General features: G+C 37.0%; 411 protein-coding genes, 3 tRNA genes, 1 other RNA gene, 22 pseudogenes and 4 riboswitches (1 of these 441 running past the window's edge). Of the genes and pseudogenes, 96 read left to right on the top strand and 341 right to left on the bottom strand.

Going from position 1 to position 461,373, the window contains the following annotated elements:
* The 26 genes from E8M05_RS05545 to E8M05_RS05410 form a co-directional block, all read left to right on the top strand.
* Positions 1-343, top strand: partial view of a GntR family transcriptional regulator gene (locus E8M05_RS05545; RefSeq protein WP_041973410.1) — the 3' portion only. It extends 29 nt beyond the left edge of the window; only the last 343 of its 372 coding nucleotides appear in the window; its start codon lies off the left edge, out of view; the stop codon is at positions 341-343.
* Between the two features lie 2 nt (positions 344-345).
* Positions 346-1,194 carry an ATP-binding cassette domain-containing protein gene (locus tag E8M05_RS05540; RefSeq protein WP_136596420.1) on the top strand — a complete coding sequence of 283 codons (849 nt, stop codon included), beginning with the start codon at positions 346-348 and terminating at the stop codon, positions 1,192-1,194.
* A complete protein-coding gene (locus E8M05_RS05535; RefSeq protein ID WP_048791160.1) occupies positions 1,194-1,847 on the top strand; it encodes an ABC-2 transporter permease in 654 nt (217 codons plus the stop codon). Before E8M05_RS05540 ends, E8M05_RS05535 begins: the two co-directional genes overlap by 1 nt.
* 153 nt (positions 1,848-2,000) lie before the next feature.
* Entirely contained in the window at positions 2,001-2,258 is a 258-nt protein-coding gene (locus tag E8M05_RS05530) for a DUF3592 domain-containing protein (protein WP_048791159.1), read from the top strand.
* A 78-nt stretch (positions 2,259-2,336) separates the two neighbouring features.
* Complete coding sequence (locus E8M05_RS05525) at positions 2,337-2,528, top strand: DUF4177 domain-containing protein (RefSeq protein WP_048791158.1); 192 nt, start codon at positions 2,337-2,339, stop codon at positions 2,526-2,528.
* 23 nt (positions 2,529-2,551) lie between these two features.
* Positions 2,552-2,782: a hypothetical protein gene (locus E8M05_RS05520; protein ID WP_048791157.1), complete on the top strand. Its 231-nt coding sequence runs from the start codon at positions 2,552-2,554 to the stop codon at positions 2,780-2,782.
* A gap of 166 nt (positions 2,783-2,948) precedes the next feature.
* Positions 2,949-3,719, top strand: a complete 771-nt coding sequence (locus tag E8M05_RS05510) for an ABC transporter ATP-binding protein (RefSeq protein WP_048791156.1) — start codon at positions 2,949-2,951, stop codon at positions 3,717-3,719.
* Positions 3,709-5,511, top strand: a complete 1,803-nt coding sequence (locus tag E8M05_RS05505) for an ABC transporter permease (protein ID WP_048791155.1) — start codon at positions 3,709-3,711, stop codon at positions 5,509-5,511. Before E8M05_RS05510 ends, E8M05_RS05505 begins: the two co-directional genes overlap by 11 nt.
* A 58-nt stretch (positions 5,512-5,569) precedes the next feature.
* Positions 5,570-6,229 carry a response regulator transcription factor gene (locus E8M05_RS05500; protein WP_048791154.1) on the top strand — a complete coding sequence of 220 codons (660 nt, stop codon included), beginning with the start codon at positions 5,570-5,572 and terminating at the stop codon, positions 6,227-6,229.
* Complete coding sequence (locus E8M05_RS05495) at positions 6,226-7,230, top strand: sensor histidine kinase (RefSeq protein WP_048791196.1); 1,005 nt, start codon at positions 6,226-6,228, stop codon at positions 7,228-7,230. Before E8M05_RS05500 ends, E8M05_RS05495 begins: the two co-directional genes overlap by 4 nt.
* A gap of 296 nt (positions 7,231-7,526) precedes the next feature.
* Positions 7,527-7,652 carry a hypothetical protein gene (locus E8M05_RS05490; protein ID WP_425314574.1) on the top strand — a complete coding sequence of 42 codons (126 nt, stop codon included), beginning with the start codon at positions 7,527-7,529 and terminating at the stop codon, positions 7,650-7,652.
* A gap of 394 nt (positions 7,653-8,046) precedes the next feature.
* A complete protein-coding gene (ylqF, locus tag E8M05_RS05480) occupies positions 8,047-8,901 on the top strand; it encodes a ribosome biogenesis GTPase YlqF (RefSeq protein WP_136596419.1) in 855 nt (284 codons plus the stop codon).
* Entirely contained in the window at positions 8,888-9,667 is a 780-nt protein-coding gene (locus E8M05_RS05475; RefSeq protein ID WP_048791152.1) for a ribonuclease HII, read from the top strand. Before ylqF ends, E8M05_RS05475 begins: the two co-directional genes overlap by 14 nt.
* 1 nt (position 9,668) lies before the next feature.
* Positions 9,669-10,220, top strand: coding sequence for a sugar O-acetyltransferase (locus E8M05_RS05470; protein WP_048791151.1), 552 nt, complete (start codon positions 9,669-9,671; stop codon positions 10,218-10,220).
* A 74-nt stretch (positions 10,221-10,294) separates the two neighbouring features.
* The gene (gene dprA, locus E8M05_RS05465; RefSeq protein ID WP_048791150.1) at positions 10,295-11,137 is read left to right on the top strand and encodes a DNA-processing protein DprA; all 843 of its coding nucleotides are present in this window, start codon (positions 10,295-10,297) and stop codon (positions 11,135-11,137) included.
* 375 nt (positions 11,138-11,512) lie between these two features.
* Positions 11,513-13,654: a type I DNA topoisomerase gene (topA, locus tag E8M05_RS05460; protein WP_048791149.1), complete on the top strand. Its 2,142-nt coding sequence runs from the start codon at positions 11,513-11,515 to the stop codon at positions 13,652-13,654.
* Between the two features lie 147 nt (positions 13,655-13,801).
* The gene (locus E8M05_RS05455; protein WP_048791148.1) at positions 13,802-14,467 is read left to right on the top strand and encodes a SatD family protein; all 666 of its coding nucleotides are present in this window, start codon (positions 13,802-13,804) and stop codon (positions 14,465-14,467) included.
* The gene (locus E8M05_RS05450) at positions 14,467-15,186 is read left to right on the top strand and encodes a DUF3307 domain-containing protein (RefSeq protein ID WP_082144658.1); all 720 of its coding nucleotides are present in this window, start codon (positions 14,467-14,469) and stop codon (positions 15,184-15,186) included. Before E8M05_RS05455 ends, E8M05_RS05450 begins: the two co-directional genes overlap by 1 nt.
* Positions 15,187-15,202: 16 nt before the next feature.
* Positions 15,203-15,685, top strand: coding sequence for a hypothetical protein (locus E8M05_RS05445; protein ID WP_003064748.1), 483 nt, complete (start codon positions 15,203-15,205; stop codon positions 15,683-15,685).
* A gap of 176 nt (positions 15,686-15,861) precedes the next feature.
* A complete protein-coding gene (gene trmFO / locus E8M05_RS05440) occupies positions 15,862-17,199 on the top strand; it encodes a methylenetetrahydrofolate--tRNA-(uracil(54)-C(5))-methyltransferase (FADH(2)-oxidizing) TrmFO (RefSeq protein ID WP_048791147.1) in 1,338 nt (445 codons plus the stop codon).
* 108 nt (positions 17,200-17,307) lie between these two features.
* On the top strand, positions 17,308-17,517 hold the full coding sequence (locus E8M05_RS11485) for a hypothetical protein (RefSeq protein WP_052310719.1): 210 nt from the start codon (positions 17,308-17,310) through the stop codon (positions 17,515-17,517).
* Positions 17,518-18,198: 681 nt separating this feature from the next.
* Positions 18,199-18,951, top strand: coding sequence for an ABC transporter ATP-binding protein (locus E8M05_RS05430; protein WP_003064738.1), 753 nt, complete (start codon positions 18,199-18,201; stop codon positions 18,949-18,951).
* A gap of 1 nt (position 18,952) precedes the next feature.
* The gene (locus E8M05_RS05425) at positions 18,953-20,932 is read left to right on the top strand and encodes an FtsX-like permease family protein (protein ID WP_013851819.1); all 1,980 of its coding nucleotides are present in this window, start codon (positions 18,953-18,955) and stop codon (positions 20,930-20,932) included.
* Between the two features lie 87 nt (positions 20,933-21,019).
* The gene (locus E8M05_RS05420; protein ID WP_172456417.1) at positions 21,020-21,682 is read left to right on the top strand and encodes a response regulator transcription factor; all 663 of its coding nucleotides are present in this window, start codon (positions 21,020-21,022) and stop codon (positions 21,680-21,682) included.
* Positions 21,679-22,626 carry a sensor histidine kinase gene (locus E8M05_RS05415; RefSeq protein WP_048791145.1) on the top strand — a complete coding sequence of 316 codons (948 nt, stop codon included), beginning with the start codon at positions 21,679-21,681 and terminating at the stop codon, positions 22,624-22,626. The genes E8M05_RS05420 and E8M05_RS05415 overlap by 4 nt, the downstream gene beginning before the upstream one ends.
* Before the next feature lie 83 nt (positions 22,627-22,709).
* The gene (locus E8M05_RS05410) at positions 22,710-23,390 is read left to right on the top strand and encodes a LexA family transcriptional regulator (protein WP_013851817.1); all 681 of its coding nucleotides are present in this window, start codon (positions 22,710-22,712) and stop codon (positions 23,388-23,390) included.
* Positions 23,391-23,496: 106 nt separating this feature from the next.
* On the opposite strand, the gene xerS is transcribed toward E8M05_RS05410, so the two are convergent.
* From xerS to dhaK, 14 genes and pseudogenes are all read right to left on the bottom strand, one after another.
* Entirely contained in the window at positions 23,497-24,567 is a 1,071-nt protein-coding gene (gene xerS, locus E8M05_RS05405; RefSeq protein WP_003064732.1) for a tyrosine recombinase XerS, read from the bottom strand.
* A 210-nt stretch (positions 24,568-24,777) separates the two neighbouring features.
* Positions 24,778-26,343 (bottom strand): signal recognition particle protein, encoded by a 1,566-nt coding sequence (gene ffh, locus E8M05_RS05400; protein ID WP_003064717.1) that lies wholly within the window; start codon positions 26,341-26,343, stop codon positions 24,778-24,780.
* A 72-nt stretch (positions 26,344-26,415) separates the two neighbouring features.
* The gene (locus E8M05_RS05395; RefSeq protein WP_003064715.1) at positions 26,416-26,748 is read right to left on the bottom strand and encodes a putative DNA-binding protein; all 333 of its coding nucleotides are present in this window, start codon (positions 26,746-26,748) and stop codon (positions 26,416-26,418) included.
* 197 nt (positions 26,749-26,945) lie between these two features.
* The gene (locus tag E8M05_RS05390) at positions 26,946-27,944 is read right to left on the bottom strand and encodes an NADP-dependent oxidoreductase (protein WP_101774217.1); all 999 of its coding nucleotides are present in this window, start codon (positions 27,942-27,944) and stop codon (positions 26,946-26,948) included.
* Positions 27,945-27,972: 28 nt separating this feature from the next.
* Positions 27,973-28,392, bottom strand: a complete 420-nt coding sequence (locus E8M05_RS05385) for an Rrf2 family transcriptional regulator (protein WP_013851814.1) — start codon at positions 28,390-28,392, stop codon at positions 27,973-27,975.
* A 219-nt stretch (positions 28,393-28,611) separates the two neighbouring features.
* Positions 28,612-29,310 carry a GntR family transcriptional regulator gene (locus E8M05_RS05380; protein ID WP_101774216.1) on the bottom strand — a complete coding sequence of 233 codons (699 nt, stop codon included), beginning with the start codon at positions 29,308-29,310 and terminating at the stop codon, positions 28,612-28,614.
* 62 nt (positions 29,311-29,372) lie between these two features.
* A complete protein-coding gene (locus tag E8M05_RS05375; protein WP_101774215.1) occupies positions 29,373-31,202 on the bottom strand; it encodes an ATP-dependent helicase in 1,830 nt (609 codons plus the stop codon).
* A complete protein-coding gene (locus E8M05_RS11715) occupies positions 31,199-32,176 on the bottom strand; it encodes an ATP-dependent nuclease (RefSeq protein ID WP_267899351.1) in 978 nt (325 codons plus the stop codon). Before E8M05_RS11715 ends, E8M05_RS05375 begins: the two co-directional genes overlap by 4 nt.
* Positions 32,177-32,650: 474 nt before the next feature.
* Positions 32,651-33,115, bottom strand: a pseudogene (locus tag E8M05_RS11855) (AAA family ATPase); the annotation flags it as partial.
* A gap of 266 nt (positions 33,116-33,381) precedes the next feature.
* Positions 33,382-35,130 (bottom strand): DUF2075 domain-containing protein, encoded by a 1,749-nt coding sequence (locus tag E8M05_RS05365; protein WP_101774214.1) that lies wholly within the window; start codon positions 35,128-35,130, stop codon positions 33,382-33,384.
* Positions 35,131-35,337: 207 nt separating this feature from the next.
* On the bottom strand, positions 35,338-36,054 hold the full coding sequence (locus tag E8M05_RS05355) for an MIP/aquaporin family protein (protein WP_013851809.1): 717 nt from the start codon (positions 36,052-36,054) through the stop codon (positions 35,338-35,340).
* An 11-nt stretch (positions 36,055-36,065) separates the two neighbouring features.
* On the bottom strand, positions 36,066-36,440 hold the full coding sequence (gene dhaM / locus E8M05_RS05350) for a dihydroxyacetone kinase phosphoryl donor subunit DhaM (RefSeq protein WP_013851808.1): 375 nt from the start codon (positions 36,438-36,440) through the stop codon (positions 36,066-36,068).
* 2 nt (positions 36,441-36,442) lie between these two features.
* Positions 36,443-37,018 carry a dihydroxyacetone kinase subunit DhaL gene (gene dhaL, locus E8M05_RS05345; protein WP_101774213.1) on the bottom strand — a complete coding sequence of 192 codons (576 nt, stop codon included), beginning with the start codon at positions 37,016-37,018 and terminating at the stop codon, positions 36,443-36,445.
* A 13-nt stretch (positions 37,019-37,031) separates the two neighbouring features.
* On the bottom strand, positions 37,032-38,018 hold the full coding sequence (dhaK, locus tag E8M05_RS05340) for a dihydroxyacetone kinase subunit DhaK (protein WP_013851806.1): 987 nt from the start codon (positions 38,016-38,018) through the stop codon (positions 37,032-37,034).
* A gap of 143 nt (positions 38,019-38,161) precedes the next feature.
* On the opposite strand from dhaK, the gene dhaS reads away from it, so the two are divergent.
* Both dhaS and dhaQ read left to right on the top strand, forming a co-directional pair.
* Positions 38,162-38,698, top strand: coding sequence for a dihydroxyacetone kinase transcriptional activator DhaS (dhaS, locus tag E8M05_RS05335; protein WP_013851805.1), 537 nt, complete (start codon positions 38,162-38,164; stop codon positions 38,696-38,698).
* Between the two features lie 9 nt (positions 38,699-38,707).
* Positions 38,708-39,694: a DhaKLM operon coactivator DhaQ gene (gene dhaQ / locus E8M05_RS05330; RefSeq protein ID WP_013851804.1), complete on the top strand. Its 987-nt coding sequence runs from the start codon at positions 38,708-38,710 to the stop codon at positions 39,692-39,694.
* Positions 39,695-40,289: 595 nt separating this feature from the next.
* Here dhaQ and E8M05_RS11850 read toward each other — a convergent pair.
* Positions 40,290-40,532 (bottom strand): helix-turn-helix domain-containing protein, encoded by a 243-nt coding sequence (locus tag E8M05_RS11850; protein ID WP_081482933.1) that lies wholly within the window; start codon positions 40,530-40,532, stop codon positions 40,290-40,292.
* Positions 40,533-41,053: 521 nt separating this feature from the next.
* On the opposite strand from E8M05_RS11850, the gene E8M05_RS05320 reads away from it, so the two are divergent.
* The gene (locus tag E8M05_RS05320; protein WP_043910174.1) at positions 41,054-41,383 is read left to right on the top strand and encodes a TnpV protein; all 330 of its coding nucleotides are present in this window, start codon (positions 41,054-41,056) and stop codon (positions 41,381-41,383) included.
* Positions 41,384-41,448: 65 nt separating this feature from the next.
* On the opposite strand, the gene E8M05_RS05315 is transcribed toward E8M05_RS05320, so the two are convergent.
* The 10 genes from E8M05_RS05315 to E8M05_RS05265 all read right to left on the bottom strand — a co-directional run bounded on the left by E8M05_RS05315 (position 41,449) and on the right by E8M05_RS05265 (position 51,457).
* Positions 41,449-41,913, bottom strand: a complete 465-nt coding sequence (locus E8M05_RS05315; protein WP_048791141.1) for a hypothetical protein — start codon at positions 41,911-41,913, stop codon at positions 41,449-41,451.
* Positions 41,914-42,053: 140 nt separating this feature from the next.
* Complete coding sequence (locus tag E8M05_RS05310) at positions 42,054-42,443, bottom strand: hypothetical protein (protein ID WP_013851802.1); 390 nt, start codon at positions 42,441-42,443, stop codon at positions 42,054-42,056.
* Between the two features lie 88 nt (positions 42,444-42,531).
* On the bottom strand, positions 42,532-43,809 hold the full coding sequence (locus E8M05_RS05305; protein ID WP_013851801.1) for a hypothetical protein: 1,278 nt from the start codon (positions 43,807-43,809) through the stop codon (positions 42,532-42,534).
* Between the two features lie 105 nt (positions 43,810-43,914).
* Entirely contained in the window at positions 43,915-44,238 is a 324-nt protein-coding gene (locus E8M05_RS05300; RefSeq protein ID WP_013851800.1) for a hypothetical protein, read from the bottom strand.
* A 105-nt stretch (positions 44,239-44,343) separates the two neighbouring features.
* A complete protein-coding gene (locus tag E8M05_RS05295) occupies positions 44,344-44,601 on the bottom strand; it encodes a hypothetical protein (protein ID WP_069788982.1) in 258 nt (85 codons plus the stop codon).
* Positions 44,602-45,379: 778 nt separating this feature from the next.
* The gene (gene guaA / locus E8M05_RS05285) at positions 45,380-46,942 is read right to left on the bottom strand and encodes a glutamine-hydrolyzing GMP synthase (protein ID WP_013851798.1); all 1,563 of its coding nucleotides are present in this window, start codon (positions 46,940-46,942) and stop codon (positions 45,380-45,382) included.
* A 144-nt stretch (positions 46,943-47,086) separates the two neighbouring features.
* The gene (gene lacG / locus E8M05_RS05280; RefSeq protein ID WP_013851797.1) at positions 47,087-48,493 is read right to left on the bottom strand and encodes a 6-phospho-beta-galactosidase; all 1,407 of its coding nucleotides are present in this window, start codon (positions 48,491-48,493) and stop codon (positions 47,087-47,089) included.
* Positions 48,494-48,580: 87 nt separating this feature from the next.
* Complete coding sequence (locus E8M05_RS05275) at positions 48,581-50,284, bottom strand: lactose-specific PTS transporter subunit EIIC (protein WP_013851796.1); 1,704 nt, start codon at positions 50,282-50,284, stop codon at positions 48,581-48,583.
* Positions 50,277-50,600, bottom strand: coding sequence for a PTS lactose/cellobiose transporter subunit IIA (locus E8M05_RS05270; RefSeq protein WP_013851795.1), 324 nt, complete (start codon positions 50,598-50,600; stop codon positions 50,277-50,279). Before E8M05_RS05270 ends, E8M05_RS05275 begins: the two co-directional genes overlap by 8 nt.
* 23 nt (positions 50,601-50,623) lie before the next feature.
* Positions 50,624-51,457, bottom strand: a complete 834-nt coding sequence (locus tag E8M05_RS05265; protein WP_003064658.1) for a PRD domain-containing protein — start codon at positions 51,455-51,457, stop codon at positions 50,624-50,626.
* Positions 51,458-52,107: 650 nt separating this feature from the next.
* On the opposite strand from E8M05_RS05265, the gene E8M05_RS05260 reads away from it, so the two are divergent.
* Both E8M05_RS05260 and E8M05_RS05255 read left to right on the top strand, forming a co-directional pair.
* A complete protein-coding gene (locus E8M05_RS05260; RefSeq protein ID WP_003064655.1) occupies positions 52,108-52,716 on the top strand; it encodes a TVP38/TMEM64 family protein in 609 nt (202 codons plus the stop codon).
* 234 nt (positions 52,717-52,950) lie between these two features.
* A complete protein-coding gene (locus E8M05_RS05255; RefSeq protein ID WP_041974019.1) occupies positions 52,951-54,405 on the top strand; it encodes an alpha-amylase in 1,455 nt (484 codons plus the stop codon).
* A gap of 138 nt (positions 54,406-54,543) precedes the next feature.
* Here E8M05_RS05255 and E8M05_RS05250 read toward each other — a convergent pair whose 3' ends face one another.
* The 9 genes from E8M05_RS05250 to E8M05_RS05210 all read right to left on the bottom strand — a co-directional run bounded on the left by E8M05_RS05250 (position 54,544) and on the right by E8M05_RS05210 (position 64,145).
* Positions 54,544-56,280, bottom strand: coding sequence for an ABC transporter ATP-binding protein (locus E8M05_RS05250; RefSeq protein ID WP_003064652.1), 1,737 nt, complete (start codon positions 56,278-56,280; stop codon positions 54,544-54,546).
* 1 nt (position 56,281) lies between these two features.
* Complete coding sequence (locus E8M05_RS05245; protein ID WP_041974015.1) at positions 56,282-58,006, bottom strand: ABC transporter ATP-binding protein; 1,725 nt, start codon at positions 58,004-58,006, stop codon at positions 56,282-56,284.
* A gap of 39 nt (positions 58,007-58,045) precedes the next feature.
* Positions 58,046-58,648 carry a lysozyme family protein gene (locus tag E8M05_RS05240; protein WP_003064649.1) on the bottom strand — a complete coding sequence of 201 codons (603 nt, stop codon included), beginning with the start codon at positions 58,646-58,648 and terminating at the stop codon, positions 58,046-58,048.
* Complete coding sequence (locus E8M05_RS05235; protein ID WP_003064647.1) at positions 58,648-59,625, bottom strand: nucleoid-associated protein; 978 nt, start codon at positions 59,623-59,625, stop codon at positions 58,648-58,650. The genes E8M05_RS05240 and E8M05_RS05235 overlap by 1 nt, the downstream gene beginning before the upstream one ends.
* Positions 59,626-59,669: 44 nt before the next feature.
* Positions 59,670-60,920 (bottom strand): serine hydroxymethyltransferase, encoded by a 1,251-nt coding sequence (glyA, locus tag E8M05_RS05230; protein ID WP_058692872.1) that lies wholly within the window; start codon positions 60,918-60,920, stop codon positions 59,670-59,672.
* A gap of 103 nt (positions 60,921-61,023) precedes the next feature.
* Entirely contained in the window at positions 61,024-61,623 is a 600-nt protein-coding gene (locus tag E8M05_RS05225; RefSeq protein ID WP_058692871.1) for an L-threonylcarbamoyladenylate synthase, read from the bottom strand.
* Positions 61,616-62,446, bottom strand: a complete 831-nt coding sequence (prmC, locus tag E8M05_RS05220) for a peptide chain release factor N(5)-glutamine methyltransferase (protein WP_058692870.1) — start codon at positions 62,444-62,446, stop codon at positions 61,616-61,618. The genes E8M05_RS05225 and prmC overlap by 8 nt, the downstream gene beginning before the upstream one ends.
* Positions 62,446-63,525 carry a peptide chain release factor 1 gene (gene prfA, locus E8M05_RS05215; protein ID WP_013851786.1) on the bottom strand — a complete coding sequence of 360 codons (1,080 nt, stop codon included), beginning with the start codon at positions 63,523-63,525 and terminating at the stop codon, positions 62,446-62,448. Before prfA ends, prmC begins: the two co-directional genes overlap by 1 nt.
* A gap of 38 nt (positions 63,526-63,563) precedes the next feature.
* The gene (locus E8M05_RS05210) at positions 63,564-64,145 is read right to left on the bottom strand and encodes a thymidine kinase (RefSeq protein ID WP_058692892.1); all 582 of its coding nucleotides are present in this window, start codon (positions 64,143-64,145) and stop codon (positions 63,564-63,566) included.
* A gap of 568 nt (positions 64,146-64,713) precedes the next feature.
* On the opposite strand from E8M05_RS05210, the gene E8M05_RS05205 reads away from it, so the two are divergent.
* Together E8M05_RS05205 and E8M05_RS05200 are read left to right on the top strand one after the other, a co-directional pair.
* Positions 64,714-64,899, top strand: a complete 186-nt coding sequence (locus E8M05_RS05205; RefSeq protein WP_002885057.1) for a 4-oxalocrotonate tautomerase — start codon at positions 64,714-64,716, stop codon at positions 64,897-64,899.
* Between the two features lie 132 nt (positions 64,900-65,031).
* On the top strand, positions 65,032-65,970 hold the full coding sequence (locus E8M05_RS05200; RefSeq protein ID WP_041974011.1) for an FAD:protein FMN transferase: 939 nt from the start codon (positions 65,032-65,034) through the stop codon (positions 65,968-65,970).
* Positions 65,971-66,019: 49 nt separating this feature from the next.
* On the opposite strand, the gene E8M05_RS05195 is transcribed toward E8M05_RS05200, so the two are convergent.
* The 3 genes from E8M05_RS05195 to guaC all read right to left on the bottom strand — a co-directional run bounded on the left by E8M05_RS05195 (position 66,020) and on the right by guaC (position 70,176).
* Positions 66,020-67,309, bottom strand: a complete 1,290-nt coding sequence (locus E8M05_RS05195) for a nucleobase:cation symporter-2 family protein (RefSeq protein ID WP_003064633.1) — start codon at positions 67,307-67,309, stop codon at positions 66,020-66,022.
* On the bottom strand, positions 67,302-67,883 hold the full coding sequence (locus E8M05_RS05190) for a xanthine phosphoribosyltransferase (protein ID WP_003064631.1): 582 nt from the start codon (positions 67,881-67,883) through the stop codon (positions 67,302-67,304). Before E8M05_RS05190 ends, E8M05_RS05195 begins: the two co-directional genes overlap by 8 nt.
* A gap of 174 nt (positions 67,884-68,057) precedes the next feature.
* Positions 68,058-68,153: riboswitch (purine riboswitch) on the bottom strand.
* A gap of 1,039 nt (positions 68,154-69,192) precedes the next feature.
* Complete coding sequence (guaC, locus tag E8M05_RS05175; RefSeq protein ID WP_003064628.1) at positions 69,193-70,176, bottom strand: GMP reductase; 984 nt, start codon at positions 70,174-70,176, stop codon at positions 69,193-69,195.
* Between the two features lie 386 nt (positions 70,177-70,562).
* On the opposite strand from guaC, the gene E8M05_RS05170 reads away from it, so the two are divergent.
* Positions 70,563-72,092, top strand: coding sequence for an ABC transporter permease (locus E8M05_RS05170; protein ID WP_003064625.1), 1,530 nt, complete (start codon positions 70,563-70,565; stop codon positions 72,090-72,092).
* Between the two features lie 13 nt (positions 72,093-72,105).
* Positions 72,106-72,762 carry an ABC transporter ATP-binding protein gene (locus E8M05_RS05165; RefSeq protein ID WP_003064623.1) on the top strand — a complete coding sequence of 219 codons (657 nt, stop codon included), beginning with the start codon at positions 72,106-72,108 and terminating at the stop codon, positions 72,760-72,762.
* Between the two features lie 55 nt (positions 72,763-72,817).
* Here the strand turns inward: E8M05_RS05165 and E8M05_RS05160 are convergent, their stop codons facing one another.
* From E8M05_RS05160 to E8M05_RS05145, 4 genes are all read right to left on the bottom strand, one after another.
* A complete protein-coding gene (locus E8M05_RS05160; protein WP_003064622.1) occupies positions 72,818-74,236 on the bottom strand; it encodes a glycoside hydrolase family 1 protein in 1,419 nt (472 codons plus the stop codon).
* A gap of 112 nt (positions 74,237-74,348) precedes the next feature.
* A complete protein-coding gene (locus tag E8M05_RS05155; RefSeq protein WP_136596418.1) occupies positions 74,349-75,692 on the bottom strand; it encodes an MFS transporter in 1,344 nt (447 codons plus the stop codon).
* A gap of 5 nt (positions 75,693-75,697) precedes the next feature.
* Entirely contained in the window at positions 75,698-76,150 is a 453-nt protein-coding gene (locus tag E8M05_RS05150) for a MarR family winged helix-turn-helix transcriptional regulator (RefSeq protein ID WP_003064620.1), read from the bottom strand.
* A 263-nt stretch (positions 76,151-76,413) separates the two neighbouring features.
* A complete protein-coding gene (locus E8M05_RS05145; RefSeq protein WP_003064619.1) occupies positions 76,414-77,253 on the bottom strand; it encodes an HAD family hydrolase in 840 nt (279 codons plus the stop codon).
* 171 nt (positions 77,254-77,424) lie between these two features.
* On the opposite strand from E8M05_RS05145, the gene E8M05_RS05140 reads away from it, so the two are divergent.
* Positions 77,425-77,823: a hypothetical protein gene (locus E8M05_RS05140; RefSeq protein ID WP_003064618.1), complete on the top strand. Its 399-nt coding sequence runs from the start codon at positions 77,425-77,427 to the stop codon at positions 77,821-77,823.
* Between the two features lie 32 nt (positions 77,824-77,855).
* Here E8M05_RS05140 and E8M05_RS05135 read toward each other — a convergent pair whose 3' ends face one another.
* The 5 genes from E8M05_RS05135 to E8M05_RS05115 form a co-directional block, all read right to left on the bottom strand.
* Complete coding sequence (locus E8M05_RS05135) at positions 77,856-78,611, bottom strand: SDR family oxidoreductase (RefSeq protein WP_003064617.1); 756 nt, start codon at positions 78,609-78,611, stop codon at positions 77,856-77,858.
* 66 nt (positions 78,612-78,677) lie between these two features.
* On the bottom strand, positions 78,678-79,676 hold the full coding sequence (gene pta, locus E8M05_RS05130) for a phosphate acetyltransferase (RefSeq protein WP_003064616.1): 999 nt from the start codon (positions 79,674-79,676) through the stop codon (positions 78,678-78,680).
* Positions 79,677-79,692: 16 nt separating this feature from the next.
* Positions 79,693-80,583 carry an RluA family pseudouridine synthase gene (locus E8M05_RS05125; protein WP_003064615.1) on the bottom strand — a complete coding sequence of 297 codons (891 nt, stop codon included), beginning with the start codon at positions 80,581-80,583 and terminating at the stop codon, positions 79,693-79,695.
* Positions 80,580-81,416, bottom strand: coding sequence for an NAD kinase (locus E8M05_RS05120; protein ID WP_003064614.1), 837 nt, complete (start codon positions 81,414-81,416; stop codon positions 80,580-80,582). The genes E8M05_RS05125 and E8M05_RS05120 overlap by 4 nt, the downstream gene beginning before the upstream one ends.
* Positions 81,391-82,056, bottom strand: a complete 666-nt coding sequence (locus E8M05_RS05115) for a GTP diphosphokinase (protein ID WP_003064613.1) — start codon at positions 82,054-82,056, stop codon at positions 81,391-81,393. Before E8M05_RS05115 ends, E8M05_RS05120 begins: the two co-directional genes overlap by 26 nt.
* Before the next feature lie 132 nt (positions 82,057-82,188).
* On the opposite strand from E8M05_RS05115, the gene E8M05_RS05110 reads away from it, so the two are divergent.
* The 5 genes from E8M05_RS05110 to E8M05_RS05090 all read left to right on the top strand — a co-directional run bounded on the left by E8M05_RS05110 (position 82,189) and on the right by E8M05_RS05090 (position 86,079).
* Complete coding sequence (locus E8M05_RS05110) at positions 82,189-82,758, top strand: CYTH domain-containing protein (RefSeq protein ID WP_003064612.1); 570 nt, start codon at positions 82,189-82,191, stop codon at positions 82,756-82,758.
* A gap of 85 nt (positions 82,759-82,843) precedes the next feature.
* The gene (locus E8M05_RS05105; protein ID WP_003064611.1) at positions 82,844-83,815 is read left to right on the top strand and encodes a ribose-phosphate diphosphokinase; all 972 of its coding nucleotides are present in this window, start codon (positions 82,844-82,846) and stop codon (positions 83,813-83,815) included.
* Between the two features lie 7 nt (positions 83,816-83,822).
* On the top strand, positions 83,823-84,938 hold the full coding sequence (locus E8M05_RS05100) for a cysteine desulfurase family protein (RefSeq protein ID WP_117567127.1): 1,116 nt from the start codon (positions 83,823-83,825) through the stop codon (positions 84,936-84,938).
* A 1-nt stretch (position 84,939) separates the two neighbouring features.
* Entirely contained in the window at positions 84,940-85,287 is a 348-nt protein-coding gene (locus tag E8M05_RS05095) for a DUF1831 domain-containing protein (RefSeq protein WP_003064609.1), read from the top strand.
* Between the two features lie 144 nt (positions 85,288-85,431).
* Positions 85,432-86,079 carry a redox-sensing transcriptional repressor Rex gene (locus tag E8M05_RS05090; RefSeq protein ID WP_003064608.1) on the top strand — a complete coding sequence of 216 codons (648 nt, stop codon included), beginning with the start codon at positions 85,432-85,434 and terminating at the stop codon, positions 86,077-86,079.
* A gap of 146 nt (positions 86,080-86,225) precedes the next feature.
* Here E8M05_RS05090 and radC read toward each other — a convergent pair whose 3' ends face one another.
* The 7 genes from radC to E8M05_RS05055 all read right to left on the bottom strand — a co-directional run bounded on the left by radC (position 86,226) and on the right by E8M05_RS05055 (position 92,389).
* Positions 86,226-86,906: a RadC family protein gene (gene radC / locus E8M05_RS05085; RefSeq protein WP_117567129.1), complete on the bottom strand. Its 681-nt coding sequence runs from the start codon at positions 86,904-86,906 to the stop codon at positions 86,226-86,228.
* A gap of 47 nt (positions 86,907-86,953) precedes the next feature.
* Complete coding sequence (locus E8M05_RS05080; protein WP_003064605.1) at positions 86,954-87,793, bottom strand: glycosyltransferase family 8 protein; 840 nt, start codon at positions 87,791-87,793, stop codon at positions 86,954-86,956.
* A gap of 6 nt (positions 87,794-87,799) precedes the next feature.
* Positions 87,800-88,918 (bottom strand): AI-2E family transporter, encoded by a 1,119-nt coding sequence (locus E8M05_RS05075; RefSeq protein ID WP_117567131.1) that lies wholly within the window; start codon positions 88,916-88,918, stop codon positions 87,800-87,802.
* A 108-nt stretch (positions 88,919-89,026) separates the two neighbouring features.
* A complete protein-coding gene (locus tag E8M05_RS05070) occupies positions 89,027-89,629 on the bottom strand; it encodes a histidine phosphatase family protein (protein WP_003064601.1) in 603 nt (200 codons plus the stop codon).
* A complete protein-coding gene (locus E8M05_RS05065; RefSeq protein ID WP_003064599.1) occupies positions 89,622-90,245 on the bottom strand; it encodes a histidine phosphatase family protein in 624 nt (207 codons plus the stop codon). The genes E8M05_RS05070 and E8M05_RS05065 overlap by 8 nt, the downstream gene beginning before the upstream one ends.
* Before the next feature lie 2 nt (positions 90,246-90,247).
* Positions 90,248-90,862: a histidine phosphatase family protein gene (locus E8M05_RS05060; protein WP_003064596.1), complete on the bottom strand. Its 615-nt coding sequence runs from the start codon at positions 90,860-90,862 to the stop codon at positions 90,248-90,250.
* A 63-nt stretch (positions 90,863-90,925) separates the two neighbouring features.
* Positions 90,926-92,389, bottom strand: coding sequence for a glycoside hydrolase family 1 protein (locus E8M05_RS05055; RefSeq protein ID WP_003064594.1), 1,464 nt, complete (start codon positions 92,387-92,389; stop codon positions 90,926-90,928).
* 446 nt (positions 92,390-92,835) lie between these two features.
* On the opposite strand from E8M05_RS05055, the gene E8M05_RS05050 reads away from it, so the two are divergent.
* Entirely contained in the window at positions 92,836-94,164 is a 1,329-nt protein-coding gene (locus tag E8M05_RS05050) for an alanine/glycine:cation symporter family protein (protein WP_003064593.1), read from the top strand.
* A gap of 173 nt (positions 94,165-94,337) precedes the next feature.
* Positions 94,338-95,555, top strand: coding sequence for a cation diffusion facilitator family transporter (locus tag E8M05_RS05045; RefSeq protein WP_003064590.1), 1,218 nt, complete (start codon positions 94,338-94,340; stop codon positions 95,553-95,555).
* A 96-nt stretch (positions 95,556-95,651) separates the two neighbouring features.
* Here E8M05_RS05045 and E8M05_RS05040 read toward each other — a convergent pair whose 3' ends face one another.
* From E8M05_RS05040 to E8M05_RS05000, 9 genes are all read right to left on the bottom strand, one after another.
* The gene (locus E8M05_RS05040; protein WP_003064588.1) at positions 95,652-96,494 is read right to left on the bottom strand and encodes an amino acid ABC transporter substrate-binding protein; all 843 of its coding nucleotides are present in this window, start codon (positions 96,492-96,494) and stop codon (positions 95,652-95,654) included.
* 23 nt (positions 96,495-96,517) lie between these two features.
* A complete protein-coding gene (locus tag E8M05_RS05035; RefSeq protein ID WP_003064586.1) occupies positions 96,518-97,147 on the bottom strand; it encodes an amino acid ABC transporter ATP-binding protein in 630 nt (209 codons plus the stop codon).
* Positions 97,148-97,158: 11 nt separating this feature from the next.
* Positions 97,159-97,800: an amino acid ABC transporter permease gene (locus E8M05_RS05030; protein WP_003064584.1), complete on the bottom strand. Its 642-nt coding sequence runs from the start codon at positions 97,798-97,800 to the stop codon at positions 97,159-97,161.
* 185 nt (positions 97,801-97,985) lie between these two features.
* Entirely contained in the window at positions 97,986-98,318 is a 333-nt protein-coding gene (locus E8M05_RS05025; protein WP_003064581.1) for a zinc ribbon domain-containing protein YjdM, read from the bottom strand.
* A 96-nt stretch (positions 98,319-98,414) separates the two neighbouring features.
* Positions 98,415-100,229 (bottom strand): glutamine--fructose-6-phosphate transaminase (isomerizing), encoded by a 1,815-nt coding sequence (glmS, locus tag E8M05_RS05020; RefSeq protein WP_136596417.1) that lies wholly within the window; start codon positions 100,227-100,229, stop codon positions 98,415-98,417.
* A gap of 196 nt (positions 100,230-100,425) precedes the next feature.
* Positions 100,426-100,983, bottom strand: coding sequence for a signal peptidase I (gene lepB, locus E8M05_RS05015; protein ID WP_013851762.1), 558 nt, complete (start codon positions 100,981-100,983; stop codon positions 100,426-100,428).
* A 365-nt stretch (positions 100,984-101,348) separates the two neighbouring features.
* On the bottom strand, positions 101,349-102,851 hold the full coding sequence (gene pyk, locus E8M05_RS05010) for a pyruvate kinase (protein WP_003064576.1): 1,503 nt from the start codon (positions 102,849-102,851) through the stop codon (positions 101,349-101,351).
* Positions 102,852-102,932: 81 nt separating this feature from the next.
* A complete protein-coding gene (pfkA, locus tag E8M05_RS05005) occupies positions 102,933-103,949 on the bottom strand; it encodes a 6-phosphofructokinase (RefSeq protein WP_003064575.1) in 1,017 nt (338 codons plus the stop codon).
* Positions 103,950-104,028: 79 nt separating this feature from the next.
* On the bottom strand, positions 104,029-107,136 hold the full coding sequence (locus tag E8M05_RS05000; protein WP_136596416.1) for a DNA polymerase III subunit alpha: 3,108 nt from the start codon (positions 107,134-107,136) through the stop codon (positions 104,029-104,031).
* 177 nt (positions 107,137-107,313) lie between these two features.
* Here E8M05_RS05000 and E8M05_RS04995 point away from each other — a divergent pair, with 177 nt between their 5' ends.
* The 3 genes from E8M05_RS04995 to E8M05_RS04985 are packed head-to-tail and all read left to right on the top strand — an operon-like array spanning position 107,314 to position 109,165.
* Positions 107,314-107,682 (top strand): GntR family transcriptional regulator, encoded by a 369-nt coding sequence (locus E8M05_RS04995; protein ID WP_003064572.1) that lies wholly within the window; start codon positions 107,314-107,316, stop codon positions 107,680-107,682.
* Between the two features lies 1 nt (position 107,683).
* Complete coding sequence (locus E8M05_RS04990) at positions 107,684-108,382, top strand: ABC transporter ATP-binding protein (RefSeq protein ID WP_003064570.1); 699 nt, start codon at positions 107,684-107,686, stop codon at positions 108,380-108,382.
* A gap of 9 nt (positions 108,383-108,391) precedes the next feature.
* Complete coding sequence (locus tag E8M05_RS04985) at positions 108,392-109,165, top strand: hypothetical protein (RefSeq protein ID WP_003064568.1); 774 nt, start codon at positions 108,392-108,394, stop codon at positions 109,163-109,165.
* Positions 109,166-109,301: 136 nt separating this feature from the next.
* Here the strand turns inward: E8M05_RS04985 and ssrA are convergent.
* Positions 109,302-109,652, bottom strand: a transfer-messenger RNA (tmRNA) gene (gene ssrA, locus E8M05_RS04980).
* Positions 109,653-109,743: 91 nt separating this feature from the next.
* Between ssrA and E8M05_RS04975 the strand changes: the two genes are divergently transcribed.
* The 3 genes from E8M05_RS04975 (at position 109,744) to E8M05_RS04965 (ending at position 111,596) form a co-directional block, all read left to right on the top strand.
* The gene (locus E8M05_RS04975; protein ID WP_003064566.1) at positions 109,744-110,355 is read left to right on the top strand and encodes a TVP38/TMEM64 family protein; all 612 of its coding nucleotides are present in this window, start codon (positions 109,744-109,746) and stop codon (positions 110,353-110,355) included.
* Positions 110,356-110,527: 172 nt separating this feature from the next.
* Positions 110,528-110,908, top strand: coding sequence for a CidA/LrgA family protein (locus E8M05_RS04970; RefSeq protein WP_013851759.1), 381 nt, complete (start codon positions 110,528-110,530; stop codon positions 110,906-110,908).
* A complete protein-coding gene (locus E8M05_RS04965; protein WP_003064563.1) occupies positions 110,901-111,596 on the top strand; it encodes an LrgB family protein in 696 nt (231 codons plus the stop codon). The genes E8M05_RS04970 and E8M05_RS04965 overlap by 8 nt, the downstream gene beginning before the upstream one ends.
* 253 nt (positions 111,597-111,849) lie before the next feature.
* Here E8M05_RS04965 and E8M05_RS04960 read toward each other — a convergent pair.
* The 8 genes from E8M05_RS04960 to parE form a co-directional block, all read right to left on the bottom strand.
* A tRNA-Arg gene (locus E8M05_RS04960) sits at positions 111,850-111,921 on the bottom strand.
* Positions 111,922-111,992: 71 nt separating this feature from the next.
* Positions 111,993-113,189, bottom strand: coding sequence for a 30S ribosomal protein S1 (gene rpsA, locus E8M05_RS04955; RefSeq protein WP_003064561.1), 1,197 nt, complete (start codon positions 113,187-113,189; stop codon positions 111,993-111,995).
* A gap of 127 nt (positions 113,190-113,316) precedes the next feature.
* Positions 113,317-113,388, bottom strand: a tRNA-Gln gene (locus tag E8M05_RS04950).
* Positions 113,389-113,421: 33 nt separating this feature from the next.
* Positions 113,422-113,502: transfer RNA gene (locus E8M05_RS04945), tRNA-Tyr, on the bottom strand.
* Positions 113,503-113,563: 61 nt separating this feature from the next.
* Positions 113,564-113,794: a DUF2969 domain-containing protein gene (locus E8M05_RS04940; RefSeq protein WP_003064559.1), complete on the bottom strand. Its 231-nt coding sequence runs from the start codon at positions 113,792-113,794 to the stop codon at positions 113,564-113,566.
* Positions 113,795-113,860: 66 nt separating this feature from the next.
* Entirely contained in the window at positions 113,861-114,883 is a 1,023-nt protein-coding gene (locus E8M05_RS04935; protein ID WP_003064556.1) for a branched-chain amino acid aminotransferase, read from the bottom strand.
* A 127-nt stretch (positions 114,884-115,010) separates the two neighbouring features.
* Complete coding sequence (parC, locus tag E8M05_RS04930; protein WP_136596415.1) at positions 115,011-117,470, bottom strand: DNA topoisomerase IV subunit A; 2,460 nt, start codon at positions 117,468-117,470, stop codon at positions 115,011-115,013.
* A gap of 95 nt (positions 117,471-117,565) precedes the next feature.
* Complete coding sequence (gene parE, locus E8M05_RS04925; RefSeq protein WP_003064552.1) at positions 117,566-119,515, bottom strand: DNA topoisomerase IV subunit B; 1,950 nt, start codon at positions 119,513-119,515, stop codon at positions 117,566-117,568.
* A 220-nt stretch (positions 119,516-119,735) separates the two neighbouring features.
* On the opposite strand from parE, the gene plsY reads away from it, so the two are divergent.
* Positions 119,736-120,374: a glycerol-3-phosphate 1-O-acyltransferase PlsY gene (gene plsY, locus E8M05_RS04920; protein ID WP_003064550.1), complete on the top strand. Its 639-nt coding sequence runs from the start codon at positions 119,736-119,738 to the stop codon at positions 120,372-120,374.
* 19 nt (positions 120,375-120,393) lie between these two features.
* On the opposite strand, the gene E8M05_RS04915 is transcribed toward plsY, so the two are convergent.
* The 15 genes and pseudogenes from E8M05_RS04915 to E8M05_RS04845 all read right to left on the bottom strand — a co-directional run bounded on the left by E8M05_RS04915 (position 120,394) and on the right by E8M05_RS04845 (position 135,215).
* The gene (locus tag E8M05_RS04915; RefSeq protein WP_013851756.1) at positions 120,394-121,665 is read right to left on the bottom strand and encodes a dihydroorotase; all 1,272 of its coding nucleotides are present in this window, start codon (positions 121,663-121,665) and stop codon (positions 120,394-120,396) included.
* Between the two features lie 7 nt (positions 121,666-121,672).
* Positions 121,673-122,395, bottom strand: a complete 723-nt coding sequence (locus E8M05_RS04910) for a Type 1 glutamine amidotransferase-like domain-containing protein (RefSeq protein ID WP_003064545.1) — start codon at positions 122,393-122,395, stop codon at positions 121,673-121,675.
* 12 nt (positions 122,396-122,407) lie between these two features.
* On the bottom strand, positions 122,408-123,061 hold the full coding sequence (locus E8M05_RS04905; RefSeq protein WP_003064542.1) for a uracil-DNA glycosylase: 654 nt from the start codon (positions 123,059-123,061) through the stop codon (positions 122,408-122,410).
* A 16-nt stretch (positions 123,062-123,077) separates the two neighbouring features.
* Entirely contained in the window at positions 123,078-123,578 is a 501-nt protein-coding gene (locus tag E8M05_RS04900) for a YbhB/YbcL family Raf kinase inhibitor-like protein (RefSeq protein WP_013851754.1), read from the bottom strand.
* A gap of 78 nt (positions 123,579-123,656) precedes the next feature.
* Positions 123,657-124,286 carry an orotate phosphoribosyltransferase gene (gene pyrE, locus E8M05_RS04895; protein WP_003064536.1) on the bottom strand — a complete coding sequence of 210 codons (630 nt, stop codon included), beginning with the start codon at positions 124,284-124,286 and terminating at the stop codon, positions 123,657-123,659.
* A 14-nt stretch (positions 124,287-124,300) separates the two neighbouring features.
* Positions 124,301-124,624, bottom strand: a complete 324-nt coding sequence (locus tag E8M05_RS04890) for an inorganic diphosphatase (protein WP_013851753.1) — start codon at positions 124,622-124,624, stop codon at positions 124,301-124,303.
* Positions 124,625-124,668: 44 nt separating this feature from the next.
* On the bottom strand, positions 124,669-125,361 hold the full coding sequence (gene pyrF, locus E8M05_RS04885) for an orotidine-5'-phosphate decarboxylase (RefSeq protein WP_003064530.1): 693 nt from the start codon (positions 125,359-125,361) through the stop codon (positions 124,669-124,671).
* Positions 125,362-125,580: 219 nt separating this feature from the next.
* Complete coding sequence (locus E8M05_RS04880; protein ID WP_003064526.1) at positions 125,581-126,525, bottom strand: dihydroorotate dehydrogenase; 945 nt, start codon at positions 126,523-126,525, stop codon at positions 125,581-125,583.
* 9 nt (positions 126,526-126,534) lie between these two features.
* Entirely contained in the window at positions 126,535-127,341 is an 807-nt protein-coding gene (locus E8M05_RS04875; protein WP_003064524.1) for a dihydroorotate dehydrogenase electron transfer subunit, read from the bottom strand.
* A 421-nt stretch (positions 127,342-127,762) separates the two neighbouring features.
* Positions 127,763-129,110, bottom strand: a pseudogene (locus E8M05_RS04870) (IS3 family transposase).
* Between the two features lie 72 nt (positions 129,111-129,182).
* On the bottom strand, positions 129,183-130,388 hold the full coding sequence (locus E8M05_RS04865; RefSeq protein ID WP_041973973.1) for a hypothetical protein: 1,206 nt from the start codon (positions 130,386-130,388) through the stop codon (positions 129,183-129,185).
* A gap of 227 nt (positions 130,389-130,615) precedes the next feature.
* Positions 130,616-133,282, bottom strand: a complete 2,667-nt coding sequence (gene mngB / locus E8M05_RS04860; RefSeq protein WP_003064517.1) for a mannosylglycerate hydrolase — start codon at positions 133,280-133,282, stop codon at positions 130,616-130,618.
* 51 nt (positions 133,283-133,333) lie between these two features.
* Positions 133,334-134,425: a PTS fructose transporter subunit IIC gene (locus E8M05_RS04855; protein ID WP_003064514.1), complete on the bottom strand. Its 1,092-nt coding sequence runs from the start codon at positions 134,423-134,425 to the stop codon at positions 133,334-133,336.
* 24 nt (positions 134,426-134,449) lie between these two features.
* Positions 134,450-134,758 (bottom strand): PTS fructose transporter subunit IIB, encoded by a 309-nt coding sequence (locus tag E8M05_RS04850; RefSeq protein WP_003064512.1) that lies wholly within the window; start codon positions 134,756-134,758, stop codon positions 134,450-134,452.
* 1 nt (position 134,759) lies between these two features.
* Positions 134,760-135,215, bottom strand: a complete 456-nt coding sequence (locus E8M05_RS04845; RefSeq protein ID WP_003064509.1) for a PTS sugar transporter subunit IIA — start codon at positions 135,213-135,215, stop codon at positions 134,760-134,762.
* 193 nt (positions 135,216-135,408) lie between these two features.
* On the opposite strand from E8M05_RS04845, the gene E8M05_RS04840 reads away from it, so the two are divergent.
* The gene (locus tag E8M05_RS04840; protein WP_003064506.1) at positions 135,409-137,334 is read left to right on the top strand and encodes a BglG family transcription antiterminator; all 1,926 of its coding nucleotides are present in this window, start codon (positions 135,409-135,411) and stop codon (positions 137,332-137,334) included.
* A 59-nt stretch (positions 137,335-137,393) separates the two neighbouring features.
* Positions 137,394-137,543: pseudogene (locus E8M05_RS11845) on the top strand (ISL3 family transposase); the annotation flags it as partial.
* Positions 137,544-137,626: 83 nt separating this feature from the next.
* Here the strand turns inward: E8M05_RS11845 and E8M05_RS04835 are convergent.
* The 17 genes from E8M05_RS04835 to cpsA form a co-directional block, all read right to left on the bottom strand.
* Positions 137,627-138,448: an HAD-IIA family hydrolase gene (locus E8M05_RS04835; RefSeq protein ID WP_003064504.1), complete on the bottom strand. Its 822-nt coding sequence runs from the start codon at positions 138,446-138,448 to the stop codon at positions 137,627-137,629.
* Positions 138,449-138,462: 14 nt separating this feature from the next.
* On the bottom strand, positions 138,463-139,173 hold the full coding sequence (locus E8M05_RS04830) for a phosphocholine cytidylyltransferase family protein (RefSeq protein ID WP_003064502.1): 711 nt from the start codon (positions 139,171-139,173) through the stop codon (positions 138,463-138,465).
* Position 139,174: 1 nt separating this feature from the next.
* The gene (locus E8M05_RS04825) at positions 139,175-140,203 is read right to left on the bottom strand and encodes an iron-containing alcohol dehydrogenase family protein (protein WP_003064500.1); all 1,029 of its coding nucleotides are present in this window, start codon (positions 140,201-140,203) and stop codon (positions 139,175-139,177) included.
* Positions 140,204-140,262: 59 nt separating this feature from the next.
* The gene (locus tag E8M05_RS04820) at positions 140,263-141,288 is read right to left on the bottom strand and encodes a DUF6625 family protein (RefSeq protein WP_003064498.1); all 1,026 of its coding nucleotides are present in this window, start codon (positions 141,286-141,288) and stop codon (positions 140,263-140,265) included.
* Between the two features lies 1 nt (position 141,289).
* Positions 141,290-142,759: a flippase gene (locus E8M05_RS04815; protein WP_041973970.1), complete on the bottom strand. Its 1,470-nt coding sequence runs from the start codon at positions 142,757-142,759 to the stop codon at positions 141,290-141,292.
* Positions 142,760-143,677 carry a capsular polysaccharide synthesis protein gene (locus tag E8M05_RS04810; RefSeq protein ID WP_041973967.1) on the bottom strand — a complete coding sequence of 306 codons (918 nt, stop codon included), beginning with the start codon at positions 143,675-143,677 and terminating at the stop codon, positions 142,760-142,762. It lies immediately after the preceding gene.
* A gap of 15 nt (positions 143,678-143,692) precedes the next feature.
* Positions 143,693-144,835 carry a CDP-glycerol--poly(glycerophosphate) glycerophosphotransferase gene (locus E8M05_RS04805; protein ID WP_003064493.1) on the bottom strand — a complete coding sequence of 381 codons (1,143 nt, stop codon included), beginning with the start codon at positions 144,833-144,835 and terminating at the stop codon, positions 143,693-143,695.
* 15 nt (positions 144,836-144,850) lie between these two features.
* Complete coding sequence (locus E8M05_RS04800; protein WP_003064491.1) at positions 144,851-146,026, bottom strand: hypothetical protein; 1,176 nt, start codon at positions 146,024-146,026, stop codon at positions 144,851-144,853.
* A complete protein-coding gene (locus tag E8M05_RS04795) occupies positions 146,019-147,092 on the bottom strand; it encodes a glycosyltransferase (protein WP_003064489.1) in 1,074 nt (357 codons plus the stop codon). Before E8M05_RS04795 ends, E8M05_RS04800 begins: the two co-directional genes overlap by 8 nt.
* Positions 147,093-147,105: 13 nt before the next feature.
* A complete protein-coding gene (locus E8M05_RS04790; protein ID WP_136596414.1) occupies positions 147,106-149,025 on the bottom strand; it encodes an HAD family hydrolase in 1,920 nt (639 codons plus the stop codon).
* Positions 149,012-149,533, bottom strand: coding sequence for a glycosyltransferase (locus E8M05_RS04785; RefSeq protein ID WP_003064485.1), 522 nt, complete (start codon positions 149,531-149,533; stop codon positions 149,012-149,014). The genes E8M05_RS04790 and E8M05_RS04785 overlap by 14 nt, the downstream gene beginning before the upstream one ends.
* Before the next feature lie 9 nt (positions 149,534-149,542).
* Positions 149,543-149,992, bottom strand: coding sequence for a PssD/Cps14F family polysaccharide biosynthesis glycosyltransferase (pssD, locus tag E8M05_RS04780; protein ID WP_003064483.1), 450 nt, complete (start codon positions 149,990-149,992; stop codon positions 149,543-149,545).
* Positions 149,993-150,071: 79 nt separating this feature from the next.
* Positions 150,072-151,448, bottom strand: a complete 1,377-nt coding sequence (locus E8M05_RS04775; RefSeq protein ID WP_003064481.1) for a sugar transferase — start codon at positions 151,446-151,448, stop codon at positions 150,072-150,074.
* A gap of 38 nt (positions 151,449-151,486) precedes the next feature.
* Positions 151,487-152,227 carry a tyrosine-protein kinase gene (locus E8M05_RS04770; protein ID WP_003064479.1) on the bottom strand — a complete coding sequence of 247 codons (741 nt, stop codon included), beginning with the start codon at positions 152,225-152,227 and terminating at the stop codon, positions 151,487-151,489.
* Positions 152,228-152,241: 14 nt separating this feature from the next.
* Positions 152,242-152,928, bottom strand: coding sequence for a Wzz/FepE/Etk N-terminal domain-containing protein (locus E8M05_RS04765; protein WP_003064477.1), 687 nt, complete (start codon positions 152,926-152,928; stop codon positions 152,242-152,244).
* 8 nt (positions 152,929-152,936) lie between these two features.
* Positions 152,937-153,668, bottom strand: coding sequence for a capsular polysaccharide biosynthesis protein Cps4B (gene cps4B, locus E8M05_RS04760; RefSeq protein ID WP_003064475.1), 732 nt, complete (start codon positions 153,666-153,668; stop codon positions 152,937-152,939).
* Positions 153,669-155,147, bottom strand: coding sequence for an LCP family glycopolymer transferase CpsA (gene cpsA, locus E8M05_RS04755; protein WP_003064474.1), 1,479 nt, complete (start codon positions 155,145-155,147; stop codon positions 153,669-153,671).
* Positions 155,148-155,440: 293 nt separating this feature from the next.
* Here cpsA and E8M05_RS04750 point away from each other — a divergent pair, with 293 nt between their 5' ends.
* Positions 155,441-156,349, top strand: a complete 909-nt coding sequence (locus tag E8M05_RS04750) for a LysR family transcriptional regulator (protein ID WP_003064471.1) — start codon at positions 155,441-155,443, stop codon at positions 156,347-156,349.
* 34 nt (positions 156,350-156,383) lie between these two features.
* On the opposite strand, the gene E8M05_RS04745 is transcribed toward E8M05_RS04750, so the two are convergent.
* The 8 genes from E8M05_RS04745 to E8M05_RS04710 form a co-directional block, all read right to left on the bottom strand.
* The gene (locus E8M05_RS04745; RefSeq protein ID WP_058692846.1) at positions 156,384-157,160 is read right to left on the bottom strand and encodes a LytR family transcriptional regulator; all 777 of its coding nucleotides are present in this window, start codon (positions 157,158-157,160) and stop codon (positions 156,384-156,386) included.
* A complete protein-coding gene (deoD, locus tag E8M05_RS04740; protein ID WP_069789158.1) occupies positions 157,160-157,867 on the bottom strand; it encodes a purine-nucleoside phosphorylase in 708 nt (235 codons plus the stop codon). The genes E8M05_RS04745 and deoD overlap by 1 nt, the downstream gene beginning before the upstream one ends.
* Positions 157,824-159,113, bottom strand: coding sequence for a chloride channel protein (locus tag E8M05_RS04735; RefSeq protein WP_069789159.1), 1,290 nt, complete (start codon positions 159,111-159,113; stop codon positions 157,824-157,826). The genes deoD and E8M05_RS04735 overlap by 44 nt, the downstream gene beginning before the upstream one ends.
* Entirely contained in the window at positions 159,097-159,801 is a 705-nt protein-coding gene (locus E8M05_RS04730; protein ID WP_136596413.1) for a type 1 glutamine amidotransferase, read from the bottom strand. Before E8M05_RS04730 ends, E8M05_RS04735 begins: the two co-directional genes overlap by 17 nt.
* A gap of 51 nt (positions 159,802-159,852) precedes the next feature.
* A complete protein-coding gene (locus E8M05_RS04725; RefSeq protein WP_003064461.1) occupies positions 159,853-160,665 on the bottom strand; it encodes a purine-nucleoside phosphorylase in 813 nt (270 codons plus the stop codon).
* A gap of 9 nt (positions 160,666-160,674) precedes the next feature.
* Positions 160,675-161,886 (bottom strand): phosphopentomutase, encoded by a 1,212-nt coding sequence (locus E8M05_RS04720; protein WP_111718204.1) that lies wholly within the window; start codon positions 161,884-161,886, stop codon positions 160,675-160,677.
* A gap of 162 nt (positions 161,887-162,048) precedes the next feature.
* Positions 162,049-162,723: a ribose-5-phosphate isomerase RpiA gene (gene rpiA, locus E8M05_RS04715; protein ID WP_003064456.1), complete on the bottom strand. Its 675-nt coding sequence runs from the start codon at positions 162,721-162,723 to the stop codon at positions 162,049-162,051.
* A gap of 107 nt (positions 162,724-162,830) precedes the next feature.
* Positions 162,831-163,676 (bottom strand): DUF368 domain-containing protein, encoded by an 846-nt coding sequence (locus E8M05_RS04710; protein ID WP_003064454.1) that lies wholly within the window; start codon positions 163,674-163,676, stop codon positions 162,831-162,833.
* A gap of 420 nt (positions 163,677-164,096) precedes the next feature.
* On the opposite strand from E8M05_RS04710, the gene mnmE reads away from it, so the two are divergent.
* On the top strand, positions 164,097-165,470 hold the full coding sequence (mnmE, locus tag E8M05_RS04705) for a tRNA uridine-5-carboxymethylaminomethyl(34) synthesis GTPase MnmE (RefSeq protein WP_003064451.1): 1,374 nt from the start codon (positions 164,097-164,099) through the stop codon (positions 165,468-165,470).
* A gap of 108 nt (positions 165,471-165,578) precedes the next feature.
* On the opposite strand, the gene E8M05_RS04700 is transcribed toward mnmE, so the two are convergent.
* The 8 genes and pseudogenes from E8M05_RS04700 to E8M05_RS04660 form a co-directional block, all read right to left on the bottom strand.
* Positions 165,579-166,163 carry a uracil-DNA glycosylase family protein gene (locus E8M05_RS04700; RefSeq protein WP_003064450.1) on the bottom strand — a complete coding sequence of 195 codons (585 nt, stop codon included), beginning with the start codon at positions 166,161-166,163 and terminating at the stop codon, positions 165,579-165,581.
* 95 nt (positions 166,164-166,258) lie between these two features.
* Positions 166,259-167,665 carry a dipeptidase PepV gene (gene pepV / locus E8M05_RS04695; RefSeq protein ID WP_003064448.1) on the bottom strand — a complete coding sequence of 469 codons (1,407 nt, stop codon included), beginning with the start codon at positions 167,663-167,665 and terminating at the stop codon, positions 166,259-166,261.
* 160 nt (positions 167,666-167,825) lie between these two features.
* On the bottom strand, positions 167,826-168,428 hold the full coding sequence (locus tag E8M05_RS04690; protein ID WP_003064446.1) for a nitroreductase family protein: 603 nt from the start codon (positions 168,426-168,428) through the stop codon (positions 167,826-167,828).
* A gap of 156 nt (positions 168,429-168,584) precedes the next feature.
* On the bottom strand, positions 168,585-170,315 hold the full coding sequence (locus E8M05_RS04685; RefSeq protein ID WP_003064445.1) for a hypothetical protein: 1,731 nt from the start codon (positions 170,313-170,315) through the stop codon (positions 168,585-168,587).
* A 161-nt stretch (positions 170,316-170,476) separates the two neighbouring features.
* A pseudogene (locus E8M05_RS11775) lies at positions 170,477-170,812 on the bottom strand (ACT domain-containing protein).
* Complete coding sequence (uvrC, locus tag E8M05_RS04675) at positions 170,799-172,598, bottom strand: excinuclease ABC subunit UvrC (protein WP_003064443.1); 1,800 nt, start codon at positions 172,596-172,598, stop codon at positions 170,799-170,801. The pseudogene E8M05_RS11775 and the gene uvrC overlap by 14 nt, the downstream one beginning before the upstream one ends.
* Positions 172,599-173,017: 419 nt before the next feature.
* A complete protein-coding gene (locus E8M05_RS04665) occupies positions 173,018-174,394 on the bottom strand; it encodes an NAD-dependent succinate-semialdehyde dehydrogenase (protein WP_041973959.1) in 1,377 nt (458 codons plus the stop codon).
* 203 nt (positions 174,395-174,597) lie between these two features.
* Complete coding sequence (locus E8M05_RS04660) at positions 174,598-175,623, bottom strand: YeiH family protein (protein ID WP_003064438.1); 1,026 nt, start codon at positions 175,621-175,623, stop codon at positions 174,598-174,600.
* 100 nt (positions 175,624-175,723) lie between these two features.
* Here E8M05_RS04660 and E8M05_RS04655 point away from each other — a divergent pair, with 100 nt between their 5' ends.
* Together E8M05_RS04655 and E8M05_RS04650 are read left to right on the top strand one after the other, a co-directional pair.
* Positions 175,724-176,590, top strand: coding sequence for a LysR family transcriptional regulator (locus E8M05_RS04655; RefSeq protein WP_003064436.1), 867 nt, complete (start codon positions 175,724-175,726; stop codon positions 176,588-176,590).
* Between the two features lie 79 nt (positions 176,591-176,669).
* Positions 176,670-177,341, top strand: coding sequence for a Crp/Fnr family transcriptional regulator (locus E8M05_RS04650; RefSeq protein ID WP_041973956.1), 672 nt, complete (start codon positions 176,670-176,672; stop codon positions 177,339-177,341).
* A gap of 38 nt (positions 177,342-177,379) precedes the next feature.
* Here E8M05_RS04650 and E8M05_RS04645 read toward each other — a convergent pair whose 3' ends face one another.
* The 18 genes and pseudogenes from E8M05_RS04645 to E8M05_RS04560 form a co-directional block, all read right to left on the bottom strand.
* Positions 177,380-178,066, bottom strand: a complete 687-nt coding sequence (locus tag E8M05_RS04645) for a pyrimidine 5'-nucleotidase PynA (protein ID WP_041973953.1) — start codon at positions 178,064-178,066, stop codon at positions 177,380-177,382.
* A 10-nt stretch (positions 178,067-178,076) separates the two neighbouring features.
* Positions 178,077-178,406, bottom strand: a complete 330-nt coding sequence (locus E8M05_RS04640; RefSeq protein ID WP_003064430.1) for a potassium channel family protein — start codon at positions 178,404-178,406, stop codon at positions 178,077-178,079.
* An 83-nt stretch (positions 178,407-178,489) separates the two neighbouring features.
* Positions 178,490-179,173, bottom strand: a complete 684-nt coding sequence (locus E8M05_RS04635) for an ABC transporter ATP-binding protein (protein WP_003064428.1) — start codon at positions 179,171-179,173, stop codon at positions 178,490-178,492.
* 9 nt (positions 179,174-179,182) lie between these two features.
* A complete protein-coding gene (locus E8M05_RS04630) occupies positions 179,183-180,235 on the bottom strand; it encodes an ABC transporter permease (RefSeq protein WP_013851720.1) in 1,053 nt (350 codons plus the stop codon).
* A 152-nt stretch (positions 180,236-180,387) separates the two neighbouring features.
* Positions 180,388-180,888: a YkgJ family cysteine cluster protein gene (locus tag E8M05_RS04625; RefSeq protein WP_021142109.1), complete on the bottom strand. Its 501-nt coding sequence runs from the start codon at positions 180,886-180,888 to the stop codon at positions 180,388-180,390.
* An 80-nt stretch (positions 180,889-180,968) separates the two neighbouring features.
* On the bottom strand, positions 180,969-181,829 hold the full coding sequence (locus E8M05_RS04620) for a hypothetical protein (protein ID WP_003064420.1): 861 nt from the start codon (positions 181,827-181,829) through the stop codon (positions 180,969-180,971).
* Between the two features lie 142 nt (positions 181,830-181,971).
* Positions 181,972-182,397, bottom strand: a complete 426-nt coding sequence (locus E8M05_RS04615; protein WP_003064417.1) for a cupin domain-containing protein — start codon at positions 182,395-182,397, stop codon at positions 181,972-181,974.
* Positions 182,398-182,424: 27 nt separating this feature from the next.
* Positions 182,425-182,748, bottom strand: a complete 324-nt coding sequence (locus E8M05_RS04610) for a carboxymuconolactone decarboxylase family protein (RefSeq protein ID WP_003064415.1) — start codon at positions 182,746-182,748, stop codon at positions 182,425-182,427.
* 102 nt (positions 182,749-182,850) lie between these two features.
* Positions 182,851-183,696, bottom strand: a complete 846-nt coding sequence (locus tag E8M05_RS04605) for an aldo/keto reductase (protein WP_003064412.1) — start codon at positions 183,694-183,696, stop codon at positions 182,851-182,853.
* Positions 183,697-183,708: 12 nt separating this feature from the next.
* Positions 183,709-184,101, bottom strand: a complete 393-nt coding sequence (gene nmlR / locus E8M05_RS04600; RefSeq protein ID WP_003064409.1) for a stress response transcriptional regulator NmlR — start codon at positions 184,099-184,101, stop codon at positions 183,709-183,711.
* 97 nt (positions 184,102-184,198) lie between these two features.
* On the bottom strand, positions 184,199-184,783 hold the full coding sequence (locus E8M05_RS04595; protein ID WP_013851717.1) for an NAD(P)H-binding protein: 585 nt from the start codon (positions 184,781-184,783) through the stop codon (positions 184,199-184,201).
* Positions 184,784-184,796: 13 nt separating this feature from the next.
* Positions 184,797-185,165, bottom strand: a complete 369-nt coding sequence (locus E8M05_RS04590) for a nuclear transport factor 2 family protein (RefSeq protein ID WP_003064404.1) — start codon at positions 185,163-185,165, stop codon at positions 184,797-184,799.
* Positions 185,166-186,026: an SDR family oxidoreductase gene (locus tag E8M05_RS04585; protein WP_003064402.1), complete on the bottom strand. Its 861-nt coding sequence runs from the start codon at positions 186,024-186,026 to the stop codon at positions 185,166-185,168.
* Between the two features lie 22 nt (positions 186,027-186,048).
* Positions 186,049-186,812: pseudogene (locus E8M05_RS04580) on the bottom strand (carboxymuconolactone decarboxylase family protein).
* Positions 186,813-186,963: 151 nt separating this feature from the next.
* Complete coding sequence (locus E8M05_RS04575; protein WP_003064395.1) at positions 186,964-187,848, bottom strand: LysR family transcriptional regulator; 885 nt, start codon at positions 187,846-187,848, stop codon at positions 186,964-186,966.
* 36 nt (positions 187,849-187,884) lie between these two features.
* Positions 187,885-189,072 carry an Mbeg1-like protein gene (locus E8M05_RS04570; RefSeq protein ID WP_013851712.1) on the bottom strand — a complete coding sequence of 396 codons (1,188 nt, stop codon included), beginning with the start codon at positions 189,070-189,072 and terminating at the stop codon, positions 187,885-187,887.
* A 172-nt stretch (positions 189,073-189,244) separates the two neighbouring features.
* Entirely contained in the window at positions 189,245-192,034 is a 2,790-nt protein-coding gene (locus E8M05_RS04565) for a cation-translocating P-type ATPase (protein WP_003064391.1), read from the bottom strand.
* 154 nt (positions 192,035-192,188) lie between these two features.
* Positions 192,189-192,362: a DUF2798 domain-containing protein gene (locus E8M05_RS04560; RefSeq protein ID WP_003064389.1), complete on the bottom strand. Its 174-nt coding sequence runs from the start codon at positions 192,360-192,362 to the stop codon at positions 192,189-192,191.
* On the opposite strand from E8M05_RS04560, the pseudogene E8M05_RS04555 reads away from it, so the two are divergent.
* Positions 192,358-193,149 (top strand): annotated as a pseudogene (locus E8M05_RS04555) (transposase); the annotation flags it as partial. The gene E8M05_RS04560 and the pseudogene E8M05_RS04555 overlap by 5 nt on opposite strands.
* On the opposite strand, the gene E8M05_RS04550 reads toward E8M05_RS04555, so the two are convergent.
* The 7 genes and pseudogenes from E8M05_RS04550 to E8M05_RS04520 form a co-directional block, all read right to left on the bottom strand.
* Entirely contained in the window at positions 193,100-194,185 is a 1,086-nt protein-coding gene (locus E8M05_RS04550) for an FUSC family protein (RefSeq protein ID WP_230321690.1), read from the bottom strand. The pseudogene E8M05_RS04555 and the gene E8M05_RS04550 overlap by 50 nt on opposite strands.
* Positions 194,186-194,195: 10 nt before the next feature.
* A pseudogene (locus E8M05_RS04545) lies at positions 194,196-194,543 on the bottom strand (transposase); the annotation flags it as partial.
* A 1-nt stretch (position 194,544) separates the two neighbouring features.
* Entirely contained in the window at positions 194,545-195,012 is a 468-nt protein-coding gene (locus tag E8M05_RS04540; RefSeq protein WP_003064380.1) for a GNAT family N-acetyltransferase, read from the bottom strand.
* A gap of 60 nt (positions 195,013-195,072) precedes the next feature.
* The gene (locus tag E8M05_RS04535) at positions 195,073-195,723 is read right to left on the bottom strand and encodes an HD domain-containing protein (protein WP_003064378.1); all 651 of its coding nucleotides are present in this window, start codon (positions 195,721-195,723) and stop codon (positions 195,073-195,075) included.
* 57 nt (positions 195,724-195,780) lie between these two features.
* A complete protein-coding gene (locus tag E8M05_RS04530) occupies positions 195,781-196,080 on the bottom strand; it encodes a rhodanese-like domain-containing protein (protein WP_003064376.1) in 300 nt (99 codons plus the stop codon).
* On the bottom strand, positions 196,073-197,728 hold the full coding sequence (locus tag E8M05_RS04525) for an FAD-dependent oxidoreductase (protein WP_003064374.1): 1,656 nt from the start codon (positions 197,726-197,728) through the stop codon (positions 196,073-196,075). The genes E8M05_RS04530 and E8M05_RS04525 overlap by 8 nt, the downstream gene beginning before the upstream one ends.
* Positions 197,725-198,108 (bottom strand): rhodanese-like domain-containing protein, encoded by a 384-nt coding sequence (locus E8M05_RS04520; protein WP_003064372.1) that lies wholly within the window; start codon positions 198,106-198,108, stop codon positions 197,725-197,727. Before E8M05_RS04520 ends, E8M05_RS04525 begins: the two co-directional genes overlap by 4 nt.
* An 86-nt stretch (positions 198,109-198,194) precedes the next feature.
* Between E8M05_RS04520 and E8M05_RS04515 the strand changes: the two genes are divergently transcribed.
* Positions 198,195-198,455 (top strand): metal-sensitive transcriptional regulator, encoded by a 261-nt coding sequence (locus E8M05_RS04515; RefSeq protein ID WP_003064371.1) that lies wholly within the window; start codon positions 198,195-198,197, stop codon positions 198,453-198,455.
* A 129-nt stretch (positions 198,456-198,584) separates the two neighbouring features.
* Entirely contained in the window at positions 198,585-199,367 is a 783-nt protein-coding gene (locus E8M05_RS04510) for a protein-ADP-ribose hydrolase (protein ID WP_003064369.1), read from the top strand.
* Positions 199,368-199,637: 270 nt separating this feature from the next.
* Here E8M05_RS04510 and E8M05_RS11475 read toward each other — a convergent pair.
* Positions 199,638-199,980: pseudogene (locus E8M05_RS11475) on the bottom strand (NADPH-dependent FMN reductase); the annotation flags it as partial.
* On the opposite strand from E8M05_RS11475, the pseudogene E8M05_RS04500 reads away from it, so the two are divergent.
* Positions 199,964-200,428 (top strand): annotated as a pseudogene (locus E8M05_RS04500) (MFS transporter); the annotation flags it as partial. The pseudogenes E8M05_RS11475 and E8M05_RS04500 sit on opposite strands and share 17 nt — an antisense overlap.
* Before the next feature lie 268 nt (positions 200,429-200,696).
* On the opposite strand, the pseudogene E8M05_RS04495 reads toward E8M05_RS04500, so the two are convergent.
* From E8M05_RS04495 to E8M05_RS04460, 8 genes and pseudogenes are all read right to left on the bottom strand, one after another.
* Positions 200,697-200,828 (bottom strand): annotated as a pseudogene (locus tag E8M05_RS04495) (alpha/beta hydrolase); the annotation flags it as partial.
* 108 nt (positions 200,829-200,936) lie between these two features.
* The gene (locus E8M05_RS04490) at positions 200,937-202,100 is read right to left on the bottom strand and encodes an MFS transporter (protein WP_003064361.1); all 1,164 of its coding nucleotides are present in this window, start codon (positions 202,098-202,100) and stop codon (positions 200,937-200,939) included.
* 128 nt (positions 202,101-202,228) lie between these two features.
* Positions 202,229-203,593 carry an MATE family efflux transporter gene (locus E8M05_RS04485; RefSeq protein WP_003064359.1) on the bottom strand — a complete coding sequence of 455 codons (1,365 nt, stop codon included), beginning with the start codon at positions 203,591-203,593 and terminating at the stop codon, positions 202,229-202,231.
* 131 nt (positions 203,594-203,724) lie between these two features.
* Complete coding sequence (locus E8M05_RS04480; RefSeq protein WP_333485237.1) at positions 203,725-204,225, bottom strand: pyridoxamine 5'-phosphate oxidase family protein; 501 nt, start codon at positions 204,223-204,225, stop codon at positions 203,725-203,727.
* 79 nt (positions 204,226-204,304) lie between these two features.
* Entirely contained in the window at positions 204,305-204,655 is a 351-nt protein-coding gene (locus E8M05_RS04475) for a cyclophilin-like fold protein (protein ID WP_003064355.1), read from the bottom strand.
* Positions 204,655-205,131, bottom strand: coding sequence for a cyclophilin-like fold protein (locus E8M05_RS04470; protein WP_003064353.1), 477 nt, complete (start codon positions 205,129-205,131; stop codon positions 204,655-204,657). The genes E8M05_RS04475 and E8M05_RS04470 overlap by 1 nt, the downstream gene beginning before the upstream one ends.
* Positions 205,132-206,301: a MalY/PatB family protein gene (locus E8M05_RS04465; protein ID WP_003064351.1), complete on the bottom strand. Its 1,170-nt coding sequence runs from the start codon at positions 206,299-206,301 to the stop codon at positions 205,132-205,134.
* Positions 206,294-207,154 (bottom strand): annotated as a pseudogene (locus E8M05_RS04460) (DUF3737 family protein). The gene E8M05_RS04465 and the pseudogene E8M05_RS04460 overlap by 8 nt, the downstream one beginning before the upstream one ends.
* A gap of 211 nt (positions 207,155-207,365) precedes the next feature.
* On the opposite strand from E8M05_RS04460, the gene E8M05_RS04455 reads away from it, so the two are divergent.
* The 3 genes from E8M05_RS04455 (at position 207,366) to E8M05_RS04445 (ending at position 209,295) form a co-directional block, all read left to right on the top strand.
* The gene (locus E8M05_RS04455) at positions 207,366-208,235 is read left to right on the top strand and encodes a LysR family transcriptional regulator (protein ID WP_003064347.1); all 870 of its coding nucleotides are present in this window, start codon (positions 207,366-207,368) and stop codon (positions 208,233-208,235) included.
* 151 nt (positions 208,236-208,386) lie between these two features.
* The gene (locus E8M05_RS04450; protein WP_003064345.1) at positions 208,387-208,695 is read left to right on the top strand and encodes a DUF898 family protein; all 309 of its coding nucleotides are present in this window, start codon (positions 208,387-208,389) and stop codon (positions 208,693-208,695) included.
* Positions 208,696-208,752: 57 nt separating this feature from the next.
* Positions 208,753-209,295: a hypothetical protein gene (locus E8M05_RS04445; RefSeq protein ID WP_003064344.1), complete on the top strand. Its 543-nt coding sequence runs from the start codon at positions 208,753-208,755 to the stop codon at positions 209,293-209,295.
* An 86-nt stretch (positions 209,296-209,381) separates the two neighbouring features.
* Here E8M05_RS04445 and E8M05_RS04440 read toward each other — a convergent pair whose 3' ends face one another.
* The 20 genes and pseudogenes from E8M05_RS04440 to trpX all read right to left on the bottom strand — a co-directional run bounded on the left by E8M05_RS04440 (position 209,382) and on the right by trpX (position 234,161).
* Entirely contained in the window at positions 209,382-210,371 is a 990-nt protein-coding gene (locus E8M05_RS04440; RefSeq protein ID WP_003064342.1) for a lipoate--protein ligase, read from the bottom strand.
* A gap of 485 nt (positions 210,372-210,856) precedes the next feature.
* Positions 210,857-211,184, bottom strand: a pseudogene (tnpA, locus tag E8M05_RS04435) (IS200/IS605 family transposase); the annotation flags it as partial.
* 67 nt (positions 211,185-211,251) lie between these two features.
* A complete protein-coding gene (locus E8M05_RS04430) occupies positions 211,252-212,100 on the bottom strand; it encodes an N-acyl homoserine lactonase family protein (RefSeq protein WP_003064337.1) in 849 nt (282 codons plus the stop codon).
* A gap of 368 nt (positions 212,101-212,468) precedes the next feature.
* Positions 212,469-212,863, bottom strand: a pseudogene (locus tag E8M05_RS04420) (iron chelate uptake ABC transporter family permease subunit); the annotation flags it as partial.
* Positions 212,864-213,217: 354 nt separating this feature from the next.
* Complete coding sequence (lpdA, locus tag E8M05_RS04415; protein WP_041974248.1) at positions 213,218-214,963, bottom strand: dihydrolipoyl dehydrogenase; 1,746 nt, start codon at positions 214,961-214,963, stop codon at positions 213,218-213,220.
* Positions 214,964-215,108: 145 nt separating this feature from the next.
* A complete protein-coding gene (locus tag E8M05_RS04410; protein ID WP_003064329.1) occupies positions 215,109-216,503 on the bottom strand; it encodes a dihydrolipoamide acetyltransferase in 1,395 nt (464 codons plus the stop codon).
* A gap of 14 nt (positions 216,504-216,517) precedes the next feature.
* Positions 216,518-217,522 (bottom strand): alpha-ketoacid dehydrogenase subunit beta, encoded by a 1,005-nt coding sequence (locus tag E8M05_RS04405; protein WP_003064327.1) that lies wholly within the window; start codon positions 217,520-217,522, stop codon positions 216,518-216,520.
* A gap of 31 nt (positions 217,523-217,553) precedes the next feature.
* Positions 217,554-218,522 (bottom strand): thiamine pyrophosphate-dependent dehydrogenase E1 component subunit alpha, encoded by a 969-nt coding sequence (locus E8M05_RS04400; protein ID WP_013851696.1) that lies wholly within the window; start codon positions 218,520-218,522, stop codon positions 217,554-217,556.
* A gap of 418 nt (positions 218,523-218,940) precedes the next feature.
* Positions 218,941-220,440, bottom strand: a complete 1,500-nt coding sequence (locus E8M05_RS04395) for a PTS transporter subunit EIIC (protein WP_003064322.1) — start codon at positions 220,438-220,440, stop codon at positions 218,941-218,943.
* Between the two features lie 16 nt (positions 220,441-220,456).
* Positions 220,457-221,164: an N-acetylmannosamine-6-phosphate 2-epimerase gene (locus E8M05_RS04390; RefSeq protein WP_136596412.1), complete on the bottom strand. Its 708-nt coding sequence runs from the start codon at positions 221,162-221,164 to the stop codon at positions 220,457-220,459.
* Positions 221,161-221,991, bottom strand: coding sequence for a MurR/RpiR family transcriptional regulator (locus tag E8M05_RS04385; protein ID WP_003064317.1), 831 nt, complete (start codon positions 221,989-221,991; stop codon positions 221,161-221,163). The genes E8M05_RS04390 and E8M05_RS04385 overlap by 4 nt, the downstream gene beginning before the upstream one ends.
* A gap of 482 nt (positions 221,992-222,473) precedes the next feature.
* Positions 222,474-224,351 carry an ABC transporter ATP-binding protein gene (locus E8M05_RS04380; protein ID WP_003064312.1) on the bottom strand — a complete coding sequence of 626 codons (1,878 nt, stop codon included), beginning with the start codon at positions 224,349-224,351 and terminating at the stop codon, positions 222,474-222,476.
* A complete protein-coding gene (locus E8M05_RS04375; protein ID WP_003064310.1) occupies positions 224,351-226,102 on the bottom strand; it encodes an ABC transporter ATP-binding protein in 1,752 nt (583 codons plus the stop codon). The genes E8M05_RS04380 and E8M05_RS04375 overlap by 1 nt, the downstream gene beginning before the upstream one ends.
* Entirely contained in the window at positions 226,095-226,541 is a 447-nt protein-coding gene (locus tag E8M05_RS04370; protein WP_003064307.1) for a MarR family winged helix-turn-helix transcriptional regulator, read from the bottom strand. The genes E8M05_RS04375 and E8M05_RS04370 overlap by 8 nt, the downstream gene beginning before the upstream one ends.
* Positions 226,542-226,772: 231 nt before the next feature.
* Positions 226,773-228,692, bottom strand: a complete 1,920-nt coding sequence (locus E8M05_RS04365) for an ABC transporter ATP-binding protein (RefSeq protein WP_003064305.1) — start codon at positions 228,690-228,692, stop codon at positions 226,773-226,775.
* 91 nt (positions 228,693-228,783) lie between these two features.
* Positions 228,784-229,497: a matrixin family metalloprotease gene (locus tag E8M05_RS04360; RefSeq protein ID WP_003064304.1), complete on the bottom strand. Its 714-nt coding sequence runs from the start codon at positions 229,495-229,497 to the stop codon at positions 228,784-228,786.
* A 158-nt stretch (positions 229,498-229,655) separates the two neighbouring features.
* On the bottom strand, positions 229,656-231,317 hold the full coding sequence (locus E8M05_RS04355) for a ribonuclease J (RefSeq protein ID WP_003064302.1): 1,662 nt from the start codon (positions 231,315-231,317) through the stop codon (positions 229,656-229,658).
* A 197-nt stretch (positions 231,318-231,514) separates the two neighbouring features.
* Positions 231,515-232,273 (bottom strand): ABC transporter ATP-binding protein, encoded by a 759-nt coding sequence (locus E8M05_RS04350; RefSeq protein WP_003064301.1) that lies wholly within the window; start codon positions 232,271-232,273, stop codon positions 231,515-231,517.
* Positions 232,270-233,139, bottom strand: coding sequence for an ABC transporter permease (locus tag E8M05_RS04345; protein WP_013851683.1), 870 nt, complete (start codon positions 233,137-233,139; stop codon positions 232,270-232,272). Before E8M05_RS04345 ends, E8M05_RS04350 begins: the two co-directional genes overlap by 4 nt.
* A 20-nt stretch (positions 233,140-233,159) precedes the next feature.
* The gene (gene trpX, locus E8M05_RS04340) at positions 233,160-234,161 is read right to left on the bottom strand and encodes a tryptophan ABC transporter substrate-binding protein (RefSeq protein WP_003064294.1); all 1,002 of its coding nucleotides are present in this window, start codon (positions 234,159-234,161) and stop codon (positions 233,160-233,162) included.
* A 596-nt stretch (positions 234,162-234,757) separates the two neighbouring features.
* Here trpX and E8M05_RS04335 point away from each other — a divergent pair.
* Positions 234,758-236,413, top strand: a complete 1,656-nt coding sequence (locus E8M05_RS04335) for an Rqc2 family fibronectin-binding protein (protein WP_003064291.1) — start codon at positions 234,758-234,760, stop codon at positions 236,411-236,413.
* A gap of 50 nt (positions 236,414-236,463) precedes the next feature.
* Here E8M05_RS04335 and E8M05_RS04330 read toward each other — a convergent pair whose 3' ends face one another.
* The 7 genes from E8M05_RS04330 to E8M05_RS04300 form a co-directional block, all read right to left on the bottom strand.
* The gene (locus E8M05_RS04330; RefSeq protein WP_003064288.1) at positions 236,464-237,867 is read right to left on the bottom strand and encodes an APC family permease; all 1,404 of its coding nucleotides are present in this window, start codon (positions 237,865-237,867) and stop codon (positions 236,464-236,466) included.
* Between the two features lie 138 nt (positions 237,868-238,005).
* A complete protein-coding gene (locus E8M05_RS04325) occupies positions 238,006-238,770 on the bottom strand; it encodes a MurR/RpiR family transcriptional regulator (RefSeq protein ID WP_003064284.1) in 765 nt (254 codons plus the stop codon).
* A 235-nt stretch (positions 238,771-239,005) separates the two neighbouring features.
* Entirely contained in the window at positions 239,006-240,688 is a 1,683-nt protein-coding gene (locus E8M05_RS04320; RefSeq protein ID WP_003064281.1) for a glycoside hydrolase family 13 protein, read from the bottom strand.
* Positions 240,689-240,736: 48 nt separating this feature from the next.
* Entirely contained in the window at positions 240,737-241,156 is a 420-nt protein-coding gene (locus E8M05_RS04315) for a PTS sugar transporter subunit IIA (RefSeq protein WP_003064278.1), read from the bottom strand.
* Positions 241,157-241,165: 9 nt separating this feature from the next.
* Positions 241,166-241,984, bottom strand: a complete 819-nt coding sequence (locus E8M05_RS04310) for a PTS system mannose/fructose/sorbose family transporter subunit IID (protein WP_003064274.1) — start codon at positions 241,982-241,984, stop codon at positions 241,166-241,168.
* Entirely contained in the window at positions 241,968-242,762 is a 795-nt protein-coding gene (locus E8M05_RS04305) for a PTS mannose/fructose/sorbose/N-acetylgalactosamine transporter subunit IIC (RefSeq protein WP_003064270.1), read from the bottom strand. Before E8M05_RS04305 ends, E8M05_RS04310 begins: the two co-directional genes overlap by 17 nt.
* An 11-nt stretch (positions 242,763-242,773) precedes the next feature.
* Positions 242,774-243,250 (bottom strand): PTS sugar transporter subunit IIB, encoded by a 477-nt coding sequence (locus tag E8M05_RS04300; protein ID WP_003064268.1) that lies wholly within the window; start codon positions 243,248-243,250, stop codon positions 242,774-242,776.
* A 518-nt stretch (positions 243,251-243,768) separates the two neighbouring features.
* Here E8M05_RS04300 and E8M05_RS11840 point away from each other — a divergent pair.
* Together E8M05_RS11840 and E8M05_RS11835 are read left to right on the top strand one after the other, a co-directional pair.
* The gene (locus E8M05_RS11840; RefSeq protein ID WP_003064267.1) at positions 243,769-244,044 is read left to right on the top strand and encodes an IS3 family transposase; all 276 of its coding nucleotides are present in this window, start codon (positions 243,769-243,771) and stop codon (positions 244,042-244,044) included.
* Positions 244,045-244,203: 159 nt separating this feature from the next.
* Positions 244,204-245,355 (top strand): annotated as a pseudogene (locus tag E8M05_RS11835) (IS110 family RNA-guided transposase).
* Between the two features lie 432 nt (positions 245,356-245,787).
* Here E8M05_RS11835 and budA read toward each other — a convergent pair.
* The 29 genes and pseudogenes from budA to E8M05_RS11465 form a co-directional block, all read right to left on the bottom strand.
* The gene (gene budA, locus E8M05_RS04280) at positions 245,788-246,507 is read right to left on the bottom strand and encodes an acetolactate decarboxylase (RefSeq protein WP_041973700.1); all 720 of its coding nucleotides are present in this window, start codon (positions 246,505-246,507) and stop codon (positions 245,788-245,790) included.
* 79 nt (positions 246,508-246,586) lie between these two features.
* Positions 246,587-248,263, bottom strand: a complete 1,677-nt coding sequence (gene alsS / locus E8M05_RS04275; RefSeq protein WP_003064256.1) for an acetolactate synthase AlsS — start codon at positions 248,261-248,263, stop codon at positions 246,587-246,589.
* 504 nt (positions 248,264-248,767) lie between these two features.
* Positions 248,768-249,436, bottom strand: a complete 669-nt coding sequence (locus E8M05_RS04270) for an HAD family hydrolase (protein WP_003064252.1) — start codon at positions 249,434-249,436, stop codon at positions 248,768-248,770.
* Positions 249,437-249,797: 361 nt separating this feature from the next.
* Positions 249,798-249,916 (bottom strand): annotated as a pseudogene (locus tag E8M05_RS11830) (CHAP domain-containing protein); the annotation flags it as partial.
* 160 nt (positions 249,917-250,076) lie between these two features.
* Positions 250,077-250,226 carry a hypothetical protein gene (locus tag E8M05_RS04255; protein WP_003064246.1) on the bottom strand — a complete coding sequence of 50 codons (150 nt, stop codon included), beginning with the start codon at positions 250,224-250,226 and terminating at the stop codon, positions 250,077-250,079.
* A 380-nt stretch (positions 250,227-250,606) separates the two neighbouring features.
* On the bottom strand, positions 250,607-251,308 hold the full coding sequence (locus tag E8M05_RS04250; protein ID WP_003064243.1) for a response regulator: 702 nt from the start codon (positions 251,306-251,308) through the stop codon (positions 250,607-250,609).
* Positions 251,301-254,000 (bottom strand): sensor histidine kinase, encoded by a 2,700-nt coding sequence (locus E8M05_RS04245; RefSeq protein ID WP_003064240.1) that lies wholly within the window; start codon positions 253,998-254,000, stop codon positions 251,301-251,303. Before E8M05_RS04245 ends, E8M05_RS04250 begins: the two co-directional genes overlap by 8 nt.
* Positions 254,001-254,450: 450 nt before the next feature.
* Complete coding sequence (gene kdpC, locus E8M05_RS04240) at positions 254,451-255,053, bottom strand: potassium-transporting ATPase subunit KdpC (RefSeq protein WP_136596411.1); 603 nt, start codon at positions 255,051-255,053, stop codon at positions 254,451-254,453.
* Between the two features lie 36 nt (positions 255,054-255,089).
* A complete protein-coding gene (kdpB, locus tag E8M05_RS04235) occupies positions 255,090-257,159 on the bottom strand; it encodes a potassium-transporting ATPase subunit KdpB (protein WP_003064236.1) in 2,070 nt (689 codons plus the stop codon).
* Between the two features lie 22 nt (positions 257,160-257,181).
* Entirely contained in the window at positions 257,182-258,987 is a 1,806-nt protein-coding gene (gene kdpA / locus E8M05_RS04230; protein ID WP_003064233.1) for a potassium-transporting ATPase subunit KdpA, read from the bottom strand.
* A 497-nt stretch (positions 258,988-259,484) separates the two neighbouring features.
* Entirely contained in the window at positions 259,485-260,720 is a 1,236-nt protein-coding gene (locus E8M05_RS04220) for a tetratricopeptide repeat protein (RefSeq protein ID WP_003064227.1), read from the bottom strand.
* Positions 260,710-261,897, bottom strand: a complete 1,188-nt coding sequence (locus tag E8M05_RS04215; protein ID WP_003064225.1) for an AI-2E family transporter — start codon at positions 261,895-261,897, stop codon at positions 260,710-260,712. Before E8M05_RS04215 ends, E8M05_RS04220 begins: the two co-directional genes overlap by 11 nt.
* Positions 261,898-261,989: 92 nt before the next feature.
* Positions 261,990-262,472, bottom strand: a complete 483-nt coding sequence (locus tag E8M05_RS04210; RefSeq protein WP_003064222.1) for an NUDIX hydrolase — start codon at positions 262,470-262,472, stop codon at positions 261,990-261,992.
* Between the two features lie 119 nt (positions 262,473-262,591).
* Positions 262,592-263,014, bottom strand: a complete 423-nt coding sequence (locus E8M05_RS04205) for an HD domain-containing protein (protein WP_003064219.1) — start codon at positions 263,012-263,014, stop codon at positions 262,592-262,594.
* 135 nt (positions 263,015-263,149) lie between these two features.
* Positions 263,150-264,199: a dTDP-glucose 4,6-dehydratase gene (rfbB, locus tag E8M05_RS04200; RefSeq protein ID WP_003064218.1), complete on the bottom strand. Its 1,050-nt coding sequence runs from the start codon at positions 264,197-264,199 to the stop codon at positions 263,150-263,152.
* Positions 264,200-264,373: 174 nt separating this feature from the next.
* The gene (locus tag E8M05_RS04195) at positions 264,374-264,967 is read right to left on the bottom strand and encodes a dTDP-4-dehydrorhamnose 3,5-epimerase family protein (protein ID WP_003064215.1); all 594 of its coding nucleotides are present in this window, start codon (positions 264,965-264,967) and stop codon (positions 264,374-264,376) included.
* Positions 264,967-265,836 carry a glucose-1-phosphate thymidylyltransferase RfbA gene (gene rfbA, locus E8M05_RS04190; RefSeq protein ID WP_013851675.1) on the bottom strand — a complete coding sequence of 290 codons (870 nt, stop codon included), beginning with the start codon at positions 265,834-265,836 and terminating at the stop codon, positions 264,967-264,969. Before rfbA ends, E8M05_RS04195 begins: the two co-directional genes overlap by 1 nt.
* Before the next feature lie 184 nt (positions 265,837-266,020).
* Positions 266,021-266,809: a Nif3-like dinuclear metal center hexameric protein gene (locus tag E8M05_RS04185; protein ID WP_003064208.1), complete on the bottom strand. Its 789-nt coding sequence runs from the start codon at positions 266,807-266,809 to the stop codon at positions 266,021-266,023.
* The gene (locus E8M05_RS04180; RefSeq protein WP_041973705.1) at positions 266,796-267,482 is read right to left on the bottom strand and encodes a tRNA (adenine(22)-N(1))-methyltransferase; all 687 of its coding nucleotides are present in this window, start codon (positions 267,480-267,482) and stop codon (positions 266,796-266,798) included. The genes E8M05_RS04185 and E8M05_RS04180 overlap by 14 nt, the downstream gene beginning before the upstream one ends.
* Before the next feature lie 422 nt (positions 267,483-267,904).
* Positions 267,905-268,555 carry an endonuclease III gene (gene nth / locus E8M05_RS04175; RefSeq protein ID WP_003064202.1) on the bottom strand — a complete coding sequence of 217 codons (651 nt, stop codon included), beginning with the start codon at positions 268,553-268,555 and terminating at the stop codon, positions 267,905-267,907.
* Complete coding sequence (locus E8M05_RS04170) at positions 268,555-269,229, bottom strand: DnaD domain-containing protein (RefSeq protein WP_003064199.1); 675 nt, start codon at positions 269,227-269,229, stop codon at positions 268,555-268,557. The genes nth and E8M05_RS04170 overlap by 1 nt, the downstream gene beginning before the upstream one ends.
* A 90-nt stretch (positions 269,230-269,319) precedes the next feature.
* Positions 269,320-270,264, bottom strand: a complete 945-nt coding sequence (gene metA, locus E8M05_RS04165; RefSeq protein WP_003064196.1) for a homoserine O-acetyltransferase MetA — start codon at positions 270,262-270,264, stop codon at positions 269,320-269,322.
* Positions 270,265-270,371: 107 nt separating this feature from the next.
* Complete coding sequence (locus tag E8M05_RS04160) at positions 270,372-270,890, bottom strand: adenine phosphoribosyltransferase (protein ID WP_003064194.1); 519 nt, start codon at positions 270,888-270,890, stop codon at positions 270,372-270,374.
* 166 nt (positions 270,891-271,056) lie between these two features.
* On the bottom strand, positions 271,057-271,671 hold the full coding sequence (locus tag E8M05_RS04155) for a TetR/AcrR family transcriptional regulator (protein WP_003064191.1): 615 nt from the start codon (positions 271,669-271,671) through the stop codon (positions 271,057-271,059).
* Positions 271,672-271,712: 41 nt separating this feature from the next.
* Complete coding sequence (locus E8M05_RS04150) at positions 271,713-272,819, bottom strand: ABC transporter permease (protein ID WP_003064187.1); 1,107 nt, start codon at positions 272,817-272,819, stop codon at positions 271,713-271,715.
* 1 nt (position 272,820) lies between these two features.
* A complete protein-coding gene (locus E8M05_RS04145) occupies positions 272,821-273,546 on the bottom strand; it encodes an ABC transporter ATP-binding protein (protein ID WP_003064183.1) in 726 nt (241 codons plus the stop codon).
* 329 nt (positions 273,547-273,875) lie between these two features.
* On the bottom strand, positions 273,876-274,070 hold the full coding sequence (locus E8M05_RS04140) for a CsbD family protein (protein WP_003064181.1): 195 nt from the start codon (positions 274,068-274,070) through the stop codon (positions 273,876-273,878).
* Positions 274,071-274,102: 32 nt separating this feature from the next.
* Complete coding sequence (locus tag E8M05_RS04135) at positions 274,103-274,390, bottom strand: LapA family protein (protein ID WP_003064178.1); 288 nt, start codon at positions 274,388-274,390, stop codon at positions 274,103-274,105.
* Between the two features lie 168 nt (positions 274,391-274,558).
* Entirely contained in the window at positions 274,559-286,516 is an 11,958-nt protein-coding gene (locus tag E8M05_RS11465; RefSeq protein ID WP_233437513.1) for a Rib/alpha-like domain-containing protein, read from the bottom strand.
* A gap of 279 nt (positions 286,517-286,795) precedes the next feature.
* Between E8M05_RS11465 and E8M05_RS04030 the strand changes: the two genes are divergently transcribed.
* A complete protein-coding gene (locus tag E8M05_RS04030; RefSeq protein ID WP_013851670.1) occupies positions 286,796-288,004 on the top strand; it encodes a YSIRK-targeted surface antigen transcriptional regulator in 1,209 nt (402 codons plus the stop codon).
* Positions 288,005-288,401: 397 nt separating this feature from the next.
* On the opposite strand, the gene bsh is transcribed toward E8M05_RS04030, so the two are convergent.
* The 9 genes and pseudogenes from bsh to miaA form a co-directional block, all read right to left on the bottom strand.
* Entirely contained in the window at positions 288,402-289,382 is a 981-nt protein-coding gene (bsh, locus tag E8M05_RS04025) for a choloylglycine hydrolase (protein WP_003064168.1), read from the bottom strand.
* Positions 289,383-289,504: 122 nt separating this feature from the next.
* On the bottom strand, positions 289,505-290,449 hold the full coding sequence (locus E8M05_RS04020; protein ID WP_003064165.1) for an AEC family transporter: 945 nt from the start codon (positions 290,447-290,449) through the stop codon (positions 289,505-289,507).
* 55 nt (positions 290,450-290,504) lie between these two features.
* Positions 290,505-292,127: pseudogene (locus tag E8M05_RS04015) on the bottom strand (malolactic enzyme); the annotation flags it as partial.
* Positions 292,128-292,545: 418 nt separating this feature from the next.
* Positions 292,546-294,756: a single-stranded-DNA-specific exonuclease RecJ gene (recJ, locus tag E8M05_RS04010; protein ID WP_003064161.1), complete on the bottom strand. Its 2,211-nt coding sequence runs from the start codon at positions 294,754-294,756 to the stop codon at positions 292,546-292,548.
* 41 nt (positions 294,757-294,797) lie between these two features.
* Positions 294,798-295,556, bottom strand: a complete 759-nt coding sequence (locus tag E8M05_RS04005; protein ID WP_136596410.1) for an SDR family NAD(P)-dependent oxidoreductase — start codon at positions 295,554-295,556, stop codon at positions 294,798-294,800.
* Positions 295,553-296,482 carry a ribonuclease Z gene (gene rnz, locus E8M05_RS04000; RefSeq protein WP_003064159.1) on the bottom strand — a complete coding sequence of 310 codons (930 nt, stop codon included), beginning with the start codon at positions 296,480-296,482 and terminating at the stop codon, positions 295,553-295,555. Before rnz ends, E8M05_RS04005 begins: the two co-directional genes overlap by 4 nt.
* A 39-nt stretch (positions 296,483-296,521) precedes the next feature.
* Positions 296,522-297,160 (bottom strand): hypothetical protein, encoded by a 639-nt coding sequence (locus tag E8M05_RS03995; protein WP_003064158.1) that lies wholly within the window; start codon positions 297,158-297,160, stop codon positions 296,522-296,524.
* Positions 297,153-298,391 carry a GTPase HflX gene (gene hflX, locus E8M05_RS03990; protein ID WP_003064155.1) on the bottom strand — a complete coding sequence of 413 codons (1,239 nt, stop codon included), beginning with the start codon at positions 298,389-298,391 and terminating at the stop codon, positions 297,153-297,155. The genes E8M05_RS03995 and hflX overlap by 8 nt, the downstream gene beginning before the upstream one ends.
* A 138-nt stretch (positions 298,392-298,529) precedes the next feature.
* Positions 298,530-299,417 (bottom strand): tRNA (adenosine(37)-N6)-dimethylallyltransferase MiaA, encoded by an 888-nt coding sequence (miaA, locus tag E8M05_RS03985; protein ID WP_003064153.1) that lies wholly within the window; start codon positions 299,415-299,417, stop codon positions 298,530-298,532.
* Between the two features lie 188 nt (positions 299,418-299,605).
* Here miaA and E8M05_RS03980 point away from each other — a divergent pair, with 188 nt between their 5' ends.
* Complete coding sequence (locus tag E8M05_RS03980; RefSeq protein ID WP_003064151.1) at positions 299,606-299,782, top strand: DUF3042 family protein; 177 nt, start codon at positions 299,606-299,608, stop codon at positions 299,780-299,782.
* Between the two features lie 77 nt (positions 299,783-299,859).
* Here E8M05_RS03980 and E8M05_RS03975 read toward each other — a convergent pair whose 3' ends face one another.
* Both E8M05_RS03975 and E8M05_RS03970 read right to left on the bottom strand, forming a co-directional pair.
* Entirely contained in the window at positions 299,860-300,483 is a 624-nt protein-coding gene (locus E8M05_RS03975; RefSeq protein WP_041974315.1) for an alpha/beta fold hydrolase, read from the bottom strand.
* Between the two features lie 13 nt (positions 300,484-300,496).
* Complete coding sequence (locus tag E8M05_RS03970) at positions 300,497-301,231, bottom strand: PHP domain-containing protein (RefSeq protein ID WP_003064147.1); 735 nt, start codon at positions 301,229-301,231, stop codon at positions 300,497-300,499.
* A gap of 208 nt (positions 301,232-301,439) precedes the next feature.
* On the opposite strand from E8M05_RS03970, the gene E8M05_RS03965 reads away from it, so the two are divergent.
* A complete protein-coding gene (locus E8M05_RS03965; RefSeq protein ID WP_003064144.1) occupies positions 301,440-302,585 on the top strand; it encodes a cobalamin-independent methionine synthase II family protein in 1,146 nt (381 codons plus the stop codon).
* A 104-nt stretch (positions 302,586-302,689) separates the two neighbouring features.
* Here the strand turns inward: E8M05_RS03965 and E8M05_RS11210 are convergent, their stop codons facing one another.
* The 3 genes from E8M05_RS11210 to E8M05_RS03955 form a co-directional block, all read right to left on the bottom strand.
* Complete coding sequence (locus E8M05_RS11210) at positions 302,690-302,827, bottom strand: hypothetical protein (RefSeq protein ID WP_003064141.1); 138 nt, start codon at positions 302,825-302,827, stop codon at positions 302,690-302,692.
* 112 nt (positions 302,828-302,939) lie between these two features.
* Positions 302,940-304,361 carry a sucrose-specific PTS transporter subunit IIBC gene (locus E8M05_RS03960; RefSeq protein WP_003064137.1) on the bottom strand — a complete coding sequence of 474 codons (1,422 nt, stop codon included), beginning with the start codon at positions 304,359-304,361 and terminating at the stop codon, positions 302,940-302,942.
* 18 nt (positions 304,362-304,379) lie between these two features.
* Positions 304,380-306,566 (bottom strand): alpha-galactosidase, encoded by a 2,187-nt coding sequence (locus E8M05_RS03955; protein WP_003064133.1) that lies wholly within the window; start codon positions 306,564-306,566, stop codon positions 304,380-304,382.
* 274 nt (positions 306,567-306,840) lie between these two features.
* On the opposite strand from E8M05_RS03955, the gene E8M05_RS03950 reads away from it, so the two are divergent.
* Positions 306,841-308,007: an IS110 family RNA-guided transposase gene (locus E8M05_RS03950; protein ID WP_041973190.1), complete on the top strand. Its 1,167-nt coding sequence runs from the start codon at positions 306,841-306,843 to the stop codon at positions 308,005-308,007.
* Between the two features lie 261 nt (positions 308,008-308,268).
* Here E8M05_RS03950 and E8M05_RS03945 read toward each other — a convergent pair whose 3' ends face one another.
* Positions 308,269-309,894 carry a glycoside hydrolase family 13 protein gene (locus E8M05_RS03945; RefSeq protein ID WP_197059696.1) on the bottom strand — a complete coding sequence of 542 codons (1,626 nt, stop codon included), beginning with the start codon at positions 309,892-309,894 and terminating at the stop codon, positions 308,269-308,271.
* A 117-nt stretch (positions 309,895-310,011) separates the two neighbouring features.
* Between E8M05_RS03945 and E8M05_RS03940 the strand changes: the two genes are divergently transcribed.
* Positions 310,012-310,890, top strand: a complete 879-nt coding sequence (locus tag E8M05_RS03940) for a helix-turn-helix transcriptional regulator (protein WP_003064124.1) — start codon at positions 310,012-310,014, stop codon at positions 310,888-310,890.
* Between the two features lie 109 nt (positions 310,891-310,999).
* On the opposite strand, the gene addA is transcribed toward E8M05_RS03940, so the two are convergent.
* From addA to E8M05_RS03820, 23 genes and pseudogenes are all read right to left on the bottom strand, one after another.
* Positions 311,000-314,632 carry a helicase-exonuclease AddAB subunit AddA gene (addA, locus tag E8M05_RS03935; protein ID WP_003064121.1) on the bottom strand — a complete coding sequence of 1,211 codons (3,633 nt, stop codon included), beginning with the start codon at positions 314,630-314,632 and terminating at the stop codon, positions 311,000-311,002.
* Entirely contained in the window at positions 314,622-317,864 is a 3,243-nt protein-coding gene (rexB, locus tag E8M05_RS03930; RefSeq protein ID WP_003064118.1) for an ATP-dependent nuclease subunit B, read from the bottom strand. Before rexB ends, addA begins: the two co-directional genes overlap by 11 nt.
* Before the next feature lie 149 nt (positions 317,865-318,013).
* Positions 318,014-320,419 (bottom strand): phenylalanine--tRNA ligase subunit beta, encoded by a 2,406-nt coding sequence (gene pheT / locus E8M05_RS03925; protein ID WP_003064115.1) that lies wholly within the window; start codon positions 320,417-320,419, stop codon positions 318,014-318,016.
* Between the two features lie 70 nt (positions 320,420-320,489).
* A pseudogene (locus tag E8M05_RS03920) lies at positions 320,490-320,982 on the bottom strand (GNAT family N-acetyltransferase).
* Between the two features lie 35 nt (positions 320,983-321,017).
* Positions 321,018-322,061, bottom strand: coding sequence for a phenylalanine--tRNA ligase subunit alpha (pheS, locus tag E8M05_RS03915; protein WP_013642932.1), 1,044 nt, complete (start codon positions 322,059-322,061; stop codon positions 321,018-321,020).
* A 286-nt stretch (positions 322,062-322,347) separates the two neighbouring features.
* Positions 322,348-323,214 (bottom strand): DNA/RNA non-specific endonuclease, encoded by an 867-nt coding sequence (locus tag E8M05_RS03910; RefSeq protein ID WP_003064105.1) that lies wholly within the window; start codon positions 323,212-323,214, stop codon positions 322,348-322,350.
* Positions 323,215-323,328: 114 nt separating this feature from the next.
* A complete protein-coding gene (locus E8M05_RS03905; RefSeq protein ID WP_003064103.1) occupies positions 323,329-323,517 on the bottom strand; it encodes a DNA-directed RNA polymerase subunit beta in 189 nt (62 codons plus the stop codon).
* A 2-nt stretch (positions 323,518-323,519) separates the two neighbouring features.
* The gene (gene murA, locus E8M05_RS03900; protein WP_041974287.1) at positions 323,520-324,794 is read right to left on the bottom strand and encodes a UDP-N-acetylglucosamine 1-carboxyvinyltransferase; all 1,275 of its coding nucleotides are present in this window, start codon (positions 324,792-324,794) and stop codon (positions 323,520-323,522) included.
* A 62-nt stretch (positions 324,795-324,856) separates the two neighbouring features.
* The gene (locus tag E8M05_RS03895) at positions 324,857-325,093 is read right to left on the bottom strand and encodes a DUF1146 family protein (protein ID WP_003064099.1); all 237 of its coding nucleotides are present in this window, start codon (positions 325,091-325,093) and stop codon (positions 324,857-324,859) included.
* A 255-nt stretch (positions 325,094-325,348) separates the two neighbouring features.
* The gene (locus E8M05_RS03890) at positions 325,349-325,765 is read right to left on the bottom strand and encodes a F0F1 ATP synthase subunit epsilon (protein WP_003064095.1); all 417 of its coding nucleotides are present in this window, start codon (positions 325,763-325,765) and stop codon (positions 325,349-325,351) included.
* 12 nt (positions 325,766-325,777) lie between these two features.
* The gene (atpD, locus tag E8M05_RS03885; protein ID WP_003064092.1) at positions 325,778-327,184 is read right to left on the bottom strand and encodes a F0F1 ATP synthase subunit beta; all 1,407 of its coding nucleotides are present in this window, start codon (positions 327,182-327,184) and stop codon (positions 325,778-325,780) included.
* Positions 327,185-327,250: 66 nt separating this feature from the next.
* Positions 327,251-328,129, bottom strand: coding sequence for a F0F1 ATP synthase subunit gamma (locus tag E8M05_RS03880; RefSeq protein ID WP_003064089.1), 879 nt, complete (start codon positions 328,127-328,129; stop codon positions 327,251-327,253).
* A gap of 14 nt (positions 328,130-328,143) precedes the next feature.
* Positions 328,144-329,649 (bottom strand): F0F1 ATP synthase subunit alpha, encoded by a 1,506-nt coding sequence (atpA, locus tag E8M05_RS03875; protein ID WP_003064086.1) that lies wholly within the window; start codon positions 329,647-329,649, stop codon positions 328,144-328,146.
* A gap of 15 nt (positions 329,650-329,664) precedes the next feature.
* Entirely contained in the window at positions 329,665-330,201 is a 537-nt protein-coding gene (locus tag E8M05_RS03870; protein WP_003064083.1) for a F0F1 ATP synthase subunit delta, read from the bottom strand.
* The gene (atpF, locus tag E8M05_RS03865) at positions 330,201-330,698 is read right to left on the bottom strand and encodes a F0F1 ATP synthase subunit B (protein WP_003064082.1); all 498 of its coding nucleotides are present in this window, start codon (positions 330,696-330,698) and stop codon (positions 330,201-330,203) included. Before atpF ends, E8M05_RS03870 begins: the two co-directional genes overlap by 1 nt.
* A 21-nt stretch (positions 330,699-330,719) precedes the next feature.
* Entirely contained in the window at positions 330,720-331,433 is a 714-nt protein-coding gene (gene atpB, locus E8M05_RS03860) for a F0F1 ATP synthase subunit A (RefSeq protein WP_003064080.1), read from the bottom strand.
* Positions 331,434-331,471: 38 nt separating this feature from the next.
* Entirely contained in the window at positions 331,472-331,675 is a 204-nt protein-coding gene (locus E8M05_RS03855; RefSeq protein WP_003064078.1) for a F0F1 ATP synthase subunit C, read from the bottom strand.
* Between the two features lie 180 nt (positions 331,676-331,855).
* A pseudogene (locus tag E8M05_RS03850) lies at positions 331,856-332,031 on the bottom strand (glycogen/starch/alpha-glucan phosphorylase); the annotation flags it as partial.
* 14 nt (positions 332,032-332,045) lie between these two features.
* A pseudogene (locus tag E8M05_RS03845) lies at positions 332,046-332,337 on the bottom strand (glucose-1-phosphate adenylyltransferase subunit GlgD); the annotation flags it as partial.
* A 26-nt stretch (positions 332,338-332,363) separates the two neighbouring features.
* Positions 332,364-332,897, bottom strand: a pseudogene (locus E8M05_RS03840) (sugar phosphate nucleotidyltransferase); the annotation flags it as partial.
* A gap of 425 nt (positions 332,898-333,322) precedes the next feature.
* Positions 333,323-334,342: a diacylglycerol kinase family lipid kinase gene (locus E8M05_RS03830; RefSeq protein ID WP_136596409.1), complete on the bottom strand. Its 1,020-nt coding sequence runs from the start codon at positions 334,340-334,342 to the stop codon at positions 333,323-333,325.
* Positions 334,343-334,360: 18 nt separating this feature from the next.
* On the bottom strand, positions 334,361-336,319 hold the full coding sequence (gene ligA, locus E8M05_RS03825; RefSeq protein ID WP_136596408.1) for an NAD-dependent DNA ligase LigA: 1,959 nt from the start codon (positions 336,317-336,319) through the stop codon (positions 334,361-334,363).
* A 106-nt stretch (positions 336,320-336,425) separates the two neighbouring features.
* Complete coding sequence (locus E8M05_RS03820) at positions 336,426-336,935, bottom strand: QueT transporter family protein (RefSeq protein WP_003064061.1); 510 nt, start codon at positions 336,933-336,935, stop codon at positions 336,426-336,428.
* Between the two features lie 3 nt (positions 336,936-336,938).
* Positions 336,939-337,051: riboswitch (PreQ1 riboswitch) on the bottom strand.
* A 28-nt stretch (positions 337,052-337,079) separates the two neighbouring features.
* Here E8M05_RS03820 and E8M05_RS03815 point away from each other — a divergent pair.
* Positions 337,080-337,505, top strand: a complete 426-nt coding sequence (locus E8M05_RS03815; RefSeq protein ID WP_003064058.1) for a GtrA family protein — start codon at positions 337,080-337,082, stop codon at positions 337,503-337,505.
* A gap of 14 nt (positions 337,506-337,519) precedes the next feature.
* Here the strand turns inward: E8M05_RS03815 and E8M05_RS03810 are convergent, their stop codons facing one another.
* The 6 genes from E8M05_RS03810 to metK form a co-directional block, all read right to left on the bottom strand.
* Complete coding sequence (locus E8M05_RS03810) at positions 337,520-338,449, bottom strand: YihY/virulence factor BrkB family protein (protein ID WP_003064054.1); 930 nt, start codon at positions 338,447-338,449, stop codon at positions 337,520-337,522.
* A 1-nt stretch (position 338,450) separates the two neighbouring features.
* Positions 338,451-339,311: a methionyl aminopeptidase gene (locus E8M05_RS03805; RefSeq protein ID WP_003064052.1), complete on the bottom strand. Its 861-nt coding sequence runs from the start codon at positions 339,309-339,311 to the stop codon at positions 338,451-338,453.
* A 120-nt stretch (positions 339,312-339,431) separates the two neighbouring features.
* Positions 339,432-340,715, bottom strand: a complete 1,284-nt coding sequence (spxR, locus tag E8M05_RS03800; RefSeq protein WP_003064049.1) for a CBS-HotDog domain-containing transcription factor SpxR — start codon at positions 340,713-340,715, stop codon at positions 339,432-339,434.
* Complete coding sequence (locus tag E8M05_RS03795; protein ID WP_003064046.1) at positions 340,708-341,262, bottom strand: GNAT family N-acetyltransferase; 555 nt, start codon at positions 341,260-341,262, stop codon at positions 340,708-340,710. The genes spxR and E8M05_RS03795 overlap by 8 nt, the downstream gene beginning before the upstream one ends.
* Before the next feature lie 85 nt (positions 341,263-341,347).
* On the bottom strand, positions 341,348-342,607 hold the full coding sequence (locus E8M05_RS03790) for a UDP-N-acetylglucosamine 1-carboxyvinyltransferase (protein ID WP_003064043.1): 1,260 nt from the start codon (positions 342,605-342,607) through the stop codon (positions 341,348-341,350).
* Between the two features lie 785 nt (positions 342,608-343,392).
* Positions 343,393-344,583, bottom strand: coding sequence for a methionine adenosyltransferase (gene metK, locus E8M05_RS03775; protein WP_058692808.1), 1,191 nt, complete (start codon positions 344,581-344,583; stop codon positions 343,393-343,395).
* Between the two features lie 599 nt (positions 344,584-345,182).
* On the opposite strand from metK, the gene birA reads away from it, so the two are divergent.
* The gene (birA, locus tag E8M05_RS03770) at positions 345,183-346,115 is read left to right on the top strand and encodes a bifunctional biotin--[acetyl-CoA-carboxylase] ligase/biotin operon repressor BirA (RefSeq protein WP_058692807.1); all 933 of its coding nucleotides are present in this window, start codon (positions 345,183-345,185) and stop codon (positions 346,113-346,115) included.
* Here the strand turns inward: birA and E8M05_RS03765 are convergent.
* The 9 genes from E8M05_RS03765 to udk form a co-directional block, all read right to left on the bottom strand.
* Positions 346,096-346,290 carry a DUF3272 family protein gene (locus E8M05_RS03765; RefSeq protein ID WP_043881188.1) on the bottom strand — a complete coding sequence of 65 codons (195 nt, stop codon included), beginning with the start codon at positions 346,288-346,290 and terminating at the stop codon, positions 346,096-346,098. The genes birA and E8M05_RS03765 overlap by 20 nt on opposite strands.
* 402 nt (positions 346,291-346,692) lie before the next feature.
* Positions 346,693-348,372 (bottom strand): DNA polymerase III subunit gamma/tau, encoded by a 1,680-nt coding sequence (dnaX, locus tag E8M05_RS03760; protein ID WP_058692806.1) that lies wholly within the window; start codon positions 348,370-348,372, stop codon positions 346,693-346,695.
* Positions 348,372-348,869 carry a GAF domain-containing protein gene (locus E8M05_RS03755; RefSeq protein ID WP_041973936.1) on the bottom strand — a complete coding sequence of 166 codons (498 nt, stop codon included), beginning with the start codon at positions 348,867-348,869 and terminating at the stop codon, positions 348,372-348,374. Before E8M05_RS03755 ends, dnaX begins: the two co-directional genes overlap by 1 nt.
* A gap of 151 nt (positions 348,870-349,020) precedes the next feature.
* Positions 349,021-349,611 carry a 3-isopropylmalate dehydratase small subunit gene (leuD, locus tag E8M05_RS03750; protein ID WP_003064027.1) on the bottom strand — a complete coding sequence of 197 codons (591 nt, stop codon included), beginning with the start codon at positions 349,609-349,611 and terminating at the stop codon, positions 349,021-349,023.
* Positions 349,612-349,623: 12 nt separating this feature from the next.
* Positions 349,624-351,012 (bottom strand): 3-isopropylmalate dehydratase large subunit, encoded by a 1,389-nt coding sequence (gene leuC, locus E8M05_RS03745; protein WP_041973929.1) that lies wholly within the window; start codon positions 351,010-351,012, stop codon positions 349,624-349,626.
* 45 nt (positions 351,013-351,057) lie between these two features.
* Positions 351,058-351,336, bottom strand: coding sequence for a DUF1294 domain-containing protein (locus E8M05_RS03740; RefSeq protein WP_136596407.1), 279 nt, complete (start codon positions 351,334-351,336; stop codon positions 351,058-351,060).
* Complete coding sequence (gene leuB, locus E8M05_RS03735) at positions 351,333-352,370, bottom strand: 3-isopropylmalate dehydrogenase (RefSeq protein WP_058692805.1); 1,038 nt, start codon at positions 352,368-352,370, stop codon at positions 351,333-351,335. The genes E8M05_RS03740 and leuB overlap by 4 nt, the downstream gene beginning before the upstream one ends.
* A gap of 51 nt (positions 352,371-352,421) precedes the next feature.
* Entirely contained in the window at positions 352,422-353,984 is a 1,563-nt protein-coding gene (locus E8M05_RS03730) for a 2-isopropylmalate synthase (RefSeq protein ID WP_003064020.1), read from the bottom strand.
* 384 nt (positions 353,985-354,368) lie between these two features.
* On the bottom strand, positions 354,369-354,989 hold the full coding sequence (gene udk / locus E8M05_RS03725) for a uridine kinase (RefSeq protein WP_003064019.1): 621 nt from the start codon (positions 354,987-354,989) through the stop codon (positions 354,369-354,371).
* A gap of 152 nt (positions 354,990-355,141) precedes the next feature.
* On the opposite strand from udk, the gene E8M05_RS03720 reads away from it, so the two are divergent.
* Positions 355,142-356,227 carry a DEAD/DEAH box helicase gene (locus E8M05_RS03720; RefSeq protein ID WP_003064018.1) on the top strand — a complete coding sequence of 362 codons (1,086 nt, stop codon included), beginning with the start codon at positions 355,142-355,144 and terminating at the stop codon, positions 356,225-356,227.
* A gap of 95 nt (positions 356,228-356,322) precedes the next feature.
* Here the strand turns inward: E8M05_RS03720 and E8M05_RS03715 are convergent, their stop codons facing one another.
* The 6 genes from E8M05_RS03715 to E8M05_RS03690 form a co-directional block, all read right to left on the bottom strand.
* Entirely contained in the window at positions 356,323-356,559 is a 237-nt protein-coding gene (locus E8M05_RS03715; RefSeq protein WP_003064017.1) for an LPXTG cell wall anchor domain-containing protein, read from the bottom strand.
* Positions 356,560-356,714: 155 nt separating this feature from the next.
* On the bottom strand, positions 356,715-356,837 hold the full coding sequence (locus E8M05_RS11825) for a YSIRK-type signal peptide-containing protein (protein WP_160312949.1): 123 nt from the start codon (positions 356,835-356,837) through the stop codon (positions 356,715-356,717).
* 292 nt (positions 356,838-357,129) lie between these two features.
* Complete coding sequence (locus E8M05_RS03705) at positions 357,130-358,773, bottom strand: phosphoenolpyruvate carboxykinase (ATP) (RefSeq protein ID WP_003064015.1); 1,644 nt, start codon at positions 358,771-358,773, stop codon at positions 357,130-357,132.
* Positions 358,774-358,956: 183 nt separating this feature from the next.
* Entirely contained in the window at positions 358,957-360,387 is a 1,431-nt protein-coding gene (locus E8M05_RS03700) for an NADP-dependent glyceraldehyde-3-phosphate dehydrogenase (protein ID WP_003064014.1), read from the bottom strand.
* Between the two features lie 402 nt (positions 360,388-360,789).
* Entirely contained in the window at positions 360,790-362,523 is a 1,734-nt protein-coding gene (gene ptsP / locus E8M05_RS03695) for a phosphoenolpyruvate--protein phosphotransferase (protein ID WP_003064012.1), read from the bottom strand.
* 4 nt (positions 362,524-362,527) lie between these two features.
* Positions 362,528-362,791: a phosphocarrier protein HPr gene (locus E8M05_RS03690; RefSeq protein WP_003064009.1), complete on the bottom strand. Its 264-nt coding sequence runs from the start codon at positions 362,789-362,791 to the stop codon at positions 362,528-362,530.
* A 329-nt stretch (positions 362,792-363,120) separates the two neighbouring features.
* Here E8M05_RS03690 and E8M05_RS03685 point away from each other — a divergent pair, with 329 nt between their 5' ends.
* The 3 genes from E8M05_RS03685 to E8M05_RS03675 all read left to right on the top strand — a co-directional run bounded on the left by E8M05_RS03685 (position 363,121) and on the right by E8M05_RS03675 (position 364,591).
* A complete protein-coding gene (locus E8M05_RS03685) occupies positions 363,121-363,261 on the top strand; it encodes a GNAT family N-acetyltransferase (protein ID WP_003064005.1) in 141 nt (46 codons plus the stop codon).
* Positions 363,245-364,189: a DHH family phosphoesterase gene (locus E8M05_RS03680; RefSeq protein WP_003064004.1), complete on the top strand. Its 945-nt coding sequence runs from the start codon at positions 363,245-363,247 to the stop codon at positions 364,187-364,189. The genes E8M05_RS03685 and E8M05_RS03680 overlap by 17 nt, the downstream gene beginning before the upstream one ends.
* Positions 364,190-364,348: 159 nt before the next feature.
* Complete coding sequence (locus tag E8M05_RS03675; RefSeq protein ID WP_003064003.1) at positions 364,349-364,591, top strand: type B 50S ribosomal protein L31; 243 nt, start codon at positions 364,349-364,351, stop codon at positions 364,589-364,591.
* 104 nt (positions 364,592-364,695) lie between these two features.
* On the opposite strand, the gene E8M05_RS03670 is transcribed toward E8M05_RS03675, so the two are convergent.
* Complete coding sequence (locus tag E8M05_RS03670) at positions 364,696-365,853, bottom strand: site-specific integrase (protein WP_000022505.1); 1,158 nt, start codon at positions 365,851-365,853, stop codon at positions 364,696-364,698.
* 54 nt (positions 365,854-365,907) lie between these two features.
* Positions 365,908-366,474 (bottom strand): helix-turn-helix domain-containing protein, encoded by a 567-nt coding sequence (locus E8M05_RS03665; RefSeq protein ID WP_003064002.1) that lies wholly within the window; start codon positions 366,472-366,474, stop codon positions 365,908-365,910.
* 161 nt (positions 366,475-366,635) lie between these two features.
* On the opposite strand from E8M05_RS03665, the gene E8M05_RS03660 reads away from it, so the two are divergent.
* From E8M05_RS03660 to E8M05_RS03625, 7 genes are all read left to right on the top strand, one after another.
* Complete coding sequence (locus tag E8M05_RS03660; protein ID WP_003064001.1) at positions 366,636-366,914, top strand: hypothetical protein; 279 nt, start codon at positions 366,636-366,638, stop codon at positions 366,912-366,914.
* Positions 366,915-366,921: 7 nt separating this feature from the next.
* On the top strand, positions 366,922-367,248 hold the full coding sequence (locus E8M05_RS03655) for a replication initiator protein A (protein WP_003064000.1): 327 nt from the start codon (positions 366,922-366,924) through the stop codon (positions 367,246-367,248).
* 1 nt (position 367,249) lies between these two features.
* Complete coding sequence (locus E8M05_RS03650; protein ID WP_003063998.1) at positions 367,250-367,891, top strand: hypothetical protein; 642 nt, start codon at positions 367,250-367,252, stop codon at positions 367,889-367,891.
* Positions 367,892-368,182: 291 nt separating this feature from the next.
* Positions 368,183-369,046, top strand: a complete 864-nt coding sequence (locus E8M05_RS03640; RefSeq protein WP_003063994.1) for a hypothetical protein — start codon at positions 368,183-368,185, stop codon at positions 369,044-369,046.
* Positions 369,047-369,093: 47 nt separating this feature from the next.
* The gene (locus E8M05_RS03635) at positions 369,094-369,528 is read left to right on the top strand and encodes a hypothetical protein (RefSeq protein ID WP_003063992.1); all 435 of its coding nucleotides are present in this window, start codon (positions 369,094-369,096) and stop codon (positions 369,526-369,528) included.
* Positions 369,529-369,844: 316 nt separating this feature from the next.
* On the top strand, positions 369,845-371,101 hold the full coding sequence (gene mobV / locus E8M05_RS03630; protein ID WP_003063990.1) for a MobV family relaxase: 1,257 nt from the start codon (positions 369,845-369,847) through the stop codon (positions 371,099-371,101).
* 172 nt (positions 371,102-371,273) lie between these two features.
* Positions 371,274-371,816: a hypothetical protein gene (locus tag E8M05_RS03625; protein ID WP_000182451.1), complete on the top strand. Its 543-nt coding sequence runs from the start codon at positions 371,274-371,276 to the stop codon at positions 371,814-371,816.
* A gap of 302 nt (positions 371,817-372,118) precedes the next feature.
* Here the strand turns inward: E8M05_RS03625 and E8M05_RS03620 are convergent, their stop codons facing one another.
* The 8 genes and pseudogenes from E8M05_RS03620 to E8M05_RS03585 all read right to left on the bottom strand — a co-directional run bounded on the left by E8M05_RS03620 (position 372,119) and on the right by E8M05_RS03585 (position 380,422).
* Complete coding sequence (locus E8M05_RS03620; protein ID WP_000384814.1) at positions 372,119-372,448, bottom strand: type II toxin-antitoxin system RelE/ParE family toxin; 330 nt, start codon at positions 372,446-372,448, stop codon at positions 372,119-372,121.
* Positions 372,438-372,728, bottom strand: coding sequence for a type II toxin-antitoxin system RelB/ParD family antitoxin (gene relB, locus E8M05_RS03615; RefSeq protein WP_000259348.1), 291 nt, complete (start codon positions 372,726-372,728; stop codon positions 372,438-372,440). The genes E8M05_RS03620 and relB overlap by 11 nt, the downstream gene beginning before the upstream one ends.
* A gap of 329 nt (positions 372,729-373,057) precedes the next feature.
* Positions 373,058-374,039 (bottom strand): annotated as a pseudogene (locus E8M05_RS03610) (IS30 family transposase).
* A gap of 897 nt (positions 374,040-374,936) precedes the next feature.
* Positions 374,937-376,259, bottom strand: a complete 1,323-nt coding sequence (gene vncS / locus E8M05_RS03605) for a sensor histidine kinase VncS (protein ID WP_003063986.1) — start codon at positions 376,257-376,259, stop codon at positions 374,937-374,939.
* The gene (gene vncR, locus E8M05_RS03600; protein WP_003063985.1) at positions 376,256-376,912 is read right to left on the bottom strand and encodes a response regulator transcription factor VncR; all 657 of its coding nucleotides are present in this window, start codon (positions 376,910-376,912) and stop codon (positions 376,256-376,258) included. The genes vncS and vncR overlap by 4 nt, the downstream gene beginning before the upstream one ends.
* A gap of 137 nt (positions 376,913-377,049) precedes the next feature.
* Complete coding sequence (vex3, locus tag E8M05_RS03595) at positions 377,050-378,429, bottom strand: ABC transporter permease subunit Vex3 (RefSeq protein WP_003063984.1); 1,380 nt, start codon at positions 378,427-378,429, stop codon at positions 377,050-377,052.
* 55 nt (positions 378,430-378,484) lie between these two features.
* Positions 378,485-379,132: an ABC transporter ATP-binding subunit Vex2 gene (gene vex2, locus E8M05_RS03590; RefSeq protein ID WP_136596406.1), complete on the bottom strand. Its 648-nt coding sequence runs from the start codon at positions 379,130-379,132 to the stop codon at positions 378,485-378,487.
* A 12-nt stretch (positions 379,133-379,144) separates the two neighbouring features.
* Positions 379,145-380,422, bottom strand: a complete 1,278-nt coding sequence (locus E8M05_RS03585; RefSeq protein WP_003063981.1) for an ABC transporter permease — start codon at positions 380,420-380,422, stop codon at positions 379,145-379,147.
* A gap of 227 nt (positions 380,423-380,649) precedes the next feature.
* Here E8M05_RS03585 and E8M05_RS03580 point away from each other — a divergent pair.
* Positions 380,650-380,865, top strand: a pseudogene (locus E8M05_RS03580) (transposase); the annotation flags it as partial.
* Positions 380,866-380,971: 106 nt separating this feature from the next.
* Here the strand turns inward: E8M05_RS03580 and E8M05_RS03575 are convergent.
* The 20 genes from E8M05_RS03575 to E8M05_RS03480 all read right to left on the bottom strand — a co-directional run bounded on the left by E8M05_RS03575 (position 380,972) and on the right by E8M05_RS03480 (position 403,100).
* Positions 380,972-381,643, bottom strand: coding sequence for a glucosaminidase domain-containing protein (locus tag E8M05_RS03575; protein ID WP_041973938.1), 672 nt, complete (start codon positions 381,641-381,643; stop codon positions 380,972-380,974).
* A gap of 93 nt (positions 381,644-381,736) precedes the next feature.
* Positions 381,737-381,979, bottom strand: a complete 243-nt coding sequence (locus E8M05_RS11460; protein ID WP_003063976.1) for a hypothetical protein — start codon at positions 381,977-381,979, stop codon at positions 381,737-381,739.
* Positions 381,980-382,196: 217 nt separating this feature from the next.
* Positions 382,197-382,403 carry a CYTH domain-containing protein gene (locus E8M05_RS11455; RefSeq protein ID WP_003063974.1) on the bottom strand — a complete coding sequence of 69 codons (207 nt, stop codon included), beginning with the start codon at positions 382,401-382,403 and terminating at the stop codon, positions 382,197-382,199.
* A 494-nt stretch (positions 382,404-382,897) separates the two neighbouring features.
* Positions 382,898-384,412 carry a zinc ABC transporter substrate-binding protein AdcA gene (locus tag E8M05_RS03560; RefSeq protein ID WP_003063972.1) on the bottom strand — a complete coding sequence of 505 codons (1,515 nt, stop codon included), beginning with the start codon at positions 384,410-384,412 and terminating at the stop codon, positions 382,898-382,900.
* A 295-nt stretch (positions 384,413-384,707) separates the two neighbouring features.
* The gene (locus E8M05_RS11450) at positions 384,708-384,896 is read right to left on the bottom strand and encodes a hypothetical protein (RefSeq protein ID WP_003063969.1); all 189 of its coding nucleotides are present in this window, start codon (positions 384,894-384,896) and stop codon (positions 384,708-384,710) included.
* Positions 384,897-385,062: 166 nt separating this feature from the next.
* Positions 385,063-385,299 carry a hypothetical protein gene (locus E8M05_RS11445; protein WP_231729885.1) on the bottom strand — a complete coding sequence of 79 codons (237 nt, stop codon included), beginning with the start codon at positions 385,297-385,299 and terminating at the stop codon, positions 385,063-385,065.
* Between the two features lie 335 nt (positions 385,300-385,634).
* Positions 385,635-387,032, bottom strand: coding sequence for a C69 family dipeptidase (locus E8M05_RS03545; protein ID WP_013851645.1), 1,398 nt, complete (start codon positions 387,030-387,032; stop codon positions 385,635-385,637).
* A 22-nt stretch (positions 387,033-387,054) separates the two neighbouring features.
* Positions 387,055-387,966, bottom strand: a complete 912-nt coding sequence (gene whiA, locus E8M05_RS03540; protein ID WP_013851644.1) for a DNA-binding protein WhiA — start codon at positions 387,964-387,966, stop codon at positions 387,055-387,057.
* Positions 387,963-388,940, bottom strand: coding sequence for a YvcK family protein (locus E8M05_RS03535; protein ID WP_013851643.1), 978 nt, complete (start codon positions 388,938-388,940; stop codon positions 387,963-387,965). Before E8M05_RS03535 ends, whiA begins: the two co-directional genes overlap by 4 nt.
* Positions 388,937-389,827, bottom strand: a complete 891-nt coding sequence (gene rapZ, locus E8M05_RS03530; RefSeq protein WP_003063956.1) for an RNase adapter RapZ — start codon at positions 389,825-389,827, stop codon at positions 388,937-388,939. The genes E8M05_RS03535 and rapZ overlap by 4 nt, the downstream gene beginning before the upstream one ends.
* Before the next feature lie 696 nt (positions 389,828-390,523).
* The gene (gene galE / locus E8M05_RS03525) at positions 390,524-391,537 is read right to left on the bottom strand and encodes a UDP-glucose 4-epimerase GalE (RefSeq protein WP_013851642.1); all 1,014 of its coding nucleotides are present in this window, start codon (positions 391,535-391,537) and stop codon (positions 390,524-390,526) included.
* A 618-nt stretch (positions 391,538-392,155) separates the two neighbouring features.
* Positions 392,156-393,637 carry an exopolysaccharide Pel transporter PelG gene (gene pelG, locus E8M05_RS03515; protein ID WP_003063947.1) on the bottom strand — a complete coding sequence of 494 codons (1,482 nt, stop codon included), beginning with the start codon at positions 393,635-393,637 and terminating at the stop codon, positions 392,156-392,158.
* Positions 393,637-395,037 (bottom strand): GT4 family glycosyltransferase PelF, encoded by a 1,401-nt coding sequence (pelF, locus tag E8M05_RS03510; protein ID WP_013851641.1) that lies wholly within the window; start codon positions 395,035-395,037, stop codon positions 393,637-393,639. Before pelF ends, pelG begins: the two co-directional genes overlap by 1 nt.
* 20 nt (positions 395,038-395,057) lie before the next feature.
* The gene (locus tag E8M05_RS03505) at positions 395,058-396,881 is read right to left on the bottom strand and encodes a DUF2194 domain-containing protein (RefSeq protein ID WP_003063940.1); all 1,824 of its coding nucleotides are present in this window, start codon (positions 396,879-396,881) and stop codon (positions 395,058-395,060) included.
* 15 nt (positions 396,882-396,896) lie between these two features.
* Complete coding sequence (locus tag E8M05_RS03500) at positions 396,897-397,796, bottom strand: hypothetical protein (protein WP_003063938.1); 900 nt, start codon at positions 397,794-397,796, stop codon at positions 396,897-396,899.
* 13 nt (positions 397,797-397,809) lie between these two features.
* A complete protein-coding gene (locus E8M05_RS03495; RefSeq protein ID WP_013851640.1) occupies positions 397,810-399,873 on the bottom strand; it encodes a membrane protein in 2,064 nt (687 codons plus the stop codon).
* Between the two features lie 529 nt (positions 399,874-400,402).
* Complete coding sequence (locus E8M05_RS03490; RefSeq protein ID WP_003063930.1) at positions 400,403-401,284, bottom strand: DUF4832 domain-containing protein; 882 nt, start codon at positions 401,282-401,284, stop codon at positions 400,403-400,405.
* A gap of 79 nt (positions 401,285-401,363) precedes the next feature.
* Positions 401,364-401,624: a hypothetical protein gene (locus E8M05_RS11440; RefSeq protein WP_003063928.1), complete on the bottom strand. Its 261-nt coding sequence runs from the start codon at positions 401,622-401,624 to the stop codon at positions 401,364-401,366.
* Between the two features lie 33 nt (positions 401,625-401,657).
* Positions 401,658-402,416: a DUF1003 domain-containing protein gene (locus E8M05_RS03485; RefSeq protein WP_003063927.1), complete on the bottom strand. Its 759-nt coding sequence runs from the start codon at positions 402,414-402,416 to the stop codon at positions 401,658-401,660.
* A 72-nt stretch (positions 402,417-402,488) separates the two neighbouring features.
* Entirely contained in the window at positions 402,489-403,100 is a 612-nt protein-coding gene (locus tag E8M05_RS03480; RefSeq protein ID WP_003063924.1) for a TetR/AcrR family transcriptional regulator, read from the bottom strand.
* A gap of 292 nt (positions 403,101-403,392) precedes the next feature.
* Between E8M05_RS03480 and E8M05_RS11435 the strand changes: the two genes are divergently transcribed.
* Positions 403,393-405,168 (top strand): acyl-CoA dehydratase activase, encoded by a 1,776-nt coding sequence (locus tag E8M05_RS11435; RefSeq protein ID WP_003063923.1) that lies wholly within the window; start codon positions 403,393-403,395, stop codon positions 405,166-405,168.
* A 15-nt stretch (positions 405,169-405,183) separates the two neighbouring features.
* A complete protein-coding gene (locus E8M05_RS11430; RefSeq protein WP_003063921.1) occupies positions 405,184-407,811 on the top strand; it encodes an acyl-CoA dehydratase activase-related protein in 2,628 nt (875 codons plus the stop codon).
* A 69-nt stretch (positions 407,812-407,880) separates the two neighbouring features.
* Here the strand turns inward: E8M05_RS11430 and E8M05_RS03470 are convergent, their stop codons facing one another.
* The 8 genes from E8M05_RS03470 to acnA all read right to left on the bottom strand — a co-directional run bounded on the left by E8M05_RS03470 (position 407,881) and on the right by acnA (position 417,053).
* Positions 407,881-408,261 carry a RidA family protein gene (locus E8M05_RS03470; protein WP_003063919.1) on the bottom strand — a complete coding sequence of 127 codons (381 nt, stop codon included), beginning with the start codon at positions 408,259-408,261 and terminating at the stop codon, positions 407,881-407,883.
* Positions 408,262-408,332: 71 nt separating this feature from the next.
* Complete coding sequence (locus tag E8M05_RS03465) at positions 408,333-409,127, bottom strand: ElyC/SanA/YdcF family protein (protein WP_041974045.1); 795 nt, start codon at positions 409,125-409,127, stop codon at positions 408,333-408,335.
* A gap of 38 nt (positions 409,128-409,165) precedes the next feature.
* On the bottom strand, positions 409,166-410,089 hold the full coding sequence (locus tag E8M05_RS03460) for a LacI family DNA-binding transcriptional regulator (RefSeq protein WP_003063914.1): 924 nt from the start codon (positions 410,087-410,089) through the stop codon (positions 409,166-409,168).
* Positions 410,090-410,899 (bottom strand): HAD family hydrolase, encoded by an 810-nt coding sequence (locus tag E8M05_RS03455; RefSeq protein ID WP_003063912.1) that lies wholly within the window; start codon positions 410,897-410,899, stop codon positions 410,090-410,092.
* 281 nt (positions 410,900-411,180) lie between these two features.
* Entirely contained in the window at positions 411,181-411,984 is an 804-nt protein-coding gene (locus E8M05_RS03450) for a putative ABC transporter permease (RefSeq protein ID WP_003063910.1), read from the bottom strand.
* A 79-nt stretch (positions 411,985-412,063) separates the two neighbouring features.
* On the bottom strand, positions 412,064-413,239 hold the full coding sequence (gene icd / locus E8M05_RS03445; RefSeq protein WP_048791394.1) for an NADP-dependent isocitrate dehydrogenase: 1,176 nt from the start codon (positions 413,237-413,239) through the stop codon (positions 412,064-412,066).
* Between the two features lie 28 nt (positions 413,240-413,267).
* Positions 413,268-414,386, bottom strand: a complete 1,119-nt coding sequence (locus tag E8M05_RS03440) for a citrate synthase (protein ID WP_048791393.1) — start codon at positions 414,384-414,386, stop codon at positions 413,268-413,270.
* Positions 414,387-414,389: 3 nt separating this feature from the next.
* Complete coding sequence (gene acnA / locus E8M05_RS03435) at positions 414,390-417,053, bottom strand: aconitate hydratase AcnA (RefSeq protein ID WP_048791392.1); 2,664 nt, start codon at positions 417,051-417,053, stop codon at positions 414,390-414,392.
* A 285-nt stretch (positions 417,054-417,338) separates the two neighbouring features.
* On the opposite strand from acnA, the gene nrdH reads away from it, so the two are divergent.
* The 4 genes from nrdH (at position 417,339) to thiT (ending at position 422,121) form a co-directional block, all read left to right on the top strand.
* Positions 417,339-417,566, top strand: coding sequence for a glutaredoxin-like protein NrdH (nrdH, locus tag E8M05_RS03430; RefSeq protein ID WP_003063903.1), 228 nt, complete (start codon positions 417,339-417,341; stop codon positions 417,564-417,566).
* A gap of 71 nt (positions 417,567-417,637) precedes the next feature.
* Entirely contained in the window at positions 417,638-419,797 is a 2,160-nt protein-coding gene (gene nrdE / locus E8M05_RS03425) for a class 1b ribonucleoside-diphosphate reductase subunit alpha (RefSeq protein WP_003063901.1), read from the top strand.
* A 526-nt stretch (positions 419,798-420,323) separates the two neighbouring features.
* The gene (gene nrdF / locus E8M05_RS03420; RefSeq protein ID WP_003063899.1) at positions 420,324-421,286 is read left to right on the top strand and encodes a class 1b ribonucleoside-diphosphate reductase subunit beta; all 963 of its coding nucleotides are present in this window, start codon (positions 420,324-420,326) and stop codon (positions 421,284-421,286) included.
* A 94-nt stretch (positions 421,287-421,380) separates the two neighbouring features.
* A riboswitch (TPP riboswitch) is annotated at positions 421,381-421,478 on the top strand.
* Between the two features lie 76 nt (positions 421,479-421,554).
* Positions 421,555-422,121 (top strand): energy-coupled thiamine transporter ThiT, encoded by a 567-nt coding sequence (gene thiT / locus E8M05_RS03415; RefSeq protein WP_041974048.1) that lies wholly within the window; start codon positions 421,555-421,557, stop codon positions 422,119-422,121.
* A 222-nt stretch (positions 422,122-422,343) separates the two neighbouring features.
* Here the strand turns inward: thiT and E8M05_RS11425 are convergent, their stop codons facing one another.
* Positions 422,344-422,541 (bottom strand): hypothetical protein, encoded by a 198-nt coding sequence (locus E8M05_RS11425; protein ID WP_003063895.1) that lies wholly within the window; start codon positions 422,539-422,541, stop codon positions 422,344-422,346.
* Between the two features lie 194 nt (positions 422,542-422,735).
* Between E8M05_RS11425 and E8M05_RS03405 the strand changes: the two genes are divergently transcribed.
* On the top strand, positions 422,736-423,272 hold the full coding sequence (locus E8M05_RS03405; RefSeq protein ID WP_003063892.1) for a LysR family transcriptional regulator: 537 nt from the start codon (positions 422,736-422,738) through the stop codon (positions 423,270-423,272).
* 57 nt (positions 423,273-423,329) lie between these two features.
* Here the strand turns inward: E8M05_RS03405 and ribH are convergent, their stop codons facing one another.
* The 24 genes from ribH to E8M05_RS03285 all read right to left on the bottom strand — a co-directional run bounded on the left by ribH (position 423,330) and on the right by E8M05_RS03285 (position 446,798).
* The gene (gene ribH, locus E8M05_RS03400; RefSeq protein WP_003063890.1) at positions 423,330-423,791 is read right to left on the bottom strand and encodes a 6,7-dimethyl-8-ribityllumazine synthase; all 462 of its coding nucleotides are present in this window, start codon (positions 423,789-423,791) and stop codon (positions 423,330-423,332) included.
* A 12-nt stretch (positions 423,792-423,803) separates the two neighbouring features.
* Complete coding sequence (locus E8M05_RS03395) at positions 423,804-424,982, bottom strand: bifunctional 3,4-dihydroxy-2-butanone-4-phosphate synthase/GTP cyclohydrolase II (protein ID WP_003063889.1); 1,179 nt, start codon at positions 424,980-424,982, stop codon at positions 423,804-423,806.
* A complete protein-coding gene (locus E8M05_RS03390) occupies positions 424,983-425,585 on the bottom strand; it encodes a riboflavin synthase (RefSeq protein ID WP_003063887.1) in 603 nt (200 codons plus the stop codon).
* Complete coding sequence (gene ribD / locus E8M05_RS03385) at positions 425,585-426,640, bottom strand: bifunctional diaminohydroxyphosphoribosylaminopyrimidine deaminase/5-amino-6-(5-phosphoribosylamino)uracil reductase RibD (protein WP_003063885.1); 1,056 nt, start codon at positions 426,638-426,640, stop codon at positions 425,585-425,587. The genes E8M05_RS03390 and ribD overlap by 1 nt, the downstream gene beginning before the upstream one ends.
* A 217-nt stretch (positions 426,641-426,857) precedes the next feature.
* Positions 426,858-427,107, bottom strand: a riboswitch (FMN riboswitch).
* 53 nt (positions 427,108-427,160) lie between these two features.
* Positions 427,161-427,934, bottom strand: a complete 774-nt coding sequence (locus E8M05_RS03380; protein WP_048791503.1) for a DUF3169 family protein — start codon at positions 427,932-427,934, stop codon at positions 427,161-427,163.
* Complete coding sequence (locus E8M05_RS03375) at positions 427,931-428,173, bottom strand: helix-turn-helix transcriptional regulator (protein ID WP_013851620.1); 243 nt, start codon at positions 428,171-428,173, stop codon at positions 427,931-427,933. The genes E8M05_RS03380 and E8M05_RS03375 overlap by 4 nt, the downstream gene beginning before the upstream one ends.
* A 280-nt stretch (positions 428,174-428,453) precedes the next feature.
* Positions 428,454-429,011: an NAD(P)H-dependent oxidoreductase gene (locus E8M05_RS03370; protein WP_013851619.1), complete on the bottom strand. Its 558-nt coding sequence runs from the start codon at positions 429,009-429,011 to the stop codon at positions 428,454-428,456.
* Positions 429,012-429,109: 98 nt separating this feature from the next.
* Positions 429,110-430,240 carry an acetylornithine transaminase gene (locus E8M05_RS03365; protein WP_013851618.1) on the bottom strand — a complete coding sequence of 377 codons (1,131 nt, stop codon included), beginning with the start codon at positions 430,238-430,240 and terminating at the stop codon, positions 429,110-429,112.
* A 25-nt stretch (positions 430,241-430,265) separates the two neighbouring features.
* Positions 430,266-431,000, bottom strand: coding sequence for an acetylglutamate kinase (argB, locus tag E8M05_RS03360; protein ID WP_013851617.1), 735 nt, complete (start codon positions 430,998-431,000; stop codon positions 430,266-430,268).
* A gap of 13 nt (positions 431,001-431,013) precedes the next feature.
* The gene (argJ, locus tag E8M05_RS03355) at positions 431,014-432,207 is read right to left on the bottom strand and encodes a bifunctional ornithine acetyltransferase/N-acetylglutamate synthase (protein ID WP_013851616.1); all 1,194 of its coding nucleotides are present in this window, start codon (positions 432,205-432,207) and stop codon (positions 431,014-431,016) included.
* Positions 432,208-432,277: 70 nt separating this feature from the next.
* A complete protein-coding gene (argC, locus tag E8M05_RS03350) occupies positions 432,278-433,300 on the bottom strand; it encodes an N-acetyl-gamma-glutamyl-phosphate reductase (protein ID WP_013851615.1) in 1,023 nt (340 codons plus the stop codon).
* A 112-nt stretch (positions 433,301-433,412) separates the two neighbouring features.
* The gene (locus tag E8M05_RS03345; RefSeq protein WP_013851614.1) at positions 433,413-434,591 is read right to left on the bottom strand and encodes a pyridoxal phosphate-dependent aminotransferase; all 1,179 of its coding nucleotides are present in this window, start codon (positions 434,589-434,591) and stop codon (positions 433,413-433,415) included.
* 11 nt (positions 434,592-434,602) lie between these two features.
* Positions 434,603-435,385 (bottom strand): carbon-nitrogen family hydrolase, encoded by a 783-nt coding sequence (locus E8M05_RS03340; protein WP_013851613.1) that lies wholly within the window; start codon positions 435,383-435,385, stop codon positions 434,603-434,605.
* Between the two features lie 151 nt (positions 435,386-435,536).
* On the bottom strand, positions 435,537-435,725 hold the full coding sequence (locus E8M05_RS03335; protein ID WP_003063866.1) for a hypothetical protein: 189 nt from the start codon (positions 435,723-435,725) through the stop codon (positions 435,537-435,539).
* Positions 435,726-435,770: 45 nt separating this feature from the next.
* Complete coding sequence (gene alaS, locus E8M05_RS03330; protein WP_048791501.1) at positions 435,771-438,389, bottom strand: alanine--tRNA ligase; 2,619 nt, start codon at positions 438,387-438,389, stop codon at positions 435,771-435,773.
* A gap of 357 nt (positions 438,390-438,746) precedes the next feature.
* On the bottom strand, positions 438,747-439,808 hold the full coding sequence (locus E8M05_RS03325; protein ID WP_048791500.1) for a peptidyl-prolyl cis-trans isomerase: 1,062 nt from the start codon (positions 439,806-439,808) through the stop codon (positions 438,747-438,749).
* Between the two features lie 69 nt (positions 439,809-439,877).
* Positions 439,878-440,579, bottom strand: coding sequence for an O-methyltransferase (locus tag E8M05_RS03320; protein WP_013851610.1), 702 nt, complete (start codon positions 440,577-440,579; stop codon positions 439,878-439,880).
* A 53-nt stretch (positions 440,580-440,632) separates the two neighbouring features.
* Positions 440,633-441,244: an HAD-IA family hydrolase gene (locus E8M05_RS03315; protein WP_003063855.1), complete on the bottom strand. Its 612-nt coding sequence runs from the start codon at positions 441,242-441,244 to the stop codon at positions 440,633-440,635.
* Between the two features lie 21 nt (positions 441,245-441,265).
* Positions 441,266-441,784, bottom strand: a complete 519-nt coding sequence (locus E8M05_RS03310) for a GNAT family N-acetyltransferase (protein ID WP_013851609.1) — start codon at positions 441,782-441,784, stop codon at positions 441,266-441,268.
* Positions 441,785-441,856: 72 nt separating this feature from the next.
* Positions 441,857-443,659, bottom strand: a complete 1,803-nt coding sequence (gene pepF / locus E8M05_RS03305; protein ID WP_013851608.1) for an oligoendopeptidase F — start codon at positions 443,657-443,659, stop codon at positions 441,857-441,859.
* Complete coding sequence (locus E8M05_RS03300; protein ID WP_013851607.1) at positions 443,649-444,620, bottom strand: competence protein CoiA; 972 nt, start codon at positions 444,618-444,620, stop codon at positions 443,649-443,651. The genes pepF and E8M05_RS03300 overlap by 11 nt, the downstream gene beginning before the upstream one ends.
* A 53-nt stretch (positions 444,621-444,673) precedes the next feature.
* Entirely contained in the window at positions 444,674-445,390 is a 717-nt protein-coding gene (locus tag E8M05_RS03295; RefSeq protein WP_013851606.1) for a pseudouridine synthase, read from the bottom strand.
* A gap of 75 nt (positions 445,391-445,465) precedes the next feature.
* Positions 445,466-446,170, bottom strand: a complete 705-nt coding sequence (gene nagB / locus E8M05_RS03290; RefSeq protein ID WP_041972899.1) for a glucosamine-6-phosphate deaminase — start codon at positions 446,168-446,170, stop codon at positions 445,466-445,468.
* Positions 446,171-446,297: 127 nt separating this feature from the next.
* The gene (locus tag E8M05_RS03285) at positions 446,298-446,798 is read right to left on the bottom strand and encodes a VIT1/CCC1 transporter family protein (RefSeq protein WP_003063844.1); all 501 of its coding nucleotides are present in this window, start codon (positions 446,796-446,798) and stop codon (positions 446,298-446,300) included.
* A 175-nt stretch (positions 446,799-446,973) separates the two neighbouring features.
* Between E8M05_RS03285 and queA the strand changes: the two genes are divergently transcribed.
* Positions 446,974-448,002: a tRNA preQ1(34) S-adenosylmethionine ribosyltransferase-isomerase QueA gene (queA, locus tag E8M05_RS03280; protein WP_048791498.1), complete on the top strand. Its 1,029-nt coding sequence runs from the start codon at positions 446,974-446,976 to the stop codon at positions 448,000-448,002.
* 31 nt (positions 448,003-448,033) lie between these two features.
* On the opposite strand, the gene E8M05_RS03275 is transcribed toward queA, so the two are convergent.
* The 6 genes from E8M05_RS03275 to E8M05_RS03250 form a co-directional block, all read right to left on the bottom strand.
* Complete coding sequence (locus tag E8M05_RS03275) at positions 448,034-448,759, bottom strand: YebC/PmpR family DNA-binding transcriptional regulator (RefSeq protein WP_003063840.1); 726 nt, start codon at positions 448,757-448,759, stop codon at positions 448,034-448,036.
* Positions 448,760-448,907: 148 nt separating this feature from the next.
* Positions 448,908-449,516, bottom strand: a complete 609-nt coding sequence (gene sodA, locus E8M05_RS03270) for a superoxide dismutase SodA (RefSeq protein ID WP_013851603.1) — start codon at positions 449,514-449,516, stop codon at positions 448,908-448,910.
* An 88-nt stretch (positions 449,517-449,604) separates the two neighbouring features.
* Entirely contained in the window at positions 449,605-450,642 is a 1,038-nt protein-coding gene (gene holA / locus E8M05_RS03265) for a DNA polymerase III subunit delta (RefSeq protein ID WP_003063837.1), read from the bottom strand.
* A 73-nt stretch (positions 450,643-450,715) separates the two neighbouring features.
* Positions 450,716-452,947: a DNA internalization-related competence protein ComEC/Rec2 gene (locus E8M05_RS03260; protein ID WP_048791497.1), complete on the bottom strand. Its 2,232-nt coding sequence runs from the start codon at positions 452,945-452,947 to the stop codon at positions 450,716-450,718.
* On the bottom strand, positions 452,940-453,605 hold the full coding sequence (locus E8M05_RS03255) for a helix-hairpin-helix domain-containing protein (protein ID WP_048791496.1): 666 nt from the start codon (positions 453,603-453,605) through the stop codon (positions 452,940-452,942). Before E8M05_RS03255 ends, E8M05_RS03260 begins: the two co-directional genes overlap by 8 nt.
* A 94-nt stretch (positions 453,606-453,699) precedes the next feature.
* Positions 453,700-454,446 carry a lysophospholipid acyltransferase family protein gene (locus E8M05_RS03250; RefSeq protein WP_003063827.1) on the bottom strand — a complete coding sequence of 249 codons (747 nt, stop codon included), beginning with the start codon at positions 454,444-454,446 and terminating at the stop codon, positions 453,700-453,702.
* Between the two features lie 107 nt (positions 454,447-454,553).
* On the opposite strand from E8M05_RS03250, the gene E8M05_RS03245 reads away from it, so the two are divergent.
* Together E8M05_RS03245 and E8M05_RS03240 are read left to right on the top strand one after the other, a co-directional pair.
* Positions 454,554-455,315, top strand: coding sequence for a tRNA1(Val) (adenine(37)-N6)-methyltransferase (locus E8M05_RS03245; RefSeq protein ID WP_003063822.1), 762 nt, complete (start codon positions 454,554-454,556; stop codon positions 455,313-455,315).
* On the top strand, positions 455,290-455,571 hold the full coding sequence (locus tag E8M05_RS03240) for a GIY-YIG nuclease family protein (RefSeq protein ID WP_003063819.1): 282 nt from the start codon (positions 455,290-455,292) through the stop codon (positions 455,569-455,571). The genes E8M05_RS03245 and E8M05_RS03240 overlap by 26 nt, the downstream gene beginning before the upstream one ends.
* 231 nt (positions 455,572-455,802) lie before the next feature.
* Here the strand turns inward: E8M05_RS03240 and E8M05_RS03235 are convergent, their stop codons facing one another.
* The 3 genes from E8M05_RS03235 to E8M05_RS03225 are packed head-to-tail and all read right to left on the bottom strand — an operon-like array spanning position 455,803 to position 458,530.
* A complete protein-coding gene (locus E8M05_RS03235) occupies positions 455,803-456,432 on the bottom strand; it encodes an ROK family protein (RefSeq protein WP_048791504.1) in 630 nt (209 codons plus the stop codon).
* Positions 456,433-456,436: 4 nt separating this feature from the next.
* On the bottom strand, positions 456,437-457,297 hold the full coding sequence (locus E8M05_RS03230) for a helix-turn-helix transcriptional regulator (RefSeq protein WP_048791495.1): 861 nt from the start codon (positions 457,295-457,297) through the stop codon (positions 456,437-456,439).
* Positions 457,298-457,351: 54 nt separating this feature from the next.
* Entirely contained in the window at positions 457,352-458,530 is a 1,179-nt protein-coding gene (locus E8M05_RS03225; protein ID WP_048791494.1) for an MFS transporter, read from the bottom strand.
* A 270-nt stretch (positions 458,531-458,800) separates the two neighbouring features.
* Here E8M05_RS03225 and E8M05_RS03220 point away from each other — a divergent pair, with 270 nt between their 5' ends.
* On the top strand, positions 458,801-459,691 hold the full coding sequence (locus tag E8M05_RS03220; RefSeq protein WP_003063810.1) for an alpha/beta hydrolase: 891 nt from the start codon (positions 458,801-458,803) through the stop codon (positions 459,689-459,691).
* An 83-nt stretch (positions 459,692-459,774) separates the two neighbouring features.
* Here E8M05_RS03220 and E8M05_RS03215 read toward each other — a convergent pair whose 3' ends face one another.
* Positions 459,775-461,355, bottom strand: a complete 1,581-nt coding sequence (locus tag E8M05_RS03215) for a degradosome RNA helicase CshA (RefSeq protein WP_003063808.1) — start codon at positions 461,353-461,355, stop codon at positions 459,775-459,777.
* Positions 461,356-461,373 lie beyond the last annotated feature (18 nt).

Below are 461,373 nucleotides of genomic sequence, written 5' to 3'. Positions count from 1 at the left end.
GATACCTATTTACGAGCAAATAGTAGAACAAGTTAAAACTTTAATTCGGAATGGAAAATTAAAAGAAAATGATAATCTTCCGTCTGTTCGTTCTCTTGCAAAAGAATTAAAAATAAGTGCTTTAACTGTAAAAAAAGCATACGATAACTTGGAAAATGAGGGATTTACAGTGACAATTCATGGAAAAGGAACGTATGTTACTGCTACAAATACGGAGCTTTTATTAGAGGAGCAGAAAAAGGAATTAGAAACTGATTTAGAACGAGTTATTCAAAAAGGCAGATGTTACGGTATCAGTGATGAAGATATAAAAAAACTATTTGAGTTAATTTTGGAGGGTTAGATATGTTAAAGATTGAACATTTGAAAAAAAGTTATGAAAACTTTTCGCTTGATTACTCACTTGAAGTAAAGAAAGGTCATGTAACTGGTTTGATTGGTCAAAATGGTGCAGGAAAAAGCACTACATTTAAAGCTATTTTAGGGTTAATTTCCTTTGATAGTGGAACTATAAATATTCTTGGAAAGTCATTACAAGATTTTACTGCAAAAGATAAACAAGATTTGGGAGTAGTTCTTTCAGACTCTGGCTTTAGTGGATATTTAACAATCAATGATATTATTCCTATTATTGATAGTCTATATCAAAATTTTGATAAATCATTTTTTATAGAACAAGTTAAAAAGTTTCAGCTTCCACGAAATAAAAGAATAAAAGATTTTTCAACTGGTATGAAAGCGAAAGTAAAAGTCTTAGTTGCTGTTTCACACAATGCAAAGTTGTTAATTCTTGATGAACCAACGGCGGGATTAGATGTAATAGCTAGAGATGAATTACTAGAAATGCTAAGAGATTTTATAGAAAAGGACGAAGAACGCTCTATTTTAATTAGTTCTCATATTTCTAGTGATTTAGAAACTTTATGTGATGACCTTTATATGATACATCAAGGAAAGGTAATCATGCACGAAGATACTGATGTATTATTAAGCGATTATGCCCTGCTTAAAGTTGATGAAGAAGAATATTCTAAATTAGATAGACAATATATTTTACGTACAAAAAACGAAAGCTATGGATATAGTTGTTTAACTAATCAAAAACAGTATTATATCGAAAATTATCCTCAGATAGCGATTGAAAAAGGAAATATAGACGAAGTAATAACAATGATGATTAGAGGTGTTGAATAATGAAAGGTTTATTGATTAAAGATTTTAAGTTACTGAAAGGACAAAAAAACTTCTTTATGGCGATTGTTGCCATTTCACTGATAATGATAATAACATCTCCAGGGACTTCGTTTCCTATTGGTTTCTTAGGCTTTGTTGGTTCATTGTTCTCGTTGAGTTCAATTAGCTATGATGAATTTGATAATGGAAATGCTTTTTTATTTTCTTTACCGATAACACGAAAAGATTATGTACTTGAAAAATATATCTTCGGATTGATTTCGGGAATAACTTCTTTGCTGTTGGGAACTGTTATTAGTTTAATTGCTATTGGTATTGCAAAAACAGGCAGTTTTAATGAAATTTTTATAACAGCAGGTTCTTTATTTCCTACTATTTTATTGATTTTATCAATCATGCTTCCTTTTATCTTGAAATTTGGTGGCGAAAAAGGAAGAGTTGCTATTATAGGTGTAATGGGATTTATATTTGTCATAGGACTGCTTATTATAAAGGCTACTGAATTTATGGGAATAGATTTATATGCACTTTTAAAAAAGCTTCCTCAATTTGAGCCACTAGTATATATAATATTATTTTTATTGCTTTCAGTTGTTATTTTAGGTATCTCCTATCTTATTAGCTTAACAATACTAAAGAAAAAAGAGTTTTAGAAAAGAGAGGTGTGCTTATGGACTTGACTATTTTGGTAGTAGGATTGATATTGGGTGTCGGTATTCCTTTAAGAAACAAAGTAATCAAAGAATATCGCAAAAATAAGGGAAATAAAGAAAAATGAAGAATATATTTTAATTGGAGTGATGTAAATGGAAAAAGAAACAATGGGTACTGTAATTTCGGTCACTAAACAATGGTGGTTAAAAATAAACAATAAATCAACACGAGTTCATGCAATGGACGGTGCAACTTTTCCATTTTTGATAAAAGTTAAATATGAGGTAAATGGAAAAAGCTATACTCGTAGGAAATGGATTAGTGCAGGTAATAATGTTCCGAATAAAGAAAGTATGGTACATGTTTTTTACTGTCAAGATAATCCATCAAAATCAAGAATAGTTCTTTAAATATCAAAAAGTTACTTAAAAATAAAGATTTTATGAAGCAATCTGTATAAGAGTTTTATATGAAAAGAGGTCTTGTAAATGAAAAAATATGAATATGTAGAAATCAATTATACTGCGAAAGATGTTGTATTCCTTTGCACCGATAAACATAAGGAAATTATCAATGGCTATGCAAAAAATGGGTATCGCTATGCAGGGTTCGTGCCGACAGAAGTTGACGCAAAAGGTTGTATGCGAAAGATAGATTTAATTTTTGAAAAAGAAGATTAACGTATTTTAGGGAGTTGGTTCTAATGATAGGGCTTAAAAAACGAGATATTAAAAAAGCATTAAGGGCAGGTGCAAAGGCTGGTGGTATGTCATTAGCTGATGTTCGGAAAAATATTGAAGCAACGATTGATGAAACTATGAATAGCACCGACCCAGAGGTGCAGGCAAATTTCAAAAAGTATTTTGGGAATAAACGCCCTACGCCAGAAGAATATATTTATATCATTACGAAAAAGACGAAGATAAAAGTTTAAGAAAAGGGTCGTGGAAATGCTTCACAAAATTGTGATCTGCATTATCACGGCTCTTTTACTCTCCGTTTACTTTCAAAACTGTAAGTGTAATTGAATACTGCCCTTGCTATAATTTAATTGTATTCCAAAACAAATAAATGTGGCAGAAAGAAAGGAGCGATTTTTAATGGAACACATTTTAAATTTAGAGCAAGTAAAAAAATACTACGGAGGTAACTCTGGAAATATCACAAAGGCAGTAGACGGTATTTCTATGTATGTAGACAAGGGCGAATTTGTCGCAATCATGGGAGCTAGTGGTTCTGGAAAGACTACCCTATTAAACTGTATCTCTACGATTGATACCGTAACCAGCGGACATATTACAGTCAACAATCAAGATATTACCAAAATCAAAGATAAAGATTTTGCTGATTTTAGACGTGAAAATCTAGGGTTCATTTTTCAAGATTTTAACCTTTTAGATACCTTAACGATTGAAGAAAACATTTCTTTGTCATTGGTAATCAACAAACAGAACCCTGCTGATATTGACAAACGAATTCATGCTATCGCCGATAAATTGGGTATTCGAGATATTTTATCAAAATTTCCTTATGAAGTTTCGGGCGGACAAAAACAGCGTTGTGCTTGTGCGAGGGCTTTAATCAATAAACCGAAACTGATATTAGCTGATGAACCGACAGGAGCTTTGGACTCAAAATCTTCCAGATTGTTACTGGAAACAATGTCTGACATCAACAAGAAAATGCAGGCTACTATTTTAATGGTAACACATGACCCGTTTAGTGCGTCTTTCTGTGAACGTATTCTGTTCTTAAAAGACGGTAAGATATTCAATGAAATTTTCAGAGGGGAAAAAAGCAGAAAAGATTTCTTCAATGAAATACTGGATATATTAACCTTGCTCGGAGGTGAAGTGGGAAATGTTAGGTAAGTTAGCATTTAGAAATACAAAAAGGAGTATGAAAGATTATTTGATTTATCTGATAACCGTTACTACTTCCTTTTCTCTTATATTTGCTTTTAATTTGGTGGCAAGTTCTGATGAAATTGTAAAGTTATGTTCCAGTATGGATACATTTAAGAATTCATTATTTGCTGTAAATATCCTTATTATTTTTGTGATATGCTTTTTGATTAACTATACAACAAAATTTATGTTTGAAAAAAGAAGTAAAGAATTAGGAACATATATGCTTCTTGGCATTAAGAAAAAAGAAATTGCCCATTTAGTTGTAATTGAAAATATACTGTTGGGAATTTTAGCATTTGTATTAGCTATTCCCATTGGCTTTTTATTCAGCCAGTTTGTATCGTTAGTAATCGTAAACTTACTGGGTATTCCCAAAACTCTCTTTATTTCTTTGAACTTCGTTTCTATTGGGCTATTGATAATTTATTTTTTAGCTATTTATATTTTGGTATTACTTAATCTTTTAAGAAGAATAAGAAAAATGACAATACGTGATTTTCTTTATTTTGATAAACAAAATGAAAAGAAAATGTTCCGTGACAGTAAAAAAAGAAATGTCATTTTTGTTTTAAGTATTATTCTTGGCGTGATTTCTCTTTTTCTTTGGAATTCACGTTGTACTATGGATAATTTTAATAAGCAAGAAACACTTACCTATTTAATGGTTAGCGTAATTATGTTGATTTTAACTTCACTACTGGCTCTGAATTATTCTAGTATCAACAAGGCTTCGTATGATATTAGCGTGAACTTAAATGCACCATATGATGTACAACTCTTTGATGATAAGAAGGCATTTGATGAATATATTCAAGTAATTAAAGAAGAATATACGATTGATAATACCATCGAGTATGACATTTATAAAGAACCTAATCATCAGGTGCAAAATTTCTTTCAAGCAGAATATTATGATTTTGACCCAGTCTTGAAATTAAGTGATTATAATAGGTTACTAGAATTAAGAAAGATGCCGTTACTTTCTTTAAATGATAACGAATACTATATAGTTACAAATAGCAAGTTTGCATATAAGGTTGAAGATAACAAAGATATTGAAACCATAACAGTATCAAATAAGAATTTGAAATTAAAAGGCTATGACACTAAGTCTTATTGGAACTCTATAACTAATATTGGTCGATTTGTTGTTGTGCTTCCAGATAAATATGTTCAAGGACTTGAAGTATCAGAAAATCATTTGATTATAGATACAAAAGAAGAAACAGACGCAGAATTAGAAAATAAGATAAAAGAAGATATGCAACATCAATTAGTAAAGGTTGATGAAAATGGAGAAATAAATGACGAATCGTATAGAGTAAATGTAAGAGGTGCAGAAATAGAACAACAAAAAGCAATGGTTGCAATAGTAGCCAGTCTGTTTATGTATATTGCATTTATTTTGATTTCCGCAGTAGGAACAATTTTGGCAGTTCAATCATTGAGCGACTCTACTAAATACAAATATCGCTACTTAACCTTGCGAAGATTAGGAATAAATGACAAGTCGCTATTTAAGACAATCAGAAAACAATTATTGATATTATTCTGTGTCCCTGCTATATCAGCAATATTATGTTCTTTCGTGATGATGTCGTCATTGAATAATGTGTATCAACAAATTTTGGGAGATAAATACCTTTATCTAATGTACTTTGGCTTGAATTTAATTATCTTCTTCTTAATTTATAGTATTTATTGGATTGCAACGTATATCGGTTTCAAACGAAATATCAATGAGGAGAGTTAGATTTTTCTAGCTCTCCTGCCGTGAAATTATTATAATGGTAAATCAAGGGGGTGTTGAAATGAGAATAGCAATTATTGAAGATGATGAAATCACTCGTCTGGAGCTTTCTAAATTATTGAACACACAAGGATATGAAACAGTCTTATTGACTGATTTTGAAAATTTGACAGAGGAATTAAAGCAATATTGCGTAGAGCTGGTTTTGCTTGATATTAACCTCCCGTATGAAAATGGCTATGAGGTATGCAGGAAAATCAAACAAGTTATGCCAGTACCTATTATCTTTGTAACAAGCAGAGATACAAATGCTGACGAATTGAAAAGTATTCAAGTGGGCGGAATTGACTTTATCACAAAGCCTTATGACACACTTATTCTTCTTGAGAAGATCAAGCGTGCATTGCAGTTATCGAACCCGAACAATTTCCGTGAGCTTGTCAAAAAAGATTGTACCCTTGATTTACATTTATCTATTTTGAAGTATCAAGAGAAAAGCATTGAACTGACAAGAAATGAATTTCGTATTTTATACTACTTCTTTATGAACGAAGATAAAGTTATTAGCAAAGAAGAACTATTGGAAAAGCTGTGGAACGACAAATATTATTTGGACGAGAATGTATTACTGGTTAATATGACTCGTCTAAAAAAGAAAATGAAAGAAATCGGTATTGTTCATTTATTGGAAAATATACGAGGAAAGGGTTGGAAACTGTGAGCTTTTTTGCATTCTTAGAAGAAAAAATAACAGAGATATTGTTTCAACTTTTCTTTCTTACCTTAGTAGCATTTCTCTTGATTTTCTACGGTGTAGATACGCTATTTGTTGTATTGCTGGTAATTCTGTTCATCGGCATACAAGGGCTTTTTCAATGGTGTTTGTATCGGAAGAAACGTAAGACTTCACAACATATTATTGATTTAGTAGACGGACTGGAAGAAACCTACTATATTGCAGACATTTTACCAAAGCCAAAAGAATTTCAAAATGAAGCCTATTACTACGCACTAAAAAAAGCCTGCAAATCTATGAATGATGAAATCGGTAAAATCACAGAGGAAAAGCAGGATTATCAAGAATATGTGGAAAGTTTCACCCATGAAATTAAAATACCGATAGGGGCATTGTCTTTGACGCTTGATAATACGAAAAATTACACGTTAAAAAAAGAAACAGACAAGATGTTTCAGTTAGTGGAACAAATGCTCTATTATGCAAGAAGTGAAAACACGGAAAAGGACTATTTTGTAAAACAGTTGCAGTTAGACGAAGTGATACATAATATCATTCTGAAATTCCGCCATGCACTTATGGAAAGGAAAGTAATTATCAATATCCATGACATAGAGAATGTCGTTTATACTGATGAAAAATGGCTGACATTCATTTTATCTCAAATCGTGCAAAATGCGATTAAGTATTTTGACAAGCAGGAAAATAAACTGACGATATACAGTCAAGACAACGGAACAAATATACTGCTTGTGATTGAAGATAACGGCTGTGGAATAAAAACATCTGATTTATCCCGTGTATTTGAAAAAGGTTTTACTGGTTCAAATAGAAGCAAAGCAAATGCAACGGGTATGGGACTGTATTTATCGAAAAAATTATGCGATAGATTGGGTTTGAAATTGGATATTGCTTCTATGGAAAAAGAATATACAAGACTGACAATTACATTTCCAAAAGGAACAGTTCATAATTTTTCAGAGTAATTTGAAAAACCATGCCAACATTGATACGGTGCTTTAAGGGAGCTTGCGTTATGGAAAGCTTTAAGCACAATTCTTTACAATCAAACTCAACCTAATAATAGCACGCTACTAAAAATTAAATATGCTTCAGCTTTAAAAGCTCGTACAGACCATATGTTTTGTGCGGGCTTTTTTCATACCCGAAAAAAATCAAAAATTTTTCAAAAGAGGTCATGAAATCACACCTAGCTGTCCTTATATGGTGCGGAAAGAGGGATAAACACTTTTCAAATCATAAAGGAAAGGAGGTGAGATTGATGAAACCGTCTGACTTCCAGAAAACAGTTCAATGTCGTTTTGAAAGTTGTTTAAAGAAAGTTGTCCGTAGTGTCGTGAAAGATTATTACAAGGAATTAAACCGTCGTAAGAATACGGTAAAATAAAGAAAATCATGATATAATAGCATTGTCAATTTTCCTATTAAATATAAATCTCGATTTTCTTTTTCTGCTTTAAGCTATTAATCTTGGAAGTATTCTCAGACACTAAATGATTGGATTGAAAAAAAGCAGAAAAACGAATTTGAATTTAAAAGAGTTCCGAGATATAATTGGAATAAAAGAAAGCTATCTTCCAAGGCATATTAATGTTAACTTTCTAGCAAAATTGTTAATATCATCCTAATTTTGAGATAATATGTATTCGCGAAGGAAAGCAAAAAATTATTGGGGATGAAATGGTTTGGTAAAATTAGCCTAAATTTGGTGACCTGACAAAATTTAGGCAGGCTTACCCTTACCCCCGTTAACCCCTTGATACGAAAGGAATTTATTTTACATGGCTACTATTCAATGGTTTCCTGGGCATATGTCGAAAGCACGCCGACAAGTTCAGGAAAATCTGAAACACGTTGATTTTGTGACAATTTTAGTTGACGCTCGTTTGCCACTATCAAGCCAAAATCCAATGTTAACCAAAATCGTTGGAGATAAACCGAAATTAATGATTTTGAACAAAGCCGACCTTGCTGATAGTAATCGTACAAAAGAATGGCGTAACTATTTTGAAAAACAAGGCATCAAAACCCTAGCCGTTAATTCAAAAGAACAAGCTACTGTAAAATTGGTAACCGATGCCGCCAAATCATTAATGGCTGATAAATTAGCTAAATTACGTGAACGTGGCATTCAAAAAGAAACTTTGCGTACAATGATTATTGGTATTCCAAACGCTGGTAAATCAACATTAATGAACCGTTTGGCAGGTAAAAAAATTGCAGTCGTTGGCAATAAACCTGGGGTTACTAAAGGACAACAATGGCTTAAGTCTAATAAAGACTTGGAAATCCTAGATACTCCAGGGATTCTTTGGCCAAAATTCGAGGACGAAATAGTGGGGCTCAAACTCGCTTTAACAGGTGCTATTAAGGACCAGCTTTTGCCAATGGATGAAGTAACGATTTTTGGGCTTAATTTCTTTAAAGAATACTATCCAGAACGTCTTGTTGAACGCTTCAAAGGTATCAGCTTAGAAGAAGAAGCGCCTGAGATTATTATGGCTATGACACAAAAATTGGGCTTTCGTAATGATTATGACCGTTTTTATAGCCTTTTTGTTAAAGATGTCCGCGAAGGCAAACTTGGTCGTTACACTTTGGATGTCGTAGGAGAAGTTGAAAATGGCGACCGTTAAAGAAATCAAAGAAGCGCTAGCAGCGATTGAGAGCCTTGATGACGCATGCTGGCAAGCTTATGACTCAGATAGTCGTGCAGGGGTCCAAAAGGCGATTCAGCAGCGAAAAAAAGCTATTCAAGCGGATATTGATGAAGACTTACGCTTGGAAAATATGCTGCGCTACGAAAAAGAACTTTATCAACAAGGTTACCAAGCCATTGCTGGGATTGATGAAGTTGGTAGAGGACCATTAGCAGGACCTGTTGTCACAGCGTGCGTTATTCTTCCAAAAAATTGTAAAATTAAACACCTCAATGATTCTAAAAAAATTCCTAAGAAGCACCACGAGGAAATCTATCAAGAAATCCTTGCGCGTGCTTTAGGAATTGGAATCGGAATTGTTGACAATAATGTCATTGACCAGATTAATATCTACGAAGCTACAAAAGTCGGTATGTTGCAAGCCATTAATCAACTGAAAGGTGAGGTGACAAAACCTGATTATCTTTTAATTGATGCCATGCATTTGGAAACTTCGATTCCACAACAATCACTCCTCAAAGGTGATGCCAACTCCTTATCAATTGCAGCGGCTTCTATCGTTGCTAAAGTAACACGTGACCGCATGATGGCTGACTATGCCAATGATTATCCTGGGTATGCCTTTGAAAAAAACGTTGGCTATGGAACCAAAGAGCACTTAGAAGGTCTAAAAAAATATGGCATCACACCAATTCACCGTAAAACATTCGAACCAATAAAATCCATGCTAAAGGAGCCTTAATATGACAAGCGAAAAAGAAAAAATGTTAGCTGGGCAACTATACGATGCTGGAGATGCAGAGCTAACTGCCATGCGTCTGGAAGCACGCCGAAAAATGAAGTTGTTTAATAACGAGGACGACCGTGATAAGCAAAGAGAAATTATAAAAACTCTGTTTGGGTCAACAGGTGAAAAATTGGCAATGAATCCACGTTTTGTTTGTGATTATGGTTCAAATATTTATGTGGGTGAGAATTTCTATGCCAATTATAACTGTACCATGCTTGATATCTGCGAGATTCACATTGGCGACAACGCAATGTTTGGAACAAATTGTCAATTGTTAACACCGTTACACCCACTTGATGCCAAAGAACGTATTTCAGGTCTTGAATACGGTGCACCAATCACTATTGGAGATAATGCTTGGTTTGGCGGCGGCGTGACCATTCTACCTGGGGTTACCTTAGGAGACAACGTTGTCGTTGGTGCTGGCGCAGTCGTCACAAAATCTTTTGGCGATAACGTGGTTCTCGCTGGAAATCCTGCAAAAATCATAAAAACGCTTGATTAATACGTAAAATAGATTCACTAAGCCCTGTTTTTTCAGGGCTTTTTTTCGAATAATAAATTAGTGAGGTAGAAAACATGAATAATTTTGAATTGTTTAAATTAAAAAAAGCAGGATTAACAAATCTTAATATTTTAGCTATTTTGGATTATCAAGAAAAGCAAGAGAAATCACTATCTTTGCGTAATATGGCAGTCGTCTCAAAATGTAAAAATCCTATCCTTTTTATGGAAAAATACAAAGCACTGGACATCAAAGAATTGCGCAAAGAATTTAATTGTTTTCCTAGTGTTTCCATACTAGATGACGAATACCCATTAGAACTCAAACATTGTTATAATCCACCTGTTTTGCTGTTTTATCAAGGAAATTTAGAATTACTCAATCGCCCCAAAATGGCAGTAGTAGGAGCAAGAACAGCATCAGCAACAGGGACAAAATCCGTACAGAAAATTGTCCAAGAACTCGGGAATCATTTTGTTATCGTTAGTGGGTTGGCGCGTGGCATTGATACCAGTGCGCATTTATCATCTCTAAAAAACGGTGGTGCATCGATTGCCGTTATCGGTTGTGGACTGGACGTTTATTATCCCAAAGAAAATAAGCAGTTGCAGGAGTACATGGTTAAAAATCACCTCGTATTAAGTGAGTACGTAGCAGGAGAAGCACCGCTGAAATTCCATTTTCCAGAGCGAAATCGTATTATTGCAGGTTTATCACAAGGCGTTATCGTAGTAGAAGCTAAGCTGCGCTCAGGCAGTTTGATTACGTGCGAAAGAGCATTGGAAGAAGGACGAGACGTTTTTGCCATTCCAGGAAATATTTTAGATGGAAAATCTGATGGCTGTCATCATTTGATAAAAGAGGGCGCAAAATGCGTCACATCAGGCTTAGATATCCTTTCGGAATATCAAATATAAGCAAGTTTTTTCTATAAAGAAACAGAGATGATACAGATGTTCCCCTTGAGGATGTCCCATCTAATAAGGATAAACCTAAATAAGCGATCAATGCCTCTCTTGTCAAAAGCAAAGGAGGCATTTTTGATTAAAAGACCTGTAGTCAACTTGCCTACAGGCTTAGTCAATGAGAAGAGGACAGTCATAAGACCACCCTAGCTACTGTAACATCTCTTCAAAAATCTCCCTCATCAATACTTAGTGTTTATTCCCTACTTTTTTAGGCTTAATGAGCTTTCTAAAAAATTTTACCACATCCAATATAACTTTTTTATTGACAGTTTAAGAAAAGCGGGTTATCATGTTATAAGTTTATTACTGATAGGAAGTGAGCTTATGGCAACGACTACTACTACGAATGCCCCAACAGCTGTTAAAAAATCAAGCAAAAAAACAATAAAGAAAAAAACATCTGCCAAGAAAAATTTGGTTATTGTGGAATCTCCAGCTAAGGCAAAAACAATTGAAAAATATCTCGGACGTAATTATAAAGTTGTAGCCTCAGTAGGACATATCCGCGATTTGAAAAAATCAAGCATGTCTATTGATTTTGAAAATAATTATGAACCACAATATATTAATATTCGTGGTAAAGGTCCATTGATTAACGACCTTAAAAAAGAAGCGAAAAAGTCTAAAAAAGTTTATCTCGCAAGTGACCCGGACCGTGAAGGAGAAGCGATTTCTTGGCACTTAGCCCATATTTTAGATCTTGATGAGAATGACAAAAACCGTGTTGTTTTCAATGAAATCACCAAAGACGCTGTCAAAAATGCTTTTGTTGAACCACGCCAAATCGATATGGATTTAGTAGATGCCCAACAAGCGCGTCGTGTTCTCGACCGTATCGTGGGATATTCTATCTCACCATTGCTTTGGAAAAAAGTTAAAAAAGGTCTTTCAGCAGGACGTGTTCAATCCGTTGCATTAAAACTAATCATTGACCGCGAAAATGAAATCAAAGCCTTTAAACCAGAAGAATACTGGACAATTGACGGTTTCTTTAAAAAAGGAACGAAGAAATTCCAAGCTTCATTTTATGGCATTGATGGCAAAAAATTAAAACTCGAAACGAATGAAGATGTTCAAAAAGTTCTTGCTTTATTGACTAGTGATGAATTTACCGTAGCTAAGGTTGAAAAGAAAGAACGTCGTCGCAATGCACCACTTCCTTATACGACATCATCTCTCCAACAAGATGCTGCTAATAAAATCAACTTCCGTACACGTAAAACCATGATGGTTGCACAGCAATTGTACGAAGGTATCAGTCTTGGTAAGAGCGGAACGCAAGGTTTGATTACCTATATGCGTACTGACTCAACACGTATCAGTCCAATTGCGCAAAATGATGCCGCAAACTTTATCACAGAACGTTTCGGTGAAAAATACTCTAAACACGGTAGCCGTGTTAAAAATGCTTCAGGAGCTCAAGATGCTCACGAAGCCATTCGCCCTTCAAATGTCAATCTAACACCAGAATCAATCGCTAAGCACTTAGATAAAGACCAATTAAAACTTTACACATTGATTTGGAATCGTTTTGTTGCCAGTCAAATGACAGCAGCAGTCTTTGACACAATGAAAGTTAACTTGGAGCAAAATAGCGTACGCTTTACTGCCAATGGTAGTCAAGTAAAATTTGACGGTTACTTAGCCGTATATAACGATTCTGACAAGAATAAGATGTTGCCTGACATGGTTGAAGGTGATATTGTTAAGAAAGTGTCAACAAATCCTGAACAACACTTTACGCAACCACCAGCTCGTTATTCTGAAGCAACACTTATTAAAACATTGGAAGAAAATGGAGTTGGGCGTCCGTCAACTTATGCACCAACACTTGACGTTATCCAAAGACGTTACTATGTTCGCTTAGCTGCGAAACGTTTTGAACCTACGGAACTTGGTGAAATCGTTAATAATTTGATTGTTGAATTCTTCCCTGATATTGTTGATGTCAAATTTACCGCTGATATGGAAGGTAAACTTGATGAAGTCGAAGAAGGCAAACAGCAATGGCAAAAAGTTATCGATGAATTTTACAAACCATTTGAAAAAGAACTTGCCAAAGCCGAAACAGAAATCGAAAAAATTCAAATCAAAGATGAGCCAGCTGGCTTTGATTGTGATGTTTGTGGACACCCAATGGTTATCAAGTTAGGTCGTTATGGTAAATTCTACGCTTGTAGCAATTTCCCAGAGTGTCACAATACAAAAGCAATCACTAAAGAAATCGGCGTGACTTGTCCAGTCTGTGGCAAAGGTCAAGTAATTGAGCGTAAAACCAAACGCAATCGTATTTTCTATGGTTGTGACCGTTATCCTGAATGTGAATTTACATCATGGGATAAACCTGTCGGACGTTCTTGTCCAAAATCTGGAGACTTCTTGGTTGAGAAGAAAATCCGCGGTGGTGGTAAACAAGTCGTCTGCAGCAATGAAGAATGCGACTACGAAGAAGCAAAAATTAAATAAAACGATAGAAGCTGAAGCAGAGATGCTCAGTTTCTTTTTGATTGTATGGAAAATATGTTTTCCGTTATAATGGACTTTTAAAATAATTGCCGTTATAACGGACTTTTTTTGATAAGTCTGTTATAATAGACTTATGAGAGGTACGCTATGAATTATTTTGCATTAATTGGAGATATTATTGATTCCAAAAAAATCGATAATCGTTACCAAGCCCAAAAAACATTGGAGGCTTGCCTAAACGAGTTAAATATTGAATTTAAAGATGTCTTGGTTTCAAAATTATCTATCACTTTAGGTGATGAATTTCAAGGATTGTTAACCTTGGACGCCCCTTTATTTCAGGTAATTGACCGTATTAACTTCGCAATGCAGCCTTATCAAGTACGTTTTGGTCTTGGCTTAGGAGAAATTCTGACAGATATTAACCCAGAGCAAAGCATTGGCGCTGACGGTCCCGCTTACTGGCACGCTAGAAAAGCAATCAATTACATCCACCAAAAAAATGATTACGGCAATACGCAAATCGCTGTTTCCTTTGAAGATGACACCAAGGTAAACATTATTAATACACTGATTGCCAGTAGCGAAGCAATTAAGTCCAATTGGCGCGCTAGCCAAGAAATTATCTTGCAGGAACTTTTAAAACTTAGTATTTATGATGAGCATTTTGACCAACAAATTTTGGGAAAACAGCTCGAATTAAGCACAAGTGCGCTGTCAAAACGATTGAAAAGCAGCAATATCAAGGTTTACCTACGAACACGAAATTGTGCGTTAAATCTGTTTAAAAACGCTGGAGAGGAGTTAAACTAATGTCAATCACAGGTCTTTCTCACTATCTTAGCCAAAATCCTATATTAACCCTATTACTGATTTGTCACTTTTTGTCAGACTTTCAGTTGCAAAGCCAAACAGTTGCCGACCGTAAAAATACCGATAAAACTTACCTTTTGATTCATCTCATTTGGGTAGCTATTCCGTTAATTTTGGTAACTATTTTTGTCCCAAACATCTGGGGCATTAGCTTGCTTATTTTGCTGAGTCATTCTATTATTGACTTTGGAAAACCTCATGTGGCTAATAGTTTCAAGCTAAATCCGTTGGTAACTTTCCTTTTGGACCAAATGTTACATCTAGGAATTATACTTTTACTTGCCCCGCTTGCCAAAGGTGTAGTTTTGCCAAATATCTTAACAAGAGAAGTGCTTAATATTATTCTATTTATCGTCTTGATTACAAAACCGACTAATGTCTTTTTCAAGATTTTCTTTCAAAAATACCAGCCAGAGAGCAGTCAAAAAATGGATACCATTCCAGGTGCTGGAGCAACGATTGGACTTTTGGAACGTATTGTGATGAGTATTTGTATCATTTTCAATCAATTCGCTTCAATCGGACTTGTTTTTACTGCTAAATCAATCGCTCGTTATAATAAAATTTCCGAAAGCCCCACATTTGCAGAATACTATCTCATTGGGTCACTTTTCAGTATTTTAAGTGTTTTACTATCTGCTTGGATTTGTTTGTTTTAAATGAGGATGACTGACTATGCATTTTGGCTTTTCTTATGTTGGATTCATCTTTTTAATGCTACTAATGATACCAAATCTTATTTGGACACGAAATAAACCTAAAGATTATGAACATTATCAGTATCAAGAAAATAAATACTTATCCATACTTGAACGTATCGGAGAAGTACTTGTGACTTGTCTGATTCTCATCTTTTCTGATTTTAACTGGCAGCCCTGGACTAATTGGAATTGGTGGCTGATGGCTGCTAGTTTTTGCATGATTCTTTATGAAATGTTTTGGATTCGTTATTTTATGGGACCAAAAAGAATGCCAGATTTGTGCACCACATTTTTAAAAATTCCAGTAGCCGGAGCAAGTTTGCCAGTTTTGGCAGTTCTATGCATATCCATCTATGGTAAAAATCCATTTCTGACCTTGGCATCAATTATTTTGGGAATTGGTCACATTGGTATTCACTTACAATATCAGAATATGATTAAAAAGGATAATCAATAGTTTATTTACATATTTTTATTTATGTAAATAAACTATATAATATTATTTGAGTTTCACAAAATTTATGTTATGATAATCAAGTATCAAAATTAGAAAGATTTGGATAAGGGCTTTCTCCCTTATCTGGAAAATGAGTTTTAGGGCTTCCTAAGCTTGTTTTTGGAGGTATTAGTATATTGTCTCAATCATCATATATTAACGTTATAGGAGCTGGTTTAGCGGGCTCTGAAGCTGCATATCAGATTGCTAAACGTGGCATTCCAGTAAAACTTTATGAAATGCGTGGTAAGAAAGCAACACCACAACACAAAACAGATAAATTTGCGGAATTGGTCTGCTCAAATTCGCTGCGCGGTGATAGCTTAACAAACGCTGTCGGTCTGCTTAAAGAAGAAATGCGTCGTCTAGACTCTGTTATCATGAAGGCAGCAGAAAGCACGCGCGTCCCCGCTGGTGGTGCTTTAGCGGTTGATCGTGACGGTTTCTCACAAATGGTGACAGATGAAGTGACAAATCACCCACTTATCGAAGTCATTCGTGAAGAAATCACAGAAATTCCAACTGATGCCATTACTGTTATCGCTAGTGGTCCTTTAACATCAGATGCACTTGCTGAAAAAATTCATGAATTGAACGGTGGCGACGGTTTTTATTTCTATGATGCCGCAGCGCCAATCGTTGATAAAAATTCTATCGATATGGACAAGGTTTATTTGAAATCACGTTACGATAAAGGAGAAGCTGCCTATCTTAACTGTCCAATGACCAAAGAGGAATTTATGGCGTTCCATGAAGCGCTTGTCAATGCCGAAGAAGCTCCGCTTAATAGCTTTGAAAAAGAAAAATATTTTGAAGGTTGTATGCCGATTGAAGTTATGGCAAAACGCGGCATTAAAACAATGCTCTATGGTCCAATGAAGCCTGTTGGCTTAGAATACCCAGATGACTACAAAGGACCTCGTGACGGTGAATTCAAGACACCATATGCCGTTGTTCAATTACGTCAAGATAATGCTGCTGGTAGTCTCTTTAACATCGTTGGTTTCCAAACACACCTTAAATGGGGTGAGCAAAAACGTGTTTTCCGCATGATTCCAGGTCTTGAAAATGCCGAATTTGTCCGTTATGGCGTAATGCACCGTAACTCTTACATGGATTCTCCAAATCTTTTGACTGAAACATTTGCCACACGCCAAAATTCAGACCTTTTCTTTGCTGGTCAAATGACAGGGGTTGAGGGATATGTGGAATCAGCCGCTTCAGGGCTAGTTGCTGGTATCAACGCTGTACGTCGTTTTAAAGGAGAAGAAGTGGTTATCTTCCCGCAAACGACTGCTATCGGCTCTCTTCCACATTACATTACACATGCCGAAAGCAAACATTTCCAACCAATGAATGTTAACTTCGGTATTGTTAAAGAGCTTGACGGACCACGTATCCGTGATAAAAAAGAACGTTATGAAAAAGTTGCTGAACGTGCTTTAAACGATTTGCAAGATTATCTTAACGTTTAGTATTCCAATACTATATTAAAAGAGGTGACAAAATGTTTCCAATTCAATTAGGACTAAAAGCTAGTTGCGACTTGGAGCAAATGGAAAGTCGCCTAAAATATCACCCAGATGTCTTTGAATTTTCATATCTTTGAAAATGGTATTTCAAAACTACTTTCATTTGGCAAGTCTGAATTCGACCAGTTGTTAGCTCAAAAAGGCTATCCACTTACTTATGATGTTTCTCATGCTTTCATTTATCTGCATGGGGATAATAAAGCTTTACAACGCTCACTAGAAACTTTGAAAAGAGACTATTATTCACTATCATTTAGTTGACTCTTTAGGTAAAAGACATGATAGTTTGACACTAGGTCAAGGAAAAATCTATTGGGCAGAATCTCTGCCGTTATTCAACGAACATGCCACAAGTATTTTAAAAGATTTAAACAAACCCATTAAACAACTTGAAAGCCACGCATACCTTACAAAAATAGCACAAGCAATCAATGGGTAAGTAAGTAGTAACTGTTAAGCCTAAAACGTTTGTTTTGGGCTTTTTTGTTGCCAGAAAGCAACCTTACATTTTTGTAAGATTTGACGTTCAAATTGTAAGGAAGTAACTACCTAATTTTCGATAAAATAAACTTGTCAATAAGAGAGGAGCAGTCATATGAGTCAAGAAATCAAAAAACATATCAATTTATGGAGTAATCTTCTAATTTGGTTAGTCATGGTTATTTTAGGTTCCATTACTTATATGGTCTGGTACACCCTCCGTATCACAAAATAATAGGAGGAGGTTTTTAAAATGATAGTTTTTTATAGTCTTATTACAATTCTTCTTATCGTAGTAGTGGGAGTAATAAGTCTCGCTCTTTGGTATTGGAGTGGAAGAAAGCCTTTAAAACACCCTTAGTACTAAAATACTAAATTTAAATTAATTGCTTTTTAGCAAAAACATTCCAATTAGAGTTTTTATTTAATCGAAAAAAGGTATAATGAAACAAAGGAGAAATTATGTTACTGGAGATTAATCACTTAGAAAAAGTTTTTCGCACACGTTTTTCAAAAGAGGTAACACGTGCTTTACAAGATGTTGATTTCAAAGTAGATGAAAATGAATTTATCGCTATCATGGGAGAATCTGGTTCTGGGAAAACAACCCTGCTTAATATCTTAGCAACTCTGGAAAAGCCAACAAAAGGTTCTGTTATTCTAAATGGGAAAGAAATCACAAAAATCAAAGAAAGCCAATTAGCAGAATTTCGTTTAAACAATCTCGGATTTGTCTTTCAAGATTTCAATTTATTAGATACGCTTTCTGTCAAGGATAACATTTTCTTACCATTGGTACTTGGTCGTGTTAACTACCAAGAAATGGAAAATAGACTAGCAACACTCGCTCCAAAACTTCATATTGAAAATTTGTTAGCAAAACGCCCATTTGAATTGTCTGGCGGTCAAAAACAACGTGTTGCTATCGCTCGTAGCCTTATCACAAATCCGCAGTTACTTTTAGCTGATGAACCAACAGCAGCACTAGATTATCGCAATTCTGAAGATATTCTAAACCTTTTTGAGGATATTAATAATGACGGTCAAACATTGCTTATGGTAACACACTCAGCAAACGCCGCTAGTCATGCTAAACGTGTCCTTTTCATCAAAGATGGTCGCATTTTCCACCAAATTTATCGTGGTAACAAAACCAATCAAGAATTCAACAAGGATATTTCACTTGCAATGAGCGCACTTCTTGGAGGTGAGTAATATGTTCTATGCTAAATTAGCTTGGTCAAACCTCAAAAAATCTGTCAATATTTTTGGACCATTTTTACTCACAAGCACCATTTTATTTCTTCTAAATTGTTCAACTTTGCTGATTTTATTTAGCCCTGTTGGAAAAAGTATGTCATATGGTGCCGTAACACTCGGCTTATCCATTGTTGTCCTTTTTATCTTCTCGATTATCATGGAGATTTATAGTTATAATTTCCTTTTAAAACAAAGAAGTAGGGAATTCGGGCTTTATAACATCCTTGGGATGAACAGGTTTCAAATCAGTCTTGTATCGACTATTGAACTGATTGTTATTTTTGTGGGTGTGATTATCCTAGGAAGCCTTTTATCAGCTGTCTTTTCACAATTGTTTTATTTGATTTTTATTAATCTTTTACACTATAATCAGTTGGTAATGACTTTATCACCAGCAGCGTTTATTAGCACAGCGTTTGCATTCGCTGCAATCTTCTTTTTCCTAGAACTTATCAGCCTCTTTAATATCCGTCGTTCATCGCCACTAGCTTTATTTAGGAGGCAAGAACAGGGTGAAAAAGAGCCACGTGGCAATATTCTCTTTGCATTGTTAAGCATCATTTGCTTAAGCTCAGGTTATTATCTTTCAATTTCTTCAACGAGAATAGCTGCGCTTGTCGTCCTATATCGTTTCTTTATCGCGGTTGTTCTTGTTATCATTGGAACCTACCTTTTTTACATCAGTTTTATGACTTGGTACCTAAAACGCCGTCGTAAAAACAAAAAATATTTTTACCAACCTGAACATTTCGTAACCACAGCACAAATGATTTTCCGAATGAAACAAAATGCTGTCGGACTTGCTAATATTACGCTACTAGCCGTTATGGCTTTTGTAACGATTGCCACAACAACGTCTTTGTATGTCAATACTCAAAAACAAGCTGACGATATGTTCCCAAAAGACACTCAAATTACAATCTATTCAACGCCTGATACAGATGCGGAAGCTTTTTTCAAAACAGCAGTTATCGATAAATTAGATAAACCAGAAAGTGACTACATCACCTACTATACTGGCTTCTCAGATATTCCAGTATCAACCGATAAAGAAATCACAATAACAGACCAAGATGTAGAAACTCCTGATTTGGCAAAAATGGGGTATATATATATCATAACCCAAGATGATTTTAAAGATTTGGGTAATAGCCTACCAACTTTAAAGAAAAATCAAACTGCTTTCTATGTTCAAAAAGGAAATAGCCAACTGGAAAAATTAACTCTTTTTGGAAAAGAATTTGACAATGTCGAAAATCTAAGAAGTGTTATATTCCCTGATATTGCTAATACTTATAATCCAGCGTTGTTAATCGTTAGTGATAAAAATGTTTTAAATGAACTTCAAGAGCTCTTTACTCAACATAATCTCCAATTCCGAAGTAATTTCACTGGTTATGCTGACCTTTCTAAAGCCGAAATCGCTAAAATTACAAATAATGACGGTTACATTTCAGACGAAACAGGTCGATATCTTGATTCAGATGGCAACGCAGCAACAGGAATTGTCGATACCAAATCATCTTTCCTTGAGGGCATGTATGGCTTTACAGGTGGCTTTCTCTTTACAGGATTCTTACTTGGTATTAGTTTCTTGCTTGGTGCAGCCTTAATCATTTACTATAAACAACGTTCTGAAGGGATTGAAGATAAAAAATCGTATAAAATTTTGCAAGAGGTGGGAATGGGCAAAAAAGAGGTGAAACGAGCAATTAATTCTCAAATTCTACTCGTATTCTTTATGCCACTCGGTTTTGCAGTTTTACACTTCGCCGTAGCGCTTGTCATGCTAAAACAAATGTTGCTCTTGTTTGGAGTAACAAGCTCAAGTATGATTTATACCGTCAGTGGTATTACAATACTAAGCATCACCATAATCTATTTCTTCATCTATAAATTCACAAGTAGAACTTACTATAAAATTATTGAACGTTAACTCCTATCTTCGAACAGTCATTTGAAAGAGTCTGAAAATTTTTACTAAAAAATGGTCGTGATGACCATTTTTTGTTACAATAAGACTATGAAACAAGGAAAGATTTATATTGTCGAGGACGATGAAACTATCGTTAAACTTTTAAAACAACATCTTAGTCAAACTTATGATGTCTTTAGTGTCACTAATTTTCGAGCTATCAAGCAGGAAGTCGAAGAAATCAAACCTGACCTTATCTTGATTGATATCACGTTGCCATATTTTAATGGTTTTTATTGGACAACAGAAATTCGTAAAAGCATGACATTGCCGATTATTTTTATCTCATCTAGTGATGATGAAATGGATACTGTCATGGCACTTAATATGGGAGGAGATGATTTTGTGTCAAAGCCATTTTCTCTAACGATTTTAGATGCCAAAATTTCAGCTTTTTTAAGGCGTGCTTACCAGTTTACCTCGGATAATTACCAATTAGAACATTTTTCTCTATCACGTGACGGGATTTTGTCAAACGGTGACGACCATATCACCCTATCTCCAACAGAAAATAAGATTTTAGCAATTCTCTTTGAACATCAAAATCAAGTCGTTCCCAAAGAGGAATTACTCGAGAAGCTTTGGGAAAATGAAAGTTTCATTGACCAAAACACCCTTAGTGTTAACATAACACGACTCCGCAAGAAAACACAACCATTAGGTTTCGATCGTATTCACACCGTGAGAGGAGTTGGCTACCTTCTAAAATGATTCGACAATTTTTTAAAGAATATTCCGTCTGGTATTTAACTTATATCCTTTTAAGTATATTATTCATTGTTATTTTTGCCTTATATCGCCTGCCATTAGCTTACTTTAAAGTTAGTATTTTAATTAATTTCACGATTTTAATCTTTATCAGCATTTGGCAATACCTTAAATTTAAGCAGAAATTATCTATTTTACATCATTTTATTTATGTAAAAGAATTGGATGAATTAGAATTGCCATCAGAACTTGCTTATAAAGATATTATCATCAAACTAAAAGAAACTAGCGCTAATGAATTACTAGCTGAAAAGACGCAAACTGAAAATTTGCAAAATCTTGTCAAAATGTGGTCACATCAAATGAAAGTTCCCATATCAGCCCTTTCATTAATGGCACAGACTGACCAACTCGACTCAAACGAAGTACAGCAACAATTGACACGACTTCAAAACTATCTTGATACGTTGTTGACTTATTTAAAATTCAGTCAAAACAAAGACGATTTTCGCTTTGAAAAACTATCTGTCAAGGATGTTACAACAAAGATTATCAAAAAATATCGTATTCCGTGTTTGCTAAAAAATCTTTCTGTTGAGGTTATTGGTGATTGGGAGCTGAGTTCTGACCGAAAATGGCTAAGCTTTGCTATTTCACAAATTATTGATAACGCCGTTAAGTATTCCAAAACAGACGGAACAATTATCATTAGTATAAGCGATGGAAATATCGTTATATCTGATGATGGTATTGGAATACTAGAAGAAGATTTACCACGTCTTTTTGACGAAGGTTTTACTGGATTTAACGGTCATGAACACCAAAAAGCAACTGGTCTAGGGCTGTACATGACCAAACAAGTTTTAGACACCCTTAACCTAAACATCACTATCGATAGTCAAATCGATAAAGGAACACAAGTCGAAATTTCATCACATAAAAATTAACAGAAGTAGGGGCTAAGCCCTTGCTTTTTTAGGTTTATTTTTTTATAATATTGTTAGTTTATAAACTAACAAGGAGGGAGCTTATGTTTTCTGGAGAAAAGTTAAAAAATATTAGAGAAGAAAAAGGTTACTCACAGGCAGAAGTAGCTAAATTACTTAATATTTCTAGAGTTTCCTACTTTAATTGGGAAAATGGCAAAACAAAGCCAAATCAAAAAAATCTTAACCTCTTGAGTCGGTTGCTCGATGTCGAGGAAACTTATTTTGTATCTGAATATCACATTGTTGATACCTATTTCAAACTCAATCAAGACAATCGTCACAAACTCGAAAATTATGCTGACGATTTACTCAAAGAGCAAGAAAAAATAGTTCAGTTGCCTAAATATTATGCTTACAAGGTTTTTGAAAAATTATCTGCAGGTACTGGATATTCTTATTTTGGTGACGGTAATTATGATACTGTTTTTTATGATGAACAACTTGACCATGACTTTGCTTCATGGGTCTTTGGGGATTCAATGGAACCAACTTATTTAAATGGTGAGGTTGTCTTGATTAAGCAAACAGGTTTTGATTATGACGGTGCTATCTATGCTGTTGATTGGGATGGGCAAACTTATATTAAGAAAGTTTATCGAGAAGAGGACGGACTTCGTTTAGTCTCACTCAACAAACACTACGCCGATAAATTCGCGCCTTATGATGAAAATCCTCAAATCATTGGTAAGATTGTCGGCAATTTCATGCCACTTGAAGTTTAGTTTTACATAAATAATATTATGTAAAACACATTTAGAACATTCATTATTTATTTGTCAGCAAGGAGATGATAAAAAACCTGAACTTATTAATAGTTCAGGTTAATTTTTAAAGCTTATCTAAAGCGTTTTTTTGTTCGTCGTTGACGATATGGGTGTATAAGTCGGTAACTTGTGTGCTGGCATGTCCTAATTGGTGGCTAACTAGGACTTGTGATTTAGTAGCATCGTAAAGACGTGTTGCAAGTGTGTGGCGCAGTTTATGGGGTGTTACACGAACTTTGAAATCTTGAGAATATTTAGCAACTAACTTTTCAACGCTTGAAGCATCAATACGGTTAGGAACACCGCGATATTCTGTTAAAAAGAGAGCTTGGTCTTGTTTTTCCGCCTTATAGCGAGGCGCTCTGATTTGTAAATAAGCTTCTAAATAAGGCTTAGCAAAGTTAGCAACATTGACAGAATCACGTTTTCCACCTTTACGAGTGACTTCGATAACCATCATATTAAGGTTTAAGTCTTTCAAATCAAGATTAACAGCTTCTGAAAGACGGACACCAGAGGCAAGCAGAAGAGCAATAAGCGCTAAATCACGCTCCTTATTCTTTTGGAAGGAGGAGAGGGCGCGGTGAGAGAGCTTATTTTGATACTCTGTATCGATATAGTCGATAAATGCCATGGTCTCGTCACCTAGGAAAAGTTTGCCTTTTATATTTTCAGCTCGAGCTGCCAGCGTTTCTTTTTTCTTCTTAGTAGCGATTTTTTTCATGACATTTCGATAGAAGTAGGGCTCACCATTTTCATCTTCGACCTCTTCTGTTAGGTATTTAAACAGGCTTGAAAGTGCTGATAACGTCCGATTAATCGTTGTTTGTGAGACACCTTGTTTTGTTGAATAAGTGTTCAAAGAAGGACGTTCACGCAGATAAAGGATGAATGATTCCATGTCTTTTTTAGAAAGATGTTCCAGGGTTGTTAACTCAACATCAGCAATTTTAGTAACATCTGAAATTCCAGAATCCAAAAGCCATTCGAAAAATCGGCGATATTCTTTTAAGTATTCATATAAAGTTGTGAAGCTATAAGGAACTGAAAGTTTTGATTGGTAATAGTCCAAGACGTACCAAGGCATTATTTCTTTAAGTTCATCAATTTTTTCAAGTAATTTTTCACGTTTCATCTAAAATTCTCCTGAGATGTCTTTACAATAGGAGTATATCACAGACTGATTTAATTTTCAAGAAAATTACAGTTTTTCGGAAAGATGTTATGAGAAATTTACTGAATCAAATCAAAGGATGTCTTGAAAACTTTATTTTTAGTAAATTAACAAAAACAAACTAAAAACGAAGCTAGACTTTTGTCTCAGCTTCGTTTGTTTTATCTAACATTATTTACGGCGTTTTTTCTTCGCTTTTTTCATTTTATTTGCCATGCGTTTCATTGATTGCTTCATCGCAAATTCGCCGACTTTCCCTTTTAGACCGCCGCCCATCATTTGGCTAAGATCCATATCTCCGCCACCAAGTGCTGAAAGGTCTGGCATACCATTACCGCCCATCATGCCTTCAAGTGACGACATATCCATACCGTTTGGCATATTTTTAGGGAGATTATTTGGGTTGATTCCCATTTTCTTCATTGCTTTTTCCATGTCACCAGACATAACACCTTGCATCATTTGTTTTGCTTGGTTGAAATCTTTAATGAATTTATTGACTTCAACGAAACTATTTCCTGAACCTGCAGCAATACGGCGACGGCGGCTTGGGTTGAGCAAATCAGGATTTTCACGTTCTTCTGGTGTCATTGATGACACGATAGCACGTTTACGAGCGACAGCTTTTTCATCAACTTTAAAGTTTTTTAGCGCTGGGTTGTTTGCCATACCAGGAATCATTTTAAGCAAATCTTCCATAGGTCCCATGTTTTGAACTTGGTCTAATTGGTCGATGAAATCGTTGAAATCAAAGGTATTTTCACGCATTTTTTCTGCGAGTTCCAATGATTTTTTCTCGTCATATTCTTGGCTGGCTTTTTCAATCAATGTCAGCAAATCACCCATGCCAAGAATACGGCTAGACATGCGGTCTGGGTGGAAAGTTTCGATGTCCGTAATTTTTTCACCAGTACCAGTGAATTTGATTGGTTTACTAGTGATTTCGCGGATTGAAAGCGCAGCACCACCACGTGTATCACCATCAATCTTAGTTAAAACAACCCCTGTGATGTCCAATTGCTTGTTGAATTCGTCAGCGACGTTGGCAGCTTCTTGACCAATCATACTATCAACAACCAAAAGAATTTCATTTGGATTTGCTAAAGCTTTAACATCACGGAGTTCTTCCATGAGTTTTTCGTCAATTTGCAAACGACCAGCCGTATCAATGATAACGTAATCGTTGTGATTTTCTTTGGCTTGTGCCAAACCATTTGTCACGATTTCAACAGCTGAGTGGTCAGTTCCCATGTCAAAAACTGGCACATTGATTTGACTACCAAGTGTTTTTAATTGGTCGATAGCCGCTGGGCGGTAAATATCGGCAGCAATCATCAACGGACGTGCATTTTCATCTTTAATCAGCTTGTTAGCTAATTTCCCTGCAAATGTTGTTTTACCAGCACCTTGGAGACCGACCATCATAATAATTGTTGGAATTTTAGGTGATTTTTCAAGTTCAGCTGTTTCAGAACCAAGAATTTCAGTCAATTCTTCGTTAACAATCTTAACGATTTGTTGTGTTGGGTCAAGTGTATCAATGATTTCATGACCAACTGCACGTTCACGCACGCGCTTGATGAAAGTCTTAACAACTGGCAAAGCAACGTCAGCTTCAAGCAATGCCAGACGAATTTCTTTTGTGACTTCTTGGACGTCTTTTTCAGACAACTTCTTCTTTCCGCGAATATTTTTAAACACCCCTTGCAGGCGTTCTGTCAAACTTTCAAAAGCCATAATATCTTTTCTCCTACCTAAGTATCTCTATAATTTTACAAATGTTCTTCTGTTTAGTGAGTAATACGCGGATTAATCACGATTATCAATACTACTCAAAACGGAAATTCTCTCTTTCAAAAATTCATCATCAGGATATTTTTCTAAAATATCGTCAAAAATTTGGCTCCGAACAATATAGTCCGAATACATGTGCAACTTCATCTCGTAAGCTTCTAAAATTTTTTCTGTTCGTTTAATGTTATCATAGACTGCTTGACGGCTCACACCGAATTCTTCAGCGATTTCTGCCAAACTATAATCATCCGCATAATATAGTTCAATATAATTCATCTGCTTATCCGTTAACAAAGCAGCATAGAACTCAAAAAGAGCATTCATACGATTGGTTTTTTCAATTTCCATAGCCCTTATTTTACCATAATTTAGCTGAATTTAATAGTCAGAAATGGTTAATATATGTGGTAAATCTTTTAGAAAATCTAGATTATAGTAAAAAATGAATCATGCTGACAAAAAACAACAACCTTGTAGAGGCTGTTGTTTAATAAAGGTAATAATAAAAAATCATAGTCACTCAAGTCTTCAATGTTATCTTTTCACTAAAATTGAATGACTGTCTTTCCACGTGAATGACCATTAGCGACTTTATCGAGTGCACTATTGATAGCATCTAAAGAATATACTGTATCAATTGAAGGTCTAAGTTTGCGTTCTGCTAAAATATTTGATATCTCTTGAAGTTGTCTACCATTCGCTTCAACAAAAATAAAATGATAAATAACACCATATTTAGTCGCAAGTTTATCAAATGAATGACCTGCTAATCCAAACAATAATTGTTTCCATTTTGAAAATTCCATGCGCTTCGCAAAAGCTCTATTAGGCATTCCTTTCAACGAAACTATCTGTCCGCCTTTTTTTAAGATGGTCATTTGTTTTTCTGTCTCTTTTCCACCTAAAGTATCTAAAACATAGTCAACATTCGAAAGCAATTTACTATAATCGTCTGTTTGATAATTAATAAAACGATCAGCCCCAAGATCTAGCACACGCTGCTCATTAGCTGCATTACCACTCGTAATAACAGTTAACCCCCTAGCTTTAGCCAAGGGAATCGCCATGGCACCAAGCCCTCCAGTACCACCTGAAATAAAAATTGTTTTACCTCTTTTAACCTGCATTAACTCAAATGCTTGAAAAACTGTCAATGCTGTGAGAGGAACAGCTGCCGCTTCAATATCGCTTAAATAATCTGGAACTTTAGCTAAGGCTGAGTAGTCAACAGCTACATATTCAGCAAAAGCTCCAATACTATCCAATGGCAATCTAGCATAAACACGTTCACCTTCTTCAAAACCTGATACTTGTTCACCAATTGCTTCTACTATCCCAACAACTTCATTACCAGGAATCAAAGGAATTTTATAGGGAACGATTAGTTTTACTTCACCACGAGAGATCATATTATCGAGTGGATTAACACCAGCTGCGGTAACTTTAAGTAACACTTGTCTGGCATTAATTTCAGGTTTTTCAACCTGAACAAGATCAAGTGTAATATTATTTTTGTCATATGTTGTTAATTGCATTGCTTTCATAAATTTTTTCCTTTTGGAATTATTATTTTTAATTTGCTTCGCGATATAGATTATCAATGACATTACTTAGCGTTTGGCTAGACAAATCATTTTCTAATTGAGAATTAATTGAGAAAAAAATAGGCTTTACTGCTTTCTCAATATGCTTACCTACTGGACATTCTAAATTAGCATTTTGATGCATTTGAAACAAATGAATATGAGCTATTTCTTGTGTCGCCTGATAAATCTCTAACAATGTCAAATCCTTAGGAGCTTTTACCAACTGGTAACCTGATTTACCTTGATGTGAAGTAATAATATCAGCGCTCTTCAGAAGAGCGATTACTTTCCTGATATAACTCGAGTTAGTTCCAACACTTTTAGCTAACTCTTGTGATGTCAAATTTTTGCCACTTTCACTAATCATCACTAAAAGATGAAGCGCAACCGAAAATTTTGTATCCATTTCCTGCCCTCTTTCTTGTATTTGTATCTGATACAAGTATATATTACCTTTTTACTTTTCTCAAATAATCTGCTTTTTATCTTAAAATAGTTGTCCTAGATTAATAAGAAATATTGGAAAAAATAAAACAGACACCCAATAAGGTTCTGTTTTATGACTTGTTATTTCAAATCTTTCGTGACTTCCTCTAGGATATACATTTGGAGAATGGTTTGTTCCTTAATTATTCTCCAAATAAAATTCAAAACGGTCGCCGACGTATTGGCTGTGAACGTATTCAAATGGTCGTCCGTCTGTGAAATAGGATACCTGTGTCAATGCCAGCACCGCATGATTTTTAGGCACTTTGAGATAATTCGCCACGCGCTCACTTGCATTTTTAGCATAAATCGTTTGCTGACTCTTGCCAATTTCATAACCATTATCCGTTAATGTTTGGAAGAAATGCTCTGTGATGTCCTCTTGATTGAAAGACTGAATGAGCTTTTCTGGAATTGATGCCACTTCAAAAACCAAAGGAATGTTATCCGCAAAACGCACGCGCTCCATACGCACCACGGTATCTGTCGCTTTTAGTTGTAACTGCTGGATTTCCGTTTCATTAGCAGTTTTTCGCTGATAAGAAATCAATTGTGACGACGGCGTTTTACCCTGCGAACGCACAATTTCGGTGAAACTGGTTGTCCCACGCATTTTTTCTTGCACACGGTGGCTAGCCACATAAGTCCCGCTACCCACACGGCGCTCCAAAATGCCCTCTTCGACCAAAAGCGTAATCGCCTGACGAAGTGTCATCCGACTCACCTCGTAATCATCCGCCAAATCACGCTCACTCGGCAAACGCTGACCAATTTCCCAAACGCCCTCATCAATCTCTTTCTTAATCGCATCATGAATTCTAATATACGCTGGAACCATAACCTACTCCCATTCTGTTCTAAATAACCTTGCTTTATTTTAACATATTTTTACCGAAGTTTTTAGTGGAGTTTCTTTGTATTAATATTACCATATTTTGAGTATAATATATTCCAATACATCGATGGTTTGAACTCTTTTCGCCACGGACCATTTTTAGTTTTAATCGTATAATAACTTGATTTCATTAAAATACACACACGTTTTGCTCGGCTTACGCATACAAAGCACAAACGATTAGCCTCTGCTAATAATCTGGCGTCGTTTTTAACATAATAACTTGGAAAATGATCTTCTTCCATTCCCATCATTACTATTGCCTCAAATTCTAATCCTTTTGAACTATGTCTTGTAGAAATAACAATTTGATTCTCGGGCTTCCCGATTTTAGAAAACTTATCTATTCCATATTCCTTATATTCACTACCAGACATTTCTTTCATCAGATTATCAATATTATCTTTTTCATCCTGGAAATACGTATTTTGTTCAAGATACTTATCAAAACATAGCTCTTTCCTTACATATTCAAACCATTTCGTCAGTGATTTTTCATAATCTTTGCTTTCCACAAGAACCTTATACAGTCGCTCTCTGATAATTAGTTTTTCTTCATCTGTCAAATACATTGCGCCATTTACTGTTATCAACGATATCCAAAAGTCACCTATATCCGAAAAAACAATATCTTTATCTCCTTCAATCCACGAAGCACAGCTTTCTACCCATTTAACAAAATCGCTCCGATTAAATTGATGCTTTACGATATAGTATGGGATATTCTCTTTCTGGCATCTTAATGCAATACTATTGCATTCCGAATTATTCCCAACAAGAACTGCTATCTCCTCATAGGGAATGCCGTTTTTTACAAGTCCTGGAACGATCCTTTTAACAAAATATTCAATCTGGTCATCCAACTCTTCATTTACTTCAATAAATTTATAAACAGCATCTTCATTTTCTCGTGTTTTCGCAACATAACCACGCTGTTGATTTAACACAAGTTCTGAACCGTCAATAATGTCTTGATTGCTTCTATAGTTGTTCAATAAAGTTATTTTCTGAACATCAGGTCTATCAGCTAATTCAATTAAATAATCAGGTACTGCTCCCTGAAATCCATATATAGATTGATCTGGATCACCAACTGCAAAGAATTTTATTTTTGTATTGTCTATAAGTGTGAGAACCATTTCATGAAGCGGTCGCCCCAAATCCTGATATTCATCAATTAAAAGCCACGGATATTTCGCAGATATACACTCTCTAACATAAGGTTTTTCCTGTAATAGCTTTGTAGACTCAATAATAATTGTTTCATAGTCAATAACACCGGCCTGGTTTAATAGTTTTTCATATTCATTAGCTATTATCTCTGCAGTTTCGTCTCTATCAACACAAATATTACTTACTCCAGAAATACTAAGCATTCTTGTACAATTCATTCTCTCAATTTTAAAATACTTATCATTGCACCCAACATTTTTCTTTGCTATCTCAAATAGTTTTGCTCTTTGTTTTTCAGAAGCAATTTTTATCGGCGTCGGAATATTTAATGAATATACATCACAAAATTTACCCAGTATCTCTGTGAGACAAAATGAATGTACCGTTCCAAGAAATATATTATTTCCCCCTACCAAACCTAATTCTTTTAATCTCTCTGTAAATTCTCTTGCAGCCTCTCTACTATAAGTAAGACATGCCAAACCACGCGGTTCTGCAATTACGCCATTTAGCAAATGCATGGCTTTTAAAGTCAAAACTGTTGTTTTTCCACTTCCTGGCCCAGCTAATACAACTGTATTACTTTGACTATCAAAGGCAGCCTTCTGGTATTCATCTTTTTCAATTCTACTTAGTTTTTCAATATAAGTCGTCGTACTCATTCATCTACTTTCGCATAAATATATTCAATGGCATTTTTTACATAATCTGGGCAGTTATCAGTAACACATTTCCCCGAGAAAATCTGTGCAAATCTTCCTTTACCAACACTCTGATCTTCAATTCTTCGTAAGCAGAACTCATAATCTTGATTCTCCAATCTGTTTTTAAAGTTATTCTGCTTTCGACTACTCTCGACTAACTGATCAAATGTATCAGTAAAAGCCCTTTCACCAGCTTCAGTAGACGTGCATTCCATCATATCTACCTCAAACGTGTATTTACCAATAAAATATCCTCGTTCTGAAAAATATAAAGCTAAATCAACATTTTCCGGCACACTATCATCCAACGCTTCGAATGTTTTAATAGCGTTTTCCCTTCCAAGGGATCCGCAGGTATCATTATCCTTTACATCTTTCTCCATCACATGATAATTTCTATTTGAATCATCTCTATCGTCAACATTTTCAATATAGAAGTCACCATCCGTTATAACTGCATACGGTATACTAAGAGAATTAAGCATCTTCATATATGGTTTAAAATTCGTACAATTAATATTACAAACTACTATCCCCTTCTCATCCAACGATTTACCTAATAATTCAGCAAGTTTTGGAATAATGTATTCCTCTGCTATACCTTCGACGAGTATCACACCTTTTCCTAAAAATATTTCACCACGTTTAACATCGAGATATCGTTCAACATCCAAAAATTCCCCTTCCAACATAGGCATGCTTGCTGTAGAATGAGCAACTGTGTTCCCTGCTTCTTGATGCAAGTGTACCAATGACTTAATTGGTGCTACAGAAGTAATATGTGTTGAATGTGTAGTAAGAAGAATAGGAAATCCGTTTCGATTAATAACATCTTTATAGATTAACCTCTGATAAACTGGATGAAGATGTGCTTCAGGTTCCTCGATAGCCAGCAAAGTAACTGCATTGTTTCCATGTCCATTGTCTGCCATAAATGTATACAATGAAGCATAGTTCTCTTCATTTAAATCAGTTCTTAAAACATAATTTCCACCTGCATTGGAAATATAGCATTCATCTATTATTTCGCTATTTTCCTTTGTTAATAGTTCCCTATATTCTGAACCAGAAACAAAAGTTGGAACTGTTTTATCTTTTAGCATCTGAAGAACCAACGAAATATATAAAATATTATCTAGCCCCAAGCTTGAATCCGATACAGAGCGATTTGCCATCAACATTTTCAGCGATCCTAATACCCTTGTTGGATCCACCTCCATTGCCTGTAACGAAATATCATAGTCATGATTCCCAAGGATTTCTGAAAAACGTTCATTGATATGCATTGTCATATCATTGATTTCATCTAAATCCAAAACGCAATCACCGCATTCTTTATATTCACTTGCTATATTTTCAAGAACTTCTTTACTGATTTTATAATCATCAAGCATCTTTTTTACCGGAGATTTTTTGCTGTTTCTCAAATCTGCCTCTACATCTCTTAGTGCCTTAATTACTTTTATATTAAGATACTTTCTTTCTCTCGAACCAAATTTTCTAGACATATCATCTCGCATATATACTTCATATTGATATTCTTTTTTTCCAAACTCATCTATATGTGGGAAAAACTTATAGCTTAATAAAAGCACTTCATTTCCTTCAGCATCCAAGACAGTCGCATCAGATAACATTGTCATTATTGCAACGTTTCTTCTGTAATTGCTAATATAAATCTGTATTAAAATTTCTTGATTATTCTCCATAGGATTCTTAAGAGAATCATTAAAATCACTTTCAGATAGCATTCTATCTTCATCTGAAAGTGAAGGATCTAAAATCAGCTGCAATGCCTTGATAAAATTTGTTTTGCCAACATTGTTCTCACCAACGATTACCGACTTGTGTTGCAAATTAACATCTAAGCCCTTAAAGTTCCTTTAATTCTTTATAACTACTCTAGATATATATAAACTGTCCATTAATACCCTTCTTTTTTATTATAAATTTGTATCTAACTAAAACCAGAGGTATGTTCATTCTTAAAAATTATAAAAAGCACTAATTTAAAATAATTCTTTACCTATTCTTCTACTTCAAATTCGGTAAGCCATATAATTATTTAAATTATCAGTAATATCTGATTTTTTATCTACCTTTAACCTGATGTTGATTCGTCTCCCATTCAATTCTCCTATTCTATTTTCTCAATCGCCTCTTTCAACGCTTTCTGCAATTCTTCGTCAACAGCAAACAAATACAATCCATTTACTCCTCGTGTTAACAAGACATTTAATTCGTTTTTTAACAATGTTTCACCGAATTTCATTCTAGTTCCATCGGCTAATGTTCTGTTGCGGATTGCTTTTTCGTTGCAGCTAGCGCTTGGATCAAAAATAATTTTCCCATCACGATATTTTACAGATGGTCCAATAATAACTGCGGCATAATTCAAGTCAAACCCTTGAATAGTATAAGTTGACCCAATTTCATCGATAGTTTGCTTCTGTTCTGCCCATGAAAGATTTTTAGTTGCTTTATCTTTAGGAAGTTGTAAATTCCAAGGCATTGAAAAATCACCAATTGTCACATTCCAATATTGGTTATCTTCTGGTTTACCCTTTTGTTTAAATTTCCAATCATAAGTTGCCAACATTCGTGAGATACCATTCTCTTGATGTTGGTCTTTCTCTTTGATGGCATCGTACATTTCTTGCGGAGAATCAAATACTCTAAAATCATATTTATCATCCTTTCTGAATGGATAAATAACTTGTTCATCTACTAAGCTTCGAATCCAATCAATTGTAGACTGTTGAGCGTTAATTCGCATTTGATCACGTAACGATATCACACATTGAGCATCTAATTTCATTTCTGCTAAATCAGCACTTTCCCAAATTTGTTCAGTTGTAAGAATTTGATTTTCATCAAAAACAGCTACAACAACTTTAGCATTGGCTAATAAATCTTTTAAATGATTTTTTCCTCGATAAGACTGTTTTCCTTGAGTTAGCAACAAATGTGCTTCATCAACAATAACGACATCAGCTTTTAAATTATTTTTCGATTGATAATTAATAAAACTTGTCGGTTTCATAACAACATCAATGCCGTTTTTGTTTTTTAACCCTAATTTCTTCGCCATTTGTTGATAGACCGTCAATTGTTGCTCATGATTCACTAAAAGATGAATAGACATTTTATCTTTAGATACAGGGAATTCATTAGAATTAAATAAATCATATAACAAACTACTCATCAAAACAGTTTTCCCAGAACCAGCTTCTCCTTCAACTAAAATTAATTGTCCATCAAGGTTTTGAGTTAAACTAGATAATATTTGAAGTATAATTTTACTTTTAGCTTCTTTTTGTTCTTTCGTCAATTTATGAAATGGAGATGCTTTAAATAAAGCAGAATCTCGGATAACAGACTCAATTGGGAAAAGTACATTGTTTAATGAATGTAACTTACGCCAGATTTTGGAAAAGACTGAATCCATAATTTCAGAGGTGTAATAATCATTTTGAGGATTTCCACGCCTATTATTGACATTCTTTACTGATTCCGAACTTAGGAGATAATGCAACAACCTATTTTCAATATCTAGTGTAAGTGATTTATTGAAATATTTGTGACCTATGATATACATCTCAGTAGTGGAAGAGTCACTCAATTTTTTAAAATCTTCACGACCATTACGAATATCATCGTTTAAATGCTGTTTAGTCCGACGATTAATGTCAGTTGTCTCACCAACATAAACATTATAATTATGTTTCTTGTCGGAAATTTTATCATCAATGATATAAACTGTTGGATAATCTAAAATTAATTGTTCATCCTTCTCAGAAAAATCCAGCTCTTTGATAGCTTTAACCGAGAAAGAATTATAATTTACTTTTCCAATAATTGGTGAATATTTGTCTTGAAGTGGCATAAATCTCAATCCTTTTCTGAAAACGTTTCGTTATTTCTATTATATCATTTAAATTCAAAAAAATAATATCTTGGCGTAGTAAAAAAAGCACCCTATCCAGCGGTTTATTTAGCTAGATAAGGTGAATTATCATTTTATTTTTTATTAGTCTTCCAACCCAACCAACTGATGCTGGCGTTTGTTGGCTTGATTGACGATGATGTGTTTTTACAAAAAATGATTCAGTAGCATTTGATAGATTAATGCCCCTGCTGTTCCTCCAACAATTGGTCCAAGCACTGGAATCCATGCATATCCCCAATCTGAATCCCCTTTATTTGGGATAGGTAATAGTGCATGAACAATGCGAGGTCCAAAATCACGTGCTGGGTTAATAGCATATCCCGTGGTTGGTCCTAAAGAAAAACCTACTGCAAAGATTACAAGCCCCACAATAATTGGTCCAAATCCTGCTGCAACATTATTAGGACCAATAGCCATGATAGTAATTACTAAAACTGCTGTTCCAAGTGCTTCTCCAAAAAAGTTTGAAGGGGTATGGCGTATCGCAGGTGCCGTAGAAAACATCCCTAAAATTGCACCAGAGTCTTTGGTTTCTTTAAAATGTGGGTAATAATGTAACCAAAGTATAACAGCAGCAAACATAGCACCTAATAATTGTGCAACAATATAAAGCAGTACTTTACTCCATGCTAAAGATTCTGTGGCAGCCATTGCAATTGTCACTGCGGGATTCAAATGAGCTGGACTGAACAATCCTGCCACATAAACAGCAACTGTACAAGCAATTCCCCAGCCAAAAACAATTGAACTCCAACCAGTTCCTTCTTCCTTAGTATTTTTTAAAACATTACCAGCTACAACACCATCTCCTAGTAAGACAAGGATAAAGGTTCCCAAAAATTCACCAATAAATTCTTTCATAACTATTTCTCCTACTTACTTATTTCCAGTTCTTGTAGTTGTTTTGAAATTTCCTCAAGTTCTACCCCAGCTTGCAGCAAAGCCGCCGCAGTATAAGCCCCTTCAACTATTGGAACATTATTAATAACAATTTCTTTTTCTGAAAAATCTCTTGCTATTTCTAAATTCATTTTTGCAGAACCTAAATCATAAAAAGCCAGAAGTACATTTGCTTTATTAGCCTCCACTGCTTCTTGGACACGTTCAAAACTTGTCCCTATTTCTCCTTTTTCAGTTCCACCAACATATGTTATTGAAATCTCAAAAGCAACTTCTGATATTAAGTCAACAATTCCTTGTGCAATATTTTTAGAATGGGAAACAATAACGATACCAGTACTAGACATCTTTATTCCTCCGCTTCTATTAGTGCTTTAAATAATAATCCTGATGAAAATGCTCCAGGATCAATATGACCAATCGAACGTTCACCAACATATGAAGCACGTCCTTTTGTAGCTTTTAAAGGAGAAGTAGCTTGAACATACTCATTAATTCGGTCGATTGTTAATGAATTAGTTTCCAAGGCTTTTAATACAGGTTCCCAAACATCAACCATTGTTTTTTCGCCAATTTCTGCCTTACCTCGCTTTTTTATCATTTCCAAACCTGCTTTAACATCATCAGAAAGGCTTCCTCTATCTTGTTCAGATTTTGAAATTCCCATAAAAGCAGAACCATATAAAGGACCTGACGCCCCACCTACTTTACTCAATAACTGCATTGCTACCGCTTTAAATAACTCAGAGGTAGATTCATACTCTTTTTCTCCGATTTCATCTACAACTGCAGCCATTCCACGCGACATATTTCCACCATGGTCACCATCTCCAATAGGGGTATCCAATTCTGAAAGATAATCTTTATTATCTTGAATCTTCTGGTTGAATAATACCATCCATTTTTTTGCTGTTTCTACTTGCATAATTCTACCTCTCTTACCAAGCAATTGTATTTACTGGTGCTTCCAACGCATTTAGCCATTCATCATCTTCTAACTTAATCAATGTTAATGATATGCCAGCCATATCAATAGACGTCATTAAATTACCAAGTTTTTTGAATGTTACGTTAATCCCTTTTTCATCTAATAACTTACGAACATCATTAGCAAAAATATATTGTTCCATAAGTGGTGTTGCACCCATACCATTTACTAACATTCCAAAATCTCCTTCAGTATCATCAAAATTTTCCAATAATTTATTAACTAATTCTTTTGCTAAATCATATGATTGTTGCATTTTTTCACGACGATAACCTGGCTCCCCGTGAATACCGATACCAAATTCTATTTCGTTTTCGTCCAAAACAAAACCTGGTTTACCAACTTCAGGAACCGTTGCACCACTAAGGGCTAATCCAACGGTATGAATATTAGGCACTAATTTATCAGCCAATTCCTTTATTTCAGATAGTGATTTTCCATTCTCAGCTGCGTTTCCTAAAATCTTATGAACGAAAATTGTACCAGCCACACCTCGTTTGCCTTGTGTATATAAGCTATCCTCAACAGCTATATCATCATCAACAACAACACTTTCTACTGCAATTCCTTCCATTTCAGCCAAATCTTTCGCCATTTCAAAATTCATAACATCACCAGAATAATTTTTTATAACCATAAATACTCCAGCGCCTTCATCAGATTGTTTAATTGCCTCCAATATCTGGTCTGGTGTAGGTGAAGTAAACACAGCACCACATATTGCTGCCGATAACATGCCCTCACCTACAAATCCTGCATGAGCTGGTTCATGACCACTGCCTCCACCTGATATAATCGCAACTTTTCCAGTCTTTTCAGAGGTACGCTGAATAACATCAAAACCTTTTACGCGTTTAACTAAGTCTGAATGTACAAACTCTAAACCATTTAGCATTTCATCCACTACTTTTGTTGGTTCATTAATAATTTTCTTCATGTTTCGTCTCCTTTTGATTTATTTTCAACTTCATTATAGAAGATGTATAAACTAAAAGGAACGGACAGTTTTTAAGCTTTGTCCGTTTTTTTAATTGTGAATTATGATAAACTTATATCATAATCAAGTAAGGAGCCAATATTATGGCTACATCTCTTATCACTCGAAAAAGGATTGCTCAGGCTTTTATTCAAATTTTACAGGAAAAAGAATTTGAAAAAATATCTGTTAGTAATATTATGGAAAGGGCAGGCATACGCCGACAGACATTCTATAATTATTTCTTGGATAAATACGATTTAGTGGAATGGATTTTCAAAAACGATTTAAGTGAACAAGTTACTGATAACTTAGAATTTATATCAGGGTTACAATTATTAAAAGAATTGTCGTATTTTTTTGAAACTAATCGCTATTTTTACCAACAACTTTTTAATATGAATGTTCAAAATGATATTAATCAATATTTCATTGAATATTGTCGGCAAATCATTTTAAAAATTATTAACGAATATACAGATACTTCCAAATTATCTATAAAGGATGATGACCTTTTTATTTCCTATCACAGTCACGCACTCGCTGACACCTTTAAAGATTTTATACTTAATAAAAATTCTGAACCGATTGATTCCCAGAGATTAATTCGACTTATACAGGTATCTGTTGAAAATTATTAGGAGAATACAATGAGTCAAATATACAATCAAATAGAAAATGCTCTTCAAGAAAGTATAGATGCTTTGGTACGCATTTATCCTTTTTTATCACAAGTTCCCAATTTACCTGCGATTTATAACAATAAACAAGATTCAAATATTATTCCCATAATTTCTGGCGGGGGTAGTGGTCACGAACCAGCTCACTTTGGGTATGTAGGTGAGGGCATGTTAACTGCGGCAATCAGCGGACCTATTTTTGAACCGCCAAAAGCGAAGCAGATTTTTGAACTAATTAAGTTTGTTGATAAAGGAAAAGGCGTTTTTCTTATTATAAAAAACTTTGAGAAAGACTTAAAAGAATTTTCAGAGGCGATTACATTAGCGAGACAGATAGGAATAAAAATCAAATATATTGTTTCTCACGATGATATCTCGATAGAAAAATTAAACTTCAGAACTCGACATAGAGGAGTTGCAGGTACTATCCTACTACATAAAATTTTAGGTTACTATGCCCTAAACGGTGCTAGTTTAGATGAGCTTGAACAAGTGGCACTAAAACTTTCTACATCAATGGCAACACTTGGTGTAGCAACGAAACCAGCTAATTTACCTAATCACGAAAATGACATGTTTAAACTTGCACCTGATACTATCTCCTATGGTATTGGTATTCATGGTGAGGAAGGTTATCGGACAGAGAAATTTATTTCATCCGAACTTTTAGCCAACGAACTTATAAATAAACTTAGGATGAATTTAAAGTGGAAACCTAAAGATCCCTATATTCTTTTAATCAATAATTTAGGAGCAACAACTCGTTTAGAAGAACTTATTTTTTCAAACGATGTTTTACAGCTACTTGATATCGATAGACTAAATATTAAATTTATCAAGCTTGGAAGATTAATTACCTCTTTAAATATGGCAGGTATTTCTATTACTCTTTGTAAATTAGCCAATCCAGACTGGGAAGAAGCCCTTAATTCTTCCACTAATGCACCTAGCTGGTAAATTTAAACTCCTTTAACCCTAAATGAACATAAAAAGCACTAGCAATAGTGCTGACCCAAAAAGTTGGACAATCAATTATGATAAGGATTTAGTTCTGTATTGTACAAAGCTAAGCCCCTTTCTACCATTTGTCAATAGTTATGCTAATTATATTAACAAAAGACAGCCTGATTTTATCCCAAAAACATCCCTTGCTTTGGAATAACAACTTGACCTTTTTCCAAAACAAGTCGCCGTCTATGCATATTTTTTATCTTCTGATGTCATTATGTTAACTCTCTTTAAATATAAAAAGTATGATTTATATAACTTAATATACTAAAAAATTAATGAGTAACTGACAAAATCAAGCTTTTTAGTAGCTTTGGCAACAAATAGAAAATTGCAATGTAAAAAAGCTAATCAAATCCGGTCGGCTTTCGAGGACAACTAGCACAAGAAGGTATTGATTCTAATTATCAGGATTATATCTAATCTATATCTTTTAATTCAATTTTTCGTTTTATAAACTTTATCTTTTATAAACACATATATTTCTATTCCTAGCATAAAAAAGTCGAAATAAGAAATCCAATCATAAGTATTCTATGAAAGATTAGAAAATACAATAGAACCAAAAATGCAACTTTCTTGAAAAACTCTCTGCTATAATTTTGTTTTTTACTAAGTTATCTTCTTTTACCAATTCACCTAAACTAATATTAAATGTTTCATTTATATTAATTAAATTTTGAATATCTGGGCATCCTCTATTAGTCTCCAGTTTTGCAACTACATTTCTTGAAACGTTAATTCTTTCTGTAAATTGTTCTTGAGTTAATTTTTTAGCATTCCTAATATTTTTGAAATATTCATTTGATCTCCCTCCTTATTTTAGATAGTACAATATATTGGCTATTTATCATTTCCTTAAAAAGTATTTAATTTATTGTAAATCTAGATAGCAATAATCTTGTTAAATATGCTAAAGAAGGTATTGTTGCAAAAAATCTATTCTATCGTATAAATCATAATTACGTACCTCCTCTTATAACATGCAATATTACTGAAGGTTAGTGATTTTTGGTGTCAAATTGGTGTTAAGCAAAAAATAAAACCGCTGAAACAATTGATTTCATGCGGTTTTATTTATAATATTCTCTATTCCCACTCGAGCACCAGACCTTAATTTCTCGTGATAAACCGCACTGTTAATACGCTTTTCGTCCACATAATCCACATATTTCAGGCTTTCCAGAACGTCTTTAAGAATTTTGTAGCCGTTTTGTAGCCACGGCTACAGTTCAAACCTCCGCTGGCCGATTTACCTCAAAGCCACTCAGAACTACTGCAAATAAATGATACACGGAGGTTTGCAATATGGAAAAATACATCTACGATAACAGCAACGGTCTTTGGTATGAACTGTATGGAGATTATTATCTGCCGTGTCTGGTCATTCCAGAGGAAGAAGTACACCCTATCGGTATCTGGGACAGGAAGCACCAGCAATACCTCAGAGAGTACCGTCCTATGCTCTACAATGACCTCGTTCTCAGCGGCATGCTGTATAGCTATCTCACTGACATTGATACTCAGGCTCGCAATAAGCTCGACTTACTTGTAACGCAGCTGGCATGGGTCAAGGCTATGAACAACATCCGCAACCGCGCAGAGGAGATCATCAACGCAGAATTGATTTTCGCATAATTTAGCATCAGCCAGGCAAGGGGTAGCTGCTCGGCTGATATTCCATTCTACTCTTCAGCTACGCCTTATACCACTTCATCACAAACCATTCTAACAACAAAATTAGCATCATGACTGCATTTGGAAATAATATACTCTTTTGTTCCATCAGTAATCCCGTTTATTTCATGAAGGTGTCGCATAATCAAGTTTTTAATAAATACGCTATCAGAATCAATAAGATTTACCAACTGATGGTTTACGATGCCGCAATTCTCCGGATTACAAGACATGGTAAGAAGAATGCGTGTGGCATACCATCTGATATCTGTATATTCAGAATGGAGCCACTGTAAAATATTCTGAAGGATAACTGCCTCTATTTTGGATGGCAAAATAACATCATCTGAATTCTCTAAATATTCAACGATCAAATCAGTTACTGTGATTGTTGTTGCAACATCGCCCTGAATATACAGCATCAACTCGAGTATATCAGCATACACATCTTTGCCCATGGCGATATACAATAATTGCAATCCGATTTTCAAGGAAATGCCATCGATATTAGATGAAATAATCGAATTGTCGGCAACTTCAATAGCCTTCTGCTGCTCAAACAGTTTCTCATATATACATTGATTTCTTGTATAGTCTTCAGGATATTTTACTGCAATGCAAATGAGAAGTGCTATGGCATCAAGCTTTGTTCAAGCGGAGTTTTTTCTTTTTGTGTTTCATCACAGAAATAGTACAAAGACTTAATATTATGTTTTTTGACAGTACCGATTTCCGCTTGTACCCCTGGCTTAATTCCGTCGGCATTATCAATTAAGAAGATGCAAATGTCGCTATCTTCCAATGCCCATGCGTAATGGGATCCTGCAGACAGTGTAGAAGCACCGTTACTCTCAAAAACGTATACATCAGCTAATTGTGTGCTCTCAATAGCACTTTTTAAGTCAGCTCGTACTTTATCATATTTCTTCACACCATAAATTGAGCTAATAAATACTTTGATTTTTTGCTCTGGGATATCGGCAGAGGAGTAGAGTGTCCCTCTGCTCTGGTATATTCCCATGCAACTCCCCCACCAGGAGTGCTTATGCTTGTTAATCTTATGCCCTTATATTTTCTCCAATCAAATTAGTTTTCACCCAAATACTATTTTATTTTTCAGTTGGTAAATAGTATATCTTTCCATCCTTAGAAATCAGCTGAACATCCTCTGCATACAAATCCGAAGTATCATATTCATGTATGTTGCTAGCAGACTGTTTTTCTATCATTCTTGCAGTGTCTTTTTCAATAGTTCTAAACTTCAGATTATCGTTAAACAAACCCGGGAGGAAATGTATCACTCCATCAAAACCAGCTCTCTTGCGGCGCACCTCTGATATATCAATGCCCAAACGTTCAGTCGTAGTCTGATGCCATCCAGTCAAACGTTTCTGCGTTTCCGCAACCTGATTTGTGTATGTAGGCAACAATGCTACGCAGTGTTCTCTGGATACAGCACCCAAGTGTAATGTGTATCTTAGCTCAGATATCTTGTTGATCATATCCAGCAGTGATTTCTGGTACATATACCAGTTCTGAACTTCTGTTAATTCTTTTTCATAAGCGTCATAATCAAGATTATTCTTATCTGTGTAACCCACAAGAGCAAGATTAGCCTGTCCAAGAAGCTGCGTACACTCTTCCTCAAGACTATCAAGTTGTGAAATCTTCGAAAGCCTCAGCTCAGTATTCTCAAGAATTTCAATCTGGAAATCCGCAATCTTCTTCACATGGGCAACCAGCGAGAACACCCTACTACGATATTCGTTGTCTTGAAAATCTGCTATCTTGGAAATTCCATCACTGATTTCGCCCAACTCGGCGTTAATCTGGGTCATATAATACTGCCCAACAACCATTGATGCCACACCCATAGCTGCAGCAGCGGTGTTCGCTACAACAGCCGTACCTTTTTGAGCTTCAACAGCCACCAAATTTGCATGTCCTCGAATACCATCCGCACCGTGATAAATTCCTCGAACAGCGCCTCCCATAGCTTTCGAATCAGTCAATTTCGCACCGACTGGAATAATCGCTCTATAAAGAACCTCTCCATTGCCCTGAGCTGCCTGAACCGCATTATTCACAACATTACCCACTTGAGCTAATCCTGGAATCAGATTATTTACATGAGTCAGAACCCTACTGTCACTGATTTCAACCAGCTTGTTCTCATCGGGGATGGTTGCAGCAGGCAATATCTCCATTTGAATAACAAGTTCTTGCAATTCGTTTTCTGACGGAACCAACTGAACTTCCGTTTTTTCTTCAATATGCCTAACCCCCTCGTTTACAACATCAGATGCATTTTTCTTTGATTTTTTAGAAATTACCATACTGGTAACAAGTACTACCACAATGATAATTCCTATAATTGCATATTCCATATTGGTCACACCTCCATTTTGATTCTATAAGAGAATTTACAAATTTTGCGTCTGATACCAAGCTCAAACCTCTACCGTTGCTTACTGTCTTTATTTTTCTTACCACTACCAACAGTAATTTTCACAAGCCATTCCCCCATTAAACCTCCGACCATTTCCAATAGGCTCTGTTGCAATAGCAACTGCCACACCAAGCGCACTTGCGGTCTGCATCCATTCCGTAGATACCGCTTTTCTTGTTACTGTACCTGCAAGAATTGACGGTGTAACTAAATTTGCTTTTGTCATAAGACTTTCACGATCCTCCTGCTTGTATTTTTCAGGATAGTCCACAAAAACATCTAATATGTTTTTCAACATTTCAGTCTCATCCGGGTATTTTATTATTTCTGCATAAAGATGTTCCTGCATTCTTTGAATTTCGTCCATCCCTACATACCTCCTGCATAAATAGTATTGTATAACAATAATTTTGTCAATGATTTTTAAATTTTCACAAGTAAACATTTTATACATATAATTTTCGACTTAACGCTATCTTTCATCAGTCTTTATCGGTGCTTTTTCTCTATTCTTGGCAAAATATCCCCACAAGTTATGCCGAGCAATCACCTCCTCATACCCACTCAACTTTTTACGAAGTTCTTTATTCTCCTGTTCCAGCTGACTACTACGAACTTGTCCACGAGTAGACTTATACTCCGCCAATCCCTTCGTATCCTTCAGCTCTAAAACCGTTTTCCTAGTCTCTTTCATCAGCTTTTTCAGCTTCCCTTCCTGCTTTTCCTGCACCACCTATTTCTGTGCCGCTGTCACCAACGTCTGATAATCCTCTTTCTCAATCGCTACCTTAAAGGTCAGTGGCAGGGACTTTGCTTCAATCTGCTCCACCGTCTTAATAGACACCTGTTGCTGCTGAACACGCTCAATGGTCTGTTCCAACTCGGCAAGCTATGCGGTGTTTATGACGATGTACTATACCGACATCCGTGAAGGGGAGCTTCTGGCTCTCACGCCCGGCAGACATTGACTTCACCCAAAGCACGCTGAGCATAAGCAAAAGCTATCAGCAAATGAACAGCAAGGATGTCATCACGCCGCCCAAAACGCCCAAGAGCAACCGAGTTGTCACTATACCAGAGGTTTTGAAAAACAGCGTACTTATATAAGCCGCTGCTATGGGCTTCAGCCGGATGACCGACTGTTCCCCTATACCAAGAGCTTTCTCTACCATGAGATGGAATACGGTGTGCAACAATCCGTGTAAAACGAATCCGTGTGCATGATATTTGTCACAGCCACGCCAGCCTGCTGGTGGATATGAGCTTATCGCCCCTGCTGATTGCAGAACGCTTAAGGCACGAACGTGTGCAGACCACCATGGACACCTACAGCCACCTATATCCCAACAAGCAGGTAGAGGTAGCCAAACAACTGGACAGCTTGGCTATTTAACCCGATGGCTACAAAAATCCGGCCTAATGTAGCCAATTTGTAGCCAGTAAAAAACAAGAATCCCGGAAAAACCTTTACTATCAAGGATTTCCGGGACTCGGATACACTTAAATTATTATTCCCACTCAACTGTTGCTGGTGGTTTACTTGTGATGTCATAGACGATGCGGTTGACGTGGTCAACTTCATTTACGATACGGACTGAGATTTTTTGAAGCACATCCCATGGGATACGTGCAAAGTCTGCTGTCATTCCGTCGATTGATGTGATAGCACGAATTGCGATTGTATAGTCGTAAGTGCGTCCATCACCCATAACACCAACTGAACGAACACCTGTGTTAACAGTGAAATATTGCCAGATGTCGCGGTCAAGACCTGCTTTAGCAATTTCTTCACGAAGGATAGCGTCAGATTCACGAACAGTTTCAAGACGTTCAGCTGTGATTTCACCCATAACACGGATAGCAAGTCCTGGTCCTGGGAATGGTTGGCGCCAAACGATTTCATCTGGCATACCAAGAGCTGTACCAAGCGCACGAACTTCATCTTTGAACAGTGTGTTGAGTGGCTCAATCAATTCAAATTGCATATCTTCTGGGAGACCACCAACGTTGTGGTGTGATTTGATTGTTTGGGCAGTATCTGTACCAGACTCAATAACGTCTGTGTAAAGAGTACCTTGTGCTAAGAAGTCAACACCTTTAAGTTTGCTTGCTTCGTCATCAAATACACTGACAAATTCATTACCAATGATTTTACGTTTTTTCTCTGGGTCTTCAACACCAGCAAGAAGGTCTAAGAAACGTTTTGAAGCATCAACACGAATGATGTTCAATCCGAATTTACCACCAAGCATATTCATAACTTGGTCCCCTTCTCCTTTACGAAGAAGACCGTGGTCAACGAAGATACATGTCAATTGGTCACCGATAGCACGTTGAAGAAGAACACCAACAACTGATGAATCAACACCACCTGAAAGCCCTAGAAGAACTTTACGGTTTCCAACTTTTTTGCGGATCTCAGAAATTTGCAACTCAATGAAGTTGTCCATTGACCAATCACCTTTAGCTCCGCAAATCTTGAAAGCAAAGTTACGTAAAATATCATTACCATATACTGAGTGACGAACTTCTGGGTGGAATTGGATACCATAAATGTTTTTCTCAGTATTTTCAATGGCTGCGTAAGGGCAATCAGCAGAATCGCCAACAAGGTGGAAACCTGCTGGAATTTCGGTAACTGCATCACCGTGGCTCATTAAAACGGTTTGTTTCTCTGGTGTGTCAGCAAATAATTTTGAATTTGCTTTTAAGCGAAGTGTTGATTGACCATATTCGCTGTTACCAGTTTGACCTGCTGGAACAACTTTACCACCAAGTTTATCAGTCAACAATTGCATACCATAGCAGATACCAAGAATTGGAATACCCAATTCAAAAATTTCTTCATCAATACCAAAGGCATTGTCAGCATAAACTGAATTTGGACCACCTGAAAGTACGATACCAATTGGGTTAATCTCGCGCACTTCTTCTGCTGTGATTTTGTGGCTTCTCAATTCTGAGAACACACCAAATTCACGGATACGACGTGCAATCAATTGGTTGTACTGGCTACCATAATCAAGAACAATGATTTTTTGAACATTATTCAAACTAGAATTGTCAGTCATTATTACCCTTTCTATTAAAGTCAGCACTAAGCTAACAGTATTCTCTTTAATTGTAGCATATTTTCATACATTTAGCAGTAGATTTTCACTATCTTTTAGCATACAATCATATTTTTCAATAGGATAATAAGAAAATGACTATTATCATTGGATAACTCTTGTTTCAGTAAGGTGTTTATACCAGTAAGCACTTTTCTTTGGATAACGCTTTTGTGTCTCAAAGTCAACATAGAATAGACCATAACGTTTCTCATATCCATTAGACCAAGAAAATACATCCATCAATGACCAGATAAAGTATCCTTTAACATTTGCACCTGCTTCAATAGCATCTGCAATAACTTCTAAATGTTTTTTGACATAATCAATGCGAGCATCATCGTAAACGGTATTGTCTACAAATTCATCTTTATAGCCTAAACCATTTTCTGTAATGTAAATCTTCTTATAGTTTGGGTAATCTTTTTTCACGCGCATGATTTGATCATATAATCCTTGTGGATAAATAATCCAGTCCCAATCTGTCTTAGGAATATTTACTGGCGCTTCTCTACGACCAATGCCTTTAATCTGATACTTAGAACTTCCCTTCTCACCTTTTCCATTATGAATGATTTCAGTATCACCGTCACAAGCTCGCATCCAGTCACTCATATAATAATTAATCCCTAAAAAATCATTTAAGTCTTTTGCTGCTTCAAGTTCAGCAAAATCTTCTTCACGAAGATCTAATTCTCCACCATTTACTTTTAGAATGTGATTAACACCCTTCATCGTTTCCTCAGAGTAGCCACCTAAATAAGTTGCATCCAAAATAAATTTATTATGGAGTATATCTTCTAACTCGGCAGCACGGACATCTTCAGGATTTTCTGGGTTATACGGGTATTTAGTTGGCAAAGCATGAACAACACCAATTTCTCCTGAGTACCCTTTATCCTTATATAATTTAACAACACGTGCATGAGCAACCATCATATTATGATGAGACTGAAAAACTTTTGCCAAATTATACTGGATACCTGGAGGAAATTTCCCCACTAAGTACTGACCATCTCCGATTGGACCAATTTCATTAAACGTCGTCCAGTAATTAACCTCAGAGAATTCTTCAAAACAAAAATCAGCATAATTAACATAATGATCTATATTTTCACGATTAAGAAAATCACCATTAGAGTGTAAAGCTAAGGGCGTATCAAAATGATGAAGTGTTACAAAAGGTTCCACATGGTGCTTATGGCACTCTTCAAAAAGTTTATGGTAAAAAGCCACACCTTTAGAATTAACTTCGCCATAGCCTTTAGGAAAAATTCGTGACCAGGCAATTGAAATACGAATGCCATTCACACCAAACTGCTCTGCCAATTCCAAATCCACAGGATACTGATGATAGAAATCACTAGCTGGATCAGCTGTATACCAGTAATTATCTTTCAAATATTGGTCCCAAGCAACAGGACCTTTTCCATCTACATGAGTCGCACCTTCAGCCTGATAAGCAGCTGTAGCACCACCAAAAATAAAATCTTTAGGTAATGTTTTTGTCATATTCTTTCCTTTCAATATCAATAGCATTTGAGATGAATAATAGTCAAAGGAGGTGAACTATCACTCATCTCAAATATTGCTAACTAATTAGTTAAACTGTTCTTGCACAAAGGCTAAAGCAGCTTGTCCATCACGGGTTAATTTAATATACTGAGCACCTTCAGTTTTAGCAAGCCTAATCCCAAGATTATCAGTCTCCACTTTCATATCTTCATAGTTAGATGCCACCTGTGGTGCAAGAATAACTAAATCAAACTCTGGTAATATTTCACGATGAGCACCATATCCACCTGCGGCTGCTTTAACAGGTACGCCATATTCAGCAGCTGCCTTATTAAGAGCATTTGCTAAAAGTCCGCTAGTCCCCCCACCTGCGCAAAGGACAAGAACGTTGGTTTCTTTGACAATATTGTTGTGAACAGTTGTTTCTTCACCGCCTACTCCTGCTTTTTCAAGAATAGCATCTGCTTTAGAAGTATTAAAGTTTGCAACTACCTTTTCTTTTAGAGAATCATTAGACTTCCCCGTACGTTCTTCTTCTAGAATCTGTTGGTCATAAACTTTGACAAATGGATAATAGATTATAACATCAATCACAATCAAGAGAGCCGCCAAAATAAATGAAAGAAGTTGAAGATTAGTACCAAGAACGATTCCCAAAGGTCCAGGAGTAGTCCATGGTAAGTTAGTCGTGAAACTATTCATACCAAGTGTATCAACAAAGAATTTGAAAATCCAAACATTAACAATCGGTGCTAAAATAAATGGCACAAAGAAGACAGGGTTCAAAACAATTGGAGCTCCGAATAAAATTGGCTCATTTACCCCAAAGAAGGTTGGCACGACTGAAGCACGTCCAATAGCCTTATTACGTTTTGATTGACATAGCCACATGAACATGAATGGAACGACAAGAGTTGCTCCTGTCCCCCCCATTGTAACGATAAACATTTGTGTTCCTGAAGTTAAAACTTTATCAGCGTGTTCCCCAGCTTTCATAAGAGCTAAATTCGTATCAATATTAGCGTAGGTAATAGCTGCAATAGCCGGTTCAACAATAGATGGACCATGAATACCAACAAACCAGAAGAAAGCATAGGCACCAAATATAAAAGTAATACCAACATAACCATCTGCTGCAGAAAAAAGTGGTGCAAAAAACTGACCTATCGCTTCTGCCACACCTGTACCTACAAAATGGCGCACTAAAATATCCAAAGCATAAAGAAAAACTACTGATAAAGTAAACGGAATAACATCTTTAAAAACTTGTGAAATGTTAGGTGGTACTTCGTCAGGCATGCGAATGGTAACGTTATTTTTCACACAAACCTTATAGATAGTCACAGTAACAAAAGCTGCTAAAAAGGCTGTCAGAAGTCCTTTAGTTCCTAAAAATCCAGTTGCAAAACCATCCGCTGTAGGGTCTGCTGCCAACATCAATAGACCTACAATAGAAGCCAGTAATGTTGACATGTAATTAATTTGGTTTGTTGCTGCCATGTCACGATTAATAGAATCAGTCAATGATTTAGCCGTAGTTCCAGCAACTAACATTGCTAAGAGTCCCATTGAATAATTATATGGTTTCATCAAGAGAGTCTCAACGCCCGAAGGCCAATAAAAACCAAAGGCATTTGGTACATAGGCAATTAAGATAAAAATACTAGAAAATAAGATAACAGGCATTCCAGCAATGAAACCATCTCGAATGGCCCTTAAATAAATATTACGTGATAACTTTTCAAAAAAAGGCTTGCCTTTTTCGATAAACTCAATTAGCTTATTCATATTTTACTCCTCTTTTATATAACTCAATAAGATGTTGCATTAAGTCTTTTAGTAACAAGGTTGTCATCAAGTGATCTTGTCCGTGCATCATTGTTACACTATAAGCAATATCTTCACCCGATGCTTCTTTAGTCAATAAATTTGTTTGTGCTTTATGTGCCTCAGTAATACAATCCTCTGCTTCTTTTACGAGCTCGTCTGCCCTATCAAATTCTCCTCTCTCTGCTGCCTTCAAAGCTTCCAACAACTTTGTCCTAGCATCACCAGCATAGGCTACAATTTCAAAACCAAGTAATGTTACTTCTTCTCTATTCATGATAAAATTCTCCTTAATCATTATTATAATAATCGCTGTATATGTAAAACTAAAAACACTTTCTCACACTTATAACTGTCTACCTCCATCTCTCGGGTGACAATATCGTAAATATCACTACCAATTCGATAGGCTAAAGGGTAAGTTAATCGTACTTGCTTCTCTATCTCCAACCATGATTTGTTTTCGTTTTCACTTCGATTTAAAGAATCTAAAAAATAATTCAAATGAATCATAAAACGATCATAAAAACTACTGTTTTCACTTGTTCGTTTGATATTGTTCTTTTCCAGAACACCATCAACTAAATGTAAAATATTTTTCTTTACTTCTAAATTTTTCTCTTTTTGTAATATCATCACTCCTTCAGCATTCATAAAGTGATAAGCAATCCTGCTAACTTCTTCGTCAGGAAGCGACTCGAGTAAGTTCTTACGATAAATATCAAGTGCTTCTTGCCCTATTTGATAGGGAATAGGATATTTGGAAGAAACATCTGGAAGACTACTAGACTTATATTTTCCAGCTACAAGGGCTTGATAGGAGCAATAAATATGATCTGTCAATGTCACATAAATATATTCCTGTACCGGATAGTGATATTTCTTAGACAGACAATCTACAACATCATAGGTAACCGTGATGAAGTCTAATGGTATATTTTTTAATAAAGAAATAAAGTTCTCTTTTGATTCCTCTGTTCGAAGATGAAAAATCTTTTCAATCTTTTCTTCATTGACGGTATCACCTTTATTCTTGTTAAATCCAATACCACTTCCAATCAAAACAACTTCTTCTCCATTCACATCTTGTGCTAAAGTAACATTGTTATTCATAGAAGATATTATTTGGTACATAATCCCTCCTGATTAGCTAAGCAAAAAGGCGTAATCATAATATAAATTAAGGAATACAAGTCTAATGATTGTCTCTCCAAATTCATTTATGATCACGCCTAATCCCGCTTAGTAACGCTTGCTTTATTTAATTATGCGTTTATTATAGCACACCCTTTTTTATTTGTAAACCCTTTCTTGTTTATTTTTTTGTTTTTTTGTTTAAAAATCAACAATAAAATCTTAAAGTACAATTAGTCATATGAAAATAATCATAAGTGTTTTGTTAAATAACCCTTCCTAACTAACAAAATTAAAGAAAAAATTTTGATCAATACATTAAACAGAAATACTCTCCTAAAATGATAATAAGACACCAAGGGGCAGTTATTCCATTTTAACCATCTATTTACTGGATTCAGCAAGAATGGGACTTACCAAAGAAGATATCCCTTGTCCTTGCAGAGGGAAGGATAAAAAAAGCAAGCGGCTGGAAAACCACTTGCTTAGGAGTTATATGAAAAGTTTTTAGGATAGTTATATTATATGACTTTCTAGGATAGGAAACATCCGTCTTGAGACCTATTTTAAAAAAGTGATAAATGAATCTTAAAAAGTTGACTGATGTTAGCAAAAAGTTTTACAATAAATATCATTAAGTAAGATTGGAGATGAGATTTCTGTTTAACAATTACAAACTTGTGCAACGTTTGATTCACATCATTTCAGCTATTGTTTTTATCGCTTCTTGTCTCTTTGTGATTTGGCTTTATCAGCATGGCTATCTAACCAATCAGGCTAAATTACAAACGCTTGTGGGGCAAGATAAATTTTTAGGAGCACTTTTCTTCATTCTTCTACAAATGATGCAGGTTGTTGTGCCAATTGTCCCTATTAGTTTGACCATGGTTTTAGCTGTTATGACTTTTCACCCAGTTATTGGTATTTTAACGAGTTGCATTGGTATTATTCTTGGTTCGACTATTTTATTTTTACTGACACGTTGGTATGGAAAACGATTTTGCCTGCTTTTCGTCAAAGAAGCTACTTTCAATAAATATGAAAAACTCGTTGCCACCCATAGATCATTTACTATCTTTTTTATTTTATGTATGATATCACCCTTTGCACCTGCTGATTTACTTGTGATGTTAGCCGCGCTTAGCAACATGTCCTTTAAAACTTTTTCAAAAATCATTATCCTTTGTAAACCAATTTCCATTATCGGACACGTGTTAATTCTCACTTATGGTGGTGAATGGGCGCTACATTTTCTTTAAAACTTGAAAAATTTGAGATTTGTTTCTCAGATTTTTTAGTTTCTCTCAAAGTCTAATTGAATCAAGAATTCTTCATCATTCCTAAACTCCTCTTCACATCATTTTAGAAAATATTATACCAGAATTCTTTGCTTGTTTTGATAGGAAGAGATATTTTTTATTACGCAAACGCTTGCGTTATTTTATCTTTTTGGTAAAATGAAAGAAAAAAGTCTTTCTCCTAGGAGCCTTATTATGACAAATGAAACTCTGATGCAATATTTTGAATGGTATTTACCAAATGACGGGAAACACTGGCAACGATTAGCAGCTGATGCTCCCGAACTAGCTCAAAAAGGCATTTCTAAAATCTGGTTACCTCCTGCTTTTAAGGCTACACACGCTGGCGATGTTGGCTATGGTGTTTATGACCTTTTCGACCTCGGAGAATTTGACCAAAAAGGAACGATTCGAACCAAATATGGAACTAAAGCCGATTATCTCGCTGCCATTGCTAGCTTAAAAGAAAATGGTATTGAGCCCTTAGCGGATGTGATTTTGAATCACAAGGCAGCAGCTGACCACACCGAAATCTTTACTGTTGTCGAAGTGGTGCCAGAGGACCGCACAGAGGTTCTTAGTGAGCCTTTTGAAATCGAAGGTTGGACAAATTTTACCTTTGCAGGTCGGCATAAAACCTATAATGATTTTGAGTGGCATTGGTATCATTTTACAGGAACAGATTATAATGTCAAAACTGGAAAAACTGGAATTTTTCAAATTCAAGGCGACAATAAAGGTTGGGCAAATCAAGGTTTAGTTGACGGTGAAAATGGGAATTATGACTATCTGATGTATGCTGATTTGGATTTCAAACACCCTCAAGTCATTAAAAACATTTACGATTGGGCAGACTGGTTTGTTCAAACAACTGGTATCGCTGGTTTTCGATTAGACGCTATCAAACACATTGATTCTTTCTTCATGGGCAATTTTATCCGTGATATGAAATTAAAATACGGCGACGATTTCTACGTCTTTGGTGAATTTTGGAATGGTGATGAACAGTCTAACAACGATTACTTGGAAAATACCGATTATCGTTTTGATTTGGTAGATGTCCGCCTTCATCAAAATCTCTTTGAAGCTAGCCAAGAAATGGAAGATTATGATTTGCGGACAATTTTTGACCAAACCTTGGTCAAGAATCACCCAGATTCTGCTGTTACTTTTGTCGATAACCATGACACACAACGTGGGCAGGCTTTGGAATCAACCATTGCAGAATGGTTTAAGCCTGCTGCTTACGCTTTGATTCTACTTCGTCAGACTGGATTGCCTTGTATTTTCTATGGTGATTACTACGGCATTTCTGACGAATTTGCGCAAGAAAATTTCCAAAACGAGATTGACCAATTGTTGCAACTTCGTCAAACAGCTGTCTATGGACAGGAAGAGGATTACTTTGATGACCCAAATTGCATTGCGTGGACTTGTCTTGGGGATGATGAACACCCCACAGCACTAGCTATACTCATCAGTAATGCTAACGCTACTTCAAAACGCTTATTTGTTGGCGAGAAATGGGCTAACCACATTTTTACAGACGCCTTAGAAAATAATCAGACCGAGGTCACGATTGATGCGCAAGGCTATGGCGTTTTTCCTGTTAATGAAAAATCTGTCAGCGCATGGGGACCAAATCACTAATGAATACAAAGAAACTCCCTTAGAATAGCGATTTCTAAGGGAGTTTCTTTTCTAATTTAAACTGAGAATCGAAAAATTCTTACATCTGTTTACATAATTATATTTACGTAAACAACGATGACAACTTTCACATCTTTTCTACCCTGCTTGGGCTGTTTGCATTTGGTAATAAACGCCTTGTTTTGCCATTAAATCGTCATGCGTACCATGTTCAACAATGTCACCATCTACCATGACTAAAATAAAATCAGCTGATTGAATTGTTGACAAGCGGTGTGCAATGATAAAACTTGTCCTTCCTTGCATTAATTTTTCAAAAGCTTCTTGAATCAACACTTCTGTCCGAGTATCGATAGATGAAGTTGCTTCATCGAGAATTAGGATTTTTGGTAGTTTGACAAAAATTCGAGCAATCGTTAACAGCTGACGTTGTCCTTGCGACAATGACGCTCCTGCATCAGCCAGATAAGTATCGTAACCATTTGGCAACTGACGAATAAAGAAATCAGCATTGGCTGCTTTTGCGGCAGCAATGACTTCTTCGCGTGTAGCATCAGGATTTCCATATGCAATATTATCGTGAATCGTTCCAACTTTCAGCCACGTTTCTTGCAATACCATACCGATTTGTTGGCGCAATTCTGATACAGAATAATCTGCCATAGAAACGCCATCCAAATAAATAGCTCCGCTATTGACTTCATAAAAACGCATTAAAAGATTGATTAAAGTTGATTTTCCTGCCCCCGTTGGTCCAACGATAGCCACTTTTGAAGCCGCTGGGATTGATAAATTAAGGTGGTTAATCAAGGTATTTTGGCTAGTATAACCAAACGACACATCTTTGAATTCAATTTGTCCTTGGATACTATCCGCGTTAAGCTGAGCTTTTACTGGAAGAGGCTCATTTTCTTCGTCTAAAATAGCGTAGAGACGTTCTGCACAGGCAATGGCGCTCTGCAATTCTGACAAAACGGATGAAATGTCATTAAATGGCTTGGTGTATTGATTGACATAATTCAAGAAAGTTGTCAATTGCCCAACTGTAAAAGCGCCTGACATAATCCGAAGTGCCCCTACTCCTGCCAAGAGAGCATAAATCAAGCTATTAATGAAACGCGTTGACGGATTAACCGCTGAAGAATAGAAAATAGCTCCTTGTGAGTAATCAGCATAAGTATCATTAATCGTCGTGAAAGTGTCAATAGCCATATCTTGCGCATTGAAGGTGTGGAGTAAACTTTCTTGACGAATCATTTCTTCAATATACTGCGTTTGTTGCCCGCGTGATTTTGTTTGATTTTGATAAAGATGATAACTCTTTTGAGCAATAAAACGTGCTAAGAAAAGTGATAATGGTGTCAAAATTAGCACCAAACCAAGCATTAACAAATCAATATCAGCCATTGTCACAATGGTAATGATAATCGTTAGAATACCAATGAAAAATTGATTGAACACCATTAACAGACCATTGCTCAATTGTTCGGCATCAGTTGTCACACGACTAACCAAATCACCTGAACTTTTCTTGTCAAGATAAGAAATCGGCATCTGGTTTAATTTTTCCATGACTTTTTGACGCAATGTGTAAATGTAACCAAACGTTAGACGGTTATAAATCAATGGATTCACCCATTGCACCAAGGTATTCAAAGCGACAACAACAATCATTTTCGCTACAATTGGCACAATTAAACTAATTGATTTCGGAGATAAGACAACGTCCACCGCATTCCCAATCAAAATAGGCAAATAAACGGTCAGAGCGACTTGCGCAATCGTTCCAAGTGTGGCACCAAGAACAAGTCCTTTTTGTGATAAAAGATCTTGGAACAAACGGCGGCTAGTATGATTTTGATTTTTTGCCTTCATCTTACGCCTCCTTTTCTTCTTGGTGTTGTGAGTAATGAATAGCGCGGTAAACATCATTTTGCTTGAGTAACTCATCATGGCTGGCAAAACCAAGTTGATGTCCTCTATCTAGCAGCAAAATCTTATCAGCTGCTTTCAAGCTATTAGTGCGTTGTGAAATCAAAACAAGAGTCACTTCTTTTAATTCCTCATGAATGGCTGATAGCAACTTCGCTTCTGTTAAATAATCAAGCGCTGATGTCGAATCATCCAAGATTAAGAACGGCGCTTTTCTAACAAGCGCACGCGCAATTGTCAAACGTTGACGTTGTCCGCCAGAGAAATTACGACCAAATGCCTCAACCTTGGCATCCAATTGTCCCTCTTTTTCTGACACAAAATCGCTAGCTTGAGCAATATCCAAAGCTCTCCAGAGCTCATTATCACTCACCTCATCACGAATTCCCAAAATCAAATTTGAACGAATTGTTCCTTGAAATAACTCTGCCTTTTGTGGCACCACATTGACCCAAGAACGCCATTCCCCAAGTGTTTTAGGAGAGTGCTGATTTTGAAAAATAGCTAAGCTTCCCTCTTGCGGTGTGTAGAGATGAGTGAGAAGTTCGACTAAAGTTGATTTCCCAGAGCCTGTTCCACCAATCACACCTAAAAAGTCACCAGCGTTCACACTAAAATCAATATGTGACAGCGACGGCTCGGCAGCGGTTGGATAGGTGAACGTCATGTCTTTGACCGCCAAAGCAAATGCTGACTCACTTTGTATCAGCTCAGTTGCCAAATTTTCAGAATCCTTTTCAAATACTTCTGTGATACGTTTAGCGCTGATAAAAGATTGGTTCAATGATGTGACAAGCATGGTCATCTTGAGCAATTCCGTCAAAATTTGCAAGAGGTAATTCACCAAAGCAATCAACATTCCTTGTGACAAAAGCCCACGACCGATTTCAAGATTTCCTTGCCAAATCACCAAAATCAATGTGCCATTAACCACCAGATAAGTCAACGGCGTTACGAGACTTGATAGGTGACCAGCTTTAATTTGCAAGTCAGTATAATCTTGGTTGGCTGCCGCAAATTCTTGTTCTTCTGCTACAACCTGACCAAAGGCACGAATCACACGCACACCTTCTAATTGCTGGCGTGTCATATTGACAATTCTATCGGTAGCCTGACGAATCTTTGCGTAAATCGGATTGAGCAAGTGCGACATGGTAAAGACAATCGCAAACAAAATCACCACCATTAACAAGAAGTCAATCGTCATTTTAGGACTAATGGTAAATGCCATGATAATCGCACCAAAAACAATAATCGGTGCTCGTAAAAACAGACGTAAAAATTGGTTGATACCTGTTTGAATTTGGTAAGTATCGCTTGTCAAACGCGTTACTAAACTAGATGTTGTCAGCTGGTCACGATCCTCTTTACTCAAGCCCATGATTTTTTTAAATAAATCCTTTGTCAACTGACGTGTGTAGCCAACGGCAGCCTTGGAAGAAAAATATTGTGCTGTAATAGCTACAAACATCCCAACAATTGCCAGTAAAAATAACAGCCCTACCATCATATAAAGGTGATTTTTATCATGATGAGGGATAATGGTATCAACAATTCTAGCAATAATAATCGGAACTAAAAGCTCGAAAGATGCTTCAAACAATTTGAAAAGGGGACCTAAGATTGTCTCCTTGAGGTACCCTTTAAAATAATGACTTAATGCTTTCATTCTTCTCTTTTCTAATAGAGCATTAGCTCTCATGTCATTTTAAAATAAACTCATCAATTCAATCAAATACAGATTAAAGTGAACTTCACGAGAATAATAAATATTCCCACCATTTTTATACAATTTTCCACCTGAGATAAGGGCAAGGGGATGGTAATAAAAATAAGTTTCTCCCGTTGTATTTCCAAGACTTGGAGCGACAACATTACGAGAATAAGCTGTTGCCAAAGCAATCGTATTTTCGCCACCATTTTTTGCCACGTAATCAATATAAGCAGTTCCGAAATTGTAAGCTTGCACGGCCGTCCAGACATCTACTCCTGCTTCATCTGCCAAGGTAAGATTTTCTGAAAGTACCGTCACGCCTTGACGAATACTGGTCTGGCTATCCGTAATGGAATTAGCAACACCGTCTGAACTTTCGCTTGATTGCATAACATCACCGTCATCTCCCTTGGTCTCCGTGTAAATCATCGCCAAGACCAAATCAACATTGGCGGTGGTATCGTTGTCGTCTAAAATCTCCTTGACCATATCTTTATACTGTAAAACATTTTGTACGTTTTTGTGAACCACATACGTTTGGTAACCACAAAAAATGACAAAGCCCAGTATGATTAGACGCCCTAAGAACTTAAACATTATTTATTTTGAATATCCTCTATATTTTTAATCAAGATAGAATAGGTTCCATTTGGATTTTGGATAAATTCTACCGATTCAGCGTCGTCATAGACATTATTAGGTACAATCAGTTGAATACCATTGGATAGGGATAACTTCTGATTTTCCAATTTTTTCGTCTGACGTGAATGGTCAATATCTGCTACTTGAATTGGTTCTGGAATACTTTCTTTTAACTCATCAACAAAAGTTAAACGAGCAGTCAAATTACTATCAAAAAGTTGGTCTGCCAATTTTTCTGGTGATAATTCTTGCTCTTCTTCCAGATTTTTATGGATAGCAGCTTTCATTTTGGATTGGAAAGCAAAATCATCTTGTTGGAAACTTTCAGCAATTTTCTGCGCTGTTTGTTCAACCATTCTTATCGATTTTTTCACCGATTGCTCTGGTTGGACTTGCAAGAGATTTTCTGAAAAATAATTAGCAAAGCTACCATTATGCTTGACACGCTTCTCAATCAAATAATAATGATGATTAGAGCAATTAATCACCAAAGCTTCATCTGGTGTTTGCGCAGCTGACGGCAGATTATTTTGTGTCACCTTAATCGGACTTTCACTATCACTAGAAATATGGGTGAAATTTTCCTTCAAAGCAATACGAAGAAAGGCAAAATGTTCAACACCGTCTTTGTCAAATTGGATAAAAACCAAATCATTTGTTTTTTGATTTTCCGAGATGACAAATTCTTCTTTCCAAAGTTGGGCAATCTTAACAGATGACTCCATCAAATCATCACTTAAATAGCTAAGAAAGACATTATCTTCTGCAAACATTCCACGTTTAGCTTCATCTGAGAAAACTTTGCTTAGTTTTTTACGAAAATACTCATCAATACGTGGCGTGATTGTCAACAATTGGTCTGACAAGATCAGCTCAGTATCGTTGGGTGTAAATTGATGAATAACAATGCGTTTAATATATAAATCAATCATGATTAGTTTTGTGGTTGAATACCCAAATAATATTCAACTGTTCGTTAATAAAGCGGGAAGGCATCTGTCAATGCTTTAACCTCGCGACGAACCTCCTCTAAAATAGTTTCGTTTTGATAATTTTCAAGTGCCTTAACAATCAATTCAGCAATAGCACGCGATTCTTTTTCACCCATGCCACGGCTCGTAATCGCTGGTGAACCGATACGAATACCTGATGTTTTAAACGGTGATAAAGTTTCAAATGGAATTGAATTTTTATTGAGCGTGATGTTAACAGACTCAAGGACATTTTGCGCCACTTTCCCATTTTCAACGACTTTTGTCACGTCAACAAGAAAGACATGATTGTCTGTGCCGCCTGAAATCACACGGAAATTTGGGTGTTGATTAAAGACATCAGCCATAGCGGCAGCATTTTTAATCACATTTTCGCCATATTCTTTGAAAGCAGGGTCCAACGCTTCTTTGAGCGCGACAGCTTTACCTGCAATGACATGCATCAATGGTCCACCTTGCAATCCAGGGAAAACAGCAGAATTGATTTTTTTAGCGAGAGCTTCGTCATTTGTTAAAATCAATCCACCACGAGGACCGCGAAGCGTCTTATGTGTCGTTGTGGTTGTAATATGCGCATAAGGAACTGGGCTTGGATGATGACCTGATGCCACAAGACCTGCAATGTGCGCCATATCCACCATAAGATAAGCACCGACACTATCTGCTATGGCACGAAAACGTTGAAAATCAATAATACGTGAGTAAGCTGATGCTCCCGCTACAATCAATTTTGGTTTCACTTCTTCTGCTAGCTCGGCTAATTTATCATAATCAATGCGTTCTGTCACAGGATCAACCGTGTAAGAAATAAAGTGGTATGTTTTCCCTGAAAAACTAACAGGAGCACCGTGTGTCAAATGTCCACCAGCAGCCAAATCCATTCCAAGGACTGTATCGCCAGGTTGAATCAAAGCCATATAAGCTGCGGCATTAGCTTGACTTCCTGAATGAGGTTGGACATTCGCAAATTTAGCTCCGAATAATTCTTTTGCACGGTCAATCGCTAAATTTTCAACGATATCCACACAATCTGTTCCGCCATAATAACGTTTGCCAGGGTATCCTTCAGCGTATTTATTGGTTAACAATGTGCCTTGAGCTGCCATGACAGCTTTTGAAACAACATTTTCAGAGGCAATGAGTTCTATGTTATTTTGTTGACGAACTTCTTCAGCATGCACTGCTTCCCAGAGTTCTTTGTCAAATGTTTCGTAGTTTTCCTTGTCAAAAATCATATCCTTATCTCCTTTTTGATAAGATCATGTCACATTCCTTAAAAGTTTGGCAGCTCCAAGATGATGTAAAAGCTGCATCAGTATGAGAAGAATTTTCCAAAAATCACTCTTTCGTAAATGTTAAATCAGGCACAACTGTTAATAAGTCGTTTTTGGTAATCGCACCTTGACGTAAAATACGAGCAGTTTTTCCAGATAAATCCAAAATTGTCGAGTCAACCCCTGTTAAGGCAGCATCGTCAGCAAAACCAGTCACAGTACCACCGAACTGTTTTTGAATTTCCTTGAAAACTTTCCCACTTTCTTGTCCAGAAATGTTAGCTGACGGACCAATTAAGGGGCCAGCTTTCTTAATCAATTTCAAGGTTTGTGGGTGATTGGGAATTCTAAAACCAATTGTTGATAAGCCAGAATTGATCCAAGCTGGCACGCGGTCATTAGCTTGTAAAATAATGGTTAACGGACCAGGTAAAAAAGCATCATAAAGCTTTTTGAGATAACTTGGTTGCTGTTTTGAAAAAGCTAAAATTGTCTCAAAATCAGCTACGTTGAGATTCATCGCCTTGTCTTTAGGACGACGTTTGAGTTGGTAAACATGCTCAACGGCATTCTCATTCATCGCTTGAGCAAAAAGCCCATAAACGGTTTCTGTCGGTAAAATCACCGCTCCACCATTTTGCAAAATTGTTTCTAAATCAGTCATTATCCATCACGACCATTCTATCTTTACCGAACATATCTTTAATGACACGAACGCGTTTAGCAGGAAAATGCTTGCTCAACAAAGCACGCAAACCTTCTCCTTGTTTATAACCAATTTCAAAATAAAGTTTTCCGTTTTCGGTCAAATGCTCACTAGCATTCTCAATAATCTGACGATAAATGGCAAAGCCGTTTTCATCTGCAAAAAGTGCTAAATGCGGTTCTGAAGCGAGCACATTAATGCCAACTTCATCTTCATCGTCATAAGCAATATAGGGCGGATTTGAAATAATCATATCAAATCTTTCTGTAATTTGGCTAAAAACATCAGATTGAATCAAGGTCAGCTCTACTTGATTTTTGAGGGCATTCTCTTTCGCTAATTGTAGGGCGTCTGCTGAAATGTCAGAGGCGGTTACTTGCCAATTTGGTCGCGCAGCCTTGAGCGAAATGGCAATCGCACCGCTTCCTGTACCAATATCTAAAACTCGCAAGTCAGCTCTGCTATTTTCCTTTAAAACCAAATCAACCAGCTCCTCAGTTTCAGGTCGTGGAATCAAAACACGCTCGTCAACTGAAAGCTCTAAATCGCGAAAATAGGCTTTCCCTGTGATGTACTGAGGTGATCGATGTGCTGTCAACTGAACCATGATTTGCTCGAGTAACATTTGGTCTTTTTCAGTGATAGCTTGGTTCTGATGTAAGATGAAGTCGAGCAAGGTCCAACCTTTTAATTCACGGAAAACGTAAGTGAGATTTTCTGGGTCCTCGCCGATTGCTTGTAATTGTTTTTCTAGTTGGCTGATTGTTTCAGCGTAATTCATTATTGATTTAACTCTTCTAATTTCTTAGTTTGGTCAAAAAGAATAAGAGCATCGATAACTTCGTCTAGTTTTCCTGACAAAATCGTATCTAATTTTTGCAATGTTAAACCAATGCGGTGGTCTGTGACACGGTTTTGTGGGAAATTATAAGTACGGATACGTTCTGAACGGTCACCTGTACCGATTGTTGATTTACGTTCAGCATCTTGTTCATTTTGAGCAATTTGGGCAAAGTGGTCAGCAACACGCGCACGAATAATTTTCATGGCTTTGTCACGGTTTTTCTGTTGCGTACGTTCTTCTTGCATTTCGACTTTAATACCAGTTGGAATGTGAACCATACGAACAGCTGTCGCAACTTTGTTGACGTTTTGTCCACCAGCACCTGAGGCGTGGTAAATATCCACACGCAAGTCTTTTGGATCGATTTCGTATTCGACTTCTTCAACCTCTGGCATGACAAGGACGGTTGCTGTCGAGGTATGAACACGACCTTGACTTTCTGTGACAGGGACACGTTGAACACGGTGAGCACCTGATTCGTATTTCAACTTAGAGTAAACAGATTGACCAGATACCATGACAACAACCTCTTTGATACCACCAACACCGTTGTAAGAAGCTTCCATGACATCGAATTTCCATCCTTGGTTTTCAGCATATTTTTGATACATTTGAAGAAGGTCGCTAGCAAAGAGCGCAGCTTCGTCACCACCAGCAGCACCACGGATTTCCAAGATGATGTTTTTGTCATCGTTTGGATCTTTTGGTAAAAGAAGAATTTTAAGTTTTTCTTCGTATTCTTCTTTAGATGCTTTTGAGTCTTTGAGTTCCTCTTTCGCCATTTCTTCAAGTTCAGGATCGCCACCAGCGTCTTTAATCATTTCTTCAGCATCTTCGATGTTTTGAAGAATTTGTTTGTATTCGCGGTAAACAGTTACGGTTTCACGTGTGCTCGCTTCTTCCTTAGACAAAGCCATAAATCGTTTGGTATCACTAACGACATCAGGGTCAGATAGCAATTCGCCTAATTCTTCGTAACGGTCCTCAACCGCTTGTAGCTGATCATAAATATTCATTTGTTTTCGATTAACCTCTCTTTTGCAAATTCATTTTCTTATTTTTCTTTGGAAATCATTGGGTTAAAATAATGTTTACGGCAAACGGGGATATAGGTTTCGTTTCCGCCGATTTGAATTTGATTTCCTTCGTAAATAGGCTTGCCATTTTCAGTTCGCAAAACCATGGTTGCTTTTTTAGAACAAAATTGACAAATGGTTTTAATTTCATCAATTTTATCTGCTAATAACAGTAGATATTTGGAGCCTTCGAACAATTCATTTTGAAAATCATTTTTTAACCCAAAAGCCATCACAGGGACGTCCAAATCATCAACAACACGCGCCAAATCATAGACATGCTTTTTCGTTAAAAATTGACATTCATCAATTAAAACACAGTACGGTTTTTCTGGTAATTCTTGAATAAAAGCAAAAATATCCATTTCTTCCGTAATAGCAATCGCCTTGCGACGCATGCCAATACGACTTGAAACAACACCATAACCTTCACGCGTATCAAGTGCCGAAGTCATAATAACAACTGGTTTGCCTTGTTCTTCATAGTTATGAGCAACTTTCAAAATCTCAATGGTCTTTCCAGAATTCATGGTTCCATATTTATAATAGAGTTGAGCCAAAAGTGACAATCCTACCTTCTACTAATATTCTTCTATTCTACCATAAAATTGCCTAGGGTTAAATAAGTGAAGCTAGCATTTAGCATAATAGACCTTACAAACCCTTAAATAGACGAAGTAAATCGCTATAATGGACGAAAAAACTTGTTTACAGCAAAAAAGCTAAAAAGTATTGTTTTCTAGCTCATCATTCATTACTATTAATAAAATACACAAAAGTTGATTTTTTAGGTTCAAAGTGGCAGAAATGATATTGACTAAATACCATACATAGTTATTATTGAACTAACTAGCGAGGGTTAAGATTATTATGAAAGTTGTTTTTCGAAAACCAAGTTTAAAAAAGAGTTTGAAGGCTCGGACAACGGTGAAATGGAAAAGGAAAACCAAAAAAAGCAGCCTATAATAAATTTTACCATAAAATCACATTTGCTCTTTCTGATATTCTGAAACTCTTTAAATAATATTTACCTTTGAAAATGCTTCTTCTCTTTCCTGAAAGTTACTGAATTTATTCGCCAAATATGCTACAATGTTTGTGTTAGATAAATTATAAAAGGAGATTCTTATGCCATTCGTAAAAATCGATTTATTCGAAGGTCGTACTGAAGAACAAAAAATTGAGCTTGCTCGCGAAGTAACTGAGGTTGTTTCACGTGTTGCTAAAGCTCCAAAAGAAGCTATCCACGTTTTCATCAATGATATGCCAGAAGGAACTTACTACCCACATGGCGAAATGAAAAAGAAAAACTAACTTTGTTAATTTTAAAACACTTACTGCTTTCCTAGTCATGTCGATTAGGAAAGTTTTTTTGTACTTTTGAGCTTGATTTTCGTGATAGAAAGCGTTATCCTAATTTCATAAACTGATTTTGGAGGTGACATTTTGCAACTTACTCATAGCGTAAAGATGATGGGAACGATTATTGATATTGTCGTTGATTCTGACACTCCCCAACAGCACATCAAGGAAACCTGTCATCTTCTAACCGTTTATAAGAATCGCTTTAGCGCCAATGATAATGATTCTGAGCTAATGATTATTAATCATAATGCTGGTATCGCTCCTGTCACTGTTCATCCAGATTTGTTTGAGCTTATCGAACTTGGTAAGACGCATAGTCTTTTACAACCTAGCAATCTTGATATTGCTATTGGTCCTTTGGTGCAAAGCTGGCGCATTGGTTTCGAAGATACCAAGGTTCCTGACAAGGAAAACATTCAGAAAGCTATTGCACTCGCAAACCCAGAACACATCATTTTAAATGCAGCTGAAAAAAGTGTATTTCTTAATCACAAGGGCATGAAAATTGACCTTGGTGCGTTAGCCAAGGGTTACATTGCAGATAAAATCATGGATTATTTGAAAACTGAAAATGTTAGTTCTGCCATGATTAACCTTGGTGGCAATGTCCTTGTTTATGGCGATAATCCCAAGCGTGAAAATGGTGTTTGGCATATTGGTATCCAACATCCCCAAAAACAACGTGGCAACAATCTTGGTATTTTAACAATCAAAAATAAATCCGTCGTGACTTCAGGTATTTACGAACGACACCTACAAGTTGGTGATAAGGATTATCATCATATTTTTGACCGACATACAGGTTATCCTATCGAAACTGATATGGCGAGTTTAACAATTGTTTCAGACCTATCTGTTGATTGTGAAATATGGACGACACGTCTATTTGGTCTGCCAATTAAGCAAGCTTTTGAGACCATTCAAAGCACCCCAAATATCGAAGGAATTATCATTACCAAAGATAATCGTTTTGCAATCACCAGCGGTCTTAAACAAGATTTTCAATTACTCTATTCATAAGATACAAAAAAACATTTCCAAGGGAATTCCTTAGAAATGCTTTTTTAGTTTATTTTGTTTCTTCTGTTTTTGTTTTACCGTTTAAAATCAAGTTAAGAACAACAGCAAACAAAGTTGCGATAACAATACCATTTGTCAAAAACATTTGAAGTGTGCTTGGTAGACTATTAAAAAGATTTGTTCCGTCAAAACCAACACCACAAGCAATTGACACCGCTGCAATGATAAAGTTGTGTTCGTTATGTTGGAAGTCAACTTGATTGAGCATTTGCATCCCTTGAAGAGCCACCATACCAAAAAGAACAATCATAGCACCACCAAGAACTGGGCTAGGAATCATTTGCGCCATAGCACCGAATTTGGGAAGAAGTCCAAGAATAATAAGGAACAAGGCTGTGTAGTAGATTGAACGGCGTGTTTTAATACCAGAAATACGAACCAAACCAACGTTTTGTGAAAATCCCGTATATGGGAATGTATTGAAAATACCACCGAGTAAAACAGCTGCACCTTCTGCACGGTAACCATTGCGGAGGCGTTTACTGTCAAGTTTTTCGCCAGTCAAATCAGACAAGGCAAGATAAACACCAGTTGATTCAACCATTGAAACGGTCGCAATGATACACATCATCACAATCGATGTGATTTCAAATTTTGGTGCACCGAAGTAGAATGGTTGTGGAATGTGAACAAGCGGTGCTTCAGTAACAACTGACGTGTCAACCAAGCCCATGAAAGCTGCAATAATTGTCCCACCAATCAAGCCAATCAAAATCGCAATAGATTTGATAAAGCCTTTTGCAAAAACATTAACCGCAAGCACGATAGCAATTGTTATCAAGGCTAAAATCATTGATTGAGCCGTTGGAGAATCAGCATTGTTTCCCATATTTCCAATTGCAACAGGAATCAATGTTAAACCAATTGTTGTGATAACTGAACCTGTCACAACCGGTGGAAAGAAATCGGCAATTTTTGAAAAAATACCAGAAATCAAAATAACGTAAATTCCTGACACAATCAAAGCACCAAACATGTACCCTGAACCTTGTTTAGCGCCAATGATTGAAAGCGGAGCAACTGATTGGAAAGCACATCCAAGAACAACTGGAAGCCCAATACCAAAGTGTTTGCGCAATTGAAGTTGTAAGAATGTTGCAACCCCACACATGAAAATGTCTGTTGAGATAAGATAAGTCAACTGTTCAGCTGAATAATTAAGTGCGCCAGCAATCATGATTGGCACTAAAATTGACCCAGCATACATAGCAAGCAAGTGTTGTAAACCAAGAATCGCTGCTTGTGAATGTTTTTGTTCGTTCATTTCCATTTTACGCATCTGCCTCCATAAAGACAACTTGTCCATCTTTAAATTCTTTGATACGTGCTAATGATGTTACAGGAACACCAGTTTCTTCCAATAATTGGCGACCGGTTTGGAAGGATTTTTCAATGACAATCCCAATACCAGCAACTTTCGCTCCTGCTTGACCAATGATTTCCAAAAGTCCTTTAGCAGCTTGTCCGTTTGCTAAGAAATCATCAACGATGAGAACAGTATCATCTTCTGACAAGAATTTACTTGCGATTGATACAGTGCTAGTCACACGTTTTGTAAATGAATAAACTTCTGCAGTTAAAATACCTTCAGTCATCGTGATATTTTTCGCTTTTTTAGCAAAAATCATCGGAACGTTCATCGCTTGCGCTGCGTAGAGAGCTGGGGCAATACCTGATGCTTCGATAGTAACAACCTTAGTAATACCAGCATCTTTGTAGGCATCAGCAAAGACTTTGCCGATTTCCTGCATTAATTCATAGTCAACTTGGTGAGTTAGGAAACTATCTACTTTTAAGATGTCCTCACCTAAAACATTCCCATCATTTAAGATGCGATTTTCCAATAATTTCATGGATTCTCCTTCTGAAAATTTTTAAAAGCGAATTGGCTAAAAATAATAACTTATGATGAAACGTGACTAAGCATAAGGGCACATATAAAAGCAAACAAGAGGTGTTTACACATATGGTAAACACCTCTTGTTACTCGGTCATATTTTCACAACTATATGCAAAAACATCTCAACTATCATTGAGCAAAGACTTATTGTTAGACATTACGGTGCCTTGTAGAAACGCTACGCCCATTCGTAGCATAAATAAGTTTTATTAAATTTTAACCATCACTAACTAATGACACGTCTATTGTATCATTTTCAACGGTTATATGGCAAGATGACATTAGTCCTATATTAAAAGAAGTAATTTTCTGAAAATACAGTCATTAACATGTTATTAAGTGAAAAAAACGTTAACACTATAAGAAGCTAATAATCCTAAAGGTGATTGAATGAGCGCTGTTACCATCAAGACACTATAAACTGTTAGGATATTTAACATTATACGATAAGGATGAAGGTAAGGTAGTATTGGGACATTAATCTCACTCAAGAAATAATAAAGCAGTCGATAAGACAAAGTCCACAATATGCTCAGCACAATAAATATCACCAAAGGTTGAGCGTGATCAGGCTAAGCACCAATCCATAAAGTCACAAATAGAATGAATAACTAAATCAATAACCACAAACCGTTAACCCAAAAGACTCTACTGTCAATCATTTCAATTGATTTAAATAAATTATGATGATTATGCTGCCCAATTTTCAAACGATGACCTCACAATTTTAAGTCTTTATGCGACAGACAGTCCACATATTGAACCAGACAAATTATTAAGAATTTTGAAAAAAACAAGTTGACAATCTTCCATTGACTGATATTGAATTAGCTCTAGCAAAACAATCACAAGCATTGTTATGTGTCACCTTTGCATAATTTCAATCTGACCTCACGAATGAAAGAGTGACAATATGTAATTGCTTGCAAAGCATTCAAATACACTGATAATGGCTCTGTTGGGATAATGACCGATGATTGCCAAGTGCTTTGGCTTCTTGCAGCGGTTCGATGCTATTTACACTAACCAAGACCACTATACAACTCTGAACATTGCTCCTAACTACATTCGTGGCATTTGCCAAGAAATTATGATTTTGACGCTTTCCACCTTGTCAGAGCCCAACAAGGAACTGCTGTTCGTTCTAAGGAAAAGGTGCTAGCCGAGGCAGATGTCGACTTAAACAAAGTATTTTCAGAGTTTTATCATTAAAATGCAAAGAAAGCCTCTCCAAAAGAGCGGCTTTTATATCTATTTCAAACTTAAATCGAATCACCATTCCAAATGGAATTTTTAACGATGACGTAATCAACACGTGTTAAGCTGTGCAAATCACGTCCACCTGCATAAGAAATAGCACTTTGAAGATCCTCTTGCATTTCAACAAGGGTATCTTTCAAATGTCCTTTGACTGGCAATAAGATTTTCTTTCCTTCGACATTTTTATGTTCACCTTTTTGGTATTCAGAAGCTGAACCGTAATATTCTTTATACTGCTCACCATCTACTTCAACCAATTTTCCTGGGCTTTCCAAATGCCCTGCAAATAATGAACCAATCATAACCATTGTTGCACCAAAGCGAATCGATTTGGCAATATCACCGTGCGTACGAATTCCCCCATCAGCAATAATCGGCTTACGAGCAGCTTTTGCACACCAACGAAGCGCAGCTAATTGCCACCCACCTGTTCCAAAACCAGTTTTTACTTTAGTAATACAAACTTTCCCTGGACCAATACCAACTTTCGTGGCATCAGCGCCAGCATTTTCTAACTCACGAACAGCCTCTGGCGTTCCAACATTACCAGCAATGACAAAGGTTTTAGGTAATTCTTTTTTGATGTGTTGAATCATATTAATCACACTATCAGAATGTCCATGGGCAATGTCAATTGTGATAAATTCAGGCGCATCATCTTTTAAACTTGTGACGAAATCGTACTCATAGTCTTTAACACCTACTGAAATAGACGCAATTAACCCTTGCTCGTGCATACGCTCAACAAATGGTTTACGAGCCTCTTCATCAAAACGGTGCATAATGTAAAAATAACCATTCTTAGCCAAATCTTCTGCAATGTTTTCATCAATAATGGTCTGCATATTGGCAGGAATAACAGGCAATTTAAAAGTATAATCGCCAAGTGTCACCTGCGTGTCAGCTTCCGAACGACTACTGATGATACATTTATTGGGAATCAGTTGGATATCTTCGTAATCAAAGACAGGCATTTCGTTATACATATCAGTTTCTCCATAGCTTCTGCTACCGTAATTCCAACCTATCAAAACTGGCTTAATTAAAAAGAAAGTTACTTTTTGATAGTAGAGTTTGCCTAGTAGCTAGAAACTCTTTCATTAAAAAATGACCTTCCTATAACTCTCCTACGCTTGAAAATAGCAGAGCATCGCTAGGTAAAAACTTACCTTTCCGTTATTATTCTATAACACCGTTCGTTTTATGTCAATTATTTTATTTCATATTTTTAAAACGTTCGCTTTTGTCGTATGTTTTTTATGTTTAAAACGTGACAAAACGATTTAAGCTTTGTTTCAGTTTTCTTTCAGTTGAAATTAAGACGGGTTGTCTATACTCGTTTTTGTATCAAAATTTCAAAGGAGAGTTTTATATGAACTTTATTAAGCGAGCTTGGCTTGCGACAAAAGCAAAGAAAGGACGTACGGCACTACTAATTTTAGTAACTAGTGCTATTTTAATTTTCGTTTTAGCTGGATTGACCATTAAAAATGCTGCCGATTCAGCTGTCGAATCAGCAAAAAGTGAAGCTGGCGCAACAGTCACCTTATCTGTTAATCGGGAAGCGATGATGAAAGCTTTCAATCCTGACAGCGACAGCAGTTCTGATGATTCTAGTGACGATAGTTCAGCAACTACTTCTGTTGACCTTGCGACAGCCGAGTCTATCGCTGAAAAAGACGGCGTAGCCTCCTATCTCTTTACCACAACAACGACAGCAACAGCTGGTGATGACATTTCTGCTATTTCGACATCATCTTCATCTTCCTCAGATGATTCATCTGATAGCAATCAACCTTCTAGTCGTGGCGATATGGAAATGACATCTGGTGACTTTACCATTACAGGTGTCAACAGCACTGATTACGTGAGTGACTTTACATCTGGCACAAGTGAAATCACTGACGGTGTTGGTATCACGTCTGATACTGCGGATAATTCTGCAGTGATTTCTTCAGATTTAGCTGACGCTAATGACCTTAGTGTCGGAGATACCTTTACCGTAACAACAACCGTAGATGATACTGAAACAAGTTATACATTGACTGTCGTTGGTATCTATGAGAATTCATCAACAGCTACTACAGCTCAAATGATGTCTAATGCTTCAAATCCTCAAAACAATATCTACACCAATCTAACAACAGCAGATACAATGAAAGGTGAAACAGACACACTTGATTCAGCTGTTTATACTCTCTCAAATCCAGAAGATATGGACAACTTTGTTGACGAAGTAGAATCTGAAATCGATACTGATTCTTACTCTGTCACTTCAAGTGATGAAATCTACGAACAAATGCTTTCACCACTTAACAATATTTCATCAATCGCTCAAAACATCGTTATCTTAGTAGCGATCGCTGGCGCTGTTATATTGACACTTATTGTTATCCTTAGCATTCGTGAACGTCGTTATGAAATCGGTGTTCTGATGAGCCTCGGTGAAAATCGCATTAAGATTATCGGTCAATTCTTTATGGAACTCTTCATGGTAACGGTGGTATCACTTATTATTGCTTCATTTGCTGGTAATTTTGTGGGAAATGTGCTCGGTAATCAGCTCTTGTCATCATCAACTTCTACCGAACAAACGACCCAAAATTCAGGACTAAATGGCGGTGGTCCTGGTCAAGATACTAATTCTTCTGACAGCAACAATAGTGATTCTGGTCAAAAATCTGGTGCCCCTGGTGACGGCGGAGGTCGTGGCGACATGGGTAATATGGTATCAATGGCAACCTCTTCAACTCAAGCAATCGACGACCTTGATATCAAATTAACAGGAACTGATGTCGCAAAACTTGGTGGAATCGCACTTCTGATTTCATTTGTTTCAACAATTCTTGCAAGTATTGGCATTATCCGCATGAAACCTAAGGATATCTTATCATCTAACTAGAAAGGACTAAGAAATGACTTTACGAACACATAATATCGGTTATTGGTACACCAACAATCCTGACGATTATCTTTTTAAAGACATTAATCTAACCTTTGAAAAAGGGAAAATTTACTCTATTCTTGGTCAGTCAGGAAGCGGAAAAACAACTTTCCTTTCTCTACTAGCTGGCTTAGATAGTCCCAAAGCTGGAGAAATTTATTTGGAAGATAATGATATCAATAAATCTGGTTTGACCAATTACCGTAAAAACTCTGTTTCAACGATTTTCCAAGCTTATAATTTAATGACCTACATGACTGCTCGTCAAAATGTTCAAACGGCGCTAGAAATCTCTAACAAACCCGTGGACAATGCCAAAATCGAAGAACTTTTTGAACTCGTTGGTATTCCCAAAGAAATGATTGACAAGCCAGTTCTTCAACTCTCTGGTGGGCAACAACAGCGTGTTGCTATCGTTCGTGCTTTAGCAACGGAACATGATTTAATTATCGCTGACGAACCGACAGGAAACTTGGACGAAGAAACAACACAAGACATTGTCAATATCTTCAAAGATATTGCACATAAGCAAAATAAAACCGTTATTATCGTCACTCACGAAACAGCTGTCGCTCAAGAAACAGACGTCACGTTTGAACTCAAGAAAAAACAATTTACAAAGGTTTAAAAATAAAAGAATGCACTCAACTTCATTGCTGAGTGCATTTTCATTATAAAATTTATCAATCTGATAAATCTTGTCCATTTGTAGCGATAACTTTCTTGTACCAGAAGAATGAATCTTTGCGGTAGCGTTTGAGACTGCCCACTTCTTCATCTGTACGGTCAACGTAGATAAAGCCATAACGTTTACGGATACCTTCGTGTGTTGAGATGAGGTCGATTGCTGACCATGGATTGTAACCAAGCATATCAACACCATCAGAAATAGCCAATTGAATTTGTGCAATGTGTTGGCGAAGATATTCGATACGGTAGTTGTCATGAATTTTGCCGTCTTCTGTCAAAGTATCGTATGCTCCAAGACCATTTTCAGTAACTAAAAGCGGCAAACGATAGCGGCTGTACATTTCACGGACGGTTGCACGGAAACCAATAGGGTCAATTTCCCAACCAAATTCTGTTTTCACAAGATTTGGATTGTCAACGCTCTTCGCAAAGCCTGGGAAAGTTTGATTTGATTGTTGGTCACCATTAGCTCCTGCGACTTCACTACCGTCAGAAGCTTCAACAGTCGCTGTATTGTAATAGTTAAAGCCAATAAAATCAGGTTTAGCTGCTTTCATGATAGCACGGTCCTCATCAGTAACCGTTGGCAAAGCATCATTTTCTTCCAAATATGCCCAAGCTAGGTTATTGTATTCACCGAAAACATAAGCATCTAAATAAAGCCAATTACGAAGCGCATTGAAGTTTTGAGCAGCAATAACATCTTCTGGTTTTGATGACGCTGGGTAAACCAAAGAAATATTTGGTGCTGGACCAATTTTAGCATCGGGAAGCATTTCATGGCAAAGTTGCATTGCTTTAGCTTGCGCAACCAATTGGTGATGATTTTGTTGGTAAATCTCTTTAGTGAGATTAGTTGTTCCTTCTGGCACATGAAGCGTACCGATAACTGGACCAACCAATGTTAGCATGTTTTGTTCATTGATTGTTAGCCAATATTTAACACGGTCACCGAAGTTTTCAAACAAGACACGCGCATATTCAGCGAACCAATCAACAGAATCATGTGTTGACCAAGAACCGCGTTCATCAAGCGCTGCTGGCATATCAAAGTGGAACATTGTGACGATTGGTTCAATGTCATATTTCAAACATTCATCAATCAAATTATTGTAGAATTCAATCCCTTTTGGATTAACCTCGCCTGTTCCATTCGGCAAAACACGTGTCCAAGAAATAGAGAAGCGATATGATTTGAAGCCCATTTCTGCCATTAGGGCAATATCTTCTTTGTAATGATGATAGTGGTCAACTGAAACTGACAAATCAGCTGTGCCTGCAGGAATTTCTTTCACGTCTTGGCATGACGGACCTTTGCCGTCCTCTAAAGCAGCTCCTTCAACTTGATAAGCTGACGTTGAAGCTCCCCACAAAAAGTGCTCTGGAAATGGGTTTAAATTTTTGTGTAACATAAAAATCTCCTCACTAATGGTTTTTCAACAATATTATATCGTTAAAATCAAACAAAAACTAATGATATAAAACGCATTCCTTGTACTATACCATTGTATAAAAAATTTTATATTATATTCTATTTTGATATTTCAAACTAAGAGTTAAAATCAATGATATGAAAACCACACCAATCAGAAAGAAAATTGCATTACGACTACCGGTAACCGCACCATTAGCTACAGAAGACATTTCGCCTAAGGTAAAAATTTGTGAAACAACTGTTGTCGAAATTGCACCGGAAAATTGTTGAAATGTATTGAGGATGCTATTTCCATCGACAAATTCTTCATCGCTTAATTTAGACAAAGTTGTTGAAATGATATTACTTGCTGCAATACCAACTCCCATCATAATCAAAATATCCAAAAATAACAGTTGGATAACCGAAGCCTTGATAAACATTATTACCATCATTAGAAGGCCCAAGAATGTTATCAAAACTCCTGTAATAATAGGTTTAAAAGCACCGATTCTATCCATAATAAATCCAGAAATTGGGGATAAAATAGCAACTAGTATAGCGCCAGGAAACATGAACAATCCCGCTTGAGTAGAAGTTTGCCCTAAAACTATTTGAAGATGATTGGGCAGAATAAAAGACAATCCTAGGGAAACCATTTGAAATCCTAATACACCGTACATCAAAAAAACGAAAGTTTTATTCTTAAAAACATGCAAATTAAGTAGGAGCCCTTTTTGATTAGATACATAAAATAGAATGAATGCTATCATACATAGAATAAGCAAAAATATTGATAATTGCTCAATTGCAAGTAGTAAAGAACCTAAACCAACTCCTAGAAAAACAAAAGCCAGAATATTGAATTGACCATTTTGTGTAACCTTTATATGTGGAATTGAACCGATACCAACCAATGTGGAGATCAAAAGAATTGGTATTAAAAATAGAAATATGGACTTCCAACCAAATGCAGTTAACATTATTCCTCCGTAAGTTGGACCAATCGCTGGTGCAAAAGAGGTAGTCATCGTTGCAATTCCAGTAATAAAGCCACGACGTTCAATAGGAACATGGTGTAAAATAATATGAAATAGCAAAGGTAATGCTACACCTGTCCCAATTCCTTGTAAAATACGCCCAAGTAAGAGCATCCACAAATTCGAAGCAAGGGCATCAAATATCAAGCCTGTTATAAAGAAAAGATTTGCGCTAAGAAAAATCTGATGCTCTGAAAAGTGACGAATCAAGTATGCTGACAACGGAACAATAATAGCTACCGCCAACAGATTTCCAGTAGTTACCCATTGGATAACTGTTGCATTAACACCAAACTCTCTCATTAATACTGGAAAAGTTACATTCATTGAAGTTTCCACAAGTACTCCAGCAAATCCCAGTATTGCTGTGGTTATAATTGCTGGCAAAACATTCCATTTACGTTTATTCTTCATAGATATCAATCGTTTTTACTCTTATTAACCCTTTCTATATTTTCCAAAATACGTTCTAATTGTTTTTCGAATAACTCAATTTCTTGTGGCTCGAACCCTTGATAAAAATTTTTACCAACCTCTTGGCTAACTTCATAGCCAAGAGCAACTTGTTCACGACCAAAATCCGTTAAAGAAAACAATTTTTTTCGTCCATCTGTTGGGTGCGCGACACTCCTAATCAAAGACATAGTTTCGAGCTTTTTTAGCATACTCGTTAAAGTGTTGTTAGCAAGTCCAGAATACTTGGAAATCTCACTAGCTGTTAAATCATCACCGAAATCACGTAATGTAGTCAAAATTTTCCCTTGCTCTCCAGAGTAAACAGCTTCTGTCTTACTCAGCAGCTTATTGAAATACCTTCCATTCAATAACGTAATATGTGTCATCAAATATGAGCCTCTAGCAAATTTATCCATTTATTCTTATATTTATATTAGCGGGTAGCTCCCGTCAGTATAAACCCTTTCTTTCATTATTTTTTAGATTTGTTTTATACTTAGTTCAGCGCTATAGATTAGTATCATTTTTCAATCGCTTAGATTTTTTATTTCTATATAGAACTTTAGTTGGATTTTACTATATAGAAATAAAATGTCAAGTATTTTTTCTTATACATAGTAAAAAGGATTTGGAAATTATTTCCAAATCCTTTTTACATCATATAAAACTTAGTCCCTTATTAAATTAATCCCAATTTTTCAAAGGCATTATAAAGTCCGTCTTCCTCAACGTCATCGGTTATCATGTCTGCCATAGCAAGAATTTCTGGACCACCATTTCCCATTGAAACACCAATTTCACAATATTCTAACATTGGAATATCAACCTTGGCATCACCAAAAGCAATGGTATCCTTTTTATCAGCTTGCAAGTGTTCTAAAAGAACATCGATTGCGTGTGCTTTGGTAATATCTTTAACACCGAGGTCTCCAAATAACGCCGTTTCACCACGACCACCCCATGTTCCAGCTTTTAAACTTGGAAAAGCTTTGGCTGAATCCAAATGGTCTTGGTAAGAATTAAGAATAAAGCTGACCTTATTCAAATCATCACGATACAATTCGCCACCATAAATCAAGCCATGAAGGGCATCTTCTGCTTCCATATGCTCAACTTCTGCCGCTGTTTTTCCTTTAGAAAACGCATATTGTCGCATTACTGGACGGGCAACTTCTTTAAAATTTTCCGAAGCAAAAAGACCATTATTTGATTCTAAGTAAAATTCCAACCCACGTTCGTGTAGCCAGTCAACAATGGCTTTGGCATCCTCTTTTGAAATCAACTGGTGCATGATAACCTTACCGTCATATTCAACGTAAGAACCATTGCCACCAATCATGCCATCAAGACCAATTTCCCACAGTTCAGGCTGCATTTCCGCACGACTACGCCCCGTGCAAACAAAGACATAATGTCCATTTTGACGCGCTTGTTGAATTGCTTTAACAGCCGACGCTGGCACGCGATTATGATAATCCACTAATGTTCCATCAACATCTAAAAAAATAATCTTACTCATCGTTTTCCTCCAACCTATCTTTGTTATCTATTATAAACAGTTTGTTAGCAAGAAGATAGTATGATGTTAGCGTTTTCTGATATTATCCTCTGAATTATCAAAACAATGCATGTGCAAGTCTCTCATAGCAGTTTACAAACAGTTTAGTTGTGCTTTTCTGACAAAATCGTTATGATTGATAACATGAAAGACATTAAAGCATTACTGGCTCATCTTCCCTACCGAGCTAGTTTTTATGATAACAATTTAAAGCTCATTTATAGCAACCATCGCTCTGACGGATCATTTTTCACAGAAAACGAAAGCGAGAAACTTCCTGAATGGATTTGGCAAAGTCTACATCAATCTCCAGAAAAAAGCCTACATTTGCAAATACCGACAGATAGTTTTGAAGCCATCTTAATGCAAACTTATCAGCTGATTTTAGACAATTCTAGTAAATCACTTGGTGTCATAACTTACATTCAAGATTTAAGGCCACTTCTGTCTAGTTATCTAAAAGAAACTAGTCAAGCCATCGTTGCTTGGTCTGATACCACATCAGGACCTTCTATTGGTAATGATTTATAGGAATGATAAAAAGAGCCATATGGCTCTCTTTTTTAATCTCGGTAAACGGGTTGTGGTCCAAAAGATTGGGAAACAGGCATTATTTCAATGCGATTGATATTGACATGAGAAGGTTGGCTTGTCACCCAAGAAACGGTGTTGGCAATATCTTCTGGTTTAATAGCATGTGCGCCATCGTAGAGTTTTTCAGCGCGTTCATCGTCGCCTTTGAAACGAACATTTGAAAATTCTGTTCCCTCGCAAAGACCTGGTTCAATATTAGTGACACGAATTTTAGTGCCTGCAAGGTCCGCACGCAAGTTCAATGAAAATTGTTTCACGAAAGCTTTTGAAGCACCGTAAACATTAGCCCCAGGATAAGGAACCGTACCAGCAGTTGACCCAAGATTGATAATCATACCAGTATTACGTTTAACCATATCTGGCAAAATTTGGCGGGTTAAATAAGTCAAACCAACGATATTCGTATTAATCATTGTCAGCCAATCTGAAAAATCTGCCTCGTATGCTTTATCCAAGCCAAGTGCTAAACCGGCATTATTAACCAAAATATCAATTTCTCGCCATTCTTTAGGCAAAGAAGCTAAAGCTTCATCGATAGCTTGTGTTTGTGAGACATCCATTTGAAGAGGGTAAACATTCTGTTCACCTAGTGCTGCTTGTAAGCTCTGCAATTTTTCCAAACGGCGGGCACTAGCAATCACACGATAACCGTCAGATACTAATTTCTCAACGATAGCTTTACCAAATCCAGCAGAAGCTCCCGTAACTAAAGCAATTTTTGACATATTTCCTCTTTTCTTATTAAGACAAGAAAGCCAGTCGGAAAAACCAACTGAGCTTTGTTAATTTTATTAATTATCGTTGCCATCAATAGCCTGAGCAGCTGTGATGATGGCTAATTTGTAAATATCCTCAGCACTTGAGCCACGTGACAAATCATTCACAGGCTTGTTAAGTCCTTGAAGAATTGGTCCAATAGCTTCAAACATCCCTAAGCGTTGAGCGATTTTATAACCAATGTTTCCTGATTGAAGGTCTGGGAAGATAAAGACATTTGCTTGTCCTGCAATATCACTATCTGGTGCTTTTACAGCTGCTGTCCCTGGAACAAATGCCGCATCAAATTGCAATTCACCATCCAAAAGAATGTCAGGGCGTGTTTCTTGGGCAATTTTAGTTGCTGTTTGTACCTTTTCAACTTGTGGCGCCTTAGCACTTCCTTTCGTTGAAAAGCTCAGCATTGCAATCTTTGGCTCAATATCAAAAATTTTAGCCGTATCCGCAGTATTCACAGCAATTTCAGCCAATTCTTGAGCAGTAGGGTCAATATTAATCGCACAGTCAGCGAACACAAGACGTTGTTCAGTTGTTTCACGGTTCATCAAGAATACCCCTGAAGTACGTGAAATACCAGGTTTCGTTTTGATGATTTGAAGCGCTGGGCGAACCGTATCAGCGGTTGAATGAATGGCACCAGAAACCATTCCGTCAGCCAAGCCAAGTTTGACAAGCATCACACCAAAATAATTGACATCTTGTAACAAACGCTCGGCCTCTTCTGGTGTCACTTTTCCCTTACGAATTTCAAGAAATGCTTCTTTCATTTCATCAAATTTATCGTATTCTGCTGGATTGATAAAGACATAATCTTGATCAGCGAAGCCAAATTTCGCAAGCAAAGCTCGAACTTCTTTAGCGTCTCCTAAAATAATTGGCTCAATTAACCCCTCAAATTTCAAACGAGCGGCTGCTCGAAGTACACGTTCATCATTTCCTTCAGGAAAAACAATTTTGAGGTTTTTACCAACAATTTTTTCCCGTAAGCTACCAAATAAAGATCGAATTCCCATATTTTTAACCTTCTATCTAATTTTGTTGTAGTTCCATGATAACGCTATCAAAATCATCTGTCAAGTTTGTAGTCTGAATTATCTCTTCATTTGTGTATGGGTTTACAAAGCGAAGATAATGGCAATGCAAAGCTTGACGTGTAATGCCATAATCCATACTTCCACCATACATATCATCTCCCAACAATGGAAAACCAATATGCGAAAAATGCACACGAATCTGGTGGGTGCGTCCCGTATGGAGACGAATATCTACCAAAGCTACCTCACCAAAACGCGCCACAACTTCGTAGCTCGTATGAGCATATTTGCCAGACGGATGCACACAACGTGTGATGATACTATCATCTGAACGAGCAATCGGTGCAATAATCTCACCTTTATCTGCTAATTCACCTTTGCCAGAAACCAAAGCATAATACCGTTTTTCAATGGTTTTATTTTGCAGTTGCTTATCTAATCTAGCATGTGCATAGCCATGTTTAGCAAACAGCATCAATCCGCTCGTATCCTTATCCAAACGTGTCACAATATGCACCTGTTTATTCGGATAATTTTGCTCTAAATAATAATATTTCACAAAATTAGCAATCGTATTGGAATGCAAAACACTTGGAATACTGGCATAACCATACGATTTATTTATAATTAAAAAATGCTCATCTTCATAAGCAATATTAAGATCATGTTTAACAGGAACTAACGTCTCGTGCTCTTCTTCATCAGGAATTTCAATGGTAACAACGTCACCAACGTTCAATAAATAAATGGCATTTTGTTCAACACCATTTACCCATATATTCCCACCTTTGAACTTCACTTTAGCTAATAATCCTTTGGAAACATCGTGACCTTTTAAAAATGTTTTTACTTTTGTTTGTCGATCAGCAACAAAATCAAATCTCACGACTCCAACTCTCCTATAAAGGCATCTGTTACGCGTTCCCAGAAGCTTGTATGGAACGGCGTCGCCACAAAGCTAATTTTTTTATTGTCAATGCAATATTCAATTTTAGACACATTTTTGTAATGCATCGTTTTATTATCGATTGAAATCGTGTAAACACCTTGACGCTTAGGAATAATTTCAATCTTATCTTTTTTGGGAACAATCACTGAAGACCCCAACGTGCGATAGACACGATTATTCAAACTAGAAATTTCTGCCAGCTGCAAGGCTTCCATTGTCGGATGCAAAATCGCACCACCTAATGATTTATTATAGGCTGTACTTCCTGTTGGTGTCGATACCGAAAGACCGTCACCACGGAAACGTTCTAGTTGTACGTTATCAATAACCACGTCCGCAACCATCGTTTTTTCAATACGTTTAATGGCTACTTCATTCAACGCACGCGCTTTAACCACACGCCCATCGTCCAAGGTAACTTTTGCCCTCAAAATAGGATAAGAAACCTTATGTCCCTTATCAGCATGCAAATTTTCGATTAATTTTTCAACTTCAAAATCACGATAATCCGTATAGAAGCCAAGGTGTCCTGTATGGATTCCGACAAAGCGTACTTTATCAAGATTTTTTTCATACATGTGAAACGCTGATAACAACATACCATCACCACCGATAGAAATGACAATATCAGGGTCTTTCTTAGATAAATAAAATCGCTTGTCCTCCTTGAAGGTCGCAAAAAGTTTTGAAGCAACTCGCCTACTTTGGTATTTTCCGTTTGCCACGATAGCTACTCGTGTCACTTTATCTGTAATATTCGTCTGTGTCATCGCTATTTCCTACACCATCACTTAATTTTCGACTTGCGGGATCAAATAAAAGCTGTGCTTCTCTAATATCCTCACGAATCTTTCTCATTTCTTCATCCAATTCAAGCGCAATTTTTGCTGTCGTTTCAAGGCGTTTCTTGATTTCATCTGGAAATTCACCCTTGTACTTATAATTCAATGAATGCTCAATTGTCGCCCAGAAATTCATGGCTAATGTTCGAATTTGAATCTCAGCCAAGACCGTTTTTTGACCATCTATCGTATCTACTGGATACTCTACAATAACATGATAAGAACGATAGCCACTTGCTTTCATATTATTGATATAATCTCGTTCTTGAACAATTGTCATGTCGTGACGACCACGCAAAAGAGCTAGAACTTCATCAACATCATCTACGAATTGAACCATAACACGAACACCTGCAATATCTTGCAAATCCTGTGCAATATTTTCAGGTTTAATCCCCCGAAGTTCCATTTTTTCCTTGATACTTTCAACTGATTTTACACGACCAGTTACAAATTCAATTGGAGAATGGCGATTTTGCTTACGAAACTGCTTACGAATACCACGTAGTTTAATCTTCAACTCCCCAACTGTCTGTATGTAAGGATCTAAAAATTTTTCCCAGTCCATCACATTTCCTTCCTAATGGACCTGTCACGAAAGACATGACCAATCCTTGTCAAAAAATTGACTTTTGTATAGAATTAATATAATAAACTAATTATACCATAAATCTAATGGTGAAAAAAAGGAAATTTATTTATGACACACCTTGAAATTGAGTACAAAACCTTACTCACTAAAGACGAATTTAATCGTCTCAATAATCAGTTTTCACACGTAGCACCAGTCACACAGACAAACTACTACTTCGACTCAGAAAACTTTGATATGAAGGCTAATCGTATGTCGTTACGTATTAGAACCTTGCCCAACCGTGCAGAAATAACACTAAAAATTCCAAAAGAAGTTGGCAACTTAGAATATAACTATAATTTGAGTGTTGCAGATGCTAAAGAAATCATCAAATCTGGAAAATTTCCAGATGTTGATTTTCTAAACCTTATCGAAGAGAACGGGGTTAAACTCTCAAGTCTTAAAAACTTTGGCAGTCTTACAACAACACGCCGTGAAACAATGACTAAAATTGGTCTAATGGCACTTGATAGCAACCAATACGCTGGTATTAAAGACTACGAACTTGAATTGGAAGTTGAAAATGCCGAACAAGGTAAGAAAGATTTTGACAACTTCTTAGCCGAGCATACTATCGATTTCAAGTACGCTAAAAGTAAAGTCGCTCGATTCAGCGCGACTCTAAAACGAATTTAAGGTGCTTTTTCATGAGAAAGTGCTGAATTATTTCATTTTTTTTGATAGAATATAAGTATTAATTTTAAAGGAGTTTATTTATATCATGGCAGAACATTACGCCGACAAACAATTCAAGCTTTTTTCTCTTTCTTCTAACGTAGAGATTGCACAAAAGATTGCGGACACAGTTGGTGTCCCACTTGGAAAAGTGTCAACACGTAAGTTTTCAGACGGCGAAATCATGATTAACATTGAAGAAACAGTTCGTGGAGATGATATTTACATCATCCAATCTACTAGCTACCCTGTTAATGACAACCTTTGGGAACTTTTGATTATGGTTGATGCTTGTAAACGTGCTAGTGCAAACACAGTTAACGTGGTTATCCCTTATTTTGGTTATTCACGTCAAGACCGTATTGCTGCATCACGTGAACCAATTACTGCAAAACTTGTTGCTAACATGTTGGTTAAAGCGGGCGTAGATCGTCTATTAACACTTGACCTTCACGCTGTTCAAGTGCAGGGATTCTTTGATGTTCCAGTTGATAACCTCTTTACTGTTCCACTTTTTGCTCAATACTACTGTGAATTAGGACTAAAAGGTGAAGATGTTGTCGTTGTTAGCCCTAAAAACTCTGGTATCAAACGTGCCCGTAGCTTAGCACAATACCTTGATTCACCAATCGCAATCATTGATTATGCAGAAGACGATTCTCACCGCGAAGAAGGTTATATCATCGGTGAAGTTTCTGGTAAAAAAGCTATCCTTATCGATGATATTTTGAACACAGGTAAAACATTTGCTGAAGCTGCTAAAATCGTAGAACGCGATGGTGCAACAGAAATCTATGCCGTAGCAAGTCACGGTTTATTTGCTGGCGGTGCTGCTGAAAGCCTTGATACTGCTCCTATTAAAGAAATTTTAGTAACTGACTCTGTCGCTACTAAAGAACGCTTGCCAAAAAATATTAAATATCTTTCAGCAAGTAAATTAATTGCTGACGCGATTATTCGTATTCACGAAAAATCACCACTCAGCCCATTATTCTCATATAACGCTACAAAGGATTAACTAATATATGATATATCTCGATAATGCTGCTACTACTCCTCTCATACCTTCTGTTATTGATGCAATGACAGAAGTCATGATCAACGATTTTGGTAATCCCTCAAGTATTCATGGCATTGGACGTCAAGCTAACCAACGCCTACGCTCGAGCCGCCAAATGATTGCCTCAGCCTTAAAAACTGATCCACGCCGCATTATCTTTACGTCTGGTGCAACCGAAAGCAATAATACTGCTATCAAAGGTTACGCCCTTGCTAATCAAGCTAAAGGAAAACACCTTGTCACTACTGCTATTGAGCATCATTCCGTTCTTCACACCATGGAATACCTGGAAAAACGCTTTGGTTTTGAAGTGACTTATCTAAAACCTGAAAATGGTCATATTTCTGCACAGCAAGTTGCTGATGCTTTGCGTGATGATACTATTTTGGTTAGCATCATGTTTGCTAATAACGAAACTGGTGATCTTCTTCCTGTTAAAGAAATTGGAGAACTTCTTCAAGATCACCAAGCCGCATTCCATATTGATGCCGTTCAAGCCGTTGGTAAAGTTGATGTCTTTCCTGAAGAAATCAAAGCTGATTTTCTTTCAGCTTCTGCTCATAAATTCCATGGACCAAAAGGTGTCGGTATTCTCTACTCAACACCACAGCATTTTGATAACTTGCTTCATGGCGGTGAACAAGAAGAGAAACGCCGTGCTAGTACGGAAAATATGATTGGTATTACCGGTTTAGCACAAGCTTTGTCTGACGCCATTGCTCATAAATATGAAAATTATCAACAAGTTCAAGAACTTCGTCAAGCATTCCTTGATGGCATTTCTGGTTTGGATTATTATATCAATGGAAGCCAACATAAAATGCCGCATGTTCTTAACATCGGTTTTCCAAATCAAAACAACGGCATTCTTTTAACGCAACTTGATTTAGCAGGTTTTGCCGTTTCAACAGGTTCTGCTTGTACTGCTGGAACGGTCGATCCAAGTCATGTTTTGTCTAGCATTTATGGTGACGATTCTCCACGTTTAACAGAATCTATTCGCATTAGCTTTTCAGAGCTTAATACAATCAGCGAAATCCAACAACTCGCTCAAAAACTAATAGAAATTGTAGGAAAATAAGATGGCATTTGAAAAAGAAATTACTTTAGAGAACTGTCTTTATAGTTATGCTATTAGCGATAACATCAAAAAATACACGCTTCGTGATACCACATTTTCACAAAATCGTATTGGAAACTACGAATTGACACGCTTGTTGGAAAAAGTACCTAATTCTGGTGATGGTTTCCCATTGAAAATTACGATCAACAAAGATTTGACAGGTTTTAAACTCAGCATTACTGATAAATCTGGTCTGCGTTTTGTCAATATCTTCAAATCTGAGGACAATAAAATCCTTCAAGAAAAATTTTATTTCTTAATGGACAGTCTTGTGGAACGCGATATTTTCACAAAAAAACGTGTTTAATAACCCTTTTAACTCTAAAAACGACTTAATATCTAACATTTTTTGTTAATTTAAGTCGTTTTTTCGCTTATTTCGTTAAATTTGTTTCTGTTTTCACAAACTTTTTGATACAATAGTATTAAAAAGTAAAAGGGAGATGATATTGTGACTACTGAGAAATCTATTCCTAAAGCAACAGCTAAACGACTCTCACTTTATTATCGTATTTTCAAGCGATTCAATACAGATAATGTCGAAAAAGCGAGTTCTAAACAAATCGCAGATGCTATGGGAATTGATTCTGCAACCGTACGTCGAGATTTTTCATATTTCGGCGAGCTAGGGCGTCGAGGATTCGGCTATGATGTCAAAAAATTGATGAATTTCTTTGCTGATATTTTAAACGACCATTCCACAACAAACGTTCTTCTTGTTGGCTGTGGAAATATTGGACGAGCTTTGCTTCACTATCGCTTCCACGATCGTAATAAAATGCAAATTTCAATGGCTTTTGATACTGATGACAATGAAATGGTGGGACATGAAACATTAGATGGCATCCCTATCTATGGTATCTCATCACTAAAAAAACACGCGCAAGAAGCTGGTATTGAAACAGCTATTTTAACTGTTCCAAGTTCAAAAGCTCAAGAAGTCGCAGATATACTGGTTGATGCTGGTATTCATGGTATTTTGAGCTTCTCTCCTGTTCACCTCAATGTTCCAAAAGGTATCATCGTTCAGTACGTTGATTTAACAAGTGAGTTGCAAACTTTACTGTATTTCATGAATCAATCTAATCAAAATAAATAAACTATCAAGTTAGCTTCAAAAACATTCTGGATACTTTCCTCTAAACGAAAGTATCTTTTTTATTGCTTACCATTTATTTTTTAGAATATATTTTATGAATGATTTTCTTCTACTGCTTTCTCATTAGCAATTCAAAGTGAACGACATTACAAAACATCTGTTTCTTCTCGGAAGCTGTAATATTGGTATTTTCCAATGACGATATGGTCAAGGCAAATAATACCAATATCTTCACAAGAGCGTTTCATTTTTTGAGTAAATCGCAGATCGTTCTCACTTGGCTCTGGGGAGCCTGACGGATGATTATGGACAATAATAACTGATGTTGCCATATTTTTGCATGCATAATAGAGAATTTCACGTGGTTCAGCAATCGAACGGCGAACAGAACCGATAAAAATCGTTCGTTGTTCAATGATTCGATTTTGCGTATCCAGATAAATAGCCACCAAATGTTCTTGTTTTTGGTCACTCAATTCTAACATCATTTTACGCGCTAGACGTTCGCTACTCATAATGCGTTCTTTTTGGATATATTCAGCCTTGCTAATGCGCTTTGCTAGTTCAATCATTGCTTTGATTTCAATTGATTTAACATAACCAATACCATTGATTTGTTGCAATTCTTGCAGGGATAGGTGTTGAAAATCAGCTAAGCTATCTAAATTTTTCAAGATTTGATTGGCAACTTCCAAAACTGGGGTTGCTTTTGTTCCTGTTCGTAATAAAATAGATAATAGTTCCTGATTGCTAAGATGCTCTGCCCCTAAGTCTCTCAAGCGTTCTCGTGGCAACATAGCATCTGCTTTCATTTCAATTGCATACATAATAAAAAGTACCTCCACTTATTTATTCGTAAGTCGAGGTACTTTTTCTAATGATTTTTCTTATTTTTTAAACGTAATGCGCAGTGTTGATAGTGTTTATAAAGAGCGCTATAACGTCCACGGTAATCTTTTTTCCACGGCTTGTCTCGTCCACAAAAATGTAAAAACACCGTATGTTCAATAACCCAATTTAAATTCCATTTACCAGAACTTCTAGTATAATAGAGAATATTATATCGCGCATCGTAATTATAAATTTGGTCAGGAATTTGCAAGGTTTGATGCCCATATAAGGCATTCAAGATGTCTTGGTCTGGCAACAACAAGAGATGATTATTTTGCTCAATATAATCTAAAATGTCTTGTCGGCGTACCGATTGACGAATAGCAACCAAATTCATCAAAAGGACGCCAGAATTAAAATACCCTTCTGCCTCAAAATTCCGTAAACGCAGTTTATTAACAAGTTCTGAAATATTGCCATCTGACGTATGGCTAGCAGCAGCATACAGTTTATCGCCTAAATTCAGCTTATATAAGGGAACAACATCATTCAAACACAAAATATCCGCATCAACATATAAAATCTTGTCCAATTCCTTTGGCAAATATTCATGAGCCAAAAGGCGATAATAAATAGTCTCAGGGTAACGGTCTGTCGTCGGAGCATCTTCAAATGCTTCCTCACCAACCACAACAGGCGTATAACGAACACCTAATTTTTGACAGAATTCCGAAATGTCATCATTCTTTTTTAACAATTGCTTTTGTAAAACATAAACTGCTAAGTTATGATTGCTACTATTTTGATAAATCGAATATAGCGTGACCATAAATTGCGAAACATAGCCATCATCGATTGAAAAGAGTAAATTGATTGTATCCATATTATCTCAGTTATCTAAGTTTGCTTGTTGGCGCTTAGCAACGTTGTCTTTAATGATTTGATAAAGACTTGCTGCTAAAGGTACAGCTACTAACATTCCAAGGATACCCCATAAAGCACCACCGATTGTGATTGCCATTAAGACCCACATACCTGGTAATCCGATTGAACCACCAACGACACGTGGATAAATGATATTACCTTCAAATTGTTGTAAAACAACCAAGTAAACTAAAAAGAGAAACGCTTGCGAAACGGATTGCGTGGCAATTAAGATAAACCCGATTGTTGCTCCAATATAAGCACCAATCACAGGAATTAACGCCGTAAATGCAACCAAAATACCGATTGTTGCCGCATAAGGGAAACTAAATAGAAACATTCCTGCTGCTGTCAAGCTCCCCAAAATCATCGCTTCTAGTGTTTGACCAACAAAGAAACCATGAAAACGTAGATGTAGAATATCTAAGACATAGTGAACTTTTTCAGCGTATGTGCCAAGATAGGTATCAATCAAAAGATTAAATTGACGCCCCAATTGTTCTTTGCTTGCCAAAACATAGATCGAAAAGACCAAGCTAACAAAAACAGTTAAAACAGTTGAAGCAATCGTACTAACCGACGTCAAAAGCCCTGTTAAAACAGACAACACTTGGTTTAAAATTTGCTGACTATACTCTGAAAAGGTTGAGGTAATATCAGATGAATTTCCAAAATAATCAAGTAATTCTTTGATAGCCTTATTATCACTAACTTCTTTAATAAAATTAGCAACGCCGGTCGTATCAATCTTCAGCAAAGAATTGATGCTTGAAATCAAATCAGGCAGGACAATCGAAAAAAGCCAGCTAATCAATAAAATAAAGGTCAAGTATGCCAAAATCATCGAAATCGCACGTTTGGCTTTCAAGAGTATTCTATTTTTGATAACGCGCGTGTAGAGCATCTCATATAAGCTCATGACAATGTTGACAATATAGGCAATTCCAGCACCAATTAAAAAGGGGAAGCTTGCCTTATAAATCGTTCCGACAATTGATGCACCATTACTCCAATAAGCTTGGATAGCATAACAAAGGACAAAGGCAAGTACAACATAATAGACTTGTTTTTTCTCGAATTTCATAACAGCTCCTAATTTTCAGTTGCTTTCATTATATCATATCAAAATTTATCGAAAAAACGAAATATCTACTTCTTTTAACCTGCTTTTTGCTATTCCTCGCTAACAATACTATTTATCATAAATTTGCCCACTAACGGGGTCAATGATTCTAATTAAATCATAAGTGTCATCCGTGATACTGTAATGAAAAATGCAACAATTTGAAAAATGCAATTCAGGGTGATTTTCTAATTTTAAAGCACTAAAAAAGCTCATAATTGCACCTGCATGGCTAACTGCTAAAATCGTTGCGTCATCGTCTGATTGCGACACTAGACGAAAAACAGTATCACTAACCCGTTCTCTTACCTGCGTTTCACTTTCACCGTCATATTTTAGGAAGAAATCACCATGTCCCTTTTGATTGGGTTCACGATTCGGATGTAAATACTCTGGCTTTCCTTCCATTCGACCAAAATTAAATTCTTTCAAGCCTTTGAGTCGTGTATAATCTGCACGTCCGCTCACAATTTCTAAAGTATCAGAACAACGTTCTGCGGTCGAACAATAAAGCTCATCAAAAGTAATGTGATGAGTATGAAAATAATCACGCGCTGCTTGAGCTTGCTGCTTGCCATTTGTCGTCAAGGGGGAATCACACCAGCCTTGAATCAACCCAAGTTGATTAAACAAGGTTTCTCCATGACGCATTAAGTAGAGTGTCTTAGTCATTCTCTTTCCTTTCAAAAATATACTCTTTTTCTATTGGATTATAGATTGATTGCACCATAATATCCTTACCGTCATAAGTCATTTTGAAAATGGCACAGTTTGCCAGACGTTTATTAGGAACTGGCGGATTCAGCGTAGCATGGCGGTAAAACTGGGTTATTGCCGCACCATGACTGACAAATAAGAGCTGGTCTTCATCACTACTTTGCTCTAAAACCTCACGAATGGTCTTAGCCATTCGTTCATAAACTTGAACATTGGATTCGCCACCATAAGCCACAAAATAATCACGGTAACCTGAACCATCTTCACGGTGTAAAGGTGGATTGAGGTATTCTTGGTGTGCTTCGTAAGAACCAAAATCCATTTCTTTTAGTCCTTTCAAACGAATATAATCCGTACGCCCCGTTGCTAATTCAGCAGTATCACAAGCACGTTCCTGCGTCGAAGAATAGACACGTGTAAACGTAATGCCCTCTTCTTTAAAATGTTGTCTAGCAGACTTTGCTTGCTCAATTCCCAGTTCAGTCAAGGGAGAATCACAAGCTCCTTGGATACGTCCTTGAAGATTAAAGCGCGTTTGACCATGTCGCATTACATAAAAAGTTTTAACCATTTTTAATCCCTTTCAAATGAATATGTCTTAAATGCCTTGGTTGGTAAAATCAGTTTTTGCAACTCTAACTGTTCTTGATGATATTGGAACTCACAAATAGCACAATTTGAAAAGCCAACTCCCTCTGGAAATTGAATACCGAGCTGCAGACAAATACCCCACATCGTTGCTCCATGGCTAACCATTAAAATGTTATCAGCATGATCATCGTTTGCCAGCACTTCAAGAATACTGTCCAAAGCCCGCTTACCAACAGTTACAATGTCTTCGCCACCAAAAGGCACCAACAAATCTTCAAACGAATTAGCACCTGTTCTAAATTTAGGCAAAAGAAATTCAGGCTGAGCTTCAAACTCACCAAAGTTCATCTCCTTGATGCCTTTTAATTGGGTGACTTGTGATTGACCAGATACTAATTTAGCAGTATCTGTCGCTCGTTCTTGCGTTGAAGAATAAACACTATCAAACCAAATGCTATTTTCATTAAAATAATCTTTGACAAGAAGAGCTTGCTGAATACCTAAATCTGTTAGAGGCGAATCGCAAGCTCCCTGCACCCGCCCTTGTGTATTAAATAAGGTCTCGCCATGGCGCATCAAATACAATTTTGTTGCCATTTATATCATTTTCCTTCCTAGCAAATAAACTCAGCTGAAAAAGCCCAACTGAGTTTATTATCATTAATCGTTTAAAATATTAGCACCACGTGTTGCAATCAAATCTTTATAAAAGAAGAATGAATCTTTACGCGAGCGGTCAAAGCTACCGTTTCCTTGGTCGTCAGCATCAACGTAAACAAAACCATAGCGTTTTGACATTTCAGAAGTTGACGCCGAAACAAGGTCTGTACAACCCCACCAAGTGTATCCCATCAAATCAACACCGTCCTCAATGGCTTCATACATTTGTTTGACATGTGATTGAAGATAATCAATACGGTATTGGTCGTGAATCGAACCGTCTTCTTCTACTGTATCAAGAGCACCTAGACCATTTTCAACAACCATAAGTGGTACTTGGTAACGATCATAAAGATTGTTAAGCGTAATGCGGAGTCCGACAGGGTCAATTTGCCAACCCCAGTCAGAAGCTTCAAGATATGGATTTGGTTCACTTAGGATAAGATTTCCTGCTGTTTGGTCGCCAGTTTTTTGCTTACGAGCAATTGAACTCATATAATATGAGAATGACATGAAATCAACAGGATATTTTTCAAGAATTTCAAGGTCACCGTCTGCGATTTCTAATTCGATATTATTTTCTTTAAAGAAACGTTTGGCATATGCTGGGTATTTTCCGCGAACTTGAACATCAGAGAAGAATAGATTTTCATGGTCTTTTTTGATTTCTTCCATGACGTCTTCTGGATTGCAAGTCGCAGGATAGGCTTGCATACGCGCTAACATACACCCAATCTTGAAATCAGGATTAATCTCGTGACCGATTTTTGTTGCCAAACTTGATGCTATAAACTGATGATGAGCTGCTTGATACATATCTTGTAGGTCCAATTTGCCATCATCAAACAAGAGCCCACCTGATAAATAACCAGTCATACCAATGATATTGATTTCATTAAATGTCAACCAATATTTGACCTTATCTTTGTAACGATTAAAGACAGTTTCAGCATAACGAACAAAGAAATCAATCACTTTACGATTTTTCCAGCCACCGTATTCTGTTACCAAGTGGATTGGAAATTCATAGTGAGATAAAGTAACCAGTGGCTCGATGCCGTATTTATTAAGCTCATCAAAAACCTTATCATAAAAAGCTAAACCAGCTTCATTCGGTGTCGCATCATCACCATTTGGAAAAATACGCGACCATGCAATAGAAAGACGAAAAGTCTTGAATCCCATTTCAGCATAAAGAGCGATATCTTCTTTATAACGATGGTAAAAATCAGCCCCCCAACGTTTTGGATAAAGCCCTTCTTTGTCATTCAAAGCTGCATCCAATTTTGCACGAGTCATTGGCGAGTTAAATTCACTTCCCATTGATTTTCGTTCTTCTGGAGCAACGGCACGCGCTGTATCCGATGTTGCTGGACCGCGTCCGTCAACATTCCAAGCTCCTTCAAATTGATTGGCAGCTGTTGCACCACCCCATAAAAATCCTTCTGGAAATTGTTTTGTCATATATAGTCACCTCATATTTTGATTTACTCTTGTATTATACCCAGAAATATAGGCGTTTTCTATTACTATGTTCTTGAAAAATGATACTATAACAATATTGTTGCTATGATTTACTATTTAAATATATTTTTAAATAACAGTAGGTTTATTTAGTGAATAGACAGCATTTTTCATTCGCTCAACTTTTTGATGATTATGTTCTGACAAAGATTTGTAAACTCCCTTAACCAAGCCTTCTCTATCCTTTATTGATATAGACTTTTCAGATGACAATTTGACAAACGGCGTTTCTCTCTATATAATAAATAAGTTGAAATGATTCTATTTTTTCTGAAAATACGAAAAATAGATAAAGACTAGTACTCATTTAGTGGTTAATAGTTAAACAATTGGTTTTATCTTTTAACCAGTGATTTAAGTGCTATGATTATTAGGAGTTTTTACTTATGTATGATTTTCTATCGTCTTTAGACAGCCTTGTCTGGGGACCGCCCCTTCTTGTTCTTCTTGTCGGAACTGGGATTTACCTTTCTACGCGTTTAGGTCTGTTGCAGGTTTTCCGCCTTTCAAAAGCCTTGAAACTCATCTTTTCAGCTGAAGCTAAAGGTCAAGGAGATATTTCAAGCTTTGCAGCTCTTGCAACAGCTCTCGCAGCAACCATCGGAACCGGGAATATCGTCGGAGTTGCAACTGCCATTAAGTTAGGTGGACCTGGGGCGTTATTTTGGATGTGGATAGCTGCGTTCTTCGGTATGGCAACCAAGTATGCCGAAGGCGTTCTTGCCATTAAATACCGTACCCGAGATGCCAACGGGGACATCGCAGGCGGACCCATGCACTATATCGTAAATGGAATGGGCAAACATTGGAAACCGCTCGCTATTGCTTTTTCTATCTTTGGTGTTATGGTAGCACTTTTTGGTTCTGGGACATTTACACAAGTTAATTCTATTACAGACTCTCTTAACAATACCGTTGGTTGGTCGCCTAAAGTGATCAGTCTCATTTTAGCTGTGTTGGTTAGTATTATCATCTTTGGTGGCATTCAATCTATCTCTAAAGTAGCTGAAAAGATTGTTCCTTTTATGGCAATTATTTACATCTTAACAACCCTTATAATCCTAGCCTTCCATTTTGACAATATTGTTCCAAGTTTAGGATTAGTTCTACGCTCAGCATTTACTGGAAAAGCTGCTATAGGTGGTTTTGCTGGTGCAACAGTTGTCACAGCTATTCAAGCAGGGATTGCACGTGGTATCTTCTCTAATGAATCTGGACTTGGTTCTGCACCTATCGCCGCCGCTGCTGCTAAAACGGAAGAACCTGTTGAACAAGGACTTGTCTCTATGACAGGAACATTTATTGATACCATTATTATTTGTACTTTAACAGGTCTTTCTATTATCGTTACTGGTGGCTGGTCAAGCAATTTGAATGGAGCAACGCTCACGCAATCAGCATTTTCATCTGTCTTTGGAAACTTCGGTGTTTATGCCTTAACTATTAGTTTGATTTTATTTGCTTTCACAACGATTCTTGGTTGGTGCTACTATGGGGAACGTTGTTTTGAGTTCTTATTTGGTGTCAAAGCTATCCCGGTTTATCGTATTGTCTTTGTTGCTATGGTTGCTTTGGGTGGTTACATCAGCCTAGAAACAATTTGGGTTATCGCTGATATTGTTAACGGGCTTATGGCCATTCCGAACTTGATTGCCTTACTAGCACTTTCACCAATTATTATAAAAGAAACAAAACATTATTTTGATAACCATTAATCAAAAGTCTGGAATTTGTTCCAGATTTTTAATTTGCTATCAACGCTAAATAATTGATTTTATCATATTTTCTTTGTGACAAGCTTAAACTAATGATATAATAGAGAGTAATATTTATTTTAACAATTATTGATTTTATGATATAACTATCGTTTTCAAAGGAGTTATTGCTTATGCCAACACCAGCTGAAAATCTTCAGTTAGCTAAACGTGGTCCAATAGTAAGTATCATTGCGTATCTTACAATTTCTATCGCCAAGCTAATTGCAGGTTACACGCTTAATTCATCATCACTTATTGCCGATGGTTTTAACAACTTATCTGATATTTTGGGAAATGTTGCTCTGCTAATCGGACTTCATTTAGCCAGTAAGCCAGCAGATGCCGAACATCGTTTTGGGCATTGGAAAATTGAAGATTTAGCGAGTTTGATTACATCATTTATCATGTTTATCGTTGGTTTCCAAGTGCTGTCTCAAACAATTCAGAAAATCATTTCTGGAAGCAGCACAGCCATTGACCCAGAGGGAGCTATCGTCGGTGTCATTTCAGCTATTATTATGTATGGTGTTTATGTTCACAATAAACGCCTATCACAAAAGGTGAAATCAAGTGCTCTGGTTGCTGCTGCAAAGGATAATCTTTCTGATGCGGTCACTTCTATTGGTACATCTGTTGCTATTGTTGCCGCTTCTTTCAATCTTGTTATCATTGATAGACTTGCCGCCATTGTCATTACCTATTTTATCTTGAAAACGGCTTATGACATTTTTATGGAAAGCGCCTTTAGCTTATCAGACGGATTTGATGAAAAAGAGCTAAAAAAATACAAGGACGCCATTTTAAAAATTCCTAAAGTAACTGCTGTTAAATCTCAACGTGGGCGTTCATACGGAAGTAATATTTACCTTGATATTGTCGTCGAAATGAATCCAGACCTTTCTGTTTACGAAAGCCATGAAATTACCGAACAGATTGAAACATTGCTCAGTCAGGAATTTTCGGTGTATGATACCGACGTTCACGTTGAACCTGCTGCTATTCCTGAAGATGAAATTTGGGAAAATGTTTATAAAAAACTTTATAAAGACGAAAAAATCATTCTTTCCAAAATTCCAGACTACGAAGACCTGCTAGCTGATAGTTTTACACTTATTGACGATGACGGAAAAACTTATTCAAAAGAGGAAATGATTTCCCGTAAAAAACATTACATGAGCAATTTTGATGATTTTCAAATGACGTCAATCAGCCAAAAAACAAAACTCATCACTTACACGCTTGGTCATAAATCACACACCAGCATTTGGCGTCGTAAAGAAGAATGGCATCTTATTTTCCACCAAATTACCTCAATTAGCGATAACTCTAATATTGAAGCAAAAGACTAAATATGCTGTTCTAGACTTTTGACTAAACAAGAAATCTATCAAAATCATAATAAACAAAAACTCTGAGGCTAACCTCAGAGTTTTGCTATTCCTCGTTTAGTTTTTAACGTCGTCTGTTGCGACATCTTCACCAAACCATTTGTTTGAAATTTCTTGAAATGTACCGTCTTGATACAACTTCTTAAAAGCTTGATTGATTTTCTTAACAAGTGTCTTATCGGCTTTACGAGCACCGACGGCAAAGTCTTCACCGTCAAATTCACTTGAAATGATATTGTAGTTATCAAGTTCACCTTCTTGTTCAAGGTAGTAATTAGCGTAAACTTTATCAATCAACAAACCGTCAATACGGTCATTTTTCAAATCGATAAGCGCTTGTGTGAAGGTTTCGTATTGTGTCGCATCGCCACCAGAAACAATGTCCTTCAACACTTCTGGATGTGAGGTGAACGCATCGTAACCAGATGACCCTGACTGTGCACCAAGAACTTTGTCTTTCATGTCAGCAAAACTTGTAATGCCTGACGATTTTTTAGTTACCAATACCTGCTCATTAACCATGTATGGATCCGTAAAGAGCACCTTTTCAGAACGCTCATCTGTGATAGAATAACCGTTCCAAATTAAATCAATAGTTCCGTTATTTAACTCGGTTTCTTTCATATCCCAGTTAATTGATTGCCATTTGACGGTAATACCATATTCTTTAAAGACGGCATTTGCCAAATCAATATCAAAACCAACATTACTTCCGTCCTCATCCTCATACCCCATAGGAACAAATGTATTGTCAAACCCGATAGTAATCTCACCGTTTTTGACGTAAGTGTCCCATTGGTCAGTACTCGTCGCTTTTTTAGATGATGAAGAACTACAAGCCGCCAAAGTTAGCGTTGATACAAGCGCCAAAACGCCCACAAGAACTTTTTTGAATTTCATAAACTCACCTAGTAAAACTTTCTTTATTTTGGATTAATTCTTAAAATATGATCTGAAATGCTTTCTGCAAACTTTAAATCGTGGGTAACAACGATTTGAGTCATGCCAGCTTCACGATTTTGTAAAATCAACTTTTCAACTTCTTGACGCAATTCTGGGTCAAGTGCTGATGTTGGCTCATCATAACCAATAATTTGTGGGTCAATCATCATAGCACGCGCCAAAGCCACACGTTGTTTTTGACCACCTGACAACGAATACGGATAAGCATCAGCGTATTCACCAAGACCCAGGCGTTGAAGCAAGGTAACCGCTTTTTCTTTAGCTGTTTCTTTTGTCATTCCCATTGTTTTTACAGGCGATAAGGTCAAATTATCTAAAACAGATAAATGAGGGAAAAGCTGAAAATCTTGAAAAACAAAACCAAGTAAATTAAGCATCTCTAGATGGTCGATAGGAACGACTTCACCATTATGAATAATTTCTCCAGAATCAATTTTTTCAAGTCCAGCAAGCATACGTAGCAAGGTTGTCTTTCCACCACCTGACGGACCAACGAGAGATAAAATTTTGCCATCTTCAATCGTCAAATTAAAATGATCAAAAATCTTCTTTTGACCAAATTGTTTGGAAATATTTTTTAATTCTAACATCTGGTCACCTCTTATTTATAGTAATTAAATTTCTTTTCAGTTTGTTTTGAAATTAATGTCACCACACCAATCATTAACAAGTAAATTGCTCCAGCAACAAACATCGGTGCTAATGTGGCATCACGATTTGCTGCGGTTTTACTTGCAAGCAACAAATCGCCCACACCAAGAACGTAAACCAATGATGAATCTTTAACTAGATTAATGATTTCATTGAAAACACTTGGCAAAACAATCTTGAACACTTGCGGTAAGATAATATAATGAATCGTTTGAAGTTGATTTAGTTTTAAAACTTTAGCTGCTTCGTATTGCCCTTTAGGAATGGCTGCAATACCTCCGCGGAAAATTTCTGCAAAATAAGCTGCGTAATTCAACGTGAACGCTAAAATAGCTGCTGGCAAGCGATCCATTACAATACCAACGCTCGGTAACACGTAGTAGAAGAAAATTAATTGTAATAGCAATGGTGTTCCACGCATAATCCAAACATATAACGTCAACAACCATTGTAATGGTTTGAATTTAATCTGCATCAAAAAAGCCAAGATAGCACCAAACGGTATTGACAAAACAATAACAATACAGAAAACTTGCAAAGTTACCTTAGCGCCATCTAACAAGCTTGGCAGAACTTGTAAAATATACGACATGTGATCTCCTAAATAGAATTTGTTTCTATTATACCAAAATTTCAGACGGTTTGAATATATCTGAGAATATTTTTACATAAAAAGTATAAAAATAACAGACATTTACTGACTAGTCCATGCTTAAAAATTTTGCCAAAAATCGTCATCAAACTAAAAAACTAGACATCTCGTCTAGCTTTCAATCATTACAATTTTTTAACAAACTCTGATTTTAATTTCATTGCGCCAAAACCATCAATTTTACAATCAATGTTGTGGTCACCTTCAACAAGACGAATGTTTTTCACACGGGTACCTTGTTTAAGGTCTTTTGGTGCACCTTTTACTTTTAGATTTTTCACGATAGTAATGCTATCTCCGTCAGCAAGACGTGTACCGTTGCTATCAAGAACAACCAAGCCTTCTTCTTCAACTGAATCGCTTGGATTCCATTCATAAGCGCACTCTGGGCAAACTAGTAATAAACCATCTTCGTAAACATACTCAGAGTTACATTGTGGACAATTTGGTAAAGACATCATTTCTCCTTATCAAAAATAGCTATAACTTTTATTTCCGACTTCAAAAAAGTTACATTACTCATTTTACCCTAGAAATTACTATTTGACAAGAGATTATTCAACAGTAACCGCTTTTGCCAAGTTACGTGGTTTATCAACGTCAAGACCACGTTGTAGAGAAGCAAAGTAAGCAATGAGTTGTGTTGGAATTACCATTGAAATGCTTGTTAAATATGGATGAACTTGGTTAACAACAATATCATCCCCTGGTTTAGCCAATTCTTCTTCAACGACTGTCAATACATTTGCACCACGCGCAGAAACCTCTTGAATATTACCACGTGTGTGACTAGCAATCGCTTCGCTTGATGAAATCAAACCAAGAACTGGTGTGCCATCTTCAATCAATGAAATTGTACCGTGTTTTAATTCTCCTGCAGCAAATCCTTCACATTGAATGTAAGAAATTTCTTTTAATTTCAAACTTGCTTCCATCGCAACATAGTAATCATTGCCACGACCAATGTAGAAAGCATTGCGAGTTGTTTTAAGCAGTGCTTCCACTTTTTCAGCAATCATATCTTTTTCTGACAACGTTGCTTCGATAGATTGTGCAACGATAGATAATTCATGTACCAAGTCAAACTCAAGCGCTTCTTTTTTGCCGTTTGCTTCACCGACAGCCTTAGCCAAAAAGGCTAAAGCAGCAATTTGTGCTGTGTAAGCTTTAGTTGATGCAACGGCAATTTCAGGACCAGCGTGTAAAAGCATTGTATAAGTTGCTTCACGTGATAACGTTGAGCAAGGAACATTAGTAACTGTCAAACTTGGAATACCCATTTGATTTGCTTTTACCAAAACTTGACGACTGTCAGCCGTTTCACCTGATTGGCTAAGCAAGATAAACATTGGTTTCTTGCTCAAAAGTGGCATATTGTAGCCCCATTCTGAAGCAATTCCAAGTTCAACTGGCGTATCTGTCAATTTTTCAAGCATTGCTTTTGATGCAAAACCAGCATTATAAGAAGTTCCTGCTGCCAAGATATAAATACGATCAGCCTCTTGTACTGTCTTAACAATATCAGGTTCAACAACCATATTTCCTTCGCTATCTGAGTAATTATTAATCAATTTACGCATAACAGTTGGTTGTTCGTCGATTTCTTTCAACATATAGTAAGGGTAAGTTCCTTTACCAATATCTGACAAATCAAGCTCAGCTATGTATGATTCGCGTTCAATTTCATTACCTTCGTAATCAGTAACTGTCGCAGAATCTTTAGTCAAGACAACCAATTCTTTATCATGAATTTCCATAAATTCACTTGTTTCACGAATCATTGCCATCGCATCCGAACATACCATGTTGTAACCATCACCTAAACCAATCAAAAGCGGGGATTTATTTTTAGCAACATAAATCGTATCTGCATCTTCTGAATCAACAAGTGCAAAAGCGTATGAACCTTCGATGATAGTTAAAGCTTTCTTGAAAGCTTCAAGAACTGATAAACCTTCTGAAACGAATTGTCCAACTAAATGAACAACAATTTCTGTATCTGTTTCACCTTTCAAATGATGTTCTGAAAGATATGTTTCTTTAATTTGCAAATAGTTTTCAATGACACCATTATGAACCAAGACAAAACGTCCTGTTTCTGATGTATGTGGGTGAGCATTTGTCTCTGTTGCTTGACCATGAGTTGCCCAACGTGTGTGACCAATACCTGTATATCCTGCCACATCAATGCCAATTTTAGCACGAAGATCTGAAATGCGTCCAACAGATTTAATCAAACGTCCTTGATCTGTACCATTAGTCACGTAAATTCCAGCAGAATCATAACCACGATATTCGAGCTTTTCAAGACCTTGCATCAAAATGTCTGTTGCATTTTTATTTCCTACAACACCAACAATACCACACATAATTCTCACCTTTAACAAGACTTTACTTGCTAATTCTTTCTTATTTTTTAAATTGGTATAGTCTAATGAAGACTCTATAAAACCCAACAATATCAGTATATAACTTTGTTTTTATATTGTCAACAATTAAATTGGTATAGTTTTATATATACCGATTATCGATTGGTATATCTCATAAAAAACAGAGCAGCTACTGCTACTCTGTTGTGATGAAGCCAAATTTACTCAGTGGTAATAGTTTAAACGTAACGACACCGCGTATCTGACTTTCTTTAATCAGACCAAACGTACGACTATCATTTGTATTCTGACGATCATCGTTTAATACCAGATAACTTCCCTTAGGCACTTCGCTATATTTATTATTCGTGATAGTATTAACGGAAAAATCAGATGTAAAGGCTTGTTGATTATCCGATGTCGATAGATATTCAGACTTAATTTGGCTAATGTATGGCTCTTCTTGAACTTCGTTATCAATATACAGGATATCGTCCATAACTGTCGCACTTTCACCAGCAGTCGCAATAACACGACTAATATAAAAAGTACCATCAACTTCATAAACAATAAAATCCTTGTATTGAGGAGTCCGATTACGATTGACAACTACAACATCCCCATTCGACAAATACGAATTAGCCGCATCCTCATGAACTTTAAATGTTGAAAAAACAAAAATCCTCAGCAAGAATATCGCCAAAATAGCTATCAAAGCTATAATAATATTTCGAATAAAATCGCGCTTTACCATAATTTCTCCTATTCTTTGTTCTATTATATCATTTTTCATTGTATAAAAAAAGTAGGTCATTTCATCCGAAAATCAAGAAAAAACCGCTAACACGTAAACATAACAGCCTATATAGAGTAAGTGAAATAATTTAGAAAAAAGAAAAATTTTCAGATTAGATTGGAAAGATATGGATACTTACTTTCAAAATCAAATAGACTTCAATACAAAGAAAGATTTTGCACCCCACAAACAAGATGAAAGATAAAATTGTTGATGTAATAGATGAATTATGTCTGTAGTATGCCACAAAAATGCCCCACAACATAAAAAAAGCCCTATCACACGCGATAAAGCTTGATATGATAGGCTTTTCCATTATTTAATTATTTTACAGTGCGGATACGCATTGTGTTTGTACCACCTGAACCAACTGGAACACCAGCGACGATAACGATGTTATCACCTGATTGAACTAATCCTGATTCAAGGGCAGCTTTTTCAGCAACTTCAAACATGTCATCAGTTGATGCAGGTTTTTCAGTTACAACCGGAATAACACCCCAGTTAATCATAAGTGATTTTTGAGTTTTTTCGTCAAATGTTACAGCCAAGATGTCAGCATCTGGACGGTATTTAGAGATAAGACGAGCAGTATTACCAGATTCAGTAAGAGCTACGACAAGTTTAATATCCATTGAGCTTGTTGCATCTTTAACTGCTGAAGCCACAACTTCTGTTTTAGAAGTACGAGCGAATGATGTTGAATCAAGACGTCCGTATTCGTTAAGAAGAGTTTGAGCATTTTTATCGATTGTAGCCATTGCACGAACAGCTTCAACTGGGTATTTACCATTTGCAGATTCACCTGAAAGCATAGTTGCATCAGTACCATCGATAACAGCGTTGAATACGTCAGATACTTCAGAACGAGTAGCACGTGGTTTGTCAGTCATTGATTCAAGCATGTTAGTTGCTGTGATAACTGCTTTACCAGCTGCATTAACTTTAGTGATAATCATTTTTTGGTAAACTGGAACCATTTCGAATGGTACTTCAATACCCATATCACCACGAGCAATCATGATACCGTCAGCAGCTTCGATGATTTCATCAATGTTGTCAATACCTTGTTGGTTTTCGATTTTAGCAAACAAACGAACGTGTCCGTTACCAGTTTCTTCACAGATAGCACGAACTTCGTTAACGTCTTTTGCAGTACGTACGAATGAGATAGCGATAAAGTTAAGACCTTGTTCAAGACCGAAACGGATATCAGCGTTGTCACGATCAGCAAGAGCTGGGAATGGGATTTTAGTGTAAGGAATGTTTACACCTTTTTGCTTAGCGATGACACCATCGTTTTCAACTTCAACTTCGAATTCACGAGTTGCATCATCTTTAGCAATAACACGAAGACCAAGTTTACCATCATCAACAAGAACTTGTTTACCAACTTCAACATCATCGTAGATGTCAAGAGCGCCAGCAACGTTCAATGCAATAACTTCACGAGTTGATTTGATACCTTGTTTAGTAGCAACACGGATTTTTTCACCAGTTTTGTATGAATACTCTTTAGCGTCACCTTCAAAAAGTTCAGTACGGATTTCTGGACCTTTAGTGTCAAGAAGGAAACCAACTTTTTGACCAGCAATTTCTTCTGCACGACGTACAGTTGCCATACGGTCACCTTGTTCTGCGTGGTCACCGTGTGAGAAGTTGAAACGGAAGACGTTCGCACCTTCTTTAATCAATTCAGCGATTTTTTGAGCTGATGCTTCAACATCAAGGCTTTCACCCCAATATCCAGCTTCGCCGAATTTTTTACCACCGCGGAGTTCTACCGCAGGACCAAGTGTTGCAACGATTTTTACGCGTTTATTCATGATAATATGAAACTCCCTTTATTTTTCGTCGATTTAACGACTTTTAATAACAATAATAATTTTTAATCTATAAATACAATACTATAAGTGAGCAATGTCACGGTTTAATTTAGCAAAGTCAAGGCGTGCTTTGTGAGGCATGTTGACAATAATGCTTCCATCTTCTGCCAATGAGAACAAAGCACCTTCTTCTTTTGTTCCAAGGATTGGGCTTTCTACCAATTCTTCGTTGTGGATACCAACAGCAAGTCCACCGCGTCCTTCAAGAAGAAGTTCAACGGCGTGTGCCCCCATCCAAGAAGCAAGAACACGATCACGAGGTGATGGAGCACCACCACGAAGGATGTGACCAAGGTTTGTAGCACGAAGGTCACTAGTATCTCCAGCTTCTTTCATCAATTCAGCGAATTTTTCGGCATGCATAACACCTTCAGCAAGAACGATAAGGTGACGTTCTTTACCTTTGTTTTCATAACCATCTTTAACTTTTGCAACAACGTCTTTAATGTCGTATTTTTCTTCAGGGATGATGATTTGGTCAGCACCTGCAGCAATACCAGACCAAAGAGCGATATCACCAGCGTTACGTCCCATTACTTCGACAACGAAAGTACGTTTGTGACTGAATGATGTATCACGGATTTTATCAAGAGCTTCCATAGCTGTGTTAACAGCTGTGTCAAAGCCAATAGTATAATCTGTACCAGCGATATCGTTATCAATTGTACCTGGAATACCGACAGCTGGAAAACCATGTTCAGTCAAGCGCATAGCACCATGATAAGAACCATCACCACCGATAACAACGACACCTTCAATACCGTGTTTTTTAAGTTGTTCGATACCTGCTAATTGTCCTTCAAGAGTTGCAAACTCAGGATAACGAGCAGATTGAAGGAATGTCCCACCATGTGACAAGGTATTTGACACACTTTGAGCATCCAATGGGAAGATATCGCCTTCAACCATACCAGCATAGCCACGGTTGATTCCGAAAACTTCCATTCCTTCTTTAATTGCTTTACGAACAACTGCACGAACAGCAGCATTCATACCAGGAGCGTCGCCGCCACTAGTTAAAACAGCAATACGTTTCATTTTGCTAATACTCCTTCTATTAATCTAACGTTCTTATTATAGCACATTACTTTGTAAAAAGCTTCACTTTATTTAATTTTTATTGATAAATCGTTTTCAAAGTATAGCTTGATAATGCTTCAATAAGCTCAGTTGTCCTTTGAACCAGATGTCTTTGACTTTGCAATGTTTGCTTACTATCTTGATAGTGTAAAATCACTGGAATGTTTCCAGGATATTGTGATAATATCTCAGAAATCTCATTATCGTGGAGATGATTTGGAAGTAAGAGCCATAATCGTTCACTACTTGCCTCTTGAATGTGATTTAAAATCATCTGCAAGTGGTTATTTCGATTCTGAATTTTTCCAGTAAAATAATAAAATCTTCCTTCTTGAAGCTTATCTTTGAAACGCACAAAGGTTTCTGGAAACAAAGTAACATCGAATTTTTTCTGAGTATCTGTAACACTCAAAAATGCCATTTGCTCACCTTTCGTTTTTGTCCTGATGACACGAATCTGATTAAGTTCTACCAAGATGGTTGCTTCGGTGTTTTCTTGCAAATCTGCTAGTGCTGTAAAACCTTTTGTGGATTGTCTTGCGATTTCTAATAGTGGATGTGGGCTAATTCCTACGCCTAACAAACTCTGCTCTAAACGGTATTTTTCAGCATTTGGATAATCTTCGGTCTCAATCCAACTATAAGATGTATCCGCAAATAGACTACCAAGCTCATTGACAAAGATAAAAAGGGGCTCTAGGTTTTCAATGATTTTTCGGCGATTTCTGTCAAATTTGTCAAAGGCACCAACTTCTACCAAAGGTGTAATCATATCCATTTTTTGATAATTCTCTGGCAATCGTGTTAAGAAATCCTCAATGCTATTAAACGGGCGATTTTCGATAATCCAGTAGCATAAATCACGTGGAACACCTCTTAGATTTTTTAAACCAAGGTAAATGTATCCATCTGAAATTTTATTGTTGTAAGGAACGGTATTGATATCGATTTTTTTAACTTTAAATTGTGAATCTAGAGCATCTGTAATATAGTCAGCGCTAGAATAATTCAACATGATATCGTAAAAAACAGCAGGATAATGGGCCTTAAAATAAGCAAGTTGAAAAGCTAAAGCTGAATAGGCAAAAGCGTGGCTTCTATTAAAACCATATCCAGCAAACTTTGCCATACGGCTAAATAAATCCTTTGCCGCTTCAAGCGGACGCCCTAATTGTTGCGCTCCTTCTAAGAAATCACTTTCCATTTTTTGCATATCATCAACCTTTTTCTTAGACATGGCACGGCGTAACAAATCCGCTTTTCCAAGGGTAAAGCCTGCATAAATTTGAGCAATTTGCATGACCTGCTCTTGATAAAGCATGATACCGTAGGTTGGTTCTAAAATCGATGCTACTAATGGATCAATCAAATCCACTTCTTCTTGCCCAAAACGACGTTTAATGAAGTTCTCAGTATAATCACTAGCACCTGGTCGGTTTAAACTAGTTGTTGCAACAATATCTTCAAATCGGCATGGTTGAATACGTTTCAAAAGATTAATTGCTCCAGCCTGTTCAAACTGGAAGATTCCCTTAGTCTTTCCAGCCGCAAATAATCCTAAAGTCTTTTTATCCTCTAAATCTATTGATTTAATGTCAATAGTAACTCCGTAGTCTTTAGCAACTTTTTCTTGCATACGTTGAACAAATGTCAAATTACGCAAGCCAAGAAAGTCCATTTTCAAAAGACCGTTTGCCTCAACCGCTTGAGCATCATACTGGGTAATCATCATGTCTTCGCCAGCTTTTAACGGAATGTGTTCTGTTAAATTATCATCGCTCATAACAACCCCTGCCGCGTGGATAGAGGTCTGACGTGGATTGCCTTCAATACGTTTTGCAATTGCAAATGCTTTTTGGTATTCAATTTTGGAATTAATAATCTGACGAAAAGAAAGATTTTTGTCGTAAACCGATGTTAAAGTATCTCTGAAACTGATTTTTTTCGTGATATTTGTCAACTCATGTTCAGGAGCTCCAAACCGTTTAAAAACATCACGAATGGCTTGTTTTGCTCCAAAGGTTGAAAACGTCACAATCTGCGCTGAATGTAAACTTCCGTAACGGTCACGTACATAATGAAGAAACTCGCTACGATACACATCTGGTAAGTCAATATCAATATCTGGCATGCTATAACGTTCTTCATTTAAGAAACGTTCAAAAAGTAAGTTATTTTTGACTGGGTCAATCCCCGTAATATCAAGGGCGTAAGAAACCAAGCTCCCTGCAGCTGAACCACGTCCCATTCCCATATAATAACCATGACTTCGACCAAAACGCAACAAGTCCCAGACAATTAAGAAATAATCATCGAAGCCCATTTTATGGATGATTGATAGTTCTTTCTCTAAACGCTCCTGATAAGCTGGCAGCCACAAATTTTTAGCTCGCAATCCCGCTTCTGTTCGTTCAATCAATTCTTCCTGTGCTAGCTTTTGACGATTAAATCTTGGCAATTTTAAATCTGTGTCAAACTCATAATGAATGTTTGATATAAGCTTTTCCTGATTTTCTAACGCTTGCGGAAATGTCTCTCTAAACGCTTGTGTCAAAATATCACAAGCTAACAGATTTTGTCCTTGAGGTGCAGGCGGCGCATCTTTTAAGCTAATATTATCACGAATAGCGTGTAGCATGTGAAGAGCTTCCACCTCATTAGTTTCAAAATAACGAACCGTATAAAGTGGAAAAATTGGCTTTTCATATGCTTTTTGAGGCGAATTAACATCAACCCCAATGTAGTAATCAAAAGGAAGCGACAATGCCTCTAATTCCTCGAAATAAGGCACTACTATGGCTACACCAGTTAAATAATTAAAGAGTTCGCCTAGCTGAATGCCTGAAGACATCTGTTTACTCGAAATCTTCATCAAATTTTTATAACCGGTTGTATCTTGCGCAAGTAGGTAGAGTTTTAACGATAGTGTCTCCTCAACGGCAAAAGATAACTCTAACCCAACAACAGGCTGCAAGGATTGTTTTTTAGCCTCTTCAATAAAATGAAAAGCTGCGTAAAGATTATCCTTGTCCATAATTCCAACTGTTTGATAACCTAAAGATTTAGCCGCTTTAACATACCCCTCTAAGTCAATCAAGCTATCCATAAAAGAATAGACAGTTTTCGTGTCTAACTGGGCAAACATAAAAATGCTCCTTTCGGGTTAATTAACTTAGTTCCATTATACACTAAAATAATATTTAATTTAGTTTTTAATATAAATAGGAAATAAAGATGATAGTTTCCTTGACTTTTCAAATTTATTTCTGTACTATTTATATAGTACAAGACTTCTTTGAAAATTAATAGAAAGGGGTATGGTATGTCCTGGAAATTTGATGAAAAATCACCTATTTATGTTCAAATTGCACAGCATATTAAAATGCAAATTATCAGTCAAGAAATAAAAAATGGTGACCAACTTCCAACTGTCCGTGAACTTGCTGAAGAAGCTGGTGTCAATCCTAACACCATGCAACGTGCTTTTTCAGAACTCGAGCGAGAAGGTATGGTTTACTCTCAACGAACATCAGGGCGTTTTGTAACAGAAGATACAGATCTTATTATGCAAAAACGTCGCGAAGTTGCTGAGGCTGAACTCGAATCTTTTGTTAATAATATGCAAAAAATGGGTTTTCAAATCAACGACATCACATCAGTATTAGAATCTTATATTAAGGAGAAGAATTAGGATGACACAACTGCTTCAACTGCATCATGTTACCAAAAAATACAAAAAGCATGTGGCTATTGACGATATTACACTCAACCTTCCTACGGGTAAAATTATTGGTTTACTAGGTCCAAACGGTAGTGGGAAAACAACACTCATCAAATTAATAAATGGCCTTCTTCAGCCAACCACTGGAGACATTGTCATTGACGGTTATCGCCCTTCCGTGGAAACGAAAAAAATTGTTTCATATTTACCTGATACCTCTTATTTGAGAGAAAATATGAAAATCAAGGATACCTTAACATTATTCGAGGATTTTTATACCGATTTCTCGCGTGAACAAGCTGAACATCTCTTAGACGATTTAGATCTTAATCCCAATGAACAACTCAAAAATCTATCTAAAGGAAACAAAGAAAAAGTTCAACTTATTTTAGTTATGAGCCGGCAAGCTAAGCTCTACATTCTTGATGAACCAATTGGTGGTGTTGATCCAGCAGCTCGAGAATACATCCTACGCACAATTATTAATAATTATCGTGAAGATGCTTCAGTGATTATCTCAACACATCTAATTGCTGAAATCGAACCAATCCTTGATGAAATCGTTTTCCTCAAAGAAGGAAAAGTTATTTTACAAGGAAATACCGATGATATTCGTGAAGAATATAGTAAATCAATCGACTCACTCTTTCGTGAAAAATATAAAGCTTAGGGGGAAATTATGTTTTCAAAACTTTTAAAATATGAGCTAAAATCTGTTGGCAAATGGTACTTTGCTCTCAATGCCTCAGTCATTGCCATTTCGTTTTTTCTTGGCTTTAGTATAAAATCTCTTGAAACATATGCTCAGACTCGTTCTGAAATCAGTTCAACACACTTCACTCAACTTATCCCAATTATTCTAAGTTTAATCTTTGGTATTCTAGTTGCCGGCGCTTGGATTGCAACCTTTGTCATTATTATTCGCCGATTTTATAAAAACGTCTTTGGGCGCGAAGGGTATCTGACACTAACATTACCTGTTTCATCTCATCAACTTATCTTATCAAAACTCCTTGCTTCTCTTATATGGACTGTGTTCAATGCAATTATTTTAGCAATTGGAATTACATTTCTCATTTTACCAATCTCTGGTGTAGGAAAATTTTTAATGGCTCTTCCTTACTTTGCATCTCTTTTTACACCAACTGAATGGCTAATTATTTTCATTTGTTTCATTCTATCAAGTCTTTCAGGTATTTTAATGATTTATCTTTCTATTGCTGTTGGACAATTATTTACAGATAGACGCGTGCTCATGAGTTTTGTTGCTTACTTTACTATTGCTATTATAGTCATTATTTTATCTGAAACGATTAGTGGTCAACTCACAAAAGACACATTTGATATTAGTATTAATCTTTTTATTTATTCTGGGATTGAATGTCTTATCGAAGGAATTGTATTTTACTTTTCGACTAACTATCTATTGAAAAACAAGCTAAACATTCAATAGAAATATCAGCCAGTCTGAACAGACCAATTTGGTCTGTTTTTGTATCTGGGTGAAAAGCAAAACTAGGCAAAACACAAAAATAAAAAACGTTGATATATCAACGTTTTGGAAAACTTTACTAAACTATGAAAAGCTTTGATGGAGCCGGTGGGAGTCGAACCCACGTCCAAACACCTGCCAATACATTTGTCTACAACCATAGGTTATGTTTTTTATTTAACTTAAGCTCGATACATAACTCAAACCTAGATTAAGCGAGTCTATTAATCTCTTTTTGGTCAGCTAGACAATAACCAAATGTAGCTTGTTAATCAATGAAACCTCTAGCAAAACACAAGCAATTCTGTAGAGATCACGCGAGCTGGTTTTTAGGCAGCTACAGCGTAAGAATTTGTATTTTTTGCAGTTATATTTAACTGGCAATTTTACATCTGCCGATGAGTCGCAAAATGTACCTCATAATGCCTGTCGAATCCGTAACGACCCCAGATATTATAAATAGCGGAAAACCACTTCGACTATTATAACAGATAAAGTTTAAAATAGCAAAAAAACATCACTTATGATATGATAAAATTATGAAAACGAAAATATCTAAGCGCTATGTGTTTTTTCAGCGACTAATCCAGTTTTTAGGAATTTTAGCCTTGATTGGTACTTTAGCTTTAGTGGTTTGGTTTTACCGATTAGGGATTTTAAATGATAGCAACGCCTTGAAAGATTTTGTCCACCGTCACCAATTCTGGGGACCGTTAATTTTTGTTTTAGTTCAAATTTTTCAAGTTGTTTTCCCAATTATTCCTGGTGGTGTAACAACCGTAGCTGGCTTCCTTATTTTCGATCCTTGGCTCGGTTTTTTGTACAATTATCTTGGAATTATCATTGGAAGTATTATCCTCTTCTTGCTCGTCCGTATCTATGGAAGAAAATTTATTTTGCTATTTGTTAATGAAAAAACTTTTTACAAATACGAAGCAAGACTTGAAACAAAGGGATTTGAGACATTTTTTATCCTTTGTATGTTGTCACCGATATCTCCTGCTGATGTATTGGTGATGATTACTGGACTGACACGTATTTCTCTAAAGCGTTTTATTTTAATTATCATGCTCACAAAACCAATCTCCATTCTTTCGTATAGTTATATTTGGATTTTTGGTGGCGATCTTATCAAAATAATTTTACATTAAATTCAAGGTTAGGGTGATTTGAGTTGCCCTACTTTTATTTCTAAATTAGCTTCAGATTACTTTTGCTAGCACAATAACATTCATCATATTTACATGAAAATTTCATGTAAACGTTTCAATAACCTTGAAAAATTCCAACATAGTAGTAGACTTATAACGAAGGAGTTTACTAATGAAGTTATACGTTCAATTTATGATTATTCTGGTCTTTTCATTCATTGGAGAGGCAATTTCAAATTTGTTGCATTTACCCGTTCCTGGTAGCATTATTGGGCTAGTGCTACTTTTTCTTGCGCTCGAATTTAAACTTATCCGCCTTAGACACATCGACGTTGTCGGAAATTTTTTATTGAATAATATGACCATTCTTTTTTTGCCCGCAGCTGTCGGAATTATGGAAAAATTTAACGATATTAAGAATTATTTACTTCCTATCACTATCATTATTTTAGGTGCTATTTTCCTAAATGTTGCCGTTATCGGTTTTGTTGTGCAATTGATCAAAAAACATTTTGAAGGAGATTACGTCGATAAAGGAGTCCGTCATGAATGAGGTTATTACAAGTCCAATCTTTGGTATAATGGTGTCGATTCTTGCATATTTAATGGGAATGCTAATTTTTAGACGTTTTCCACATCCAATTACAACACCATTACTTCTAGCGACTTTTTTCATTATCACCTTTCTAAAAATAAGTAATATTTCGTATACCGACTATTACGTTGGAGGTAGCTACCTCAACATGCTTATCGTTCCTTCAACTGTCGCACTTGGAATACCGCTTTATCGGTCATTCCACCTAATGAAACATCACATCAGAAGCATTCTATCAGGCATTTTAATCGCTTGTATTGTTAACACTACATTCACAGCACTTATCGCTAAAGCTTTTGGAATTAAATACCTCTTAGCTGTTTCTTTATTTCCAAAATCTGTAACAACTGCTATGGCAGTTGGAATTATCGACAAAATGGGTGGAATTACAACAGTTACCCTTGTCGTTGTTGTCATTACTGGAATTTTAACTAGTGTTCTTGGTCCAGTTTTTCTAAAACTTTTAAAAATCGATGACCCTGTAGCGATTGGGTTAAGCCTAGGTGGTACAGGACACGCTATCGGAACAGGGACCGCCTTAAAATATGGTCATGTCGAAGGTGCAATGGCTGGTCTCGCCATTGGTGTGACTGGAATCGTATATGTTATTATTAGTCCAATTGTTGCTCAAATCATTCTAAAGTAGCACTAGTATAATAAAAAGTCTGAGATGTTTTCTCAGACTTTTTATTATATAGAAAATCAAACTATAAAATCTCACAATCAAAATAATAGTTAATCAAAAAAATTATGACCAATTCACACATAAAAATTATAACAACAGTACTCTAATATTTTTTCGGAAAATGCCTTTAAATAAGTCTAAAAATCTTCCAAATAAATACATTTGTATACTTAAAAAGCCTTGATTTCAAGGCTTTTTAAGTATACTATAACTCTCCACCCTAAGGGAATCGAACCCCTATTTCAAGAACCGGAATCTTGCGTGATATCCATTACACTAAGAGTGGCAACTTATTATATTATACCACATCAAAGTAAAAAGAAAAGACCTATTAAACAAGTCTTTTCTAATTTATTATTATAATTCAATATCGCCAAACAAGTCAGCCATTGAGAATCCAGTTTGAGTTTCTGGAAGTTCGTAATCACGTTTAGCTTCACGTTTTGGACGACGTGGACGAGATTGACGTTTTTCTTCGTTTTCAGCTTGTGCTGGACGTTCTTCAAGAGCTTTGATAGAAAGTGATACACGTTCTGCAGCTGCGTTAACGTCAAGAACTTTTACATTAACTTCTTGACCTACTGAAAGGACATCTTTTGGATTTTCAACACGCTTGTGTGAAATTTGTGAGATATGAACAAGTCCATCGATACCAGGTAATACCTCAACGAAAGCACCAAAGTCAGTCAAACGTTTAACTTTACCTTCAACAACATCACCAGTAGTAAGTTTTTGTTCTACACCATCCCATGGTCCAGGTGTAGTAGCTTTAAGTGAAAGTGATACACGACCTGCTTCTTCGTCGATTGAAAGAACTTTAACTTCAACTTCTTCACCAACAGAAACAACTGATTTAGGTGACACGTTACGTTCGTGAGACAACTCAGTCACGTGAACAAGTCCGTCAACACCACCAAGGTCGATGAAAGCACCAAAACTTGTCAAGCGAGCAACTTTACCCTTAACAATTGCACCCTCTTCAAGATTAGAGAATACTTCGTTACGAGCAGCAGCAGCTTTTTCTTCAACAACTTCACGACGTGAAAGGATGAAGCGGTTTTCAGCTGGAACAACTTCTTTAATTTTAGCTTCGAACTCTTGACCAACAAATTTTTCGGTATTACGTACAAAACGAGTATCAATCATTGAAGCTGGGATAAATCCGCGAAGTCCTTCAAATTCAACTGAAAGACCACCTTTAACAGCACGTGTACCTTTAACAGTAACAACTTCACCTTCACGACCAACAAGTTTATCCCAAGCTTTGCGAGCTTCCAAGCGTTTTTTAGAGACAAGGAAAGTAACTGTATCAGTATCTTTACCTACAACTTGACGAAGAACAAGAACTTCAACTGTGTCGCCAGTTTTAACAAAGTCATTAATGTCAGCATCACGATCGTTAGTCAATTCACGAAGTGTAAGGACACCTTCAACACCTGTCCCTTCGATAACAACGTTTGCTTGATCATTATCAACAGTTAAAACTTCCGCAGTGACCACATCACCAGGGTTTACTTCGCTAACACTGTTTAGCAAATCTTCAAATTCATTCATTCTAAAAAATCCTCCAACAAAAGCTAGCTAGTGCTAACTTTTGACAACAATAATATTTCTCAAGGTAACCCGCAACGACAACAACTTTTATCTTTGACGGTGTCAAGCCGAAACTTGATACCTTTGACTGGGGTAGCTGGATTCGAACCAACGCATGAGGGAGTCAAAGTCCCTTGCCTTACCGCTTGGCTATACCCCAAAAATAATGTACAACCTAAGACTTTTCTTAGAATGGAAGGGGAGGGATTCGAACCCCCGAACCCGAAGGAGCGGATTTACAGTCCGCCGCGTTTAGCCTCTTCGCTACCCTTCCGTTACAACAAAAACTATTCTAACATAGTTTTTGTCCTCTTGCAAGTACTTTTCGGCTTTTTTTAGCGATTAAGATTGTAATTTTCAATAATACTTTCAATCGTTTGTTCTAATGTCTTGAAGAAGGCTCCGACTTCTCCATTCTTGACAATTGCAAACTTACCATCTAATTCAGCGATTTCACCAATGATTTTTTTACCAGCTGTCAAAGTGTAGCCTTCAACTTTGGCGTTATTGATTTCAACCTTAGCATCAGCTAGTTGAATTTCGATTTTCTTATCTTTTTTGCTCATTCTTTCACCTCACTTTACCCATTTTACATGAAAATGAAAAAGCTTGCAAGAGCAAGCTTTCATTTTTTAGTCAACTTTGTAAATCCAACCTTCTGGAGCTTCAATATCACCAAACTGGATACCAACAAGCTCGTCATAAAGTTTACGGGTTACAGGACCTACTTCTGTTTCGCTATAAAAGACATGGAAGTCATCTCCATGTTGAACACCACCGATTGGTGAAATAACGGCTGCTGTACCACAAGCACCAGCTTCAACGAATTTATCCAATTCATCAAGTTTTACGTCACCTTGGATAGCTTTCATGCCAAAGCGGTGCTCTGCCAAATAAAGAAGCGAATATTTTGTGATAGATGGCAAAATAGATGGACTAAGCGGTGTGATAAATTCACTATCCGCTGTAATACCGAAGAAGTTTGCCGAACCGACTTCTTCAATTTTGGTATGAGTGGCTGGGTCAAGATAAATAACGTCAGAAAACTTGCGGTCGTGCGCCACTTTCCCTGGAAGAAGGCTTGCTGCGTAGTTACCACCAACTTTTGCGGCACCTGTACCATTTGGTGCAGCACGGTCATATTCATCTTGAATCAAGAAGTTTGTTGGCACTAAGCCACCTTTGAAGTAATTTCCAACTGGCATGGCAAAAATAGTGAAAATGTATGCATCAGCTGGGTGAACACCAATCATATCACCAACACCAATCAAAAGAGGACGTAGATAAAGAGTTGCACCTGTACCATATGGTGGGACGAATTCTTCATTGGCGCGCACAACTTGCTTAGCGGCATCAATGAATTTTTCAGTTGGCACTTGTGGCATAAGAAGGCGGTCTGCTGTGCGTTGCAAACGTTCTGCATTCATATTTGGGCGGAATAATTGAACAGAGCCATCTTTTGTGCGATAAGCTTTCAAGCCTTCAAACGCTTGTTGACCATAATGCAAAGCTGGAGACGCTTCTGAAATATGAAGCGTTGCATCTTCTGTTAATTGTCCGTCATCCCACTGACCGTCTTTATAATATGAAATATATCGAAATGGTAATTTATGATAGGCAAATCCTAGGTTTTCCCAGTCTAAATCTACTGTCATGTTAAATCCTCTTTCTTTGTTTTTATCTTATTGTACGCTTTTTAAATCTTTTTTCAAGTAGTTTTTCATAAAATTCTGAAAATTTAGTTTTAAAAATAAATCGGAGCCTTTTCCCCGACTTATGAATTTATTTGATTCGTGCGTTAAAGACACCTTCATCAGAAATTTTATCTGAGATAAATGAACCGTTACTTGTACGTTCAGAAAGGTTTAAATCTTCTAAAATGGCTTGGTAAACAGTACCTTTATTCGAATGAACCTCTAATGTTTCAACATCATCAGAATCTACTGTGCTAATAGTGAATAAATCAAGGTTTTGCACGTCATTAGAAGTATGAACTGGTCCAGCCATAAAGACACGATGTGGTTTTGATTTGAGTTCGCGTAAGACTTGCAAACCACGATTTGCACGGCTTGTAGCTGGAATAAGCTCTGTCGCCATACGTTTAAGGCTACCACGTTGTGTTAAGATAAAGAAACTATCTGTATTGGCAACAAAGGCTGAGGCTACGAAATCATCGTCTTTAAGGTTGATTGCCTTGACCCCTGCTGCTTTTGCGCCAACGACTGGCACTTCTTCGATATTGAAATGCAGTGCGTAACCGTTGTGTGTCACAATCATTACGTCGTCTAACGCAATTGGTGAGATGGTAACGACACTATCATCAGCATTTTTTAACTTAGCATATTTAACTGATTTTGATTTGTAAGTGCGCCAAGGTGTGAATTCCTTGCGTTCAAAGCGTTTGATTTGTCCAAGTTTTGTTGCAGCAAAGTAGGTTTGTGAACCGAAATCATCAACAATTTCAGCATACAAAACGTATTCATCTGTCGCAAAGTTGGTAATGGTTTGCGACAAGTGTTCACCGATATCTTTCCAACGAATATCAGTCAATTCATGGATTGGACGGTAAATGACATTACCAAGATTTGTGAAAATCAGCAAGTGCTGTGTTGTCTTAGCTTGTGCTACGAAAATCAGCTCATCATCATCACGTTTTCCAATTTCTTCAACTGTCGAAGCGTTGTAAGAACGTGGGCTGGTACGTTTGATATAACCGCCTTTCGTTACGCTAACAAAGGTATCTTCCTCAACAATCAAGCTTGCTACATCAATTTCAATTGTTTCAGCTTCAGCTTGCAATTCTGTCAAACGTGGTGTAGCAAATTTTTTCTTAACTTCACGCAATTCACGTTTCATGACATTGTACATGGTACGTTCATCGCCGATAATGGCTTTAAGCATTGTAATACGTTCACGAAGCTCTGCTTCTTCATTTTCAAGCGTTACAATATCAGTATTTGTCAAACGGTACAATTGCAATGTGACGATTGCTTCGGCTTGTTCTTCCGAGAATTCATAGCTAACTTTCAAATTTTCTTTAGCATCAGCTTTATTTTCAGACGCACGAATAAGCGCGATAACATCGTCAAGAATCGAAATCACACGAATCAAACCTTCCACGATATGAAGGCGTTTTTCAGCTTTTTCTTTATCAAATTTCGAACGAGCAACGATAATTTCTTTACGGTGCGCAATATAACTTGTCAACATTGGAATGATACCAACCTGACGTGGTGTGTAGTTATCAATGGCAACCATGTTGAAATTGTAATTCACCTGCAAATCTGTGTATTTCAAAAGATAGTTGAGAACAGTTTGTTCGTCAGCATCTTTTTTAAGCTCAATAGCAATACGCAGACCATCACGGTCGGATTCATCACGAACTTCCGCGATACCAGGCACTTTATTATTCACACGAACATCATCGATTTTCTTAACAAGTACCGCTTTATTAACTTCATAAGGAATTTCTGTAACGACAATCTGTTTTTTACCACCTTTGAGACTTTCAATGTCTGTGCGTGAGCGAACCACAACACGACCTTTACCAGTCTCATAAGCTTTACGAATACCATCTTTACCTTGAATAATCGCACCAGTAGGAAAATCTGGTCCAGGCAAGAATGCCATTAATTTATCCAATTTAGCATTAGGATGATCAATGAGGTAAACAACCGCATCAATCACTTCTGCTAAATTATGTGGCGGAATATCCGTTGCATAACCTGCTGAAATCCCTGTCGCACCATTTACCAATAAATTTGGAAAAGCCGCAGGTAAAACCGTTGGTTCTTTTTCGGTATCATCAAAGTTCCAAGCAAAAGGAACCGTATCTTTGTCAATATCATGGAGTAAATAACCCGCAATTTCTGACAAGCGTGCTTCGGTATAACGCATGGCAGCTGGTGGGTCACCGTCCATAGAACCGTTGTTACCGTGCATTTCAATTAAAGTCGCACGATTCTTCCAATCTTGACTCATACGCACCATGGCGTTATAAATTGAAGAGTCACCGTGTGGGTGGAAATTCCCCATAACGTTACCGACGGATTTCGCCGATTTACGGAAACCTTTATCAAAGGTATTGCCGTCTTTATTCATTGAATAAAGGATACGGCGTTGAACAGGCTTCAAGCCATCACGAATGTCTGGCAAAGCCCGCTCTTGAATAATATATTTGGAATATCGCCCAAAACGATCTCCCATAATGTCTTCAAGAGACATATTTTGTACATTTGACATGTTTATTATCCTTTTTATCTTACATCAAAAATTATAATTTAAGCTCATCATTTTAAACAAATAATGGAGCGTTACTGGTCACTTTCAACGACTGATTAAAACACCGTATTTTCTTCTAGAGTGAATTTGACGTTGTCCTCAATCCATTTACGGCGTGGTTCAACTTTGTCGCCCATGAGGACATTGACACGGCGTTCGGCACGTGCTAAGTCTTCAATTGTTACACGAATTAAGGTGCGTGTTTCTGGATTCATGGTTGTTTCCCAAAGTTGGTCAGCATTCATTTCCCCAAGACCTTTATAACGTTGTAGCTGAGCACCTTTACCAAATTTTTGACGTAATTCTTCTAACTCGCCATCTGTCCATGCATACTCCACTTGCTCTTTCCTGCCTTTACCTTTTGACATTTTATAAAGAGGTGGAAGGGCAATATAGACGTGTCCAGTCTCAACTAGCGGACGCATATAACGATAAAAGAACGTTAATAAAAGCGTTTGAATGTGAGCACCGTCAGTATCGGCATCGGTCATGATAATAATCTTATCGTAGTTAGAATTTTCAACGTTAAATTCTGCACCAACACCCGCACCAATTGTGTAAATCATGGTATTGATTTCTTCGTTTTTCACAATGTCAGACATCTTAGCTTTGGCCGTATTCAACACTTTACCACGCAATGGTAGAATCGCTTGGAATTTGCGGTCACGACCTTGTTTAGCTGAACCACCGGCAGAATCCCCTTCGACTAGATATAATTCGTTTTTCTTAGGATTCTTAGACTGTGCTGGCGTTAATTTCCCAGAAAGCAAGCCCTTATCTTTTTTATTTTTCTTACCGTTACGTGATTCGTCACGCGCCTTGCGCGCTGCTTCTCTGGCATCACGCGCTTTAATTGCTTTGCGAACAAGGTTTGAAGCAATTTCGCCGTTTTCTAAAAGAAAATACGTTAATTTTTCAGAAACGATTCCGTCAACAATCGGACGTGCTAATGGGCTTCCGAGTTTGTCTTTGGTTTGCCCTTCAAATTGTAAATGTTCTTCTGGCACAAGAATTGAAAGCACCGCTGACAAGCCTTCACGGTAATCAGAACCTTCTAAATTCTTATCTTTTTCTTTCAGCAAACCAGACTTACGAGCATAATCATTCATTGCCTTAGTAATAGCTGATTTCAGACCAGTTTCATGCGTACCACCGTCTTTTGTACGAACATTGTTAACAAAAGAAAGGATATTATCAGAAAAACCGTCGTTATATTGGAGAGCGACTTCAACTTGGAAATTTTGGTCTTCACCTGTAACTGAAATAACTGGTGTCAACGTTTCCTTGTCTTCATTGAGGTATTCAACAAAATCTTGAACCCCATTTTCATAATGAAATTCCAAATGTTCTGCTTCTTCTGGACGATTATCTGTCAAAGTCAATGTCACATCCTTAAGCAAGAAAGCAGATTCTTTCAAGCGCTCAGCAATCGTATTAAACTTAAAATCAATTGTCGAGAAAATTGTGTCATCAGGCATAAAAGTGACTTTTGTCCCTGATTTTGATTTTGGTGCTGTACCGATTTTTTTAAGCGTAGTAACTGGTTTCCCACCATTTTCAAAACGTTGCTTGTAAACGGCACCGTCACGTGTGATTTCAACTTCAAGCCAGCTAGAAAGCGCATTAACAACCGAAGAACCTACTCCATGCAGACCACCAGATGTCTTATAGCCACCTTGACCGAATTTACCACCTGCGTGGAGAACGGTAAAGATAACCTCAACTGTTGGGATCCCCATAGCGTGCTTACCAGTTGGCATTCCACGTCCTTGGTCACTAACTGTCACACTACCATCAGAATTGATAATCACGTCAATCTGATTACCAAAACCAGAAAGCGCCTCATCGACAGCATTATCGACAATTTCCCAAACTAAATGATGAAGACCAGTCGCATCTGTAGAACCGATATACATCCCTGGACGTTTACGAACAGCATCCAATCCTTCCAAGACCTGAATCGCATCGTCATTATAATTATTTACATTAATTTCTTTTTTAGCCAAAAGTGACCTCCAAATAGTTCATCTTTTTTATATTACAAGTTTTTTCTGATTTTTGCAAAAAAAAATCAAAAATTCTGACGATTTTGCACGTCATTTTGCCTTTTTTCACTCATTTTACTGTAAATTTTTAAAACGCTACCATTGTTTTACTTTGAATAATCAAGTTATTTATTTTTCAAATTTTTCTTCTATCCCAACTTGAATATGATATAATGAAAACATGAAAATTTTAGTTTTGATTGTGATTGCATATTTATTAGGATCTATTCCAACAGGATTATGGATTGGAAAATTCTTTTACCATGTCAATTTAAGAGAACACGGCAGTGGTAATACAGGAACAACTAATACTTTTCGTGTCCTAGGACCAAAAGCTGGTACGGTGACGTTTATCATTGATATGTTAAAAGGAACGGTAGCCACATTACTTCCGCATATTCTCGGTGTTACGGCAGTATCTCCGATATTGATCGGACTTTTTGCTATTATCGGACATACGTTTCCGATTTTTGCCAAATTTAAAGGTGGTAAAGCTGTGGCGACTAGTGCTGGTGTGCTTTTGGGATTTGCGCCAATGTTCCTACTTTATTTATGGATTATATTTGTTGGAACATTGTATCTCTTTAGCATGATTTCCTTATCAAGTGTTGTCGCCGCTGCTGTGGCTGTTGTTAGTGTCCTTATCTTTCCAGCATTTGGTTTTTTATTACCACACTACGATTTGCTCTTTACGCTAATCATCGTGTTAATCGCAAGTATTATCATTATTAGACACAAAGACAATATCACACGCATTCGAAAACATGAAGAAAACCTTGTTCCTTGGGGATTAAATTTAAGCAAACAAAAAGTGGACTAGAAAAACTAGTCCGCTTTTTTTATGACGCTTGATAAACAATTTTACCGTCACAGATGGTATATTTAACAACACCTTGTAATTTTTCACCGATAAATGGTGAATTTGATGCTTTCGAAGCAAAATGGTCCGATACAATACGTTCTTCCTTATCTGCGAAAATAACGATATCCGCAGGACCATTTTCCGCCAAATACCCTGCATCGAAATCGTACATTGATGACGGATTAATCGTCATTTTAGCCAATAATTCAGACAAAGTTAAATCACCTGTCGCTACTAAATTCGTCAAACCAAGTGACAATGATGTTTCAAGTCCTGTCATACCTGATGGGGCTTTTGTGATGTCATCAACATTTTTCTCATCTGCGTGATGTGGTGCATGGTCAGTAGCAATCACTGAAATGACACCAGATTTCAAACCTTCGATAACAGCTAAACGGTCTTTTTCGGTACGAAGTGGTGGATTCATCTTAGCTGCAGAGCCCTTAATTAACAGCAAGTCTTCTGTTTTTGAGAAATGTTGTGGCGCTGCTTCAGCAGTAACATTAGCACCAAGTTGTTGAGCGAATTCGACCACCTTAACAGATTCTGCTTTTGATAAATGTTGGATATGCAAATGCGCGCCACGGTCGTAAGCAATCATGACATCACGCGCAATCATGCTGTATTCTGCCACACCTGTTGCCCCACAAAAATGGAATTTATCACGTGCGATCTGCTCATTAAATCCAAGAATACCATTCAATTCAGGGTCTTCTTCGTGAACGGCAACAAAAGTATTGTTCGCTTTCGCCAAATCTAGCGCTTCTTTCAATACTTTCGTGCTTTGAAGCGGAATACCGTCATCTGAAAAACTGAGTGCACCATTTTCAAGAAGAGCTTTAAAATCAGTCAAGTGTTGACCGTCAAAGTTTTTCGTTACAGTTGCATTTGTGTAAACATGCACATCTTCCTTAGCAGCACTCGCTAAAACCTCTTTTAGCGTTTTTACATCTGAAATCGTTGGATTGGTATTTGCCATCATAACAACAGAAGTGAAACCACCAGCTGCAGCTGCAAGAGCACCTGTGTGAATATCCTCTTTGTGTGTTTGCCCTGGTTCACGAAAATGCACATGAATATCAACCAAACCAGGTGCTACAACAAGCCCTGTCGCATCAATGATTTCAGCGCTAGCTTCTTCAATCGAATCAGCAATTTTAATAATTTTTTTGCCGTCAACAAGAACATCTACAACCTGATCAAAACCAGATTTTGGATCAACAACACGACCATTTTTAATTAATAACATACTAAACTCACTTTCTAAATTGATAAGTTTCATTTTCAGCATTTATCTGCGACAATGCGACATTTTTGATACGGTAAGCTTCACCGTAAATCGTTTCAACAGTTCCATTCCCATACAGAAAACTACCGTCACAAATGGCATAAAAACAGCGACCATTACTATCTGGATAGGTAATATCTTCGAAAACACGAAGCCCATCAAGTATGTGATGCTTTGTTTCTTGATAGTGTGGAATTAACTGGACTTGGGTAATTCCAAGACCATCTAAAAAACGCTGATAATCTTTTGAAATCGCTTCGCCTGCTTCTTCTGGTTGTGCATAAACAAGCTCCGCCGCATTCATAGAACCTGCACTTGAGCCGATGACAAGTTTATCGCTGCTTTGCAGCAGTTCACGCATACCAACTGAATTCAGAAAAGCATTCTGTGTAGGCACATGCCCACCCGCTAAGAAAATCAAGTCCGCCTCAGCTACCAAGCTGGAAGCCTGATTTGCCGTTCGATTATCCAGCACCGCACATTTTTCAAATGTCATGCCTTCGGCTTCAAAAGCCGTTTTTACATCAGCAGCATATTGATCTGTAAACGTGTTATCGTTCGGATCCGAACATACAAAAAGAGCGCTAAACTTGCTAGGCAGGTGTTCTTTCAAAAGATTAACAAAAGCATTTGCGGGATTAAGACGTCTTTTTTCATAAATGATGGGATTACTTGCTAAAAAATAAATCATCTGTTTTTCCTATTATTTTAACCAATCGATTGCTTCAAGCCCGTCTTGAGTTAAATAAGCATTTGCTCGCGAAAAAGGGTGGCTACCAAAGAAACCACGATATGCTGAAAGTGGACTTGGGTGTGCACTTTCAATGACATGATGAATTGGATTAGTAATCAACGCCTTTTTCTTACGAGCATATCCACCCCAAAGAATAAAGACAACTGGCGTTTCCTTTTGATTGACTACTTTAATGATAGCATCTGTAAAAGGCTCCCAAATCTGTCCTGCATGACCATTAGCACGTCCTGCAGGAACCGTCAAACACGCATTTAGAAGCAACACCCCTTGCTGTGCCCATGGTGTCAAATCATGATGGTCTCGTTGCCCTAAATCATCTGATAATTCTTTAAGAATATTTTGAAGAGACGGTGGCGCAGGAATATTCTCTGGGACAGAAAATGACAATCCCTGTGCCTGATTAGGTCCATGATAAGGATCTTGACCAATAATCACCACCTTAACGTCCTCTAGCGGAGTGGTCTGAATGGCATTAAAAACTTTCTCACGTGGTGGGTAAATCAACTCCTGCTGATAAACATAATCCATAAATTGATTTATCTTGCCAAAATAATGCTCTGGCAATTCTTTTTTGATTAACTCATGCCAAGTTGAATGTTGCATGTTTACTCCTTTTGTCTTAGTATTTCCCTACTAAATCTAGTTTTTCTTTTGCTAACACATGTCCTTCCATAGCATGCAATAGCTCATTCATGTAGAAACCATTTGCCAATGGTAATTCACACTCTAGTGCATAAACTGTAAGGGTATAGATATGGTCTTTATCAGGTGGATATGGTCCCATATACCCTTCGTCAATGTCTGAGTAATCCTCATTTAGTAATTTACTAACTAAGCTATTCTTGCCATGTGCATGCTTATTGTCTAGACGTGAAAAATCTTCTGAAATCACTGTTACATCAGCTGAAACATTGGCAACAACCCAATGAATATAAGCAAAACCGCAGACAGGAATAGAATCATAATCAACAAATGTCCATGCAAAACTTTTCGTTTTTTCAGGAACATCTTCAATCGTAAACGGAAAAGAAACCACTGCATTTCCCTTTACTTGTACCTTTGCTTTCTTAGCATAAACGTCTGGCAAAATATTATCTTCAAATGTACAAGAAAGTTTCATCTTTTTTACTCCTTTCATCCTTTAAACCAAGAAAGCCACTAAAGCAATTTTACTTTAGTAGCCAAATACTAAACTTGATTAATCACGCCAAGTTTCTTGATTTTCTTTAAATTTATGTAGTAATTGAAGGTCGTCAGCTGTGATATAACCTTGCACCTTAGCAACTTTGATTAATTCAGTATAGTTAGAAAGTGTCACCAATTTAACACCTGCTTTTTCAAAGTTTTCAGTTGCTTTAGGCAATTCATAAGTAAAGATAGCCACAACTCCGATGACATCAGCACCTTCACGTTCTGCTGCTGCAACAGCTTCTAGTACAGAGCCACCAGTTGAAATAAGGTCTTCAACGACGACCATTTTTTGACCTTTTGTCACACGACCTTCGATTTGATTACCAGCTCCGTGATCTTTTGGTTTGCTACGAATGTAAGCAAATGGAAGGTTCATCTTGTCAGCAATAATCGCACCGTGAGGGATTCCTGCTGTTGCTGTCCCTGCAATCACTTCTACTTCAGGAAATTCTTCTTTGATTTTTTCAACAAAACCATTTTCAATCAATGTACGCGTTTCAGGATATGAAAGCGTCACACGATTATCTGTGTAAATTGGTGATTTAATACCAGATGCCCAAGTAAATGGATCGTTTGGTTTCAAGTAAACAGCTCGAATATCAAGCAAATCTGATGCAATTTGTGATGCTAAAGTCATAATATTCCTCTTTTCTATAATAACTCAATGGTTGATGTAAAATATTGTTCTAAAAAATGGGTTGCTTGTTTTATTTGGTCATAAGTAACTAGTTCACCAGCGGTTATTAAAATCCATTTAGTCTCCACATCATCAGCACGATGACTAATGGCTACTAATTCCCCTTCGAATACTTCTAGGGGAGCTGAGATATTCTCTGAAATAATATAGACATCTTGCCACTCACCGTCACCTCCAATCAGATTTGGAATGTAATCATAATTGATTGGATAGTTATTCCCGTATCTATCTTGATAACCGATTGGTCTATCAATAACCGCTGTGTAAGATTGCCTCATTGTTAACTCCATACCAACCCTAAAACAATTTTAGTATTCCAATACTAAGCATTCCATTCATCGTAAATGGCTTTGTAAGCCGCAACAGGATCATCCGCTTTTGTAATTGGGCGTCCAACAACAATATAGCTTGAGCCAATGGCACTAGCTTGACTTGGGGTCATTACACGTTTTTGATCACCGACAGCAGCTCCCGCAGGACGAATACCTGGTGTCAAGCAAACGAAATCTTCAGAAGTTGTGTCTTTAATAACTGCAACCTCACGTGCTGAACAAACCACACCATCAAGACCAGCTTCGTTTGCTTTCTTAGCATAATGCAAAACAGATTCCACTAAGCTTGTTTGGATATTTTGATCAGCCTTCATCTGTTCGTCTGACGTTGACGTTAACTGTGTTACCGCGATTAGTTTCGGACCTTGTCCAAGACCTTCACGCGCTGCTTTCATCATTTCAACGCCACCAGCAGCATGAACATTAGTCATATCGACACCAAGATTTGATAACACACGCATAGCTGATTTGACTGTATTTGGAATGTCATGTAATTTTAAATCTAGAAAAACAGAATGTCCAAGTGATTTAACATAACGGACAATTTCTGGTCCTGCTGCATAGTATAGCTCCATACCAATCTTAACATAAAGTTTTTCATCAGCAGGGAACAAAGCAAGAAATGATTTCACATCATCAAATGACGGAAAATCAAGAGCAATAATCGGACGACTTTCGTGCATTTTTTCTCCTTTTTCTACAAAGAAAACCTCGCCAAAGGGCGAGGTTACACGAAAAGCAGGGTAGCAAACACCCCTCATTCAAAGACTTTTTATCTTCTTTTTTCACGAACCTTTCTCGCCTCTCTGGACTCAATTAAAGGTTATTCAGTTGTTAATATTATATCTTTTTTTACTGGTAAAGTCAAAAACTTACTTGACTTTTTGGAAAAATAGCAGAGCTTATTTTCCACGTAATTCTTGCCTAACCTCACATCGTAAGGTTTCAAGATTTTCAATGCCGTATTTATCCATCACTTCTGGCAAACGGTCAATAATATTTGGACAAGCATATGGATCTGCAAAATTAGCTGTTCCAACGCCAATCGCTGATGCGCCAGCAATCATCATTTCAATAGCAGCTTCTGCCGAATCCACACCACCCATACCGATGATTGGCAAATCCGTACTTTGCGCCACTTGACGAATGAGTTTTAGAGCTACTGGAAAAACCGCTGGACCGCTCATGCCACCAGTACCGTTAGCAATAATTGGCTTACGAGTTTTCAAATCAAATCGCATACCAACCAAAGTATTAATCATGGTAAATCCTGTTGCACCAGCTTCTTCAACAGCCTTAGCAACTGTTGTGATATCAGCCACGCTCGGTGTTAATTTAACATAAACTGGCACATCAGAATGCTCAACACTCGCTTTTACTGCTGCATAAGCCAATTCTGGCACTTGTCCAATCAATAAACCATGATTACCATGGTCAACGTTAGGACAAGAAATATTAAGCTCGATAGCTTTAACATTTGAAGCTTTTGAAATCTTTTCAGACACATAAGCATACTCATCATTTGAAAAGCCCGCAACATTGGCAATAATCGGCAATTCTGGATAATGTTGCGCTAACCACGGTAGCTTTTCAGCCAAAACAACATCCACACCTGGATTTTGCAAACCAATAGCATTTAACATTCCTGACGGCGTTTCAGCCACACGCGGTGTTGGATTTCCAAAACGAGCATCTTTGGTTGTTGCTTTAATCATGATTGAGCCAAGCTTATCTAAATCGTAATATTTAGCATATTCTTGACCGAAGCCAAAACAACCTGATGCTGGGATAATTGGATTTTTCAAGTCAAGCCCTGGGAGACTGACCGCTAAACGATTTTCTGACATAAGACCTCCTTATAAGATGATGTTACCAGTTTCAAAAACCGGTCCGTCTTCGCACACACGTTTATTAGCCGCTTCTTGTGCATTTTTTAAATGAACAACACAAGCATAGCAAGCTCCCATACCACACGCCATACGCGATTCCATTGACAGGTAGGCATGCGGATGATTTTCAAATTTTTGGTCAACGTATTTTAACATGCCTGGCGCACCACATGAATAAATCGCATCATACGTTTCGTTCTGCACCAAATCATCGACGACCGTTGAGACATAGCCTTTAATACCATAAGAGCCGTCATCTGTTGTGACATAAACTTTGCCATAAGCTGACAATTCTTCTTCCAGAATCACAGCCTCTTTACTGGCAAAACCAAGAACAGAAGTGACGTCAACACCCTTAGCAGCGAGTTGTTTAGCTGTCTCAACCAAAGGAGGTACACCAATTCCACCACCAATTAGCAACGCTTTTTGACCTGATGTCACCACCGACAAATCGAATCCATTCCCTTGAGGCCCCATTGTGTCAACACGGTCACCAGCCTTCATTTGCGATAAAATCGCTGTTCCTGCACGCTCCACACGATACACAATCGTTGCCACTTTATTAACTTTATCAATCTGACAAATCGAAATTGGGCGACGTAACAATTTACTTGGGTCAGGCACACGCAGATGTAAAAATTGACCAGGAGCCATATCCAAGACCATTTCTCCTGATAATGTCATCTCAAAAATACGTGGAGCAATCTCTCTTTGACTAACAATAAGCAAATCTTCTTTCAACACCAAAGGTTTGTTTTTACAACTTGGATTCATAACATTCCTTTCACACAAAAAACCTCGCCAGAAGGCAAGGTTACAGCAAAATAAGCAGAGTACACCAAAGCACACTCATACCTTTTATTAGAGTTAAAACTCTTTTTTTACAGTAACCTTGAAAGTCTCTCTGGACTTAATTAAAGGTTTTCAAATTTTTATTATTATAACGCGTTTTAAGATGATTGTCAATTAGTTTTGTAAGAATGATTGTTAACGTTAACATCATTTAAAGTTATCAAAACTCTCACTTATTTCTAAATCATCACTTCTAAGTTGCATAATAACAATTTCAAAAAGTGATTTCAAGCTTTTTCTCTCTTTTGTAGGCACTTCTGCATCATCTCCTACTTATCGACATAATACCCAAAAATAAAAAGAAGGCACAAGTGAAGTGCCCCCCAAAAGTTAGACTAAATATTTAAGTTAAGGATTGAGTTCTGTATTGCACAGGACTTAGTCCTTTTAATGTAAGTTTGATTCGTTTAGTGTTGTAGTAGTTGATATATTCTGAAATAGCTGTTTTCAATGTTTCGAGGGAAGTAAATTCCTTCTCAAACCCATAAAACATTTCTGTCTTCAATGTTCCAAAGAAAGATTCCATCATGCTGTTGTCTAAGCTATTTCCTTTACGCGACATGGACGGTCTCATTCCATGCTCCTCAAGAAAATGATGGTAGTAAGTGTGTTGATATTGCCATCCTTGGTCACTATGTAAAATAGTGCCCTGATAAGTTTGTTCAGGAAAAGCCTCGGAAAGCATCGTTTTAAGTTGTTGTAAGTTTGGCGAGGTAGATAAATTATATGCAATAATCTCACTGTTAAAGCCATCAAGAACTGGTGATAGATACAATTTTTGATCACTAGCAGGAATTGAAAACTCTGTTACATCGGTATAACACTTCTTAAGTGGTTGGGCAGCTTTAAATTGACGCTTAATGAGATTATCAGCTTTCTTGCCCACCTCACCTTTATAAGAGTTATAGCGACGTTTCGCACGGATTCTAGCTTTCAAACCAAGTTCTGTCATCAGACGTTGAACTTTCTTATGGTTAACTTTATAGCCTCGATTTTTAAGTTCGAGGTGAATTCTACGGTAACCATATCTCCCTTTGTTCTCAGAATAAATATCTTGAATAGCTTCTTTTAATTCTTTGTTTTTATCTACCTGGGTTAGACGTTTAACCTGATAATAGTAGGTTGATCGAGACAGCTTCAAAATATTAAGCAGGATTCTTAAATCAAATACATTGATTAGTCCTTGAATGATTTCTGTTGCTCTTTGAGCCTTGCTTCGTCCCTCAATCGGAGTTCTCTCAACTTTTTTAGTACGGCATTCTCCGCTCTAAGGTACTCATTTTCATATTGAAGACGCTCTAATTCAGTCATTTCTTCAAGTTTTTTCTTTGGTTTGCGTCCCATCTTTACAGGTCTCCCTCTTGATTTCTCAAGAATAGTATACCCGTTTTTCTTGTATTGCGCTATCCAATTAGGAAGCATTCCCTTATTTGGTAATCCATAATCTAGAGAAACCTCTAGCTGAGACCTACCTTTCATCAGAACTTCGTTTATGATTTCCTGCTTTAGTTCAGGAGAATAATACCTATTTTTCCTTTTACAAACACTTTCCAATCCGTGTATATCAATGAGGCGGACCATGTATTGAAGGTTATACTTACTAATATTAAATGTTTGACTGATTTTAGGCCATGTCCAACCGGATTGTCGTAGCGATAGATTTCAATTTTATCTTCATAACTTAATTTCATAGAAAAACACCCCAAAAGTTAGATTTGTTGTCTAACTTTTGGGGGGCAGGTCAAAGTGACCTTCTTTTACTTTTATTCATAAGCTTTGTAGGCTGAAATGTGTAAATCTGAACGATTTGAAAAGTGCTGAAGTTCTAATAAGAGACTTTCAAAGCGACTATCTTCCATTAATAGATTTTGCCCATAGATAAGAAGATAGATTGGTTCTGTTGGCTCACTCGTTAAGTTTCCTTCGTCATCAAATGTTTCTTCATCACGTTCTTCCAAATCTTCTAAGATTTTTTCCATAAGAACTAGAATATCTGATATTTCATCAAAAGCACCCTCAAAACGATCAAATGCATTGTAAAATTTGATTTCACGTTTTAAATCATCTTGAGCATCTGCAACATAAATCATCCCTTTATGGTCAAAAAGATAATGACGGAATTGCTTGATAGCAGCCTCACGACTAATTTCTGTAAGCTCAAGCTCTGACTCTTCCTCATCAAGAAGCGTAGCAAGAGGAGCATCAGATACACTCTCTGTCTCTTTAGACTCTTCTTCGACCTCAGCTATTAATTCGGTAGCATCCTCAACTTCAGCTTGAACACCAGCAACCTCTTCTTCAACATCATCAGACGGTTCTTCCTCGTCAATCTCTAGCTCAACTGATTGCGTTTCAGCTACAAGCTCATCTTCTTTATTCTCAAGGATAGGGACATCTTGGACATCTTTATCAACTTCAAGACTCTGTTCTGATTTTCTAGGGGTCAAGGCATCAATTTTAGCCAATAATTCGGCTTTTTTCGTTTCCCTTTTTTGATATTCTACCGCTTGCAAAGGGTCAACTAAAATAGGGTATTCTGATTCTTCCTTGATTGATAAATTGGTAATTCGAATTGAAGTAAAAACATCAATCAGCACACCAAAAACACGCTGGCGCTTATCACCAAGAATCGCTTGAAAAACAGATTTTGACTCACAGATTTCTAAAACATTATCAATCCCACGAATCCAATTACCGACAATATCCAAAGAGTGATTCATCAATCTAAAAGATGCTTCATCATACCAAAACGTTGATTTAATCAATTTTTCTTGCTTAGAAAGCGCATCAACAGCCGCTAAAATTTCACCCAACTCTGATTGAACTACATAAGGCGAAAAAGACGCCCCCAACAATGACGGAGTCTTTTCAACCAAAACAATCTCATCTCTGAAAAGTGTCAAGTAATGAATACTAACAAGCAGCTTCTGAATCAACAATCGATGATTATTTGAATTAGTATTTTCCATCACTTCCACCACTTACCTTTATCTATTAATATTACAGTTTCGTTACAATCCACTACTATTAATATAACATATGCGAGGCAAAAGAGCAACGAAAAAGAGGAGGTAGTTAGCAAAGAAAGATAAAAAACGAACGATGGGGAAGAAAATATAAATCCTACAAAAGGAATCCCCCACGTGGACGATACCACCAAAAATTAGACATAAAATCTAATGATTGAAATATGATTTTAAAACTCTACATATAATGTTACAAACTTATTATGAGTCAAATTCGGAATAACAACTTTTCTACCTGTTATTTCTAGTTTTTGCTTGATTTCCTCCTTTAAATCTACACACTCAATAGTTTTAGGTTGTTCATAAAATTCAACTTCTCCACTACATGTCTGTTTATAATTTCCGTTATAGAATCTGAGAATATAACCCGGGCGCTCTTCTGCTTTCTTTACAATACTTAAAATAGCATCTCCCTTAATATTTAATAATGAATATTTTTGACTAAGAGTTTTAGGAACACTAAACTGTGTAAACCGTAAACGAGTATTTAAATAATCAGCATATTGATAAATTTGAAACTCCTTCAAATATTCATTAACCACTTCTGCTAATCCATATGTATTCATATTTCCTTGGTAATATATGACTGAAAAAGCAAACGTCATTTCTTTATGACATTGAGCATCTGGCGTGGCAATAACAGTTTCTCCTGAGGCTCTTCCTGGACGGTATAAAAGATTTTCTTTTCCCATATATCCATACGTTCTAAATAATGTTAATCGGATGGTATCATACTTCGAACCAATAATTTCATATTCTCTGACACCTTTTGGAATTACAGCGACTCCTCGAATATCATTATCTAGTCCCACGAATGACTGACAAGTTTCAATAGAAATTGGGACCTCATTCCACTTATCTGGCTCCGTCTTCCAAAGTTTCATTTCTTTTCGGACAACAGGACGTTTAATCGTTCCAAACTGATGATCAGCTAGTGAAAATTTTGAAGCAATTTCACTATTAAATAAAACACACATACGGTGACTATCCACAAAACGGTTATCAACCTTGAAGTAGAATTCTATAATAGGAGATTTAGATTTTAATACTACTGATAGTTGTATTGGTAAGTGGGTATCTTTAATCCCACATGCACGTTTTTCTAAGTTTTTTGGAACCTTAAACTGATAAGATAATGTCATTTTACTGATAACCTTAGAAGTTTTAACTTCCACCTTAGGGCAAAACTCAAAAGAATTAATTATCAGATCTTCTCTAGGTGGAGAATAATTGAACGAATCTCCTGCATCACCATTTTCTTGAATTATTCCTTGGTTTTGATAAAGCTTACCGCTTTTTTTATCAAGTATATCTAGAGTATTATTTGCATTAACAGTAATACTATAAAATTCGTTTTCAATTCTGCTAGCTAAATTCTCCTCTAGTTTATCATGACTATTCCCTCCTAAATCCAAGTAGAAACTCTTGTAGCCAAATGTTGGTAAACTATCAAAACTAATCGCTATCGCCACCTTGTATATTTTATCTGGTTTATAAATCTTTGTAGAATCTAAAATATTACCTTGTCCTAAAATATAATCAGTTTGATCTTCGATAGAAGTCACCGTATATTGATATTGTTTGCCTTCTTTATCTTTTATTGCAAAGTCAAGTTGTGGAGTATAAAATATTGTTTCTATCACTCCTTCTTTTTTACGACCAGAAAGATTGAAAACAGTTGCCGTTATTGCTTCATCGCTCTCAATTCGCATAACAATCTCACGCATTTTCAATTCAGCTAAATTTTCAGCCAAATCACGCGCTTTTTTGTATCTTAAATAAACATCTTCATTGGTTGTATCTGATACACACGAACCAATTGAATCATGAGCAGCATTTTCAAACATTAATTTCCAAATTTCCTTAACTACCTCCACAGGATAGTCAAATCCTAAAGATTGCGAAAGAGAAAGTAATGGTTCTAATATATTAACAATATAATTCTGAACTTGTGTATTTAACTTCTTTAAATCAGATCTAGAAGAGTATATTGATTTATGAATCCGCATTAGTTTTCCGTTCAAAAGTTCCCCAGCTATTTCTTCTAATTCTGGATGTTGTTCTTTAACTTTACGTATATAATCCGAGTAAGTAGAAATTTTAAATTCATACTCCCCTGCATAAAACTTTTGCATTTTACCTAAAATGTCAGTTAAATTTTCACGTGCAGGAGCTTGATCAAATCCGTTTGGAAAGAGGACCTGATTCGTACTACTTCTTTCCCACAAACTTTTAAAAGGTTCATTATGCAAATAATTTTTAAGATTTTCTGCCTCTTCAGGAATATCCCCACCGATATAATATCCAGCTTGAATCTGATAAGCATTTACTGTTGAACCATCCTCCCCTCGCCATTTAAACTCAGTTTTATGAGTATCCTCATCACTAACGCCACGCCAAAATAAGGTATCATCAATGCCAAATTCTTTATAAATCTGTGGCATAGCAGCAGATTGCCCAAATGAATCTGGAACATAGCCTACATTCATATGCTTTCCAAATTTTTTCGATATATTTATACCATAAAGTAAATTTCGAACAATACTTTCACCAGAAATAACCATCTGATCCGTTTGTGTGTACCATGGACCAATAATCAATTTTCCCTCCTGTACTAACTCCCTGATAACTTCTTTATCTTCAGGGCACCAAGCCAAGTAATCATCTAATAAAGAAACTTGACCATCTAGGGTATAACGGTTATATCCATTATCTTCCTGTAATAATGAAATAACTCTTTTTAAGTTATTCATTAAATAAATTTTTGAACGACTTGTTGTAAAATACCATTCTCTATCCCAATGAGAATGTGGAACTACATGTACTGTTTTCTTCATATTATTCTCTACTTTCTAGAAACAAAGAGCACATATATGTGCCCTATAATATTATTCAAAGCTAATTTCAATGTCGTCTATATCAACATCTTCAACATCATCAGAATCTTTAAAGTTGACAATCAACGGAGCAACAAATCCAATGAAAGCTGCACCTATAAACATCCCCACGAGATAAGCCCAACCATTCCCAACTGTAATAAATCCATAAATTCCACCAACAGGAGGCATTTTAGCATACATTCCAAATAGAATTCCTAATCCAGATGCAATTGCACCGCCAATCATATTAATAGGAACAAGTTTGAGGCTAACCATTGTAAATGGAATGGCACCTTCTGTGATTCCAATAAATCCCATAACCCAATTATTACGTGAAGCATCTCTAAGTTCATCACTTAATTTATCTTTATGGAACAATGAAGCAAATGCATATCCAAGAGGAACTGCACAAATTGCAACATTTACAATAATTGCTGGCAAATAAATTCCTTCTGCAAGAAGAACATTTCCAGCCATCCAAGCAGCTTTATTAATAGGACCACCTAAATCTGTACCAATCATAGCCCCCATTATCATGGCAAGAAGTACTTTATTAACATCATTTTCAATCATCGCTTTAATCCAAGCGACTAAACTTGTATTAATCCAACTAAGTGGACCTGCAAGAATGACTCCCATGACTATAGCTACCGCAAAAGTTGCAAAGAACGGAAAAACAATCAATGGTAAAACACTACTGTATTTTTCAGGAACCTTAACCGTCTTCTTAGCACAAACTACCATATAGCCAGCAACAAATCCAGCTACCATAGCCCCAAGAAAACCAGCATTTGAATTAGATGCAAGAGTACCACCTATTAAACCTGCACCAATTGCAGCTTTATCGCCAATAGAATATGCAATAAAACCTGCTAATACTGTATTTAATAGACCAATGCCTATCCATCCAACTTGTTCTGTCAAATAAAGGTAGTGTTCAAAACCATTAGTTTCAGCAAAACCATCTAAACTGGTATGTCCCATTGCTAAACCGATTAACTTAGGTACCGCGATAACCAAAGACGCTCCTATAATCAATGGTAAAGCATAACTAATACCAGTCATCAGATGCCCTTTGGCATCGTTTAAAAATTTTTTCATCTTAACTCCTCCTTCATTTTATTACTAACTAACCGCTTGAATGCATTTTTTCAATACTGCTTCAGGTGCTTTAATGCATGTTGAGATATTCACTCGAATTTTTTTCTTCCCTTCAAAACGCTCTTCACCTACAATTTTTTGATCCGTAGCAAGTAAAACAAAATCTGCATCAGCAATTTCCTGTGGTGTTAATTTGTTGATTTGCCCCATTGAACCTTGTTGTTCAATTCTAACGGTATGACCTAGCTTAGGTCCAGCTTTTTCTAAAGCTTTTGCTGCCATAGGAGTGTGAGCTAGCCCTGCTGGGCATGATGTAATTCCGACAATTTTCATATTAATTATCTCCCTTCATTGCACTAATGATTGTTTTTTCTAGTTCATCTATATTTGATGACTTCTTAACTATCATAATAAATTCATCATCCAAAAGAGAAGTTGCAATTCTGCTAATCATTTCCAAATGTAAAGTTCCTTCATGTTTAGTTGGAACTAATAATGCAAAAATATTTTGGACCGGTTTGTCATCAAAAGTCTCCCACTCAATTGGATGAAGTAATTTCAAATAAAGAACAGTGGGCTTCATTATGCAATCTGCTTTAGCGTGAGGAATAGCAAATGAGTTCTGTAAACCTGTCGAAACTTCTGATTCTCTATTAGTAAATGCTTTAATCAATAATTGCTCATCATCAATAATCCGCTTCTTTTTTGCATATCTTGCAATATAGGCAAATAAGTCTTTCTTGTCTTTGACATTAACATTCAAAAGAATATTTTCTTTGTCAAATTTCATTTCAAACACCTCTTTTCGTTTACAGCTATATCATATCATTCGTTGACAGCGCTGTCACTAATTGCTTTTTCCAATTATTTCTGGAAAAATGGAAAAAATTATTTTTATCTATTTCAACTTCTTTTTGGAAAAATAGTAAAAAATCATTCATTTGTTTTGTGCTAAAATAAAGATGATATAAGGAGAAGAAGGTATGAGTATATTTGACTTCCAAAGATTAGATAATATATTAAATCTACTAATACAAAAAAACGAACCCATTCATATTAATGAATTAAGTTCGTTTTGTGGTGTTTCAGATAGAACTATCCGTTCTGATATCCATACAATTAATGACTATATCACTGAGAATGGAGCAACTATTACTTTAATTCGAAAAAAGGGATATGTTATCAACTATATAGATAAAGAAAAATTTGATAAATTTTGGACAAACCAAGACAGTGGTACTTTTTTATTCACTTCATCTGATTCAAGGCTTAAATATCTTTTACGGAAATTTCTTACTACTGATAATTACATTACTCAAGACTATTTGCAGTCTATTCTTTTTATCAGCCAAAATACCCTTTATAGTGATTTTCGTACCTTAAAGAATCACTTTTCTTCCTATAATCTGAAACTCGTTAATAAAAGTAATCTTGGTTATATCGTTAATGGACTCGAACAAGATAAACGAAAAGCTATAATTGATTTAATATTTAAAGAAGACTTTTCAAACTACATCACAGCAAAATCAACTATTGAAAAAGATTTTTGTAACAACATTAATTACGATACATTCTCTACTATTTTCAATAAGTACTTTAAAGATAGTATAAAAACAGATTCCGATTATTTTTACCGAAACTTATTCACTGGTATTTTTTTAGCCATTAGTCGAATAAAATCCAATAATAATATTCAACAATTTAAGCAACACATACAGTTAAACACAACAATTAATGAAATTGTTGAAAAATTTATAACCGATTTAGAAAATCAATTTCAAATTCACATAACATTTTTTGAAAAGAATTACTTTCAATTTCTAATTGCAGAAAATTTCCCAAACTATATCGACGATCACACTATTTCAAATAATCAAGAACTTGCAGAAAAAATTACAATCACCATCTATGATATTCTTTCAGAATTAACCAATGCTGATTGGCTAACAGATTGTAAATTAAAAACTAATCTCCTTGAACATATAAAACTCTTTTTGAGCATCCAAACCATAGAAGGCAAGCGTTCTAATCCTATACTAGATACAATCAAAAATAATTTTCCTTACGCCTTTGAATTATCCGTGGCTTGCTGTCAAGAAGTTGTCAAACAGTATAATATACATTTTTCAGAGGATGAAATATCCTACATTGCTCTCCATTTAGCTAATGCCATTGAACGAAATATGGAATCCAATAACCACGAACTATCATTAGCAATTATCTGTGGAAGCGGCAAGACTTTTAGTTCTATTATTGAATCTAAAATACGACGACTGTTGCCAAATACATTTTCTAAAATCTCCAAATTTTCGTATTCGAATTTTAATCGAGAACAACACTATCACAATTTTGATCTCGTTATCTCAACAATTCCAAATCAAACTTTAGCAGATAATCTTATTTATATCAATATCAATGATTTAGACTATTCAATGACTAAAATTAATCAATTTCTTAAAACTTTAGAAAAAAAACAAAATGATGGTAACCTATTTTCTAAAGAAAGATTTCTATATTTCAACAAAAAAATGTCAAAGGATGATATATTGTTTACATTAAATACGATACTAAAAAAGCAAGGATACGTTAGCGATGATTTCTTAAATGATATTTATGAAAGAGAAAAAATTTCTTCAACTATCATAGGTGATAACATTGCACTACCTCACCCTATTGGAGATAGTGTCTTAAAAAGTTGTATCTTTACCGTCATTAATCCCAAGGGGATTAATTGGGATAAACATCAATTGATAAAATTTATCTTCTTATTTGCTGTGAAATCCGAAGATACCGAAAAAATTCAAACGATTTATGAACAAATGCTTGATTTTATCGGTTCAAAAGACAAACAAGATCTACTTCTTAAAACACCAACTTTTGAGACATTAACTAATATTTTTTCAGAATAAAGAGAGCAAAATAAGAGTTTGGAATGTCATATTTCAAACTCTTATTCATCTGATAACCTCACTATTCGGACACCAAACTAGAAGCTACTAACAAACTCATCAAACACAACGTTTTGGTTACAGGAACTTTGACGACTTTAAAAAAACACATTTACTTCATTTTGAATATCAAAAAAGCAAGAACATCATTTGTTCTCGCTAGAGTTTAACTTTGCCACCCACTACAGTTGACAAAGAGCCAAAATACTTTTTCAAGCAGAGAGTTTTTATATCCTGATATGAGATTATCGTCTTAAGGCTCTTCTTTTAGTGTTTTATACAGTTCTAAAACGCTAGTTAGGGTATATGTTGGTTTGATATCAGATTCCTGAATAGAGGCTATATTAGCCTCTCCAGTTAAGACGCATAGGGTTGATACACCAGCATTGTTTCCACAAGCAATATCTGTATACAATCTATCACCAATAACTAAGGTATCTTCTGCTGTGAACCCACTATTTTGGAGAGCTAACTTAACCATGGTATCTTTGGGTTTACCAATATAGGTTGCTTTTTGATTTGTAATATTTTCTAGAATCTGGCAGATAGAACCACAATCGGGAATAAATCCAAATGATGTTGGACAAGATAAGTCTGGATTAGTGGCGATAAATGGTACTTTTTTAGTAAAGAGGAGTTGGCAAGCATTAGCCCACTTTTCATAAGTCAATTCTTTATCAAATCCAACTAATAGTAGTTCAGCTTGATCATGTGATGTTAACATAATGCCTGAACGTTGTAATTCCCCTAAAAATGATTGTGTTCCTAATGCGTACACTTTTTTATTAGGATAGTTTTGTTGGAGATAAAGAATCGTTGCCTGTGAAGCTGTTAGAAAATGACCATCATCAGTAGAAATTCCTAGTTGCTCTAATTTACCAATATAGTCCTTAACAGAACTTGATGAATTATTAGTGATAAACATATATTTACCACCCCTAGTATCAATATAATCTAATAATTCGAGTGTTCCTTGATAAACATGCGAATCTTCATAGATTGTACCATCCATGTCAAATAGGAATAATTTTTTATTCAACAGATCGTGTAAATCTTTACCAAAGATATCCTTCATAACTTTTCCTTTCTTTATAAGTCAGCGAAAAGTTTTTCTGCTGCAGCTAAATCATCGTGATTGTCAATTTCTAACCAGCGACCTTGTAGAGGGCATGCTTTAAACGGAACGGTTGCTAGAATCGCGTTTAAAGCAACTTCACTCCATAGTTTTAATTCACCTTTTGTCTCAATGTAATCTTGACAAACTTTGAAAAACTCTTGTCCAGCTTCTTTTGAAAACTTATAGACATCAATAGAAGCTCCCAAGGCTTCCTCTTGGGAAATTGTTTTTGAAATAGCAATTAAGCGGCCTTGTTGCTCAACAACTTTCATTGATTCTTCCATATAATTACCAATATCAGTCACAATTGCATTTTGATAGTTGCATTCTAGTAAATATTTAATCACCGATGCGTCATAAAAAACATCCGCATTCATCATCAAAAATTCACTATCTGACATCACATCTTTAGCCAGATAGGCCGAATACATATTGTTAGTTGTTTCGTAATTAGCACTATGGATAAGTGTGATATTTGGATACTTTTCTAGGACTCTTTCTTTTAGTAATTGACCTAAATAACCTGATACGATAGTAATATCAGTAATCCCATTTTCATATAGGTTTTCAATTTGTTTAAACAAAATAGGTTGACCATTAACTGGAACCATTGACTTAGGACAAGTATCAGTAATTGGAGCCAATCTTGATCCCAAACCAGCTGCTAAAATTAAAGCTTTCATATTATAATTCCTCCACTAATTCATGATATAAGTGTTTTAATCTTTCTTCATTTAAATCGATATCATCAAGATAAGTGTATCGACCTTTTCGCATTGAAGAAGCATATTGCATGCATTTAATAAAAACATTTTCTGTAATTCCAAGATGAATAGGATTAACATTAACATCAAATTTTTTTAAATATGCCAAAACATCATCATAAGGCTCATTAATTAATTTCAACATCGATATTGTTCCCAAAGCTACTTGAATACCATGTAAATTTTTAGTATCACTGTAGAAATCTAAAGCGTGTGAAAAACAGTGTTCTGAGCCACTAACAGGTCTACTAGTACCAGCAAAATCCATAGCAATACCTGACAAAACTAAAGAGTTAACTAAAACCTCAATAAACTCTGGGCATATAGTCTGGTGAGAAGTGTTCATTAAAACATCCAAAGAATTTTTTGACATCAGATAAGCATAGGTATTCATAGAGTCTTTTCCTTTGCTAACCGCAAAATCCCAATCCTTCAATGCCATTTTGTTAGAAATGGTGTCACCAATCCCTGCTTTGATATTTTGCAAAGGTCCAGCAGCAATAATTTCAGTATCAATAATAGTCATAGTTGGTATTTTAGCTCCTAGACTCTTAGGTAGATCATCTTCTCTCTTTAAAACAGCTATAGGAGATACTAATCCATCATTAGAAGCTGTTGTTGGTATAGATAAATATGGAGTTTTAGAGATATATGATGCGTATTTGCAAACATCTAAGGTTGTTCCACCACCCAGTCCAATAATACAATCAATATCTGTAGCAATACAACGTTCAGCAATGCTCATAGCATAAGAGATTGTATTATGCTCTACAATTTCAACTTTTACTTTACCTTTATTTGTAAGTTGTTGTTTAACTAAGTCACCATATAATTTATCGACGATAGGATCAGCTACGTATAAAAATTTACCAAAAAAATTATTATGTTCTAAGGTAGTCTCAATAGTATTAATGAGGCCCTTACCTATCTTAAGATAATTACTTTTCATTTTCTTTTTCTTTCTTTAATGAGATTCGAGCTATTTTTGTTAAATAGATTAATATATTGCTAATTACTAGCTTTTAAAAAATAGTATAATTTAATAATTTCTCTACCTAGAGTTGTCGTTGTTAATAATTTTCTTACCTTTAATTTCCAATGTTTTTTAGAAAATTGTTCCTCTTCAGCAAGTTCTTTTTCCTTACTATGAAAAGAATTTGCTAATTTAATATTTTCCTTTGTTATTTCTTTGCTATCATCATTGTAGAAACCATGATTAGTAATCCATATGCGCTTATTAAATTGAAAATCCTGCTGAACCATATTTTTACGACGTTGAAGATGGATATAGGGATAGTCAATAGTTGCTATCTCATGATTATCATCTATATAGACTTTTATTACTTTACCATTCTCCCAATAAAAAGCTTGGTAGTCATAATTTTTAGTTAGTGAATTAGTTTCAGCGGCATGACAAAATCGTTCTTTTCGAAAATCAATATCAGCACATACATTTTCTGTGAAAGATGATATTTTATTTTTAGCAATAATTTTATTCATTCCTTGAGTTTCATCAAATCCCCAGTTTATAGGAGACTGAAAGACTGAACGATAACCACCACAAATATCTCCTTGTTTCATAAATAGTTGATTAATCGATTCATTATTACGGTAAAGAGTTAGATGGCCACGATTCAAAAATACATCATATTGGCTGTAGTGATAATCTTCTAAGATTTTTTGTAAATTTCCCCAAATTAAATCAAAATCACAATGTCCCCAGTAATCATAACCGATTAAAATATCTGCAAATATCAATCCATAGGCGGGTCTAAAATCACATAATTTATATGGTCGCTTAACTTTGACTTTGAGATTAATTTTTTCTTGAATCCTTGCCTCAATTTCTGATAAGGCCATCGGAACATAAAAAACATTATCTGGTAATTGAGTTTTACCGTTGATTTCACCTATGATGTAAAAATCAATTTTGTCATTAAAACTAGCACTTTTTAGCCAAAAATCAAAATAATCTGGATTATGATTGCCATACCATATTCCTACTATAGCAATCTTATTCTTTCTATTATTCATATTATCTCCTTTTTACATTTTTTAGATATTTATATACTATATTGCCTAATAGTCCAGTAATAATTTTCGTTTGGCTTAACTTTTCTAAAATCAAAGTAAAAATAACGAAAGATAGGAAGCCAGATAAAATTTCTAATAAAATTTTAACGGTGTAAAAATTAATAGACATGGCATGTACTAGTTGTACTGTTAATAACATAAACATTCCTGCTAATAAATAGGGCCATAATGTTAATAATTGTTTCACTAATGGGAGATCTTTTCTCACTAAATACAATTGGATCAGACTCATTTCGATTTCAGCAACAGTTGTAGCAATAATAGCTCCCATCGCTCCATATTGTGGAATCAAAATACTATTAACAATAGCATTAGTTACCACCCCAGCTACAAAAACCCAAGTATACTCCTTATCTCGTCCTGTTGGAAGCAAGAATTGATTTCTAATAACTTCACCAATAGTCCAAATAGGTATACTAATGGATAAGCCTATGAGCATAGGAGAACAAGTTGCGAACGATTTCCCCCAAAACCACGGAGCAAAATCTTGAGCAATTGCTGATATTCCAAACATAAATGAAAGTGCCATGATCATCGAAACCGTAAAAGAATAGGTTATTTTTTGCTTGGCGATTTCTTTTTGATTACTTGCATAAAGATTAGCAATACTTGGACACAAGACAGTTCCTAAAGCTGTTATAATATTTCTAGGAATTAAGGCTTTGCTGGCACAGTCATAGTAACCGACATGCGTTTCGTTATAGAACCAACCAATCATGATTTTATCCATAGATTGGTAAATAACAGAAGCTAATGCAGGGATCATCAATAATAACATCGGTCGATAGATGGTCATACAGACTTTAATTTCTGGTTTAATAAATGTGACAAATTTACGAGAATATAGTAATGATATTAATTTACTAATTGTTGCTGATAGAGCCATCAATGTGATATAAACCATCAAATCATCAGGACTTTTAATTAATAATATAATTAAGGCAAAAGCAATTAATTTAGTCATACCATCTCGTATAGCAATTGGTTTAATATTTTCTAAACCAATATATAAAAAAGAATTATCAATTAGATTATTAAAGATTAAAATTCCTTGAATCAGTAAAAACTTCTTATCAGATGTTTGGTAGAAACAAAATACTGAAAAGATAAATAAGGAAAGGACAACTAAGGCATTGATAATATGAGTAAAAAAGATATTAGAATAGGTCTGATTTAATTGTTTCTGATTATCACGAACTTTAGCGATTTCTCTCAATCCATATCGATAAAAGCCTAATTCAGCAATAACAACAAAAAGGCTAACAATAGAATAAGTATATGAATAGATCCCTAGAGCCTCAGCCCCTAACCGTCTTGATAGTAAAGGAGAAGTTACTAAAGGTAACAATAACTCCAACATTTTATATAAAGACAGATAAATAAAATTTAATTTAACACTCTTAAGTTTCATTTACTCTCCCTTTAATAAATGATCATATAGACTATTTTTAGGATAATGCTCACATAATTTCCAACTTAATTTATGGACTTCTGAACTATCTGTTATCATACTCCAAAGATTAGAAGAATATTCTTTAGATAATGAAAAATACATGACATGAGGATTCATGTTACATAGGTAGGGCATATTATCAAAAATTGTTTTAAATTTTTGATCTGTTTCATACAGAGCTGTTATCATAAGATGGAGAATAAAGTTATTGATAGGTCTATCATGTAACTCCCAATAATAAAATAAAGCATCTCTAATTTGATGAATAGCATAATTATTGCTCTCTTTGACAGAGATAAACCAACTAGAAATTTTAGTTATTGAATACTCTAACTGAGAAGCTTGGTAAAAAAAGAGATCTGAAGATAAAATAGTTTCACGGATATAATCAGTTAAAAGAACAGTTGAATCTATCCAAATTCCACCATATGTTACTAATAATTCCAATCGAATCAAGTCTGAATAAACAGCTACTGGGATTTTTTTAGCTTTATATTTATCATTAATGTAGTCTGGTAATTGAATATAATTAGTCAGATTATCCTCACTTAAGAGAATGACCTCATAGTCACCAGCATACATTTTGAGGCTATCGTAACATTTTTGTACAACAGGAGGCATGTTGTTTTCACCTTGCAACCATAATACCCAAATAATTTTTGGGGAAAGGTTTTGTTGGATTGGCACAATATCGTAGGCATGTTTTTGCTTAGCATATGATTTTAATTTTTTAACACATTTTTTTTGCCACAATAAGGTTCTGTAGCGACTATCTTTTATATCAAAAATAGGAAATGTCGAGCAAAAAAGTTTATATAATCCATTTTTCATACCTAAGATTTGAAAATATTGTTGTAATTTTTTAGAGTGCTTCAAAAATATCACCTCCAATTATATACTTGTGTGTTGAACGATATAGTCAACAATACTTTCAGTAGCATGACCAGTTTCAAAACTAGTCATGGTTTGATGATGTTTCCGTATAGCATTGATATATTGTTCTTGGTTATAATTTGCAATATGATTCATCAACTCAGAGTTAGTAGTGGCATAAGAAAATCCCCATTCTTCAATTGGATAGTAGAAACCACGTTCACAATTTTGATAATGTTCTAAGTCAGGAACATATAAAAAAATCGGTTTATTAGTCAATGAGAAGTCCCACATACATGATGAATAATCTGTTATTAAAACATCTGCAGCACATAACAACTCCTGCATATCATTAACATTAGAAACATCCACACAGTTCTCAGTAGCAAAATCAGATAATTTATTATCTGCTATGGTAGCTAGATGCCCCCTTATCCAAATTACCCACTCTCCACCAAATTTTTCTTCTAAGGCACTGATTAAAGACTTCATATTTAACTTTTCACTCATAACATTATCACCTTCTCTAAAGGTTGGAGCATATAAAATAATTTTTTTATGAAGATCCTTAGTGTATTTGTTTTTATAAAAAGTAGTCATTTCTGGAGTTAAATTGACAAGTATATCATTTCTAGGTAAACCATACTCCATAATTGAACCATTATATAAAAAAGATTCTCTATACATTAATTCAGAATTAGCCTTAGATGCAGATAAAAATAGATTGGAGATGTTATAGTAATCCATAGTCGATAGATTTTCATTAACTAAAGTTGAAGCTCTTCCTACCTTTTTGTAGACACCTCCACCATGCCAGGTATTAATGACTAATTGGTTAGGACGAGCTTTTAGTAGTATCCACTCTTCTGCATTATTAATACGAACTTTAGCTCTCACTGTCTTAATAATGTATTTAATAGATTTATATTTTACAACCTCTATTTCAGGCGGAATTTGACCAATAAACTGCTCCGGATGCTTAAAAGCCCAAACAATCTTATAGTCAGGATAATGTTTAATTAGATATTCTGTAATATACTTTGGACTGCAACTATAAGCATCACCATGAAAAGAAACAATTGAAATTAATTTTTTATCTACTGGTAGTAAATATACTATATTAATTAATAGTCTCAAAAGATTGATAACAAACTGTTTCATAAAAAACTCCCTTTACTACCTAAATTTTAATACTATACGTTTTTTACTAGCTAACTCTCGTTGACTTGGCGAACTATTACCTATTGTCAAGTAAAAGATAATCCAGAAAAAGGTTATGTCATAGAAGTGAGAGGTTAGTAGCTCTACAAGTACAGCAGAAACAAAATAGACATTAAAGATACGATTATCAGCCATTCTATATAGACAAATGACAAAAACAGCAACTGCAATAATTCCCATTTCCATATAAAACATTGGCAAATCCATTTCAATAGAGCGTGCCTGTATATTGGCAGAACCAAAACCATAGCTAGTAAAATGGTATTGTAAGTTTTGTAAGAGCCATCCTCTCCCCATAGTAAACTGGTTCATGTCCATCCCAATATACTTCTCTAAAAAGTTATCCAAATAGCCTTCCATAACGAGCATATAGAACCAAGTACCTAAGATAAAAGCTATGCTTAGTAAACGAGCTACCCAAACTGGTATTTTACGATTATCATTAATAAAACTATTAACTACTAAAGTGAAAAACACAATAACAATCATAAAGCGTTTAAATGTAAAAAAAACAAAGAGCACAGATAATAAAATTGGCCAGATTCTTTTATTATTGTAAGTAAAGTAGAAAAAGAGAGCAAAGGCTGACGGTGAAAAGAAAGTTGATTCAAATGGTGAATACGAATCTAAAAAATTGACACTTGCAATATTTTCAACTGTAAAATTTTGAATACCAATGGTAAATATGTAAAAGATGATCGATAAAATCAAATAAAATTGCATGATATCATAGATTTGACGCTGACTTAAAGTGTTAAGCATGATATAGGCAATAAATACTGGTAAAAACAATTTGACTAAACCTAAGACTGTTTCGATATAAAAACCTTGATTTTTAACGATAAAATAGATGGATAAGGCAGCAAAGGTAACACAGATTTTTAAATTATCAGATAATTGTTCTTTTAGTAAAATTCTTTCTTTATTTTGCTTCCTAATAGAAAAAAATTGAATGAAAGAAACTCCTAATAAAATCATCAATATGATATTCTTTAAATGAGGGAGATTAGCTCCTACTTCTCGCACATAATTATCTAATGTTTCTACAGAAAATAATAAAAATACCAAAATGATATTTAATTGATTGTAAAATGAATGTTTACGTGTTTTATTTTTCTCTCTATCAACCATATATGCTCCTTAATTGATTGATACAGCCTTCCATGTCAAAACCAGCTTCTTTTGTTTTTGAAGCATATAGCTGTCTGTTTTCATTTGATTTAAAATTAGTTAATTGTTTAAACCATTGTTCTGTCGATAAGGGTAAGTAAGTACACAAATCTCCACTGATACTAGCATCGCTTGTAATCTTATCTGAGATCAGACATGGAAGTCCTGCTGTTTGTGCTTCAATTAAAATGAGTGGTAGCCCCTCCCATTTCGAAGGCATGACCAAGGCATCAAAAGCCTGTAAACAAGCTGGAATGTCATCTCGATAAGGAAAGATTTTGACTTCATTTTGTAAATTGTTTTGCTTGATTAAGCTTTTTAAGTGTTCTTCCTTATCCCCTTGTCCGATAATCATCAATTTAACTTTTCTTTGTGATTTTAGTTCCTTAATAAGTGGAATTAAAAATTCTTGGTTTTTCTGCTCAACTAAATTTCCAACGTTTCCTAATAATAGTGTTTCATCACTACAGTTAAATAATTGACGATAGCGTTGACGTTGAGAGTCATTATATTGATAGTTAGCTGCTTGGATCCCATTTTTTAAAATAGTGTAATTATTAGGACCAAAAATCCAATCACCAGCTTGTTGAGAACAAGCAATAGTTAAGGTATAAGATTGCTTAAACAATGGATTTAACAACATGTGTAGGAATTTATGAGAGCATAGACTATTGTGACAATGAGCGATTCTCGAAGGGATACCAAATTTTTTTGCTAATTGTAATTCGATAACCATAGTAGCGCTATTACCATGAACATGAATAATATCAAACTGTTTAGAAGCCATCAGTTGCTTCAATTCGTTATAATACTTTAATAATTGTTTTTTGCGATTGGCCATAGAGATAATCTGACAACCCAAAGATTCCAAATTATCAATAACCTGTTTTTCATGGAAGATAGTCGCAACTACTGTAAATTCATACTCTGTGTTAATATTTGAAATATAGTTAATCATATGACTTGTTATACCTCCGACACCTAAGCCGGAGGTATTGACAATTAATACCTGTTTTTTGTGAGTCATTATAAAAAACCTCTTATTTATATTTGGATAGATAATTGTAAATAGTTTGATAAGGAAGTTTAATCTTTAATAATCGCTTTAAAAAACCAATTTTCCAACGGCACATTAAAAAATCTTTTTTCAATTGTCTAATATGTAGCAAGTAGGTTAATAAATGCTGAGGTTTGGCAAGATAATTGATTTCTCCATCATCAAAAAATCGAAAGTCCGCAAATAATTTAATATCTTGTTTGTTAGGAAAAAGACCCGTTTGCTCCAGACCATAAAATAATTGATCTGCAGATATTTCAATTGATGGATTACCAAAACTTTTGACAAAATCCAAAGCTCCTCTTTGTAATTTTTTAATAGCTTGAAACTCCTCAGTTGGTTTTCCGTTTTCAAAATATTCATATGAAAATCTTTTTGCTTTTATCACACCATTATCATTAATATATTTTTCAACAGAACCATCTTGCTCTAAAAAAAGAGATTCAAATAAGCCGACAAAGGGCCTACGTTTATCAATTTCTGTTGTATTCTTGGAAAAATCAAACAAATAACCCTTTAAATTTAAAGAAGGAACTGCTTTTACATTTCGTTTATAATAATCAGCAATACCAATATAGTATCCTGTAATATTATTGCTTATTTTTAATGTATCCAAGGTTTCTTTTAAGTAGCGTTGCATGCCACCTGACCATCCAATATCTACAATTGCAAACTTTCCTTCGATATGATGCTGATCAAGGTATTTCACTAATAAGTCATACTCATTACGAGAGTTACTTTCAATATCTGCTGATAGTTCTTGATAAAACTCTGCGAATTTTTTATTATTGACCAATTCTTTACGATCAAAATAAGTCTCAAAAGAGTAGTTATACGTAGTCAATAAATCTGTGTAGTCATGCATATTTAAACCCAGACCATCAAACACTGAGGATAAGGATATCATCTTAGAGGGAGATATCATATCAATAACATGATCAAGAGAATAATTTTTCCATAAAATCGGAACCCTTAAAGCCCTTCTAGATACTTCTAAATAATGGGTTTCAATGTCATCAAAAAGCATATCAAAGGCTTGTTTCATGATTAAACCATCTCGTGAAAAAAAATAAACCTTTTGAATATTTTCATTTAGTAACGATTCATGCAGCCATTTAGAAAATCCCCATAAAAACATTCCAAATTTTTCATAGCCAAATCTATAATAAGAATCCGCAGTGCTAGGTATAGAATTATTAATAAAACTATTGATAATATTAATCTCAATAGCATCACCGGATAGTCGATAGTGTGATTTCTTAATAGTAGTTGGTAAATGCTTTGCGGCTATTCCTTTTTTTCTAGGTATATTGTAGTCTGAATGAAATGAATCTCCAATATGGATGATATCTGCACGATTAATACATAAATCTTCAATGATTAAATCAAAAATTTTACCATTGCTTTTTGTAACACCAACAGTTGATGATAAATATAATTTATGATAGCCAGTAATGCCCTCTCGATTTAAAATATCTACAATAAATGTCTCAGGTAGATACATGTCTGATGTTAGAATGACTGTTTTATTTTTTACTGCTTCTTGGAAAACCAAAAACATATCTTGATTTAAAGTTAACAGTTCTGATTCTGCCTGCAGTTCTACCTTTGAATAATCTATTCCATACTGATTATAGATGTCCACCAATGAAATTTCTGAATCAAATGACTGGCTTCGAGCTATTCTCTCAGCTTCAATTCTTTTTTGCTTAAAATTTTCTATGCCAAATTTTTGTTCTATATAAGCAAATACATCTGTCGGTTTTGCAACATTACGCTTTAGCAAGGTATCAAAAATATCAAAAGATACTACCTTATAATCTTGGAAAGATAAGATAAATTTTTGTGAATCAATAGGCTTTCCAGTATTTAGTGTATGTTTTATCTTATTAACTATCTTCATCATTCACCTCGTCTCTATACCAACCTTGAATTTCTTGAGTAAATTTAGCCATAAATTGGTGATTATTATTAAAGGCATCTCTGTTTTTAGTTTCAGCAATAGTATTAAAGTTCAAAAGGACTTCTTTTAATTGCTTGATATCTTCAATAAGAATGATATTGTTAAATTTACGTTCAACGGCAGAAGAGAATTCTAGCTGGTGGTTATTGACGTGTTCGTTAAATTTTTTAAATCTCGGAACAACGATAGGTACTTTTTTTCTAGTAACGACAGGTAGGAATGAAGCTGGTGCTCCATGAGTAATGACAATATCTGCTTTTTCGATGAAGTCAGTCATTTCCTGAGGAGAAATGAATTTTTTCCACTCACAATTTTTAGGAAAATAGGTAGCGTAGCCAATTTGCATAAAGACCTCTTGCTGAATGACTCCCTCTTCAACAAACTCATCAATAGCCTTGATAAGACGATCAAAGGGTTGTTCATGAGTCCCGACGGTAAGAAAAATCATAAAACCTCCTTAGAAAATACTTCCGATACAAATAGCCTTAGGATAGACCTTGGTCATCTCCTCCCATTGGACAAAAAACTTATCCGTCACGGGGTAAACTAATTTACCTGTAAGCGTTGGTTTATCAATCCTATCAAAAACTTCAATATATACTGTTTTAGCTCCGAATAATTTACCAATATAAAAGAAAGGGACAGCAACAGCAGCACCCGATGAAATGATAATATCGGGCTTTTCTTTTTTGAGAATTTTCCAAGCCAAGAAAGTATTTTTACAAAGGTTAATCAAATTTCTATTAGTAGGAAAGAAACAGTGAAAAATTTTTTCGTCTTTTAGGAGTTGATTAGCATCGTCTTTATCAAAAGTGACCCAAAATCGGTCTTGATTCTTCCAAAAATCCTGTAATAAATATAAATGTGTCAAGTGTCCACCACTTGAACCAACTAAACAAATTTTCATAAAATATTCCTTATGTTAACCTTTTTACCAAAAATATCCTAATCATCTGAGTTTTTACCTAAATTTAGAATATAGTCCATTACCTACTACCTTTTTTAGATAATACAACTCCAAATGTTTTCGCAATAATCTTAATATCTTCACTAATGCTCCAATTTTGGATATACTTCATATCAAGTGCCACTACTTCTTCAAAGTCAGTAATGTCACTACGACCGCTAACTTGCCATAAGCCAGTAATTCCTGGTTTGGTTGTTAAACGTTTGAAATGATGTAACTCATAGTGATGATATTCGTCAAGCGTTGGTGGACGCGTGCCCACAACAGACATTTCACCTTTTAGAACATTGATAAATTGTGGTAACTCATCAATGGACCAATTCCGCAACTTGTGCCCAAATGGAAAAATACGAGGGTCATCTTCCATTTTAAACATCAAGTTTGTATCCAAATCATTTTTCGCTAGTAATTCTTTTTTGCGTTCTTCAGCATCGGTGTACATGCTTCTAAATTTGTAAATTTCAAAAACCTTACCGTTTTTACCAACACGTTTTTGTTTAAAAATTAGTGGTCCTGGTGATTGTTTCTTGACTATCGGTGCAATAATAATAGCTACAATCCCAGTAATCACTAAGCCAACTAAAGCCATTGCAATATCCATAAGACGTTTTAAAGCAACCTGACGGAATTTTACAATATTGAATGCTGTCGTTATGAAGGTCATATCACTAATCTTTTTTAGAACACTATTTCCAACATAGAAGTCTGAATAATTCCCAACAGCTACTGTCGTTGGAATTCCTAACAATTTTAAGCAATGTGCAAATTCTATAAAATCATCTTGATGATTTTTAGCGACAAATATCTCATCAACTTGGTGAGTTGCCACGAAGTCCCTAATTTCTTTAGTACTTTTTAAAATCGGTTGTGAAATTTTTGGATTATCACGACGACTGATATAAGCAGCTATATGGTAATTGGAATTATTAAGTTCTTTAATGACTTCTTTACCATTCGTAAAATCCGTGACAAACAATACCTGTTTAATATCCGTTGTATAACTTGTGAAAAAATTCTTAACTAAAATACGTCCAATGAAGACCAAAAGACTTACTAAAATAAAAATTTGCCCTAAGAAGAAATAAGACATCTGTGAAATGTCATGGATAAAACGAATTTTTCCAAGTATCAGTACAAAAGTAAATAAAACTAAAACTTTCATACCATAAATCACAGATGCTTTCAATTCTTTTAAATAACCACGATTAGTGATTGTAGAGTACTCATCACTCAAAATACTGACAATCACGATTAAAATTCCAAAAACAACTGCAAAGAACTTACTATCGAAAAGATGATAAGGATAAAATTGTGCTAAGATGAAATAACTTACCACTAAAGCTATAATATCCGACGAAAGGTAGTATACTTTCTTTTTCGAATCTTCGCTATACATATAACTTCCTGTTTCCTATTCTAAGGTAAAGATATCAATTATTTTTTTCGTTTAACTCTACCAGTTTTGGTTTTTTCTTTACCTTTTCCGTAATTACCATAAGCACCATAACCGCCATAACTACCATATGCCCCATAATTATCTAAGTGAATATCATATTTATTTAAAATAACACCAAGGAAAATAGAGCCACTTTGTTCTAGTTGTTCTTTTAGTTTCGTAATGGTACGGCGTTTATCAACTCCTGCTTTTGCCACAACTAGACTAGCATCTGAGTAATGCGCTAAAATAGCTGCATCAATAACCAAGCCAAGAGGGGGTGTATCAATAATCACATAATCGTAAAGACCACGCACGGTTTCAATCATTGCCTTAAAATTATCGTTTTGAATCAATGATGTGGGGTTTGGTGGGACTTGCCCAGAAGGAATAATCATTAAATTATCAATTGTTGTATCACAAATAACATCTGACAGTTCTGCATTTCCAGACAAGAAACTTGTCAAGCCTTGATAACGTTCATTAGACTTAAATGTACCTGACATAACTGAATTGCGTGTATCCGCATCAATCAAAAGAGTGCGAAAACCTGCACGCGCAAATGAGATAGCAAGATTAACCGATGTGGTCGATTTGCCTTCACCTGCCTGAGCAGACGTTAGCGTAATCACTTTTAAATCACGTCCACTAAACTGAACATTGGTACGGATAGAATTGTAATATTCTTCCATAGATTTAACCATTTGAGCTTTAGATCTCACTAATTCTAATTGTGGCATTACAATCTTTCTCCTTACATTTTATCAATATCTGGTACAACTCCTAGAAGAGTCATACCAAGCACTTCTTCGATATCTTCTGGACGACGAACACGATCATCAAGCACTTCAACTACAAGAATAACAATAACAGCTAGAGCCCCACCAACAAGCATCCCTAAAGCAAGATTTTTCTTAACGTTTGGAGATGAAGGATGTTTAGGCGTAGCTGCAGCTTCTAAGGTTGTCACGTCATCTACTTTTGTAACAGCTTTAATCTTTTCAGCAGCAATTTCACGGACAGCGTTAGCAATATCAGCGGCTTCTTGGGCATCCGTATCTTCCACAGAAATTGAAATAACACGTGTATCTGTTGGGATATCAACTGTAATCATATCTGACAACTCACTGGTTGAAAGAGCCAGTTTTTGTTGATCAATGACAGAAGATAACACCTCACTTGACGTGATCACTTCTTTGTAATCGTTAACAAGATAAGAACCAGCTTGTAAATCTTGACTGGTAATATTATCAGCAGTTTTGCTAACAACATAAATACGAGTTGTTGACGTGTACTTAGGCTTTATCAGAAAAATACTACCAAGTAAAGCAACTGTTCCTACAACTAAAGCAATGAAAATGATAAAAAATTTCTTACTCCAAAGTTTTCTTAGCAAGTAGAATACATCAATCTCAATACTCGCCTGATCATTTGAATTCATATTAACTCCTATAAATCTTTATTTTCTAATAAGGTTTGAGGATTGCCCTCAAAAAGAGCATCAGCTCGCTTGGTGCCAAAATCTTTCGTGATGATTTCTCTAGCCTCATCCATAAATGGTGGTCTTGGACCAAGATTATGCATATCACTTGCCACACAATGAACAAGATTTTTTTCCAAGAAATAACGTGCTCGTTTTTTAAACTGACGGTATTTATCGCCAAATAATTTTGGTTTGAGAACATGTGAACTATTGATTTGCGTGTAACACCCCATGTTAATCAATTCCTTAACACGTTCTTCATTAAACTCAAGCACATTATAACGTTCGATATGAGCAACAACTGGTGTAATTCCAAGCATGATCACATTGCTAAGTGCTGTATGGATGTCTTTCCATGATGTGGTCATACTAAACTCAATCAATGCAAAACGTGTATTATTCATTTTGGGAACCTGACCACGCTCAAGCTTTTCAAGGATATCACTACTATAGTAAAGTTCACCACCATACAAAATCTCTAAACCTTCGTATTTAGCTTCAGCAGCTTCTTTGACCTGACTGAAATTAGCAAAAATCTTATCTTCTGGTGTTTCAAACATCCCTTTGCGACGATGTGACGTTGAGACAATCGTACGCACGCCCTGACGATAACTTTCACCAATCAAATCCAAACTTTCTTCTATTGTTTTTGGACCGTCATCTACATCAAAAACGATATGCGAATGAATATCAATCATTTATTTTCCTTCCATAACATCTTTAATAGCTTGAGATGCACTTGCTACGCTCGTATCATCCAATTGAATCATATAAAGACTTGCAGTTGGCATGGCATATGAAGTCAATTCTCCTGTTGAACCTGTACCAGTTACTTCTTGTGATGTGATTGTGAATTTCTTACCTGAATCAAGCTGCGTATTTGCAAGATCCATCATTGTATCCAATGGCATATCTGTTTGAACAGAATCCTGCAGAGTAGACATAATTGATGAATAATTCGAAATTGAACTAAACGAAGTTAGCTTGTTAATTATGGCTTGAATAACTTTTAATTGATTTTTACCACGATCATAGTCACCATTATCAAGACTATAACGTTCACGAACAAAACCTAGTGCTTCATCTGAATTAAGTGTTATATTTCCTACTTCAAAATCATAATTACCGTGAAGGCTTGTAAAGGCTTGATCGTTGTAGACTGTTACACCACCAACCGCATCAATTAAATTCAAGAATGAAGTGAAATTGATACGAGCATAGTAATCAATATCAATGCCGTAAAGATTTTCTAGTGTCTTTTCAGAAGTTTCAACGCCGTAGATACCAGCATGAGTCAATTTATCATATTGATTAGCACCACCATCAGGTATTTGAACATAAGAGTCACGTGGTGTTGATGTCATTAAAATCTTATGAGTATCCATATTAACTGTCAAGATAATATTAACATCTGAACGAGAAACTGTTGAGATTGAACCATAAGTATCAATACCACTGATATAGATATTAAAGACATTTTTATTTGATGATGAGGCATCATTTGAAATATTCTTCTTAACTTTATAGGTATAAATGGTCTTTAAATTTGATTCATAATTATCATAAGATAATTCTAACAGGCTTGAATAAGCGCTATTTAGAACCATTGCTTGACTACTACCATTAATGAGATTTTCATAGGCTGCTTGATAAGAATCAACTGTATCCGTTGTTAAATTAACACCTTTATCTGATTTGATTTGTGACAGTAAGGCATCGATATTACTTCCATCAGCTCCAGTCGGCGCCTGAACACTTGATAATTCTGTCACATCTGAAATAGAACTATTCGCCGGTACTACAACACTCATTTCAATTTCTGAATATGAAGCTGTTTCATTCAGATCGCCTGCTACATCAATTAATGATTTAAATGCAAAAAGCGAAACAGCTGCGACAATCGAGAAAATGACCAAAAGGACAGTAACAACTAATTTACCTTTTTTCCGAATTATCAATACCAATGATACGACAAGAACAACCACTAACAAAGCAGTATAAATAATGTTGAAGTGTCGGAAAGCAAGAATGTTATGCGAATACATCAGAAAAGTCGCAATTCCTGCCAGTAAAGCATACAAGACTAGCAGAACACTATTCACTATCGTCTTAGTATCAAGACGGGAATATGAACGTGAATTTTTATGCTGTCTTTGATGACGTGAATGTGTAGGCATTATAAATCTCCACTCTCTATAAGGATTACTAACGTTCCTATTTTAACACTTTTGTCATGCTTTTGCAATTCGGTATTATTATAAAACTAGATGTTTACAAACGGTTTCATTGCTTTATTTCAAACAATATAGGCGCTTTGTTAAAGAAAAGAAATTAATAATCAAAATGTTGTATTTTTACCTTCGTTTTGTAATGATGTTACAAAACGACTAATGTTCGTTTTTTAATCGTTTTCTTTATAAAAGACTGGTACCTACTTGCGGGAAAATCATTTTTAGGCTAAACTAAGTTTATGAGAATACAACAATTACACTATATCGTTAAAATAGTAGAAACAGGGAGCATGAACGAAGCTGCTAAGCAGCTTTTTATCACTCAACCAAGCCTTTCAAATGCTGTACGAGATTTGGAGCGTGAAATGGGGATTGAAATTTTTATTCGTAACCCAAAAGGCATTACCTTGACTAAGGATGGCGTTGAGTTTCTTTCTTATGCTCGCCAAATTTTAGAACAAACGGCTCTTTTAGAGGAACGTTATAAGAGCAAAAATACAAACCGAGAACTGTTTAGCGTGTCTTCACAGCACTATGCTTTCGTTGTCAATGCTTTTGTTTCACTTTTAGAAGGAACGGACATGTCACGTTATGAGCTTTTCCTTCGTGAAACACGAACGTATGAAATCATTGATGATGTTAAGAATTTTCGTTCAGAAATCGGCGTTTTATTTTTGAATAGTTATAACCACGATGTCTTGACCAAAATGTTCGATGATAATCATCTGACCTATACAAGCCTTTTTAGAACGCGTCCGCATATCTTTGTCAGCAAAAACAATCCTCTTGCAAGCAAAAAACTGGTAACTATGGAAGATTTGGAAGACTTCCCTTACCTTAGCTACGATCAAGGGATTCATAATTCTTTCTACTTCTCTGAAGAAATTTTTTCACAAATTCCCCATAAGAAATCAATTGTCGTTAGTGACCGCGCGACACTTTTCAATCTCTTGATAGGACTTGATGGTTATACAATCGCTACAGGTATTTTAAATAGTAATTTAAATGGTGATAATATTGTTTCTATTCCGCTTGATGTTGAGGATATGATTGACATTGTCTATATTCGCCACGAAAAAGCTAACCTTTCAAAAATGGGTGAACGATTTATTGAGTATCTCCTTGAAGAAGTTAAATTTGATACATAAAAACTCTTAGACATTGTCCAAGAGTTTTTATGTTCTATCCATTTCTCTTCAACTCACTTTTGATAATATCATTAACTTGGTCAAAATAGAATTTTTCTTTGTTATATTTGACACCTGCATAGGTAGCAAGGGCAATAATTTTATCTAGAAAGGCTTGGGATGAGAAATTGGTTGTTCGGTGTAGTTCTTCTTCATCAAAAGACTTGATGAGGTGGGCTAGGGGATTACGAACGGATTTTTCAAAATTACGAAGTTCGCTGATTAACTGTTTAATCTCCTGAGGAAGTTGTCCGTACTGCAAAAGTTCTGCTAAAGCTTTTGAAGTCACTTTGCCATCACGACGAATCTCAAGGTATCTATGAAAAATAGCATAGTCGCTCTGTTTCATTTTTGTAAAAAGCCAAGTATCATACTGATTATTTTTAGCATCGTGGATATAGTTTTCCAAATTTGGAACTTCGCGTTTGGCAAGGCGATAAAAGAGCCTATACAGAATTGGGCTAACAGAGCGGACAAAATCAATAATATTGCCATTTTTCACCTTAGCTTCCAAATCCATAATATAATTTGCCAATTGTTCTTCCTCATACGCATTGGTAATGAGTGAAATGCCATAATTAGCTAAAATTGCTTGATTTTCTGCTGAATGTAAAAAAGCAAAGTCAACGTTAAGTTCCCTACGCTCTTTTAACATTTCTAAAAGATAACGGCTTTGCGCTGGAAAATCGCTGTGCTGCTCTGCTATTTTCCAAGCGTGATTATAAGCATAGACATCCAAAAGGATGTCTATCGTTTCATATATTTCTTGCATTAATCTGCAATAAGAGTTTCAAGACCGACTTTCATCATGTCTGTGAAAGTTGTTTGGCGTTCTTGAGCGGTTGTGTCTTCATCAGCAACAAGGCTATCAGAAATCGTCATGATACCGAGTGCTTGAACGCCGTGTTTTGCTGCGAGGTAGTAAAGTGCAGCGGCTTCCATCTCAACAGCTTTCACACCAAGTTGCCCGAGTTTGACATTGTTTTCAGCAAAATCTGAATAAAAAGCGTCAACAGATAACACGCTGCCAACATGAGTTGTCATTCCTAGATTTTGCGCAATATGGTAGGCTTTGTCAAGCAAGGTAAAATCAGCAATTTGTGGAAAATCATACTGTGGCCATTCATTTTTAATCATGCTTGATGTTGTTGCTGCTGCTTGCGCCAAAACAAGTTCGCGAACGTGAACATCTTTATTAAGGGAACCAGCTGTTCCAACACGGATTAATTTTTTAACGCCGTAAGATTGGATTAATTCAGTCGCGTAGATAGAGATGGATGGCATTCCCATACCAGTTCCCATAACACTGACACGTTCACCTTTATAAGTCCCTGTAAAACCAAGCATACCACGGACATTATTAAAACATACGGCATCTTCTAAAAAGTTTTCTGCGATAAATTTGGCACGGAGCGGGTCTCCTGGAAGTAAAATTTTATCTGCGATTTCGCCTTGTCTGGCTTCGATATGGATTGACATAGTATTTCCTTTCAATATGTTCAATAATAGTTTTTGTAGCAAAGGCTACGATGACCGCAAGAAGCAAAATTGGAAGAGCTGTAAAAGATTGTCCCGTAAACGATACAACCAAACCAACAGCCGTTAACGGAGCATTCATCGTAATGGCTAAAAAGATACTTGAGCCAATTAACATAGCCGAAGTTAGTGATAATTCTGGGACTACCAATTGACACAGCACTGCTACCAAAAATCCTAGGACAGCGCCTATTGAAAACGACGGTGTCAGAGTGCCTCCGTAGGCACCATTTTTCAGCGTCAGCAAAACAAGTACGGCTTTAATAACCACACAAGCTAAGGCATACCACACACCCATCCCATCAAAAACGGCTTGTGCCAAAGCTCCGCCATTTCCCAAAATCTCTGGAAAATAAAGGGAAAAGCTTGCGAGAAGCAAAAAAGTTAAGGGGAGTTTCCACAAAATGCTTTTAGTTGTCACTTTGCCGGCTTGGGCTTTTTGGGTGAGGTGGCGAAATAGCTGCGCTAAGGGGGTGATAAGAATAGCTAGAACAATTGCAAAACCACCTGTTTTAGCATCGAGCACGACTTGTCCTGAATGATAAAGTGGTGTATCTGAAATCACCGTTCCCGCAATAAGACTAGCTAGAATCGTTGTGCTTGAGACTGAAATAAGATTCAAAACGGACAAACCTAAACCTAGTGTCTCAAAGGCAAAAAAGATACTGGCAATCGGCACTTGATAGACAGCTGCCAATCCTGCCGATGCCCCACAAACAATAGCAAGCTTTCGGTCTGTTAAGGTCAATGTCATTCGATCGGAAATACGACCTGCTCCTAAAGCTCCAAACTCTCGTGGTGCACCTTCTTTACCAATAGGTGAACCAGCTCCGACTGAAGCCACTTGAAGAAAAATATGTATCAAGTGTATCCAAAGTATCGGACGTTTGCTATTATCAGTAACTTTTAGCTGTGATTTGATTGAAATGATTTGACGATTTTTATCTTGCAAAACAAACCAAATAAACGCTGAAATAATACCAGTTAATAAGATAATAATAAATTGTAGGTTTGTGATAGGCTGCGCACCTGTACTTTCCCCATGACCAAAAATCATCCATTCAATCAATTCTAATAAGTCATGAAGTAAAATACCGCCTACTCCTGCTACTATACTAGTCAAAAGAAGGGCAGTACCAAAGCGTAAGCAATAAGCTTTAGAGTTAAATCTTTTATTTTGTGAAAGCATCTAAAAATTGCTCTAAAATATGATTCATTTCTGAATAATCGTAAGCTAGCATTTCGTTTGCTACTTGAAGGTATGAGTATGTCTTAACTTGTTCATCATAATCAACTTCTTCTGCCAAAAGTGCTTCAATCAATGGTTTTGAAAACTCTAAATGGCATTGGAAAGCATAGTGTTTATCACTATATTTGACAATTTGTCGTGGGCAACCTTGACTAGTTGCAAGAATTTTGGCTTGTGGTGTCAAACCAGGCATATCGCCATGCCAGTGCCCAACAATTGCAGATGTTCCAATATGCGAAAGATTAGGATTTGCTAAACCAGCTTCTGTTAATGTGATTGGATAATTTCCAATTTCTTTTTCTGGGCTTCTTTCAACAGATACTCCGTAGGCTTCACCTAGCAATTGAGCTCCTAAACAAATACCAAGAACTCGTTTATCTTGTGAAATAGCTTCTTTGATAAGCGAGATTTCAGCCTGTGCATCAAAATGAGGACATTCTGCTACTGTTGTTTGTGGACTTTGTGGTCCCCCCATAACAATTAGTAGGTCAATACCAGAACTATCTTTTGGCAATTTTTTACCTTGGTAAAGCTTTGTCATTGTCACATCATGACCACGTTTAATAGACCAATCATAATAAACACCTGGTGCTTCAAAGGCTTCGTGAACGATAAAATGAATTCGCATCTGACACCACTTTCTAATTTTAGTATGATAATACTAAGTTTTAGTATTGACTTACAATTCTGCCAAGACAGCCTTAACTAGAGTTTTAAAGTCCTCTTTGATTTGTTGTGTAACAGCAACAACTTCTTCATGATTAAGTGAACTTTGGAAACCTGCGGCATGGTTTGTAATAGCTGAAATTCCTAAAACTTTCAAACCTGAATGAGCAGCAACGATGACTTCTGGAACTGTTGACATACCAACCGCATCAGCTCCAAGTGTTTGGAAAGCACGAATTTCGGCAGGTGTTTCGTAACATGGTCCAGAAACACCAAGATAAACACCTTCATCAAGTTTGATACCGATTTTTTCGGCAACTTTGTGAGCAGTATCACGGTATTCAGCTGTATAAGCATCTGACATATCTGGGAAACGTGGTCCAAAGTCATCAAGATTCGCACCAATCAATGGATTTTGTCCTGTCATATTAATATGGTCTGAAATTGCCATTAATGTTCCTGGACCAAAGCCAATTCCGCCAGCTGCATTTGTCACGATAAGTCCTTTACAACCAAGAGCCTTCATGACACGAACTGGAAAAGTCACTAATTCCATTGGATTTCCTTCGTAAAAATGGAAACGTCCTTGAAGAGCAATGACTTTGTGTCCACCAAGGTCACCATAAACCAATTGTCCAGCGTGTCCTGCTACTGTTGATTTTCCCCAATTAGGAATTTTTTCATAGGGAATTACAACAGCATTTTCAATTTCTTCGGCAAGTTCGCCAAGACCTGACCCTAAAATCAAACCAAATTCAGGAGCATCACAACTTTGTGATACCAAGAACTGACGAGCTTCTTCAATTTTTTCAATAATTGTTGTCATATGCACCTCTTATACTAATTTTTCTAGGAAAGATTGACCAATCATGGCTGTCTCAACACCAAAGTTGTCAGCGATTGTTGCTGAAATATCAGCAAAATGTCCGACTGGTAAGACACCATTTCCTTTAAATGATGGGCTATAAGCCAATAACGGAACGTATTCACGTGTGTGGTCTGTTCCTGTGTAAGTTGGGTCATTACCATGGTCTGCTGTGATTAAAAGAAGGTCATCTGATTTCATATTGTCTATAATTTCAGGCAAACGATTATCAAATTCTTCTAGACAATCACGGTAACCTGCGGCATTACGACGGTGACCATATATAGCATCAAAATCAACAAGGTTTGTAAATGATAATCCTTTTGTAAATTCTGGCAATTGTAGGGTTTTAATCAAGGTATCAACACCATGCATATTTGATTTATTGTGCCCCATATCGTTTGTAATACCTGAACCATTGAAAATATCATTGATTTTTCCGACACCGTAAGTCGGAACGCCTGCATCCGCTAATTTATTAAGCACTGTTGGTGCAAATGGTGATAAAGCATAATCACGACGGTTAGCTGTACGTGTGAAATTACTAGGTTCACCAACGTACGGACGAGCAATAATTCGGCCAAGCAAACTTGGACGTTCTAATGTAATGGAACGAGCAAATTCACAGATTTTATAAAGTTCCTCAAGCGAAATAACATCTTCATGTGCTGCGATTTGAAGTACTGGGTCAGCTGAAGTGTAAACAATCAATTCACCTGTTTTCATCTGACGTTCACCAAAGTCAGCGATAACTTGTGTTCCTGAATAAGGTTTGTTGGCTTCACGAATGATTTTACGTCCTGAAAATTCTTCAATTTTTGTTAAAATTTCTTCTGGGAATCCTTCAAAGAAAGTATCAAAGGGATCTGTAATATTAAGCCCCATGATTTCCCAGTGCCCTGTCATGGTATCTTTTCCACGTGATACTTCTTCTAATTTTGTTGCATAACCACTTGGCTGTGCTTCTGCTGGTACTGTTTTTAGAGGTGCTTCACGAAGAATATTTCCAAGACCAATTTTCGCCATATTCGGAACAGTTAATCCGACTGTTTTTGAAATATGACCAAGGGTATCTGAAGCACCATCTGGCACACCAGCATTGACAAAATTGTTAGCATCTGGTGCTGCACCAATTCCGACAGAATCTAAAACTACAAGGTGAATACGATTAAATGTTGGCATAATTTTTCCTAATCTAGGGTGGTTACGGTTGGCACCCAAAACCTCCTAATCTCTTAATATTCAAATAAGTCAAGTGATTAGAAATAATAATGAATCAATATAACATAGTAAACAGGAGAAGATTCAGTTATGGTAACTGTTAATTTCCTCCTGCTGAAATCATTATTTAGCTTCTAAAATGTTGACACCGTCTTTACCTGCAACGATAACTTTATTAACCATACCGTTGAAGAGACCGTGTTCAACAACGCCGACCATGGCTTTCAATTCTTTGCCAAGTTCGACAGGATTTTCAATGACGCCAAGGTCAAGGTCGATGATATAATTTTTCATATCAGTCACAAAGCGTTCACCATTTACCATGCGATAGGACGGTTTGTAACCTTTTTTCTCGAACTCACGGAAAATACGGTCTGCACCATATTGAACCACTTCGACTGGCAATTTAAAGGCACCGAGTTTATCGACCATTTTTGAGTCGTCAGCAACCCAGATGTATTCTTTGGTTGGTGTGGCAACGATTTTTTCCATAAGAAGGGCGCCACCACCGCCTTTGATACCGTTGAAGTTAGTGTCAACTTCATCTGCACCGTCAACGGTAACATCGATAACATCAATGTCATCAACAGCTTTCAAAGGAATCCCAAGACCTTCTGCTTGTGCAGTGGTTTGGCTTGAAGTTGTTACACCTACAACTTTGAGTCCTTCTTCTTTCATGCGGCGACCAATTTCTTCAACAAAAAAGTATGCTGTTGAGCCTGTTCCAAGTCCGACGACCATACCATCTTTGACATACTGAGCGGCTGTGACACCAGCGATTTTTTTGAGTCTTTCCATAGCTACCTCGTCTTTTTATATATTATTGTAAATAATTTCTATTTCCAACTGATTATTATATCATGATTTAAGTGTTTTGTGTCATAATGAAATAGATAATCTCGCGTTTATTCCTTATAGTCTTTCTCTAATTTTACCATCCATAATCCGAATAAAATCCCGAGAACAAAAACAAGAGCTGTTATTACTATCTCCATGCCTGTAACATTTGCATAAGAGATTCCCTCATAGGCATTTCCGCTTGGTAAAAGTATTAATAATGTACTTGAAAGGACACTACCAATAATACAATAATAAATATATGATCTATAGTGCAAGAGAAGATAATTCATTCCTTTTGATAATAAAATCATAGTCACCCCTCCTCCAATCATAATTGGGAAAAAAGTTCCTAGCAAATCAAACGCTTTAAAACCATTTAACATAGGAGTATATACTCCTAAACATAAGAGGATACTTGACGGACTGAGACCTGGAAGAAGAACCCCTAGCGCTATGAGAGCTCCTGCTAATAAATAACTAATAAATCCGACCGACATATTACCTGTAAAGCGGCTCATAGAATAAACTAAAAGAAAAGAAATGATAAAAGCGCCAATAATCCATCCCCACTTTAATCGATTCCTAGGAGCACTTTGTTTAGTATCGTTCAATAAACTAGGTATTGTACCAAGAACTCCTCCTGAAAATCCCCATAGTGTTGGAATTTCGTAATGTTCCAAAAGGAATTCAATAGGATAAGAAAATAGAGCTATTCCTAAAAGTCCCCCAACTCCTATCGGCAAAAAGAAAAGTACATTTGACTTAAAATTAAGTTTGATATTAGCTAAGAAACTAATAAGGCGCTCATAGACACCTAAAATAGCAGCAAGCGCTCCACCAGACACCCCCGGTAGTAAAAAACCAAGAGAAATAACCATCCCTTTGATTACCTTTTGTACTATAGAAAACATATATCCTCCTTACAGTTTTCTGATTAAAAAAATATCTCAATAATACTTCTTCATCATCGATTATAAAATAGTGTGCTTTATATTGAAAACACTTCACTTTAGGTTATCATATCTATTTTAGATATGTCAACTAATAGCAGTAACGAATCTATCTTACTATTGCTTTCTAATCATCTAACGAAACAGACACTTCTTTAGTAACTTTATTAACATTTTGAAAACTCCTTAGACTTTTTAATCCAAAAAGATGATTATTCTTAATACTTATCCCTCGCTAGCTTTTCTAAATTAAAACTGCTATACTTTACTAGAAGCTTATAAGTGGCATTCTTAAGCCACAATACTACTTTTACTATCTAATTTATTATCGTTGATGCTCTAATTTCAATAGGCTAAAACCGATAAATATGAGGAAACATAATGATTACAAATGAATTTGATACGATTGCTGCGATTTCTACACCGCTTGGTGAGGGGGCAATCGGAATTGTAAGACTTTCTGGAACGGAAGCGCTAGCTATTGCACAAAAAGTCTATCATGGTAAAGACCTTAACGAGGTCGCTTCACATACGATTAATTACGGTCACATTGTTGACCCTGATACTGATGAAGTGCTTGATGAGGTTATGGTGTCTGTGATGCTTGCGCCAAAAACATTTACCTGTGAGAATGTCGTGGAGATTAATACGCACGGTGGTGTTGCCGTGACAAATGAAATTTTGCAACTTGTCTTGCGCCAAGGGGCTCGTCTTGCTGAACCTGGTGAGTTTACCAAACGTGCTTTCTTGAATGGTCGTGTTGACTTGACACAAGCGGAAGCCGTTATGGATATTATCCGTGCGAAAACAGACAAAGCCATGAATATTGCGGTAAAACAACTTGATGGGTCATTGTCACAATTAATCAATGACACGCGCCAAGAAATCCTAAACACCTTAGCTCAAGTCGAGGTCAATATCGACTACCCTGAATACGATGACGTGGAGGAAATGACGACAGCTTTAATCCGCGAAAAAACACAAGAATTCCAAGAACTTTTGGAAAATCTATTGCGTACTGCAAAACGTGGCAAAATTCTGCGCGAAGGCTTATCTACTGCTATCATTGGTCGTCCAAACGTTGGAAAATCAAGTTTGCTTAACAATCTGTTACGCGAAGAAAAGGCTATCGTTACTGATATTGAGGGAACAACCCGTGATGTAATTGAAGAATATGTCAATATCAAAGGTGTACCTTTGAAACTGGTTGATACAGCTGGTATCCGCGAAACAGATGATGTGGTTGAAAAAATCGGTGTTGAACGTTCGAAAAAAGCCCTTGAGGAAGCTGACCTTGTTCTTCTTGTGCTCAATAGTTCTGAACCTTTGACTGACCAAGACCGTGCACTTTTGGAACTTAGCAAAGATAGCAACCGCATTATTCTCCTTAATAAAACAGATTTACCAGAAAAAATCGAAGCTGACCAGTTGCCAGATGATGTCATTCGCATTTCCGTTCTTAAAAATCAAAATATCGACGTAATTGAAGAACGTATTAACCAACTGTTCTTTGCTAATGCTGGTATTGTTGAAAAAGATGCAACTTATCTTTCAAATGCTCGCCATATTTCATTGATTGAAAAAGCGGTGCAAAGTTTGCAAGCCGTCAATGAAGGGCTTGAACTAGGAATGCCTGTTGATCTTCTTCAAATTGATTTAACACGTTGCTGGGAAATTCTCGGTGAAATCACAGGTGATGCAGCACCTGATGAATTAATCACAAAACTCTTTAGCCAATTCTGTCTTGGAAAATAACGTTAGGTCAGAGCATTAAAAACTATCCTATCCAAATAAGATATCTCAATCACTTATCCTAGTTATGATAAAACGAAGCTAAGCACTTTTCCTTAGCTTCGTTTTCTATTACTTTGCAAGAATTTCTTTGACTCGTTTTTGCAAATCAGGGATTACTTCTTTTGCAAACCAAGGATTTCTTGCTTGCCAAAGATTGTTACGAGGCGAAGGGTGTACTAAAGGGAAAAATTGGGGTAGGTAGGTTTGATAATGTTTTACCGTTTCTGTTAACGTGACAGAAGATTTCTGCTGCAAATAATAACGCTGTGCATAGAAGCCAACCAAAATATGTAATTCAATATTTGGAGCAAAAGCCAAGGTTCGTTTGTGCCACTTTTCAGCAAAGCCCTTTCGTGGCGGCAAATCACCTGATTTTCCCGTTCCCGGAAAATAATAATCCATTGGTACAACCGCAAAAAGCCCAGAATCGTAAAATATTTCTCGGTCCACGCCCAGCCATTTTCGCAAATTATCACCACTTGGATCATTCCAATACAAACCCGACTCTTGCGCACGAATGCCAGGAGCTTGTCCGACAATATTAATCCGAGCCGTTTTTGGAACAGTAAAAAGTGGCTTTATGCCTTGTTGAGTGTAGGTCGCATTTTGCTCATCTACCATAATGTCCGCAATTAATTGTTCAATGGTATCCATTTCTCCCCCCTTCTACTTCTTCTTCAAAGCTTTCAAATATATAAAGAAAGAGATTCTTACAAGTTGTAAAAATCTCCTCTTGTCATTGTCAAAGATTATTTAATCAATTCGTAAAGTGCTTCGGCGTAGATTGCTGCAGCACGGTAAAGGTCTTCAACATCGGCAAATTCATTTGCTTGGTGCATTGTATTGACATAATCTGGGAACATTGCACCGAAAGCAACACCACGTTTAAGAAGGCGTCCAAATGTACCACCACCGATAACTTGTTCGTAACCTTTCAAGCCTGTTTGTTTTTCGTAAACAGAGAGAAGTGTTGCAACCAATGGGTCATCAGCTGGAACATAGTGTGGTGTGTGTTCATGGTCTGAAAGTGTTACTTTTGTCACACCGTTAAGTTTTTCAAGTTCAGCTTTGATAGTTTGCGCATCTGTACCTTGTGGGTAACGGAAATTAAGAGTGATTGTATTGTCATCTGAATTGCGGTCAAATTTGAAAACACCAGCGTTCATGCTAAGAGCGCCCATTTTTTCATCAGTATAGGCAACACCAAGGTTTTCACCTGCAAAATCACCGTGAAGAACGTTTGCTGCTGTTTCAAGATAAGCTTTAGCAGCTCCTTCAAAAGCAAATTGGTTAAGGAATTTAGCAAGGTATGTTGCACCGTTGATACCAAGTTCTGGTGTTGAACCGTGAGCTGATTTTCCGACAACTGTCAAACGGAAAGCGTCGCCTTCTTGAGTAAGTTCAGCAGTCAAGTTTTCAGCTGTTGTGTATGCTGTTAATTTTTCTTGAAGTTCAGCCAAAGTACTGTCAGCTGTGAAGATAGCTGTTGCTGATTCTGGCACCATGTTATCACGAAGTCCAGCATCGAAACTATTCAATGTGAAGGCACCGTTATTGTCACCTGCAAAGTGTAGGAATTCTGTGATATTTCCTTTTTCACCATTGATAATTGGGAATTCAGCATCTGGAGAGAAACCAAAATCAGGGTCTTTCAATCCATTATGAGCAAAATAATATTCCATATCTCCCCAGCCTGATTCTTCATCAGTACCAACGATGAAACGAACTTTTTTAGATACTGGCAAACCAAGTTCTTTGATGATTTTTAGGGCATAGTAACATGCCATTGTTGGACCTTTATCATCAGATGACCCACGCGCATAAAGGCGTCCATCTTTGATAACTGGCTCATAAGGGTCAGTATCCCAACCGCTACCTGCAGGCACAACATCTAAGTGAGCAAAGATTCCGAGAACTTCGTCACCTTCACCAAATTCAAAATCACCAGCATAGTTATCAATGTTACGTGTTTTGTAACCATCACGTTCAGCCATAGCTAGGAAATGTTCCAAAGCTTTTACTGGACCAGGTCCAAATGGGTGTTCTTTGTCAGCTTTGCTGTCATCACGTTCTGAGTTGATACGCAAAAGAGCAAAGAGGTCTTCCATCATGGCATCTTTACGTTTTTCAACTTCTGCTTTAAAGTCTACTGTCATTCTTATAACTCCTTCATAAAGGTAGCTTTTCTCAAAAAGAAAAGCAATCTTGTTTTATCTTTTGAATTCACCAAAAATTGATAAACTCATGTTACTGTATTTGTCAAACTCAACCTAGCAAATAAACCAAGCTTGATGCATGAAATTAAAGTCGGTACGCTTAACGACGTTCGATAATTTCGTCAACAGGCAAACGATAACTTGGTTCAGGCTTATTATCGCTATAACCAACAGTGATTAAGAGCTCTGGACGAAAACGTTTATCAATTTCTAGGATATCATTGGTTGATGACTTATCAAATCCCAGAATAATATTTGATGAAATATCTTGGTCAGTCAAAGCCAAAACAAGATTCATGGCAACAATTCCAGCATTAAGAGCAAGGTATTCACCTTTACGTTTGTCGTCAAATTCTGCAAAACGAGCAGGTAAAGTCTCCATGTAGTAGCCTAACATATCATTACTCAATGACTTGACACCAATACGAGCAATTTTGCGAGAACGTTGAACCAAATCTGTATCGGTAAAAATTGCTACAACGTATTGAGCTTGCTCTACTTGCTTTTTATTAATTTCTGGAAGATGTTCAGCAAGTTCGGCTTTTTTATCTTCCACCACAACAAATTTCCAAGGTTGGATATTATTAGCACTTGGAGCTAATGTAGCGATTTCAATGGCTGTTCGTAAATCCTTATAATCAACAGCTTTGTCATTGAAGGTTTTGACGGCATGTCGCTTTTTGTTTAATTCTAGAAACTTCATAAGCGAACCTCCTTCTAAAATATCTCTGCTCCTCTATTCTAACATTTTTTGAAAGAGTTCACAGCTTTTTTTAGTAGTTTTGGGAAAGAAATCTAACATGAAACAAGATTTTTGTAAAATAAAAAGACTGGATGTGCAATTCCAGTCCTAAAATTATTATACTTTTTTTATCATTCTTAATTTCTTTAGCCAAGCATAGCCTGCTACTGCTAGCCATGTGAAGACGTTGCCAATCAGTAAAGGTTTGAACCAGACACCAATATGGTAAGTGATTTTTAATATGTTTTTTCCGACTTTTTGTGTCACAGTCGGTGTTCCGATTCCTGACAAGGAATAGTCCTTACAACTTAGTTTCTTACCATTGAGTGTTAGCTCAGTATCCTTGTATTTGGCGATTGGAATGTTGACCTTACCACTATTGTCGGCAATCCATGTAAAGATAAGAGTATTGCCATCTTGTGATTTGTCAAAAGCAGCTGTATGACTAATGACAAATTCTTCATAAAGAACGTATTTGTTATCCTTGTTTGATTTGTCAGCAGGAAGATAGTCTGGTGTTGATTTCGAGATTAAATTTAACAGTTCATCTAAATCTGAACTGTGAAAACTAGCTCGAACTTCCTCAGGCTTTCCCCAAACAAAGGTATGTTTTTTAGTTTTGATAGGGTGTTTAGCAGTATAGTATTCAACAATCTTTTCTTGTTGCAGATGTGTTAGCTGAGCAAGGCTGAAAAGATTAATCAAAATCGCTCCGGCTGTCACTAGTCTGGACCATTTGATATCAAAATAACGCTCTAAAACTAGCGCTACTGCTAATAATAATAGCACCGTAGCGGGCACAAAAAAGCGAAACGGGAATTGAATTAAATTGACTAAAGAAAGGTTTAATTTATTAATACTGTACCAAGGAAAAATGCTACTTGACAGAACGAGAAAGAAGAAAAATGTTCCTGTTGTAACTCGCAAGAGTATATCAAAATGGCGCCAATGTCTGAATGAAAAATACAATTGATACAGCACCAAAAGTAGCAAAGGTAACGGTGTTATCAGCCATTGAATGCTACGTTGATTCACCGTCATAATATATAATTTTGAATTGATAAATGGTTCAACCAAATTATTACTACGCCCGACGTCAATAAGCGCAGCCCAGACATTCGTTGTCAATAAAAGAGCCAGTAAAACAGCTTGTATTCCTTTGATGATAATGGTTTTCTTTTCTTGAGATTTGATAAAACCGTACAAATAAAACGGCAAATAAGAAACAATAAGCAAGAAACAGCTTAGCATATGAACTTGCATCATCAAAGCGACAGCAACAGCTAAGCGTAGCACGCCTACTTTTTTAGTTTTTACAAAATCAATCGCTGGAATCATGCACCACGGCATAAAAGCAGCTCCCCAACTTGAAAAACCTTGCCTAAATGTCCAATATTGAACAGAAAAAGTCATCATGTAAAAAATAGCAATGGCTAAAGAAATTTTAGGCTTGACAGCTACTCTACGTGTTAATCGATACATTGAAAAGCCTGCAATCACACTCAACAAAAAGCGTGACACTAACTGATACGTGTACCAATTACGACTGATTAAAACCAGTAAACCTTGAAAATAGGCAAAATAGGGACCGTATAACGCATTAACAATCCGCCCTGAGCTATAAAAGCCATACAAGGATATAAAATAACTGAAGTTACCAGTCTTAATCTGCATAGCCGTTTCATAGAAACGATTGTAGTGAAAGAGAAAATCACTACCAACAATAACACCTTTTGATATAATTTGTGGAAGAATCAGTAAAAAAGCAACTAGCATTATCATAAGGCTTGGTAGCCAAAAGCGCTTTTCTCGTAGATGAGAAAGGCTCTTCTTAAAATTCTTAAACATGCTTATCTCCTTAAAAAATCCCTATCCATGTTAGCACAGTTTAAAAAAGATTACAAACAGAAATAGAAAGTTTTCATAAAATTCTCTTATTTATATTCAAAAGTACCTTTCGTTTCTTGCAAAAATTCTCCCTAAATCTGATCCCCTGCTTCTTCTAAGAATCAGAGTGCTCTTTGGAAATCTACTATTTTCGTTAAAACGTAATCCGTATTAGTAGGTCGAAATGGCAAAAATACTAGTATTATTTTCTGTTAAAAGACTTGATATTTTCGATAAAATGCCAATCAAAGAAAAGTCTAAAATACCCTCAATTCGAAAGCTGACCAAGTCTTATCAACTGTCAAAGCATTTTCAGAGACAAAAGCAATCGGACAAACAAGTTATTTTTCGTCATCTGTTGCCCCAGTAACGACAAACGGATTTCCCAGACTGACTTGTGAATAATCCTCGACTTGGCAAACAGCAAGTTCTTCAGTCATCGGTTTAATCGTTAGCATTGGCCGCTTCCTCATCACTTAATTTTGCTTTAATCGCAGTCGCGACATTTCGTGGAATACCACAGTTCACAATGTCGTCTATATCAGCCTTTTGAATATTGGGTAGGCTCTTAAAGTGCTTCATGAGTAATTGCTTGCGCTTTGGTCCCAATCCAGCAATGCCATCCAGTTTTGATGAGAATGAATTTTTACTACGCACTTGACGGTGGAAGGTAATAGCAAAACGGTGCACCTCATCTTGGATACGTTGTAACAAGAAAAATTCTTCGGAATTTCGTGGCAATTCAACAACTTCTAAGGGGTCACCAAATAATAATTCGTGCGTTTGGTGTTTATCATTTTTTTGCAGACCAGCAATTGGAATATCAAGACCGAGTTTATTTTCAATAACATCACGCGCCACATTGACCTGACCTTGACCACCATCGATGATAATCAAATCTGGTGGCACTAAGCCATCTTTCAGCACACGGCTATAACGGCGATAGATGACCTCGCGCATACTGGCATAATCATCTGGTCCGACAACCGTTTTAATCTTGAATTTTCGATAATCTTTCTTACTTGGTTTTCCATTTACAAAGACCACCATAGCAGCGACAGGGCTTGTTCCTTGAATATTTGAGTTATCAAATGCTTCAATACGAACAGGCTTTGGAATGTTAAGCAATTCGCCGATATTTTCAACAGCGCCATAAGTTTTCTTAACATCTTTTTCAAGCAAATCAAATTTTTGTTGCAAACTCATACGTGCATTTTTGATAGCTAGGTTAACAAGCTGCTTCTTCTCACCACGTTGGGGCTTGATGATTTTCGTATCAACAATCGCCTTGACCAAGTCTTCATCAATTTCTTTAGGAATAAAAATTTCTTTGGGAATAAAGTGCTTATTGTCACGGTAAAATTGCCCCATGTAAGTCAAAAAATCTTCTTCTGGGTCATTATAATAAGGAAACATATTAACATCACGTTGAATGAGTTTTCCTTGGCGAACAAAAAATACTTGCACACACATCCAGCCTTTGTCAACGTAGTAACCAAAAATATCACGGTCCATCATATCTTGGCTCATCACACGCTGTTTCGTGCGTAAAGTTGAGATAGCTTGCAGTAAATCGCGATATTCTGCCGCACGTTCAAATTCCATTAAATCTGACGCTTTTTGCATTTTATCTTTAAGTTGGTCAACAATTTTATTGTCTTGACCATTAAGGAAATTTTTCACATCGTGCGCCATATCAACAAAATAATCATGGTCAACATGACAAATCGTATGTGCTTTACATTGCCCCAAATGGTAATAAAAACAAACTTTATTAGCAGGATTGGTACATTTCTTAAATGGAAAAATGCGGTCTAACAGGCGTTTGATTTCCGTTGCCGCTCCTGAGTCAGGATAGGGTCCAAAATACATGGCACCGTCTTTTTTGATTTGGCGGGTAATCATTAAACGTGGGTACTGCTCATTAGTTGTGATTTTGATGAAAGGATAGGATTTATCATCTTTGAGCTTGATATTGTATTTTGGCATATTTTCTTGAATGAGATTGATTTCAAGAAGCAACGCCTCGGTATTGGAACCTGTGACAATATACTCAAAATCCTCTATTTCTGAAACCAAAAGTTCTGTTTTGGTATTATGGCTGCCATGAAAATAGCTACGCACACGATTTTTCAGATTTTTTGCCTTACCAACATAAATAATCGTGCCATTTTTATCCTTGTGTATATAGCATCCTGGGCTATCTGGCAATAGTTCCAGTTTATGTTTAATCAGTTCATTCATGTCTCTATTATAACAAAATCGTTTTAGCATTGCTGTGGTAAAAGTTCCTCTTATTTTTAGGATTTGGCTTTTTTTGATAACATAAAGGCAAGATTGATTTATCGAAGAGTGAAACTGTCATTGCCATTATCAGTAGTTATCCGCTGACAGAATCTCTTTATCAAGGTGCCCTATTATTTATTAGATATCATATCCTATCTTTGTGCGACAACATGGGCATACAATCGCTACTATTCTGGCAGTTCGTCGAAGAAAACGTGAGTATCACAATATTCTACATCCTGGTCCAAGGAAAAATTTACGTGATTTTTCATAACTGTTATTTAACAAATAAGACTTTTTCAGCATATCCAAAAACCGCAAGCTAAATTAGTTTGCGGTTTTCTATTTTAAATATAAATAAAAGGAGAGCGAGTTAATTAATCATTTGGAACGAAAACAAGGTGTTCGTTGACAAAGGCATCAAAGCCGAGTTCGCTTAATTCGCGACCGTAACCTGAATTTTTAATGCCTCCAAATGGGATTTCTGGGTGTGATGTCCAACCAGAATTGATAAATGACATCCCTGTCTCAATCTTGGCAGCCACTTCTTTGGCATGATTAAGATTTTCTGAAAAGACGGTACCACCAAGACCATAGCTAGAATCATTGGCAAGCGCGATAGCTTCTTCTTCAGTATCAACTTTATAGATAGAAGCAACTGGACCAAAGATTTCCTGATTGTAGATTGGATTTTCTTTGGTGATATTTGTCAAAACAGTTGGCATGACAAAATTTCCGGGGTGGTCAATTGGTTCATCACCGTAAACCACAGTTGCACCATTTTGCTTAGCTAATTTGATTTGACCAAGCACTTCTTCTTTTGCGGCTGCTGATGACAACGGTGCTAAAGTTGTCGCTTGGTCCATCGGGTCACCCCATTTAGCTGATTTGAAATGTTTAACTACCATATCAACGAATTTATCATAGTTTTCTTGACCAACAACGACAAAACGTTTTGATGAGGTACAAACTTGACCAGCATTGTAGAGACGAGCAAAGAAAATGGTCTTATCAAGCAAATCAAAATCAGCATCTTCTAGGATAATAAAGGCGTCATTACCCCCAAGTTCCATAGATGATTTTTTCAAATTTGCTCCCGCTTCTGCTGCAATAGAAGCACCACCACGTTCAGAACCAGTCAAGCAAACCCCAACAACACGTGGGTCTGCGATAGCCTTGGAAACTTGGTCATAAGAAAGGAAGAGATTTTTGAATGCGCCAATTGGTGCACCTGCTTCCAAAACCAAATCATCAAATGCTTGTGCTGATGCTGGACAGATTGAAGCATGTTTCAAAATCATCGGATTTCCAATCATAAAGTTTGGTGCAAAGACGCGCATGATTTGATAGAATGGGAAATTCCATGGTTCAACGGCTACCAAAACACCTGTCGCTTGCTTGATGTAGTAAGCATCACCATTAATGTTTTCAAGCGGACGTGGTTTCAAAAATTCTTCTGCCTTATCAGCATAGTAATCAGCAATTTCTGCACAGAGGTCCACTTCGCCTTTAGCTTCCACGAACAATTTTCCCATATCTTTTGTCATGACTTCAGCGTATTTGTCAACGTCACGACGTAGCAGCTCAGCAATCTTACGCAATTGAGCTTTTCGCTCTGCTAAGCCACCTTCAGCACGCCACTTTTTATAAAGCGCATGCCCATTTGCCAAAGCTTCCTCTAACGCTTCATCCGTTGCATTGTCAAAAGTCGCAAGAATCTCGTTTGTATAAGGATAAGTTGTTTTATATGCCATCGTACCTTTTCCTCCTTTATCGTTGCTAAATTCCATGCCTTACAACTGTTAACCATTAGATTAATAGTCTTTATTTATAAAATTTAACTAAGGTTTTCAAGGTCATTATAGCACTTAAGGAAACGATTTCAAGTAAACGCTATCATTTTTTAAAAAAGAAAAACAATGCTTGAATAGTCACAAACATTGTTCCTACATTTTCATTACCAAATCCCTAGAAGATGTTGCATCCAGAGACTGACACAGGTGATAGCTATCCAACACGTAGCTCCCAATCCAATAGCTTGTCCACCAGTCTTAATAAGTTTAATAGGATTCGTGTTAAGACCAATAGCTCCCATTGCCATGACAATAAAGAATTTTGAAAGTGTCTTAAGATTATCAAAAATAACCGTATCAATTCCTAAACCGCTGACAATTGTCGTGACAATCGAAGCCAATAAGAAATAAAGAATAAACATTGGAAAAGCTTTTTTCAATTGGAAAGTCGTTTGGTTAGCTCTGCCATTTTTTGAATCTTGATAGGCTTTATAGATTGACAGTCCTAAAGTAATCGGAATAATGGCCAATGTGCGCGTTAATTTCACAATTGTTGCACCGTCTAAGGTATTTGACCCGTGAACAGCATCCCAAGCTGTCGCGGTCGCCGTAACGGATGACGTATCATTGACAGCTGTTCCCGCAAAAAGCGCAAAACCTTGGTTAGATAGGTGAAGTAATTCTCCCAACGTTGGAAAAATTAGTGCCGCTAAGATATTGAAAAGAAAGATAACCGAAATACTCTTTGCGACTTCTTCATCTTTTGCTTTAATAACTGGTGCTGTTGCGGCAATAGCTGAGCCACCACAAATAGATGACCCAACACCAACCAAGATTGCTATATTACTATCCAATTTTAGCCATTTTTGCAATAAAAACGCTACAACCAACGAGACTGCAATGGTTGAAATAATAATTGGCAATGACTGTGTCCCAACTTTAAAAACTTGTGTTAAGTTTAAACCAAAACCTAATAAAACAACCGCCGCTTGTAAAATATATTTTGATGTAAAAGCAATACCATCAGTGGTTTGGGTGCGATTATTATGAAAATTCCCCATAACCATCCCAAGTAGAATTGCAAATACTGGCGCTCCTACAAGTGGAAATAAATTCCCTAAAAACCAGGCTGGTAAAGCTAGAATCACACAAAACATAATTCCCGGCAATTTTTTCTCAATTGTCATCATAATAAAAACTCCTTTTCACAAAATATTATAACCTGGACAAGTTATAATGTAAAATTATGATTTATTATGATATAATAAAAAAAAATAATAGGAGATTATTATGCTTGATTACCGTGTTTTTACCTTTATGAAAGTCTGCGAAACGCTTAATTTTACCCAAGCTGCTAAAGAATTGCATATCACTCAACCTGCAGTCACTAAGCATGTCAAAACTTTAGAGACAGAGTATCAAACTAAGCTTTTTACCTTTTCTGGCAAGCAATGTCAGCTGACACAAAGTGGCAAAGAATTGCTTGATTTGCTGACGACTATGGACACAGATATTAAGCATTTCAAGACACAGCTCAAGCAAGATTTACAGCCGCTAAATTTTGGGGCTACTTTAACCATTGGCGAGTATGTTTTGACCGATTCTTTAGTGGATATTTTGGCAAATCACCCGAATTTCCAAGTCAAAATGCTGGTGGATAATACCGAGACACTGTTAAAAGCTATTGATAATGGACAGATTGATTTTGCCTTGATCGAAGGTTTCTTTTCAAAAGAAAAATACGATTTTCTGCCTTATCGCACAGAATCTTTCATCGCGGTCGCTTCTCCCGGCTCACCCCTAGCAAGCGGAAGCTATTCTTTAGAAGACCTACTAGCCTATCCTATCATCGTACGCGAGCAAGGGTCAGGTACCCGTGAAATACTTGAAATCATGCTCAAAGAGGCCAATCTAACCATTTCTGATTTCCATAAAATCACTGAAATTGGTAATCTAAATACCATTTGCGAGCTAGTCCAAAAAAATCTGGGAATTAGTTTTGTTTATCAAAGCGTGGTTCAAAAAGAAATTTCTGCAGGTAAACTCCAAAAAATTAATTTGGATATTCCTGCCATAAGTCATGATTTTACCTTTATTTGGCGCAAAAATAGTCATTTTAAAAATCATTATCAAGATATTTTTAAGCTCTTTTTCTGATTTTTTGGCTTGATAAAAACGCTTTTTTAACGTAAACTATATAGTTATATAGCCTATGTTAATTTTAGAAAGGGTAATTATGTACTCTACACTAGATATTACAGAACTTTATCAATACGGCGAACGTGTGACCTTTAAAAAGGGAGATAATCTCGCACAGTCCGTCACTGGCGAAACAAGCGGTGATATTTATATTCTATCTTCAGGCATCTGTGCTCTTTCATCTATTTCTTGTGATGGCAAAGAAACAACTTATCTATACTTTAAAAAGCGACAATTTGTCGGCTTTGTTCCATTGATGAACAATCTGCATTTGAACTATTACGGGAAAAAATCATTTTCAATTGTTGCCAAAACGCCTTGCGTGGCTTACCGCATTTCTAATCGTCAATTTCAAGACTTGCTAGGATTTCCATCAGTTGTTAGCTTGATGTTAAATACATTGACCGAAAATCATATTTATCTCATGGAACATTTTCACAGCAGTAAAAACGAACCTGCTTTGGTCCAATTCTGCCGCTTCTTACTTGACCAAGCTGAGCCATGTGAATCAGGTCATTTAGCTTTAAATACCTTCTTTACCTATCAAGAAATCGCCTGCTACTTAGGCATGCACTCAGTGACTATTGCACGAATGGTAAAATCACTTCGCGCTGAAGAAATGATTGAAAAAACTGGCCATCAGATTCAAATTATTAACCCCGAACAAATGGCTAAACTTATCACAGAAGAACGTAAAATCGATTATTAAAGATAAAAGCTAGAAGTTAAAACTTCTAGCTTTTATCTTTATCGTAATAATTTTAGCAATTCTTGATAGTTATGGACGGTGTAGGTTGGGTTAGCTACGGTGTGATTGATTTTTTTATCTGGGTTATACCAGACAGTATCGATGCCAGCATTATTGCCACCTTGAATATCCGCCAGCAAATTATCACCAATCATCAAAGCTTTTTCCTGATTAAATCGTGAAATGGCTCCAGAAATGGCGTCATAAAAGCCTTTATCTGGCTTTTGATAACCAACTTCGTCAGAGATAAAGACGTGTTCAAAATAATCTTTAATCCCTGAATTAGCCATGCGACCAGTTTGAATCTTGGTAATGCCATTTGTTGCACCAAAAATGCGGTAACCTTCTTGATTTAGCTGGTCTAACAACTGATCTGCCCCAGGAAGAGTCTGACCTTGTTGGCTAAGAAAATCTTGATAGCGCATAGCAAAGGCATGTCCATCAACCTCATGTCCAAAATGCGCAAATAAACGAGAAAAACGGGTGTCAACCAATTCTTTTTTGGTAATCTTTTTCAAACTTAAATCATTCCAAAGTTTACGATTCATGGGAATATAAACTTCTTTGTAAGTTTCAATATCATCCACGTGCGCCTCTGTCAAAAGTTCTGTCAGAGCAACATCTTCTGCCGCGTTAAAATCAAGCAAAGTATGGTCCAAATCAAACAATAAATCACGATAAATCACAGGTCTTCTCTCACTTTTTTTTATCCAATTGACCCAATTTTTTAACCACAACAGCTAGAAAACTCCCCATAACCCCTAATCCGACAACTGAATACATCATGGTAAAAATCTTTCCAGCTGCTGTAACGGGATAAATATCCCCGTAGCCAATCGTTGTTAAAGTTGTAAATGAAAAATAAAGGGCATCCAAATAAGTAAAATGTTCTACATTTGCATAAAAAAGTGTCCCACTGAGCAATAAAACAGCAGTGACACCTGCAATTCCTCTGGTTTCATCATCCTTAAAGATTGACCACAGGACACGCAATGTCCGACGCATTTGTAAGAAAAAAGTAATCATGACGTCTCCTTTACTAACGACCCTTTTTTAAATCGGTAAGATTTGACCTCATTATATCACACATCGCATCTCAAGACAAATTACTACTGATAAGCAGCAATCTCTTCTTCTCGTAAAACGCCGTCTTCCATGACCAACAATCGGTCACAATAAGAGACTAAACGTCTGTCGTGCGTAACCATTAAGACTGCTTTATTCTTTTCTTTGGCCTCGTCAGCTAGAATTTTGACAACTTCCATGGCTTTTTCAGTGTCCAAACTTGCTGTTGGCTCATCAGCCAAGATAATCGTTGGGTCATTATACAAGGCTCTGGCTATCGCCACTCGTTGCCTTTGCCCGCCAGAAATTTCCTCAGGATATTTGTCTGCGATACTGGCAATACCCAGCTGGTCAAAAAGGCTGTCAATCGATTCGCGCTGTTTTTTCTTATCAATCTTGTCAACTAAGCGTAGCTGATCTTTGATTTTTAAAAAGGGTACTAGGTTGGAAGCTTGCAAGATAAAGCCAATCTGGTCAAAACGCATCTTAGCACGCGCTTTTTCTTTTTTCTGGCTAAAAGCTTGGCCGTTCAATCTCACTTCACCTTGTGACGGTGATTGCAGGCCACCAATAATGGTCAAAAAAGTACTTTTTCCAGAACCTGACGGGCCAATAACGGCAACAAATTCACCTTTGTTAATCGTCAAATTTGTCTCTTTCAGAGCTTCAATTTGATCTGGACCATCTTTGAAATATTTTTTGATATTGATTAATTCAATTGCTGTCATAATTATCTCCTAACCGATTGCCTTTAAAGGGTCAACTTTGACAATGCTTACCACTGAGAAAAGTGCACCAAAAACGGCAATAAGAACCATCAGCACACTAATTCCTGCAAAAAAGAGTGGATTTACCTGAAACGGAACTGATGTTGGTAGAAAAACGGCACTGAGCAGGGTTAACGCTAAGCCGAGACTAACCGCTAATATGGCTAAAATAAAGGTCTGTGCGAAAACCATCCGTGATAGATAGCCGTTAGAAATGCCTTGCGCTTTTAAAACACCAAAGATTGCTTTTTTCTGCAGTGTCAAAATATAGATGAATATTCCAATGACAATCGCTGCTATCACAATCAAAAAGCCAATCATAAAGGAAAAAGTCAGATTCTGAGCTTTATAACCTGGAAGATTTTCAATAAACGTTGATGTGGTCATGCTCTCAAGCTCTTTAGGAACCTGATTTACCTTGCCACGAATCACTAGAGCACTGATTGTATTTACTTGAGCATTATCCGCAAGGACGCTTGCCAGTGTTTCTTTTGTCATGTAAAGGACTGGCTGAACATTAAAGCTCGCATTATCTGTAAAACCAGTAATAGTTAGCTTTTTAGTACTATCTCCAAGAGTAATTTTGTCACCAATTTTTAATTGATATGATTTTTTTAAGCTACTATCAGCGACGACTTCTCCTGTTTTTGAGAAAAGCTTTCCTTCACTCAACTTCGGACGTAGAAATTCATCCTGCTTAATCGCGAATAAATTGACATTAATTTTATTTTTTTCCTTGTCTTTAATTGTCGTAGAAGCTTGTGTCAATTCTGCCATTTTATCAGCGTTAACATCATTTTTTAAGTCGACTGAAAAGCGTGACATGCGCAGATTTTTATTAGCTTGCTCATTTAAAATGACATAATCAGATTTCCAAGAATCAACCGCCGAGCGATTGGTCTGGGCTAAACCATTAGCCAAACCCGTCAGGAAAAAGACCAAGTAAGCAATCAAGAAAATCACTCCAACCACTAATCCATAACGCAGCTTCGAGTGTTTCATTTCATTCCATGCTAAAAACATAACTGCCCTCCTCTATTTCGAATACTGTAAGCTTACTATGATTTTCAAATAAAGTACATTAATTTGATTGTAAATTTTACCGCTTTCATGAAAAACCAGACGTAGTAAGGGATAGGAAAAAAGCACCTCAAAATGAGATACTTTCTAAATCTTTATTTCCCTTCCAATCGTTCTTTGAGTTTTTCAACAAAGAGGTAGGCTGCGGGGCAGAAAAGGGTGTTTTTGATGGTTAGGTTATTAATTTGATAGATTTTTTTGCGGTCTGTGTGCGGAAATTCACGGCATGCTTTTGGTCGGACGTCGTAAATGGTGCAAAGATTGTCATCGCCTAAAAATGGACAAGGCATTGATTGAAAGACTTTGTCGCCGTCTTCATCGACACGAAGGTACATGTCTTCAAATACGCCAAGTTTCATGCGAAAGACTTTTGAAATGCGTGTGATATCTGCTTCTGTAAACAGAGGACCTAAGCTTTTGCAGCAGTTAGCACATTTTGTACAATCAATCTCGTTAAAAACTTCTGTGTGAATTTCTTGAGTAATTTTATCAAGATTTTTAGGAGCTTTTTTCTTGAGTGTTGCTAAAAATTTGCGGTGTTCTTTTTGTTTTTGTTGAGCTAGTTCATGATAACGTTCAATGTCAATATCTGTCATTTTCATACTTTCTAATATTGTTTTCAGTCAGAAAATATTATAGCACAAATAAAAAGCGGACTCAAAAACCTCTTTGATTGTCAGCGCAGCTTTAGCAAAGCCTCGCGCTCTTGTTCTTTTATCTCTTGAATAAATCTGTCAAACTCTGCTTTTGCTGCTCTGCTATTTTTCAAATCACAATCAAATAAAAGATTCTCTAAAAAGACGGGGTCAGTTCCTTTTTCTTGATAAATATTTCCTTGAAAAAAATAACGGCGAGTCTTTCGGTCAATCGCTACAACCGACGAGCGCCAGCGTGCATTGTGCTGATTGTCGGGTTTCCAATTGATTTTGAGCTGCTGCCCATGATAATACCAGCCCATCAATTGCAGAGCAATTTGCTTGTTTTTTTTCGGGTCTTGGTAAAAACATGGAGTAGCAACGGCTTGATTATCTAAAAGTGAAAAAGGATGGAAATCCTGAATACCCTGATAATCATCATAAGATATGGCATTGTCAGAATCATCTGAGTGAAAAAGCGCCGAGTGCGCATCACGAAAGGGATCATAAACATCGTCTAGGTTGGCTTTCTTGCCAAAGCACAACCAATCAATGCTTGCCTTATCGTAATAGGTCACGTAAGCCTTCAGCAACTTTTTATCACTTGGTACCTGCAAAATCTGAATCGTCTGACGTGCCTTTAGCGGAACGGATAAAATCCCTTGATAAAGTGTCGATTTGGTAAAACGTTTGAGACGTTTCAACTCATGATCATATCCAAGTTTTGAACGATTGAGGGCGTAAAATGCCTCGTCGTCATCTAATTTAAAAACAATGACAAAATGAAGGTGCTTTCGCTTGTGGTCAATTCTAAAAATCGGTGTTGTAAATTGAGAATCATTTTTAAAAAGTTGTAAAAAATGACCAGCTTGCACAATTCTTTTATGAGTGATGTGAGTCATAAATTTAGTTTAGCATGGTTAGATAAAATTGTCACGGTAGTCACATAAAAAACGCCCAAACCGTTTTCAGCTGGGCGTTAAGCGAAATGAGATTGTTTTGTGTTTTGATTGTATGAGTAAAATGTAATTGTAAAAGAATAGTTTAAAGGGCGTTGTAATCGTCGTCGCTAACGGCTTCTAGCCAAGTATTTGACGTGTTTTCGCCAGGAACTTCCACTGAAATATGGCTAAACCATGAATCTTTTTTAGCGCCATGCCAATGTTTTGTATTGGCTGGAATCACGATAACTTTCCCTGGTTCAAGGCTCACAGCTTCTTTTCCTTCTTCTTGATACCAACCTTGACCTGCTATACAAATCAAAATTTGTCCGCCACCTTTATCAGCATTGTGAACATGCCAATGGTTGCGACAACCAGGTTCAAAAGTGACATTCGCCAAATGAAGAGGTGAGTCAGGATCAACCAATGGGTTCAAGAATGATTGTCCGTCAAAATATTGCGCAAAAGTGTCATTTGGTTGTCCTTGTCCGAATACATTTTCTTTGTCAAAAGTTGCTTTATCTGTCATTTGTTATCCTTTCATTTCATATCTTTCTTAATCTTCATTCCAAACTTCTTTGGCAAGGTTAAAGACTGCCCAGCCTTTTGGCCAACCTGCATAGAAAGCCACGTGTGTAATGACTGCTGCAATTTCTTCTTTGCTAACACCGTTAGCTTTCGCATTTTGCAAATGGAATTTTAGTGAGTTGTCTGTAATGCCTGATGCCATAAGTGCCACAACTGTGATGATACAGCGTGTTTTTAAATCAATATCGTTATTATTCCAGTTTTCACCAAAGAGCACATCATCATTAAAATGTGCAAATTCTGGTGCAAATTCACCCAATTGGTCACGTCCTGCTGTTTGTTTAATTGTCATTGTTTTTCCTTTCTTAATAGGGTTTATACGGTCATTATACGCTTCTCATTTTTAATAACAAATACTTATTTGACATAGTGTTTTATGCCTTTTAAGCATCGTTTAAATCTTAAACGAGCTAATCATTTTAACTGTTTCAGGGTCAGCATGTGAGAAGAATTGGCTTTCACCCATATCAAGTTTCAAAATTTCTGCCATGTCATCATCTGTTAAAATAAAGTCAAAGACATCAAAATTTTGTTCCATACGATTTTTATGAACTGTTTTAGGAATGACAATAACATCACGTTGAATCAAGTAACGTAGGGCAACTTGCGCAGCTGATTTTTGATATTTTTGTCCAATCGCAACAAGTGTTTCATTGGTAAAGAAATCATTGCGCCCTTCTGCAAATGGTCCCCAAGATTCGATTTGAACACCATATTCGTCCATTGTTTTGCGAGCATTTGATTGTTGATTGAAAACATGCGTTTCAACTTGGTTAACCATTGGAGTGACATCCGCAAAAATAGCCAAATCTGCTACACGGTCTGGTGCAAAATTGCTGATGCCGATTGCTTTGATTTTACCAGCTTTGTAATATTCTTCCATGGCACGATAAGCACCATAATAATCACCAAATGGTTGATGTAAAAGCACCAAATCAATGTAGTCTGTTTGAAGTTTCGCTAAAGAAGCATCAAGAGAAGCTTTGGCTTTTTCATAGCCATAATTGCTAATCCAAATTTTAGTTGTGATGAAAAATTCTTCACGCGCATTACCAGACTTGCGGATAGCATTTCCAACAGCTTCTTCATTCATATAAGCTTGAGCGGTGTCAATTGAGCGGTAACCAATCGAAATCGCATCACTAACCACGCGCTCACATTCGTCAAGATCTGGCACTTGATACACACCAAATCCTAAAATCGGCATTTTAACACCATTTGATAACGTTTTGTAATCCATTTGCTTCTCCTTTTACTCATTTTCGTCATCTTCAAATAGAGCTTGTTCTTTTTTGAGGATGATGTTTTGATAATTTTCAATTTTGTGATTGAGCCTATCATGTGCACTTTGCAATTCAGCAATACGTTCTGCCAATTTATCACGTTGTTCTTCAAGCAAAGTCATGCGTGCCCCTTCAGTTCCGTCACCTTCTTCCACCAAGGCCATGTATTCAATTAAAGATTCAACGCTCATGCCTGCTTTTCTGAAACAACGAACAAATTCCAAAGTGGCGATGTCACGCTCTGAAAAATCACGGACTCCTGATTTATTACGCGTTACTCGAGGAAGCAAGCCAATTCGTTCATAATAGCGAATGGTATCTGCTGAAATTCCTGTCTGTTCGCTTACTTTTTTGATATTCATACGTCATCTCCTTTCTTATTTCACTCTCAGTATATACCTTAGAGCTAACTCCAAGTCAAGCAAAAAACGTCAAATTTTTTGAAAAATCGTCGATTTTTTAACGATACAAGCCTAAGCTGGTGTTAAGATAAGTTTCTGGTTGGTCAATGATGTGTTTTACGAGTGTCACGATTGCTTTGCGAGAAACATCATGTCCATAGAAAGTCTCACCCTTTTGTGTAATCTGACATGTGCTATCTTGGCCATTGTCAAACCACCCTGGGCGTAAAATCGTGTAATCAAGCCCTGACTGTTCAACAATGTCTGCCGCTTTGCGATATGGTTTAAGAATCGGTGCGACAATACCTTTTGGTTCTCCTGCCACTTCCCCATAAATGCCCATTGATGAGACAAAAATAATTCTTTTGACTTTGTTATACTTCATACTAGATACAATTTCAAATGCCATTTTGGGAAGGTCACCAGACAAAGCTACAAAAACTATGTCTTGTCCTGCGATAACACTATCTAAATCATTGCTAGATGTTGCTGAGCCGTTGATAGCTTTTTCATTGCTTGCTAAAACTAAACTTTCTGCGTGACGTGAAAATAAGGTTATATCATATGCAGTATTATCTTTTAATTCTTCATGCAAACTGCGTCCTAATGACCCAGTTGCGCCAATAATTACTACGTTTGTCATCCTATCCGCCTTTCTAATAAGTGCTTGCACTTTGTTTGATGATTTTCCAATCATTGTCAATCTTTTCAAAATCCATTTTTATTTGCAGGCGCCAAGTGGCTGATTCTGCTCTCCAAATTTGTGCTTTGACACGACTTTGCCCAACAAGACTAGCTGTATTGTCAGCGATATAAATGGCTTTTATGGCATCTTCTTGCCATGCATAATAGCCCATTTCTTCACTCTCAATTTGCCCTAGCCATTCTTTCACAGGTTGTACATAACCCATCATATGAACGAGAACTGAGTCAGGCGCTATCAATTCAGCCAAGGTTTTCGTGTCTTTTGCGACCATGGCATTGTTGACTTGACGATAACGATTTTTTAGGATCCCTTCAATCATTTAATCTTTTCCTTCTGCCACACCAGTTTTGGTATTTGGATTTAATGGTCCATAGAAATAAGAAGCTGTTGCGCCACCGTCAATAAGGAAGGTTGAACCAGTGATGAACTGCGCACGTTCACTCATGAGCAATTCAGCAACATCTGCCACTTCATCTGCCGTCCCAGGACGTCCAGCTGGTGATTTGGCAAACATATTTTTGTAGAAATCGCCTCGAATACCATTGAATTCGTCAATAGCAAGTGGCGTAACAATAATTCCTGGTGCAATATCGTTAATTCTGGCACCACGTTCTCCCCAACGAACGGCTTCGTACATGGTACGTTTTTCATTGGCACGTTTTGCCAATTGGTAAGCATGGAGGCTATTTTCAATCTTATCTTCTTGTAGAAAATCAAGTGTCAACAATTCTTCCGTTAGCGTCATGGCAAGTGCCAGATCTTGTTCGGCAGTCAAAGCAGGCATACGGTGACCTGATTGGCTAGAAATAGTGACACCTGCACCGCCTTTTGCAATAACTTTTCCAACTTCTTCTAATAAAACAGATGTTCCGTAAAGGTCAACTTTTAGCACGGTTGCAATTGAAGCTTGCGATGGCGAAACACCCGCACCATTAACCAAATACTTAATGTCACCAAAAGTTTGCGCATAAGCAATCATCTCTTTAATTGACTGACGTGATGACAAATCCATTTCAAATGTCACGACATCAAAACCAGCTTCTGTTAAGGTCTTAGCAATTGCTTTGGCATTATCAATCGAACGGTCACCTAAAACAATTTTTTTACCATATCCCATGCGACGTGCAATCGCCATTGAAATTTGCCCAGTACCTGTTACTAACATAACATCTTTTGTCATTTATCTTTCCTCCTGATTGTTTTTACTTTAACTTATCGGCAGCTTCATTGACACAACGAAGAGCATTTAAACTACGTGGATAACCAATGAATGGTAAGGAATTTGAAATAACTGCGATTAGAAATGCTTTATCGTTGCCAATTTTCATATTTGCTGCTGCGTGGCTAGTCAATTGTGGCTCAACACCACCTTGAGCTGCCAAGAAACAAAATGTTATCAACTCACGTTGCTTATAATCAAGACCTGTACGTGTGTAATAATCTCCGAAACAATTATCAGCTAACCAATAATTGATATGGGTACTTTCCTTAGCACCTGATTGCCAAAAATCACGCATGCCTTCACCAAAAATATCCACTTGCGCTTGTGTACCAGTTTCACGACGATTGTCAATGGTTGTGGTTGCTTGTCCTTCAAGTGGCAATGTAACGCCTTTTTCTTCCAATACTTTATTGGTTGCTTTTAGAAATGGAAAGACACGCCCAATTCCCAAATAAGCCACCGCTTGATAGACAATTTCTTTGATTTCAACTGGTGTAACGCCAAAATTTAGCGCTGCTGGCACAATAGCTTGAAATTCATCAATGCTTGGCAATCTAGTAACGTCGCTAAAATCACCATAAATCGTGTCTTGTCATCCAATGTCGCATTTGGGTGATTAACCACTTCATCAAAGGCAAAGTTGTCAAAGCGTTCAATGAATTCAGGGTCAGTTCTCGAAAAATCAGAGACATATCCTGGAAACATTTTTTCATGATATTGTTTCGCATTTTCTGTAATAGCCATGCTATTTCCTCCCGCTTTTTCGCTGTCAGTTATGATGTTGCTTAACTTCTAACATCTTTATGGCTACATTATAAATCCAAGCTATCGGCTTATCAATTTTAAAAAAAGGTAGTTCGGATAAGAAAAACTTATCTGAAATACCTTTTTGGTTTTAGTTTTGCTGAAAAGTTTTGGCTAGAAGCTCTGCCATTGTTTCGACGTAATAGCCGGAGTTATCTTTTTTCCAAAATGCGCACATTCGACGTAAAATGGGTTTTCCTTGCTTGTATATTGGGCGACAGCTAAGTGTCGGTGGAAGGCTTGCTCCCTTTCCAAATTCAAGTGGCAAATAGCCGCGATTGGCAACGACTGACATTTTAGCTTCTGTAGCACTTGGTGCAAATTGCATATCGCCTGAAAAGCCGATGTAATCACGGTAATATGCGCGCTCTGTTTCTTCTTGCTGGCTGTCCGCAACCAAAATCAAGGGCTTATCAAGGGGATTTTCAATAGCTAACACTTCTTCTTTGGTATGCGGATTAAAAGCCGCAAATGCAACGTAAAGTGGCAAATCAGTCAAAACCAAATTTTCATAATCTGTCGAAAAAGCTCGTCTCTGATCATTGATGACTAAATCGATTTTACCAAAGCGTAAGTCATCATAAAGTTGGTCATGCATTCCTGTTTTGACCGTTAGCGCTACATCAGGAAATTGACTCGCAAAACTCGCAATCGCTTCTTGAATTTCACTGCCTTCATAGGAATACAAATAACCAACGGACAGTTGCGCAGCTTGTTGGTTGGCAATGGCTTGTGTCTCTTGGCAAAGGGCGTCAAAATCAGCTACCAGCGCCAGCGATTTTTCATAAAAATAACGCCCTGCTTCTGTCAACTCAAAGCCACGATTTTTACGCGTTAAAAGTGTCACACCCAGTTCTGCCTCTAAACTCCGAATCTGCTGTGAAATAGCTGACTGTGAGATAAAATGCGAATCGGCTGCCTTGGTAAAGGAATTTTCTTCGACAACTGATTGAAAATATTTAATTTGTTTTAGCAAGCCGGCAACCTCCTTTTTAGACTGAAAAAGCCATTTTTATTTCAATTTTTTAGTATTCAAATAGCTCAACAAGCTATTAAAATCAAGAAAATTAAGGGCAATGCGGTCTTTTCCCAGACTTCCCAGTTTACTATGTCCGACAAAAGCTTCAAGAAATAACTTCGCTGATTTGGCAAGGAGCAATTTCTTCTCCGCTCCAATAGAATAAAAAGAAGCAATGCTTGTTGCCAATTTCGCGCCAAATTCTCGGTCAATCGTCACATCGTTAATGCTTTTGATACCGCTTGACATCAAGGTATCAAAAAGGGTATCAAAAAGAATTTTCAATTCTTGACTGGACAATTCATCCGTCCATTGTTTAAACGTTTTTTCAAGATTACGGCTTAAATCGGTTGGCTGTTCTGCTAAAATCAACTGCCCCGTCTCAACATCAAATTGCCATGTCGTCAAAGCGTGTTGCATGATTCCAGAAGCCTGACTTTTAACCACAACAGGATCAATGTCATTATAAAGCATAACACCAACGATGGATCCTTCAGGGCGAATGACACGCACACGCTCACGAATAGCTTGGTATCCTACTCGCTCAAGTTCTTTTTCTTGCAAACCTGGTGCATCAAGCATATAAACTTGCTTGATTTGCGAACGCCATTTTTCCTTAACATGAGCCACAGCGTACAAGGCTAAATTCCCACCCTTAGAATGCCCTGATACCATGATAGGCAGTGGATGACTCGCTAAATAATGCTCAAGATAAGTCACTGCTGCACGATGTGCAGGAATTTCACGAACATAGGCTAATTTAAAATCTTCTTTCCAGCCAATCAAGGTATCATCTGTCCCACGAAAAACTAATTGATAATGATCAATTTCAGGTAAACTAAAAACCATGGCAGAGAATTGTCTCTCATATTCGGAATCAACATCATTAACATAAGCTGACAGATGCAAATCAGCAAACCGTCGTGATGAGGCTACATTTTTTAGCAATTCAACACGCGCCTTGGTTACCAAAAAACTATGATTGAATACCCTCTCACCAGCCTCGTAAGGCATCAGAATGTCATGTAATGTTAATTCTTTTGAAAAATCAAGCGTATTATCTAAATCTTCAAAGCAAAAATATCCCAGTTCATTTAAACAAAGAATATCTGCTTCGTTAAACGGAAATTGCTCAAACGTTTCATTTTTATGTTTTGCTAGATAATCATTAATTGTTGCCATATCGTCCTCTTTACTCTCTTGAATTTTACAAGCATTTTCCAAGAGTGTCAAGAAAAAGCCAAACTACCAAATTCTCTAAAAACGTTGAATGACTTTCGACGCTCCAAACGTCCTTAAAATAAAACTAACCCTAGCTCGTATGTAAAAGCTAGGGTTACCGTTTTTATCGTCTCTAAAGTGTCATCAGCCGCTTACGAATCTCTTCTAAACCAATGATGACAAATGGGCAAAGTATAAGATAAATCCAATGCCACACACCCAAACTCGCGGTGTTAAAGAGATTATGGAAAATAGGCACATAAACTAATAGGATAAAAATAGCTAATTCAACTACCAAGCCAATATTGATTAAGGAATTGCCAAATAATGACAATTTACGAATAGATTGGTCAGAGGTACGGATATTCATCACCATACCAACTTGACAGAAAATGATAGCCCCCAAAGTCATGGTTGTAGCCTCACGATAAAGTTGACCTGAACTAGCAAGTACTGCCAAATTGCCATTATGTAAAAAATAAGTGATAAAGAAAGCACCCATGGCAAGTGCCGACTCAATCAAGCCATACCATAGAAACGCTTTAACAAGAAGTGATTTACTTAAAAGACGGTCTGATAATTTGCGCGGAGGTTCTTGCATCACATTGGGTTCTGGAGGTTCAACTCCTAAACCAAGAGCAGGAATCATATCCGTTCCCAAGTCAACCGCTAAAATTTGCATAACCGTCAAAGGGAGTGGGACAAAACCGCGGGACAAGAGGAAAAAGGCAGACGGCACCGCTTCTGGCGTATTTGAATTGAAAATATAGGTCAAGAATTTCTTGATATTATGGTAAACCGCTCGCCCCTCTTCGACTGCATCAACAATGGAAGCAAAATGGTCATCCGTTAAAATCATATCAGCAGATTCTTTAGCTACATCCGTTCCCGTAACACCCATGGCCACGCCGATATCAGCTTTTTTCAAGGCCGGCGCATCATTAACACCATCACCAGTTACCGCAACAACTTCGCCTAATTCTTGAAGGGCTGTTACGACACGATATTTTTGTTCAGGCGCCACACGCGCAAAGACAATCTCACCAGTAAGAACTTCTTTAAGGTCCTCGTCAGACATCTTTTCAAGTTCCAATCCAGTTACCACACGTGCATCATCGCCACGAACAATACCAATTTTCTTAGCAATACTAAGTGCGGTCAAACCATAGTCTCCCGTCACCATGATAATGCGAATACTAGCTTTATAGCATTTATCAATCGCTTCGCGCACACCTTCACGTGGTGGGTCACTCATGGCAATCAAGCCAAGAAAGACCATGTGCTGTTCAATATTTTCTTGAGTCCATTGACTTTCTTGAACCAAATTCTCCTTTTCCAAAGCACGGTAAGCAAGAGCTAACACACGCAAGCCATTTTTAGCAAAGTCATCATTTGCTGCTAAAATACGCGCTTGGATATCGGCAGTCATTTCATGCAAGCCCTCTTGGTCTTTATAATAATGGCAGAGCTCAGTCATTTCTTTTGGAGCCCCTTTGGTAATCGATACCAAAGAACTGCTATCAATCAAACTATCAATGCGATTAATCGTTGTCATTCGCTTGCGCACAGAATCAAAAGGTAATTCTTTCAAGCGCGGTGCCCAGCGATTATTATTTTCAAGAGTAATTCCAGCTTTTTCGGCAAGAACATTCAAACAAGCCTCGGTTGGGTCGCCAAGAACAGTATAAGAAGCATTCTCGTCATCAGGTGGCAAGACTTGTGCATTGCTACAAAGGTGAGCGAAGCGGACAAGTTGTTCAAGCGATTGATTTTCGACAAGCGAAGCTTTCTTACCACCGCTATTACGAATGTCTCCTTCTGCTGAATATCCTAGCCCTGTTACTTCATAAGCTCCAGAAACTTGCCAGAGGTGATTAACTGTCATGGCATTTTGGGTCAATGTTCCCGTTTTATCCGAGCAAATGACAGAAGTTGCTCCCAAGGTTTCAACAGAAGATAATTTCTTAACCAAGGCACTTGATTTAGCCATACGTTGCACCGCCATTGCCAAAGAAAGTGTAACGGTCGGAAGCAAGCCCTCAGGGATAAAGGCAACAATCATACCGAGCGCAAAAATGAATGCTTTAGCAAATGGCTCATGAACAAACAGGGTTGCTGCGATAAAGAAAATGACACCAACTGTAATCGCAATAACTGAGATTTGCTTTGTCAAATGGTCTAGTTCTTTTTGAAGCGGACTCTTGTCATCAGCCATATTTTGGGTCAAGTGAGCAATTTGTCCAAACTGTGTTGCCATGCCAATGGCAGAAACAATCATTTTCGCCGAACCAGATGAGACTGTCGTTCCCGCAAAGACCATATTATCGTATTCAAGCGCTGTCTTTTGTGGGTCATTATCAGCTTCACTCGTTTTAAAAACGGGATTTGATTCGCCTGTCAGCGCTGATTGATTAACCTGCAAATCAGTCGCAAAGACAATCCGACCATCTGCGGAAATACGGTCCCCTTCTTCAATCAAGACGACATCGCCAGGTACCAATTCTTCTGCTAAGATTTTCTCTTCTTGTCCCTCACGAATAACACGCGCATAGGAAGGTAACATTTTTTTGAGAGCTTCTGTCGCTTGGCTGGCACGGTATTCTTGTACAAAACTGAAAATCCCATTGACAATATTGACAAACCAAATGACAAGCCCAAGTTCTAAACTATGAGACAGAATAGCAATGCCACCACCTACCCAAAGCAAAATTGCCATTAGACTTGTAAAATTTTTAATGAAGGTAAGTACAATAGGTTCTTTGTCAGCTTTTTTCAGTTGATTCATTCCATACCGTTTTTGCCGTTCTTCAACTTGTGGTTGCTTTAACCCAGAACTTTGCGTATTAGCAGCTTGGTAAACGTCGTTAGCTGCGTAAGTTTCAAGTTCAAGTTGATTAACTTTTTCATTTACGTTATCAGTCATAACTTGTTCCTCAATTTCTAAAAACGGTTACATCGTTCTTACCGTTATTATACTACTTTTTTGAAAAAGTGATAAAGATAAGTTGTTTTAATGACAAAACTTCTTTTTAACTCCTAAAAAAGCAAGGAGTTATCCTTGCTTTTTTAGGGGGTGTTTAGGCTAGTACAGTTTGTTTTTGGATTTCACCTAGGAAATAACGAGCGATCGGACCAACCACGACAAAATTATATGGTAATGCGACAACAAAATTTGTTAGCCAAGCTTGTCCATAGGCTGCAAGGCTGACACCTTCCAAGCCTGAATTGAAAATGATGCCACTGAATGACATTTTTCCAAACCCAACAGATACTAGAACTCTAGAGCCATTCCTAAACTCTATCCAAACTCTGGATTTATTCCAACATATTGTAGCCGATGCAGGTTATGGAAGTGAAGAAAACTATGTTTTTATCATGGATGAGCTGGAAAAACACCTCTAATCCCTTATGGCATGTATCAAAAAGAATTAACGAGGAAATATAAGAACAGTCCTAATAATTCCTGTAATTGGAATTATCTTGAAGAAACCGACCAGTTTATGAAACCAGACGGAGTGATTTATTCTTTTAAGTGCTACGCTCGTCGATGTGATAAGTATGGCTTTAAACGTGATTTTAAAATCTATGAGGCAGATAAAAATACAAGACACACCAGAGTTGGAAGAACTTGCCAAAACAGAAGGTGGCAATCAGAAACACATTTATTACAATCCAACTTGGAATTACTTTAAAGAACTCATAAAGGAAAAATTGAATAGCGAAGAAGGCTCTCGTGTCTACGCCAAACGGAAAACTAATGTTGAACCCGTTTTTGGTAGATTGAAGAGTGTTTTTGGCGTTCGCAGAGTCCACGTTAGAGGGAGACAAGCTATTCAAACAGAGATTAGATTTCTCTTCATGAGTATGAATCTAACAAAATTGGCTAAGAATCTAGCCTTAAGAACGTTAAACACTCAAAAACCACACAGTGATTTTATCATCTTGATTGTTTTCAAGACTGAAATCGTTGTGTGGTTTTATTTTAAAGCTAGTTTTTGCCCAACCTCTTTTTTCCTTTTTTCATTAAAGACCCAGTAATATTTACGAATATAAGATGATATAAAAAAGCATACCCTACTCCTAATAGGTTAAGTGTTATTCGTAGGAGTACCGTTGTTTTTAGTCCAAATATTAATGTTGCTGAAGTGATTGCTCCAATACAATTTAAAATCGTTTTGTTTTGATATGTTGCACAAAATCCTAAGCATATTCCGCCTAATATTCCAAGATAATTTGTTGGAATAAGAAGCAGAAGTAACCCTGATAAAATTGATCCTCCAAAGATTCCAATAACTCGCTCTTTTGCTCTTTCAGAAATTTTAAAAGTGTTATATCCAGAAAATAGAGAGGAACAAGCAAAAGTCGACCACATAAATCTATCAATTCGTAAATAAGTTCCTAGAAAGAGTAATAAACTAATTCCGAACGCATAGTAAAAATACCAAATATTTTTGTTATTTATATGTCTATTTTCTTTTATTATATGAATAAAGGAAATGTTTTCATTTGAAAATTTATGTTTATGATAGAAGATGATAGCAAAAAGTCCATAAGAAAATAATAAAATAAAAAAGGAATGTACTACTTGAGTATTGGATATATAGTGTACTGTTCCAATTAAATATAGATAGGAAAAGGAGTATAATCCGGGGTTACCCATTTGGGGCTCTTTACCGGTGATAAAAAATAAAAGCAATAAACAAATGAAATGAAGTATGAATTGTATAAATGGATAAGCTATTAAAGAAATGAACGGAGCTAACCAAAGTATAATAAAAACAATTCCTAATCCTACTAGAGAATGACCTACTCTATAGCCAAATGGTACAAAACGTAAAGTTAATAGAATACAAAATAGAATAAGTGAAAACGATGAAATATCTTTACCAAATATAAAATTTAGAGAGCTTATCCAAAAAATAGCAAAGGAGACTAATAAAATTGCCCTTATAAAAAGACAAGCTATAAGCTGAAGTTTTTGTTTCTTATTATCAACATCATGTATCTTTTGCTTTAAGGTTAGAGGATCTAATTGTAATAGTTGGTAAAAGTGCATATAAAATAATTCCTTCAAAGTCGTGGTGCTAGTTCATTTCAAAATAGCGTAAGTTATGAGCCAGAATAATTTGTTCAATTCGTAACTGTAGTCCGGCTAGGCTTCTAGCTAATGTATGTTCTTCGGTCTCTGTCATGTTTTTACGAAACGGCGTCCATAGATGGTAACCTTGTTGTTCTAAGTCCTTCTTGTGTTCACTGCTCAGTTAGCCTAAATCACCTAGGATAGCCGATTGCTTACATCCCTCTAATAGTTCATAGACCACCTTGATATCATGAACAGGGGCTGGCGTGACAACAGAGTTCAGAATATAACCAGATAAGGTCACCAGAATATGAACTTTGAAGCCGTAGAAACAAAGATGTTTAGAGGCATTTTTAATCAATAATCTGTTCCATACGTGTCTCTTGCGGTGTCATGCCTTGACGTTCATAGAAGCGAACGGCTGATTTATTTGCACTCCAGACGTTTAACGTTAGGTTGTAGCAACCAATTTCTTTGGCGTATTTCAAAGCAAACTGATAGAGTTTTTCACCAATTTTTTGTCCGCGCGCTGCTTCGTCCACACACAAATCATCAACAAAGAGTGTTTTTTGGGGAACTCTTGGTGCGCTAACGTCTTCAACAATAGTAAACATATGTGCAATCACTTTACCATTATCATCTTCATAAACAAAAATCGGACGATTATCGTCAGCAATAAGTGCAGCTAATTCGTCTTCTGTGTATTTGACACCTTTTTCTTGAAATAAATCAGGTCTTGCCACATGGTGCACATAGAGAATTTGTTGTAAAAGGTCCATCAATGTTGGAATATCAGCGATTGTCGCACGTCTAATTGCCATTTTATTGACCTCCCAATCTTTTCGTTTTTCTATTATAACATTTTGCCTTTTTATTGCAACCTATAACTTACCGTCCCATTCTGCGTAAAATTCTGTTAAAAACTCTTCTAGAACTTTGTGACGGTGCTCTGCCATTTTTCTAGCATAAGCCGTATTCATCAACTCTTTAAGTTTGAGTAACTTTTCGTAAAAATGCATGATTGCCGTATCTTGCCCGTTGCGATAATCTTCTAAACTAGGATTGTCACGTGCTACCTTACTTGGGTCATGAATCGGACGTCCCTTGCTTCCCGAATAAACCATACACCGCGCTATTCCAATTGCACCAATGGCATCTAAACGGTCTGCATCTTGCACAATCTTACCTTCCAAAGTTGGCGGAACACTTTGACCACTTCCTTTGAATGACATGGTCGTGATAATTTGGATAATGTGGTCAATAACTTCTTCTGATAGTTCTTGTTGCATTAGCCAAGCTTTCAGCTCTGTCAAAGCTTGCTCGGGATTAGCATTTAACTTATCATCTGCCATATCGTGAAGCAACGCTGCCAATTCACAAATAAACTGGTCTGCCCCTTCTTTTTCTGCCAACTCACGCGCTGTATTTCTCACGCGCACCACATGCCACCAATCATGCGCACTGGTATCTGTATGTAATTTATCATAAACAGACTTTTCTGCATTTTGTAACATATTATTCTTATCAATCATAGATTGATTATAACATAAAAGCAAGACCAGTAGCCTTGCTTAATGATGTCAACTATTTTAGTATTCCAATACTCCTATCCAAGCGGATGTGCCACCTGCGACATTGACAACTTGATAGCCTTGTTGAGATAAGAAAACTGCTGCCTGTTCAGAACGTGAGCCACTTTGGCAAATGATATGATAAACCTTGTCCTTATCAAGTGTTTGGTAGCTTGATACAAATTCGCTTAAAGGTAGATTAACCGCTGTTGGCACATGTCCCATGGCATATTCTACTTTCTCACGAACATCAAGCAAATGCAGGTTCTTTTTGCTTATTTTTTCTTGTAATTCTCTAGCTGTAATTGTTTTAATCATGAACAATCTCCTCTGGTTTGACAGTACTATAAAGGAAATAAGCACCATCAAGATTTTGAATCTTAAAGCCATTTTGCTTCAAAATACGTTCTCCAATGTAAGAACGAAGCCCGCTGTGGCAACTGATAATGTATTCTTGATTGGCGTCTAATTCTGCTAAACGGTCACGCAATTCATCAAGTGGTATGTTAATACTATTTGCAAAATGACCGCGTGAAACTTCTTCTCTCGTACGAACATCAAGTAACATTTTTCCTTTGGCTAATTCATCTGATAAAGCATACCATTGAACGTTTTCACTAATACCTTCCATAATGTTAAGCGCAGCATATCCTGCCATATTTACTGGGTCTTTAGCTGAGCCAAATGGCGGTGCGTAAGTGAATTCCAATTCTGGTAAATCAGCTACCGTTAGTCCTGCCTTTATCGCTGTTGCCAGAATGTCAATACGCTTATCAACACCTTTTTGCCCAACAGCTTGCGCTCCATAAATAGCACCCGTTTTCTGATTAAAAATCAATTTCAAAACGATATCGCTAGCATTGGGATAATAACTAGCATGGTCTTTTGATGTCGTATGAACCACAGCTACATCTTCAAACTGTTGGCGAGCTATGCGTTCACTCAAGCCTGTTGAAGCAGCTGCCAAATCAAAGACACGAACAATAGCTGTTCCAATACTTCCTTTATTTTGACGAGCAATGCCAGCGATATTATCCGCAACTTGGCGACCTTGACGGTTTGCTGGGCTAGCTAGAGAAATAAGCGCATATTGACCAGTGATTTCTTGTTTGACAATAATGGCATCTCCAACAGCGTAAATATCTGGATTGCTGGTTTGATAATACTCATTAACAAGAATACCCCCACGCATACCAAGTTTAAGACCTGCTTCTTTAGCTAAATTTGATTCTGGTTGAACCCCAACTGACATGATAGTAATATCAGATAGTAGCTCACTACCATCTTCAAGAATGATAACTTTTCCATTATCCTTGAAAGCTTTGGCAGATTGATTAGTGTAAACCGTTATACCGTTTCGTGTCAATTCATCCTTAACAAAAGCTGCCATTTCTTCATCTAACGGTGGCAAAACATGCGGTGCCTTTTCAACAATTGTCACTTGCAAGCCTTTTTTAGACAAATTTTCTGCCATTTCAAGTCCGATAAACCCAGCACCAATAACAGTGGCACATTTAGCTTTGGTGTCGTTTAATGCATTCAGAATCTTATCCAAGTCAGGAATATTGCGAAGCACAAACACGTTATCAGCACTATCTAGCCCTACCATTTGAGGAACAACTGGTTTGGCACCTGGTGACAAAATCAGTTTGTCGTATGATTCTGTATAGACTTTATCCGCATGGCGAACTGTGATGTTTTTCTTATCCGTATCAACTGCCACCACTTCTGAATCTGGTCGAACGTCAATAGCAAATCGTGCTTTCAAACGTTCTGGTGTCTGTACGATAAGACTTTCACGCTCTGCTATTTCCCCAGAAACGTGAAATGGAAGCCCACAGTTGGCAAATGAAACATAAGGTCCTTTGTCAAATACAATGATTTCAGCATCCTCCATTAAGCGGCGTAAACGAGTCGCTGCTGACATCCCACCTGCGACACCACCAACAATCAAAATTTTAATCATTTATTTCCTCCGATAATTTTTCTATGCCAAGCCATCATACCGCCTTTAACCGAAATGGCTTCATAGCCTTTTTGTTGTAATAATTTTGCGCCACGTTTGCTGCGAGCTCCAGAATGACAAATAAGATAAATTGGCTTATCTTTGGTACCCTGATAGGTATTCAAACGGTCTAAAGGATATGACCGAGCTCCTTTAATATGCCCCCTAGCGTATTCTTGAGCTGTTCGAACGTCTAATAACACAATATCTTTATCTAAAAGTCGTTGAAGTTCCGTAACATCAATATTTTTTATCGATGATGAAAATAATTTTTTTAGAAAAATAACCTTGTCTCCTCTCTGTCGATAGATACCCCTATGGGTATATTTTGATGATATCACATCCTACAATTTACTGTCAACGATAATGTCTTGGGTTTGACAAACAATACCCCATATCGGTATAATAGCAATTAAAGGAGAGCTTTATGGCAACAGATAACAAAGACATCATTAATCGTTTAAAACGTGCTGAGGGGCAACTGCGTGGGATTCAAAAAATGATTGAGGACGATAAAGAATGTATCGATATCGTAACACAATTAACTGCTGTTCGTTCTAGCATCAACCGTACCATGGGTATCGTTATTAGCAACAAAATCAATCAAATCATCGAAAATCCAGTTAAGGATAAAGAAAAACAAGAAGAAAAATTACAAAAAGCATTGGAATTGATTATCAAAAAATAGGGATTCATTATTGCTACACGGATTCCTATTTGTCATTTTTAGATTTTTTCATTTTTCTTAATGCTAATTCCTTAAAAAGGTGATATACTTATGCTTAGGAAAGCGATTTTATTATGCTAAGGAGACCATATGACAAAAAAAGAAATGGTAACCTACCTTCTAGATTACCTGATTAAGGAAAATCCACAATTTAGAGCAATTGATGTGTCTAGTGACTTGGATAGTCAAGAAACATTATTGCGTGCTCTTCTTAACGTTCGTCCACCAATGGCGGTTTCAAGTGGCTTTTTAGATATGCAAGATAACTATCTACAACTTAAAAAAGCAGAGCGTGTCGTTGTTTTCTTAAATCATCTACGCCCAATTCCAACAGACGACCGCCTTTATGTTTGGAAAGGTGATATTACGCGTCTCAAGGTGGATGCCATTGTCAATACTGCTAATCGTCGTATGCTTGGTTGCTTCCAACCACTTCATGACTGCACTGACAATACTATTCATACCTATGCTGGTGTACAACTTCGTCTGGATTGCTACAAACTCATACAAGAACAAGGTCATGATGAACCAACCGGCACGGCAAAAATTACGCCAGCTTATAACTTGCCTGCCAAATTTGTACTTCACACCGTTAGTCCTGCTATCAACGAGCATTTGACGCCGATTGACGAAGATTTACTTGCTAAAAGTTACTTATCTTGTCTAACGTTGGCAGAAAAAAATCATCTTGAATCTGTTGCCCTATCATCTCTTGCAACAGATGATGAAGTTCATTTTATTAATGAAAATGCGGCAAGAATTGCCATTCAAACCGCAAAAGACTTTTTAGAACACAGCCAATTTGTTAATAAAATTATCTTTAACGTTGACGAGGACGAGGAATTAAATCTTTATCAGCAATTGCTTAATTAATCAAAAAAACGCCACAAAGGCGTTTTTGTTTTTAATCTAGAGTTACTGTATCTAAAATATCTTTTCCTTCAATGCCTAAATCAGGACCAAAGATGTCGTCTAGTGTTTTATCAAATGGGGTTGTTGAGTTAGAGGTGATAGGCTTGGCTACTGGGGCTGCACTCGCATTCCAACTAGCTGAAGCACCTGAATTAGCATCCGTAGATACTGGTGTACTTTCGTTAGCTCCAGCAGGTTTGAGAATTTCTTCGTTTGGGGCATTCAGTCCGTTTACCAAACTAACATACTTCATAAAATTTTCTAAACAAGTTCCTAAGAAATTGATGGTTGCTTCATTTTTCAAATGATAATGACTGGCAAAGGATTCTTTAGCATTTCCAAGGAGAAACTCATTTCCTGGTAAAACCATGGCATTAACACCTGGGGAATCAAGAATTTGACGAAGGTGTAACTGTGCCCGTGATGACCCTTGTTGATAATAAGAGGCTCCTACAATCATAACTGGTTTGCCATCAAAGGGATGAATTTGATAGGAAAGCCATTCAATCGTGCTTTTTAAAGCTGCACTTGTGGTGTGATTATGTTCAGGTGTCGCGATGATAACGCCGTCTGCTGCGTCATCAATTCTTGCTTTACTTGGTTTCTCTTCCATGGTAGCAGCCCTTCTTTACGCCCCAGTTTCAAAATTAATTGGTAACTTTATTTTACCAGTTGCCTATACCGGCATTGCACTTGGTTTCTACTTGGTAGCCACAGCGACAAACGTTGCTTTAGTAACAACAGGCGTTATCATTGCTGGTTTATTCTTTGGTTGGGTGTTCCCACAAGCTTTTCTTCGCGTGGCACAAGTCGGTCCTAAAAATGGTGGTACCTTAACCACATCGGTCATTCTTATGGGAATCAATCTCGGTGCTGCTTTTGCCGCACCAATGGTAAATGCCATTGCTGGTATCTTTGGGCAAACAAGTGCCTCAGGCACACTTGGATTGGTTGCAATTGGTTTTGTTATCCTTGCGATTATCGAATACATTTACAACTTCTTTGACCGTAAAACGACTTAAAATCAGTTTTGAAAATAAAGCTAAGACAAAGTGCTTAGCTTTATTTGTTTACGTATTTCTCAATGAATATTTTTAAAATTTGGAGCTTCCTCATAAATTTTTACTCTGACGCCTTTAGAGCGTTTTTTAATCCAATTTAATCGTATTTTAGGAGATTTTTGTCATTTATTATTAATATTACATACCAAACTGTCATATGATATTTTAGAAATGGTTAAGTAATGCTTTATAAAATGAAAGGGTCTTCTATAAAGAGAGGAAGTTCTTATTTATGAACAAACGACTCAGCAACTAAAGTAATTCCAAAGTGGTTATGAAAAGTCACTTTTTTGTGGTCAACCTTATCACTTTTTGGAAAAACTTTGTCCCATTCTTGAGTTAAATGTAATTCTTCAGTCATGTTCTTTTTTCCTATCTTTATTCTAAAGTTATGATAACAAAGGTTATCATACATTACAAATACTTATATTTTATAGATGTTATGCTTGAAAGGCATGAATAGTGTTTTTTATTTTAATAGTGCAAGCCATTTTTGACGAGTAAGGATAGCTATAAAAGCGATAATAAGCATAATGATACTTCCCAAAATGCTAAATTGACTACCACCACCAAGCGTTATAAACACACCTGTAAACGATGTTCCGACGGTCACACCAAGATTGGCAGCCGCCAGAAACAGACCATTAGCAAAATCGGGTGCATCTTCACCAACACTGTAAATCATATATTGATTCACATTCCCCGCAAGTCCACCAAGTATTCCAAAAATGACAACTAAAATCATCATCGCTAGTGCTTGATTTCCAAAGAAAAATAGTAAAGCTAAATCAAGGATAAGAAATAGTGGCAAACTAATCAGTAATCGATGAGTATTTTTATCTAAAAATTGTCCAGCTAAAGCATTTCCAATAATATTAGCCAGCCCAATACTTAACAAAACCAAGGCAATTAGATTAACGTTGATTTGTGAGAAACTCTCTAAGAAATCTGACATATAGGAATTAAAACCTAGCACTGCTCCATTCAATAAAAGAACGCTTATAATAGAAATCCAAATCGTTTTACGTTTTAAAATGCTTAATTGTTGTCCATAAGATAATCCAGTTGTCACTGGCATCGATGGTACTAAAATGATGGTTCCGATAAAAACAAGTAAATTAATAATAGCAAAGAAAATCATTGCTAAGCTAAGTGAAAATTGACTTGCTAAGAAATTAGACACTGGTACGCCTAAAAGTGTTCCAGCTGAAACACCCATAAAAACTTGAGCAACTGCTTTTCGCGATTCGTTTTCAGGAACAGATGTGGCGGCTACCGTCATCGCCATAGAGACATAGACAGGATGAAAAATTGCTGGTAAAACACGCGCAATCAGTAAAACAGTAAAATTTGGCGCCAAAATCGAAACGATAGTGCTCAAGGTAAAAGCACCTGTTGCCAAAAGCATAACTAATCTACGATTGACCTTTGAAAATAGTAAAGGCATGGTTGGTCCTGCAATAGCAACAACTAAAGCAAAACCAGATACCAACAAACCAGCCGTTGTCAATGAAACACTGTAATGCTCAGCGATATGTGGCAAGATGCCTGTTATTCCCATTTCTGTATTCAGAATGCCAAATACACCGATTGTTAAAAGTAAAATTAATGAACGATTTGAAGTTTTCTGCATAAATTAATCCTTTTCTTTAATTACTAAAGCTATCATAACAAGGATTAACAACTATTACAAATACTTATATTTTATAGATATTATGCTTGAAAGGCATGGATGCTTTTTTAATTTTAAAATTGTTTTTCCTAGACTAACTTATAATTTTTCCATGTTCCTTTTCGGTAGCGGATTTCATAAATGATTCCTTTGATAAACCAATCTAAAAACATAGCTGCCCACGTTCCTAGCATTCCCATACCAAGCATAACAGAAAAAATGTAGGCAAATACCACACGAGCTAATAGCATTGATAAAGTACTAACTACCATTGGAAAATTGGCATCTCCAGCACTACGAAAAACAACAGGTAACACATAACCAGAATTCCAAAAAATACTAACAAGAATACCGTGTGCAAGGACAATAATCCAAACATAGTGCGTTGCTTGCGCAGACAAATCATAGATTTTCATCAATAACGGCATTGCAGCAATAATGAGCAAAGAAATCGCACCATTTGCCAAATGAATAATTCGGCTAACCTTACGCTTATAGTATTCTGCTTGCTCATAGTCCCCAGCACCAACGCATTTTGAAATGATAACTGCTAAACCTAGCACGATAGAAATTCCTGGAAGTGCCTGAAACATAATAATCGTTCCACCAACCGAATTAGCTGCTATCGCCGCTGTTCCAAATAAAGACACAATTGATAACACAATCAAGCGACCAAGAAAGAACATGCCATTTTCAAACCCAAATGGTAGTCCAATACCAAGAACTTTTTTAATCATCTGCCAGTCAACTTTTTCACGCAAAAAGTTTCCCAAAGTTAATTCAGATGTCAAGTGATGTGCAAACCAAAGAACTAGCACCATGGCACCAACACGTGATAGCAAAATCGGTACTGCAACACCTTCGACACCCCAACCGAGACCATAAATCAAACTAATCCCCATTAAAATATTCAAGCCATTCATGACCAACATAATATTCATCGGCAAGCGTGATTTGTTTAAGGTTCTAAAAATCGCTGCGCCACAATTATACATGGCAATAAATGGTGTCGATAAGGCAACGATATTAAAATACCGATCGGCTTGGGCATGAACTGCTGGCGTAATTGAGCCAAACAAATGATTTAAAATTAACGGTTTAATGGCAAAAATAAAAACCGTAATCACGATACTAAATATAAGAGTGAATTTCGCTAATTGATTGATAGCTTTATTAGCATTTTCACCATCACGGTCACCTAAGTATTGACCTGCAACAATGCCGCCACCAGTTGCAAAAGCGGCAAAAATACTGATAAAGAGCGCCATGAGAAACTCCACAAGAGAAACACCCGACACTGCTGCTTCGCCAACTCTTGAAACTAAAATCGAGGCGATTAAGCCCACCAGATATTCCAACCCTTGTTCAATAATCAAAGGAATAAACAATTTAGCCAAATCACGATTACTAAAAAAATACGTTTTTTGCTGTGTTGCGACTACGTTACTTTCCATAATTTCCTCCTCTTTCTAATGTCATCTATTACTTTACACCTTTGAGTTAGCTCCAAGTCAAGGGAATTTTTCAATTTTTTATCTTTATTAACAAAAAACAACCAATCTGCTTTAGATTAGTTGTTTTTCTATTATTTTTTAGGCATCATTGTCTTAGCTTTGGCGGAATATTGGTCAATCACAATCTTAATCACGCCGACTGGTTTTGTCATTTTTTCGGTGAATTCAAATATTTTGCCAGCTTGGTGCTGCATGAGTAGATTAAGGGCGTAGGCTTTTTGCTCTGATTCTTCGATAAGCTCTGCTTTTCCACGTCCGATAAACGAACTAAAGAAAGCACCGTATTTACAAGGCACATCATAGTCGTAATCAGGCACCACTTCTCCCTCAATCTGAACACAAACATTGGGATTTTGGTGGATTAAATCAATTTTATGCCCTCGTCTCGCACCGTGTGTGTAAAAAATAAACTGGTCAGTTTCTTCACGGTATTCATAACCATAATGCAAAGGGATAACGTAAGGAAATTCCTCATCAAAAAGCCCTAAATGCAAAATCATATTTTTCTCAACAATAGCTTTGATTTCTGTCAAGTCAGTCACTTCACGGTCACGACGTCTCATTTTTGTCATAGGTTGCCCACCCATCATTTCTTTTTTCAAACATTATAGCAAAAATAAGCAGTAATTTCATGAAGCAGTCAAGACTATCTTACTTTTCCTCAAAAATAACAGTGACTATCTTGCCTGTCATGGCTTTTCTGAAATTCTGGCTGTCTTTAACATGTCCTAGATAAGTGTATTTAAAGCAGGTTTTACTATCATCATAGAAAAAGGTTAATTCATTTGTATGACATAGTAATAAATCACCTGCTTTTATCAAACAAGAACAGCGTTCTTGGTTTGGTAGGTGGTCAGCTAGTAAATAAAATTTCTCATTGCCATTCACATCAACCATTTCCAATTCAAGTAGCAAAAGTTCAGAAAAAGCTTGCGCGCTAGCATTATTTTCTAAGAAAAGCTCAAATGTTCCTTCTGCAATGGTTACTGTTATTGAGCGCATCAATCGACGACCTCAATGGTAATAATAACGTCCCCAGACCCAAGAGCTTCTGCCAAGCCTTGACTATCTGACATCGTTCCTAAGTCTGTATATTGGTAAGATGAGGGAAAATCATTATAGAAAAGAACCAAACCGTCGCCAGACCATAGTTTCAAATCACCAGCGTGAATCGTTCCTACTTTTTTATCATCGTTTGTGAATGTTTGGTTGAGCACCGCATATTTTTCATTACCGTTTACATCTCGCATATCAAGTGTTAGGGGCAAAAGATTTAAAAATTCCTGCGCTGCTTGTGACTGATTTAACGTGATTGTAAATGTCTCTCCATTAACCGTAGCTGTTACCATTTTTTCTTCCTCTGTTTTACTTGTCGTTGTTGTTTGTGTTTGCTTAGCTTGTTGATTATTTTGTACACTACTACAAGCGGACAAAACCAAAAGCATCATAACTAAGATAAAACACCCAAATTTTTTCATTTATTGCTCCTTGTACTCTTTGACCGCTTTTTTAAAACGTTCAACACCGTCAACTAACACTTCAAGCGGGCAAGCGTAATTCCACCTGATGAAAAGTTTACCATTGCCACCAAAAATGTCACCGTCAGATAGGATTAAACCTGTTTTTTGACGAATAAAGGCACATAATGCTGTTGTATTTTGTGAAATAGCAGAACAGTCCAGCCAAGCGAGATAAGTCGCCTTTGCTGGAACGATTTTGATTTCTGGAAAAGTTGTTGTCACTTGCTCAATCAAGTACGCACGATTTTTTACCAAGTACTCGTTAAGCTCATCTAACCATTGCCCTGCTTCATTGAAAGCTGCTTCTGTTGCTTGAATGGCAAAAGAATTTGGCTCAGCCACTTCGTCCGTATTGATGCCACGATTGACTCGTTTACGAAGGGCTTCATTTGGCACAGAAATTACCGACGTTTGCAAGCCAGCAATATTAAAAGCTTTTGACGGCGCTAAGCAAGTCATAGTGATATTTGCGATTTCTTCTGATACTGATGCAAACGGCGTATAATAGCTATCAGGATGTGTCAAATCACAATGCACTTCGTCTGATAAAATAAGGACATCATGTTTCAAACAAAGCTGACCAATTTTATCAAGCTCTGCCTTTGTCCAAACATAACCTGTCGGATTGTGGGGATTGCAAAAAATCATCAACGTCGTCTCGGGTTGCGCCAGCTTATTTTCCAAATCATCATAATCAAGCTGATAATTTCCATCCTTATAGACCAAAGAGCTTTCCAACACTTCTCGTCCATTGTTCAAAATAGAATTGTAAAAAATATTATAAACAGGCGTCAAAAGCACTACCTTATCACTTGGCTTAGTCATCTTACGAACAATTGATGAAATGGCAGGAACGGCTCCCGTGCAAAACATCAACCAATCTTTTTGAAGTGTGAATTCATGACGGTTTTGCCACCAAGAAATATAGGCTTCAAAGAAAGAATTTGGCACAGTATTGTAGCCAAAGGCGCCCTGCTCAATGCGCTTTTGCAGGGCATTTTTAATTTCTGGCGCCGTATCAAAATCCATATCCGCAACCCACATTGGAAGTTCATCCTCACCAATATCCCATTTATAGGAATTCACTTTACGACGATTGACAATTTTATCAAAATGATACTTAGGCACGCTCAAGCACATCCTTTCTCAATGAAATGGTTGTTTGCTTGGCATTGATTTCTGAGTCGTCAAAAATAATCTCACCAATGGCATCTGCTGTGATGTTCCCAGAAATCGGATTTTTAATACTAATAATGTCAGAATGAATATCTGCCTGCAAATTCTCAACGTATTCAAATACTAAATCCGAATTAATCAGCTAGCAATTCTCCAAAGTCACGTGTTTCATATAACAAAGCCCTTGGTTGCTTTCAATCGTACAATTGATAAACGTGATATCTTCTGAATTCCAAGCAAGATATTCGCCTACGATTGTCGAATCACGCACAACCACGTGTTTACAATTCCAAAAAGCATCTTTTGACAACAAAGTGCTATTTGAAATCTCAATATTTTCAGCACCGTCAAAGCAATAATTTCCTGCAATCGTCACATTATCCGCCTTGATATGCTTACTATTCATACCAAAATAATCACCCGTTATATTAACATTAGTCAACTTAATATCCTCACATGACCAGAGACTTTCTTGAGCATTTGGCATTTGGACATTTTCCAGAACAATAGCAGAGCTACAACGAAATGTCTTAGGTGCTTGAATGATACTGTCAGAAATATTGATTTGGTGCGTGTACCAGATACCTGAACGCGCTGTGTCAAGCAACTGAATCTTTCGTGCTTTGACATCACGTGAATACCAAAGTGGGTATTTCCAACGGAAAATATTATTTTCCAAAACAATATGACGACTTTCCTTTAACGGTGATTCGCCATCCGCAAATACTGATTGGGTAATGGTCATATTTTCTGCTTTAAAACAGGCACGTTCTCCTGTCAATAATTTTTGATTAATATCTGTCATTCTTATCCCTCCATTTTTTCAAAGTCTTTTTTAAGACCGAAACGCCATTCAGTGTACACCTTGGAGCCCACTCAAAGTCAAGCATTAATGTTTATTTTTTTAATCATGTAACCACTTCATTTTACAAAGTTACTTTATCACGATATAATAGCTATGACAAATGCTTATATAACATAGTTTATATAACTAAAAGGCATAGAAAGAGGACATTATGGACATTCGTGTGCTTAATTATTTTGTCACAATTGTGCAGACCAAAAGCATTTCCAATGCAGCTGACGCTCTGCACGTGACACAACCAACACTCTCACGACAAATTAAAGAATTAGAAGATGAATTAGACACGATTTTATTTCACCGAGGTAGCCGTGAAATTCAATTGACCGATGACGGGCAATACCTTTACAACCGTGCCATTGAAATTCTGGCATTGGTTGAAAAAACTGAAAATAACATTCGAAAATCAGATGGCATTGCTGGTGATATTTACATCGGAGCCGCCGAAAGTCAGTCGCTTGATATTGTTGCCCGCGCTATCAAAACACTAACCGAACAATATCCAGATATTCGTGTCCATATTCGCAGTGGTAACGCAGATGACATTCTCGAACATTTAAATAAAGGCGTTTATGACTTGGGAATTACCATTGGCAGTTACGATATCAAAAAATACAATCACCTAGCCCTTGACAACCGCGACCGCTGGGGAGCCTTGGTTCCTAAAGGACATCCGTTGACGCTGATTGAAAAGCCAAGCCTCACTGATGCTCTGGCTTACCCACTTATCACTTCTGCTCAAACGAGTACAGAACCTAGCGCATTGGCCGGTTTAGGAGATTATCGTATTGTTGCAACCTATAATCTGCTCTATAATGCTTCACTTCTCGTCAAAGCTGGTGTGGGAATCGCCCTTTGCCTTGGCAACATTATCGACACCTCATATCCAGATAGCGACTTAACCTTTGTTCCATTTGCTGAAAATAATCACGACACCCTGCAAATTCTCTGGAAAAAACAAAACACGCTATCCCCAAGTACCAAACAATTTCTCAAAATAATGCGTGAAGAAATCGAAAAATAATAATATTTTTCACCACAATAATAACCGCTAAAATACAAACTTTGGTGGTTTTTGTTTTTGCTCATATCATCTTGCATAGCCATTTTCAATATGCTACACTAATAACGTTTTTGCGTAAAACAATCGTTTAAATACAAAGGAGATATATAGGATGAAACGAGAAAGTTATTTTGACGGTGGTTTATTAAGTTACGTTGGACACAGTATTTTAGCTGGGTTGATTACCATTTTAACCCTTGGAATCTGCGCACCTTGGGGCATTTGTATCATGATAAACTGGAAAGTCCAACATACTGTTATTGACGGACACCGTCTAGCCTTTGACGGAACAGCCACACAACTCTTTGGCAATTGGATTAAGTGGCTCATTTTAACTATCATTACAATCGGTATCTACTCATTCTGGCTTAATATTAAATTGCAACAATGGATTACCAAACACACGCACTACTTAGACTAAATTAGGAAAACGTGCAAAAAAACTGAACCACGTTAAAAGCTGAATGGAGAATTTTTAATGAAAAAAATGTTATTAGGAGGAGTATTGCTCCTTTCTGCTACTACACTTGTTGCTTGCTCAAATACCTCAGATGAAGAAACAACTACGACTTCTATTGAGGTTATCGAAGAATCAAGCTCTAGTAAAGAGGAGACATCTCACAACCTTTCATTTGACGAAAGTTACACTTTCACTGAAGCTGATATGCATGTTACTGGATATGAATCAACAGGTTTAAAAATGACAATACAGAAACCTGTTATAGATGAAAATATTGACTTAAAAGAAGGATATCCAGAGGAAGAATATAGTAAATTTGAAGGTAAAAAAGCACTTGTTGTTACAACAATAGTAGAGAATACAAGTTCAGATTATATTGATTTAGGTGGATGGACTGTTTTAGATTCTGAAGGTAAAACCTTGGATTACACATTTACAAATGTTTCAACCCAATCTATTGATGGCTTAACAGCAGGTCAAAAAGCAACTATTGTTGATGTTTATCTTGTAAGTGACGATACCCCTGTCACTGTTTCCTACGAAAACGCAACTTGGAAATAAGCACTAAATACTCATCATAAGATACCTAACTAGAAACTATAACAAAAACTAGCTAGCAAAAATTGCTAGCTAGTTTTATATATTCCTCACTCCACGATTGCTTTGGCGATTTCTTGTGGAGTGATGTTGGTAAAGTATTGGGTGGTATCAATTGTTTGGAGTTTGGCTAAGACATCTGGGTATTCGTAGCGAAGTCCGATTAGGGCTTGTTCAATGTCAGCCACATCTTTGATGCCAAAAAAGTCACCGTAAAGTTTCATTCCTTTAATGACTGATTTTTCAACATTAGCATATGTGGTAATTTTTCCTGCTGGGTAACGAACAGAGCGTTTAATTGTATATTCTGGTGCTTCTCCGTAAGTCCAGTCCCAAGTGCCAAATTGTTGGTCAGCCAAGGCTTGAATGTTTTTCAGGTCATCATCAGAAAAGACATATTCTGTCATATCAGGATAAGATTCTTTCATTTTATTTAACAATTGATTTGAAAAGGCTTCAACAGTCATTTTTTCTGGCAATTCATCTAAGATATTGGTCACACGCGCACGCACAGATTTAACCCCTTTGGATTCAATTTTATCTTTTGAAACTTGCAGGGCATTTCCAAGAACAGTCATATCCACGTCAAATAACAGACAACCATGATGCATCATTCGTCCTTTATAATAAGCTTGCGCATTGCCACAAAATTTCTTTCCGTCAATTTCGAGGTCATTACGTCCCGTAAAAGTCGCTGTCACCCCTAAATCAGCTAGCGTTTCAATGACAGGTTGGGAAAAGGTCTTAAAATCAAAAGCCCCTTCTTGTGATTTATTAGAAATAATCGTGTAATTCAAATTATTGAGGTCATGGTAAACCGCACCGCCACCTGATAAACGACGAACCACATGAATACCGTGTTCATCTGTATAAGTTTTGTTAATTTCTTCGATAGCATTTTGGTGTTTACCAATAACAATCGTTGGCTCATTAATCCAAAGAATGAAAAGCTCATCTTCAGCTAACAATTCACGAAAAGCGTAAGCTTCCAAAGCCACATTGTAGGCAGGATTATGGGAGTTATTGACAATATATTTCATGCGAAAGCTCCTTTTTATAACATATAAGGATAGTATAGCAAAATCGCCGCTTTCAGTCTCTTAATCTGCTTGGAAGAATTCCTCGATGAAGATACTTGAATGCTTATCATCAATTCAAAGCTCGGCTAAGACGACTGACAAAATCTGGGATATCTTCTAAATCAATTTTACTAAAATCAGTCATTTCCTTAAACGTTGTTTTGATTTTATTAGCTGGAACAATCATGGTATCGTAAACACAACCCTTCCGTTTTCAGCTTGTTTTTCAAATCACACTGATTGATTTATCTGGAAAAATCACCAAGAAATATTGACTGCTGACATTTGAGGAAAGCTTTATCGGCGACTAAAACTGTTCAAATTCCTTTTCTTACACTAGCGTTGCCAATGCCAATGGATGAGTCAATTTAACACCTTTTACGGTTATCCCAGTCAGTTATTTTCTCTTAGCTGATCTGCTACGACGTCTTCTTATTTGAGTATTAACGAATATAGGTTTCTATTTTCTTCTGATTGTAGCCAACTGTATCCACATAATAACCGCGACACCAAAATTTTCTATTCCCATACCTATATTTCAGATTGGCATCTCTATCAAAAATCATTGAACTACTTTTTTCCTCCTTTTAAATAGCCCATAAATGATGAAACACTCCGTTTTGGTGGAATACTCACCAACATATGAATATAATCTTTACACACTTTTGCTTCAGGTGGGCGTTACGATAAACCTTTTGAACGTTTTGAGGCGAAAACAATATGATACTTACAATTCCATGTTGTGTGTACGAAACTATCATTATCCTGATTCACAAGCAACTCGCTGTTGCTATTGGGGGTGTTCCATTAACTTTTCTATAATTGGGGGATTCCTTATTTCTTAAAATTCAATAACATGGGGTTGAATATCTGAATCATGATTTGCCAAAGATTCAATACAGTTAGGGTCTAAACTTTGTTCTCTAATCCAAGCTAATGATTGGCGTTGCTTTGCTCTGTCGGCAGCAATACCTGATGTAATCATTTGTTCCCAACTTTTTGTCGCATAACCGCCATCTGAAAATAATAGGATAAATTTGCCTTCGTCATTTTTAACTTTTACAGCAAATAAGCCATCTGCATGCCCTGGGATACTAATTAATTCAATCGAACCATCACCCAGCAAGTCATAAGATTTTGAAAATGCTCCTTGAGTGTCATTCCAATCAAAGGCAGTAAGATTAACGCCTTCCCACCAAGTTTTTCGATAACGGACTCTATTCGTTAATTTTTGAGCAAACGCCAATTCGTCAGCTGATACCAGAAATTTTTTAGCGTTGCTTACTTGCTTTAAACCATTAGCGTGGTCACAATCAAGATGTGTCAAAAGCACCGCATCAAGGTCTGAATCTTTGATTCCTAGCTTTAATAGTTGTTCATCAATACATTGTCCCAAACCAACTTTTCCTTGATTAATTTTGTAAAGTAACCTACTATTTAGTGATTTTATTTGCGACTTTTTATCAAAAATACCGTTCGGGCTCATGTCTCGTGACCAACCAGTATCGACAAGAAACGTTCCTTTTGGGTGTTCAATTAGATATGAAGAAACAGGAAGCCAAATGCGATCTTCTTTTTTGCCAAAGATACCTGATGCTTCAACCACACTACAATCATCTCCACCAAAAGGCAATTTGGGGGCGACACAAACTTCACCAGTATGAAAAACATGAATTTTAATTTTTCTCATAAGAATATTTCCTCCCTTATTAGGTAACTAACTTTTATTGGTTTTATTATAAAACAAAGACTGTTTCAGTCACACTACACAAATGACAAATGTGTTCAAAGTTCTACGATAGATTCAAGAGTTTGATCAATCAACTTTTTCATTTCCTCAGTGTTAACCTTACTTGGATTTTATATTTAGCAAGAATAAGCACTAATCATTGCTAAACTAACACTTACTACCACAAGATAATAAGCACACAATTTTTTCAAGCGAAGCTTTATAACAAAAGGCAGCAACGCCCTCCAATGGGAAGTAAATAAGCCCAAAAACAGACAACAGCGAGCACAAATAGAACAGCTATAATGCGTTTTGATAAGGGATTTTTCTTAGTCATAGACGTCACCTCGCCATAACATCCAAATGAAAATCGCAGAGCCTAAAACGCCCAATATTACTGAAACCGATAGTTCATAAGGACAGATAATGAGACGAGCTAAAATATCACACGCCAAGACCAAACATACCCCACTCCAAAAAACAAGTCGCCTACTTTTTTTCAAATGATTCCCAACAAAATGACGGACGATATTAGGAATAATCACGCTAAGATCAGATTAAGAAATAACCATTCGTATTGATTGGTCTGAATCATAGCAAAAGAACCCTGTGTCCACAAGGTCATTGATTGTACCAAGTTAAAGCGGGAAGCAATCCTTTCTGCTACTGCTCCAATCATGCCACCATAAATGAGACCAATGAGTGATAACATCCATTTTTCCTTAAAAGGCACCCGCTGCCAAAACGATTGCCATGGTTCTAGGTAGGCGTGATTCAAAAAAGACCGGATAGACTACCTCTTCCCCTTGAAACAATTTAAGCTAGGAAAATTGTGAACTTACCCCAATACTTAGTGATAAGAACATTAAGACAAGACTGAGGGGAAGCAACCAGCGTATAGCTCTCATAAGCTTCCTTCCTAAAAAATTGAACAATTTATTTTCATACCTTGTCCCTTATTACTTTAGTAAATTGTCATGCAAGCGTCAATTAATATTGCAGAATATTCTGAAAATCAAACATGTTGTTTCATCCATAAAAGTATGCTCTAAAACTATGTTTAGAGCATACTTTTGATTTATTTCTTCGGTGGGTTATGAATAGCTTCGCCAATGGTATCAAGGAAAGCTTCATACATATTTTCAGAGAAGGTTGGGTGTCCATGAATCGCTTGGGCAACGTCATCAACGGTCAATTCATTTTCCATAATGGTTGCCGCTTCATTAATAAGCTCTGCTGCTGCGGGGCCAATGATATGCACTCCAAGGATTTCATGATACTTGCTATCAGCGATGACTTTGACAAATCCTTGAGCTTCATTAGACGCAAGAGCTCGCCCATTGCCTGTGAAGCTTGATTTTCCAATCAAAATATCGCCGTATTGCTCACGCGCGGCCTCTTCTGTCATTCCAACCATGGCAACTTCTGGGTGAGTGTAAACCGCTGCTGGTGTGTAGGTGAGATTGGCTTTGCGATGATTGCCACGGAGAGCATTTTCAGCAGCCACTTCTCCCATACGATAAGCAGCATGCGCTAGCATTTTTTGACCATTGACATCACCAGGGGCATAAATACCAGAGATTGACGTTTCTTGGTAAGCATTGACTTTGATACGATTACCTTCCATATCAAGATTGAGATTTTCAAGACCTTGCATTTGGGGAATACGTCCAATTGATAGAAGCGCTTTATCTGCTTGAATTGTCTCACCATTGGTTAGCGTCAACTCAAGCTGGCTATTTTTCTCAACAATTTCGGCTACTCCGACATTGGTTTTAATGGTCATACCTTTTTTCGTCAGAATTTTTTGCAATTCCTGCGAAATTTCCTTGTCCATAGCTGGAATAATGCGGTCTGCCATTTCAATAACGGTCACATCAACGCCGTAAGATGCCCAAACCAGTCCAAGCTCAATTCCAACAACACCGCCACCCATGACAACTAATGATTTCGGTACTTCACGTAGATTAAGGATATCATCAGAAGTCAAAACAAGCGGTGAATCAATACCTGGAATATTAATGCGTGATACTTTTGAACCAGTTGCTAAAATGATACTATGTCCCTTAATTGTTTCTGACCCAATCGTTACCGTCTTGTCTGGATTGACTTGAGCCAGTCCGTCAAAAATGGTTACTTTATTAGCTTTCAAGAGACCACGAACGCCACCTGTTAATGTTTTGACAACGGAATTTTTAAACTCAACGGTTTTATCCATGTCAATACTGTAATTAGTTGAAGCCAGATTAATACCACGACCAGCAGCAATTTTTAGTCCATCAAGGATTTCGGCATTTTTGAGATAAGTTTTAGTTGGGATACAGCCAACATTTAGACACGTACCACCAAATTCTGATTTTTCAACGATAGCAATTTTGCCACCGAGTTGCGCACCACGAATGGCGGCATAATAGCCAGCAGGACCACCACCAACCACAATCATGTCATACTCATCAGCTGCAAGTGGAGCTTTTTGTTCAGAAGTCACATCAGCCGTCACCGCCTTTGGCACTTCCAAGCCTGCTGCGGTTAAGTCTGCCGCTGCTTGTTCTGGTGTTACTTGCGCAACTTCGTCAATAACTTCACCTTCAGCACCAAGGTAGCCAATGATTTCTGTCACAGGAACAACATCACCAGCCTCGTGAACAATTTTCAAAAGCATGCCAGAATCTTCGGCTTCGATTTCCATATTCGTCTTATCAGACATGATTTCAAGCAGAATATCGCCCTCTTGGACAAGCTCACCTTCTGCTTTTTTCCATTCAATAATTTCGCCCTCTTGCATGTCAACACCAAGCTTGGGCATGATAATTTCTACTGCCATTTTACGTTTTCCCTTCAGAAAATTCTTTTGTTCCTCAGTCAGCTTTGGGCGGCTTTCACCCAAGCAACCGACTATATCATTTATTTGTCAACATTAGGCTTTCAAGATGACCGAGTCACCTATGTCACCGCCCACGTTTTTTACTTTAGATTAGCAATTCTAGCGGATTTTCAAGAAGCGCTTTTAAATCTAGCATGAATTTTGCACCATTCATTCCGTCAACCAATCGGTGATCAATGGTCAAACTCATTCCCATAATTGGGCGAATAACCACTTCACCGTCATGAACGACGGGTGTTTCAATAGTTGCTGAAATCCCAAGAATTGCCGAATTTGGTTGATTAATAATCGGATTAAACGACTTCACTCCAAACATCCCAAGGTTCGTTATGGTGAATGTTGAGCCAGACATTTCAGCTGCTTTCAATTTACCAGCTTGTGCTTTTTGAATCACATCTTTTGATGCTACCACAAAGTCTGACAAACTCATCTGGTCTGCACCATGAACCACAGGAACCACTAAACCTTCAGAAAGCCCAACAGCGATTGCAAGATTGACAAAATGATGTAGTTCGATGTCTTGGGCGTCGTTAATCAGAGAAGCATTAAGGAAACGGTGTTCCTCCTTCATCAAGGTCTTAATCACAGCAAGCCCAATTAAGTCCGTAAAGGTCACCTTGTAACCAGTTTTTGCCATAATTGGCTCAATGAGTTGCTTACGCAAGGCAATCAGATTCGTCATATCAATATCATAATTAAGCGTAAAGGTCGGTGCTGTAAAGTAAGAATGGCTCATTCCCTTTGAAATTGCCTTACGCATAGCAGACATCTTAATGACTTCAACTCCGTCACTTGCAGCCGTAACATCAGCCAAAGCTCCTGCTTGCGGTGTAACTTTTACATCTGCTTGTTCTTTTTGCGGCGCAACATCACCTAGACTTGCTAAAACATCTTCCTTGGTAATCTTACCAGAAACACCCGTTCCCACCAGTGTCTCAAGGTCAACACCTTTGTCCTTTGCAATCTTACGAGCCAGTGGCGTCACACGAATCTTACTAAATTGTTCCACATCTTCCTTGTGAATCCGCCCATTTTCACCGCTGCCAGTGATTTTTTCAAGGTCAATACCACGCTCACGTGCCAACTTTCTAGCAGCAGGCGTAGCACGGACTTTTCCAGTCTCAGATGTCTTTTGAGAAATCGCTGACGCTGTGCTTGCTTGCAACGGTTGAGCTTTCGCTTCCTGAGCTGATGCTGACTGTTCAACGTGTTTCTCACCCACAGAATCAATAAGAGTTTCACCCTCTGCTCCGATATAGCCGATAATTTCGGTAACAGCTACGACATCACCTGCCGGATGAACAATTTTTAACAGCACGCCAGAATCTTCAGCTTCAATTTCCATATTGGTCTTATCAGACATGATTTCAAGCAGAATATCACCCTCATTGACCTCATCACCTTCAGCTTTTTTCCATTCAAGAATTTCCCCTTCTTGCATGTCCACACCAAGCTTTGGCATAATAATTTCATTTGCCACAGAAAACACCTCCCTTAGGCATCACGACCATTGCGTGCCATTTTATAAATGGCTGCTTTAATCTTAGCAACGTCTGGCAAAATGCCCTGTTCTAAAACACGTGCGTATGGTACTGGCACATCTTCGCTTGCCAAACGTACAATCGGATAATCAAGATAATCAAAAGCTTCACTTTCCGTAACTAGCGCAGCTATTTCCCCAATAAAACCACCTGTCTTGTAAGCGTCATTAACCAACATGAGCTTCCCAGTCTTTTTCACCGAATTGATAATCAACTCCTTATCAAGTGGAATAAGTGTCCGTGGGTCAACCACTTCAACGCTAATGCCGTCAGCTGCTACTTCATCTGCTGCTTGAAGAACACGCTCCAACATACGACCATAAGAAACAATGGTTAAATCAGTTCCCTCACGCTTAATATCACCTTTTCCAAGCGGCAAATAAAAATCAGAATCCAAGTTCACTTCCTCTTTCTTGCCATAAAGCGCCTTTGGCTCCATGAAAATAACAATATTATTATCACGAATGGCTGATTTTAAAAGCCCTTTGGCGTCATTAGCATTCCCTGGAGCAACAACCTTAATACCAGGAATATGGGTTAACCAAGCTTCCAGAGACTGCGAATGTTGCGCTGCTGAACCGATACCAGAACCAGAGGCTACACGAAAGGTTACTGGCGTTTTCAAACCACCACCAAACATATAATTATTTTTAGCGCCGTTATTAACAATGGCATCAAGGGCAATGGTGATAAAATCCATAAAGGTCACATCAACAATCGGACGAAGCCCAGTTATCGCAGCGCCAATGGCACTTCCTGCAATAGCCGCTTCTGAAATCGGTGTATCCTTGATACGTTCAGGTCCAAACTCCTCAAACATACCAACAGACGTTCCAAAGTCGCCACCGTAAATACCAACATCTTCTCCCATGAGAAAAATCGTATCATCTTTTCGCATTTCTTCTGTCATCGCAAGATTGACAGCTTCACGTAATGCCATTTGTTTTGTTTCAGTCATTGTCTTTCTCCTCTTATGATTAAAAAGCTGCCTAATCTACCCAGACATCTTCAAATGCTACTGACAAATCTGGTTCAGGGCTATTTTGAGCAAATGCGTAAGCATCATCAATTTCTTTAACCACTTGTGCATCAATAGCATCCAATTCGTCATGGCTTGCCAAATGATTTTCAGTCAAATACGTACGGAATTTGACAAGTGGGTCTTTTTTCTTCCAGTCATCAACTTCCTCTTTACTACGGTATTTACCTGCGTCAGCTGTCGAATGCCCAAACCAACGGTAAGATTCTACCTCAACAATGGCTGGACCATTTCCAGAACGCACGTGGTCAACCGCTTTCCCCATTGTCTCATAAACCGCTAGGACATCATTGCCATCTTCGCAGTAAAAACCAGGAATGCCATAAGCTTCAGCACGTGTGTAGAGATGCGGTGTATTGGTCGCTCTCGTAATATCCATAGAGATACCATAGCGATTATTGATAATAAAGAAAATAACAGGTAATCCCCAAGTAGCTGCTAAGTTTACTGATTCATGAAAAGAACCCTCATTTGTCGCACCGTCACCAGAAAAGGCAACAACAATGTTGTCCGTTTTTTTATAGTCTTGTGTCAACGCTGCACCAACAGCAAGCGCATAACCACCGCCAACAATACCATTTGTACCATAATTGCCTTTTTCAAAATCTGCCAAATGCATGGAACCACCACGACCTTTTGACACACCAGTCACCTTGCCAGCGAGTTCAGCCATCATTTTGTTCAAATCCATGTCTTTAGCAATACATTGCCCATGCCCACGGTGATTTGAAAAAATAATATCATCATAAGTCAAATGTGCTATTGCTCCAACACTGGCCGCTTCTTCCCCAACTGAAAAGTGTGTCATGCCTTGGACAAAACCACGTCGGACTAACTTATTAATGCGCATATCAAACTCACGAATACGCTGCATTTTGAGATACATATCTATATATTGTTCTTGAGACAAATTCATCATATTGCCCTCCAAATATCTTTTTCTTAGTCCATTTATCATATGATATTATTTCCCAAATCACAAATTATTGAACCGAAAGTTTGAAAACGTTTTTAAAAAGTGGCGTAAAAAGAGAAATTTAGTATATCTTTAAAGATCAAACGTAATGATTTTTTCTTGACTGTTTAAATCGAATGATTTTCTTGTTTCGTTGTCTATGAGATACCTTAGATTAGTAAGCCTAACATCATGCATACGTTATAACTTTCAGCTCAATCAGGTTAATTCACATCCCTCCCCGATACCTCACAATCATCAAGGTTGGGAGTCACTATTATGTTCACCGGCAGCGGGTCACTATAGAGGACTTTCACTCCATATATACACCATGCCCGTCGTACACTAAAAAAGCCTTGAAATTAATCAAAGCTTTTAATCATTATACCTCTTTTCCTAAAATTTCATTAATCTCTTGGCTATAAAGGATAGCTTTTCCACCATAAACCGCTTGGATACCATTATCTACATCTAAAATCGCTGTAGCTCCGGTTAATTTTAAACTTTCCTTATCAACTTTATGACTATCTGATAAAGACACCCGTAAACGTGTTGCACAAGCCGTGACATGTTCAATATTAGCTTCGCCACCAAGCGCCTCTATGATACTTATAGAAATTTCTGTCAAAGAAGAATTTTCTTTAGATGCCTGCACAGAAGTCTCCTCACTCATAACCATTCCTGGAATAGCAACTTTAAATCTACTGATCAGGAAACGAAAGACTACATAGTAAATTCCTGCCCAAACTAATCCCACTGGTAACACTAAGAGCCAATTCGTTTTGTCATTTCCTTGTAGAACACCAAAAAGTAAGAAGTCGATGATACCTCCTGAAAAGGAGTTACCAATACGAATAGATAACAAATCAGCAACAAAGAAAGACAGACCATCTAAGAAAGCATGTACAACATAAAGCCATGGGGCTACAAATAAGAAAGAAAATTCAATAGGTTCTGTAATACCGGTTAAGAATGACGTTAAACCGCTACTAAAGTAAAAGGAGCCATTAGCTTTACGATTAGCTTTTGGAATTGAATGATACATCGCCAAACAAGCTGCTGGAAGACCAAACATCATAGTCGCAAAACGTCCCGCAAAGAAGCGTGTACCATAAGTAAAGAGACCGGTATGATTCGGATCTGCCAACTGAGCAAAGAAAATATTTTGTGCACCTTGAATCGTCTTACCAGCAACCTCTTCAACACCGCCCAAAGAAGTATACCAAAACATAGGATAAATGGTATGGTGTAAACCAACAGCACCCGTTAATCTCAGAAAGAAACCATATAAGAAAGAACCAAAACTTCCCATTGTAGCAATAGCTTCTCCCAATGAAACGAGAAGATTTTGAACAGGTGGCCAAATAACATAGAAAATACTACCAATCACAATAGCAACTAAAGAAGAGACAATGGGAATAAAACGTGAACCACCAAAGAAACCTAGATAAGCTGGTAATTCAATCCGGCGATATTTATTATGAAGAATAGAGACTACATAACCAATAACTAGCGCACCTAAAACGCCTGTATCAATAGTAGCACCTTCTGCGGAAAAGAGTTGTAATAAACTACTGATAGTTGCTGTATAGACCAGATAAGCTACTCCACCTGATAAGCCTGCTGTCCCTTTATCAGAATCCGCAAGACCAACAGCCACGCCAATACTAAAAATTAAAGCAATGTTATTAAAAACAGCACCACCTGCTCCACTCATTACAGCAAATATAGTCTGCAACCATTCTTGACCTAAAAGTGGAAATTGAGCAATAGCATTAGGATTAGATAGAGCACCACCAATTCCTAACAATAAACCTGCTACAGGTAAAATAGAAATAGGCAACATAAACGCTTGACCTAAACGTGAAAATTTCTTAAACATAAAATCTCCCTTCAATTTAATCTATATTCGTTGCCTCAATAAATGGTTTTGCAATCACCAATGGTCGTGTGATAGCAGAGCCGACAACTACTGTATGAACACCTAGTTGTAAAACACGTCTAACCTTACTTGGTGTATTAATATTTCCTTCAGCAATCACTGGTGTCTCCAAAACTCCAACAGCTTTCCTAATAATTTCAAAATCATTAGATTCAATTGCTAAATCTTGACTTTGTTTAGTATAACCAACTAAGGTAGTTCCAATAAAATCAAAACCTAATTTATCTGCAACTATCATTTCATCCATGGTTGAACAGTCAGCCATTAATAATTGTTCTGGGTAAGACTGTCTAATTTGAATCACGAATTCTTCTAAAGTCTGACCATTAGGTCGACTAGATGTCGTTGCATCCAAAGCAATAATGTCAACCTTTGTCTCTACTAATGCATCAATTTCATCCATAGTCGGCGTAATAAAAACATCAGCATTCTCATAATTTTTTTTAACAATACCGATAATCGGTAAATCTACCGCTTCTTTAATCTCTGTAATATCACGAATTCCATTAGCTCTAATCCCAACAGCACCTGCTTGTGCAGCTGCCTTAGCAAAAAGCGGCATAACTCCTCCTTTTTCCGAATACATAGGCTCACCTGGTAAAGCTTGGCAGGAAATAACTACTCCCCCCTTAAGTTGTTGTAAAAAGTACTCTTTTTTTGTCATAATTCCTCCTTATAAGAAATAATCGTTTTGTGGTAACGTTTTTGTTTTTCATCTTGATTAACTGCTAATTGGTAAGCAAATAAGCAGTCAATCAACAATAAAATAGGAAATTGTGGTGAAATACGATTCCCATAAGATAAGTTATCTCGTGAAGCCAATAAAACTAATTCATCCCAAGAATCATCTCTTTGAGTAACAATTTGGGTTGTCATTAAAACCGTCTTAGCCCCCCTTTCCTTAGCAGTCATTAGAGCATTTATCACAGATTTGGTTTTTCCTGACAGAGACGCTGCAATAACCAAACAATCTGGTCCCACTAACATACTAGACCATATCAGTTCATCATTATCTGTTACAATATCAAAATCAAAGCCCAACCTCATAAAACGTGTCTTCATCTCTTTCAAAGCTTGAGCCGAGCTCCCCTTACCATAAAGATATATACGGTTAGCTTCTTCAATCAAGCGTGTAATCCGTGTGAGTTGCTGTTCATCAATCACTGAATAGGTCTTTTCTAGCAATTGCTCATAGTCTGCCATAACCCTCTTAGTTACATTATTTTTTAAGGTGCTTGACTCTCCTTTTAAATGTAATTTAGATTCCTGATAAGAAAAAATAAATTCTCTGTAACCACTAAAACCACATTTTTTAGCAAAACGTGTCAAACTAGCTTTTGATACATGTAAACGTTGACAAATTGCGCCAGAACTCACATCTTTTTCTGAGGTATTAGTGATAAAAAAATGTGCAATTGTTTGTTCAGTATCTGTCATAGAATCCCAATATGATTCTATGAGAGGCTCTATTTTTTTTAATGTTTTATCCATAAGAAACACCTCCCACCATCAAGTATAGCGCTTACACTTTTTAATTTCAATAGTTTCAAAAATTCAGAAACTACTTTCTGTTTTTCTCTTTTTTTATGCTTTTTTCTAAAACTAGTTTTAAAAATTATGATAACCACTTGTATAGTTATTAAAATTAAACTAAAAAATAGTACCTAGATAGCTCCTTATCAAGTAAATAGTGAAATAAACAATTGCAACCACTTACTGATAGAATGTTTGAAAAAGATATTCCTTAAGCAAACGAATAGAAAAATTTCTTATGTAGTCAATAAAAAATTCTAAAAATATCAACGAAATATTTATTAAGGTTGACATAAAATATCTACACTATAAATGATAATGTTCCCTCCTACTTAGCTTGATAAATAAAAATATAAAAAAGAATAACCCAGTAAAAGAGGTTATTCTTTTTTACATTTTCACATATTGATAAAATAAATTTTAACAATGATTTAATTCAGCTATTCACTAATGGCGTTACCTGTGTAAAGTTGGTAATAACGACCTTTTTGCGCAATCAATTCGTCGTGGTTACCACGTTCGATGATACGTCCTTGCTCGAGAACCATGATACAATCCGCATTGCGAACTGTTGACAAACGGTGAGCGATAACAAAAGTTGTACGACCTTTCATCAACGCATCCATACCTTCTTGGACGTGAACTTCGGTACGCGTATCGATTGATGATGTTGCTTCATCCAAAATCAAAGCAGGTGGATTTGCCACAGCTGCACGTGCAATCGCAAGCAATTGACGTTGTCCTTGAGATAAATTACTTCCGTCACCTGTCAAAATGGTATCGTAACCTTCTGGCAAACGTTTAATGAAATCATGTGCATTAGCTAACTTAGCCGCAGCAATACATTCGTCGTCAGTCGCATTCAAACGTCCGTAACGGATATTATCCATAACTGTTCCTGTGAAAAGGTGTGTATCTTGCAATACAATCCCTAAGCTACGACGAAGGTCAGCTTTTTTGATTTTACGAATGTTAATACCGTCGTAATGAATCTTACCTTCTTGAATATCGTAAAAACGGTTAATCAAGTTTGTAATAGTTGTTTTACCAGCACCAGTTGAGCCAACAAAGGCAATTTTTTGACCAGGTTCCGCAAACAAATTAATATCATGTAAAACCATTTTATCATCACTATAACCAAAGGTTACATCTGAGAAGGTTACACGACCTTCTTGCTTGTGATAAGTTACGGTGCCGTCTTCGTGTGGATGTTTCCAAGCCCACATACCAGTTGTTTCTTCAACTTCTTGAAGATTTCCAGCAGTGTCCTCAGTAGCATTTACCAATTCAACATAACCTTCATCTGTTTCCACTTCAGCATCAAGTAGATTAAAGACACGATCAGCACCAGCCATCGCCATAATAACTGCGTTGATTTGTTGACTGATTTGTGTGATTGGGTTTGTAAAACTACGGTTAAGCGCTAGGAAAGAAACCAATGTTCCCAAAGTCAATCCAGCATAGCCTTGAAGAGCTAGGGTTGCCCCAAGCATGGCACAAAGCACATAGGAAATATGTCCAATATTAGCTGATACTGGCATCAAAATATTAGCATAGATATTAGCATTTGTAGCAGAATAGCGGAGCTGTTGATTGATTTTTCGGAAATCTTCTTTAGCACGTTCTTCGTGATTGAAAACTTTAACCACTTTTTGACCGTCCATCATTTCCTCAATGAACCCATTGACACGCCCAAGGTCATTTTGTTGATTATGGAAATGCTTAGACGATTGCGAAGCAATTTTACGCGCTACTGATAATAACACCACAACCATAAAAAGTGATAATATTGACAAGGGAACATTCAAAAGAAGCATACTTGTAAATGTTACCACAATCGAAAAAACCGAATTAATGACCTGAGGAATACTCTGGCTAATCAACTGACGAAGTGTATCAACGTCGTTAGTATAGATAGACATGATATCACCGTGAGCATGTGTATCAAAGTATTTGATTGGCAAGCGTTCCATATGAGTGAACAAATCAATACGAATACGACGCATTGTTCCTTGTCCAACATAAACCATCAAACGATTATAAGTGTAAGAACTTAGAACACCAATAATACCAATGATGATTAATTGGAAAATAGCGTGCGCTAACCCTGAAAAATCTGGATTTTTAGCAGCTAAAAGAGGTGTAATATAACTATCAATCAATGTTTGCATGAACAAACTAAAGCGTACCATACAAAGCGCTGTTACTAAAATCAAAACCAATACTAGCAAGAAGCGCCATTTATAGTTTTTCAAAACATAAGCCAACACACGTTTTAGCGTATCTTGTTTATTAATTTCTTTTTTGGTTTGAGCCATTAATTGCTACCTCCTTCCGCATCAAAATCACCACTACCTTGCTGTTGAACATCGCTAATTTCACGGTAGATCGCATTTGTTTGTAATAGTTCATCATGACTGGCAAATCCCGAAATCTTACCATCATCAAGAACTAAAATTTTATCAGCGTGTTGCACACTAGAAATACGTTGGGCAATAATAATTTTAGTTGTCCCAGGAATGGTTTCAGCAAATGATTGACGGATATTCGCATCTGTCGCAGTATCAACAGCACTAGTTGAGTCATCCAAAATCAATACTTTTGGTTTTTTCAACAACGCGCGGGCAATACAAAGACGTTGTTTTTGCCCACCAGAAACGTTACTACCACCTTGTTCAATCCAAGTGTTATATTTGTCTGGGAAGCGTTCGATAAATTCATCTGCGCAAGCTTGACGGCAAGCTTCCATACATTCTTCATCTGTCGCATTTTCATTTCCCCAACGAAGATTATCTAAAATAGTACCTGAGAAAAGGACATTTTTCTGAAGAACAACCGCTACTTGGTCACGAAGAACTTCCAAATCGTATTCGCGAACATCACGTCCACCAACTTTAATTGAACCAGAATCAACATCATAAAGACGTGAAATCAAATTAGCAAATGAGGTCTTACCAGAACCTGTTCCACCAATAACTCCAATGATTTCACCAGATTTAATACTCAGGTTTATATCAGAAAGCACCTCTTCACCACCGCCATGTTTATAAGAAAAATGCACATGATCAAAAACAATACTTCCGTCTGAAACTTCCATCAATGGATTTTCAGGATTAACAATGTCAGCTTTTTCGTTGAGTACCTCAGAAATACGTTCTGCACTAGCTGTACTCATTGAAATCATAACCATAATCATTGACAACATCATCAATGACATCATCATGGCAAAGATATAAGAAAGAAGTGACGTTAGCTCCCCTGTCGTTAAACTACCCGCTACAATAAAGCGGGCTCCGAACCAAGACAAGCAAATCATACAAGCGAAGATGATAAACATCATGATTGGATTATTAAAAATAACAATTTTTTCCGCTTTCACAAATAAACGGTAGATATTTTCAGCAGCCTTGGTGAATTTTTTATTCTCATAATCTTCACGGACAAAAGCTTTTACCACACGAATACCAGAAATATTTTCTTGGACACTGGCATTCAAGTCATCGTATTTACGGAAAACATAGTTAAAAGCGGGCATTGCTTTACGCATGATGAACAGCAATGAAGCCGCTAAAATAATAACAGCAAGTAGGAAAATCAAGCTTAATTGACGATCAACCACAAAACACATAAACATACTGAAAATGATTGTTAACGGTGCTCTGACAACCACACGAATAATCATTTGGTAAGCATTTTGCACATTTGTCACGTCGGTTGTCATACGTGTTACAAGACCAGCCGTGCTGTATTTATCAATATTTGAGAAAGCAAATGTTTGAATATTGTCATACATTCCTTCACGCAAATTAGCAGCAAAACCAGCTGAAGCCTGTGCCGCAAATTTCCCTGCTAGAAAACCTGTCGTCAAACCACAAATAGCTAAAAGTAACATAAATAAACCATATTTCATGGCTACCGCAAGATTTCCTGCCTGAATCCCTTGGTCAATCAATTTTGCAATCACAAAGGGAATAGACATATCGAAAAAAACTTCCAAAGCGGCACATAAAGGAGCTAATAAAGATGGCGTTTTATACTCCTTCACTTGCGCGAGTAAAGTTTTAATCATTCTCGTTACCTCTTTCTACAACATTATAATAAGCTTTTTCAAGCAATAAATGAAAAGTCTCTTGCTCATCTCTGGTAAAGTTCCCAACGATTGCAACTTCTGAATCCTCTAGGTGCTCACCTAAACGATTAATCAAAGCTCTACCATCATCAGAAATTTGAACTTTTTTAATACGCTTATCTTTTTCATCTTGAATGGTTATAATCATATTTTTTTGATCCAAACGTGCTAAAATACCGGCCATGGTTGGCTGAGAAACTTCAAATTGTTTCTCTAGTTCTTTGAAAGTGTAGCACTTCTCTGTTTGTTTCAAAAACATTAAAACCCATGATTGCATAATCGTAATATTATACGGTTTAAGAAAATTATTCATATTTTGTTCCAAACGACGCGCTATCCGTTTTACTAACCATCCATAAGGAGCATGTTTAGGATTCATGATTACCTCCACAGTCAAAAAAACAAGCCTCTAAAAATTAACCCAAAAATAAACTTTTTCCTTTTCAAGTAAGCTTATTCGGCTAAATTTAAGATTTGCTAGATACTTTCTTATTATTTATCACTAATTATTATAGAACTTTAACATAAAAAGTCAATAGCTTGCTATTGATTTTTTTTAACTAAAAAATGATATGCTAACTAATCCCAGACAGCTGCATATCATTAAAGATCATCCTTCAACCTGTTCGCTGAGTTCTTCCCATTCTAGGATGAGGTTTTCTTGTTGTTCAGTCAAGTCATCGAGTTCTTTTTGCAAATCAACAAGTTCTACGGCATCATTTGTGGCTAACATCGCTTGATTGATTGCTTCTTCACACGCTTCAATCTCTTCTAATTGATTTTCAATTTCAGCGATTCGGCGTGTGAGTTTGCGAAGTTCTTTTTGGTTAGCTTTTTGCGCTTGATAATCATTAGCTGGCGCTTTTTCAACAATGGCAACTGTTTTTTCCTGTGCTTCTTCGGCTTTCAAACGTTCCATTTCTTCCAGCTCTGCTTTTTTCTCAAGGTAATAATCATAATCACCAAGATAAAGGGTTGAGCCTTTTTCAGAGATTTCAAGCACTTTTGTTGCCACACGGTTAATGAAATAACGGTCGTGACTGACAAATAAAAGTGTTCCATCAAAATCAATCAAAGCATCTTCTAAAACTTCCTTGCTATCGATATCCAAGTGGTTGGTTGGTTCATCTAGAATAAGGAAATTATCATTTTGCATGGACAATTTTGCAAGAAGTAAGCGGGCGCGTTCACCACCAGAAAGCATGCTGACTGATTTCTTGACATCATCGCCAGAGAAGAGAAAAGCTCCCAAACGGTTACGAATTTCCACTTCTGGTGTCGTTGAAAAGTCATTCCAAAGCTCATCAAGAACCGTGTTTGTACGCGTCAAATTTGATTGCGTTTGGTCATAGTAACCCACTTCAACATTGGCACCGTAGGTTGATGTTCCCTTGATAAATGGAATTTGACCCACAATTGATTTAATTAAGGTTGATTTTCCGATACCATTTGGTCCGACAATGGCAATGGCATCAAATTTCTTGACATCAATATTAATTGGTTCTGACAAGATTTGGTCATCATAGCCAATTGCCGCATCTGTCACCGTCAAGACTACATTTCCTGACACTTTATCCGCATGAAAAGTCATGTTAGCTGATTTTTGCCCTGCCGTTGGTTTGTCCAAACGTTCCATTTTTTCCAACTGTTTGCGGCGAGCTTGGGCACGTTTTGTCGTTGAGGCACGCACAATATTACGTTGAACAAAGTCCTCTAACTTAGCAATTTCTTTGGCTTGTTTTTCATAATTTTTGGCTTCGAGTGCTAACTTTTCAGCCTTCAAATCCATGAATTTAGAATAATTACCAACATATCTGTCAAGCGAATGTGGTGTCAAATCAAGCGTCACCGTTGCCACCTTATCCAAGAAATATCGGTCGTGACTGACAATAATCAAAGCACCTTGGTAGTTGACCAAGTAATTTTCAAGCCAAGCAATGGTTTCGATATCCAAATGGTTGGTTGGTTCGTCTAGCACTAGCAATTCAGGCTTTTCAAGCAACATTTTGGCAAGCGCCAAGCGTGTATTTTGCCCACCTGACAATTCCGAAATCTTCATTTGCCACATGGATTCATCAAATTTAAAACCATTTAAAATCGCCTTGATTTCCGCCTCATAGGTAAATCCACCCTTGACACGAAATTCCTCTGACATGCGGTCATAATCTGACATCAATTTATCAAAAGCATCACCTATCAGCTCTGCCATTTGCATTTCCATTTTACGCAAACGTGATTCCATGCCACGCACATCATCAAAAACGTGCAACATTTCATCAAAAATCGTATTCTTTGACTCAAAACGGCTATCTTGGGCCAAGTAAGATAAGGTTAAATCACGTTTGGTATTAATTTCACCAGAAGTTGGTGTTTCTTCACCCACTAAAATTTTTAACAAAGTTGATTTTCCCGCACCATTTCGCCCAACTAGCGCAATGCGGTCTTTCTCATCAACTTGAATATTAATATTATCAAAAAGTACATCGCCCGAAAATGAGCGTTCAATTTTATTCCCTTGTAAAATAATCATATGTCTATTTTACCAAATCACAAGTCGTTAAACTAGGAGAATATGAAAAAAACTGCTGAAATCAGCAGTTTTTTTCTAGATTTACTTTTATTTAAGAAGCATAAAGTGATTGGACTTTTTCAATATCAACATCCTGAATGCCATAATAAGAGCCTGAGGATTGCATAACTGATTCTTCACTATCATCATGATCAAGCCCAATCGCATGTCCCAACTCATGTTCCGCGGTATAAACAATACGATTATGCGTATAACCATAATCATTTTCTGTTAAATAGTAAGTATTCAATTTTACATCAACATGAGTAATATGATTTGTCAAAGCATTCGTTTCTGTCTCAGCAAATCCTGCTGCTTTTGAACTAGCATCAGAATATTCAGTCGCAATAATATCTGCTGATGATGCATCCGAAACTACATTAAATGTAAAAACTCCCGTTGCATTCCAAGTATTAATGGCTTCCTTATAAGCATTGACCAAAGTTTCATTGGTCGTTTCAATATAGACATTTGCAGAATTGCTTGACCAACGTGCTCCTGAATAATAAGTGAAATCATCCGTTGACAAATCCTTTAGACTATTAGCAATATCATCACTATTTGCTGAAAGATAACTTGTTACATTATTTGCAATGGTTGAAATCGTATTGGCTAACTGAGAACTACTATTATTGGCATAATATAGTAAACCAAAACAAATAATTCCAATAATTACAATCGTTCTAAAAATAGCCCAGAAAAAATTCCAGATAATACTGATAATGAGTTTGGGAATAAAAAAGATTATCCTACATAACTTTCTCATACGTATCCTCGCTTTCTAGAATTTTAGATTAAGGCAAATTAATCCATATTTCAAAATCTTGGGCTTTTAGTATATCAATCAAAACTTAAAAAAACAAGAAAAAACTGCACAGCAAAAATAACAAATAGGGAGACTTGGCTTTTGCCTCCCTTATCTTCTTATCTCACTTCCATAACCACTGGTAAAATAGCAGGGCGACGTTTGGTTTGGTCAAAAAGGAATTTTGCCACTTCATCGCGGACAGCTCCTTTCAATTCTCCCCAGTCAAAGCTATCTTGTGCCAAGTAATTTTCAACAGTTTGATTAACCAATTCAGCTGATTCACGTAGAATATCACGGCTTTTCTTGACATAGACAAAACCACGTGTGTGAATTTTAGCTTTTGAAACGATTTTCTTTTCACGTTTATTAACAGTCAAGGCAACAATGAAGATACCATCTTCTGACAAGACTTTGCGGTCACGAAGAACAATATTACCAACGTCACCAATAGCATTTCCATCAATCATCACATCACCAGCTGGGACACTTCCCTCGTGATTAAAGCCGTCTTTATCAAGAACCATGACATCACCACGTTTAACGATGTAAATATTTTCTGGATACATACCAACTTCTTGCGCTAACTCAGCATGCGTTGCCAAGTTACGGTATTCTCCTTGAACTGGGAACAAATATTTTGGGTGAAGAAGGTTAATCATCAACTGCAAATCACGCGCATTGGCATGGCCTGAAACATTCATTGTTTGTGTGATAAGTTTAACCACACCGCCAGCTTTGTAAATCAAATTTTCGACACGCGCAACAGCTGCTTCTTTTGAAAGACTTGGCGTTGTAACGATGTAAACAAGGTCACCTTCTTTGATTTGCACATAACGATGGCGTCCAAGTGCCATTTTTTGCAAACCATTAATTGGTTCACCCATACGACCAGTTTCAAGAATAATCAATTCGTGATCTTCAAATTTGTGCATGTCTTTTGGTTTGACAATCAATTTTTCATCAACCAAACGCAAGCGTTTCATACGAATGGCTGTGCGGACAATATTTTCAGCGTCAAAACCAGTTAAAACCACACGACGACCGTAGTCTGCAGCTGAATCAAATACCTGCTGAATACGAATCAAGTTAGAAGCTACGGCTGCAATAATCACGCGGCCTTCAGCATCTGCGATAATGCTATCCATTTCAGCTGCAACTTCTGATTCGCTAGCTGTCAAAACATTACTTGTCGCATTAGCAGAATCAGAAAGCAGAGCTAACACGCCTTCACGCCCAATTTCAGTCAAACGAGACAAGTCTGTACGGTAATATTTACGGGCAGCTTGGTCAAATTTGAAGTCGCCTGTGTAAACAATATTTCCCTCATCTGTACCGACAACAATCCCCAAACTTTCAGGAACTGAGTGAGTTGATTTAAAGAATGAAATCGTCGCATCTGCAAATTCAATTTCAGTTTCTGCGTCAATAACATGGAAATTATTAAATTTTTTAACGTTGTTATTTTTCTTAACAAAAAGCTTCGCTAACTCAATTGTCAACGGTGAGCCGAATACTGGCGCTTTAAATTCCGATAGAATATAAGGCAAAGCTCCAATAGCATCTGCATGCCCATGCGTCAAGAAAATTCCTTGCACACGTTTTTTATTTTCAACTAGGTAATCAATATTTGGAATAACTTCATCCACACCCAATTGTTCATTTTCAGGATATTTAAGTCCAGCATCCAAAATGAAAATAGAGTCATTAACTTCTACCACATAGAGGTTTTTCGCATTTTCGCGCACCCCTCCAAGGGCAATAATTTTAATATCGCTCATTACGATGTTTTCTCCTCATTTTTATTTTTTATACGAGCAAATTGTTTTGCTTTTTTCATACAAACGGTCCTTGCCTCCAAAAAAGTTAGCAAGTCGAATTACAGCATTAACATTGTACCATATTTTCAGAAGATTTTCTTCTTTGTGATTTGGAAAAGTTACTTGAACACCTAAAAAACGCCCGAAGGCGTTTGTGTTTATTCAAACAATTGATAATAATCGGCGATTGCCATTTGAGCTTTTTCGTCTTGATTGAGGTCTTTGATGATTTTGCCGTCTTTCATAACAATCAAACGGTTACCATATTTCAGAGCGTCTTCCATGTGGTGTGTAATCATGAGTGCTGTCAAGTGGTCACCTGATACAAATTCATCTGTTAAATTCATCAAGGATACACTCGTCTTAGGGTCAAGGGCTGCCGTATGTTCATCAAGTAGCAACAATTCTGGGCGTTTTAGCGTTGCCATGAGCAAGCTAAGTGCTTGACGTTGCCCACCTGATAAAAGCCCAGTCGGCGTTTCCAAATGCTTTTCAAGACCATTACCAGTTCGTGCAACCAACGCTTGAAATTCATCGGTAAACGCATGAATTTTTCGTGGCAAAAGTCCACGTTTTTCACCACGATATTTGGCAATAAGAAGGTTTTCAGCCACAGTCATACGTGGTGCTGTTCCCATTTTAGGGTCTTGAAAGACACGCGCCAAATAGTTTGCACGTTTTTCAGCAGGTAAATGTGTCACATCTTTGTCTAGGATATAAATGCTTCCGCTAGTCAACATCAAAGTTCCAGCAATCACGTTAAAAAGCGTTGATTTCCCAGCACCGTTCCCACCTAAAATCGTCAAAAAATCATGTTCATAAATTGTCAAATTCACGTCATCAAGGATTGTTTTGACCTCGTCAAGACCGTTATTAACTTGAACGGTAGCATTTTTTAATTCTACAATTTTTTTCATCGCGATAAGGTCACTCCTTTGAAAAATTTATTTTTAAGAACGGGAACCATGAGACAGAGTGCCAAGACAAGAGCACTGAACAATTTGAGGTAGTTCGTATTGAAGCCAAGGGCAATAACTGCTGTGATTAAGAATTGATACAAAATTGACCCAACAACAATGGCAATCAAACGCTCTAAAAGTGTTAAACCAGTTGAATACAACACTTCTCCGATAATGATACTAGCAAGTCCGATAACAATCACACCAATTCCTTTCGAGACATCAGCGTAGCCATCTTGTTGGCTGACAAGAGCACCTGATAAAGCAATCAATCCATTTGAAATCGTAAGCCCCATAACTTCCATGCGGTCGGTATTAATCCCAAAACTTTTTGCCATATCACGGTTATCACCAGTAGCGATATAAGCCTGACCAAGTCGTGTGTACAGGAAGAAAATTAATCCTGAAATCACAATAACAACCGCTAAAAGACCAATAATCAGCAAGTTAGTGCTATCTGCAAACGGGAATAAATCTTGCAATGTTTTAATATCAAGCAAACCAAGATTAGCACGTTTCATAATCATGAGCATGATTGAGTTACAAGAGGTCATCACCAAAATTCCTGCTAAAATGGTTGGGATTTTTCCTTTAGTATAAAGCAAGCCTGTCACAAGCCCTGCAAAACACCCTGAAAGCATTCCTGCAAGTGTTGCTAAAATAGGATGAAAACCATGGTTCATCAAAGTAACAGCCACTGCTCCTCCAAGCGGAAATGAGCCTTCTGTTGTCATATCTGGAAAGTTCAAGATTCTAAAGGTGAGGTAAATTCCTAGACCAAGAATTCCCCACAAAAGCCCTTGTGATACTGACGAAATAATCATCTGATTTTTCTCCTTCTTCCTTAATTATCATCTGCCTCAACAGCCACTGTGGCTTCTGAAAGAACACTATCTGGTATTGTAATACCAAGCTCTTGTGCAGCTTTCAAGTTAAGGGTTGGTGTCCCTGTATTGACAATATTAACAGGAACTTCTGACACTTTTTTACCTGCTAACAATTTAACAGCAATTTTTGCCGTTTCCACACCTAAATCATACTGACTTTGGGCAACTGATGCAATGCTTCCTTGCTCTACCATTGTATCAACGCATGAATAAATCGGAATTTTCGCAGCATTGGCAGCATTAACAACCGTCGTAAAGGCTGATGCAATGGTATTGTCTTGTGGAACAAAGATAGCATCGACTTTTCCTGTCATAACCGACATTGTTGTTGTGATTTCATTTGTTGACGGTACGGCGTATTCAATGACATTAATGCCAGCAACTTCAGCATCCTTTTTAAATTCAGCGACTTGTGATACTGAATTATCCTCGCTACTAGCATATAAAACGCCGATTGTCTTGGCATTTGGTGTGATTTTTTGAATGAGCTCTACGCTTTGTTCAATCGGAACTTGGTTGGAAACCCCTGTTACGTTTCCTTCTGGTTCTTCAAGATTTTTAACTAATTTTGCACCAACTGGGTCAGAAATAGCTCCCATAACAACTGGAATATCACTTGTCGCTGATGCCAAACCTTGTGCGGCTGGTGTTGCAATACCAATCAAAACATCGTTTTTAGCATTGACCAGCTGCTTACTCATCGTTTGAATCTTGCTTTGGTCACCTTCAGCATTCAACATCGTAATTTCAGCGTTATCACTATCATAGCCAGCCTCAGCAAGACCGTCCTCAATTCCTTTTTCAATCTCATCTAGAGCATCGTGCGTCACATACTGCAAAATACCAATTTTAACCACATCATTTTTACTTGAATCTCTTTTAGTCTGGTCATAAATCATCGAACCAGCAACTAAAATAACAAGAGCAATAAGGGTTCCAATAAGTGCTTTATTTTTCATTTTCTCTCCATTAATTTTTTAGTTAAAATTCTATATCAATATTATTCGTTAATAATGTGAGTCAACTAAAAAGAAAAGCGTCTAGTAAAAATCTACTACACGCCTTTTTTATCCTGTAACTAAGATTAGCGCATAGATACTTTTTAGAAGTACTCCAAAAGTCGTATCTATGCAAACACATAAACACAACTCTACCTACGCCAACTTTGCCAATTTGTAAGAATTTGTGTGTTGTTCATCTTAGCTTCCTCCTGTGTTTTTTTATATTATATCCTAAATTTTAGAAATTTCAAGCACTTTTCGAAATTTTCTTAATTTTATTATTTATTAAACTTTGTTATTTAGTAAAAGATGCAATCAAAGCGTTATCAATAGCTATCTGTTTTCAGACAGACAAGTATCTTCAGATCTCCTTTATGTTAACTAAGAATAAAAATGTTTTATAAAAAATAATATCAGCAACTTTTCCATGACTAAAATCCCAGTTTTCGCCAAGGATATGGTATAATAAAGGGATTGAACACATGAGATTAGAAAGGAGACGTCGTAAGATTTCTTATCATTTTTGATTAGCTAGTCTTGCGACAACTTTAATCATGTCATTTGATGGTTTTTTTCTACACCATTTAACAAAAGAATTACAAGAAGAGCTACTTTATGGACGTATTCAAAAGGTCAATCAACCTTTTGAACGTGAGTTGGTTTTAACCATTCGCAATAATCGTAAGAATTATAAGCTCTTGCTTTCTGCTCATCCTGTTTTCGGACGTGTGCAGATTACGACAGCTGATTTTCAAAATCCACAAACCCCAAATACATTTACTATGATTATTCGAAAATACCTTCAAGGGGCAATCATTGAGAGCATTACGCAGATTGAAAATGACCGTATTTTAGAAATCGCATTTTCTAATAAAAATGAAATCGGTGATAACATCAAAGTCACCTTGATGGTTGAAATCATGGGCAAACACAGCAATATTATTTTGATTGATAAAGCTGAAAGCAAGATTATCGAGTCAATCAAGCATATTGGTTTCTCACAAAATAGCTACCGCACTATCTTGCCTGGCTCAACTTATCTTGCACCGCCAAAAACAGAGGCTAAAAATCCTTTCACTGTTTCAGATGAAAAATTATTTGAACTTTTGCAGACAGAAGATTTGGCACCGCGCAATCTGCAAAAACTTTTCCAAGGCTTAGGACGTGATACTGCAGAAAACCTGGCTGCTCAGCTCAGCAACAACAAGCTGAAACAATTCCGTACTTTTTTTGCTAGACCATGTCAGCCAAATATGACCGATAAATCATTTGCTGCTGTGCTATTTGACAAGAGCGATAAGCAATTTGACAGTCTTTCTGAACTCTTGGATGTTTTTTATCAAGATAAGGCTGAACGCGACCGTATCAATCAGCAATCAAGCGATTTGATTCACCGTGTTCAAACAGAATTGGATAAAAATATCAAAAAACTTGGTAAGCAAGAAAAAGAATTATTAGCGACGGAAAATGCGGAAGAATTCCGCCAAAAAGGAGAACTCTTAACAACCTATCTCACGCTAGTGCCAAACAATCAAGACCAAGTCGAATTAGACAACTACTACACCAACGAAAAAATCGTCATTGCGCTCGATAAAAGCCTGACACCTAGTCAAAATGCGCAGCGTTATTTCAAAAAATACCAAAAATTGAAAGAAGCTGTGAAGCACTTGACAGGCCTTATTCAAGAAACTAAGGATACGATTACTTACCTCGAAAGCGTTGAAACAGCGTTGAATCACGCGTCAATTTCTGATATCGAGGATATTCGCGAGGAATTAGTCGAAACTGGCTTTGTCAAACGTCGCACGCGCGATAAAGGCCACAAACGCAAAAAACCAGAACAATACTTGGCTTCAGATGGCAAAACGATTATCATGGTTGGACGCAACAATCTGCAAAATGATGAATTGACTTTCAAAATGGCAAAAAAAGGAGAACTTTGGTTCCATGCTAAGGATATTCCTGGTAGCCACGTTCTTATCAAGGATAATCTCAATCCAAGTGACGAAGTCAAAACTGACGCTGCTGAATTAGCTGCCTACTACTCAAAAGCACGTCTGTCCAACCTTGTTCAGGTTGATATGATTGAAGCTAAAAAGCTTAACAAACCAACTGGTGGCAAACCTGGTTTTGTAACTTATACTGGTCAAAAAACGCTTCGTGTCACTCCGACCGAAGAAAAAATCAACAGTATGCGCATGACAAAATAAACAAAAACTCACTCTAAACCTTCCTTTCGGTTGATTTAAAGTGAGTTTTCTTATTTTTTACTATCTTCTCTTAACTTAGAATGTCTGTATCCATATCCAAAATAGATGAGACTTCCAAGAATAAAGGATGCAATGAAACCATACCAAGTAATCGCTTTGCATTGTGTCATCAATGACAAGTAAATAACAATCGATAGCAGCGGTAAAAATGGCACCCAAGGTGTTCTAAATTCTTCCTCTTTTGGTTCGCCAAAATCTTTGCGAAGTTTAATCACTCCCAAAGCTAACAAAATCAGATAAGCCAAGGTCACAATATTAACCAACAAGGCTAAAATTTCTAATTGCAACACACCTGAAAAGAACATGGTTACCAAACCAACAAAAATAGTTGCTTTCTTAGGAACTTTACTCTTCGGTGTTAATTCTTGAAATTGTTCAGGCAAAAGACCGTCACAACTAATATTATAAATCATACGTGTTAAAGCGTACATCATGGAAATGCAGACGGTAACAAGTGTCATGATAACAACAATTGATACAAAATTTCCGATAAATGGAAAACCAATGCTACGCAACACATACGGAACAACATCCGTAATATTCAATTTTGAATAGTGAACAGTTCCTGTTAAAATCAAGGTTACCGCAACATACAACAAAGTCACCAAGCCGATTGAGATAAAAATGCCTTGTGGGATTTTCTTTTGCGGTTCCTTTGTTTCATCTGCTGCCATTGAAATGGATTCAAATCCCAGAAATGCAAAGAACATCAAAGAGGCTCCTGCCATAATCCCAACTTTTCCGCCATAAATTTGACCAAAACCGTATGGGGCAAAATTGCTCCAATTATCAACATTAATAGCTGTCAGCCCTAAGGCAATAAAGATGAGTAAAACAGCTAATTTAAAGATAACTAAAATAGAATTAAATCTTAGAACCGTTTGAACCCCTAGTAAAACAAAGGCAGTTACGAAAAATAATAAGAGAACGGGAACGATATCAATATAAGTTCCGTTCTTAGGATTAAATGGGCCACTTAAAGCAGTTGGTAAGCTTATTCCAAATGTTTTCAAGAAAGCTTTTAGATATTCTCCCCAGCCAGAAGCCGCTGTTGAAATGGCACCTGCAAATTCGATGATCATAAACCAACCAGCAATCCAGGCAGGGTACTCTCCAAAAACAGTATACAAATAGCGATAAACACCTCCTGAATGAGGTAACCTTGAAGAAAATTCAGCAAAAAACAGAGCTGATATCGTTACACAAAAAGCCGCAATAAGAATTGATACTGTAATAGCAGGTCCTGCATATTGAGCAGCACCCATTCCTGTTATCGTAAAAATACCTGTTCCAACAATCGAACCTACTCCTAAAAAGATTAGTTCTGCTAACCCCAAACGTCGTTGCAAGTAACTTTTTTTGGGTGCCATTGGAGTCTTTCGAAAAATATCCATACATTCTCCTATTTTTTATTTCAAACTGCTGCACAAATTCAATTAATAAATTTAATACAAAATTCACACGTGCAACGCTTTCTATTTTAGGATAAATATGAATAAAAATCAACTCTCTGTTTAGAATTACAGGATAATTTATAGCTTGTGTTTATATTGTCTTCTATATAAATTATACATACGAGCAACTAATATCAAAATAACATATAGACCAGACATCGATTTACTATCTTTAAAGTTAACCTCTAATTCACTAGTTTCGTAATACAGTTGATAAGTGGAGTGTTGTCTTAAAAAACTATCTCCAAATTCAGTGATACCTAAAATAGATACTTGTTTTAACATTAAATTCTTTAATGTCTCTTGGATACTTGGTGTGTTACCACTCAAAGAAATAACAATAACAAGATCTTCATCATTTAACATATTAGAAATAGCCGAAAAATCTGTCTCTCCAGATAATAAAAAATTGGGTCTTTCGAACAAAAATAACTCTTTAGAAAATTCTTTTGCAAAATTATTTTGTGTGAATCCTGTTGCATAAATAATAACATTATTTGCTTTATTCAACACCGAAAATATTCTATCAAGCTCAACATTTTTCATCAATTTAATGGTATTTTTTACATCCCCTAACACTTCATCAATCACATCTTGTTCTGATGGAATTAATTGCATCGCAATAGAAGATTGGATAAAATACTTCATTTCAGAATAGCCATTAAATCCTAGCTTTTTTGAAAACCTTAGGACTGTACTTTTAGACATCATGACCTTTCGCCCTAACTCTACTAACGTTAACTCTTCAATACTTTCTTGATGAGCTATAATATATCTTGCCAAATCCTTTTCGGACTCCGATAATTTATCAAAATGCAATCCAACTAATTGTTCAAAATTCAATTCTTCCCCTCCACCAAACTACCGTATCATCATGCATAATCTCTTTTACTACTATTCTTAATAGTAGCCGCTAATTTTACGCAATAACATTGTATCATATTTTAGGAATCATTATTGACACAAAAAAGATAATGCCACTATTCCTTCTACACCGTAGATATCAAACCAAGATGTGAGAATAGTTTATAGGCATTATCCCTCTTTTATAATTTACCCATTATTTTTTATACTAAATTCAAGTGAATAAATAAACAAATGCTTCATAAGGTTGAAGTTCCTGTTTAACATTTAGCTGTAATTGCTCTTTATGGTAATTATGAATCAAACAATGACCTGAGCGTTTAAGTAAATCTTTTGGAAGACTAACGTAAGTTGGTTTGTCATCAAAAGAACATACGACAAGGAGAGTTTGTTCTTCATATGTTCTCAAATAAGAATATACATTACTATCGCTCTTATTAATTAGTTTATAGTCACCGTAAACAATGATAGGCAATTGATGTCGTAAAGCAATTAACTTTTTATAGTAATAAAAGACAGACTGTTTGTCCTCTAAAGCTGCTTCAGCATTAATTACTTTATTATCACTAGAATATGAAATCCAAGGTTCTGAAGTTGAAAATCCATAACCATCGGTGATATCTCCATTCCAAGGAAATGGTGTCCGAGCATTATCTCTTGACTTCAGGTAAAGCGATTCTTTTATATAGCTTTCAGGCTCTCCTTTTTCTTCCATTAACTGTGAAAAATACTGAGTTTCGATGTCTTGATATTCCTCAAATGTCGCAAAAGGTACATTCTTCATACCTAACTCTTCACCTTGAAAAATATAAGGTGTGCCCTTCATCATATGGAGTAGGGTTCCTAACATCTTAGCAGATTCGACACGATATAACTCATCATTACCAAATCGTGTTACCACCCTAGGCTGATCATGATTACTCCAATATAAACTATTCCACCCTTCAGATAATTTGTCTTGCCATTCAGATAATACCTTCTTCAGATCACTTAATTTAAAACGGACATCAGAAAATTTACCATAACGTCCGTAATCTAAATGCATATGATCAAAATGAAAAACCATATTTAATTCTTCATTTTCAGCTTTCGTATAACGAAGAGCCTGATCAGCATTGGTATTAGGCGCCTCACCTACCGTCATCACATTATACCGTTTAAGCACTTTCTGGTTTAATTCATGTAAGTACTCATGAACCCTAGGACCATTTGATGCACCAATATAATACGATTTAGTATATGGTAAAGATTCGGGTGCATCAGGATAACTAGGATCTTTGCTAATTAATGTAATGACATCCATTCTGAAGCCATCAATACCAAATTGAAACCACCAATTAATCATCTGAAAAATTTCTTCACGTAGTTTAGGATTCTCCCAATTTAAATCGGGCTGTTCCTTAGCAAAACAATGTAAGTAATATTGGTTTCTCTCTGAAACATATTCCCAAGCTGAACCTCCAAAAGTTGATCCCCAATTAGTTGGTTCACTACCGTCTGGTTTTGGATCTTTCCAGATATAATAATCAGAATAAGGGTTATCTTTACTTTTTTTAGATTCTTCAAACCATTTATGTTGATTACTGGTGTGATTAACTACCAAATCTAAGATTACTTTCATCCCAATTTTATGGGCTTCTTCTAATAATGTCTTTAAATCGTCTAGTTTCCCATATTTGACATCAACCTTATAATAATCACTAATGTCATATCCATTATCTACCCCTGGTGATTCATAAATCGGATTTAACCATATCACATCAATACCTAGCAAAGATAAATAAGGAAGTTTTTCAATGACTCCTTTTAAGTCCCCAATACCATCTCCATTACTATCTTTAAAACTCTGTGGATATACCTGATATACCACACTATATTTCCACCAATCTTTCTCCATTACTCTATTCCTTCATATTATTTTCAACGAGATAATGTGCTGTAAAAATTACATTTCATCATCTTCTGAATCGACTGTTTCTTGTAGAAAATGATTAACGTAAATAATCTGATTTTTAGCCTCTTCAATCGCCTGTGTGATTAGTGACTCAGATAAGTCTTGATTTTCCAATTGGAGTAACAAAGACATAATAACTGGCAAATTCATACCTGTAATCAAATGAACATTTGGTTTTAACTGTTTAACAAATTCCTGATTGACTGATCCCCCCAACAAATCTGTAAAAACCAGGATATCTTCCGTACCTTGACAACGATTTAATGCCGCTTCAACAGCCACAGTAATTGGCTCATTATCAACATATGCACTGATGGTTTCAATATTCGTCAGGGAAGGAACTAGATACTTCAACGTATCATCCATACCATCTGCTAAATGACGATGACTAGCAATTATAACTTTAACCATATCATAAACCTACGCTTTCAAAATCCCAAAATAAGATAAAATAATAGATAATACAATAATTCCAAATATAATCTGGATAACAGACATTTTTTTACTTGCAATCAATTTATAAACAACTAGCGTTAATAATGCAGGTAATAGCGACGGCATAATTTTATCTAAAACTTCTGTTTGTAAAGATAAAGAGACTTCTCCTGTTTTAAAAACAGGAGCAACATTAATTTTGATGACAGAAGCCACTAAAGCACCAATAACGGTTAAGCCCATTATAGAAGCTGCTTCAGTAAAAACACTAAGTCGATCACCTAGAGCTGTTACTAATTTGATACCTGATTGGTAACCAATCTTAAATAGCTTCACTCTAAATAACAGAAAGATGATATTGAGTAGTAACCAAGTAATTGCTCCTGTAGGATTTCCTTCTAATCCCATATATGCAGCTATTGAACCAATGATAGTTGGATAAAGAACCCAAACAAGAGTGTCACCTATACCCGCTAAAGGCCCCATCATTCCTGTTTTAAAGCTCTGAACAGCTTCTTGAGCAGCAACGCCATCTCTTTCTTCCATTGCCACACTCGCTCCAAGTAAAACATTAGCCATCCAAGTTGTCGTATTAAAGTATTTAAAATGATTATTTAAAGCAGCAACATACTCATCGTCATTAGAATAAATTTTTCTCAATAATTTATTTAATCCAAACACCACTGCGGGTCCTTGTTGAGTTTCGTAGTTAAAAGTATTACAAGCCATAAACATATATCTAAAAGCTGCTTTATTAATATCTTTATTTGTTACAATATCATTTTGCTTATTCATCAAAATCATCTCCTATTTCTTCAACGGTATTAAGATTAGAAGTCGTAACTTTCTGAATTGTTGTTGTGAAATAATAATACGCTAACGCTAGTCCAACAATAGAGACTCCTAAGATTGGTAAATTAAGATACGCTGTCAAGACAAAGCCAATTAATAATAGGGATAAATATTTTTTTGCTGGCATAACTTGTAGTAATAAAGCAATCCCCACAACCGGAAGCATATTTCCAGCAATCGTCAAGCCGCTCGTAACCCAATCAGGCACATAGTTCAGTATAAGTGTAACAATTGTTTGTCCAAATAAAACACATAAAGTCGTTGGGATAGCCGTCGATAATCCAAAAATAAGTGGACCAATCCAAAGAATCCGATTCATTTTCTCAAACTGTTTAGCATTAGCTGCTTTCTGTGCCCAGTGTGCTACATAAGTATTTAAAATTTTGGCTAATACATCTAACTGAATTCCTAACATACCAACTGGAACCCCAACAGCAAGTGCAACAGCCTTAGCCTCTTCAATAGTTGTCGTGCTTTTAATCGCAACATAACCTCCAACTAGCGCTGCTAATCCCCAGTTTGGAACGGATGAGCCCCCGATATTGGCAACACCTAAAGACATTAATTGGAAAGTTCCACCAATAACCATAGCTGTTTCCATATCCCCCATGATAAGACCAACAAATAATGACACCATAATAGGAAACCAAGTCACAACGACCAGTCCTTGTTGATCTAATACTACCCAAAATGATAGTAAAATAATTAAGATTCCTTGAATAATATCCATTTCTTTTTACCTCAATCAATGTAGTAACTCATTGGCTCCTCAACGTCATTTGGGACAAAATGGAAAGTCACTTCAATACCAAGTTTCTCCAATTCCTTCAAAGAATTGATTTCCTCATCATTTACTGAAACCATTTTCCTAATTGTCTTTTTACCAGGACCATCAAATATAATTCCGATATTAACTTTTGGAATAGCTACTCCTCCCTTAACCAAATCAACTAGCGTTTGAGGATGGCGAACAATCAAAAATACATTATGACTGTCATATTTCCCTGCTGCAAAATTGGTAATAGCGGTATTAGTATCAATGATAGACATACCTGTACCAGCTGGCTTACTCATTCTCATTGCTGCCTTCTGACTTTCATCTTTGCTAATCTCGTCATCCACAACCATGAGACGTTTTGCTTTTGTAAATCCTGCCCATTGGGTAACCACAATACCATGTATAAGACGTTGATCAATTCTTGCTAATACTACTGACATAAGATTTCCTCCTTTTGTTATCGTTTACATTTTAATTTTATCAACTCCATTAGGGGAAAACAATAGATTATCAACATAATGAAACTTAGTAACTCATATTGGGAAAAGTATCATAAACAAGGACTTTTTCCCAACAACTTATTTGTTTAGTATAATCAATTTTTCACAGTGTTTAAAACCACCGCAGAAGTAAGCAAATTTGGCTCATCACTATATCCCCTCTCCCACAATCGTTTTAAATACTTCTATCAGACTTCATATTTGATACTATTTCTGACACACAATCAGATTTATTCAATATAAGTGTGATAAAGATTCACCCTTAAATATCTACAAAACAAAAAAGACAATCAATTTTAAACTGCACCTCAAAAGTTGGACATAAAATCTAACAATTAGGGTGCTTTTTGCATGACATTAAGTTATGAAGATAAAGTAAAAATATATGAGATGAGAAAATCAGGCGTTACTTGGTCATAAATTCATGACCAGTTCGGTATGAATACTAATAACTTAATATGTTCCGCTTAATTGAGCGTCATGGTATCAAGGTTATTCAAAAGACAGCCAATCGTCACTATTCCCCTGAGCTAAAACAGGAAATCATTGATAAGGTTCTGATTCAAGGGGATTCTCAAGGGAGTGTTTCTATTGACTATGCGCTTCCTAATATGAGAACATTACCAAATTGGATAGCACAATACAAGAAAAACGGGTATATTATTGTTAAGAAACAACGAGGGAGACCGAGTAAGATGGGGGGTAAACCTAAAAAAAGACGCCTGAAGAGATGACTGAGCTAGAGCATGTTCTTGAAGAGAATGAACATCTGCGTGCTGAGGTAGCTTATCTAAAAAAGTTGAGAGAATTGCGCTTGAGGGAGAAATCTTACAGCGCACAAGGCGGAGACTGTTAGAGAACTGGTCTCAGGAGGATTTCGATTAGACCTTTTACTGAAAACCGCTAAGCTAGCTCATTCTACTTACTATTATCAGTTGAAACGTTTTAATAGAGCTAATAAAGATAAGAAGGTCAAAGAGATGATTCAAACCATTTACGATGACCATAAAGGTAATTATGGTTATCGCCGTATTCAGGTCTTCTTTGAGGACAATAGTTACGCTTATACACGACTCAATCCCTTAGAATCCAAAAAACAACTAGATAGCTTACGAGTACGTAAAACGGATAAGATTGACGCTGAAAAACTAGCTATGTCTCAGTTCATCCTCAATCGTAAACCAAGCTATGTCCAAGACGCGCTTTATCAAGAATTACGCGACCTCAGCCGTTTCTATCAGAATCTTACTGAGGATATTGTCTGCGCTAAAAACCGTCTGCACAAGGTTTTACAAGTCACTTTTCCTGAATTGGAAAACATCTTGTCGGCACCAACTGGGAAACAATATTGGAACTTGGTCATGACTTTTCCATGTAATAGTTTTGTACTGGAGTTGGATGACGCCGCATTAACAGCTATCATCCGTCAGTCTACATCAAAACGCATCTCTGAAAAACGTGTAACTTACTTAGTAGATAAGCTTACAAAACTAGCTAATCAGTCTTATTGTGCGGTCAAAAAAACCTCTCCAATGATGGAAGAGGTCAAATATTATGCAGGGGAGTTACTTAGGCTTTCTGAATACAGACAAGGTGTTTTAGAGGAGATGGTAACATTGGCTCAATCTTTGCCAGAATACGAGATTCTTCTCTCTATTCCTGGAATAGCTGAAACCACAGCGACAAGTATTATTGGTGAACTAGGTGACATTCGTCGATTTCACTCTGCCAATCAAATCAATGCTTTTATCGGCATTGATCTCAGACATTATGAATCTGGGAACTTTCTAGCTAAGGAACATATCACCAAACGTGGGAATCCCTATGCCAGAAAGATTCTCTTTAAGTGCATTCATAACATAGCTTCAGCTAGCCATACCAATCTTTGTCATATTGCAGATTTCTATGAGAAACGGAAAAGACAATCGTAAGTAACTTCAACCAAACCACATACGATTGCCTCTATACATCGTCTCATCAGAACAATGTATTACCTCATAACGCATAACAAACTTTACGATTATACTTCTACCCAAAATCGGTAAAATTGTTTATGCCATATTATTGTAACACCTTATCAAAAAAATCACTAGGTAAGGTGTTGGTTTTGTGTACACTTTTTATACTAAACTTTAGCTCAAAAAAAGACAATTTCCTTAGTTTGACATATGGAACTCAAACTATTTTTCATCAAATACCTTGATATGCTTGACAAATGGTAGAAAAGGACTTAGCCCTGTACAATACAGAACTAAATCCTTATCATAATTAATGGTCCAACTTTTTGGGGGCAGTACAGATTAAAGTGTCATTCTTCTATAAGTTCATATAGCTTTTTAATACAAGATTCTCTTTATGATAGTATCATTATTGTGAGACTACTCCTGATTTTCTAGATATTTCAGCGTAACAACCCATATCTTCTAGTTTTCCTAATAGAACCAAGACATCTTATGCGTATAATGACATTCATGACGTCATTCGCTTTTTTCAATATCTTCTTTCAATTCATCCATATTAAATTTTGCAAAAAGGTATTTACGATCCTGAACCGGAAAACGCTGATCTAGTTGATCAACTGGCCCAACTTCAACAACACCTTCTGAAATAATAAAATCCATCACATGACCACCAAATGTGAAATCATCAGAAATAAAATGCAAATGATAACCTGCAACACTCACACCATGGAACATCTTTGGTGTCCAAATTCCGACAATCGTCCCTGAAATATTTTCACGTGTGTATTCTGGTTGGCGTGTAGCAACATCAGCAAACTTAATGTCAGGGGCTGACTTTGGAATCATACGAACATGCATCTTCACAAATGTTCCTTTTATCTTAATTGAACGAAATAAATTAACACCATCATAATATGACTCAATGCGTTTTTCTAATTCCTTATCAGTCATTTCAAAGCGTTGTTTAAAAACCACTTCAGCTCGGTGAGGGACGACAGCAGCATAAGGAATTTTGACATCATCAGAAACTTCTACCACCTCTGCTTTACCATCAGATCCTTTAGCTTGATACGCTTTACCATCAAGAATAATCAGTTCCCCGTCAATAGAATCTAGTGTTCCAATCCCCAAATCCCCATGTTCTAAAAGTTCACCTATAGTCAATGTTCCACCATAAAGACCAGCCATAAGTGCACTTAACGTATTATACTGAAACAGTTTAATTGCTTCTGACATATTCTCCTTCACTTTCATCAATAACCTTAAATAGTGCCTTCTGATATTATTTTATTGTCATATGATTAAAAAATCAAGTTTAATAAAATTCATCTGGTAAGATTGTTTCACCAAGTTTGATGTTATCTTTGTAGTCAATTGGAATATCAATTAAAACTGGTCCATTATTTGCTTCTTTTAAAGCTTCCTTGAATATTTCTTCAAATGAAGCTCTACTATCAACACGATACCCTTTTGCCCCAAAACTGCTAGCATATTTTACAAAATCAACAGAACCAAAGTCAACACCTGATGAACGACCATATTTCATTTCTTCTTGGAACTCGACCATATTGTACTTGCCATCATTCCAAATGATATGGACAATCGGCAACTTGAGACGTACTGCAGTTTCTAATTCTTGTGCTGAAAAAAGGAATCCACCATCTCCAGACACCGAAACAACTGTCGTATTTGGACGAACAAGTGCTGCTGAAATTGCCCAAGGAAGTGCAACTCCAAGGGTCTGCATGCCGTTTGAAAAGAGCAGATGACGAGCTTCGTATGATTTGAAATAACGTGCCATCCAAATGTAGTGACTACCAACGTCAACAGTGACAGTCATATCATCTGTTGTATTTTCTTGTAAGACATCAATAACATCAAGCGGGTGAACCAAACCTTCCTTGGAATTACGGTCAAATTTGACATCTTCGACAACATTTTTCTTCAGATTTTGCAAATAATCTACTGATGCTTTTGGCAAAACATAACCATTAACGGCAGGCAAGAGCAAGTCAATCGTATCCGCAATGTTACCAATCAATTCACGTTCTGGTTGGAAATAAGTATCGATTTCAGCTTGCGCAACGTCGATAACAATAATACGAGCTGAAATTTCAGCATTCCAATTTCGGGCTTCATACTCAATTGGGTCATAACCAATAGCAATAACAAGGTCAGCTTTTTTAAGCAACATGTCACCTGGCTGATTGCGGAAAAGCCCAACACGTCCAAAGAAAGTATCTTCTTCCAACTCACGAGAAACAATACCTGCACCTTGGAAAGTTTCAACAACTGGTAATTTTACAGCATCCAATAACTTACGAATAGACTTTGTAACTGCACGCGTTGAAGCACCATTTCCCAGAAGAAGAACGGGTAAGTCGGCATTTCGGATAGCTTGCGCTAAATAGTTGATATCACCAACTGACGCAGAACCCAATTGAGGATCTGTTAATGGCTTGATTGCTTTTACGGAAACCAAACTGTCAGTCACATCTTGTGGAATGGAAACAAAGCTTGCACCACGTTTACCTGACTTTGCCACACGATAGGCATTAGCAATTGTTTCAGAGAGAGTATCTGGCTCATGAACTTCTACAGCATATTTTGTAACTGGTTCCATCATTGCCACATTTTTCATAGATTGGTGAGACCGTTTCAGCAAATCGGCACGTTTTACTTGACCTGAAATCGCTAAAACAGGATCCCCTTCATCCGTTGCGGTCACCAATCCTGTCGCCAAATTTGAAACTCCAGGTCCACTTGTTGTAATCACAACGCCAGGTGTACCTGTAATACGTCCAATCCCTTGTGCCATAAAAGCAGCATTTTGCTCATGACGAGCTACAATCAACTGTGGTCCCTTATCTTCAAGAGTGTCAAAAATACGATCAATTTTAGCACCAGGAATACCAAAAACATAGTCAATGTCATGGTTGATGAGACTATCCACTACCAAATCAGCCCCATATTGTTTATTGTTATCTGTCATTATATCTCCTATAAATCTTTAGATGACTAATTCATAGCGGTGTTGTTTACCATCGAAGAGCATCAAATTCATAGCTGGATTTGGTGTAAAAATCAGTCAAATCTAAATCACAATTTTTTATTTTTTCACAAGTATGATTCAATTATATCATAGTTCATTTGAAAGTTTGTGAAAAATAGCTTGTGATTTTTTTATTTATCTTTCCTTAAAATACTCTGGAGATAATTAAACTCCCCAAAATAAAAACAAAGAAAACACCGTATCCAGTCTACATATCCTTATCAAGAAGACAATTTAAGACATCATGCTATGCTGATTTGTATTGCAGCAGATATATGGAATAGTTACACTATAAAAATGAAGAAGCAATAAACAGAAAACCATAGAATCGAAAATGCTTATTGGAGAATATCAAATATCTGACTACAAAGAAATTACAGACTTTTAGAGTGCCGTTCAAAATTGCTATATCGCCTAAATTATTTTTTAATGCATCTAGATATTTTAAAACTCATGTTGTGATTGAATTACGTTCAATGCTTCTTGCATACTTCCGACTTTCCAATTTGCCTTATCATTAAATAGTGGCAATCGACTATCGTAATATCCAATAGTAGCAATACCAGCACTCGTTGATGCTTCAATCCCTGAGTAAGAATCTTCAATAGCAATACACTGTTCAGCCTGAACAGACAATTCATTCAATGTCGCTTGATAAATTTCTGGATTAGGCTTACTCTCCATAAAATTTTCACCGCTAACTATAACATCAAAATAACCTCTTATACCACAACTTTCCAGAATCTCAATAATATGTTTATACTTTGAAGAAGAGGCAAGAGCTAACTTTATGCCATTTTCAACAGAAAAATCTAGAATTTTTATAATGTCTTCCCTAAATAATTCCCGATAATTCAATTTACTATATTTTACATCACTGAAAACACCATATTCTTTCTCAATTTTTTCTATACTATATTCTTCGCCGATAAAATGCTGTAAAAGTTTATAAAGTGTCAAATAGGATTTACCTACTAGTACTAATAACTCTTTATCACTATAATTAGAGTGTGGATTAAAAAGTTTTATGAATTCTTTTTGTATCGAAAAATCTTGATACTCCGTGTCAACTATTACCCCATCCATATCAAAAATAAGCGCTTTCAAATACATAATACTCTCCTTTCTAAAAGTTCTTGATTTATCAAATCTGATGGACTTTCGGATATAATATCTGGAATACTTTTAAAATGCCTTTTTCTGTACCAATTTACACCAACAGATTGACCACAAACCATCCTTGGCAGAAATTATATCTGCATCTGAATCGCCTGCAAACACTGCTTCTTTTACCTTCACTTCAAAATAATCTAGTACTTTTAAAACTCCATCACTGCTAACTTTAGAAACACACACCATCATCCAAAATAATATGCTAAATATTTACTATAATATTAGCATATTGTTTTGAAATAATCCAAGATAAATCAAAAGGATGTCCTAGCATTATTGAGTTTTGTTAGTATACCTTTTTTTATTTCGTCGTATAAGCAAAAACCAGGCTACTACTCCAGATAATCTGCGGAAGATGTAGTTTGGATTGCCATTATAGTTGGTTTCGGAGATAAGGAAAGAGCCATCCGAGTAAGCTTTCTATAGCGATAGGTAAAACTTTGATACTATCTCCATTTTTCCCTCACTTCACACCGTGCATGCGACTTTCACTGCACACAGCGCTCCATCAATAGTGTATTATCATAATTTTGCTTTATCGTGCTATATTGATGATATGATTAACATTATTATTCTGAGTTCAAATTTTTTTCAAAAGTGGTGAAGTTCCTACAAGTTCACGTAACTGATTTAATTTGGTCAGTCCTGTATTACTCAAATTCAAAAGCTGAAAGAAATTTTTGATAATCTTCTCATTTGTTGCATGAATCAGGCGATGAATATCATCCATATCCAATTCCTGATCTGTGACATCACATTTTCCTTTTTGAGCTACAAATAAAGAAATTCGATTATCATTTTGTATTCAACTGTTGACGCTCATTTATAATTGGGTGTTCTCGTCTTGACATAGCTAATTGGAAGAATTGGATAACCCATTAAGTACCGAATATTTTGAGATTGGAGGTAGGGGAGAGCTCCTTTATCTTTTCCCTTGTATTCTCCTATTTTTGTCAGTTCTGAACTTCTTCCAAGTCAAAGAGTTAAAGCTATACTATCTCATCACTGATTCGGGTTATAAAACACCAAGTATCGCATACTTCTTATTATCTCAAAACTGAATCATTATACGATTACCTCTCTTAACACAGAGTAAGAGACTTCCTCAAGCTACTCTACTCTTAACATGCGATAACCAACTCCTATGTGAGTTTGAATGTATTGAGGAGAATTCGGTTCTTTTTCTATTTTTTTTCTCAGAGTTGCCATAAATACTCGCAAAGAGGCAATATCATTATCCCAGTTACTACCCCATATGTTTTGTGTAATATAGGTATGCGTCAGAACTTTTCCTGTATTTTTCGATAATAAACAAAGTAATTTGTATTCAATAGGTGTTAAATGCAATTCTTCACTATTAATATAGGCGCATCCTGCTGCATAATCAATTCGTAGTTCTCCATTTATAAAAACAGAAGCTTCTGTAGGAGAAAATCTCTGCATCATCGTTAACCTTCTTTGCGTTACTCGCAAACGTGCTAACAGTTCCTCAACAGAAAACGGTTTAGTTAAATAGTCATCTGCACCTGCATCTAGTGCATCAATCTTGTCGGTATCTTCACTTCGTGCACTAATAACGATAATGGGCATACTTGACCAGGAACGAATTTTTTTAATTACCTCAACACCATCCATATCTGGTAACCCTAAATCAAGTAACACAATATCTGGATTATGTGAAGATGCTTCCAATATTGCTGCATCACCATTAGGTGCAGTTAAATAACGATAACCATGTGCTTTTAAGGTTGTCGTCATCAGATTCCTTACCGATGAATTATCTTCTACTAATAGAACAAGTGTTTTATTCATGTATTTGTCCTCCTATAGGTAAAGTGAATGTGAATATTGACCCCTGAGGAATATTATCTGAAACACTAATCTCTCCTCCATGGGCATTGATAATTGATTTACATAAAGCCAAACCTAACCCTAAACTTCTATGACTATCAACAACTTTGTTGATCCCGCTATAGAACATATCAAAGACTCGCTCCTTCACCTCATCAGACATCCCCTCACCATCATCTGATATGGAAATAACTGCTTTATTACCTTGTCGTTCTGTTTGAATAAGGATATGTGATCCTTGAGGTGTGTACTTTATAGCATTATCAACGATATTAATTATGACTTGAACAATTAGTCGGGCATCCATTTTAGCAATAAGAAACTCATCTTTATGCTTCACTTCAATATGATGTTCCACGCTTTTTCGATTCACATGGCGTAATGCTTCTGATACAACATCATCAACTAAATCATCTATAATGCGTAAATTTACATTATTTTCTTCAATCCTTGTCACAGCTAATAGATTTTCGACAAGATTGATAAGCCACATAGAATCATCATAGATATCTGTGTACATCTGCTTTTTAGTCGCTTCATCAAAGGAATCGCCATTTGAAAGAAGATTACTAGCATTTCCTGATATAGAAGTCAGTGGTGTACGTAAATCATGAGAAATAGCACGTAGTAAGTTAGCACGTAATTGCTCATTTTTAGCAAGAATAGCTACTTTTTCTTTCTCATAAGCATTCTTTTCATTTTCCAAGGCTAATGCACACTCTCCAATAATGGATAAAAGAATACTTTTTTCAAATGAGTCAAGAGGCTGCTCATCAATAACTATTCCTACTACACCATACACGTTATTATTAACTCGAATCGCTAAATATAAACACTTCGCATTTGGGAGCGTATCAGTCGTTGAACCAGCAGCTTTATTGTTTTTAAACACCCACTCTGCGACTGCTTTTTCATTGCTACTAGTATAGCCGTTATTTAGCAAATCTTTCGTAGCTGAAAAAATATAGGGCTCACCCAGCGTTTCCTTTTTTGCCAAATAAAAAACAACGTCTTTACCTAAGAGCTTGACAATCTGATTTGAAGTAGCAGATATAATATCTTGCCGACTTTTCGCTTTTTGTAAGAGATGATTTGTATCAAATAAAACTTTCATACGATAAGCATCACGTGTAGCTTGTTTTGCATGTCTTTCTAAACGATTTGCCAAGGATCCTGTTAAAAAAGCAGCAAAAAACATTATGAGAAAAGTTACTGGATATCCCTGATCATAGGCTTGAAAAGTAAATTGAGGCTTAGTAAAAATAAAATTAAAGACAAGAACACTAACTACCGAAGATATTAAACTATATATCTGATGTGTTGTCACCACTGCAGTAATTAAGACACCCAGCACATAGACTGTAATAATATTAGCCTCATCAAATCCTAAATTACGGAAAGTGTATCCAATTAAACTAGATATGATTAAAATGACAAGACATTTTAGAATATCAGTAGTTGACCAAATGATGTTTTTCTTTTTCTGTACTTTTCGTGCTCGATAAACAGAAACCGATGGCAACGTATCAGGAATAATATAAATATCCAAATTCGGGGCCATTTCTACCAATTTTTCTGTTAGTGTTGGTTTCTTGAAAAAGTGTGGTCTAGTTGCTGAACTTCGTCCAATAACAAGTTTAGACACTCCAAATACTCTCGCAAACTCCGCAATTTGAAAAGGAACATCTTCTCCACGAACTGTCTCAACCTGAGCACCAAGCTGCTCTGCTAGTCGTAAGTTAGCATATAAACGCTCCTTATTTTTGTCATCCATTGTAGAAAGGTCAGCTGTCTCAACAAATAAAGCTGTAAACCTTCCTTTAAAAGCTTTTGCCATCCTAGCCGCTGTTCGAATAATTTTAGTGCTCGAAGGAGATGAGGATAAACAGACAAGTATGTGTTCATCGATATAATAATCACCATGATTCTTAATGCGCGCATTCTCTGAAAGAATCTCAACACGTTGGGCACAACGACGCAATGCAATACCTCTAAGTGCTGTTAAATTATCTACAGTAAAAAAATTATCAACTGCTCGTTTAGCTTGCGACTCTTGATAAATAGCACCAGCATTCAAACGCTCAATTAAGTCTTGCGGTTCAATGTCTACTAACTCAACCTGATTAGCATTATCAAACACTGAATCTGGAATACGCTCCCTTACGAGTACCTCCGTGACAGAAGCAACCATATCATTTAAGCTTTCAATATGTTGGACATTAACTGTCGTGTAAACATCTATCCCTGCTTTTAAAAGCTCTTCAATATCTTGATATCTCTTTACATGACGGCAACCTTCAGCATTAGTATGAGCAAGCTCATCTACCAAAATTAATTCAGGAGCTCGTGCAATCGCCGCATCCAAATTAAATTCATGCAATTGAATCCCATTATAAACAATATCTAACTGTGGAAGCATCTCTAAACCATCCAGAAGGGCTGCGGTTTTCGGACGAGCGTGAGGTTCAATATATCCAGCAACTACATCAACTCCTCTATTCTGAGCCTCATGGGCTGCAGTTAACATCGCATAAGTTTTACCAACGCCAGCTGCATAGCCAAAAAATATTTTAAGTTTTCCTCTTTTTTGTTTGTTTTCCTCTTGACGAATAATCTCTAATAACTGATCTGGATTTTTTCTATTTTGATCCATTAAATACCTCCAAGAATGTTATAAATGAAAGCAGAGAAAGTTCAGCACATGTTTTCGAGACAGACTTTAATATTACATAAAGATTGTAACACAAACTAGTTACCGTTTCCAACTTATCCTAACTCTAGGAGGTATTCATTAAACCAAACATTATCCTCCTAAATCGACTCATCAAAAAAACTTTGTATATCATAATCTTGGAATAAGAGTAACCAAGAGACGAAAAGCGATATACAAAGTCAATTTTACTATCTTGCAAAGTCTAATCGATTTGCAATAATTTTTAAATACTTACCAATTGCTCACTGCGTCCCCCCTTATTCTCCTATGCAGTAGAGAACACTTTAATAAACAGTCACAAAAACAATCAGATTTGCTTTTGATTGCCTTGGCAAATGATTGAGGAACTTATATCTAAGTTAACTATGGTAATGCATCACAATATGATATTTATATAATACCATCCAACATCAAATTAACTTTCAAGACATTAACTGTTTTCTCACCAAAAATCCCTAAAAATCTACCCTTAGTGCACTTCTTTATAATTTTTCTAACACTCTGTTCAGATATATTATTTGCCTTGGCAATTCTCGCGACTTGATATTCTGCTGCTGCAGGAGAAATGTCAGGATCTAAGCCACTACCTGAGCTTGTCACTAGATCAACGGGAATGGTTTCTTCATTCATATCTGGATTATGCATACGCAATTTGGATATGCGTTCACTTAGCAATTTTTGATATTTATCACTTGAAGGACTTAAGTTAGAAGGCTCAGCATACATTAATATTTTACCATTTTTATCTTTATAAGTAGAAACGTCAACATTCATAATACGTCCCCACATATGCGCATCATCAGTATATTGCTGTCCTAGCAATTCACTACCATATTTTTTCCCATTAACCGTAATAATAGATCCATCAGCTTTATCTGGAAAAAGAAGTTGTGCTGCACCCGTTACAACTCCTGTATAAACAACTCCACAAAGTACTGTAAAAATAGTGAAAATCATCAGTGCTTTTGGAAATGTATTTTTTAATGTTTTCATTACAAAACCTCTCTTGATTTTTTACCACTAGACTTGTTATCTCAAAACAAAGAAAACTAAAAACATATCAATTAATTTCACACAGATAAACGGTGTTATTAGACCACCTAAACCGTAAATGAGTAAATTTCGAGATAGAAGCTTTCCAGCTGGAACTTCACGATATTTAACACCTTTTAATGCCAATGGAATTAATGCAATAATAATCAATGCATTATAAATAATCGCAGATAAAACAGCGCTTTGTGATGAATGTAGGTGCATAATGTTTAACTCGGATAAACCAGGATAAAGTCCTACAAACAATGCTGGGATAATTGCAAAATATTTTGCAACATCATTAGCTATAGAAAAAGTTGTAAGGCTCCCTCTGGTCATTAAGAGCTGTTTTCCAATACGAACAATATCAATTAATTTTGTAGGAGATGAGTCCAAATCTACCATATTACCAGCTTCTTTTGCTGCTTGAGTTCCAGTATTCATAGCAACAGCCACATCCGCTTGCGCTAGAGCCGGAGCATCATTTGTACCATCTCCAGTCATGGCAACTAAGTGTCCTTTAGATTGAAAATCACGAATCATCTGAAGTTTTGCTTCTGGAGTTGCTTCTGCAAGAAAATCGTCCACCCCAGCTTCGGCAGCGATGGCAGCGGCTGTCACTGGGTTATCTCCAGTAATCATTATGGTTTTAATTCCCATTTTACGTAAATCAGAAAATTTCTCTTGAACCCCTTGTTTGATAATATCTTTTAAATGAATAACACCTAAAATTTTATGATTTTTTGAAACTACTAACGGTGTGCCTCCCTGTTTAGCAATATCTTGTACAACATGGTCACATTCAGAAGAATAAATACCTCCTGCCTGTGTGACATATTGTTGCATTGTCTCAGCAGCACCTTTTCTAATCTCATTGTCATCATAATCAACACCGCTCATACGTGTTTTAGCAGTAAAAGGAATGAATTCCATGTTTTTATCAGAAAGATCGCGTGCACGAATTCCAAATTTTTCTTTTGCTAAAATAACAACACTTCGACCTTCTGGTGTTTCATCAGCTAGTGATGATAATTGAGCCGCATCAGCAAGTTCAACTTCACTTACTCCATCTACGGGTATAAATGCATGAGCTTGACGATTACCTAAGGTAATAGTACCAGTTTTATCTAACATTAAAATGTCAACATCTCCAGCTGCCTCAATGGCTCTACCACTCATAGCTAACACATTGGCTTGATTTAAACGACTCATTCCAGCAATTCCTATAGCAGAAAGTAAAGCTCCAATAGTTGTTGGTGCTAAGCAAACAAGCAATGCTACCAATGTCGTAATGGAAATTGTATTACTAATCCCTGCCTGTTTTGCTGAAAAGACTGAATAAGTATATAAAGACATGGTAACAAGAATAAAAATAATAGAAAGTGCAATAAGAAAAATTTGTAAGGCAATCTCGTTAGGTGTTTTCTTTCTAGCAGCACCTTCAACCATAGCAATCATCTTATCCAGAAAACTTTCCCCAGCCTCACTTGTGATTCTAACTACAATCCAGTCTGATAGAACTGTGGTACCACCAGTAACAGCACTTCTATCACCACCTGCCTCACGAATAACAGGAGCAGATTCACCAGTAATGGCACTCTCATCTACAGATGCTGCCCCCTCTTCAACTTCACCATCTCCAGGTATTTGCTCTCCTGCTTTTACGATAACGAAATCACCTTTTTTTAAACTAACAGATGATACAGGGGTAATTTGGTCTTTCTTGTCTAGCGACGGAATTTTATGTGCTTCGACATCTTTTTTAGCTGCACGTAATGAGTCAGATTGAGCTTTACCACGGCCTTCTGCAATAGCTTCTGCAAAATTTGCAAAAATACAAGTAAACCAAAGAATAATTGTGATTGCAAGTGTATAGCCACTAGAAGCATCCTTTAATCCAAACAAAGATACTGCCCAAAGTATAGTTGTTAAGATTGCAGAAATATAAACTAAAAGCATAACAGGATTTTGAACTTGTGTTTTTGGATTTAGTTTTATAAATGAATCTTTTATAGCTTTACCAATCATTTTTTTATCAGAAAAAGTACCTTTTACTTTTGATGACATGTTAGGATCTCCTTAAATATTATTACTGAAAAAATTCTGCCAATGGACCAAGCGCCAAGGCTGGTAAAAAGCTCAGTGCTCCAACTAACAAAATAATGACAATCAGTAAGAAGACAAACGTACTATTTGTTGTAGAAAGTGTGCCTGCAGTTGTTGCAATTTTCTTTTTACTTGCTAAACTTCCTGCAATCGCAAGTGTCCCAATAATAGGGAGAAATCTAGCAAATAACATAACCAATCCAAGAGTGATATTCAAAAACGGTGTATTAGCATCAAAGCCTGCAAATGCAGAGCCATTATTACCACCTGCAGATGAGAAAGCATACAAAAGTTCTGAAAAACCGTGAGCACCACTATTATTTAAGCTATTTACCACATTTGGTACTATAGCAGCAATACCACTCCCTACCAAAATAGCAATAGGCGTTGCAAGACAAACCATCACTGACCACTTCATTTCATAAGGTTCAATCTTCTTACCTAACAGCTCTGGTGTCCTACCTACCATAAGACCTGCAATAAATACGGTCAGAATAGCAAATGCAAGCATTCCGTAAAGTCCACAACCAACACCCCCAAATACAACCTCTCCAAGTTGTATCAATAGCATTGTTACCATACCTCCGAGAGGTGTATAACTATCATGCATAGAATTAACAGAGCCGTTAGAAGCAGCTGTTGTAAATGCTGCCCAAGTAGCTGAAGAAGCAATACCAAAGCGTGTTTCTTTTCCTTCCATATTACCTCCTGATTGATTTGTCATGGAAAGATTAACCGCTCCATTTTGCGATAATTGAGTTGTTCCAAATTGTTCACTAACTGCAATAGAAGCAAGTGCTAAAACAAGACAGATAAACATTGCCATAAAGATTGCAATACCTTGTTTTTTATTTCCTACTGCTTTTCCAAATGTAAAACAAAGCGCGGTAGGAATTAACAATATAGAAATCATCTCTATGAGATTAGTGAAAGCATTAGGGTTTTCAAGTGGATGTGCTGAGTTTACTCCTGTATAACCACCACCATTTGTCCCAGTTTGCTTAATTGCTATCTGACTTGCAGCTGGCCCCATTGGTACAAACTGCTCTTTTACAATTTGAGCATCCTTAACAACATGACCGTCAACAGTTACAGTATTATCAGATAAGTCAATTTGAGCATTTTCAATGATTTCTCCTCTCGAGCTAACTGCAATAGGTTCAACAAGAGAAACTGTTTCAGCGCTTTTCCAATTCTGAATCACACCACCACTAACAAGCAATAAAGAGATGACCAAGTTAAGCGGAATTAAAATATGAATAATAATTCTTGTAATGTCTACCCAAAAGTTTCCTAATCCATCAGATTTCACTTTTTTAAATCCACGAATTAGAGCAAATAATACAGCAATACCAGTAGCAGCTGACACAAAGTTCTGAACTGTTAATCCGATAGATTGTGTCAAATAGCTCATTGTAGATTCTCCACTATAAGCTTGCCAGTTTGTATTCGTAATAAAGCTTATTGCAGTATTAAATGCTAAATCCCATTTTACTCCTGAGAGGCCTTGGGGATTTCCTGGAAGAATACCTTGTAAAAGTTGTAAAAGAAATAAGAAAATAAAACCTATTCCTGAAAAAACAAATACTGAAATAGCATATTTTTTCCAATTCATCTGTTCTTCTTTATTTAAACGCAATAATTTATATACCGCATTTTCACAAGGCGTTAAAATTTTGGACAAAAAGGTCCTCTCGCCATTCATCACTTTTTTAATATAGGTTCCAAGCGGAATTGCAAGAATTACTACTATAGCTAGATAAAATATGTATTGAAATACTGAGCTCATTATTGTGAATCTCCTTTCATGAGAATGTACACATAATAACTTAGTAGTGCCACAGCACATAGACCGATTATACTGATTATCACAGTCATTTTTATAACTCCTCCTTGTTTTATAATTGTAACACCAGCATTATTAAAACGGAATTAATAGAAAAGCCACAACATAAAGATTCTATAAAGAAACATTCAAATAATATAGTTATTTGATAACAAAGCTATGTCATAATATGAATTATTTTTACAGATCAATCTGCCCTATATAAAACTAGTGTAAAAGTAAGGAAAATCAATATTAATAAAAGAAGTATAGCTCTAATGTGCTATACTTCTTTTATTATTTATTTTTTCCGTCTTGTTTTAACAAAATCATAAACAGTCATTAAAATAAAACCTGTAAAGACAATAATGATATTACGTAATGGTGTACCACTATGGTCAAAAAAAATTAGCAAGCAAAAAATAATAATGACTGTGATAAGATTACTAATTAAACGGTTTCTAAAATTCATTTTCATTTAAAAATCCTACCATATTCACATCATCTGGAACTAGTTGCAAATAACGTTCTGCAACCTGATGAGCACGTTCCTTTTGCCCAAATTCACGTAAAATATAAGCATAATCTTGCAAGAACTCTGGATTATCCGATAAATCTGTTGCCAATTCATCATAAAGATTGAGCGCTTTTTTATCAGCTTCCAAAGCTTGGTAAGCTTTAGCGATATTCCATTTTGTTAGGACGCTGTCGATATTATCGCGTGACAAAGTAACAACATCCTCATAACGTTTCTCTTCCAAATACAAGTTGGTCAAACGCATTAAGACATCTTCATCATCAATCGCAACATCTTTTGCTTTCAAAAGATAGTTTTCAGCTTGCTTAGAATCATGCAACTCATATGAAAATTGTGATGCAGTAAGCAACAAATTGGTATCAAATTCGTTTTTACTCAAGCCTTTTTGAACTAGACGAAGCGCCTCTTCTGTTTTGTTTTCCTCATGAAGAGATTGGGCATAGATGTATTCATAGCCCTCAAAATCAGGATTCATCGTATCCAACTGCTTAAAGTAAACATTTGCCTTTTGATACTCCCCTTGGTCATACAAAATAGTGGCTAATTCAAAAATTGTTCCGTCGTCATATTCAATTTCAATCGTTTTTTCAAGAAATTCAATCGCTGCTTCAAATTTCCCAAGACTAGCATAAGCACGACCGATACGTTGATAAGTAGAAATCCCTGTTAATTCAAGGATTTCACGGTTATCCAACTTAGCGTATTCTTTGATTGCTTGATTAAAATTACCTAATTCTAACTCAATTTCAGCCAAACCAAAGATAACCAATGGGTCATCGCTGATTTTACTAGCTAGCAATAATTTCTCACGCGCAACATCTGTCAAACCTTCCATATCGTAAATATCAGCCATGACAAGCAAAGCTGATAAATATGCTTCGCTTTCTGGTGAAATGGCATCCAAATACAAGAAAGCTCCCTCAATATCACCATCTTCAGTTGCAATCTGCGCTAGGTTAATGTTTACTTCAGGATAACTCTCACGTTCCTGCAAATAAATTTCCCTTGCTTGTGGCAAGAAGCCAATGCTTTCAAGATATTCTGCCAATTCCAAGAGCGTCTCAGCATCATCTTCTTTTAAAGCGCGTTTAAAGTATTTATCAGCATGCTCCAAATCTTGTTTTTGAATCGAAGCCACCATTTTTTCACTATTCAACATCTTTAGCTTTTTCTTTCCCTTCTATAATAAGTACTTCTTCCTCATACAAACCACTGATACGTTTGTACCATTCAAAAATTTCTTTAACAACAACTTTGATTGAAGCGTAAATTGGAATCCCTAGGAAAACGCCCCAAACACCAAACATTGCCCCAGACGTTAGCAAAATAAACATGATGGTAATCGGGTGAATGCTCAATTTGCTTCCCAGAACCAAAGGCGAAACAAAACGTCCCTCGATTGTCTGCTCAATAACAAATGCTATCAAAACTTTAATGAGCATAATCGGACCTTGGACAACTCCCATGATAACGACTGGAACCATGGCAAGAAAGCTCCCAAGATATGGAATCATGTTAAGAAAACCAGCGATAATCCCAAAAGTAGCCGCATAACGCAAACCAATAATATTAAAGAAAATCGTAAATATAATACCAACAACAATAGCAACCGTTACTTGTCCTTGAACATAACCAGCTAATTGTTTATTAATATCACCGAGAACACGCGAAATTGGGCGGCGCATCCGTGTCGGAAGTGTTTTTAATAAGCCTTCTTTCATCTTACCGCTATCACGCAAGAAATAAAATAAGATAAAAGGAGACATAATGATTGCCACAGTTACACGAGCAATAGCACTGGCAAAATTTGATGCCCAGTCAATCGCATTTTTTGAAAAGCTTTCCGCATAATCAATTGCTTTAGTGCTCACATTTGACAGCATTTCTTCCAATTCTTCTTGATAATTGGCTAGCCAGGGGCTCTCTAAGAATTTATTAGCTTCAACATTAATGCTTCTGACATAGCTTGGTAAATTCTCAACGAAAGACGTTAACTGCTCTTGAATCGTTGGGATAAAGCTCGCCACAGCCCAGATTAACAAAGCAATGATAATCGCAAACACAATAAAAATAGAAGTTGTCCGACTAACGCCACGTTTCTCAATAAAACCAACCAAAGGTTTGATTAAATAATAAAGAATTGCCGAGATCACCAAAGGCAACATAATAATAGCTATAAAAGATATAATCGGCGTAAATAAAAATGAAATCTTGGTAAAGAGATAAAGGGTTAAAAACACAAGAAAAGTAATCAAAACAGCGACAACTGCTTGATTATTTAAAAACCATTTAAAAAACCAAGAATCTGTAAATTTCTTCTCTTGATGATAATTCATGTAAACTCCTCACTACTGTTTGCAATCGATGATTAAACTAACTTCCATTATAGCATTTTCTATTAAAATCACCATTTTTTAAAACGATTCACTCATTTATCATAAAATGTCACGCTTTTATCAACCAAGCGCTGTTCGTCGTCATAAGTAAATTTAGCTGAAAAGAATGGCACATCATCCAAAATCCATTTAAAAATTTCGTAGTCACCCTCCCAAGTCGGTTTTGATAGAACTTGGTCGTAAGGCACCCACTCTAAAGTTCCTTCACGTGACTCTTCATCAGAAATCAATTCTCCCTCAAAATCGGTTACCTTGAAAACATAAGTGTACCAATCATGCCCTGGTGTGAATTCTGGAAACGTAATCACTCCCTTGAAATCCATTTCTTTAACAGTAAAATGCGTTTCCTCAAAAATCTCACGTTTCGCACATTCATCTGGTGTCTCACCTACTTCTAGCTTACCACCAACAGAAATCCATTTTCCTTCATGAACATCATTTGGTTTTTTATTGCGATGTAAAAGCAAAAGCGCTTCACCATTATCAATATAACAAATCGTTGCTAATTTTGTCATTTCTCTCTTCTTTCTTGTTTTATTCTATTGTACCAGAAAACTAAGGACAATTCTTGAATCAAAGGTTAACTTAGACGGCATTTCCTATTTTTAAGGGGATAAAAAGCACATAGAGCTATCTAAGTGCTTAAAAATATAGTGGCATCTTGGTATTTTTTCAGACGTTTGATGTCGTTTCGAGTGACCTGAGCCAGCCTTGATAAATCTGAATTGTGCTTTAAATCCGCCAATTTGACAACACGTGCTAATTCATTTGTTTTAACAAGTTTAAGATATTGCTTGTACGATTGCCCATCTTTTCTAGTCAATAAATCAACTGCTTTTATGATTTCAGACGAGAAACCTGCTTCTTCTAAATCACTCAGCTGATAAGGAGTGTCTTCTATCACATCGTGTAAATAGGCAACAATTTTTTCATCATCTTTCGTGACAAACGATGCCACAGTCTCAGAGTGTAAAATATACGGCGCACCAGCTTTGTCAACTTGATCGTGATGTGCTCTTTTAGCAATTTCGTGAGCTAATTTTACATCATCTTTCATCACTGTTCCTCCTTTACCGAAAAATTAAATCTATTATAGCACTTTTCTACCCTTACGTTGCCTCCGAAAATGCCCCAAAACTACAAAAAAGCCTGTCGCCCAAGCTGTAACCCTTGATACGATAGGCTTTTATGATTATTTGTCAAGAACTTTTTGTGTTTTAGCGTAGTTAGCTTCAACAGCTTCTTTTTCAGCTTTCCACCAATCTTGGTTATCTGTGTACCATTTGATCGTTGCTTCAAGTCCTTCTTCAAAGTTTGTGAATTGAGGTTTCCAACCAAGTTCTTCACGAAGTTTAGTTGAATCAATAGCGTAACGAAGATCGTGACCAGCACGGTCTGTTACGTGGTCATATGCGTCTTTTGGTTGACCCATTTTTTCAAGGATAAGTTCAAGAACTTCTTTGTTGTTCTTTTCACCATCTGCACCGATAAGGTAAGTTTCACCGATACGTCCCTTAGTCAAGATAGCCCAAACGCCAGTTGAGTGGTCGTTTGTGTGAATCCAGTCACGAACGTTTTTACCGTCACCGTAAAGTTTTGGTTTAATTCCTGACAAAATGTTTGTGATTTGACGAGGAATGAATTTTTCGATGTGTTGGTATGGTCCATAGTTGTTAGAGCAGTTAGAAATAGTTGCTTTAACGCCAAATGAACGTACCCAAGCTTTAACAATCAAATCTGATGCAGCTTTTGTTGATGAATAAGGTGAACTTGGATTGTATTTTGTTTCAGCAGTGAATTTTTCACCCGGTCCTTCACCATGTCCTGGAAGGTCCTCACGAAGTGGAAGATCTCCGTAAACTTCGTCAGTTGATACGTGATGGAAACGAATATCGTATTTACGAGCTGCTTCCAAAAGTGTGTATGTTCCAACAAAGTTCGTTTGGATGAATGGGCTTGGATCTTTCAATGAGTTATCGTTGTGGCTTTCAGCAGCGTAGTGAACGATAGCATCAGCTTTAGCAGCTAATTTATCAACCAATTCAGCATCTGCAATGTCACCAACAACCAATTCAACACGGTCACCAAGGATTTCTTCCAAGTTAGCACGATTACCAGCGTATGTTAATTTATCAAGAACAGTAACATGTACGTCTGGATGGTTATTATAAACATAGTGTACGAAGTTTGAACCGATGAAACCTGCACCACCGGTTACAATGATATTTTTGTATTCAGACATAACTTAAGATACAAAGGGACGTTTCGCTTGCGAAAAATCTCGTGGAAAAATAGAAAGTCCGACGTAGACGACTAGCGTCTAGGAAGATTTATCTTTTTTCTCAGAGATTTAGTCCCGTGTTCAGTTTTTTTAATAAACTGAACATTCCTTTCTGATTTATTTTTTTATTAGGTATTACAAATCTTCTTTGCTTAATGGTTTAACGTCTTTAAGCAATGGGTGATTTTTGTCAGCTTCAGAGACTTCTGCTGCTTCCAAGTTTTCCCATTTAATGCCTAATGTTGGGTCTGCATAGTTAACAAAGGCATATTTTGGTTTGAGTTCAAGTGCCCAGTAATCATTAACCAAATAGCTATATGCAACTTTATCAGACAATACTTGGAAACCATTGGCAACACCGCGAGGAACAAAGATACCTTTTGAGGCATCAATAACAGTTTGATAAACATGACCAAAACTGTCACCTTCACGTAGGTCAACCCATGACCCTAGAACTTTACCTTCGTCAGCCACAGAAATGTATTTATCCCAAGGTTCTGCATGAAGTCCACGCAAAACATTTTTATGTGAGAAGCTAACGTTATTTTGTAATTTACCTTCTGCAAAGAAAGATTCTGGAAAACCAAGAGGAATCATTTTTTCTTTTTGGAAGTTTTCTTTGAACCATCCGCGGTTGTCACCATGGACCGGAATATCAAATTCAATCATTCCAGGGATAGCATCAATTTTGCGCCCTGCTAATTCTTTACCAAAAAACTGTTCAGTCATTACTCTTCTCCAATCAAACGAAGCAAGTATTTTCCGTATTCGTTTTTCTTCAATGGTTGTGCAAGGTTATGAACATCTTCTTTGGTGATGTAGCCCATACGATAAGCAATCTCTTCCAAGTTTGCCACTTGAAGATTTTGCATACGCTGTACAGTTTCAATGTATTGAGCCGCTTCCAAAAGACTTTCGTGTGTTCCTGTATCAAGCCACGCAAAACCACGTTCCATAACTTCTACAGAAAGGTCGCCACGTTCAAGGTAAACTTTGTTGACATCTGTAATTTCAAGTTCACCACGCGCACTTGGTTTGATACTTTTAGCAATTTCAATAACATCATTGTCATAGAAATAAAGACCTGTTACGGCATAGTGAGATTTTGGATGTTCCGGCTTTTCTTCAATTGAAATCGCGTTACGATTATCATCAAACTCAACAACACCAAAACGTTCTGGATCTTTGACTTGGTAACCAAAGACAGTAGCCCCTTTTTCTTTGCTAGCTGCTTTTTGAAGCATTTTGCTAAGTCCTGGTCCATGATAAATGTTGTCTCCTAAGATAAGCGCAACGTTGTCATCACCGATGAATTCCTCACCGATGATAAAAGCTTGTGCCAATCCATCTGGGCTTGGTTGAACAGCATAAGAAAGTGAAATTCCAAATTCTGACCCATCACCAAGTAATTCTTCAAAACGATGAATATCAGTCGGTGTTGAGATGATTAAAATATCTCGAATTCCTGCCAACATTAGTGTAGACAGTGGATAGTAAATCATTGGTTTATCATACACTGGCATAAGTTGTTTTGAAGCCGCACGAGTCAATGGGTACAAACGTGTACCAGATCCTCCTGCTAGAATAATACCTTTCATAGTTAGGTCTCCCTCTTTATTAATTATCAATTCTATTTTACCATTTTTTGGAAATGCTGTCACTAAGTTTCCTATTTTGCAAGTTTTTCAGGAATTTCCTGCACTGAAATAACGCAAATTCTGGATTAGCATGACATTTTTAAACCAAAATAGGATTGAGACTTCTTCTCAATCCTACAACTTATTACAAATGAAAAAATGGATTAGTTTCTGCTTGGCTGGCTATAAAATCAACATTCCATTGATTATCGGCTTTCCAAGCATTGAATTTTTCAACCAATTTATCGATAAAAAGCACTTCGATGTGATGCCCAGGGTCAATCGCAAGCATGCCGTTAGTAATCATTTCTTGGGCTGTGTGATAATAAATATCTCCTGTGATATACACTTGTGCCCCTTTTTCCATTGCGTCACGATAAAATCCTTGACCACTTCCGCCACAAATCGCAACACGGTTAACGAGAGTCTCTTGATTTCCATAAGCAACTAGGCGTACACTATCCAAATGGAATTTTTCTTTTACTTTTAATGCAAAATCGGAAAAAGTCTGCTCCTCAATCTTTCCGATACGACCAATCCCATAGCCATCTGCAGTTGGTGTCAAAATGTCAGTGTCCTTAATCTCCAAGAGCTCACAAAACCAATCATTTAAACCATCTGGAACAATATCAATGTTAGTATGACTAACATAAACGGCAATGTCGTGCCTCACCAAGTCAATGTAAATCTGATTTTGTGCCGTTGCGACCAAGTCCTTAAGTGGTTTAAAAATCGGAGCGTGTTTAACAATAATCAAATCAACACCTTTTTCAATTACTTCTGCAACTGTCGTCTCACGAACATCAAGTGCAATCATCACACGCTTAACATCCTTGTCAAGAGTGCCAATTTGAAGCCCTGAAATATCTCCTTCCATAGATAATTCACGTGGGCAATACGCCTCATAACGAGCAATAATCTCACTTGCTTTCATTGATAGCCTCCTTAATTGCTGCTATTTTTTGTGAAATGGCTTCGCGGTCATCGATACGATTTTTAGGAACATGTGGCAAAGCAATCTCTAATTTTTTCAATTCACGTTTCCAACGTAATTTGAAGATTGCTGATTTTTCTTGATTTAAAAATGGTCCAAAACGCAATTCTGTATCCGACAAAGTCATTTTCCCATGTTCTACCACCATGATTTCGTAGAATTTATCATTTTCAGTCATGATTTTTTCCGCAATAATTTTGAAATGATTTGCCATAAGCCAAGCACGAAGCTCATCCTCACGGTTATTAGGTTGTAAAATCAGACGCTCAACGCTTGCTAATTTATCAACGCCAGCTGCGAGAATATCAGCAATCAAACCACCACCCATGCCACAAATGGTGATAGCTGTCACATTATCAGATTCGTCAAAAGCCGCTAAACCGTCTGCTAAACGAACAGCGATTTTATCAGCTAAACCAGCTCCTGCAACATTATGAAGGGCTGATTCATAAGGTCCTTTAACCACTTCACCTGCAATAGCAAATGAAATTTTTTCCCCTTCTGTCAAAACAATTGGTAAGTAAGCATGGTCACTTCCAACATCAAGTAAACGTGCCCCCTGCGGCACAAATTCCGCCACGGCAGCCAAACGTTGTGATAATACTGTCTGCATAAATTTTCCTTCTAAAATATCATTCATTTCAATTATATCAAAAGGGAGTGAGACAAATAAAGTCTCCAGTGGAGACTTTATTCATGAGCCTAAAAATTAAAAAGCGAATCAGTAGTTTCGTAGAAACTTGATTTCTCAGCAAGTCTTAATTTCTTGTTGCTGACCTAAAACGGTCTATTCCTAAACCGTTTTTGACACTTACTTCGTAAGTTTTATTTCCCGATTATAAAGGTTCCCCAAAGCTTTATAACTCACCCCCGCACAGCTCAAAAGCTTTGGGGAAGCTTTTGAGGTGGGAAATAAAGTCAAGCGAAGCTTGATGTCAAGTAGGGTTGTAAAAGCTGATTTATCAGCGCATTAGAAACCACTCAACCACTGCGTCTTGTAAATAATAACTATGTAAACAATTTTCGTCCCAAACTCTAATTATTTTTCACATTATCTTTGTAATACTTACAGTAGGCTTGAACTGGACAGATGTCGCATTTTGGCTTTTTAGCCAAGCAATGATAACGTCCAAAGAAAATCAAGCGATGATGTGTTAAAATCCAATCTTTCTTTGGAATTTTCTTCATCAAGTCTTGCTCAATTTCGGTAACATCAGCATCTGGTGCTGAGATATTGAGACGTTTAGCGATACGCGACACATGAGTATCCACAGCGATGGACGGGATACCATACACTTCTGCCAAAACAACATTAGCCGTCTTACGTCCAACTCCAGGCAAACTTTCAAGCTCCTTATGAGTCTTTGGAACTTTGCCATCAAAATCTCGTAAAATAGCTCGCGCTGTCTTGACGATATTTTTAGCTTTATTTTTATAAAGACCAATCGTTCTCAGACAATCTTCAACATCTTCTAAATTTGCATTGGCTAAATCAGCAATTTCAGGGTATTTTTTCCAAAGGTTTGGCGTGATTTTATTAACTGCCTTATCTGTCGTTTGCGCAGATAAAATGACCGCGATTAGCAATTGAAATGGTGTCTCCCACTCCAATTCACCACGTGCCTCTGGATACATCTCACCAATAATAGCTAAGATTTTCTTTAAACGTTCACGTCCTACTCTCATTAGTCACTCCATAAATCCATAGCAGCTAGAAAATCATCTGATACGGATACTTTGCCTGCTTTCGAGTCCTCATGCTCTTTACGACGTTCCCCAACTTGACGCATGGTTGTAATACCCTCACGACGCCAATTACGTAAAATCGCATTGATATAATTCCAATTAGTTTTACCATTAAAAACAGCTTCACGAAGGGCTGCCCGAACCAAATCAGGGTCTGTCTTGTCCTCACGAATTGTTTTTTGCAAATCTTCCAGTTCAAATGGGCTAAGCATGCGGCCCAACTCACGCTCAAAATCTTCAACCAATTCTTTAATAGGATTTAAAGCTTGTTTTTCTTGAGTCTCCGTAGGTTTAGCTAACAAGTCATCTAAAAGTGCCAAAACTGGACTTGCATCAAAAATAACCTCAATTTCACTACCAAGCTCAATGGTTTTCATGTCCAAAAGACCTTGAGCAGTCAAATCAGAAATCGAACGATTCACTTCGGCAACTGTCTTGTCTAAAGCAGTTGCGATTTGACTAGGCGCTAAGTCATCCATTTTGGTCGTGTTTTGCAAATAAATAAACTGCCAAATCAAAAAGTCATCTGAACTTTTGAAGATATCTTTATAATGAAAAAGAAGAGCACTCGGTAGCACCAAATTACCCGATTTAAAATTTTCTAAAAAACTCATAATAATATTCCTAAAAGATAATCCTATCCATCAAGTCATCCGAGATAGAGATTTAGCACGTTTTATCGTCAGAAAATTAACCCTATCTGATTATAGGTAACCATAAAATGAAAAATCTTTTTCCAGTTCTACCAATGAATATGGGGTTTCCTGATAAACAGCATAGTTAATCCAGTTACTAAAGAATGTTGTTGCTGCCAAATTCCAGTGCATTGGCACATTTTGGGCGGGGTCGTCATTCAAATAATAGTGTTCTGGAATGTTAGGATTTTTTCCAACCTTAACATCACGTTTATATTCCCTATCAAGGGTTTCTCGATCATATTCTAAATGTCCAAAGCTATAAACTTCACGCAAATCTTTACTAGCCACAATAGACAAACCAACAACTTCACTAGCCGCAATAACTTCCAAGTCATCAATTTTTTCAACGTCTTCACGACACACCTCGGTATAACGTGAATGTGGCGCCATAAAACTATCATCGAATCCACGTACGATAGGATTTTCAGGGCTAACAACGTCTTGTGAAAAAACACCTGATAACTTACAGTCTAACAAAACTTTTTTGATGCCGTATTTATAGTACAAGCCCGCTTGCGCTCCCCAACAAAGATGAAGAGTTGAATAAACGTGTGTTTTAGACCAAGCAAAGATTTGACAAAGTTCGCTCCAGTAATCAACTTCTTCATAATCCAAAGTTTCAATAGGAGCACCTGTTATGATTAATCCATCATAATACTTATGTCGCACATCGTCAAATGTTTTGTAAAAAGTTTCTAAATGTTCAGCAGTTGTATTTTTAGACTCATGGCTCGTCATATAAAGAAACTCAACATTAATTTGCAAAGGCGTATTGGCTAATAGGCGTAAAAGCTGTGTCTCTGTCACTTCTTTTGTTGGCATCAAGTTGACAATGAGAAAATCCATTGGTCTAATATCTTGATGTTTGGCACGTTTATTATCCATAATGAAGACATTCTCTTCGCGTAAAATGTCTAACGCCGGCAATTCTTTATCAAGTTTTATTGGCATGAAAATATCTCCATTCTATAATATTGTCGTTAAGTAATATTATAAAATATGGAGATATAGTTTTCAATTATATAATTCCTCTAAGTAGATATAGTTTTTAACTATGATTACCCTGGAAAATTCATTAAAACTTTTGTATCGTAACCTTCAAGTGCTTTACGTCCGTTCAATCCGTCCAATTCAACAAGGAAAGCACATCCAGCTACAACACCGCCAAGGCGTTCTACCATTTCAATGGTTGCTTTAACGGTACCACCTGTCGCCAAAAGGTCGTCAACAATAAGAACACGTTGTCCAGGTTTAATAGCATCAGCGTGCATACATAATGTATCAATGCCGTATTCTTTTTCATAATCAGCTGAGATTACTTCACGTGGCAATTTACCAGGTTTACGAACTGGTGCGAAGCCAATTCCGAGTTCAAATGCAACAGGGCAACCGACGATAAATCCGCGCGCCTCTGGACCGACAATCATGTCAATCTTCTTGTCAGTAGCGTACTGTACAATTTCGCGAACAGCATAGCTATAAGCATTTCCATCTGCCATCAAAGGAGAAATATCACGGAAAGTGATTCCTTCTTTAGGATAATTTTCAATTGTAGCGATATAATTTTTTAAATCCATTTTCTTCTTTCTATGGGCTTTTTGCCAAAAAATGTTTTACATTTTATTATAGCACACTTTTATGAAAAATGTAATACTGACAAACAACTTGTAATAAAAGGTGAATTTGACAGTTTCAGATAAGGTCTCATCATCATTTTAAAATGAAACATTATCTTCTCCAACCTTATTCTGACAAGAGTTTTAACGTTTGCTGCTCTAAAAGAGTGAGATCGTATTCTTCATCTTGACTTTCTACATCAAAAATGACCATTTGCATTATATAACTAAAAAAAGGTGAAATTGCAATACGGATAACCTCCGTTTTTCGAAGACAATTCCCTTCACATAAACGCTCAGCAATTTTATCAATAGAGGGTGCTAATTGCTCCATCTGTTTCCCAATAAAGTGCTTCATTTCTGAATTCGTCAATAGTTCTTGAATAATAATCTTCACCAATGAGTGATTGGCTTTGATAAAAGCGTAACGATCATAAATAAAATAATGAACAATATCTTCTTTCTTGCTAAACTTCATAATATTTTGGATAAAAGGAGCACTCAAAAGTTCTGCCATTGGCTCCAAGACACCTATTAACAATTCCTCTTTTGTCTTAAAATATTTAAAAATAGTTGCTTGACTCACTCCAGCCACTTCTGCTATTTGTGCAGTCGATGTTCCGTGAAATCCTTGCGCTGCAAATAACTTCATAGCTGCCAATAAGGTATTGCGTTTTCCCGAAGGCATTTTAACTTTCGATAAACGTTCTTCAAAAGATAAAACGATATTTTTTTCAGTCATGTAAAACTAAACTCCTTTTTATCACCACTTCTTTCATTATATCACACTTTACGATAGCGTTTGAGCCCTATAATATTAGCAGTGGTTAAACCAACAAGAAACATTAATAAGATTAAAAGATCAAAGGCAACACTATTAAATCCATCGCCATACATGATAATCTTAGTCAAGGCATCTCCTGAATATGAAAGAGGAAGAATTTTACCAATATGTTGTACCCAATCTGCCATACTATCCAGAGGAATGATTCCTGAGAAAAAGAGCTGAGGCATGATTACCAGCGGTAAAAACTGCATCAGCTGAAATTCTGATTTTGCTAGAGTAGATAATAAAACTCCAAAAGCTAGGGCTACCAAGGCTAAAACAAAATTCACAATGATGACATTGATAATATTACCAACTACCTCAATATCAAGCAACCAGATAGTTGAAAGGACAATAACAACAGTTTGAATAACCGCTATAATACCATAGGAAATCATATATCCAAACACAATGTCGCTACGTTTAACAGGTGTGGCTAACAAACGATCAAGAGTACCGCTCGTACGTTCTTTGAGTAACGCCATTCCTGAAATCAAAAAGACAAAGAAGAAAACCATAAAGCCCATAAGGATTGGAATCATCTTGGCAAAGAATCCCGTATTTTCGTCACCATAATCATAATGTTCGGTTAAGTCAGTCGAACTAACATTGCTGGTAGGGAGAAGGGAAGCGAGACTCGGAGTTTCAGCTACAGCTTCCTTAACTTGGCTCATAAACTGGTTGGTAATAGACCAACTAAGCACCGATTTGATAGCTTGACGGGTTAGAGCGGTTTTAGATGAGTCTGTATTGGCATAGGTTACATCATAAGTATCATCATCAACCGTAAGAATCGCATCAACTTCCTGATTGTCTAAATCCTTTTGCGCCGCTTTAGCACTAGTATATTTTTCAACAGCAACATGTTCCACATCATCAAGATTTTCAATCAAACTACTTGGAACATCAACAGCAGCAATAATCACTGAAGTTGTACTGCTAGCCGAGAACATGACATTCATCAGCCACATGATAAGAATTGGTGCCACAAACATCATAGCTAGGGTACGCTTATCACGTAGTAATTCTTTTAATACTTTTTTAGAAATAGCTAGAATACGCATCTTAAAGTTCCTCTCTATCTTCAGCAGCCAAAAATGCTTCTTCCACAGTATTGACACCATAACGCTCTTTGAGCCCCTGCGGTGTATCAAAAGCAATGACGTCACCATATAAGAGCAGAGCAACCTTATCTGTAAGTTCAGCTTCGTCCATAACGTGTGTCGTAATGAACACTGAACGTCCTTCCTGGCGAATATTATCTAACTCTGCCCATATTTTTCGACGAAGAGAAGGGTCAATTCCTACTGTTGGTTCATCCAAAATCAGCAAGTCAGGATTTCCAAGTAGGGCAATGGCAAGTGATAAACGACGTTTCATCCCTCCGGAATAGCCTGAGACAAATTTATCAAGATGATCTTGCAAGTCAACAACTCGTGCTACATGGTGAATTTGCAAAGTTAAGTCTTTCTTGGCAATTCCTTTCATCTGTCCATAAAATTCCAAATTTTCAAGACCAGTCAAGGCATCATAAAGAGCATCCGATTGAGCCATATAACCAATTTTTCCCAAGATATGACGATTAGGCATTTGAGTATTGAGCACCAAAGCTGTTCCACTATCTGCCTTTTCCATTCCCAGCATAGTTTTTATCATTGTTGACTTTCCTGCACCAGATGGACCAATCAGTCCGATGATTTCACCTTTATTAACTTCAAGGGTCACACCATTCAAAACCATTTGCGCAGAGAAAGCTTTTTTCAGTTCTCTTAGATCAATGAGTTTTTCCATTACTAAACCTTCTTTCTAAAATCGATAAATGAGTAATTAATCACTTACTAGAATAGGTAATATTATAGTGAGTATCCACTCACTTGTCAAGAAAAAATTCTTACTGCGATTAAATTAGCCATTGCTAGATAGACACACATATTATCTATATGATTACAAAGCTTTTATCTCAGTTTTAACATCAAAAAAGCGAGAACAAATGTTGTTCTCGCTAGAGTTTACTTAAGCACTACAATTGGCAGACTACCAATCTTCAGTGAAATTTTTTAGTTGTTCACTATTCTCTTTAACATCAAGAATACCCTTTACAATAATGCTAAACTGATTTTTTATTTATCAAGTTTATCCTTAACTTCTTCTACAAGCTCTTCTGCTGTTTCTTTAACATTTGAAGCTACTTCTTTTGTTTTACCAACAACTTGGTCTAGTAATCCTTCTGCTTTCTTTTGACTATCTCCAGTAACTTTTCCAACAGTTTCTTTTACTTTACCTTTAGCTGATTCTACTGTTCCTTTTTCTGACATAAGTATTTCCTCCTATTTTCTATATCACCGACTTAATCTGTGCTTAGCTGATTTTTTAACTCAGCCAGTTCTTCCTTAGTTTCTTTTTGAACATCCGAAACAATCTTTTTAACATCATTACGTTTAAACATCCATCCAGAAATAACCCCTAAAACATAGAGAGCTACAATGAGAACTATTAGTGGTAATTTAATTGAAAAAAATATCACTGATAATTCAACAGAGTTCCTATTTTGAAAGCCAAAAACTAGAACTAATATTACGATTGTAAGACCTACAATACGCTTTGGAGTTGCAACCCTCTTCAACTTTTCCAACATCTCACCCCCTTCCTACACGTCTCATTAATATAAAACATTTTTAAGATTCATTTTATACTTAATTAAGTGCTATAAATTAGTATTTTTCATTTAATCACTATGATAATTCTAAAGTTTATCACTTGTCGCTATAAGATGACAATTATAGAGAGTGATTACTATACTTAATTACTTATCTCTTCTTGAATCGTTATTAAATTTTTTTCTAGAATTCCCTGTTCCTAACAACGTAGACATAACAATTAACATACCACCTAACAGTACCCCTACAATACTATTTGAATCACCTGTATTTGGTAGGCTATTCTTGTTAATAAGAACATTATTAGTTGGCATAATATGCGATGCACCTTGATTTGGGAAAATATTATTATCATCATTTGATACGATCAGATTGCCACCAGAATTCTCTGATTTATCCGCATCGCTACGGTTATCAACCACATGAACAGGAACATCAATGGTCTCTTTGCTACCATCTGGGTAAGTCACTTCAATGGTACCTGTATAATCGCCTGGTTGAGTCGTATCAATTGGAGTTTTTGTGACATCCGTTACCGTTGTTCCGCTTGGTAGATCTCCTAAGTTCGTCACGTTATCCGTTAAATCAACCTTACCTCCAAAATCAACCGTTTCGTCTTCAACGTTTGGAGTATATTTATCCGCATCGCTACGGTTATCAACCACATGAACAGGAACATCAATGGTCTCTTTGCTACCATCTGGGTAAGTCACTTCAATGGTACCTGTATAATCGCCTGGTTGAGTCGTATCAATTGGAGTTTTTGTGACATCCGTTACCGTTGTTCCGCTTGGTAGATCTCCTAAGTTCGTCACGTTATCCGTTAAATCAACCTTACCTCCAAAATCAACCGTTTCGTCTTCAACGTTTGGAGTATATTTATCCGCATCGCTACGGTTATCAACCACATGAACAGGAACATCAATGGTCTCTTTGCTACCATCTGGGTAAGTCACTTCAATGGTACCTGTATAATCGCCTGGTTGAGTCGTATCAATTGGAGTTTTTGTGACATCCGTTACCGTTGTTCCGCTTGGTAGATCTCCTAAGTTCGTCACGTTATCCGTTAAATCAACCTTACCTCCAAAATCAACCGTTTCGTCTTCAACGTTTGGAGTATATTTATCCGCATCGCTACGGTTATCAACCACATGAACAGGAACATCAATGGTCTCTTTGCTACCATCTGGGTAAGTCACTTCAATGGTACCTGTATAATCGCCTGGTTGAGTCGTATCAATTGGAGTTTTTGTGACATCCGTTACCGTTGTTCCGCTTGGTAGATCTCCTAAGTTCGTCACGTTATCCGTTAAATCAACCTTACCTCCAAAATCAACCGTTTCGTCTTCAACGTTTGGAGTATATTTATCCGCATCGCTACGGTTATCAACCACATGAACAGGAACATCAATGGTCTCTTTGCTACCATCTGGGTAAGTCACTTCAATGGTACCTGTATAATCGCCTGGTTGAGTCGTATCAATTGGAGTTTTTGTGACATCCGTTACCGTTGTTCCGCTTGGTAGATCTCCTAAGTTCGTCACGTTATCCGTTAAATCAACCTTACCTCCAAAATCAACCGTTTCGTCTTCAACGTTTGGAGTATATTTATCCGCATCGCTACGGTTATCAACCACATGAACAGGAACATCAATGGTCTCTTTGCTACCATCTGGGTAAGTCACTTCAATGGTACCTGTATAATCGCCTGGTTGAGTCGTATCAATTGGAGTTTTTGTGACATCCGTTACCGTTGTTCCGCTTGGTAGATCTCCTAAGTTCGTCACGTTATCCGTTAAATCAACCTTACCTCCAAAATCAACCGTTTCGTCTTCAACGTTTGGAGTATATTTATCCGCATCGCTACGGTTATCAACCACATGAACAGGAACATCAATGGTCTCTTTGCTACCATCTGGGTAAGTCACTTCAATGGTACCTGTATAATCGCCTGGTTGAGTCGTATCAATTGGAGTTTTTGTGACATCCGTTACCGTTGTTCCGCTTGGTAGATCTCCTAAGTTCGTCACGTTATCCGTTAAATCAACCTTACCTCCAAAATCAACCGTTTCGTCTTCAACGTTTGGAGTATATTTATCCGCATCGCTACGGTTATCAACCACATGAACAGGAACATCAATGGTCTCTTTGCTACCATCTGGGTAAGTCACTTCAATGGTACCTGTATAATCGCCTGGTTGAGTCGTATCAATTGGAGTTTTTGTGACATCCGTTACCGTTGTTCCGCTTGGTAGATCTCCTAAGTTCGTCACGTTATCCGTTAAATCAACCTTACCTCCAAAATCAACCGTTTCGTCTTCAACGTTTGGAGTATATTTATCCGCATCGCTACGGTTATCAACCACATGAACAGGAACATCAATGGTCTCTTTGCTACCATCTGGGTAAGTCACTTCAATGGTACCTGTATAATCGCCTGGTTGAGTCGTATCAATTGGAGTTTTTGTGACATCCGTTACCGTTGTTCCGCTTGGTAGATCTCCTAAGTTCGTCACGTTATCCGTTAAATCAACCTTACCTCCAAAATCAACCGTTTCGTCTTCAACGTTTGGAGTATATTTATCCGCATCGCTACGGTTATCAACCACATGAACAGGAACATCAATGGTCTCTTTGCTACCATCTGGGTAAGTCACTTCAATGGTACCTGTATAATCGCCTGGTTGAGTCGTATCAATTGGAGTTTTTGTGACATCCGTTACCGTTGTTCCGCTTGGTAGATCTCCTAAGTTCGTCACGTTATCCGTTAAATCAACCTTACCTCCAAAATCAACCGTTTCGTCTTCAACGTTTGGAGTATATTTATCCGCATCGCTACGGTTATCAACCACATGAACAGGAACATCAATGGTCTCTTTGCTACCATCTGGGTAAGTCACTTCAATGGTACCTGTATAATCGCCTGGTTGAGTCGTATCAATTGGAGTTTTTGTGACATCCGTTACCGTTGTTCCGCTTGGTAGATCTCCTAAGTTCGTCACGTTATCCGTTAAATCAACCTTACCTCCAAAATCAACCGTTTCGTCTTCAACGTTTGGAGTATATTTATCCGCATCGCTACGGTTATCAACCACATGAACAGGAACATCAATGGTCTCTTTGCTACCATCTGGGTAAGTCACTTCAATGGTACCTGTATAATCGCCTGGTTGAGTCGTATCAATTGGAGTTTTTGTGACATCCGTTACCGTTGTTCCGCTTGGTAGATCTCCTAAGTTCGTCACGTTATCCGTTAAATCAACCTTACCTCCAAAATCAACCGTTTCGTCTTCAACGTTTGGAGTATATTTATCCGCATCGCTACGGTTATCAACCACATGAACAGGAACATCAATGGTCTCTTTGCTACCATCTGGGTAAGTCACTTCAATGGTACCTGTATAATCGCCTGGTTGAGTCGTATCAATTGGAGTTTTTGTGACATCCGTTACCGTTGTTCCGCTTGGTAGATCTCCTAAGTTCGTCACGTTATCCGTTAAATCAACCTTACCTCCAAAATCAACCGTTTCGTCTTCAACGTTTGGAGTATATTTATCCGCATCGCTACGGTTATCAACCACATGAACAGGAACATCAATGGTCTCTTTGCTACCATCTGGGTAAGTCACTTCAATGGTACCTGTATAATCGCCTGGTTGAGTCGTATCAATTGGAGTTTTTGTGACATCCGTTACCGTTGTTCCGCTTGGTAGATCTCCTAAGTTCGTCACGTTATCCGTTAAATCAACCTTACCTCCAAAATCAACCGTTTCGTCTTCAACGTTTGGAGTATATTTATCCGCATCGCTACGGTTATCAACCACATGAACAGGAACATCAATGGTCTCTTTGCTACCATCTGGGTAAGTCACTTCAATGGTACCTGTATAATCGCCTGGTTGAGTCGTATCAATTGGAGTTTTTGTGACATCCGTTACCGTTGTTCCGCTTGGTAGATCTCCTAAGTTCGTCACGTTATCCGTTAAATCAACCTTACCTCCAAAATCAACCGTTTCGTCTTCAACGTTTGGAGTATATTTATCCGCATCGCTACGGTTATCAACCACATGAACAGGAACATCAATGGTCTCTTTGCTACCATCTGGGTAAGTCACTTCAATGGTACCTGTATAATCGCCTGGTTGAGTCGTATCAATTGGAGTTTTTGTGACATCCGTTACCGTTGTTCCGCTTGGTAGATCTCCTAAGTTCGTCACGTTATCCGTTAAATCAACCTTACCTCCAAAATCAACCGTTTCGTCTTCAACGTTTGGAGTATATTTATCCGCATCGCTACGGTTATCAACCACATGAACAGGAACATCAATGGTCTCTTTGCTACCATCTGGGTAAGTCACTTCAATGGTACCTGTATAATCGCCTGGTTGAGTCGTATCAATTGGAGTTTTTGTGACATCCGTTACCGTTGTTCCGCTTGGTAGATCTCCTAAGTTCGTCACGTTATCCGTTAAATCAACCTTACCTCCAAAATCAACCGTTTCGTCTTCAACGTTTGGAGTATATTTATCCGCATCGCTACGGTTATCAACCACATGAACAGGAACATCAATGGTCTCTTTGCTACCATCTGGGTAAGTCACTTCAATGGTACCTGTATAATCGCCTGGTTGAGTCGTATCAATTGGAGTTTTTGTGACATCCGTTACCGTTGTTCCGCTTGGTAGATCTCCTAAGTTCGTCACGTTATCCGTTAAATCAACCTTACCTCCAAAATCAACCGTTTCGTCTTCAACGTTTGGAGTATATTTATCCGCATCGCTACGGTTATCAACCACATGAACAGGAACATCAATGGTCTCTTTGCTACCATCTGGGTAAGTCACTTCAATGGTACCTGTATAATCGCCTGGTTGAGTCGTATCAATTGGAGTTTTTGTGACATCCGTTACCGTTGTTCCGCTTGGTAGATCTCCTAAGTTCGTCACGTTATCCGTTAAATCAACCTTACCTCCAAAATCAACCGTTTCGTCTTCAACGTTTGGAGTATATTTATCCGCATCGCTACGGTTATCAACCACATGAACAGGAACATCAATGGTCTCTTTGCTACCATCTGGGTAAGTCACTTCAATGGTACCTGTATAATCGCCTGGTTGAGTCGTATCAATTGGAGTTTTTGTGACATCCGTTACCGTTGTTCCGCTTGGTAGATCTCCTAAGTTCGTCACGTTATCCGTTAAATCAACCTTACCTCCAAAATCAACCGTTTCGTCTTCAACGTTTGGAGTATATTTATCCGCATCGCTACGGTTATCAACCACATGAACAGGAACATCAATGGTCTCTTTGCTACCATCTGGGTAAGTCACTTCAATGGTACCTGTATAATCGCCTGGTTGAGTCGTATCAATTGGAGTTTTTGTGACATCCGTTACCGTTGTTCCGCTTGGTAGATCTCCTAAGTTCGTCACGTTATCCGTTAAATCAACCTTACCTCCAAAATCAACCGTTTCGTCTTCAACGTTTGGAGTATATTTATCCGCATCGCTACGGTTATCAACCACATGAACAGGAACATCAATGGTCTCTTTGCTACCATCTGGGTAAGTCACTTCAATGGTACCTGTATAATCGCCTGGTTGAGTCGTATCAATTGGAGTTTTTGTGACATCCGTTACCGTTGTTCCGCTTGGTAGATCTCCTAAGTTCGTCACGTTATCCGTTAAATCAACCTTACCTCCAAAATCAACCGTTTCGTCTTCAACGTTTGGAGTATATTTATCCGCATCGCTACGGTTATCAACCACATGAACAGGAACATCAATGGTCTCTTTGCTACCATCTGGGTAAGTCACTTCAATGGTACCTGTATAATCGCCTGGTTGAGTCGTATCAATTGGAGTTTTTGTGACATCCGTTACCGTTGTTCCGCTTGGTAGATCTCCTAAGTTCGTCACGTTATCCGTTAAATCAACCTTACCTCCAAAATCAACCGTTTCGTCTTCAACGTTTGGAGTATATTTATCCGCATCGCTACGGTTATCAACCACATGAACAGGAACATCAATGGTCTCTTTGCTACCATCTGGGTAAGTCACTTCAATGGTACCTGTATAATCGCCTGGTTGAGTCGTATCAATTGGAGTTTTTGTGACATCCGTTACCGTTGTTCCGCTTGGTAGATCTCCTAAGTTCGTCACGTTATCCGTTAAATCAACCTTACCTCCAAAATCAACCGTTTCGTCTTCAACGTTTGGAGTATATTTATCCGCATCGCTACGGTTATCAACCACATGAACAGGAACATCAATGGTCTCTTTGCTACCATCTGGGTAAGTCACTTCAATGGTACCTGTATAATCGCCTGGTTGAGTCGTATCAATTGGAGTTTTTGTGACATCCGTTACCGTTGTTCCGCTTGGTAGATCTCCTAAGTTCGTCACGTTATCCGTTAAATCAACCTTACCTCCAAAATCAACCGTTTCGTCTTCAACGTTTGGAGTATATTTATCCGCATCGCTACGGTTATCAACCACATGAACAGGAACATCAATGGTCTCTTTGCTACCATCTGGGTAAGTCACTTCAATGGTACCTGTATAATCGCCTGGTTGAGTCGTATCAATTGGAGTTTTTGTGACATCCGTTACCGTTGTTCCGCTTGGTAGATCTCCTAAGTTCGTCACGTTATCCGTTAAATCAACCTTACCTCCAAAATCAACCGTTTCGTCTTCAACGTTTGGAGTATATTTATCCGCATCGCTACGGTTATCAACCACATGAACAGGAACATCAATGGTCTCTTTGCTACCATCTGGGTAAGTCACTTCAATGGTACCTGTATAATCGCCTGGTTGAGTCGTATCAATTGGAGTTTTTGTGACATCCGTTACCGTTGTTCCGCTTGGTAGATCTCCTAAGTTCGTCACGTTATCCGTTAAATCAACCTTACCTCCAAAATCAACCGTTTCGTCTTCAACGTTTGGAGTATATTTATCCGCATCGCTACGGTTATCAACCACATGAACAGGAACATCAATGGTCTCTTTGCTACCATCTGGGTAAGTCACTTCAATGGTACCTGTATAATCGCCTGGTTGAGTCGTATCAATTGGAGTTTTTGTGACATCCGTTACCGTTGTTCCGCTTGGTAGATCTCCTAAGTTCGTCACGTTATCCGTTAAATCAACCTTACCTCCAAAATCAACCGTTTCGTCTTCAACGTTTGGAGTATATTTATCCGCATCGCTACGGTTATCAACCACATGAACAGGAACATCAATGGTCTCTTTGCTACCATCTGGGTAAGTCACTTCAATGGTACCTGTATAATCGCCTGGTTGAGTCGTATCAATTGGAGTTTTTGTGACATCCGTTACCGTTGTTCCGCTTGGTAGATCTCCTAAGTTCGTCACGTTATCCGTTAAATCAACCTTACCTCCAAAATCAACCGTTTCGTCTTCAACGTTTGGAGTATATTTATCCGCATCGCTACGGTTATCAACCACATGAACAGGAACATCAATGGTCTCTTTGCTACCATCTGGGTAAGTCACTTCAATGGTACCTGTATAATCGCCTGGTTGAGTCGTATCAATTGGAGTTTTTGTGACATCCGTTACCGTTGTTCCGCTTGGTAGATCTCCTAAGTTCGTCACGTTATCCGTTAAATCAACCTTACCTCCAAAATCAACCGTTTCGTCTTCAACGTTTGGAGTATATTTATCCGCATCGCTACGGTTATCAACCACATGAACAGGAACATCAATGGTCTCTTTGCTACCATCTGGGTAAGTCACTTCAATGGTACCTGTATAATCGCCTGGTTGAGTCGTATCAATTGGAGTTTTTGTGACATCCGTTACCGTTGTTCCGCTTGGTAGATCTCCTAAGTTCGTCACGTTATCCGTTAAATCAACCTTACCTCCAAAATCAACCGTTTCGTCTTCAACGTTTGGAGTATATTTATCCGCATCGCTACGGTTATCAACCACATGAACAGGAACATCAATGGTCTCTTTGCTACCATCTGGGTAAGTCACTTCAATGGTACCTGTATAATCGCCTGGTTGAGTCGTATCAATTGGAGTTTTTGTGACATCCGTTACCGTTGTTCCGCTTGGTAGATCTCCTAAGTTCGTCACGTTATCCGTTAAATCAACCTTACCTCCAAAATCAACCGTTTCGTCTTCAACGTTTGGAGTATATTTATCCGCATCGCTACGGTTATCAACCACATGAACAGGAACATCAATGGTCTCTTTGCTACCATCTGGGTAAGTCACTTCAATGGTACCTGTATAATCGCCTGGTTGAGTCGTATCAATTGGAGTTTTTGTGACATCCGTTACCGTTGTTCCGCTTGGTAGATCTCCTAAGTTCGTCACGTTATCCGTTAAATCAACCTTACCTCCAAAATCAACCGTTTCGTCTTCAACGTTTGGAGTATATTTATCCGCATCGCTACGGTTATCAACCACATGAACAGGAACATCAATGGTCTCTTTGCTACCATCTGGGTAAGTCACTTCAATGGTACCTGTATAATCGCCTGGTTGAGTCGTATCAATTGGAGTTTTTGTGACATCCGTTACCGTTGTTCCGCTTGGTAGATCTCCTAAGTTCGTCACGTTATCCGTTAAATCAACCTTACCTCCAAAATCAACCGTTTCGTCTTCAACGTTTGGAGTATATTTATCCGCATCGCTACGGTTATCAACCACATGAACAGGAACATCAATGGTCTCTTTGCTACCATCTGGGTAAGTCACTTCAATGGTACCTGTATAATCGCCTGGTTGAGTCGTATCAATTGGAGTTTTTGTGACATCCGTTACCGTTGTTCCGCTTGGTAGATCTCCTAAGTTCGTCACGTTATCCGTTAAATCAACCTTACCTCCAAAATCAACCGTTTCGTCTTCAACGTTTGGAGTATATTTATCCGCATCGCTACGGTTATCAACCACATGAACAGGAACATCAATGGTCTCTTTGCTACCATCTGGGTAAGTCACTTCAATGGTACCTGTATAATCGCCTGGTTGAGTCGTATCAATTGGAGTTTTTGTGACATCCGTTACCGTTGTTCCGCTTGGTAGATCTCCTAAGTTCGTCACGTTATCCGTTAAATCAACCTTACCTCCAAAATCAACCGTTTCGTCTTCAACGTTTGGAGTATATTTATCCGCATCGCTACGGTTATCAACCACATGAACAGGAACATCAATGGTCTCTTTGCTACCATCTGGGTAAGTCACTTCAATGGTACCTGTATAATCGCCTGGTTGAGTCGTATCAATTGGAGTTTTTGTGACATCCGTTACCGTTGTTCCGCTTGGTAGATCTCCTAAGTTCGTCACGTTATCCGTTAAATCAACCTTACCTCCAAAATCAACCGTTTCGTCTTCAACGTTTGGAGTATATTTATCCGCATCGCTACGGTTATCAACCACATGAACAGGAACATCAATGGTCTCTTTGCTACCATCTGGGTAAGTCACTTCAATGGTACCTGTATAATCGCCTGGTTGAGTCGTATCAATTGGAGTTTTTGTGACATCCGTTACCGTTGTTCCGCTTGGTAGATCTCCTAAGTTCGTCACGTTATCCGTTAAATCAACCTTACCTCCAAAATCAACCGTTTCGTCTTCAACGTTTGGAGTATATTTATCCGCATCGCTACGGTTATCAACCACATGAACAGGAACATCAATGGTCTCTTTGCTACCATCTGGGTAAGTCACTTCAATGGTACCTGTATAATCGCCTGGTTGAGTCGTATCAATTGGAGTTTTTGTGACATCCGTTACCGTTGTTCCGCTTGGTAGATCTCCTAAGTTCGTCACGTTATCCGTTAAATCAACCTTACCTCCAAAATCAACCGTTTCGTCTTCAACGTTTGGAGTATATTTATCCGCATCGCTACGGTTATCAACCGTAATGATATCTCCGTCAGTATGCTGTTTCCCATCTGGACTATAAGCGACTAATTGTAGTTTGTCCCCTGTTTGAAGTGTTCCTTTTGGAATAGTTAATTCAAAGTTCCCAGCTAATAGATCCTTAAATGGAATAGTCGTCTGCGCCACTACACTGTCAGTTCCTTGTTTTACCAACTTAACAATAACTTCGCCAGCGTCTGTATTAGTGACATTTAAAGATTTTGAATCGTCTGAAGGATCTGTATAAACAACTTTAGGTACTGTTCCCTGAATAACAGTATCAGAAGCGGCATTATTAATAACAGTTGTAGATGTTGTCGGTTTTGCCACCTTATAAGACTTAGCATCCAAGATATCAGTATTATCGATCAAATACTCTTGTCCATCTGGCACACCATCTCCATCAGTATCTACTTTATTAATGTCTGATTGAATTTGAGATTCAACAAAATCGAATAAACCGTCTTTATCACTATCATTAACATCTAAATAGCCATTAGCATAAGAGTGAAGCAATTCTTTTGTATCAGCTCCACCATCTGGTTTATCAAGTAATGGTCGTCCACTATTTAAATAATCACTCTCAAGCCATGATTCAAATGTTAGCTGCTGATTGTTATTTTTTATATAGTCATTCATGGCCTTAGCAAATTCCGCCAACGTCACTGAATCTTTCAAATGATACTTAATTGTGTAGTTACGACTTTGCCCCAAAGTACCATAAAATACATCCTTATCCAAACGAGTTCTAGCTGCATCCAATTGCGTACGTGTATCATTATTAATAATACTAATTTCAGGACTATTGCGACTATCAACCAATCCATTACTATCAGCTTTCAATTTTATTGGATTCTTAGTTTGGAAATTTCCGCTGATATCTGAGACACCCAATTCAATATTATCCAAATCAATGTAGGGAAGCAAATCTTTTGGAATTTGTTCCATAATGTACAAAATCCAAGTGTAATTTGATTGTAGAAAATTTTCATTAGGTTTGAAATTATGAACTGAATTAATAACCATTGAATTCGCATCAAATAGTACTTTATTCCCCATAACCCCAGTATTCGTTCCTAAAAACGAACTGTCCTGTTTATCACTATCTGATTTGTTGATGTGTGCATTATTTTGCTGAATAAATCCATTACTGATACTTTCTTTAGCGATTGAACCATTCTTTTTCACCCAAACACTAGAGAAACCTAGTTTATCATCAGCTAGTCCTAAAGAGGTAAGGGTTTGCCCATTTTTTAACGTAATGGTAACATCATGATTGGTAACAACCCCAATTAATCCTGATTGTACTGTTGTTGTACTAATTGGTACAGTCCACAAGGCACCATTTGATTCCGATACTAAATTAGTGAGGTTAGCATTTGACTTAATTGTAATTGACTCAATTTGTGAATAAAACTCTTCTCGTGTGAAAGACAATAGGTACTTTCCTGCGTATGGGTTACTTGTATCTGTTCCCCAACCCGTTGCACCAGTTGCCCACTTTGTAACAGTCAGGTGAATAGTACCATCATCTTTAACGCTATCAAACACTGTATTAGCATATCTTAGTGTAGAATCTTCGATACCTGAGGCAGTATAATGTGTATTAGTATCAACAATTTTTTCACCAGTTGACACTGCTGAACGATCCGTAAAAGTACTACTAGAATTCTCTAAGTTATTCTCTGTATTAACAGCCGGTGTCACTGTTTCTGACGAATCCGTTTGTGATTCGCTACTTTCTAGTGACTTATCACTATCAACATCTACCAAACCTAAGTCATCAGATGAAACCTCTTCTTCAGCTGATGTATCAACTTTTTCTTCTATCGGTGTCTCTAAGTTTTCCGATGCATCTGAGGTTAATTTATCATCTTCTGAAGAAACGTCATCATTGGTATCAGTAACTGTATCGCCACTATTTTGAGTTTTCTCCACAGAATCCATTGCTTGTTCTTTTTCTGTCACCTCTGTAGTGGCATCATTGGCATTAGCTTCTTTCGCTAATGAATCATCAGAATCCTGCATTATACTGGAAGGACTGTCTATCACATCAGCATGGACAATTTGACTATTTCCTAATCCACCAATAACGAAAAATCCTGAAGCGATAGCAACCGAGGCAACACCTACACTTAAGCGACGAATAGACCACTTCGTAAAACGCTCTCCAGTCTTCATTCGATTATCCTGTCTTTTAAACATCTCTTTGCTCCTTATTTACTTTTCTGGTTCGTTTACAACTTTTCTTGAAAACCAAAATTAAAAACCTATCTTTTTTAAAGACACTTAGATTTTAAATCAATAATAAAAATTGAGGAATATCTATTCTTTTTTTTAGATTCATTTTCGGTTTTTATTTTTTTAATTAACTATTCAAAAACATTATTTTTTATCATTTTAATTTTGAGTGCATATTCTTTGAACTTTTTTAATTATTTTTATAAAATGATAAGAAAATCAATAATAATAGGAGAATATTTTTTGACAAATAGTTTATTGCTTAAGGCGCTTCACAGTACATTGGGAATATCCATTATGATTTGTGACGAAGAGTTTTCTATTACTACGGAGTTCCAAACAGATAAAACATCATCTCTTTATTATGATTATCATCAAATATTGAGTCGTTTCAAAGAGATAGATGAAAATGTTTTATTTTACCATGGCATGTTCAATGAAATACTGATTGCTTTCCATATTCAACAAGAATATATTATCTTAGGCCCTTTTAGAGTAAATACAATCAGTGAATCATTCTTTGAAACTCGTGTTAAAAATAGTCAAATGAGCATTAAAGAAAAAGATTATTTTTATCATCTTCTTATGTCCTTACCTTTTTATCCCTTAAGTCAAATACGAGAATTACTTATCCTAATTAACCACTCTTTAACTGGCATTATAGAAGATAAATTATCAAAACCTTTGCATCAATACACTCATTATTGGGCAAAGCACTTTTTTACAGAAAGAGCTAAAAATCTTTCCAACTATAATTTTACAAAGTACTCTTATTTGTATCGTTATGAAAGTGAAATTGCAGAAGCAGTAAGAAAAGGGAGTCCCGATTTACTAAAAGAAACTGTTAATCGTTTAGGAAATGCTGTCGTCCCTAGTATTACTGGTGACTTACTTCGATCCGAAAAAAATTATTCTATTATTGTTTTTGATCGATTGTCTCAAGTGGCTATCCATTCAGGTTTAAATGTCGAAATATCATATTCAGCACGTGATAATTTTATTAAAGATAATGAATCATTAATACAACTAACAGATATTTTAAAACTCCGTGATACCGCTATTTTGTTTTATACAAAACAAGTTCACAACATCAAGGAACAACTCACTACGACCGCGTCACCAACTGTAATTTCCGTTATTCAATACCTTAGAGATAATCTAAATACTAACCTAAAACTTGAAACAATAGCTAAACACTTCCATATGAGTGAATCCAAATTACAACAGATATTTAAACACGAAACTCAAACAACGATTCAGAAATATTTTTTAAATTTAAAAATGCAAACCGCCAAAGAGCTATTAAGTAATGGCGCTAAATCTTCTCAAATAGCCGAACTATTAGCTTTCTCTTCTCCTTCAAATTTCTCACGAACATTTAAAAAGATGGTAGGAGTCAGCCCGAAACACTATCGTTATCAAGCCATCACCAAAAAGAATCTCACTAGCTAATATTTTTCCACCTATACTTTTGATTTTTCTAACATGCTATAAATAGACTTCAGTATCTAAGCCTAGTAAAATAAATCTGTTCCTCTGTAACTACATCATTCTAATCGTTTAAAAAGTAATTTATAAATCTTCTTTCAGAGCAATTCCTTTCATACTATCATTCAAAATAGAGAATCTCAATCATTATTGCTCTAAATCATAATTCAAAAACCAGCTCCCATCTACAGGAACTGGTTTTTAGTATCTTTCCACGATTGCTCAATTTAAATATAAAAAGTGAAAACAAAGCATGTTCTCACTTTTTATATTTAAATGATTGATAATGGAAGATATGGATTTTTAATGGATACCTTTCATTAGCAAATCATTATAAATTGTTAATTTAACGCCACAAATACTATCTATTTTGATAAAGTACATTCCATTCTTTTTGAAGTGGGTAACGAATTAATCGGCTGCTATCAAGATTTTCTTGATGCATATCAATTGCTGTGATTTGTGAATTTTCATAAGTAGTGTAATAATAAATCCCTTTATCAACGTTCACACAAGAACTATAAATAGTATACTCATATCCATTGCTTTCATCAACATAACACAAGCCTTTTTGTTGTTCAACAGATTTTAAAATATGGAAAAATTGATTAACGCTACTAGCTTCAGAACAATCAGCTACAGCATTTAATTTTGTAAAAGCTACCTTAACAAAACGCGACATTGATGACAAATCACCTGGAAGTCCTATTCCACCCATACCACGACTGTAAACATCTAAATCAAGAACTTTTGAAAATAAATTGTCAGATACTTTTGGCGATAGGTGACGATAATTGTTAAGATTAAACAACTGTTTATCAAATGTAGGATTATTAGTTAAAACACCTATAGGATTATCATATATAGCCACTTTATCCTTTACGGGTTCTACAACAATGGATTCCTTGCTATCTGCAATCATCCAATGCAATGGCGATACAGGATAGTCTGAACTAAAAGCATCATCAGTTAAATTTAAATTTTCACATTGTTGACGCACTTCTGATACACTTTCACACTGCGACAAGATCCAAAGCATGAATTCAAAAGAGGCAACATTTGTTTTGCCATCTTTAGCAGGTTTAAAATCAGCATTTTCTGGGAAATTTAATCCTGCCATACTTAATCCTTTTTCATTTGTAGCATCATAAAACAATGGATAATCACCTACAACTGTTGCCATGCCAATAATTGCTAAATGAGTGTCTTGTTTTGTCTCGTACTTGAATGAAAGAGGATAATTTCTGGGACAAATCGTAACTTCTTCATGATAAGAAAAATCTAAATCAAGATTTCGACCAAAATAATTGTCTTTAGTTTGATAAGTTATAGCTGTACACATACACTGCCTCCACTAACAAGAACTTCTAAAAGACCAAGCCATTACAACTTGAACAAGGTCTTGATATTCGATATCTTTACACCCTCATTATAGTGCTAATCTATACTAAAGTCAATTATTTATCAACCAATTAAACTAATAATAATTGGGATGACAATTACAAAAAGCAAAGTTGAAGTAGTAACAACATTAGTCGCATATTCCACATCTCCATTACCTTCATTAGCTAATATCGGTAATACTGCTAACCCTGGTACAGCTGCTTGTATTATAAACGTTTTATATTCTACACTTGGCAAACTAGAACCAAATAAAACTAGAATAACAAACATGACCAAAGGTGATAACAAGTAACGCCCTAAAAGTGCCAAAATGGTATCACGATCAAATTTAATACTAGATAACCCTGCTTTCGATAAAACGATACCAATATAAATAAGAGATAAAGGTGTTACAATATTACCAAGATAAGTCAACGTATTCGTTGCAAAGGTCGGAACAGGAATATCAAATAATAAAAATACTAATGAAACTAGAAAACCGACAAGAGGAGCAGGTAACAGTTTCTTCCAACTAAAACTGCTATTTTTCTTCTCATTAGTATCCTTGGAATCCTGTGCAATCAATAAAGCTCCGAATGCCCAAGTTGATACAGTGTTCGTAATATAATAAACCAAGAAATAGGATATAGAGGCATCGCCAAACAAAGCAATATTAAGTGGAAGACCGATAAAAATAGTATTAGCGTTAGCAAACATATTAATCATGACTCCACGACGACCTGGTTCGACCTTAAAGAGCTTAACGATAGCAAATGCTACAATATAAGCTATGATGACTGAACCAAACGTATAAATGAGTCCAGGAGCTACTGCCACTAATTTTGTTAAAGTTAAATACTTCAAAACTGATATAAAGATGGAAGACGGCAAAGCTACATTCATGATTAAACGAGAAATATTTCCTCCAAATTCAGTGCCAAACCACCCTTTTTCATTAAGGTAAAACCCTAGTGCAATGATGAGAATAATAGGTAAAATGTTTTCAATAGATGTTAAAATGTTCATTTGATTAAGCTCCTCCTAAAACTAACACTAAAAATACTTTGGTAAACTCTACTTATTAGTATTTAGGATACCATTTAAGATCTTGAACAGCTTTTTCCATATCACCCTCAACTTGTGCTATGCCTTGTTCTTGAGCTTTTTTAGCAACTGCATTAGCCACACTAATCGAAAATTCTGTCAATCGTGAAACCGGTGGTAAAACTGGTGTCCCAGTGGTTTTATCTTCAATTAAACCACTGAGAGAATGCGCTGCAGCACTAATCATCTGATCTGTTAATAGTTTAGCCTTAGCAGCCATTACCCCTAAGCCTAAACCAGGATAAATCAGAGCATTATTAGCTTGACCAATTTGATAAGTCACTCCTTTGTACTCTATATCGGCTGTTGGAATTCCTGTCGCAACAAAGGCTTTGCCATCAGACCAAGTAATCAAATCTGAAGCTGTTGCCTCAGCTAACTTTGTTGGATTACTTAATGGAAAAATAATAGGACGTTCTGTAAAGGAACACATATCCTCAACAATTTCTTTGGTAAACGTTCCTGGTTGTGTAGATGTTCCTACTAAAATAGTTGGTTTAACAACTTTGACAACTGCACCTAAATCAATTAACTGTTCACTATTTGTAAATTCAGAACGCTTACGTGCAAAAGGCTTCTGTTCAGGAGTTAAGTCTTCCATGTCATCAAAAAGTAAACCTTGCTTATCCACCATATAAAAACGACTATAGGCTTCCTCTTCTGTCAAACCTTCATTTATCATCTCTAAAAATACTCGATGAGCAATCCCAGCACCAGCTGTTCCTCCACCATAACAAAGATAACGTTGATTAATTAGTTCTTCACCAGTCATTCCAAGTGCGCCATAAATACCTGCTAAGGTAATAATGCCAGTTCCTTGTATATCATCATTGAAAGTTGGAATCTTATCTTTATATTTATTAAGAATGTTAGCTGCATTACTACGACCAAAATCTTCCCAATGCAAATAAAGATCTGGAAAAAGTTCTTCTGCTATTTGTACAAATTGATCAATAAAATTATCATAAATTTCACCGTGAATACGCTCATGATGATTTCCGAGATAAAATGGATTATCTAACAGCTCTTTTCGATTTGTTCCTGCATCGATAACAATAGGCAAAACCGTAGCTGGATCAATCCCTGCTGCTACAGTATAAATCATTAATTTTCCAACTGAAATATCAACACCTTGCGTCCCCCAGTCACCAATGCCTAAAATACCTTCCGCATCAGTTACAACAATCAAACGAATTTGGCGTTTTCCAGCTGCATTCTTCAATGTTTCTCGAATATATTCTGGATGATCAACCGACAAATAGGTAGCATATTGAGGATCAACAAATAATTCACTGTACTTTTCAATAGACTCAGCAATTACAGGATCATAAACAATCGGATTGAATTCAACCACGTGTTGATTAAAGAGATAATAAAAAAGTGTACGATTAGTATTAAAAATCTCCATCAAAAAATGACGTTTCTCAAGATTAGATGTTTTTCGTTGATAATGAGTATAAGCTTGCTCTGCTTGTTCCTCAATAGTTTGAATATGTGGTGGTAACAGCCCCACTAAGCCAAATTTTTCACGTTCTGTTTGTGTAAAGGCAGTCCCTTTATTCAAAAACGGGTCGTTTAAAATTTCGTGTGCATTCATATAATTCTCCTTTTTGAATGAACTCGAGGGTGTGAGTTTTCACACCAAGTTTGACCAACTAGTAATTACTTAAAATTACTATATCGCTAGTATACGCTTTACACAAGATTCGCTCAAACATTATGTCCTTAATATTGTTTTTTGTAGATTAATTATAAAAATTATTTGAATAAATGTCATAATACTTTACTTTCATAGCAATCAATTGTTACATAGAAATAATCTTAACCTAGTGATTGATTTACCACACCAAAATCTAACAACGAACACAAAAATAAAAAAATTCACTCTGCTCTCTCCTCAAATTCTAGAGAAACTTAGTGAATTCTTCCTATATCGAAAATGATAAACTAAAGCAACCTTTTCTAATATTTTTTAGTAAATCTAAACCGCTCTTAGAGGGAGAGGTCCCCAACTACCTCTACTCATCACTTTCATTAATCAACCACTCATATATTTCTTGGGGAGTAGCTAGTGCCATCAATTCTTGGAATTTAACTTGTTGTTTGAGGTCTTGGTAGATTTGGCTTTCTGAAATACTGCGTTTCTGAGCATCTTTGTTGACGACCATAACACCATCTGTGATGGTTACAAAATCTAATTCATCAAAAATCTGAATCATTTTAATGAGCAAAATATCAGGGATATTAAGGTATTGGCTCAATTCTTTCAACTTGTAGCGGACATCAAATTCTGGGAATTGATAAATGGTTTTATAAAGCTTAGCAAATTGGTCACGTGTGCCATAGCCTGTCAGATAATAAGCACGTTTAATATGATTTTTAAAATAAATGGCTTCAAAATGACGACCCACAAAGAGTGATTTTAATTCTTCAGCCTTATCAGGGATGTCTAACACCACAACTTCATTTGCCGTGCTATCTTCAGTCAATACTGGAACACGTTCTGGAAGGCTAGCCGTTTTGGAGCGAATATCAATCAACTGAACACCCTCAACACGCGCATCTTCCAACATTAATTGAACAGTCGTTTGCCCATTCCACTTATTAATCGATAATGTCGTTGCAAGGCAAAGATTTTGCACTTGTTGAAATTCCTGCGCCAGATGTCCTTGATTAAAGGCAACAAGGTCAATTGCCGTTGTACCTTGGGCAATTTTTAATTTTAAATGCGCACCATTTTGCCCCATAGTGCGTGCTTGTTTCACCACAAAATCTTTAATTTCAAAGACTGGTTTTGGATTGTCCATGCCAAATGGTGCCAATTTTTCAAGACTGTGCACGGTATCAAGGTTAATCTCTGAGAGCTCCAGAACCTCATCAATAACAAGCTCTTTTTTCTGTGATAAGTCAATATCATTTTCAGCAATATAATCACACAAAACTTGTGATAATTTATCAAGATTTTCAGTCACCAAAGTCATTCCAGCAGCGCCAGCGTGTCCACCAAAGGCTTCAAATAAATCACGGTGCTCATCAAGAGCATGGAAAATATTAATGGCCTCGATACTTCTGGCAGAACCTTTAGCAATCCCATCTTCGATATTTAAAACAATCACTGGCTGCGCGATTTGTTCTAAAATACGCCCTGCGACAATTCCTAAAACGCCTGGGTGCCAGCCTTCTTTAGCCAATACTTGCACTGGCTTTTCCAAATCAACCATGCTCATGGCTTCATCGAAGATTTTCTGAACAATTTCCTTGCGCTCTTCGTTTTTAGCATTAATCATCTTGGCAATGTTATGCGCTTCTTCATCATCAAAGCCAGTCAATAATTCGACAGCAGGATTTGGGTCATCTAGGCGACCAAGTGCATTTAGCTGCGGAGCAATTTTGAAACCAACCGTTTCTTCATTGACATCTGCCATATCCACATCTGATACTTTTATCAATTCAATCAGACCAATGCGTTCGGTTTGTTTCAGAATTTCAAGTCCAACTTTAACCATAATGCGGTTTTCATCAGTCAAACTCACCATATCAGCAATTGTTCCAATTGCCACCAGATCAAGCATTTCTGTCGGAATAGATTCTAGCAAAGCACAAGCAACTTTGAAAGCAACGCCACAGCCAGCCAGATATTTGAACGGATAATCAGCTTCTGGGTGTTCTGGGTGCACAATCGCAAATGCTTCTGGTAGCTCTGCTGGCAAACCGTGGTGGTCTGTCACAATGACATCTACCCCCTGACTTTGTGCGTAGGCAATCGCTTCGTTCCCTGCTACGCCATTGTCCACCGTAATAATCAAAGAAACGTTTTGCTGCTCAATGAAATATTTATAGACTGATTCATTTGGGCCGTAACCATCTGTGAAACGATTTGGCAGATAAACTTGGGCTTCGGCACCCAACATTTCAAGGGCTTCTTTCATAATGCTGGCACTAGTCATTCCGTCAGCATCATAATCACCATAAACCAAGATTTGTTCGTAATTCTCAATAGCTTGGCGAATACGATTAACCGCTTTATCCATGTCATGTAAAAGGTAAGGGTCATGCAATTGTGACAAATCCGTTGATAAAAATTGAATCAATTTTTCTGCCGTATCAACACCTCGACTATAAAGAATCTGACTAGCTAATTCTGTTAGTTTTTCTTTTTTTGTCAGCTCAAAAAAGCCATTATCTGGCTCTTTTTCAATATTTTTCCAATTGTATTTACTTGTTATCATTCACTTCTCACTTCTTATGTAGAGTTGAAACGACGCTTGTTTTATTTGTAATTAAATATTTTTCTAGCTAAAAAATCTGCAATTCTTGGGAAAAGTGTGTAAGCTTTTTGAGCCGCCGCAAGTGACCAAGGCATATTTAGCTCACGCTTATTCTTGCCAAAAATGGCAACGGTGCGTTTCGCAACGTATTCTGGCTGTAAAACAAAGCGCCCAACACTTTTAAGATACTCTCCTGATGGATCTGCTTTATCAAAAAATTTCGTTGCAATCGGACCAAGGTTAACAGTTGTCACAAAAACGTTGCTGTCAGCTAATTCTAGTCGCAAAGCATTTGAAAAACCAATCACAGCAAATTTTGTTGCAGAATAAACAGAAGACTTGGCAGAAGCAATCAAACCTGCAATACTAGCAATATTGATGATATGACCTTCCCCTGCTTCTTTCATCCTTTGGCCCACTAAACGTGAAAACGTCATTGTTGCAAAGGTGTTAATATCAAACATGTCACGAATTTGCGCCGTAGTATAAGTGTCAAAATCACTAAAATCTCCATACCCAGCATTATTGATAAAAATATCAACGCGTCCATGGATAGCATAGATTTTTTCAACCGTTTCAGCAATTGCTACATCGCTTGACATATCAAGGGCAAAGTACTCTGTATTTGAACGTTTACCATAATGTGTTTTTAATTTCTTTAAATCACGTCCCAAGGCAATCACATAATCGTCTTCTGGTACATGTTTGACGATTTCTTGAGCAATACCACCGGTTGCTCCTGTAATGGCTATAATTCTCATAAGCTAATTTCTTCCAAATCTTTAACAAGGTGTGTGTTTTCAAAGACTGTTTTGGCGTCATTTTCGATTTGTTTGCACTCACGTCCAAGAAAACGAGCACTAATGTGGTTAAGCAAAAGCATTTTAGCTGAGGCCTCTTTGGCAATTTGAGCAGCTTGCATATTCGTTGAATGACCATGTTTACGCGCGATTTTTTCATCACCTTTACCATAAGTTGATTCGTGAACTAAAATATCAGCTCCCAAACCAAGACGAACACTAGCATCTGTCTTACGTGTGTCACCTAAAATGGTAATAATTTTTCCTTTTTTTGGTGCTGAAATGTAATCTTTGGCAATGATTTTTGTTCCGTCGTCTAAAACAACATCTTGCCCGCTCTTGATTTTGCCAAAAAGTGGTCCGAAAGGCACACCTGCAGCCTTCAAAGCTTCAGAATCAAGCGTTCCTTCTAAATCTTTTTGCATCACGCGATAACCAATACAGAAAATCGTATGGTCAAGTTTTTCTGCATAAACCACAAATTTATCAGTTTCCATAACCTTACCAAGGCTATTCTCGTCAAATTCATGGAAATGAATGCGGTATGGCAAGCGTGCTCCTGACAAGCGCAAGCTATTTAAAACATACGAACGAATACCAATAGGACCATAAAACTCAAGGTCTGTTTGTTCCTCGTTAGCTTGAAAAGCTCGGCTAGCTAAAAATCCAGGCAAACCAAAAATATGGTCTCCGTGTAGATGCGTAATAAAAATGCGCTTAACTTTACGCGGTTTAATTGTTGTTTCTAAAATCTGACGCTGTGTGCCTTCGCCACAGTCAAACATCCAGACCTCATTGATTTCATCAAGTAGCTTCAAAACCAAACTTGACACATTACGTGACTTTGATGGCTGACCCGCTCCTGTTCCCAAAAATTGTAATTCCATTCTATAATGATAAAAACCGAAGTTTTTATCTCCTTTCCTCTACTGTACTTTTACATAAGCGATGAACTCACGATGATCAAAGGTATAATAAACTTGTCCTTTGTAGTGAGCTAGTAATTCTACTAATTCATCACGATTAAAACTTTGTAGCTTAACCACATTTCCTTTTAATTTTGAAACATGGCCGAGCAGACTTTCTTGTGGCGTTAGGTCCTCAAGGACTTCTTCATTAAAATCCATTTTTGACATCTTTATGTGTCCTTCTTCCACGTAAACCTTGTATTGTGGGAAAACCTGTGCCAATTCAAACAAAATATCTATAGCTAACGTCTCATTCTTTTCAGAAAAAACACGCGCCACTTCTTGATCATTTTCATAGGTAAAACCATATGATTTCCCTGATAAATTCAAGCGAATAAAGGGCTTGTATTCATCAAAAGATGGGTTAGCATTTAACAAATGCAATTCTTTAGATAATTCAAAATAATAATCTGTTGCGGCTTCTGGAGATTGTTTTTGATACATTTCCGCAAAATAAGCATTGATAACACTTGGTGGCGGTGTGATAAAACTGAGTTTTTGCTCATCCGTCAACTGCTCCAAGGTATTTTGTAAATAAACTTTATCGAGTGATGTAAAACCACCGTATTTTAAAGCCAAGCTTATATAATCAGTCATAAAATTCTTCTAGTCTCCATTTATTTTTAGGATTAATGTAGCCAGTAATGGTTTCGTATTCTTGGGCAAAGTCATAATGGTCTAGCAAAGCAATTTTATTTAACTCATACAGTTTGTAAGCCTGACTTTGGTGAACACGAATGCTAAATGGCTCAAAAATCTCACGAATTTCATTGATAATCAAACGGCGTAAGAGTGTGCGAGCGTCCTTATCACGCGCAGAAATACGCACATTTGGAAAAGCTGTTGCCACCAAATGCTCCGCAACATCCATTTTGTTATAAACAGCTAGGCGCGGAATATCTAGCATGTCTAGCTCTTTTAACAAATTCAAAACCACTTTTTCATGCTCCGCATGATTTGGATCGCTGGCATCAATAACGTGCAACAAAAGGTCAACGTTACGACTTTCTTCCAAAGTTGACTTAAACGCAGCAACCAGCTCTGTCGGTAAATTTTGGATAAATCCAACAGTATCCGTCAGCGTCACCTGAAATTGATTTTGTAAATAAATTTGTTTGGTTGTTGCATCCAAAGTTGCAAACAATTCATCAGCTTCATACTGTTTATCATTGGTTAAAACGTTCATAATCGTTGATTTTCCAGCATTAGTGTAACCAATTAAACCGATTTTAAACACTTGTGATTCGGTGCGTTTTTCACGACCTGTTTCACGATTTTTTTCGACAACCTTTAGTTGACGTTCAATATCTGAAATTTGATGACGAATTGAGCGGCGATTAAGCTCCAATTGACTTTCACCAGGACCACGACTACCGATACCACCAGCTTGTCGGCTCAACATAACCCCTTGTCCGACAAGACGTGGCAACATATATTTGAGCTGAGCGAGATGAACTTGCAATTTCCCCTCATGACTACGTGCCCGCATGGCAAAAATATCCAGAATTAACTGCATACGGTCAATCACTTTGACACCAAGTTCAACTTCCAAATTGACATTTTGCCGAGGAGTCAAGCGGTCATTGACAATAACGGTGTCAATCTCATCAGCCTCCACAATCGCTTTAATCTCGGCTAATTTGCCCGAACCAATCAAAGACTTACTGTCGTATTTTTCACGCTTTTGACGATAAGAAGAGACAACTTCTGCCCCTGCCGTCTTAGCTAGAGAAGCTAATTCTTCCATTGACATCTCAAAATTTTCCGTCTCTGGCAACTCAACACCTAGTAAAATAACACGCTCCTGACGCTTGCTTGTTTCAATCATCTGCTCACCCCTTTCTCTTTAATCCGTAACTATCATTATAACATAAAAAGTTCCAAAAAGTAGGAGAAACCCTGTTACTCTCTTCTGACATTTCATTATAATCTCTATGACAAAAAAGTGCGTCGCACATAATTCTCTCTATTTTAAAAATTTGTTAACTTCTTGAATAACAGTTTCTTTAAAATCAACTTCTGAAACAGTGTAAAAATTGACAGCCATGCGATTTCTGAACCACGTCAATTGGCGCTTGGCGAAACGGCGTGTGTTCTGCTTGAGTTTTTCGACACAGTCTTCCAAAGAAGCGTCGCCTGTAAAATATGGAAAAAGCTCTTTATAACCAATCGCTCGCGCTGCTTGAACATTACGGTGATTATCATAAAGCCATTTGGCTTCATCCAAAATACCCTTTTCAAGCATCAGGTCAACACGGTGATTGATACGGTCATAAAGCACCTGACGGTCATCATTTAACCCAATGAGAAGCGCCTCGTAATTCGTTTCTTTGTTTTCAAGATTTTGCCCAAATTTGGCTAGTTCCAAGGCACGAATGGCACGACGACGATTTATCTCTGGAATCTTTTTTCCCAGATCTGCTATTTTTTCAAATAAAACCTCATCTGATAATTGTTCCAAGTCTTTACGATAAGCCAATAGTTTTTCTTGGTCAACCTCGCCACCTAAGTGATACCCTTCAAGTAAGCTCTGCAAATACAAGCCTGTACCACCAACGATAATAGGTACTTTGCCACGACTAGCAATCTCCATAATTGCTTGACTGGCTTCCGCCACAAAATCGTAAACAGAATAATTGGCATCAACATCACGCACATCGATTAAATGATGCGGTACTGCCGCCTGCTCTTCAGGAGTTGCCTTAGCCGTTCCAATGTTCAAATGGCGGTAAACTTGTTGGCTATCACCGCTGATAATTTCACCATTAAATTGTTGTGCCAACTCAATTCCCAAAGCTGTTTTTCCAACAGCTGTCGGACCAACTACTACAATTAATTTTATTTTTTCTGACATCTCGTCTTTATATCCGTCCTAAGCCCTATTTTTTAATAAAAATAACGTTTTCACTTGAATTTTAAGTCATTTTTCGTTACCATTATTATAACATAAAGGCGATTGGACAAGAAGTTTGCGTTCCGTTGCTTAATAATGGGTATTATCGATTTTGCCCGCTGTTCTTATCAGTAAGGAGGAAAATTATTATGGCTAAAAAATTTGCATTTGCTAAAGGACTTGCTACTGGAGTTGTAGCTACTGCTGCTACTGTTGCTGGCGCTGTTTTTGCAATTAAGAAAAACATTATTGATCCTGAAGAAGAAAAAGCTGCTTTCATTCAAGAAAACCGTAAAAAAGCAGCCCGCAAACGTGTTTCTCACTAATTGCTGAAAAAAGTATAAAAAATGCTATGAGTTAGATTGCTCATAGCGTTTTTTTATTAAAAATTTGCCTAGATTGACTACATGATTCTATTTAGAAAGTTTTTAATAATATTAGCAAAATCATCTGGACACTCTGTATTTAACACATGCCCACTATCTGGGATAATGTTCAACTGTGAATTAGTCATTAGTTTGTGCATGGCTTTTGCTGCTGGTAAGTTTGCCTTATCATTTTGGCCACAAATAAGTTGAACTGGTAACTCAACCTCTGTTAATACTTTAGCTAAATTGAACTGTGAAAGCCCTCCGTAAAATGATTTCATGGCATGTTTGTCAACACCTTGTTTTTCAAATACCCGAGCTGGGGTGCAAGCAAAAAGTAGATATTGCATATAAAAAGCTAAATTCCCCTTCATTTTATATTGACCACCCGAAACCACAATCCCTTTTAGATTTGCCAAATTAAACTGAATCATATCAAGCGCTAGCATGCCACCTAGTGATAACCCTACAAGAATAAAATCTTCATCAATACTTTCCAGAATACTAAGAATTTTATCTTCCAACACTTTGAAATCTGTTGGGAAAACATCCCTTTCAAATAACTTGACACTCAAACAGTCGTGATTCGGCAATGCCTTTATCACTTCATCCCAAGATGTTTCGTCTTGTCCTAAACCATGTAAAAATACGATTTTCATCCTAAATTTCCCTTTATAAAATCTCCCATTCTTTGATATCACATTCGTCTAGCAATGCTTGTATTTTGTCAAAAGCTAAGCGGAAATGCTCCAACTTGTGCCCGTCTGAACCAATGGAATACTTATGTCCACCTAATTCTCTTACCAAGCCTAAGGCATAGCGATAAAGGTCCTCGTGATGATAGAGGTACATTGATTTACTATTTAACTCAAATGCCAAATCAAAATCAATCATTTTTTGGAAAATGCGGCGGAGCTGTTCTTCATAGACTTGTAATTCTGCCACAGAAACCTCAAAAAGTCGAAAACCATAATCAAAATGAGCTAAAACGTCTGCCTCTACACGACCAATAGCATGTTCCAATTTGTCGAGATATTCTTGAATAATGGCATTTTTATCCATGTCAGCCACTTCATCATCTAGATAATCATTAATACCATTGTGGTGAACTGACAATAGTTTCAAATCATAATCTTTATTTGCCAAGAAAGCTGTAATATCTGCCTCGCGTGGCTCATAATAACCAATCTCAATACCACGCTTGATGCGATTACCATATTTGACATTCAGCTCAGCTATTTCTTTAGAATAAGCATCATAATCAGGAATGTCATCTTGTTTCGTATAAGGATTTGATAAATCGTAGTGCTCTGTTGTCACAATATCGCCGTCATAATGTTCTAAGTAATCCTCGAATCGAGCATCCGAATCATAAGAAAAATATGTGTGTAAGTGATTATCACGCATTGGTTTTACCTCGCCGTATTTTATGTTAGATGTCCTTTAAGCCCCATCAAAAATTTTTGTCAGTTTTTCTTATTCTACCAAATTTTCAGACAAATATATACTTTTTTCGTTATAGTTTGTAACTATATATAAGCCTATAAAAATAACTATTTTTCAAAATGGCAAAGCTTTTATACAATGAACACAGAAAGATAAAGAGGTATTTGAAATGGCTAATTCAAAATTTCAACTCGTTGGTTCGCTTTTGCGACCAGCAGACTTACGTGAATATAAAACAGCGATTGAACATCGTGATGATATTGTTTACCCTTTCTATGATGCTTTTGACGGCTATCAAGAAACCGAAACAGCTGACATCAAAAAAATAATTGCTGAAGAAAAGGCAAACGGTATTGATATTATCACTGACGGTGAATATTCAAAATCAATGTGGCACCTTGATTTTGTATGGGGACTAAAAGGTATCGAACGCTATATTGCTGACCATGGTTACACTTTCCAAGACCATGACGGTGGTCAATTTGAAACACGCAAAGACATTGGCATTCGTATCACTGAACCACTTTCTGGTAAAAATCATCATTTTCTTGATATTTTTAAACTCGTTAAACAAGAAGCTGGCGATACAGCTACCAAATTAACCATTTGGGGACCTGCACATGCTTACACTGAATTGGCGATTTTTGATGGATTGGCTGGGGAAAATCAAGTTTACAAGACAAATAAAGAACTAAAATCTGGTCTTATCAACGCTTACAAAGAATTTTTAACAGAATACAAAGAAGCTGGTGGAGAAATCATCCAATTTGACGATTGTCTCTGGGAACTTTTTGACGAATCTAATCCTGCTAGTTTTTTTACGGAAGGAAATGGTGGTTTAGCAGACTTGGCAGATGAATTCATCGCTATTAACAACGAAGTTGCTGACTATGGACATGAACTTGGGCTAAAAGTTTGGACACATAACTGCCGTGGAAATTACGAAAGTCGTTCTGCTGCTGGTGGCACTTATGAAGCTATCGCCACAAAATTCTTGAAAGACCAACACTACGACCGCTTCTTCCTTGAATGGGACAGCGAAGTCTCTGGCGACCTTAAAGCTCTTGAAAGTTTGAAAGATAAAGATGTTGAAGTAGTTCTTGGGCTACTTTCAAGTAAAACAACTGACCTTGATGATGAAGAACGCGCTCTAAAATTTTTAGAAGAAGCAAGCAACATCATCCCTAAAGAACGTCTTTTCCTTTCTCACCAATGCGGTTTTGCCTCATGTGACTCTGGAAATGAACTCGCTATTCCACAACAATGGGCTAAAATCAAACAAGGGCAAGAAATTGCTGCTAAATTCTGGAGCTAATATTCTCTGAATTCAAAAATCATTTCATTTACAACTAATAACCCTCTGAGACAAGGACATCTCAGAGGGTTATTTTTATTCAAGTGATAAAACAATATGATGTTTTATAGTTTAACAACTTCTAGCTGTTCGCCACCAAGCAAAACGAGGTATTTATCAACGTTTTTTCTATCATAAGACTTGCTGAGAGCTTCTGCAACTAGAGCAATGCTTTTGTTGTCAAATTCCTCCCAGTAGATCAAAGAGACAGGAAGACAAGAAAAAGCTGAACATTTTTCCTGTTCAGCTTTGATGAAAATCTTGTTATCTAGTATCCACTAATAATTTCTTATCAATTCTCACTTTCACATAATGTTAAGATTGAAATCTTTTTAGTTTTGAGAACACAATGGTAGTAATGAAAGCGACAATTAAAGAGATGATGGTACCGATTAAAAAGTTTAACATTCCTTTTGGTTGAATACAGATAAATCCTATTATTCCGGCAGCTCCTGGAGAAATATTTAAAACGTTAGTCAAGGTAACATATCCACATCCTACTGCAGAACCAATCATTGCTGCATAAAAAGGATATTTCATTTTTAAATTAACTCCAAACATTGCTGGCTCAGTAATGCCTAGCAATGCAGAAATCCCTGAAGAAGCTGCAATTCCTTTCATTTTTTTATCTGTGGTACATTTCATTGCTGCTAAAGCCGCTCCCCCCTGTGCAACATTATTACAAGCAGCAATAGCAAGTAAAAATGACGCTCCTGAAGCAATTAATTGAATATCTACTGGTAAAAGACTATGGTGCATGCCTGTCATAGTAAGAGGTGCATAAATAAATCCGAAGACCATTCCTCCAATTACCCCCAAACTATCATGTAGCCACAAAAGACCATTAGTTATCCAATCACCTGCTGTTCTCATCACACCACCTACTATTGTAAATGTTAAAAATGAAGTTAATAGCACTGCTAAAGCTGGCGTCAATAAATTGTCTAGTACTTCTGGAATTATACGGTGCAATCTTTTTTCTATAACAGCCAATAAAGCTACAGCAGCTAATACTGGAAGTACTGTCCCTTGATAACCAACTTTTTCGATTGATAATCCCAATATATGCCACATCGGTATCTTGCCTTCAGTAACTGCTGTACCATAGCTATAAGCATTTAGCAAATCACCAGAAACCATAACCATACCTACAACGCCACCTAAAAACTGATTAGCTCCAAACATTTTTGCGGCAGAAAATCCAATAAGAATTGGTAAAAACGCATACGCTGCACTAGCTACTGTATTAATCATTGAGGCTAAATCTGATATAGCAGGGTATGCTTCAACTAAGGATTTGCCTTCTATAAATAACCCTGAGGCCGTAAGTATGTTATTCAACCCCATCAAGAAACCACTTGCGACTAAAGCTGGAATGATAGGAACAAAAACGTCTGAGAGCATTTTGACAAATCGCTGGAATGGATTCATTTTTTTATCAGCTGCAGCTTTTACTTCGCTCTTACTACTTTCTGAAAGTCCACTTTGTTGTATGAAGTATTTATATACCTCATCAACAGTTCCACTTCCTATAATAATTTGATACTGTCCACCTGTTGAGAATTGGCCTTTAACTAAATCTAATTTTACTATTTCATCTGTATTTGCTTTATTTTCATCTTTCAATACAAGTCGTAAACGTGTCGCACAGTGAGCTGCACTAATAATATTATCTTTTCCACCCACCAAATGCAAAATATCTTCTGCTGTTTGTTGATATTGCTTTTCCTTACTCATGATACTACTCCTTCATTTTTAAATTTTTTCAAATTGATATAATGTGCTATGAAAATCTTCTTTTGTTCTTGGGATAGTAAGCCCTGAATACATTAATTCATCTCCACCATAAATTTCCCCACTACCTTTTTCTCTATAATTAGCTTTTGGATCTAAACCATTGAGATATAAAATAGGAATTTCATATGCCGGTTGAGATAATATCTGCACATAAGTCACTAAAACATCTTTACCATCTTCAGAAACAAATTGCCATCCTCCTTGATTTTGTTTTGTAAAATCGGATAATCGATAATAATGACCAAATTGCACTACATCTCTTATGGATTTATAAAATATTATCTGCTCTGCAATTTCATTTTTTTCAATATCTGACAACTTCGTAATATCTAACTCATATCCCAAGTTTCCACTCATAGCAACATGGAAACGAGTTTTCAACGGTGTTACCCTACCAACTTGATGGTTCGGAACACCTGATACATGGCTTCCCATTGTGATAGCTGGAAATATCAAACTAGTCCCCTGTTGTATCTTTAACCTACTAATGGCATCTGTGTTATCACTAGCCCATGTTTGTGGCATATAATAAAGCATACCTGCATCATATCTTCCACCCCCACTAGAACAGTTCTCAAAAAGAATATGAGGAAATCTTTGATTCAATGTTTCTAATATAGAATATAACCCTAGCACATAGCGATGTGATAATTCTCCTTGCTGTTCAGCTGATAAAAATGTAGAATACAAATCTGTAAGATGTCTATTCATATCCCATTTCACATAAGCAATATTTCCTTCTGTCAATACCAAACTAATTGCTTCAATTAAGTAAGAACAGACATCTGGGTTGGTCAAATCCAAAACATATTGAGCTCTGCTCACTATTGGCTCATAACGATTGCTTCGAATCACCCAATCAGGATGTTGTTGATATAAATCACTCTTCTTAGAAATCATCTCAGGTTCTAACCAAATACCTAATTTTAACCCAAAATGTTCTACCTGTTCAGACAAGTATTTCAATCCCTTAGGAAACTTTTTCACATCCATAACCCAATCCCCTAAAGAACTTGTGTCATCCAGTCGCCCCTTAAACCAACCATCATCTAACACAATTGTCTCAACGCCTAATTCAGAAGCTTCTTTAGCTAAGTTCAAAAACTTTTCTTCTGATACTTCAAAATACATCGCTTCCCACGTGTTTAATAAGACGGGACGTGCCAAATCTCTATACTCTCCACGACACAATCTTTTTCTATAGAAACTATGAAAAGTTTGAGACATCCCTTGTAGACCATTTTCCGAATAAACTAATACTGATTCAGGACTAGCAAAAGTTTTCGAAGGATTCAAATGCCAACAAAATGTTTCTGGGTTAATTCCCATCTGCACTCTGACAGTTCCATATTGTGATTTTTGAACAAAGCCAGCGAAATTTCCACTATATATTAAATTAGAGGCAATAACTTCTCCAGATTTTTCCGTTGTTTCTGGCCGAACTAGTGCGATAAACGGTGTGGATTGTGGACTACTTGTCCCCCTACTGCTCTCTACTAATAAGGTATCTGAACCTAGTTTTCGGCGATAAATATTTTTTTCATTTGTATGTGATCCACTTAATGTCATCACATCCCAGCGATTGTCCTGCATATCTAAATTAAAACTCATTAAACGTTTTAATTTGATACTCTCATCGCTTTTATTGACTAATTCTGAACTTCTTGTAATGACTGAGTAATCTCTATAAATTGTATAAAACAGATTTATTTCTAATAATCGAACAGTGTCAAATAAGGTCAGTTCTAAAGTCATGGCTTCATCTTCCGATTCAACATAAACTGATGGAAGTCCAGCGATAGCTTTTTTGCCTTTATAGATGTTATAACTTTTATAATAGAATCTTGTAACAGAATCTCCATCTTCTGATTCAATTTGATAAGCTGAATGTCTGTAATCTCCTTGGTTGATATCAGGAAATTCTCGTAACATTGTATCTAGAGAGAAAGTTCTATCATTTTCATCTGGATTTGAACAGAAACCTCTATCATACATCCAATTTTTGCAACTACCTTTAAAATCTCTAATTTTCTTTCCAAAATAGCAGTGCTTTACATAACGATCTTTAACAATCTGAATCACATAACTTATGCTGTCATTTTCTAGAATAAATGTAGCATCATCGTCTCTATACTCAATTTTCATACATTCTTATATTTATATTAGCGGGTAGCTCCCGCTAGTATAAACCCTTTCTTTAATTATTTTTTAGATTTGTTTTATACTTAGTTCAGCGCTGTGGATTAGTAACATCATTCAATCGCTTAGACGATTTAAAGGAGACTCTAACCACAGCTCTTTGTTTCATTGGTAATGAGAATGATAACGCTTGGACGTTTTATCTCGTGTAAGAATACAAGGCAAAGAGTGCGTGGAACGAACAACAGTCGCTAATTACTTTGAAAGGAATCAGAAACTTATGCTCTATGTTGGTATTGACATCGCCAAAAACAAACATGATTTAGCTTGTATTGATGAAACTGGAGAAATAGTAATCACTAACTTCAGATTCACCAATTCGTATCAAGGTTTTAAAGACCTTAGATTAAAACTTGAGCAATTATCTTCTATAACGCAAGATGTCCAAATAGCACTTGAAAGTACAGGACACTATAACTACAATATTGTCGCTTTTTTAAGAGAATTAGGTTACAACGTGTTTGCTTACAACCCTTTTATTATCAAACAATTTGCCAACTCTCAATCTCTACGAAAAACGAAAACAGACAGTAAGGACGCTCTTTTAATTGCTCGTAAGCTACGGTCTGATGTCACTCCTGAATACTATCAAACAGATAAAGTAGATAAAGTAATGGACGAGTTAAAAGAGCTGACACGTTATCAAAATCGCTTAATCCAGTCACGGTCTAGATGCAAGAACTTATATATCAGATTGCTTGACATTATCTTCCCTGAACTCCATAGAGTTGTTAGTAATCTTCATGGTCATTTTGTCTATGAGTTATTGACTAAGTACCCTTCTGCCCAAAAGATAGCTCGTGCTATATTCTCATCGTTACTTAAAATCAAACGGCTAACCGCTGATAAAGCGCATCAGATACAAGAAACAGCCAAACAGACGATTGGTAATGCTTCACCTGCCTTATCCTTGGAATTAGTGCAATTAATTGAAAGTATCAAACACTATGATAAACAGATTAATCAAACTCAAGAGGAAATTAATCTCCTGATGAATAACTTGAACTCTCCTATCACATCTATTACAGGAATTGGAAGTCGTCTTGGTGCTATTATTCTAGCTGAAATTAAGACTATTCATAACTTCAAAAATCCAAATCAGCTCCAAGCCTTCGCAGGGTTAGACCCTGCCATTTACCAATCAGGACAGATGGATAATGCAGGTCACATGGTTAAACGAGGTTCTTCTTATCTGAGGTATGCCCTAATACAAGCTGCTAAGCTCATCTCGATTTATTCTCCGCATTTTAAAGCCTATTTAAGACTAAAAATCAGTCAAGGAAAGCACTACAACGTAGCCGTAACACATGTCGCCAAAAAATTGACTCGTATTATTTACCATCTGCTCAAAACCAATCAAACCTTTGACGAAGCTAAACTAAGATAAAAATACAGAAGCCACAAATACTTTTTAAAACTTGCTCAAGGGCAAGATTTTTTGCGTGTCTAAAATTGAGCTTTTAGACGAAAAATAGTAAAATAACAAGTGCATTCTCCAGACGATTGAGTAACTTGCATTCAAGTTTATCGCAGTGAGGGTGTTTTTTATTGTTTAGAATTTTCTCTTGACTTTTTATATAGAATGTCTCCTTTCAAAATGGTATTTTTCTTGTAAATTAGTCAAGATATCGCTAAAATCACTTTTCAACTAATTATTAGGTAATCTTAAAATAAACGATTCGTATGGTGCTAACACAAGCTGCTTTAGGTTTATAATTCCATTTTTGTTATAATTTGATAAGATAATCTCAGCAGAAGCGTTATATGAAAAAGATTGTTCAGTCTCATAAAAATTACAAATAATTAATAACTTTTCTGTACCTAAACTTCTTGTATAAGCATAGATGTTTTCATCATTTGGTAATAGCAACTCATAGATTCCATGCACTAGGGTTTCTTCTGTTTTTCGGAGTTTAATAAGACTCTGATAATAATAAAAGATTGATTGTTTATCATCTAATGACTGTTTCGCGTTAATTGTTATGTAATTTTTATTTACAGGTAACCAAGGCGTCCCGCTGGTAAAACCAGCGGCATAGCTGTCATCCCATTGCATAGGAGTCCTAGCATTATCTCTCGCTTTCTTTTTAAGTGCAGCAAGCACTATTTCTTTTGGTTCTCCTTTTTCTAAACGTAATTTTGCCATATGACGACTCTCAATGTCTTTAAAATCAGCTATACTATTAAAATCAGCATTTGTCATTCCCAGCTCTTCACCTTGAAAAATATAAGGTGTTCCCTTCATTCCGTGTAGAAGAGTTGCAAGCATTTTAGCTGACTCTATGCGATACTTTCCTGCATTTCCCCATCTTGAAACAATCCTAGGTAAGTCATGATTACTCCAAAATAAACTATTCCATCCTTTTCCTTCCATTTCAGTTTGCCATTTTGAAAATACTCGTTTTAAATCAGGAAGATATAGTGGTTTTAAATCCCATCTTTGTTTTCCAGCTATTTTATCAAGATTTATCTGTTCAAATTGAAAAATCATACTTAACTCCTTGCGTTCAGGAGCTGAATACAATGTAGCTATCTCAGGGGTTGCCCCCCAACATTCCCCTACGGTCAATAAATCAGAGTTCCCAAATGTTTTTGCGTTCATTTCTTGTAGGTAATCATGTAGTTTAGGTCCATTCTCTTTTATTTTTTGATCAGGTTGTTTCCCAATCAAATCAATGACATCCATTCGAAAGCCACCAATACCTAAATCAATCCAGAAGTTCATCATCTTCCATATTTCATTTCGCATATTTGGGTTTTCCCAATTCAAATCAGGTTGCTTTTTGCTGTAAAAGTGAAGATAGTATTCTTCTGTCTCTTCTGAATACTCCCAAGCACTGCCTCCAAAATTAGATTCTAAATCATTTGGTGGCTGATTTCCTACTCCCTTTCTCCATATATAATAATCTCTGTATGTGCTATTTTTTGAAGTTTTAGCTTCTATAAACCACTCATGTTCATCGGAAGTATGATTGACAACTAAATCTATAATAATTTTAATATTATGATTTTCACATTCTCTAATTAAATTTTTCATATCTTCCATCGTTCCATACATAGGATCAATACCATAGTAGTCAGAAACATCATACCCATTATCCACACCTGGAGATGGATACATCGGACTTATCCATAGAACGTCTATTCCAAGCTTTTCTAAATAAGGTAGTTTTTCCTGTATTCCTTTGATATCACCAATTCCATCACCATTGCTATCTTTAAAGCTTTTGGGATAAATTTGATACACAACACTATTCATCCACCATTTTTTAATCGTTATTTTTCTCCCCTCCTTGCTTTTAGCTTCTATTTAAAGTATAATATTTCTAAAATGTATTCGCTTGCAAAAAATTCTCATTTAATAACACAATATTAAGATTTAGGAGAAATTATGGAACATACTTATCTAGAAAACAAATCCCATGGTACATCTTTTTATCCCCTTCAGGTATATTCACATGCCGATAAAAATGGTTTTTATTTTGTTAGCCAACATTGGCATGATGAAATGGAGTGGATTTATGTCGAAGAGGGATTACTCAATATCATCGTTAGTGGTCAGCAACTGCAAATTTCTGCTGGGGAATTTTGTTTTATTAACTCTGGAGAATTGCACGAAATCAGTTCATCCAAAGGCAATACTCTTCACCATGCTATTGTTTTTTCTCCCCAGCTACTTAATTTTGCATATTATGACGTCTGCCAACATCATTTCTTAGAACCAATAACAGGTTCACAACTATTATTTCCTACGATCTACCAAGTTTCAGGCGATTTACATCAGAAAATCTTACAACATTTTAAAAAGATTATTAGCCTTTACCATGAATTATCAGAACTGCATTTCTTTGAAATAAAGATAAATCTCATGCAGGTAATAGGATTGTTATTAAAAGAAAGTGTTTTTTACAAAAACATGAGTACAAATAAGGACACTACTTCTACAAAACTTTTAAAAAAAACAGTCGATTACATCCAAAAAAATTATATGACTCCTATTTCTTTAAAAGATTTATCTGCAAAAATGTACATGAGTCCTAATTACTTCTGTAGTTTTTTTCATAAAAAAACAGGAAAAACTCCAATAGCCTTTATAAATGATTACCGTATTGAAAAAGCTGCTAATCTATTATCAAATACCGAGTTACCTATCACACAGATTGCTCCTGCGGTAGGTTTTCAAAATCTTAGTTATTTTATTAGAAAGTTCAAAGAAAAGAAAAAAGTCAGTCCTAAACGCTATCGAGAGCTAGCAAAGTCACTACAGTAAGTATCCTGCAAATAGAAACTGACTAAATAATGCTATTCTACACTTCATATAGGTAACCTATTACTCAAAAAGACCGTCAGCTTAAGCTAAACGGTCATTTTTAATGTTTTTATAATTTCACAACTTCTAGCTGTTCGCCACCAAGCAAGACGAGATATTTATCAACGTTTTTTCTATCATAAGACTTGCTGAGAGCTTCTGCATATAAAGCCATTTGTCCTTGATAGCGTTCCTTGATTTCCTCGCTATTTTTGTATTTATCAGTCTTGTAATCAAAGAGTACGATGCGGTCATCTAAGACAAGGTAACCATCGACAATCCCACGGACAACGAATTTTTCCTTACTGTCAGGGTCCTCTTTTAACATGGCAAAAGGTGCTTCACGATAAATCTTGTCCGTATGTTGCTGAATCAACTGACCGAGCTCTGAATTTTCAAAAAAGGCTAGGACATTTTCCAAACGAATACGTGCTTTCACCTCATCTTCTGCCGAAACTTGGGCTAACGCCGCGGTAATATCGGCTATCGTCACCTGTTTTGATAGAGGAATACGTTGCATGAGTTCATGCATTGCCGAACCAATGGCTGTCGCTTCAATTTTGGCTTTCTTCGAAAAATCTGGCAATTCAAATGTTGGTTGTGCTTGATAGGCTTTTGTCATCACGTCAACACCGTCAGTATCCATGACTGGCTCATAGAGTTTTTTAACCTGACTTGGCGTTCTCAAACTTGGCAAATTGATGGCTGCGTGGTACTTCGCATTTAACTTTTCGACAGCTTCCAATCTATCCAAGGCTTCCGTGATATTTTCAGACTGGCGGTTATCTGTCAAATCATCTGGCGTTATCACAGAAGTGACTTCAATTTTACCAATCTTATCATCTGTCAAATCTTCCTCCGTGACAAAATCAACGGCAAAAGGCAAGTTCTCCTTGCTATAAGCCTCATAAATGGCTAACACCCAATCTTGAAAGGTCATGAAATTCTCACGTTCTGCCACTGGCAAATGATCGTTTTCTGATTTACCGCTATATTTATCCACTAACTTTTCGGAGCTTGCTTTTCCGACCAAATACAATTTCTTTTCTGCGCGGGTCATGGCAACGTAAAACAATCGCATTTGTTCTGAAAGCGTAGCTAAGCGCAATTCACGCTTATTGAGCTGGTAAGGCAAGGTATCCATGCTAACCTTGACTGTTGGGAAAACATCCGTTTCCAACTCTTCTTTCATATCAGCTAGATACTTGATACCTGCACCATTTTGACGTGATAAAATCAAGGGTGACATCAAATCCTGAATACTAAATTTCTTGTCAATATTCAAAATGAAAACATACTTGAACTCGAGACCTTTACTTTTATGAATAGTCATCAAGTTCACCGCATTTTTAGGCAGAGCCACCTCAACGTCCGCAAGGTCATTCTCACTTTCTAACACCTTATCAATCATGCAAATAAATCGTGAGAGTCCTTTAAAACCAGTTCGTTCAAAATTATTGGCACGAAGAGCTAAAGCATATAAATTCGCTTGACGTTGCTCAGCACGTGGTAAATTGCCCACGTAATCATAGTAAAATCTGTCGTTGTAAATTTTCCAAATCAAGTCATAAAGCGCATGCCATTTGGCAAATTCACGCCAAGCAACAAAACAAGCCATAAAATCAGCCAATTTATCATGTAAAGTGATTGTCATCAATTCATTATGACTTCCTTTGCCAGCTAAAGCATGCTCCAATTTTTGATACAAATTAGCTCTATGGTCATCTTCTGTTGTTTGTAGCGCAAGGCGTGCCAGCTCATCTTCATTGAATGAAAACATCGGTGAACGCATGAGTGCCACTAAGGCATAGTCATTGAGCGGATTATCAAGGGCGCGAAGCGTGTCAAGCATAACCATGACTTCGACTGATTTAAGGTAATTTTGCTCACCACCGTCAGTCACCAAAGGAATACCATAGTGTTCAAAGGTTTGTAAAATACCGTCGTTACGCGTGCGTGATGAGACCAACAAGGTAATATCCTCGAAAGCAACGTGTTCCTCATTGTGCAAACGAATGATTTCTTTAGCCACTAACTTGACTTCGTTAGGGTTGATTTGTCCTTCTTCGGCATCACTTGGCAAGTCACTATTGTTATCAATGTCGTAGATAAGCACTTGCGTTTTATTTTCTGGGTGACTTTCCTTTTGAGCAGGGCTTCCAGCGACCAATTGATGTGTGTCATCGTACAAAATCTCACCAACAGCCTCGTCCATTAAATGCGTAAAAATACTGTTTGTCGCATCTAAAACTTCTGACTGACTACGGAAATTCTCTTTTAACAAAATTAATTTCCCATGGTCAGGATGTTCTTGAAAATCTTTAAATTTTTGGTTAAAAATCTGTGGGTCGGCTTGACGGAAGCGGTAAATGGATTGCTTGATATCCCCCACCATAAATCGATTATGACCATTCGACAACAACTCCAACATGCGTTCTTGCGTGTGGTTATTATCTTGGTACTCATCGACCATGACTTCGTGATACTTATTCTGATAAAGTTCACGAATATCAGCGTTTTCTTCCAAAATCTGAATGGCAAAATGGGCAATATCCGAAAATTCAAAAGCATTTTCTTGGATTTTCGCTTGTAAATATTGCTCTGAAAAATCTTGCATAAATGCCTGCAATAGCTCTAGCAACGGAAGGCTTTCTGGCTGGTATTTAAAAATGGTTTCCAAATGTTTCAAACCAGTCAAACGCCCCTGTAAGGTTTTAAAGACGGGATATTTCGTTCCTGCAACTGTCACAGCAGGACCAGCTGGAAGCAATTTCGCCACATCTGTCGCCAACCGTCCAAGTCCGTCACGACCATAAAGAGTTTCAAAATGCTGTGCCCATTCACGCAAATGCTCAATGATATTCAAATGCTTTTTATAATTGGCTGTGGGTGTTCCTTTGGCTGTTTTTTGCTTGTAGTCTTCTAAATCAGTCACATCTTGCAACTGGTCAGCCGTATCATGCAAGCAAGTCAGAAAATCCGTGACTTCTTGGTCAGGAATTGCTGAAAAATCGGTATAAGTTTTAGCACCTTTTAAAAATACTTCTGCCAACCACTTCTGTGGATTATCGGTTGCTTGACTAAAATCATAAATTTTATAAACAATGCCTCTAAAAGCGGTGCTATCCTTACGATTACCAGAAAAATTCCGCACTAATTGACGAAAAAGCTCAGCATTATTTCCTGTCATGTAATCAGAAAAAAGGTCAAAAAAGACTTCATTTTTCAAAATATCTTGCTCACTCTTATCCGTCATAATACGGAAAGTTGGTGAAATTCCCAGCGTGTAGCCGTATTGATTGACCAATTTCTGCGTAAAAGCATCCATGGTTCCAATATCAGCTGTCTGTAAGCCCAGCAACTGCTCATTGAGATAATTTTTCAAATCATTGTCAGTCGTTTCTTGCAGAGCTTGGCTAATTTTCTTCTCAATACGCTCTTTTAATTCCCCAGCAGCCTTGACCGTGAAGGTTGAAATGAATAGCTGGTCAATCGTCACACCACGCAAAATTTTATCAATAATGCGTTCAACCATGACAAAGGTTTTCCCAGAACCAGCCGATGCAGACACCAAAATATTATTGCCATAACTATAAATAGCTTCGATTTGTTCTGGCGTGCGTTTTTGTTTTTTGGATGACTGTGCTTCTTGGATTTGTAGAGAAGAAATGTCTTCTGACGTTAGAAATGGTTTAAAGATCATCTGTTTCCTCCTCTTCTTGCATTAGGCTCAAAAAGCCTTGACGTCTATCTTTTCTTGGTAATTTATACCATTTGCGAGCATAAGGCATATGGCGGTCAGCCTCAAATCGTGTGATTGCCTTCAATTGGTCTCCTTGAACTGACTTACCGTCCTCACTATAAGGATTAATCAAGAAATGCCCTTTCTTAATCTGCTCTGCTGCTTTCAGATATAAGTTTTGATTATAAGCTAGCAAAATCTCAAGTTCTTCTTGACTGTAAAGCGAATCATTCAGATGATAGCGACCATTGGCTAAATACGCTTTTTCATCTTCCAAGAATAGACCACGATAAGTCAACTCTTTAGCCAAATTTTCTAAAATTTTCTCTGTTGTAGCCACCGATGACAAATCAACTTTTGGCTCTTGCATATGCAAATACATAGCACCAAAAATATGCTCTGACTCGCTCAAGCCTTTTTTATCACGCAAAGCTTGCACATAAGTCACCAATTGCGGACTTAAACCATTGTAGAATTTCTGAATATCAAAAGTATTGCGACTTGATTTGTAATCCACAATGCCAAGACTGCCGTCTGATAAGCGGTCAACACGGTCAATAATTCCTCTGATACGAACACTATTTGCAATCATTAATTCAAACGTTTCTTCTTCACTTTCAACTTGAATCTGAGCATCATCACGTAAAATCGTTGCTGTACTTCTAGCAATATCTTCCAAGACAGTCAAAGAATAACGACTTTCTTCATCTTCTTCGTAAACAAATTTGAAATCGTCTTCCAAATTCGTTGTTTGAATAGCTTTATCAAGTTTGCTATCAAAAGAATGGTTTGAATCATCTTTCATGACCAATTCAAAAACACGATGCAGGTAGGTACCATGATTTCTGGCATCTGGGTGAATCGTCTCAACCTCTTGCAAGCCAAGAACATATTGCAAGAAATATTTATACTGATTATTGTAGAAGGTAGTGACTGCAGATGATGATAACAAAATCGGCTCATCACTTGGAAAACGTGCCTCAATCACGTCGGCAGAGACCGTCTTAGTTTGCATATTATCCTTAATCAGCGGCAATTCAATGCCTTCTGCTGCCAATTTTTTTCGAAGATAACGAACAGCAACTGACCAGAAAGTTTGCTCTTCCTTGCTAAGTTCACGCTCTTCTTCAATCGCCAAACGATTGACTTCAATCACACGAGACAATAAGGCCTTATAATTACCAATGTCCTCGGCATCCGTTGACAAACGATTACGACCTTTAGCAAGAACTGGCACACCAAAGCTAGCTAATTCGGTTAAGTAAGAAGATTCCGTATCTTCGGCTTCGTTGGCAATTTGTGGCAGACTAAGCACCAATTCTTCTGTCGCCGAGTTAAATAACGATAGGGCAGCAAAATGATTTTTCTTGATATTTTCGCGACTAACAATATCAAAACGTTGATTATCATCAGTTGATTCGTTGATTTGGGCACGTTCTTCATCTGAAATCAGACTACTATTTTGCGCAATTTTTGGAAAATGTGCCTGCGTCATGCCCAAAGCAAAGACAAATTTATTGGTGTGCGGTTCCACCAAATCATAAGATTTGACCGAAACAACATCAACCGTTGCAGGCACTACACGGTACTGCGCAGCTAACATTCCGCTGCGAATCAAGGACAAACAGTCATCCAGCGATAACTTTTCTTGCCCAAAAATCGTTTGAAATTGCGTTAAAATACCTGTAAATGTCCGCCAAACTTGCTCATGCTTTTCTTGTTCATTTTCTGAAAAAGTCGCTACCATGCCTTCTAGATTATCAGGCAAATGAATGGCGTGTAAAAATGTCATTAATTTCTCAAGCAAACTAGAGCCACGTTGCTTTTGCGCCTTAAATAAAGCAAGTAAAGGCGTCATGATTTGCTCGCGCATGCGATTAACAAAGGCTAAATGTTTTTTTCCTTTATAAACAATCGTGAATTCCTTGGCAAATTTGCTTTGTCCCTTAATATCAGCATAAATCAAATATTGCTCAAAAAGGTCTAAATCTTCTTGCTTGAAATTTCCATAAAGCCCTGTTTTTAACAGATTAACAACATCTTCGGTACGAAAACGATAACGCTTCACACGCTCCAACGAATCAATAAAATGCACCAAAGGGTGGTCACTCATTGACTCCGCTTTTCCGAAATAATAAGGAATGTCATATTTGTCAAAAATCTTGCCAATTTGCAAACGATAGCTGTCCACATCACCTAAGAGCACTAAAATATCCTTGTAACGATACCCTTGATAAAGCTTATGACGAATAGCTTTTGCCACATGCTCGACCTCTTCTTTCTGATTAATGACATCCCAAATAGCGTAATGTTTTTTATCATCAGCCGTCAGCGTCACATCTGAACTCGTAAAGTCGTGCTTTGCTTCAAATAATTTTGATAATTTTGAAAAAGCCTCGTGAGATTTCTGAGAACTTTCAACATACTGCGGTTGCGCATGGAATTTAGCCGCTAAACCACGCAAGAAATCTAAACTCGCTTGGTAAATATTTCCCGTCGAAAATGCCGCTCTATACGCCTTTTGACTACTGTAAGTTCCGATAATCACTTGCGCACATTTTTCTTCAAGCAAGCTTACTAGATACTCTTCTTCTGCTGAAAAGCGTGTAAAACCGTCAATGACAAGGCTCACATTTTCAAGCGTAGCATCCAAATGTCCTGCCTCAACCTGCTTTGCAAAATAAGCAATCTTGCTCTGATTATCATACTGATTGGCAAGCAAAATATCATTAACCGCTAAAAAGATTTTCACCAAATCTTCCTGCTTCTCCGCTGAATGCAATTCTGCCAAATTAAGCACAGTCATGTTAGCCGTTTTTAATTCTTTGTATAAATCAACCAACTGCTTGATAAAATTCGTATCCTGCTTCAAACGCCCAAAAACTTTCAAATCTGTATCTGAAAAATGTGACAAAGCACGGTAAAAAATCATAGCCAAGCCATTGTCATCAATGCTTTCCTTGACCTGCGCTTCATTTAACACAAAATAACGAGCCATTTGAGCAAAACGTGTTACCGTAATCGCAAAAGAAGCTTCGTCTCGTAACAACTCCAAAACTGCTCTTTCTTTTTCAAAAGATAAAGAGTTGGGAGCAATGTAAAAAACACGCTTACCAGCTTCTGCCTGAGCTACTGCCTCTCCAACTAAAATTTCAGTCATATCATACTGAATATCTGTGTATAGTAATTTCATAACATACCTTCATTAAGCAAATCGTTACTCCTATTATACCAGATTTCAAAGTGTTTATAAGCTCTCAACAATCATCAAAAATCCCACCACTACTTTCGTAATGGTGGGAATCATCTATATTACCCAAAATAGCACAATGAGTTTGGAAATTAACGAACTTCTGCGCCGAGTTGGTCAACAAGGAATTTAGTGATTTTATCCATGTATTTAGCAACTTCTTCGTCAGTTAAGTTGTCATTTGGATTTTGGAATGTGAGGCTGTAAGCCATTGATTTCATGCCTTCAGCGATATTTGCTCCAGCATAAACATCAAAGAGTTTGATGTCAGTCAAACGTTTCACTTTAGCTGATTCAATCGCTGCTAGGATTTCTTTATGAGTTGTTGCTGCCGGTAATAGCAAAGCAATGTCACGAGAAACAGCAGGGAATTTAGTGATTTCAACAAACGCTTTGTCAGCGTGAAACGCTGCTTCAATGATATCCAAATTCAATTCAGCCACGTAAGTTTCTGGAACGTTGTAGTTTTTAGCAGTTTGTGGGTGAACTTGTCCAACAAAACCAACTAATTGACCGTCCAAGTAAATACTTGCTGTACGACCTGGGTGCATGCTAGCAAGACCTTTTTCAGCTACATAATCAACTGTCAAATCAAGTTTGGCAAAGATAGCTTCAACGATACCTTTCGCATAGAAGAAATCAACTGGCGTTGCTTTTGTTTGGAAATCTTTTTCAGCAACCAATCCAGAAATCGCAAAGGCAAATGTGTTGACTTCGTTTGGCAATTCTTCTTTTGGATTACCTTTTTGTTCAAAAACTTTACCGATTTCGTAGATTGCCACGTTGCTATTTTTACGAGCAACGTTGTAAGCCACAGTATCAAGCATACCAGAAATAACATTTTGGCGAAGAACTGAGCGTTCTACCGACATTGGCCACATCAATTCTGTCAAGTTGCTTGGTTGCAATGTAAATTCAGTTGCTTTTTCAGGTGTTGTCAAAGCGTATGAGACGATTTCAGTCAAACCAGCACCCTCAGCGATTGAACGCATTTTACGACGTAATTTTTGTGTTGCTGTCAATTCACCTGCTGTACCTGCAGCTTCTGGAAGTGTAGTTGGGAGGTTATCATAACCATAAATACGTGCGATTTCTTCAACCAAATCAGCTTGGATAGCAATATCCCAACGACGACGTGGCACAGAAACTGTAAATTCATCTGCTTTTCCTGACAAACCAAAGCCAAGTTTGGCAAAGACATCTTCAATGTCAGCGTAAGTCAATTCTGTTCCCAAACGAACGTTAACATAATCAAGTGTTGTTGATACTTCAACAGCTTCAGTTGGAACTGAACCAGCTTCAACACTACCAGCAAGAACATCACCGTCAGCTAATTCTGTAAGCATTGCAGCTGCAAAATCAAGAGCTTCAGCAACAGTTGCATAGTTGATACCTTTTTCAAAACGTGATGAACTTTCAGAACGAAGGTTCAAACGACCGCTTGTTTTACGAATTGATGTTCCGTCAAAGACTGCCGCTTCAAGTACAACGTTTTTAGAATTGTCATCAATTTCAGTAGCTTGACCACCCATAACACCTGCAAGTGCAACTGGTTTATCAGCAACTGTGATAACAAGGTCTTCAGCAATCAATTCACGTTCTTCGCCGTCAAGAGTAACCAATTTCTCACCAGCACGCGCATTGCGGGCAACGATTTTGTTATCTTCAAATTTGTTCAAATCAAAGGCATGCATTGGTTGACCAAAGTACAACAAGACATAGTTTGTCACATCAACAACGTTATTGATTGGACGGATACCAGCGTTCATCAAAAGGTTTTGCAACCATTGTGGACTTGGTTTAACAGTCACATTTTCAACCACGCGCGCTTTGTAAGTCAAGACTTTATCAGATTCAATAGCAACGTTGATAACATCTTTTGCTGCTTTAGAAACTTCTTTAAGTTCTTTTTCTGGGAAATGAACTTCTTTACCATAAATGGCAGCCACTTCGTGAGCAACACCACGCATAGAAAGAGCATCCGCACGATTTGGCGTGATTGACAATTCAACAATTTCATCGTCTAAATCAAGATATGGGAAAATGCTATCACCTGGCTTAGCATCTTCTGGCAAAATTTGAATACCGTCTGAAAATTCTCTTGGAATGATAGAATCTGGCAAACCAAGTTCTTGGAGTGAGCAAATCATCCCAAGTGATTCCATGCCACGGATTTTACCTTTTTTGATTTTGTAGTTATCAGCAATACGTGCACCTGGAACAGCCACGATAACGTTGATACCAGCAGTCACATTTGGAGCACCGCAGACAATTTGACGCAACTCTTCATCACCAGTATCCACTTGGCAAAGGTGCAAATGTGTTTCTGGAACATCTTCACAAGATACAACGTGACCAACAACTAGTTTTGTCAAGCCTTCAGACGGTGTTGAAACACCTTCGACTTCAATCCCTGTTGTTGACATTTTTTCAGAAAGCTCATATGTTGTTACATCAACATCAACAAGCTCTTTTAACCATTTATAACTTACTAACATAATAATGTGTTAAAAGCTTTTCGCAGTCAAAATACGTTTGACAGGCAAGCTTCTTTATCCCTTTCTACTGTTATTCTTTCAGGGCTTTTCTCAAAAGCCAATCTGTATCTACTTTATCGCCAACTTTAAAAGAGTGTTCTGAAAATTTTTCAAAACCATATTTTCGATAGAACCCTTGTGCCTTAATATTATGTTCCTAGACACCTAACCAAGCCCAATCAAAGCTGCCTTCTTTTGCCACATCAAGCGCTAGCCCAAATAATTTCTTACTTAAGCCTAATCTTTGACACTCGTTAAGAATGTAAATGCGTTGAATTTCAAAGGCATTTTCTAGGTCATGTTCAGTCTGTGTAACGCCCATCAACTAAGACAAAATGAACATCAGATTCTAGGTCAGCTACCCCTTTTTCGAGTTGTTCTAAAGTGTAACTATCATCGAAAAACTGTTGAAGTTCTTCTTCGGTATTATCAAAAGCAAAAGTTTCGCGAAAAGTCTGAATATTAAGTTCTTGAAAGATACTTAATTTATCCAATGTCACTTTCTCAACTTCTATTTCTGACATATCTTTTCCTCCAATCGTTTTTCGGTTATCTCGTTTTATTTAAATTGTTCTGAGAAACGGACATCGCCTTGATAGAAACCACGGATATCATTGATACCATAGCGAAGCATTGCGATACGTTCTTGACCAAGACCAAAAGCAAAGCCAGAATATTTTTCAGAATCAACACCAGACATTTCCAAAACGCGAGGGTGTACCATACCAGCACCAAGGATTTCAATCCAACCAGTTTTCTTACATACGTTACATCCTTTACCACCACATTTGAAGCATGAGACGTCAACTTCTACTGATGGTTCAGTAAATGGGAAGTATGATGGACGAAGACGAATTTTACGGTCTTCACCAAACATTTTCTTGATAATCATTTCAAGCGTTCCTTTTAGGTCACCCATAGAAATGTTTTCCCCAACAACAAGACCTTCGATTTGGTGGAATTGGTGGCTGTGAGTCGCATCATCTGTGTCACGACGGAAAACACGCCCTGGTGAAATCATTTTCAAAGGACCTTTAGAAAAGTCGTGTTTATCAAGTGTACGTGCTTGCACAGGACTTGTGTGCGTACGAAGCAAGATTTCTTCAGTAATGTAGAACGTATCTTGCATGTCACGCGCTGGGTGGTCTTTTGGCAAATTCATACGCTCAAAGTTATAATAGTCAGATTCTACTTCGTAACCATCAACAACTTGGAATCCCATACCAAGGAAAATATCTTCGATTTCTTCACTTGTTTGCGTCAAGACATGACGGTTACCAAGGTTAACTTGACGTCCTGGAAGTGTCACATCCAAACTTTCTGATTCTAGTTGTGCCTGGATTTTAGCGGCTTCAACAATTTTAGCTTGTTCTTCGAAAGCTTTTGTCAAAACATCACGGACTTCATTGACTTGTTTTCCGACAACTGGACGCATTTCTTTAGAAAGATCTTTCAAACCTTTCAATAATTCTGTCAATGATCCTTTTTTCCCAAGAACTTGCACACGTAATTCTTGAAGTTCTTTTGCATTGTTTCCACGCATTTCAGCCAATTTAGCTTGCGTAGATGATTTTAATTCCTCTAACTGCGCTTGTAAATCCATTAAAATTCCTTCCTTGGGTAAGACCCTAAATGTTTTTAAACGAAAAAACGTGCCACACTCCAATAGCGGAGCGTTGACACGCGGTACCATCCGTTTTTTATCTGACTAGCAGACCTTAATTTATCGTCTTTAACATGAGTGAATTCGCCAAACTTTCATCTAGGAAGCTTCCAGTCACGGCTTCCATTCCCTGTAAAACTGCCATAAGGTTACTAATCTCATAAGACACTATTCAATTTATAACCCATTCTAGCAAATTTTTAGCCATTTGACAAGATTGAATAAATCAATTCACACTAACTTGACCTGAATAATAATCAAATGTTAGTCCGCTTTGCACATTTGGAATAAAGACGTTAAATTCTAGACTACCATCGGATGATTTGGCTTCCAAATGCGTGCCACTTGCTAAAAGATTGTCTCCATCGTAAATCAAGGTAACACGGTAACGAACTCGTTTATTTTGGTCAAGAGCTTTGCGGACAAGGCATTCATAGTAATTTTGACCAGTTGAACTTTCCGAATTTGCCTCGTTTGCCCAGGCAGTCTGTGTTGCCACATTGTCAGGATTGCTTGTTGACGCATCAAAGCCTTTTAGACCACCAACCAAAGCATAGCCAAGCAAATGACCACGATCTACCGCATGGCTATAAGTCCCTGAAAGGTCTTGAACTTGATGCCAACCAGCTGGCTTCCAAGACGTTGAGCCATTTCCAGTCTCCTCACGACTTTTGTATTGACGAGTTGACTTACTTAGCAAAGCATTAGCAACCGTTGGAACGGTCTGACCTTGCACCGTTTTCGTTTTGTTGTTGGCGTAAGGTTGACTTGAAACTTTTGCATTTAGAGAGGTTTGATTATTATTGATAATATAGGCTCCCGCACCATTCCATTCTATATTTGTTCCCAACTGCTCTTTGACACTATCTGTTAATACCGTCTCTGCTAAAGCTTGTGTTGGCGTTGCTGAATCAGAACCCGATTGATTTGATGTTATTTCAGAAGAGGAATCACCAGTAATTAACGAAACGACTTGATTGAGCGGGTCGTTCGAATCTGATATCGTCACCCAACCAGTACCAATCCCAACTAACAAAATCACCAAAGACAGCAGGGATTTTATCTGTTTAGACAATTTTGATTTCTTTGCCATAATTTCCTTTCATCAAAAAAGCGGAAAAACCGTTACTTTATTTCAAATCATAAAGCCGATTATCCCACTTCTAAATAATAATTGTTCCTAAGACAATCACTAAAATAAACCTTATTAATTTCCAGTAAATTTTCCAATAATCGATTGCCATTTATCCAAAGATAAAATCGCAAACGGATTTTTACCTTCACCAATGACACTATAACCAATCATCAAACCAATTGCCAAAAATAAACAAGACAAAAGAGCTATTACCAGAATAAGAACAAATTGTTTGGCAACGTATTTCCAGCCACTTGTCATTTTTAAGCCTCACTTACGCGTTTAATATTTGCACCTAGCTCAGCCAATTTTTCATGGAATTTATAATACCCACGATCAAGGTGAACCAACTTCCCAACAGTTGTTGTTCCTCTAGCAACCATTCCTGTCAAAATCAGAGCAGCACTTGCACGAAGATCAGTTGACATTACTGGTGCCCCTTGAAGTTCTTTACCTCCATGAATCATGGCTGTATCTCGTAGAATTTCTGATTGCAAGCCCATACGACGCATTTCTTCTAAATGTTGGAAGCGGTTCTCAAAGACTGTTTCAATCATCGTTGATTCACCATCTACAACTGACATTAATGCTGTGAACTGTGCCTGCATATCTGTTGGAAAACCTGGGTGGGGAAGTGTCTTAACTGTTACAGGTTTCAATTTTGATGTATCAGCAATCACACGAATACCGTCCTCTTCATCAATAACAGTAACCCCCATCTCAATCAACTTTGAAATCAATGGACGGTTGTGCTCCCAGATAGCATCCTTGATAAGAACATTTCCTGATGTCATTGCTGTTGCCACCATAAAAGTGCCCGCTTCAATGCGATCTTGAACAACATCGTGGTCTGTACCATGAAGATTATCAACGCCAGTAATAGTTAATGTTTCTGTACCTGCACCTCTAACGTTTGCTCCCATTTTATTAAGAAGCATTGCTAAATCAACAATCTCTGGCTCACGTGCCACATTTTCAATAGTGGTAACACCATCTGCTAAAGTTGCAGCCATCATCAAGTTTTGTGTAGCTCCAACAGACGGAAAATCCATATAGATAGTTGTTCCTTTAAGTTTACCATCAACAGTCGCCGTAATATCACCACCAGATTGCGTAATCTTAGCTCCCATTGCTTCCAAACCTTTAAGGTGAAGGTCAATTGGGCGGCTACCAATCGTGCAACCACCAGGCATTGAAACCTTAGCGTGTCCATTACGTGCTAAAATTGGTCCTAAAACAACGATTGAAGCACGCATCTTACTAACATACTCGTAAGGAGCAATATCCAAAATATCACCAGAAGCATCCACTTCGATTTTATTGTTAGCTTCATCAAAATCAACTTGAATATTTAACCCACGGACAACATTATTCATCGTAAAAACATCTGAAAGGATTGGAACATTGGTTAAAATTGTCTTTCCTTCCTCAGGTAAAATTGTTGCAGCCAAGAGTGGAAGAACAGCATTTTTAGCCCCTTCAATCACTACTTCTCCTTGCAAACGTGTATTACCACCTTCAATAATAATTTTATCCAAAACGAACTCCATTCTTATATTATAATACCTAAAATTATATCATAGTTTACAAATTATTGCTTTTATTGAAAACTCAAGAAAAGAGTTTGACTCATTGTAATGATTTCTAGGAAAAAATGACTGACGAGATAACCAATAGCAATGCTAAAAAACAAGATAAATACTTTTAGTTGTCCAACGTTTTCCGCTGAATTTTTAATGATTTTAGACCAATCAAACAATTGACGAAGCAATTGATGCGTCATCGCAATGAATATCAAATGACACAAAATGGTCACAGTACTATTTAAAATTTCCATAGTCTTATTATAGCAAAATTTGCTTCTCATAACAAAAAAAGCCAGCAAAGCTGACTCAGAGCGTAGACAAACCCTCTCAGCAGTATAAATATTGTAAATTTAGAGTGTATCTATCGATTTGAATAAACTCTTAGAAATGCTGATATAACGGTGTTCCTAAGGTTTTTTATTTTTTAACAAAAAGAAAAAAAGATTGAAGAAAAATATCCAAAATGGACTTTTTCTTCAATCTGAGCCAGCAAAGCTGACTTTTTATTATTTATTACCAACACTGATACGGTTCAAAGCACGACGAAGCGCAACTTGTGCACGGCGTACTTCGTCAATATCGTGAGTACTTTGAGCTTGTTCCAATTTGCGTTCTGCGCGAATCTTAGCACGTTCTGCACGGCTAACATCAATATCACGTTCACGTTCTGCAGAGTCTGCAACAATTGTCACAAGATTGTCTTTCACTTCAATAATACCACCGTTGATAGCCACCCAATCCACGTGATTCTCATAATCAATACGACGAATCTTCATTTCGTGGACAGTAAGCGGAGCAATGAGGTTAATGTGTTCTGGCAAAATCCCCATTTCACCATCCGGTGTTTTTACTGAAATAAAATTAGCATGGTGATCATAGCGGATACCATCTGGTGTTACTACCTGAACAGTCATATATGTCATGGTATCACCTCATTAGTAATTCATTTTCTTAGCTTTTTCAACTACATCCTCGATTGGACCTACGTTACGGAAAGCATCTTCTGGAAAATCATCGTATTTTCCTTCCAAGATTTCTTTAAAGCCACGAACAGTTTCAGCAACTGGTACGTATGAACCAGGCATACCTGTAAATTGTTCGGCAACGTTGAAGTTTTGTGACAAGAAGAATTGGATACGACGGGCACGTCCAACCAATGTTTTTTCTTCGTCAGACAATTCATCCATACCAAGGATTGCAATGATATCTTGCAATTCACGGTAACGTTGAAGGACGCGTTGTACTTCTGTTGCCACTTCATAGTGTTCTTGACCAACAATTTCTGGTGCAAGGGCACGTGAGCTTGAAGCAAGAGGATCAACAGCTGGGTAGATACCCATTTGAGTCAACTTACGTTCAAGGTTAGTTGTTGAATCCAAGTGAGCGAATGCTGTTGCTGGCGCTGGGTCAGTGTAGTCATCGGCTGGCACATAGATGGCTTGGATTGATGTAACAGAACCTTTTTTAGTTGATGTGATACGTTCTTGCAATTGCCCCATTTCAGTTGCCAATGTAGGTTGGTAACCAACGGCTGACGGCATACGACCAAGAAGGGCTGATACTTCAGAACCCGCTTGAGTGAAACGAAAGATGTTATCAATGAAGAGAAGCACGTCTTGTCCTTCAACATCACGGAAATACTCAGCAATAGTCAAACCAGTAAGGGCAACACGCATACGTGCTCCAGGTGGTTCATTCATTTGGCCAAAGACCATGGCTGTTTTTTCGATAACGCCAGATTCTTTCATTTCCCAGTAAAGGTCATTACCTTCACGTGTACGTTCCCCAACACCAGTAAACACTGAAATACCACCGTGTTCTTGGGCAATGTTGTGAATCAATTCTTGGATAAGAACGGTTTTACCAACACCGGCACCACCGAAAAGTCCGACTTTACCACCTTTTAAGTACGGTGCAAGAAGGTCAATAACTTTGATACCTGTTTCAAGGATTTCTGATGATGTTGATAATTCATCAAAAGCTGGTGCTTTTTTGTGGATTGGTTCACGTGGTGCGTCTTCAGCAAATGGTTCATCAAGGTCAATAGTCTCCCCAAGAACGTTGAACACACGCCCCAAAGTTTCTTTACCAACTGGTACACTAATCGCACGACCAGTATCAAAAACTTCTAATCCACGTGTAAGCCCATCAGTTGATTCCATAGCAATAGTACGTACAAGACCGTCACCAAGTTCAAGAGCAACTTCAAGAACGATCTTTTGAGATTTATCGCTATCTTTATAAACAATCAATGCATTATTAATCTCAGGTAATTTTTCCCCAGCTGCAAACGCAACGTCAACAACTGGACCAACAACCTGAGCAATTTTGCCTGAGCTCATGTTTTTCTCCTTTTAGATTTTTTAGGAATTCAATCCTGTTTTAGTGAGTAAACGAAATACTCACTTTTATTCTAGTGCGTTAGCACCTGCTACAATTTCAATAATTTCATTTGTGATGGTTGCTTGACGAGCACGGTTATATTGTGTCGTTAAGTCAGCGATAATGTTTTTAGCATTATCAGTCGCTGTCTGCATAGCTGTCATACCAGCTGCATGTTCAGCGGTTTTCGCATCAACAATGGCACCATAAATGAGACTTTCAGTATATTGTGGTAAGAGTTGTTCCAAAATCAATTCACGACTTGGTTCTAACTCAAAACCAGTTGTCCCTTCTTCTGCCGCTTCATCAGCATCTAATTCTGCAATTGGAAGCATTTGTTGGACACGAACTTGACTTGTCAAGCTGTTCACATGGTGATTGTAACATACATATAATTCATCAAACAATTCGTTTTTATACATTTCAACAGATTTTGAAATGATATTTCCGACTTGTTCAAATGATGGCTGATCTTCCAAACCACGCAATTCAAATACAACATTCATACCACGTGCTTTAAAGAAATCTGCTCCGATACCACCGATGGCAATAATAGCATAATTATCATCTTCAGCATGATATTCTTGAATAAGATCCATCATAGCTTTCAAGATTTTAGAATTATACCCACCAACAAGTCCTTTATCAGATGTAATCACAATGTAACCTGTTTTTTTAACTGGACGTGCGGCTAACATTGGATTTTTTGAACCGTTAATAAGTTCTGATTTCAATAAATCCGTAGTAATTTGGCGAATTTTTGAAGCATAGATTTGGAAATCTTGTGCTGCTTGCTCAGATTTAGTCAATTTTGCAGCTGATACCATTTGCATGGCACCAGTGATATGACTTGTTTTCTGAGTTGAAATAATTTTCCCTTTGATTTCACTAAGAGAGCCTGCCATATGCTACCTCCCTCTTATTTGAATTCTGACTGATCTTTAAAGGCTTTAATAGCTGCATCTAAGACAGATTCTTCTGGTAAATCTTTGGTTGTACGGATAGTTTCAAAGATTAATTCGTAATGTGCATCAAAGTAATCATACAAAGCTTCTTCAAATGCTAAAATGTCATTAACTGGCACATCATCCAAGAAACCATGAGTAAGTGCATAAAGAATCACAACTTGTTTTTCAACAGGAAGTGGTTTGTGAACAGGTTGTTTAAGCACTTCAACTGTACGACGTCCACGATTAAGTTTAGCTTGTGTTGCTGCATCCAAATCAGAACCGAATTGTGTAAAGGCTTCAAGTTCACGGTAAGAAGCCAAGTCAAGACGAAGGGTACCAGCAACTTTCTTCATTGCTTTGATTTGTGCTGAACCACCAACACGTGACACTGAAGAACCAGCATCAATCGCAGGACGAATACCTGAGTTAAAAAGATTTTCTTGCAAGAAGATTTGTCCATCAGTGATAGAAATCACGTTTGTTGCGATGTAAGCTGAAATATCACCAGCTTGTGTTTCAATAAATGGAAGGGCTGTGATAGAACCACCACCAAGTGCATCAGAAACTTTCGCAGAACGTTCAAGCAAGCGGCTGTGAAGATAGAAAACATCACCTGGGTAAGCTTCACGTCCTGGTGGACGACGAAGAAGAAGTGAGAGTTCACGATAAGCTACTGCTTGTTTTGATAGATCATCATAAACGATCAATACATGTTTTCCGTTATACATAAATTCTTCTGCCATTGCAACACCGGCATACGGAGCGATGTAAAGTAATGGAGAAGGTTGTGAAGCTGAGGCTGTCACAACGATTGTGTAATCAAGGGCACCGTATTTACGAAGTGTTTCAACTTGTGTACGAACAGTTGATTCTTTTTGACCAATAGCAACATAGATACAAATCATATCTTGTCCTTTTTGGTTCAAAATTGCATCAATCGCAACAGATGTTTTACCTGTTTGACGGTCACCGATGATTAATTCACGTTGACCACGTCCAATTGGAACCAAAGCATCAATCGCTTTAAGACCAGTTTGGAGTGGTTCAGAAACTGATTTACGTTGCATAACACCTGGTGCAGGTGTTTCAACTGGACGAGTTGCAGTTGTCTTGATATCTCCAAGACCATCCACTGGTTGACCAAGTGGGTTTACAACACGACCAATAAGAGCTTCACCTACTGGCACTTCCATGATTTTACCAGTACGTTTAACTTCATCACCTTCACGAATTGTAGAAAAATCTCCAAGAATAATGATACCAACGTCATTAGACTCAAGGTTTTGAGCCATACCGAAGGCACCATTTGAAAATTCGAGAAGTTCTCCACTCATGGCATTATCAAGTCCACGAGCACGGGCAATACCATCACCGATATAAGTGACTACACCAGTTTCTGTGACGTCAAAATTTGGCTGGAAGTTTTCAATTTGCTTTTTAATTAAAGCGCTAATTTCTTGTGCATTAATTGCCAAAAGTCACACCACTTTCTATTTCAAATTCATTTTAAATGTTTGTAATTGACGACGAATGCTTGTGTCGATTACTTTATTGTTAACATTAATGATAAATCCACCGAGGATTGATTCGTCAATGTTTTCAACGAGTTTTCCAACTTTAACACCGATTTTTTCAGCAACCAAAGCTAGAATACGTTCTTTTTGTTCATCTGTTAAAGCTACCGCCGTTGTCACAACAATGTCGTGTTGATTAGTTGCAATAACAAAATCTTTTTGAACACCTTCTAAAATATCTTTTAGGAACGCTTCTCGTTCGTTTTGTAAAATTACCTCAAGAAAATTGTTCATATATACTGAACTAGACTCTTGAAGTAACCTAACAAGTTTTACTTTTTCATCACGTGAAACGACTAAACTTGACAAAAAGTTAGCTAAGTTTGTCTCTTCAAAAACAGACAACAAGGCTTCTGTTTCTGATTGGAGTTCAGCTAAACTGTCTTTTTCAATAGCAATTTCTACGAGACTTTTCGCATATTGCTCAACAAGAGCTTGTGTCTTTTTATCCATTAGGCATCTCCTAGCTTGTCAAGATAGCTATCAATGAGATTGCTTTGAGCTTCTTTGTCAAGGTTAGTTGTCATGATTTTTTCTGCTAAAAGAACAGTCAAATCAGCAACATCACTCTTAACACTTGAAAGAGCTTCTGCTTTACTTTGTTCAATATCTTGATTAGCTTTAGCTTTCAAGCGGTTTGCTTCTTCACGTGCTTCTGCAACGATTTTAGCCTCTTGATTTTTACCTGTTTCTTTGGCATCATCAATAATTTGTGTTGCCTCTGTACGAGCGCCAGCTAACTCTTCTTGGCGTTTAGCAGCTAATGCTTCTGCTTTTTCACGAGCAGCTTCTGCGCCATCAATATCGTTAGAGATTTTTTCTTCACGAGCTTTGAAAACTCCTGTTAATTGTTCCCAAGCAAAAATTTTAATGAGAACAAGCAAGAGAAGAAAAGAGCCAGTTACGATAATAATGTTACCAAGACTTGTACTATTGATAAGAGTTGACATAATATACTTTCTCCTTTCTTATTATTCTTCTTCGTGATTTACTTTTTTACCAACATAAGTTGATGACAACATTACAAATACGTAAGCTTGGATTGCTGAGATGAAAATTGAGAACCCTGTCCAAAGCATATTTAAAATAAATGCAAATGGTACAGCTACGATATTGTAGTGTGCAAATTGCACAAGCAAGCTCAACACAATTTCACCCGCAAAAATATTACCATACAAACGTAATGTTAATGAGATAACATTGGTAAATTCTTCGAGAATGTTCATCGGCAACATTACTGGTGTTGGAGATAAATATTCTTTTAGGTATTCTTTGATACCATTCTTACGAATACCTTCAACATGGACAACAACAGCAATCAGCAATGCTAATCCAAAGTTGTAGGCAGCGTTTGAAGTTGGAGATGACCAAAGGTTATAGTCACCGACTTCAAGTTTTGTAAGTAAACCTATGTTATTGGCAATCAATAAGAAAAAGAACAATCCAAAGAAGAGGAGACCGTAATTGCTAGTATAACGTCCAAGATTAGGTCTAATGATTCCTTGAACGAACTCATATACCCACTCTAAAACATTTTGTTTTCCTTTTGGTTTTAGTTGCATATTGCGGCTGAACCAAAAAATAAGAACAAAGGCTACTAGCACCGTCAAGAGAGACATCGCGAGAATGGTCAAGTCGAACTCAATACCAAAGAATTGCGCTGTTGGATTTACAGATGTTTCCAACTCTACCCCTCCTTCTTTTTATAGATTCTTTGTTAGGTTTAACCAACGAAGAATGTTGATGCAAGAAGAACGAAGAAAGTACCTTCAATAAAGGCTACCCCCATGATCATAAGGGTTTGCAATTTGCTGTACATTTCTGGTTGACGTGCAGCAGATTTAGCGATGTTGGCAACGAGGATACCTTCACCAAGACTAACCCCTAGTACGGCGATACCAAGTGCTAAGATTTTTAAATTCAACATGATTTGAATCTCCTTTTAAAATTTTTTACCTCGTTATTTTAGTCCTATTTTAGGAAATTGTCAATGAAATCGCAAATTTTGGAAACGTTTTTCTATTTCATTCTTAACCTTTGTTTAGTTTTTTAAAATAAAAATAAAGAAACGAGCAAAATCGCTTCTTTATTAGGTTTTTCTTCCTATTCTAGTGTGATGAAAATCATTTAAAACCTCTGGATTGTTGACAAGACCATTAAGCTTACGCAGTTCATGGATATCACTCTGCCAATCCATTTATCAATGGTTTTAGAAAGTGATTGGTCTGTGATTTGTGTCCAACGGCATTGAGCAATACCATTAGTTTTATTATTGAATTTTTCAGAACAGAGATTTCTTCACAGTTCATGTAAGCTGTTTGGTCACTGCTAGAGCGTTTCTGGTAAGTCAAAACTTGTTCATAGTAATCTTTGTCTACAAATTTACTATCATTACTATTATTGTAAAATCCTAGGAAATAGTGGCTTAACAAGGAATTAATTCCCCATTCACGACTACTTCTGATAGGGGCAAAAACAAAACGAATATTTTGACCACAGAAAATCGCATAAATGCTACTTAATTAACGTTGACATATCATGATATCCCACTGTATTTCCCAAAATCGCAGTACATTTATTAATTTTCATTTGGCCCCCACATCATAACCAACAATTTATACTTCTTTACCTATACCATTAATTTCAATACCATCACCGATTGCACATTTTATCTTAGTCCCTTCACCAATAATTACGCCACTTATGATTAAAAAACAGGTATTTCAGCATCTTTCTTAACCTGAATATTCGTTGAGAGGATAGAATGATTAACTTTTTCTGAGACAAAGCAGCCATTAACAACGAGGGAATTTTTTACGCTGGCTTACTCAGTGATAAAGTTTGGTGGTACAATATTGTCTTCACAAATATATTCCATATTAGCTTTCCAAAAATGCTTTAGTAGATTTTGAATGTTCTGGTTTTTCTTCAAATTCAACAATCCGGTCGTTTGAGTCTGTGTTCATAATACCAAAACAATTTGCTTCTTTAAGCGCTACCTCAATAACCGCAACGGTCAAACCGACTAAATTATCTTTATGTGTCCGAAGCATATCATCATAGTCAATCTTGTAAATATGGTCACCAAATAGAATAAGGACATATTCTGGGTCAACAGAATCAATACAATCAATAGCTGCTGTTAGTGCCTAGAGAGGAAACTCCGTTTTTTTAGTACTGATAAACATACTGATAATTCATTGCCATATCAAAAGCACGGCTATCACGATGACTATAATAATGGCTGGTAATTGCCATTTAACGTGAACAATAAAGCGTATCATCACTCTCCACAATCCATAACTTTTAGGAACTCCACTATTGCGTTGAATTCTAAAGTCTCTTGTCTTGATAAAAGAATTATCATTTTTGACAATTACATACAATGTGCTCCAAAAAGAACGGACTATCGATTGTTAATTTCCCACTAAACCAAGATTATTAAATCCTAAGAATTGACTGTCTGTCCCTTCATAAAAGTCAATCCATTTCCACAAACTATAGTCAAAATAATTGCCATATTAGCTATGATAATGAACGATAACTGTATTTTTCATAGGTTCGCACTCAATTTCTATTCCTCTGAATTAAGCTCATCGACTTCCTGTGTGAATTTTTGGGCAATAGCTTCCAAAGCTAAATCTTCTTGATTCCAAACAAGTGCATCATCTGAAATTTCATCTGTATTAGCAAAAAATGTGATGTGATTTTTGAGATTACGGAGTTTAATTGGGGCATCACCACCGTATTCACCGTCCAAATTAATCATCATCTTCTTATCAGATAACGGTTCGATTTCCAAGAAATCAGTCTTAATATACTCGATACGTTTGTCACCAATGTGTTTTCCACCGTCTAATACCAAACGAATCAAACGCAAAATTTCAATCAAGTTAGCTGTTTTAATCAAAATCAAAGTAAATTTTCCGTCGTCTAGCTTAGCATCTGGCGCAATTTGTTCAAAACCACCAACTGAATTGGTAATAGCAGCGAAAATCATTGAAACATCGCCTTCAAAAGTGCCTTTTTCGTGTTTAATACGAACAGGAACCGTACGAATTCCTGGTAGCAATTCAACACCTTTTGCCAAATAAGCCAAATAACCAAACATTGTCTTTAATTGGCTTGGCACACTATATGTTAATTCTGTGAATGAGCCTGCGGCAGCAATATTGATGAAATACGTATCTTCACGCGCTTGACCAATATCCATTTGAATAATTTGACTTTTACCAATAATCTTAGCGGCTTCAACTGGATTACCACGTGGAATTTTTAGAGCACGCGCGAAATCATTGGTCGTTCCTGTCGGAATAATAGCCATTTGAGGTCGATTAGAAAGCGGAGCAATCCCATTGACAACTTCGTTGATTGTACCGTCACCACCAGCAGCAATCACCAAATCAAATCCAGCTTCTGCAGCACGTTTAGCCTCATCACGAGCAGAATTTGGCTCTGGTGTTGTCTGAAAAGCTGATGTTTCATAACCAAAACCTTCTAAAACATCTAGCACTTCTGCCACGTTTTTCTTCATGATTTCCTGACCTGAAGTTGGATTGTAGATTAAACGTGCACGTTTTTGTTTCTTAGCCATAAAGATACCTCAACTTATTTATAAACTTTCTAACCAAGCTTCATCGCGGACATCAATTCCTAAAGCTTGGGCTTTGGTCAATTTTGAACCTGCATCTGTGCCTGCGACAACAATGTCCGTTTTTTTGGACACGCTGTTGGTCACTTTTGCTCCTAAATCTTGCAGTTTTTCTTTTGCTTCGTTTCGCGTTAAACGTTCCAATTTTCCAGTCAAAACAACTGTTAAACCTGCTAATTGAGCATCTTTTGAAACTTTTTTACCAAGATAAGCAAAGTTGACACCTGCATTTTTCAATTCATGCAAGAGCTCTGTCGCTTCTTTTTTGGCAAAATAGCTGCGCAATGAGTTAGCAATAACTGTTCCCAAACCGTCGATACTAGCAATGCTGTCAGCATCCGCAGCAACCAACTGATCAATCGTTTCAAAAACTTCCAACAATTGACGACTAGCCTTGGCACCGACATGACGAATTCCCAGTCCAAAAAGCAATTTATCAGCTGAATTTTCCTTAGAAACCTGAATGGCATTGTAAAGTTTCTCAGCAGATTTTTCCTTAAAGCCATCCAAGCTTAGCAAATCTTCCACCGTTAATTGGTAAATGTCTGCGACATCATGAACCAATTCTGCTTTGAAAAGTTTCTTAACGATAGAAGGTCCTAAACCTGTGATATTCATGGCATCACGGCTAGCAAAATGCGTTAAACGTTCTTGAATTTGACTTGGGCAAAGCGGATTGATACAACGTAAAGCCACTTCATCTTCATAATGAATCAGCTCACTACCACAAGACGGACAGTTTTCAGGAATCGGCATTGGTACTTGCTTACCACGTTTGCTATCAACAACATGTAGCACTGCTGGAATAATATCTCCCGCCTTATAGACGATGACCGTATCGCCAATGCGAATATCTTTTTCAGCAATGTAATCCACATTATGCAAAGTCGCACGGCTAACCGTTGTTCCTGCTAACTGAACAGGGCTAAGATTAGCGGTTGGTGTCACCACCCCAGTACGTCCAACAGTCCAATCAACCGAAAGAATTTCTGCTTCTTTTTCCTCAGCTGGAAATTTATAAGCAATTGCCCAACGGGGCGCCTTAACCGTAAAACCAAGTTCTTCTTGCATAGCAAGACTATTGACCTTAATAACAATACCGTCAATATCGTATGGTAAATTATCACGCTCAGCGGCTACTTCTTGAATAAATTTCCAGATGTCTGCCATTGAAGATGTCGTGATACGTCGCGGATTAACCGAAAAACCATAGCGAGACAATTCTTCCAAAACATCATTTTGCGTTGTCATGCTAGTTGATGCCACTTCTTGATAAAGAAATGTTGCCAAATTTCGCTTAGCAACAACTACTGTATTTAACTGACGTAATGTCCCTGCAGCCGCATTTCTCGGATTCGCAAATTCTGTCTGACCACTATCACGACGTTCCTCATTGATTTTATCAAATGACGTCTTTGGCAAATAAGCTTCACCACGAACTGTAATGTTAAGTGGCTGTGCCAACTTATGAGGAATGTCCTTGATACGTTTGACATTTTCAGTGATATTTTCACCAACTGAGCCGTCACCACGAGTGGCACCGACTTGCAACACACCATCAACATAAACTAGTGAAATTGACAAACCATCAATTTTCAGCTCTGCCATGTAAGAGGCATTGGGAAATTCAGCTTTCACACGACGGTCAAAATCCTCTAATTCCTCACGTGAAAAAGCATCTTGCAAGCTATAAAGCGGCGTTTCATGCTGATATTTTTCAAAACCATCTAAAACAAGCCCACCCACTTCTTGCGTTGGACTATTTGGCAAAATCAACTCTGGATGAGCTTTTTCAAGCTCGACTAACTCGCGATAAAGCTTGTCATATTCGCTATCTGAGACCGTTGGTTGGTCCTCTGTGTAATACTCTTTTCGGTACTGGTTGAGCTCATCAACCAATTCTTGAATACGTTTTTTCATATTACTATTTTAACATATCTGGTAAAAAATGCTCTCTAAAAAAGCTAACTATTTTTTAAGAATTTTACTAAATAAAAAACTCCCTAAAAAGGAAGTTTTTAATCTATCATACGGTTAAATCAATACGTTTTCCAAGTTTGTCCATGATAATAGCACCAATCAATAGCGAAGCAAGTTCGCCTACTGCTGATGTAAACCAAGTCATCAAAAATGGTGAACCACCAACATAATATAATTCTAGCGCAATAGTAAACATTGAAGCCGAAAACAATAATGAAAAGTAAAAGAATGCTTTGTTAAATAAGCCGTTAAATAAATATTGCTCCTTATAACGGTCAAATAAAACAACACCTAATGTTAGAAAAACAAACGTTTGGCTACCACCAACAAAGACATCAATTAAACCAAAGCTGTACAAATTGGCAATCATACAACCAAGCGTCAGCCCAACAATATACTTACGATTATAAAATGCCATAAACGCTAACATTTCCGAAACACGGAACTGATAAGCACCATAAGAAATGGCATTTAAAGGCGGTGTGACTGTCAACACAATATAAAGTGCAGCAACAAGCGCTACTTGCGCAAAATCACGAATAGTAAAATGTTTCATAAAAATTCTTTCTCCTTTAACGTTAAAGAGCAACAACTCTTCACGTCTATAATATGCTTGACGAAAGGGAACTAAGCGTCAAGGGTTGTTTACACAACGCTTAAAAGTATAGCACAAATTGTTAAAATTTGGTATAGTAGTTCTATGAAAAAGTTATTATCTAGTGAAGTTTTTAAATACTTATTTTTCGGTGTTCTTGCCACACTCGTTTACATGGGAACACGCTTAGTCATTTTTGCCCTAACGCAATCGGCAACGACTTCCGCAGTTATCGCTAACGTCATTGCTATCGTGTTTGCCTTCTTTACAAACGACTACTTCGTCTTTAATCAAGTTCGAACAGGATGGTTTAACCGTTTTGTCAAATTTTTTGTAGCGCGTCTATCAACACTTGTCCTAGACTTGATTTTAGCCTACCTTTTAGTCACAAAATTCCCTCACATTATCGGACAATTTGTCAATGATAATATTTCATTAGTCAACATGATTGAGACTGTTTTCTCACAAGTCCTTATTATCATTTTAAACTATGTGTTTAGTAAATTACTAATTTTTAAAGATAAAAAATAACACCCCCACAGGTGTTATTTTTTATCTTTATCTTGTTTGCGGTGTGTTAAGATGGAAAGAATATCGCCACGTCTGCTTTCCATTTTTCCTTGGCGCAATTCTTGATAGGTTGCATTAAAAATAGCTCCCAAAATCAAAATATGCGCTAAGAAAATAAACCATAACATCAAAACAAAAATCACAACCGAACCAAACGTTTTAATGTCAACCATGCGTTCAAAGGTTCTCAAAATATAATTGCTAAACAAATTATTCAAGAACACAATGACGAAAGAAGTGAAAATTGTTCCTGGTAAAATATAACGAAAACGTCTGATTTTGACATTTGGTAGAATGAAATACAATAACATCAACCCAAATACAATCGTCAAAACAGTTACCGGCTGGGATAAATTCAGAACGACTGTTGCAACCGTATCACTCAAATCATAGTGAGTACTGATAATTTGCAAAGCAGCCTTTGAAAAAGTAGAAAAGATTAACACAAACGTCAGTAGGAAAAGAATGAGCAAGCTTGCCAAAACCCCAATCAAACGCCCAATCACAAAATCTCTGTGTTGTGAAACGCCATAAGCTTTGTTAATAGCTTTTTGTAGAGAGGTCAGCGATTTAGACATTGTCCAGAAAGCCGTTAAAGTCGCAACTCCCAAAATACTACCAGAAGGTTTTGAAAAAATATCTGTCGTAATTGCCGAAACAGAAGGGTAAAGATTGGTCGGTAAATTTTTTTCCATGAAAGACAATAACACTGAAATATCAATGTTAAGATAAGGAAAAATATTTGCCGCAATCACAATCAATGGGAATGCTGTCAGCAATAAATAATAAGCGACAGCAATCGCTGATAGATCAATCTCTGCACTTTGGTAATGTTTTAAATAAACCTGTAGCGGTTGCCACTTTAATCTAGACACTAGTTTGTCTATAAGCTGCTTACGATTCATCCTAGTAAGTTCTTTCTTCTCCTTGACTTGTTAAAATAACAGGTCCATCTTTAGTGATAACAAATTGATGTTCGTATTGGCATGACAAACCGCCGTCAAGTGTCTTATGAGCCCAACCAGTTTTCATATCCGTATCAATTTCCCAAGTTCCTGTATTAATCATTGGCTCGATAGTCAACACCATACCTTCACGCAAACGAAGACCACGACCTGCTTTACCATAGTGTGGTACCATTGGTTCTTCATGCATTGTTGGACCAACACCATGTCCTACTAAATCACGAACAACACCATATCCACGGCTTTCAGCGTATTCTTGAATAGCTGCACCAATGTCACCGATACGGTTACCAACAACAGCTTTTTCAATTCCGATATAAAGGCATTCTTTGGTAACATCCATCAGATTTTTGACTTCGTCAGACACCTCACCAACAGCATATGCCCAGCATGAGTCTGCCAATCCACCAGAGTATGATTCAGTATATTTTTTAACTTGTGCAACATTGTCAAAGTTTAATTTTGAAACGTCAACAACTGATTTATCCAGCGGTTCACTCAAAACCATATCAACCTTAAGCAAATCTCCTTCTTTTAAAATGTAATGGCGAGGAAAAGCGTGTGCTACTTCGTCATTAAGTCCGCAACATGTGGCATAAGGATAGTCCATGATAGAACCATCAACCCCAATTTGGAGTGGAAGAACATTTGCTTCTTTACAGCGACGACGCACGTACTCTTCGACTTCCCACATATCAAGACCTGGTTTAATCAATTCACGTAAACCAATGTGAATTGAAGCTAGAAAATCTCCAGCGCGGTCCATTGCTTCAATTTCACGAGCCGATTTTAATGTAATCATATCAATAATGTACTCCTATTAGTAATCTCTAAAAATGCATCAATAACACTAATTATACACTTATAGTCACCAAACTGTCAAAAATGGAATGATTTTGTCATTTAAGTTAACCACTATGTATTAGTTAATTTTCGTCGTTACCAAGGCTTTAGCAACAATTTGATCCTCTAAAAGAATTTCAAAGTCAATCACCGAACTACGACGTTTTTCAGTAATGACACGGGGATGAATCACCAAACAATCGTCAATCTGAACTGCTTGTACAAAATAAAGCATCAGTTGTTCAATGATGATATTTTTTTGATGTTTTTTGGTCAAAACACGAACGCTAATGTCCTTGATAAATTCTGTCAAGACACCTTGGGCAAAATTACCAGCATTATCAATCATCGTAGGTTCAACCACAAATTTATAAACACCATCTTCGTATTGCAAATTTGATAAAATCTGGTCGCTATATGTATAAAGGTTAGAATGTTGTAAATTTGGTAGATTTTCAACCGCCTGGCGGCGTGTAATAACTCCTAGCAAGGTCAAATCCTCTGCTACAACAGGAAGCATATTCAAATCTTCAAAAATCATTTTCTGACTGATGTTAGCAAGACTGGCTTGCGGTTTTGCCACAATCAGATTACGCGACATGATACTCTTGATATCAATATGATTTTCCTTGCCAACAACATCTAGCATACTAACAACGCCAACAACCACATTTTTACTATTTACAACAGGGAAACGCACATTTGCCGTTTGTTTAATCATCGCATTAAATTCACGAATCGTAGCACCTTCCTGCAAAAAGCCATAGTCTTCCTTGGTCTGATAGACTTGCTCAACAGTCGTCAAATCTGTTTTAATCCGAATATTGGAGAGAGCATGGTTGATCATCGTCGCCACGGTAAAGGTATCATAGTGCGTAACCATGACAGGTATTCCGAGCTCGTCGGCGACACGAATCACCTCACTAGAAACAGGAAATCCACCCGTTACCAGAATAGCATTGTGTTTTTCAAGCGCCAACAGTTGAATTTTTTCACGGTCTCCGACAATCAAAAGCCCACCTTTAACAAGGTAACGTAAAATATTTTCTTGAGTCATCGCACCAATTGAAAACTTGCTAAATTCACGACTAAGCCCAGCCTTACCTGCCAGAACCTCAGAGTCACTAATGCGAGCAATTTCCGAATAGGTCAAACGCTCAATACGAACAGCTGGCTTCTTCTCAATACGAACCGTACCACTACGCGGTCGGGTTTCAACAATACCACGGTTTTCGGCTTCCTTAATCGCACGATAAGCTGTACCGTCGCTCACTTTTAAGTGATTTGAAATGCTTCGCACACTCACGCGCTTTCCAACTGGAAGATTCTCCAAATACTCTAAAATTTTCTGATGTTTACTCATAACGATAATCACCTTTACTAATTTGATAATCAACGTAATCTCGCATTTTACGTGTATAACGGTCACTTCCTTTGAAGCGTTGTTTCAATTTGAAACCTGATTTTTGCGCAACACGTTGACTAGCCAAATTTTCTCCATGAACAATAACATGTAATTCTTTAAAGCCAAATTCCTGAAAGCTTAAAAAACATAAGTTTTTCAAGCTTTCTGTCATCAAGCCTTGTCCCCAAAACTGTTGATTCAAAAAATAACCAATTTCTGCAGATGACCGATTCAAATCTATCTTCTCAAATCGAATACAGCCAATCATTTTATGAGATTTTTTATCTTCAATAGCCCAAACCCCAAGTGGCTCTTTCATGAAATAATGGACCATTAGATAATCACTTTCATGGTGACTAGCTTGACTTGGAAAAATAAAACGAAGATTATCAGGATTGCTACAAATCTCAAAAAAGTCCTGACTATCCTTATAGGTAAAAGGGCGTAAATACATGCGTTCTGTCTCAAAAAACGCATAACATCCTAAACGTGTCCAAATATCCATATCCCTATTATATCACAATAGGTTCTCATTTTGTCTCTGACTATCTGACCACCTATTACCAAAAAAGAAGCCCTTGGGCTTCCTCTTAATCTTCAATTAATTTAATATCAGCGCCTAGGGCTGTTAATTTTTCAATGATATTTGAATAACCGCGCAAAATAAATTCAACGTTGGTAATTTCCGTTTGACCTTCTGCCATTAGACCTGCAGTAACAAGCGCTGCACCCGCACGCAAATCAGAGGCCTTAACAGGAGCTCCTGTTAATTTATTTGGTCCTTGGTAAGCAATGCGACCACCAACAATAGAAATATCAGCACCCATTCGTACCAATTCAGCAACGTGATTAGTACGTTTTTCATAAATGGTATCTAGAATAGTACCACGTCCCTCAGCTGTCAACAACAACGGTGTGATTGGTTGTTGCAAATCAGTCGCAAAACCTGGATATGGCGACGTTTTCACTGATACAGCTTTCAATACTGATTGTTTTTCAACAAAGATAGAATCCTCTTCAATCGTCATACGAACACCCATTTCTTCGAGCTTTGCAATATAACTCTCTAAATGTTCATAAAGGACATTGGTAATACGAACCCCTTCACCCATTGTTGCTGCCATGGCAATATAAGTACCAGCTTCAATACGGTCAGGAATGACCTGGTGACGTGTGCCATGAAGGTAATCAACACCTTCAATTGTAATCACATCTGTACCAGCACCACGAATGTGAGCTCCCATATTATTTAACAAAGTAGCCACGTCAATGATTTCTGGCTCACGCGCAGCATTTTCAATAATCGTACGACCATTTGCTTTAGTTGCTGCAAGCATCGTATTAATCGTTGCTCCAACACTAACTGTATCCATATAGATATGTGCACCATGAATAGACTCACCATTTGTCGCCAAACGCATTGCTTCGCCTTCATACGAAATCATAGCTCCCATAGCTTCAAAAGCCTTAAGGTGCAAATCAATAGGACGAGGTCCAAGGTCACAACCACCTGGGAGACCTACTGTAGCTTCACCAAAACGACTTAACAAACTACCATAGAAATAATAAGAAGCACGTAAGCTATTAATCTTACCATAGGGCATTGGTTGGTTTTTAATGCCACGTGGATCAATTTCAAGGGTATCTTCTTCTCTTTTCACCTTGGCGCCCATAATTTCCATGATTTCAATTAAACTATCAACATCGGAAATGGCAGGAACGCCATCTAATATGACAATATCATCTGCCAGAATAGCCGCAGGAATCAAAGCAACTACACTATTCTTTGCACCTGAAATAGTAACCTCACCTTTTAAAGGCTTGCCACCATTAATTACAATTTTACGCATACATTCAAAACTTTCTGCTAGAATTCAACCTTTTCATTTTAACACATATTATTCAAATTGACAAACTGAATGAGCAGATGGTATGTGGTAAATTTTTTTAGATTCGAATATTTAAGTAAAATCACAAAATTTAGCAATATCATCACACCTATATGTGTCAAGTTAAGTTTTTTAATCCCATGCAAAAAAGTTAAAACCTCCTATAACAATTAAAGTTCTATCTGCTCTTTTTCTATCTGCTCTTTTTTAGAGATAAAAATAAAAGGCAACTTTTCCTTACCATAAGGAATAGCAAAATAACCTAAATAATATGGCTAATAGTGCATTTCAAAACATCATCTAAATGACTTATAAGCTTCGTATTTCCTGTAATCAGAGAAGCTAGGGTAGAATAAAGAAACTCTATAATGGATCATTGCCACTTCAATTAAGTAATTATCTTCAGAACATGTTGCTCTAATGTACCACCAAGTATAGCATGTTTCAAAATCACATCTGACATTACTTTTAAATCTTGGTTTACTTCTGAGTATCTTTTTCTCAATTCACCTGTAAAACGTAAGATTTGAAAATTAAACTATTTAATCTCTGTAATTGTTTCGATCATTGTAATCATTCCTCCCTTTTATTGTCGGTGGTTATTCTGATATTATTTCTTCTCAGTTAACCGAACAAAAAACGCGTAATCCACACGAAATTGCAGAACACATTAACAATATATTTATCAATGTTTCACGGAATCTAGAGTTATAACAATAAAAAAAGCTAGTTACAAACCAGCTTTTTTATTTCACTGCTTCTTTCAAAGCTTCTACTTTATCAAGTTTTTCCCATGGAAGATCAATATCAGTACGTCCCATGTGTCCATATGCAGCTGTTTGACGGTAAATTGGACGTCTCAAATCAAGCATTTGAATAATTCCTGCAGGACGAAGGTCAAAGACTTCACGAACAGCAGCTTCCAACTTGCTTTCAGTAATAGTATTAGTACCAAATGTATCCACACGAACCGAGACAGGTTGCGCTACACCAATAGCATATGCCAATTGCACTTCTGCTTTAGTGGCAAAACCAGCAGCAACAATATTTTTAGCAATATAACGCGCAGCATATGAGGCTGAACGGTCCACTTTTGTCGCATCTTTACCAGAGAAAGCACCGCCACCATGACGCGCATAGCCACCATAAGTATCAACAATAATCTTACGACCAGTCAAACCAGAGTCACCTTGAGGTCCTCCGATAACAAAGCGTCCAGTTGGATTAATGAAGAATTTCGTCTTATCATCAAGGTATTTTTCTGGAATAACCGCTTTGATAACTTTTTCAATTACATCTTGACGAATTTGGTCATTTGTCGCTTCTGGGTCATGCTGTGTAGAGATAACAACAGTGTCCACACGAACCGGCTTGTCATTTTCATCATATTCAACAGTTACTTGTGATTTAGCATCTGGACGAAGGTATGAAATCTCACCAGATTTACGTAAATCAGCCAATTTTTTCACCAATTTATGAGAAAGTGAAATTGGTAATGGCATTAATTCAGGTGTTTCATCAATAGCAAAACCAAACATTAACCCTTGATCACCTGCACCAATCAAGTCAAGCGGGTCTTGGTCTACATTTCCGCGAACCTCAAGCGCTTCGTTAACTCCTTGTGCAATATCAGGTGATTGTTCAACCAATGACGGATGAACCCCAACCGATTCAGCAGCAAAACCATATTCAGCATTAGTATAACCAATTTCGGCAATAGTATCGCGAACAATACGATTAATATCAACATAAGCCGTCGTTGAAATTTCACCAAAAACATGAACTGAGCCAGTATATACGGCTGTTTCTGCCGCAACGTGCGCATCAGGATCTTGTTCCAACACAGCATCTAAAATAGCATCTGAAATTTGGTCTGCAATCTTATCTGGATGCCCCTCAGAAACTGATTCAGACGTGAAAAGTTTACGTTCTGACATAAAAATGTCCCCCCATATCATTAATTTTTCATTCTAACACCTCTAAGTATTAGAATGTCGGAAAAAATTTTTTCCTTGAAATATCTGTACAAAAAATATCATCATTTCAGCGAGAGTTATGACGGTCAAAAACTAAAACGATTATTTTTAGTTTTTGACCTAATAAGTCACTTAGGAAACCGCCATAGCGGCTTTCCGTGAAATGACTAGCTACTTTCAGTAGCAGACATTTCTAGTGAGTTACAAAGTACCAATCTACATCTTCTAAAAAGAGATGACGCGGTTAATGGCGGGTTAGTCAAGGCAGCGAAATCGCAGATAATACTGAAGTATATCAAGATGAGCTAACGAAGAATAACACGTTATTAAACCGCCAGATTGTCTTATCGGGACTCATTAACTCACTTATTGTACCACGTTTTACCGCAAATGCCTATAAAAAGTTTATTATTAGGTGATAACTTTTACCTATCTTTACAAAGGTGATATTAGTTTTACCGTGATGACATCTTTGTCACTTCATGTACAATACCTTTATAAATTTAACAATATTGAAGCTTTGTTAGGAATATTTGGAAAAAATATATTATACTAAAGATATGAAAACCTACAAAAAACTTTATGATTATCTCAAGACACAAGACGATTATGTTAGCGGGGAAAAATTGGCGCAAGAATTTGAGCTATCTCGCACAGCTATTTGGAAAGCTATTAAAACCTTGGAAGACAAGGGGGTTCAAATTCATTCGATTAAAAAACGCGGTTATAAAATTATCTCAGGCGATTTACTACTCCCTGAACAAATTGCGACAAATCTTAATATTGCGGTCACTTTGAATGAAAAAAGTGAGTCAACTCAGTTAGATGCTAAAAATAATATCGATACTGATAAACAGTCGCACCTTTACCTAGCTCCAAATCAAGAAATGGCTAAGGGACGCTTTGGCAGACGTTTTTTTGCCTCAAAACAAGGTGGCATCTATATGTCTCTTCACCTAAAACCAAACGTTCCTTTCGAACAAGTTAAACCCTATACGCTCATGGTTGCATCTAGTATTGTCAAAGCCATTTCTCGTCTGACAGGTATTGAAACCGAAATAAAATGGGTCAACGATATCTACCTAAATGGCAAAAAAATCGCGGGCATTTTAACCGAGGCGATTTCATCTGTTGAAACTGGCTTGATCACTGATGTGATTATTGGTGTCGGACTTAATTTTCATATCACAGATTTCCCAGACGATATTGCACAAAAAGCTGGAACCCTTTTTAGCGAGCAACCAACTATCACACGCAATCAATTAATCACTGAAATTTGGAAGCTTTTCTTCACAATTCCTCAAAAAGATTTGGTAAAAGTTTATAAAGAAAAATCACTTGTTTTAAACAAACAAGTGACCTTTATCGAAAATGATATTCTCTTTTCAGGTGTAGCTGAAGAAATCACAGACCATGGACATCTTCTTGTTAAACTTGACAATGGTCAAGAAAAATTATTACGTAGTGGTGAAATCAGTCTTTCTTCTTGGTAGTTGAACTCAACGTGTGAATGAATTTGTCAACCTTATAGGTACGCTGGAGATCACGAAAAAGCAAAATTCCCCAAAAGAAAGCAAATAAATAATCACCTTCAAATAAACATTCATTAAAAAAGTATGTTTCAAAAGCGCACATCAGCGCCACAAATATAAAACGGCTTTTAGTCATATTTCTATTATAACATATCTTCATTATTTTGACAGATTTCACAGAATCTGTTGTGTAAAAAGGAGTGGGACAAAATGCTCAGCTTCTTTGTTTATTATAGTTATTATTTACAAGGCGCAGTAGTTGAGTGGGGATAATAAGCTGATAAATCAGCTTATTATCCCCTTTTTGATGTCAAGCTGCACTTGACTCCATTTCCCACCTCGAAAGCTTCCCCAAATCTTCCGAGCCATGTATAGGTTGGTTATAAAGGTTTGGGGAAGCCTTTATAATCGGGAAATAAAACTCACAAAATGGTCTGGGACAGACCGCTTTAGGTCAGAAACAAGAAATTAAGACTTATTGAGAAATCAAATGTCTTCGAAACTACTAATTCACTTTTTTATTTATCTCACTCCCTTCTTAATCCTCAATCTTATTAATTTTATCTGCTAGGAAACCAAAGCCTTCTGGAATGAAATTTTCTTCTTGCACTTCTCCCTGTGCTGGCTCTTTGCGTTGTTTTTTCAAATTTTGAGCAAATTCTGTTCGGATACTGTTGAAGTCTTTACGTGGAACAGCCAAAATATTTGGTGAAAAACCTGCTGCCTTGCTCATGATGTTGCCAAACATATCGTTAAGGTCAGTTCGTTTCATAGCTTGTTCCGCATTAAAAGCTGCATCAAAAGCTAAAATAGCATTTTCACTATTGGCAAGAACTGGCTCCGAACCTAGCAAAAGCGCGCGGTCTTGGGCAGAAATACTGTCCAAAATCTCATTCCACGCTCCTTTAAGAGCTTCTAGATATTCCCTTGATTTCTGACTATCAACAATCGTTTCTTCCATGATGGTCAAAATCTTCACGCGGTCCACTTTAAACTTAAAGCCAGTAACTGATTTTTTGCGGCTTACCGTTTTTTGAGAAATAGCTGAGCTATCAATCTTAGAAAATTCTTCTTTCAAGTCTTTGATTTCATTCTTGAGCTTTGCTAATTCATCTGACAATCCGTCTGGAACTTGTGCTGTCGAAATTTCTTTTCCTGCTTCTGATAATTGAATCGTTAACATTTCAGCATAAATTTTTGGCTGAACACCATTTTTGATTTCAGGCAAAGCTTTCGTCACCAAATCAATCATTGTAAAAATACGATTTTGTTCAGCAGTTGCTAAATTCTCTTGGAATTTTTGACTTGTGTGTGTATTTTCACCACCAGTTTGAACAACCAATAAATCACGTAAGTAATTTAACAAATCCGTCGCAAATCGACTCATGCTCTTTCCGCTATCAAAAATAGTTTCCAAATTTGCCAAAGCTTGACTAGTTTGATTTGCCAAAACATTTGCCACAAAATCATCTAAGGCTATCATTGAAATGCTACCTGTGATTTCTTCTGCGATAGCAAGCGACACATGATTATCAGGTGTTAAACTAAGCGCTTGGTCAAGAATCGAAAGCGCATCACGCATTCCACCCTCAGCACAATGCGCAATCAAGGTCAAGGCATCTTCTTCATAGCTAATTTCTTCTTTGTCAAGAATATTAGCCAAATGTTCACGAATAGCTGCTAATTTAATCGCTTTAAATTCAAATCGTTGCACACGTGATAAAATCGTTGCTGGAATTTTATGCAATTCTGTTGTTGCTAAAATGAAAACAACATTTTCTGTTGGTTCTTCCAACGTTTTCAAAAGAGCATTAAAGGCACCTGTCGATAACATATGCACTTCATCAATGATGTAAACTTTATAAGTTGCACGACTTGGTGCGTAGGTTGATTTATCACGAATTTCACGAATTTCATCAACACCATTATTTGATGCAGCATCGATTTCAATGACATCTTCAAGGCTGCCATTTGTAATATCACGACAAATATCGCAATGATTACATGGCTCGCCATTGACTTGATTAGGGCAGTTCATCGCCTTAGCAAAAATTTTAGCAGCACTTGTTTTCCCTGTTCCACGAGGACCAGAAAACAGATAAGCATGGCTAATTTTTCCTGAAGAGACTGCTTGTTTTAAAGTTGATGAAATGACCGTTTGCCCAACCATTTCATCAAAAGTTTGGCTACGATATTTTCGATAAAGTGCTTGATACATTATTTTTCAACTCCAAACATATCCAAATTCCAATATGATTTTTCCAAAAGTACGGCAACAAATTTTTCAAGATACTCTTGGTCAATCGCATCATAATCATCCGTTAAATGTGAGTCCAAATCCAAAACCCCCACTAATTGGTTATTTTTAACCATAGGGACAACGATTTCACTCATGGCTGCTGAATCACAAGAAATATAATTAGCATGTTTTGTCACATCTGCCACAATTATCGTTTCTTGATTAGCTGCTGCTTCGCCACAAACACCTTTTCCAAGTGCAATGTGAACGCACGATACCCCGCCTTGAAAAGGACCCAAAAGTAATTCCTGACCATCAAATAAATAAAAGCCTGTAAAAACAGAATTTGGTAAAGTCATCTTTAACAGAGCGCTAGCATTTGAAAGATTTGATAGCAGATTTTTTTCGTTAGCAAATAGCGCTTTCGCCTGTGCTAACATGATTTGATAATTCTTTATTTTCTTTGTGTTTTCCATAAGGTTTATTATATCAAAAAATAAGCCTGCCGTCATATTTTGCTTAGAGTAAACAAACACCACAAAAAAGTCTGAAATAATCATATTTCAGACTTTTTCTATATTTTATTGAATGACTACAACTGTTATTTTGCCTACTACTTTTTTTAAATTATTGCCAATAACTTGGACGATTTTTTTCGTAGGCAGCTATCAAATTTTCATATTGAAGCGTGATGCCAATATCATCAAGTCCAAGGACAAGTTTACGCTTCCATTCGCCATCAATTTCAAATGGAAATTCTCCCGCAGCTGACTTGATGACTTGGTTTGGTAAATCAATCATAATTTCTTCACCAGCTGGTAGCGCCGCTAATTTCTGACGGACTTCCAAAGGTTGAACAATTGGAAGCATCCCATTTTTCAATTCATTATTGTAGTGAATATCAGAAAATGAGCCTGCAATCACACAACGAAAGCCATAATCTTCCAAAGCCCAAGCAGCGTGTTCACGTGATGACCCTGAACCAAAGTTATCCCCTGAAATCAGAATCGTTGCATCACGATATTCAGGTTTGTTAAAGATAAAATCTGGATTTTCATCGTAATTATCATTGAGATAGCGCCATTCAAACAGCAAATTTTTACCAAAACCTTTTTTATCAACAGCCTTCAAGAACTGTTTTGGAATAAGCTGGTCAGTATCAATATTATCATTCATCAAAGGGACAGATTTCCCTGTGTAAACAGTAAATTTTTCCATTATCTCTCTCCTTTACTGAACTTCTGACAGTTGGCGAACATCGATGAATTTACCAGCAATTGCTGCCGCTGCCGCCATAGCTGGGCTACAAAGATGTGTACGCGCTCCAAAACCTTGACGCCCTTCAAAGTTACGATTACTTGTTGAGGCACAATGAACACCTTCTGGCACATGATCTGGGTTCATTCCAAGACACATTGAACAACCAGGCTCACGCCATTCAAAACCAGCATCCATGAAAATTTTATCAAGCCCTAGTCGCTCTGCTTCTTTCCTAACAGGACGAGAACCAGGAACAACAATAGCTGTCAGATTCGGTGAAATATGTTTGCCCTTAACAATCTTAGCTGCTAATTCAAGGTCTGATAGACGTGCATTGGTACAAGAACCAATGAAAACGTAACCCAAATCAATATCTTCAGCTTTATCACCAGGCTTAATGTCCATATAATGATAAGCACGTTCATCATTCATGTCTTTGATTTCTGGGAATGGTTTGCCAAATTCAACACCCATTTCAGGGTTTGTCCCCCAAGTCACCATTGGTGCCAATCCTGAAACATCAATGGTAATAACTTTATCATATTCGGCATCAGGGTCAGAAACCAATGTTTTCCAATCTTCGACCGCTTGCTCGAATTTATCACCTTTAGGCGCCGCTTCACGACTTTTAACGTAATCAAAGGTCTTTTGGTCTGGATTCATCAAGCCCATTTTTGCCCCAAATTCAATCGACATGTTTGCAATGGTCATGCGTTCGTCCATTGAGAGAGCATCAATGGCTTCACCACAATACTCAACCGCATAGCCTACACCAGCATCAACACCATATTGAGCAATCAAAGCAAGGATAAAGTCTTTTGAATAAACACCTTTTTGTGGTTTGCCGACAAATTCAACTTTCATTTTCTTCGGTTTTACTTGCCAAATGCACTGTGTTGCAAAAACGTGCTCCACTTCGGATGTTCCGATACCAAAGGCAATTGCTCCAAAAGCACCGTGAGTTGCCGTATGGCTGTCCCCGCAGACAACAAATTTACCAGGTTGACTACGTCCTGTTTCTGGACCTACCATATGAACAATCCCTTGGCGTTCTGTTCCATGCGTTGCCGCATCAATGCCAAAGTCTTTAACATTTCGAGCAAGGGTATCAATTTGATTTTTTGACACCAAGTCACGAATATTGAAAATATCTACCGTTGGAACATTGTGGTCAGTCGTTCCAAACGTTAAATCTGGACGACGTACTTTACGACCCGCATCTCTAAGTCCTTGGAATGCCTGCGGACTTGTTACTTCATGAATATAGTGCTGGTCAACATACATAAGTTGTGGTTCGCCTTCTTCACCAGTAACCACATGGCGTTCCCAAAGCTTATCAAAAATCGATTTTCCGCTCATTTCATCCTCCAAATTCTTCTCACTATTTCATTTTCTAGTTAGCTACTATTTCCAAATGACGATATACCAGTATAAAACCGCAATATCAATCACCATTCCCAAAGACCAACAAGCTTTAAAGTACCATTTCAAAGTTTTATGATGAAAGATTTTTCCACCAAGAAAAGCACCGATTCCACCAAATAAGATACTCTCTAAAAGCAATGTTTTCTCTGAAATTCGCCAACGTCCATGCTCTGCTTTCTTTTTATCAATACCATAAGTCAGAAAGGTCAAAACATTCCAAAAAACGAAAATGAGAAGCGCTAATTCTTTTAAAGTCATAGATTTGCAATAATAGCTGCGGTCATTTCAGCTGTTGAAGCTTTACCGCCTAAATCACGTGTTAAAATGCCTTGATTGAATGTCTTATCAACCGCATTTTCAATAAGTTCTGCACCAGCTACTTCACCAAAACTTTCACGCAACATCATAGCAACAGATAAAATCATGCTGACAGGATTGGCAATGCCTTGTCCAGCAATATCTGGAGCTGAACCGTGAATCGGCTCATAAAGGCTTGGTCCATTTTCTGAATGGCTAGCTGATGGCATAACACCAAGTGTGCCTGGAAGCACGCTTGATTCATCAGACAAAATATCACCAAAAAGATTTTCCGTAACCACAACGTCAAAGCGTGATGGATTTGTAATCATAATCATGGCTGCGCTATCCACCAATTGATGTTCCAACGTGACATCTGGAAATTCTAAGGCTACTTCTTCAGCAACTTTACGCCATAATTTTGAAGTCGCCAAGACATTTTGTTTATCAATGCTTGTCACTTTTTTGCCGCGAAGTCGTGCCAATTCAAATGCCTTGCGAATAATACGGCGGATTTCCTGCGCTGAATAGTCATTGATATCACGTGCTGATTCATCTTGTAATTGATGTTCACCAAAATAGATACCACCTGTTAACTCACGGACAACAACAAAGTCTACTCCTTCAATACGTTCAAGTTTCAAAGGCGACAAATGTTTCAACGCATCAAAGATACGAACAGGTCTGATATTTGCAAACAAATTTAATTCCTTACGAATGGCAAGCAAGCCTTGTTCTGGACGAACAGGAGCGTTATCATACTTTGGACCACCAATGGCAGCTAATAAAATCGCATCAGCTGATTTTGCCGCATCCAAAGTTTCTTTTGGTAGTGGATGACCATTGGCATCAATTCCTGCGCCACCAAAAGGTTTTGCATCAATGTCATAATCAAAATTAATTTTTGAAGCCACAGCTTCAAGGACTTCTAAGCCTGCTGCCATAATTTCTGGACCAATACCATCACCAGCAAGTGTAACAATTTTTTTCGTCATAATGAGATACCGCAAGCAACATCGTTGCTTCTCTATAAATTCCTTTCTTATTTAATTAGTTGGCACATCACGGAATGAAACGGCTTTGCCAATTTCACCAGCATTTTCTTTTTGAACAAAAGCATTCGCATTGACATAAGCAATGGCACCTGCTTTAAGCACATCAAAATCAATACCAGATGCGTTAAAAATTGTTCCTGTATCAACATTTTCAATTGAAACAGACACACGCGCTTGTGAATCAATACCGTCTGTTACAGCATCCATTGTGTAGCTGAGAAGGCGGACAGTTTGATTGAAGAATTTATCGACAGCGTTATAGATAGCTTCAACAGAACCTTTTCCATTTGCAATAACTTCAACTTCTTCACCGTCAGCGTTTACCATAAGTACTTCGGCTGTCACCGTATCATCAGCATTTGATGTTAATTTCAAATCGCCAAAGTGGAAGCCTTCTGGATTTTCAATTGCTGTTCCAGCAACCAAAGCTCTGATATCAGCATCTGTAATTTCATGTTTCTTATCAGCCAATTTTTTAAATTTGCCAAATAGCGTTGCAATTTCTGATTCTTCGAAAGCAAGTTCGAGTTCTTTCAATTTTTCAACGAAAGCATGACGACCTGAAAGTTTACCAAGCGGAAGCGAGTTGTGTTTGACTCCGACAAGCTCTGGCGTGATAATTTCATAAGTGAGTGGATTTTTAAGCACACCATCTTGGTGAATACCAGATTCATGTGAGAAGGCATTTCCGCCAACCACAGCTTTGTTCTTAGGAATTGAAATTCCTGAGAAGCGTGAAATCAATTCAGACGTATTGACCGTTTCGTTAAGGACAATATCAGATGTCGCTTGATAATAATCTTCACGGATATTAAGAGCTACTGCAATCTCTTCAAGTGCCACATTTCCAGCACGTTCACCAATACCATTGACTGTCCCTTCAACGCGTCCAGCACCATTTTTGATAGCTGCTAAAGTGTTGGCTGTCGCCATTCCAAGGTCATCATGACAATGTGGACTGAAGATAATCTCGCGGTCTGATTTTGTATTTTCAATCAAATATTTGAAGATGTTACCATATTCCTCTGGCGTTGTGAAACCAACCGTATCAGGAATATTGATGTAAGTTGCGCCAGCATCAACCGCTGTCTGAACAACTTGGAGAAGATAATCAAGTTCTGTACGAGTTGCATCTTCTGGAGAAAATTCGACCACATCAAATTTACTACGTGCATAAGTTACATGTTCTTTGATAATATCAAGAATTTCTTCTTTTGTTTTTTTCAATTTATATTCACGATGAATAGGACTTGTTGCAATGAACACGTGACATTGTGGGTATTTAGCATCTTTCAATGCTTCATAACAAGCATCAATATCTGATTTCACAGAACGTGCTAAACCTGACACCGCAGTTGTTGTCATTGCTGCTGAAATTTGACGAACCGCTTCAAATGAATCAGGACTAGCTGCTGGAAAACCAGCTTCAATTGAAGCAATACCCCATTTTTCAAGCTGTTTGGCAATTGCTACTTTTTCTTTGATTGAAAAATTAATACCTGGTGTTTGTTCGCCATCACGAAGAGTAGTATCAAGGAATTCAACTTTACGCATAATAACCTCTTTCTAATTATTAACAAAATCATTAAGATAAAAATAAAAACATCTCACGGACAAGCGAGATGTTTTTTATCCCGCTTGGTAAGCCAAACAGGACTAATGCTTTCATGCACTAGCCCTCATTACGCAATAGCAAGACTGTCATATTTGCGAATGTCATTGACTTAATTCCCTTCGATGTTTTTCGTTTTTTTACATAATACTCTTTTCTAGAATAAAAGTCAACAGAATAATCCAAATAAAATAAATTTTCTGAATACTTTCTGGGATTTTTACTAAATAGTTGATAATTTAGCTGAAAAAGAGAATCTTTCTGTTGATTGGTTATAAAAAGCCACCAAGCTTAGTTTGGTGGCTAGATTCTCTATTCACTACAAATCATTCTAAAATAGTTGCGATTTTAGTGTTGATAAGGTCGATAGCGACAACGTTTGATGCTCCTTCTGGGATGATAATGTCTGCATAGCGTTTTGTTGGTTCGATGAATTGGTGGTACATTGGCTTAACAACTGATGTGTATTGGTCAATAACGCTGTCAAGACTACGTCCACGTTCTTCCATATCACGTTTGATACGGCGAATAATACGGATATCGTCATCAGTGTCAACAAATAATTTAATATCCATCAAATCACGGAGGCGTTTATCTTCAAGAACCAAGATTCCTTCGACAATAAAAACATCTTGTGGTTCTTGGCGATATGTTTTTTCGCTACGCGTATGTTGTGTGTAATCATAAATTGGAATGTCAACAGGACGTCCTGCAATGAGTTCATTGATGTGTTCAATCATCAAATCCGTATCAAAAGCAAGTGGGTGGTCATAATTGGTTGACACGCGTTCTTCAAATGTCAGATGACTTTGGTCTTTATAGTAAGAATCATGTTGAATCATCGCAATCTTTTGGTCTTTAAAATTCGCCAAAATAGCCTTTGAAACACTGGTTTTTCCACCACCAGAGCCACCAGTCACACCAATAATAATAGGTTTTTTACGCATTTATTACTCCAAATCAAAAATATTTCCTATCTATTCTACTACATTTTTACCATTTTTTAAATGCTGAAAACTCTTACTTATTCACGAAATAAAAAAAGATTCCCTTTCTATGTTATAATAGGTGAAGATTACAAACATAGAAAAGGAAACTTATGATTTCACAATTTCCACAAGTCTGGCGAGAGCAGTTAGCTAATCTGAAATTTAGCGAGCTAACAGCTATTCAAAAACAAATTTTCGAGCCTATTTCACAAGGTGATAATGTCCTTGGTGTCAGCCCAACTGGTACAGGTAAGACACTAGCTTATCTTTTTCCAACACTTTTAAATGTGACACCCAAAAAATCACAACAATTATTGATTTTAGCACCAAATACCGAACTAGCAGGGCAAATTTTTGAGGTAACTAAAACATGGGCTGAGCCTCTAAATCTTACAGCACAGCTATTCATTTCTGGTTCTAGTCAAAAACGTCAAATCGAACGTTTGAAAAAAGGTCCAGAAATTCTTATCGGAACACCTGGGCGTGTTTTCGAGTTAGTCAAGCTCAAAAAAATCAAAATGATGAACGTTGACACAATCGTTTTGGATGAATTTGATGAATTACTAGGTGACTCTCAATATCATTTTGTTGAAAATATCATCAACCGTGTTCCACGTGACCACCAAATGGTTTACATGAGTGCAACTAATAAAGTTGACGCTGACGCACTCGCTGAAAATACGTTGACGATTGATTTGTCTGACCAAAAGCTGGAACAAATCGCTCATTATTACATTACCGTCGATAAACGTGACCGCCTTGAATTACTCCGCAAATTTTCAAATATTCCAGAATTCCGTGGCTTGGTCTTTTTCAACAGTCTTTCAGATTTAGGAGCTACTGAAGAACGTCTTCAATTTAATCGTGTTTCTGCTGTTTCTTTGGCTTCTGATATTAATGTCAAATTCCGTAAAGTCATTCTTGAAAAATTCAAAAATCATGACATTTCACTACTGTTGGCAACTGATTTAGTTGCCCGTGGGATTGATATTGAAAATCTCGAATACGTTATCAATTTTGACCTCGCTCGTGATAAAGAAGTCTATACTCATCGTGCAGGAAGAACTGGACGTATGGGAAAAGCTGGCGTTGTTATTACTTTCATTACGCACAAAGAAGAATTGAAAAAACTAAAAAAATACGCTCAAGTCTCAGAAGTTTATCTTAAAAATCAAGGACTTCATTTGAAAAAATAAGCCTTCAATACACTCAAAAAGCACACCCGATTGAGAATGTTCTCTTTCAGATGTGCTTTTTTTGTTAGAGGAAGGGATGACTAAACTTAAATTTATTAGTCTTTAGAGACTTTTCTTCGTTTCCAAATGCCTGCTGTTAGTGTCACTAAAGCAAAACCGAGAGCAAGAAGATAATTTTGTGTAACGCTTGATGTTTGAGGGAGCTCGTCGGTTGCTTTTGAACTTGCCAAAGGTTTAGCAGGAGTTGAAGCTTTAACTTCTTTATGAACGGTTACGACCCCTAGGGCAGCTACCTCTCCTCCTTTCTCGTTTTCACTGACCTGCGGTTCCACTTTCGGTGGTGTTTCTGGTTTGATGATCTCTTCAGGAAAGGAATGAGAGTTTCTTCTTTTGGAATATCAAGAGCTTCTTCTGATACTGTCTCCTGTACTTTAGAAGCTGCTGTTGCATTAGCTGTCGCCATGCTTTCAACACCACTTGCTCAATATTAGAAGCAGAGTCTGTTTGACTTAATCCTGCTACTTTTGACAGCTCCCACAAGGACTGAAACTAGTCCGACCTTGTACTTTCTAAAAGAGAATCTCTCTCTTATCCATAATAAACCTCCCAAAATGGTTATTTTATATTGACGGCTCGTCAATATAAAAAATATTAAAACACAAGTTTATTAAAAAAATAATATCTTTCTGAAAATTCTTTTATTTTTATCACGTTTTATAGTTATAGGTGTATGTATGAAATGTTTATAGTCAGATTTATTGACAAATAATGTGATAAATGATAAGAATTACCTAGTTTATAACCATTAGATAAATATTGTATTTTTATTGAATAAATATCAAAAAAAGTACCCGCTAGGGATACTTTTTCATCGAAGAAATAGTTTTTGTAAGAATATGACCTTATTTTAAATTGTTAATAACTCGTTCCAAACGTGAGATAGCTTCAACAGGCAGAGCTAGTTTAGGATTGTTTTGATTAAAAGACAATAGAAAATTCAAACGAATTTGCATCCGCGAACGAATCAATTGTTTATATTTAGCATCAAAACGGTGGACAGGATAGTCCTCTAATGCCAAATATTCAAAGCCTTCAATGGGGCCAAAAGCTTTAAAATCGACATTGCCATCAACAATTTTTTCAATGATATCTAAAGAAACTTCTTTTGGAATACCATTTCCCATGTAAAATCCCGTATTAATGATATAACAGTCAACACCACTAGCAAATAATGAACGGAATTTTTGATAATCTTCGACCAAAGGATAAACCCTAAATGGATTTGCAAATGGTTCAATAACCAATGATTGCTTGCTACCTTCAATATTTTCAGCGCTTGAACGTTTTGTCATCAATGTACAACCCATTGTCGCTGCCATGAGTGAATCATTAATTTTGATTAAAGGTGGCAATGAATCGTCTTTCATAATCCAAAAAATAGCATTAATTGGCTCCTCAATATGGTCAACACGATTTGGCGTTGCAAAACGTGATTTTACGGTACGTCCGTTCCCATTACGAATATCCTCGGTCATCAATTTTTGACGACCATTATCATCCAGCGTCACACCACAATTTTGAACAGTCACGAAAAAGTCTTGCTCTGGGTGTCCCGTTGGATAATCGTTGGTCTTATCAAAATAAGACGGTTCTAGCGCAATGGATGAGCCATCTTTTTCAGAAATAATAAAGGCATCATCATGCAACACTTTGATATCGTATTTTCCATTATGCTTAGCATGAGTCAACGTTGATTTTCCTGAACCAGATAAGCCAAAGAAAGAGGCAACATAATCATTTTTTTCCTCTTTTCCTTGGAAAATTTTCAAACCACCGTGGCAAGAAACATAGCCATTGCGTGCAGCTGTTCCCCAAGCCAACGTTAATGTCGCTTTTTTCAATTCTCCAAAATAATTCAAACCTAAAATAGCCACACAATTGTGATTCGTGTCAAAATAAGCTAAACCATCTGGATAATCTGGATGAGACCATTTAGGATCAAAAAAGACAAAAATATCATCTTCATCATACCGTTTAGAAACTTTTAAACGATTTTTAAATTCTTCATCTAAAATCTGAAAATTAAGCAACCATGAATAGAGATTGTTGATTTCTTCCTCAGGCACCATCAAATGTGCACGTACCATAAACTCTTCATCCAAACCAACAATAGCATCTGCTTTATAGAATTTGCGACTATGGGCTTGATAAACCGCACTTCGCACAATGGATAACAAGCGCTCATCTTCATCTGAATCCAAGCCATAAATACGACGTGCCTTAGCTGTTCTACCAACCACAGCTCCCGAATTTGTCAATAAAACTCGAGCATAGGACGGCAAGCCAAGTTCTTTTGTGTGAATGACAGGCATGTCCAGAATCACTGTTCCAGCAGCATTCGATGCCAATTGATAAGCCTCTTCTAAAGTCTTAATTGAAATGACCTGATTCTCATAAAATGCTGTTTCGACAATAGTTTTTAATGCAGAAAAATATGGACTTGCTTTGCGCATTTCCAAAGTTGAAAATTGATTACGTGTTACCATTTTCTACCTCCTATTGTATGGCTACCCTTATTTTATCACAATTGCATACGCTTTCATAACTAAAAGTGTAAAACCATTGCAAAAAAGAAAAATTTATAAAAATTTTCATGAAGAACACAATTTGTAACCATATTTCTAAACTAAAAAAAGTCAGAACAGAGCCGTTCTAACCTTCATCAAAAATTATTTTGCAATATCAAATACTGTAGATTTAACAGTAGTCATTGCTTCAATAGAGTATTTCACACCTTGTGTTCCAGCACCAGATTTCTTAGCACCAAGGAATGGGAAGTTATCTGTACCACGTTGTGTTTTGTTGTTGATGTGAACAGTACCCACTTCAAGTTGTTCAGCAATCTTGAATGCTAATGGGAAGTTATTTGTAAATACTGCTGCTTGAAGACCGTATTCAGATTTATTTGAAATTTCGACAGCTTCTTCTACTGAATTAACACGGATAACTGGAAGGACTGGGCCAAATGGTTCTTCCCAAGCCAAACGCATATCAGTTGTTACATTGTCAAACAATACTGGACTAATAAGATTACCTTCACGTTTGAATGAAATAACTTCTTTAGCACCCTTATCTTGAGCGTCTTTGATAAGACCTTCAACGTAGTCAGCTGCTTTTGTATCGATAAGCGGAGTAATATCAGCATCATCTTCAGGCATACCAACAGTCAAATCTTTAACAAGTTCTGAAACTTTGTCAACCAATTTATCTGCAACGCTATCCATAACAAGGACACGTTTAACGGCTGTACAACGTTGACCTGAGTAACCGTAAGCACCAGCAACGATGTTTTTAGCAGCCAAATCAAGGTCTGCATCTTCAAGAACGATAGCTGAGTCTTTCCCACCAAGTTCAAGCATAATTGGACGCATACCAGCCAATTTACCAATGTGTTCACCTACTGGTGTAGAACCTGTGAAGTTGATGTAGTTAACAGCTTCATGTTCAACGATGTAGTCACCGATTACTGAACCACGTCCTGTAATTGTGTTAAATACACCAGCTGGAAGTCCAGCTTCAGCAAATGCTTCAGCCAAAAGAAGACCTGAAATAGAACCTTGCGTAGGTGGTTTAAGGGCAACAACGTTCCCTGAAATAAGGGCAGGAGCAATCTTAGAACCTGCAAGGTTAATTGGATAGTTAAATGGTGAGATAGCGAGTACCAATCCTACTGGTTCGCGACGAACAATAGCGATCTTTTTCTTACTTGCTGCTTCAAAGCTTCCACCTTCAAGAACTTCACCTTCAAGACGGACACCTTCTTCAGCGGCATAATTAATGATTTCAGCTGTACGGATAACTTCACCCACTGCTGATTTGTAACCTTTAGCGATTTCTTTTGAAAGTACAGCACCGATTTTTTCAGCATCACGCACTAAAATATCAGCTGCTTTATGAAGGTAAGCTGCACGTTCTACGTATGAAAGCGCACGCCATTCTTTTTGAGCAGCTTTTGCAGAAGCGTAAACATAGTCAACTTCTTCTTGGCTCATTGCAGGTACAGAACCGAGTTCTTCACCTGTGGCAGGAGCATAAATTTTAATTTCTTCTTTAGAAAGTTTCCACTCTCCATTGACATAGTTTTTATATTGTTTAGTCAAGCTATATCTCCTTTTAAATGTGATAACTCCATTTTATCACTTTTTCTGCTTTTTTCAATATTTTAACACGAAAAAATTCAGAAAATTAAGACAAAATCTTTGCAATATCAAATTTTCATAATAATAAATTTATTGAATAAAGCTTTTTGTGGTAAAATACGAATTTCATCTGTATTATACAACTTAGAGTACACTCCAAGTCAAGGAGTTTGTTTTAAAAAATAAATTCTCCAGTAAACATTCTATTCATAAACCTTTAAAAATCAGCAATTCCGACAAAAGTTGATTTTTCAGTTATTGGCTAAGCTAAAACGGCAGAAAAACCTCTACACATCTATCCGAAAAATCAAAAAAGAGTTCGGACAAAATAGTCCAAACCCTTTCTGATAATATTAACCACAATTAATCAAAATCAACATACTCTTTGCTAAGCTCAAGAACTTCTTCCATCGTTGAGCATTCTGTAAGAGCGCGATTTGCATATTCTTGCATTTTAGCTGTATCAAGTTTCTTCATAAGGCTACGTGTACGAAGAATTGATGTAGCTGACATAGAGAACTCATCAAGTCCCATTCCGACAAGAAGCGGAACAGCTTTCTGGTCACCAGCCATTTCACCACACATACCAGCCCATTTACCTTCAGCGTGTGCTGCTTTGATAACATTATTAATCAAACGAAGGATAGATGGGTTATATGGTTGGTAAAGGTATGAAACTTGTTCGTTCATACGGTCAGCGGCCATAGTGTATTGAATAAGGTCGTTTGTACCAATTGAGAAGAAATCAACTTCTTTTGCAAATTGGTCAGCAAGCATAGCTGCTGCTGGGATTTCAATCATGATACCTACTTGGATATCATCTGCCACTGCAACACCTTCAGCTTTAAGGTTAGCTTTTTCTTCATCAAAGATTGCTTTAGCAGCACGGAATTCTTTAAGAAGTGCAACCATTGGGAACATAATACGAAGTTGTCCGTGAACAGATGCACGAAGAAGTGCACGAATTTGTGTACGGAACATTGCATTTCCTGTTTCTGAGATAGAAATACGAAGTGCACGGAATCCAAGGAACGGGTTCATTTCTTTTGGAAGGTCAAAGTATGGAAGTTCTTTATCCCCACCGATATCCATAGTACGAACCACAACCGGTTTACCATTCATGCCCTCAAGAACAGCCTTGTATGCTTCATATTGTTCATCTTCAGTTGGGAAATCTTGTGAATCCATATATAAGAATTCAGTACGATAAAGACCAACTGCTTCTGCACCATTAGCATTAACACCTTCAACGTCTTTAGGTGTTCCGATGTTGGCTGCCAATTCGAAGTGTTTACCATCAGCTGTTACTGTTTCGGCATCTTTAAGAAGAGCCCATTCAGCTTTTTGTTTAGCATATGCTTCACCAGCTGCTTTAAATTCAGCAATTTCTTCTTCTGTTGGATTGATAATCACATCCCCTGTGATACCATTTACTGCTACAATGTCGCCATCTTTAACGCGACTTGTGATATCGTTTGTTCCAAGAACAGCAGCGATTTCAAGAGTACGTGCCATGATAGCTGAATGACTTGTACGTCCACCAATGTTAGTAACAAAGGCTTTTACAAATTGTTTGTTTAATTGAGCAGTATCAGATGGCGTCAAGTCATGTGCAATAACAATTGATTCTTCATCAATTGTTGCAGGATTTGGAAGTTTAGCACCGATAAGGTGTGCCAATACACGTTTTGAAACGTCGCGGATATCCGCTGCACGCTCTTGCATGTACGGGTTATCTTCCATTCCCTCAAAGATAGTGATGAACATGTCAGTCACTTCTTTAAGGCCTGCTTCTGCATTCGTTTGTTTTGCACGGATAGTTTCTTTAATTTGACTGATCATTTCTGGGTCAGCAAGAACCATCAAATGTGCATCAAACACGGCAGCTGCTTCTTCACCTAGTGTTTCTACTGCTTTCTCACGAATAACAGAAAGCTCGTCTTGTGATGCTTTTAATGCGGCATCTAGGCGAGCTTCTTCTGCACTTGTATCTTCAACTGTAACAGTTTCAAATGACAAATCCGGTTGAACGAGTAGATACGCTTTAGCAACAGCAACACCATCAGATGCGGCAATTCCTTTAAGCATTTCTGTCATTTTATTAAGCCAATCCTTCTTTAGTCATTGTTTCTTCGATTGCTGCAAGTGCGTCATCTGCATCTGCACCTTCAGCAGAGATAGTAACGTCAGCACCTTGACCAACACCAAGGCTCATAACACCCATGATAGATTTAAGGTTTACAGCTTTACCTTTGTAATCAAGAGTGATGTCTGAAGCAAATTTGCTAGCTGTTTGAACAAGCAAAGTAGCTGGACGTGCGTGAATTCCTGTTTCTGCAACAATGTGAAAATCTTTTGAAGCCATATTATGGTTCTCCTTTTTATTTGTTTTTTTCGAATTATCATATGATAACCCTTACAAGACATGATTATAGCATATTCCTATTTTTATTTCAATACTTACACGTTTTTGTGCGCGCTTTCTTTTCTGATAATTTTTGATTTTGCTTATTTGCAACACCTACTCAAAAAGCTGATTTAGAGGTAGATTTGAACATTTTTTGTAGAAATTGACAAAAGTATCTATCAAATTAAGCATCCTAAAATAAATTCTCTTTTTTCTGTGGTATAATGAAAATCAGAAAAATGTCATGGTAAGCGGTATAAAATTTTTAATTCATTTTCTTTGTTTTTATGGAAAATACTGAAATTCGTGCTTACTTACAAACATCTTACACTTCTGTTGAATTTGAGACAATTTCTGATGAATACCTAGAGAACAGTATTCCACATATTGATATGATATTGGAGAATAAACATGAACAACACTTTTGAAGAAATTTTAGAAAAAATAAAAGCTTACGATACCATTATTATCCACCGTCATCAACGTCCCGACCCTGATGCTCTCGGTAGCCAAGTCGGGCTTCGTGATATTATCAGACATAATTTTCCAGAAAAAAAAGTCTTGGCGACTGGGAAAGACGAGCCAACACTTACTTGGTTAACAAAAATGGATACTGTCTCTGATGATGATTACCAAGGCGCTTTAGTTATTGTTACCGATACTGCAAACACGCCACGTGTTGACGATGACCGCTATACAAAAGGTGACTTTCTGATTAAAATCGACCATCACCCTAATGACGATGCTTACGGTGATTTGCTTTATGTTGATACAACTACTTCTAGCGCTAGCGAAATCATCACCGATTTTGCCCTTTCAACTAGTCTAGCTTTATCAAATGAGGCAGCTCGCCTGCTTTATTGTGGTATTGTCGGTGATACTGGACGTTTCCTTTATCCTGCAACAACGAGCAAAACCCTCTCAATTGCGAGCAAACTACGCGAATATGATTTTGATTTTTCAACACTAGCTCGCCAAATGGACTCATTTTCATTTAAAATTGCTAAACTTCAAGGATACGTTTTTGACAATCTTGAAGTTGATGAAAATGGCGCTGCTCGTGTGGTATTGACACAGGATATCATGAAAAAATTCAACGTAACAGATGCTGAAACATCTGCCATCGTTGGAACTCCTGGAAAAATCGATTGTATCCAATCATGGGCAATTTTTGTCGAACAAACTGATAAACATTATCGTGTGCGCCTCCGTAGTAAATCACAGGTTATCAATGAAATTGCTAAACGTCATGACGGAGGCGGACACCCATTAGCCAGCGGAGCTAATTCTTATAGCCTTGAAGAAAACGACGAAATCTACCAAGAAATCAAAGACTTACTAACATCAAAAGACTAAGCTATCTCTTGATAGGCTTGACTTTTAGACAAGTTGATTTTAATTCAATTAATTTGTCTAAAAGTCTTGTCAAATATCGCATTATTTGATAAACTATAGAAGTTAAAATAACTATGGTGCGTCAAAAAAGCACCATGGCAGAAAGGAAATCTTTTAACAATGAAACAAAACATCCATCCAGAATACCGTCCAGTTGTGTTCATGGACACAACTACTGGTTACAAATTCCTTAGCGGTTCTACAAAATCTTCTAACGAAACTGTAGAATTTGAAGGCGCTACTTATCCACTTGTACGTGTGGAAATCTCATCAGATTCTCACCCATTCTACACTGGACGCCAAAAATTCACACAAGCAGACGGTCGTGTGGATCGCTTCAACAAAAAATACGGTCTCAAATAAGAAACCGCATTTATCATCTGAAAACGTTGATATTAAGCCATTTTCGAGAAGTCGGAATTGGCTTTTTTTATTTTTAGTACCGTTTTTGGTACCGTCTTGGAAAATTAATTATTTGACTTTTTGAGATAATCAGCAAATTTTTTTATCGTCTGTTCTCCCCCTGCCTCTGTAGCATGGCTGTAGGTATCTAATGTCATTTGACTACTAGCATGACCTAACCGCTTGGCAGCATTAACTGGGTCTACTCCTACTTCTATCATTAAGGTTGCATGAGTATGCCTAAACCCATGAGGTGTGATTTTCTTTAAATTATGTTTATTGATAATACGCTTCAATATGCTGTTGATATAATCTTGATACAAAGGCTGTATTTTTCCGTCTCTATCAACAAACGTAAACATATAATCATTATCAATTAATGGAGTAACTGAAAGTTGCCCTTTTTCTTTTTTACTTTGCTGTTTCCATTCTCTCAAAATTGCTGTTGTTTCAGCGTCTAAAGGAATTTGACGCACTGAAAATCTATTTTTAGTACTTTTTTCAACTGCTTTTCCTTTTATCCGCCCTAAATTTTTGGTGACAGATAATATCTGTTTATCAAAATTCATATCAGACCACCTTAAAGAATAAAGCTCGCCTTTCCTTAAACCGCTATAAGCTAATAATCTAAATAAAGCATAGTTCTTATAAGGTTCTTCCGCCTTTACAATAGCTAAAAATTCGTGTAATTCATCAACATTGAAAAAATTATCAGACTGTTTTTGCTCTCTTTTAGGTAAAGTAACGTCTCTCATAGGGTTCTCAGCAATCAATTTCATTTTAACCGCAAAGGAAAAAACTTGACTAGCATAAGATTTTATTTGCTTAATATTTCTAAAGGTCTTTCCTTTCTCCGTAATAAACTCCTGGCATTGCCAAGGAGTTATTTTTGAAATTGCAATATTTCCTAGTGTTGGTAAAATATGGAGCCTAAAAATATCATCAGTACGAACGCTTGTCGTCCTCTCTACAGTATCTTGATATGTTCTAAACCATTCTTCAAAAACTCCCTCAAAACGTCTCTCAGGGGCTCTGAGAAGCTCTGAGAGCTCTCCAGTTGACTTTTTATGATAAATCATGGCTTCATGTTCTTTTGCTTCTCTACGTGTTTTAAAACCGCTTTTAAAATAATCATGACGTTTTCCGTCAATCACTCGGTAAATTCTAACCTTGTAAAGATAGCCTGTTTTAGATTTTTTAGCCTTGTACTTAATAATAGACATTGTAATTTCTCCGTTTCTAAGGTTTCGGAGCTTATAAAACAATGAAATTACATATTAGTCTTTCTTTTGTCTAGATTTCTGCATGGCTTTATACTCTTCGGACTTTTCCCACTCTTCCCAAACGTAATGATAAGGTGAGTTTTTATCACCACTTTTATTTAATAGATATGGAAATATTGTTTCAGATTGCTCTTTTAAAAATTGCTTATAGGCTTTCACAATAACTGGGTGATAGCCTTTTTCTTTTATCAAAAAATCAATATGACTTTCTAAAATTCCTGTTCCACTAATATCAGCAAGTAAACCAGCAACATCATCTTTAAAAGGGGTTAAGTCATCAATTTTTTTACTTGCAACAGAACCGTCCTTTAAAAACTTAACAAACAATTTAACAAAACTATCCTCACTAGGATTTTTTAAAACTGGATTATCATCCAAACCAAGCAAATACGGAACAGATACCCCAAAGTAGTCTGCAAGTATTTGGGCATTTTTCTTTTTCGGTGTTCTTATCCCTTGATTATATCCCGACAAAGTTGGATAAGCAATCCCAGTTTCCTCACTAATCGTTGTTAATTTTTTTTGACTTTCTTTAATCAGCTTTTCAATATTATTCTTCATAATTCCCTCTTTCTAAATCTATTTTTCGTATATTTTAGCACAAATAATTCAAAAAGGATATTTTTTGTTGACTTATATGCAAAAAGAATTTATAATTATCGTAAATAATTCAAAAAGAATTATTTTTTCGGAGCTTATAAAACAATGAAAGGAAAAATAAGATGCCAGAAGAATTCATTTTACAATTACCTAAACGAAAAGAAAAAGAGCTACTGGCTCGCTATGATAACATGCTACAAACCGCCATTGAAAAAGCACTTGAGGATAAGGAACTTTATAAACCAATGGTTCGTATGTCAGGTCTATGTCGTTGGCTAGATGTTTCAACGACTACTATTGCAAAATGGCAAAAAGAAGGTATGCCCCATATGGTTATTGACGGAGTAACTTTATACGATAAACATAGAGTCGCTCAATGGCTACAACAATTTGAGAGGTAAGAATATTATGGACTACGATAGTGAAAACTTTTTAATTCCTAAAATTCTCTTTCAAGATGAATTTTATAGTGAATTGTCATTTAATGACATTTTTGTGTACTCAGTCTTAAAAGATAAACAAATCGAAGCTGCTGAAAAAGGTTGGATAGATACTGATGGTAGTGTTTATCTAAGTTACACCATAAAAGAACTCACAAAAATGTTTTCGTGCAGTAAAGAAACAATGATAAAAATTATGCGCCGTTTAGAAGAATTCAATCTAATTGAACGTGAAAGGGAGGATGTTTTTTATGGGTATAGTCTTCCCTATAGAACTTACATTAACGAGGTGTGAAATGATGAAGATCTATTTTGGCAATGATGAAGAAAACAACCTACTTGTTAAAAAGCGCTTAGAAAGCTTCAAAATTGACTACGAAGAACATTCTAGCAAAGACATTGATTATCAAACACTACTGAATTGGTTTACTAATTCTTCAGATATGTTTGAGTTTCTACAGCCTAGATTAATGAGGTACAAACTTGACAATAGACTAATATTTAGTCAGTTTGTATTGAAAATTTTAAATGATATTGATAATTCACTTAAATTGCCTCTAGCTGTTACAGATACAAATATTATCCCTGGTCTAACACCTGGTGAGGTAACGATATTTCTTCCACCAGAATATCGTAAAACAGAAAGAATTCAACTTTATCATCAGCTAAATCAACTAGACACTGAACGTCGTTTTTGGAGAAACCTTAAAATCTTTCGTGAGCAATCAGGTCTACGTTGGTTTGAATTTAACCAATTGATGTTTTCGGATACTTCTGATGATTTAGGGGAAGTAAAAAGAGCAAAAGATAATTTTTTCGCTTATAAACGAAATTTAAAAATTCCTCCTCAAGAGCAAATCGAAAAAGCAGCAAAAGTTTTAATGATTGAACCAGAAGATTTTTTCACAAAAACTGTCTCAGATTTACAAAATTTCTAGTCTAAAATTTTATGAAAACAACTATGAAAATATTATGAAAACGGAATTTTGAGGTCAAGTTTTTGGAGGGTCCGAAAATTTTATAACAGGGCGCCCTCTAACAGCCCGCTATGTGCACATCTGATGTGCATCCACTACACCCGTTTTTTGGCAAGTTTGGCTGGAGAAAAATGAAAATGGTTCGACGAAGTCGGCTCGGGGTTGCTCCCCCGAGAATGTCATTTTACGTAAGCCTTTGCGCAGACAAAAAAATCGGCGCCGATAGGCGACCGTCAAAGAAAGGAGTTCTTTTTGGATATAAAAGTCAGCCTAGACAATATCACAATGACAGCCTATATCAAATCTAAAAAATATTTAGCTATGAAACAACTCATAGAAACGCATTTAGCTATTACTGTTCAAACTGCTATGACCGATATGTTTCGAGCCACCACTGGGGATGGAGCCCACGTTGTGCTCCATCTGAATTATGACAAACAAAAAGGACAAGACCGTAAGGCTCGTCCATTTCGCTTAGAGTTTAATCCCAATAAACTCCGCTTAGTTGATAGTGAAATTATAGATACTATTATACCATTTCTTGAAGACATTTCAATATCACGTGCTGATTTAGCTTTTGATCTATTTGAGGTTGATTGTAGTGAGTTCGTTCTCGAAAAAAAGGGCAGACCAACTGCAACAAAGGAATTCCGTTCTAGTACTGGAACGTTAGAAACAAAATATCTAGGTGCTCCACGTTCTGAAAAACAAGTTAGGCTATATAACAAGAAAAGGGAACAATTCCAAAATGGTACTGATAGAGATAAAGATTTTGCAAGTCAATTTAAGCACTGGTGGCGCTTGGAATTTCAATTAAGAAGCCGTTCAGTTGAGGAGATATTCGAGGTTATCAATACTATTATTTTTAAACCATTCAAATTTGAAGGTTTACCTGTTGAAACTCAAATTTATCTTGTAGCTCTTACACGTGATAAAAATATTTGGAAACTATTGCACAGAAACACAAGAACAAAATACAAAAAAATCTTAGAGACTTATCAAACATCAGATATTGACTACCTAGGTTTGATGAAAGATTTGTTAAAACATGAAAGACCAAAACTGGAAAAACAGCTTGCTTATTATGGTGGTCGGATAGACAAAAATAGCTTTTAACCTTTTGGTTGAAAACCCAATAATACCAAGACTTTGAGAGGTTAAAAATGAGGATAAAAGACTATGCCGATAGTAAAGGAGTTACTAGTCAGGCTATTTATAAAAAAATGCGCTCCCCAAAATACAAAGAAAGATTAAAAGGTCACTTGTACAGAGACAACCAAAAGGTTGAAAACCTTGATTTAATAGGCATTAAGATATTGGAAGATTATGCTTTTGAAAATGATGTCATAAAATTGGAGCATGAATTAAATAAACTCAAGGAAACGAACAAACAGGAAAAGCAAGATATGCAAATTAGGATAGATAAGTTAGCTGATAAGTTAATGTCATCACTTGAAAATCGTAATAACCTTATTCAAGAAAGATACGATTTACTAGATTACATTAGGAGTTTAGAGCGACAGAGGAATATCTTGCTTATTGTTATCACTACGATAGTGCTTAGCTTTCTAATAGTGATTGGCTTCATTCTTTTTTAAAGGGAATTGTCGGACAATGCGAAGCCGTCCGACCTTGGCACTTATTAAGTGCCCCTACTCGCTTCGGCGAGTATAGTCGGAACTCCTCTTGTGGCTCGAGAGTTGTTCCGATGTCGCTACTATTTTTGGAGCGACCAGCCGTCTGCAAGACCCTTCGGAGAACGCACTTTTACGAAGTAAAGCGTAGTGCGTTACACTTTACATGGAAGTAGTGCCGACCTCTTAAGAGGAAACTAATTGTGTGGTTGCTTATTCGTGGTGGCAATTTCCGCCACCACCTCGGCGACCTTTTGAGCCGAGAAAGGAGCTTTGAAATATGAGTTATATTGTAGCTAGAATGGAAAAATACAAATCTAGTCAATTAAGTGGTATTTATAATCATAATGAACGTGTTTTTAAAAATCACTCTAACAAAGATATAGATCCAAGTCGTTCTCACCTTAACTATGAACTAACCAATCGCAATAAAAATCAAACTTACCATAAACAAATAAAGGAGCATATTAATGAAAATCGCATATCTAGTCGTGGAATTCGCAAAGATGCTGTACTATGTAACGAATGGGTTATTACATCAGATAAAACATTTTTTGAGTCGCTAAACCAAGAACAAACTAAAGAATTCTTTGAGAGTGCTAAAAACTACTTTGCTGAAAAATATGGAGAAGCTAACATTGCCTATGCTAGTGTACATCTTGATGAAAGTACACCACACATGCATTTGGGAATTGTACCAATGAAAGATGGTAAATTAAGCTCCAAAGCACTTTTTGGAAACCGAGAAAAATTAAGGGAAATTCAAGATGAACTACCTAAATACCTTAATAAACAGGGGTATCATTTACAACGAGGTGAGGCAGATAGTAAGAAAAAGCATCTAAAAACGGAAGAATTTAAAGAAAAACAAAAAATACTAAAAATGGCTGACAAAGCCATTGATAAGAAAAACAGCGAAATTGGCAATGCTAAAAGTCAATTAAATAAGCTACAAAATGATATCGATAATAAAAAACAAACTCTTTCAGAACTTGAAAACAAAGAATGTGAAACTGTCGGAACCATTGAAAAATACGAAAAAGAAATCAAGGAGCTTTCAGATTTAAAAATAGACTTAACTGAACTTGATAACTTTAACATTGATAATCTACAAAAAAATAATCTAATCAAACGAACATTTGATGGTAAATTGAAAATAGATAAAGTGACATTTGAAAAACTTTATCAAACTGCAAAGAAAAATATGTTAGACAACTCTAGATTAAAACATAAATTAACTAAACTTCAGTCAGAGAACAATCAATTATCAAGAAGTTTATTGTCTTATCGTAATACAAGTGATGAGAATCTAATATTAAAACAGGAAAATAGGCAGTTAAAAAACAAAATTGAAAATTTAGATAGTCAAATAACCTTATTAAACAAAAAAATGACTATTTGGAGAGAGAAAGCAAAAGAATTTATGCCAAAGCCCGTTTTTCAAAACACACTTTCACTTGTCAACAGCTTAAGTCCAATAGGATTAGCCAAAACAGTTATTAGACAAGTTAAAAATCTTGTCGATAAAAATAGCTAGTATCACTTTTATGCCGTGAAAGCTACTTGATAGCAAGCTATGCGATTTAGACTAAATTTGACGAGTTGTCAGACTGAAGAGCTGACAACCGACAAATTAGATAAAAATAGCATAGGTTACTTGCTGTCAAGTAGATCATGGAATAAATTAAAAAAATCAAGGAGCAAATAAAATGACAAATAAAAAAGCTTTTTATTACTTTCATCACGACTTATCAAAAAAGGATAAAGGTGGCATTGATCCAATATACACTGGAAAAAATCTCTTATTTTTATTATGGTGGACTTTTATTCACACAGACTACGATAATTACGTTGATATTGAACCAGGTGTTCAGGATGATATCAATAAGGCTGTTAGGGAAACAAAAGAATTTAGGGAATTTTACGAAAGTGAATTACAGCTTTATCGCATAAAACAGGAACTAAAAAATTATAATATCCATTTTGCTTACGCTACTGATAAAGAATTAGAAAGATATAATGCACAATTTGGATATGAAACATCTGAAGAACATAAAGGAAAAATGCTAATTGGAATTGCACCTACGGACGAAGAAACCTATGTCAGAGGTTATTTGAAATTCATTGAAGATATTTCAAATGATGACACCCGTTTTGGAATATATCACAGACTCATTAAATCTGAAAAGACCATGCTTCCAATTGAGCAAATTAATTATATAAAAAAATTGACTAAAAAGAATTTAAAATGATATATTGATAATGAGCTAAGACTGAGTTTGAGTTGGTAACAACTCATTCAAAGAGTACTCTTCATGAATACTAGGTAGAGGTGCTGCCTCCTGGCTTTGCTTAGGTAAATCCCCGATTGAGTTCTTAGCTTTTTAAGTTAGGAGAAGGTTGTGTGACTGGTAACAGCTTACTCAAAGGTATCATCTTCTGATACAGGTCTGGCACTGCCTTGAGGTTTAGCCTCTAAAGAACCCGAACTAATTTTGCTCCTAACTAAAATCATCTTAAAAGCCTTAGTGTTACTACTAAGGCTTTTAGATTGCTACTTGAATAATTTCACATAATCGCTTCGAGTTGAGACAATATGGGTAATGACAACTTCCTTTTTTTCATCATTAACAAAATATAAAGCTATATAATCTTTCCCAATTGTTAAACCTCTAGTTTTATGACGTTTATCCAAAGTTTTTCCAAATCTTTCATCAACATCAAAACCTACTTCAGGAAAAATCTCTAAAGCGCTTATTTTTTGCATAATATTATCAACTACTTTTTTCGCTGATGTTTCTGACTTGAAATTATTAATTATATATTCTTTTATTTCTACCAATGTTTCCAATGCACCAGCAGAATAACTTATTTTATAATCCAAGACGTTTTCTCACCTCTTCAGCTGAATAAGTGTTTACACCAGCTTCATAATCATCAATACTTTGCTTTATTTCTGTTTGAAGTTGTTTAAATAACATCTCTTTTTCCAGCTCTTCTTCGCTCAATAAATCAATTTCATTAGTAACGACAACATTTTGTAAAAATAATCTTAAAGCATGTGACAATGTTAAATTCTTTTTATTTAAAATCTCTTTAGCTTCACTTACTAATTCTTTATTAGCTTGAAAAGTGACCGCTCTATTTTTTTCTGCAACTACCATTTTATGTAACTCCTTTATGTATTTACTTAATTATCTCATTTGTATAAAAAAAGTCAATAAAAAACGCCCAACATAATTGAGTGAAATTTCATTGTTTTGTAAGCTCCGAAACTTAATATTTTTGGTACCTTTTTGGTACCGTACACGTTTATAAATACTTAATATATATATAAATTTTTAAAATTAAAATCCGTTAAAGCCTTATTTTAAAAGGTATTTGCTAATATCTTATATAATGTTTGGAAAATACGGTCTCAAATAAGAAACCGCATTTTACAGGAAAGCCATTTTCGAGCAATCGAAATTGGCTTTTTTTATTTAGCGAATTGTCAAATTAAGTGCACATTTATCCCATAAAAAACTTCATAAGGTGTTTTCCAGTTTAGACATTTTCGTGGTCTGTTGTTTAATTTATTTTCCCATTCCTGAATAATCAAGTGTTCTACCTCTGTTAAGTCACTTCCTTTTGGAAAATACTCTCGCAATAAGCCATTTGTATTCTCATTTGTTCCTCGTTGTCAAGGAGCATGAGAATCAGGAAAATAGACTTCGACATTTAGTTTCTCGGTGAGTTCAGGATATCCTGAGAATTCCTTACCTCTATCAGGAGTCACTGTTTCTTTTGGTAGAGATGCTAACATATTTACCATGGCTTCTATAACCAATTTACTTTTCTTGACAGCTACTTTCTGAATTTTGAGGAAGCGGGAATGCCTATCAGTGAGTGTTACTAGGCAAGCTTTTCCAGTCTTTCCAGCAACAGTATCGGCTTCCCAATCACCTATTCTCGAGCGTTCATTAGCTGCTATTGGTCTCTCATGAATGGTATGAGAAATAGGAATTTTTCCTCGCTTTTCCACATGGGATTTTGTATGGCGTGTTTTACCATGGTGACGAAGTTTGCGAACAACCCCACGAGCACCATGTAAAAGAGGCGTGTCGTCAAAGTGACCGCGATAGATAGCTCTATAAATGGTTTGATAACTAATGACGTGTCTTTCTCGTTCTAAACGTAATCGCCCCTCAATTTCTTCTGGCGACCATTGACACTCAAGAAAAAGATGCTTGACGATCTGACTGTGTTCAGTGTCTATTTCTAATTTCCTTTTTCGCCCACAATGCGATTTAGCGAGATGATAAGCTGTTTGTGCCCTACTATAGTTGCCTTGTTTGGAATGACGTTTTAATTCACGGCTAATACTTGAGGGGTGCCGATGTAATAGTCGTGCTATTTGAGAAAAGGTCATCCCTTTAAGTACGATAAATCAGAATACTTTCTCGTTCATCTATGGTAAAATGATGGTAGCTCATAAGATTTCCTTTCGTAAGATGTTTGTTCAATCCTATTTTACTAGAAAAATCTTATGAGTTTTTATTGTGCACTTATATTGTAAATTCAAGATATAAAAAATCCCATTATTCCCGACAAATGACAGAAATATAGCAAAAAAGCCCCAACCAATAGGACTTTTTTGCTATATTATACCGGCGGCCGGGGTCGAACCGGCACGTCCTTGCGGACACTGGATTTTGAGTGCGATACCGATATTTTTTTAAGCCAGAGATGCTAATTTAGTAGGCTTACTATCACTTAATTTCTTTAAAAATATGAAAGTTTTCTTCTTTTTAGATACTTTTTAGAAACTCTATAAAGATAATAAAAAATTTTGGGTATAGAAATTTGAGGTTAGTTAAAGAAAGCATCTAAAGTCTTATAAATTTTGTCATATCATGGGGTTTATCATTTTTTATTTGTTATAGAAAATCAGACTAAATTAGATTTTATTGACCAAAAATTGACCAAATTTTGGTATTTTAAATGTGAGTACAAAATAGAATTTATTAAAAAAGTAATAGATTCTGCTGTGTATTTACTATTTATTATAAAATGGCAACATTTCTGTTTGGGCTAGCCCAAACAGTATAACTAACGAGTTCTAGTCTATCAATGAACTTGTTGTCTTATAACCCTTACTAAACTTAATGACATTGGGTTTGGTCTATCCTACCTATTTATCAAAAGTTAGGGGTGTTAAACTGTATTCTCTAATCGAATCTTGCCACCTTTGGGTAGTATTGTATAATGTAGATCAACGATTTTGTTGTTTAAAGTTACCCTTGAAACAACGAGATTTTCTAGACATCAGATTCTTCTTACTTAGTATAGAACACTCTATAAATTCTGTCTAGTTTAATGCAATATTCATTTTACTCGTTACTCGGAAATTGTATCAAAAAAAATAAGCATTTCTCCTGTCTCTCAAAGCGGTAAAGAATCCCTTCGTGCTCCAATAAGCTTTTAACTACAAAGAGGCCTAGACCAGAGCCCTGTGCCCTTTTATTGCTAGTATTCAAGAAGAATTGGGTAAATTTTTCTTGTTCCTCTGGATTACAGCTGTTTTCAATGGAAATCCAGCCCTCCTTCTCAGCGATCCTCACGTAACCACCTTGAGTAGAATGCTTGATGGCATTGCTGAGAAGATTAGACAGGATAAGTTTGAGAACAGAGGGGTTGAGGTAAGCCTGCTGGTTCGTCAGTTGATTTTGCACCAAAAGCTTCCGCTCTTTGGCAAGTAGGCTGTAGTCCTGTATTAGCTCTTTTGTTATATCCAGCAAAGAAACCTCTTCTTTTTCGTCTCGTAGCTCCTGAACGGAAGAAAGGGTTAATATTTGCAAGACATTATGGCTGAGTTCATCAACTATTTCTGAAGCCACAGCTAGGTAGCGGTCTCGGTCTTTATAGCGTCCTATATTCTCTTGCATATTTTCAATGAGGATTTTCAGGCTGGTGAGGGGTGTTTTTAGTTCATGTGAGGCCCCACGCAAAAACTCCACCTTCATGTGTTCAAGCTGGAGAATAGCCGCATTTTTCTCGTGCAAATCTGCAATGACCGTCAAGAGATGTTGGTAGAGACTATTGATTTGTTCCTTTAAATCGCCAATCTCATCTTTGGAATCCACACGCAGACGAACCTCGGCATCTAAGTCCATCATGCGGCGAGTCACCCGCTTGATTTCTAAAATCGGTGCGACAATGGTGCGAGCATAGATGTAGGCGATGAGCAGTGAAATCAGAAAAGAAGCCAGCAAGGTGTAAGGAAGAAACTGAAGACTGATCTGCTCTGCCTCCTTTTGCAAATCCATAGAAGCTAGAAACTGGAGAGTCATGCTTTGACCGTCCTGAGTCGTTACCTCTCGCTCCTCGATGACCACAGAGGTCGTCTGGCGGTCAGGGTCCAAGGGAATACCCTCTGCGATCTCTATCCCGTCCTCTGTCACCTCCCCCTTGACTGAAATCAGGATGTCACTGGTCTCGGAGTAAACAGCCAGCACCCGCTCAATCGTCCTCTTATCCTGTCCTTCAAGTGACTGGGCAATCTTAGTTGCCTTTTTGACAATGACTTCCCGCCTGTTACCCTGATAGGTGATGGGAAAGAGAAAATATATGGCCAAGTGGAGGCAAATGACCAGAATACTAAAAATGGAGAAAGTGTAGATAAAAATCTTTTTAAATAAACTGAGTCGCTTCATTTTCTCTCCAATTTATAGCCAACATTTCTGACGGTATGGATACAATCTAGGTGCAACTTTTTGCGCAAGCCCTTGATGTAGACATCAATCACTCGTTCAAAAGGAACCTCATCTGTTGCCTTCCACACTGCATCAATAATCTGTGATCGTGTCAAGACACGTCTTTCATTTTTGACCAAATAATCTAGAATTTCTAATTCTTTGGCATTAATAGCCACTTCTTCTCCTGCTAGACTTGCACTGTAACTCTCAAAGTCCACTCGCGTATCCTTGTAAATAAAGACTCGTCCCTTATCATAATAGCGCTTAAAAATTGCATCCACTCTCACTTTTAAAAGAGATAGAGAAAAGGGTTTCTCCAGATAACCATCCGCTAAGGAAGCAAAAGCACCCATCTTGTATTCTTCGTCCTGAAAAGCTGTCAACATCAGAACAGGAACCTGACTGGTTTTACGAATCTCAGCTAAGACTTCTAAGCCACTGAGCTTAGGCATTTGAATATCCAGTAATACCAGAGCAATTTCATAACTAGAAAATTTCTCCAAGGCCTCCTGACCATCTGCTGCCTGAATAGTTTCATAGCTACAGTCTGTCAAATAATCACTAATCCCCTCACGGATCATATCTTCATCTTCTACAATTAAAATCTTCATAGAAAAATATTTCTCATTCCTTTAAATTTCTTTTCAATCATCTCCATTCTAAAGACAAGTGCAGTTATGGAGAGTAGATACATAAAAATGCTACCTATATTATACCCCATTTAGGGGAGAATAGGTAGCAAGTTTTTTTATTCAATATCGAGCAAGAGTTCTTTTGGTTGTTTTCTGAGGAGATTGGTTGAAGCAAGTGTCATCACTAACACAACTAAAACTAAGGCAAGAATAAAGACGATGATAAAGTCTGATGTCTGAATAGAAATGTCTAGGCTTGATAGAGTTTTACTAAATCCATCTACTTCTGCACCACCACCAAGGTTAGAAGCTTGAGCTGCCTTGCTGGCTTGTTTGGCAACTCCAGAAGTTACATTGGCAAGAACCGTGTTTCCAATAGTACGAGCTGTATAGTTGGCTAGGAAATAAGCAGAAACAAGAGCTGGGATTGCAATCAAGATAGATTCGGTAATAAATTGACCCAAGATACTTGCTTGCTTGAGACCAATAGAGAGGAGAATTCCCACTTCTTTACGTCTAGCATTAATCCAGAGACTAAGAAGAAGGGCTAATAGGAGAACAGAGAAGCTCAAGCTACCCCAGAAGAGGAGGTTGGCCATCTTGTACATACCTGAGATAGACTGCTCAAGAGCTGGATAGTTAGAGGAGCTCTTAACGAGAGTATAGTTCTTCCAGTTGATACCACTGATACCATTCAACTCCTTCATGACATCATCCAAGTTCTTGTCCGCTGTTACAAAGAAAGTTGCATCCTCATAAATAGCAGTTTCTTCTGTGTAACCGTATAGTTTAGCAGCTGTATGGATGTCTGTAATAGCTGTATTTTCGTAGAGCTCTTGTGAGTAGGTAACCGCGGACTTATTGTGACCATCAAAGAGACCTTTGATGGTTACTTCAACCGTTTCTTTAGCGCCTTTTTCATTATCAGCGTCATAAATATTGGAGTCAAGTTTGACCTTATCCCCTACTTTCCAACCATGTTTTGCTGCTAAATCCTTATGCATAAGGATTTTGTCCTTATCATCATTGGTTAAGTGCTCTCCTTCAACCAATTTATAAGAACCTGAGACGAACTTATCTTCTTTTGATGAATCGTTGACGCCTGTCAGCATCAAACTACTTCCAAAACGTTTAGCACGATCAGCAGTTAGATTTTTCTTGGTCTCTGGCGTTTCGATGAGGTCATATCCAGTCAAATCCCCGATAGCATTGATTCGCTTCACATAAGATTCAATAGCCTTGTTTTCAGTGATTTTTTTGATGTCTTCACCCTTAATATTTCCTGCACCACGTGGCGTTCCTTGATTAACGCGACGGTTAATTTGCATGGAAAAACTATTGGTGATATTTTTAAAAGTCTCCTGAGAAGCCTTGGCCGTAGCTCCCTTGATCGACAAACCGACTAAACTCAAGCTCGCCATGAGGAGAATGATAAGGAAGATAACAATAGATTTGAAAAACTTCCTTGTGACATAGGCAAATGCGTTGTGTAACATAGTTTCCCTTTCTAGATTTAATTCGATTTTATAGTTCTATCAAAACAAGTTCATATTATTTGCTAGTATTGCGAGCTTCAGTAAGCTTTTTATCCTTCAATTCAAGTGTAATATCTGACGCTTGTGCCACTTCTTTACTGTGGGTTACGACGATAACACATTTACCTGTTTTTTGGGCAAGTGATTTGAGAAGGTCGATAATATCTCCAGCAGTCTTAGGATCCAGATTTCCTGTTGGCTCATCAGCTAGAATAACTGGAGCTTCTGAAACAAGACTGCGAGCGATGGCTACACGTTGTTGTTGTCCACCTGATAACTGGAGAACATTCCGCTTGATCTGGCTTTCATCCAAACCAAGCTCAAGAAGTATATCCTTGCTTATCTTTTTGTTGACCAAGCGGATATTTTCCAGTGGAGAAAGATAATCTATCAAGTTATAATTTTGAAAGACTAGGGAAATATGATGCATACGATGATAAGAATATCCCTTGTTACGAATATCCTCTCCTTGGAAAAGGATAGTTCCTTCGACAGGGCTATCTAAGCCAGCAAGAAGGGACAATAGAGTGGATTTCCCTGCTCCAGACTCCCCAATGATGCTATAAAATTTTCCGGGTTCAAAATTATACTTGATCTGATATAAAACTGCTTCAGCAGTGTTCTTATAACGGTAGGTAATATCTTGTAATTCTAATAAAGTCATGATTTCTCCTTCTTAACTAATAGACGATAAAATTTCCTTCGGTGTTTTTCTAAATAAAAAGATAAAACAGAGAGTGACAGACAAGCAACTAATTAGTAGCAAAAATACATAGGATTCTGTAAATGATAGGATGCTACTGGGTAAGCCACTTGCTTTGGCTAGGGTGTCTTGAAGAGCTGCCTGTTCTCCACTTGCGAGTAGAGTTCGAAGCAGGTAGGACGTAATGGCATTTCCTGCAATAAAGGATGGAAGCAGAGCTCCAACTGATACCAAAACCACCTCTAAACAGAACTGTAGGAAAATCGAACTTTTCCCTTTTCCAAGTGACAATAGGATTCCGACCTCATAAACCCGCTCTCTCAACCAGAGAGACAAGACCAAAATCAAAGCTCCTGCTCCTGCTATCATAATCCCATAGAGGAAGATGGTCAGGAAGGTTTGGAAGGTCGCAACTGAATCTTTAATTTGCTCAAATGCCTTGTTTTCCTTCTCTACTTGGTAACCTTGATTTTCCAGAGACAAGTTTGCCACTTGTTTCAAGAGGCCATCCATTTCCTTGGGATTTTCTAGGTAGAAACGAGCTGCGCTGACTTGAGGTTCGCTATTTCCCAAGAGACTTTGACTGCTTTCATAGTCGGTAAAGACATTATTTTCACTAAAATCAGAGGACATGCCCGTAAATTTCTCTTGCTTTTTACCAGAAAAAATTCCTACAATCTCAAACTCAACGGTTTGTCCCTTTCCTGATTCAGACTGACCTGCATCTAAGCGAATCTTGTCATTGAGAGAGAGACCATTTTTCTTGGCCAATTCTTCGTGAATCAAGATTTTTTTTGAATCCCCTTTTTGAAGGTGGCGTCCTTCTTTTAGGTTAAAGGCCGAACTTGTAAAGGTTACATCCCTGGAAGAATCCTCTAACGCAGTTAAGCTGACCAAGTTCTCGTCTGCAGCTGACAAGTCATCACGTTCTACGCTCTGCTCACCACTCACTGCTTCCTTATCTTTTAGTTTTGCGATTGTTTCTAATTCTGGTGAAACATTTTCAAGTCCCTTAATCTTTCTCACAGACTCTAAGTCTGATAACTTGAAAGTCTGACCATCCTCTATCTTCTTAATGGAAAAAGATGTATTGAGCGTTTTGTAAAGATTGTTTTCTACTATTTCGTTGGACTTCATCAGAGTCAAACAGGCTGAAATTCCGGCCAAAAGGACGAATAAAATCAGAAATAAAATAAAACTTCTCAGTCGTTTTCTGCTGACATAAGCCCAAGCTCTTTGGATTGGATTCATCTAATACCTCCATCATTAATGACTTCACCTAGTTTTCTACTCACCTAGACATTGATTTGTCTTAACCGATCCTAAGTTCTACATCTACTAAACTAACTATAAGTCTATTATAAAAGGCAATTATGAAGTGTTTATGAAATCTACAAAAAAGTTCTAAGTGAATCGGTTACACTAAACTAGACAGAATTTATAAAGTGTTCTACACTAAAGAAAACAGGAGAACAGATATGTCTAGAAAAATACGTCGCCACTTCACCGATGACTTTAAGCAACAAATTGTTGACCTCCGCAATGCTGAAATGAAACGAAGTGAGCTTATCAAAGAATATGAGTTAACGCCCTCAACCTTCGATAAGTAGGTCAGACAAGCCAAACTAACGGGTTCCTTCAAGTCTGTTGATAATATGACAGATGAACAACGGGAACTGATTCAACTCAGAAAATGCATTTACATCGCTTTGAACAGCAAAAAAGCGAGAACATCATTTGTTCTCGCTAGAGCTTAACTTTGCCACCCACTACAGTTGACAAAGAGCCCTCTTTCCTATTCTATTGACTAATGAAGCGAAGCCATGCTTCGTCTTCTGCTAGAATGGCTGCTGTTGTGTAAGAGCCACGATATTCATTCCAGACATGGTCTGAATTGTCCTCGCTACTTGTTTCTTCCTCTGTGCTTGCTGGTTCATCATAGACTGTCAAACCATATTGCTCAATTAAAGCATTTAATTTATCAGCGTAAGATGTGTCTGTGGCATACAAACCAGTCAAGGCTGCCGTGGCGTCTTGGTAAGATGTTGTGTTAGACTTCCACGTTCCAGAATACAAATCCCAACTAAGCAAATTAGCGTAATCATTCAACGAATCGCTTAAACTATCATATGACCTGAATGCTTGGTCAACTTCGTAAGTATTGCCATTTCCGTCATCTTCCCAAGTTAGCATGGTCACAGAATTGCCATTGTAACTCCCCTTGATACCAAAGAAATTATAATAAGGAGACTGGCTGAGCGCAGACTGCCCACTACTTGATTCTAAGACAGCTTGTGCAATCATCACAGAAGCGTAGAGGTTACGATCTTGCCCAATTTGTCGTGCTGTTTCACCAATGCTTGCAATAAAATCAGCTGTTGCTGTATCTGATGTTTCCGAAGATTCTGCGACAACCGCTTTTGTAGAATGTTGAAAACAAAGGTTAACGCCCAAGGTAATACCAGTAACCAAAGTTGCGCAGGTTAAAAAGAACTTTGTAATACGCTTTTCTTTCACGGTGCCTCCTTAATGTAAGTGCTATCTTAGTTCATTATAACAAAGTTTTCAGAAGCTGGCAACGCACTCAAAACCAAGCCAAATCACCAAGAAAACACTTGTGATCAAGATAGCTAAAGTTAAGTAGCCTATTCCTGTACTTGATCCAATAGTCATTACTAAAAATAGTGCCAACAGTTCACGCGCACCACCTACAGCTGAACGAAAACGTACCAAACTAAATGTCCCTGTCCCAGTTACGGTAACACTTGTTCCCAGACTACCATTCACCAAGACAATAATCACTGACAATAAGCTAGGAAGGATTGTCAATGTAATGACAAATTTTTTGTATAAAGTGTCCGATAACGATACAGCCGCGCTAAAACAGCACCTAATATAAGACTGACCAAAAAGATAAAGCAACCATCAATGGATTTACCGTCGCACTCACACCTGTATAAACACTATTAAATAAACTCAAAACAGTAATCATCTCCTAAGTGATTCATTTTAATTAGACTATTCCTTACGATTTACGATAGGCTGTGTCATATTTTGAAAATGATGTTGACTCAATGCTGTGTTTCATCAAAAGAGCTCTAAGCCGTTCAGGTTGGGGACCAGGGGGAATCTCCATAGTGACTTTTCCATAACCAACTAGCTCACTACCGTAATTTCCCATTGATTTTTCTACATCGTAATCACGGTACGTAACATTTTTGTCAACTGTCACACGAATTTTCGTTTGTGATTGCCCATTTAATATGATGTTTTTCTTTAATCATAATAAATCAACATATGTACACTCAAGTCGCCGTAGCGTTCTTTAAGCGCATTCAATCCGTCAATCAAAAGGTAGTCTTTGCTTATGGCAGGTTCCTATGTTCCGCTCTTGATAAATTGTTTAATCGCACCTATTTCCGAAACAAAACGGAATTTATGTCCAACACCTTAGGCGTCTTTTTTCTTTAATTCCAAAAAGGCTTGGCTATCATCTGTCGAATTGGTTATATAAGTTCACATACGAATCTTTTCATGACCATTTTTCTTTGCAATCGAGTCCTGATTGGCTTCCCTTTGCTTACATAATGCTTAGCATCTTATTAAAACTTCCTTATTTTTTCACTAACAAAGAACAACACAGTTGTAACAGGTATCATAGCTTTAAACAAAAAAAGTCTGAGACATTTTATTTCAGACTTTTTTAACTATTTTTTGATGAGTTTTTTAGTGAGCAACAATTTCTTGGGCGATTTCTTGACCTGTTAAGCTAGTTGGATAATAGGTTGGCCAGTTATCCATTTCTTCAAGAAGTGCGTCTTGGCTTTCGCCACCCCAGAAAATGTGGAAATGCTCGGCATCTGTTGTTGTGATATTGTGGTCACTAAATTGGACGTATTTGAATTCACCAGCATTTTCATCATCCGTTTCAAACAAATAACGGACACCACGGTTACCTTTTTCATAAGTCAAAATCTTGTAACCTACATATTTATAAGTAAACTTGTATTTCTCACCGTTTTTAATAAATGTAATGGTATTCTTTTTACCGCTGATATTGATTTGTTCAACGTCTGTCTTGTAACCTGTTGTGTAGTATTCCTTATATTCTTCGGCTGTTTTTTCACCTTTTGAAGCTTTAGCTTTGTATTCCCAAACTTGATCCAATGTGCCGTCAAGAAGATATGGGTAAACTGATTGCCATTTACCAGACCAATCGCTCAATGAACGGTCGGTAACATCTTTATCTTTGAAGTAACCATTTTGAACAGTCTTGGTTGTGTCTGTTTCAGCTTTGATAGTCTTACCAGCGACATCTGTTGTCAGTTGCAAAGCTTTCAAGTTTTCTTCCATAACTGAGAAATAATCTTCGCCAGCTTTGATTTGTTTGCTTGTTAAGCTTTCAATCGGATTTAATACCGCTGTTTTGACCCCTGCTTCATCTGCTAACGTTGAGGCAACTTTACTTGACGCATTTTCTTCAAAGTAAATGTACTTAATATCGTATTTTTTGACATATTTTGTCAAACTTGCTAAACGTTTTGCTGATGGTTCTGATTCGGCTGACACACCAGTGATTGGAATTTGTGTCAAACCGTAATCAAGTGCTAAATAACCAAAAGCAGCGTGCTGTGTGACAAAGCTTGTTTGTTTAGCATTTGACAATGCTTCTGTGTATTCGGCATCTAAATCATTTAGTTTTCCAATGTAAGCAGCTGCATTGCTATTGAAAGTATCAGCTTTATCAGGATATTTTGCAACAAAAGCGTCACGGATATTTTCAACCAATGTGATAGCGCGTTTTGGTGAGAGCCAAACGTGTGGGTCATATTCGTGAGTATGACCGTCATCGCTATCTTCGTCGTCTTCATCAGCTGTTCCTGCCATTAATAGCATATCTCCTGTTGATTTAACAACTGTTAAACTGTCTGAACCAATGGATTTTTCAACGCTATCAACCCATGTTTCCATACTATCGTCCATATAGACAAAAACATCAGCGTCTGAAATCGTTGCAATATTTTTGGTAGATGGTTCAAAATCGTGTGGTTCAGTTCCTGCTTTGATCAACATGGTTACATCTGCGGTATCTCCCGTAACAGCTTTGGTAAATTCATAAACAGGATAGAAAGTTGTGACAACATCAATCTTGTCATCTGCCGAAACTTGCTTGATATGGCTGATTTGCCAAGCAAATAAAAGTGCAACTAAATTTATCAATAAAAGAAATTTCTTCTTCATGACAACTCCTTTTCTTAACTAGTTAATAGTTTACTGGTTAAGTATAACACAATTTAAGTTTTTTGCAAGCTTTTTTCTCACAAAAACTATTTTTTTCATACAAAAATAAAGAGCCCCTACGAAAATCAATAGTTTCATAAGATGATTATGTGAGGGTTGAGATTTTGAGGATTATTTACACTTTTTCCAGCAATATATGATGCTAAACGAATTCCTGACGAAAATGCTGGAGCTTCTTTTGAACCTAATTTTATGATTTTATTTGGTAGCTTCAACAGACAAATCAAGCTAATCATCACAAAGCTAATGGATATAGGACACTTTGTTTTAGTAAAAATGGCGAAATAATCGTTACCAAAGCAGTAAAAACATACGTTATCGTATTTGAATTTTTAAAGAATTTAGCATACTCTTGTTCATTAGCTAAAACATCAAAATTAAAGGGAACTAATGTTCCTGAAGATAATGATTCAGATAGGCCCATGAATACGGCTGCTAGAAAAGCAAAAGACTAACAAATAATAAAGCAAACTCGCACTAAAAGCATTCACCAATATCAAAGATCGATACCGATTTACTGGTATGCTTTGCTCCTGACCTTTCCCTATTAATCTTTCAAGGTGATTTTGAAATTTTGGGCGAATTGGTCACTAAATGCTAGTGTCACCATCTTCTTTTGACAAGTCACGAAGATAAGCTCTGATTAAAATAGTGTTCAGGTGTTGAAACAGCTCATTTACTGTATTGTTAGCTCGCTCTGCTGCTAACAAATATTCTAAACCAGAGACTTCTTGTGCTGAATGATAGTAATGAATTTTTTCTAACACTCTCTCTAAATGATTACGCTGAGAATCTCCCACAACGTGCATAAACTCAACAATCGGCATATTTATTTGCCCCAAGACTAAAGCAAGTTTTATTATCGTTAAATCTGTCTTTCCTTGCTCAAAACGTAATAATTATGACGTTGAAATTCCTGCTTCAGCAATATCTTACAATGTTAAGCCTCGTGATACACAATATTTTTTGAATAATTTTTCCAAATCTCTTATTATTAATCCCCCTCATTGAAACTTATGCTACTTTTTTATTGAAAAAGTAATAATTTTCAGTTTTTTTAATCATTCACATTCTATCACTCTATCTTTATTAAGTCTATAACTTTTAAAAATTTTAAATAAAAAATCCCCTCTTGAGTAAAGTTCAAGAGGGGAGAATGCTATTAATCACTGACTGAAAAGCGGTTTGTCATGAGATTGCTTGCATCAAAGAGGACCTTGTTTAACAGTTTTTGAGTTTCTTCTTGGACAAAGTCACTCATGGCTTGGTTTTCGGCATCAAAATCAATACTTTCTCCGTTTGCTAAAGCAGCATCGACACGTTTGATTCGTGCATGTCCTGCTGCCATTGTTTTTTCGATATAATCTTCAATATCACCTTCATGTTGGTGGAAATGTGGGTCAGCAATTGCTGCAATAAGACGATTTGCCCAATAGAATGAGGCTGTTGAGACATTTTCGCCAGTATTGGCAAAATAGGCTGGTGTCGTTGAAATTTGAGTAAAGAATGGCACCATTGTTCCAAATGGCATTGAACCGTATGCCAACCATTGAATTCCTGTGGTATCGTGCGGTTGGTCTGGGCGCAATTGAAGAATGGCTGTTTGACTAGTGCGGTTGATACCAATTGTGCGGAAGGCACGTTGTGTGACCGCATTTCCTTCTGGTCCGTACGGGTCAAATTCTGTGTCTTGGTAATGATTGCTCAAAACGTATTTGACATCTTCGATCGTAATTTTACGGTAAGGTTTTTGTGCCCATGGAATAAAGAAACTACGTGGGTCTTGTTCGATTTCTGGGTTTAAGAAACGTTGCATTGCCCAAGCACGTGGTGTATTGTAATGACGGTCTTTATCACGTTGGCTACCAAAAGCATAGCGTGGGTTAAAGTGTTCATTTGAGTAAGTCAAATCCAAGTTATTGCTTGCGATGAAATCACGCAAATCTTTTGAATACATGTACTCATCTGGGTTGTTGAACTCAAAGTGATCAATACCGAGCTGATTAGGATTTGTGACGTAACATTCATCTGGAACACGGCGAGCAATCCAATGGTGACCACCAATGGTTTCCAACCACCAAATTTCATTAACATCAGAAAAGGCAACACCGTTTGATTCGTAAGTTCCATATTGTTCAAGGATAGCACCGAGACGTTCTACCCCTTCACGTGCTGTACGAACGTAAGGAAGTACCAATGTCAACATATCTTCCTCACCAATACCAGATTCAACCAAAGGGTCAGCTCCTAAAACACGCGCATTGGTCGTAATGGTTTCAGTTTCGCTCATGGCAACATTGGCTTCGTTGATACCAGCTTCGCCCCAGATACCGTCTTTACGCAAAGCATCTGGCACTGACGTATAGCGCATTGGATTATCTGGTAAATCCATTTCAAATGAAGACAAGACTGATTTGTAATGACGTGGTTGGTCTTCTGGTTTCACCACGATAAATTGTTTTGGCGTAAAATCGCCACTTTGTGAATCTTCCGTACGTGCAATAATAGTTGAACCGTCATAAGACGCTTTTTTACCTACTAATATTGTTGTGCATGCCATAATATGCTTCTCCTTTTACTTTCTATAATTCATCCGCAATTTTATTAATTTTACGTAATCTGTGGTTAACACCACTCTTGGTCAATGTGCCTTCCAAATGGTCGGCAATTTGTTGAATGGAATAATCTGGATTTTCAACACGGATTTTAGCCACTTGTTGAAGTTCAATTGGCAAGGTTTCAAGTCCAACCGTATCCATGATTTTAATGATATTATTGATTGTTTTCATGCTAGCTGTCACGGTTTTGGCAATGTTTGCCGTCTCCGCATTATTAGCACGATTGATATCGTTACGTGTCTCACGCATAATCTTAACTTCTTCAAAAATATCCTTACATTCCATAGCACCAATAATCAAAAGAAAATCCATGATGTCTTCTGCTTTTTGCAAATAGGTTACCGTACCATTCTTATGTTCAATGACCTTAGCATAAAGGATAAATTTTCGCATCAAATTCGCCAAATCTTCAGCGTGGTCTTGATAAACCGAGAAAATTTCCAGCTGATATTTTCCAGATTCTGGATCACGAATGGTTCCAGTCGCCAAAAAAGCGCCGCGCAAATAAGCGCGTCCCTTATCATCATCTTCTAAAATAGTTGGGTTAATTCCCATTTCAATGCCAAAGAAAGAATCCGCCAACTGCAAGTCATTCAAGATTTCTCTGACGTTTGCTACCACAAAAACATTGTAAATACGGTTTTTACGCAGATTTGTCTTTTGGTGGTATTTAATTTCTGGCTGAACATGGTAAAGATTTTCAGTCAATTCATAAATATGACGAGCGATTTTAGCATTTTCTGTTGTGATAGACAAGGTAAGTCCGTCTCCTGTCAAGCCAAGGCTACCAGACATTTTAATGATTGCTGATAATTCGCTCTTATCAAACCGCGACAAATTGAGCAGTTCTTCTTTCACTTTTACTGTAAAACTCATCGCTTCCTCATCCTCACCAAATTCATTAATTCCTCAACGACAAAGTCGCCATTGTGAAAAGCTCCGCCATTTTCCAAACGCAAGAAATCTGATGAAATCACACGTTTCACCTGCTTGCGAAGTCCTGCAAAATCATGTTCTACTTGAACCAAATACTCATCAAATTCGTTAGAATTCATGTAATCTTGCGGTACTTCTTGGATATTGACCAAAACGGTGTCAATCACATCTTTACCAAGGTGGCGGTTGAGCACTTCCACATGGTCAGCATCAGTAAAATGCTCGGTCTCACCATATTGGGTCATGATGTTACAAACGTAAGCCACTTCTGCTGAGGTTTCCAGCAGAGCTTGCTTGATTTCTGGAATAACAAGATTGGGCAGGATTGAGGTAAAAAGCGAACCAGGTCCCAGAACAATCATATCACTATCCATAATCGCATCAACAACTTTTCGACTAGCAGTCGGTTCTTCATTGTTATAAGTATTTGTGACATAAACGTGGTCAATCATACCTTTATAATCAGCAATATGACTTTCGCCAATAACTTCGTGACCGTCTTTGAAAACAGCATGCAAAGTCAATGGATTTTCACTGGCTGGGTAAATCTTTCCTGTGACATGGAAAAATTTTGTTAGCAACTGCATGGCATTGTAGGTTGAACCTTGCATTTCTGCGATGCCTGAAATAATCAAATTACCAAGCGGATGCCCTGCCAAAGCACCATCAGTTTCGTCAAAACGATATTGAAAGACTTTTTCATAGAATTTCGGCATATCACTCATCGCTACAAGGACGTTACGAAGGTCGCCTGGCGGTGTTAACTGCGTCACAGAACGCAAAGTTCCGGAACTACCACCATCATCAGCAACCGTCACAATCGCTGTGATATCAACTTCTTCATGCCGTAAGCTATTTAAAATAACAGGAATACCCGTTCCTCCACCGATAACAGTAATTTTAGGTTTTCTCATGAACGATTCACAGTCTCCTTACGACGATTTTTATCACGGTGGTTTTCATTGACAACCCAATTTTCTTTTAACTCTTCTGCCAAACGATGCGCAAAGGCGACACTACGATGTTGACCACCTGTACAACCAATGGCAATCGTCAAAACGGATTTTCCTTCTTTTTGATACCCTGGCAAAATTGGTTTAATCAAGCCTGTCAAATGTTGATAGAAATCTTCAGACTCTTCATGATTCATAACGTAATCATAGACTTCTGATTCGAGCCCTGTTTGGTCACGGAGTTCTGGTTTGTAGTAAGGATTTGGCAAGAAACGCACATCAAATACCAAATCAGCATCAAGCGGCAAGCCATACTTAAAACCAAAACTCATCACTTCTATACGAAATGATACTTGGTTTTCCTCACTTGAAAATTGCTCTGAAATGGTTTTACGGAGTTGGCGTGGTGTGAGTTCTGTTGTATCAACCACATTTTGGCTCAAGTTTTTCAGTGGCGCTAACAATTCACGCTCAAGTTTGATACCATCTAAAATACGTCCATCTGCTGCCAACGGATGACTACGACGTGTTTCTTTATAACGAGCAACCAATTCACCATCTGTCGCATCCAAGAATAAAATTTTAAAATCAATTTTTGGATTGGCATCGATTTTATCAAGAACAGAATTGATTTCATTAAAAAAGAGGCGACTACGCATGTCGACTACAAGTGCCACACGATTATTGTCGCTAGATTGTTCAATCAGCTCAATAAATTTTGGTACCAAAGCTGGTGGCATATTATCAATCGTGAAATAACCCAAATCTTCAAATGATTGAATTGCCACCGTTTTACCAGCTCCACTCATCCCAGTTACAATAACTAAGTTAATACTTTTGTCAGACATAATTGTCCCCCTTTTATCTACTAGTTTTATTATAACAAAATTCAGCCTAAAGATTGATTAGAAAAACCTTTTCACATAAAAATTTAGGGAGTGAGACAAATAAAGTCTCCAGTGGAGACTTTATCAGAGCGTAGACAAACCCTCTCAGCAGTATAAATATTGTAAATTTAGAGTGTGTCTATCGATTTGAATAAACTCTTATAAATGCTGATATAACGGTGTTCCTAAGGTTTTTTATTTTTTAACAAAAAGAAAAAAGATTGAAGAAAAATATCCAAAATGGACTTTTTCTTCAATCTGAAATAAAGTCTCCAGTGGAGACTTTATTCATGAGCCTAAAAATTAAAAAGCGAATCAGTAGTTTCGTAGAAACTTGATTTCTCAGCAAGTCTTAATTTCTTGTTGCTGACCTAAAACGGTCTATTCCTAAACCGTTTTTGACACTTACTTCGTAAGTTTTATTTCCCGATTATAAAGGTTCCCCAAACCTTTATAACTCACCCCCGCATAGCTCGAAAGATTTGGGGAATCTTTCGAGGTGGGAAATAAAGTCAAGCGAAGCTTGATGTCAAGTAGGGTTGTAAAAGCTGATTTATCAGCGCATTAGAAACTACTCAACCACTGCGTATGCTCTTATTACAACTGCATAAGCAATGAGGCTTGCCCCGTCTCTACCACCTACTTAAAATAGGGTTGTTAAACTTGATAACCGTTTGGATTTTGGTTTTGCCATCTCCATGAATCACGCATCATGTCTTGCAATGTTTTTTGTGCTGTCCAGCCCAATTCTTCTTTAGCTTTGCTTGCGTCTGCGTAGCAAGTGGCGATATCGCCAGCGCGGCGATCTTTGATAATGTACGGAACGGATACATGATTGACTTCTTCGAACGCTTTCACCAAATCCAAGACGCTATAACCATGACCTGTTCCAAGATTATATACCGCTACTCCTTTGCTAGCAAGATTTTTCTTCAGCGCAGCAACATGACCTTTTGCCAAATCAACAACATGAATGTAATCACGCACACCAGTTCCGTCTGGTGTATCATAATCATTACCAAAAACGCTTAATTCTTTTAATTTACCGACAGCCACTTGGCTAATGTATGGCACTAAGTTATTTGGAATACCATTTGGGGCTTCACCGATTAATCCACTTTCGTGTGCTCCGATAGGATTGAAATAACGTAAATTAGTCACAGATAAATCTTTGTCTGCATAAGCCAGGTCAGTCAAAATTTGTTCAATCATTACTTTCGTATAACCATAAGGATTTGTGGCTGATGTTGGTAAATCCTCAGTCAGCGGTGATACATTATTCATGCCATAAACCGTTGCACTAGAGCTAAAAACAATATGATTGACATGGTAATTTTTCATCACTTCAAGTAACGTCAATGTCCCAGTCAGATTATTTTGATAATAACTTAACGGCTGCTCAACCGATTCTCCGACTGCCTTAAATGCTGCAAAATGAATCACAGCTTCAATGTCATTTTCATAAAAAACATTGTTTAAAAAGTTTTTATCTAAAATAGAACCTTTGTAAAACGGAATTTCCTGACCAATAATGACTTTCAAACGGTTTAGAACTTCTTGTGAACTATTTGAAAAATCATCGACAATAATCACATCATAACCTGCTGAAATGAGTTCAACTGCTGTATGACTACCAATAAAACCTGCTCCTCCTGTTAATAAAACGGACATTCTAGTTCCTCCTCTTTCCCTTTGACCATAAACTTTTAACCCTGTATGCCTCATTTGGAGTATCTTGAAGCAATACATACCACATCATGTTTCGAAAACGAAGATTTTCTGTCGGGTGTTTATTCAGGTTAATCGTTCGCTATCCATATCAATTTCTCTTACTTTGTTTAATTTTGATTTTATAGTTTTTCTGTTGGTTCTTACTTAAACTTTGTCCACGAATTTGGATGTCGCATTAGGGAGCTTTCACCGTAGCCAAGCTCTCCAGTCACAGGTTCATTTTCATTTCCCACTTGCAACAAAGCCGAAATCTTATAGCATTCAACTCCTATTTTTTCATAATCATAAACGAATAAATTATTAACTTCTGACTATAAATGACTGGTATTATCACTATCATTCTCACATGTAACGGTTAAATATATGGTCTGAACATCTTTATAATCTTCTATTCTATAAATCACATCATTATCCGTCAAATGATAACTCTCCTCTGTAGCAGTCGTTATTGACTTTGTAGTAGTGTCTCTTGAATCATCATTATTGGTAAAAAGCCCAAAAATCAAAACAAGCTCAGCGATCACCGCTAACAGTAAAAAGACTAATAAACAGCTTTTGTTATTTTTCGTAATTTCCCTTTCTAGTCAAAATAAGCATTTTTTGATTTAAAAAACTTGCCAAATAATGAAATGCACCGTCTTTTTCCGCTTCAATTATTGGATGCCGTCCTAAAATCTGATATAGCAAATTGCTACTAATGTTCTCTAAATCTAACCAAGCTATGATAAAGTAAAACATAGTTGCAACTAGGAAGCCAAATCCATAAAACAAAATACTTGTATATAAACTAGCAATCGTTGCTAAAATAGATGTCAAAGCAAAGATAATACTAGCACGATAACTACCTGATAGATTTCCAAAATAAATAGTAGACAAAGTGACTACATTGGCCATACCGTAAACAGCATATGCTACACATAAAATTCTAAAATAACCATTCATTGTCGTATTAAATCCCAAGGGTAAAACATTCAAAATCGTTATTCCAACAGAAATAGCTAGTAGCGTAACCATTAATTGAACCCAAACAGTTCGTTTCAAGCCTTTTTTCAAATTGTCAGTCATGTCCCTTTCTAATTTACGAATTTCTTGTAGCGTTACTCCGTTATTAAAACTCAAGTAATATTTACGATAACTATCAAAGAAATCGACCTCCATAGAAACAATAAAATGTGCTGTTGTTGCCAACATGGTCAAAGAAGCAATGAAGACTGTCAAATCATAATAAGGCGCAATATAGAAAAAACCACGAACCTGCTCACCAATTTGACTAAACCAAATCACAATAACATGCCCTAAAAGACCAATCTGTGTACATAAGCCAATGATAGCCAGTTCCCAATAATCATCAAATCCATTCAAAAAATCAAACATATGGTGGTAGACTAGTTTGTTAGGAAATTGTTGATACAAAAGATTGGTTGCTAAAATAAAGAAACTTGCATAACCAAAGATTATTCCTGATAGACTAGCAACAACAACCGAGAAATCAATAAGTAAAAAAATCCCCGTCATCAGTAACGTCGTTACTACGGTCACAAGAAATGCCTTAAAAATTCCCCAATAATCTTTAATAATCGTCAAATAATTAATAATATTCCAAGATAACAATAGTTCACAAAATAAAAGCCATGCTAAAATACCATATAGCCATCCCAAATGTGAAAAAAGTAGAAAAATACCATACAAAATACCACCAATAGTAAGGGTGAAAATTTGACTCCCCCAATAACTTGTCAACACATGGCGAATATCTCGTGAATAAATCTTATCCGACAAGTACCGCGAAATCACCAAGGAAACAAATCCATTAATCAAAAGCGAACCAAGTAAACCATAAGTGATAATAGCAACTATCAAATTACGATCAGTGATTGTTACTTTCGCCAAATTTGACAAAATAAAGACCGTCAGCAGAACCAATTCACCCAGCAAAAGCGGTGCGACAGTAACAATCGAGGCATAAACAAAGGCTCGTGGTTTTGAGGTCAAACGTTTTTCTCTAACAACCTTATTAATGGCAAATCCAATTCCAGCCATCAAACCACCTCCAAATACAAATCACGATATTGCTGAATCATCATCTCATAGAGATAATAAGTTCTCGCACGTTTTTGAGCAATTTCACCCATTTTCAATCGCAACTGACGGGAACTGCACATTTTTTCCATGGCGTGTGTCAGACCTGTTCGATAAGTTGGCGGAATACAATAACCAGCAATACCGAGATAATCATCTTTATTTCCCTCCAACAATTCTCGGCAACAGCCAACATCAGTTGTCACACAAGGTCTCCTAGCTGCCATGGATTCAATAACAGACAATGGCTGTGCTTCTGAAATACTTGTTAAAATGGTAAAATCCAAATTTTCCATGTATTCAACCACATTAACTTGCCCCGTGAAAATCACATTTTTGATGCCTAGCCGACGAATCAATTGATGACATTCTCTGTTATACGTTTCATCATCAACAGCACCTAGAATATGCAATCGCGTGTTGGGATAATTGCGAGACAACTCATAAAAGACATAAAGCATTGTCTTAATGTCCTTGATTGGTGCGATACGAACAACCGCACCAATATCTATCCAACCATCCTCTTCTTTCAAAGGTATTGCCGAAAATCGGTCATAATGAATCCCATTTGAAATCACTCGACATTTTTCAATGTCACATCCAACCTCTTCTTGAATAAACTTCGCTTTGGTATAAAGACTCGTCACACACTCCGCTTTGTCATAGATAAGATTTGATAGCATATAGAAAAACTGAATCCATTGCCGTTTCATCGTTGGCAATACCCAATCTGACCGCAAAATTTCTTCCTCACGCTCTCGCGTGTAAATGCCGTGTTCTGTCAACAACAACGGTGCTTGGTGCTGATAACTTCCCAAAGAAGCCAGTAGCCCTGCATAACCTGTTGCAATAGAATGATAAACATCAGCTTTCGGCATATCTTGGGTCATCAGATAAAGAACCGTTAATAACATGGAACGTGTTGTGTGAAAGAGGTCTGCAAAAGCTTGGTTTTGATGCTTTTCCTCAACAATTTCCGTCAGTAATTCCAAAAACAGCCGACTTCTCAAAAAGTCACTTGGATTAACCTGACGCTGATTAAAAATGTCAAACAATACTTCCCAATCAGGAGATTGACAAGATAGCAAATCTTTCAATGCTTGTCTCTCCGTATCGTTAAAGATTTCTTTGAAGTTAGAATTCCCAGAAACTTGGAAAGCATCATCCAGAAAAACTTCCTTGACCTCGACCACATTGTCAGCCAATTCATATTTGAAGTTACCACGACTTTCAGCATTTGCTCCAATGGTCACTAGAACAAATTCGTGCTCAGTCATCTCATTAATATAATTGTGCATCCACGATGAGACGCCACCATTGACGTAAGGGTAGCACCCTTCCAAAATTAAACAAATACGCAACTATTTTCCTTCCTAAACCTTTATTTCTTAGCAATGGCTACTGAACTTGAGGTTGCATGCAAAAGATAGAGATTTCCTGTCAAGTGTTCCAAACTGCCTCCCGTTATATCACCAGGTTTACCATTGTTAAACCGCACCATCAAATACGCCTCATCAACAAAATTACCAAGATTAAATTGATAAAAATCTTCTGCCTCTTCTTTTTCAACCGTAATACTTGAGAAACGTTGAATAGCGCCACCCATTTGTGATTCTGTCATATTTCGAATAGAGGGTGCTGTTTTGTACAGCCATGCCATTTGTTTAGACAGATTCTTATATAATTGAGCCCAACCCAATTTTGCTCCACGGTCAATATCCAAGGGATCGTCTGGGTGAATAAAGTGGTGACTAACATAATGCATATTTAACTCAGAAAGCATCGTCAATTTCGTGTAATCATCAATAATAGCTCCTGATGTTATCCGCGGTTCTTCAACAATACCGTCATCTGCGACTTCAAATTCTTGCTCATAGACAAAATCTTCTGAAAAATAACTACTGGCAATAACCTTAATATTTGGATAATCCTTTGCTAATAAAGCCCTACCTTCTGCTGATAAAATATTTGAAGGTGGTACATAAACCGAACGTTCACTCCTTGGAAACAAATTCTCCGTGAAATCCATTAATTCATCTAACGACTTTTCAATCGCTGTATCACTCGTCCACGTATTGTAAGAAAAGGCACCACCATAGTCAGTATCCGACAACATCAAGGGTTGATGATTATAACCGTGATAGCCTATCTCACCGCCCATTTGTAAAAGCTTATTACCAAAATAAATAAAACGCGAACTATCTGACTGACGCTCAGTGCTTCCTGTTGTGTCATCCTCATAATTTTCAATGATAACACCCGTATATTTAATACCGTATTTATCAGATAAACTAATCATATCAGGCCACCAAATATTCGTGTAAAAATCAGAAACTGTCATCTGATAATCACGTGTAATGTATTTTCCATCGCCACGTGGAACTGGTGATGGAAAATCATCCAAGGTAAAAGCAGCGGAATTAATTACTGGATATATCTCAACATCTCTCAATAACGAATAAGATGCCGAATAGAAACCACGCACTGCTTTTTCATAGATACCAAAATTATCAACAACCACATGACCATGTCCTAAATCATATTCCCAAACCAGAGGAATTTTACTATCGTCTCCTGTTGTCAAGTAAACCTCTGCATTATCATCAAGCTCAACTGCCCAAGCAGAATCAAAGGGCTTATCAAGAGCATAATCCTGCCCCGCTCCCAACATAAAGCCATTTTTAATTGAAACTTCCTCAACTTTAGCATAGGTATCAGATGCATTTATAATACCTAGCTTATGCTCAATAGCAGATGTAACTTCATCTTTTTGTAGTGTCATCGCAAACATGACATCACCACCTGATTCAACCCATTCCATTAAGTGAAAAACAGTATCACCAAGTGGTCTTAAATCTGGTGTTAGAACAACAACCGTATCAAAATTTCTAAAATCAGGCACCATTTCATTGTCAACATCAATATAAGTCGTTGCAACCTTCATATCTTCAAAAATCTGCTTAAAATTATCAATAGCACTCTCAGAGGTCTCATTGCTTGAATCATAAATCAATAGATTTGTCGCTGAGACGTTAACCAAGGCTTCCGCCTTAGTTTGAACCTGATTATCAGATAGATAATAATCATCCTTATGACTATAATAATTAATCCCATTCTGTTCAACCAACAATCCTACCGATAATACTACAAGAATAAGAAAAACTGGAAGAATCATCGTAAATCTAAACGTTCTTTTTTTTAACATCTGTATTCCCTACACTTATTGCCAAAACGCCAATTTAGCTTTATTTTTAGCCGAAAAATAAACATGATGTTGCTCTAGTTCTTTCCAAAAACGCTTCAAATCAGAACTCGATTTTTTCAAAACAATCATATCAAGTTTCAACATCCAAATATCCTGATCATCTGGAAAAAGAGCAAAAAGCTTTGTTAATAAATTTTCTAATCTCACAAAATCATTCATACTCTGATAAATTTTAGCTAAAGTAAGCAAACGTGACTTTTCAACTGGAAAATTCCTTGCTAGCATCTCATTGATTTCTTCAATATAAATATGTTTTAACGTCAATCCATAGTGCCCCTCTGCTATTTCGCTATCAATATAACGCTCTAAAAAATTAGCATATTCACAATGCCTCTCTAATGAATTAGGTTCTTTTTGAACACGTTCTTCCAACTGACGTAAACGCTCATCATATTTTGCAGTCAATTCAGAAAGAATTGTTGTGGCATAATGAACCACTTCAACATCTTCGTTTAAACGTGCTTGATGGAGCAACGGCACAAATTGATCTGGCGACTCAAAAATAACATCAATAATCAATTCACGTTTAATCCCCGAATGATTAAGCAAAAGCGCCTCTTGGAAAGGAACAATATTTGTAATGTCAAGCATGACATTTTCCTTCACCTCCAATTGATTTTGCTCAGTTGTATCATCTATTAACCAAGGAATCACTTCATAAAAAGCTAACTCACCATCTACAAGTTGCGATTGTCTTTCCTTTAAAATATAAAGCACCAGTAAAATTCCGATGAATGGTAAAAAAATAATTAGTGAGTCAAAATAAAAACCAAGTTGAATGTTGTTTTTTCTTGCTATTAAGAAAAAACTAACAACAATGGCTAAATGGCATCCTAAAAACATAGCAAACAACATTAACTTCTCCTTCTCACGAAATCATTTGCTTAAACGCAATAGCTTCAACAGTCTCCTCAACATTATGTTCACCAACTACTTCAAAACCTAAATCAGACAACTTCTCATACCAGTCTGTTAGTGATTGCGTATATGTATTAATTAACAAACAAAGATGATTTTCAACTTGTCCTAAGCTATCAAAAAGTGATAATTTTTCTTGCAAGCTTTTCAACATTGTTGGAGGAATCTCCTCTACTAGAAGCCCTAAATTCAATACTTTCCACATGAAATAAGGCGAATCAACATCTTTTAACGCTAATAATTTTTGATAAAATGCTACTTCCTTTAAAACCTCATACTGAGAAACTGATGTTAATTTTTGACGAAGATGTTGATAACTTAGGCTTGCTAATCCGGTTAAAGACTTCAAAAGATTTTGATGATAAAGATTTAATTTATCTGTTGGTAAATGATCCAAGGCTAAATAATAACACAACTCACCATCTGCCAAAACTCCTGCCAAATACATCGGATAGTCGTCATGTAAATGCTGGTTCACCCAAACTGTATTATCAACTAACTGCTGACTAACTCCTGCTAACTGTTCTGCAGTTAAAATGAGATGTTTGGTATTTTGCACTGTTGTTAATTGCAACTTACTTTTCTGATTATTATCTACCTTACAAATCGCAATCTCATCTGTACCAAAAGCCTCACTAATATAATCCAATAACTTGACCATAAAAATTTCTAAATATGGTGTTTCCAAATTTTCTAAAAAGCGATAAATCCGACCATAACTATCTTGCCGTTCCAAAATCTGGTGCGTCAGCTCAACTTTCTCTGATAATAAATCTTCAGCAAATGATTGTTCACCAGATAACTGTTGTTTCAAATGATTAATTTCCGATGAAAGTCTAGATAAGTCAGACCTATCTTTCTCTTTAATATACCCACTCACCAAACCTGACACTATGTAGATTATATATGGAATCCAATTAGTCGGCTCAAAAAAGAGCGTTTGAAAATCAGCAAACCCCATCAGAATATTTTGAATAATCAGTCCGATTGATGCAAAAACGGCTGCCCATAGACCATAAAACAGTCCTAAACTAAGACCTGATATCACAATAGCAAACAAACGATAATCGACTGTTTGAAAATATATTTGGTCCCCAAATAAATAAGAAAATACCCCACTAACAATAAGTAACCCAAGCAAAACAACGACTCTGGCTGGTGTTCTATCTAATTTAGCAAATTCACGTAATTTATTCACTAATGATAATGATTGTAGCTCTGTGGCAAAACTTGGCAAATCATGAGTTGATAAATCCTCTAATAAAGAAACTTTTGGAAACCATCCATAGTCTTGTCTAAGATCAGAAGTCTGTGGCTTTAAAATAGACAACTGGGCTTCTTTAGAAAATACAACATTATGAATATTAAGTTCTCTAAAAAGTTGTTGAAAGCTCATATCAAAACTATCTGGGACTTCTATTCTTTCAAAGGCGTCAGTCCAATTATCAAAAATACGACGACACAAATCCAATAAATCTCTATTAAAAATATAATAAATTTTCTGATCTGGATGTATCATTATGTCATTGTCAGACGTTAAGATACTTCGTAAATAATCCGTTGAATTTGATAATTGATAAAGATAAAGAGATCGTAAAATTTTTATAGATAATTGCTGATTTTGTGAATAATGATAAAGCATTCGTTGATAAGCTGATAGCATTATGCTTCGATTACTTTCCTCTTGAAAACATAAATCAGGTCCCATTACGTACAAAAATTCTACCAAAAAATCCTTGCTTAAAGCATTGAGGATTTTTTTAATCTGTAAAAATTCACCATCAAGTTCTTTTAAAGGTTCTACGGATTCGGAAAGATATAGAATAGAGGTTATATGATAACCGGTTAACAGTTGTTCAATATCAATTTCTTCCTCCCAAGCAATCTTTCGAATTCTATTTTTACATTTTGATTGACTTAATTCCCCTAATACTACCACTTTTTCTTCAGGAAACATTTTTAACAAATCACTTTCTTCTAGTATTACAGTGTTTCCTGTTATTAAAACAGTCATTTTACCTCCTTTTATTTTAATATTATTTGTTTTATGAAAAAAAAAAAACTTATGTGAAAAACATTCTATCATTTTATTTTTTTTGACAAATAATTAGTCTGAAAATTTCAATATTTTGATACCAAACCTTTTTAATATTTACTTCACGTATCAAACAATGAAACATTTCAAGCTTAGTATCACTTATCAATGATTCCTACATATAATCTAGCCATTTTCAAAATATATCGAAAAAACAATAATGGCAACCTCCCCTACAAACATATATCGAAGTTATCTCTACTCAGAGTATCAAATTACTATCAATTAATCTGTACAAGATGCTTGTAGCTACTCCCGTGTTAAACTTACTATTAACAAACAGAAATACATCAATTTTCAAATGAGACAATAAGCTAAATTTATGCCCCTTAAAATCATTAGCAACTCCTGTAAACAGAAAAAGACAAATCCCCAAAATGTGATTTGTCTTCAATTATTAGATTAAAATTTGACATATTGTTCTTCTGGATTTTTATACTTACTTTTACTAATCAAACAAAAGCAATGTATCAGCAGTTTCTTGTCCAGATACTGCAAAGTGAATCGCATTTTTATTTGTCATGGGATCTACAATCCCTAAAGAGATACTATAATTTTCCCGTAACTTCTTTACATTACTTATAGGAAGTTCAATAGGTATGGATTTCTCTTCATTAGGAAGAATTTTAGCTACATTTAAATCTAGTTTAATCCTTTTAATACGATTGGTACCTTTGTTTTTTAAATAAACATAAGTCGTCCAATTTCGATAAAATGGTGCAACTCCTGAATTTTTTAAGGTAATATTAAGAACAACTTTTTGCGTTGACTCTTGCTTGATGCTTGCAGATGTTACCCATAAACGATACCCCATATTTTTTAATAGTTCATTATAGCCAGTCTTATTGTCACCAATATCTTCGGCAACTTTTGGTCCTAAAAATGTTGTATGTGACTGAGCTACTAAACTTGTCGTCTGTGAAAGTTTATCTCCTAAAAGGCTACTTAAGCTATCTGAACTTGTTAATTCACCACCAATTGGTGCTGTTTGCCAAGCATCAGACATCATTACTAAATCGTTTTCTCCCGTTTCTGAATAGATGCCTCCTGAATCAATCCAATCTAGCCATTCTTGAGTTGCTTCACAATTTCCAGCCATGTCATTATACAACCCTAAATCATTTTCACTCGCTATTCTAAACGGCCGACGCATGAGTAAATTGGCATTCGGAAAAGCTGATAACCAAGGCACGACATACCGCTCACGAACAGATTCGTCTGGCAATTGACGAACACCCGCGGTACTATCAACATGCCATTCTCCCCAATGTCCTAATCCACCTAATTCAATAAAACTTATCAATTCCTCATCCCCCCAACGATCTCCCATTGCTTGAATAGTTTTTTCATAGGCAGTAATTAATTCTTCACTATTATAGTTCGGCGAAAAACCTTTTCCACAATCTGAATCATACCAATCTCCTAATACCTTCTTTAGGCTCTAATTCTCGCCAAGTAATGTCCACATAAAGAAGGGTAACATCATCCGCCACTATTTCTTCCATTGCAGCAGGTGCGTATCCCATCAAGGGATTACTAATAACTTTTTTTGAATAGGTAAAATTTTTCTTCATATTACCAGGTTTGACATCATAAATAAAATAGAATAATAGAAACATCGCTAATACCATCAATAGCGTAAATAAGGTCATTACTATACCATTTTTCATATTCGTCCTCTCTTAAAACACATTGGCTTATTTCTATTTTAGTGTTATTTTATTCATTTCTTCAAGCAATTCTTTATTTTGCTCTTGCAATTCAATAACTTGATTAGTAAGAGACGCTAACATTTCTGTTTGTAGTTTTTGAATTTCTAACAAATCTGATTGATCTTGTTGGACCAAATGGTCAAGCTTCGCATGTAACAGTCGAATACCTTCCTCTGAAACTTTATTAACATTATAATCATTTTTAGCTTGTAGGCGGTCATATTCTGAAGCTCGATTTTGACTCATCATAATCAAAGGTGCCTGAATAGCTGCAATTGTTGATAAGGCTAAATTCAGCAAAATAAACGGATACTGATCAAAAGCAATTCCAAAAGGCTTGATAACATTTACTGCCATCCAAATCACCATAAAAACAATAAATGAAATGATAAATGTCCATGAACCACCAAAACGTGCTACATCATCAGCGATTCGTTGACCAAAAGTCAGTTTTTTATCCAATTGACCTTGAACATCCAATGCAGTATAACGGTTATCCTTAGATACATCGTAAACTAATTCACGGATAAAATCATTCTTCCGATTTGCTTTATTAACCATTTCATCCAGAAATAACACACGGTAATGTGTTAAATTTTTATTGCTAATAAAATCATTTTCCTTTAATTCAGGATGTTTTTTCTTAATAAGATTACGCAAACGAACATCCAACTCAGAGAGAAATACTCCCTCTACCATTGGGTACAACTGATGATCAATACCATCACAAATTAGCTTTTCATCATTCATAAATTCACTCTTTCTATTTCCTCCCATTATAACAAAATAAAAATAAAAAAACTGATTTCTCAGCTTTTTGTGTTAGTCCTCCCGATCAATAATGACTCCCATGACGGTTAAGTGACCATTACTAATAAGTGTAAGTACCAAACGTGCCAATTCCTTAGCTGGCATAGCAAAATCTGATTTTATCCACCATAACAAGGTTCCTGTGAAGATACTGGTTAGGTAGGCAACGATAAATTCTGTCGGAACCTGCTCGCCAGATTCTGTAACATTCAGCTTAGCAAGCAGATGATCATATTTTTCGTGTAACAAAGTACCAAATTTTTCTTGCATGATTTCCTGTGAAATACTGCGCAAAACTATTTTAGCAATAGCGGAATTTTTCTCCAAATCATGGTAAAAATCAGCTAGTAGTTTTTCAGCTCTTTTTACCTTCACACGATTACCATTTGTTATTTGGGCACCATCAATCATCGCAGACATTTCTCCCAACACCTGCTGTTGAATTCCTTTCTGTAATTCATCTTTATCAGCATAATGAGCATAAAAAGTAGCACGGTTAATCATCGCTTCGTCAGCAATATCTTGCACTGTAATTTTTTCGTAAGGTTTTTCGCTGAGTAGTTTGGCAAAAGCATCAAAAATCAATTTCTCAGTTCTTAAATAACGAATATCTGTAAATTTCATTAGTTTATTCCTCCAAGATAAACAACAGTTTGTTGAACATGTGTTGTTTAAACAACACAACTTAAAAAATTAGCGATTGAATTTGACAATAAGTATTCTATAATACTATTATAGCAAACGGTTTGTTGAATAAGCAACAGATTGTTGGCAATGTAACACTGTGTTAGGTAAAACAAAGAAAGGAAAAAATAGTGTTAAAGACCTATTTGCGTGGATAAGGGGGAAAATTTTCTAAGAAATTCGATTTTCATCTCACTCCCACCGCCCTCTAACACTTTTAGTATTTTATTATATGTATAAAGCAGGTATAGATGTCGGATCGACAACTGTTAAAGTTGTCATCTTCGACGATAACTATCAATTATTATTCTCACGTTATGAACGTCACTTTTCAGATGTCAAAACAGCAACAATTAAAGTTTTAAAGGAAGCTATTTCAGAAATCGGCGACCAAGCAGTCAGTATTGCTATCACAGGTTCAGGGGGAATGGGTTTGGCAGATGTGGCAAAAATTCCATTTGTTCAGGAAGTTATTGCCGCTACCACTACCGTTGAAAAATTCATTCCACAAACCGATGTTGTTATCGAACTTGGTGGTGAAGATGCTAAGATGACATTCTTTGGTGATGCTCTTGAACAGCGCATGAATGGAACATGCGCTGGTGGTACAGGAGCTTTCATTGACCAAATGGCAGAGCTTTTGAAAACAGATGCCAACGGCGTTAATGAATTAGCCAAAGGCTACGAAACGATTTACCCAATCGCCAGTCGTTGTGGGGTATTTGCCAAAACAGACGTCCAACCATTGATTAATGAAGGGGCTCGTAAAGAGGACATTGCGGCTTCTATTTTCCAAGCCGTTGTTAATCAAACCATTGCTGGTTTGGCTTCAGGGCGTAAAATTTCTGGAAATATTGCCTTTCTTGGCGGACCGTTGTTCTTTATGAGTGAACTTCGTCAACGTTTCATTGAAACACTCAATATTAAACCAGAAAATGTTATTTTCCCTGAAAATCCGCAACTTTTCGTTGCCATGGGAGCTGCCTTAGATGAAGACCAAGCGCAATTAGCACTATCAGAAATCATTCATAACCTTGAAAATAACACTTCAAAATCGCTAGTTCCTAAAAATACACTAGATGTTCTTTTCAAAGACCAAGCTGAATTAGACGCTTGGCGCGCTCGCCACAATGAAGCAAGTGTTGAATATAAAGATATTGCCAAAGCTTCTGGTCCAGTCTTTCTAGGAATTGATGCGGGTTCAACAACCTCAAAGGTTGTCTTGACTGATCCCGAAGGTGCCATTTTATTCCAACACTATGGCAACAACCAAGGGCAACCACTTGAAAATGTTATCGAAATTCTTAAAGAAGTTTATCGCCAATTACCAGACACAGCCTTTATCGCACGCTCTTGCGTAACAGGTTATGGTGAAAATTTGATTAAAGCAGCCTTACACGTTGACTATGGTGAAGTCGAAACCGTTGCTCACTTCAAAGCCGCTAATTACTTCAACCCTGGTGTTGATTTCATCCTCGATATTGGTGGGCAAGATATGAAAGCTATGAGCGTTCAAGACGGCGCCCTCTCAAGTATTCAATTGAACGAAGCTTGTTCATCTGGTTGTGGTTCTTTCATCGAAACCTTTGCCAAATCACTTAAATACGACGTTAAAGACTTTGCACAAGTTGCTTTACTAGCTGAACACCCTGTTGACCTCGGTTCAAAATGTACAGTGTTCATGAACTCAAAAGTCAAACAAGTGCAAAAAGAAGGCGCTACTGTTGCTGATATTTCTGCAGGACTTTCCTATTCTGTTATCAAAAATGCGCTTTATAAGGTTATTAAACTCAAACGTCCTGAAGATTTAGGTGAAAAAATTGTTGTCCAAGGCGGTACTTTCTACAATGAAGCGGTGCTCCGTGCCTTTGAATTGGTCAGTGAACGCGAAGTTGTTCGTCCAAGTATTGCTGGTCTAATGGGAGCTTACGGCTGCGCCATTATTGCCCAAGAAAAATACGAAGACGAAACCGCTCAAGCACCTGCCGTTGAAATGGCAACAGTCTAGTAAAAGGAGAGAAGCATGACCGAAACATTACTTGAACATAATCGTGCCAAATCAAGCTTAATGGGGCTTGACGAACTAGATCATTTCACAACCCAAAAAGAATTCACACGTTGCGGACTTTGTGAAAACAACTGCGCATTGACGGTGACGATTTTCAACGATGGCTCAAAATTTGTCACTGGTAACCGTTGTGAACGCGGAGCTGAAAAAGTCACTAAAATCAAATTTGACCGCAGCAATCAAAAAGAAAACCTCGTTGATTATAAATATAAAAAACTCTTTAAGTTCAAAGCACTTACTAAACGAGATGCTGTACACGGCATTATCGGTGTTCCTCGTGTGCTTAACATGTATGAAAATTACCCACTTTGGCACACTATTTTAACAGACCTTGGTTTCCGTGTTCAACTTTCACCAAAATCTGATAAAAAATTATTTGAAAAAGGGATTGAAACTATTCCTAGTGATACCGTTTGTTATCCTGCCAAAATGGTACATGGACACATTCAAAGTTTGATTGACCGAAAAGTTGACGCTATTTTCTACCCAAGTGTTATTTACGAACAAATCGAAAATAGCAAAGCGCCTAATCACTACAACTGCCCAATCGTTCAAAGTTACCCAGAAGTTATCGAAAAAAATATGGACCCTATCCGTAATGGTGAGGTGAAATATTTCCATCCCTTTGTTAACTTGGCTGACCACGAATCTGTTGTAAAATCATTGATTAAAGCTTTCAGCAAATACGAAGATATTACAGCTGAAGATATTCAAAATGCTGTTGAACATGGCTATCAAGCGCTAGCTGATTTCAAACAAGATTTGCAAGATAAAGCTGATGAACTCTTATCTACTCTTGCTCTCAAAGGTGAAAAGGCTATTGTCCTTTCAGGTCGTCCATATCACCTCGACCCTGAAATCAACCATGGTATTGCCAATATCATCACGCAAGAAGGCTTCCATGTTTTGACAGAAGATATGGTAGCTGGTCTTGAAGAAGTTTCAGGACTTCGTGTTGTGAACCAATGGGTTTACCATTCTCGCCTTTATGCGGCTGCCAAGGTGGTTTCTAAAAATCCAAACCTTGAGCTTGTTCAACTAAACAGCTTTGGTTGCGGACTTGACGCGGTAACAACTGACCAAGTCGAAGAAATCATGCGTGGTCACAACAAACTATATACCGTACTCAAAATTGACGAAGGTAGTAACCTCGGTGCTATCCGAATTCGTCTCCGTTCCCTCAAAGCTGCCGTTGAAGAACGTGATAAAAAATTCAAAAAAGCTAATCTTGACCACATTTTCAATCAAGCACCACAATTTGATAACCAATTCGATGAGGAAGAAGAACCCAAAGAACCTGTCTTTACTAAAGAAATGAAAAAGACACACACGCTTCTTATGCCAATGCTTTCTCCAATTCACCAAAATGGTCTTATCGAAGAAGCCTTCAAACATGCTGGCTACAACGTTGTCATTTTACCTGCAATGGACAGAAAAGCCGTTGAAGTCGGGTTGAAATTCGTCCATAATGACGCCTGCTACCCTGCTATCATTTCTATCGGTCAATTGATTGAAGCTCTTCAAAGCGGCAAATATGACCTTGATAATACCAGCGTTATGATGACCCAAACTGGTGGTGGTTGCCGTGCAACTAACTACATTCCACTTTTACGTAAAGCTCTGAAAGACGCTGGCTTCCCTCAAGTTCCTGTGGTTTCCATTTCTATGGGAAATCAAGGTACCGAAGAAACACCAGGTTGGAGCCTCACTTATTCATTCGTCAAACGCCTACTCATCAGCGTTTTGTATGGTGATTTATTCGAACGTGTGCTCTATCGTGTTCGCCCATACGAAGCTGTTCCGGGTTCTGCTAACGCCCTTTATGACAAATGGCTTGAAATTGCTCGTAAAAATGTGATGTCAGGTTCATATTTTGAATTTAATCATAACATGAAACGTATCATCAAAGAGTTTGATAGCCTTGAAACCGTTGATTTCGGACAAAAACCTCGTGTCGGTGTCGTTGGAGAAATCCTTGTCAAATACGCTCCAACAGCTAACAACGACATCGTTTCTATCATTGAAAATGAAGGCGGTGAAGCTGTTGTTCCTGACCTTATTGGTTTTATGAATTATTCACTTTTCAACCAAATTTGGAAAGCTGACGAGCTTAATATGAGCCAAAAAGCTAAACGCTTCGCTAAGCTTGGTATTGATGCCATTAATCTCCTTGAAAAACCAATGAATAAAGCCCTTGAAAAATCTGAACGCTTTGAAGGCATTGAGTCTATCTATGACATTGCCGAAGGTGCTTCTAAGATTATTTCAATTGGTAACCACACTGGTGAAGGTTGGTTCCTAACAGGTGAAATGATTGAATTGCTCAACAATGATGTTAAAAATATTGTCTGTCTCCAACCATTCGGTTGTTTACCAAACCACATCGTTGGTAAAGGTATGGTTAAAGAACTTCGTCGTCAATACAAGGCTGCTAATATTACTCCAATCGATTACGACCCAGGTTCATCAGAAGTTAACCAATTAAACCGCATTCGCTTGATGATGACAACTGCAAAAAAATGCAAAAAGCAACACTCACAAGCGCTAATTAACACAAAAAACTCCTGCTTAGCTTCTAACTAAGCGGGAGTTTCTTTGTTAGCGTAGGCAGAAATCAACTGCTACCAGTTCAAACTTAAGCCCAAAATAAAATTAGTCAAGATAAGCAATGACTTCGATTTCAACTTTGACGTCTTTTGGCAAACGAGCGACTTCTACTGCTGAACGTGCTGGAAAATCAGCCTTAAATGCCGTAGCGTAAACGTCGTTAAACGGTACAAAATCATTCATATCACTAAGGAAACAAGTTGTCTTAACCACATGGTCAAAATCTGTGCCTGCTTCCGCAAGAATAGCAGAAATATTTTTAAGAACTTGCTTAGTTTGTTCTTGAATAGTTGTTCCGATAATTTCACCAGTTTCAGGTGACAAAGGCACTTGACCTGAAGCAAATAGGAAATTACCAACGACCTTTCCTTGAACATAAGGTCCAATTGCCGCTGGTGCTTTATCTGTGTGAATTGTTTTTGCCATGATAAACTCCTTCTCTCAATTAAGTAGCTCTATTATAGCAAAATATTCTGAAAATTAAAACATTTTATAACTTATAAAACTGAGGAATATTTGGGATTGGCTTTTCTGATGTTATTGCCATAAATAGGTTTTAGAGCTTCAAAAGCAGCTACTACTCTATTAGGAATATCCACATGAGCTAGAAAATTCTTTCCATTTGGTCCATAACCTTGTTCATTATCTGTTAATCTTGGAATCTCACCCATTAATAAATTGATATAGCGGTCAACATCCCACATGCCATGAATCTTTGTTGCGTAGGTGAGTTTATCTTGATAATTCAGGTAAGCTCGATAAGCTGCGTAATTAATCACTACCGTATCTTTTGAAAGGTATTTTCGTAATGTTGCTTCCATACGATATTGCATAGTAGCATCTTGGCATAAAATGATACTCTGGTGGGCAATGCCTTTGTTCTTCATTAATTTGAGCAAATTCGTGATATTATTGCCACAGTTTGTTGATTTGGTTTCAAGATAGTCAGCTTGGATTTGATAAACAGTCAAAAGATATTGTTGAAAAAGTTCAGCTTCTGTCAAGCTATTTACGGCAATTAAGGGATATTCTTTGTGAATCTGCTCTTTCAAGGTAGCCGTTGTATGTCCTTCACCACCAACAATAATATAATGCTCTGCAATATCATCTTTGATAGCCTTAGCCAGTACATCACCGCCAGCAAGAATGCTACCGCCAAAAAGAACCATAACATCTACTTTTTCTATTCCATATTTTTCATGCAAGTTTTTCTGATTAAGTTCCTCAACATCTCTTTTGCCACAAAATTGACCAAGGATATTAAGATTTTCTGCAATTTTTTGATTTTCCATTGGCAAGTCTCCGAGAATTTTTCTGATTTCTTTTGACACTAACGTCGAATGAATTTTGACGGAATGGCAAGGGGATTATTTTCATCAGCCAAAATCTGACGTACTGCTAATTTTCCCAGTTCATAAGAATAATGCTCTACTGACGGAATCCCAAGTAACTCACTAATATGCTGATTTTCTTGCCCGATAATCAACGGCAAAGCTCTGCCATCATCCTTAAAAGCCTTGATAACACCATAAGCCATTTGATCCTCATTCGTCACAATTGCATCAAAATCCTGCGTAAGCTGTTTTGCCCAATTATAACCGTCTTGAAAATTAGAAATGCCACTAAAAACAGCTGAATTTTGATATTGCGGAAAATGTTCTAAAACAGAAACCATTGTCCGATAAGTCGCACTAGCTTCATCAGCTCTCGTAAAAAGATAGGCTGGTGATTTAATGCCCGTTTCAACTAAATAGGCATTAAGATCATTATAAGCTTGGTAGCGGTCAACATAGACTGATTTCAAAAAAGGATTGTCAATCGGCTCACATAAAAGAATGGGACCGTATTGTGCATAAGATGCAATGGTCTCTATCGGCAATTCACGTGACGTAAAGATAAGCCCGTCAAAAGCACGACCACGCAATTGTTCTAAATACTCACGTTCCGAAAGCTCATTGTAGCCCGAATGTAGTAAAAGCAAATTATGGTTTGTTTTCTTACTTTCATCTAGCATACCATTCAATAGCTGAGTGAAATAGGGATGACGATTGTGAGGAATAACAACCGCAATTTTATTAGTCTTTCCAGCACTCAATTCTTTTGCGACCAAATTTGGCGTATAATTAAGCTCTTTTATCACCGCTTGAATTTTTCGACGCACGTCATCTGACACATAAGGATGATTGTTAAGCACGCGTGACACCGTCGCTTTAGAATAACCCGTTCGTTCTGCAATATCTCTGATTGTTACCATTTAAACATTCCTCAAAAATTTATGAATTCCATAACCAACACCATTGCACTGGTTAACCAATGTGATAAATTTAGCTTGGGCAATCACATCTGGGCTAGCATTTGCCATTGCAATTGGAAAACTCGTCCGTTCAAACATTGGCAAATCATTGTGCCCATCGCCAAAAACCGCAGTTTCTCCCTCGCTCAAAGCTTCTTTTTGCATGATATAATCAATACCAGCTGACTTCTTAGCCGCCGCATGAGTGATTTCCAAATAATGATTTCCTGATTGCTGCACCGCAACCGTATCTATCCCTAATGATAGCACAAATTCTTGTAGATTTGTTAACGCTTTCTCATCAAAGACAATCATCATTAACTTATAAATCTCTTTTTTGGGTTTTAAGAAATGGCTGAGCAGCATTGTTCGTGTCGGCTTTTGTTGCGTAAGCTTCTGCTCAAAGAGAATTCCTTTGTCAATCTCATGACAATACCATTTATGCAAATCATAGTATGACAAACTGACCTCTGGAAATTTCTCATGAATCGCGCCAAGAAGAGTATGAACATCTCCTTTTGCTATTGGTTGACTGTGAATCGGAAGGATACGACCACCTTCAACAAGATAGATCAAACCACCATTAAAGCTAACTTGCGCACCCGTCAAATCTAATTTTTTAATCGCTGCCATCATTTCCATTGGAGCACGAGCTGATACCAAGGTCATCGGAATGCCAGCTGATTTAATCAGAGAAACATTTTCCTCTGAAACTGCGCCAGTATTGTCAAGAAGCGTTCCATCCATGTCTGAAAAAATACGTTTAATCATCTTTTTTACCTCGCTTGTTTGATTTGACTAAAGTATAATTTATGAAACGCGTTCCAGGTCAAGCTCTTTTTTAAAAGAATTTTTTTCATTTATTTTCAAATAGTTACAAAAAACTTTTTTCTCTTTATTAATCGTGTATAATCAGTAATGTAATTAGCTATTTGACTAGTCATTGTCAATTCTAAAAATACGTTTCCAACCTCATAGTAACTAAAACATTGACATGACGTAAAAAGCACCCTAGCGAGATGAATTCTCACCGTTAGGGTGCTTTTATTATCTTAATGATTGTTTTTCTCATTACGTTTTTCTTTTAAGGCAGCTGTTTGTTTGCGAATTTCGTTTAAGAATGGCGCTGTTGTTAATCGGAAATTCTTATAGTTTCTAAGCATACGACGTTGATTGAAACGGAATGGCTCGATTCCTTTTTCTCTCAAGGTTTCATTGATGTGAAGTCGTAAATTTTCCAAACGTTTGCTAAAGACTTCAGCTTGCTGTGTTAAATCACCAACTTCTGTTCGTACTGATTCGCGTAATTTTTCTTGCTCGGCACGAACGTATTTTTCAAAAGCAGTAGCAGCTTGTTGGAATTTCACCGTATCGACAACTGTCCAAATCAAATCTGCAGTCATCACAACAACAATACCTAATGCTAACCAATCATTCAGGTGATTAATTAGCCCCATCACTCCTGGTTGAATAAATTTAACGAGAACAACAATTCCAAATCCCCAGAAAAGTGATATCCGCGGTGCAATACGTCCCTGAATATTACCAAACTCCTGACTGTAGTCCCATAATTTCATATGAAAGACCGTTTCTAGCAACCAACCTGCAACATATTCAAATGCTGTTGCTACAAGCAAACCACTCAAGAACAGCCATAAAATATTGCTCTGAAACGGCTCTGTCGCTAGTAAAACCGTTGTCACTGCAAAGCCATAAACTGGACAATACGGTCCCACTAAAAAACCACGATAAGCAAACTTCTTATCCTTAATCGAACAATAAACCGTCTCCCAAAGCCAGCCTACAAACGAATAAATAAAAAACAAAAAGATAATGTCTGCCAATGAATATGTCATAAAACTCCAACCTTCTAAAATTCAAACTATTTTCATTATATCAAAAAACCTAGAACAAGACGTGTTCTAGGTTATTGTTTTACAAATTTTCAATAAGCTTTGCTGCAAATCCACTTGTTGAGCAAGCTACTTTTTCTTGCGCCAAATCAGCTGTAAATTGACCTTGTGCAAATGTTTTTTCAATCGCTGCTGTGATTAAACTAGCTACTTCTGTCCAACCAATGTAATCAAACAACATGCAACCAGACAAAAGAACAGAGCATGGATTGGCAATGTCTTTACCAGCAATATCTGGTGCAGTTCCGTGTGTTGCTTCAAAAATAGCGTGACCTGTTAAATAGTTGATATTGGCACCTGGTGAGATTCCAATACCACCAACTTGGGCAGCAAGGGCATCACTAGCATAGTCACCATTGAGGTTTGTCAAAGCCACAACATCAAATTTTTCAGGATTAAGCAAAATTTGTTGCAAGAAATTATCAGCAATAATGTCATTAATCACCAATTTTCCGCTGGCTAATTCATCAGCGTATTCACGTTTTGCAAGGTCATAACCCCAGCTACGGAAGCCACCTTCTGTGAACTTTTGAATATTTCCTTTGTGAACAAGAGTGACTTTAGTCAAATTATTAGCAAGAGCGTATTCAATCGCAGAGCGAATCAAACGTTCACTACCTTCTTGTGAGATTGGTTTGATTCCGATACTACTTGTTTCAGGAAAACGAATCTTGCTGACAGACATTTCAGTTTGCAAGAAATCAATGACTTTTTTCACTTCTTCTGTGCCAGCATTCCACTCGATACCTGCATAAATATCTTCCGTATTTTCACGGAAAATAGTAATGCTTGTTTTTTCTGGTTCTTTAAGTGGGCTTTCAATCCCTTTAAAATAACGAACAGGACGCACACAAGCGTATAAATCCAATTCTTGACGAAGGGCAACATTTAGTGAACGAATTCCACCACCAACTGGTGTTTCTAGTGGACCTTTGATAGCGACCAAATCTTCTTTAATCGTTTCAAGAGTTGCTTCTGGTAACCATTCTCCTGTTGCTTCATGCGCTTTTTTACCAGCTAAAAGCTCAAACCATTCAATTTTTTTCTGACCTTGGTAAGCTTTATCAATCGCTGCATCAAAGACAGCACGCGCATTTTTCCAAATGTCACGTCCAACACCATCCCCTTCAATAAAAGGAATAATTGGATTGTTAGAAACAGTCAAGTGACCATTTTCTAAAATGATTTTATCTGCCATTTTTCTCGTTTTTCCTTTCTAAGGCTTTTTAGCGTTCTTCAAGTGGTGTGTATTTCAAACCGAGCTCTCCAGTATAATGAGAACGTGGTCGAATCAATTTGTTATTTTTTTGTTGTTCTTGAATATGAGCAATCCAGCCTGATACACGGCTCATTGCAAAAATAAGGGTAAAAATCGAGCTATCAATACCAAGAACATGGTAAACTGTTGCCGAATAGAAATCGACATTTGGGATAAGCCCTTTAGTGTGTTTCATGTAATCTTCAATTTCACGTGACAAGTTGAACCACACTTCGTTTTCAGTACCTTCGGTAAGAGCTTGTGCCATTTCACGCAAATATTTTTCACGTGGGTCTTGTGTTTTATAAACACGGTGACCAAAGCCCATGATTTTTTCTTGCGAATCCAATTTTTCTTTCAAATACGCTTTGGTATCACCCATTTCACGAATTTCAGTTAACATGTCAAAGACACGTTCATTAGCACCACCGTGAAGTGGTCCTTTAAGCGTACCAATTGCAGTTGTCACACAAGAATAAATATCAGCCAATGTTGACGCACAAACACGCGCTGCGAATGTTGACGCATTTAATTCATGGTCAGCGTGTAAAACCAAGGCACGATTTAAAGCTTTCACTTGCAATGGTGTTGGTTCTTCGCCGTTTAACATATAAAGGAAATTCGCTGCAAATCCTAAATCTTCACGTGGGGCAACTGGTGTTTTCCCGTCACGTAAACGCGCAAAAATTGCAATAATAGTTGGCATTTTAGCCATTAATTGAATAGATTGTTCATATGTTGCTTCTTCAGAACTATCTTCAGCATTGACATTATACACACCAAGCAAACTAACTGTTGAACGAAGCACGCTCATTGGGTGCAAATGGCTGCGCGACTGAATCATAATGCATTGTTCAACCGCATCGCTGATAGCATAATTTTCACGAAGTTCTTTCACAAAACTACCAAGCTCTGCTCTATTTGGCAAATGCAAATTCCAAAGAAGGTAAATCACTTCTTCAAAACTAGCATCGTTATCCATTAATTCAGAAATATTATAACCTGCGTAGGATAAATTGTCATCAATAATTGAACTAATATAGGTATTACAAGCTATTAAATCTTTTAATCCGCTTCCTCCTGTCATAGATTACGCTTCCTCCAATTTCTTTCTAACAACCATTGGTAAGATACCGCCGTTTTTATAGTAACGAATGTCAGCGTCGGCATCAAAACGTAGCATGGCTTTAAAGTGTTTTTCACCTGAGTCATCACGAGCTACAACATCAATAATATCGTGAATACCAGGATTTTCTGAAAGATTAATATCGTATGTTTCAAGACCAGTTAAACCAAGGCTTTCTGCTGTATCACCTTCTAAGAATTGCAATGGTAGTACACCCATCATGACAAGATTTGAGCGGTGAATACGTTCAAAACTTTCAGCCAAAACAGCTTTAACCCCAAGAAGGTTAGAACCTTTGGCAGCCCAGTCGCGACTAGATCCCATACCATAATCTTTACCTGCAATGACTAAAGTATCGACATTATCTTCTTTATAATGCATAGCAGCGTCATAAATTGGCATGATTTCGCCGTTGTATTTTGTGTAACCGCCAATTTTACCGTCCGCTAATTGGTTTTGGATACGAATATTGGCAAATGTTCCACGCATCATGACTTCGTGATTACCACGACGGCTACCATATGAGTTGAAGTCAACGTAATCAACACCACGATTATCTAAATACTTAGCAGCTGGGCTATTTTTAGCAATATTACCAGCAGGTGAAATGTGGTCAGTTGTCACACTATCACCAAATTTGGCTAATGGCTTAAGATTTCTCAATGGCTTAATTGCTAAATCATCACCTAGCTTGTCAAAATATGGTGGATTTTGAATATAAGTTGACGATTCATTCCAACGGTAAATCTTACTTTCTTCTGTTGGAATTTGATTCCATTTTTCACTGTCTGTAAAGACATGTTCATATTCTTGTTCGAACAATTCACGTGTCACGTATTTATTGACATATTCTGCCACTTCATCATTGGTTGGCATGATGTCTTTAAGATAAACAGGTGCATTATTTTGATCAAAACCAAGTGGTTCTGTTGTTAAATCAATATTTGTATTTCCAGCAAGTGCATATGCCACAACAAGTGGTGGGCTAGCAAGAAAGTTTGCTTTGACAAGCGGATTGACACGTCCTTCAAAGTTACGATTACCTGATAAAACAGCAGATACTAACAAGTCTGTCTCTGTAATAGCTTCTGCCACTTCTGGACGAAGGCTACCTGAGTTACCGATACATGTCGTACAACCATAACCGACAATGTTAAAGCCAAGTGTATCTAAGTAAGTTTGCAAACCAGAATTACGTAGGTAACCTGTAACCACCTTAGACCCTGGAGCAAGTGATGTTTTAACTGTTGGAGCTACGCGCAAGCCACGTTCAACAGCATTTTTCGCAAGCAAACCAGCTGACATCAAGACGTAAGGGTTTGAGGTATTTGTACATGATGTGATAGCTGCGATAGCCACATGTCCTGTTTGAATCTTAATATCTTGGTCATCAAAATGAACGGTTGCTTTTTTATTGATTTCATCAGCTGTCAAACCAAAGCCTTGAACACCAGCTTCACGAACTAAGCTTTCTTGGAAAGTTTGTTTGGCTTGTGTCAAATCAATCAAATCTTGTGGACGTTTTGGTCCAGAAATACTTGGTGAAATTGTTGATAAATCAATTTCAACGACTTTAGTGTATTCCGCTTGATGCTCTGGGTCGTAAAAAAGATTATTGTGTTTGACATATTCTTTTGTTAAAGCAATATGGTCTTCTTTACGGTTTGTTAAACGCATATAATTGAGCGTTTCATCATCAATTGGGAAATAGCCGCAAGTTGCACCGTATTCTGGTGCCATATTGGCAACGGTGGCACGTTCGGCAAGGCTAAGATTTGATAAACCATCACCAAAATATTCAACGAATTTACCAACAACTTTTTCTTGACGAAGAACTTGTGTCACTTTAAGAGCTAAATCGGTAGCGGTGGCAATTTTAGGAAGTTTACCTGTCAAACGAACACCGATAACTTCTGGAACTGGAAAGAACGATGCTTCACCAAGCATTGCTGCTTCTGCTTCGATACCTCCGACACCCCAACCAAGGACACCAATACCGTTAATCATTGTTGTGTGACTATCAGTACCAAACATTGAGTCTGGATAAAGCATGCCTTCTTTTTCAATGACAACATCACTAAGGAATTCAATGTTAACTTGGTGAATGATACCAGTTGCAGGTGGCACCGCACGGTAGTTATCAAACGATTTTTCTGCCCATTTCAAAAATTCATAGCGTTCATTGTTACGTTTAAATTCAAGGTTAATATTATCTTCTAAAGCTGTGTCACAGCCAAAGAAATCGACTTGGACACTGTGATCAATAACCAAATCAACTGGAATGTCTGGATTAATAAGTTCAGCATCTCCACCATTGGTAACAATGGCATCACGCATTGATGCAAGGTCAACAACAACAGGAACGCCTGTAAAATCTTGTAAGATGACACGACTTGGTTTGAACGGAACTTCTCCGCCTGTTTTTTTAGGATTGTAAGTTGCTAAATTTTCAATGTGATTTTTTGTAACATCTACACCGTCATACTTTCTGAGTAAACTTTCAAGTAATATACGAATAGTGTAAGGGATTTTCTTGATATCTCCTCCATAATGTGAAACCGCTTCTTCAAGATTAAAATACGAATACTCACTATCTTTTAAGGAAAACTTTGATAAAAATTCTGTCATGTACAACCCCCGAAATATAATAAATTTTTTTAATTATACAGCTTTCAGAATATTTAGTCAAGTACAACCTATAATATCGTGTTAGGTTTTATGACATATCATATAATATAAAACTTTAGCATTTCTAAAAAGCTTGATTTTACAATATTTTGTGTGTTATATCATTTTTAAATACTACATATTGTGTTTTTTCGAGAGATTTTTCTTGCTTTTTTGACTAATTTTGGTTATTCTAAATTAGCATTGAGTTTCCCATAAGGAAATATTTTTTAGGAGGATGCCCTAATGGCTAATAAAATCACAATTTTTTCAAAAAATAACTGTATGCAGTGTAAAATGACAAAAAAACTCTTGGATAAAGAGGGAGCTGATTACCAAGAAATCAACATCGACGAACGTCCTGAGATGATTGATTATGTAAAAGACCTTGGCTTCTCTGCTGCGCCAGTCATTAAAGCAGGTGACATTATTTTTTCTGGCTTTCAACCTGCAAAATTAAAAGAAATTATCTAAACCTTCTATATTAAATTAAAATTAGAAAGGAGTTACCACACTTCAATTAATGAGCGTTGGTATCTTACTTTATGAGTCTTAAAAATCTCGGCGATGTTTCTTATTTTCGCCTTAATAATGAAATTAACCGTCCTGTGAATGGACAAATTCCCCTGAATAAAGATAAAGAAGCCCTTAAAGCTTTCTTTCGTGAAAATGTCATTCCATATTCAATGACTTTTGACACGATTATCGATAAAATCAACTATTTGATTGATAATGATTATATCGAGTCAGAATTTATCAACAAGTATACGCCAGATTTTATTGAGACTGTGGCTAAGGATTTGCAAGCACAAGGCTTTCGTTTTAAATCTTTCATGGCCGCCTATAAGTTTTATCAGCAATATGCTTTAAAGACAAATGACGGTAAACATTATCTGGAAAGCATTGAAGACCGTATTCTTTTTAATGCCCTTTATTTTGCTGACGGTAATGAAGAATTGGCACGTGATTTGGCAACTGAAATGATTCATCAACGCTATCAGCCTGCTACACCTTCCTTTTTAAATGCTGGTCGTAGTCGCCGTGGTGAATTTGTCTCTTGTTTTCTCATTTCAGTAACTGACGACATGAATTCGATTGGGCGTTCTATTAATTCAGCGCTACAATTGTCCCGTATCGGTGGGGGTGTTGGTATCAGTCTTTCAAATCTGCGTGAGGCTGGTGCTCCTATCAAGGGTTATGAAGGGGCAGCTTCTGGTGTTGTTCCTGTCATGAAGCTCTTTGAAGATAGTTTTTCATATTCTAACCAACTGGGGCAACGTCAAGGGGCTGGTGCTGTTTACCTTGATGTTTTCCACCCAGATATCATGGCGTTTCTATCAACAAAAAAAGAGAATGCTGACGAAAAAATCCGTGTCAAAACTCTCTCACTTGGTATCACTGTGCCTGATAAATTTTACGAATTAGCTCGCAATAACGAAGAGATGTATCTCTTTAGCCCATATAGTGTTGAGCGTGAATACGGCGTACCTTATAGCTATGTTGATATTACGGCTGAATATGACAAAATGGTTGCTAATCCAAATATCGTCAAAACCAAAATTAGAGCACGTGATTTGGAAACTGAAATTTCAAAATTACAACAAGAATCTGGTTACCCTTACGTGGTCAATATTGATACAGCTAATCGTACCAATCCAATTGACGGTAAAATTATCATGTCAAATCTTTGTTCAGAAGTGCTTCAGGTTCAAACCCCTAGCGTGATTAACGACGCTCAAGAATTTGTCAAAATGGGAACTGATATTTCATGTAATTTGGGCTCAACAAATGTGGTTAATATGATGACTTCACCTGATTTTGGACGTTCTATCAAAGCTATGACACGCGCCTTGACCTTTGTTTCGGACACCTCATCTATTGAAGCTGTGCCAACAATCAAGCATGGCAACGAACAAGCGCATACCTTTGGACTTGGTGCTATGGGGCTTCATACTTTCCTAGCTCAACATCACATTCATTATGGTAGCCCAGAATCCATTGAATTTACCAATATTTACTTTATGTTAATGAATTATTGGACTTTGGTGGAATCAAATCATATCGCTCGTGAACGCAAGCAAACATTTGTAGGGTTTGAAAACTCAAAATACGCTGACGGAAGCTATTTTGATAAATACATTACAGGTGAATTTGTCCCAAAATCTGACCGTGTGAAAGAACTCTTTGCAGAACATTTTATTCCTAGTGGTGAAGATTGGGCTAAGCTCCGCGATGCTGTGATGACAGACGGACTTTACCACCAAAATCGTCTAGCAGTTGCTCCAAATGGTTCTATTTCTTACATTAATGATGTTTCTGCGTCACTTCACCCGATTACGCAACGTATTGAGGAACGTCAGGAAAAGAAAATTGGTAAGATTTATTACCCAGCTGCTGGTTTATCTACAGATACTATTCCTTATTACACTTCTGCTTATGATATGGATATGCGAAAAGTCATTGATGTTTATGCTGCGGCGACTGAACACGTTGACCAAGGATTGTCACTAACGCTCTTTCTGCGCAGCGATATTCCGCAAGGCCTCTATGAATGGAAAACGCAAAGCAAACAAACCACTCGTGACCTTTCTATCCTGCGCCATTACGCCTTTAATAAAGGCATTAAATCAATCTACTACATCCGTACCTTTACCGATGACGGTGATGAAGTCGGCTCAAACCAATGCGAAAGCTGTGTAATTTAACTGAGTAAGTCTGACTAGACGTTAAAACGTCTGTCAGACTACGCTATTCGCTATGGCGAATGGCTAACTCACTTACTAACTCCATTAATCGACTAGTATCGAGTCGATTAATTACGTGTCGTAACCTTTTCCAATACTCGTATTGGTCCTAAAGGACCTAATAGCAAGACGTAAAACGTTATAGCGAAATGGTTAACTCCTTTACCAACTCCATTAATCAACTAGTATCAAATCGATTAATTATGTGGTGTGACTTTATCGAACAACTATTAGCAAGTCATAATGACATGGCGTAATCTTTTAAAAACTTATACTTGTTCTACAAAAGCTAAAATCAAACAGTAACTACTTTCGCTTAGGAATTCAAAAAGGTGTTAGCATTGGGGTAACTTTCACTCTTGGCAAAATACCTTGCTCTTGCTAGGTTAGCTTACTCCATGAAAAAAACAATCTTAAAAATTTAAATACTATTTCTGAAATCCCAGTCGTTTGGCTGGCTTTCTTAATCACTTTTAGGAGAATATAAATGTCACAAACTTATTATGAAGCCATTAATTGGAACGAGATTGAAGACATCATTGATAAATCAACTTGGGAAAAGTTGACGGAGCAATTTTGGCTTGATACGCGTATTCCGTTATCAAATGACCTTGATGATTGGCGTAAATTGTCAGCAGAGGAAAAAGACCTTGTCGGAAAAGTCTTTGGCGGATTAACTTTGCTAGATACCATGCAATCTGAATCTGGCGTCGAAGCGATTCGTGCGGACGTCAGAACCCCCCATGAGGAAGCTGTTCTGAATAACATTCAATTCATGGAGTCAGTTCATGCCAAATCTTATTCATCGATTTTTTCAACACTTAACACAAAATCTGAAATTGAAGCCATTTTTGAATGGACAAATAGCAATGACTACCTGCAAAAAAAGGCAAAAATCATCAATGATATTTATGAAAATGGAAACGCACTACAAAAAAAAGTTGCCTCTACCTTCTTAGAAACTTTCCTATTCTATTCAGGTTTTTTCACACCACTTTATTATCTTGGCAATAATAAATTGGCAAACGTTGCTGAAATTATCAAATTGATTATCCGCGATGAATCTGTTCATGGCACTTACATTGGCTATAAATTCCAACTTGGTTTCAATGAATTATCTGAAGAAGAACAAGACAATTTTCGTGAGTGGATGTATGATTTACTTTATCAACTTTACGAAAATGAGGAAAATTATACCAAATCGCTGTATGACGGTGTTGGTTGGACTGATGAAGTATTGACATTCTTACGCTACAATGCCAATAAAGCTCTGATGAATCTAGGGCAAGATCCTCTTTTCCCAGATACTGCTAATGACGTTAACCCTATTGTTATGAACGGTATTTCAACAGGAACGTCTAATCACGACTTCTTTAGTCAGGTCGGAAATGGTTATCTCCTTGGTTCTGTTGAAGCCATGCAAGATGACGATTACAATTATGGTCTCTAGTCTGAACTAATTTTGAAAATGTGTGATAACTTTTAAAAAACATGAAAACTAATCTTGACAAGAAACTATCTTCCATGCTAGACTATAGGTGATTAGATTCACAAAGGAGTGCCTCTGGCTGAGATCGCATTTGCGAAATCCTGATAACCTGATCTCGTTAGTACGAGCGTAGGGATTGTGACATGACCGTTTTAAACTTTGTTTTGAATATCATTGCACATATTATCAGAAAATTAAGCTCCTTTGTATAATAAAGGAGCTTTTAATGATGTCGTCAAAAAATTCTCAACTGTCTGCTTTGATTGAAACAGCTTTGGTAGCTGCTTTAGCCATGGCTTTATCTTATATTCCAGATTTTGCAAGCTGGTTCACACCGTCGTTTGGAGCTATTCCCTTGGTTCTCTTTGCACTACGTCGAGGAACAAAATATGGCATATTAGCTGGACTGATTTGGGGCTTGCTGCATTTTATCCTTGGTAAAGTTTGGTATTTAGCTTTATCACAAGTACTTATTGAATATATCCTTGCCTTTGTTTCCATGGGATTAGCTGGGATTTTTACCGTTCCTTTTCAAAATGCTCTGGTCAAGGACAATAAAGGACGTGCTTTATTTTACGCAACAGGTGGTGCTGTTTTAGCTGTCTTTGTTCGCTATTTCTGGCACTTCGTCGCTGGCTTTATTTTCTGGGGCAATTATGCGCCAAAAGGAATGTCGCCTTACTGGTATTCATTTACCGTTAATGGAACAGCTGGGATTTTAACCTTGATTTTTGTTATTTTAGCGCTAACTATTATCATTCCGACACAAGGAAAACTTTTCTTAGTTAAGAGATAAAACAAAAAAACACGTTTGTAGCGTCAGATTGAAGAAAAAGTCCATTTTGGATATTTTTCTTCAATCTTTTTTTCTTTTTGTTAAAAAATAAAAAACCTTAGGAACACCGTTATATCAGCATTTCTAAGAGTTTATTCAAATCGATAGATACACTCTAAATTTACAATATTTATACTGTTGAGAGGGTTTGTCTACGCTCTGACACGTTTGTAGCGTGTTTTTTTAATTGACCTTGAGACGACGATGATAACAGCGGTAAAAAAGTACAACCCACATCATGGCTTGCGAGAAAATGGTCATGCTCAATAGCATACCAATGGCTTTTATAGCAATATCCAAGCCAATCCATTCATTACAATAGCTTCTTGCAGCTGCTTCTGCTGCATTTGTGGTCACAACATTAGTTAATTCTGAATACATCTAGACATTGGTGAAAGAAACGAGCATAACAATAGCACCATAAATAATTTGAGCTACCGAACTGTTAAAGTCATTAGCTACTAAAGATGTCGTATTCGATATATCATATAACGTAAAAGTGCCACAATGAGAAACACTCAGGAAAAATACGATTAGGTTCGGTAGCCCCTGGTCCGCTTTACATTGCTGAAGATGTGGCATCCGAGCATATTAGCATTGATAATAATTTGCTTTCGGAAAATGATGTCATTGCTAAATTGCTGTCTCAAGATTATCAGCTCATTTTTACGCACCAAGAAATTCAAACAGATGACATCGAATCGCTTTATGTCGGCACGGAAAGTTTACGTGTTAACAGTGATGCCATAGTTGTCCCAGCTAATAAAACCGAAACGACGTTTCAAGAAATGGCTGGTTTTAGTTTCGTGGTTCTTCGCGACATTGGCATTTGGCAACGAATTATCGAGGACAATATTCCAAATGCGAAATTCATTTACCAAGCTGAAGTTGATGATTTCAATGAAATTAGGCGCTATTCGAGTTTGCCGTATTTCACAACCAATATTACGCAGCTCACGCGCGAAAGGCAAGTACACAATCGCCGTTTAGAAATGCCAATTACCGACGAAACTGCACAGATTGATTTTTACCTTGCCTATCTGAAAACAAACAAATCACACTTCAAAGTGGACATTACCGCCATTCAAACCGCCTGGGCACATTTGAAATGAGAATGACGAAATAGCTGAGTGTTCTTGCTCAGCTTTTTGCTATCTATCACGTTTGTTTTAGAGTTGTTTTGCTAGGTTAATCATTTCAAGCACACCTTGTGCGCATTCGCTGCCTTTATTTCCTGCTTTTGAACCTGAGCGTTCGATGGCTTGCTCAATATCTTCTGTCGTAATCACGCCAAACATAACTGGAATATCGCTTGTGAGATTGATTTGCCCGACACCTTTTGCCACTTCATTACAAACAAGATCGTAGTGACTAGTTGACCCACGAATAACACTGCCAAGTGTGATAACACCGTCGTATTTTCCACTTGCAACGATTTTTTTCGTCATAAATGGAATTTCAAAAGCACCTGGAACCCAGTAAACATCAATAGCTTCTTTAGCTACTTCGTTACGAATCAAGCCGTCCATTGCTCCACCTAATAATTTCGAGGTAATAAATTCATTAAAGCGTGCAACGACGATAGCGATTTTAACATCTTTTCCAATAAATTTCCCTTCAAATGTTGTCATGATTTTTTCTCCTTAAACGATGTGTAATAAATGATGAAATTTTTCTTGTTTGGTTTGCAAGTAAGTACGATTTTCAACGTGCGCTGGAATTTGTAACGGTAAGCGTTCGACAATCTCGATACCAGATTTTTCAAGCTGTTCTAGCTTATCAGGATTGTTAGTCAACAGCTTAATTTGTTTAATGTTCAAAAAGGACAATATGTCTGCTGCAATCTGGTAATCACGCTCATCTGGCGCAAAACCAAGCTCAAGATTGGCATCATAGGTATCAAATCCTTTTTCTTGCAGCTGATAAGCTTTGAGCTTATTTTTAAGACCAATACCACGTCCTTCTTGGCGAAGGTATAAAATCGCTCCGCATCCAAGCTTATCAATTTTCTTCATCGCTGCGTGCAGCTGCTCACCACAATCACAACGTAAAGAGCCAAAAATATCACCTGTCAAACATTCCGAATGCAGACGAACTAATAGTGGTTCATCAGACGTCAGGTCACCTTTTGATAACAAGAGGTGCTCACGTTTTTTCTCATCTTCAAACAAGCGAAGCTTAAAATCACCATAAGCCGACGGTAACGTTACCTTTGGGCTATCTTGAAAGCTCACATAACGTGCGATATCTCCCACTTCAATCATGGTCAAATGCCATTTTTCAGCATAAGCGTGCAAATCAGCTTTTCGTGCCATGGTGCCATCATCTTTTAAAATTTCGCAAATATAAGCTGCTTCTGTGCTACCAGCCAAACGTGCTAAATCAAGACTAGCTTCTGTATGCCCACGCCGTTGCAAAACACCGCCGCTTCGTCCAACCAAAGGAAACATATGCCCAGGTCGGTGAAAATCACTAGCTTTACTAGCCTTAGCAGCCAAAGTTTGAATGGTCTTAGCACGGTCAAAGGCTGAAATACCTGTTGAGGTTTCTTTATGGTCCACGCTGATAGTAAAGGCGGTGCCATGCGCATCAGTATTTTCTGCTGACATAGGAACAAGTTCCAAACGCTCAGCAATGCTTTTAGCTACTGGCGCACAAATCAAACCACGCGCGTGCTTGGTCATAAAGTTCACATTGTCAGCGCTAGCCAATTCGGCTAAACCAACCAAATCCCCTTCTGCTTCGCGGTCATCATCATCAACCACCACGATTAATTTTCCTGCTTTCAAATCAGCAAGAGCTTTTTCGACATCCTTAAACATTTATTGTCCTCCCATTTTTGTAACTTGTGCTTGCATGTATTTGGCTAAAATATCCGTCTCGATATTGACCTTATCGCCTTTTTTGAGTCGAGCCAAGTTAGTTTCTTTCGCCGTATGCGGAATCAGCGACACGCTAAATTGCCCAGACGTCACCGACACCACCGTCAGACTAACCCCATTGACTGCGATTGAGCCCTGCCCCACGATTTGCCCTGCGAGTTTTTGGGAAATAGCAAAGCTGAGCACGATAGCATTTTCATCGCTGTGTTTTTGGATGAGAGTTGCGACACTATCAACGTGCCCCGTCACAAGGTGCCCTTCAAAACGTGCATTAGCAGCCATAGCCAGCTCAAGATTCACCAAATCACCGATACGACATTCTGAAAAAATAGTGCGCTTAAAAGTCTCTGGCATAATATCCACCGTAAACGTATCACCTGCTTTAGCCACACAAGTCAGACAAACCCCATTGATTGCCATACTATCACCGACTTTGTAATCCGCTAATAATTTTCGTGAAGCTTTGCAAGTTAATTTGATACTGTGTTGCTGTTTGACGATTCGGCTGATACGCCCTTGTTCTTGAATTAATCCTGTAAACATCACAACCTCCTTTTGACTGACAAACGTAGATTAGTGCCAATTGTTTGAACTGAAAAATCCTGCAAATCGTAAACTTGTTCAACCTGACGAGAACTTGCCATAGCAGCTCTGCCATTGCCACCAATCACCTTAGGGGTCACGTAAGAAATGAGCTCATCCCATAAATCGCTCGCTAAAAATGCATCATGAACCTGCGCTCCGCCCTCGACATAAACAGACTGAATCTTTTTCTCATAAAGCGCCTGCAAAATGTTAGCAATGGAAAAATTAGATAAGGCTATAACCGTGATATGCGCAGGCAAATTCGCAACTTGTCGCCTACTAAAAATGTAAACTGGCGCTGATTGATTTTTAAAAATTTGTAGCTCTCGTTTGTCAAAAATGCGCCCTGTTTCGTCCAAAATCACGCGTACTGGCGGATACAAACTCGTCCCAGCGCCCAATAATTGTGGGTTATCAATCAAAACTGTGTCAGCACCAACCAAAATGGCTTGGTAATCATCTCGCTCATCATGAACAAAACGGTTGGTTTCATCATTGGTCAAGGCAGTTCGTTTGCCAAGCACCGCAATTTTCCCATCCAAACTCACCGCTTGTTTCAAAACCACGTAAGGGCGCTTGTATTCATGGTAAAAATTATAATGCGGATTAAGTGCGCGTGCCTCATTTTCCAAAACTTGTGTGACAACCTCAATTCCTTGACTTTTCAAGAATTCTAAACCTTTTCCAGCAACCAAAGGATTGGGGTCAAGCTGTCCAACAACAACCTTTTTAATGCCTGCTTCAACAATCGCCTGCGTACAAGGCGGCTGCTTCCCAGTATGATGACAAGGTTCCAGAGTCACATAAAGAGTTGAATTGGCTAGTTCTTCAGGGACTTCACAATGCAAAATCGCATTTTTCTCAGCATGCTCGTGACCATACTGCAAATGCGCACCACGAGCAATCACACGACCATTTTTAACGATAACCGCACCAACTAAGGGATTGGTATAAATCTGCCTAAAGCCTTGTTTAGCTGCTGCAATTGCCTGTGCCATATAGTTTTCGTGCATAAAAGCCTCCTTTCTAGCAAAAAAATCCCAATGAAAACAAGCTTAGCGACCTTAGCCAAAGCAATTTCATCGGGATAATTCATTTTTACCATTGCATCAAGCAACACCAAAAAACAATAATTGTAATCAAAAACCTCGTAGCAATACACTACGAGGCAATCAAAGACAACTAAAAAAGTATTCCAAAAAGCAAGAGCCTTGCCCTTTGACACTCTATCAATTTCTTCTCCCATCCAGACTATACTGTCGGTTCTGGAATCGCACCAGATCAGCTTGCGCTCACGGACTTATCTTTGCTCATTTGATTATCAAACAAAGTTGATTGATGATTTGCTTTTAGTCTAGGCGACACCTTGCAGACATAACTGGTGTTAGGCAAGAGGCGTCAACAACGAATAAAAGCAAATAGCAATCAACGACAAAGAATCACCGTCGGTCGGGAATCACACCCCACCCCGAAGAAAACTATTCAATTCTTTTTTAGATTAGCACGATTTAAAAACGCTGTCAATCATTTTTCTTATTTTCTGAAATATTTATTAACAAAGCGAATGTTCGCAAGATTGATATAGAGATAGATTGCTGTCGTTACGACCAAACCTGAAGTGACATCAACTGAGCTAAGTGTTGCTAACACACACAACACAATATAAACAAATGGTAAATACTGATTAAGATTAAAAACAATCAAGAATGCTTGTTCATAATTTGCTTGAAGCTCCCCTTCATCATAAGAATAAGCAAATTCCTTTACTTCTTTAATTGTCGGAAAAGTTGATAATTTATAGTGACGAATTTTCTGAGTTAATTTAAATATCATCACTTGAAAAATAATTAGCAGAGCTAGGAAAATGATATCTTTTACATATGCTGTAAGATTAAGGGCAGCACCGCTAACAATCCTATCATGGAAACCGTAAACATCACCAAATATTGAAAGGAGAATTAACGCTACTGAGACATTGTAGAAAATTGTTGCAAACTCTAAATTTTTAAATGTCTTGCGATAAACCTCATAACTATCATCTTCATCAGCATCATCACCCATGCTTTCATAACGATTATGGTAATGGTTTGCTTGATACATAAACCATAATGTAACAATAATTGAAATAGCAGTAATCCCATAAGCCAAAGCCATAAAAGTATCATAATTAAACGTTAACACATTATCGCCAAAATCAACACCAAAATAACCAATAACAATAAGCCCACCTGCAAGCGCACTAACTACGAAGATTCCAAACCACGTTAAGATACGTTGTGCAATTGTTAATCTTTTTGTTTTTTTCATTCTTCTTCTCCCTCTTCATCAAGACTAAAAACATTTTCGACAGGTTCGTTGAATATGTGTGCAATGCGCAGAGCGATAATCACCGATGGCGTGTATTCATTGCGTTCTAGGAGACTGATCGTTTGCCTAGAAACCTTAGCTAATTTGGCTAGTTGAGTTTGATTTAACCCATCACGCGCCCGCAATTCTTTAAGACGATTTTTTAAGACCAAAATACCCTCCATTCTAGTAACTAACAAAAGTTGCTTCCTTTTTAGAAATTGTTTTTTAACAATTCCTTCCTCCTAGGATTTGGTGCTTCTGATGTTAAATAAGCACCAAAAATAGCAAGAAAAATAAGAAACCAATTTTTATCCGACATATAATCTCCTCCCTTTTGTTGATTTGATTATAACATCGTTTTTTATTTTTGACAAGCATCTTTGTCAAAAATGAAAAAATATTTGTCAAATAGTATATAATTCTTGTCAAATAAAAACTCAGATTAAATAATCTGAGCTCCTAAAATATCAATATTTTTTACAAACCATTCACCAACGCCACCAATTTTTGGGCATGTCCTTGTGATTTTACAACCATTTCTTGTGCTTTGTTAGCGTCCTCTCGAAGTGAGTAAGAAACACCATGTGTGACAATGTGACCTGCATAGTTTAACTGTGTTAATTTCGCTGTCAAACGAATTGGTGCCAAAAGGTCATCAATCGTCGTGCCTGCTTCTGCGCTATAAGCCGCTTCTCCTGCTCCAGTTGTCAAAGATGCCACCAAATATTTTCCTTTCAAAGCATCACCAGTTGAACCATGTGAAAAGCCGTGAACAAAGACCCTTTCAATCCATTTATTAAGCAAAGACGGCGTCATATACCAGTACAATGGGTATTGGAAAATAATCACATCAGCCTCTCGCAATTTATCCTGCTCTGCTGCCACATCAATCTGATAATCAGGATACAAATCACTCAAGATGTCCAATTCCACCTCTGGCAAAGCTTTCTTCACTTCTTCCAAAATCGTTTTATTGGCTAAAGAATCATTTTTCAAATCGGGATGCCCTGCAACAATTAAAATATTTTTTGACATATTTTTACCTCTCATATTTTCAGAAAATTATATACATTTTCAACCAATTTGTCAACTTAAAAAGAAGTTGAGACAAACTTGCCCAACTTCCCTAGCTTTTACGCAAAAACCTCTGCCAAAATGGCTACGCCTTGGTCTATTTCTTCCTTCGTCAAGGTCAATGGTGGCAAGAGACGAATAACATTTGTTCCTGCTGTCAAGACAATCAAGCCTTTATCACGTGCTTTTTCGACCAATTCGGCAAGATTTTCAGTCGTTTCAATCCCAATCATGTAACCAAGACCACGAACATCAGTCACTTTTGCATTGCCAGCCAAAGCTTTCTTCAATTCAGCTTGCAAGTAATTTCCATTGTCAAACGCTTGTGGCAAGAAACCGTCAGCCAACATAATATCGAGTACGCTTGAGGCTACTGACATGACAAGTTTATTACCACCAAAGGTTGAACCATGGCTACCGTAAGAGAAAGCAAAACCAAGTTTTTCCTTGGCTAACATGGCACCGACTGGTACACCATTTCCAAGACCTTTTGCCAAAGTGAAAATATCAGGCTCAATGCCATAATGTTCAAATGAGAACAATTTACCAGTACGTCCCATACCAGTTTGCACCTCATCAACAATCAGCAAAATACCTATTTCTTGGCAAAATGCGCTTAATGCTGTCACAAAACCTTTGTCAGCTGGACGAACACCTGATTCCCCTTGAACCAATTCCAACATAATCGCGGCAGTATCATCGGTTACCAAGCTTTTCACGCTATCTAAATCATTGTAAATCGCATAGCTAAAATGTGGCACGCCATCACCAAAACCAGTTTTAATTTTGTCTTGCCCAGTTGCGGACATTGACCCAAAAGTACGACCATGAAAAGAATTAACAAAAGCAATGATTTCTTGCTTGCCAGTCGCCTTACGTGCAATTTTAATAGCAGCTTCATTGGCTTCAGCACCACTATTGGCAAAGAAAGCAAGATAATCTTTATTCCCAATCAACTTGTCTGCCACTTCTTCTTGCAAAGAATTAAGGTACAAGTTTGGTGTGTGCCAGATTTCTTCAGCTTGTTTTTGTAAGGCAGCTTTTACTTCTGGGTGAAAACCAAGATTTGTCACACCGATTCCTGTTGAAAAATCAAGGTATTTCTTGCCGTCTTGGTCAAAAAGGTAATTTCCTTCTGCCTTGACAAATTCAACGGCTGCGCGTTTATAATTTTGAAATAATTTTGTCATTGTTATCTTCCCTTTCATGCTAGAGTTAGCAGATGATTGAAGTTCCTGTTACCAGATTGTCGCCAATCAATACCTCACCAACACCTGCTAAAACGGTATTTACCGCTGATTCAATCTTAGGAATCATGCCTCCTGTGATCATTCCTTGGTCAATCTTATCTTGAAATTCTGTCGAAGAAAGGCTATCGAGCACCGCACCATTTTCCAAAACACCTTTAACATCAGTCATCAAGACTAATTTTTCAGCACCGAGGGCAACGGCAACAGCTGTTGCAAGATAATCCGCATTGATATTTAGCATATCACCATCTTTAGAATAGCCAATTGAGGCAAGGACAGGTAACATTTGATTCGCCAACATTTTTTCCAAGATTTCCGTCTGAATTTGTGAAACATTGCCAACATAACCGTAAGTTTCTTGGTCTAAGAAATCAGCCTGAACGACTTTTTCAATATCAGACAAGAGTTGAATGCTATCAATAGACGACTGGTTAAGTTTTTTAACCAAATTTTCTCCAACGATATTTAACAAGGCATAGCTAACAAGCTTCATGTCAGATTGGCTCGTCACACGCAGACCGTTGATTTTCTTAACAGGCACGTGCTCTTCTTCCATTAATTTGTTAATCGCAAAGCCCCCACCATGAACGATAACCAACTGCTTGCCTGCTTCTTTCCATTTTTTGATTTGATTAATAAAGTCTTGCGAAAGGTGCTGACTAGCAACACCTCCGATTTTAATCACAATAATATTTTCCATATGTTTCTTCTCTTTATGTGCGATAAAGGGCATTAATTTTCACGTAGTCGTACGATAAATCACAGCCCCAAGCTTTTCCTACTGCTTCACCAGAATGCAAATCAACCGTAATCGTAATCTCATCCTCGTGCATGATGTCTTGCATTTCCTCAACTTCAAAGTCAACTGGGCTTGATTTTAGCATAACAGGAATGTCGCCGAGGTAAATGTCAATGTTGTCAACTGGAACATCAACACCTGCATAGCCAACCGCTGCTAAAATACGTCCCCAGTTAGGGTCCTCTCCAAAAATCGCTGTTTTAACAAGACTTGAACCAACGACACTTTTTGCCATCATACGGGCATCAAGGGCATTAGGTGCATTCTTGACATTGACTTCAATGAGTTTGCTTGCACCCTCACCGTCTTTGGCGATTTTCTTAGCCAATTCTTGCATGACGTAATTAAGCATTGCTGAGAATTTATCAAATTCTGGTGTATCTGGCAAGATTTCTTCATTCAATGTACAACCATTTGATAACACTAAGACCATGTCATTTGTTGATGTATCACCGTCAACCGTAATTTGGTTAAATGTTGTTTCAACATTTTGGCTTAGCGCAAGCTGCAAGGTCTCACTTGAAATATTCGCATCACAAGTGATAAAAGCAAGCATGGTTGCCATATTTGGATGAATCATTCCTGAACCCTTCGCTACACCAGCCATGGTCACTTCATCACGACCAAATTTTTCTGTGACAGCAACGGTTTTAACCATAGTATCTGTTGTTAAGATAGCTTTCGAGAAATCATCAGAATTACCATTAACAACAAGCTTAGAAAGCCCAGTTTTAAGAGTATCCATTGGCAACAAATCACCAATAACACCCGTTGAAGCAATACCGACCAAATCAGGCTCAACGCCTAATTTTTCAGCTGTCCATTTTTGCATAGTATAGGCATCTTCCATTCCTTGCACGCCCGTACAAGAATTTGCCACTCCTGAATTCACAACGATTGCTTTCATCTTTTGCGCTTTTTTAATGGAATTTCGTGTCACAATCAATGGCGCAGCAATGACTTTATTTGTCGTGTAAACACCTGCTACACTAGCGGGAACTTCTGAAACAATCCAACCAAAATCAAGTTTTCTTTTCTTAAATCCTGCATGCAAACCGTCTGCCGAAAAACCAAGAGGGCTCGCAACATTTCCTTCAATCACTTTCATCTTCTTATACCTGTAACACGTAAGGAACTCATACTTCCCAATAACCTTCTGTGCTACTTCCTTTCTATTTCTATAAATAATTCGGTGAAATCAACAAACCTTCTGTTTCGTTCCAACCATTCATCAAATTCAGATTTTGCACGGCTTGACCAGCAGCGCCTTTAATCAAATTATCGATAACAGATACGACCGTCAGCACATTTGTGACATCATTGTAAACAAAACCAATATCTGTAAAGTTTGAACCGATAACATTGTGCAATTCTGGCAAATCATCTTGGATGCGAACAAAAGGTTTGTCCTTGTAAGCATCCTTGTAAATGGCGTATAATTCCGCTTCGCTCAATGGTTTTTTCAATTTAACATAAGAAGTCGCCATAATCCCACGGTTAACTGGCAACAATGACGTTGAAAACTGAATGTGGTGTAACTTCTTGCTAAATAATTGCAATTCCTGCACAATTTCAGGAATATGCTGATGACGGTTTAATTTGTAAGTCACGTAGTTATCATGCACATTGACAAAGTGACTTGATTCTGATAAAGCTTTACCAGCCCCCGTCAAACCACTTTTTGCATCAACGATGATAGAATCTTCTTCAGCCACACCAGCTTTTAGCAATGGAATCAAGGCTAATTCTGTTGCTGTCGCATAGCAACCAGGGTTTGAAATGAATTTCTTACCTTGGACATCTGTAAATTCTGCCAAAGCATATGTAAATTTATTCAACACATCATCACTAGCTGGTGTTTTTTTATACCATTTTTCATAAGAATCAGCTGGCAAACGATGGTCTCCCGACAAATCAATCACTGGGAAATCAGTTTCAACAAATGGCTGCGCTAACTGGCTAGCCACCCCACTTGGTGTCGCAAAGAAAACCAAATCTGATTTTTCCATGATTTCTTGAGCATTAAATGCCTCAATAACTAAGTCACAAACACCAACAAGGTAAGGGTATAATTCTGACAATCGTCGGCCGATTTCCTTAGTTGCATGAATCGAAGCAATCGTAACATTTTTATGATTATTCAATAATTTAACTAATTCGAGACCACTATATCCAGTGATACCAACAATTGACACCTTCATAATATACACTCCTTGAATAAATATGTATTCAATTTTATAGTATATTTATTCATAAGTCAAGTGTTTTTTGCATAAAAAACAAAAAAAGCATAAATTTTCACTTATGCTTTCACTATTTTTCAAATAATTTCAGTTTGTTAATTCGCTCGACGGCTTCGACAAGGCGGTCTGGTTCGACGAGCAAGCCGATTCTGACGTATCCGTCTCCTTGTTCTCCAAAACCTTTTCCTGGTGCGACAGCAACATGAGCTTCATTTAATAGCAAATCTGCAAAGCTTTCGCTGTCATCCCCTTCTGGTACGGGCATCCAAGCATAGAATGACCCTTTTGACTCAAAAGCATGCCAACCAATTTTTTCTGCTGCTTGAACAAAAGCATGGCGACGCTCGTTGTATTTCTGATTTAACCCTGCGATTGCTGCTTTTGCTTTTTCATCTAAAAGAGCTACTGCTCCCGCATCTTGAATAGCAGGGAAGATACTTACAAAAAGGTGGTCTTGTAGCAAATTAAGCGCTTCAATCAATTGTTCATTTCCTGCCGCAAATGCCAAACGCCACCCTGCCATATTAAAGGTCTTAGAAAAAGTGTATAACTCAATGCCGACATCTTTAGCTCCAGGTGTTGACAAAAAGCTTGGATTCTCATAACCGTCTGCCCCTAAGGCACCATAAGCAAAATCGCTAACTACCCCAACCTCGTATTTTTTAGCCCAAGCGACGAGTTCTTCGTAAAACGCTGCAGTTGCAACCGCACCTGTCGGATTATTAGGATAATTAACATAGATGAATTTCGCACGTTTAGCTATTTCTTCAGGAATAGCTTGCAAGTCTGGTAAGAAATTATTTTCAGCTTTTAACGGAAATGTCTCATAGTTGATTTTTCCAAGCGACACACTTGAGAGATAATCTGGATAACCTGGGTCTGGCAACAAGAGCAATTCATCAGGATTCATTGTCGCCAGAGGAAATTCTACCAAGCCAATCTTTGCGCCACCAAGGACACAAATTTCCTTTTCGCTATCAAGATTTACATGATAATTGTCCTTATAAAATTGACTGGCTGCCGCTTTAAAATTACTATTTCCACGAAATTGCGAGTATTTATGAGAAGCAGGATTTTTGGCTGATTCAACTAAAGCATCAACAATGTAATCATAAGTTGGCTGATCTGGATTGCCCTGTCCAAGATTGATGACATCATAGCCTTCTGCCACTTTGGCATTAACTTTTGCGACAAGACTAGCAAAAAACTGTTCTGGCAATTCTTGTAAAATCTTTGATTGTGAAAACACCTTAATTCCTCCTAATGATACAAATCTGGCTTGCGGTCAGCAAAAACTGGAATGTGACCTCGATTTTTTTCAACTTCTGTCAAATCAAGTTCAGCCGTAAAAATTCCCTCTTGATTATCTGGCACTTGTAAAACGATTTTCCCCAATGGGTCAATCACCAGAGAATGCCCAGAAAAATGGTCTGAAATGCCATCGCCAACCCGATTGACAGCCACGACAAAGGCTTGATTTTCAACCGCACGCGCTCGCAATAAAATCTCCCATTGCTCTACACGTTCTTTGGGCCATTCAGCTACTACAAATAAAACCTTAGCACCGCTAGACATCAAGGTTCTCACCCATTCTGGAAAACGAATGTCATAACAAATCACACTAGCTGCTTTGACATCATCTAGTTCAAAGACACTTTCTTTATTGCCTGCTTGCAGGTACTCATCTTCTACCATTAAACCAAACAAATGCACCTTATCATAATCAGCAATCACTTGCCCCTCTCGATTAAACACATAGGTCGTATTAAAAAAGTGATTCTCTTTTGCCGTTGCGACCGAACCAGCCACCAAATTAACATGGTACTTCTTAGCAAAATTTCCTAAATCCGTTATCGTTTCTTTCCCATTAACATCAGCAATATCTGCCAGCTGTTTCAAGGCATAGCCAGTATTCCACATCTCAGGAAGAACAATCACATCTGGCGCATCATGCACCGCTTTTTCCAATAACTCCAATACTTTCTTTCTATTTTGCTCAGGATCCGCTTCACGGATAGCCATCTGAATAAGTGAAACTTTCATTTTTCCCTCAATTCTATCTTCTGTGAAAATATTCTGAAATCTTAGTGACTATTATAACAGTCTAAAAATCCCTCGTAAAATAGTTATTTTAAATAGACTCGATAGTTAAAAACTATAACTAAAAAACCCACCTTTTTAGGTGGGCTTATGTTTATTTTCCGCTATCTTGTAACATTTTTATCAGACTGCTGAGGAGGCTGCCTTCTGCTAAAGCGACTAGTAAGGTTACCCAATCAACATGACCTTGCAGAGCATCTACAATAATAATGTAAGCAAGAATCAGCAGCGTTATGCCGATAAAAGCGATAGCTAATTTCAAAAGTGTGTTTTTAGATTTCATCTGACAAAACAACTCCTTTATCAGTCAAAGACTGCCTAACGGATGTTACAGATTTTCTGCTACTGCTGCAAAAAGGTCTGCGATTTTAGCAGCATCTGAACCACCGGCCATGGCCATGTCTGGTTTACCACCACCACGACCTGATACGATTGGTGCCAAAACTTTAATCAAGTTACCAGCATGAACATCTTTTGATTTGCTTGCTACAAGGACATTGACTTTTTCGCCAATAGCTGCTGCCAAGACAAGAACGTCAGAATAGTCTTTTTGTTTCCAGTTGTCAGCAAATGTACGAAGGGCACCTGCATCAGAAACAGTTACTTGGCTAGTGACAAAGCGAAGACCGTTTGCTTCTTTAACATCTTTGAAAACGTCACCAGCTTGTGCTGCTGCTGCTTTTTCTTTCAATTCAGCATTTTCTTTTTGCAATTTGTGCAATTGTTCTTGCAAGCTTACTACTTTCTTAGTAACTTCTTTCAATTGAGGCACTTTAAGAGTTTCAGCAATTGCTTTAAGGTCTTCTTCTTCTTGACGGTATGCTTCAAAGGCTTCTTTACCAGTTACAGCAAGGATACGACGAGTTCCTGAACCGATACCTTCTTCTTTAACAATCTTGAAGATTCCGATTTCAGCTGTATTTGAAACGTGTGTACCACCACAAAGTTCAATTGAGTAATCGCCGATTGTTACAACACGTACGTTTTTACCGTATTTTTCACCGAACAAGGCCATAGCACCCATTGATTTAGCAGTATCAATGTCAGTTTCAACAGTCTTAACTGGAATAGCATTCCAGATTTGTTGGTTAACTTCTTCTTCGATTTGACGCAATTCATCAGCAGTTACTGCTTCAAAGTGAGTGAAGTCAAAGCGCAAGAATCCTTCTTCGTTAAGAGAACCAGCCTGAGTAGCGTGTTCACCGATAACGTGGTGAAGTGCAGCGTGAAGCAAGTGAGTAGCTGTGTGGTTTTTGATAACACTGTGACGACGTTTGCTATCAATTTCAAGTGTGTATGTCGTACCAACTGACAAGCTTGCGAGAACATCAACTGTGTGAAGAGCTTGACCATTTGGAGCTTTTTGAACATCTGTCACGCGAGCAACGATGTCACCTTTATCATTTTTAATAACACCGTGGTCAGCTACTTGTCCACCCATTTCAGCGTAGAATGGAGTTTTCGCAAAGACAAGCAATACTTGACCTTCTGAAACAGCTTCAGTACGTTCGTTATCAGCGATAATAACTGACAATGTAGAATCAAGAACTTCTTCAGTGTAGCTAAAGACTGATTCTTCAGTAATGCTTGACAATGTTTCGCTTTGCATACCCATTGAACCACCTTTAACGACGCTTGCACGCGCACGTTCTTGTTGTTCTTTCATAGCAGCTTCAAAGCCAGCGTGGTCAATCTTGAAGCCTTTGTCTTCAGCCAATTCTTCAGTCAATTCAACTGGGAATCCATATGTATCATACAATTTGAAGATATCTTTACCTTCAACAGTGTCTTTACCAGCTGCTTTCAAATCAGCCAACAATTGGTCAAGCATGTTTGAACCAGCATCGATTGTACGTGCGAATGTTTCTTCTTCACGACGAACGATTTTTTCGATAAATTCACGTTTTTCAAGCACTTCTGGGTAGTATGATTCCATGATTTTACCAACAGTTGGAACCAATTTATACAAGAATGTTTCGTTGATACCAAGGCGACGACCGTGCATAACTGCGCGACGAAGCAAACGACGAAGCACATATCCACGACCTTCGTTACCAGGAAGAGCACCATCACCGATAGCAAATGAAAGTGAACGTATGTGGTCAGCGATAACTTTAAAGCTCATGTTGTCGCCATCTGGATCATAAGTTTTACCAGATAATTTTTCGATTTCACGAATGATTGGCATGAAGAGGTCAGTTTCAAAGTTTGTTTTAGCCCCTTGCATAACCGCAACCAAACGTTCCAAACCGGCACCCGTATCAATGTTTTTGTGTGGCAATTCTTTGTATTCTGAACGTGGAACAGCTGGATCAGCGTTAAATTGTGACAACACGATGTTCCAGATTTCGATGTAACGATCGTTTTCGATATCTTCAGCAAGAAGTTTGATACCAACGTGGTCTGGGTCAAAGTCTTCACCACGGTCAAAGAAGATTTCAGTATCTGGTCCTGAAGGTCCAGCACCAATTTCCCAGAAGTTGTCTTCGATTGGAATCAAGTGACTTGGTTCAACACCAAGTGAAATCCAACGGTTGTAAGTGTCTTTATCATCTGGGTAGTAAGTCATGTAAAGTTTATCTTTAGGGAAGTCAAACCATTCTGGACTTGTCAATAATTCAAATCCCCAAGTGATTGCTTCATCACGGAAGTAATCACCAACAGAGAAGTTACCCAACATTTCAAACATTGTATGGTGACGAGCTGTTTTACCAACGTTTTCGATGTCATTTGTACGGATAGCTTTTTGAGCATTAGTGATACGTGGGTTTTCTGGAATTACTGAACCATCAAAGTATTTTTTAAGTGTGGCAACACCTGAGTTGATCCACAACAAAGTTGGGTCGTTTACAGGAACCAAGTTTGCAGAAGGTTCAACAGAGTGACCTTTTGATTTCCAGAAGTCTAGCCACATTTGGCGCACTTGCGCACTAGTCAATTGTTTCATTTTATCTTTCCTTTTCTTGTTACTAAGCGATGTTACAACGCTTGCCATAGATTGAAATCATCTTTTATGCCATTAAGGATACAAAAAACGGCAAGTCCATCTCATAGAGGGTGACGTTAGCCACGGTACCACCTCTTTTCAATGAACCTGTCATTCTTCATTTATCTCTTAAATTGTTTTTTCTTGCATTTGACCCTGGTAACTCGGTTACCAATATTGACAATTAGAAAACATGAGTAGCACATTTTTAACTTCATCCATGGCTCGCAGCAACCGCCACTTTTCTGAATCTGAATTTTTAAAAACGATTCTCAATCTTTTTAATTGTACTGTATTTTAAGCTTCTGGTCAAGTAGCTTATTCAGCTGAATCTGTAGATGATTCAGTTGTTGATGATTCTTCTGTTGAACTTGATGAGCTTGCTTCAGAAGAAGTTGATGAAGCTTTTGATGATGAAGCTGAAGAACTTGATGATGAGCTTGTTGCATATTGTGAAAGAATACTTGCAAAGGTGTTATCTTTAATCTTCACGTTAGCTTTATCAAGAGCTTTAGCAATAACTTGATTTTGGAAGTTTGTGTCGTTTTGATATTTAGCCATGATAGCTTTCTTCAAGCGTTTTTTGTATGTCTTCCAATCAGAGTTTTTATCTGTTTTCTTAGTTGTCTTAACGATGTAGTATGTGTATGAATATGTTGAAGAATTCATTACTTTGATAACATCTGAAACTGAACCTTCATTTTGTTTGAATGCAGCATCCATAACATCTGTTGGAAGTTTTGTATCTGCTGAGTCAAATGTGTATTCAGTTTTCTTAGCTATTGTGTTTTCTTTAGCGATTTTATCAAAATCAGCGCCATCCGCAGTTGCTTGATCGTGAACTGAGTTAGCTTTGTCTTCGTTGCTCAAAGCAATAACTGTAGCTGTTGTATCAGGGGTGTAATCTTTGTAAGCTTCTTTGTAGTTTTTAGTTGTCAATTTATCTTTGGCAGCTTCTTTAACAGCATATTCCACTAACATTGATGTGCGAATTTGTTGCTTGTAAGTATCTGTTGTCAAACCAGCAGCTTGAAGTGCACTTGAGAATGATGAACCATATGATGAAGCAGTTTTATTGTAAGCTTCAGTCACTTCTTTATCTGAAACTTTGCTTCCATATTGGTCTTCAAAGACACGTGACAAAATCAAGTTCAACATTGTTTGTTGTGAAGATTTTGAACTTTTTGCAGCACTGTAGAAGTCTGATACTGTGATAGTATCACCTTTCATGGTAACAAGAGCTTTTGTTTCTGAATTGCTGTTAGTAGCAAGGTAAGTTACACCTGCACCGATAAGAGCTGAAGCTACTGCAATTGAAACACCTTTGAAAGCTTTACTTTGGATAACTTTCTTAAACCCTGATTTTTCTTTGTTGGCCATTGTTATTAAACTCCTTAATTTGTCTTTAACTCCACTAGTATATCACAATAACTTAAATATTGCTTAATTTTACAGTGATATATCTGCTGTATTTTTACGAATCATCAATAATCCGTCGCTTAACGGAAGTAAGGTTGCTGTTAAATTTGGATTATCCAGTGTCGCATCAAACAATCGTTGAAGCCCACGATAGATTGTCCGTTGTCCGCGGCGCACTTCTTCGATTGGCTTGACAATATCCCCGCCTTGGAAAACATCATCAAAGACAATGACTCCGCCGACTTTCAAATGTTTCAAGACTTCTGGCAGAAAGACAATGTATTTTGATTTCGCTGAATCCATAAAAACAAAGTCAAATTCCCCATCAAGTGTCGAAAGAGTATCAACGGCATCTCCTTCAAGCAAAGTAATTTGTTTGCGAGTGTCATACTTAGCAAAATTTTCCTTGGCGAAGGCAATCATTTCAGGATTACGGTCAAGTGTCGTAATCTTCGCATCTGGGGCATTTTCTGCCATTAAAAGTGCTGAAAATCCGATAGCTGTGCCAATCTCTAAAATATTTTTTGGCTGCAATGTTTGCATCAAAAAACGAAAATAAGCCACAACTTCATGCTGAATAATAGGGATATTTTCTTGATGAGCAAATGCTTCCAATTCTGCCAGATAGCCCTCATTTTGCTTCTGATGTGTTCGCATATAGCGAACAATGTCTTCTTTCACTACGGGACGACGCATATTGTGATTTGCTGTTTTTGAATATGATTTAACCATAACTCTTATTATATAGCAAAATAAACCCGTTGTGAATAGGCTTTCTTCGATTTTTAGTCATTAAAAAGTGCCACAATATCGGATAAATCAGCAATGTGTTGATTGATTTTTGATGACGGTTGACCGAGATTAATTGATTTAATGCCTGCATTTTCGGCAGCTTCAACGTCAAGACGACGGTCACCAACGTAATAAGTGCTTGTTTTATCCAACTCATATTTTTCAAGAAGGTAGTTAATCGCTTCGGGTTCAGGCTTACGAGCGAAGCCATTTGCTGATGTCACCACTTCTGTAAAATACTGATGCACGCCTAGTCTTTCTAAAACATCATTTGCCGTGATACCTTTATGCGTATAGGCAAAGTGTGTCACTCCTTTTTGTTTGGTTGCCGCAAGAACCTCTGTTAAATGTGGCATGGGTTTTATCAGATAATCACGCGCTTCCTGCTCTTTTTTAAAGAAAGCTGATAGCTCCGTAAAATCTAATTCTTGCTCTTTTGCCACTTGATAAAGCAAAGCTTTGACCGATTCTTTGATAATAAAATCCATAATCCATTGTTCATCAAAAGCCAAGCCATAATGCGCATAAGTCACTTGCAAGGCTTGCCCAATCGCTTCGTAGGAATCCACCAAAGTTCCGTCAAAATCCCAAATAAATGTTGTCACTTCTGTCTCCTCATTTCAATATTAATCTGAATTCTCCAAGTCCAAGGTAATCCAATAACGCGCTAGACGATGCCCATCCTCTAAATCGATAATATTTTCCAAAATACCGCCAGCTTTTTCAATGGTTCTACGACTGGCAATATTGTCCTCACGCGCTGTGATAAGCACAGGATTGATGCCACGTTTGGCATATTGCTCAAGGGCAAAGCTGAGAAGTCTGGTCATGATACCTTGTCGTCTAAATTCTGGTGAGGTTTGATATCCGATATGTCCACCAATCGTCGCAAGATTGCCCTTTTCCAGCTGCCAACGACAAGATATAAGCGCAGCAATTTTCCCATTCAAAAAGGCATAATAGGTCGTCATCGTTGAATAATCAGGGTTAGTAGTTTGTGTTTCTTGCGCTCTGCTATTTTCCACAAAGGTTTTAAAATCACCAATCTCACGTGTCGTGATAAAGGGATTATCGTCATTTTCCAAAGCCGTTTGATAAGCTCGGTAAGCCGCTTCATCACTAACATCTAGTTTCCTAATTTCCATGCCAGCACCTCCCCAAAATTTTTTCTATTATAACATAAAAACGAGGTTAGAATACTCAACCTCGCTATAATTTTATAGATGTGCTCCTTTTTCAATTAAAGCTTCCAACTCATCCAAGCGTTCCTCAAAAATTCGGAAAGCAGCGTCTAGATAAGCACTTGTTGTCATATCCACACCAGCTTTTTTGATCACATTAAGCGGATAATCAGAATTACCTGCTTTCAGATAATCAAGGTAGCGGTCAATATCAGCTTGTGTACCGTGAACAACCTTATCAGCTAAATAACTAGCTGCCGCAAATCCTGTGGCGTATTGGTAAACATAGTAATTGTAGTAGAAATGCGGAATGCGTGCCCATTCGTATTGGATTTCTAGGTTGTCTGTTTTGCTGAGTCCATAATATTTCTCGTTTAAGTCGGCATAAAGTTGGTTGAGGTAATCACTCGTCAACACTTCTCCAGCTTGGTCTGCCTTATGAATGATATCTTCAAATTCCGCAAATTGTGCTTGGCGGAAAATGGTACTCTTGAAACCATCAAGATAATGATTCAAAATTGCAAAGCGTGCTTTGTCATCATCAACTTCTTTCAAAAGTGTTTCTGTCAAAATATTTTCATTAGTTGTTGAAGCAATTTCTGCCAAGAAAATACTGTAATCTCCATAAACATAGGGTTGATTTTCACGTGTAAATGTCGAATGCAAGCTGTGCCCTGTTTCGTGAACTAAGGTAAACAAATTATCCAAGGTATCTTGCCAATTTAACAGCATGAAAGCATTCGTATCATACGAACCACCAGAGTAGGCACCAGAGCGTTTGCCTTTATTGACATGGACGTCAATCCAGCGTTCTGTAAAAGCACGATGAACACGCTCAGAATATTCTTTGCCAAAAACAGCCAAGACATCTTCAGCTTTTACCAAAGCTTCTTCATAGGTAAAACTCATATCCATTTCAGAAAGTGGCGTATGAATATCGTACATTTTCAAATCATCCAGTTTAAGGATTTTCTTGCGAAGTTCCACGTAACGATGAAGCAAAGGCAGGTTAGCATTGACCGTTTCAATCAAGGTATCATAAACAGATTCTGGAATAAAATTAGCCGAAAGTGCTGCCTCACGTGCTGATTTAAAATGATGAACACGCGCTTCATAGTTATGCACTTTGACATTGGTTTGCAAGGTTTTCGCATAAGTGTGTTGGAATTGTTCATAAGTTGCATACAAAGCTTGGTAAGCTTCTTTGCGGACATCACGATTTTTTGATTCTAACAAGCTAATGAAATTACCATGCGTTAGCTGAATTTCTTTGCCCTCATCATCTGGAACGATTGGAAAAATGATGTCAGCATTATCCAAAAGCCCAAATGTTTCTCCTGCAGCTCCAAAAATTTCTTGCGCACCTGCTAATAATTCTTCCTCAGCCTGTGACAAAACATGCGGTTGACGTTTGAAAAGTTGCTCAAAGAAATGTGCATAAGCAGATAAAGCTGGTGTTTCTGCCACGAAATCCTCAAAAGCTTCTTTAGACAATTGCATCAATTCAGGTTCGTAAAAAGCAAAAATTTCACTAAACTTGGCATAGATTGCTGTTGCTTTAGCTTGGTATTCTTGGTATTTGGCTACTGTTGTATCTTGGTCGTTTTTCATTGAAGCATAAACATAAAGCTTCTCCAAACGACGCGACAAGGCAAGGTAACTTTCCGTAATAGCAAGCAAATCATTACTTGACGCTGTCAAACGTCCTTTGTAAGCTTTAGCATTTTCTAAATCACTATCAAGACTAGCCAGCTCCGCTTCCCAAGCATCATCTGTAGCAAAAACTGTGCTTAAATCCCATTGGTATTTTTCATCAATATGACTACGATTATCTGACATCACATTCTCCTTTTTGAGGTTTATTTACCATTTTATCATAATAAGCTGGCGGATAAAGCCATTGACGTTCTTTTTCTGTTTGATTTTGATAAAAGCGATGAAAATTTTCGTAAAACGGTGATAAATCTTGCGAAATCTGACAGAACCCCTCAACAAAATCAAAAGGACGAACTTGTGGAAAATAAGCCGATAAAGGCAAACTTAGCAAATTTTTCCCTTTTAAATAAGCTTTTTCTTGCCTTTTTAACCAAATTGAATGGCGAGAAGATAACTGTTTTTGAATATAGGTTAATAAGGTTTGGTCTTGGTTTACCTCGTAAGTTGAAAGCTTCTGCTGTCGATAAGGAAGTCGAAAAAATGCCATAATATCATCTGAAAATGAACAAGTCTTGGTTAGATAGTGAACCTTGCCATGCAAATCTTCATAGATTAAATAATGTAAACGAATGAGTTGTTTTGTGACATCCAACTCCCACAAATGAAAGCCCATATTCTGCGAAAAATAAAGAAAATGACGTTGCAAAGGTGATAAACGATTGCCAAGCCACAACTTTTCCCCCAACAACCAAAGTACTTGAATACCATGACTTTGATAGGCTTTTGTGCGTTGAAATAATCGCTGTTCTGATAAGCGCGAACATTGCACTTCTAAAGCCAAATTATCATTGACAAATAAATCAGCCACCTGATGTAAATCTGGTAAAACTTTTTCAACCACGACTTGTTCAGTCCGCGACACAGCATGATAAAGCGCCGCTTTTAACTGAAGGTGCTCACTGCTTTCATTTTCACTATAAAAATCACACTTATCCAAAGAAACATGAGCAAAGTGCGGACGCATAACTTTGCCATTTTTTAAACGGACAGCAGAGCGGCAAGCTGGGCAAACAAAGTTTTGGTTAGCTGGGATACCATCTAACAAGGATACTAATCTTCCATTTTCATCAAGCGCTGATAACACATCACACCTCCTACCTATTTTATTCGAAAAAAATCCTGAAAAACATCTGACACCTAATCCAGATAATTTTTCAAGATTTCTTTTTCGGTAGACGTCAACTCACGATATTGTCCGCTTGGTAAATCGCCCAGTTGAAATTCTCCAAATGTTAGTCGTTTCAAATAGGTTACTTTTACACCGTAGGCTAAAAACATTTTTTTAATCTGATGAAATTTTCCTTCAGAAATCGTGACATAAGCAGAGCTTTTTTCTGTACTTGCCGTGATAAGCTCAAGCTTAGCAGACTTACAAATCGTTCCATCATCAAAGGATACTCCATTTTCAAAAAATGCTGGCGCATCATCAGCTAAAAACGCATTAACCTCGACATAATAAGTCTTGGCAACGTGATATTTGGGATGTAACATTCGGTAACCTAGCGGACCGTTATTGGTAATGAGAAGCAAACCTTCGGTACTGCGGTCAAGTCGTCCGACTGGATAAAGCTGTGGAACACGGTCTGCTTCTTTGATTAAATCAATCACTGTCTGATGTTCTTTATCAGACACTGCTGAAACAACGCCAGCAGGTTTATTGAGAAGAAAATATTTCTCTGATGACTGTTTGACTTGTTTTCCTGATACTGTGATTTTTTGCAGACTGGTCTCAACGTTGAGATTATCCGCTTCAGCCAAACGACCGTCCACATACACTTGGCGACTGCGAATTAATTTTTTAACCTGATTTCGCGACCCAAAACCAGCCTGACCTAATAATTTGTCTAAACGCATGGTTCTATTTTACCATGTTATCAATAATTTTTAGACAGCAAAAGTCTGAGTGTCAAAACCCAGACTTCATGTTTATTAGTTTAATTGACTTGCTGCGGCTTCATCTACAATCACGACAACATTAGGGTGATTTTGAAGGACACTCGCTGGCAATTCTTCAGTGACAGGTCCATTAATCATTTGATTGATAGCGTCAGCTTTACCTTCGCCGTAAGCCATTAAAACAACCACCTTAGAAGCCATGATTGATTTGATACCCATTGAAATGGCTTGTTTTGGCACATCATCCATGCTGGCAAAGAAACGGCTATTTGCTTCAATGGTGTCTTTTGCCAAATCAACAATGTGTGTTGTCACGTCAAATGGTGTCCCAGGTTCATTAAAACCAATATGACCATTGCGCCCAATTCCCAAAATTTGAAAATCAATACCGTGTTCAGCAATCACTTGGTCATAACGACGTGTTTCTGCTTGCAAATCTTCTGCCAAGCCGTTAGGAAGAAAACTTTCTTTAAATGGTTTGTATTGGAAAAGATTTTCTTGCATAAAATGACGATAACTTTGCTCGTTGTCAGCTGCCAAACCAACGTATTCATCCAGATTAATGCTAGTCATATCTGAGAAATCAAGATTGCTCTTTCTAATTTCTTCATAGAAACTAAGCGGTGTGCTACCTGTCGCAAGTCCCAATGTTTTAGCTCCCTTAGCCATTTCATCTTTCAAAAGAGAAAATGCCACTTGACCACCTTCAACTTGATTATTAACACGAATTATTTTCATTTTTAAATCCTCCAACATCTTCTGTTTTGGTATAGACCTCTTATCTATTTTTATTATATGGTATATACCAATCTTTGTCAAGGGAATTGTTTAAAAAAATCCACTCATTATTAATGAGTGAATTTTGCTAGCGTGTTCCTGCTAATTTTCCGAGACCTTCGCCGACATAATAGGCAAAAAGCGCAGCGATTAAGCCAATAAGTAGGGTTCTAAAAATTTCTTTTTTCTTACTGCTACCTGTAATGATTGCTTTCACCAAGCCAAGTAAGGCTAAGGCAAGTGATACCAAGACACAAGCAATCAGAAATGTGTGTATTTTAAAGAGACTAAAAACATTAATCAAAAGATATGACAGTAAAGGAATTAAGCCGAAAGTGATAAATGACATAAAGGTTGCTCCTGCATTTTTTACAGCTTTTGCTTTAACCGCAGATTCTTCTGTCGTAGAGCTTAAATAATCACCAACTGCCATCGAAAATCCGTCTGCTAAAAGATTTGAAAATCCTAAAATAAGAATCGGTTTAATCCCCAAATTACCACCGACAGCTCCTGCTACCACAGCAAACGTTGTGACAATGCCATCCATACCACCGTAAACAATTGACTTTGCATAATCCCTAATTGTCATATCCGTTACCTTCCATTAGTGAGTAATGAGTTAATTTTAATTAGAATCATTCTAAATAACTTCATCTTTATTATATCATCTCTTTAAAACGATTACAATTATCCTCGATCAGATGACGAGAAATAGTTCTCGTGTTATAATGTAAAGTTGAGAATATAAATATTAAGGATTTACTATGAATACCAATGATTTTGATTTTAATTTACCAGAGGAATTGATTGCCCAAACTCCTCTTGAAAAACGAGATAGTTCAAAACTTTTGGTCATTGACCACAAGACACATGAAATGGTTGATGCTCATTTTGACCATATTTTAGATGAATTAAACCCTGGGGATGCGCTTGTTATGAACAATACGCGTGTGCTTCCTGCCCGTCTTTACGGTGAAAAACCAGACACACACGGTCATGTGGAATTACTTCTTTTGAAAAATACACAAGGTGACCAATGGGAAGTTCTTGCCAAACCCGCAAAACGTTTGCGTGTCGGAGTTAAGGTATCATTTGGTGACGGACGTTTAACAGCTACTGTGGTTGAAGAATTAGACCACGGCGGACGTGTCGTTGAATTTGCTTATGACGGTATCTTTCTTGAAGTTTTGGAAAGCCTTGGTGAAATGCCATTGCCACCTTACATTCATGAAAAATTAGATGACCCAGACCGTTACCAAACCGTTTATGCTAAAGAAAATGGTTCTGCTGCCTCTCCTACTGCTGGGCTTCATTTTACTCAAGATTTGCTTGCCAAAATCGAGGCAAAAGGTGTTAAACTTGTCTATCTGACCCTTCATGTTGGGCTAGGAACTTTCCGCCCAGTATCTGTCGATAATATCGAAGAGCACGAAATGCACTCTGAATTTTACACGCTATCTGAAGAAGCTGCCCAAACGCTTCGTGACGTGAAAGCTGCTGGCGGACGTGTCGTTGCTGTCGGAACAACATCTATCCGCACACTTGAAACTATCGGTTCAAAATTCAACGGCGACATCAAAGCTGACAGCGGCTGGACGAATATCTTCATCAAACCTGGTTATGAATTTAAAGTGGTTGATGCTTTTTCAACGAACTTCCACTTGCCAAAATCAACACTTGTCATGCTAGTATCTGCCTTTGCAGGACGTGAATTTGTCCTTGATGCTTACCAACACGCCATTGACGAGCACTACCGCTTCTTTAGTTTCGGCGACGCCATGTTTGTGAAATGATCTAAAAAAGAACGGAAATTTTCCGTTCTTTTTATTCTGCCATATTGGTATAAACGTCTTGGACGTCATCGTCGTCTTCGAGTTTATCAACGAGTGTCTCCAAAATGTCTGCTTGTTCGTCATCAAGGCTAACGTAATTTTGTGGAATCATACTAAGTTGTGCTTGGGCGAATTCCAAATTTTGTACTTGCAAAGCTTCTTTGACAGCTGGAAATTCTTTTGCTTCGGTAAAAATTTCAAAGGCGTCATCTGATGTTTTCAAATCTTCCGCACCAGCATCCAAAATCACTTCAAGCATGGCATCTTCGTCCAAGTCCAAATTATCGCGGTCAATGACAATGTAACCTTTTCGGTCAAACATATAAGCAACAGAACCTGTTGAGCCCATGTTACCACCGTTACGCGTGAAAATGGTATGCATATTCGCATCTGTACGTTTTTTATTGTCAGTAAGAGTATGAACAAGGATAGCGATGCCACCAGGTCCATATCCTTCATAAGTGACTTCATCATAGTTTGTTGTATCGCCAACATCTGTCGCTTTTTTAATCGCACGATTGATATTGTCTTTTGGCATATTAGCCGCACGCGCTTTATCCAAAACTATACGAAGGCTGGCATTCATTGACGGGTCACCGCCACCTGCTTTAGCAGCTACAAAAATCTCACGTGACAATTTATTGAAAATCGCACCACGTTTAGCATCTGCTTCACCTTTTTTATTTTTAATTTTGCTCCATTTATTATGTCCTGACATGCAAAATTCCCCCACTCCTTGCTATTATATCACATTACACCACAAAAAAGCAGAACACCACCGAGTTTTCTCGGATTAACGTCCCGCTTGATAAAAAATCTATAAATTAAAGAATCGTATTAATTAAAGGATTTTTGATACGTTGAAGTCACTTTGTTGCTTTTGAGTAAAGCTCAGCAACTTTTTCCCAATTAATTACATCAAAGAAAGCTTTGATGTAATCTGGGCGAACGTTACGATACTTGAGATAGTAAGCGTGTTCCCAAACGTCAAGTGCCAAAATTGGTGCTTTTCCTTGTGAAATTGGTGTGTCTTGATTAGCTGTCGAGAGCACTTCAAGTTTGCCATTTTCATTCACCACAAGCCAAGCCCAACCTGACCCAAAGCGAGTTGTCGCAGCTTGCGTGAAAGCAGCTTTGAATTCGTCAAATGAGCCAAAAGCTTCCTCAATTGCAGCCAACACTTGTGTTGTTGGTTCTTGTTTTTCAGGTGATAATAATTCCCAGAAAAGGGCGTGGTTCAAATGCCCACCACCATTATTAATCACCGCTTGACGGATATCTGTTGGAATACTATCAACATCTGCCAACAAAGCTTCCAAATCATCTCCAATTTCTGGATGCTTTTCAAGCGCCGCATTTACATTTGCCACATAAGTAGCATGATGTTTATCATGGTGAATTGTCATTGTTTCTGTATCAATATAAGGCTCAAGAGCGTCATATGCATAAGGTAGTTTTGGTAAAATAATAGCCATGCTAATTACCTCTTTCATTTTTGTACCTTTATTTTATAGGAAAATAGCAGAGCTAGCAAATTATTTGACCGCTTTTTTCAAGGCATGATTAGTGATGTTCGTGAGCGATTTTTAAGATAGCAATATCAAATAAATAAGCCTTGTCATATGTCCCAGTTTTAATGGCATAATCCGTTTCAATCAACACCGCCAAAGCTTTTTTCAAGAACGGCATTGAAAGCGTACGAGAGTCACGCAAAGCAAACTTAACTTGATAAGGATTGACACGACGTCCAAGATAATCTGACAGCGCCGTTACAGTTTGTTGTTCATTTTTACCTTGACTGGCTAAAATGCTGACTTGCAAGAACATGCGAAACTGCCCTAACATAATCGCAATCAATTTGATTTCATCCTCACCTTGCAAACGCAAATCACGAATCAGCTCGCGTGCCTCATCGATTTTGCCATTCAAAACAAACTGCGTCAAGTCGAAAATATTATCCTGAAGCGTTTTTGGAATGGCTTGATTAATATCATCTGCCGTGATATGACCATCTTTTTTATAAGATTTCAAAAAAGCAATGTTTTTCAAAATCTCACTGAAATCATAATTGGATTTCAAAAGCAAAGCCTCAAAAACACCTGAATCAAAGGTCAGATTTTCTTTGTGAGCCAATTTTCGGAAATACGTTTTTAGCTCTGCTTCTTTTAATTCACTTGCTTCAAAAATCTGTGCATCACGTTTAAGAATTTTCACCAAGCGACGTTTGCCGTCTAATTTCCCTGGCGCAAAAATAATCAAGCGCGTCGTGTCCAAGGGATTTTCCAAATATACCTCAAAACGTTTGAGTGCCTTATCATCCAAACAAGACCTCTTAGCTGTCGTGATGTCGAGTAAATTATCAAAAATAACCACCTTTTGGTCAGCAAAAAATGGCAGACTTTCAAGGTCCATTTCCGCATCTTGATAATCAACCTCAGCCATATCAAAATAAGAATAAGTCAAGTCATCCTTATCATAACCAACACGTGCCATCATACGTTCTTTCAGCTGAGAAAATTGTCCCAAATCCTCACCCGTCACCACCGTAATTAAACTAAGATTTTCTTTTCGTAATTTATCAATTTCTTCGATTGCAATCATAGAAATATTATAACAAAAAACCATGAGAAAAACTCATGGTTTTAAACTGAAGAAAAAGTCTTTTCAATTCCCCCTACCTCACTGTTTCGATTTTCCAGTGATTTAGTCCTCTAAAGCGGATAGCGCCTTGCTCGTCTGTGCGGTAAATGGTCATGTTTTGTACTCGGAAGCGTTCAAGCGTTTCTTGGTGAGGATGTTTGTATCGGTTATTTTGCCCTGCGGAAATCAAAGCAATTTGCGGTGAAATGTGAGCGAGAAATTCTGAACTTGATGATCCTTTTGAGCCATGATGCCCTGCTTTTAAGACATCAACCGGCAGATTGGGATAAGTTGCTATCAACTCTTGCTCGCCTTCTTCTTCCAAATCTCCTGTAAACAAGAAATTCTTACCCAAAAGATTCCCATAAAGCACCACCGAGTCATTGTTACCACCATCACCAGTCTGGCTCGGATAAAGCACTTGCAGGTGACTTCCCATAATCGGCAAAACATCACCAGCTGTTACCACGCGCACCTTGGTTTTCATGGCTTGTAATTTCGCCACAAAATCTGGCTTTGTCAAACTTCCCTGACTAACCAGAATTTCATCAATTTTCACCTGCTTTACCACCTCTAGCATATCTCCCATGTGGTCAGTATCCGTGTGCGTCAGAACTAACTGGTCAATTTTTCCAACGCCGCGACTGTTGAGATAAGGAATCAACGTTCGCTCCGCATTGCTATCCGTCAGCCGCTCCTGCCACGCGTTCTTCTCACTAAAACTCACCTTTCCGCCCACATCAATTAGCAGCGTATTCCCCTTAACATCACGCACAAAAATACTATCTCCCTGCCCAATATCAACCACCGTCACCTCGTTTTCTAGCGGATGCTTGATTTGAAAAAATAGCAGAGCTACTAAGCTGACAAGAAAAATTGCCGTTTTCTTTCGTCGCCAGCAATCATAAAGCACGCCCAACATTAAAAATAGTAGCACCAAGATACCAAGATTTGGTTTACCAAAAACAATCGGACCGCCCAAAATTGCCTTAGTGTGCTTGATAACAGTTTCCAAGAAAACAAAACAACCATTAAAACAAGTCAGTTTAACCAAGGGCGATAAAATAAAAATGATTGATAGCATTGGCAACATAATAGTGTCAAATGCCACAGAAAAAATTGCGGTCAATAAGACAGATAACGGTTGAAACACAGCAAAAAAATGAATTAACAAGGGCAAACTGGCTAATGAAATCGTCAAACTTTCCGCAATAATTTTCTGATAGCGACTAATGTCATCAAAGTTAATAAAATTGAGAATAAAAGCGTAAGTAAACGAAAGAATGCCTCCCATCGTCAGCAGAAAATTTGGCATAACTATAAAAAGAACAAACAAAGTTAAAGCCAAGTTATCTAATTTTTTAATACCAAGATTTGCAAAAGCAGATTGAATTAAACTCCGAATTACCGAAACAGAAAAGCCAGTCAGCCCCGCATAGACGAGTGAAAATGGGATTTGTAGTATGTCCACATAATCTCGGCGTAACCCAAGACGTAGAAAGAAAAAGCGGAATGCCCCCACAAAAAAGCCAACCTGCATGCCTGAAAGAGCAAAGAGGTGAATAATTCCTAAACTCGTGTAAACCTCACTCATCTCATCAAACGATTTATCCAGATAGCCAAACAAAAGCCCAGTCATATAATGTTGCATAGGAGCAGGAAAATGCTGCTGAATACTAACAATAGCCTTTCGTCGAACATCATGTAGCTTATCCCACAAAGTCGTCTTATGAACAAGTTCAACATTGTTAATCGCCGACAAATTTACCACACGATAAATACCTTCATGTTTAAGGTAAGTACGATAATCAAAACCACCAAAATTCCGCTGGGGCGTTGCTTCTTCCAAGTCCATATCACCAGATAAAACAACCGTTTGATTTAATGTTTTAAAAAAATGCTGTTCTTTCTCCGATTTCAAGGAATAAAAAATCTGATAAGTCCGCCCAGCTTCCTTACCTCGAAAGGACAGCAAATCCCCATTGACCGAAATCGTGTCAGGAATCATCTGGATTTTTGTTAAATGATCTGGTGCTGCTTGATAAGCCTGCTCTGTCTGATTAGCCTTAGTCAGAAAAAATACCGCAAAACAGGTTAAACACAAGCAAACTTGACACCAAGCCTTCCAACCATACTGTTGCCATAAAAACACCAAGGCTAGCAAGAGAAACATCAAACACCCAACCACTTTTGAAAAGCAAAAATAATAGAGCAAAATGAGCAAAAAAGCCAATTGAATTGGCTTAATGGGAAAATATTTAATCAACGGTCACCTCAGATTTTAGCTTTTCTAGTATTTTTTCTCCGATACCAGACACATTCGCTAAGTCATCAACTGATGAAAAACCACCATTAGCATCACGGTAGTCAATAATATCTTGGGCACGTTTGGCGCCAATGCCAGAAATCGTCTGGAGTTCCGCCAAAGTTGCGGTATTAAGGTTGATTTTATCTGAACTTTCTTCCTGTTGAGCGCTGCCATTTGCTTGTGAATTAGTCGTTGCAGGAGCAACATTTTCATCAACTCTTGCCACATAAATCACCGATTCATCGGTTACTTTTTCAGCCAGATTCACCGACTTCTTATCAGCATCTTCTGTAAAACCACCTGCTAATTTGACCACATCTGTCACACGGCTACCGTTTGAAAGCTCATAAACCCCCTCATTTTTCACAGCACCTTTGATATCTACAAACATTTTTTGAGTCTCAGTTTGCGAACTTGAACGTTCTGTTTTTAAATCACTTGCGCTACTACTTGTCGAAAAAGTCGTGCTTAGGGCAGGTAGGTCATTTTGCGCATCCGCTGTTGTTTTTGTCACATTTAACCAAGCAAAAAATCCGATTATCATGACAAGTATTATCCCCAATACCGCTGCCAACGTTTTGTTCTCCAAAAGTTTTTCTTTTATTTCTTCAATCATCTCACTACCTCACTTTTGACATAAAAAATAGACTCATACAAGCCTTTACTTATTTATTCGAAAAAGCCCAGCAAAATCGCTGAGCTTTTGGTTCTTATTTCATTTTACGGTGCTTATCTGGATCCCAAACAAAGCTTGCAATGTAGCTAAAGAGCAATGTCAACAGAACAACGATAATCGCCACAAGTCCAAGAGGAATACGGTAAATGTAAGTTAATGGATTTGGTTTTTTGTTGGTATGATAAGTCGCATTTTCAGCATCCAAGCGATCAAATTCTGTTTGAATACGGTTTGCCACTTCTTCAATCCCTTCATCATTCATGCGTTTGATATCAGAAATGTCAACTGGATTACCAAAGTTCATATCCACACGTTCTCCAGTCAAAAGCCCTTTTAATTCCATTGGTCCTGCATAAACGACTGGCATAATCTTAACCTTCGCCATTTTAGCAATAACAGCAACCCCACCTTTAACATCGGTTGAATGACGGCTACCACTTGGAAACATCACAAGTGAACGATTGCTTTTCTTCAACATGTTAATAGGGTATTTAAGAGCTTTTTGCCCTGGATTTTCACGGTCAATCGGAAAGGCACCACACATACGAATCCACCAACCAAAGATACGGTGCGTAAATAATTCTTTCTTCGCCATGAAAATAAATTCTTTCGGACGAGCAGCAAATGCCATATAAACTGGATCCCACCAAGTACGGTGCGGTGCAACCAAGATATAGTTCTCATCCTTGCTTAAAATTTTGTCCTCATTATGATAGTGAGCATTTCCATTGATAATCCAAAGTAGGAAAACCACTAATCCTCGTAAATAAGTATAAAACACAGATTTACTCCTTTTTCTTCAAACATTCTTTAACATTGTACCATGCTTGAGCCGAAAAATCATTACCTAACTAGTGAGAAAAATTAAAATTTGCTATAATAAATATCATGATTAAATCAATTTTAAAAGCTGGCGAACGTATTGACCAGCTCTTTTCGACAGATGTCAAAATTATTCAAAATAAAGACGTGTTCAGTTATTCTATCGATAGTGTCTTGCTGTCACGTTTTCCAAAAATCCCTTCACGTGGCTTGATTGTTGACCTTTGTTCTGGAAATGGTGCCGTAGGACTTTTTGCCAGCACGCGCACCAAAGCACCAATTATCGAGGTAGAATTGCAAGAACGTTTGGCAAATATGGCAGAGCGTTCAATCCAGCTCAATCAATTAGAAAACCAAGTTCAGATGATTAATGACGATTTGAAAAATCTGCTCAAGCATGTGCCACGTTCTGGTGTTGATTTGATTCTGTGTAATCCACCTTATTTCAAGGTTTCAGAAACGTCAAAGAAAAATCTTTCTGAACACTACCTTCTTGCTAGACATGAAATTGCTACCAATTTAGAAGAAATTTGTGAGGTAGCCAGGCACGCGCTCAAATCAAATGGACGACTAGCTATGGTACATCGACCAGACCGTTTCTTAGACATCATTGATACCATGAGACAATACAATCTAGCGCCAAAACGTATCCAATTTGTTTATCCTAAAATAGGTAAAGATGCTAATATGCTCTTGATTGAAGCGATTAAAGACGGCTCTACTGACGGACTAAAAATTCTCCCACCACTCTTTGTTCACAAAGAAAACGGTGACTATACGGACGATATTTTTGAAATTTATTATGGAAAAAACGGAAGAAAAAACTAACAAAGCTTATATGTATGTTGTCGAATGTGCTGATGGCACACTCTACACAGGCTACACAACCAATGTTGAAAAGCGTATCAAAACACATAATAGCGGCAAAGGTGCAAAGTACACTAGAAGTCGCCTACCAGTCAAACTCATCTACCAAAAAAGCTTTGACAGCAAAGAAGCCGCCATGTCCGCCGAAAGCTACTTCAAACAAAAAACACGACAACAAAAGCTAGCATATATAGAAGAACACACTTCCATTTTCTGAAGTGTGTTCTTCTATCTCATTCGCTAATGTAATAATTGATAGAGAGCGCCTAATAAATTCGCATCATTACCGAAACTAGTTTTAACAATATTAGGGCGTGTTAAAACACTTTTAGTTCCTGAAAGGTCTTGTGAGCTGATCCCACCTCCAATAGCAAAAGTATGTAAATCTAAGGTAGCATGCACATTCAAAATAATAGTCGCAATGGTTTACAATAGTCTTCAAAAGTAGCTACTGCTTCTGTTTTTTTGATTGAACAGCTTTAAAAGCTATTAAGCCGTCTTTAATATCTGAATTTCCAATTATCTGATTGATTTTTTCAATCATTCCCACAGCAGACTCTAGATAGCCACTCATCTTGTCAAAACTTTGATTAGCAGGATTTAGAAGTATAAAACTTAACTCACCTGCTTGAAAATGTACACCACTGCGTAATTTCCCATTCAAAACGAGACCGCCACCAACACCAGTTCCTAAAATAATGGTTGCACCATCTGATACACCTTTCAAACTCCCCTGCCAGACCTTTGCTAAGGCTGCTGCCTTACCATCATTAAGCACCGTAGCTGGTAAATCATAATTTTCTTTAATACGCTCTTTAATATGAACATCATCCAAACAAGTCAGGACACCACCCAAATAAATGATACCATTATCAATATCTACACGGTCCGGAGCACTAAACGCCACTCTTTGAATCTGGCTACGATAAGTCAAGATAATGTCATCAATTGCTGACCAAAAATCATCTAAATCCTTAGGAGACATCACATGATTTTTCTCTAAAATCTCCTCGGAAGCACTCATCAAAGCATATTTTATATGAGTACCAGCAATATCAAAACTTAAATAACATGTCATTTCCTCACTGCTCATCTCTTAACTGACGAGCTGTCTTTCCAAAATTTGTTTCCAAGGCGCGGTTCATTGACCGTAAGCCGCTAAAACCATGTTTTAAAGCAATATCTGTCAGACAATCCTTGGTTTCAATCAAACTATCACGTGCTTTTTGAGCACGAATAGTTGCTAGGTATTGCCCTAAGGTTACCCCCAAGTGAGCTTTGAAAAAGCGTGCCATATAGGAGCGAGACAGATGACAATGTTCTGCCAATTCTTCCAAACCAATGGTCTCCTGATAATTTTTCTGCAAAAAAGAATCAATCTCCTTGATACGCTCAGCAATTTGAAGGCGATTATCCTTATGAACATCAGCCACAGTATCAACCAAAAAAGAAGTCACTAAAATATCCAAAACCTGTAAAATACCTAAATTTAATTTCAGATTTTTCTGTGGACTATCTGCCTGAAAATCTCTTATAATCATCTCTAAGATATCTTGGAGATGATTATAAGCCTGCTTTTGCTGCGTTGAAAAAGTCTCTGGATGATTGATATCAAACTGACAGTGACTAATATCTTCATATTGACCAACCAAAAATGGATAAGGATAGGTAATCGTCAGAGCCAACTCAGGCTCTTCCTTATAATTCAAAACACGAATGCTGTGAATATCCTGAGTATTAACCACTAAAATTTGACCTGATTGGGTTTGAAAATTTTCACCTGCAATGTAAAAATGATCAATGGATCCTTTTGAGGTATAGCTTAATTCAACAGCCCTATGCCAATGCGGCTCAATATAGGCAGGCGACTGCTCATTGTGAACATATAAAAATGACAATAAGCCTTGATTAGGGTTGACCACTTCATGCTGACACGTTTCCAAGAAAGACCTCCTGATAGGAAAGAAACTCGCTTTCCAACGAGTTCTTCTCTGATATTATTTGTGTATATTATGCACTCTGACATAATGCACAAGCGCATAAATTGTTATAAGTGCAAAGCCAATAGCTGAAACCAATAAGGTGTTGCTCGCTTCAGAACCAAAGAAAGCCGATAGAGCTCCCATAACCGTAGGAGAGACAAAACAACCAACATTCACCATAACTAGAACAAGTGTTGTTGCTAAGTTAACAGAATTTTGAGGTGCTGCCCAACCAAGCCAGTTGTACATATATGGTACCGCAAATCCAAAACCAATACCAGTAATAACCATAGATAACAGTAAAATAACTAAATTTTGTGAAAATGCTGTCAGCAGAAAACCTAAAGTGACTAGAAAAAAACCAAGTGGAAAAATTTTATCACGCAATTTTTTAAAGAAGAAACCAAAGGTAACCCCAATAGGGATACCCACCAATGTCGAAAAGCCTGCTACCATAGCTGCTGTCGAAGTAGTACCGATACCATTTTCTACAATCATAGTTGGTAATTTATAGCTCATCGGTAAATACAGCATGAAAATAAAGAACATCAAAATAGCGATAAGAATGACTTTACCATTGATTGATTGCTTTTGCTTATTTCCATTTTGATTACCAAATTGAGTAGTTTCTCTTTTCAATGGCACAAATAGCGTAAATAAAATAAGAGATGGGATAACCAGAAAATAAATAACAAAGGCTGCATGCCAACTAATCGTAACCAAATAACTGACTAAAAAAGAAGATACCGCCGCACCAATACTGCTCATAACATTTTGGAAACCAAGCATAGAGGCGCGTTCTTCCTCATCATCAACATAAAATTGAGGAATCAAACTGACTGCTAGAGAGTTAAAAAGTCCAATTCCTGCTCCGAGTAGAAAACGCGAAATCAAAATTGGCGTAAAAGCCACAGCATACATTGGAAACGTTCCAGCTAACAAGGTAATAACCAAACCAATCAATATAGTCAATTTTTGTCCAAGAGCACGTATCAAAAACGGACTGACAAACAAACCAACCATAATTCCAAAATTTGGAATAGTAGATAGTGTCTCAACACCACTTTGACTGACACCGGGAAAAGCATTATACATAAGTGGTAAAGCTGCTGAAATCTGGGGTGCAATCATTAAAAAGAGAGAAATAGAGAGCAGAGAGATTTTAAAAGATAGTTTATCTTTTACTGGTTTCATAACGAAATCCTCCTAGAGTATAAAATATGACTGGTTTAACAGATTTGTAACGTAACTTCTGCTAAGCTTTTCTTACTTTTTATTATAACGAGTTAACAGAGTTTACAAAATAACAAGAGTTCCCAGAAAAAGGCGTCTAGTAACCTTTTTCTATATCATAAATAGGTTACTAGACGCCTTTTTTTAGATAAGATAGTGCTAGAATTTTACTCATTTTTAACCTAAAATCGTAGTGTCTTAAAAATAGATTTAGAAACGAGGTCTTACAAAATGACGATCAAACAAGAGGTTTTAGAAGCTGCGAAAACATTAAGTGCACTTTTTAAAGAAGGTGATGATAAACGTGACGCCGGACTGCCACATGATATTCCTGAGGTTGAACGTTTTGACAACATCGCCTATGGTCCTAAAGAAAAATGGAATCTCCTAGATATTTACCTTCCTAAAAAACGTATAGACAAGGTTCCTACTATCATTAATATCCACGGTGGGGGATGGGTCTATGGTACCAAGGAAACCTATCAATTTTTTGGACTTAGCTTAGCTAAAGAAGGTTTTGCTTTTGTTAATTTTAACTACCAACTAGCACCTGAAGTCGAATTTCCTGGAGAACTCGATGATGTCAACCGTGCTGTACACTGGGTTGCTAGCCACGGTAGCGATTATGATATAGATTTAAATAATATTTTCATCATCGGTGACAGTGCTGGCGGACAAATGGCGGTGCAGTATTTGACTATCCTCACCAATAATGACTACCGTCAAAAATTTGGCTACGACAAACCTAACATGTCAGTGCGTGCAGCTGCTATTAACTGCGGAGCTTCTTTCCTCAACCTTCCTGGTACTATTGAAGGTGCCCCAAAGGCTTACTTTACCGATACTGTTTTAGAAAATAAAATGGATATGCTGCTAACCGAAAAATATATCACACCAGCCATACCACCTTTATTCCTCACAACCGCTAATCAAGATTTTATTCGTGATTGTACTGTCAGACTAGATGGTTTCCTGCGTGCTAAGCATATTGAACACGAATTTCGTACCTATGGAACCCCTGAAGAACCAAAAGGACACGTTTTTAATTACAATATTAAAGATCCTATTGCTACTGCTTGTAACTTGGAAATATTAGCATTTTTCAAACAGTACATTGCTTAATATCAATTACCTCTGCTAGAATAGCGGAGGTTTTTTACCTGTATTCAAAAACACACCCTGTCATCACAGAGTGTGTTTTATGATTATCTTTCCCCTTTATTACGGATAACAAATCCTGTTTTCTTTTCGCTTGATGTGCGATGTGGGCGTTTGTTATCTTTGTTTTGGAAATCACGTTTGTTCTTAGATGACGTACGTTTGAAATCACGATAGCTGTTATTATCTCGGTCATCACGTTTTCTGTCTGAACGTCCACCACGGCGATTATCACGACCGCGACCATTGCCACGACCACCCTTGCGGTTATTAAAGCCACCACCTGATGGTTTAAATGGTAATGGTTTTTCACGAGCAATTTCCACTTTTGGAAGCGTATCTGGATCTTTAACGGTCAAGTTCAAGATGTACAATGCTAATTCTTCTGGTGTAAATTCTGCTGCCAATTTAACGGCATCACCTTTGAATTTGTCAAAGTTTGCACGAATCGCTTCATCCGCAAAATCACGTTCAATTTTCTTAAGCGCAACTTTTTTCTTCGCTTTAAAGGCTTCATCAGCAGTCGCTGGTTTCAAGCCTTTCATGCGTTTTTTCGTCAATTTTTCAATAATTGACAAATATCCCATTTCGTTTGGTGCCACGAAAGTGATTGATTGACCATGTTTCCCAGCACGTCCAGTACGTCCAATACGGTGAACATAGCTTTCTGGGTCTTGTGGAATATCGTAGTTATAAACATGTGTGACCCCTGAAATATCAAGACCACGTGCTGCAACGTCAGTCGCAACCAAGATGTCAATATTGTCATTCTTAAAATCACGAAGAACACGGAGACGTTTACCTTGGTCAAGGTCACCGTGAATACCTTCGGCACGATAGCCACGTAATTTCAATCCACGTGTCAATTCATCCACACGACGTTTTGTACGCCCAAAGACAATTGACAATTCAGGTTGGTCAACGTCCATAAGACGTGTCATTGTATCAAATTTATCTTGTTCTTTAACGCGAATATAGTATTGGTCAACAAGATCAGTAGTCAATTCTTTAGCAGCAACTTTAACGTGTTCAGGGTTTTGCATAAATTTCACCCCAATACGTTTGATAGCTTCTGGCATCGTCGCTGAGAAAAGAAGAGTTTGACGTGTTTCCGGAACACGACTAATAATGGCTTCAATATCTTCTAAGAATCCCATATTAAGCATTTCATCTGCTTCATCAAGGATTAATGTTTCAACATGGTCAAGTTTCAAAGCTTTGCGTTTAATCAAATCAAGCAAACGCCCTGGTGTTCCCACTACAATATGAGCTCCTGAACGAAGTGCCTTAATTTGTTTTTCAATGCTTGACCCACCGTAAACGGAACGGACTTTCACACCTTTTTCACGACCGAAACGAAACAATTCTTCTTGTCCTTGAACAGCCAATTCACGTGTTGGCGCAATAACCAAGGCTTGAACAACATTACGATTTGTATCAATTTTGTTCAAAGTTGGCAAGCCAAAGGCAGCTGTTTTCCCTGTTCCAGTTTGTGCTTGTCCGATAACATCCTTACCTTCCAAAGCCAAAGGAATCGTTAATTCTTGGATTGGAGATGGCTCAACAAAGCCTGCTTTTTCTACGGCAGCAAGGATATTTTCCGATAAGTTAAGTTCTGTAAATTTCAAATTTTTCTCTTTTCTAAA

The organism is Streptococcus pasteurianus (genome assembly GCF_004843545.1).
GTDB classification, from domain to species: domain Bacteria; phylum Bacillota; class Bacilli; order Lactobacillales; family Streptococcaceae; genus Streptococcus; species Streptococcus pasteurianus.
The sequence above is the reverse complement of the archived record's forward strand: the minus strand, read 5'-3'. Positions and strand labels throughout refer to the sequence as shown.

Coding starts and splice junctions, on each gene's coding strand:
- E8M05_RS05540 (WP_136596420.1), top strand. CDS start 346: ATGTTAAAGATTGAACATTTGAAAAAAAGTTATGAAAACTTTTCGCTT.
- E8M05_RS05535 (WP_048791160.1), top strand. CDS start 1,194: ATGAAAGGTTTATTGATTAAAGATTTTAAGTTACTGAAAGGACAAAAA.
- E8M05_RS05530 (WP_048791159.1), top strand. CDS start 2,001: ATGGAAAAAGAAACAATGGGTACTGTAATTTCGGTCACTAAACAATGG.
- E8M05_RS05525 (WP_048791158.1), top strand. CDS start 2,337: ATGAAAAAATATGAATATGTAGAAATCAATTATACTGCGAAAGATGTT.
- E8M05_RS05520 (WP_048791157.1), top strand. CDS start 2,552: ATGATAGGGCTTAAAAAACGAGATATTAAAAAAGCATTAAGGGCAGGT.
- E8M05_RS05510 (WP_048791156.1), top strand. CDS start 2,949: ATGGAACACATTTTAAATTTAGAGCAAGTAAAAAAATACTACGGAGGT.
- E8M05_RS05505 (WP_048791155.1), top strand. CDS start 3,709: ATGTTAGGTAAGTTAGCATTTAGAAATACAAAAAGGAGTATGAAAGAT.
- E8M05_RS05500 (WP_048791154.1), top strand. CDS start 5,570: ATGAGAATAGCAATTATTGAAGATGATGAAATCACTCGTCTGGAGCTT.
- E8M05_RS05490 (WP_425314574.1), top strand. CDS start 7,527: ATGAAACCGTCTGACTTCCAGAAAACAGTTCAATGTCGTTTTGAAAGT.
- ylqF (WP_136596419.1), top strand. CDS start 8,047: ATGGCTACTATTCAATGGTTTCCTGGGCATATGTCGAAAGCACGCCGA.
- E8M05_RS05475 (WP_048791152.1), top strand. CDS start 8,888: ATGGCGACCGTTAAAGAAATCAAAGAAGCGCTAGCAGCGATTGAGAGC.
- E8M05_RS05470 (WP_048791151.1), top strand. CDS start 9,669: ATGACAAGCGAAAAAGAAAAAATGTTAGCTGGGCAACTATACGATGCT.
- dprA (WP_048791150.1), top strand. CDS start 10,295: ATGAATAATTTTGAATTGTTTAAATTAAAAAAAGCAGGATTAACAAAT.
- topA (WP_048791149.1), top strand. CDS start 11,513: ATGGCAACGACTACTACTACGAATGCCCCAACAGCTGTTAAAAAATCA.
- E8M05_RS05455 (WP_048791148.1), top strand. CDS start 13,802: ATGAATTATTTTGCATTAATTGGAGATATTATTGATTCCAAAAAAATC.
- E8M05_RS05450 (WP_082144658.1), top strand. CDS start 14,467: ATGTCAATCACAGGTCTTTCTCACTATCTTAGCCAAAATCCTATATTA.
- E8M05_RS05445 (WP_003064748.1), top strand. CDS start 15,203: ATGCATTTTGGCTTTTCTTATGTTGGATTCATCTTTTTAATGCTACTA.
- E8M05_RS11485 (WP_052310719.1), top strand. CDS start 17,308: ATGTCTTTGAATTTTCATATCTTTGAAAATGGTATTTCAAAACTACTT.
- E8M05_RS05430 (WP_003064738.1), top strand. CDS start 18,199: ATGTTACTGGAGATTAATCACTTAGAAAAAGTTTTTCGCACACGTTTT.
- E8M05_RS05425 (WP_013851819.1), top strand. CDS start 18,953: ATGTTCTATGCTAAATTAGCTTGGTCAAACCTCAAAAAATCTGTCAAT.
- E8M05_RS05420 (WP_172456417.1), top strand. CDS start 21,020: ATGAAACAAGGAAAGATTTATATTGTCGAGGACGATGAAACTATCGTT.
- E8M05_RS05415 (WP_048791145.1), top strand. CDS start 21,679: ATGATTCGACAATTTTTTAAAGAATATTCCGTCTGGTATTTAACTTAT.
- E8M05_RS05410 (WP_013851817.1), top strand. CDS start 22,710: ATGTTTTCTGGAGAAAAGTTAAAAAATATTAGAGAAGAAAAAGGTTAC.
- xerS (WP_003064732.1), bottom strand. CDS start 24,567: ATGAAACGTGAAAAATTACTTGAAAAAATTGATGAACTTAAAGAAATA.
- ffh (WP_003064717.1), bottom strand. CDS start 26,343: ATGGCTTTTGAAAGTTTGACAGAACGCCTGCAAGGGGTGTTTAAAAAT.
- E8M05_RS05395 (WP_003064715.1), bottom strand. CDS start 26,748: ATGGAAATTGAAAAAACCAATCGTATGAATGCTCTTTTTGAGTTCTAT.
- E8M05_RS05390 (WP_101774217.1), bottom strand. CDS start 27,944: ATGAAAGCAATGCAATTAACAACATATGACAAAAATAATATTACACTT.
- E8M05_RS05385 (WP_013851814.1), bottom strand. CDS start 28,392: ATGGATACAAAATTTTCGGTTGCGCTTCATCTTTTAGTGATGATTAGT.
- E8M05_RS05380 (WP_101774216.1), bottom strand. CDS start 29,310: ATGGTTCCAGCGTATATTAGAATTCATGATGCGATTAAGAAAGAGATT.
- E8M05_RS05375 (WP_101774215.1), bottom strand. CDS start 31,202: ATGAGTACGACGACTTATATTGAAAAACTAAGTAGAATTGAAAAAGAT.
- E8M05_RS11715 (WP_267899351.1), bottom strand. CDS start 32,176: ATGGCAGACAATGGACATGGAAACAATGCAGTTACTTTGCTGGCTATC.
- E8M05_RS05365 (WP_101774214.1), bottom strand. CDS start 35,130: ATGCCACTTCAAGACAAATATTCACCAATTATTGGAAAAGTAAATTAT.
- E8M05_RS05355 (WP_013851809.1), bottom strand. CDS start 36,054: ATGAAAGAATTTATTGGTGAATTTTTGGGAACCTTTATCCTTGTCTTA.
- dhaM (WP_013851808.1), bottom strand. CDS start 36,440: ATGTCTAGTACTGGTATCGTTATTGTTTCCCATTCTAAAAATATTGCA.
- dhaL (WP_101774213.1), bottom strand. CDS start 37,018: ATGCAAGTAGAAACAGCAAAAAAATGGATGGTATTATTCAACCAGAAG.
- dhaK (WP_013851806.1), bottom strand. CDS start 38,018: ATGAAGAAAATTATTAATGAACCAACAAAAGTAGTGGATGAAATGCTA.
- dhaS (WP_013851805.1), top strand. CDS start 38,162: ATGGCTACATCTCTTATCACTCGAAAAAGGATTGCTCAGGCTTTTATT.
- dhaQ (WP_013851804.1), top strand. CDS start 38,708: ATGAGTCAAATATACAATCAAATAGAAAATGCTCTTCAAGAAAGTATA.
- E8M05_RS05320 (WP_043910174.1), top strand. CDS start 41,054: ATGGAAAAATACATCTACGATAACAGCAACGGTCTTTGGTATGAACTG.
- E8M05_RS05310 (WP_013851802.1), bottom strand. CDS start 42,443: ATGGGAATATACCAGAGCAGAGGGACACTCTACTCCTCTGCCGATATC.
- E8M05_RS05305 (WP_013851801.1), bottom strand. CDS start 43,809: ATGGAATATGCAATTATAGGAATTATCATTGTGGTAGTACTTGTTACC.
- E8M05_RS05300 (WP_013851800.1), bottom strand. CDS start 44,238: ATGGACGAAATTCAAAGAATGCAGGAACATCTTTATGCAGAAATAATA.
- guaA (WP_013851798.1), bottom strand. CDS start 46,942: ATGACTGACAATTCTAGTTTGAATAATGTTCAAAAAATCATTGTTCTT.
- lacG (WP_013851797.1), bottom strand. CDS start 48,493: ATGACAAAAACATTACCTAAAGATTTTATTTTTGGTGGTGCTACAGCT.
- E8M05_RS05275 (WP_013851796.1), bottom strand. CDS start 50,284: ATGAATAAGCTAATTGAGTTTATCGAAAAAGGCAAGCCTTTTTTTGAA.
- E8M05_RS05270 (WP_013851795.1), bottom strand. CDS start 50,600: ATGAATAGAGAAGAAGTAACATTACTTGGTTTTGAAATTGTAGCCTAT.
- E8M05_RS05265 (WP_003064658.1), bottom strand. CDS start 51,457: ATGTACCAAATAATATCTTCTATGAATAACAATGTTACTTTAGCACAA.
- E8M05_RS05260 (WP_003064655.1), top strand. CDS start 52,108: ATGAGATTTCTGTTTAACAATTACAAACTTGTGCAACGTTTGATTCAC.
- E8M05_RS05255 (WP_041974019.1), top strand. CDS start 52,951: ATGACAAATGAAACTCTGATGCAATATTTTGAATGGTATTTACCAAAT.
- E8M05_RS05250 (WP_003064652.1), bottom strand. CDS start 56,280: ATGAAGGCAAAAAATCAAAATCATACTAGCCGCCGTTTGTTCCAAGAT.
- E8M05_RS05245 (WP_041974015.1), bottom strand. CDS start 58,006: ATGAAAGCATTAAGTCATTATTTTAAAGGGTACCTCAAGGAGACAATC.
- E8M05_RS05240 (WP_003064649.1), bottom strand. CDS start 58,648: ATGTTTAAGTTCTTAGGGCGTCTAATCATACTGGGCTTTGTCATTTTT.
- E8M05_RS05235 (WP_003064647.1), bottom strand. CDS start 59,625: ATGATTGATTTATATATTAAACGCATTGTTATTCATCAATTTACACCC.
- glyA (WP_058692872.1), bottom strand. CDS start 60,920: ATGATTTTTGACAAGGAAAACTACGAAACATTTGACAAAGAACTCTGG.
- E8M05_RS05225 (WP_058692871.1), bottom strand. CDS start 61,623: ATGACTGATTTAGAAACAATTTTGCAAAATGGTGGAGCGGTGATTTTA.
- prmC (WP_058692870.1), bottom strand. CDS start 62,446: ATGAATTACGCTGAAACAATCAGCCAACTAGAAAAACAATTACAAGCA.
- prfA (WP_013851786.1), bottom strand. CDS start 63,525: ATGAATATTTATGATCAGCTACAAGCGGTTGAGGACCGTTACGAAGAA.
- E8M05_RS05205 (WP_002885057.1), top strand. CDS start 64,714: ATGCCATTCGTAAAAATCGATTTATTCGAAGGTCGTACTGAAGAACAA.
- E8M05_RS05195 (WP_003064633.1), bottom strand. CDS start 67,309: ATGCGTAAAATGGAAATGAACGAACAAAAACATTCACAAGCAGCGATT.
- E8M05_RS05190 (WP_003064631.1), bottom strand. CDS start 67,883: ATGAAATTATTGGAAAATCGCATCTTAAATGATGGGAATGTTTTAGGT.
- guaC (WP_003064628.1), bottom strand. CDS start 70,176: ATGTATAACGAAATGCCTGTCTTTGATTACGAAGATATCCAACTGATT.
- E8M05_RS05170 (WP_003064625.1), top strand. CDS start 70,563: ATGAACTTTATTAAGCGAGCTTGGCTTGCGACAAAAGCAAAGAAAGGA.
- E8M05_RS05165 (WP_003064623.1), top strand. CDS start 72,106: ATGACTTTACGAACACATAATATCGGTTATTGGTACACCAACAATCCT.
- E8M05_RS05160 (WP_003064622.1), bottom strand. CDS start 74,236: ATGTTACACAAAAATTTAAACCCATTTCCAGAGCACTTTTTGTGGGGA.
- E8M05_RS05155 (WP_136596418.1), bottom strand. CDS start 75,692: ATGAAGAATAAACGTAAATGGAATGTTTTGCCAGCAATTATAACCACA.
- E8M05_RS05150 (WP_003064620.1), bottom strand. CDS start 76,150: ATGGATAAATTTGCTAGAGGCTCATATTTGATGACACATATTACGTTA.
- E8M05_RS05145 (WP_003064619.1), bottom strand. CDS start 77,253: ATGAGTAAGATTATTTTTTTAGATGTTGATGGAACATTAGTGGATTAT.
- E8M05_RS05140 (WP_003064618.1), top strand. CDS start 77,425: ATGATTGATAACATGAAAGACATTAAAGCATTACTGGCTCATCTTCCC.
- E8M05_RS05135 (WP_003064617.1), bottom strand. CDS start 78,611: ATGTCAAAAATTGCTTTAGTTACGGGAGCTTCTGCTGGATTTGGTAAA.
- pta (WP_003064616.1), bottom strand. CDS start 79,676: ATGGGAATTCGATCTTTATTTGGTAGCTTACGGGAAAAAATTGTTGGT.
- E8M05_RS05120 (WP_003064614.1), bottom strand. CDS start 81,416: ATGACACAGACGAATATTACAGATAAAGTGACACGAGTAGCTATCGTG.
- E8M05_RS05115 (WP_003064613.1), bottom strand. CDS start 82,056: ATGGACTGGGAAAAATTTTTAGATCCTTACATACAGACAGTTGGGGAG.
- E8M05_RS05110 (WP_003064612.1), top strand. CDS start 82,189: ATGACACACCTTGAAATTGAGTACAAAACCTTACTCACTAAAGACGAA.
- E8M05_RS05105 (WP_003064611.1), top strand. CDS start 82,844: ATGGCAGAACATTACGCCGACAAACAATTCAAGCTTTTTTCTCTTTCT.
- E8M05_RS05100 (WP_117567127.1), top strand. CDS start 83,823: ATGATATATCTCGATAATGCTGCTACTACTCCTCTCATACCTTCTGTT.
- E8M05_RS05095 (WP_003064609.1), top strand. CDS start 84,940: ATGGCATTTGAAAAAGAAATTACTTTAGAGAACTGTCTTTATAGTTAT.
- radC (WP_117567129.1), bottom strand. CDS start 86,906: ATGTATGCAATTGAAATGAAAGCAGATGCTATGTTGCCACGAGAACGC.
- E8M05_RS05080 (WP_003064605.1), bottom strand. CDS start 87,793: ATGGATACAATCAATTTACTCTTTTCAATCGATGATGGCTATGTTTCG.
- E8M05_RS05075 (WP_117567131.1), bottom strand. CDS start 88,918: ATGAAATTCGAGAAAAAACAAGTCTATTATGTTGTACTTGCCTTTGTC.
- E8M05_RS05070 (WP_003064601.1), bottom strand. CDS start 89,629: ATGACTAAGACACTCTACTTAATGCGTCATGGAGAAACCTTGTTTAAT.
- E8M05_RS05065 (WP_003064599.1), bottom strand. CDS start 90,245: ATGGTTAAAACTTTTTATGTAATGCGACATGGTCAAACGCGCTTTAAT.
- E8M05_RS05060 (WP_003064596.1), bottom strand. CDS start 90,862: ATGGCAACAAAATTGTATTTGATGCGCCATGGCGAGACCTTATTTAAT.
- E8M05_RS05055 (WP_003064594.1), bottom strand. CDS start 92,389: ATGACAAAACAATTTCCAGAAGGATTTTTATGGGGTGGTGCAACAGCT.
- E8M05_RS05050 (WP_003064593.1), top strand. CDS start 92,836: ATGTATGATTTTCTATCGTCTTTAGACAGCCTTGTCTGGGGACCGCCC.
- E8M05_RS05045 (WP_003064590.1), top strand. CDS start 94,338: ATGCCAACACCAGCTGAAAATCTTCAGTTAGCTAAACGTGGTCCAATA.
- E8M05_RS05040 (WP_003064588.1), bottom strand. CDS start 96,494: ATGAAATTCAAAAAAGTTCTTGTGGGCGTTTTGGCGCTTGTATCAACG.
- E8M05_RS05035 (WP_003064586.1), bottom strand. CDS start 97,147: ATGTTAGAATTAAAAAATATTTCCAAACAATTTGGTCAAAAGAAGATT.
- E8M05_RS05030 (WP_003064584.1), bottom strand. CDS start 97,800: ATGTCGTATATTTTACAAGTTCTGCCAAGCTTGTTAGATGGCGCTAAG.
- E8M05_RS05025 (WP_003064581.1), bottom strand. CDS start 98,318: ATGTCTTTACCAAATTGTCCACAATGTAACTCTGAGTATGTTTACGAA.
- glmS (WP_136596417.1), bottom strand. CDS start 100,229: ATGTGTGGTATTGTTGGTGTTGTAGGAAATAAAAATGCAACAGACATT.
- lepB (WP_013851762.1), bottom strand. CDS start 100,983: ATGGTAAAGCGCGATTTTATTCGAAATATTATTATAGCTTTGATAGCT.
- pyk (WP_003064576.1), bottom strand. CDS start 102,851: ATGAATAAACGCGTAAAAATCGTTGCAACACTTGGTCCTGCGGTAGAA.
- pfkA (WP_003064575.1), bottom strand. CDS start 103,949: ATGAAACGTATTGCTGTTTTAACTAGTGGCGGCGACGCTCCTGGTATG.
- E8M05_RS05000 (WP_136596416.1), bottom strand. CDS start 107,136: ATGTTTGCCCAGTTAGACACGAAAACTGTCTATTCTTTTATGGATAGC.
- E8M05_RS04995 (WP_003064572.1), top strand. CDS start 107,314: ATGTCCTGGAAATTTGATGAAAAATCACCTATTTATGTTCAAATTGCA.
- E8M05_RS04990 (WP_003064570.1), top strand. CDS start 107,684: ATGACACAACTGCTTCAACTGCATCATGTTACCAAAAAATACAAAAAG.
- E8M05_RS04985 (WP_003064568.1), top strand. CDS start 108,392: ATGTTTTCAAAACTTTTAAAATATGAGCTAAAATCTGTTGGCAAATGG.
- E8M05_RS04975 (WP_003064566.1), top strand. CDS start 109,744: ATGAAAACGAAAATATCTAAGCGCTATGTGTTTTTTCAGCGACTAATC.
- E8M05_RS04970 (WP_013851759.1), top strand. CDS start 110,528: ATGAAGTTATACGTTCAATTTATGATTATTCTGGTCTTTTCATTCATT.
- E8M05_RS04965 (WP_003064563.1), top strand. CDS start 110,901: ATGAATGAGGTTATTACAAGTCCAATCTTTGGTATAATGGTGTCGATT.
- rpsA (WP_003064561.1), bottom strand. CDS start 113,189: ATGAATGAATTTGAAGATTTGCTAAACAGTGTTAGCGAAGTAAACCCT.
- E8M05_RS04940 (WP_003064559.1), bottom strand. CDS start 113,794: ATGAGCAAAAAAGATAAGAAAATCGAAATTCAACTAGCTGATGCTAAG.
- E8M05_RS04935 (WP_003064556.1), bottom strand. CDS start 114,883: ATGACAGTAGATTTAGACTGGGAAAACCTAGGATTTGCCTATCATAAA.
- parC (WP_136596415.1), bottom strand. CDS start 117,470: ATGTCAAATGTACAAAATATGTCTCTTGAAGACATTATGGGAGATCGT.
- plsY (WP_003064550.1), top strand. CDS start 119,736: ATGAAAATTTTAGTTTTGATTGTGATTGCATATTTATTAGGATCTATT.
- E8M05_RS04915 (WP_013851756.1), bottom strand. CDS start 121,665: ATGTTATTAATTAAAAATGGTCGTGTTGTTGATCCAAAATCTGGTTTT.
- E8M05_RS04910 (WP_003064545.1), bottom strand. CDS start 122,395: ATGATTTATTTTTTAGCAAGTAATCCCATCATTTATGAAAAAAGACGT.
- E8M05_RS04905 (WP_003064542.1), bottom strand. CDS start 123,061: ATGCAACATTCAACTTGGCATGAGTTAATCAAAAAAGAATTGCCAGAG.
- E8M05_RS04900 (WP_013851754.1), bottom strand. CDS start 123,578: ATGAAACTTTCTTGTACATTTGAAGATAATATTTTGCCAGACGTTTAT.
- pyrE (WP_003064536.1), bottom strand. CDS start 124,286: ATGACTTTAGCATCACAAATTGCATCAGATTTGCTTGATATTCGAGCT.
- E8M05_RS04890 (WP_013851753.1), bottom strand. CDS start 124,624: ATGAGGCAATCTTACACAGCGGTTATTGATAGACCAATCGGTTATCAA.
- pyrF (WP_003064530.1), bottom strand. CDS start 125,361: ATGCACGAAAGTCGTCCGATTATTGCTCTTGATTTTCCGTCATTTGAT.
- E8M05_RS04880 (WP_003064526.1), bottom strand. CDS start 126,525: ATGTCAGAAAATCGTTTAGCGGTCAGTCTCCCAGGGCTTGACTTGAAA.
- E8M05_RS04875 (WP_003064524.1), bottom strand. CDS start 127,341: ATGAATCCAAGTTGTAAAAACAAACCTTTGGTGTTGAAAGAAGATTTG.
- E8M05_RS04865 (WP_041973973.1), bottom strand. CDS start 130,388: ATGGAAAATACTAATTCAAATAATCATCGATTGTTGATTCAGAAGCTG.
- mngB (WP_003064517.1), bottom strand. CDS start 133,282: ATGAAGAAAACAGTACATGTAGTTCCACATTCTCATTGGGATAGAGAA.
- E8M05_RS04855 (WP_003064514.1), bottom strand. CDS start 134,425: ATGAAAAAATTTTTAAACGATGCCAAAGGGCATCTGATGACTGGTATT.
- E8M05_RS04850 (WP_003064512.1), bottom strand. CDS start 134,758: ATGAAAATTGTCGGAATTACATCATGCCCAGCAGGGCTAGCTCACACT.
- E8M05_RS04845 (WP_003064509.1), bottom strand. CDS start 135,215: ATGAAATTTGACAAAGAAAATATTCTTTTGAATGTTAATGTCAAAGAC.
- E8M05_RS04840 (WP_003064506.1), top strand. CDS start 135,409: ATGAGTATATTTGACTTCCAAAGATTAGATAATATATTAAATCTACTA.
- E8M05_RS04835 (WP_003064504.1), bottom strand. CDS start 138,448: ATGAAGGATATCTTTGGTAAAGATTTACACGATCTGTTGAATAAAAAA.
- E8M05_RS04830 (WP_003064502.1), bottom strand. CDS start 139,173: ATGAAAGCTTTAATTTTAGCAGCTGGTTTGGGATCAAGATTGGCTCCA.
- E8M05_RS04825 (WP_003064500.1), bottom strand. CDS start 140,203: ATGAAAAGTAATTATCTTAAGATAGGTAAGGGCCTCATTAATACTATT.
- E8M05_RS04820 (WP_003064498.1), bottom strand. CDS start 141,288: ATGAATAATAGAAAGAATAAGATTGCTATAGTAGGAATATGGTATGGC.
- E8M05_RS04815 (WP_041973970.1), bottom strand. CDS start 142,759: ATGAAACTTAAGAGTGTTAAATTAAATTTTATTTATCTGTCTTTATAT.
- E8M05_RS04805 (WP_003064493.1), bottom strand. CDS start 144,835: ATGAAACAGTTTGTTATCAATCTTTTGAGACTATTAATTAATATAGTA.
- E8M05_RS04800 (WP_003064491.1), bottom strand. CDS start 146,026: ATGGTTGATAGAGAGAAAAATAAAACACGTAAACATTCATTTTACAAT.
- E8M05_RS04795 (WP_003064489.1), bottom strand. CDS start 147,092: ATGACTCACAAAAAACAGGTATTAATTGTCAATACCTCCGGCTTAGGT.
- E8M05_RS04790 (WP_136596414.1), bottom strand. CDS start 149,025: ATGAAGATAGTTAATAAGATAAAACATACACTAAATACTGGAAAGCCT.
- E8M05_RS04785 (WP_003064485.1), bottom strand. CDS start 149,533: ATGATTTTTCTTACCGTCGGGACTCATGAACAACCCTTTGATCGTCTT.
- pssD (WP_003064483.1), bottom strand. CDS start 149,992: ATGAAAATTTGTTTAGTTGGTTCAAGTGGTGGACACTTGACACATTTA.
- E8M05_RS04775 (WP_003064481.1), bottom strand. CDS start 151,448: ATGTATAGCGAAGATTCGAAAAAGAAAGTATACTACCTTTCGTCGGAT.
- E8M05_RS04770 (WP_003064479.1), bottom strand. CDS start 152,227: ATGCCACAATTAGAATTAGTGAGATCTAAAGCTCAAATGGTTAAATCT.
- E8M05_RS04765 (WP_003064477.1), bottom strand. CDS start 152,928: ATGAATTCAAATGATCAGGCGAGTATTGAGATTGATGTATTCTACTTG.
- cps4B (WP_003064475.1), bottom strand. CDS start 153,668: ATGATTGATATTCATTCGCATATCGTTTTTGATGTAGATGACGGTCCA.
- cpsA (WP_003064474.1), bottom strand. CDS start 155,147: ATGCCTACACATTCACGTCATCAAAGACAGCATAAAAATTCACGTTCA.
- E8M05_RS04750 (WP_003064471.1), top strand. CDS start 155,441: ATGAGAATACAACAATTACACTATATCGTTAAAATAGTAGAAACAGGG.
- E8M05_RS04745 (WP_058692846.1), bottom strand. CDS start 157,160: ATGCAAGAAATATATGAAACGATAGACATCCTTTTGGATGTCTATGCT.
- deoD (WP_069789158.1), bottom strand. CDS start 157,867: ATGTCAATCCATATCGAAGCCAGACAAGGCGAAATCGCAGATAAAATT.
- E8M05_RS04735 (WP_069789159.1), bottom strand. CDS start 159,113: ATGCTTTCACAAAATAAAAGATTTAACTCTAAAGCTTATTGCTTACGC.
- E8M05_RS04730 (WP_136596413.1), bottom strand. CDS start 159,801: ATGCGAATTCATTTTATCGTTCACGAAGCCTTTGAAGCACCAGGTGTT.
- E8M05_RS04725 (WP_003064461.1), bottom strand. CDS start 160,665: ATGACAACAATTATTGAAAAAATTGAAGAAGCTCGTCAGTTCTTGGTA.
- E8M05_RS04720 (WP_111718204.1), bottom strand. CDS start 161,886: ATGCCAACATTTAATCGTATTCACCTTGTAGTTTTAGATTCTGTCGGA.
- rpiA (WP_003064456.1), bottom strand. CDS start 162,723: ATGGAAAGACTCAAAAAAATCGCTGGTGTCACAGCCGCTCAGTATGTC.
- E8M05_RS04710 (WP_003064454.1), bottom strand. CDS start 163,676: ATGTTTTCTATAGTACAAAAGGTAATCAAAGGGATGGTTATTTCTCTT.
- mnmE (WP_003064451.1), top strand. CDS start 164,097: ATGATTACAAATGAATTTGATACGATTGCTGCGATTTCTACACCGCTT.
- E8M05_RS04700 (WP_003064450.1), bottom strand. CDS start 166,163: ATGGATACCATTGAACAATTAATTGCGGACATTATGGTAGATGAGCAA.
- pepV (WP_003064448.1), bottom strand. CDS start 167,665: ATGACAGTAGACTTTAAAGCAGAAGTTGAAAAACGTAAAGATGCCATG.
- E8M05_RS04690 (WP_003064446.1), bottom strand. CDS start 168,428: ATGAAGTTTCTAGAATTAAACAAAAAGCGACATGCCGTCAAAACCTTC.
- E8M05_RS04685 (WP_003064445.1), bottom strand. CDS start 170,315: ATGTTTAAGAATTTTAAGAAGAGCCTTTCTCATCTACGAGAAAAGCGC.
- uvrC (WP_003064443.1), bottom strand. CDS start 172,598: ATGAATGAACTGATTAAACATAAACTGGAACTATTGCCAGATAGCCCA.
- E8M05_RS04665 (WP_041973959.1), bottom strand. CDS start 174,394: ATGGCATATAAAACAACTTATCCTTATACAAACGAGATTCTTGCGACT.
- E8M05_RS04660 (WP_003064438.1), bottom strand. CDS start 175,623: ATGATGACAATTGAGAAAAAATTGCCGGGAATTATGTTTTGTGTGATT.
- E8M05_RS04655 (WP_003064436.1), top strand. CDS start 175,724: ATGCTTGATTACCGTGTTTTTACCTTTATGAAAGTCTGCGAAACGCTT.
- E8M05_RS04650 (WP_041973956.1), top strand. CDS start 176,670: ATGTACTCTACACTAGATATTACAGAACTTTATCAATACGGCGAACGT.
- E8M05_RS04640 (WP_003064430.1), bottom strand. CDS start 178,406: ATGATTACTTTTTTCTTACAAATGCGTCGGACATTGCGTGTCCTGTGG.
- E8M05_RS04635 (WP_003064428.1), bottom strand. CDS start 179,173: ATGACAGCAATTGAATTAATCAATATCAAAAAATATTTCAAAGATGGT.
- E8M05_RS04630 (WP_013851720.1), bottom strand. CDS start 180,235: ATGTTTTTAGCATGGAATGAAATGAAACACTCGAAGCTGCGTTATGGA.
- E8M05_RS04625 (WP_021142109.1), bottom strand. CDS start 180,888: ATGACAGATATTGACATTGAACGTTATCATGAACTAGCTCAACAAAAA.
- E8M05_RS04620 (WP_003064420.1), bottom strand. CDS start 181,829: ATGACTCACATCACTCATAAAAGAATTGTGCAAGCTGGTCATTTTTTA.
- E8M05_RS04615 (WP_003064417.1), bottom strand. CDS start 182,397: ATGACAGATAAAGCAACTTTTGACAAAGAAAATGTATTCGGACAAGGA.
- E8M05_RS04610 (WP_003064415.1), bottom strand. CDS start 182,748: ATGACAATTAAACAAACAGCAGGACGTGACCAATTGGGTGAATTTGCA.
- E8M05_RS04605 (WP_003064412.1), bottom strand. CDS start 183,696: ATGGATTACAAAACGTTATCAAATGGTGTTAAAATGCCGATTTTAGGA.
- nmlR (WP_003064409.1), bottom strand. CDS start 184,101: ATGAATATCAAAAAAGTAAGCGAACAGACAGGAATTTCAGCAGATACC.
- E8M05_RS04595 (WP_013851717.1), bottom strand. CDS start 184,783: ATGACAAACGTAGTAATTATTGGCGCAACTGGGTCATTAGGACGCAGT.
- E8M05_RS04590 (WP_003064404.1), bottom strand. CDS start 185,165: ATGATTGAAGGGATCCTAAAAAATCGTTATCGTCAAGTCAACAATGCC.
- E8M05_RS04585 (WP_003064402.1), bottom strand. CDS start 186,026: ATGACAAAAGATGTTATGTTAGTAACAGGTACTGGGCAAATTTCAATG.
- E8M05_RS04570 (WP_013851712.1), bottom strand. CDS start 189,072: ATGGCAACAATTAATGATTATCTAGCAAAACATAAAAATGAAACGTTT.
- E8M05_RS04565 (WP_003064391.1), bottom strand. CDS start 192,034: ATGACTGATAACGTAAATGAAAAAGTTAATCAACTTGAACTTGAAACT.
- E8M05_RS04560 (WP_003064389.1), bottom strand. CDS start 192,362: ATGTCATTCAGTGGCATCATTTTCAATTCAGGCTTGGAAGGTGTCAGC.
- E8M05_RS04540 (WP_003064380.1), bottom strand. CDS start 195,012: ATGGCAATTAGACGTGCGACAATCGCTGATATTCCAACATTGATGGAC.
- E8M05_RS04535 (WP_003064378.1), bottom strand. CDS start 195,723: ATGATTGATAAGAATAATATGTTACAAAATGCAGAAAAGTCTGTTTAT.
- E8M05_RS04530 (WP_003064376.1), bottom strand. CDS start 196,080: ATGATTAAAACAATTACAGCTAGAGAATTACAAGAAAAAATAAGCAAA.
- E8M05_RS04525 (WP_003064374.1), bottom strand. CDS start 197,728: ATGATTAAAATTTTGATTGTTGGTGGTGTCGCAGGTGGGATGTCAGCA.
- E8M05_RS04515 (WP_003064371.1), top strand. CDS start 198,195: ATGGCAACAGATAACAAAGACATCATTAATCGTTTAAAACGTGCTGAG.
- E8M05_RS04510 (WP_003064369.1), top strand. CDS start 198,585: ATGACAAAAAAAGAAATGGTAACCTACCTTCTAGATTACCTGATTAAG.
- E8M05_RS04490 (WP_003064361.1), bottom strand. CDS start 202,100: ATGCAGAAAACTTCAAATCGTTCATTAATTTTACTTTTAACAATCGGT.
- E8M05_RS04485 (WP_003064359.1), bottom strand. CDS start 203,593: ATGGAAAGTAACGTAGTCGCAACACAGCAAAAAACGTATTTTTTTAGT.
- E8M05_RS04480 (WP_333485237.1), bottom strand. CDS start 204,225: ATGACAAAAATGAGACGTCGTGACCGTGAAGTGACTGACTTGACAGAA.
- E8M05_RS04475 (WP_003064355.1), bottom strand. CDS start 204,655: ATGCGCTCAATAACAGTAACCATTGCAGAAGGAACATTTGAGCTTTTC.
- E8M05_RS04470 (WP_003064353.1), bottom strand. CDS start 205,131: ATGAAAAAATTTGGGTGTTTTATCTTAGTTATGATGCTTTTGGTTTTG.
- E8M05_RS04455 (WP_003064347.1), top strand. CDS start 207,366: ATGGACATTCGTGTGCTTAATTATTTTGTCACAATTGTGCAGACCAAA.
- E8M05_RS04450 (WP_003064345.1), top strand. CDS start 208,387: ATGAAACGAGAAAGTTATTTTGACGGTGGTTTATTAAGTTACGTTGGA.
- E8M05_RS04445 (WP_003064344.1), top strand. CDS start 208,753: ATGAAAAAAATGTTATTAGGAGGAGTATTGCTCCTTTCTGCTACTACA.
- E8M05_RS04440 (WP_003064342.1), bottom strand. CDS start 210,371: ATGAAATATATTGTCAATAACTCCCATAATCCTGCCTACAATGTGGCT.
- E8M05_RS04430 (WP_003064337.1), bottom strand. CDS start 212,100: ATGAGAAAAATTAAAATTCATGTTTTTCATACTGGTGAAGTTTGTGTC.
- lpdA (WP_041974248.1), bottom strand. CDS start 214,963: ATGGCAGTAGAAATTATCATGCCCAAGCTTGGTGTTGACATGCAAGAG.
- E8M05_RS04405 (WP_003064327.1), bottom strand. CDS start 217,522: ATGACTGAAACAAAACAAATGGCATTACGTGAAGCTGTCAATCTTGCG.
- E8M05_RS04400 (WP_013851696.1), bottom strand. CDS start 218,522: ATGATGAATTTGTCTCAAGAACAATATATAGATATGTATCTCAAAATG.
- E8M05_RS04395 (WP_003064322.1), bottom strand. CDS start 220,440: ATGTTTAAGAAATTTTCACGTTTAGGTCAAGCGTTTATGTTGCCTATT.
- E8M05_RS04390 (WP_136596412.1), bottom strand. CDS start 221,164: ATGACAAAAAAAGAGTACTTTTTACAACAACTTAAGGGGGGAGTAGTT.
- E8M05_RS04385 (WP_003064317.1), bottom strand. CDS start 221,991: ATGGATAAAACATTAAAAAAAATAGAGCCTCTCATAGAATCATATTGG.
- E8M05_RS04380 (WP_003064312.1), bottom strand. CDS start 224,351: ATGGCTCAAACCAAAAAAGAAATTAATAAACAAGATACGCTAAAACGT.
- E8M05_RS04375 (WP_003064310.1), bottom strand. CDS start 226,102: ATGATTAAAACTTTACTCGCGCAAGTGAAGGAGTATAAAACGCCATCT.
- E8M05_RS04370 (WP_003064307.1), bottom strand. CDS start 226,541: ATGAATCCTAAACATGCTCCTTATGGATGGTTAGTAAAACGGATAGCG.
- E8M05_RS04365 (WP_003064305.1), bottom strand. CDS start 228,692: ATGATTATTTTACAAGGGAATAAAATTGAACGCTCATTTTCGGGCGAT.
- E8M05_RS04360 (WP_003064304.1), bottom strand. CDS start 229,497: ATGAGAAAGTTATGTAGGATAATCTTTTTTATTCCCAAACTCATTATC.
- E8M05_RS04355 (WP_003064302.1), bottom strand. CDS start 231,317: ATGAGCGATATTAAAATTATTGCCCTTGGAGGGGTGCGCGAAAATGCG.
- E8M05_RS04350 (WP_003064301.1), bottom strand. CDS start 232,273: ATGAAAAAAATTGTAGAATTAAAAAATGCTACCGTTCAAGTTAATAAC.
- E8M05_RS04345 (WP_013851683.1), bottom strand. CDS start 233,139: ATGATTATTTCGTCAGTATCACAAGGGCTTTTGTGGGGAATTCTTGGT.
- trpX (WP_003064294.1), bottom strand. CDS start 234,161: ATGAAAAATAAAGCACTTATTGGAACCCTTATTGCTCTTGTTATTTTA.
- E8M05_RS04335 (WP_003064291.1), top strand. CDS start 234,758: ATGTCATTTGATGGTTTTTTTCTACACCATTTAACAAAAGAATTACAA.
- E8M05_RS04330 (WP_003064288.1), bottom strand. CDS start 237,867: ATGGATATTTTTCGAAAGACTCCAATGGCACCCAAAAAAAGTTACTTG.
- E8M05_RS04320 (WP_003064281.1), bottom strand. CDS start 240,688: ATGGAGAAAGATTGGTGGAAATATAGTGTGGTATATCAGGTATATCCA.
- E8M05_RS04315 (WP_003064278.1), bottom strand. CDS start 241,156: ATGGTTAAAGTTATAATTGCTAGTCATCGTCATTTAGCAGATGGTATG.
- E8M05_RS04310 (WP_003064274.1), bottom strand. CDS start 241,984: ATGATTTTGATGAATAAGCAAAATGATATTGTAACAAATAAAGATATT.
- E8M05_RS04305 (WP_003064270.1), bottom strand. CDS start 242,762: ATGGATATTATTCAAGGAATCTTAATTATTTTACTATCATTTTGGGTA.
- E8M05_RS04300 (WP_003064268.1), bottom strand. CDS start 243,250: ATGTCAGTAGTATTAGCAAGAATTGATCAACGTCTTATACATGGTATT.
- E8M05_RS11840 (WP_003064267.1), top strand. CDS start 243,769: ATGTTCCGCTTAATTGAGCGTCATGGTATCAAGGTTATTCAAAAGACA.
- budA (WP_041973700.1), bottom strand. CDS start 246,507: ATGTCAGAAGCAATTAAACTGTTTCAGTATAATACGTTAAGTGCACTT.
- alsS (WP_003064256.1), bottom strand. CDS start 248,263: ATGACAGATAACAATAAACAATATGGGGCTGATTTGGTAGTGGATAGT.
- E8M05_RS04270 (WP_003064252.1), bottom strand. CDS start 249,436: ATGTATTTGAAAGCGCTTATTTTTGATATGGATGGGGTAATAGTTGAC.
- E8M05_RS04255 (WP_003064246.1), bottom strand. CDS start 250,226: ATGGATGATATTCATCGCCTGATTCATGCAACAAATGAGAAGATTATC.
- E8M05_RS04250 (WP_003064243.1), bottom strand. CDS start 251,308: ATGAATAAAACACTTGTTCTATTAGTAGAAGATAATTCATCGGTAAGG.
- E8M05_RS04245 (WP_003064240.1), bottom strand. CDS start 254,000: ATGGATCAAAATAGAAAAAATCCAGATCAGTTATTAGAGATTATTCGT.
- kdpC (WP_136596411.1), bottom strand. CDS start 255,053: ATGAAAACATTAAAAAATACATTTCCAAAAGCACTGATGATTTTCACT.
- kdpB (WP_003064236.1), bottom strand. CDS start 257,159: ATGTCATCAAAAGTAAAAGGTACTTTTTCTGATAAAAAAATGATTGGT.
- kdpA (WP_003064233.1), bottom strand. CDS start 258,987: ATGAGCTCAGTATTTCAATACATATTTTATCTAGCTATAGTAGTAATT.
- E8M05_RS04220 (WP_003064227.1), bottom strand. CDS start 260,720: ATGTTGAATAGTGAAAAAATGGTGGCTTCGATTCAAAAACAAGATTTG.
- E8M05_RS04215 (WP_003064225.1), bottom strand. CDS start 261,897: ATGAATTATCATCAAGAGAAGAAATTTACAGATTCTTGGTTTTTTAAA.
- E8M05_RS04210 (WP_003064222.1), bottom strand. CDS start 262,472: ATGACAAAATTAGCAACGATTTGTTATATTGATAATGGTGAAGCGCTT.
- E8M05_RS04205 (WP_003064219.1), bottom strand. CDS start 263,014: ATGAAAGATGATGTAAAATTAGCTCACGAAATTGCTAAAAGAGCACAT.
- rfbB (WP_003064218.1), bottom strand. CDS start 264,199: ATGTCTGAATACAAAAATATCATTGTAACCGGTGGTGCAGGTTTCATC.
- E8M05_RS04195 (WP_003064215.1), bottom strand. CDS start 264,967: ATGACTGAACAGTTTTTTGGTAAAGAATTAGCAGGGCGCAAAATTGAT.
- rfbA (WP_013851675.1), bottom strand. CDS start 265,836: ATGAAAGGTATTATTCTAGCAGGAGGATCTGGTACACGTTTGTACCCA.
- E8M05_RS04185 (WP_003064208.1), bottom strand. CDS start 266,809: ATGAAAGCAAGTGAGATTATTGCTCGTTATGAGGCGTATTGCCCACGT.
- E8M05_RS04180 (WP_041973705.1), bottom strand. CDS start 267,482: ATGCAGACAGTATTATCACAACGTTTGGCTGCCGTGGCGGAATTTGTG.
- nth (WP_003064202.1), bottom strand. CDS start 268,555: ATGAGAGTAGGACGTGAACGTTTAAAGAAAATCTTAGCTATTATTGGT.
- E8M05_RS04170 (WP_003064199.1), bottom strand. CDS start 269,229: ATGAGTTTTTTAGAAAATTTTAAATCGGGTAATTTGGTGCTACCGAGT.
- metA (WP_003064196.1), bottom strand. CDS start 270,264: ATGCCAATAAAACTTGATAAAGAATTGCCGGCGTTAGACATTTTACGC.
- E8M05_RS04160 (WP_003064194.1), bottom strand. CDS start 270,890: ATGGATTTAAAAAATTATATCGCTACAATTGAAAATTATCCTAAAGAA.
- E8M05_RS04155 (WP_003064191.1), bottom strand. CDS start 271,671: ATGACTGAAAAAAATATCGTTTTATCTTTTGAAGAACGTTTATCGAAA.
- E8M05_RS04150 (WP_003064187.1), bottom strand. CDS start 272,819: ATGCGTATTCTAGCTATTTCTAAAAAAGTATTAAAAGAATTACTACGT.
- E8M05_RS04145 (WP_003064183.1), bottom strand. CDS start 273,546: ATGGAAAAACTCATTGATCTAAGAGAACTGAAAAAAGCTTTCTCTGCG.
- E8M05_RS04140 (WP_003064181.1), bottom strand. CDS start 274,070: ATGTCAGAAAAAGGAACAGTAGAATCAGCTAAAGGTAAAGTAAAAGAA.
- E8M05_RS04135 (WP_003064178.1), bottom strand. CDS start 274,390: ATGTTGGAAAAGTTGAAGAGGGTTGCAACTCCAAAGCGTATTGTAGGT.
- E8M05_RS11465 (WP_233437513.1), bottom strand. CDS start 286,516: ATGTTTAAAAGACAGGATAATCGAATGAAGACTGGAGAGCGTTTTACG.
- bsh (WP_003064168.1), bottom strand. CDS start 289,382: ATGTGTACAGCTATAACTTATCAAACTAAAGACAATTATTTTGGTCGA.
- E8M05_RS04020 (WP_003064165.1), bottom strand. CDS start 290,449: ATGAACATTTTAACATCTATTGAAAACATTTTACCTATTATTCTCATC.
- recJ (WP_003064161.1), bottom strand. CDS start 294,756: ATGATAACAAGTAAATACAATTGGAAAAATATTGAAAAAGAGCCAGAT.
- E8M05_RS04005 (WP_136596410.1), bottom strand. CDS start 295,556: ATGAGAATTATAGCCATTACAGGAGCAACCGGTGGTATTGCTCAAGAA.
- rnz (WP_003064159.1), bottom strand. CDS start 296,482: ATGGAATTACAATTTTTGGGAACAGGAGCGGGTCAGCCATCAAAGTCA.
- E8M05_RS03995 (WP_003064158.1), bottom strand. CDS start 297,160: ATGACTGATTATATAAGCTTGGCTTTAAAATACGGTGGTTTTACATCA.
- hflX (WP_003064155.1), bottom strand. CDS start 298,391: ATGATTGAAACAAGCAAGCGTCAGGAGCGTGTTATTTTACTAGGTGTT.
- miaA (WP_003064153.1), bottom strand. CDS start 299,417: ATGTCAGAAAAAATAAAATTAATTGTAGTAGTTGGTCCGACAGCTGTT.
- E8M05_RS03980 (WP_003064151.1), top strand. CDS start 299,606: ATGGCTAAAAAATTTGCATTTGCTAAAGGACTTGCTACTGGAGTTGTA.
- E8M05_RS03975 (WP_041974315.1), bottom strand. CDS start 300,483: ATGAAAATCGTATTTTTACATGGTTTAGGACAAGACGAAACATCTTGG.
- E8M05_RS03970 (WP_003064147.1), bottom strand. CDS start 301,231: ATGCGTGATAATCACTTACACACATATTTTTCTTATGATTCGGATGCT.
- E8M05_RS03965 (WP_003064144.1), top strand. CDS start 301,440: ATGGCTAATTCAAAATTTCAACTCGTTGGTTCGCTTTTGCGACCAGCA.
- E8M05_RS03960 (WP_003064137.1), bottom strand. CDS start 304,361: ATGAGTAAGGAAAAGCAATATCAACAAACAGCAGAAGATATTTTGCAT.
- E8M05_RS03955 (WP_003064133.1), bottom strand. CDS start 306,566: ATGAAAATTGAGTATAGAGACGATGATGCTACATTTATTCTAGAAAAT.
- E8M05_RS03950 (WP_041973190.1), top strand. CDS start 306,841: ATGCTCTATGTTGGTATTGACATCGCCAAAAACAAACATGATTTAGCT.
- E8M05_RS03940 (WP_003064124.1), top strand. CDS start 310,012: ATGGAACATACTTATCTAGAAAACAAATCCCATGGTACATCTTTTTAT.
- addA (WP_003064121.1), bottom strand. CDS start 314,632: ATGATCTTTAAACCATTTCTAACGTCAGAAGACATTTCTTCTCTACAA.
- rexB (WP_003064118.1), bottom strand. CDS start 317,864: ATGAAATTACTATACACAGATATTCAGTATGATATGACTGAAATTTTA.
- pheT (WP_003064115.1), bottom strand. CDS start 320,419: ATGTTAGTAAGTTATAAATGGTTAAAAGAGCTTGTTGATGTTGATGTA.
- pheS (WP_013642932.1), bottom strand. CDS start 322,061: ATGGATTTACAAGCGCAGTTAGAGGAATTAAAATCATCTACGCAAGCT.
- E8M05_RS03910 (WP_003064105.1), bottom strand. CDS start 323,214: ATGGCAAAGAAATCAAAATTGTCTAAACAGATAAAATCCCTGCTGTCT.
- E8M05_RS03905 (WP_003064103.1), bottom strand. CDS start 323,517: ATGACAAGTGGCTGGAAATACGTTGCCAAACAATTTGTTCTTATTCTG.
- E8M05_RS03895 (WP_003064099.1), bottom strand. CDS start 325,093: ATGGAAATTTTAAATAGTACTGTGACCATTTTGTGTCATTTGATATTC.
- E8M05_RS03890 (WP_003064095.1), bottom strand. CDS start 325,765: ATGACATATATGACTGTTCAGGTAGTAACACCAGATGGTATCCGCTAT.
- atpD (WP_003064092.1), bottom strand. CDS start 327,184: ATGAGCTCAGGCAAAATTGCTCAGGTTGTTGGTCCAGTTGTTGACGTT.
- E8M05_RS03880 (WP_003064089.1), bottom strand. CDS start 328,129: ATGGCAGGCTCTCTTAGTGAAATCAAAGGGAAAATTATTTCAACTCAG.
- E8M05_RS03870 (WP_003064083.1), bottom strand. CDS start 330,201: ATGGATAAAAAGACACAAGCTCTTGTTGAGCAATATGCGAAAAGTCTC.
- atpF (WP_003064082.1), bottom strand. CDS start 330,698: ATGTCAACTCTTATCAATAGTACAAGTCTTGGTAACATTATTATCGTA.
- E8M05_RS03855 (WP_003064078.1), bottom strand. CDS start 331,675: ATGTTGAATTTAAAAATCTTAGCACTTGGTATCGCCGTACTAGGGGTT.
- E8M05_RS03830 (WP_136596409.1), bottom strand. CDS start 334,342: ATGGCTAAGAAACAAAAACGTGCACGTTTAATCTACAATCCAACTTCA.
- ligA (WP_136596408.1), bottom strand. CDS start 336,319: ATGAAAAAACGTATTCAAGAATTGGTTGATGAGCTCAACCAGTACCGA.
- E8M05_RS03820 (WP_003064061.1), bottom strand. CDS start 336,935: ATGAAACATTTTACTATTCGTGATTTTGCGCAAGTAGCGCTTGTTGCT.
- E8M05_RS03815 (WP_003064058.1), top strand. CDS start 337,080: ATGAAAAAGTTATTATCTAGTGAAGTTTTTAAATACTTATTTTTCGGT.
- E8M05_RS03810 (WP_003064054.1), bottom strand. CDS start 338,449: ATGAATCGTAAGCAGCTTATAGACAAACTAGTGTCTAGATTAAAGTGG.
- E8M05_RS03805 (WP_003064052.1), bottom strand. CDS start 339,311: ATGATTACATTAAAATCGGCTCGTGAAATTGAAGCAATGGACCGCGCT.
- spxR (WP_003064049.1), bottom strand. CDS start 340,715: ATGAGTAAACATCAGAAAATTTTAGAGTATTTGGAGAATCTTCCAGTT.
- E8M05_RS03795 (WP_003064046.1), bottom strand. CDS start 341,262: ATGGATATTTGGACACGTTTAGGATGTTATGCGTTTTTTGAGACAGAA.
- E8M05_RS03790 (WP_003064043.1), bottom strand. CDS start 342,607: ATGCGTAAAATTGTAATTAATGGTGGCAAGCCTTTAAAAGGTGAGGTT.
- metK (WP_058692808.1), bottom strand. CDS start 344,583: ATGTCAGAACGTAAACTTTTCACGTCTGAATCAGTTTCTGAGGGGCAT.
- birA (WP_058692807.1), top strand. CDS start 345,183: ATGAAAACCTACAAAAAACTTTATGATTATCTCAAGACACAAGACGAT.
- E8M05_RS03765 (WP_043881188.1), bottom strand. CDS start 346,290: ATGACTAAAAGCCGTTTTATATTTGTGGCGCTGATGTGCGCTTTTGAA.
- dnaX (WP_058692806.1), bottom strand. CDS start 348,372: ATGTATCAAGCACTTTATCGAAAATATCGTAGCCAAACTTTTGATGAA.
- E8M05_RS03755 (WP_041973936.1), bottom strand. CDS start 348,869: ATGGAAAACACAAAGAAAATAAAGAATTATCAAATCATGTTAGCACAG.
- leuD (WP_003064027.1), bottom strand. CDS start 349,611: ATGGAAAAATTTACTGTTTACACAGGGAAATCTGTCCCTTTGATGAAT.
- leuC (WP_041973929.1), bottom strand. CDS start 351,012: ATGAGCGGAAAATCGATTTTTGATAAGCTTTGGGAACGCCATGTGGTT.
- E8M05_RS03740 (WP_136596407.1), bottom strand. CDS start 351,336: ATGACTTTAAAAGAATTAGCGCTTCTCATTTTCGTTTTTTGGAATGTT.
- leuB (WP_058692805.1), bottom strand. CDS start 352,370: ATGACGAAAAAAATTGTTACACTTGCTGGTGATGGTATTGGTCCAGAA.
- E8M05_RS03730 (WP_003064020.1), bottom strand. CDS start 353,984: ATGCGTAAAGTTGAATTCCTTGATACTACTCTTCGTGATGGCGAACAA.
- udk (WP_003064019.1), bottom strand. CDS start 354,989: ATGCGTAAAAAACCTATTATTATTGGTGTGACTGGTGGCTCTGGTGGT.
- E8M05_RS03720 (WP_003064018.1), top strand. CDS start 355,142: ATGATTTCACAATTTCCACAAGTCTGGCGAGAGCAGTTAGCTAATCTG.
- E8M05_RS03705 (WP_003064015.1), bottom strand. CDS start 358,773: ATGGTAACACGTAATCAATTTTCAACTTTGGAAATGCGCAAAGCAAGT.
- ptsP (WP_003064012.1), bottom strand. CDS start 362,523: ATGACAGAAATGCTTAAAGGAATTGCCGCATCTGATGGTGTTGCTGTT.
- E8M05_RS03690 (WP_003064009.1), bottom strand. CDS start 362,791: ATGGCTTCAAAAGATTTTCACATTGTTGCAGAAACAGGAATTCACGCA.
- E8M05_RS03685 (WP_003064005.1), top strand. CDS start 363,121: ATGGAAAATACTGAAATTCGTGCTTACTTACAAACATCTTACACTTCT.
- E8M05_RS03680 (WP_003064004.1), top strand. CDS start 363,245: ATGAACAACACTTTTGAAGAAATTTTAGAAAAAATAAAAGCTTACGAT.
- E8M05_RS03675 (WP_003064003.1), top strand. CDS start 364,349: ATGAAACAAAACATCCATCCAGAATACCGTCCAGTTGTGTTCATGGAC.
- E8M05_RS03670 (WP_000022505.1), bottom strand. CDS start 365,853: ATGTCTATTATTAAGTACAAGGCTAAAAAATCTAAAACAGGCTATCTT.
- E8M05_RS03665 (WP_003064002.1), bottom strand. CDS start 366,474: ATGAAGAATAATATTGAAAAGCTGATTAAAGAAAGTCAAAAAAAATTA.
- E8M05_RS03660 (WP_003064001.1), top strand. CDS start 366,636: ATGCCAGAAGAATTCATTTTACAATTACCTAAACGAAAAGAAAAAGAG.
- E8M05_RS03655 (WP_003064000.1), top strand. CDS start 366,922: ATGGACTACGATAGTGAAAACTTTTTAATTCCTAAAATTCTCTTTCAA.
- E8M05_RS03650 (WP_003063998.1), top strand. CDS start 367,250: ATGATGAAGATCTATTTTGGCAATGATGAAGAAAACAACCTACTTGTT.
- E8M05_RS03635 (WP_003063992.1), top strand. CDS start 369,094: ATGAGGATAAAAGACTATGCCGATAGTAAAGGAGTTACTAGTCAGGCT.
- mobV (WP_003063990.1), top strand. CDS start 369,845: ATGAGTTATATTGTAGCTAGAATGGAAAAATACAAATCTAGTCAATTA.
- E8M05_RS03625 (WP_000182451.1), top strand. CDS start 371,274: ATGACAAATAAAAAAGCTTTTTATTACTTTCATCACGACTTATCAAAA.
- relB (WP_000259348.1), bottom strand. CDS start 372,728: ATGGTAGTTGCAGAAAAAAATAGAGCGGTCACTTTTCAAGCTAATAAA.
- vncS (WP_003063986.1), bottom strand. CDS start 376,259: ATGAAGCGACTCAGTTTATTTAAAAAGATTTTTATCTACACTTTCTCC.
- vncR (WP_003063985.1), bottom strand. CDS start 376,912: ATGAAGATTTTAATTGTAGAAGATGAAGATATGATCCGTGAGGGGATT.
- vex3 (WP_003063984.1), bottom strand. CDS start 378,429: ATGTTACACAACGCATTTGCCTATGTCACAAGGAAGTTTTTCAAATCT.
- vex2 (WP_136596406.1), bottom strand. CDS start 379,132: ATGACTTTATTAGAATTACAAGATATTACCTACCGTTATAAGAACACT.
- E8M05_RS03585 (WP_003063981.1), bottom strand. CDS start 380,422: ATGAATCCAATCCAAAGAGCTTGGGCTTATGTCAGCAGAAAACGACTG.
- E8M05_RS03560 (WP_003063972.1), bottom strand. CDS start 384,412: ATGAAGAAGAAATTTCTTTTATTGATAAATTTAGTTGCACTTTTATTT.
- E8M05_RS11450 (WP_003063969.1), bottom strand. CDS start 384,896: ATGGGCCTATCTGAATCATTATCTTCAGGAACATTAGTTCCCTTTAAT.
- E8M05_RS11445 (WP_231729885.1), bottom strand. CDS start 385,299: ATGCCGATTGTTGAGTTTATGCACGTTGTGGGAGATTCTCAGCGTAAT.
- E8M05_RS03545 (WP_013851645.1), bottom strand. CDS start 387,032: ATGGCATGCACAACAATATTAGTAGGTAAAAAAGCGTCTTATGACGGT.
- whiA (WP_013851644.1), bottom strand. CDS start 387,966: ATGAGTTTTACAGTAAAAGTGAAAGAAGAACTGCTCAATTTGTCGCGG.
- E8M05_RS03535 (WP_013851643.1), bottom strand. CDS start 388,940: ATGAGAAAACCTAAAATTACTGTTATCGGTGGAGGAACGGGTATTCCT.
- rapZ (WP_003063956.1), bottom strand. CDS start 389,827: ATGTCTGACAAAAGTATTAACTTAGTTATTGTAACTGGGATGAGTGGA.
- galE (WP_013851642.1), bottom strand. CDS start 391,537: ATGTCCGTTTTATTAACAGGAGGAGCAGGTTTTATTGGTAGTCATACA.
- pelG (WP_003063947.1), bottom strand. CDS start 393,637: ATGGCTGGAATTGGATTTGCCATTAATAAGGTTGTTAGAGAAAAACGT.
- E8M05_RS03505 (WP_003063940.1), bottom strand. CDS start 396,881: ATGTTAAAAAAAAGAACGTTTAGATTTACGATGATTCTTCCAGTTTTT.
- E8M05_RS03500 (WP_003063938.1), bottom strand. CDS start 397,796: ATGTTGTTTGCTATGTTTTTAGGATGCCATTTAGCCATTGTTGTTAGT.
- E8M05_RS03495 (WP_013851640.1), bottom strand. CDS start 399,873: ATGACTGTTTTAATAACAGGAAACACTGTAATACTAGAAGAAAGTGAT.
- E8M05_RS03490 (WP_003063930.1), bottom strand. CDS start 401,284: ATGGGAGATCGTTGGGGGGATGAGGAATTGATAAGTTTTATTGAATTA.
- E8M05_RS11440 (WP_003063928.1), bottom strand. CDS start 401,624: ATGAAAAATGGTATAGTAATGACCTTATTTACGCTATTGATGGTATTA.
- E8M05_RS03485 (WP_003063927.1), bottom strand. CDS start 402,416: ATGAATGATGAAAAGCTAATTTGTGATGGTATTGATCATCAGTTGTAC.
- E8M05_RS03480 (WP_003063924.1), bottom strand. CDS start 403,100: ATGAAATTTACAGATATTCGTTATTTAAGAACTGAGAAATTGATTTTT.
- E8M05_RS11435 (WP_003063923.1), top strand. CDS start 403,393: ATGTATAAAGCAGGTATAGATGTCGGATCGACAACTGTTAAAGTTGTC.
- E8M05_RS11430 (WP_003063921.1), top strand. CDS start 405,184: ATGACCGAAACATTACTTGAACATAATCGTGCCAAATCAAGCTTAATG.
- E8M05_RS03470 (WP_003063919.1), bottom strand. CDS start 408,261: ATGGCAAAAACAATTCACACAGATAAAGCACCAGCGGCAATTGGACCT.
- E8M05_RS03465 (WP_041974045.1), bottom strand. CDS start 409,127: ATGGAAAATCAAAAAATTGCAGAAAATCTTAATATCCTTGGTCAATTT.
- E8M05_RS03460 (WP_003063914.1), bottom strand. CDS start 410,089: ATGGTAACAATCAGAGATATTGCAGAACGAACGGGTTATTCTAAAGCG.
- E8M05_RS03455 (WP_003063912.1), bottom strand. CDS start 410,899: ATGATTAAACGTATTTTTTCAGACATGGATGGAACGCTTCTTGACAAT.
- E8M05_RS03450 (WP_003063910.1), bottom strand. CDS start 411,984: ATGACATATTCATTGGCAGACATTATCTTTTTGTTTTTTATTTATTCG.
- icd (WP_048791394.1), bottom strand. CDS start 413,239: ATGGCAGATAAAATCATTTTAGAAAATGGTCACTTGACTGTTTCTAAC.
- E8M05_RS03440 (WP_048791393.1), bottom strand. CDS start 414,386: ATGACAGGAGGAAGCGGATTAAAAGATTTAATAGCTTGTAATACCTAT.
- acnA (WP_048791392.1), bottom strand. CDS start 417,053: ATGACAGAATTTTTATCAAAGTTTTCCTTAAAAGATAGTGAGTATTCG.
- nrdH (WP_003063903.1), top strand. CDS start 417,339: ATGGCTAATAAAATCACAATTTTTTCAAAAAATAACTGTATGCAGTGT.
- nrdE (WP_003063901.1), top strand. CDS start 417,638: ATGAGTCTTAAAAATCTCGGCGATGTTTCTTATTTTCGCCTTAATAAT.
- nrdF (WP_003063899.1), top strand. CDS start 420,324: ATGTCACAAACTTATTATGAAGCCATTAATTGGAACGAGATTGAAGAC.
- thiT (WP_041974048.1), top strand. CDS start 421,555: ATGTCGTCAAAAAATTCTCAACTGTCTGCTTTGATTGAAACAGCTTTG.
- E8M05_RS11425 (WP_003063895.1), bottom strand. CDS start 422,541: ATGTATTCAGAATTAACTAATGTTGTGACCACAAATGCAGCAGAAGCA.
- ribH (WP_003063890.1), bottom strand. CDS start 423,791: ATGACAACATTTGAAGGGAAATTTATTGGAAAAGATGTTAAAATCGCT.
- E8M05_RS03395 (WP_003063889.1), bottom strand. CDS start 424,982: ATGTTTAAGGATGTCGAAAAAGCTCTTGCTGATTTGAAAGCAGGAAAA.
- E8M05_RS03390 (WP_003063887.1), bottom strand. CDS start 425,585: ATGTTTACAGGATTAATTCAAGAACAAGGGCGTATCAGCCGAATCGTC.
- ribD (WP_003063885.1), bottom strand. CDS start 426,640: ATGCACGAAAACTATATGGCACAGGCAATTGCAGCAGCTAAACAAGGC.
- E8M05_RS03380 (WP_048791503.1), bottom strand. CDS start 427,934: ATGAAAAAAACAAAAAGATTAACAATTGCACAACGTATCTTAACGTGG.
- E8M05_RS03370 (WP_013851619.1), bottom strand. CDS start 429,011: ATGTCAAAAAATATTTTAATTGTTGCAGGGCATCCCGATTTGAAAAAT.
- E8M05_RS03365 (WP_013851618.1), bottom strand. CDS start 430,240: ATGACAAAATTATTTCAAAATTATAAACGCGCAGCCGTTGAATTTGTC.
- argB (WP_013851617.1), bottom strand. CDS start 431,000: ATGGAAAATATTATTGTGATTAAAATCGGAGGTGTTGCTAGTCAGCAC.
- argJ (WP_013851616.1), bottom strand. CDS start 432,207: ATGAAAGTGATTGAAGGAAATGTTGCGAGCCCTCTTGGTTTTTCGGCA.
- argC (WP_013851615.1), bottom strand. CDS start 433,300: ATGAAGGTGTCAATTGTTGGTATCACTGGATATAGTGGTCTCGAATTA.
- E8M05_RS03340 (WP_013851613.1), bottom strand. CDS start 435,385: ATGAAAGTTTCACTTATTCAGATGGCTATCCGTGAAGCGGATCCTGAG.
- E8M05_RS03335 (WP_003063866.1), bottom strand. CDS start 435,725: ATGAAATCTAAAAACACACTTTTGAAATTAGCTATCGCTTTTATCGGC.
- alaS (WP_048791501.1), bottom strand. CDS start 438,389: ATGAAACAATTGACTAGTGCGCAAGTGCGCCAAATGTGGCTAGACTTC.
- E8M05_RS03325 (WP_048791500.1), bottom strand. CDS start 439,808: ATGGCCAACAAAGAAAAATCAGGGTTTAAGAAAGTTATCCAAAGTAAA.
- E8M05_RS03320 (WP_013851610.1), bottom strand. CDS start 440,579: ATGGTTAAATCATATTCAAAAACAGCAAATCACAATATGCGTCGTCCC.
- E8M05_RS03310 (WP_013851609.1), bottom strand. CDS start 441,784: ATGGAAATTAGGAAACTAGATGTTAGTGATGAAGCGGCTTACCGAGCT.
- pepF (WP_013851608.1), bottom strand. CDS start 443,659: ATGTCAGATAATCGTAGTCATATTGATGAAAAATACCAATGGGATTTA.
- E8M05_RS03295 (WP_013851606.1), bottom strand. CDS start 445,390: ATGCGTTTAGACAAATTATTAGGTCAGGCTGGTTTTGGGTCGCGAAAT.
- nagB (WP_041972899.1), bottom strand. CDS start 446,170: ATGAAAATAATTCGTGTTAATAATCAAGTTGAAGGTGGTCAAGTGGCA.
- E8M05_RS03285 (WP_003063844.1), bottom strand. CDS start 446,798: ATGACAATTAGGGATTATGCAAAGTCAATTGTTTACGGTGGTATGGAT.
- queA (WP_048791498.1), top strand. CDS start 446,974: ATGAATACCAATGATTTTGATTTTAATTTACCAGAGGAATTGATTGCC.
- E8M05_RS03275 (WP_003063840.1), bottom strand. CDS start 448,759: ATGTCAGGACATAATAAATGGAGCAAAATTAAAAATAAAAAAGGTGAA.
- sodA (WP_013851603.1), bottom strand. CDS start 449,516: ATGGCTATTATTTTACCAAAACTACCTTATGCATATGACGCTCTTGAG.
- holA (WP_003063837.1), bottom strand. CDS start 450,642: ATGATTGCAATCGAAGAAATTGATAAATTACGAAAAGAAAATCTTAGT.
- E8M05_RS03255 (WP_048791496.1), bottom strand. CDS start 453,605: ATGATTGAAGAAATAAAAGAAAAACTTTTGGAGAACAAAACGTTGGCA.
- E8M05_RS03245 (WP_003063822.1), top strand. CDS start 454,554: ATGATTAAATCAATTTTAAAAGCTGGCGAACGTATTGACCAGCTCTTT.
- E8M05_RS03240 (WP_003063819.1), top strand. CDS start 455,290: ATGGAAAAAACGGAAGAAAAAACTAACAAAGCTTATATGTATGTTGTC.
- E8M05_RS03235 (WP_048791504.1), bottom strand. CDS start 456,432: ATGACATGTTATTTAAGTTTTGATATTGCTGGTACTCATATAAAATAT.
- E8M05_RS03225 (WP_048791494.1), bottom strand. CDS start 458,530: ATGAAACCAGTAAAAGATAAACTATCTTTTAAAATCTCTCTGCTCTCT.
- E8M05_RS03220 (WP_003063810.1), top strand. CDS start 458,801: ATGACGATCAAACAAGAGGTTTTAGAAGCTGCGAAAACATTAAGTGCA.